The sequence below is a fragment of the Pseudomonas sp. LBUM1670 genome (assembly GCF_059695695.1).
Map to the genome: position 1 here is coordinate 3422268 of NZ_CP166783.1, position 461373 is coordinate 3883640.

A 461373-nucleotide genomic window follows, 5' to 3' on the forward strand; every position below is an offset into this window, starting at 1 on the left:
AACGGCGAGGTGTTGATCGACTCGACGCTGATCATCGATTACCTCGAGGCGCTGGCGGCACCCGGTAAAAGCCTGATGCCCGGCGAACTCGATCACCGCCTGCGTTCGTTACGGTTGATCGGCCTGGCGCTGGCAGCGTGCGAGAAGTCGGTGCAGCTTTATTACGAACGCAACCTGCGGCCGGCCGAGATTCAGTTTGAGCCGTGGGTGGAACGGGTCGAGGGACAACTGGCGGCAGCGTATTCGGCGCTGGAGCGGGAGTTGGAAATGCAACCGCTAAAGACTGACGGCTCGATCGATCAGGATGGCATCACACTGGCAGTGGCTTGGAGCTTCACCAATCTCGTGGTGCCGGATCAGGTGGATAAAAATCAGTTTCCACGGATTAGCGCATTCACAGCGTATGCCGAGGCGCTTGATGATTTTGTGAGTACGCCCATCGAGTAGATGGATTTTGTTGCCCCTGACTTGCCGTCTTCGCGAGCAGTCATCCTCTCTCCAAAGCAAAAATGCCGCTCCTACCCGAGGCAGAAGCGGCAGAGGCACGCGCCTCAGAGAATCACGTGAACAGGGCGATCAGGATGATGATCGGGATAGGTATTCCGAGAAAGAGCAACAGTAATGAGCGCATGATAATTCTCCAGAGTTAGCGAACAGGGGCGGCGGTCACGTAAGCATCGGTTTCCAGATACACCACGGCATCCCGACGACGACCGCCGAATGTAGCGGCGAAGCTGGCGAAAAACGCACCGATCAACAGCGCGATGAACATCCACAGCGACGTCCATGCAGCCACTTTGGCGGCGGTGTCAGCGGCTTGCTGGGCGGCCAGTTTCGCGTCCGCAACGGCTTTTTGGGCGCGGGCATAGACTTCATCGACACGACGTTCTGCGTCCGCTTGAGTGAGGTTGGTCCGTTGAGCCACCAGTTGCGCCAGATACGTGCGGTCTTCGGCAGCCAGTTGACCGTCGTTGCTCAGCGAGCGCACGAAGATGCGGGTCACAGTGCCGCGAGCAGCGTCATCACTGACGGCGGCCGGGTTATCGGTGCGGAACAGACTGTCGACAAAATAGCCGTACTGATCGCTGTTGGTATTACCGGCTGCGGTGCCAGCCGCCTGAGTCGCGGCACTTGCAGCACCACCGACAACATTCGCACCGGCCTGCACACCTCCGCTGACAATGCTGCTGACCGAACCGACGACCAGCGTCGCAGTCACCAGCGTCGCTACGCACCAGGCCAAAAAACCGTGCGCCGTGTCGCGGAAGTAGACTTCATCGCCATGCATGTTCGCCCACTTCACCCGCAGGCGACCGGCGATGTAGCCACCCAGCCCGGAGGCGACGATTTGGGTCACGGCCAGCCAAATGATTGTTGAAATGCCCAGGCCCTTGGCGCTTACGCCTTCATGGGCCCAAGGGGAAACCGCTGAAAAACCGAGACCGACACCGAGCAGCACCAGGATCAACGACAACGCCGCCGCAGCAGCGGCCCCGGCGAAAATCGCACCCCAGGAAACGCCCGACAACGCGCTTGATTCTTCCGCGGCCGGATAGAAACCATCAGAGGATCTATTCATTGTTATGTCGCTCCAGGCAGGAAAGATGTTGTTACAACTCGTCATATGAGTAATTGCAGTCACCGTGCCAGTCGCCGACTTTAAATAAATCCTTATGCTTCAATGCTTTATAAATTTTGAACTTCAAAAATCCATGCAAATTGCAACGAACTGTCAATATCAGCGGGTTTTATGCATTGCCCGTAGAAGATCAAAAGATCGCAGCCTGCGGCAGCTCCTACATTTTTAGAACGCGATCCTTCGTAGGAGCTGCCGCAGGCTGCGATCTTTTCGCTTTGTATGAAGTTTTATTTAAAAAGGCTGCGATCATTTATTGGCAAAATGCCGCACACCGCTGTGAACTTTTAATCAGGCCAACCTATGACCCGCATCTTGACCATCGAAGACGACGCCGTGACCGCCCGGGAAATCGTCGCCGAATTGAGCAGCCATGGCCTCGACGTGGATTGGGTCGACAATGGCCGCGAAGGTCTTGAGCGCGCGGTCAGCGGCAATTACGACCTGATTACGCTCGACCGCATGCTGCCCGGGCTGGATGGCCTGGCGATTGTCACGACGCTGCGGACCATGGGCGTGGCGACGCCGATCCTGATGATCAGCGCCCTCTCCGATGTCGATGAGCGCGTGCGCGGTTTGCGCGCCGGTGGTGACGATTACCTGACCAAACCCTTTGCTACCGATGAAATGGCCGCCCGTGTCGAAGTCCTGCTGCGTCGGCAGAACACCGTGACCGCCCAGGCCACCACGCTGCGGGTCGCGGATCTGGAATTGAATCTGATCAGCCACGAGGCCAGCCGCGACGGACAACTGCTGACGCTGTTGCCCACCGAATACAAGTTGCTGGAATTCCTGATGCGCAACACCGGGCAGATTCTGTCGCGAATGATGATTTTCGAAGAGGTCTGGGGTTATCACTTCGACCCTGGCACCAACCTGATCGACGTGCACATCGGCCGCCTGCGCAAGAAGATCGACCCGCCCGGCAATGCCCCACTGATTCGGACCGTGCGAGGCTCGGGTTATGTCATTGCCGAACCCCTCTAAAGGCTGGCGTTCTTCCAGCAGCCGCTTGCTGGCGCTCTACAGTTCGCTGTTCGTGCTCTGGAGCGGGATTCTCATGGGGGTCATGTATTACGAGGTGTCCGCTTACCTGGACAATTTGGCCAAGCATTCGCTGATGCAACGTCAGCATTTGTTCTCGCGCTTTTCCGGCGAACAATTGGTGGACGCCCTCGCCGTCAGCATGACCTTCGACATTCGCGGCCTCGACGCCTATGGCCTGTTCGATGCCGAACATCGCTACCTCAGCGGTGCCCTGCGCCACATTCCTAAAGGTTTGCCGCTGGACGGCAAGATTCACATGCTCAGCGACTGCGCCGACTCCGACGACCCGACCCTGCCCGTCGACAGCTGCGACGCCGTGGCGACCCAGACACGGGACGGTCTCTGGCTGATTCTGGTGCGCGATAACGGCTCGCTGTTCGCCGTGACCCGGATCATCCTTCACGCGTTGTTCTGGGGCGTGACCCTGACCATTTTGCCGGGCATCGTCGGATGGCACCTGTTGCGCCGTCGGCCGCTGCGGCGCATTCGCGGGATTCAGGCCAGTGCCGAGGCCATTGTCGCCGGTGACCTGACCCGACGTTTGCCGCTGTCCAATCGCCGCGACGAACTGGACATGCTCGCCGCCATCGTCAACGCCATGCTCGAACGCATCGAGCGTTTGATGAATGAGGTCAAGGGTGTGTGCGACAACATTGCCCACGACCTGCGCACGCCGCTGACCCGCTTGCGGGCGCAGTTGTACCGCATGCAGCAACAGGCGGGCGAAGGGTCGACAGAAGCGACACAACTCGATTCAGTGCTCGTCGAAGCGGATACCCTGATGGCGCGCTTTCGCGGTTTGCTGCGAATTTCCGAGTTGGAAGACCGGCAGCGGCGTTCCGGTTTTGTGCAACTCGACCCGGTGCCGTTGTTGCAGGAACTGCACGACTTTTATCTGCCGCTGGCGGAGGAAGACGAACTGGTTTTCAAGCTGCAATTGCCCGAATCGTTGCCTGCGCTGAACGGCGATCGGGCGCTGCTGTTCGAAGCCGTGGCGAACCTGCTGAGCAACTCGATCAAATTCACACCGCCCGGTGGCGAGGTGGTTTTGCGGGGAATCAATGAGGGTGGGCATACACGGATCGAAGTGCTCGACTCCGGCCCCGGCATTGCGCCGACCGAACGGGAAGCGGTGTTCCAGCGCTTCTATCGCGCCGAGGGCGGCAATCAGCAAAGCGGGTTCGGGCTGGGTTTGTCGATTGTGGCGGCGATTGTCAGCCTGCATGGGTTTACGCTTGAGGTGGGTGAAAGCGAATTGGGAGGGGCGCGGTTGGTGCTCGATTGTCGGCAGAGTTTGATTTCCCAGAGCTGACCCGATTTCCATAACACCGAAGAACAATGTGGGAGCGGGCTTGCTCGCGAAAGCGGGGTGTCAGGCGACCCATTATTGACTGACACTCCGCCTTCGCGAGCAAGCCCGCTCCCACATTGGATTTTTGGTGTTTTTCAGGTTGGGTAGTTGGCACGCAGGGCTTCAAGGCCGCCCTGGTAGATCCCGGCAAACAACGCCACCACTTCCTCCTCACTCACACCAACCGGTTCAAACCGACCCGACCAGGTCACCCGCGCGCCCTCCTCCTGCGCTTCAACGCGAATAGTCGCCAGATAATCAGTCGCCGGAAACGGCGCCTGCAAAATCGAATAGCTATACGTCTTCCCGGCATTATCAAACGCCTCCAGCCGTTCAACCACCACTGCCCCATCCGCCGTTTGCAGACTGCGCACACGCCCGCCTTCGCTCAGTTCGCTTTTGGGAATGAACGGAAGCCAGTCCGGCAGCGAATTGAAGCCGCCGATCAATTGCCAAACCTTGTCGGCCGAAGCCGGGATATCGATAAACGCTGATGCCGTTGCCATGTAAGTTCTCTCAATCAAAAAAAATCAGATCGCCATGCTGTCGACGACACCGCCGTCGACTCGAAGGGCTGCGCCGGTTGTAGCTGACGACAGCGGCGAAGCAATGTAGGCCACCAGATTGGCAACTTCCTCGACATCCGCGACGCGCTGGATGATCGACGTCGGCCGGGCCTTGCGCACGAACGCATCGGCCTCTTCCCGCACGCTGCGCCCCGATTCGGCCGTGGCGTCCTGGAGCATCTGCTCCAGACCATCGGTCAACGTCGGGCCGGGCAGGATCGCATTGACCGTCACGCCAGTGCCCGCCAACCGCTTGGCCAAGCCATGGGACACCGCGAGGTTGGCGCTTTTGGTCACGCCGTAGTTGAGCATGTCGGCCGGAATCGCTATCCCGGATTCCGAGGAGAGGAAGATCACCCGACCCCAGCCCTGCTTGACCATCTCCGGCACGTAATGCCGCGACAGGCGCACACCGGAAATCACGTTGACCTCGTAGAAACGCGTCCACTCGCTGTCCGGCGTATCGAAAAAATCCACGGCGTTGAAGATGCCAAGATTGTTGACCAGGATGTCGGCGCGCGGCTCGGCGGCGAACAATTGCTCGGCGCCTTCAGCGGTGCCAAGGTCTGCGGTCAAACCACGCAACTGTGCACCCGGCACGCTCTGGCGAATGCTCGCCAGCGCTTGCTCGACCTTGGCCGTCTCGCGCCCGATCACCACCACCGTGGCGCCGGACTCGGCCAGTGCCTTGCTGATGCCAAGACCAATGCCGGCGGTGCTGCCGCTGACAATGGCGAGTTTTCCGCTCAAATCAATTTTCATATTGCACCGCCTTTGTAGGAGCTGCCGAAGGCAGCGATCTTTTGACCTGGCAACGGCGCTCGCTCAGAAACCAGATTAGCCTCGCGCATGGCCTGCCAGAACGCAGCGGGAATCACCGCCGACAACGCCGCGACATCTTCAGCAATCCGGTCCGGACGGCTGGACCCCGGAATCACCGCCGCGACGGCAGGATTAGCCAGAGAGAACTGCAACGCAGCGGCCTTGATGTCGACGCCATGGGCCGCCGCGATGCGTTTGATCTGCTCGACTTTATTGATGATCGCGGGGCTCGCCTTCTGGTATTCGAAGTGCGCGCCGCCGGCCAGAATGCCCGAGCTGTAAGGACCGCCGACCACGATCTCGACGTTCTGCGCCAACGCCGCGTCCATCAAACGTTGCAGGGCACGGTCGTGATCCAGCAGCGTGTAGCGGCCCGCCAGCAGAAAACCGTCCGGTTGGGCTTCGGTCAGATCAAGGGTCAATTCGCACGGCTCGACCTTGTTCACACCCAGGCCCCAGCCTTTGATGACGCCTTCTTCACGCAAGCGGGTCAGCACCTTGAAGGCACCGGTGCGGGCCTGGTTGAAGTACTCCAGCCATTGATCGCCGTAGAAATCCTGCGCGATGTCGTGCACCCAAACGATGTCCAGCCGATCGGTTTGCAGACGCTTGAGGCTGTCTTCGATGGAACGCAGCGTCGCGTCAGCGCTGTAGTCGTTGACGATCTTGTTCGGGCGACCGTGCTCGAACACCCCGCTCTTCTCACCCAGATCACGGGCAGCGGCGTCTTCGACTTCATCGAGAATCACCCGACCGACCTTGCTGCTCAGGACGTAGTCGTCGCGGTTGTATCGGGCCAGTGCGGCACCGAGGCGAATTTCCGACAGGCCCGAACCGTAAAACGGCGCCGTATCGAAATAACGCACGCCGGCATCCCAGGCAGCGTGCACGGTGGCCATCGCCTGTTCTTCCGGAATGGCGCGGAACATGTTGCCCAACGGGGCGGTGCCGAAACCCAGCGCGCCGGGCAGTTTGTCTTTCAAGCTCATGGGTGATGCCTCTTCGTGTCAGTGGTCAGTTCAAATGACCGATGAGCAAATCCTAGATTGCCGAGGTCGGACCGTCCAAGACATAATATGCAGTACTTGAGTCCTTATAGGTCTGACATGATCGACATCCGCCAATTGCGCTACTTCGTTGCCGTTGCTGAAGAAGAACACGTCGGTCGCGCCGCCGAACGCCTGCACATTTCCCAATCGCCCCTGAGCCGGCAGATCGCCCAGCTAGAGGAACGGCTGGGCCTGACCCTGTTTGAACGCAGCCAGCAGCGCATTCGCCTGACCCGCGACGGCCAGACCTTTCTCGCCGAAACCCGCGCCCTGCTGACCCACGCCAATCGCCTGGAATCCCTCGGCAAGCGCCTGGGTCGCGGCGAAGAAGGCGGCTTGTGCATCGGCTACATCGAAAACGCCATGCATGCCGGTGTGTTGCCGAATGCCCTGCGAGTACTTCGCGTTGACCGGCCGAACGTGCATGTCGCGCTATACAACCTCAGCTCCGCCGAACAACTCGAAGGCCTGCGTCAGCGTAGCCTTGATATCGCGCTGGTCAGCGAACCGCCCGTCGCCGACGATCCGGACCTGCTGGGTTTTCAGGTGCTCGACGACCCGATGCTGCTGGCCCTGCCCGAGCACCATCCCCTCGCCCGCCAAACGACATTGACCCCGGCAGACCTGGCCGATCAGGAATGGATTGGCGTGCAACATCGACAGAACTGTGCGAGCCGCGAAGACTTCGTCAGCGCCTGCATCCGCGCCGGTTTCACCCCGGACATCCGCATGGAAGCGACCGAACCCTTCACCGCGCTGTGGCTGGTGGCGTCGGGGCTGGGGATCGCAATGATTCAGAAAGGCCTGAGCCGAAATGCGCCACCGGGCGTGGTGCTGCGGGAAGTGCCGTGGATCGCCTTTACCACACCGCTGTGGGCGGCGTGGCACCGGATCAATTTGCGGCCGTTGGTGGAGACGTTCAGGAAGGTGCTGACCGAGCCGGGTTCGGCCACCTAAGACAGGGCGGATGATCCCGATGCCCGTCAGTTAATGCAGTCCCTGTGGGAGCGGGCTTGCTCGCGAAAAAGCGGTGTGTCAGGCACCATCAATGTCGACTGACCCACCGCCTTCGCGAGCAAGCCCGCTCCCACAATTGGATCGTGTTTAAACGCTGCTTGAAGTGTCGTGTTTAAAAGCGCTGTAGGTAACTTGATGAAAGCTACAGCGCCTTGCGTCATTGCCTACGGTTACGCCAGAAACCGCCGGCTTGTGCGCCTTGGGCCCGGGTTCTATCGTTTGCCGGTCGCTGAAAAACAGCGATCGGGTTTGGTAGCCCGGGTGATAGTAAGGTGCAAAGCATCATGATTCGCAGCGTTTATTCGAACTGCATTATGGTGGTCATGCACAGGGCGTCTTCGGGCGCGCCGGTTTCCTTACGTCCCGGTCTACCAACCTGCGCATGGCCGCCACCCTTCGTTTGGTAGCGAAAGTGATGGTCTCCCCCTGTTAATGACGTAAGGAGTTCCATCGATGCCCAAAGTAACGCCCAACCCGCCAGACACCGATCCGACATCCTTCTCCGCAAACTTCGACCCGGAAAAACCCGAAGAAACCTCGGACCGCATCCCGTCCTACGCCGACATCCGGGCCACCCCGCGCAGACCGTGCACGATGTACGTCATCGACCCGCAAATCGATGTCGAAACCCTGTTGGGCAATGCGTGCTAATCGCTGGCCTCCGCCCATGTCATGACCATGGACCTGGCGGATCGCACGCACGGCACCAGTCGCAACACCCTGCTGGGCATCGCGCAAGTGATCATGCTGGGGGAACTGTCGGTGAACCGGGCGCTGGACCAACTCGATCCAATCGAGTAGCCACTGCCGTTGTGGTGAGGGGATTTATCCCCGTTGGGGCGCGCAGCGGCCCTAAAACCTGCAACCGCGGTCATTCAGGAAAACCGCGTGCACAGGATTTACGACTGCTGCGCAGCCGAACGGGGATAAATCCCCTCACCACAGTAAATCCTCCCACTACAAGGGGTGAACTGGTCAAGTCATCCCGGACACCTACGAGTAGCCCCGCCATGAACCGCAACGACCTGCGCCGCGTGGAACGAACCTGTTGGTGGTTTTCGAAACCCTGATGTTCGAAAAGAACCTGACCCGGGCCGGGGAAAAGCTGTTCCTCGGCCAGCCTGCCGTCAGTGCCTCACTGGCCAAGTTGCGCGATCTGTTCGACGACCCGCTGCTGGTGCGCAACGGTCGAGTGCTGGAGCCAACCCAGCGCGCGCTACAGATTCTTAAAGAGTTGCAGCCGGCGATGGATACCATTTCCGGCGCGGTCAGCCGGGCCAAGGATTTCGACCCGTCCACCAGCCGCGACGTGTTTCGCATCGGTCTGTCAGACGACGCTGAATTCGGCCTGTTTCCGCCGCTGCTCAAGCAAATCCGCGAAGAGGCACAGAACGTCGTAGTGGTGGTCCGGCGGGTGAATTTCCTGCTGATGTCCTCCATGCTCGCGTCCGGGGAGATTTCCGTCGGGATCAGCTACACCACGGAACTGCCCGCCAACGCCAAGCGCAAGAAACTGCGGGACCTGAGCGTGAAGATCCTGCGCGGCGACAATCGTCCCGGTGCCCTGACGCTGGATGATTATTGCGAACGGCCGCACGCGCTGGTGTCGTTTTCCGGGGACCTGACCGGCGCCATCGACAACGATCTGGCGCGCATTGGTCGCTCACGCCGCGTGGTGCTGGCGGTGCCGCAGTTCGCCGGGCTACGCGCCCTGCTGGCCGGCACCGACATGCTCGCCACGGTGCCGGATTACGCCGCGAGTGCGCTGATCGAAGGCAGCAGCCAGTTGCGAGCCGACGACCCGCCGTTTGACATCGTGCTGTCCGAGCTGTCGATGGTGTGGAACGGGGTCAACGATAACGATCCGGCAGAACGTTGGTTGCGCTCGCGAATAGCCCGACACATGTCGGCGCCGTTGCCGGGGCATTGACCGAGTTGAAGCCCGGATCGGTCTCGCGCAGGAAAATCGGCAGGTCCGTCATCGGCGGCATGGCCGGAATGTCGAAGTACATCTGGATCACCCAGCCACGGTGATAACTGGCGTGATTGACCACGTGCAGCAGCATCGCGCCGGCGCTCATGGTGCCGCTTTCGCCCGAGACAAACGTGAACTCGACGGGTTTTTCCAGCGATGCCTCGGTCTGCCATTCGCTCCAGTCGCAGTACCAGTGATCGATGTCCTTTTGCGCCAGGCGCAGATCGGCGAGGTCGGGATGCAGCAGATCGTGTGAGGTCTTGAAGCCGTGTCCCCGGCCTTCGAGGTGAGCCTTCCAGATGCAGTCCACCACGTAAATGTGGTTCAAGGTGCCGATCATGTTCTTGAACACCGAGACCCGCGTTTTGTTGACCTCGCCCGGCGGCAAATCAGCCAGACTGTCGAAGAGCTGCTGATCGGCCCAGCGTTTGTACTCGGCCAGCATGCGGGCTGTGCGTACGTTGATCATCAGAGGTCTCCCATTGCAATGGGCACTCTGCAAAGCATAGCCCTCATGGCGTGGGGACGCGCGGACACTGATCGTCGGTCGGTCAAAACGTGCCGGGGTAACTGCCTTGCTCAGGGTTTTGTGCAGGCGCTCGATCTCGAACGGAACGGGCAGTGAATTGATATGAAGATCAACAGATCGCAGCCTGCGGCAGCTCCTACAGGGGGCGCGAGCACCCGATGAATTCCGGCTGCATGCAGTCGGTGTAGGAGCTGGCGCAGCCTGCGATCTTTTAAAGGCGACGAGGCCTGCCTGGCAGATCCGCGGCGGCTGGTTGAAGTGATAGTTCGTACCGCAAGGAACTCCTGACAGTCGCCGCGTATCCTAAATTATGTGGTACTTCCTTTACGCTTCACGCTTTCGGAGGAAACCGTCATGCGCCGCCTGATCATCATCTCTTCCCTTGTGTTGTGCTTACCCTTCGGTTCGGCTCTCGCGAAAGTGGATGCGGGCGATGTGGCCACCTCGGCCGGGGTTTCTGCTTCGCTGTACTCGACCTTCAAGGACGACAAACTCATGATCCCCGCCCGGGATGACGCCTCCAGCTTCGTGGCCAGTGGCGGTGCGATTCGTGGCGTGTATCTGGAATCGGTCATGCAGCAGATCCGCCAGGACAATCCCGGACTGAACGCCAGCGACGAAGACCTGGCCAGAGCCATTCTGATCCAGGACGGCACCGCTGCCGGGCAATGAAGGCTGAAACCCTCGCGGCGGGGCTTGTGACACCTGGCCAGGCGTTTACGGTCCTGCTTCGCTTTCCGGCTACTTTGCGCCTTCAGCGGATGAACGCGCCCATCCGGCAACGAGTTGTGCGTTGATGCTGACGCCACCGCAGACCACGATCACCACGTCATGGGCATCGGCAATTGCCGGGTGGTCCAGATAGCCGATGGCCAACGAAACACCGCACGCCGGTTCAACCAACTGACGTAAATCGTTGGCGTAACGCACCACGCCCATGATCGCTTCGTCATCACCGAGCACCACGCACTGGTGAGGAAAATCGAGGATGTGTTGCACTGGCCAGGCAGCCACTTGAGCCGCGCCGAGCGAGGTGGCAACGGTGTCGATGCGCGAAAGCCTGACGGGATGCCCGACCTTGATCGCAGCCGAAAAAGACGCCGCACCCTCGGTTTCGCAAGCGACGATCCGGCAATCCATACGGCCATGCCGAATCAATCCCGTGAGAAGGCCTGCCAGCAAACCACCGCCCCCCACCGACGTCACCAGCGTATCGACTTGAGGACAGTCCTCGAGAATCTCATCGATCATCGTACTGTGACCTTCCCACAACACCGGATGATCGAAGGCAGGCACGTATTCTGTGCCTGCCCCTTGTGAAAGCTCCTTCGCCCGCTGATTGGCGTCGTCCCAGACCTTGCCGTGAACGATCACTTCGGCACCGGTTTTGCGAATCCTCGCGCGAGTGCTTTCCGGGGTGGTGTGCGGCACCACGATGCAGGCTTGCAACCCCAGGCTGGCCGCCGCGACAGCGGTGGCGAAACCGGCGTTGCCACCCGAAGGACAGACCACCTTGCGCTTGCCCGCGGCCTTTGCCTGGCTGCACAACAGCCCCATGCCACGCAGTTTGAACGAGCCGCTGGGTTGCAGGTTTTCCAGCTTGAGCCAGATCCGCCGGGTGGGGGTCGACAAGCCCGGGTGCAGGATCAGGGGGGTTCTGATGTGAAGCATGTCGGGTTCCTCGGGCGCGCACCGACTTGTCGAGGTTTTCAACAAGCCGGTGTTGAACGGTCCTTATCCAAGCTTAGATCACCCTGGCCCGAGCCTGCCGTTTCAGCGATAACGGGGTGCCGCCGCGGCGTTGCCGAACAAGCCCGACAGGGTTTTGCGCTGGGCTTCGTAACGATCCCACTGCGCGCCGTCGTGCAGTCCCGGAATGGTCACCACTTCGCCATTCGCAAGCCCTGCCAGCGCGGCATCGACCATGTCCTCGGCAGTCATGACGATTTCCTGCGGCAGGTTTTCCACCGGGTTGCCAGCCTCGCTCCAGAAATCGGTGGCGGTGGCGCCAGGCAGTACGGCCTGAATGCGAAGGCCTTTGTCGGCCAGTTCATGGTGCATGGATTGGCTCAACCCCAGAACGAACGCCTTGGTCCCGCCGTACACGCCGTTGAGAATTTCCGGCGCGATCGCCACGATCGAGGAGATGTTGATCACCGTGCCGTTGCCACGGGCGACAAACCCGGGCGCCACGGCGTAGGCCAGACGCATCAGTGCGGTGACGTTAAGGGTGATCATGTCTTCCATGTCATCCACCGGGCTGCCCAGCAAAGGCATGACTGCGCCGACCCCGGCGTTGTTGACCAGCAAGGTAATGCTGGCGTCCGTGCGCAAAATCCCTTCGACTCGGCGCAGATCGGCCGTGTCTTTCAGATCGGCAGCGACGACTTCCACGGCGCGCCCGGTTTCGTTGCTCAGGTGATTGGCCAGGGCATTGAGTTTGGCCTGGTTGCGAGCGACCAGAATCAGGTCGTAACCCTGACGCGCAAGACGGTCGGCGTAGACCGCGCCGATGCCGGAAGAAGCGCCCGTGATCAGCGCGGTACCTTTGGATGAGAGAGCCATGTTCAGTGTCCTTTACAGTGAGGCGAGGTATTCGCCGGGTGTGAACAGTTATAAATGCACTCACGCTCGTCTCAAATGACGTTTAAAGTACGTTTTAAGGACATGTCCTTTGAGGGCCAAGCAATGACTTCCGTGGCGTTTGTGGTGTTTGAGGGTTTCCAGTCCATGGCGCTGGCGGCCATGCCGGTGTTCGAGTACGCCAACTTCAGCGCTGGCGAAGCGCTTTACGAAGTCAGCGTACTGTCCGAGGACGGCCGTACCTTGCGTGCGTCCGGTGGTTTGAGTGTCGGCACCCAGGCGTTCGATGAGCGGGTGTTCGATACGGTGATCGTGGTCGGCGGCGATGCCATCCTCAAGCAGGCGCCCGAGGGTGTATTGGATTACCTGCGCGCCAGCGTTAAAACCGCGCGACGTACGGCGTCAATTTGCTCCGGGGCATTCGTCCTGGCCCAGGCCGGTTTGCTCGAGGGACGGCGGGCGACCACGCACTGGGCTTATGCGCGGGAACTGCAAGCGCGGTTTCCGTCGATCAAGGTGGAAGAGGACCGCATCTACGTGGTTGACGGTTCGATCTGGACTTCAGCCGGGATGACGGCCGGTATCGACCTGGCACTGGCGATGGTCGAAAAGGATCACGGCGCCGAACTCGCCCGTTCCGTGGCGCAGAAACTGGTGATGTACCACCGGCGGGCGGGCGGTCAGTCCCAGCATTCGGCGCTGCTGGATCTGGAGCCGAAATCCGACCGCATTCAGACCGTACTCGGCTACGCCCGGGAACACCTCGCCGACGCGTTGTCGGTGGAACAACTGGCGAACGTGGCGAGGCTCAGCCCGCGCCAGTTCAGCCGGACGTTTCGCGCCGAAACCGGCCAGTCGCCGGCCAAGGCCATCGAGAACCTGCGCCTGGAAGTCGCCCGGCAAATGCTGGAACGCGGGCGACTGAACCTCGATCAGATCGCCACCGAAACCGGCTTCAGTGATCGCCGGCGTATGCGTGAAGCCTTCCTTCGGGCGTTCGGGCAGCCGCCTCAGGTGATTAGGCGCAACGCCCGTTCCGAAGCCACTTCGTAGGAGCTGCCGCAGGCTGCGATCTTTTGATCCTCGGTATTAAAAACCAGATCAAAAGATCGCAGCCTGCGGCAGCTCCTACAATGATGGGTGTCAGATTCACGTGTGGAGGTGCGGATGAAAATCTCGGCCAGGCTGGCATTTTTCGCCATCGTGAGCACCCTCGCCTACCTCGGGCTCGCGGTGTGGGGGTTGGGCGGATTTGCCGCGTTTTTCTCGCATGCGGCGTTGGTGGTCGTTGCCTTGGCGACCCTGGCGATGGTGATCGCGTCGCTGTTCACCGAGGTCAATCTCAGCTCGGGCGAACGGGAAGACCGGGCCAATCGCTGGGTGCTGCCGGCCTTCGGGGTGATCGGGATATTGAGCGGTTTTTTACCGGCCTACACCGACCGAATCGATTTTTGGACCTTTGGCGGGGAAGGCGTGCGCTGGCTCGGGGCGTTGCTGTTCATCGTCGGCGGCGTATTGCGAATGTGGCCGGTGTTTGTGCTGGGCAAGCGTTTCAGCGGGCTGGTGGCGATTCAACCGGGGCACCGACTGGTCACTGATGGAATTTATCGAACGTTGCGCAACCCCAGTTATTTGGGGATGTTGGTCATTGCCCTGGGTTGGGCGCTGGCGTTTCGTTCCGGCGTTGGCCTGGTGTTGGCAGCGCTGACGGTGATCCCGCTGATCGCCCGCATTCACTCCGAAGAAGCGCTGCTGCGTGCGCAGTTCGGCAGTGAATATGAGGTGTATTGCAGCCATAGCTGGCGGTTGATTCCCGGGGTGTATTAGTCAAACACATACCCATGTGGGAGCGGGCTTGCTCGCGAATGCTATGTATCAGTCGACATTATTGTTGACTGACACTCCGCCTTCGCGAGCAAGCCCGCTCCCACATTTTAGATTGTGCGTAGGCGGATCAGGCCGGTGGGGTCGAGTTGGGCGTTGACTGAGTCATAACTGACCATCGTCGCATGCGACGTTTCGATCGGATGTTCGTGGGTCGAGGTGATGATCAACAAGTCTGCCCCTGCCGCCTCCGCCGCGAGAATACCCACCGTGGCATCTTCGAAGATCAGGCAATCGGTCACTTCGACACCCAACCGTCGCGCCGCCAATCGATAACCCGCAGGATCGGGTTTGCCGGCGCTGACATCTTCCGCCGTCACCATCACCACAGGTTCGGGAATCCCCGCCGCCGCCATCCGTCGCAGCGCCAGTGCCCTGGGCGCAGACGTCACGATGGCCCACTGACTGGCCGGCAATGACGTCAGGAAATTCGCCGCACTGGCCACTTCGACAATCCCTTCGACGTCATCGATTTCCGCTTGGGTAATCCACGCCGCTTCAGCCTCGGCATCGACACCCGGCAAGGCCTGGCGGTTGACGGTGTCGATGGCCCGAGCGCCATGAATGGTCGGCAGGAAAGACTCGACATCCACCCCGTGGCGCAAGGCCCAGGTGGTCCAGATGCGCTCGGCGGCGGCGATGGAATTGAGGACGGTGCCGTCCATATCAAACAGAAAGGCGCGATAAGGCTTGTTGAAAACCGAATGTTGAGCTGACAAGGATGAGCGTCCTTTTGCAAGAGCCGGGCGGGTTTGTCAGCAATGTACACGACCCGTGTAGGAGCTGCCGCAGGCTGCGATCTTTTGACCTTAAAAGCGAAGATCAAAAGATCGCAGCCTGCGGCAGCTCCTACAGGGTGCGGTGCGATCTCAATGCACCTTCCACGCAATCCAGCAATTGCCCAAGCGCCCAGGGTTTCTTGATGAAGGAAACCTCATGCCTCACACCGGAAGTTTGCGGCGTTTCGAAGCCGGACATGATCATGATCGGCTTGTCCGGCCAGCGGTCGCCGAACAGATTGGCCAGGTCCGCGCCATTGAGTTTGCCGGGCATGGTGATGTCTGTGAGCAACAACACCACATTACCTGCGTGCTGTTCGAGGTAAACCGCCGCCGCATCCGCGCTGGTCTGCGGTTCAACTACAAAACCCTCCTCCTGAAGAATTTCGCAGAGAAACTCCAGGATCAGCGGGTCATCTTCAACCACAAGAATCAACCCGCCTGGAAGGTGCTCGCCCGCCATCGATACTGGACACATGACTTTGCCACTCCCTGATCGCCTAATGATTTCGCGGGTTCAAATCCGCTGCTTACAGGTATGAGCAGCGGGCTCGGCGGAAATTCATTTTTGATAAAGGGTGTCGATGAAATTAGGCGTCCTGCAATATCAGATCGGCGCCTTTCTCGGGCACCATCGGCGCCGCCACATGCGTATTGCCGGTCACTGCATGACTTTGCGCATCAGGTTTGCGGGGCTGTAACCATTAAAAGTCATGGGGCATGATCTAAGGTCACACCACTGTAAAACCTGTGGGAGCGGGCTTGCTCGCGAAGGCGGTGTATCAGGCAACCATGATGTCGGCTGACACTCCGCCTTCGCGAGCAAGCCCGCTCCCACAGGGTTTTCAGGACGTTCGGAATTACTGCGACATGTTGTCCTTCTTCATGGCGTCTTTGGACATGGCGTCCTTCTTCATCGAGTCCTTGGACATGGCATCTTTCTTCATCGAATCCTTGGACATCGCATCCTTTTTCATCGTGTCTTTTTTCGTGGCGTCTTTGGACATCGAATCTTTGCTCATGCTGTCATTGCTCATGCCGTTGGTAGCTTCGGCGGCAAACACGCTGGCAGCGCCCATGGCGAGGCACATGGACAGAACGACGGTGGTTAACTTTTTCATGATGAAACTCCTTGAAGCACAGGTTGCGGACGAGTGAACTTGTCGGACGCCGTCAGCTGCCACCGAACCAGCTGTAGCCCTGGTCTTCCCAGTAGCCGCCGCTGTAGGTGTTGCTGACGAAAATCGCCTGGATGTGTTTGGGATTTTTGTAGCCGAGCTTGGTGGGCATGCGCAGCTTCATCGGGAAGCCGTATTCACGCGGCAATACCGCGCCGTCATAGGTCAGCGCCAGCAAGGTCTGCGAGTGCAGCGCGGTGGCCATGTCGATACTGGTGTAGTAATCGTCGGCGCATTTGAAACCGACATATTTGGCATCGGTGTCGGCACCGACCCGTTTCAGAAAGTCACTGAACCGCACCCCACCCCAGCGCCCGATCGCGCTCCAGCCTTCGACGCAAATATGCCGGGTGATCTGCTCGTTCTGCTCCATGGTACGCAGCTCTTCGAGGCGCCAAGTGCGCTTGTCGGCGACCAGGCCGGTGACTTCCAGTCGATAGCTTTCTTCCTCGACGGTGGGCGCCTCGTCGATGCCGTAGAAGGCGTTGAAGGGAAACGGCCGGGTGATCATCGATGCCGGATAAGTCGGTGCCAGCGCGTTGGGATTGAACAGCCAACCCTGTACACGATCGTTGAACCGCGACATGGACGACAACGCCGTCTCGACGCTTTCGTTGTCGGTGATGTTGCAGCCGGACAACATGGCCACGCCACCGAGGGTCAGGCTGCGCATCAGGAACGAGCGGCGCGAGCGGTCCTCGATCTGCGGGGCAATGATCTTACGGGCGTCTTTGAGGATGGAGGGCTCGTCCAGACCTTCGATGCGCTTTTTCATACGGACTCCTTGCGACCGACAATCATGGCCAACAGTGTTTTGGGCACGAGTGCGACCATCACCAGATGCACCGCAACAAAGGCCATCAACAGCGCCATCGCGATGAAATGCACATGCCGTGCGGTTTCGTAGCCGCCGAGTAATTCACGCAACAGCGGAAACTGGACGGACTTCCACAACACCAGCCCGGAGATCACCAGCAGCGTGATGTCGACCATCACAAACAGGTACGCGACCCGTTGCACCTGGTTGTAGTGACTCAAATCGGCATGCCCCAGCCGCCCGCGCAATGCGGCCCACAGGTCATGCAAAACACCTTTCGGCGACACCGGGAAAAAGCGTCGTGAGAGACGGCCACTGACGAGGTTGATGATCAGGTAGATGAGGCCGTTGATGGCGAGGAACCACATCGCCGCGAAATGCCATTGCAATGCACCGCCGAGCCAGCCGCCCAGCGTGATGCCTTTGGGAAAACTGAAGTCGTACAGCGGGGACGCGTTGTAGATCCGCCAGCCGCTGGTGACCATGACCAGCACCGCGAGGGCGTTCAGCCAATGAGTCAGGCGCAGCCAGCGCGGATGGGATGATGCAGGTGATAGCGACATGATCGGCTCCCGGCGGTTGATCGTTGGAGCCGATTATGTGGGCCGACAGATCGCCAAATCCTCACGTAAAGTTAAATTAATCGTGATAACTCTGCGGGCAAGAGTTGCTTGTTTTTCTCTTGCAAAGAGCCGTCACGCTACGACATGAGTAGGGAAATAGGCCAGGCGTTAAAGCGGCTTCAATTTATCTTCAAACCATTTTTTTTAAGCTTGGCAATGTAAGCAGCATTTTCATCGTCTTCGCTCAGACTGGAATCGCTATCACTCGAAGTACCTTCCGACTCTTTCGGCAATTTTACATGCCTCTCCAAATCCGTTATTTCCCTTTCAGTCAGCTCATCGTAATCCCGAAAGCCAGCCTCAGGAAGCAAGCGCCGAACCGGATCAGTTAGATTGGTAAAGCGATGCTTGGCGTCCGGTTGATAATGACCGCTGCCATTGTTCCAAAACTTGACTTCCCCCTCTTCAAACAAAATCTCACCCGCAAAAAGCACAGGCTTACCGCCAGTTAGCGCGCTATGCCCATCTATATAGAGCGGCTGCTGATATCGATACCTGTTGAGCTTTCCATGCGAATCCCTTTCCCCGTTTCTCAAGCCGCAATAGACATGGTCAGGTTTATTTTCATGTATCACAAACGCGAGCACGCCTTCCAGGTCGTACTTCTCCCCTGTGCTTGATTGAATAAACTCGTATTGGTTTTGTTCATTTTTTGCAAATTCGAAAATTTGGTCAGGGTCAGCTATTTTTTGCATATGAGACTGATGCAACTCTTCTATTAACACCCTGGCCTTTTCAGGTGTACTCGACATTTGAGGTGGGGATAGTGTTTGGGCATACAATTGTGAATTGGACGAGGTGTCTACCTTATCAGGTGAAGCGACGTAGCGACCCCACAATTCTGGATCCTCCTCCCACGGCGAAGATACCGCCATGTTATCTCTATAGAACTTGACAGCATCGCCTAACACCTCACGACACAGATACAAATGGCGCAGTTCCTCCGCCAATATCCCATGTGCACCCGAACCGGTATTACTAACCACGTCTTCCATCTGGATGCCCTCCAGAAAATAATGGATGCGGGCCATCTCATTGCGCTGCGCTTGAATTGGCTGGGCCTTGCTGCCTTGCTGAATAAACCCATCAATCACGCCCTTACTTATACGAGAAAATAGACCAATGGCACATTCGTGAATACGTTGCCGCGCATTATCGTCGGCAAATTCTTTAAGAGCACCTGCAGAGTAAAGAGGGTTACTCATGCCTGCGAACAACTCATCGAGTTTATGCTGCGAAACAACTTTCGGAATGTCGGTAAAAATCTGGTTAACGCTTCCACTACCACTCTTTATCTTCCCCTCAACTTCTTCCATACAATTAAGAAACCCCTCGAAGTAATTTATGACGCCATCTACACCAGCATTTGTCGCCTCACCAGGCAACGTATTATTTACATCTGATTTCTTACGTTGCTTTTCTTCCCTCAGAACAATAAACATCAAGTCCGCCAGGTCATTCATTGTCTCCGGACTGTTGTTCATCTCTGTGAGATCCGAGTCAAAATCATACATTTCAGCCTGGCAAGCCATCATGTCAAAAATTACGAATAAACTATCCATCAAACGGGCCGGAGTCCATGCGCAAGCTCCCTCGGCCATACTGGAAGAGCGGCCTAACACTAAATCCCCCCTTGCTGGATTAAAGGAAGAACAAAAGTAATCCTTGGACGGTTGTTCTGCGGATATTGGCAAACCATTCTGAGTTGAAACAATTTTTACGTTCGATGCCATTGAAGAAATTTTAGATGGAAACATATTATTTATTTCATGCCGTAAATTGAGTGCAGTGTTTCTTGGGTGCAGGATGGCTTGTCGCGCAGCTTTGAATATCGATGCAATTTATGGCAATGCTGGCACTCGTAACCAATTGTTCAACGGGTGCGACGGCGTCCTGCCCTATGCCTGGGTACGTCGACCAGTGGTCACCTGATTGCTGGATCGACTCCCCCCGTTGCAGGTTCACGGAGCGCAATTGTGGTTAAAATGCCGCCCCCCTCAAATCGCCGACCCGACCCGATGAATTCAGAAGCGCTCACCACCCTCCACGACCATCTGCTGACCGCCCTGGCAGCAGCCCCCGCAGAAACCCGCCGACTGTTCCACGGTCGCGGTCGATGCTGGCCGGGTCTGGAGCAATTGACCGTCGACTGGTTGCAGGGCGTGGTGCTGGTGTCGCTGTTCAAGGAACCTGAAGCGGCGCAACTCGATGAGCTGAAACAGCGGCTGATGGAAATCACCCGGTCACCCGAGTGGACGCAATCCGGTGCGCATACCCTGGCGCTGCAGCATCGCTACCTCCTGCAAAGCACCACCGAATGGCTGGTCGGGGAAGTGATCGAGGACATGACCATCACCGAGGGCGGCTTGCGCTATCGCGTGGATCTGGGGCGCAAACAGAACACCGGGCTGTTCCTCGACATGCGCTATGGCCGCGATTGGGTGCGCGCCAATGCCGAGGGCAAACGCGTATTGAACCTGTTCGCCTACACCTGCGGTTTTTCGGTGGCGGCCATCGAGGGGGGCGCGGTAGACGTGGTCAACCTCGACATGTCCAGCCCGGCCCTGAACCGTGGCCGCGACAATCACCGGCTCAACGGGCATGACATGAGCAAGGTGAGTTTTCTCGGCCACGACCTGTTCAAGTCCTGGGGCAAGGTGATCGGTAAAGGCCCGTATGACCTGGTAATCATTGACCCGCCGTCCTTTCAGAAAGGCAGCTTTTTGCTGACCAAGGATTACCAGCGCGTGCTGCGGCGGTTGCCGGAGTTGCTCAGCCCGCAGGGCACGGTTCTGGCCTGCATGAACGACCCGGCGTTCGGTGCGGATTTCCTCATCGAGGGCGTGATGCGTGAAGCCCCAAGCCTGCGGTTTGAGCAACGGCTGGAGAATCCGCCGGAGTTTCCGGATGCGGATGTCGAATGCGGGTTGAAGGCGTTGGTGTTTCGGCAGTCCCTGTAGGAGCGAGCTTGAACTGGTCAAGTAATTTTGGACACCAGTTAAGGTTTTCACGCCGCCAGTTTCTCCATAGCTACCGGCGACCGGTAGTCGTTGTAGCTATGGAGTCTGACGTTGTTGTAACGCATCACATAACGCTGCACATCCACGCGGGCTTCATGCTCTGAGCGGTAGCCGTCTTCTGGCACCCACTCTGATTTCAGGCTCCCAAAGAAACGCTCCATCGGGGCGTTGTCCCAGCACTCACCTTTGCGACTCATGCTTTGCAGGAGTCCATGCTTGCGCATCTCATTCCTGAATTTATGGCTGGTGTATTGGCAGCCTTGATCAGAGTGAAACAGCACTTCTTTGGGACGGCCTCGCAACTCGACTGCCATTCGCAATGCTTCGCAGGTCAGCGTGGCATCGGAAATCATTGAAAACGACCAACCCACGATCCGGCGAGCGAACAGATCCAGCACCGCCGCAAAATACATCCAGCGCTTGCCGACCTTGATGTACGTCACATCGCCACACCACACCTGGTTGATCGCCGTGACATCAAACTTGCGCTTAAGCACATGTGGCGCCACCAGCGCTTCCACGCCGGAAGACTTGTACTTATGCCGCCTGCGCTGATGACTGGCGACACCGGCTTCGCGCATCAAACTGCGAGCCATATGTCGCCCGACACGATGCCCCTTGGCTTGCAGCTCCCTGGAAAGGGTGCGAGACCCTGCGGACGCTCTGGATTCCTTGTGATGCTCGACCAGCACGGCTTTAAGTTTCTCCCGCTCAGGCTTCACCTTGCCTTGGCGCTGACGCCAGGCGTAAAAGCTGCTGCGGTTGACTCCAAACGCCCGACAGCAATTGTTAACGCCGTACTGCTCGTCCAGCTCATTGATCAACGAGAATGATCTTTGGAGTCCAAAAGCAGGAGAGCACTGGCCTTTTTTAGGATTTCAATGTCCAGGTCTTTTTGCCTGAGCAACGCTTTGAGCTGCTGAATCTCTCGCTGATCGGCGGTAATCGCCTTGGCCCCCTCAGGGGGAGAACCCAAGCGCTCCTTGCGAACCTGATCGACCCAACGGCGCAAGGCGGTAGGGCCAATATCCAGACTGGTACAGACTTCTGGAACTGACCGGCCCTCGTCCAGCACCATGCTGGCAGCCTTGAGCTTGAACTCACTGGAATAAGATTTACGCATATCCAAACACCTCAGATTTGGGCGCCATCATAGCGCCCGATTGAAGTGTCCAAAATCATTAGGCCAGTTCAGCTTGCTTGCGATGGTCGTCAACGATAACGCTGGGAGCCTGATACCCCGCGGCGTCCTCAGGTCCATCGCGAGCAAGCTCGCTCCTACAGGGAGTCGGCGGTGACTCAACGCGGCTGCAACACCAACGCAAACAACTCCCCATGCCCGTTCACATTGAGCTTGTGATAGACATTGCGCCGATGCACCTTCACCGTTTCCGGCGAGATTCCCAGTTGCTGGGCAATCGCCTTGCTTGAGAAGCCCTGAAGAATCAACCGCGCCGTTTCGATTTCCCGCATCGTCAGGCGTGCGTCGAAGCGATCCAGCAGGGTCGCCAGGTCCCCGGCCACGGCCTCGACAGCCGAGCCTTCCGGCGGCATCAATTGCACATGTCGGCGCATCGCAGCCAACACCCAGTCACGCACGCACAGCAGTCGGCCCTGCTCTGCCAGGGTAAAGCGCGTCGAGCGACCCAGGGATAATCCCAGCACGGCACCGTCGGCGTTGATCATGAACTGCAACTCATCACCGCCCACCACCGAGCGGAAGTAGCTCAGGTAATACTCGCTCTGCTGAAACTGGTCGGGGGCCACCGATTCGAGGCTGTGCAAACCGTCGGCAATGCCGGCGCAGGCCGCCTGGTAAAACGGATCGAGCAGGTACATGCCGGCGCTGTAGTCGGCCAGCTCTTCAGTCTCTTCACCAACGCCCTTGGTGTCGAAATCAATCAGCAGGCGGGGCACTCGCCCGGGCGTCATCACCGCGACCAACGCGTTGTCCAGCGGCACCAGCAGCCGCAGCGTGTCGACCAGCGCGCGCCAGAAACCGTCCTGACCCAACGCGCCAAATACTCGCGCCAGCCCTTGATGCACCGGTAATTCCTTCAGCAACGCGTCCACGCCCTACCCCTTTCGAGTAACCCATGATGGGAATGGGTGAGTTCCCGGCCTGCCGATACGCTGCAAGCACCTGTTCATCACCGGCCTGCAGCAGGCCAGGAGTGCCGCATCATGAGTCGTCCCCGTCAACAGATCAATCTTGGACTGAGCGCCTGTTTGTGCGTTTCGCTGTCGGCGGTTGCTGCCGGGGGCCCGACGGTTCACGTTTACAACTGGTATGACTACATCGGCCCCAACACCCTGCACGACTTCAAGCGCGACACCGGGATCGAGCCGGTTTACGACACCTTCGACAGCGCCGAAGTGCTGGAAGGAAAACTGCTGACCAGCCGCAGCGGCTATGACGTGGTGGTGGCCAGTAACTTCAGCCTGCCGACCCTGATCAAGGCTGGTGCCCTCGCGCCCCTGCCCCATGCGCGGATGCCTGACTTCAAAAACATGGACACCGACCTGATGGCGAAACTGGCCAACAACGATCCAGGCAACCAGTACGCCGTGCCGTATCTGTGGGGCACCAACGGCATCGGTTACAACATCGACAAGGTTCGCGCCGCGCTGGGCGACAAGGCGCCGGTGGATTCCTGGGAGCTGGTGTTCAACGAAGCCAACCTGGCCAAACTCGGGCAGTGCGGCGTGGCCATGCTCGACTCGCCAGCCGAGATGCTGCCGGTCGCCCTGCACTATCTCGGTTTGCCGCCCAACAGCACCAACCCCGAGGACTACAAGAAGGCCGAAGCGCTGCTGCTGAAACTGCGTCCGCACATCGCCTACTTCAACTCGTCGAAGTTCATCAGCGACCTGGCCAACGGCAACATTTGCGTCGCGGTGGGTTGGTCCGGCGCGATGCTCGAAGCCAAGACCAACGCCGAGCAAGCCAACAACGGCGTGAAGATCGCCTACAGCCTGCCGAAGGAAGGCGCGCCGGTGTGGTTCGACACCCTCGTGTTACTCAAGGACGCGCCGCACCCGGAGCAAGGGCTGGCCTTCATCGACTACCTGATGCGCCCTGAAGTGATTGCCCCGGTCAGCGATCACCTGTCCTACCCGAACGGCAACCGCAGTGCGACGGCGCTGGTGGCGGATACGACCCGCAACAACCCGGCGGTGTACCCGTCCGCGGAGGCCTTGGCCACGTTGTTCACCCTTCAGCCCCTGCCGCCCGCTACCGAGCGGGTGCGCACGCGGATCTGGAGCAAAGTCAAAAACGGTCAATGAAACCTCCGCAATACCTGTGGGAGCGGGCTTGCTCGCGAAGGCGGCGTGTCAGTCGACATCATCTTTGCCTGATAAACCGTCTTCGCGAGCAAGCCCGCTCCCACAGGGTCCGTGTCCAAACTGTCCCCACTTTTTTCTGCCACGAATTGAAGATGAGAGAACCAATGAAACCACGTGCCCGCGACCTGAACCTCCAGTTCGGCCAACTGCAACCTGGCCCGCTCAATGCAATCACCGATGTACCCGGCGTCCGGGTCGGCCACAGCAATGTGCGAGGCCGCACCGCGAATGGCCGCGACATTCTGACCGGCGTCACCGTGATCGAGCCGCGTGCCGGTTCCACCAGTCAGCAGCCGTGCTTCGCCGGTGTCCATGTGCTCAACGGCAACGGTGATGCGACCGGTCTTGAGTGGATTCGCGAAGCCGGTCTGTTGACCAGTCCGGTCGCTTTCACCAACACCCACAGCCTGGGCGTGGTCCGTGATGCGCTGATCGTGCTGGACCGTGAACAGCAACCCGACGACGGCCGACTTTACTGGAACATGCCGGTTGTGTTGGAAACCTTCGACGGCTTGCTCAACGACATCAATGGCTTCCACGTGAAAGTCGAACATGTGGCCGAAGCCCTGCGCACGGCAACAGGCGGGCCGGTGACCGAGGGTGCGGTCGGTGGTGGCAGCGGCATGATTTGTCACGAATTCAAGGGAGGCATCGGCACCGCGTCGCGACGTCTGAGCAGCGCTCAGGGCGGCTGGACCGTTGGCGCCATCGTTCAGGCCAACCACGGCATCCGCAACGAATTGCGCGTCGACGGGTATCCGGTCGGACGCTACATGGAAAAGGCTGACTCGCCGTTTCTCAAGGCCTCGCTGCCGCATCCGGGGATGGGTTCGATCGTCGTTTGCCTGGCCACCGATGCGCCGCTGCTGCCCCATCAATGCACCCGCCTCGCCCAGCGCGCCAGCCTCGGCCTCGCGCGCACCGGCGGCGGCAACGAAGACCACAGCGGCGACATTTTTATCGCGTTCGCCACCGGCAACGATGTCCCACCCGCAGCTTATGAAAGCAAGAAGGCGCCGACAACCGACAACCTGAGCATGGTCAACAACGACCACATCAGCGAGTTGTTCCTGGCCGCCACCGAAGCCGTTGAAGAAGCGATCATCAACGCCTTGCTGGCCTCCGACACCGCCGAGGGCAATGGCCATGCGGTGCCGGGGCTGGACGCCGAAACGCTGCTCAAAGCCTTGCGTCGGGCCGGCTGGCCGGGCGAACAGGCATAACGGGATCGGGATGTCTGGACGCCGTCGGGAGATGGCGACCCAGACGGCACCGCCAGGGTGATCGCCTCGTCGTACGTCGACTGTGTGCTGCTGAGGGATGGTTGAAGAAGCGTGCGTGGCAAGGCTGGCAGGGATGCGACTAGCGGTACTTGAGTGCCAAACCGCATGTTCCTACGATGATTCTACGCAGCCGTTTGTTTGCTCAACTCAAGCGGTTGCGTAGCTGGTGAGTGATCTGAACCCCTACCAAGCTCACCGCTTGTTTCACGTGCATCTTGAGCCTCAAGGGCTCCAATACCTCCCCATCAAAGAGCCTTGAGGCTCTTTTTTAAGTGCACGAATGACAGACAAGAAAAAGCCGCTCACTGAAGCACGGGTGCCCACATTTGTGGCGAGAGGATTTATCCCCGTTCGGCTGCGAAGCAGTCGTAAATCCAAACAACTCCATTTGTCTGAACGGACGCTGGGGCCGCTTCGCGGCCCAACGGGGATAAATCCCCTCGCCACAAAGGTATGCACGACCCAATAGCGCGCTTAAGTGAACAGCGTTAGGCATCTGACCCGGCTTGGTGCTGGTCAGTCGGCGGAAATCGATCGCCACGCCGCTTGCGCAAGATTGTCCCTGTACGCCTTCGGACTGCCCTTCACCCGGCCCGATAACCATGTCCTGCAATAGTTGTCTGCCTGGCCAATGATCAGCGACAGCAGCAATTCGGCCGGAGAACCTTTCAACTCATCGCCTCTGGCCGAAGCCGACAGCCATTCCAGCAGTTGCTTGTTGCGCGCCTTGTTGCGGGTAGCCAGTTCGTCCTTGAAAGGCCCTTTGGTGACGGCAAATCGCGCGTGGTACTGGAAGCGTGCCCATTCGGGTTGGCTGTCGACCCAATCCACATAACTGTGCACCAGTGCATGCACGCCTTCTTGCGTTGTTTTCGCGTCGCTCAAGTAACTGTCGCGCAACCTGGCCTGATCGTCCAAAGCGGTGAAAAACAACGCGGCCACCAAACCTTCCTTGTTGCCGAAGTGGTGGTAAATCGCGCCCACGCTGGTGTCGCATTCAGCGCGGATCATTTCGATGGTCGTGGCCTCGATCCCCTGCTCGTTGAACAGTGTGAGGGCCTTTCGAAAAATGTCGCGCTTGAGTTCAGCGCGTCTTCCGGGGTAGCAGCGCTCGAGTAAATCTGACGTTTCCATGCTTGACACAGTCCCAAAAAACGAGGGTGAAGGCAGCTGACTGCCATCGGACACGTGGCGCTAGGTTGACAGATTTCCCATCGACAGAATACTGTTCCGTTACAGAACATTATTCTGTAACGGAACATCATTCTGTTTATTCACTCGTCAGTGAGGTTTCAAAATGAGTCAGTTTCTCAGCATGTTCAACAGCGCGGGCCCGCAAGCATTCAGCAAAATGGCCTGTCAGGTTGCGCCCTACTTCAGCACCATCAACCCGCTGGTCACGGAATTGCGCAAAGGCTTCGCGACGGTACAGGTGCCTTTCGCCAGGGAAATCACCAACCACCTGGGCACCGTACACGCGATTGCGATGTGCAACGCGGCTGAACTGGCGGCGGGGATGATGACCGACGTGTCGATTCCCGAAGGCGCACGCTGGATTCCAAAAGGCATGACGGTCGAGTACCTGGCGAAGGCAAAAACCGACGTGACAGCCGTGGCCGATGGGGGCAGCGTCGACTGGACCACGGAAGGCGACAAGATCGTGCCGGTGGACATTCACGACGTCGAAGGCAAGAAGGTGTTCACGGCGCGGATCACCATGAACGTGAAGCTTTCCTGAACGCTGCACAATTCGCCTGAGTGGACGCAGAACAACTGTGGGAGCGGGCTTGCTCGCGAAAGCGGTGTTTCAGCCAACATCAATGTTGAATGTAACGCCGCCTTCGCAAGCAAGCCCGCTCCCACAGTTGATTGAGTTGTCTGGGTGGGCGCGGTTAGCGTGGCCCCTCGCCCAACCGCTCGCGGACAAATTCATTGGCCTTGTACGTCAGCTGATCCAGATGCCGGTCACGCTGTTTCTCCGCATCGACCATCGCGCGCTTGCCGTGCTTTTGCAGCAGATAGGTATGAATCTGCCGCACCTCCAGCGAGCTGTAGATTGACGCCACATCCAGCAGCCCCATCAAACCGTCGGAGCGATGATCGCGGGTGTTCATCAGCACCTGAGTACCGCGCACGCCCATCACCTGGAACCCCATGGATTCAAACCATGGCACCTTGGCAACTGCGCAGGTCAGCTCGGCATGCGGGTAGCGACCGACCATTTCCCGCAGCATCTTGCGCGCCACGCCTTGACGCCGATGACCGGCCCGCACCGCCATGTACGCCACGCCGCACGCGTCGGGATCGTCCTTGACTGGCAGGTACAGCAAGAAGCCGATAACCGTTTCCGGATCATCCACGTCCGTCGCGACGATCAATTCCACCGCAATCCCTTTCGCCCCGCTCAGCGCCTCCAGATAGAGGTGAACTTCATAGCCGATCGCGTACTGGTACACGTTGTACAACAGGTTGCTCGGCGGGATGGCGACCATGCTGATGTCGGTCAGGTTGTCGACGACCATCTGCAGGATCTGGCTGGAGAGGTGCTCGGGGCACGGGGTTTTGAAATGGGTGATCTGGGGCATTGAGGCTCTGACTCTGGGGGCGGACGTGAAGAATGTGTTCGCGGGGGTGCCTATCATAACGTGCTGGCGTGACCGAGGGGGTGTGTCAGTTGGCAGCTGTGCTGGATGTTCCGGCCCCTTCGCGAGCAAGCCCGCTCCCACATTGGATCTGCGGTGAACACATTATTTGTGTCCGCCAGCAATCCAGTGTGGGAGCGGGCTTGCTCGCGAAGGGGCCAGAAGCAACACCTCTAAACGGTGGCCTTGAAACCATGACAGGGCAAGCGGCGTAAAGCCACGACGTCTATTGCTGCGGCGCAACCATGCGAAAGCGGATGTTGATATCGTCCGAAACCACCGTGTCCGCCCACTCGCCCTCGCCTATTTTGAAATCGCTGCGTTTGAGCGTCAGCTGGCCGTCGAAGATGCCGATGGCGTTCTCGGCCTTCAGCAGCACGGGCACTTCCACCACCCGCGTGATGCCCCTGAGCGTGAGTTTGCCGGTGATCGAGTAGCGGTTGTTGCCCAGTGATTTCACACCAGTCGACTCAAACGTCGCCACCGGCGAATTCGCGGTGTCGAACCAGGCTGGCTTTTTCAGTTCTTCGTTGGCGTCACTGCTGCCGGCATCGATGCTGTCGAGCTGGATCGTGAGCGCGGCGTGGGCCGCCGAAGGGTTCTTGGTGTCGAAATCCAGCGTGCCTTCGAATTGGCTGAACGTGCCGTAGACCCGCGAACTGAACTGGTTGTACGTGAAGGAAAGCGTGCTGGCGGTCGCATTGACCTGGGTGTATTCGATGGCATCGGCACACGACAAGGCGCCGAAGGTGAGCGCGAGGCCCCATGCGATGGAACGCGAAAATCGAGGATTCATGGGACTCTCCGGGCGGGATTCCCGTTTGCCTCAAAGGCTGCGTGTGCCGGCCCGCCACAGGGGGACTAAAGCAAAAAACCGCCGTTTATGCCACTGGCCGCGCAGCCCACTTGATTCAGTCCGCAGATCTCACCGATTTGATGAGGTTGTTGCGCAGTTTCACCACTGACTTTTGCAGTTGCGTGAACTCGTCCGGCGTCAGCCCCGTGGCGCCGGCGAGTCCCGATTCAGGATGGTTTTCGCGCAGCTCACGACCTTGCTTCGTCAGCTTGATCCGCACCTGCCGCTCGTCCTCGGGGTCGCGCTGGCGTTGCAGATAACCCATCGCCTCGAGTTTCTTCAGGATCGGCGTGAGCGTGTTGGATTCGAGAAACAGCTTTTCGCCCAGGCTGCCGACGGTTTGATCGTCTGCTTCCCAGAGCACCACAAGGGTGATGTATTGCGTGTAAGTCAGGCCGAGTTGTTCGAGTAGCGGTTTGTAGGCCTTGCCGAAGGCCAGGTTGGTGGAATAGACCGCGAAACACAGGAAGTCGGCGAGCTTCAGGTCGGCGGGGTCTACCTCGTCGATGGTTTTCATGGGCATCCTCATTTGGCCAGAAACTGATGGTTCGCAAGCGCCAGACTATACGTCGTACGCGACAGTGTCGGAAGTGACATGGTTGCGGATCATGAAGGCCGGCGGCCGGTTCAACGTGCGAGGCAAGTCGAACCGGCCGTGCGGTGCATCATTCGGTGATGGCGTTCAGTACCACGTCGATGTTGCCGCGGGTGGCTTTCGAGTACGGGCAGATCTGGTCGGCGTCGTGCGCCAGCTTGGTTGCGACCTCTTGCGGCAGACCCGGCACGCGCAGGGTCAATCGAGCCTGGATGAAGTACTCCGAACCGGTCTGACCCAGATCGACTTCAATATCCACAGCCGTTTCGGCCGGCAGTGTCACTTTCAGGTTGCTGGCCACCAACCCGACGGCAGCGGAGTAGCAGGCCGACCAGGCGCCGGCGAACAATTGCTCGGCGGTCGGGTGCGGCACGGTGTTCTGGAACTCATGCACCGGTTTTGGATTGCCGGGCGAGGACAACACGATGTCGAGGTTGCCGTTATGGCCGCGCGATGTGGTGCCGGCTGCGCTGAGGGTGGTGTGGGTTTTGCCGGTGGCCAGTACTTTTTCGATCTTGCTCATGATGGTTCTCTTTATAGTTTAGATGGTGTGCGCATACGCTTTTATCGCATGCGATACGCTTGATAAAAATTAAGCAGTGAGGACGTTCAGTGCCACATCAATATTGCCGCGTGTTGCTTTCGAGTACGGGCAGATCTGATCGGCGGTGTGCGCCAGTGTGGTCGCGATGTCATGCGCCAGGCCTGGCACGCGCAGGGTGAGTCGAGCCTGAAGGAAGTATGCCTCGCCGGTCTGGCCCAGATCGACTTCGATGTCGACGGAAAAGTCTGCAGGCAGCACCACGTTCAAGTCATTGGCCACCAAACCAACCGCTGCGGTGTAGCAAGCCGACCATGCACCGGCGAACAGTTGCTCGGCAGCCGGATGCGGCTGGGTCGCGGCAAACACGTGGGCAGGTTTGGCGTTGCCCGGCGTCGACAGGGTGATGTCGAGGCTGCCGTTGTGGCCGCGGGACGTGGTGCCGGAGGCGCTGGCGGTGGTGTGGGTTTTGCCGGTGGCCAGGACTTTTTCGATCTTGCTCATGGGGGTGAATCCTCTACGGTGCGATAGGTTTGATTTCGTGTCGCGTTCGATTGTGTCGTATGCGATGGATTAATATTCGCGCAGAGATGGATGGGTGTCAATAGGTCGTAGGGCGCCTCTTCGACGAACGGTAGTTACCTCGTCTACTGCCCACCGCCGACATCCGCGGAGAGAATTTGTAGGAGCGAGCTTGCTCGCGATGGACGTCAACGATAACGCGTAGTCTCTGAATACACGCGTCGTCCTGAAGTCCATCGCGAGCAAGCTCGCTCCTACAAGAGTTCAGCATTAGTCTGCCTTGCTGCGTTTCGTCTAACCTCAAACGACTTGCCGTCATCCTCGGCGCCTCGATAGTGTTCCGTTAATGCACCGGAGAATGTCCATGCTCAACCGTACCCTGGCACTGACTGCCGGCTTGGCCCTGTGTTTTTGCACCCTGCTGGCGCAGGCCGCCGACACCCTGAAAGTCAGCGCGATTCCCGATGAAGCGCCCACCGAACTGCTGCGTAAATTCAAACCGCTGGGCGCCTATCTGGAACAGCAATTGGGCATGAAGGTCGAGTTCGTTCCCGTCAGCGATTACCCGGCCGTGGTCGAGGCGCTGGCTACTGACCGGATCGACCTGGCCTGGCTGGGTGGCTTCACATTTGTGCAGGCACGCCTGAAAACCGGCAATGCCATTCCGTTGGTACAACGTGAACAGGATGCCCGGTTCACCAGCAAATTCATCACCGCCGACCCGGCCGTCAAATCCCTCGCCGACCTCAAGGGCAAGACCTTTGCCTTCGGTTCGGTGTCCTCGACATCGGGCAGTCTCATGCCGCGTTATTTCATGCTGAAGGACGGCATCAAGCCGGAAACCTACTTCAGCCGCGTCGGCTACTCCGGCGCCCATGACGCCACGGTTGCCTGGGTCCAGGCCGGCAAAGTGGACGCCGGGGTGCTGAACGCCAGCGTGTGGGAAAAACTGGTCGCGGCCGGCAAGGTCGACACCAATAAGGTCAAAGTGTTTGCGACCACCCCCGCCTACTTCGACTACAACTGGACGGTGCGCGGGACCCTCGACCCGGCGCTGGCGGCCAAGATAAAAGCCGCGTTCCTGGCGCTTGATCCGGCGAATCCGAAGGACAAGGAGATTCTGGATTTGCAGGCCGCCAGCCGATTCATCGAAACCAGTCCTGAAAACTACAAGGGCATCGAGGAAGCCGCGCGCGCCGCCGAACTGCTCAAATGACGTTGCATCTGACCCAGGTCAGCTTTACCCACGCCAACGGCGTTCAGGCGCTGCGTGGCGTGGATCTGCACATCGAGGCCCGCGAACAGGTCGCCATTATCGGCCCGTCCGGCGCGGGCAAGTCGAGCCTGCTCAACCTGCTCGCCACCGCACTGCGACCGAACGACGGCGAGCTGCAAGTGCTCGGCGAACGCGCCTGGCAACTGTCGGCCAGTCAGCGTCAGCGCCTTCGCGCACGTATCGGTTTGATCCATCAAGCGCCGCCCTTGCCACCGCGTCAGCGTGTGGTCACGGCGGTTCTGGCCGGCAAGCTGGGTCAGTGGGGGTTGGGCAAAAGCCTGCTGAATTTGCTGTATCCGCTGGATATTCCGGGGGCGCGCGCAGCCTTGGCCAGGCTGGACCTGAGCGACAAACTGTTCGCGCAATGCCAGCAGTTGTCCGGGGGACAGTTGCAGCGCGTGGGCATTGCCCGGGTGTTGTATCAAGCGCCCGAAGTGTTGCTGGCCGATGAGCCTGTCTCGGCCATGGACCCGGTGCTGGCCGAGCATACGCTGTCGGTGCTGTGCCGCCATGCCCGGGAGCACAACGTCACGCTGGTCGCCAGCCTGCACGCGGTGGAGCTGGCCCTGGCGCACTTTTCGCGGATCATCGGTCTGCGTGACGGGCAGATTCTGTTCGACCTGCCGGCCAGCGCTGTCGACCGCGAGCGGCTCGACACGCTCTACGCCAACGAACAGTTAGAACGTTCGCCGCTGCCTCCCGCCCACTTGAGTGTGCAGATTCCCCGATGCTGACGTCCGGCACCCGCGATCCCGCCGCCCTGCCGCGCCTGCTGCTCAGCCTGCTGGCCATCGCCCTGCTGTGGCCGGGCATCCGCTACAGCGAGCTGGACCTCAGTGTGCTGATCGCGAGTGACAGCCAGAGCGAAATGGGTCGGTTCGTGTCCGCCTTCTGGCCACCGGCCCATGACGAGGCGTTCATTGAGCTGTTGCTGCAAGCCACCCTGCAAACCCTGGCCATCGCCACGGCGGGCATGGCCCTGGCGTTGCTGTTGGCGATTCCTGCCAGCCTGTTGGCCAGTCGAGCACTGTCGTTATCTGCGGCGTCTCGTGCGGGTCGCCCGAACTATGGGGGCCAACTACTACGCTGGCCGGTGCGCGGTCTGTTGATTTTTCTGCGCAGCGTGCCGGAAATCGTCTGGGCCCTGCTGTTCGTGCGTGCCGTCGGCCTTGGTCCGACCGCCGGCGTGCTGGCGATTGCCATTACCTACAGCGGCATGCTGGGCAAGGTCTATGCGGAAATTTTCGAATCGGTTGATCAACGCCCTGCCCACGCGCTGCTGCAATCCGGCAGTGGTCGGCTCGCGGCCTTTTGCTACGGGATCCTGCCCAATGTCGCCGCGGAACTGCTGTCGTACACGGTGTACCGCTGGGAATGCGCGATCCGCGCCTCGGTGGTGATGGGCTTCGTCGGCGCTGGTGGGCTAGGTCAGCAAATGGATCTGTCGTTGCGCATGTTCGCCGGCGGTGAAGTGGCCAGTCTGTTACTGACGTTCCTCGTCCTGGTGTTGCTCGCCGATCAACTCAGCCGTTTGCTGCGCTGGAGGCTGGCATGAATCGCCTGTTCAACCTGGCACTGCTGCTCGGCATCGGCGCCGCCGTCATCGCCTCGTTCATCTACCTCGGCATCGACCTCGGCGAACTCGGCAGCACCGGCAACCTGAACCAGATGGGCGCTTATGCGCAGCGTTTTTTCAGCCCGGACCTGAGCCCGAATCATCTGCAAGCCATCGCCCATGGCGCCCTGGAAACCATCGCCATGTCCGCCCTCGGCACCTTGCTCGCAGCGGTATTTGGTTTGCTGTTGGCATTGCCCGCAGCCGGACGTTTCGGCTGGCCGTTGCAGAGCGCGTCGCAGCTGGTGCTCAACGCTTTGCGCGCGGTGCCGGAACTGGTGTGGGCCGCGCTGATGGTGCTCGCCGCCGGTCTCGGCCCCAACGCCGGCACGCTTGCGCTGGCGCTGCACACCACTGGGGTGCTCGGCCGGCTGTTCGCCGAAGCGCTGGAAAACACCCCGCCCGAACCGGCCGACGCCATCCGTTTGCAGGGCGCCAACGCGGTGTGGGCGTTCTGTTATGGCACCCTGCCCAACCTGTTGCCGCAGCTGCTGGCCTACATCCTGTACCGCTGGGAAAACAACATTCGCATGGCCAGTGTGCTCGGCTTCGTCGGCGCCGGTGGCCTGGGGCAAATGCTCTATGTCAGCCTCAGCCTGTTTCAGGAAGCGCAGGCCAGCACGGTGATTCTGGCGATGCTGATATTGGTCTTCGCCGTCGATACCTTGAGCAGCTGGAGTCGGCAACGTTGGGTCAAGGCCTGAGGTCAATCCCGCACCGCACGCACCTTGCCGCTGAAGACGCTGAAGCCGTAGGTGTTGTAGATCAGCGTCACCGGTATCAGCACAGCGAAACCGATCAGCATGAACACCTGACTGGTCGGGCTGGACGCGGCAGCTTGCAAAGTCAGGTGCGGCGGAACGATTAGTGGATAGAGCGCCACGATCATCAAGGCAAACGCCAAAACGAAGACGCCCAATGCAGCGAACAGAGGCAGCGCATGACGGCGACTTCGAAACCCCAGCACAAAGCCGATCAGCAGCGCGATGAGCAACGTCACGGCCGGCATCCACACCCGCCAATCGGACAGCCGTTGCGCATAGCGAGTGTCCAGTGTCGCGGTCCAGGCAACCAACACGATCAACAACAGCACGGTCACCGAGGCCAGCGCCTTCGCCTGAAGCGCCGATCGCCGCTGGAGTTCGTCTTCAGTGCGCCAATAAAGCCAACAGGCGCCCAACCACGTGTAGCCCACCACAAGCACGGCGCCACAAAACAGTGGAAACGTACCCCGCCACTCCGAACCGTCACCGCTGTATTGCCCCGCCTGTTCCGGTAGGCCTTGAACCAGCGTGCCCAAGACCAACCCCTGCGTTCCGCCGGCCAGCACTGAACCGCACATCAGCAAGCCATCGACTACGCGTTTGATTGCGGCACTGGGCGCATAGTCCCGAAACTCCAACGCAACCACTCGAAGAATCAACGCTAAAAACATCAGGATAAAAGGTAAATAAAGCGCCGGCAGCAGGATGGCGTAAGCCAGCGGAAATAACGCCAGCAGCCCGCCGCCCCCCAACACCAGCCACGTTTCGTTGGCGTCCCAGATCGGCAGGATCGTCACCGCCATCGTGCGGCGATGCCGGCTGCATCGCGTAACGCCCATCAGCACTCCGACGCCAAGATCCGTGCCATCGAGCAGCACATAGTTCATGACCGAGAACGCCAGGGCCGCCGCAGACAGCAATGTTATCCAGTCATTGTCCATCATGATTCACCTGTCTCGTCCGCAAGAGTCGGCTGCGGCCCGGGCTCGTCCTCGTGCGGTGGCTCTCGCAGTATTCGAAGCAGCACCCACAGCCCGATGCCGAATATCAGCAGGTAAAACATCAGAATCAACCAGGTCGAGCCGACCACCTGCTGTCGAGACACCGACGACACACTGTCCGCCGTGCGCAGCAAACCATAGACGGTGAAGGGTTGCCGGCCCACCTCGGTCACGACCCAGCCACTGAGCATCGCGAGAAAACCCGCCGGGGCCAACAGCACACACACCCGCAGCATCCAGCGCGCGGCGTATAACCGTCCTCGCCAGCGCAACACCAGACTGGTCAGCCCCTGCCACACCATCAACAGGCCCAGGCCGACCATGAAGCGAAAAGCAAAAAACACCACCGGCACCGGCGGGATGTCCTCAGGCGGGAACTCATCCAGCGCCGCGATGGTGCCACTCAGGTCATGCGTCAGGTACAGCGAACCCATGCGCGGAATCGCCACTTCCCAATGATTGCGTCGCTCAGCCATGTCCGGAATGGCAAACAAGCGCAGCGGTTCGCCCGCGCCCTCCTCCGGACGCGTCCATGAACCTTCGATGGCCGCGACCTTCTGTGGCTGAACCTTGAGACTGTGCTGACCATGAAGGTCACCCACCACGATTTGTAGCGGTGTCAGCACGACAATCGTCCACAGCGCCATGGAGAATTGAAGCCGCGCTCGCGGGTTGTGCGGCGCCTTCAACAGTTGCCAGGCGCTGGCACCGGCCACCAGCGTCGCCGTGCCGAGCAACGCGGCCAAGGTCATGTGCGCCAGCCGATAAGGAAACGACGGATTGAAAATGATCGCCCACCAATTCTCGGCCATGAAGCGGCCATCGGCGCCAATGGCGTAACCGGCGGGTGTCTGCATCCAGGAATTGGCCGACAGGATCCAGAACGCGCTGATCAACGAGCCGAGGGCCACTGCGCAAGTGGCGAAAAAATGCAGACGAGGGCCGACCTTTTTCAGGCCGAACAGCATGATGCCCAGGAAGCCCGCCTCCAGAAAAAACGCCGCCAGTACTTCGTAGAACATCAACGGGCCGAGGATATCGCCTGCTTTAGTCGACAGCCGCGACCAATTGAGCCCGAACTGATACTCCAGAATCAGCCCCGACGCCGTACCCACCGCCACGTTGAGCGCGAACACTTTCAGCCAGTAAAGGTAAACATCCAGATAGATTTGCCGGCCACGCCACAACCAAAGTGCTTCAAGCACCATCAGAAAGTTGGCCAGACCGATCGTGAGCGCGGCCAGCACAATATGAAAACTGATGGTGATCGCAAACTGCGCGCGTGCGGCCATCAGCGCCGACTCAACCGCGTCCATGCGGCTCCTGAATCCCGCGCGCCTTGATGGAAATGCGGCAGCTGCTAGACATGGCAATTGTCCGAGGGGAGTCTTACTGGTTGACCCTATCGATACGGGTTCATTCCGTGAGCCCTGAACGGCTGTTTGCAGTGAGCGTGTTGAACGTTGTCATTCTTGACCGGAGCTCTGCCCCGCGCGGCTGGCCTCTTTCTGCCAGGCCCGCTGCAACAACGTGATGACCTCGGCATCCGAAGTCTGGGAAAAATCCATGTACCAATGCCCGATCGACATGAACCATTCGGCGGTGAGTGGGCACACCAACTCATCCACCTCACTGCGCAATGCCTCCGCCGTCTCAACCGGCGCCACCGGTACCGCGACAACAATGCGCGCCGGCGTATGCACCCGCACCGCATGGATCGCGGCCATCATCGAAGCGCCTGTCGCCAGGCCGTCGTCGATCAGGATCACCACCTGATCCTTGAGCTGCACCGGCGCGCGCGTTCCGCGGTATGCCTGCTCACGCCGCAACAACTCCCGGGTTTCCCGCTCGACCACCGCATCGAACGTCGCCTTGTCAATCGGGTGCGCCCGCAGCGCATGCTCATTGAGAATCTGAATACCGCCGCTGGCAATCGCGCCCATCGCCAACTCTTGATGGGTCGGAACGCCCAGTTTGCGCACCAGCATCAGGTCGAGGCGAACGTCCAGCGCCGACGCCACTTCATAAGCCACCGGCACACCGCCCCGGGGCAAGGCAAGAACAATGACATCAGGGCGATGCGCGTACTTGAGCAACGGCGCCACCAGCCGCCGACCGGCAGCGGCGCGGTCTTGCAGGATGGTTGGCGATGAAGGATTCATGCTGAAAACCTCCCCAGGCGATCACGCCTGACTGCTTCAGTCCTGCCTACCTCTTGTGGCAAGCAAGTTTATTGTGGCGAGCGAGCTTGCTCCGGGCGGCGTTCCGACGCTGGGCTGCGCAGCAGCCCCAAAAATACGCCACAGACGCAGATTCTCATGAGTGCTACGTAAGCGCTCCATAAACCCCACCTGCACATGAAGCGCCGATTCAAGGATGCTGAGCTCCCATTTCTCGCTCGGATCGACTGAACCGCCGGACGGTCTGTTAGTCGTTACGTGTCTGTTCAAGCCGCTTATCAAGCTCGCTTGGCGGCAAGTTCGGCGTCGAGTGAAGCGTCAGCCAGACAGCCCGCAGAATGTTGATCACGGCCATGTTCAGGTGTTGTTCGGCGGCGTGCAGGGCCAGCTCGGCTGCCAGGCGCCTGTCGGCAGCACTGAGGTGCGCCGTTTTGTGGGTCATGTCCGCATCGACGTTGGCCAACAGCCCCTGGAGTTCCTGCACCGCCTGATCCGATGCCTGACGCATGTCCGCCAGCAGGCGGCTGGCTTCGGCAGGCGTCATGGCCAAGGCGCGGACGCTGCGAAAAGTCAGGCGGGCGGGCAAGGTGGCCAAACTGAAACCCGTCGAAATTAACTTGCCAATCATGCGAAAAACTCCTGTAAACGAGGGTTTCAGCAGCGTATCAGAGTAAATCGCAAAAAAATGTCTGCTCATCGCTTGCCAGAATCAACTCTCCGCCTCTTTTTGGCATCAAGCGTCTGATCGTCGTCAGAACCCTCGAACGATGCGCCCATAGACGCTCGATCTGCTCATCCTTGGCAGACATTTCCTTGTCCTTCGAAAACATCTGCTTATGCAGCAACAGCAAAAGCTGTTTCAGCAAAATAGGGTCGTCAGGAAGGGTTTCGGGCACCGGCTTGGTCTTGAAGCGTCAGCCTCCAGGCGCTTGAACCACAAACAGAAGCCGTTGCGGTGCTACGCCCCCAAGCGGGAGCAAGCTCCCTCGCCACAGACATCCCTTAAGTTAAGCATCACCCCACCCGCCTGTTTGGACCAGTAACACCTATGTTCACGCCGCCCTCGGACCATCCCGATCTCTGTAGGAGCCGGCTTGCTGGCGAAAGCAACCTGAGCACTGCCGCAACTTTTGACGCACATAAAAAAAGAGCCACCCTGTTACGGATGGCCCTCTTTTTAAAACCGGCGACTTCCGGGAAGTTCAGCCAATGCTAAAGCCTAACAAGCACTCGCAACGGTCCGCTGAGACACCACAACGTTGTGCTGTTGTCTCCCTCGCTGAGTCAATGCCAGCATCGTCAGGAAACCCAGTGCAATCAACAGCGGATACGCCATCAACAATTCGGAAAGTGAATACTTCCAGGCCAACGGGCGTCCGACGCCCAGCAGAGCGGCATACATCCAGGACACGGCCGACAGCGAACCGCAAAACAGCGCCAGCATCCGGGCGCTAAACCCGAGCTTGAGCAGCGAGCCGGCCTTTTGCATGGCCGGCAACACCAAGCGATGCAACAAGATGCCGTTGTAAGTCAGCAACATGACAATGATCACTTTGGCTTGAAGCTTTGGATTCTTGAAGTATTCGATTCCTTTTTCCAGGTAATCAATACCCACAATGGCAATACCAGTGACCCACAAAGCAACCAACGCAACGACTACAGACGTCTGAAGACTTTCCAGATGAGCATTATCGTGCTCCGACAATACTTTACCCTTCAACAAATTCTTAACCATGGCAATATCACTGGTCAACACCAAACCAATGGCAACACAACAAGCGACCAAGTGCGCATAAACAACACCCAACCGCACAAACTCCATACATTCTTTGTTTTCAACCAAACTCATAATTGTATTTATTGTCACGGGTAATATCTCCACCTGTTTCTACAGTCCAGACCATTAGTTTGACGGGGCATTAATCAAGTTAAAAACCCTGTGCGGTCCGACTGATGCAAGACAAGCCAAATCAGAGACCTGGCACGGCTGAACCGATTGATTTGCGTGGCAAAGAACAACCGGCTATGTGTTGGCTCCTGAATTTCAGGTAAAAAAATCCTCATTTGCAGTCAATGCATATGAGGTTCATTTTCCACTTCTTTTTCTGCGCTTGCAGGAGCAGGTCATGGTGACGTGCTGAAGTATCAGAGGGCATCAAAGCTCAAATGTTCATTTTTTGAGCAGACTACCGACAAACGGTTACTTGGGTAGGTGCAACTTTTGTTGATGGGAAACCTCTAACTTCTCCGAAAGCCGCGCAACAACTGGCCTGCTTGATTACATGGCGCTTGAGATTCTTTTATTGGATCCACTAGTTGTTATGTCACTAACGAAAACAGCGATAGAGACCGGATCGCATTCAGAACTAATAAGTCATACTTATAATGTTTCATGATTGAAACACAATGATCCAATTTACACCAACCGCTCAATCTTCTGATGCTGCCAAACCATCTTGTAATACGCCGTCTGCAACAGCAGCATCCCCAGGTACGCCACCGGAAACGCCATCCACACACCCTGCAACCCGAACTGCCCGTCCAGCACATACGCCATCGGCAACTGCACCCCAAGCACGCACACAATCGAAACCGCCATCGGCACCAACACCGTCCCGCTAGCGCGCATGATCCCACCGATGATCGCCTGAAAGCCAAATACCAACAGGCTCCACAGCATGATGTGCAACAAGTGCTCGGCCTTCGCCCGAGTCGAATCGTCCGTAAGAAACAACCCCAGCAACCAGTGCGACAACAGGTAACCCAACACCACCAACCCACCGGTCAGGCAAACATTGATCAACAACCCCGTGCGCAGAATCGGCCCAATGCGCTCGATGCGCCCTGCCCCAATCGCCTGCGCCCCAAGAATCGACGCCGTGATCGCAATCGACAACGCCGGAAACTGCACATAATTGACGATCTGCGTCACCGCCCCATACGCCGCCGTCGCCTGCGAACCGTGCTGATTCACCAGCGCCAGAATCACCAACTCCGACACCGACAACACCACCATCTGCAACCCGGTCGGTAACCCGATGCGCAACACCTTGCCGAGAATCACCCGATCCAGCCGCATCGCCGCAAACATCTCCCGATCCGGCGCCAACGGATGCCCCTTGCTGATCAGCCGCCACGCCAGCCACCCCATCGCTGACAGGTTACCCACCAGCCCCGCATACGCCGCACTCTGAATCCCCAACATCGGCAACCCGAACGATCCCCGAATCAACGCCGGCGTTAGTGCTAACCCGATGCAGGTCGACACCACCAACGCTATCAGCGGCGACATCGTATCGCTTACCCCGCGCAGTAGCTGGGTGAAGAGCACGTAGACCAGCAGCGACGGCATGATCCACATCATTACGTGGGCGTAAGACACGGCGTCGTCCAGTACGTCGGCCGGAGTGCCCAAGCCCTGCAAGGCTGGGCGTGCGAACACGCTGCCCAATACCGCCGCTGTCAGGCCGATGATTGCGCCCAGCAGCAAGGTGGTGGCGGCGATGGTTTTGACCAGATGAGGTTCACGCGCGCCCCAGGCTTGGCCGATGAGCACGCTGGCGCCTGCGCCGAGGCCGATGACCAGGGCGATGAAGAAGAAGACGATGGGGAACATGCCGGAGACGGCCGCCAGGGCTTGGGTGCCGAGCATTTGGCCGATGTAGATGCTGTTGACGGTGCCGGACATGGATTGGAGGAAATTGGAGAGGACCATGGGGGCTAGGAAAAGGAGGTACGTTTTCCAGAGTGGGTGTTGGGTGGATGGGGTTTGCATTGGGTGGGCGTCCAGCTCGAATGCGGGGTTGGATTCTAGAGGATAGCGTTAGCGGCGATGAACAAAGTTGGATGAATGTTTCGGCGCTGTTTTGATCAATTCAGCAACGTTGATTATTGGTCCTAGGACGGCATAAAAATTCCTACACAAACCTCGGAATGCGTCACCTTCCCTACCGTTTTGATGAAGCTTATAGTCCGACCCGTCGCCCAAATGGCGATTCGGGTTTGGCGACCTGATCGGTCGGATGCAAAAGCGCTGTGCTTTAATGCAGTCGCTTTTGCATGCCCGCAAAGTTGTCTTTATGGCAGCTGTGCGCGGGAGACCTTCGGGTCTGCCGGTATCCCGATCCCGGTTCGCCAACCTGCGTACAGCTGTCACCCATTCGTTTGGCGACGATTGAGGAGCAGTCAACCTTTGTCCTGATCGGAGTTTCATCTATGGAAAGATACATGCCCCTCACCGGAATCGACCTGATCCCGGCCTCCCTGCTCATTGATACCCAAGCCCCACTCGACGTTCTGCAAGCTGCGGCTGATTACCGAATTCGGACGGTCACACAGGTGCTGGAAAACATCGCCTTTCGCGCCGAGCTTGGTTGCGACACGGTTGTGCTGAAGGACTTTTCTCAGCTGCTGGCTATTCCGTTGCGGGATGGTTGTGACTTGATGGATGTAATCGGTCGGCGATTGCGGGCGCAGACGAAGGAGTGAATGAAAACGGGCGCTGAAGGCGCCCGTTTTTTGTTCGACTATAAAAATATCTGACATCTTTATTCTGCGGCATAACTCTTGTCCGCTTTCGGCTGTGGATTCAACCGGTCGACGCAACACAACTAAATTCTGTGTAAGCAGAAGGAGTGTTGCAGATGAAGCAGAGACCTTACTGCCACAAGCTTCGTCTTCAGCTAGGGTTGCATCGCACGAGATCAAGCACGAAAACGGCGACTCTTCCTTCTCGTGCAGACCTGCTCTTCGCGACAAGCATTCTCTTCAGTTCATCGGCGGTTGTGGGAAGGGAAACGCGGCGTTCTTTAGTCCATCGCGAGCAAGCTCGCTCCTACAGTTTGTTCACTTGCCTGACATCACCACCAATGCGGCCCCGATTTTCTGAAGTTATCTCTGCGCGTAAACGCGGCTGACGGGACCATTCGCGACCTCATTGACCGAAGTCATTTCATAAAAATATGTGAAATAAAATGTGAATATAATTTTGTTTTCAGAGCCTACAAAACCTCTGGAGGCCAGTAAATTAGCGCTTCTTCATCAAGTCAGTATGTGAAATAAAATGTGAAGCCTTTCATACGGTAAAAACCGCTATCTGCGGTCGGCCATGGTTAGGGCGATGGATTAAATGGAAATGGGCGCCATCCAGGCGCCCGTTTTTTATGTCCATGATCAAAGTGGGTCACCAACATCAAACGCACGGCCGCCCCTCGCTTCAGGAAGGCAAATACCGCGTAACCCTCGCATCCAATACCTTGATCAGCTCCGGATCCATGTACTGATAAACATCAGGTATGTCCAAACAAACAACACGCTTCTCCACCAGCTCCGAACCAAATCGAGCCACCAGTTTGTTGCGATGAATCGGCTCCATGACAAATACCAGATCAGCCCACCGCAGCAGTTCCAGGCTGACTGGAACATACGCATCGTTGCTGATACCCGCCGACGCAGTTTCCACGCCCGGCCAGTCAGCAAAATGGTGTTCGGCCGTGGGGCTTCTCAGTCGGTTTTGGCTGCAGATGAAAAGCAAATTCAACATCGGGTTAACTCCAAACAGTCAACGTGACTCGGGCTCAGGCGAGATCACCGAGTCACTGCCGCACTCCGCGTCCCCGCAAACGCACTCGTACCAAGCCAACGCCACAAACTTTCCGCATCCTTCACCGCGCCATCCACCCGCAGCTCTCGCGACTGAAGTACCTCCCGCGGCGTGCGGTCGCCCGCCCACACTTCGGTCAACGCGCGCACGCTGGAGTCCACGACGAGGGTCAGTTCGCGTCCGGGGTCGTCGCGACACAGGTCGGCCACGCCCTGCTCAACCACGAGCCACCACGCTTGCTCGCCGGGCCGGGCGTCGTGGAATTTGAAGTGGATGACCACCGGTCGGGACGGGAACGTTTCGATGCGCACGAACCGGCGTACGTCCCACATCAGCAGGCCCGCGTCGAGTTGGTCATCGCGCAGGCGACTGCCGATCCAGCGCGCGCCCCAATGACCCAGCGCCATGATGATGGGGCGCAATTCCTCGCCCGCCTCCGTCAGGCTGTACTCCCAGACTTTGCCTGTGGCCGTCCGGTGCACGACGCCGATTTCTTCCAGATGGCGCAGCCGCTGTGCCAGCAAACCGGTGGACATCCGGGGAACACCACGGTGCAGTTCGTTGAAACGCTTACTGCCGCACAGCAGTTCGCGCACGACCAAAGGTGTCCAGCGCTCGCACAGTGCTTCAGCACCGCGTGCGACCGTGCAGAACTGACCGTAGCTTTCTTCCATTGCCTTGGCTCCGCAATTGAAACACTTCAGATTTTGAACTAGCCCCGCCACTTGGCCACGCGCACGCTGAAACCTCGAAAGCCATCCACCTAAGGTAATGCTGTTCACTTAAGTGCGGGTGCCCACATTTGTGGCGAGGGGATTTATCCCCGTTGGGTCGCGAAGCGGCCCCAGCGTCCGGCCAGACAGGCTGAATTGTCCGGATTAGCGACTGCTTCGCAGCCGAACGGGGCGGTGCGACGTTTCGCTAAATCCCCTCGCCACAGACTTCTAGCCCGCCGGAAGATTTTCTTAAGTGAACAGCATTATCCGTCAAAGGAGAACGCCATGACCAAGGTAGCCATCATTCAGCGCCCGCCCGTGCTGCTCGATCGCAGCGCGACGATCGCCCGGGCCGTGCAATCGGTCGCCGAGGCTGCGGCGGCAGGAGCGTCGCTGATCGTTTTGCCCGAACAGTTCATTCCAGGTTACCCGTCATGGATCTGGCGGCTGGCGGCGGGAAAAGACGGGGCTGTAATGGGCCAGTTACACACTCGGCTGCTGGCCAACGCCGTTGATATTACGAACGGTGACCTGAGCCCATTGTGCGAGGCCGCCAGGGTTCACGCCGTGACGATCGTGTGCGGCATGAATGAATGCGACCGGTGCAATGGTGGCGGCACGCTCTATAACAGCGTAGTCGTTATCGGCGCGAACGGCGCAGTGCTCAACCGACACCGCAAGCTGATGCCCACGAATCCAGAGCGCATGGTGCATGGCTTCGGTGATGCGTCCGGGTTGCGTACGGTCGATACACCGGTCGGCCGCGTTGGTGCGCTCATCTGCTGGGAAAACTACATGCCGCTGGCACGCTATTCACTGTATGCCCAAGGGGTGGAGATCTACGTCGCACCAACGTACGACAGTGGCGAGGGCTGGATCAGCACGATGCGTCACATTGCACTCGAAGGCCGCTGTTGGGTGCTCGGCAGCGGCACCTCGCTGCGCGGCAGTGACATCCCCGACGACTTCCCGGCGCGTACGCAACTGTTTCCCGATCCTGACGAATGGATCAACGACGGCGATTCGGTGGTGGTCAATCCGCAAGGCCGGATCGTGGCCGGTCCATTACACCGAGAGGTCGGCATTCTGTATGCGGACATCGACGTCACACTCGTGGCGCCAGCGCGTCGGACGTTCGACGTCACCGGGCACTACGCGCGCCCTGACATTTTCGAATTGCAGGTGCGGCGCACACCGGCGACAACGGTGCGTTACATCGACAGGTGAAGGCAGACAACGTTCAGGCGATCCATGCCATGTCCGGCGGTATCGCCTGACAATTGATCAGGAGTCACGCCATGAACATTGAACGGTCTTATAAAGGCAGTTGTTTTTGCGGCGCAGTCGAGTTCACCGTCAGCGGCGAGCCGGCCGCGATGGGCTATTGCCATTGCGAGTCGTGTCGGCATTGGTCAGCAGGGCCGGTGAATGCCTTCACGCTGTGGAAACCCGAGGCGGTGCAAGTGACGCGGGGTGCTGACAACATCGGCACCTACAACAAGACACCGCACAGTTACCGCAAGTGGTGCAAGACATGCGGCGGGCACCTCTTCACTGAACACCCGGGGATGGGGCTCATCGACGTGTATGCCGCGGTCATCCCGGATCTCGAGTACTCGCCAGGCGTTCACGTCCACTATCAGGAGTCCGTGCTGCGCATCAAGGATGGATTGCCCAAACTGAAGGATGTCCCCAAGGAGTCAGGAGGTTCGGGTATCAGCGTGGACGAGTAGCGCTGGCAAGGTAAGTGTCCGGCATGGGTTCGAAGGCAAGCCAGATCTGGCTTCACTGTGTTGACCAGATGTAGGCGTAAATGAAAACGGGCGCCTTAATAGGCGCCCGTTTAGTCCAGGGTTGCGTACTGCGAATAAAGCTGATCAGTGCGATTTCTTTGATACCGACGTCCCGGTTTTACTCAACCCTTTCGCGTTGTGATCCCCTGGTTTCGAGGCCGAGATTGCACTGGCTTTGGCCACGCCGCGAGTGTCTTTGGAATGGGCGATGCCAGACGTCGTTGCGCCATGACCGCGTTCACCATTGCGATCATTGCCGTAGTGGTTTCCGCTTTCGCCACGGTCGCGAACAGCCTTCCCGGCATGATCGCTGCTCAGTCCATTACCGCGGCCATTACTGTTTGCGCTGCCGTGATCTGAACCGCTATGGCCACCACCTGTACCGCCGCCGTGACCACCGCCATTACCGCCACCGTTGCCACCGCCGTTGCCGCCTCCGTTACCACCACCACCGTCCTTCGCATAGGCGGCGTTCATGATGGAGAGGCCAGCAGGGAGTAATGGGGCGGCTGCAAGCATCATGGCGCATGACATGACAGCAACGAAACTCTTGTTTTTTAAAAGCATGATTGCTTCCGTAGGGTTGATATCGCATGCGCTAAGACGCAATTGCCCCCCGACAGTTCAAGTCCTGCGACAGACGGAATGCGGTGCGCACTGACCCCATCAGCACCCGCCAGAAAAGCGCCACACTCGCCATTCAGGTATTAATCAAAAGCCCCGTTGAGGACTTCGTAGATGAGCCCGGTTGCCAGCGCGACCAGTATCAGGTCGGTGCCCGCTTGCTGCCATTCGTATCCATCATAATGCGGAAGCCTGCCGATCAAGCGACCATCCAGCTTTTTCGCAATGCCGGGTGGAAGAGGCTTTCCTCGAGCGAGGTTTTTTTGAATACCGGGAGGCAACGCAGGGCCGGGACTCCAGTAGTCCCTGTATCCGCCAACGATCCCAAGAATGCTGCCTCGATTGATGCTTGGGCCATGATCCCAATCGCCACCGCCGGAGTTTTTGCCTTTGTTTCCCTGACCGCCCTGATTGCCATGGGCTTGGCTGTTCTGCGGGTTTCCCTTGCCGTTTCCCTGGCTCTTTCCATTACCAGGATCGGCCGCTGCTGTCGCTGAGCCGCAGACCAGCGCAAGACATGTAATCGCGGCAACCAATGAGCGTGATCTGTGCATGAGTCGTTCCTTCAGAGTGGCGGGATATCTCTCTGAAATTTAGACGCTATTGACGATGTTGGTTCCCGCCCTTTTTGTCTACGCTTGCATGCTGCGGATTTTGCTAGCTCGTAGCACACTAGCCAAGTGGCCAAGTGGCCAGCTTTATCAGGAGGCGAAAAATGAGCAAGCAACCTCAACCCCGCAGCCGCTCCAACCCTCAACCCAGATCCCGCCCGGTGGTGCCGAATCTGCCCAGCAAAACCGGCAACAAATCCGGGGGCTTGCGCGGCAACTACCCGTCGAAGAAGTCGTAATGAAATGCGATCATCAGCGAACTTCGGAATATCGCCCGAGGGCTGGATTGTCTGAATGGACGCGTGGTGAGCCAAACCAATGAACGCCCAGAAGTTCTACTCTTCGTCCGCCGCCTCAACACGATTTCTGCCAGAGCGCTTCGCGTGGTAAAGCGCTTCATCCGCCAGGCCATAGGCGGTATCGAAACTGGTTCCCACTGGACTGGCGCTAACGCCGAAACTCGCGGTGATGCGTCGGTTCACTGGACTGCCAAACACATGAGATGCAATCGCCTCCCGCATGGAGTCCGCAAGCCTCAAACCTTCCGCGATTTCTCCGGCGGGGATCAGTACGGTAAATTCTTCACCGCCAACTCGCCCGATTATTCCGCTATCCCCCACGATCCGACGCAGGCAGCCGACGATTCCCTGAATGACTGCATCCCCCGCAGGATGACCGAACTCGTCGTTCACTTGCTTGAAGTGGTCAATGTCCAGGACGACCATGACGGCACCGGATTTTTCCAGGGCCTGTACGGTTAGATCAATCACTGCGCCACGATTCAACACACCCGTCAGGGCATCGTGGGTCGCGCGATACTCCAGTTGGCGAGCCAACGTTTGCAGTTGCGCGTTAAGGGTGTTCATTTCGCGCTCGGCCCGGTCGCTACGGCCGATCAGGCGGCGCGTCTCCCGCATCAGACGCTCGAAATGTGTAGTCATTTCAGCAAGCGAACACCGATACACTTCGGCGTCAGCCCCGCTCAACGCCAAAATGGAGCGAGCGTGTTCAAGCGCATCATTCTCGCTTTTAAACAGGTCGTAAGCAGAATCACCCGAAGTGTTGACGGAAGCGACTGGAGCGGACATTTTTTATTATCCCCTCAGGTGGTAATCGGATGATCTTTGAAATTAATCGAGGTGAAGTCGGCCTTCAGTTCTTCGCCAAATTCAAAAATCGTTTCGTCTTCCTCATCGTGGTACCAGTTAACTTCAATCTGGTTGCCGGACTGAGCCGCCCGATCAAGTGCATCGAAAATGCTGAACAGCATTTTTGTGCTGGAGCTATTGAAATAGGCCAGCGCGATATTCGTTGTAATCGTCGACCCCTCACGCCCCTGCAAAAAACTGCGCAGGTGGTGGATGATGGGGGCATAAAAAGCAGCAGCGTTTTCGGGATAGGACTCGCCTTTTATCGACAGAAGGTTCTGATCGAAACGGAAGTCTACTTCCGGCGAAGTGGCGGTGGCGTCAATGTAGAAATTATCCATAGCGAATGTGTCACTCGACTCAAATGATGGCTTTAAGACAAAACAAGGTAGTTTCGGGATCATCCGCTCTTGGGTGGAAATCGAACTCCAGTGGCGCGCAAGCGTCGCGCGCCATGGTCAGAAACCCCAAGCCGGCGCCCTTACTGTCTTCTGGAGTCTCCGCCCGCAATGTCACTTTGTAAGCCTGCTTGATCTCTTCAAGCGACATGTTGCGCAAGGGCTCAAGCTTCTCACGCAAGCGATCGACGTCTGTTGTTGCGATGGGATTGGCGCAGAGCATCAGATGGTGTTCGCCTTCCTTGCTTATGCACACCGCGCCCTGGCGCAGCACTGACTCATCGGAAACCGCAGCCTGCAACGAATCCGATGAGTAGTGGATGATGTTCTGGGAAAGCTCGATAAAGGATGAGAACAACTTGCGCCGCGTCGGCCCACTGACTCCGGAAATTTCAAGTTGCAGCTTCACGACTTCAGCCATCGCCGCAATGATATGGTGCGAGAAATAGCCCATATGATAAAAAATGACGTTCCGCTGTTGAGCCAAATCGAAGAAAGTGCAGTCGTGATGCGCGGAGGGGGTATTAAGCATTATTAGTTCCTGATGCGGGCACAAAAAAGGGTCAAGTCGTCACGACGGGCTTGTTCTCCCTGCCAACCTGCAAGCGTACGTTGTACCTCCTCGCAAATGACCGTTGACGATTTATCGCGATGCTCCAGTATCGTTTCGAACGCCTTGCGCTTACCGAATGCGATCTTTTTGGGTCCGCCAATCTGGTCCGTCAGGCCATCAGTGACGATGAAGACAAGGCTTCCTGGCGGCATGTGAACGGTACTCACCCTCCATGCATAGTCGAAGTCGCTGTCAACATAACCGACCCCCATACGTTGACCGGCAATGGTTTCAAGCTCGTCGGCGTCGGGCTTCAACACATTCAACGACATTCTGGCTCCCGCAAAACTCAGTAGTTGAGTGGCCGTATCGAACCAAAAGAACGCAGCATCGAGGCCGTCATCGGACTCCGGGGTGCCATCCAGTCCGTTGACTTGCCCCAGCAGCCCTTTCACGCCTCGATTGACTGCCGAAAGGAGATTCGCAGGGTCACGTGGTCCTATCTGGGCAAGCGCCTGGGTTAAAGAAGATGAGGCGATCAGGGTCATGAAAGCCCCAGGAACGCCATGACCGGTGCAGTCTGCAATAGCACCGAACCATCCATCCGGGTAGGCGCAAAAATGGTAAAAGTCGCCGCCGACTACGTCCCGTGGCTCCCACAGCAATGCCGCGTCATCCAGAGTGGACGCCAAGGCGTCACGAGAAGCCCGAAGCATGGCGCGCTGAATGACACTCGCATACTCAATGCTTTGCATCATCTGGCGGTTTTTTTCGGCTTGCATTGCAGCTACCACAGCCATCAGCTGCAAGCCATTTCCCAACCCCATGAAGTGGCCGTCTTTCGTCACGATGAAGCCGTCTGCGAGGGCCTTTTCACCATATTCCACAGTCTTGAACGTCAACTCTTCGATGCTCATCCCGGCATCTACGATTAACGGCTCCTTGTCCATGAAGGCGATACAGCTCTTTTTGTCGTAAAGCTCACGGTGAAACGGTTTGCTCATTTGCGACAGAAAAATGTTTCGGTTGATTAAACCTACCGGGCGCGCGTCTTCAACCACAGCTAGACACACCATTTCCCGCTGCGCAGTGAAAATTTCCATCACGAGGGTGTTGGTGCTCTCCAGGCCGATCGCAGGCGCCTCATTGCACAAATCACCTGCGCATTTATGATCTCTTGGTAGCTTGGGACGCATGAAGGTGAAGTGTTCTGCGTTCATTCTGAAATCATCGCGCCGAGTAAATGAAGAACCATAGCTGATTGATATTAAAGTGATATTACAGCGCAGAATTTTATCTTGGTCAGGCGCGGGCCGCGTAATCGACACGACTAAATGATTGATTACAAAGGAATGTTTTTATTCACTGGCCAGCGAATTTTATGCTTGGCAGGGTTGGTGGGCAGGTTGGCTACTCATTGTGTCGGGGTGGGCACAGATCTTTTCCGCGTCATTTCAGTATTAGTTACCTCTATATCTGCCATTTTTTTGCACGTGCGCCGTCGGACACAGCAAAGAATGATGGCAAACAGCTACTCTCCCCACGATCTCTCAATTCCCCCATAACTGACAACCTATTGGAATCCCCGACTCTGCAGGTCGGTCTGGAGTTAGTGGCTCCAAATGATCTGTGGCGGGGGGATTTAGCGAAACGTCGCACCGCCCCGTTCGGCTGCGAAGCAGTCGCCAATCCGGACAATTCAGTTTGTTTGGGCGGTCGCTGGGGCCGCTGCGCGACCCAACGGGGATAAATCCCCTCGCCACAGGGTTGGTGTCAGGTTTCCTGATCGGCATTTGCCTATATCTTCTTCACCCCGGCTCAATTACATGGAGTAGACGTGCATGCCCTTCCCCCCTCGCTTCCTTGAGCACTACCGCAAAGCCGACCGGATCATGCTGGGCCTGATATGGCTGATGTTCTTCTTCGCGTTGGGCCTGGCGTTCTGGAACGACACGTTTACCCAGGCGTTTGTGGTGGGCGGTGGTACGAGCCTTTTGCTGACGGTGTTGTATCGCGCCATCGGCGGAACGCGGTTGATGCGGTGTTTTCTGGCCTTCGGTTTGATGGTCATGGCCGCGCTGCACATCAATCAGGCTGAGGGTGCCATTGAGTCCCACTTCGGGATTTTCGCGTTGCTGGCGGTGTTGACGTTTTATCGTGACTGGCTGCCGATTGGGCCACGAGTTGGCCAAGGCGAGCACTACGCTGGAGAAAGGCGCCAGGCATCAGTTGACGGAAATTGCTCAGATGACGCGGCCGGTGCAGCGCATGGGCGACGCGATGGAACACATCGCCGTGCACGTCGAGCATGCCGCTGAACATGCCGGCCAGGCCAGCGTGCAGCTCACTCGCGGGCAGGAAAGTGTCAATCGCGCCCAGCATGAAATCACCCAGTTGGCGTCGCGCCTGGAAGGCACTCACTCAACCGTGCAGGTGCTGGCAGGCCAAGCGGAGAAAATCGGTACGGTGCTGGAAGTCATCAGCAACATTGCCGAACAAACCAACCTGCTGGCCCTCAACGCCGCCATCGAAGCCGCTCGCGCCGGCAAGCAAGGCCGGGGCTTTGCGGTGGTGGCCGATGAAGTGCGCAGCCTGGCGCAGCGCACGGCCATTTCTACCAAGGAGATCAGGACGATCATCGAGGCTTTGCAGCATGGCAGCCGCAAAGTGGTCGAGGCCATGCATGCCAGCCACGAAGGCGTAGAGCGTTGTGTCGAAGACAGTCAACTCGCGGCAACGATGTTGCAGGCGATTGGCAGCGACATCTCGCACATCGATGAACTCAATGGGCGAATCGTAGCACCACTCGCGAACAGTCCACGGCGAGCTTCGAGATTGTCGGGCGGTTGCAGTCGGTGCAGACCGTTGCGCAGAACACGGCAGATGATGTGGCAACGCTGGCGCTGAGCAGTCAGCGGTTGCCGCCGATTGCTGTTCGGCTGGATGCGTTGGGGCGAACGTTTCATCAGTGATTGAATTCGTAACTGATTTGGGTCGTTTGCCTCTCATTGTGAAAGGCTGCTTTCGGCCGATTCTGTTGAAAAAGTCGGCCATGGTTTGCACGTCAGAAAAGTACGCGTCCAAGATTGAAATCTTTAATTTTGGCAGAGGCTTCCGGACTCGGATTTCACGTAGCAGCGTGCAAAAAAGGCGTTTTCACCACTCAATGATCAGGCAGTTTGGGCAGACCGAACTTTTCAACAGAATTGGCCAAATGCGAATGTTGGGACAGCCAAAGAAGTCATTAAAACAGCTAAAGACCCAATAATAAATCAGCTTGAGACTTTGGGGGCGCTCACAATGTTTCTAGTTGGATCCGCGCGCTTGGGGACCGAGGATGATCTCGGTTTAAAATCTTGTAATGGACAGAAGTATTAAGTCACTGCAAATATCGATCATATTAAACTTATTGCATTCCAACACGCCACAGTCCCCACAGCTGTGGCTTCGATGGCAGATCGGTTCAACTTGGTCCAAGGTGTTATGCACACCTCATAATGGTGGGCTGATTGTGACAACATGCTGAAATCCATTTTCGAGATATTCGCCCAGCAAAACCGGGAGTTCTCCCCCAACACCCACCGTCACCGCCTTCTGTATCGCTGTGCGAACCCACTGCATTTATTTGCAAAACCTTGCACAAAATGAAATGACAAACCCCCGTATTGCCACAGGGCCAGCCTAGGCTGCAGATTCTTTTGCTTGATCACCAGTAGCTACGCCTTAGGTCCAATAGAATTCATGGCATAAATATGAGATGGCGTGGAGATTGAGTAATTAATTTAAATATAAATAATTCAAATTTCTGAGCATTATCAGTTAGTTCTTATTAGGTGTAATGAATGCCGTACAAAAATTATCGAGCATTTCAACGTTAATTTAATTTTTCATCTAAGCTTAAACTTTGGTGGATAATTGCCAATAAGAATGGAAGCAGCCGCGTCTACATGAGGTAGCGTATGAGCAATTTACCGCCAGCACGTCCGCAGGATCCTGAAGCCCTTGGGCAAGTGAGAGCCACGCTTAATTTCCTGCGTTGGAGCAAATCAATTCCCAGCAGGTGGGCGCGCCTTGGTCTGGTCATCGTATTGCTGGCGATCAGCGGCTTTGCGGTATGGTCGGCCATAACCACTGGACGCCTGGGGCAGGAGGCGATCGCCTCAAGCATTCTGTCTGACCACTATTCAGCAGCGGCGACTGCCGTGTTAGCCGCCGAGTCTTTGGAGCATAAGTATCGGCTGGACCCCAGCCCTAAAATACTTCTTAATTTCAAAAGCGTCGCGGCGCAACTGAGCACGGCGCTGGCGCGTATTCACCACTCCGGATCGCCTGCCGATCATTTGCTTGTCGAGGATGTTCGTACCTCACTGGTTCCTTATCTGGAAAGCATCTACAAGATGTTCGACGCTGTGGAGCGTGGAGATTCCATGCTGGCGCGCTGGATCGATAATGAGGAGGCTGACCCGCTATTCGAAAAGATTGAAAATGTCGTCCTGCAAGCAGCGGCCGCTCACCACCAGGAGTCGATCGTGGCGCTGGAGCACCTGCGTAAACGGCAGTCCTTCAACGCCAATACCACTCCCATCGTTTTTATCGCTGGGCTGCTTCTCGCCGGCTTGTTCGCCCAGGTGCTGCGGGGCACTCGTAACGAGCTCGACAGTCAGCGCAAGGATGCCCTGCACGCGTCGCTGCATGACAAACTCACCGGGCTGGCCAATCGAACGCTGCTGGCCGACCGTTTCGAGCAGGCACTGCGCCTGGGCCGTCGCCTGGGAACCACCACAGGCCTGTTGCTGATTGACCTTGATCGGTTCAAGGAAGTCAACGATTCACTGGGGCATCACTACGGGGACCGCCTGCTTGACCAGATGGGCAAGCGCTTGCTCAGTGAAGCACGGGAAATCGACACAGTCGCCCGCTTGGGAGGTGATGAGTTTGCGATTCTGCTCCCCTCCGTCGAAGGCCTGGATGGGGCCTTGAAAGCGGCGCGGCGGCTGCATGCGGCGATTACCGCATCATTCGAAATCGATGGGGTCGAACTGGATGTCGAGGCCAGTTTTGGGGTAGTGGTTTCGGGCCTGCACGGTGACGATCCTTCGACGCTCATGCAGCGCGCCGACATCGCCATGTATGCAGCCAAGAAGCAGAGCAAGGGCATCCTCGCCTACGATCCGGGAGCGGATCGGCGCACTCCGGAACGCCTGGCCATGCTCGGCGAACTGCGGCGAGGTCTGGATCGCGGCGAATTATTCCTGGAGTATCAACCCAAGGTCAGTCTGAGCACAGGAGAAGTAACCGGAGTCGAGGCGTTGGTGCGCTGGCAGCATCCGGTGCGCGGCCTCGTGAACCCGGATGAGTTCATTCCGTTTGCCGAACTGACCGGAGTCATCGGCTCCTTGACACGATACGTGCTGAACCTTGCGCTGTCTCAGGTGCGCGCCTGGGCTGACATCGGGATATCCATACCGGTTGCCGTGAACATTTCTGCACGCAACCTGCTGGACGACAAGTTGGTGTTGCAGATCGTCGATCTACTTGAACACTATAATTTGACCCCAAACATGCTCGTGCTCGAAGTGACCGAGTCCGCGATCATGCTCGATTCCTATGCTGCTCGAACCATCTTGAGGCAATTACATTCCATGGGTATCCATATCGCCATCGATGATTTCGGTGTCGGCTATACGAGTCTGGCTCAATTGAAGGATTTGCCCATCAGCGAGCTCAAGATCGACAAATCCTTTGTACTGGCCATGCAAAGCGATCAAGCCAACGAGCTCATAGTGCGAAGCGTTGTCGATCTGGGTCATAACCTTGGCATGGCGGTCATCGCCGAAGGCGTAGAAACAGACGACGTGCTCAATGCGCTGAGTGACTACCACTGCGATATGGCTCAGGGTTTTCACGTCTGCCGACCGGTAAGTGCCGAAGCGTTCATACAATGGTATGAACAGCGAGCGTGCAAATAGTTGAGCAACTTTTACCGAATGGGTACGTTGGAAGAAAGCCAATCCTATCGCCTGTGGAATGCTGTTAGCTGATTTATGCATCCGCATGATCGTTTGCTAGCTCTTACATTCGGCCACTGTCTGCTATTGGCGCAGTCAGTCTGCCTGGATCGGAAGATGATGGTGTTGGCTTTGGTGACGTGCGAACGATCATTCTTGAAGGCTCGCCATTCGCTGCGCAATGCATTGCCGGCCGGGCAGCGGTATTCCTCGGTCTCCTCATTCCAGTGGAAGTCGTTGCTCGAGAAACTGTCGTTCTTGCGCTCGGTTTTGTCCCACACCGGCACATGCGGCTCGATGTCTTTTTCCTCCACCATCCCAGGCCAGCATCGGCGCTGTACCGTAAGCGGTGTCGCCGATGAGGCGCTCCGGCTTGATGTCGAACTGCGCTTCGACACGCTCGATCATGGTCTTGGTGCTCTCGACCTAGGCCGTTCGATGAGCCGGTGTGGGTTCCACATCCACGATGACGCCGTGCTCGGTATCGATCAGATAGTTTGTGGAATAGGCGAAGAACGCTGGGCCTCCCGGAGCAGCGGTCCAGCGGGCTTGAGGATCAGTCAGCAATAGGCGCTGCGGCAGGGTTTCAGCCAGGGCCTCCTCATCGAGCGCCTCAAGGTACTTACGCACGGCGCGGGTGCTCAGGGCCGGATCGCTCCAGTTGACCGGTTCATCGCCCGGTACACCGCGCTGCCGGCTGGCATCCGCTTTGATGATGCTGGCGTCCACGGCAAAGCCTTCACCTTTGACCAACCCTGCGTCCATGCAGCGACGCAGCACTTCATTGAACAGCCAGCGAAACAGATCGCTGTCCCGAAAACGGCCGTGTCGATTTTTGGAAAAGGTCGTGTGATTGGGGACTTCATCTTCAAGGCTTAACCGGCAGAACCAGCGATACGCCAGGTTCAAATGGGCCTCCTCGCACAACCGCCGCTCGGAGCGAATGCCGTAGCAATAGCCCACGACCAGCATGCGAATCATCAGCAGAATCGGCCGGTTTCTGCCCCTCACCGAGGGCCACTATGGATGGACTGCTGCCCTTCGTAACTGGTCGTTATCGACCGAACGTAAGGAGGTAGGAATCTTTAAGGCCCACCCTCCCACAACTCAGCAGCCACCCACGAGCATTGCTACGTCCAGTAATCGACCTGATGATGCCAGCCGCTCGACACAAGTCGCAATTCAATCCCGAGCAATCTTGTCATTTGCCAAGGCTTAGGGCAGGGTCGATACCACTGAGTTCTCAGCCAAAGGAGTCACCCCATGTCAAAGCTATATCCCAGTATCGATCCCGAGGGGCTGGTCGAGTACTCAGTGGTCTACACCGACCGCTCGCTCAACCACATGTCACAGTCATTTCAAGGCGTGATGAAGAACATTTCCAGGACCCTGAAACAGGTCTACAACGCCCAGGCTGTTGCGGTGGTCCCGGGCAGCGGCACATTCGGCATGGAAGCCGTGGCGCGACAGTTTGCCACCGACCAGCACTGCCTGGTGATACGCAACGGCTGGTTCAGTTATCGCTGGAGCCAGATCCTTGAGATGGGCAACATCCCGGCGGCCACCACGGTGCTGAAAGCCCGACCGGTCGACACTGGTCGCCAGGCTGCCTACGCCCCACCCCCTCTGGACGAAGTGCTGGCAGCCATTCAGGCGCAGAAGCCGCAGATTGTCTTCGCCCCCCACGTTGAAACCTCATCAGGAATTATCCTGCCCGACGAGTACCTGCGGGCCGTCGGCGACGCCGTGCATGCGGTGGGTGGCCTGTTCGTGCTGGACTGCATCGCCTCAGGCACGCTTTGGGTTGATATGCAGAAATGCGCAGTCGACCTGCTGATCAGCGCACCGCAGAAAGGCTGGAGCGCCTCCCCTTGCTGCGCCCTGGTGATGCTCAGTTCTTTGGCCCTCGAGCGCATCGAACAGACGCATAGCAGCAGCTTCGCCTGCGACCTGAAAAAGTGGCTTCAGATCATGCAGGCCTACGAACAGGGCGGACATGCCTACCATGCGACCATGCCCAGTGATTCCCTCGCGCGGTTTAACGAAGTGATGAAAGAGACGCAAGCCTACGGTTTCGACAAGGTCCGCGGCGAACAACAGGCTCTGGGCGATCGGGTGCGCGCAATGTTGACCGGCAAAGGCATCAAAAGCGTAGCCGCAGCCGGCTTTCAGGCCCCTGGCGTAGTGGTGAGCTACACCGATGATGCCGACATCAAGAGCGGCAGGAAATTTGCCGACCACGGCCTACAGATCGCCGCCGGAGTGCCGTTGCAATGCGACGAGCCGGCCGACTTCCAGACCTTCCGCATCGGTCTGTTCGGACTCGAAAAGCTGCACAATATCGAGCGCACGGTCAGCACCCTCGAGCAGGCACTGGACGAGGTGATGGTTAACTAAGCCCTCATCGTGCCCGCAGCACATACCGAACTTTTGAATTCCAGGAAGGCATCCTGCCCTGGGCATTGCCGGCCCATGGTGGTCGCCCGGGCGTCATGTTAGAACCATAAGGGAAAGCCCGTGCACGCGTCTTACTGACACGTGCGCCCTTCAGCCCTATCAGAAAAGGTTTCCAACGAAGCCTTTCACGGGGGCGGATGATTGGCGGCTGTATGACTTGGATCGACCCAAAGCTGACGATGGCAACAGGCAGAAATCGGCCCACAGCACACGGTCACGGCCGACCCCTTATGGCCCAGAGTGTGTAAAAACGCTAGATCCCGTTTCGATCTTCAAGGCTGAGCGGCTGTCCGGCTTCGTAGCCTGATCAAGGCACGATGTCCCTTCCTGATGAGCTAAACCGCCCCAGCAACGCGCCAGATCATCGGGAGACGTAAAAACAGGCCGGTTTTTAGGCCGTTAGCGCCTTCATCAAGTGATGGGTACCGATGATTTTCATGACCCGTTTCAAGTTGTAGGCGAGCACGTTCAGACTCATCTCCGCACTAACCCCGGCCAGCTTTCGCGTCAGGAAGTGCGTTGCACCCATCCATTGTTTGAGCGTCCCGAAGGGATGCTCAACAGTCCGTTTTCGGATCCGCATCATTTCCGGCGCGTTGCTCAGCCTGTTCTGCATTTCCTCCAGGACGGCTTCATGCTCCCAGCGTCGAACCCGCCGTTCCGTGCTCGGTGTGCACTGCGGTTTCATTGCGCAGCCCCGGCATTTCGAACTCCAGTAACGGTGCAACGCCAGGCCTTTTTCAACGTTGGTATAGCGCCAGATCAGCGCCTCTCCAGCCGGGCAAATGTATTCGTTTTTTGCCGCGTCATAGATGAAGGCATCGTTATTGAAACGCCCGTCTGCTTTGGCTCCAGAGGTTAACGGCTTGGGCACATAGGCGGTGATGCCTGCATCGTGACAAGCCAGGATTTGTTCGCTTTTGAAGTAACCTCGGTCAGCCACTACCGACAACGTATCTGACGCCATCGCTTCGCGGGCCTGCTTGGCCATCGAGCTGAGTTGATCGCGGTCGGAACCGACGTTGGTCACCTCATGGGCAACGATCAAATGGTGCTGAGTATCGACCGCTGTCTGCACGTTGTAGCCGACGATTCCCGTGCCGCGCGTCATCATGGAGCGGCTGTCTGGATCGGTCAGTGAGACCTGTTTATCCGGCGATTCATTGAGCTGGATTTCGATCGCCTGAAGCTCTTTCATTTGAGTCTTGAGCTTGGCTATTTTCTGTTCCAGCCTCACGGCACTGGGCTCGGAAGCTGTTGGTTCTTGCCGATCGGCAGCATCGAGTGCCGTCAGGTAATGGTTGATGCTCGATTCAATTTCTTCCATTCGCCGCTTCAGTTTGGCGCTGGTGAAATTGCGGTCGCGGTTGTTGACTGCTTTGAATTTGCTGCCATCGATGGCGACCAGATGTTCTCCGAACAGTCCCAATTGCTGACACAGCACAACGAACTGGCGACAGACGCCTCGGATGGCCTTGCTATTGTCTTTTCGGAAGTTGGCGATGGTCTTGAAGTCCGGCATCAAACGCCCGGTCAACCACATCAGTTCGACATTGCGTTGGGCTTCTCGCTCCAAACGTCGGCTCGACTGGATGCGGTTGAGATAGCCGTAGATGTAGATCTTAAGCATGATCGCGGGGTGGTAAGCAGGCCGGCCAGTATCGGCTGGAATGGCACCTTCAAAACCCAGACTGACCAGGTTGAGTTCGTCGACAAAAACGTCGACTACGCGCACCGGATTGGTATTGCTGACGTAGTCGTCGAGGCTTTCGGGAAGTAAGGTGCCTTGGCCTCGATGTTCACCTTGGATGAAGCGCTTCATGGGCGATCCTTGCGATGAAATCCTCAGAAATCATAGCAAGTGTTCGCGAAGGCGTTTTTACACACTCTGGGCCGATTCCTGCCTGTCGCGACCGGCAGAAAACGACCAAAAGCTGACGCTCTCAAGGGCTGGATTCGGCCAAAAGTAGCCAGTCGAATCAGATGATCGCTCCCATTCCAAGCGTGGGAGCGACCTGCTTCGTCAAACCTTGAAATGGCTGACCATCACTTGCAACTGGTTGCCCAGCCGTGCCAGCGCGATGCTGGAGGCGGCGGTTTCGTCGCTGGCGGCGGCGGTCTGTTCGGAGACATCGCGCACATTGATGATGCTGCGACTGATCTCTTCGGCCACGGTGCTTTGTTGCCCGGCGGCGGCCGCGATCTGCTGGTTCATCGACTGGATGTTCGATACGGTATGGGTGATGTTTTCCAGTGAGAGACCGGCCTTGCGAGTCAGCGCCACGCTGCTGTCGGTCAGGCTGCGGCTGTTGCTCATGATGCTGGCCACCTGTTCGGTGCCACTCTGCAAACCGGCGACCAGCCCTTCGATTTCCTCGGTGGACTTCTGGGTCCGCTGGGCCAGGCCACGAACTTCGTCGGCGACCACGGCAAAACCGCGACCGGCCTCACCGGCACGGGCGGCTTCGATGGCGGCGTTGAGGGCCAACAGGTTGGTCTGCTCGGCCACGGTCTTGATCACGTCCATGACACTGCCGATTTTGTTGCTTTCCTGCTGCAAGAGGCTCATCGCCTCGGTAGAGCGCACCACTTCCTCAGCCAGGCGTTCGATCTGCACAATCGCTTCCCCAACGACTTTGTTGCCTTCGCGAGCCTCGCCATCGGCCGTTGTGGCGGCTTGCGCGGCCTGTTCGGCGTTACGCGTGACGTCCTGCACGGTGGCGGTCATTTCGTGCATGGCAGTCGCGACCTGATCGGTCTCGATTTTCTGGTTATGGACCCCGACGCTGGTTTGTTCGGTGACGGCCGACAGTTCTTCCGCAGCGCTGGCGATCTGTGTCACGCCGTCGCGAACGCCGCTGATGAGGTTGCGCAGGGTCTCGCTCATGTGCTGGATACCTTGTTGCAGCACGCCCAGTTCATCGCGGCGGGTGACCACCAGGTTCCGGGTGAGATCGCCAGCAGCAATGCGTTCGACGACACCGAGGGTTTCGCGGATCGGACGGGTGATCTGGCGTGTGATGATGACGGCGGCCAGGATGCCAACCAGCAAGGCCAACAAAGTGCTGCCCACCAGCAGCGTGCGAGTCTGGGCGATGTCGCTGTCGCGGCTGTCCAGTTGTATCTGGTAAAGGGCGTCACTGCGGGCATATAAATCGAGCCCCAGGTCGACCATTTCTTTGCCCGCCAGGGTAACGGCGTTGTTCGCCGTTTTATAGGCCTGCAAGGAAGTGCGGTAGTTGCCCAAGGCACTTTCCAACTGGCGCACTGCATCCTGGTGGGTAGCGCTGAAGTGATCACTAAGCTGTTTCAGGCCGTCAATCGCTTCATTCAGTTGCTTGGAAGCCTTCTGCTCAGTATCCGGGGTGCTGTTCGCGGTGTAAGCGCTGACTTCGTAACGGGTCAGAAGAAACTGTTCCTTGGCGCGACTAATGGTCTGAAAACGTTCGAAACGGTCCGCGTCGTCCGGAGGTAATTGCTCCACGCTGCTGTAGATCGTCGTGATCTGCTTACCGACTGCTTCGGCGTTATCACTCATGGCCTGCCGTGCGTTGTTTGCGGCGCGATACCCGTCGCGCATCTTATTCAGCGATTGCTGGAAGTTGCTGATAATGGCCGCTTGTTCTTTGAGCAGTTTGAGATTGTCCGGGCGTGTGAACAGGTTGATCAGTATTTGCTGCTGGGCGATGAACGCATCCAGGTTGGTCTGCACGTTCTGGGCAGCGCCTTCGTCGCCGTTGGACAGCAGGTATTGCAGACGGGCCACGCGTGTTTTACCCAGCAACGTATTCAACTCAGTGATTTTGCCCATTCGGTCAATGCGGTACACCAGGCTGTCCACGCTGGTCCAGCCCGTTAGGGCAAGAACGGTGGTTAAGGCCAACACCAGACCGAAGCCCAGAGTCAGCTTGAGGTTGACGCTAAGATTACCGAAAAATTTATTCACTCTATTCCTCGCAGGGCACGCTGCTCTTTGTGTTCGGGTAGCTGGAAAGCTGCCCTAGGGTCAGGCGATGATGTGACCAGCCTTTATCGACAGAATGTTTATTTGCTGAAACGCTTTTTTATGTTTTTTCCTGACCTTTTTGCATCATTTCGGTGCAAAGTTATCGATTAACTACTCCACTTGGCAGAGAAGTACCTCGATTGCCGCACTGAGTTATTGGATGATCGAGTCTTCTCGCCTGAATACGGGTAGCCTTCGCCGCCAAAAATCATTGCAGACCAACGCGCACTTCAGCAGTGCTGGAGTTTCTTGCGTGCTCGCCAAAAAGGTTTGGGTAAAGCCGTAAACCTGCACTGAGAGGGTGAACGACTGCATCGGATTGACCAGCGCACTGCGTGACCATGACTCTGGCAAAGCACTTCCGATTGCTGCCGATGGCGACAGGCAACAATCAGCCAGTAGCAGTCACTCCAGACGTTGCTACGAACATCCGAAGAACGCGGACTATGTTCGCCAGCGAACAGACGAACAGCCCTCCTGGACACCACACTCAAGTTGAAAAGCTACGTCCACCAAGCGCTGCTCGGTGCTGGCGCAATGCGTTGGCGCACCTAATAAAAATGTACGCAATCGTATGATGCGTTTCAGGCTCAGGACCTTATGAACAGCACATGGACACGCCTACAAAAGGTATTTTCCCGCTCGCCCGGTTTTTGGCGAACCCGCCTGTTTTCCCCACCCCGATTCAAATACGAGCCCATTTTGCGCTCGGAGCTTTTCAGCGCCGATCAGATGGCCAGTCACGGTATCGCCCTGGCCGGGCAGCATCGCCTGACAACGCTGTCCGCACGGGACTCGATGCTGCACAGGCTCGATGATAACGAGGAGCTGCTCAAACGCAGCTGCGCGGCGCTGGCCAACGCGCAATTGTCCAGCCGACGAGTGACTCCGGCAGCGGAATGGCTGCTGGACAATTACTATCTGGTCGAGGAAAACATTCGCACCGCCAGAACGCACCTGCCCAAAGGCTATAGCCGTGAGTTGCCACGCCTGATCAACGGCCCGTCCGCGGGGCTGCCGCGAGTCTATGACATCGCTCTGGAGACCATCTCCCATGGCGACGGTCGAGTCGATGAGGAGAGTCTGAGCCGCTTCATTTTTTCCTATCAGACCGTGATGCCACTGGCGCTGGGCGAACTGTGGGCGATACCGATCATGCTGCGTCTGGCGTTGATCGAAAACCTGCGGCGAGTGGCCTCAAGGGTCATGACCAACGCCAACGAGCGCAACCTGGCCGATGACTGGGCCGAACGCCTGATCGAAACCTCGGAACGAGACATCAAAAGCGTGGTGCTGACCGTTGCCGACATGGCCCGCTCCGCACCGCCGATGAGCGCCGCCTTTGTCGCCGAATTCACCCGCCGCCTGCAGGGCCAAAGCGCGGCACTGGCCCTGGCGCTGAACTGGATCGAGCAGATGCTGAGTGAGACAGGCTCCAGCATCGAACGCCAGGTGCAGCTCGATGCGCAACAACAGGCAGCGGATCAGGTGTCCATTGGCAACAGCATCGGCAGCTTGCGCCTCCTGTCCGCCACGGACTGGCGCGAGTTCGTCGAGTCGATGAGTCATGTCGAGCAGACTCTCAATGAAGACCCGGCAGCGATTTACCGGGCGATGGATTTCAGTACCCGTGACAGCTATCGGCATGTCATTGAACGCCTTGCCCGCAGAAGTCCTCAGCACTCGGAAATCCAGGTCGCCCGCGCCGCGATCAATCTCGCCGCAGCCGGAACCGCCTCAGTCCCCTGCCCACTGCTGGCCCGCCATGTCGGGTATTACCTGGTCAGCGCAGGGCTGCCGACGCTGGAGCGACGACTCAATGCCCGGGTGCCGCTTCATGAGCGCTGGAAACGGTTGTTGCAGCAGTCGCCGCTGATGTTTTATCTGGCGCCGGTGGCTTTTCTGACGCTCATCTTCGCCTGGCCTTTACTGGCCTCGGCGCAGCGCGACGGGATGCCCGATGCGGCGCTTCTGATGATGGCGATTCCCTGCCTGATCATGACCAGCCGACTGGCGATCAGTCTGATCAACTGGTTGGTGACGTTCAGCATGTTGCCGACGACGCTGCCAAAAATGGATTTCGCCAACGGTATTCCCGATGACGCGCGAAGCCTGGTGGTGATCCCGACGCTGATCGCCAGCCCGGCAGATGTGGACGAACTGGTGGAAGGTCTCGAAGTGCGTTTTCTCGCCAACCGCGACAGCAACCTGTATTTCGCGTTGCTCAGCGATTTTCTGGATGCGCCTGAAGAGTCTCAACCGCAAGACGCCGAGCTGATCACACAGGCTTCCCGTGCAATCACGCTACTCAACCAAAAATACGCGGACGGACTCAGTGACCGATTCTTTCTGCTGCACCGGCCACGTCACTGGAACGCGAGCGAACGCGTGTGGATGGGGCACGAGCGCAAACGCGGCAAGCTGATTGAACTCAACGCCCTGTTGCGTGGCAATGGAGAGGAACGCTTCAACGCCATCGTCGGCGACATCACGCCATTGCGCGGGGTGCGTTACGTGATCACGCTGGACACCGACACCCTGCTGCCGCGCGATGTCGCTCGCCAATGCGTGGCAGCCATGATGCACCCGTTGAATCGTCCGTTGTTCGACAGTGGCGGCGAGCAGATCATTTCCGGCTACGCGGTGTTGCAACCGCGGGTGGGCATCAGCCTGACCAGCGCCACGCGCTCGATCTACGCCCGGTTGTTCGGCAGTGATGCCGGCGTCGATCCCTACACCCGGACGGTATCGGACGTTTACCAGGACCTGTTCCAGCAAGGTTCCTTCATCGGCAAGGGCATCTACGACGTGGACGCGTTCACCTGCGCCCTTGAAGGTTGCTTGCCGGATAACCAGATTCTCAGCCACGACCTGATCGAAGGGTGTTATGCACGATCCGGCCTGCTCAGCGACGTGCAAGTCTACGAGCAATACCCCTCGCGCTATGGTGCCGATGTCAATCGACGGCATCGCTGGGTTCGCGGCGACTGGCAACTGCTGCCGTGGACATTGCCCTGGGCGCGCAACGCCGACGGCAAGTGGGTGCGCAACAGACTGAGCGTCATGGCACGCTGGAAGATTCTGGACAATCTGCGACGCAGCCTGGAACCGCTGGCGCTGTTGCTGATGTTTGCATGGGGTTGGTTTGCCAGCAGTCAGCCCTTGAACTGGACCCTGACAGTCATCGGGTTGATGGTGATTCAACCGTTGCTGCGAGCGGTGACCGATCTGATGCAGCCACCCGCTGATGTGCCCTATGGACAATACCTCAGGGCGCTGCTGGGTGATCTGGCACAAGACCTGGCCCGGGCTGGTCTGACGCTCGCCTGGCTACCCTTCGAGATGTTCTACAGCGCCGACGCAATCCTGCGCTCGCTCTGGCGAATCGGCTTCAGCCGACGCCTGCTTTTGCAATGGCAGCCCTCGCGCGAGGTGGAGCGCACCACCGATAACCGGCTGTCCGGCCTCTATCGCCAGATGTGGATCGAGCCCGTGTCGGCCCTGATTGCACTGGCCCTGCTGGTGAAGGATCCGCACACGCTGGCCATCGCTAGCCCGCTGTTGTTGTCGTGGTTAGTGGGCCCCTGGATCGCTTGGTGGCTCAGTTCGGCACCCACGCCGTCGGTGTTCGCACCGTCGACGGATGATTTGCGCTTCCTGCGGTTGCTGGCGCGCAAGACCTGGGGGTTCTTCGATCAATTCGTCGGGCCTCAGGATCACTGGCTGCCACCGGACAACGTGCAGGAAGAACCCGGGCCTGTCATTGCCCATCGCACCTCGCCGACCAATATGGGCATGTCGCTGCTCGCCCACTTGGCCGCTCACGATTTCGGTTACTTGAGCACCGAACGGCTGCTGTCCCGGCTTGCGGCGTCGCTGGACAGCATGGACGGTCTGGAGCGTCATCGGCAGCACTTCTATAACTGGTACGACACACAGACTCTCGAGCCGCTGCGTCCGCATTACGTTTCCACCGTCGACAGCGGTAACCTGGCGGGCCTGCTGCTGACCTTGAGCACCGGCATTGTGCAGCTTGCAGATGCCCCGATGTTCGGCCCTGCCGTGATCAAGGGCCTGCGCGATACCCTGGATATCCTTGCAGATTCCCAACGCGCCTCGGGGGCGGATGAATACGCTCTGCAACTGAGAAAAGGCTTTGAACAAGTCTCGCTGGCTGCGACCACTGAGGCGCTGGCAGACCTGCTGCACACGGCTCGCATCATGGTCACCAGCCAGCCAGCGGACATCGACGAAGAAAGCCTCTACTGGCGAGAAGCGTTTACCCGTCAATGCATCGACTGGACAGAAGAGCTGCAGCGTTATCGCCTCCCTGCCCCCTCGGTTCCGATTGATTTGCCTCGTACCTTGCGTCAACTGGCCGACTTGAACACCGCCGACTGGGCCGCCGAGCATCACCCTGAAGTCGAGCGGGTCCGCAATGACGCCGGGCAGCGTCTGGAAACCCTGAAGCGTCTGGCGGTATTGGCGACGTCGCTGGCGCAGATGGATTTCTCGTTGCTTTACGACCACCAGCGTGACCTGTTTGTCATCGGTTACAACGCCGAGGAGCGCAGGCTCGACACCGGTTACTACGACCTGCTGGCGTCCGAAGTGCGGCTGACCAATTACGTGGTCATCGCTCAAGGACAAATCCCCCAACGCGCCTGGTTCACTCTGGGAAGGCTGCTGAGTGAAAACGCTGGCGTACCGACGTTGCTGTCCTGGTCCGGCTCGATGTTCGAATACCTGATGCCAATGCTGGTGATGCCCAACTTTGAGGGCAGCCTGTTGGACCAGACTTGCCGCGCCGCCGTGTCGGTACAGATCGAACATGGCAACAGGCTGGGCATTCCCTGGGGCGTTTCGGAATCGGGTTACGCCACCGTCGACGCACACTTCAATTATCAATACCGCGCCTTCGGCGTTCAGGCCCTGGGGCTCCAGCGCGGACTGAGCAACGACGTCGTGATTGCGCCCTACGCCAGCGCCCTGGCGTTGATGGTCGATGCCGATGCGGCCTGCAAAAACCTGCAACGCCTCGCCCGCCAAGGCTCCTCTGGACGTTTCGGTCTGTATGAAGCAGTGGATTACACCGAGGCCCGCTTACCGCGCGGCCAACACTTCATCGTGGTCCGGTCGTTCATGGCCCACCACCAGGGCATGAGCTTGCTGGCCTTGACCAGCCGACTGCTCGATCAACCCATGCAACGGCGATTCGAGGCCGACCCGGCGCTGCGATCGGCCCTGCTGCTGCTACAGGAGCGCGTGCCGAAAGCCGCCGCGCCGTACCTGCAAACCACCCAGTCGCCCGTACTCGGCGATGTTGGCCAAAGCCAGGGCACCGGGCTTCGGGTGTTCACTGATCCAGGACGCAAACGTCCGGCCGTGCAATTACTCTCCAACGGTCGCTACCACGTCATGCTGACCAGCGGCGGCGGCGGTTACAGCCGCCGCAATGAAATGGCGATCACCCGTTGGCAGGAGGACACCTCACAGGACAATTGGGGGATGTTCTGCTACCTGCGTGATGTCCAGACCAACACGGTCTGGTCGGCTGCGCATCAACCGACGTTGCATCAACCCGAGAGCCACGAGGCGATCTTCTGCGATTCCCGTGCAGAGTTCCGTGTGCGCAACCTGGATTTCGACACGCACCTGGAGATTGTTGTCTCCCCTGAAGACGACATCGAACTGCGCCGCCTGCATGTCACCAACCGAGCGACATCGGCCAAAACACTGGAGATCACCACCTACGCCGAAGTCGTGCTGACCACCCCGGTCAGCGACGCGATGCACCCGGCGTTCAGCAAGCTGTTTGTGCAGACTGAATTACTGCCTGCGCTTCAGGCCATTGTCTGCAGCCGCCGCCCCCGGGCCAGCGATGAACCGACGCCGTGGATGTGCCATTTGCTGGCGGCACACGGGGTGGACATCGATGCGATCTCGTACGAAACCGATCGCGCCCGGTTCATCGGCCGAGGACGCAGCCTGGTGTCACCTGCCGCCCTTGATGCCAATTGCCAGCGCTTGTCAGGCAGTGCAGGCCCGGTGCTCGATCCGGTGATCGCGATTCGCTGCAGGATTACCCTGCAACCCGGCCAACAGGCCACCATCGACTTGGTTACGGGTGTCGCCAACAGCCGTGATGACTGCCTTTATCTCATCAACAAATACCGCGACCGCCACCTCGCCGACCGGGTGTTCGACCTGTCCTGGACCCATAGCCAGGTGCTTCTGCGTCAGCTCAACGCCTCGTTGTCCGACGCCCGTCTGTTCGAGCAGATGGCCTCGTCGCTGCTTTATGCGAATGCCTCGATGCGCGCCGACAATGCGGTGCTGATTGCCAATCGCCGCAATCAGCCGGGACTCTGGGGTCAGGCCATCTCCGGCGACCTGCCCATCGTTTTGCTGCAAATCCAAAGCCTGGACAACATCGCCCTGGTGCAGCAATTGATTCAGGCCCACGCCTACTGGCGGCAAAAAGGCTTGGTGGTCGATTTGTTGATCTGGAACGAAGATCAGGCGGGTTATCGCCAGCAACTGCAGGACGCGATCCTGGGCCTTATCACCTCCGGCAGTGAAGCCACTCTGCTGGATCGTCCGGGCGGGATTTTTGTGCGCCCCGCACAGCAGATGTCGAATGAAGATCGCGTGCTGTTCCTCTCGGTTGCCAGGCTGGTGCTGAGCGAAGATTTGGGCAGCCTGGCCGAACAGATTCATCGCCGCAAAGTATCACCGGTGCACGCGCCGTTTGTGGCGACCCGGTATTTTCAGCCTCGGCCGGCATCGGTACGACCGAACCGTCCCTTCCTGTTGTTGAGCAACGAATATGGCGGCTTCAGCGCCGATGGCGGTGAGTACATCGTCACCGGGCTCGCGCCCGATCCGACACCCGCGCCCTGGGTTAACGTGATCGCCAATGCCCATCTCGGTACGGTGGTCTCGGAAGCCGGCAGTGCCTATACCTGGGCCGAAAACGCCCATGAATTTCGCCTGACGCCCTGGCATAACGACCCGGTGACCGATCGCAGCGGCGAAGCCATTTACCTGCGTGATGAAGAGACCGGGCACTTTTGGTCTGCAATGCCTCAACCCTGCCCCGGACAAGGCCCGTACCAGACCCGTCACGGTTTCGGTTACAGCGTGTTCGAACATGAAGAAGACGGCATTTACAGCGAGCTGTGGATCTATGTGGCGCTGGATGCGCCGATCAAATTTTCGCGGCTATTGTTGAGCAACCGCTCGGGACGCCGCCGATCATTGTCGGTCACAGGGTATGTGGAATGGGTGCTGGGCGATCTGCGCAGTAAATCGGCGATGCATGTGGTCACCCAATCGGATCCCGCCAGCGGGGCCTTCTTCGCCCGCAACGCCTACTCGGTGGAGTTTTCCGAGCAGGTGGCGTTCTTTGACACCGACACGCTCGATCACGGTGTCAGCGGTGACCGTACTGAATTCGTTGGCCGCAGTGGCACCCTGGCCTCACCGGCAGCGATGCAGCACGCTGGTCTGTCCGGGCGCATGGGCGGCGGTCTGGACCCTTGTGCCGCTCTGCAAGTGTCGATCGAACTCGGCGATGGCGATACCCGGGAAGTCATTCTGCGCTTGGGGGCGGCCTCCTCCAGTAATGCCGCCACCCAGCTGGTGCAACGTTATCGGGGCAGCCTGGCGGCCGCCGAGGAATTGCACAAAGTACGGGAACACTGGCGCTCATTGCTCGGGGCCATTCGTATCGAAACGAGCGCGCCTGCGGTCGACGTCATGGTCAACGGCTGGTTGATGTACCAGGTCATCGCGTGCCGTTTCCAGGCCCGAAGCGGCTACTACCAGTCAGGTGGTGCCATCGGCTTTCGCGATCAGTTGCAGGACAGCATGGCGATGATTCATGCCGATCCTGCAGCCGTGCGAGCGCATCTGCTGCTGTGCGCCGGCCATCAGTATGTGGAAGGCGACGTGCAACACTGGTGGCACCCGCCGATGAATCGGGGCGTTCGCACCGCCTGCTCCGATGACTTTTTGTGGCTGGTGGCCGCCACCAACCGCTATGTCGAAATGACCGCAGACGTGGGTGTACTGGAAGAGGCCGCCGGGTACCTGGAAGGACGCCAACTGGCGGCCGGCGAAGAGTCCTACTATGACCTCCCCGGGGTATCGCCCGTGCGAGAGTCCCTGTATCAACACTGCGTGCGTGCCATCGAACACAGCCTGCGTCGCGGTCATCACGGGTTGCCGCTGATGGGCTCCGGTGACTGGAACGACGGCATGAATCGCGTCGGCCATCTGGGTGCAGGTGAAAGTGTCTGGCTGGGCTTCTTCAGCTATCAGGTGCTGGAGCAATTTGCGGTGACCGCTCACCTGCACGGTGATCACGAATTTGCCAAACGCTGCAGCGACAGCGCGGTGACACTGCAACGCAACCTCGATCAAAGTGCCTGGGACGGCGCCTGGTATCGCCGTGCCTGGTTCGATGACGGACAAATGCTCGGTTCGGCGAGCAATGAAGAATGTCGTATCGATTCCATTGCTCAAAGCTGGTCAGTGCTGTCAGGGGCCGGCCCTGCCGTCCGCCAGATCAAGGCCATGCAGTCATTGGATGAGCATCTGATCAAACGTGACATCCGCGCCGTGTTGCTGCTTGATCCACCATTTGACAAGGGCGCCCTGGACCCCGGCTACATCAAGGGCTACGTGCCTGGCGTGCGCGAGAACGGAGGTCAGTACACGCATGCTGCCGTTTGGGCGGGCATGGCGTTTGCGCAGTTGGGTGAAGCCGGCAAAGCCTGGGAACTGTTGAATCTAATCAACCCCGCCGCCCCTGCCAACAGCGCTCAAATCGACACCTATAAGGTCGAGCCCTATGTCATGGCCGCGGATGTCTACGGCGCCGCTCCCCATGCCGGGCGTGGAGGCTGGACCTGGTACACCGGTTCTGCCGGCTGGATGTATCGACTGATTGTCGAGTCATTGCTGGGCGTACAACGCAGCGGCCGCACGCTCAGAATCGAACCGCTGATACCCGTCGACTGGCCGGGCTTCATCTTGCACTACCGCTTCGGCAGAACCCTCTACCACTTTGATGTGCGTCAGGGCAGTTCGACCTTCACCTCCATGACCCTCGACGGTCAGCCATTGAGTGATTCGGCGCTGACACTGGATGACGGCGGCCTGGAGCATTGGGTTCGGGTAGAGTGTCGCGTCCGGTCACCCAGGCCTCAGGCGCTGGAATACGTGCATGCCGCCGATGAATAGACATTGAACACCAGCCATGGCGTGCATGGGAGTACCCTGAGCGGGCACACCCCTGTTCCGCCACGGATGCTCTGCCATGCTCGCTTCCCCCACTCCCGGCCACAATCATCTACTGGCGGCGCTACCGGCCGTCGACCTCCAGCGCCTTGTTCCGCATCTGGAGCAAGTCAATCTGGCGCTGGGCGATGTGCTGTATGAACCGGGGGACACTTTGCGGCACGTTTACTTTCCGACCGACGCCATCGTCTCCCTGCTTCATGTCACGGAAAACGGCTCGTCAGCAGAAATCGCCGTGGTCGGAAACGAGGGTTTGATCGGCATTGCGCTGTTCATGGGCGGCGAAAGCACATCCAGTCGGGCGGTGGTGCAAAGTGCCGGCGGTGCGTTTCGCCTGCCTGGGCAAAAACTCAAGAAAGAGTTCAACCGTCATGGTGATCTGCTCCTGCTGATGCTGCGATACACCCAGGCCCTGATCACGCAGATGTCACAGACCGCCCTGTGCAATCGCCATCACTCGATCGATCAGCAATTGTGTCGATGGCTGCTGTTGTCGCTGGATCGCCTGCACGGCAATCGCCTGAACATGACCCAGGAGCTGATCGCCAACATGCTGGGCGTGCGCCGCGAAGGCGTCACGGAAGCGGCCGGCAAACTGCAGCGTCAAGGCGTCATCGAGTACAGCCGGGGCCAGATCACGGTACTGGACAGAGCGCGCCTTGAACGGCTCAGCTGCGAGTGTTACCTGGTGGTCAAGACCGAAACCGATCGGCTGTTGCATTACACCCGTCGTCAGGACGAGTGAGGCGTTCGAATTGATTGCCGGCGGCAATACCGGCTGTCCCTTAACCCTGTCAGCGAGCAGATATCGCTCCAGCTAACCGAGCTAAAGCCTAGGATGGATGAGCAAACCTATAAATGAGACGGAGTTCATTGTATGCCTTATGACGCAAGTATCATCAAACGCTTCAAGGATGAAACCGATGGACTGACGGGGGATTACTGGGTGGAATCCTTGCGGGATGGTACCCCCATTCTGATTCGTGAGTTGGCAGAGTCTGATCGGGATCGGGATCTAGCCTTTTTTAACCAGCTAGGCAAAGGCAAACCGCATTTTCATTTCTTAGCCTCGTTCAGCAATCTAGTAGAACCCCACGACAAGCTCATGGACATCAACCTGCAAAATCGCATGGCCTACATTGCGTTGGGATACGAAGGCAATCAGCTCGTTGAGATTGGCACTGCGCGTTACGGGGCGTACGAAGGTGATGCTCACTGCGAGTTCGCCGTTGCTGTTCGTGATAGCTGGCAACGACGAGGTATCGCCACTGCACTGTTACAACATTTGATGGATACCGCCACACGCCAAGGCTTCAGCAAAATTTCGTCAATGGATTCGTCAAATAACGAGGCCATGCACGGATTGGCAGTTAGTATGGGATTTACCAGCAGAGTTGATGAACAGCATGGGCCGCAGATTTTTCATGAATATACTTTAGCGCCCTAGTTTAAAAAGGGCAGCTGGGTTACCTGTTCGTGTTGATGCTTGAGCAGCAGTTGCTGCGCGCAGATAAATGTTCAGCGTCAACGGCAGGCGCTGTTCTGGATCGGTTGCGGCCCCTCATGAACGGCCGCAAGCGGCCGATTCTGTTGAAAAAGTCCATCCGGCCATGCCGCTCGTGCATTGCTCGGTGAAAACGCCTTTTTTACACGCTGCTACTTGAAATCTGAGCCCGGAAGCCTCTGCCAAAAGTAAAGATTTCAATCTCGGACGCGTACTTTTCTGCTGCGTAAACCATGGCCGACTTTTTCAACAGAATCGGCCATATACGGACGTTGGGTGTGAGTCGTGGCTCTCTGGGAGCTGCTATTGGCAAGTTTGCCCAGGCGAGCGTAAATCCCCCCGGATTGCAGGGCCTCCTGGACGAGTTGCTCCCATTGGCGACGCCACCTTTCTACGAAATCGCACCATCCTGAATGAGGCTCCGAAGCAGCCCTTGAGCGATGCGGCCTGACTTGCCATCGTATTTTTCGCGCTCCAACAAGTTGACCAGATCAACCATGGAGTAGAAACGCACTCGTTTGTTGCGGATACGGCCAAGTCGGTAGCAGGGTGTGTCTTACCAGTTCCCGGCCCGCCGATGAGCACGACAGTCTGCGCGGTATCCATAAACTCCAGGTTGGCCAGTTCTCTGACCAGGCGGGCATTTGCGCTGGAAGCGCTGTAATCGAAACCTGCGAAGGCACGATGCATGGGGCCGATTTAGAAATCTGCGTCAAGCAACAAACTGACTTGGTGAACGCCGGCAGTAAGAGATGCTCGAGCAACACAAACCCTGTCCGAACCGTTTGATGGGTCTGGCCTGGGGTCTCATTCAGGTAGCGAAAATTTTGCCTTTAATGCCCCCGCTGAATTGGCGCCGTTCGATCAATCTCGGCGTCCCGTCATTTAAAGTGCGCCGAGAATAACGCGCTGCCTGCCCGGGAAGCGAGCCGTTCAGTACCCGGTGGCTTGCCAGCCGCCCCCCAGGCTCTGGATCAGCGCGACACTGCCCTGACTGAGCTGGCCCTGGGTGTCCCGCAGATTCTGCTCGGCTTGCAGCAACACCAGTTGCTGGGTCAGCACCGCCTCTTGGCTGACGGTGCCAGCGCGCAACTGCGCCTCCTGACTACCGAACAGTTGCTGGTTGCGCTGATAAACCTGCTGGAAGGCGTCGGCCTGGGTTTGCAGGTGGTTGATGGCCGAGAGGTTGTCTTCAACGTTCTGCAAGGCGCTGAGCACAGTGCCGCGGTAATTGGCGGCGATTTGGTCGTAGCTGGCCTCGGCCTGTTTGACCGCTGCCTCGCGGGCGCCGCCGTCGAACAGGGTTTCGGCCAATGCAGGGCCCAGGGTCCAGATGCGATTGGGCAAGGAGAACAAGCCGCCCAGGGCGCTACCGCGAAAGCCGAGCTGGGCGGTGAGGTCCATAGTGGGAAAGAATGCGGCTTCGGCGACGCCGATTTTCGCGTTGGCCGCCGCCGCCGAGCGTTCGGCAGCCACCACATCGGGGCGGCGCTGGAGCAGGGTCGAAGGCAAGGTCAGCGGTGGCCGAGGCAGGACGAAGGTGAAGTCATTGCGCGATGCTACAGCAAACTCGCTCGGTGCCACGCCCACTAACACCGCCAAGGCATGTTCATATTGCTCGCGATCGCGCAGCGAGGTCTGCAGATCGGCAATCGAGGTAGTCAGTTGATCCTGGGCTACCAGGAGTTGGTCGTTGGTGGCGACACCCTGGGTGTACTGGGACTGGATCATGTCCAGCAACTGCTGATTGATCTTCTGTTGCTGTTGCAGCAGCCGCACGTCGATATCCATCTGCCGCAGCGCGAGGTAGTTACTGGCCACGCTGGAGCTGATGGACAGCCGCACCCCAGCCAGCAAGGCATCGGATTGCTGGGCCGTCGCCTGGCTCGACTCGATGCCACGGCGTACCTCGCCCCACAGGTCCGGCTCCCAACTGGCGGTCAAGGTGGCGCTGAAGCTGGTCTTGACCCCGCTTGAGGTGGTGCTGGTGGTGCTGGTGGTGCTATCGCCGCCCTCCCCCCGCGAACCCGACAAGCCCACGCCAACCGTCGGCCACAGCCCGGCCCGACTCGACGCCACCTGCGCCTTGGCCAACCGATAAGCCGCTTCAGCAGCAATGATCGACTGGTTGGCCTTGGCCGAACGCGCCACAAGGTCGTTCAACACCGGGTCCTGATAAGCCAGCCACCACTGGCTGTCCAACGCGCCTTGGGGATTGGCCGCCGCCCGCTGCCACTGCGCGCCTTCCTTGAACGACTGCGGCAACTCCATTGCAGGCTTCTGGTAGTCAGGCCCGACCATGCAGCCACCGAGTACCAGGCTGATGAACAGCACGCTGTATTTAAGTTTCATAACCTTGCTTCCTTACGCCGCCCCAGGCGCCGGGACGCCCGGTCGAGCCACAGGTAGATCACTGGAGTGGTGTACAGCGTCAGCACCTGGCTGAGCAGCAAACCACCAATAATCGAAATACCCAAAGGCCGGCGCAACTCCGAGCCGTAGCCGGTGCCCAGCACCAGCGGCAATGCGCCGAGAATGGCCGCCAGGGTGGTCATCATGATTGGCCTGAAACGAATCAGGCAGGCGCGCCGAATCGCTTCCCTGGCCGTCAGTCGGAACTCCCGGCGCTCGGTGATGGCGAAGTCGATCATCATGATTGCGTTCTTCTTCACGATACCGATCAGCAGAATCACCCCCACCAGCGCAATGATCGACAACTCGGTGCCCGTCAGCAGCAAGGCGATCAACGCGCCCACACCGGCCGAGGGCAAGGTCGAGAGGATGGTCAGTGGGTGCATCAGGTTTTCGTAGAGGATGCCCAGCACGATATACACCGACAGCAGTGCAGCGACGATCAGCAACGGCTCGCTGGCCACCGACGACTGGAACACCTGGGCTGTTCCGGCAAACTGGCCGACCACACTGGCAGGCATGCGCAACTGCTTCACGGCGTCGTCCACCAGCGCGGTAGCCTGGCCGATGGAGGTGCCAGGGGCCAGGTTGAACGATACGGTCACCGCTGGAAAGGTGCCTTGGTGGCTGATGGAGATCGCCGTGCGTGCCAACGAGTTATCGGCAATCGCCGACAACGGCACCAGGGTTTTCTGGATGGCCAGGTTGGGGGCCGGCGTATTGCCTTTGGTGGTCGCCACGGTGCCCGTCGGCACGTAAGTACCCTTGAGCGCCGAGGGATCGGTCCAGTACTGCGGGGCGATTTCCATCACCACGTGATACTGGTTGGCGGCGCGGTAAAGGGTCGCGACCTGCCGCTGGCCAAATGCGTCGTACAGCGTCTGGTCCGCCGCCGAGATACTGACCCCGAGTCGCGCCGCCGTATCCCGATTGATCGTCACATTGGCCAGCAGGCTGTTGTCCTGCTGGTCGGTATTGAGGTCTGTGATTTGCGGCAACTTGCGCAACACCTCCACTACTTTGGGCACCCACTCGTCCAGGGATTCCTGGTCATCGGCGGTCAGGGTGTATTGGTACAGCGCGCCACTTTGCCGGCCGCCAACCGTGATGTCCTGTGACGATTGCAGGTAAAGTTTGGTCCCCGGCAGGTCGCCGAGGGTGTGGCGGATTTGCCCGATCACGTCGGTGGCGCTGTTCTTGCGATCGGCCAGTGGCTTGAGCAACACAAACAGCCGCGCACTGTTGACCGCCCCGCCACCCCCCCCCCCGCCACCGACAAAGCCGGCCGTGTTTTCAATATTGGGGTTTTGCATCACCTTGCGGTTAATCTCAGTGAAGTCCTTCTGCATCGCCCCATAGGAAATGCTCTGGTTCGCGAGGATGCTGCCCTGCAGGCGGCCGGTGTCTTCCTGTGGAAAGAAGCCCTTGGGCACCAGCACGTACAGCACCCCGGCGAGGACGATCACCAGCACTGTCACCAGGCCCATCAGCAGCGTGTGGTCGATGACCCAGCCTAGGGTGCAGTCATAGAAGCGGTGAAAGCGTGAGTCCGGGTGTTCGTTGCCCTCGCGGATTTCCTTCGGTGCCCGCAGCAGCACGCTGGCCAGCATCGGTGTCACCGTCAGGGAAATCAGCATCGAAATCACTATGGCGGTCGACAGCGTCACCGAAAACTCACGGAACAACCGCCCGACAATCCCGCCCATCAAGAGCAGCGGAATAAATACCGCCACCAGGGACACACTGATGGTCAACACCGTGAAACCCACTTCCTGCACCCCGGCCATTGCGGCTTCCACCCGGGTCTTGCCGCGCTCCAGGTGGCGCATGATGTTTTCCACCACCACGATGGCATCGTCCACCACAAAACCGGTGGAAATAGTCAGCGCCATAAGCGACAGGTTGTTCAGGCTATAGCCAAGGAAATACATGGCGCCGAAGGTCCCCAGCAACGACAGCGGCACCACGATCGCCGGCACCAGGGTGCTGCGCCAGTCACGGAAGAAGCCGAACGTCACCAGGGTCACCAATAGGATCGACACCAACAACGTCACCTCGACGTCGTGCAGAGACGCGCGAATGGTGGTGGTGCGATCCATCAGCAGGTTGAGCTTGATGGACGCCGGGATCGAGCTCTGCAGCAAAGGCATCGAGGCCTTCACCGCGTCCACCGTCTCGATCACGTTGGCCCCCGGCTGCTTGAACACCACCAACAGCACCGCGGGTTTGCCGTTGGACAGGCCGAAGTTGCGCAGGTCCTGGACGTCCTCGCGCACGTAGCCAAGGTCAGCTATGCGGATCAGGTCACCGTTGTGCTCCTTGACCACCAGCGGCCCGTAGTCCTCAGTGTTGAGCAGTTGATCATTTGCGCCGATGCCATAGGACTGGTCACCGATGACCACCGAGCCCTTGGGCAGGTTGACGTTGGAGGCGCTGACCACCTGGCGCACCTGTTCCAGGCTGACACCGTACTGGTTGAGCCGGTCCGGGTTCAGTTCCACCCGCACCGCCGGCAATGCGCCGCCGCCCACGGTGACGTCGCCTACCCCGGTGGTTTGCAACAGCCGTTGCTCCAGCAAGGTCGAGGCCACGTCATACATCTGCCCCGGCGTGGCGCTGTCGGAGGTCAGGCTGATAATCAGGATCGGCGAATCGGCCGGGTTGACCTTGCGGTAAGTCGGGTTGCCGGACAGGTCGCTGGGCAGATTACTGCGGGCGGCGTTGATTGCCGCCTGCACATCCCGGGCGGCGCCGTCGATATCGCGGTTCAAGTCGAACTGCAAGATGATGTTGGCCGAGCCCAGGCTGCTGGATGAGGTCATTTGCGTGACCCCGGCGATCTGCCCGAACTCTCGCTCCAGAGGCGTGGCCACGGAACTGGCGACAGTGGTTGGATCGGCACCGGGCAGCGAGGCACTGACGCTGATGGTCGGGAAGTCCACCTCCGGCAGCGGCGCCACCGGCAACAGCATGAACGCCAGCGCCCCAAACAGCGCCAGCCCTGCCGCCAGTAACGTGGTGGCGATGGGACGCTTGATAAACGGCGCGCCGAGGTTCATCGCCATCAGTCCGTTTCAACCGGGCGACGGCTGAAACGCTGCCCCAGGCCGTGCATGGCGAGAAAGATCACCGGGGTGGAAAACAGCGTCAACAACTGGCTGAGCAACAGGCCGCCGATGATCGCGATCCCCAGTGGATGCCGCAGCTCCGAACCGATACCAGTACCCAGCGCCAGTGGCACCGCGCCAAACAGCGAGGCCATGCTGGTCATCAGGATCGGTCGGAAGCGCAATTCCGCCGCCTGGCGAATCGCCGCCGTCGGGTTCAGGCCGCCCTTGCGCAACAGCTCCAGGGCGAAGTCCACCATCATGATGCCGTTTTTCATCACAATGCCAATCAACAGGACAATCCCGATCAGGCCAATGATGTCGAACTGCGTACCGGTTACCAGCAGCGCCAGCAACGCCCCGAGGGCCGCCGACAGCAGCGTCGACAGGATCGTCACAGGGTGCACGAAGCTCTCATAGAGAATCCCCAGCATCAGGTACACCACCACAATCGCCGCCACCACCAGGAACACCTGATTGGACAACGACGACTCGAACGTCGCCGCCGCGCCTTCCAGGTTGGCCTGCACCGACAGCGGCAAACCGACCTTGGCCTCGATGTCCTGCAGCAGCGTAAGCGCCGCGCCCAAGGTCTGGCCGGGAGCGAGGTTGAAGGACACATCGGCATAGGGAAATTGTCCCAGGCGGTTGATGGTGAGCGGCGTGCGCACCACCTTCAGGGTCGCCATACTTGACAGCGGCGCCACACCGCCGGCGGGAATGTCGACGTACAAACCGGTGAGCAGATCCGGCAGGTTGCGCGGCAGATGATCGGTGGCGATCACCACGTGGTACTGGTTGAGCTGGGTGTAGATGGTCGACACCTGGCGCTGGCCAAAAGCGTCGTACAGCACGTCATCGATGGCTTGCGGGGTGATGCCGAGGCGCGAGGCAGTGGCGCGGTCGAACGTCAGCTGGATCTGGTTGCCGAACTGCATCGCTTGGCTTTGCACATCGATAAACATTGGGTCTTGCTTAACCGCCGCCAGCAGCTTGTTGCTCCACTGTTCCAGTTCATCCAGGTCGTTGGCTTGCAGGCCAAGGCGATAGCTGGTGGTGGACACCGTGGCGTCGAGGGTCAGGTCCTGCACCGAGTGCAGGTACAGCCGGATGCCGGCGTCGTCGGCGTTGACATCGGCCAGTCGGCGGATCACCTCGGTGGCGCTGTCGCGCTCGCCACGGGGCTTGAGGTTGATCAGCAGGTTGCCCTGGTTGATGGTGGGGTTGGTCTGGTCGATGCCGACGAAGGACGACAGGCTCTGCACCGCCGGGTCCTTGAGGATTCGTGCCGCCAAGCGCTGCTGCTCGATCTGCATCTGCTGGAAGGAAATGGTCGGCGACGCCTGGGAAATACCCTGGATCAGGCCGGTGTCCTGGTCGGGGAAAAAGCCCTTGGGCATGATCACCAGCGTCATCAGGGTCAGCGCGGCGGTGAACACCACCGAGATCAGCGTCAGGGTGCGGTGGGCCAGGACCCAGTCCAGGCCTCGGACGTACTGGGTGTTGATGCGGTCGAAGAAATCTGCGCGACGCTCCTCGTGCTTATTCCTCAGCATTCGCGCGCACATCATCGGCGTCAGGGTCAGGGAAATCAGCGCCGAGATAACGATGGTCACGGCCACGGTCATGGCAAATTCGCGGAACAGTCTGCCGACTACATCGCCCATGAACAGCAGCGGGATCATCACCGCAATCAAGGCGATGGACAGTGAAATGATGGTGAAGCCAATCTGCTCCGAGCCCTTGAGCGCCGCCTCCAGCGGAGAGTCGCCGGCCTCAATGTAGCGGGTGATGTTTTCGATCATGACGATGGCGTCATCCACCACAAACCCGATGGCGATGGTCAACGCCATCAGCGTCAGGTTATTCAGGGAAAAGCCTAGGGCGTAGGCCACCGCCAGTGTGCCCACCAGAGTCAGCGGCACGGTGACCGCCGGAATGATCGTGGCCGCGATATTGCGCAGAAAGATGAAAATCACGATCACTACCAGCAGCACCGCCACTGCCAGTTCGTACTGCACGTCGGTGACCGAGGCGCGGATGGTTTGCGTACGGTCCGTCAGCACCTCGACCTTCAAGGTCCCCGGCAGACTGGCCCGCAACTTGGGGAGCAATTGCTGCACGCGGTCCACCACCTCAATGACGTTAGCGCCGGGCTGGCGCTGGATATTCAGCACAATCGACGGCGTGCTGTTGGTCCATGCGGCCTGTCGCGGGTTCTCCGGACCCTGGGTGGAACTGGCGATCTGCGACAGGCGAATCGGTGCGCCGTTTTTATAAGCGATTACCAGGTCGCGGTATTCGTCGGCGGATTGCAGCTGGTCGTTGGCGCCAATGGAATAAGCCTGGAACTTGCCGTCGATATTGCCCTTGGCCTGGTTGACGTTGGCCGTGCCCAGGGAGGTGCGCAGGTCATCGAGGGAAAGCCCGAGGTTGTTCAGCGTCGACGTATTGGCTTCGACCCGCACAGCCGGTCGCTGGCCGCCGCTGATGGTCACCAGGCCGACGCCGGTGATCTGCGAAATATTCTGCGCCAGGCGGGTGTCGGCCAGGTCTTCGACCTTGGTCAACGGCAGTACGTCCGAGGTCAGGGACAAGGTCAGCACCGGTGCATCTGCCGGGTTGACCTTGCTGTACACCGGCGGATACGGCAGGTTGGCTGGCAGGAAAGTACCGGCCGCGTTGATGGCCGCCTGCACTTCCTGTTCGGCAACGTCCAGGGAAAGCGACAGGTCGAATTGCAAGGTCACCACCGAGGCACCGTCGGAACTGGTGGAGTTCATCGACTTCAGGCCGGGCATTTCGCCGAGCTGACGTTCCAGGGGGGCGGTGATCGACGAGCTGACCACGTCCGGGCTGGCGCCGGGGTATTGGGTGAAGACCTGGATGGTCGGGTAGTCCACCTCCGGCAACGCCGATACCGACAACAGGTGATAACCCAGCATCCCCAGCAACAGCACCGCGACCATCATCAAGGTGGTGGCTACAGGACGTTCGATAAAGGGCCGCGAAATATTCATGATCGGCAGGGCCTCACTGTACGACGACCTTCACCAGCGAGCCGTCATCCAGTTTGTCGGCGCCTTCGGTAACCACCTGTTCGCCCGGCTTCACAGCGTTGTCGAGCACCGCCGAGACATCGCCCATGGCCGGGCCGGTCTTGATATTGCGCAGGCTGGCCATGGTGCCGTTGACCACGAACACGAAGTCCCCCTTGCTGCCGTGCTGGATCGCCCGGGTCGGTACCACGGCGAATTGAGTCAAGGTGTCGGCCTTGAGGAGCGCGTTGACGAACTGGTTGGGAAACAATGCATTGCCCGAATCATCGAACTGCGCCTTGACCTTGATGGTGCCGGTGGTGGTGTCCACCTGGTTATCCAAGGCCAACAGACTGCCGGTGGCCAGCAAGTTCTTTTTATCGCGGTCGTAGGCCAGCACGGTCACCGCGCCACGGCCCATGGCCTGGTTGATCGCGCCCAGGTCATCCTCGGGCACGGCGAACACCACGGTGGCCGGGTTCATCTGGGTAATGACCACAATGCCTGTATTGCTGGTGGTGGTGACGTAGTTGCCGGGGTCCACCAGGCGCAGGCCGACTCTGCCGTCGACAGGGGAAGTGATGGTGCAATAACTCAGTTGCACCTCAAGGTTCTGCACATTGCCCTGGTCGGCGGCCACGGTGCCCTGTTGTTGCTGGACCAGGGAGGCTTGCGTATCAAGGGTTTGCTGGCTGGTAGAGCCGGCCTTGACCAGTTCGCGGTAGCGCGCCAGGTCGCGCTGGGCGTTACTCAATACCGCCTGGTCGTGGGCCAGGTTGCCCTTGGCCATCGCCAGCTGGGCTTTCAAGGCACGGTCGTCGATTCGGGCGATGATCTGGCCCTTGCTCACGCGCTGGCCTTCCTTGAATTCCACACTGCTGAGAATGCCGTCGACCTGGGTGACCACGGTCACACTGCGGGTCGGCGTGACGGTACCGAGGGCGTCGATATAGACCGGCACATCATGCAAGGCGGCCGGTACCACCGCGACCGGTTCACCAGGGGCCAGCGGCTTGCCTTTGTGCTGGCCGCCAAAGAAGTGCACACACAGGGCAATCAACAACGCGACCAACAACGTGCCGACTGCCCAGGCGAACGTACGTCGTCTGCTTTTCTCCACGGGTTTCTCACTCGAACGCCGAAATCAGGAGGCCGCGCCAAGGCCAAGTGGCACTCCGCTGATTGAAATCTAACAGCGCGTTCGGTCTATGTTTGTACAACCGTGTATGCGTTCAGCATCAAGACAGGAAAAGGCAGCTGCAGCCCCCCGTAACGCTAGGGCGCGCACAGACAATCAACGAAACCTGTAGGGTGTCAGCGCCGTGCGGCCTGTGGTGATCCGGGCGTTTGAACGCCACTTCCACCGGCACAACAAGCCGGCTTGCGTGCTGACACAGCCATCGCCGCTGACCAGATGGGCGCGCAACGGTGGCTGCGTCGGGGTCAACGCTGCCGATGGGGCAGCCGAGTGACGGAGTGATTACGGCTGATAAAGCTACGCGCCCCCCCAGTTGGCCACGCCGCCCATTGGCGTCGCGGCGAGTGGAAAGACGAATTCTGGGAGCGTGGCTGCAAGGTCAAGATCGAAGCCAAGCGAGATGTGTACAAGTAAGAGGTCAAGTGTGAGCACGATGACTGAGTGCAGTGGTTGGGTTGGTGTAGCGACTAAGCGCATCAACTGTGCATCAACTGTGCATCAACTGTGCATCAACTGTGCATCAACTGTGCATCAGCAATGTCCGCCACAGCCAACGGATTGGCAACAGGCAGCAATCGGCCAAAAGTGGTCGAATCCGAGCGTCATAAATAGGCGATCGAATAACGCCCGATGCTGTGCGAAAAGCTGATTATCGGTGCCGACGCTTTTAGCGACTTCAAGATGATGGTCAGGGCAGAGGTTGGAGGCTGGTTTTGATGGTAGTGACTACACGGTTACGGCCTGCGTGTTTAGCGTGATACAGGCGTTGATCCGCTGTACGCAGAATGGCCTCGATCGTGTCGCCGTCGCGGCCAGATTGCGATACGCCGATGCTCACTGTGACCACGGTTGACCGCTGCAGACCCTGAAAAGAATTATTGGCAACGGTGCTTCGCAGACGCTCGGCGATTACGTGCGCGCCTTCAAGCGAAGTCTGAGGTAGCAGTATCATGAATTCTTCCCCGCCGACTCGGGCTACGCCGTCATACGGCCGGATCGAATCGAGGCATTTCTCCACGAAACTCTTCAGGATGTCATCGCCCACCTGATGCCCGAAGCGATCGTTGATGGACTTGAAATTATCCAGATCGAGTGCCAACACGGAGAACGGCGCACCGCCGCGCGCGGTCCGGCCAAATTCGACTTCGACCCGTTCCATGAACCGACGCCGATTATCGGCACCCGTCAGCGGATCGGTCGCCGCAAGGTGCCCGAGTTCCTGATTGGTGCGCTGGAGTTCCTGCAGAGCGCTCTCGGTGTACGCCATCGCTTCGGCAAGACGCACCATCAACTCCTCTTGGCTGTAAATCTTCGAGAACGACCGCGTGGTAAGAAACGCTTGCACCACCCCATAGCTCAACATGAAGAATCCACCGGCGAAGACCGCATGAGCGAGCCACCACATATGGTTCCACGGACGTGCAAGGATGAAGGCGAAAGAGGAGAGCGCAAACGCGGTGACCGAGATGACAAAAATCATCATCAGAGGCGAACGGATACGGCGCAGCAGGAGCATTGTCACGGTCAATAGGGAAAGAACGAGGGCACCACCTTCCATCGAGAGGCGTACAGCGGGATTGCCGGCGATCGGCGAATACGCAACGTACGCCACTGCCACGTCAATCAGCAGGAACAGTCCTATCCAGGTCAACCACGGGCGGGCCTTCATTCGTTGGTCCGCGGCATCGGGTGGGCGGTGGTACGACAGCATTCCGACTAACAGCAGAATCGACATGACCAGTCGAGAGGCCGGCCCATAGAGCAGGAAGAGCCAGATATTGTGGTGTGCTTGCCCAGTGAACGCACCATGCAACGCGTAGATTAATACGAAACCGAGAAAACCAAGCGTCATCCATCGCAGCAGCGGATCTCCCGATGACTGATAGCAGCGCCACGTTACGTAAGTAACAAACAAGCCTGCCAAGGTGGCTGTCGTGATCGCCAATATATGGAACAGGTGATTTTCAAATATAAGGGTGGGGTCTTGAAAGAAGTATAAGTAGCCAATCAGATAAGCCGGAACAAGCGCAAATCCTGCCAGCAGCAAGTAGGCGTAAATCTTGACCACGAGACGAACGGCTTCAGGTGGCTCGCCGGTGGCGATGAGATTGCTCATGGTTCCCTCCAGTTTTCTATCCATTTAGCCAGCACTGGTTTGGTGTTGGAGCCGCCTACGTGCCAACGGTCCCTCGCTGTGACAGGCAAGGGGAACAATTCAACACTAGCTCAATTTGCAGACCAGGGCCCGTTGGTGAGGACATTCATCAGGCCACCCCCTTATTTTTAAGACGTCTGGTTTATGGGTCTGATCAAGCCATCGCCCCACGTTGATCCCCCATAAACGGGCAGTATTACCCGCATTCTGTGTCAACTTTTGTGCTGGAAAACTGGCCAAGGATTCAAGTTGCGCCGCCGACGGGGAATTATGGGCTGTTTCATTTTTTGGCATAGAGAATGCTGTGCGTTCACTGACGCATTCATTGAAAATTTGAAGTTGTTACCACTAGACAAACAGCGTTCCCGGGGCACTCCCCATGAATAACCGTTGCCCTGCTAAAACACCTGCGCCGCAGATCAGCCGCGCATTGTCAGCCCTGCTGAGGAGTTACCTTCATGCGAAGTGAGCCGCTCATCCTCTCGTTGGTACTCATGTTTTTCATCTTTTCGATAGGCGCAGCCTGGGGTCTTATCAGCTTGTTCAGCTGTTAAGAGTCAGTGGCAAGCAGTCATCACGTTAGGCTTACAAGCGGCGGGCGTGTCGAAAACCGATCAACAGAAGCAGGGCGAGCAGACCGAGGACAACTCCACAACCAGTAGCCGGTTCTATCACTGGCGCAAGGTGATCTTCTTCGCAGGCAGCGCTATTGAGTTGCTCGACGGTAATTCGCTGAGATTGCGTAGAAAAAAGCGTTTGGCCAATCAAGATCTCCGCCTCTTTCTCCAGATCCAACACCTGATACTTCCAGAGCGTTGTCGATCCTTCTCGGCAGTAGGTAAACGCGGTGGGATTGGGGGCGGCGATTATACAAGCGTCGTTGATGCCCAGTTTTTGCAGTGTTTCTGTTGCGGATCGGGTGAAGCCCAGGTCGAAGACCGGAATAACCCCGGTAGCAGAAGCGGCGAGCGAAACCAACAGGCTGCTCATGGCGCAAGTAGCTGAAATGTTCAAGGCTGGATTCCCCTTTTCCATTCCCTGGTCAAATGTTGATCAAGCGTTTCCCACGGCCCGACATACAGATTTGCGAGTGTGGTTCACCCATTTTCAAGCTGACAAATGGCCACTCTTTTTTATAAAAAGGAGGGCATCCATGCCCTCCCCTCCGCTTTCCACGCGTCTGCAACAGTACTGATCAGGACCTCAAGTGGCGAGAATGAAGTCTGTGGCAGTGACGGTTGTCGCATCGGCCACACCGACCAGGCGGATGGAGTCAGCACCTGCGAAGCTGACGAGGGTATCCGCACCGACATCGGCGACGGTGACGCTGCCGGCAAAGGTCGCAGCAGTGATGTTGAACGCGGAGATATCGAGGCGGTCCTGCCCTCCTCCCGCGATGGCATCGAAGCCGAGGATCTGATCGGTCCCGAAGCCCGCTGCGAACATGAAGATATCGTTGCCACTGCTGGCAACCATCATGTCGTTGCCGGCACCGCCCGTGACCGTATCGTTGCCATTACCGCCATCGATAAAGTCATTGCCGATACCACCCAACAAGGTGTCGCTAGCGTCACCACCCAGCAGCGTGTCGTTGCCGTCGCCGCCCTGCAGCAGATCGCTGCCGGTACCGCCATCCAGGCTGTCATTACCCAGCCCGCCGAGCAGCGTGTCGTTGCCTGCTCCACCATTCAATACATCCGCCCCGTCACCGCCGTCGAGGCTGTCATCGCCATTGCCGCCGTTCAGGGTATCTATGCCAATGCCACCGAACAGTTGGTCGTTACCGCCGTCGCCATTCAGTGTGTCGTTGCCGCCGTTGCCGGTGAGGATGTCGTTGCCGCCGCCACCATTGAGGGTGTCGTTCCCCGCCCCGGCGGTGATGACGTTGTTCAACCCGTTGCCGTTGCCGGCGAAATTGCCGTCTCCGGTATAGGTCAGATTCTCGACATTACCGCCCAGCGTGTAGCTGGCCAACGACGTCTGCACGGTGTCCGTACCGCCACCCGCCACCTCGACCACCACATCCGCGGCTGCATCGACGATGTAGGTATCGTTGCCGGCGCCCCCCACCATCCGGTCAGCACCCGCACCGCCGTCGAGGAGGTCGTTACCCACCCCGCCGGTGATGGTGTTGGCCTGCGCGTTACCGGTACCGGTGAAGTCACCGGCGCCGGTATAGGTCAGGTTCTCGACGTTGGCACCGAGCTGGTAGCTCGTCAGGCTGGTTTGCACCAGATCGGTACCACCACCCAGCGCCTCGGTGACAAGGTCACCGACGTTGTCGACCACAAAGGTGTCGTTGCCGGCACCGCCGTTCATGGCATCCGCGCCGAGCCCGCCGTTGAGGGTGTCGGTGCCGTCCTCGCCATTGAGGATGTCGTTGTCGTTACCGCCGTTGAGGATGTCGTTGCCAGTGCCGCCAAACAACTGGTCGATACCGGCCAGGCCATTCAGCGTATCGTTCCCGCCCAGGCCAAGCAGCACATCGTTACCTGCTGTGCCGGTGAGGGTGTTCGCCTGTGCGTTACCCTGCAGCACTACGCCACTCAGTACCGCAACCGCCGCCGTTGCCGCAGAGGTCAGCGACTCCAGCGTGCCGAAGCCGTCGTTGTAGCGCACGATCACCCGCAGTTGCAGGTTGCCCTGCGCCACCCCCGGGGTGAAGGTCGCAGCGGTCGCGCCGCTGATGTTGGTGAAGGATGTGCCGACACCTTGCTGCCATTGGTAGCTGAAGGTGCCCAGCCCGTCCACATCGGCAATCCCGCCGGTCAGCGCGGTCAGTTCCTGCCCTTGATCCGGTGTCGTGTCGCTGATCAGCAACGCGCCTGTCGGTGCATCGTTGACGTTTTCCACCGGCCCCAGGATGTTGGACGAAACGCTTTCGGCCACACCGAAGTTATCCACATAACCGATCACCACGCGCACTTCCTTGTCGACCTGAGCCTGGCCAAGCGCGAACGTGCTACCGGTAGCGCCGGCGATGTTGACGAAACCAAGCCCGTCGTTCGCCTGCCACTGGTAGGTGAACTGCGGATTGCTGCTCAGGCCATCGGCGTCGATGATGCTCGACGGGTCAGCGGTCAACACCTGGTTCTGCACGGCAAGCCCGGTAACGGTCGCCCCTTCGGTCGGTGCACTGTTCCCGGACGAATCGACGATCTCCAGCGTGCCCTTGGCATCCTGGTACACCGCCCGGACGCGGATGTTCAGACCCGCCTCATCGGCCCCCACCCGGAAGGTGGTGCCAGTCGCCCGCGACGCCTCGCCAGCGGCGAGGAAGGTGATGTCTTCATAGACACCCGTGCCGGGAATGTTTTCGATCTGCCAGTAGTAAGCCACCCCACCGGTTACCGCGCCGGTCGGATTGGTCGCGCTTTGGTTGTCCGCGTCGTGTACCGCCGAACCGCTGACGCGCAGCAACTGGCCAGCGACAGGCGTATCTTCACGCGCACCGGTAGCCGCATCGAGGATGGCCAGATGACCCGATGGGTCATTGTTTTGCGCGGTGCCGACTCCGGACGATAGCGCCACGTCAGCGAACTGCAGACGCTCGATGCCCGTCAGGCGATCGACGCCATCACGCCCTGCCACCGAGTCGGTCACAATGACCGTGTCGCCATCGATCTCGACGCCGTATTCCGCAAAACTACCGGAGAACAACGCCGTGTCGAAGCTGTCATTGCCGGTCAGAATCTCCCGCACGATGACCAACTGGCCCGGGTTGTAAGTACCGTTCAGCATAAACGGCACCAGTGGCTCCATGCTGTCGAACGTGGCGATTTCCGCGCCAGTGCCATCAGCGTTCGCCCGCACGCTGATGCGTACGTTCAGCCACTTGTCACCATCGATGATGTCGTCACCACCGCGACCTTCGATCAGGTCGCTGCCGCTACCGCCGAGGATGATGTTGCCGCCATCGAAGAACGTCGCTCCGTCGGGCAGCAGATCAGCCAGGCCGTCGATCAGGTCGATGTTGGTCAACACACTGCCGGTTGCACCCGCAGTGGGCAGCGACGTGGCATCTTCGTTGTCACCGCGCAGGAAGTCGCCGTGGGACGAACCCGACAGACCTTCCATGATGTCGAAGCGCACCAGCGCCGAAGCACCCGAACCCGGCACCGGCGGAACATCGAAAAAGCGGTCGGTGAAATCGATGGACACGCCTTGGGCAAGCCCCTTGAAGGTTGCCCAGTCATAGCCGGAGCCGCCGATATAGCGGTCACCCAGGCCGAGACTGCCGACCATGATATCGTCGCCGCCCTCGCCGTTGAACTTGTCGTTCTCGTTACCGCCGATGTACACATCGTGGCCGATGATAGGGTCGTTGCCGAGCGGGTCGAAGTTGTCGCCAGGTGCACCGTCCGAGGTGCCCTTCTCGATCCAGTCGTCGCCTTCGTTACCCATGTCCTGTTCGTTGGCTTTGCTGCCCAGGATGAAGTCGTTGCCGTGGCCACCAATGGCCTCGGAGGCGTCCTCGCCGGTCACGATGAAGTCATTGCCGAACCCGCCAATGATCAGGTTGACGCCGTTGCCACCGTGCAGCACGTCGTTGCCGTCGCCACCCTGAATGTTATCGTCACCGCCCTTGTCGGTGATGATGTCGTCGCCGGCGCCACCGCGCAGTTGGTCGTTACCGTCACCGCCTTCGATGCGATCGTTGCCACCGTCGCCCCAGACCGTGTCATCACCTTCACTCGCGATGAGGATGTCGGCGCTGTTGGTGCCGCCCAGCACGATGTGCTCTTCACCGGTGTATTTGATGTAGTTGGTGTCCGACCCTACGGTCAGCGGGTTGTCGCGGAACACTACCTGCTCGCCGTTCTCGCCAAGCGGATCGGCGTTACCCAGGCCATCGTTGTATTGCTTGCTCTGGTCCCTTTCCAGATAGAACCCAGGGTCCGAGAACACCAGCCCCGGCAAGTGCGTGGCCGAGGTGTTGGCCATGATCAGCTTGGCGAACGAGTTGCTTTCCAGTTCGGCATTCATCGACAGGCCAGCGGTACGCTCCAGATAGTAGAAGCGGTCGCCGTCCTGCAGTTTTTCCAGCTGGTTCTCGAACACGAAGTTGAAGGTGGAGCCTAGCATGCCGCCGAACGGAGTTTTCTCTTCGGCCAGGCCGCCGATCCAGAGGTCGATGGCATCGACCCCCGTGACAGTCACACCCTTGAGATCGTCGGCAGTACCCATCAGCCCATCCTTGCCGGCCCGCGTCACGTTGGCCCAAGTGCCAGTGCCGTTGAGGAAGTCCATGCGGTCAGACGGCGCACCTGTACCACCGAATACCAGCGCCATGGCTGCAGCGCGTTTGCCTTCCAGCGTGGTCGCCGCCGTGATCGTGTCATGCGTGCCATAAGCCGCGATGAAGTTGATCAACGACTCCGGATGCTTGAGGTGCTGCACCAGGTCGACCCAACTGGTGTACGGCTTGAGTTGGGTATCACCGGTCTGGCTGTAGATGTCGCGGCGTATCGCGTTGAGTGAGGGAATCCCCACGTCGCGGCCACGGGCGATGTTGATCGCCGGCAGGTCAAGCGGCAGGCCGAGCAGGTTGTTGCGCAGCGCCTCGGTGACGAATTCGTCGATTTCGTTACCGGCTTGCCGAGTCACCCCACGTATGATCGCACTGGTCGCATCCTCTGGCGTCACGCCACTGGCGGCGTACGCCAACGGGTTGAGGAACGCCGCGATCAAGCCAAGTTGCTGATCGGGATCAGCGCTGTTCGGATCGCCAACTACGTTGAAATTGACGTCATAGCGATCGACGGTCTCGGTCAGCATCGAGTGTCCAAAACGGTACACGGTGTGAGCGAACTCGGCGACGATCGAGGCATCGAGGTCGACGTCATAGACTTGGGTCGGTGCAAAGAACAGGTCGACGTTGGGCTGGATGGTTCGCGCGAATTCCTCGAACACCAGGTGCTGATACTGCATCTCGGTGCCGAACTTGGCAGCCTGGAACAAGCGCTCGCCATTCCACACCAGCGCATCGATCTCGGCCTGGTTTGCGGGCAACCCGTTCACCGGAGTTAACAGCCACTCGTTGAGGAAGGCCAGGTCAGCCGAGTCGAGCACGGTGTCCATGGTCTGCGCGACCAGCCGATTGTGCTCGGCGTGGAAGATCGCATGCACCGCTGTCAGGCCGATGTTCTCGTTGACCCGACCGTCGCCAGCGATGTAGTGCGCATCCAGCAACTCGTTGTCGTAGGCCTGGTTGGCCCCGGTCTGCGGATTGACCGGCACTGCGTTGCCAATTTCGGTACCCGCGTCAGGCACGAGCACACCACCGCTGAACACCGGCGCCGCGTTGTGGGCAATGTCGGCGAGGAACTGGTGACCGGTGCGCACCGCATTGGTCAGGTCAACGGGGGCAAGCGGATTGCCCTCGACAAGAACGTCATCAGCCGTGCCGCCCAGACCGTCAACACCCTTCATCACGACCATCGGGAAGCCGTTCGGCCCCTTGATGAAATTGCCGTAGGCGTCGGTCGCCAACAGCGGGCCGCTATTGACGTCGGCATCGGTAAGACGAATACCCAGGATGTCGTTGGCTTGCGCCTTGACCACCTTCCAGGTCGCCATACCGCCGATTTCGGTGTCGTCTGCGCCTCCAAACTTGCCGTCCGCCCCCAGGTCACGGTTAGTGATCAGCCTGCCGGTCGCGATGGGGCCGTTGTCGGTCAGCTCATAACCGCGCAGGAATACCTGGTGCGACGGGTGCGAGCTGTAGGTCTGGTTTTGGTCCACGAACGGCGACGTGGTGTTGGTGTGTTCACGGATGTCGTCGGCCGTGCCGAGAACGCCGTCCGCCCCTGGCTGATTGGTCGCGCGGGACAGCACCATGAAGTTGGTGTTGCCCCCTGGCACATACAGCGGATCATCCGGTTGTAGCGGGATGAAGATGGTGCCCGAACCGCCTTTGGTCAGCAGGTCCAGCCCATGATCGAAGAACTGCCCGAAGAAGGTCATCCAGGCGTTGAACGGCGCGGACAACCCTGCATCCGGCGCGGTGTTCTCGAACAGGTACACATCATGGTCGTCGGCAGTACCGAACTGACCATCCATGCCGGGGCTGGCGACTATCCGTGTGCCCTCCTTGAGTACGTCGTCGTTACCCGGCGTGCCGAAGTTGAGCACACCGTCCGCACCCACGTCGTAAGCCGTGGCGTAAGCCGCCGGGTTGTTCGACGTCTGGTCGACGATCAGATTACTGATGGTGCGCGGCTGCGAATCAAACACGGAGCCGCTGGTCTGCTGATACGACGACCCCGGAATGGCCGGCGAACCGGGGCCGAAGAAGCCGGCAGGCGCACCTTCCGCCGGATTGAAGACCGGATCGCTCACGCGCGGGAAGACGTTGTCGGCGGCACCGAACTCGGTGTTGTCGATGCCGTTGAGGTTCATCAGGTTGTTGTTCGAGCCATCGACCGTACGCAGACCCAACGGCGCGCGGATATTCGGGATCAGCGAAAGGATGTCCTGACCCGCCGCGTCCGCCTCGGCAATCTTGATCTGATCAAGAATGAAGTTGAGGTCGGAGCGGACCATGTGCAGGCCCTCGCCGCCCTCGGTGGCATTGACTACCGGTGTCTGCGCCGTCGGCACAACCGGCGCGCCGGGTTCCACCACGGCAGTCGGCTGCGAGAACAGCACTTCAGTCGTGCCATGACCATCCTGATAGATCGCCTTGACCCGCAGTGACAGCCCGGCAAGATCCGGGGAGACCTTGAAGGTGGTGCCGTCGGCGCTCTGGAATGCCAGGTCACCGGCAGGCAGCAGGATGATGTCTTCGAACACGCCGGTGCCAGGGTCGGCTTCGAACTGCCAATAGTAGGACACCGAGGCGTTATTGATAAAACCCTGCAGATTACCCACCGCGATGTTGTTCCCGTCGCGCACCCCGGCCACGCTCACCGTCAGTGTGTCGCCCACTGTGATTGCGCCGCCGTTTCCATCCGTGACGGTCGGCCTGCCCGTCGGTTGTGCATTCCCCGCCACCAGCACTCGCTGTGTATCGGCGAACTGCAAGCGTTCGATATGCAGCAAGGTATCGGTGCCGTCGCGACCCACTTCGGTATCGGTCACCGTCCAGACATCGTCCGCCACACTGGCCGTGCCGCGGTTGTCGAGCGTCACCACATACTCGGATTGAAGCCCGGTGAAAATGGCAGTGTCAAAGGCCGCCCCGCCCGTCGAGGTGCCGGGCAGGATTTCCCGCACGGCCTTGAGCTGACCCGGGTTATAGGTGCCGTCGAGCATGAACGGGATCATATCGACCATGCTGTCGAAGGTGGCGATCTCGGGGCCGGTATGATTGACGTCACCGGCGTCATACACCGCAATTCTGACGTTGAGCCATTTGTCGCCGTCGATCAGATCATCACCACCGCGGCCCTCGATCAGATCGCTGCCATTGCCACCCAGGATGATGTTGCCCGTGGCAAAGCCGGTGGTGGGCAGACCGGCATCGGCCAGAAACTGCTCCAGTCCGCGGATCAACGACACATTGGTCAGCGCACTGCCCGTGGTGCCACCGTGGTTGATGATGGTGTCCGCATCAACATTGTCGCCTTTGAGCACATCGCCGAATTGCGAACCGGACAAGCCTTCGACCTCGGCAAAACGGTCGAGGATCGAGGCCGGCGACGCGCCGACCGGATTGAACGGCCCGTTGTTCTGGTTTGGCGCGTTGCCGTGTGGCTGCGCCAGCGCGGCCATGGTCAGGTCAACGGTCACGCCGACCCTGTCATTTTTGTGGGTCACCCAGTCGAAACCGGACATGCCGTCCATATTGTCCTGGGCATCGCTGCCGACAAAGATGTCATCGCCACCCTCGCCGATCATTTCGTCAAAGCCACCACCACCGATAAAGATGTCGTTGCCGATCACATCGTCATTGAGCAACGGCGAGGCGTTATCGCCAGGCGCGCCGTCCTGAGTGCCTTTCTCGATCCAGTCATCACCTTCGTTGCCGGTTGCTGGCAGGTTGGTCTTGGCACCGAGGATGAAATCGTCACCCTGGCCGCCGAAGGTGGTGCTGACGTCTTCAGTCGTGATGATGAAGTCCTGGCCATCGCCCCCCAGGATCAGGTTGCCTCCAACCAGCATGCTACCGGCGACGATCACATCGTTACCGGCATTGCCTTCCAGACGGTTGTCACCGAACGAGTCGGTGATGATGTCATCGCCCGCGCCGCCAAGGACCGCATCGTTCCCCGCGCCGCCTTCGAGGCGATCGTTGCCGCCGTCGCCATAAACGGTGTCATCGCCCTCACCGGAGATGATGATGTCATTGTCGGCGGTGCCGCCGAGGACGACATGATCTTCACCGGTGTAATGCAGAAAATTACTGTCCGTACCCACGGTGTCGGGGTTGTCGCGGATCACCAGCGACACGATTTCCACGCCGTTGATCATGAGGCCGCCCGTTGGATCGTCGCGACCGCCGACGCCCAGGCCAGTGTACTGATTGGCCTGATTCACCTCGAGGGTGAACGTCGGCGTCAGGAACACGGTGTTCGACAGGTGGGTGACATCGGTGTTGAGCATGATCAGCTTGGCGAAGGAGTTGTTCTCCAGCTCAGTGCCGAAGTTCAGTCCCGCGACGCGCGACAGATAGTAGAAGCGGTCGCCGTTCTGCAACGCTTCCATCTGGGTTTCAAACACGAAATTGAATGACGAACCGAGCATACCGCCGAACGGCATCTTCTCTTCGGCGAGGCCACCGACCCAGAAGTCGATGTCGTCAACGCCGGTAATCGTTACACCCGTCAGGTCGTCTGCGGTACCCAGCACTCCATCCCTGCCGGCCGTCGTGACGTTAGCCCAGGCGCCGCTGCTATTGAGGAAATCCAGGCGATCAGCCGGCGCACCGGTGCCACCGAATACCAGCGCAAGGGCAGCATCGCGTTTGCCTGCGAGCGTAGTCGCGGAAGTAATGGTGTCATGCGTGCCATAAGCCGCGATGAAGTTGACCAACGACTCGGGGTGTTTGAGGCTGTCCGCCCAGTCAGCCCAACTGATGTACGGCTTGAGTTGGCTGTCACCGGTTGATTGGTAAAACTCACGCCGCGCCTCATTCAACGTGGGGATGCCAGTGTCGCGACCACGCGCCAGGTTCAGGGCCGGCAAATCGAGGGGCAGACCGAGCAGATTGTTGCGCAACGCTTCAGTGACGAACTCGTCGATCTCGTTGCCGAGCTGGCGGGTCACACCGCGAATGATCGCCCCTGCCGCTTCGTCCGCGGTAGCCCCGCTGCCGGCGAACGCCAGCGGGTTAAGGAAGGCCGCGATCAGCCCCATTTGCGAGTCCGGGTTGTTCGGGTCAGTGAGCAGCGGATTGAACTCGGGGTCGAAGCGATCGACCGTCTCGGTCAACATCGAGTGACCGAAGCGGTACACCACGTGAGCAAACTCGGCGAGGATGGCCGGGTTGATCGAGGTGTCATAGCCGTTGGGGGCCAGGAATTCGTCGACCTGCGGCTGAACGGTCCGTGCGAACTCCTCGAACACCAGATGCTGGTACTGCATCTCGGTGCCGAACTTGGCGGCCTGGAACAGGCGTTCGCCATCCCATACCAATGCTGCGATTTCGGCGGGTGTAGTCGGTATCGCCGCAACGTCGTCGGCCAGCCACTCATTGAGGAACGCCAGATCGCCGGAGGCCAGAATGGTTTCCTTGGATTGCTGGACCAGGCGGTTGTGCTCGGAGTGGAACACATGGTGCACGGCGGTCAGGCCGATGTTTTCGTTCGCCCGGCCATCGCCGGCAATGTAGTGAGCGTCGAGCAGCTCGTTGTCGTAGGTCAGGTTGTTGCCGCCCGTGCCCGGTGGCTGCGCATTGCCAATATCGGCGTCAGTATCCGCCTGCAGAACCCCGCCGACGACGACCGGCGCGGCATTGTGGGCGATGTCGTCGAGGAAGCCATGCCCAGTGCTCACGGCGCTGGCCAGACTGATCGGTGCATCCCGGTTGCCTTCGACCAGTTGCGTGACGTCATCAGCCGTACCGGCAATACCGTCATCGCCGTTACTGATGCGCATCACCACCTGCGGCATACCGTTCGGGCCCCGGATGAAGCTGCCATACGCATCGGTCGCCAGCAGCGGCACGTTGTGCACATCGGCGTCAGTCAGGTTGATGCCGAGAATGTCACGAGCCTGGGCCTTGACCACTGCCCAGGTCGCCATGCCGCCATTTTCGGCGCCACCATCATCGTTAGTGCCGAACTTGCCATCGTCGCCCAGATCGCGGTTGGTAATCAGGCGACCTGTTGCAATAGGGTCACCTGCCGCGTTGAGAACGTACTCGCGCAGGAACACCTGATGCGACGGGTGTGAACTGTAAGTCTGGCTCTGGTCTACGAACGGCGAGGTGGTGTTGGGCTGGCCATCATCGGCAGTGCCGACAATTCCGTCCGCGCCGGCTGTACGCACTGCCCGTGGCAGCACCATGAAATTGGTCGGGCTGCCCGGTACGAACAACGGATCGTCCGGCTGCAACGGAATAAACACGACGTCGGTACTGCTCTTGCTGAGCAGGTCGAGACCGTGGTCGAAGAACTGGCCAAAGAAGGTCATCCACGAGTTGAAGCCGGCGGTCAGACCGGCGTCCGGCGACTGGTTGGGGATGAAGAACACTTGCTTGTCGTCATCCGTACCGAAGACACCGTCGGGACCCGGGCTGATCACCGGGTCGGCACCGCCGTTCGCCGCAACCGCGGCCGGGTTGTTGGCGGTCTGATCATTGATCAGGTTACTGATAATCCGTGGCTGCGGGTCGATCACCGACCCTGTCCCGGCGTAGGCCGCCTGATACGAGGGATCAAGCAGACGCACGAACGAATTGTCCGCGGCGCCAAACCCACTTTGCCCGGCGACCAGGTTGTTGTAGCTGCCATCGACGGTACGCAGGCCGAATGGCACCTGAGTGTTGGGTAGCAAATCACTGAGGCTGGCGCCGTCGGCGTGCGCTTCTGCGATGAAAATTTGCTTGAGGATGAACTCCAGATCGGACTTGTTGAAATTGGCCATTTGCTTGCCCTCGATCTCTTTGGGGAAGGACACGGGACGATAAGAATCCGCCCACGCCCAGTCAGGTGCTGACTTGCGCAGTGTGTTGGTTCATTTTTTTTGGCGAGAGCAGTCGCGGGAAGGCAAAGCCATTAAAAGGCCCCCCCGGGATGCACGCCTGGAATTCGCGAAAGAATGGCTCGCTGTGCGATCAGGCAGAGCGAACCCCAGCCCTGGGCGGGCCATGGAAACTTGAAGTCAGGGCGAACTTCCTGAACAACCCCTTCCCTCTGCAGCAGAACGAAATGATCGACATGGAGTGCTCCCCCTCGGGAAAATCTCAGCGCCTTGCGTTGCCAAAGAGTTGACAGGCTTCAGACGGACAGTGACGTCAATGAATAAGACTAAAGGTGCATAGCAAAAAATTGTCAATTTTACGACGCACAAACCAGACGATCGGCGCCTGACCTTTCAACTAGCTGTTTTTAATAGACTTATAGAAAGTTCGACGCACCATTAGAGCGAAATGTTATTTCGGGTTGTTTCGCAGCAACCTACGCTGCTGGCATGGGAGCAACGCAGAAATTGGCAGGAGATTCGCCTTAGAGCGAACAGCCTGCGTCGACGGCTGCCTGCGGAATTACACCTATTTAGCTATTGCGCCGCGAGGGCAATCGGCTTTTTAAAGAGGGGCCAGCCATGCACAAACAGTCGAGCACCCGATCCGAACTGGCCGACGCGCTCTTTCGACTCCGCCGCAGTTTTTATTCGTTGGCAGGATTCAGCGGCGTAATAAACGTCATGATGTTGACGCCAGCCATTTACATGCTTCAGGTCTATGATCGAGCCTTGGTCAGTCGAAACGTCACAACGTTGACGATGTTGACCTTTCTGGTGATAGGCCTGTTCTTGCTGATGGCCACGCTGGAAATGTTCCGCACCCGCGTGATGATCCGGGTCGGCAACTGCCTCGACATGGACCTCAATCGGCGCATTTTCACCGCAGCATTCGAGCGCAACCTGAGCCGCGCCGGAGGTAATCCGGCCCAGGCCCTGCAGGATCTTGCGCAGGTGCGTCAATTTCTTACCGGCAATGGCCTGTTCGCTTTCTTTGATGCGCCATGGACGCCGATTTACCTGCTGGTCGCCTATCTGATCCACCCGCTGCTCGGACTGGTCACGCTAATCGGCTCGTTGATTCTGGTGGGCCTGGCTTATCTCACCGAGAAGGCGACGCAAAAGCCGCTGGCCGAAGCCAATCAGGCCGCCCTCTCCTCCGCCAACTACGCCAACAACAACCTGCGCAACGCCGAGGTCATCGAAGCCATGGGCATGCTGCCGTCGATTGGCAAGCGCTGGTACCAAAGCCATTTGCGCATTCTGGAAATGCAGACCCTGGCCTCCGACCGTGCCGCCATGATCAGCAGCACCGGACGCTTCGTGCGGATCACTTTGCAGTCGCTGATCCTCGGCGCCGGCGCGCTGCTGGCGATCGAAGGCAAGATCACCCCCGGGATGATGATTGCTTGCTCGATCCTCACCGGCCGCGCGCTAGCCCCGGTGGAACAAGTCATCGCGTCGTGGAAGCAACTGCTCGGTTGCCGTTCGGCTTGGGGCCGTTTGAACGAAATGCTGAACGACTATCCGCGCCGGCCACCGAGCATGTCGCTGCAGCGGCCGTTGGGCATGCTGGCGGTGGAAAATGTGTATGCCGGTGCCCCCGGCACCAGCAACACGATTCTGCGCGGCGTGAGCTTCAACCTTTCCCCCGGCGAAAGCATTGGCATTATCGGTCCATCCGCCTCGGGCAAATCCACCCTCGCCCGCCTGTTGGTCGGCGTCTGGCCGGCACAGGCCGGCAAGGTGCGCCTGGACGGCGCGGACATATTCACCTGGAACAAGGGCGAACTTGGCCCTTGGCTCGGTTATCTGCCACAGGACGTGGAGCTGTTCGAGGGCACCATCGCCGACAACATTGCGCGCTTTGGCGAAGTGGACAGCGACGCAGTCATCCGCGCCGCCAGAACGACTGGAGTGCACGAGATGATCCTGCGTTTCCCGCAGGGTTATGAGACTCGTCTGGGTACCGATGGCAGCCCGCTTTCCGGTGGCCAGAAGCAGCGCATCGCCTTGGCCCGCGCGCTGTATGGAGACCCCAATCTGATTGTGCTGGATGAACCGAACGCCAACCTCGACGACGTCGGTGAAAAGGCCTTGGTCGATGCACTGGCTCAATTAAAAACCCGCGGCGCCACCGTCATTCTGATTTCCCACCGTCCCAATGTGCTCTGCGCCGTCGATAAGGTGCTGATGCTGCGCGACGGCGGTGTGCAGATGCTCGGCACTCGCGATGAAGTATTCGCAGAGCTGCGCAAGGCCAGGGTGATGCCGACAGGCCCATCGACTCCGCTGGCCTCCGTCAAAGCACGGGAGTAACCGATCATGCAAATGAGCCAACACACCGACATGATTCTCTCCGACCCCAGGCACCTGGTTGATCTGGACGTCGGCAAACCCATGCGCTGGGGCATGTGGCTGGTGCTCGCCGGCTTCGGCGGCTTCCTTCTGTGGTCCTGGCTGGCACCGCTGGATGCCGGCGTGGTCGCGACAGGCACGGTCAAAGTCACCAGCAATCGCAAAGCCGTACAGCATCTGAGCGGCGGCACCGTGGAGGCCATTCTTGTTCGCGAAGGCGATGCAGTGAAAAAAGGCCAGGAGGTCGTCCGCCTCGACTCGCTGCGTGCCGTTGCCGAACAGGGTGCGGTCAGCGCTCAGTACATCGTCAGCAAGACGGTGGAAAACCGCCTGGAAGCGGAACGTGACGGCCACGATGTGGTGATCTACGATCCCGAATTGCTCAAGCGCTTCGGGAATGACCACCGCCTGGTGGCCGCCATGAATCTGCAACAACGCCTGCTGGACACCCGACGTGCCGGCCTCGCTGGCGAAATCAGCATCCTGCAGGAAAACCTCGCGGCGTCGGCGGTGCAGCTCAAGGGTCTGCAGCAGGTCTATGGCGCCCGCGCTTCGCAGATCAACTTCCTCAATCAGGAACTGAAAGGCACCCGCGTGCTGGCGGCCGAAGGCTATGTGCCGCGCAACCGCCTGCTTGAGCTGGAACGCAGCAATGCCGACCTCTCCGCCGGCCAGGCCGAGAACCTCAATAACATCGCTCGCGTGCGTAGCCAGACCACCGAAATCAAGCTGCGCATCCTGCAGCGCCAACACGATTACCAGAAGGAAGTCGAATCGCAGCTCACCGACACCGCCAAGGAAAACACCACCCTGGCCGACCGCTTGCGTGCGCTGGACTATGAAGTGACTCACACGGTGATTCGATCGCCCATCGATGGCATGGTCCAGTCCCTGGCCATTGCTACCGTTGGCGGGATCATTCAGCCCGGCTTCAAGATCATGGAAATCGTGCCGGACAACGAACCGCTGCAGGTCGACGCGATGATTCCCGTGCAGGCCATCGACAAGATGGTCCCCGGCCTGGCCGTGGACATTGCCTTCCCGGCGTTCAACCATGCCCAGACGCCCAATATCCCCGGCCGTGTGAAGACCGTCTCCGCCGACCGCCTGCTCGACGAGGAAAGCAAGCAACCGTTCTATCTGGCTCAGGTAGAAGTCACGCCCGATGGCATGAGCCTGCTTGGCAGCAATCACATTCGTCCCGGCATGCCCGCCAGCGTCACCATCAAGACTGGCGAGCGCAACATGATGAGCTATCTTCTCAAACCAATGCTCGAACGTGTCGACAGCTCCTTCAAGGAACAATGAAATGGATCGTCATTGCCTGTGCTTCTGCCTATTAGCGTTGTCCCTCCCGGCCAGCGCCATGGACCTCAAACAAGCCTGGGATCTGTTGCAGTACCAGGGCCCCGTCTACCGCGCCGCCGTGCATGAAAAGGAGGCTGGCCTGGAGAACCGCGCCATTGGCCAGGCCGGTCTGCTACCGCAGATCAGTGCCTCGGCCTACGACAACAAGGTCAATGGCACCCAGCGCCAGAGCGGCATCGAAAGGGATCTCGACTACGACTCCAAGGGCGCTAACGTGCGCTTGCGCCAGCCGCTGTTCAACAAACAGAAAATGGCCGAGTACCGCCAGGGCAAACAGCGCGCGGACTACAGCGTCGCGGTGTTCGATGCCAAGAGTCAGGACGCCGCGGTGCGCCTCGCCGAAAGCTATTTCGACGTGCTGTTGGCCAGCGAAACCATCCTCCTCGCCAAGTCCAAGCTGAGCGCCTTCGATGAGCAACTCGCCTCGGCGAACCGGCGCATGGAGCTGGGGGCTGGCACCGTCACCGACATCGACGAGTCGGTCGCTCGCCGCGACCTCGCCGATGCCGAGCTGATCGAAGCGCAGGACAACCTGATCAATGCGCGCCGCAAGCTTGAGGAATACATCGGAGAAACCCCCGAATCGCTGACCACCTTGCGTCCGAGCTTCGATACGCCACCGCTGTTACCGAGCAACCTGCAAGACTGGTTGGTCAAAGCCCAGACCGACAGCCCGCTGATCCATGCGCGCCGTCATAGCAGCGACCTCGCCGAAGAAGAAGTGAAGCGCGCCAGGGCTGGCCACTGGCCGACACTGGATTTCGTCGCCGGCTACACCGCGGGCGATAGCCAATCAATCTCCGAGCTGAATCAACGCAACCGCTACGCCTCAATCGGGCTGGAAGTCAATTTCCCGTTGTACAACGGTGGCGGCACCAGCGCGTTGACACGCCAGGCCAGTGCCAATAGCTACAAGGCCCTGGACGAACTCGACGCCACGCGCCAGGAAGTCATCTCCGGCACCACCCGCGAGTATGCCGGCGTACAGAGCGGCGCCAAGCGTATTCACGCACTGGAGCGGGCCGTGGAGTCCAACGAACGCTCACTGACGTCGACACGCAAGGGCTTCAAGGAAGGAGGCACCAGCACCAACTCGGACGTGCTCAATGCCGAAGAGCTGCTCTTCGTTGCTCGCCACGATCTGTTCGAGGCCAAGCTGCGTTACCTGATGTCGCGCCTGCGCCTGGCTTCTTCGGTGGGCAGTCTGGGCGACGACGATATCGACCACATCAATGACTACCTCGGGCCGGAACTGTTGGTCACCAACTGACTGTCACCGGCCGGTCGGCGCTCATCTGAACCGCGTAATGGCGCCTGTCAGCAGTGATTCTGGATGATGACATCGCCCACCCTGTGGGAGCCGGCTTGCTGGCGATGGCGCCCTGACGCCCGACCTTTATTTTCCAGTTGGAGTACATATCCATTTTTTCGGTAACGGCTGCTATTGGTTCCGCTCTTACAGCGGGTTACTTGGAAAAGCGCCAAGTAACCAAGCGCTTTTGCCCCTTTCGTTCGGTGCCTCGCTAGTGCTCGGCCTCTCGAGGGGGCGTGCACTGCAAAGCAAAAGCAAAAGCGAGGCGGCCTGCCAGCCGACCTGATTTCAAATGAACGCACCCCCCTGTAGGAGCTGGCTTGCCTGCGATGGACGTCAACGATAACGCGTGCTGCCTGAATGAATGCGGTGTCCAGGCGCTTTTCGCGAGCAAGCTCGCTCCTACAGTGGATCGGCGTACGCTTTTGCTTTTTCACCACTCATCAGGTCGAGCGTTAGCTCGCCTTCAGCTTTTGATCTGGCTTTTGATCTTCTTGCCCCCTCGAGGGCATGCCGAGCATTAGCGAGGCACCGAACGAAAGGGGCAAGAGCCGAATGGCACTTACTTAGCTGCCGGCAACGTCATTTACGCTGTGAAATTGGAGAAGGCTGGCCTTGGTCTACGGTGATAGTTGCGAACACACGCCGAAAACCAAGGACACAGCCCAGATGAATCGTAGACGCCAAATTGTTCAGCATCAACAACATCGCCTGCGTCAGCACGCCTCCAACGCCGACGCCTACGCATTCTTCGATTTGCTCACGGCCCCGCAGCTATTGCCCGTTGTAGAGTCCTCACTGCCCGAGCATCGGGAGCGGTTGTTTCCGCCGACCGAAACGCTTTCCATGTTTCTCGCCCAGGCGATGGGGGCTGACCGCTCCTGTCAGAATGTCGTCAATGATTTTTCAATAAAACGCGTCTGTGGAGGCTTGAGCCCTAGCAGTACCAGGACCGGGGCCTATTGCAAAGCCAGAAAACGACTGCCTGTCGAAATGGTCTCTACATTGCTCCATCACACGGGCGCGTTGATCAGCGATCATGCCCCGACATCCTGGCGCTGGCTGGACAGGCCGGTACGACTGGTGGATGGCACTACGATCAGCATGCCCGACACGGCGGCAAACCAGGCCGCCTACCCTCAATCTCGTGGTCAGAAAGTCGGTCTTGGTTTTCCACTGTCTCGAATGGTCGGTATCGTTTGTTTGTCCAGTGGCGCTGTCTTAAATGCTGCCGTGGGCCGTTTCCAAGGCAAGGGCGGGGATGAGCAGACGCTCCTCAGGTCGATGCTGGATACGCTGAAAACAGGCGATATCCTTTTGGGCGATGCCTATTACGCCACTTATTTTCTGCTTTGCGAATTACAGCGCAGAGGCGTGGACGGTGTGTTTGAACAATACGGTATACGTCGGCGCAGTACTGACTTTCGACTGGGCCAAAGTTTGGGCACAGAAGATCACCTGATCGAATATCAAAAACCTGCGCGACGACCTGTGTGGATGAGCCAGCGGTATTTTGAACAGGCCCCGGAGCGATTGCAGGTTCGGGAACTTAGAGTGGATGGCAAAACCTTGGTTACCACCCTGAGGTGCCCCAGGCAGGTACCGAAGACGGCGCTCAAGTCGCTGTACAAGAACCGCTGGCATGTGGAGCTGGACTTACGCAATCTCAAAGCGACGCTGGGCTTGGGGAAGCTGAGCTGCAAGACGCCGGATATGGCTATCAAGGAGCTGTGGGTTTATTTACTGGCGCACAACCTGATTCGAATGATCATGGCGCAGTCGGCCGCACTGGCAGACTGTTTGCCACGAGAGCTGAGCTTCAAGCACAGCCTCCAGCTTTGGCTGGCACTGAGGCAATACGGCGATCCCGGAAGAGACAATTTTTTAACATTGCTGGAATTGATCGCCCAACGACGCGTTGGAAATCGCCCGGGCCGCATCGAGCCGCGTGCTGTTAAACGACGACCCCAAGCCTACCCTTTGCTGACCAAGCCACGTTCGCTGGCAAGGGCAGAGGTTCGGGCGAATGGTCATCCGAAACACGTTAAGTAAGTGCCATTCGGGCAAGAGCCCTTGGTTACTTGGGGCTCTTCCAAGTGACTTGCCGTAAGGGCGAAACCAATAGTGGCCGTTCCGAAGGAATGGATATACACGCAGTCAACAATATCCAGGTTGGAAGTCAGGCCGCCTTCGCGAGCACGCTTTGCTCCTACAGACGTGCAACCCCATTTCACTCACAAGACGCGCCTCTGCCTTACCTGACCGACCCCTAATCGTAGAACGGCTCAACCAACGCCCGACTGCCGACAAAAAAACTATCGGCCACCCATCGCAACGGCTGGAGATCCAGGTCACTGGCCTTGTCGCCAATCAGCCGCTGAAAATGTCGATACACCGCCGCGTACTCGCCCTCCTCCGATACGGCTTGTTGCACGCCATCAATACTCAGCATTGCGCCGCCGTTGTCCAATCGCAGGATGCCTTCGGTGCAGCGAATCTCGATGCTCCAGAGTTCGTCATGACCGTGGTCGAAATCGAACTCCGCGCGGACATCGAGGTGGCGCGCGTCAGACATTTTGATGGAAGCGGCAATAGGCGACTGGCAGTTGCCGGGGACTCGCAGTTCGGCGGACTCGACAAACAGCGGCAGCGCCAGCAGATGGGTAGCAATCGACAAGGCATTGATGCCGGGATCGAAGACGCCAAGGCCGCCGGGTTGCCAGATCCATGCCTGGCCGGGGTGCCACTTGCGCACGTCTTCCTTCCAGTCGATCTGCACGCTTTGCAGGGTGCGGGTGGCCAGCCAGTCACGGGCGGCTTCGATGCCGGGCGCGTAGCGTGAATGCCAGGCGAACAGACCGCTGACGCCTTGCTCACCGACCTGATCCACCAACGCCATCGCTTCGCCCAACGTGGCGCACGGCGGCTTTTCGACCAGCACGTGTTTGCCTGCGGCCAGCGCTTGTTGCACCAGAGCGAATCGTCCTTGCGGCGGTGTGCAAAACGCAATCGCATCCACAGGCGGGCCGTTTTCGAGCAGCTCGCTCAGGGACTGAAAGTTCTCGACTCCGGCGCAGGGCTGCCCTTGCGTTGCGACAGCGACCAACTGGAATGCGGGGTTGGCGTTGATAGCGGGGACGTGTTGATCCTGGGCAATCTTGCCGTAGCCCACCAGACCGAGACGGATCGGTTGCATCAATGACTCCTGGTTTTTTTCTTGTCTTGGGAAGCGAATCAACAAGACTACGTTTGTATGCCGGGTAAGTCATTGATGACACGCTGACGTTTCGTGGGTTCTACCCTTCAGTCAGTCCCTTCCCGCACCCACCGTCTGACCTCAGCCTGTATGGCATAAGCCGGTGCCTCCACAGTATTGAAATCTTGTGTATACCGCTGGGCAAATCCTTCTACCCCCCATTCCTGAAACTGCTGCACATGCTTTAGTTCGTGAGCCCAGAGCGCGACGTTCTGTTCTGCAGTTTGAGCGTCCCGGAAGAGGATGATGTCGATCAGCGTCACGGCCCCGACATCGGGGTTTTGCAGCATGGCAGTGGCGGCGCTGAATTGGCCGTTGTCGCTGATTTTGTAGTGCGCGGCATCGAGGACACTGGGGTCATACCAGCGCAGCAGTTGCTCCCGGATGTGCGGTGGAATGGGTTGGATGCCGGCGCTGGCTGCTTCAGCGCGGGCTTGGGTCAGCCACAGCGCCAAGGCAGGTGCCGCGATCTGGTAGATACCATCAGGCACGGGGCCGAGCACCTGTCCCAGGTCTGGCAGGCAGATACAGCCGTCCAGGCACACTTGTTTCTCGCCAGCCGGACAGGCGTTGGTCTGGGCTGGCACTTCAAGCGTCAGGCAAAGAACCAACAGCGCCACCAGGCGCGTGGTGAAGGACGGCATTCGGACCTCCAGGGACGGAAGCAGCGCGAACAGTGGGTTACAATATCGACGACCCGCAAAGCTTCAGCGTATCCCTATCGGTAGCATTCAAGAATTGACAAGCTGAGTAGAAAAACATGAATCGTCAAAAAAAAATAAAGCAGCTATTAAAAGCTCACGCCAAAAAGGCGAGTGCCAAATTGGCACCGCAAAACAAGTCTAAATACATTAGTAAAGCTGACCGATTGAAACTGGCTGCGGAATCCAGTCAAGACTCAATCGTTTCCTCTGAGAGCTGATCCATGTGTTTTGAGCACCCTGCCCAAGTGGTGCTCCCGTTACTGGAGGTCAGTTTCGGGTTGCGACCCTTCGCGACAGGCAGAAATCGGCCAAAAGGAGACTGTCGCGATCGCGCTGATCGGTCAGTGAGCTTTAGTTCCTGTTCACGGTTTTTCTGTCGATCTTCCGCCGTCGTTGAAAAAATCATCCGTCGCGCGAAAGGACGCCGAGTGCTTCCAGGCTGAATAGGCCCGCTATGGCAATTCGGACAACGGTGGCCGCTCACCTCAACTGGAGAGATCGATCTGAATGATCCGCTCAACTTCATTATGAGGAACGCCGAGGCCGCGAAGGATGTACTGCACCATGCCCTCCACCGCACTCACCGGGCGCTCCCCCTCGAGGATCTTGCGCAGCAGGTAAAGCATGCCGCCAATGATGCAGTCGACGGTTGAGGTGATATCGACGACGTCGAAAGCCTTGGAGTTGTTGCCTGTGAGAATATCCCGGGCCAAGGGGTTCCCCATGGTCGATATCATGTCGTTGATGCTGTACACCGAGTGCACCAGAAACCAGCCCCAGACCGGATCGGTAAGACCGCGGTGGATAGTTGTACGGATGTTGACCCCGACTCTTTCGGCGATGCCGGCCTCTGGCGAGGTTGCCGCATCCAGCGCCTCGATCATCAGCATGGCGTCTTCAATAAAGACCGCGCGGGCGACTTCTTCTTTGCTTGAGAAGTAATTGTAGAAAGTGCCAAAGGACATTTCGGCTTCTTCGGTGATGTCGTTGATCGCGGTGGCTTCGATGCCCTTGCGGCCCATTACCGAGCGGGCTGCCCGCAGCAATTTGTTGCGGGTACGCAAGCGGGCCTTTTCATGGATACGGGGTTGGCGCGGCGGGGTTGCTTCAACAGCGGCGGGAGACGCAGTGGGTAAGGCCTCGCCCTTTTTAGCAGAGGGTTCTGCTGCTTTCCGGCGTTTAGGCGGCTGGGCCTCGTGCGTTACCTTGTCTTTCATGTCACTTACCATCATCGGCGCTAAAGCAGTCGGCGCAAGGATACCCGACTCAGACGGGGCATGACAGCGGCCCGCCCGGAGCCCGAATAACGATGCTTCGTTATCCCAGGTTGGCCCTGCAATAACGAAGCATCCACGCAATGACGTCACTGAAGTTTCCTGTCCAGCCCAGCAAAAACCGCCGGGTAGTCAACGCCGGAGCGGTGGTTTCAGCTAGCCAAGATCAAACCAACAGGTGACCGGGTCGAGGGCATGCAACTGTTTGTAAGCACCCGAGAAGAACAACAGCGGACGGCCGTCCGACTCCTCCAGTGCCTCGACATCGGCGGTGTAGATCAAATGATCGCCGCCGACATGCACGGCATTGGCGCGCACCGCTAACTGCACCAATGCACCGTCCAATACCGGCGCCTGGTCCAACTGGCGAAATACGGGCTGCTGATCAGGGATGGGGCGACCGCCGAAATGGCTGCTGACCGCCTCATGCTCCTCCCGCAGAAAGCTGATGCCAAAGGCATCGCCCGCCTGAATGCTGCTGGCAAATCGCGCCTGGGTACGCACCGCGATCAGCACCATGGGCGGATCCACCGACAACGACATGAAGGCATTGGCCGTCATACCGGTGGGCTGGCCTTCATGGATGAAGCTGACCACGGTAACCCCCGTGGCAAACTTGCCCATCACGCGGCGAAACGACCGCGCATCTACGTCACAAACTTGCATAACCCGCACTCCTCATCGATATGCACGATCACGCCGCTTAGATAAAAGGCGTACCCGGGTTCACGCCACAGAGGATCCGGCCGTAGGTTTCAAAATTGAGGTTGGGGCTGACGATGCCATGCAGCGACGCGATGCGGGCGTCCTGCCAAATCTTGGCCATGGGGTTATTGACCGCCGCCAGCGAGCCGCCTGAGGCTGAGGCCAACAAATCGACAGCTTCCCAGATCAGCTTTTCGGCGTATCCGACATCGCGGCGTACCTTGGCGCGTTCGAGAAAATCCATGTAGATGCCGGAGGCGGCGCTGATGTCCATGGCGTCTGCCTGGCGTTCGAGGATGGTGCGCGCCGCGTCGATTTTGGCAGAGGCTTCACCGACTTGCAGGTGAGTGATCGGCGCCTCGGACTGCTTGGCGTACCAGGAGTATTGAATGCCCCGACGTGGCAGGGTTTCCAGAAAGGTTTCCAGCGCTGCTATGCCCACACCTAGCGCCGGGAAGGTCAGGATAATGGCAAGCATGGGCATGCACGCGGTGCGGAACAGCGGTTCATCCGCCAAGTGGGTGGACAGGTATTTCCCCTCGATGGCCTGGGTGACTGACGCGATGCGCGCCTGCGGCACGAACACGTTTTTCACCGCAACGCTGGAACTGCCGCTGCCGGAGATACCGATTACATCCCAGTCGTGAAGAATTTCGATCTGTTCGATGGGAATCAGCGCAGCGCCCTGGTCGATCACATTGCCGCTGTCGTCCACCAGGGGAATTCCCAGCATGTCCCAGTTAGCGTGATAAATCCCGGAGTTGAAGCCCCACAGGCCCTCTTCAATCAGGTAACCGCCTTCCACTTTCTTGACCACCGCCTTGCGCGGCGACAGCACGCCCGCTACGCGCGCCGGCTTGCTGCCGCGAAATACCTCTTGCGCCGCAGCTTCGCCAAAGAACGTGGCGGCGCACCAGGTGGTGACGTTGGTCAGCGCCGTTACCCAGGCTACTGAGGCGTCGGCGCGACCCAGTTCGGTCACCACATTGAGGAAAGTTCGCATGGAGACAGCCTCACCACCAAACTGGCGCGGCGTGGTCATGCTTAACAGGCCACCGGCTTCGAGGTCCGCGATGGTCTCGGCGGGGAGTTTACCGAGGGCTGCGGTTTCCTGGGTGCGAGCCTTGAGCGCAGGGATCAGCGAGCGAGCGTAGTCCTGCAAAGCAAGGCCGCGATCGCTTGGGCTATCGACGGTTTGCACTGGGTTTGCTGGGTTAATCGCGTTCATGACTTCATCCTTTTTTGGTGTTGTTTTGTGATGCTCATGTCCAGTAGCGAAGGCCGGGCAGGAGTTATTGATATAGTCATCAAATTTGATGATGTCATCAATAGTTTTTTTAGAGTGTTTGATTCTTACGATCACAACGTCGGTGCGCAATACGTTCTAAACGCACCTCATGCCTGTAACGCGGGGCTTGGGTCAGTCCACAGCGCCCGGGCAGGTGCCGCGATTTGGTAGATGCCATCAGGGAGGGGGCCGAGCATCTGTCCCAGGTCTGGCAGGTAGATGCAGCCCCGCTACGTGATGTTGGTGAAGGTGGTCGGTAAAGATACCGAGTCGGTTATCAGCGCCCTGCTCGAAAACGCCCGGGAGTTACCCCAGGAACTCTACAAATCGCTGACGTGGGATCGCGGCAAAGAGATGGCTGCCCATAAGCGCTTTACGGTGGCTACCTACATAAAGGTCTACTTCTGCGATCCTCATCGTCCTTGGCAATGGGAAAGAATGAGAACACCCACGGGTTGTTAAGGCAGTGCTTCCCGAAAGGAACCGACCTTGTGGATCACTCGCAAGCCATGCTCAATGAAGTGACAAGGCAGCTAAATAGCCGCCCTCGAAAACACTAAACTACGAAACGCCCGCTGCGGCATATTCTCGAATGGTTATTGCCGACAACCCACCCACTACCGCGAACATATTCTCGGTAGTGGGTGCACAGGAAAGCTTGCGAACATGGACTCCTTTATGGTCGGTCCCCCACCAATGGACACGTAATCATTGATCCGATAGGCAATGGTGGGCTGAAGGGTTATTTCCTTGGAGCGCTACAGAGCTCAATCCAGACAGCACACTTACGCTGAGTAAAGACACATGGGATCACACGGCTATTCAGTTCCATTTTTCACCTATTGTTTATGTTGATTGCACGCAGGCAAGGCTCCGCCTTCCTGTGCACTTGTCAGTGCCGGTTGGTGTTGATCGAAGTTGTGTAAAAAGCCCTGGCTGAATAGCCCCAGGGCATCATTGCTGTACTACAGATGCGAATCAGGAACTCAACTAAGCCACTCGATTTGGCACTTCTGAATCGGAACTCAAGTCGGGATGAACCTGCCGGTTTGTAAATCCATGAATGCCTGGATGATTTCCTCCTCGGTGTTCATCACAAATGGCCCGCCCACCGCGATGGGCTCATCGAAAACGGGACTTGCGTAGACGAGTAACCGCAAAGAAGTTTGCGAGGTTATTTTCAGTGTGGACGTTTGATCCGCTGGCGGAATCTCCGGCCAGGCCAAGTCACCCGTTGTCACGGATCGATCGCCGATGCCAAGCAAGGCATCGCCACCCAGCATATATACAAATGCACGCTGTCCCGCCGGAATTGGGAGCTCGAAGCTCGTTCCTGTATCCAGTTTCAACTCTATCAATGTGAGCGGCCAGGTCGATCCGTGCGGCACGCAGACCTGACCCAACTGGCCTGCGTAGATACGTGCCTCAACACCTGACTCGCGATGAACTTGTACGTCTTGCATCTGGAGGTCGGAATAGCGAGCGGGTGTTGATTTGAGCCGTGCAGGGAGGTTGAGCCACAATTGCAAGAGGTGCACTCCCTGCGGTCCTGGCATCTCGCTATGCATTACCCCACCGCCAGCAGTCATAAACTGCACGGCACCGGGACCGAGCACTCCCCTGGTGCCGGTATGGTCCTCATGCAGCAACTGCCCATCAATAACGAAAGTCACCGTCTCCATGCCGCGGTGCGGGTGGGTCGGGAATCCGGCGGGCGGCGCGAACCAGTCCTCGACCAGCAAAAGGAATGGGCTGTTTTCGGCCGCGTCGTCCGGCGAGATCACCAGGCGAGCCCGGTGGTTGGTGGCTCGAACCTGAGGCCCACCCGCGCGCTGTACTTTCTGGATTGAGAGGGTCACTGCATCATTCTCCAATGACTGACTTACGCTTCGATCGCGGCGATGTGCTGCTCTGCCTGGGCGATTGCTACCTGGCGTTGCTCCGGTCCAGCGTTGACACCTTCTGCGACTACTACTTCGAGATCTTTGATGCCCAAGAAGGCGAAGGCACCCCGCAAGTAGGTTTCAGCATGCTCCATCACCTGCACGGGCGAACCTGCGCCGTAGAAACCGCCTCGCGAGATGGTCAGGATCACCCGCTTTTTACCTGCCAAGCCTACTGGCCTGCCTTCGACGTATTGGAATGTCTTGCCGGCAACGGCAATACGGTCAATCCACGTTTTGAGCTGGCTGGGAATGGTGAAGTTGTAGAAACCGACGCCAATGACCACGATGTCAGCGGCAAGGAATTCCTGCATGACTTGCTCTCCCAGTGCCAAGTCCGCAACCAGCTCCGGATTTTGTGGTGCCTCCAGTCCATTGCGTGAGACCGCTACGTAGGCGCCCGAGAGGTGGGGTATGGGATTCGCAACCAAGTCCCGATAAGTTACCTGTAGCCGCGGGTCAGCCTGCACCAGGCGGGCTGCAACTTTTGCAGACAGGGAGCGGCTTACAGAGTGGGAGCCCAGAATGCTGGAGTCGAGATGGAGCAGGTTTTTGGACATGGAACCCTCACGCGGTATAAATTTGATACTTAGAAACTAAATTAAACCTTTGGGCTCATGCAAGAAGGCACATGAATGATACCTGGGCACATTTTGGAAACTATTGGTGGTGAAGTGGCTCTGCTCTCGGACAGCTGCCAGCGGGTGAGCGAGGTGCTGTCGCGTGTCGGTGACAAGTGGAGCGTGCTGGTGGTGATCCTGTTACAGGACGGCCCGCGCCGGTTCAACGAACTCAAGCGCATGATCAATGGGGTTTCCCAGCGCATGCTGACAATGACGCTGCGTGGATTGGAGCGAGACGGCCTGGTCAAGCGAACCGTGTACCCAACGACGCCACCTCGCGTTGAGTACGAACTGACGCCTTTAGGGCATTCGCTCAGCAAACCGGTAGAGGCGCTAGGGCGCTGGGCCTTCGCCCATCTCGACGAGATCCAGGCGGCGCGAGTAGCGTTCGATGAGCGCGCGCTGATGGCGTCTTCTGAAACTTCTGCTTCTGCGGACATCTAGCTCCTCCAGGGGCCTCGTTCGGCTGTATCCAGGTCCGGTACCAGCCAGTACCGGATCTCAGACAACGGGTCTCATCAGTCTTGACATTTTTGGAGCGCGACACCTAATCGAGCAATCATCGCATCGAGATCCTCCGGTCCTTTTGCTCCACCGTATATATGGAAGTCAGGTCGAACCAGCACGGCGCGTACGGCATTATTCTGGAAGTAATCGCGATAGGTTCCGTCAAGGTCAACAACCTTGCCGGCTCCGACATTTGGTCCACCCAAAGCGATCGGGAGCGGTTGGAGTCTCTGAACTGACAAGTGTGCAAGCAGGTCTCGCGATTCCCCTGGCATCACCATATATTCGAAGCGGCGATGTGTTTTACCCAGCTGGAACAGGCACATAGGACGCTTGGGATCACAGATCTGCCCGTTGTCGAATTCGAAGTGAAGCGGTCGCTTCTGCTTGAAGTCGAGTACCACCCAACGTTCATTGAATCCGAGATCCTCCCAAGGCATTTGGAGGTGTTTACGTACGAAGCTATTGGCGCCATCTGCCCCAACGAGGTAACGCCCTTTGACGGTCTTTCGTTCGCCAGTTGGAGTAGAACGCCCTGCGAGTCGAGGGAGAGGTTGATTCAAGACCTCATTCCATCTCCAATCAGTTCCACAAGATAAGTCGCTGTTCGACGAGGGTTACTCTCCCTGGTCCCTGCGCCCTGCATAAAAGAGATGCGCAAAACCCTGCAGCGCCGTGTCCACGAAACGCTCATCGCTAGTGCCAGCGGGGAACTGCATAACGCCATGTATTACCAACGACACCAGTCCGTGCATGTGTGACCAGCCAGCAAGGGCAGCTCCCCGTACCTCACGGCTTTCAACGTCAAGCCCGAGATGTAGAAGACGAGACGCATAAAGAGCCAAAAATGCAATCAGAAAGGGGGCTCTTACCCAGACGACATTGCAGATGAACATACTCGGGCCCTGCCTGCTGTCTTCGCTGTATAAAGTTGCTTGTCAGCAGCTTCTATTAAAGCCTGGAACTCAAAATCACCAGTGGGCGTCATTGTTGCGACGCCTAGAGAAACAGTCACTACACGATCTACATCAGAAGCAGAGTGCTCGATACCCAGTGCTCGAATACGCTCTTGCATTTTTTCTGCAATTTCGACCGCCCCAGAAAGACCTGTATTGGGCAGGATGCAGGCAAACTCTTCGCCACCATACCGAGCGACCAGGTCAAAAGGGCGTCTAACCGTTTCAAATAACGCTTGTGCAACGGATTTCAGACAGCCATCTCCGGCCTGGTGTCCGTATCGGTCGTTGTAGCGTTTGAAAAAGTCCACATCCACCAAGATGAGCGACAGCGGCTTTTGCTCTCGAAAGCACTGACGCCAATTCGCCAATATGTCCTCATCGAATTTGCGTCGATTGGCCACTCCAGTAAGGCCATCCATCAATGCCATGGAACGTAGCAGATCATTCTGTAGCTTCAAGGTTAGATGTGTTCGCACACGTGCTCTAACAATGGTGGGATTGATGGGCTTGCTGATGAAATCCACCGCGCCCAGCTCCAGACCTGTCACCTCATCTGACTCCTGCCGCTGTGCGGTGATGAAGATGATGGGAATGCCCTGGGTCGCAGGGTCAGCCTTGAGTCGACGGCATACTTCATGCCCATCCATGTCCTCCATGACGACGTCCAGCAGAATCAGATCGGGCAGTTGGCTCCGGCATACCGTGATCGCCTGCTCACCGCTGATGGCCATGAACACATCGCAATCCCCGCGGAACAGCTCATGCAACACCCGGATATTAGTCGGTTGGTCGTCGACAATGAGGAGTTTGGGACGGTTATAGGGATGCGGCATCCAGGTTTCCATCGACTGTTCCATCAGGCAGATCTCAGAAGTTCACGACCAATTGGCATCGCAGCGGAAAAGTCCAGCGACTGCACGATGACCACAAATTCGTCGAACCGTGGGCGTAGGGATGGCTGTGTTTTCGGTGCCAACGCGTCTGCCAGCTCTATGGCTTGAAGGTTGCCCGCTTCTAGCAATATCAAAAGCTCCTCTAGTGACTTTTTCCATTGCATCGACGCCATCAAGTCCTCGCCAGCCCCGATCTTTACACGCGGGCTCTGACTAAACTCAACATTCAATTGCTCAAGGCTTTGTTGCAATAACTTGCTCAATTCGTCAAACCATGTCGCGTCAGTAAAGAATTTCGCGACAGACTCTGCATCTGCGTGTTTTAGTGACTGCTCCAAGTTGCCTGCCAGCAGCGACAGCGTCTTGGCCCCCATTGTTCCACTGCTACCTTTAAGGGTATGGAGCACGAAAGCTGCCCCCGAGGCATCTTGCCGCCGGATCTGATCGTGCAACCGGGCAAGCTGCTTTTCCGAATCCGGACCAAAGTTACGCAGCACATTGCGGATCAACTCAAGGTCATCGCCAAAGCGCTCAATGATTGACGCACGCGGTTCAATGACACTTTCTCGTGTATCGGCTTGTTCCAAGGCTAGAGATCTACGGCTATCCTCACGGCCCGCCTGGTTGAGCAGCGTTATGACGAGTTGCTCAAGATCTATGGGTTTGCCGACATGATCATTCATCCCCGCAGCAAGACAGGCCTCACGGTCGGTATTGGAGGCGTTCGCGGTCATCGCCACAATCGGCAGTGCTGCAAAGAGTGGATTTGATCGAATACGACGAGTTGCTTCCAAGCCATCAATATCCGGCATCTGAATATCCATCAACACAACGTCGAAGGGCACATCCTCAGCCATCACTCTTCTCACCCCTTCCAGACCACCTTCAGCCAGTGTCACCTGAGCGCCTTCCCCCGTCAGTAATTCATCGGCAACCTGCCGATTGAGCATGTTGTCTTCCACGACCAATAGCCGCAGTCCAGCCAGACGTCGCGGCCTGCCAGCCCTTGACCGGGACGGGGGGGGCTGCTCGAGGCCTATGCCGATAACCGCGCGCTGAACAGCGTCGGCCAACTGCCTGGGGGTGACAGGCTTGGTGAGAAACCCCACGAAGGGAGCGTTTCCCATCTCGTTTGCGTCGGCCAGCACTTCACGGCCGTAAGCGGTAATCATAATGATCATTGGAGGAGGTACGCCGTTGCCCTGCTGATGGATCAATTGCGCAGCGCTCAGCCCATCCATATCGGACATCCGCCAGTCCATCAGTACCACGTCGTAGGCTTCGCCTCTCGCCTGGGCGCGCTTCACCCATTCCACCGCTTGCGTGCCACCACTCACGCGCTCGGCCTTCCACCCCAATGCATGAACCGTTCGCAACAGCAATTCACCCGCCACGGCGTTGTCGTCGACGACCAGTATCCGTATGGACAGATCGACTCCGGGGCTGTCAGATCTGCGCAGCGAATTCGGCGCTACATCCAGGGTGATATCGAACCAGAAGCGACTTCCCCTACCCTGCTGGCTCTCCACCAGAAGTTCACCGCCCATCAAGCTGACCAACCGCTTACAGATCACCAAGCCCAGACCGGTGCCACCAAAGCGGCGGGTGGTTGAAGCCTCGGCCTGAGTGAATCCTTCAAAAATGTGCTGAAGTTGCTCCGGGTTGATACCGATACCTGTATCAGACACTGCGATGCGCAATCTCACAGAGTTTTCCGTGCGCATCAGTTGCTCGACGCTGACCACGATCTGGCCTTCCATGGTGAACTTGAGGGCGTTACCCGCCAGGTTGATCAGCACCTGTTGCAGCCGCAGGCTATCGCCTATCAGGTCGTTGGGTAGATTGGAGTCCAGATCGAACATGACCTCGACTTCTTTCTGACCCTGGTTGCCGGCCAGCACAAAGGAGAGGTCACGCATGAGCGATTCGAGTTGGAATGGATGCACATCGAGTTGCAGCTTGCCGGCCTCAATCTTGGAGTAATCAAGGATCTCATTGAGCAAGCCCAGCAGTGATTTCGCAGCGGTCTGCGCCTTGATTACATAATCAAGCTGGCGACCATTCAGGTCGGTGTTCTGCACCAACTGCAACATACCCAACACGGCGTTCATCGGCGTCCGTATTTCATGACTCATGTTGGCCAGAAAGGCAGACTTGGCCGCACTCGCGGTATCTGCCTGTTCCTTGGCGTAAAGCAGGTGTGACTCCAACTCGCGCTGGGAGGTAATGTCCCGATTGATGCCCGTCACTCGCAAAGCCGCACCGCTTGGATCGCGCTCGATCTGCGCACCGGCCTGTATGAAGCGGAGCTGACCGTCCGGGCGAACGACGCGGAAAATTGTGTCGTACACCCCCGTCCCCTCGACTGCGGCACTCAGCTTTTCAGCCGTTTCCACAACATCGTCAGGGTGAACACGCGAGTACCAATGCTCATAGCTCAGACCATTATTGCGCAACGTTAGTGGCTGCCCGTAGAACTCGAACATGCGATCATTCCACTGCAAGGCATTGTCCGCCAATGTCCAGGACCAGATACCCAGTTCGGCGACTTCCGCGGCCATCAGCAACTGCTCATGCACCGCCATCAATTCGCTACGTTGTTTCTGTGTCGTCTCCAGGCTCGCAGCCAGCTCCATTTCTGCCGCTTTACGTTCGGTGATGTCTACCGCGATGCCCAGGTAACCGTTCAATTTCCCTTCGTCATCGCGCATGGAGGTGACCACCAGCGTGACAGGAAACCGCGAGCCATTCTTACGTATGTAAGTCCACTCCCGTGTTTCTGCGCCTTCAAGCTCGGGTTTATGGGTCAAAACACGGAAACCGTCGATTGCATGAGCGTACTCCTCGCTAAGTTCAACACCACGAGCAGCGATTTCTTCTGGTTCATGTATCAATGAAGGTGTGTGTTTACCCAATAACTCATCGGCGTCATAACCCAATAACTGCTCGGCGCCCTTGTTGAACACCCGGATAACACCATCGAGATCCGTCGCAATGATCGAAAACTCGGTGGCCGAGCGCAGCACCGTGCCTAACAATAGATTGAGATGCCGTAACTCGGAAGTTCGTTGCGCAACCTGTTCCTCCAGGCTGGAATTGAGTTCAAGAATTCGGGCCTCCGCTGCTTTTTTCGCCGAGATATCCCTCAACGTCTTGGAGGCTCCTATGACGCGACCACCCTCGCCAAAAATGGGTGAGATGCTTACGGAGACATCAATCAGCCGGTTATCTTTGCATCGACGTTGGGTATCAAAGCTCCTTATCCGTTCCCCCGCGCTGATACGCGCAAGGATATGGGCTTCCTCAGCTACAAACTCCTCAGGAATAACCAGACTGGCCAGCGTCTGGCCCACCGCCTCCTCGGCGGTATAGCCAAAAAGATGCTCGGCTCCCTTGTTCCAGTTGGTGACGAAGCCATCGAGAGTCTTACCAATGATGCCATCGGCCGAGCTTTCAACGATGGCGGCCAGTCTTGCTTGCTCGGCGAGTATCTGCCGCCTTCGTTGATGACTGACGCTCACGACTCCAACCAGAGTAGCTAAAAGAAATGTAAGCAAACCACCAATCAAAAGGACGACCTTCGGCGAAACCTGATGCAGACGCTGGAGGAACAACAGGTGCGCGCCGAGTTCGATTTGCCATCGCCTCCCGAACACCTCGCGCTCCACCTGATGGGTCATCAATGTTTGACGGCTCGTCGAGTCGTCGGTGCTTTGATAAAACACCTCCTCTCGTCCGGGGACGGTGATATCCCTCAATCGCAGATGGATCGATTCATTTTCCACGCGTAGGCCGTTGAGCACCTCCTCGGTCAGCAACCCGGTGAAGCTCCAGCCAAATGCCGCTGCCTCTCGCTCTGCAACGGTTGATGGAGTCACCCCTTCACGATAAATGGGTAACAGCACCAAGAAAGACTGCAGCGGCTTTCCTAGGCCGATTACCAGTGTGATGGGGGCGGTAATCCGTGCCTGACCGCTTTGCATTGCAGCCTGGGCGGCCTCACGCCGAACTGCTTCCGAAGCAATGTCCAAGCCAATTGCTGCCTGGTTACGCTCAACCGGGTGGACATACTGGATAACGTAACGTTCGCCTGAATGGGGTGAAAACTGGCGAATGGTAAAATCGGCTTTGCCATCAGCTCTAACACGCTTAAGAAACTGACCTTCGTCTTGCTCTTGTACACGTCTTATAAAACCAAACCCGAGTGAACCAGGAAACTCAGTAGCAAGATCGCGAGTTTGGTGGTATCGAAGGAAAAATTCGCGACTGAGACCCTGTTCTCCCGCAGTCAGCACGGCCCCACGAGCGCCTTGCAATCCGTATTGATAAAGCCGGAGTCGAGTCAAAACCGCGTCTGCTGCATCCTCGGTAGCCGCAATGACCGCTTTTTGGGCCTGCTGTTCGTTGAAACGTTCAAGGGCCCAGCTCCCGAGAATGCTTGCCCCTACCCCCACCACCAGAGTAATCGCTGCTCCCCAGCTCAATGCAAAAAACTTATGTTTTCTCACCGGCGGTGCCCCCATTACAGAAAGCCCTTGCGAAAGTTGGCAATGGTTTTGAAGTCTGGAGCCCAACGGCCCGCCAGCCACATCAATTCAACGTTACGCTGGGCTTCACGTTCAAGCCGGTGGCTGGACTGAATCCGATTGAGGTAACCATAGATGTAGATCTTGAGCAGGACCGCTGGATGATAGGCCGTACGACCCGTTGCAGCAGGATCGACACCCTCAAACCCAAGGTTCTCAGGTCGAGTCATCGACGAAAACGTCGACCACCCGGACCGGATTTCTTCGGCTACGTAATCGTCCAAGCACTCCGGCAGCAGCGTCACCTGCGTCCGAGTCTCGCCCTCAATGAATCGTTCATGATCGCCCCCGATACGATCTAGACGATCAGAAGCTTAGATCATCCTGGGCGTATTCCAGTTTTTGCCTTAAAGCAAAGCTCGCTTTTCATCTGGTTTGAGGACATTACCGGACAATGGCAAGGATCTGCCCCCTTTTCCCTTTGGGATTGTCCTTACGCTGGGGACGCGAAGCTAGCAGGCATCAGCGATCAATTCCGCTCGGATTGCAGCAGGCGTGGCTTGAACATGCCGTTGGCGATCATCGGCGCGGGCTCTTCATCGCCGTGCTGCCGGCAGAGGAATTCGCGTATCGCTTCGGCGGTTCGCCTGGCGCTGGTCACCACGAAAAAATGCCCCTCGCCCTGCAGGACATGCAGTTCGGCACGGCGAATGGTGCGGCGCAGGATGTGCGCGTTGTACAGCCGCACCAGAGGGTCGCGTTCGCCAGTGAGGATCAGCGTGCGCTGGCGCAGACGGAACAGCCGCAGCAGGCTGGTCCAGCCGACCAAGGCGGTGAGCTGGTGGTAATAGGTTCGCGGGTTGACCGTGAGCATGCCGTTCACCACACCGAAGCGCAGCAGCGTCTGTATCGAATTGCGCGAGCCTTCTTGCTTGCGCAGTTTGGCGCTTTTGCTCCTGCCAAAAAAATCCAGGATGTCGGCGGGCTTCACCAGCATCGCCGGGCCGGCCGAGGTCGCCGCGAGGATCAGCCGGCGCACCATGCTCGGGTGACGCAGGGCGAATTCTTGCGCCAACGCACCGCCCCAACTCACGCCGAACACATCGACCTGGTCGATTCCCAATTGCTTGAGCATCTCGGCGATCAGGTCGGCATGGCCCGGCAGACGCATCGGCCAGCGGGGCATTTGCGATTTGCCGACCCCGGGCACGTCCAACGTAATGGTCCTGTAGTCCACCAGTTCATCGCGCAGGGGATCGAAGCTACGGATCAACCCACCCAGGCCGTTGAGCAGGAGCAGCGGTGAGCCTTGGCCGCGGATTGAAACGTTCAACTGCAAGTCTTTAATGGTTAATTTGCGCGTTGTCATGGTTTCCCCCTTGGCCTACCCGCTGTTAAGACAGCGTCTGGCGTTTGCGGTGCAAAAAAGGGTGACATTTGTTGGCATGGCTCTGCGAATCATCGAGATATCGTCGATTGGCTCCGCGCGGTTTAAAAGTACCGTTGGGCACTGCAAACCGTGCCGAGTAGCCGGCCAGACGAATCGGCCTTGGTGCAGGCGACGTGCCGCCAGCCAAATGCCCAGGCCGTCATGAACCAGCACTTCCAATGTTGGTGGCTACTCAACGTCACAGACAGATAGCGGCCGAAAGCAGCCTCTGACGACGAACCCGGCCACTACATTGTGGTCAAAACAAGTGATGGCAGGGCGACATCAACTGCCTTGGCCCTGTTTCATTCAAGAGCGAAGCTTGCCATTCACATACTTTAGGATGCGCCGGATAACTTTCAGCAGGTTCGGATCCTGTCTTGCGCAGGCGCTGACTGCTGCTCCCATCCAATGCTTCCTTATTGGAGTACTAAAATGACTCAGTCAATGCGGTTCTTCCTATCGATCTTCCTAGCGACAGCATCATTGGCATCAGCGAGCCTGCTGAACAATGCAGGTGCGGCAACCGCCGAGGATCTGAATGCCGACTCCCGGCAAGCGTTGCAAACTCTTTACAAGGCCACTCCATTTGCCGAAACCATTTCGCACAACGCCAAAGCGGTGCTTGTCTTCCCGAAAATCATCAAGGCCGGCCTTGTGTTTGGTGGCAGCTATGGCGAAGGTGTGTTGATGAAGGGCTCGAAAGTGGAGGGCTACTACAACTCCGTAACCGGGTCATGGGGGCTGCAGGCAGGCGCCCAATCGTACGGTTATGCGGTGTTCCTGATGACTGACAAGGCCGTGAATTATGTACGTGAGACCAAGGGCTGGGAAGTTGGTGTGGGGCCAACCGTCGTCGTGGTTGACGAAGGGGTCGCGAAGAATCTGTCGAGCTCAACACTAAAGGACGATGCCTACGCGTTCATATTCGACCAGCAAGGGTTAATGGCTGGAGTCAGCATTGAGGGAACGAAGATTTCCCTGATCAAGCGCTGAAACCGTCCTCGCCAGAGGGGCCTAATGAATATTCTAACCACATGTAAGGGTGTTTATATTCCTCTGGTGCTGTGCGTGGCTGTGCTCCTGGCATTTGTGATTTCCTGCAGTACATTGCCGAAGATAGTGCCCGATATGGCTCGCGCTCCCTCTGCGCCCGTGCAACTCGACGGGATACACGGACCTCTGTCAGCCGAGCGCAGCAAAGCCATTCTCGACCGACTTAAGTCCACCGGCGCAGAAACCAACATCTTCGATGTGCACCTCGCGATCGAAGAATCCATCACCGGTAGCCCGCTAACGGAAGGAAACAAAGTCGACTTGCTGCAGGACGGCCCCACCACCTACCAGTCGATGATCAAAGCCGTGGAAGCTGCGCGCGACCACATTAATATGGAGACCTACATCCTCGACGATGATGAAGTCGGCCAGCGCTTCGCCGCCGCACTGATCGCTCAGCAACAAAAAGGCGTACAGGTCAATCTGATCCGTGACAGCGTCGGAACCCTTGGAACACCCTCAGCGTTTTTCTCTCGATTGACCGACACGGGCATCAAGGTGCTGGAGTACAACCCAGTCAATCCGGTGACGGCCAAAGCGGGCTGGGACGTGAACCAGCGCGACCACCGAAAGCTGCTGATAGTGGACGGTCGAATTGCCTTTCTCGGCGGGATCAACATCAGCAGCGTCTATTCGGGGGGCTCGTTCAGCTCTCAATCGAAGACTCGCCCAAATGGTGATTTGCCTTGGCGCGATACCGACTTGCGCGTCGAGGGGCCTGTGGTTGCGGAACTGCAAAAGCTGTTCATCGCAACCTGGACTACCCAGAAAGGTGAACCCCTCGCGGCTCGCCACTACTTTCCGTCACCTGAGCGCAAAGGCAGCGAGGTGGTACGCGCCATCGGCAGCTCACCAGATGAGCCGTTTAGCCTGATCTATGCCACGCTGATTTCGGCGTTGCATAGCGCGCAAACGGAGATATGGCTGACTATCGCCTACTTTGTGCCCGATCCTCAGTTGCTGGCGGCACTCAAGGAGGCGGCAGCACGTGGAGTCGACGTCAAGCTGGTGCTGCCTAGCAGCACCGATTCGTGGCTGGTGCTCCATGCCGGACGCGCCTACTACAGCGAGTTGCTGAAGGCCAACGTCAAGCTTTACGAACGCCGTGACGCACTTCTCCACGTCAAGACTGCAGTCATCGATGGCGTGTGGTCGAGTGTCGGCTCCACCAACTTCGATTGGCGCAGCTTCCTGCACAACGATGAAGTTAACGTCGTTGTGCTGGGCACCGGGTTTGGAAAAAAAATGCAAGCGGCGTTCATGGCTGATCTGGCCAAGTCGAACGAAATCAAGCTAGAAAGCTGGGAGCGTCGCTCGCTCGCTGTGAGAGCCAAAGAGCAGATGGCGCGACTCTGGGAATACTGGCTTTAAGTCAGGTGGTGCGTCGCCTTGAGGTTATCTGTCTGGCCTGAAGGCCCCACCGACGCAGCCGGTCTCTGGCCGAAATCATGGATACGAGAAGGACAAAAAGCACACGGAAGGGATGGTCTTCCACAGGACGTTCTGTTCATAGTGACCCCTCCCTGATTGCAATACGTGTGACCGATGCAAGCTGATCTACAGGCCGCGATGACGTCGAGGTGCGTGGCTAATTCAGGATGAACAGGTCCCCTTCCACATCCGTATCGCCGTGTTTTCGACTCTCCGCCGCGGAGTCGTAGAGTATCAGCAGAACCTCCCCAGGCTGCTCGCCCGATTGGAACAGACACATGCCCTCAGCGTGATCGTTGCCTTGCCCGAAGGGCACCTCCAGCACCTTCTCCAATTGGTCCGTAAAGACCACGCTTTCCTCGTCGGACGCGAAACCGCCGCGCCAGCGGAAGACCGCTTCCGGACCATCCTGTTCCATGGTGGGACCCGCCAGGATCAGCAGATCGTCACCGCTAGTGCACAGGTCACGCAAGCCCAGGCCATTTAGCGCGAAGAAGTGCTTGCGGTAGCGACGCCCACCCGGGCCGATCTTCTTGAGCACCAGCGTGTCAGTCGAGGCGTCGTTCAGCTCAGGTTCGATCTCCAGCAACACAGCCCAGCCACGTAGGACGGGTCCACGCAGCCCCAGCAGAAGGCGCGAGCCGATCACCGCCAACCCTTCGATATCGAAGCCGTTATCCTTACCCGGAATACGCAGGAAGTCGCGTAGCTGAGGATCTTCAGCAATGGCCTCGGTCAGGTCGTTACCGACTTCGTTGCCATGTAGCTGCGCCGCCGTACGTCCATCAGCGTCCACCTTCCTGGCGAGTGCATAGCCGTCGGCCTGCTGTACCACAGGGATGCGGGCCAGCAGAAAGCGATTGCCGTCCGCCTCAACCGTTGATAGGCGCTTGATATTCTTCTGTGCAGGAGTGCCGGCCTCGGCCTTCTTTCGCTTCAGGCTATGGGAGCCCACCACCCAGAGGTAACCACTGTCGTGGACATAGGCCAACCCCTCGATATCGATCTCGGCGTCTTGCTGCGGCAGGGGCAGATCCAGATAATCCTGGAGCTGAAACGATTGGTGCTCATCGCACCTAACGACATCGCCGGGCGCGGCATCCTGGATTTTCAGGCGTTCCAGGCTCGTGGTTTCGTCGTTGGCCACCCAGAGTGTGTCGTCAATCTGCTGAGCGACCGAAAGGCCATCGCGCAACGACGCAAACGCCGGATCAAATCTCAACATCGCAAAATTGTTTCGGTCGCTCATGAGCGGTCTCCCTTTATGGCGTGGCGCGCCGGTCATTCAAAAACAGATTTTTCGCGTCTTCTATGTCCAGGCCGACCATTCACAGCATGCAATCGTTCAGTCAATTCCCAAAATAGCCGACTAACGGTTAACCCCCTAGGCACAAAGCCTGCAGTAGCCCCCCAGACGAACATTTGACGTCAATCAACCGCCATACGGATTTCACAATCAGCACGCACAATTGACGCAGTTCAATAGCGCGGGTCCGAGCGCAACTGTGGCCACGACATTCCCCGCATACAGGATCCTTGACATGATCGACCTCGCCACCTGGAATTTAAGCATCCCTGAAGGCAGCCCACCTGCCACCATAGAAACGCCTCGACTGGCCCAAGGGTTCAACGACCAATATTTCAGTTCTGAAGCCGATAGCCTTTCCTTCTGGGCACCTGTGACCGGTTCCAGGACGGCCAACGCTATTTACCCGCGTAGCGAGTTGCGGGAAACCTATAGCGATGGAACGCTGCGCAACTGGCAGTATTCAGCGGCGGATAACACCCTGCGGGCAAGTCTGGCCGTCAATCAGGTACCCAGCACCGGCAAGATCGTGATTGGCCAGATCCACAACAAGGACAGCAGCAGCCCCATGGTGAAGCTGGAATACCAGTACAAAACGTCGGGTTCGACTGGAAACATTGTCGCCAAGGTGCGCATGCGTCCCGACGATGAAGAGGGCCAGGTCATAACCATTGCGACGGGTGTGCCGCTCAACCGCAACTTTTCCTACCTGATCCACCTCAGCCCGAAGGGCGCGCTGGGCATCAGCGCAGCAGGATACAACTGGAGAACCACCATTGATCCGAGTTGGAAGACCCAACCACTGTATTTCAAAGCGGGTGCGTATGTGCAGGACAACACCGGCTATCCCACCGAGGGCGGAAAAGTGACGTTCAGGGTGCTGGAGATCCACCACGAAATTTAGTCTGTCTGGCCGTTCAATGCACGTGCTGCTCGCATGTACACAGAGTTCGGGTTTGAGACTCGTGCATTCGAGATGGGAATGCGTCTGTAAAGCCGATCGAGGGACTTCTGCGGGATCATTCGTGACAGACAGCAATCGGCCCAGAGTGTGTAAAAAAGCTTTCTCGAACCCTTGCTATGATTTCTGAGGATTTCATCGCAAGGATCGCTTATAAAGCGCTTTATCCAAGGTGAACATCGAGCAACATGGCCATTGCTCCACACGTTGTTTTCATCAGACTTGTTCAGCATTTCCATCCCTGAGTTTTGCCATGCCGGGATGGCCAAGACCCTGCATCCAGAAGCATAGAGAAAAGTTTAGTTCCGACCTGACCTGTCCCACCGAAACGCATCGACAGCGACTAAGCTTTTGCAATTGATCCTGATTCTCCCAAGGAGAATTCCGTGAGCTCCGCGCCCCTGTCCGAACTCGATGCCGCCCTGCCCGGTCTGGCCCGCAAGATCCGCGTGTTAGATGCCCTGGCCTGGCCAGACGGGGTCGAGGAACTATTCCTGGAGCGTTGGCGCGCCGGGCGTGCAGAACTGCCCAAGGTCGAACTGCTCCCGCGCGATCACAGCGCCGACATTGCTGCTTTGGAAGCCTTTATTGGCCGTTGCGATGAGGGGCATCCGGCCGGGAACTACCTCGCCATGACAGCACGTAGCTATGCCACGGCTGGACGTATGCTCGGTGCCATTGGTACCCCCGCCTTTACTCAGTATTCGTCCGCGCTGTACCGGCGCCCGGACTTCTACTATCCGAGCCAAAAGCTGAGCATGCTGGACGCCGCTCAATTCTTCCTCAAGACCACCGACGCCCTTCTGGGCGGTGCCCGGATTCCACCGAGCCCGGCAGAGATCCCGGCCGAGGCTTTCGCCGCCTGGATGCAGCCGGAACTGGACCGCTTCTTCGGACCGGGCCGGATCACGGTCGTGCTCGATCCGACCCTGGCCTCCAAGGCCATTGCCGGGGCGAGCCGCATCCGCCTGCGTGCCAGCGCCTTGTTCTCGGAACTGGACAAGAATCAGCTATTGCAGCATGAGGCCTTCGTGCATGTCGCCACCGCACAAAACGGCGCGCTCCAACCCAATCTGAAAAGCCTGGGACTCGGGGCGCCACGCACGACCCAGACTCAGGAAGGCATCGCCACCCTGGCCGAACTCTTCACCGGCAGCATGGACATCAACCGTCTGCGCCGCCTTGCCCTGCGCGTGCTCGCGGTCCAGCAGGCGCTGGATGGCGCCGATTTTATCCAGGTGTTCGAAGGTTTTCTCGCCGCCGGTCAGTCGCAAGAGGAGTCATTCCGCTCGACCCAGCGGGTTTTCCGCGGCGCCGACCTGCGCGGTGGTTCGGCGTTCACCAAGGATGCCGCCTACCTGACCGGCTTGCTCGGCGTTCATACCCTGCTGCGCATCGCGATCCGCGACAACCGACCAGAACTGGTGGGCCATCTGTTCGCCGGGCGCCTCAGCCTGGGTGATACCGTACGCCTGGCCCCGCTCTTTGAGTCCGGCTGGCTACAAGGGCCGGTCCACCTCCCGGCCTGGGCCGCCGATCTGCGTCTGCTCGCCGCCAACCTGGCCTTCTCCGCTTTTATCGCCCGGATCAAGCTGGATGTACTCGATCTGGAGGTGCTCATGGCCTTCGCCGACGAGCATGAAACCGATGCCAGCGCCTAGCGTGAATCGAAAGCGGCGTACCGGCTCAAGGTTGTGCTTGAATGAAATGTTCTGGTTCATGAGCGGGCAGACACCTCGAGTGCAGACCTATACTGCCAAAGCATGTCTGGTCAGTGACAGCTTTGATCTCGAGGATAGGCGACATGGACCTTGATCAATTTGAAATGCTCCTCGGGGACATCTATGAATCAGCCTGGTCAATGGCGCAATGGAGCACTGTCCTGAACCGTCTGGCGGAAATGACAAACTGCACAATTGCTCACCTTTATATTTCCGACCATCGTACCCGCAAGGTCATCGAGTCTTACTGTGGAGGGGATGAGCGTCGGATTTGCGCTGCTCACCAAGCCTACATAGATCACTACGGCGCCATCGATCCGCGCGGCGCCAAGAGCTCAAGCCTTTCTCCGGGCAACTGGATACTTTGCCAGGAACACTTTGACGAGCGCTATGTTTCCAGAAGTGAGTTCTATCAGGACTATCTGATTCCGAATGGCTTCAGGTATGGAACAGGTACAAGCCTTCTGACTTCGAGCAACGTGGATATTTCATTCGGGCTACTCGACGAGGCCCAGGCATTCAGCCGGGAAAAACACCTTCCACTGTTGAATAGAATCACACCTCATTTGCAACGCAGCTTGAAGCTTGGCCAGCGCCTGCAGCAGCAAGCCGGTCAAATTGAACTCGGCTCGAATTTTATCGACAAACTGCCTCAGCCCGTGATTGTTTGCAGCAGTTCCGGAAAAGTGATTTATGCCAACAGTGCAGCCAATGCACTCCTCGTCGTTGAGCACTGCATCCGCATCGAGAAACAACACCTGGTGTGTGCCAACACCAACCATCAACAAAAATTGTCAGCACTCATTCGTGGCGCCAGCAGCGTAAATTTCAGTGCGGCCAGGCAGTGTTCAAGGGCGTCAAGAGCAGAGCCGGGGATCATGACCACGCGCTCACTGAGAAATGGCCGCAATCTCCACCTTTCGGTTATTCCTGTGCCGCAGTTTCATGGCGTGCAAGCAGACTTCGCGATCGATCAAGGGGTACTTGTTCTCTTTGATTCCCATCAAGGAGATTTCACCGATATAGAGTATTGGCTCACTTCACTCTACAGGTGTTCGCCAGCAGAAGTTCGGATCGCAAGGCTTCTACTGGACGGGCAGTCACCGGAAGAAATCGGCTACTCGTTGGACCTGAAGCTTCCCACCGTTCGTACCCATCTTCGCAACCTCTTCGAGAAAACGGGCACCTCGCGCCAGACCGCTCTAGTGAGGCTGATGACGTCCCTGCCAGCGGTTTCTCGTCGCTGCTGACCAATGAGCCACACGCCGAGCCCCCCTCTCCCGTTTACAGGAGAGGGTCGACCACTTGCACCCCACTCCCCGTATACCTAGGCGAAAAGCTGCACATCGCTCGCCGCCAGGTTCGTCACCCCGGCCAGGGTCACCACCGCTACTGCATTGCCATTGGCCGTGCCGTCGGCGTCGTAGTAGAGCGTCTGGTTGCTCTGGTTGAACACCAGGTATTTGCCGGCTTGCTCGGTCAGCGCGTTGCTGACGTTGGTCAGCACCGCGTCTATGGGTTGGCCGTTGAGGTGAAACGCTGAGCTGTCCAGAGCCAGGATGTCAGAGCCCTTGGAGAAACCGCTGACGGTGTTGCTGGTACTGGAGTCGGGAGCTACGGAGAATCGGAAGATGTCGTTGCCGTTACCGCCGAACAGCTGATTGAAGCCGCTGCCACCATCCAGCGTGTCGTTACCATCCTCGCCAAAGAGGGTGTCGTTACCGTCACCGCCCTCCAACAGATCATTACCCAGCCCGCCATACAACTGGTCAACCCCACCCCCGGCCACCAGGCTGTCATTGCCGCCATGCCCATAGAGAACCTGAGTGCCGGCGCCGGTGGTGATACTGTCGTCGACCGCATCGCTGCCGATAAAGTAGCCGCCCAGTTCGCGCAGTTGTTGCCGATTCCACACCGTGCCGTCGCTGAAAAGCACCTCCTGCACGCCATACTGGTTGGGGTTGTCGCTGGCCTGGCCGGCCAGTAGCTGGTTCGACAGGTGCAGGGTCTTGCCCGTGGCGAAGCCCAGGGTGACGCTGTTGCCGTCGCCGCTGACCGTGACGCTGGCCGGGGTGATGCCGGCCGCCAGTTCGAGCCGGTTGAAGTCGCCGGCCGTCGTGGTGTTCACGTAGTCGGACAGCGAGACATTGCCGCTGCCATCGAAGCGGTAGGTATCGCTGCCACTGTCGCCGGCAAGCGTGACCGCGGAAGTGTTGGCCAGCCCGTTGGCAATCAGCAGGTCATTGCCCGTGCCACCAAAGGCATAGCTGCCGTCGCCGGCACCCGTGCCGAGGCGCAGGGTGTCGTTGCCATTGCCGCCGAACAGCTGGTTAAAGCCGCTGCCGCCGTCGAGGCTGTCGTTGCCGTCCTCGCCAAAGAGGGTGTCGTTACCGTCACCGCCCTCCAACAGATCATTACCCAGCCCGCCATACAACTGGTCAACCCCACCCCCGGCCACCAGGCTGTCATTGCCGCCATGCCCATAGAGAACCTGAGTGCCGGCGCCGGTGGTGATACTGTCGTCGACCGCATCGCTGCCGATAAAGTAGCCGCCCAGTTCGCGCAGTTGTTGCCGATTCCACACCGTGCCGTCACTGAAGCGCACCTCCTGCACGCCGTATTGGTTGGGGTTGTCACTGGACTGGTTGGCCAGCAACTGGTTCGACAGGTGCAGGGTCTTGCCCGTGGCGAAGCCCAGGGTGACGCTGTTGCCGTCGCCGCTGACCGTGACGCTGGCCGGGGTGATGCCGGCCGCCAGTTCGAGCCGGTTGAAGTCGCCGGCCGTCGTGGTGTTCACGTAGTCGGACAGCGAGACATTGCCGCTGCCATCGAAGCGGTAGGTATCGCTGCCACTGTCGCCGGCAAGCGTGACCGCGGAAGTGTTGGCCAGCCCGTTGGCAATCAGCAGGTCATTGCCCGTGCCACCAAAGGCATAGCTGCCGTCGCCGGCACCCGTGCCGAGGCGCAGGGTGTCGTTGCCATTGCCGCCGAACAGCTGGTTGAAGCCGCTGCCGCCGTCGAGGCTGTCGTTGCCGTCCTCGCCGAAGAGGGTGTCGTTACCGTCACCGCCCTCCAGCAGATCATTACCCAGCCCGCCATACAATTGGTCAACCCCGCCCCCGGCCACCAGGCTGTCATTGCCGCCATGCCCATAGAGAACCTGAGTGCCGGCGCCGGTGGTGATACTGTCGTCGACCGCATCGCTGCCGATAAAGTAGCCGCCCAGTTCGCGCAGTTGTTGCCGATTCCACACCGTGCCGTCACTGAAGCGCACCTCCTGCACGCCGTATTGGTTGGGGTTGTCACTGGACTGGTTGGCCAGCAACTGGTTCGACAGGTGCAGGGTCTTGCCCGTGGCGAAGCCCAGGGTGACGCTGTTGCCGTCGCCGCTGACCGTGACGCTGGCCGGGGTGATGCCGGCCGCCAGTTCGAGCCGGTTGAAGTCGCCGGCCGTCGTGGTGTTCACGTAGTCGGACAGCGAGACATTGCCGCTGCCATCGAAGCGGTAGGTATCGCTGCCACTGTCGCCGGCAAGCGTGACCGCGGAAGTGTTGGCCAGCCCGTTGGCAATCAGCAGGTCATTGCCCGTGCCACCAAAGGCATAGCTGCCGTCGCCGGCACCCGTGCCGAGGCGCAGGGTGTCGTTGCCATTGCCGCCGAACAGCTGGTTAAAGCCGCTGCCGCCGTCGAGGCTGTCGTTGCCGTCCTCGCCGAAGAGGGTGTCGTTACCGTCACCGCCCTCCAGCAGATCATTACCCAGCCCGCCATACAATTGGTCAACCCCGCCCCCGGCCACCAGGCTGTCATTGCCGCCATGCCCATAGAGAACCTGAGTGCCGGCGCCGGTGGTGATACTGTCGTCGACCGCATCGCTGCCGATAAAGTAGCCGCCCAGTTCGCGCAGTTGTTGCCGATTCCACACCGTGCCGTCACTGAAGCGCACCTCCTGCACGCCGTATTGGTTGGGGTTGTCACTGGACTGGTTGGCCAGCAACTGGTTCGACAGGTGCAGGGTCTTGCCCGTGGCGAAGCCCAGGGTGACGCTGTTGCCGTCGCCGCTGACCGTGACGCTGGCCGGGGTGATGCCGGCCGCCAGTTCGAGCCGGTTGAAGTCGCCGGCCGTCGTGGTGTTCACGTAGTCGGACAGCGAGACATTGCCGCTGCCATCGAAGCGGTAGGTATCGCTGCCACTGTCGCCGGCAAGCGTGACCGCGGAAGTGTTGGCCAGCCCGTTGGCAATCAGCAGGTCATTGCCCGTGCCACCAAAGGCATAGCTGCCGTCGCCGGCACCCGTGCCGAGGCGCAGGGTGTCGTTGCCATTGCCGCCGAACAGCTGGTTAAAGCCGCTGCCGCCGTCGAGGCTGTCGTTGCCGTCCTCGCCGAAGAGGGTGTCGTTACCGTCCTCGCCGAACACCGTGTCGTCCCCTGAACGCGCCTGGACGACATCGTTGCCCGCTCTGGCGCGAATAAGATCGGCGCCCTCCGTACCAAGCAGCGGGTTGTCACTGCCTTCCGTACCGTTGATGGGGTTGAGCAATTGTGCAATCCCGGCGGTCGGACTGCTGGCGACGGACTCCCGGGTACCGCCACCATCGGTGTAACTGGCCAGCACGCGAACCTGCAGGCCGATCAACGTCGACCCGAGAGCCAGGCTGGCCGCAGTGGCGCCGGCAAGGTCGCTCCAGTTGGCGCCATCGGTGGAGGTCTGCCACTGGTAACCAACCACGCCCAGGCCATCGGCGTCGGCCAGCGAGTGGCTGGCGGTCAGCGTCTGTCCTTCCAGGGCCGTGCCGGACAGGGTGACGTTGCCGGTGGGGGCATCATTGACCGGCGCCAGGTTCAGGCTTGCGGCGGTCGAGACCGTGGCGATGCCATCGGTGATCACCACTGCGAAGTTGACCGCACCGTTGCGATTAGTCGCAGGGCTGAAGGTCCAGCTGCCATCGCCATTGTCGGTAAGACTGCCATCGGCCGGGGCGACGGCAACGCTCTGCACGCTGAGCGTATCGCCATCGATATCACTGGCATGGGCCAGCAGATGTGCGGCGGTCAGGGTGTAGCTCTGATCCTCCACGCCGTCCGCCAGGCTTACCGGGCCGCTAATGTTAGGGGCGTCATTGGTGTTGCCGATGTTCAGAATGAAGACATCGCTGGCGCTGAGGTTGCCACTGTCGGTGGCGGTCACCCGGATGTTCAGGCTGCCTACCTCTGCATTGCCCGGCGTGCCGCTGAAGGTGTGGCTGGCGGCATTGAAGCTCAGCCAGCTCGGCAGCGGGTTGCCGTCAGCCAGGCTGGCGCTGTAACTCAGGTTATCGCCCACATTTGGGTCGCTGAACGCACCGGCCGGTACGGTGAAACTGAATGCGGCATCCTCGCTGGCCGTCTGATCACTCAGTGGAATGCTGACGACCGGCGGGGCGTTCAGGTTTACCACCTCAATAACTGTAATGCTGGTGGCCGGTGCGAAGTTGTCGAGGGTCAGGCTGTTGGCCGGGGTGTTCTGCAGGGTAATGATGGTCCGCCAACCGTCGCCACCCGCCGCCGTGCCGTTCTGGTCCCACTGCAGCTGGGTATCCGCGCCCTGCTGCACCAGGCGCAGGTAACCGAGCGCCGGGTCGAAGGGGTTGCCTCCGCTGTAGCCGCTGCTGCTGGTAAGCAGCTCATTGATGCTGAGGATGTCGCCAGCGCTACCGGAGGTGAAGTCGCTGGCAACCAGTTGTCCCTGACTACCGGCTCGCAAGAAATAGGTGTCACGCCCGGCTCCACCGCTGACAGTGGTAACGGAGCCGCTGTTGTAGTGAAAAACTTCAATCGTGTCATTGCCTGCGCCCGCGTCCAGGCTGTTGTTGACGACCAAGCCGGAGAAGTCAGCGTCATACAAGGTGTCATTGCCGTCTCCTCCCCTTAACACGTCACTACCGGCCCCACCATACAGAATGTCATTACCACTGCCGCCAACCAACGTGTCGTTGCCATCCTCGCCATTGAGGTAGTTGCCGATAGCGTCATTACCCGCCAACAAGGTGTCATTACCTTGGCCACCGTAGAGAGTGTCAGAGTTTTCCCCACCATCGAGCAGGTCATCACCGCCAAAACCAAACAGCTGGTCACTCCCCGCCAGCCCATAGATCGCATCCGCCACCACGCTGCCATTCAGCACGTCGGCATTCGGCGTGCCGATCAGGGTCAGCCCCACCGCACTGCCATCCGGCGGCGCCGCTGGCGCGAAGTTCTCGAGGGTCAGGGTGCTGGCCGGGGTGTTCTGCAGGGTAATGATGGTCCGCCAGCCGTCGCCACCCGCCGCCGTGCCGTTCTGGTCCCACTGCAGCTGGGTATCCGCGCCCTGCTGCACCAGGCGCAGGTAACCGAGCGCCGGGTCGAAGGGGTTGCCTCCGCTGTAGCCGCTGCTGCTGGTCAGCAGCTCATTGATGCTGAGGATGTCACCAGCGCTACCGGAGGTGAAGTCGCTGGCAACCAGTTGTCCCTGACTACCGGCTCGCAAGAAATAGGTGTCACGCCCGGCTCCACCGCTGACAGTGGTAACGGAGCCGCTGTTGTAGTGAAAAACTTCAATCGTGTCATTGCCTGCGCCCGCGTCCAGGCTGTTGTTGACGACCAAGCCGGAGAAGTCAGCGTCATACAAGGTGTCATTGCCGTCTCCTCCCCGTAACACGTCACTACCGGCCCCACCATACAGAATGTCATTACCACTGCCGCCAACCAACGTGTCGTTGCCATCCTCGCCATTGAGGTAGTTGCCGATAGCGTCATTACCCGCCAACAAGGTGTCATTACCTTGGCCACCGTAGAGAGTGTCAGAGTTTTCCCCACCATCGAGCAGGTCATCACCGCCAAAACCAAACAGCTGGTCACTCCCCGCCAGCCCATAGATCGCATCCGCCACCACGCTGCCATTCAGCACGTCGGCATTCGGCGTGCCGATCAGGGTCAGCCCCACCGCACTGCCATCCGGCGGCGCCGCTGGCGCGAAGTTCTCGAGGGTCAGGGTGCTGGCCGGGGTGTTCTGCAGGGTAATGATGGTCCGCCAACCGTCGCCACCCGCCGCCGTGCCGTTCTGGTCCCACTGCAGCTGGGTATCCGCGCCCTGCTGCACCAGGCGCAGGTAACCGAGCGCCGGGTCGAAGGGGTTGCCTCCGCTGTAGCCGCTGCTGCTGGTCAGCAGCTCATTGATGCTGAGGATGTCGCCAGCGCTACCGGAGGTGAAGTCGCTGGCAACCAGTTGTCCCTGACTACCGGCTCGCAAGAAATAGGTGTCACGCCCGGCTCCACCGCTGACAGTGGTAACGGAGCCGCTGTTGTAGTGAAAAACTTCAATCGTGTCATTGCCTGCGCCCGCGTCCAGGCTGTTGTTGACGACCAAGCCGGAGAAGTCAGCGTCATACAAGGTGTCATTGCCGTCTCCTCCCCGTAACACGTCACTACCGGCCCCACCATACAGAATGTCATTACCACTGCCGCCAACCAACGTGTCGTTGCCATCCTCGCCATTGAGGTAGTTGCCGCTAGCGTCATTACCCGCCAACAAGGTGTCATTACCTTGGCCACCGTAGAGAGTGTCAGAGTTTTCCCCACCATCGAGCAGGTCATCACCGCCAAAACCAAACAGCTGGTCACTCCCCGCCAGCCCATAGATCGCATCCGCCACCACGCTGCCATTCAACACGTCGGCATTCGGCGTGCCGATAATCGCGCCGAGCAGATTCAGGCTGAATCCCGCACTGATCGAAAGCCCGCCCGAATCCGTGGCGGTCACGACGATACCGATACCCCCCACCACCGTCCCCGCCGGCGGTGTGCCACTGAAAGTGTGGCTCACCGCATCGAAACTCAGCCAGGCTGGCAAGGGGTCACCACCGGCCAATGTGGCGCTGAGCATCAGGCTGTCGCCGACATCCACATCGGCAAAGGTGTTGGCCGCCAGGGTATAGCTGAAGGCGCGCCCCAACCCGTTGAGTTGGTTGGCAAGAGGAACCTGTAGGGTCGGCGCATCGTTCACCGCCGCCAGGTTAAAACCCAGCGACGCGGCGATGGAACCACCATTCCCGTCCACCACGGAATACCCGAGGCTGACCGGTCCGTTGTAGTTGACATCCGGTGTGAAGGTCCAGCCGCCGTTGCCGTTATCCATCAGGCTGCCGTGGCTGCTACTGAGGTTGGCGATGGACAGGCTGTCGCCATCTACATCGCTGAAGCCCGCCAACAACTGGGCAGCGGTGAAGACGTAAGACGTGTCCTCGGTGCCGGCAGACAGGACCGTGGTCGGGCTGCCGCTGGGAGGATCGTTGACATTGCTCACCGTCAGCGTGAACAGGTCGTTGGCCGACAGGCCCGCGGCGTCGGTGGCGGTGACGCGCAAGTCGATAACCCCCACATCGACCTGGGCTGGAGTGCCATTGAAAGTGCGGGTATTGGCATCGAAGCTCAGCCAGGCAGGCAGCGGCGAACCGTTGGCCAAGGTGGCGCTGTAGCTGAGGGTGTCGCCGGCGTCGGGGTCGGCGAAAGTGGCGGCCGGCACCGTGAAGTTGAACCCGGCGTCCTCGGACGCCGACTGGTCGGCCAGCGGGGAGATCAGCACTGGGGCTGCGTTGAGCACCACCACCTCGATGGTGGTGATGCTTGTCGAGGGAGTAAAGTTCTCGGTCGTCAGCGCCGTGGCGTTGGTGTTCTGTAGGGTGATGACGGTATTCCAGCCGGCTCCCCCGGAGGCGGTGCCATTCTGGTCCCATTGCAGCAAGGTGTCGGCGCCTTGCTGCACCAGGCGCAGATAACCCTGCGCCGGATCGAACGGATTGCCACCGCTGTAGCCGCTGCTGCTGAGCAGCAGGTTGTTGATGTTGAGGATGTCGCCACTCGTGCCGGGAGCGAAGTCGCTGGCGCGCAACTGGCCGATGGAGCCAGGCTGCAGCATGTAAGTGTCGCGTCCGCTGCCGCCGCTGACCGTGGTGATGGAGCCGGCGTTGCTTTGGTAGATATTGATCGTGTCGTCACTGGCGCCCGCATCGATGGTATTGGTAGTGAGCAGACCCCCGTCGTTTTTAACCAGGAAGTCATTGCCGTCACCGCCATGCAGCACATCGCTACCGTACCCACCATCCAGATAGTCGTTGCCGCTGCCAGCGTCGAGCGTGTCGTTGCCATTGCCACCAAACAGTTGGTCGTTGCCGCCGCTGCCGGTCAGCGTATCGTCGCCGTCCTCGCCATAGAGCTGGCTGCCGTCGGCGTCACTACCCGCCAGCAGCGTGTCGTTGCCCTGGCCACCGAAGAGGTAGTCGTAGCCGCTGCCTCCGTCGAGCAGGTCGTTGCCGCCAAAGCCGTACAGCGTGTCATTGTTCGCCAGCCCGAAGATCGCATCGTCGACCACGCTGCCATTGAGCACGTCGGCGTTCGGCGTGCCGTTCAGCGTCAGGCCTACCGAACTGCCGTCCGGCGGCGCTGCCGGCGTGAAGTTCTCGGTCGTCAGCGCCGTGGCGTTGGTGTTCTGTAGGGTGATGACGGTATTCCAGCCGGCTCCCCCGGAGGCGGTGCCATTCTGGTCCCATTGCAGCAAGGTGTCGGCGCCTTGCTGCACCAGGCGCAGATAACCCTGCGCCGGATCGAACGGATTGCCACCGCTGTAGCCGCTGCTGCTGAGCAGCAGGTTGTTGATGTTGAGGATGTCGCCACTCGCGCCGGGAGCGAAGTCGCTGGCGCGCAACTGGCCGATGGAGCCAGGCTGCAGCATGTAAGTGTCGCGTCCGCTGCCGCCGCTGACCGTGGTGATGGAGCCGGCGTTGCTTTGGTAGATATTGATCGTGTCGTCACTGGCGCCCGCATCGATGGTATTGGTAGTGAGCAGACCCCCGTCGTTTTTAACCAGGAAGTCATTGCCGTCACCACCATGCAGCACATCGCTACCGTACCCACCATCCAGATAGTCGTTGCCGCTGCCAGCGTCGAGCGTGTCGTTGCCATTGCCACCAAACAGTTGGTCGTTGCCGCCGCTGCCGCTCAGCGTATCGTCGCCGTCCTCGCCATAGAGCTGGCTGCCGTCGGCGTCACTACCCGCCAGCAGCGTGTCGTTGCCCTGGCCACCGAAGAGGTAGTCGTAGCCGCTGCCTCCGTCGAGCAGGTCGTTGCCGCCAAAGCCGTACAGCGTGTCATTGTTCGCCAGCCCGAAGATCGCATCGTCGACCACGCTGCCATTGAGCACGTCGGCGTTCGGCGTGCCGTTCAGCGTCAGGCCTACCGAACTGCCGTCCGGCGGCGCTGCCGGCGTGAAGTTCTCGGTCGTCAGCGCCGTGGCGTTGGTGTTCTGTAGGGTGATGACGGTATTCCAGCCGGCTCCCCCGGAGGCGGTGCCATTCTGGTCCCATTGCAGCAAGGTGTCGGCGCCTTGCTGCACCAGGCGCAGGTAACCCAGCACCGGGTCGAACGGGTTGCCACCGCTGTAGCCGCTGCTGCTGAGCAGCAGGTTGTTGATGTTGAGGAGGTCGCCACTGGCGCCGGGAGCGAAGTCGCTGGCGCGCAGCTGGCCGGTGGAGCCAGGCTGCAGCATGTAAGTGTCACGTCCGCTGCCGCCGCTGACCGTGGTGATGGAGCCGGCGTTGCTTTGGTAGATATTGATCGTGTCGTCACTGGCGCCCGCATCGATGGTATTGGTAGTGAGCAGACCCCCGTCGTTTTTAACCAGGAAGTCATTGCCGTCACCGCCATGCAGCACATCGCTACCGTACCCACCATCCAGATAGTCGTTGCCGCTGCCAGCGTCGAGCGTGTCGTTGCCATTGCCACCAAACAGTTGGTCGTTGCCGCCGCTGCCGCTCAGCGTGTCGTCGCCGTCCTCGCCATAGAGCTGGCTGCCGTCGGCGTCATTACCCGCCAGCAGCGAGTCGTTGCCCTGGCCACCGAAGAGGTAGTCGTAGCCGCTGCCGCCATCGAGCAGGTCGTTGCCGCCAAAGCCGTACAGCGTGTCATTGTTCGCCAGCCCGAAGATCGCATCGTCGACCACGCTGCCGTTGAGCACGTCGGCGTTGGGCGTACCGATGATGGTGTTGAGCAGATTCAGCCTGAAAACGTCACTGACCGAGAGCGCACCGGCATCGGTGGCGGTGACGCTGATGTCGATGGCGCCGAGCAGCGTCCCCGCCGGCGGTGTGCCGCTGAAGGTGCGACTCGCCACATCGAAGCTGAGCCAGGATGGCAAGGGGTCCCCACCGGCCAGCGAGGCACTTAGTGTCAGGCTGTCGCCCACATCCACATCGGTAAACGTATTGGCCGGCAAGGTATAGGTGAAGGACTGCCCCAGCCCACTGAGCTGGTTTGCAATAGGAGTCTGCAGGGTTGGTGCATCGTTCACCTCCGCCAGATTGAAGCCCAGGGAAGCCGCGACCGAGCTGCCATTGCCATCGACCACCCGATAATCGAGGTTGACTGGCCCGTAGTAGTTGGCAGCTGGCATGAAGGTCCAACTCCCGTCGCCGTTGTCGACCAGGCTACCGTTGTCGGCGCTCAGGTTGGCGACGGACAGGACGTCGCCATCCACATCGGTGAAACCGGCCAGCAGTTCGGCGTTGGTGAATACGTAAGGCGTGTCCTCGGTGCCATCTGCCAAGAGCGTGGTCGGACTGCCAAGCGGCGCATCGTTGACTGCGGTGACGTTGACCGTCAGCGTGTTGCCTGCGAGCGCGAAAGTTTCGCCATCGCCCACGGTGAAGCCGATGCTTGCGTAACCCGAGCCATTGGCATCCTGCGCCGGCACGAACTGAAGCTTGCCGGCGTCGAGGTCGGCCCGGCTGATTTCCTGGCCCAGGGCGACTGCCACCCACGCGCTGCCGTTGTGATACTGCAGGCTGCCGGCCTGCGGCAATGCGGTGATCTTCACGACGGCCAGCGGGTCGCTGTCGGTGTCGCTGTAGTTGCCGAAGTCGCTCGCCTGCAACAGCAGCGGCGTATCTTCGTCGGTGGTCACACTGTCGTCGGTCGAGCCAGGTGGCGAGTTGAACATGGCGAGGACGGTCGCGGGGGACCAGACCGTGCCATTGCCAAAGCGTATCTCGTCGACCTGAGCCACCCCACCGAGGAAGTAGTCAAGGATGGTGATGCTGTCGCTGGCATTCAGGGTCAGCACCAGGTCATCGTCGACCCGGCTGACGGTCACTTGGGCGGGCAGTATGGGGCTGTCGAACAGGATGGTGTCGAGATCCCCCAAGGCGGCGCTGCGGTTGTCCACGGTGTCCGCGCCATGCCCGAGGAAATAGCGGTACACATCATTGCCGCTGTCGCCGGAGAGAATATCGTTGCCGTCGCCGCCGAGCAGTTGGTCATCGCCGGCACCGCCGCTGACGGTATCGTCCCCGAAACTGCCACTCACCAAATCATTGCCGTCGTCACCGAACAGCGCGTCGTTACCATCCCAGCCGTTCAGGAAGTCATTGCCTGCGAGACCATTTAGCTGGTCAGCGCCTACCGAACCATGCATGTAGTCGTGACCATCGCTACCCGTGATGATGTCGTTCTGGCTGGTACCGAAATACCAGCCTGCACGTTGCTGGATTTCGGTGCGATTCCACACTGTGCCATCGGCGAAGCGGAACTCCTGCACGCCGAAGCCTTCCCCGGTGTCCTGTGGATAGGGAAATCCCATGATGCCAATGAACAGGCGATGACCATTAGGGAACTCGATCACCAGGTTGCCAGCTTCATTGATGCTGTCCACCGGTCTTACGAAGTGCAGATCGTTTGGATTGATGCCAGCTGCGAACTGCACGATGTTGAGCTGGCCCAGTGCGTTGTCATCACTGATGGAGACGTCACCGCTGCCGTCAACCAGGTAGGTGTCGCTCCCGGCTCCACCGATCAAATTTACATAGCCACCGCTGTTGCTCAGGTTGCGTGCATCGAGCGTATCGTGGCCCGCCTCGCCCAGAAGAAAACTGCCGGTCTGGCTGTTTCCGGCGACCAGAATATCGTCGCCAGCACCGCCCCAGAGGAAGTCCACGCCGCCACCGCCCTGTATCAAGTCGTCGCCATCCTCGCCACGCAAGGTGTCGTCGCCCGCCCCTCCATCAAGGCTGTCATCGTCGGCACCGCCGTTGAGCTGGTTGTTGCCGCCGTTGCCCAGGAGCTGGTTGGCACCAGCGTTTCCCGTGCCGTCGAGGTTCGCCGAGCCCGTCAATGTCAGGTTCTCGACATGGCTGCCCAGCGTGTAGCTGATCGAGGACTGGACCGTGTCGTTGCCCTCGTCCAACAGTTCGTTGACCTGGTCGCCCGAGCTGTCGACCACATAGAGATCGTCCCCCGTGCCGCCGAACAGGGCGTCGTCACCGGTACCACCATCCAGTGTGTCGTTGCCGCCGAGTGCACGGATCTGGTCGTTGCCGGCCAGCGCCTGGATAACGTCATCGCCATTACTGCCAAAGAGCACATCCGCCCCGTTGGTGGCACCCGCCTGCACATTGGCGAGCAGGGTCGTCCTGTTCCACAGCGTGCCATTGGCAAATTGGACGCGGTCGATCTCGAAGTCCGCCCCCAGATAGAAGCCCTTGACCGTGAGCGTCTCGAGCGTGCCGGTCACCAGCATCACCAGGTCATTACCGCTACGCAGGAAACGCACGTCGGTAGGGTTGAGGCCGGACAGCTGCAACGTATCGACGTCGGCAGCCAGCCCGCCGCTGTTGTCGATCACGTCGTGGCCGAAGTTCAGGCCATAGACATAGGTATCGTTACCCTGGCGCCCCGCCAGCAAGTCATTGCCGACACCCCCGCTGAGGGTGTTGCGACCACTGTTGCCGGTCAGGCGGTTGTCGAGTTCGTTGCCGGTGCCCGCCAGGTTGCCAGTGCCGGTCAGTTCGAGGTTTTCCAGGTTCGCACCGAGGCTGTAGGCGATGGACGCACGGACCGTGTCGGTCCCCTCACCCGACGCCTCGCTGACGCTATCCCCAGTCTGGGCGATCAGATAGAGATCATCGCCGGCACCACCGGCCATGCTGTCATTGCCTGCACCGCCATCGAGCACATCGTTGCCGTCGCCGCCGGACAGGCTGTCGTTACCTGCGCCGCCCAACAGAGTGTCGTTACCGGCACCACCTTGCAGGTTGTCAATGCCATCACCGCCGTCCAGCAGGTTGTTTCCGCTATTGCCAATCAAGGTGTTGGCCAGGGTATTGCCGGTGCCATTGAGATGGTCGCCGCCCAGCAGGGTCAGGCGTTCGACATTACCGCCCAGGGTGTAGTCGATGCTCGCTTGTACCGTGTCCTCCCCACTGTTGGCAGCCTCCACGACGACATCGCCGAGGTCGTCGACCAGGTAGGTGTCATTGCCGAGACCACCTTCCAGGCGGTCCGCACCGCTACCGCCATCGAGCAGGTCGTTGCCGCCATTGCCGAACAACGTGTCATTGCCGCGCAGGCCTTGCAGCACATCGTCGTCAGGGTTGCCGTTGATGACGTCGGCTCCTGCGGTCGGGGTGGCTGGCGAGTAATAGAGGTTGCTGAGGATGGCGCTGCTGTTCCAGTTCGCACCGTCGGCGAACTGAATACGGTCAACGGCATGGTCGGCGTCGAGGAAATGCTGGCTGACGGTGAGGGTCTCGCCGCTGGCGAGGACGGTCAGCACCAGATCGTTGCCCACACGGGTCAAGCGGATCTGGCTGGCGTTGAGATTTCCGAGTCGGATGCTGTCGAGGTCAGCGGCCAGGCCACCGCTGTTGTCGATGACGTCGTTGCCCTGCCCCTGGCCATAGAAATAAGTGTCACTGCCCTGCCGCCCCGCTAGCCAGTCGTTGCCGGCTCCACCGTTGAGGGTGTTGCCGCCACTGTTGCCGGTCAGGCGGTTGTCGAGATCGTTGCCGGTGCCGGCCAGACTGGCGGTACCCGTCAATTCGAGGTTTTCCAGGTTGGCGCCGAGGGTGTAGGCGATGGATGCGCGGACCGTGTCAACGCCGGCGCCAGCGGATTCGCTCACGGTATCGGCCGCTTGAGCAACAATGTAGATGTCATCACCGCTTTCACCGGCCATGATGTCAGTGCCGGCGCCGCCATCGAGCATATCGTTGCCGTCGCCGCCGGACAGGCTGTCGTTATCAGCGCCACCCAGCAGCGTGTCATTACCGGCACCGCCTTGTAGGCTGTCAATACCAGCACCGCCATCCAGCTGGTCGTCGTCCTCGTCCCCGGAGAGGGTGTCGTTTCCCAAGCCACCGATCAGGCTGTCGTTACCAGCACCGCCCTGGATCGTGTCATTGCCGCTACCACCATCGAGCAGGTTGTTTCCGCTATTGCCAATCAGGGTGTTGCCCAAGGTGTTTCCGGTGCCATTGAGATGGCTGTCGCCCAGCAAGGTCAAGCGTTCGACATTGCCGCCCAGGGTGTAGTTGATGCTCGCTCGTACCGTGTCCTCCCCGCTGTTGGCAGCCTCCACGACGACATCGCCGAGGTCGTCGACCAGGTAGGTGTCATTGCCGAGGCCACCTTCCAGGCGGTCCGCACCGCTACCGCCATCGAGCAGGTCGTTGCCGCCATTGCCGAACAACGTGTCATTGCCGCCCAGACCTTGCAGCACGTCGTCGTCGGGGTTGCCGTTGATGAGGTCGGCACCTGCGGTCGGGGTGACTGGCGGGTAATAGAGGTTGCTGAGGATGGCGCTGCTGTTCCAGCTCGCACCGTCGGCGAACTGAATACGGTCAATAGTATGGTCGGCATCGAGGAAATGCTGGCTGACGGTGAGGGTCTCGCCACTGGCGAGGACGGTCAACACCAGGTCGTTACCCACACGGCTCAAGCGGATCTGACTGGCGTTGAGATTACCGAGTCGGATGCTGTCGAGATCAGCCGCCAGGCCACCGCTGTTATCGATCACATCGTTGCCGTAGCCGCTGCCATAACGGTAGCTATCGTCGCCGCGCCCACCGATCAGCAAGTCGTTACCGGATCCGCCGTCCAGGATGTCGTTCCCGTTGTTACCGTTCAGCGTATCGTTGCCGCCCAAGCCGTTGAGGCTGTCGCTGAGCGAGGTTCCGGTCAAAACATTGGCGCCGTCATCACCATTTATAGTAGCCATGTCCGATACCTTATATTTTCGGTGGGAGTTTGACGGTTAAGAATAGTGAGCCGCGTATTCTTGGCCTCATCCATTCGAATGAGCGGGTGGCCCTTTGATCGGAAATTGCCACTACGACTTTGGATCCATACGAATTCTCTGGTGCGCGACCGCTACCGGGCTCACGCCGGTATGCCACCGAAGGTGCCCCGCCACCCGGGATGACGTGCCTGATCAGAAACCGCGATGTTCCGGGAGATAGATTGGCGGCCTGATGCCCGCAGGGTGAGTTTCGGATGAGAATCGAACTTTTACCTTGCCCATGGGCGAATCCTGAGGCATTGCGGCTGGAGCCACCTATGCTCAAAAAGGTCACCGACATCAATGTCAGCCGGGCCAGGGTCTGGCTCGGCAACATGCCGGTGGACGAAACCAGATCCACGTCAGGCAAGCGAACTTCCGGTCAGTTCGACGATGCCGGGATTCAAGCCGTGACCGGAAACATGGCCTGGCGCTTTTTGATGCCATGCTACCCAAATCCATGGAGCACACCCCCCTATGAACCTGTCCCGAAAACTGTTTATTGGCGCTGCGCTGGCCAGCCTGCTGCTCGGCGGTTGCACCTCGAAAGTCACCGAGCGTGAGCAGTATTCCGGCTTCCTGTCCAACTACAACAACTTGCAGCAAGTCACCACCACCAGTGGCGAGACCGCCATGCGTTGGGTGAGCCCGTCGTGGAACCCCGACGCCTACGACACCGTGGTATTCAACCGGTTGGAACTCTACCCGGCGCCACAGCCCAACGAGCGGGTCAACCGGCAAACCCTGGACGAGTTGCAGAGCTACATGACCAGCAAAGTCAAAGGCGTGCTGGGACAGAAGTACCGGGTTGTGACCAACGCAAAATCAGCGCCCGCCGGTTCGAAAACCTTGATCATGCGCGCAGCGATTACCGGGGTGAATGCTGAAAACGAAGGCATGAAGTGGTACGAAGTGGTGCCGGTTGCCGCCGTCGTGGGGAGTGTTTCCGCTGTCAGTGGCCATCGCGATCAGGACACCACACTGTTCATCGAGGCCGAGTTCATCGACGCCAGCAACAATCAGACCGTGGCCAAAGTCGTGCGCAAAGTCTTTGGCAGCACCCTGGAGAATGCCAGCCAGAAGATCACCACCAAGGATTTCAAACAGGCGATCGACAAGTTGACCAGTGATCTGCAAGCTTTCATCAGATAACTGAAAACAACATCACACTGAGACTCGTTGTCGTACCCCCCTCGTGCAGAAGAATCGCTTCTGCACGAGGGGTACAACTTCTGACGCAGGTTTTGCAGCCAGATCTTCGCCCCCGTCGGCGCAAGATCCTCCCACCGCGAAGTGTGCGTGCTGCGCGACAATCAAGGACCGCAAGGCGCCATCGTCTGCGCTGTCACTTCCCATCCCGCGTCGATGCCGCCGGGGAGCATCTGTCCACGGTCCTCGCCGACATCGAGCGCAGCGCCCGCTCACTATTTTTCCGTTGCTGGTGCACCTGGAGGAGCGAACCCGGGCGGCACTTTGAGCCACGGGAAGCCCTGCAACGCCATGTCATAACCGGTGTCGTAGAGCTTGCGCATGTACTCGTTGTCGAACTCCTCCTTGTGGGGGAAGTTGAAGCTCGACGGTATGAACCCGAGGTTGAAGTCCACCCCGTCGCGCTGGGTGGTCGCATAGATCCGGTACAGGTCGCCGATGCCCTGACTGTGGATCAACGAGGCGACTGCGCGCCCAGCGATGCTCATGGTGCTGCGCTCGACCTGCGCCCAGTCCGGATCGAGTCGCGAGTTGCGTATCACGTAGAGTCTGCGCTCGCGGGTGAATCCTGCTTTTGCCGCGTCCTCATTGATACGCATCCCGGCCGGGTATGCGAAAACCTGCGCCATGATGCCACCGTCCACGTGCATTTCCTGATAGGTTTTACCGTCGACTTCCACATCGATCATCATTGGCGGAAATCCACCCGGAATCGAGGCGGATGCGATCATGATTTTCACGAAAAGGTCCAATGCCTCAGGACCACCATAGGTCGCGATTTTCCCCATGTCCCAGATAATGGGGCGTCGCGCATCGAGGTCGGCGGTGGCGATCAACAGAAAGCGGCCCTTTGCGTACTCGGCGGCGATCTCCTTGAGCATGACATCAGTCACCGATTTGCGCGTCAGCTCCAACAGCGGTGCGTTGTCCGACATCGCATCGCCCAAAACGCCTGCGAAAAAGTTGCGATGCAAAATGACGTCTTTGGGCGACAAGGTGGTATAGACCCTCTTCAGCTCCGCGTCGTACTTCGGCCCAAGAAAGGCGAACGGCGCAATCAGTGCGCCCGTGCTGATGCCGGTAACGAGTTTGAATTCAGGGCGCGTTCCTTTAGCGGTCCAGCCATTCATCAATCCAGCGGTGAACGCACCATTGTCACCACCGCCCGAAATGGCCAGAAATACCGCTGGCGGTAGAGCCCCCTTGTGCCCCTGCTTCACGAGGTAAGCCTGTTCCCGCCGTAGCGCGTCAACCGCGACCCGGGTCAGCTCTGTCATGTCTCCGCCGGCGACATAACGCACCCCGGGCATGCCTGGGATCTCCGCTCTCGACGTCAACTCGGACGGCACCGCGGATAGGCGCGGCGGCGCCCATGTGCAGCCTTGTATCAGCACAAGCAGGGCCACAATCAGGCTGGTGATTTTCATAGTCATCTATCGCTCGAAAAATTTCGATCCGCTTGCCCGCGGCGCCATTCCATCATCCGCAATATCCAATGGCGTCTGTTGGGTTGATCAACGATCGTTTAGAGGTCTCAACTGCTTCGAAGCGACTGGTGTCCTGACGTCGAATAGTCATTCCATATGCGAACTAATCGCTTGCAACAGTTGAAACGATAGCACTGCTGCACCGCTCCGTTATTGCGCACCCCCTAGATCGAGCACATGCAGTTTGATCCGGGCGATAAAGGTGGAGAAAAACGGGTTGGCGGCGAGCAGACGCGGCTCCGCGGCCAGACCGGAAGATGGAGAGCCGAACAGCCATCCATGTAGTCACGCAAGGAGTGACTGAGGGGCGCTTACGCAAGGCGCACGCCCGGCACCGGGCATTGAATGGCAATTAAGGCGCAACAAGAGCAGATTGCCTGTGATTTCTCGGGCGGAATCGACAGGCAGCTTTGGGTCCAGGCTGTGTGAAAACGTTTTGGAGCAGGTTTTACAGTCAGGACTGGAACGAAAATCGCGCTCCTACGCAAATTTCCGGTCTGCTGATTAACCAAACGCTGGCAGATTTTACGTAGCAACGCAGACTTCAAAACCGCGCATGCGTTTTCACACAGCCTGGGTCGTTTTCTGCCCCTCGTGACAGGCAGAAATCGACCCAGTGCAGCCATTGGCGACCGGCAGCAATCGGCCCAGAGTTTGTAAAAACGCTGGATGAAGTTTTCAACTTCAAATCCATAGGCCTTTCTCACGCTCCGGCGCCCACGCACGGCCAAGATCCCCTTGACCAACTCGTTGTCCGAACTTTATCTCTCGTCGATTCTAATCCTGAATTTTGTTTCACGATCCTGACTATCAAGTCCTGGTCGAATATGCCGATAGTGCTCTGGATCAGATTGTCAATCCGCGGTTGTTTATTTTCAACAAATGCTTAGAAGGAACTCAACATGGGCGTTGCGCTTGCAGGAATCGCGTTTCGTAGGAACAAGGAAGGCTTCAGCCCGGAAGACGCTGTTTCCCGTCTATTCGACAAGCGTGTAGAGGTGTTACAGGAACCTGTGGATCGTACTTTTGACTGCCGTCATGATCATGATGTGCTCGTCCAGCAATATGGCGATATTTGGGTAATCAGCAACGACTCGCTGGCCATGCCTCTGCTCGAAGATCCTCAACACAATGTTCACCGGCTGCATGAGACGCTTGATTCGCCTGAGTTGATGATCGGTTTTTGTCAGTATGATTCTGGCGATTGTTACGGTTATGCGTTCATCGAAGACGGTGTACTCACTCGATCGCGACTGCAAGACAGCGCCTCGCCGTTGCAACAGTTCGGCCCGCTAAAGGCATTCGAACGCAAGTGGGAGGCTGCTGAATTCTATCTTGATGAAGACGACTGCCCGCAGGAGGAATGGCAAAAAATCTATTACCTCGGTGATCGTGAAGTGACGGTGATGGAGCACTTCCTCACCAGCCGAATGACTTACGAAGCGTTGAATGAATATATCGGCGTGTGCCCGTGGGAAGCATCCATCAGGCCCCAAAATCTGTATTTCCGGCTCCATGACATGCCAGTTCAGCCTGCGCAGGAAACCGTTGAGATATCAGACAAGAACAAGCCATGGTGGAAATTTTGGTAGCGTGAAGGGGCTTGAGCACATTCGCAACGCGTTCCGTCTGAACCCGTTGATCAGATGTTTTTACACACTCTGGGCCAAAAGCTGCCGGTCAGCCCAGCAGAAATCTACAAGTGGCTCTAAATTAGCGGGACTTAATAAGCCTGCCCCCGCTTTCTGAAGGAATAGAAATTGTCAAGATTAAAATACAAAACCAAATATTCTACAAATTACATTTTAATTATCGACGCGTTGCCCGTTGGCGAGCTCTTGAGCTAGCAACTTCAATATTTAAAAAATTTTGCAGCTTCAGTTGTATCGATGACCCTAATATCGTCGCCATTAGCAAGCATACCGCTGATAACTGAGCTTGAGGAAATATTACCCCCGACATCCCCACCATAGAGCAGAGTAACTTTTCCAGCCGCACTGACGTCTAAGCTTGAAATAAGACTACGAAGCTCGGCCTCTGTAGTGATTTTCGACAATTCAATATTCGCTTCCTGCGCCAAGATAGACATCTAATAAATCCTTTATCAGAAATGAAAATTAACAATGAATTTAGTTGAAAACTTATTATCCAACCATCATCACCTACAACAGATAAAGCCTCTTTAAGGATGGCTAGCAGTGCGGCATGTTCCATGCCGTGCAAGTCGGCAGGACAGATATCAACAACTTTGTCCCAAACAATTAGATAAGGCGACTCTGAGTATTTTTTTGACCCAACCCCTCGCTCCAACTTGACAAGAAATTCTTTTCCATTGAAATTTAACAAAAAGGCGATCCAGCATTCTTTTTCTTGAGCTTGATTGGCCATACCTGCACCCATCAGGTAAATATTTCGACCTCTATCTATCGTCCAGAAGGGTTTGAAGTTTTCAGGCAAAGACTTATACGCTAGATTTTTGCGAATAAACTGCTCGGCGAGTTCATATTTTTTAACGTTTTCTTGTGATACGTATTCGTTTACAAACCCCATACATCCTCCAAATTAATTAATGTTATTTAAAATCATAATATCTACCGCTCACCCAAGCTCTCATTGGTGTACTGCTGCAACGGACTCAAGAAGTAACACTAGAGACCTGTTCAATATAGCTAACAAGGACATTAGTCATATTGAACCACTCGCCATGGATGCGCGCATCTGAAAACTTAGCCTGGATCTCTACTTCTTTTCGTTTCGCCAAAGTTGAAAACTCAACTCTACCGAGCGTATTAAGTCCGGTCGACTTCCTTAAGTCTATGGCACCAATCAGCTTCAGTTTTCGGTGATTTGCAGTTTGCAATTGAAGAATACGCATCGCTAGGGGTTCTATAGTCGTACCTATTTTTATAGCCAAATCATCTCCAGCTTGAACGAAATAGACGTACCCCGTAACGTAATACTCTTCCATAAATTCACCTAGCTATAAGTGATACCTAACTAAAGTGAAGAACTATAGCTACCACCTGCTCTTGGCAGCTTTCTGTCTGTCACAACCACTGGGGCGAGGTCAGTTTCAGTCAGTCGTCACAGGTAAAAACCGGCCAAGAGCGGACGGCCGAAAACGGCCGGTCCACCGTGCCTTATGCTAAGAGGCAAATGATGGACTACGCTTTGACTTCAGCGGGACGTTGATGGGATATAGCGCTCCGGAGGGCCGATGCCTTCCAATCTGTCCACATGTGTCGGTTCGGTCATCCCGGTGCCGTCGCTGATACACTGTTTCTACAGCAGTCCTTTGGGCGGCAATGAGCTGGGTCGAGAGATGGATATCAAAGAGTTTTGCCTTGCTCATGGATTCGATATGAGCAAATACGCAGTAGCGTCAGGGGGTGGCAGCTTCGAAATGACGGAGCTGAAAACTTCACCTGTCGAATTCTTGAGCTTGGCGGAAGACGATTTTGAACGGGGCGGTTTGTCGGCCCTTGTCAATGCAACGACTAATGTGAAACGTGCGATTGTCTGTCAGCTTGATCAGCTGCTGATCTCGTTTGGTTATCAGTCACTCAGATGGAATGTGCCGAAAAAAATAGAGAGATTGAGAGCGCTCGGCTTATTGGCGCCGAGCCTTTTGCGTAAAGTAGTTAACATGCGGAATATTCTTGAGCACGAATACGAAACCCCTGAGCTTAAAATAGTTGAGGAGGCGCTGGATATCGCGAGTCTGTTTGTAATGTCCGCTTCTGCTATGTTCATTCCTTTTGATGATGTGTTGGAGTTTTCGCTGCCTGAACGTGCTGCCGGGGGGAGCCCTGTAACGCATATTACGGCCGGGTTAAACCGAGAGTCTCGTGGCGTTTTCTATACTGTCTATGCTTATAAGCCCGGCAAATATGGCGGGCTATGCGTTGGTGAATGTGAGATTCAATCAGGGCACGTGCTTTTCGAGGCAATGGTCAAGCTTTCCGCATCGCTGATGCTTCGATACAAGGTCAACCAGGCTTTTAGGGATTTCGACACCGCCTACTCCCAGCTATGAGCATTCGTTAACTTTCATTAGCTAAGGGTTAAATCATTCGCCGTAAAACTAACGGCTGTGAGGGGCCGCAATCGACCCAAAGAAGTCATTCGCATAGCGGCCTGATGGTGGCTCCCTGATGTTTAGGTGCTAAACGCCTCATGACGGTTCTTTCTTGTCGCTTTCAGCTTTATTGGTTATTGATAGGCTGCCGAGAGGGTAACGATTTTTTCTAAGTTTCATACGGAATCTAGAGACTAAAGGATTGATCTCTGCCCTGCTCTTTAGCTTTATATAGAGCTTTGTCGGCCTGTGCCAGCAGCATGCTAAATGATGGGTGCAGGGCAGCAAATGTATGAACTGAAAAACCAATGCTTATGGTTAGATGTCCTGTACTGGAAGCGGAGTGAGGTATTCGCAAACTGCGTACTCGCTGGCATAGGGTCTTGGTGTACAGTGCTGCTTGGTCTTTCGTCATGCCGTTGGATAGAATTACGAATTCTTCGCCGCCATACCTGGCTGCAAAGTCAGAGCCTCGCTGGAATGATCTGTTCAAACTGTCAGCAACACGTATTAATGCTTCATCGCCCGCTTGGTGTCCATAAATGTCATTAAATGCCTTGAAGTGATCAATGTCGATCATGGCAAGAGTTAAAGATTCCCCGTTGCGGCATGCAATTTTCCATTGGATTTCTAATTGCGCATCAAAAAAACGACGGTTGTAAATGCCTGTGAGCCCATCTTTGATTGATAGTTGCTCGAAGTGTATTTTCATTTCCTCAAGAGACTGATTCTGATCACGCAACTGCTGCTGTATTATCACTCTAGGTGTTACGTCTTTTTGGATGCCAATAAAGTTAGTGACGGCCCCGTTCTCATCATGAATTGGCGAAAGGCTTAATTCGTTCCAAAACATCGTTCCATCCTTGCGATAGTTCCGCAAGGTTACAAGGCAGTACTCACCTTTTTTAATTGCTCGATGAACAATATCCAGCTCGGGTTGCTCTCGGTCGTTATTCTGTAGGTATCGACAGTTGATATTAGTGATTTCTTCGGATGAGTAGCCGGTCATGCGTTCAAAAGCAGGATTTACGAATATTAATGGGTTATCGTCAATACAATTATCGGAGATGGTAATGCCGTCTCGTGAATCCATGACCGCCTGTTTAAGTATTTCAAGTCTCATATAAAACTCACTTATTAGGGGCGGAGGAAAAGTGTTATTTTCAGAGGTGTAATGCCGAGATATCACCATCCGCACATTATTTATTCTAAAGTGTAGTACCTTGAAAAATAAAAGTGTTTTTTTTCTATGCTTTCGATAGCAGGGCGATTGATTGCGGTCGAAGGTGCTTCGTTGAAAGATGATAGCTGCGCCGCATCAAAAACTCTGAAATTACGCAACATTGGGGAGTGATGACGCGCCCGAGGATGCGTAAATGGTCACTTATTTTTTCGCGCGACCGCTTGGTGACCGGCAGTTTTTGGCAGATTTCTGTCTGTCGCCACCGGCAGCTATGGGTCCAGGCTGTGTGAAAACGTTTTGGAGCAGGTTTTACAGTCAGGACTGGAACGAAAATCGCGCTCCTACGCAAATTTCCGGTCTGCTGATTAACCAAACGCTGGCAGATTTTACGTAGCAACGCAGACTTCAAAACCGCGCATGCGTTTTCACACAGCCTGGGTCGTTTGCAGCCCCTTCGTGATAATCGTCCAAGAGTATCCAAAAGCAGTCATGGGTTCCGTCAACACCCTAACGCCCCATCAGCGAACTCGCCAACAACGCCTCCAACCCCATCGGCTTGGCAAAGTAATAACCCTGGGCCTGTCCTGCGCCCATTTCGCGCAGCAAGTCCAGCGTCGCTTGATCCTCGACGCCTTCGGCCACCACACTCAGGCCCAGCGATTCGGCCATCCGCACAATCGCCCGGACGATTGCGCGACTGCGAGGACTGGTGGTCAGTTCGAGGATGAACGACTTGTCGATCTTCAAGCCGCTGAAACGGTATTGATGCACATAGCTCAGGGATGAAAACCCTGCACCGAAGTCATCGAGCACTACCGACATACCGTTGTCAGCCAATTGCTGCATGGTCAGTCGGGCAATCGCCGGCTCAGCCACCAGCGCACCTTCGGTCAACTCCAGGCAGATCCGCGACGGCTCGACCCGGTGCCGCGCCAACAGTGCAAGCACATCACTGGCGAAGTCCGGACGCGTCATGCTGTAGCTGGAACAATTGACGTGCACCGGAGGCCAATTGGCGTGCTCGGGCTGTGCGAGGATCACGGCGATGCTGGTGAGCATGTACAGGTCCAGGCGACCGATCAGGCGCAAACCCTCGACATCCGGCAAAAACTCGCCCGGTGCGATCACCCGGCCGCCCGGCGGATGCCAGCGAATCAGCGCTTCAAGGGCCAACAGTTCGCCGCTTTCGACGCTGACAATCGGCTGGAAATACGGCAGCAATTCGTCGGTACGTTTGAGCGCGTTGCGCAAGGCCCCTTCACGCTCAACCTGGTCCGAGACTTCACGACGCACTTCCTGATTGAACACCGCGTAGCTGTCGCGCCCGGCACTCTTGACCCGGTACATCGCCGCATCGGCATCGCGCAGCAGGTCGGCTGGCTCGTGATGGAACTGACTGTCGGCGCTGACAATTCCGATACTGCAGGACGAAAAAACTTCATAGCCATTGATCAAAAACGGCAGGTCAAACGCCACCAGAATCCGTTCGGCGATGTCGATCACCACGTCCAGCGGCGCCTCGGGAGCCAGCACGGAAAACTCATCGCCCCCCAGACGCGCCAGCATGTCGGTGTCGCGCAAACAACCGCGCAAACGGTGGGCGGCCTGCATCAACAGCAGGTCACCAAAATGGTGGCCGAGGCTGTCGTTGACCAGTTTGAAACGGTCGAGGTCGATGAACATCACCGCCAGGTGCCCGCCTTCGCTGCCGAACTGCGACCAGGCCAGATTGAGGCGCTGTTGCAGGTAGGTGCGATTGGGTAGCCCGGTCAGCGCATCGTGGGAGTTCTCGTGTTGCAACTTGGCATTGGCGTGATCGAGCTCGCGGGTTCGGTCGTGCACCCGGGCTTCCAGCTTGAGGTTGGCGGCATGGATCGCTTCGGCGGCCGTGCGTCGCGACAACGCTGTGTCGATGTGCCGTGACACGAACGTCAACAGTTCCTGGTCACGCAGGGTATACCGTACCTGCGGGGTATAGGTTTGCACCGCGAGCACGCCACGCACCACATCGCCATCGAACAATGGAATGCCCAGCCAGGAGTAGGATCGGACATACTCCTCGTCCAGTTCGATTTCGCCGTGCACAGACAATCGCTCAGCCTCGCCGGCGTCAATCAGGCAAGGTCGACGCTGACGGATAACGTACTCGGTCAAGCCCCGGCGTCCTCGCCGTGCCACCGGGCAGGTCGTCTGCCGCTCATCGACGAAATACGGAAAGGTCACTTCACTGGTCGCGTCGTCGAACAGCGCAATGTAGAAGTTCCGCGCGAACAGCAGATCGCCGACGATGCCATGCAAGGTTTCAAACAACTCAGCCATTTCGCCAGGCTGGCTGGATAGCTCGGCGATCTGGAACAGCGCGCTCTGCAGGTGTTCGGCGCGCTCTCGTTCTGCCACTTCCTGCCTCAAGGCGTCGTTGAGTGCCGAAAGCTCCAGGGTGCGACGCATCACCGTCGCTTCCAGATCCTCTCGGTGGAGAATCCGGTCCAGCGCCATGGCCACGTGGCGGGCCACCACCAGAAACAGCGCGCGATCCTCAGCGCTGTAGGTACGAGAAACGTCGTAGACCTGCATCGCAAGCATGCCAAACACCTCGTCCGAGGCGTTTTTCAACGGTGCGCCCATCCAGAACTCGGGACGATCACCCACGCAGTAAAAACGCTCCTCGGTCTGAGCTGCGAGAATGCCGGCGGCGTCGATCAGCAACGGCTGGCCAGTGGTCAATACCTGGCCGGTCAACGACAGGTGCGAAAGGTCAAGGTATTCGTAATGCGAGGACTCCACGGCATCAACGTCGATGATGTCGACGTAATACGGGTAATCAATCTTGCCACTGTGCGGGTCATACAACGCGAGATAGAAGTTCTCTGCGTCGATCAGGCTCGCCAGCAACTGGTGAACCCCCACCAGGAACACTGACCGGTCGCTGGTCGAACTGGCCAGGTAGGTAATTTCATACAGCACACGCTGAGTAATCTGCGCACGTGCAAGGGTATTGGTCTGTACCTGAATGCCCAGGCGCCGGGCAAACTCGGCGAGCGCCGGTTCTGCGGCATCGTCCACTGGCGCGAGTAGCCAACCCAGCTCGCTTTCGCCCCTGCCGGTCGGCCAGCGGTGCAAGCGCCAGGTCAGGCAAAAGGCTTCGAACTCTTCATTCGCAACACTTGACGGCCACTGCGCCCGTGGATCGCCCTGCCCGACCAAGTGCATTTGTTCACCGGCGCGGTAAACCACCCACGCGGTGGTGTGCGCCCAGTTGCGTGCCGAGTCCAGCAATTGTTCGATTGTGTCTTGGTTGCCAGGGTAGATCATGCCGACGGCGTCCGAATTCCCTTGAAGCCGGGATGCGACAACGTCGCAATCGTTCGATTGCCGCGGGAAGTCGGTCAATGGACGAAAACTCATCAGCGCTCCCTGAGCCAGAAACTGGCGATACTAACCTATTGGTTGCTAGCAATGTGCCAGCAAGCTTCCCGTTTATAGAGTTTTTATTCAATAGGTTTTTTTGCTTTGGTACAAACTCTGGACCGCGAGCTCGCCAACAGTCCATGTCTAGCGGCTGCTTTCGGAAACAGCATTCATTCAAATCTGCCGAGACGCGCGTTGCGGGTCGCGGCCCCCACATCAAACGCGTCAATCGACGACCTGTATCTGCGTCAGCCCTACCCGCTCAGCCTGCTCTAAAATCTCCGCTGGAGTGGCATCCGCATTGGGCATGATCAGGCTGTTCTCTCCGTCCCCAAAATGCAGTTGTAGCAGGTGCATCGCCGCCTCATGGACGGGCAGCCGAGGCTGCTTGAACTCGAATAGGTGAGTGCGGGGCTCGCCGTTGAACAGGTATTCCACAGTGTAGTTGCGCATGGTGGAACCTCATGATGGGAGAAGTGCACGCGGCTGAACTGCTAACCTTCAATTTGCCATGATGCCCGGCATACCCTCATCCGAGGAAGTGAAAATGAAACTCGCATTCGTCGCCGCCGCAGTCGTCGCCATGCTCACCTCATCGCTGCCCGCCAATGCAGTTTCCACCGACGATACAGGCGCCATCCGGCCCTTCGAAATCCACGTGCCTGACCGCGACCTTGCCGATCTGCGCGACCGAATTGCAGCGACCCGTTGGCCGGAAAAAGAGACTGTTTCCGATCGGTCCCAGGGCGTTCAACTGGAACAATTGAAGGCGCTGGTCCACTACTGGGGCACGCGTTACGACTGGCGCAAAGTGGAGGCCCGGCTCAACGCCTTGCCGCAGTACGTAACGACTATCGATGGCGTCGACATCCATTTCATCTGGGTGCGCTCTCCCCGTCCCAACGCTTTGCCGTTGATCATGACCCACGGCTGGCCAGGCTCCGTACTCGAGTTTATTAATGTCATCGGCCCGCTCTCCGACCCCTCCGCTCACGGTGGCAACGCGGCGGATGCATTTGATGTGGTGATTCCGTCCATCCCCGGCTACGGCTTCTCCGGTAAACCGACGGGTATTGGTTGGGATCCGGATCATATTGCACGGGCCTGGGCGCAGTTGATGAAACGCCTTGAGTACACGCGCTACGTCGCCCAGGGTGGCGACTGGGGAGCCCCGATCACCAGCGCGATGGCGCGCCAGGCACCGGCCGGATTGCTCGGCATTCACCTCAACCTGCCGGCCACGATACCGCCGGAAGCGACTGCGGCCCTCGCTGCCGGTGGGCCGGCACCGGTGAACTTCACCGGGCAGGAACGCGCAACCTTCGACGCCGTTGCCACACTGATCAAGCAGGGCAACCTGGCGTACAGCGCAATGATGGCCGCAAGACCGCAGATGATGGGCTACGGCGTGGCGGATTCACCGACCTTTCTCGCTGCGCTCATGCTCGTGCACCCGGGATTTGCAAAATGGATGTACGGCGCCGACGCTCAACAGCTGCCGACAAAGGATCAAGTGCTGGATAACTTCACGTTGTACTGGCTAACGAACAGCGCCGCTTCGGCAGGACGGCTGTATTGGGAAAACATGGGACGCAGCCCTCTTTCCTCCGCCGCACAGAAGACGACCGAAATTTCCCTGCCGGTGGCGATCACGGTGTTTCCAGATGACGTTTATTGCCCTCCGGAAACCTGGGCCCGACGCGCCTACAGCAATCTGATTTACTTTCATCAAGTCGACAAAGGCGGTCACTTTGCGGCCTGGGAACAGCCGCAACTCTTTACTGAAGAACTTCGCACGGCGTTCAAGTCTTTGCGTTAGCAGTGTCTGTCATTCGTGAGAGGATGCTTGCGGCCAGGAACGACAGGTGTTCCTAGGCACAATTATCCAAGTAGTTGTACCAGGGAGGGGAACGTAGTTATGAAGCCCGTCAGAATTCGAACTCTCGAAAGCACTGATGCTGAGGCATTGCTGACATTTGAATTGGACAATCGCGAGTGGTTCGAGCGCCACATTGACCCGCGCGGTGCTGCTTTTTACTCGGTGCAGGGTGTTACCGAGCACATTACGGCTTATTTATCTGATCATGCCGCCGGCATCTGGCACCCATTTGTCATCGAAGACTCTGGCGGAAAAATAGTGGGTCGAGCGAACCTGAAAGACATTGACACGTCCGAGCGGTCGGCAGAAGTCGGCTATCGGATTGCTGAAAGCGTTTGCGGACAAGGACTGGCAACGCTGGCGGTGAAGCATCTGATTCAGGAGGCGCAGTTGCATTGGAACCTTAAACAACTGGTTGCCAACGTTTACGCCGAAAATATCGGCTCGGCAAAAGTACTCAAACGCTGTGGCTTCTTGATCGAACATGTATCTCGACAAGAAGGGACAGACCAGGAGTATCGCTTTAGCCTTTCGATTTAGGCGGCTGAATATGGGCCGATACGAGTGCCAGAAACGGCTCAGGATTCAGGGTATGGATCAAACCATTACACCCTCTTCCATTTGAATCAAAGGCAAGCTGTTGTTCATTCGTTTGTAGGAGCGAGCTTGCTCGCGAAAAACCCAAGGTCGCCACGGGGCATCTGGTTTTACGCATTATCGTTCACGACCATCGCGAGCAATCGAGCGTCGACCGGCTGCTCCTAAAGGAGCTCTGTGAAAAGCGTTTACGGGCCGCGGTCAGATGCAATCCTGTGCGGCGCGTTCAAAACTCGACGGCAGTAAGTTCGAGGCCAGCAAATGCCGCTCGTAGATAAACACCTTGCCGCCGTTCCCGACTTTGTAGGCTTCCAGCACGTTGTCCGCCGAGACTTTGCTCGGCACCACGATCCGATAGCTGCGCTGGGTCTGCGAGACGGTCGGGTTCAACGCACTGCCCTGCAATTTCGGTACGACGCAGTCGGCGTATTGGGCAGGGGTCTTGCTGGTCTGCAAGGTCAAGGTCGGGTCGTTCGGCGCGGAGGCACAACCGGCGAGCAACAAAGAGCCAAACGCCATGGCTGGCACAAATAAAGAGCGCATCGGTCTTTTCCTGAAAATAAAAGGCTGTGTTCGATGCAGGTGATTTTCCGACTATTGCCGACAAAGAAGAACTTGCGTTTCGTAATGGTCACTATTGCTTCTAGCGATAGTTGCGCGCCGTGCAGACGGATACACACTGAATCACAACTGGAAAAGATGCTTGCGCGGGCCACCGCCAATCAGTTGCGCAGTTACTTGCGCGGGTGAACACCACGCGAGTGTTGGGCATGGCGGATTGGGAGGCGCTGGAGGCATTTGTCGAGGCTGCGTTTGCCTGAGAGATGCGGTGGTGAGCTCAAGCCAGAAGTTCGGTGATCCACCGGGCCTGTCGAGCGACCTCTTGCACCTTTTCCTCGGGCACGACCTGCCGCGCCTGGGCGAAGTCGGCCAGGGTCTTTTGCTTCTGGCGCAGCCTGCGCTGCCACTTGACCAGGAACGCCGGGCTGCGTGCCTGCATCTGCAGCGGGCCGAAGTACAGTTCCTCGGCGGTGTAGATCACCGGACCGGCGCGCTCGGCGACGATGATTTCGTAGTCGAAGCGGTTTTCCCGCAGCACTTCCTCGCACAGGATGCGGTAACCATTTTCCATCAGCCATTGGCGCAGTGGCTGCTCGCCGCCGTTGGGCTGCAGGATCAGGCGCTCCTGACCGCTCAGACGCGCCTTGCCGCTGTCGAGGATGTCGCGGATCGTCTCGCCGCCCATGCCGCAGATGCTGATTGCCGTGATCCCGTCTCCCGACTCGATCGCCGCCAGGCCATTGCCCAGGCGCACGGTGATCCGTTGGTCCTGGCCGTTCTCGCGCACGGTGCGTTCGGCCGAGCGAAACGGCGTCAAGGCCACCTCGCCGGCCACCGCCGCCGCGATGGCACCCCGGCGCATCAACGCCACCGGCAGGTAGCCGTGATCCGAGCCGATATCGGCCAGGCGCGCACCTGCTGGCACATGCGCCGCCACGCGCTCCAGGCGCATGGACAATGTATGTTCGTTCAACTGCAGCCCCTTTTTCACCACGAACGTCCGGCACCTTTGGCCGGATCGGGACGCGACTCTGTCGATCAACGCTGTGCATGTCAAATTCCTGCGACCAGGGCCATGTCTCGCCCCGTACCTGCCACTCGCACAGTGTTGACGGTTTCGAGATATCCCCGCGACGTCGCTGGTTGCCATGCTTGGCGCACTGAGTGGATGGTTTAGATAGCATTGCACTGGGCCGATGGGCAGCAATCGGCCAGAAACGCACGTTCACGACCTCTCGCTCTCATCTTCAGGAAGCGCAGTAGCAACACAATGTTTGTTCAGTCCCGTGGCGCGGTCTACCCATCCATCAGCCTTTCACTGGCCATCCAGAACCTGCACAATCGTCGGCTTTTTTTGCGACAGGAAGTCCCCATGCAACGGATTGTCATTCTGGGCAATGCCGGTAGCGGCAAATCTACCCTCGCCCGCACCCTCGCCCAGCGCCTGGGCCTGCCCGTGGTTCATCTGGACACACTGTTCTGGGAGCCCGGCTGGGTCGAACCCGACGCTGAGCAGTTTCGCGCACGGGTTCGCGAAGCGATCACACCGGATGCCTGGGTTTGTGAAGGCAACTATGCGCGGCGAACCTTCGACCTTCGCCTGCCTCGTACCGACCTGATCATCTGGCTCGACACGTCGCGGCTCACCTGTTTCACCCGGGTGATCATGCGCAGCGTGATGAACCGCCCTCGCCCTGACCTTGCAGCAGGCTGTACAGAAAAGCTCGACCGGGCGTTCCTGACCTTTCTTAACTTCGTGTGGAATTTCGATCGTGGCTACCGCCCGGGAATCGAGGCGGTGCGCCAGGCCATCGGCCCGCAAATTCCTGTGGTGCACTTGCGCGGTGCCCGGCAGATTGCCGCATTTCTCGATAGTTTGGCCGCAAAGAGTGTTTGTAATAATGGCAATCGCTCTGCGCGAATGACCCATCAATGACTCCAGTAGCGGCACCTTTGTCCTATCCTTTATCCAACCCACAACGCCGGTCACCGCTATGCCCGCCCCCGAATCCACCCTCCTCCAAAGTTGGCACTACAACGCCCGGTCCTGGATTGAAGCCATACGCGCCGGCACCATAGAAAGCCGCCACACGGTCACTGACCAGGCAATCCTGCTGGCGGTGCTGGGCCGTCAGCCCGAGCGCGTGCTCGACCTGGGTTGCGGTGAGGGCTGGCTGTTGCGTGCGCTGACTGAACGGTCCATCGAGGCGGTCGGCGTGGATGGCGATGCGACGCTGGTCGAAGCGGCCCGGGCGGCGGGAACTTCTGTGGTGCATTTGGCGAGTTATGAAGCGTTGGTGGAGGCGAAGGTAGCTATCGGTCGTGACTACCACCTGATCTGCGCCAACTTCGCCTTGCTGCACCAGGACATCATCCCTCTGCTCGCCGCCATGAACACCCTGCTCGTCCCGGACGGCGCGCTGGTCATCCAGACACTGCATCCGTGGACCGTAGCGGCGGGTGATTATCAGGATGGTTGGCGCACAGAAACCTTTGCCGGGTTCAAGGGACAGTGGCAACCCATGCCGTGGTATTTCCGCACCTTGTCCTGCTGGCTCAATGCCCTGGACATGGCGGGTTTTCGGCTGGCCGGCCTGCAAGAGCCACAGCACCCACAAAGTCCTGTACCGCAGTCGTTGCTATTGATAGCCGAGCCTATACACCAAGGGTAAGCGATGGCGCCGGGCATCACCTCCGCTTTCGTCGCGCCTCTTCATCCTCCGCCAATGCCTGACGAACCAGCGCCCTCGCCGCCCAGGCCGCGGTGTCGAGTGATTCGTCGATGCTCGCGCGACTGATATCGCGCACGGCGATCAACGCTTCGGTGCCGATGACGATCGACAGCGCCTGCTTCAGGCGTTTGCGCGCCCGGGGTGTGAGCACGTCCTTCAGCGAGTCGATGATCGGCTCGATGTAGCTCATGCGCCGGCCCGGTCGCAGGGGCGACTCGTGGGACTCGTTTTCGAGCCACACCGTCATGAACGAACGCTCCATCACATGCAGGCCGATTTCGTCGTCGATCAAGAGTTTGTTCAAGGCGTTCGCCGCCAGACCTATGCCCTTTACCGGATCGTCTCCCGGCCGCCAGAAGCTCTCCAGCGGCTTCATTTCGCGATCGGCCGCCGTCTCGCTGATCAACGCCTCAAGCGAGGGAAAGTAGCGATACGCCGTGGCGCGCGACACCATCGCGCGCTCGGCCACTTGCGCGACGGTCGGGTGATGGCCTTCGTCGCGCAAGGCGACGGCGGCGTCGATAAGCGCCTGGCGTGTTCGCAGTTTCTGGTTGGCGCGGCCTTGGGGATCGCCGTCTGGACTCGACGGGCTTGACTTCGGAATCGGCATGGAGTAAATGAGACCCTGTCTTGTCGTGAGACTTGAGTCTCATAATAGACGCGCAACCACCCACCTACAAGTCTGTTTCAGCAACTGAACGCGCCTCAGGGCGCATGAGGTGAATGCCATGAATCACAACCCCCGTTCGCGGACCTGGTTTCGGCTCGCTGCGCTCTACTTTGCCATTGGCGTGATGCTGGGCGTGGCAATGGGCGCTTCCGGCGACCACTCGCTGTTCGCAGTACATGCCCATATCAATCTGTTGGGATGGGTGTCGATGGCACTGTTCGGAATCATCGGCACCGTGCACCCGTCCATCACCGAAGGACGCGTTGCGGCAGCACAGTTCTGGACGTACAACGTTGGCGTCCCGGTGATGCTCGGCGCGCTGACGCTGCGCCTCAGGGGCTTCCCGTCCGTCGAGCCGTTGATTGCCGTGGCCTCCATTCTCATTGGTTTAAGTGTGCTGCTGTTTGCGTGGCTGGTGTTCTCGCGCATCGGTGTCACGGCCGGGGGTTTGAGCAGCGCGACACGGGAATCGCCCCTGTCATAACGCGCAAAACCCGTCGCTGATTTTGGGCAGCGTATTGGTGCGGGGGAAGTTCTGCCCCGGATCAATTGCTGCCCTTTGTAACTGGCAGGATGCAGATGTGCAGGAATGGGCAGAAAGAGCGGCCCCCACACCCCCGCTTTCGGAGTGAACTCCCCCACTACGGGTGCCGTTCCCCAGCAATATTCGCGTCTCGATTAGCACAAAATTTCAGCCTTTGACCAATGTTTGCTGGACCTTCAGGCCATTAGACACATTCTGTCACAATCCTTGCAAAGCAATTACCGAGTGAGCTTCTCCCTTTCATGAAAGGTGGAGAGTGGAGGAGTTGCACATATAAACCATTGGCTTGCAGCATGAAGTCCCCCTGTCAACTTAATGGAAGTGCCGCAGTCATCCTCTGCAACTGTCTTGGGGGAAACTTTTATGAACCACCCTGAATATACGTGTGCGCAGGTAGCTCGCCGTTTTTTATGCTTTCTAGCCTGCCTGCTTACGGTAACGCTGGTGGCGGCCGACGAACCTCAGGGCAATGACAATCAGGGAAATGAGAAGTGGCTGGAGCCGGCACGCTCCAGGCTCATGCATGTGAATGGCGGGATGCCGTTCTTTCCGCATCGGGCCAATACCCCCGGCAACCTGGTTTTGAATGTAAAAGACTTCGACAATGCCCAGGTATGTGGCGCTTGCCATACGGAGATCTACAAGCAGTGGCGCTCGTCGATGATGTCCCAGGCCTGGGATGAACCCATCTATCGGGCCTTGCTCAAGCGTGCGAGTTCGGCCACCGAGGGGAAGGTCGATAACTTCTGCACCGGGTGCCATACCCCGATCGGTCTCACGACCGGGCAGATCAATTCGGATGTCAACCGCTCCTCGATCGAAGACAGCGCGAAAAATCATCCGATGCCTGGGGTCGATTGCGAGACCTGCCACAACATTAGTGCCCGCACGGGCCTCGATAACGGCGCCTATGTCCTGAGCCCTCGAGCACACGGTAAACCGACTAAGTTCGGCCCGCGTGAAGATGCCGTTTCGCCCTATCACGACACGGTATATTCCGCTCTGCACACGCGCTCGGACTTTTGCGGCACCTGCCACAACGTCACGCACCCGTTCAGCAGCGTAGCGGTCGAGCGAACCTATGACGAATGGCAGGAGAGTTCCTACAGCCTTAATGACATAACCTGCCAGAGCTGCCATATGCCGGGTTTTGCGGGTAAGGCCGCGATCATGGGACCAGACCGCGAGCAGGTCGCCTCGCATTGGTTCAGCGGAGCCAACGCTATGATGCTCAAGCATCTCGGTCAGGAAGCGGGCGCGCAACGCGCACGCGACATGCTCGCGCGCGCGGGGGAAATAAAGTTCCAGCAACTGCCGGCAGCCCTCATTCCCGGGCAGTACACCTCGGTAGCAGTGAAAGTTGCCAATGTCGGCGCCGGGCACAAGCTGCCGACCGGTTTTCCGGAGGGACGGGAGATGTGGATCGATTTCCGGGTGCTGGATGCCAGTGGTCGCGAGCTCTATCGGCTGGGCTCGATCAAGGACGGCAAGACCGAGGACAACACGCGAAACTTCAAAGTGCACATAGGTGACAAGGACGGCAATCCGTTGGACGTTGAGGTCTGGAATGCCACGCAAATTCTCTCGGACAACCGCATTCTGCCCAAGGGCTACGATATTGGGGAGTTCTCCTTCCTGGTGCCGGCCGACGCCGTCGGGCCGCTCACCCTGACTGCCGAACTGAACTACTGGCCGTTTTCGCAGAAGCTGGCCGACTACCTGCTTGGCAAGGATAAGTTGCAGGTGGAAATCACCCAGATGGCCAAAGTCACACAGAGCGTACCCCTGTCGACAAGCCTGCCCGTCGTCGGGTCAGACACTGCGCATTTTTAGCTGCGCAGTGTCGAGGTCCCAGGCCGGCCCGGCCACCACTCGGCCCCTAACACGGCGTTGGCGCAGTAAGCTACATAGGTCCGCTCTCAGAGGAAATGACCTTACTTCCCGAGAGCCTCGACGACTACGTCAGTGATACCCATCCGGTGCGTGTAGTCAGCGAGAGACTGGCGCAACCCGATCAGCCCGCTACCTTGGCGCCCTCACGGCACAGAAATGACGGCCACCGCCGGCCCTGATACCATCAACCTAATGTTAGGCACTTGGGTGAAAGATAGCGTGAACGAGCGCAACAGTGATGCAGACATTCGGACCGAGCGACCGATGCTGGGGGCCGAACGCGGCGTTACCCAATATCAGCGGTTAGCTTCCCTGCTGAGGCACCAGATCGCAAAGGGCGAATACCCGCTCGGCGCACAGCTGCCGACGATCACAAAACTGGCGGAAGACTTGGGCGTCGCGGTCGTGACTGTCCGGCAAGCGTATGAGCTGCTTTCCAAGGAAGGGCTGATCCGCAGCCAACGGGGGGTCGGCACCCACGTGGCTGCGCTGCCCGCCGCCACCGGCGACCTCGAACTGACGATCAACGATCCGTTCGCCGCGCCGCAGGCCCTTTCCTACGAGATACTCGAAGTCCGGCACCACACTCAATTGCCCCAAGAACTGCTGGGTGCGGACGATCGGTCGACGGGTGACCACGTGTGTGTCCGCAAGCTGCATACCTATTCCGGCGAGGCGTTCTGCTATGCCGAGATTTATGTGTCCACGGCGGTCTTCGAGTCGCTGCCCAAGGACATCGCCAGGAAAAGGAAGCTGCTCGCCGCGGTGCTCGATAAACTGGGCACCCGCGGCAAACGCGTGAGGCAACGCGTTTCTGTGATGCCTGCGGATTTTCCTCTGTGCGACCTGCTGAAGATCCCGTTTGCCTCTCCCGTGGCGAAAATGTCACGGTGCCTGGTCGACGGCAAAGGCAACGTGCTGTACGCCGGTGTCACCTGGTATCGAGGCGACCGCTACGTCGCCGAGATCGACTTCCCTGCGTCCACATTGAAGACCATGCCTGGCATGACCGAACCCCAACCGGGCCTGGTGAGTGAGCGCAAGCGGGACTAGAAGCGCTCGTGCGGACCTCTGCCCCCCGAGGTGCTTGACGAGGGTCTTTTTTCATGGCAAAACTCCTAACATTAGACCTTTAGGTTGATATCTCGTCGGAGGTTCGATGCTTACGAAAAACGTTCAGGATCCAGCCGCAATGAAAACCATCCCCACTGTGATCAGGGCGGCGGACCTTGTCGCCTACTCGCCGGCGAACCACACCGGCACCTCCAATGTGCGCGTGATCGGCCCCGAGACCGTGGGCGCGACGGCGCTCGAAGTGCTGATCGGCACGATCGTGAAATCCCATGGCGCGAAGCCGCATGCGCATCCGTACCTGGAGCAGTGCGCCTACATGATTGAAGGCACCGGCGAGTCGCAAGCCCAGGGTCGCGTCGACGTGATGCACCCCGGAACCTGGGTCTACGGGCCGGCGGGCGTGTTCCATTCGTTTCGCGTGACCAGCGACCAGCCCGGACGGGTGCTGGTCGTCTATACGCCGCCTTATGGCGAGAACCCGGCACAGACGATCACGGAACCCGACCCCGCGGTTGCTGAGAGCGGCGACGTCCGCGTGCTGACCGTCGACGCCGCCGCTACCGGCAGGCTTCCACTGATCGACCGCGACACTGTCGGCGCGCAGTGGGTCGACATCTCGGCGCTGCGGATGCTTGCCGGCAGCGCATTGGCCTGCCCGACCGAGCCCGACGCGGAGCAGGTTCTCTACGTCGAAGACGGACGGATCGAGGCGCACGTCGACGGGCAGGACTTCCTGCTCGCGGCGGGCGACTTCCTGTTTCTTCCATGCGGGTTCGCCACAGCCCTGCGCTGCCCACAGGAGCAGCCCGCATCCGGCTTTCTCATCAAAGGACGGCTTCCCTCCTCTACTTCAAACCAGTGAACCCTGGCTCCCGGTAGCGAGCTGCCAATCCACTAGCAAAATCAAATGAAAGGAAAGGGCATGGGTAACTTCACCGTAACATCGCCTGAATTTAAAGATCAGGAACCCCTGCAACGGGTGCATGAGTTCGATGGTTTCTACGGCACCGGTGAGAACCGTTCGCCCGCGCTGCAATGGCAAGGCGCGCCGGAAGGCACCAAGAGCTTCGCGCTGACGGTGTACGACCCGGACGCGCCCACCGGCAGCGGCTTCTGGCACTGGATCCTGTTCGACATCGATTCGTCCGTCACCCGGCTCGCCGCGGGCCTGGGCTCCACCGACGCCACTGACCTGGGCGCCAGCGGCACTCAGGTCCCCAACGACTATGGCACCGCCGGTTACGGCGGTCCCTGCCCGCCCGCGGGTTTGCCCGCGCACCGCTACATCTTCACTGTGCACGCGCTGAGCGTGCCCAAGCTGGAGCTGCCGGCCAACCCGACCAACGCGGTGGTGCGTTTCCTGATCCACCAGAACACACTCGCCACAACAACCCTGACCGGCCTATACAAACGCTGAATGTACGCGCCGGTGGTCACCCCTGCGCGCGTCCATTCCCGCGCGCAGGGGCTGCGGTTCAGCCGGTTTATCGTATCCATTATCAAGACCATGCAGGAGCGAGCTTGCTCGCGATGGACGCCAACGATAACGCGTATTTTCTGGATACACGCGTCGTCCTGAAGTCCATCGTCGGAACGCCGCCCGGAGCAAGCTCGCTCCTACAAATTCCAGGCATTAGCCCAAAGGCCGGCTTCCAGGCATTAGCCCGAAGGCCGGCTTCCTTGACAAGGTATTACAACGTTAGCGAACACCTTCCTGACGCAGCGCAGCCGGCGTGTAGTCGCTTTCACTGGCGACGTAGCTGAAGTCGTAGGACTGTTTCTCCTCGTTCTTCATGCCCAGCGCCACATAACGGCCGGACACCAGATCGTACAGGCTCTCCAGCGTGTACCACGGCACTTGCTTGTCGTAGTAGTACTGGGCGTGTCCCTCGGCCACGCGCCACAGGGTGCCACGCCCGTCGTAATGGTCGATGGCAGCGGCTTGCCAGGTGTCTTCGTCGATGTAGAAGTCACGCTTCTCATAGATGTGGCGTTGGCCGGGCTTCAGGGTGGCCACCACGTGCCACACGCGGTGCAACTCGTAACGGGTCAGGTCCTGGTTGATATGGCCGGCCTTGATGATGTCGCTGTACTTGAGCTTCGGCGAGTCCAGTTTGTAGGCGTTGTAGGGAATGTAGATCTCCTTCTTGCCTTCCAGCTTCCAGTCGTAACGATCGGGAGCGCCGTTGTACATGTCAAAGTTGTCGGAGGTACGCAGGCCGTCGGTAGCAGTACCCGGGCCGTCGTAGGACACTTGCGGGGCACGACGCACACGACGCTGGCCAGCGTTGTAAAGCCAGGCCAGGCGCGGTTCCTTCACCTGGTTCAGGGTCTCGTGCACCAGCAAGACGTTACCCGCCAGGCGCGACGGTGCAGTCACGCGCTGCTTGAAGTAGAACAGCACGTTGCTCGGTTTGTTCGGGTCGTAGTCCTTCAACTGGTCGCTGAAGGTGAACTCGTCCTGGAAGTACACCAGGTTGTAGGAGCCGTTTGCCTGCGGGGTCGCCTGGGTCACCAAGCGGCGCACGCTGCCACCGCGATAACGGGTGATGTGGTTCCAGATGACCTCGAGACCGCTCTTCGGAATCGGGAAGGGGTTGGCGGTACGGAAGTTCTCCAGGCCATTGCCGCCCTCCACCAGTTTGGTATTGGTGGCGTTGTACTTGGTGGCTTCGATCACTTTGGCCGGAAGCGTGGCCGTGCGCTGGGTCTTGTACACCGGTATTTTGTAGGTGTCGGGGTAGCGTTTGAACATTGCCAGCTGGCCAGGGGTCAGCTTGTCCTTGTACTGGTCGACGTTCTTCGCGGTGATGGTGAACAGCGGCTGGTCACTGGCCAAAGGATCGGACAGGAAGCCCGCGGCGTCGACGTTACCGGCATTCTGCTTCAGGCCGCCGGTCCATTCAGGAATGGAACCATTGGCGTTGCCGGCTTTTTCGGCACCTACCGGGGTCAGGCTGGACCCCAGTTTCGCCGCCTCATCGGCAGAGACGGCGGCCATGACACTGGTAGCCATCAGGGTCAGCGCCAGAACGCCGGTTTGCAGAAGACTCTTTGTTGTTTTCATTGTTGTTTCCTCAAGGTTCCAGTCCACTTAGAAGTTCATGCCGAAGCTAAGCGCGAGAAAATCGCGGTCGATCGAGGTGTTGTACCTGCCGCCGAAGAAGTCGGTGTAAGAGAGGCTCGCCGTGTAGGCATTGTTGTACTCGGCATCCAGGCCCAGGCTGGCTGCCTTGGCGCCTTCGGTGAACAGACCATTGGGACCGTAACCATCGACGTCATGGGACCAGGCGATGCTGGGTTTGAGGTTCACACCGGCGAATACGTCGTTGTAGTCCCACACAGCGCGCATGCGGTAACCCCAGGCAGTGCTGGTGACGAACCCATCGTCTTCGCAGTACTTGCTGACGTTCTGCGCAGTGGCGCTGCCCAGGTTGCCGGTGTTCAGAGCCACGCACGTATTGATTGACCCAGTGGCCGGCAGCGGGCCAGGACCGAAGACCGAGTCACGGCCATAACGGACATCGGAAGTGCTTTCCAGGCCGCCGACATGAACGACGCCGATCTCACCCACCAGGGTCAGACGGCTAGCCCCCATGATTTGGTCGAAAAAGTGCGTGAAGGTGGTCTGGAACTGGGTCACTTCCTTGCGGCGATAGCCGTGCAGGTCCTCTCCCGCAGGGCCTGGCAACAGAGAAGCGTTGCTGAACAGCCCGCCAAGGGAATCGACGCCCGCGAAGAGGATGTCCGTGGTGTTCAACTGAACCGGCGCGTTCGGACGGTAGCTGATCTCGCCGCTCCACGCAGTACCGGTGGGCAGCGTGGTGGAGAAGCTCAGGCCGTAGAGGCGAATGTCCTCTGGGTACTCGACGAAGTAGCTCGAGGAACCGGCGACGGCCAAGGAGCGAAGGTTGGCCGGGTTGCTGGCGCCAAGGGCTGGAACGTTCGGCAAACCGGCGTTGATGGCATTCAACTGCGCCTGGGTAGCGCTCGTGCTGCTGAAAACCGGTGCCCGGCTGTGGTAGTTCATCAAATAGGCGCCGAATTCGGTATTCAACGGCTCGGCAAGGTAGCGCAGAGCCAGGCCGTATTGGCCATCGTCATCCGCATCGCGATCCGCACCGCGGCGAACCAGCACGCCTTCCTCGTTCGCATTGACCCCAAACTGGCTCAGGGCTCCCAAGGCAGCAGGACTCAGGCTCGATGCCTTTCTCAGGACGCGCAGGTTATCGTCGCAGCCGTCGGCAATCCCGTCAGGCTGGGCGAAAAAGGTGCCGCAGTTGTCCACCACCGTCTGGTCCCATTCCAGCTGGTAGAAGGCCTCGGCCGACAGGTTTTCAGTCAGGCTCTGGGACACATAGAACATGTTGACCGGAATCAGGCCTTCCTTGATCTCGGCGCCCGGACGGCGGAATGCCGACACGTCAATCGGGTTGATTGAGTTGATGCTGTTGCCGATGAAGGTGCTCTCACCCCAGCTGACGACTTGTTTGCCCAGGCGGACCGAGCCTGGCAGGTCGGCGATGTTGTAGTTGTGATAGACAAAGGCGTCGAGCAGTTCGGCCCCGGAAGACTGCGCGCCTGCCTTGCGGTTGTGATCGTCGATGTCCTTGAACAGACGGTGCTCGTCCTTCAGCTCGAAGTCGTACCAATACTTGCCACGGACGAAGACGCCGGTGTCGCCGTACTTGAGTTCGAGGTCATGGATGCCCTTGAAGATCTTCGAAAAGGTCTCGCCTTTCTTGAAGTTCAGGTGGGAATCGTCGGTAGTCTGGGACAGGCCATCGCCACCGTTGTTGACCCCGATGAGGTCCGGATCGGCCCCACGCATAGACCAACTGGCGCCCACGGAAAGCGCGGAGTCGAACTGGCCCTCGATCTCACCGATGTTGAAGGTAACTCCGAATGCCGGAGCGGCGAGTGTGGAAGCGAGGCTGACGGCCAAGGGCAATCTTGCCGGGCGCCAGAACCAGGTTTTTGTTTTCATTGACGCTACTCCATCTATGTTTTTTGTTATGGATTGGTACGCGCAATACTTTTGCCGGCAGCGCCGACCACGCTCACGACCTGGCCCTCAAATACTTGTTATGAAACGGTCCTCCTGGCGTTGCTCCTACTCACGTCGCTCGCAACGCAGTGCGGCACAAGGGTTGTCATTCTGTTTTCCCGGCGACGTCCATTCCTGCCGGTATCCGCTTCTTGATTTTCGAGATCGTGTGAACCTTCACCTGGCGAGCCCACGGCCCATCAATGGTCCGCAGAGTCTTGGGTACGAGATGCGTCAAGCCGAGCTCATCGCTAAGCTGCGATAGAACCGTCTCGATATCGAACGACAGGTTGGTGACAAGCACGTCGTCACCGTGAAATACGAGGCTGTTCGACCAAAGAAAGCCGATGGGCGCCCCGTCTGGACTGATTCCGCCGAAATCACCGAGCTTGGCAATCACACGACCCTGGGTCGGCTCCAGCACGAGAATCTCGTTGGACTGGTTGCACGCGACCCAAAGGTTGTCGTGCTCGTCGATGATCAGACCGTCGGGACCGCCACCGACACGGTTGACGAAGACTTCAGGCGTGCCGGGCTCGAGCGTCGGGCCTGTCACCGGTATCTTCAAAAGAGTGTCGTTCGCCGTATTGGCGATGAACAACGCCGTCTTCCGGTTATTGAACTTCAGGCCATTGGCGCCGATGGTTGGCGGTATCCGCGTCGGTTTGAGCAGTGGGCTGGTGACCCATGCCGACGCTTCGCCGCCCTCGGGTCCGACTTTCCAGATGATGCCCTGGTGCGCGTCGGTCACGTAGACGTTGCCGGCGGGGTCGAACGTTATCCCGTCGAGGCCGGGGTGCTTGCCCGTTACCGTCATGAACACGGACGAGGCACCGGACTTGGGATCGACACTCAGGACCTTCCCGGTTTTGTAGTCGACCACGAGCAACTGGCCCGTCCGGGGATGAAAGCCGAGGTCAAGCAACAATCTGCTCGATCCCTTGATGCTGACAGTGCGCAAATGCTTGCCCTGCGGGTCGAATACGATAAGCACTCCCTCACTGGAAATGGGTTTGTCCGCCGCCACCGTGACGACGTAGACATTGCCCTCGCCATCCACCGTGATCCCCTCGGGATGTGCCTCACCGGCGGGCAACGTGGCGAATGTTTCGACCTTGCCCCGCTCCCAGGCCATTGTGGCGAGCGGCGTCGCCAGGAACGCCAGCGCCAGCAATATCGGCATCGTTTTCGCTTTGTTCATTCTCATGTCGACGTTCTCATTGTTATAAGTGTTTCTGGATGCGCACAGGTGCGCCATAACCCGGGCGACAGCAGCGCCCGTGCACTCAAACTCTGGAAGCGGTTTATCTCGTGTTGCGCAAATCAATACGACTTCGGCAGGCCAAGCGCCTGCTCGGCGACGTAGCACAGTGCGAGCTCCTGCGTCACCGGCGCGAGCAGTGACAGCACGCTTTCGCGCAAGCCGCGCTCGACGTGGTACTCCGTGGCATAGCCGAATCCGCCGTGGGTGCGCACCGCACGCAATGACGTCTCGAAGCTGGCCTCGGCCGCCAGGTACTTCGCCGCCGTGGCCTCGACGCCGCAGGGCTTGCCGGTGTCGTAGAGCGCAGCCGCCTTCCACATCAGCAGCTCGGCCGCTTGCAGGCGCATCCAGCATTCGGCCAGCGGATGCTGGATCGCCTGGTTCATGCCGATCGGCCGCCCGAACACGACGCGTTCCCTGGCATAGTCCGTCGCCCTCGTCAGCGCCGTCTGCGCGGCACCGAGCGCAGCGGCCGCGACGAGGATGCGCTCCGGGTTCAGGCCGTGCAGCAGGTACCTGAACCCCTGGCCTTCCTCGCCGATGCGATCCTCGACCGGAATCTCCAGCCCGTCGATGAACAGTTCGTTCGAGTCCACGGCCTTGCGCGCCATCTTCTCGATCTCGCAGATGTGCACATGCGCGCGGTCGAGGTCCGTATAAAACAGCGTGACGCCGTCCATCGGCCTCGCGCATTCCTCGATCGGCGTCGTCCGGGCCACCAGCAGGATCTTGTTGGCCTGCTGCGCGGTCGAGGTCCAGACCTTCTGGCCGTTGACGATGTAGCGGTCGCCCACGCGGCGCGCAAAGGTTCTGATGCGGGTGGTATCAGAGCCGATGTTCGGCTCGGTCACGCCGAAGCAGGCGCGATCCGTGCCTTTGATCAATGGCGGCAGAAAACGCCGCTTCTGCGCCTCGCTGCCGAATACGACCACGGGCTGCGGGCCGAACAGGTTCAGGTGCACCGACGACACCGCCGCCGAGCCGAGCGTGCCGATGGTGCGCATCACCATTGCGGCTTCCGAGATGCCCAGGCCGGCGCCGCCATGCTCTTTGGGCATGGTCACGCCGAACCAGCCGCCGCTGGCGATGGTGTCGCAGAACTCACTCGGCCAGCGCCCGTCGCGCTCGCGCTCAAGCCAGTAATCGGCACCGAAGTCGGCGCAGATCGCCTCAATGGCGTCGCGGATCGCGAGCTGGTTGTCCGATAAATCGAAATTCATGCGGGCAGTTCCTGCAGCAGGCTTTCGGGCACCTCGACCGGCAGATCGAGCAGCAACTGCCCCATACCTTTGCCGAGTGGGTCATTGCGCAGCGACGCCATGCCGCCGCCGCCCAGTGCTTGCTCGCACAGGAGGTTGATGGCGTGAATGCCGGGCAGTTCGTAGCGATGCACCGGCCCCTGCACCAGGTGGCCGAGGTAATCCTTCACGCGTTCGGGTGTCACCTGCTCGAGCAGCACCGGCAACAGCGCGGGATGGCGGGCAATCAGGCCGATATTGGACGTGTCGCCCTTGTCGCCGCTGCGCCCGAGCGCGATTCTCACCAGCGGCACGGTCTGGCGTGGACCGGCGGGCAGCGAACTCTCGATGGGCGCCAGCCGTTCCGGCGACACCTCCGGTGTTGATGGCGGCAGTGTCACAGCGAACGTCGTCTCGCCGAGCGTGACCGTCGGCGTCACCTGCTCTTTCGCAATGAGCCAGGCGAACTGCCGCAAAACCGGCGACACGGAGGGACGGCCACCTGAACCGGTTGTGCCCGGCGACCATGATGTGCCGGGGGCGGCGAACTCGCGGCTGTACATCTCCAGCGCGCGTCGGTCGGCATGCGTCGCGGTCAGGCGCAGCACGACTTCGCGCGTCGGCAACGGCCGGGCGTGCGGGCCGTAGGCCGACTCGGTGCCGAGCAGCTCGATGCGCGTCGCCAGGAAGTCCGCGAACCCGTTCTCGCGCAGCAACCGACGGCCACGCTCGAGCAGCGCTTCGCCCGTGCGTTTGGCTTTTGCGGCGGCATCGATCCCGACAATGGTGAGCTGCCCGGACACCTTGAAGCCCGCCGGCGCAGTGGCGCTGACCTTGTAGGTAGGGGTCGGCGGCAGGCCGCGCGCACCGGTCACTAGCACGCGATGCGACCCGACTTGCTCCAGGCGCACCTGGCGGAAGTCGCAGACCACATCCGGCAGCAAATAGCAGGCTGGATCGCCGATTTCGTACAGGAGTTGCTCGCCGACCGTCCCGGGCGAGACAAGCCCGCCGGTGTCCGCGGGCTTGGTGACGACGAAGCTGCCGTCGTCGCGGCACTCCACGATTGGATAACCGATGTTGGCCCAGTCGGGCACGGCAGCCCAGTCGGTGTGCAAGCCGCCGGTGGCCTGGCAGCCGCATTCGATGATGTGGCCGGCGAGGCTGCCCGCGGCAAGCCGGTCGAAGTCGTCAGGCGCCCAGCCGAATTCGTGCATCAGCACGCCGAGGGTGACCGCGCTGTCGACGCAGCGGCCGGTGATGACGATGTCGGCGCCCGCGTCCAGCGCCTGTGCGACCGGCAGCGCGCCAAGGTAAGCATTGGCCGTCACCAACCGTTCCGGCATCGGTTCGCCGTTGGATATTCCGACCGTGCCGGCCGCCCGCATGGCGGCCGCGAGTGGCAGCACGTCGTCGCCTTCGACGATCGCGATGCGCACCACCACGCCCAGTTCGTCGGCCAGAGCCTGCACCGCCGCGGCGCAGCCCTTCGGGTTCACGCCGCCGGCGTTGCTGACAATGCGAATGCCCTTCTCGACGGCCTGCTTCAGTACCGAGCGCAGTGCCACCGTGACGAAGTCGATGGCGTAGCCTTCCTCGGGACGCTTCATGCGTGCGCCGGCAAGGATCGACATCGTCAGCTCGGCGAGATAGTCGAACACCAGGTAGTCGATCTCGCCCTGGCGCACCAGTTGCATCGGTCCGAGGCAGCTGTCGCCCCAGAAGCCCGAGGCGCCGCCGATGCGCACGAGCTTGTTCGTGGCTTGCGAATTCATTTGTTGGTCCATTGCGGTTTCCTTTTTTCCTTGAATGCGGCGATGCCCTCGCGCGCATCCTGCGTCATGGCCAGCAGGCCAATCTGGCCTTCGCCGAACGCGATCGCCTCTTCGAACGACATCGAGCGCATCGCCTTCATCGCATACAGCCCGCGGCGTAGCGCGGTGGGCGAGTTGCCCAGCAGGCGCGACAGCAGGCGCTCGAGCGCTCCGTCGAGGTCGTCCGCCACGTCATTGATCAGGCCGATCTCGCGCGCTCTCGCGGCATCGATCGGGTCACCCGTCAGGCAAAGTTGCACCAGGCAGCGCTGCGGCACCTGGGCCTGCAGCACGGCGAGCACCTGCATCGGGAACACGCCGACTTTCGCTTCTGGCAGGCCGAAGATCGCGTGCGGGGCAGCGATGGCGAGGTCACACATCGCGAGCAGGCCCATGCCGCCGGCCATGCAGGCACCGTTGACCCGCGCGATGAGCGGCACGGCAAGCGTGCGGGCGGTGCGCAGCAGGTCGGCATAGGCGATGGTCGGTATGGAGTAGTCGAGCGCGAAGGCGTCCGCGCCCAGGTCGGCACCGGCGCAGAACGCCTCGTCGCCCGTGCCGGTGAGCACGACAGCGCGGATCGAGTCGTCCGCCCGGGCGCGCTGCAGGGCTTGCTGCAGCGCCGCGATGACATCCGCGTTGAGCGCATTGCGGCGCTCCGGGCGGTCGATGGTGAGAATCAGCCGGCCGTCCTGCCGGCTTTCTTGAAGGACCGTCGTCATGTCTTGGTCTCCGTTTCCTTGGTTGCCGTCGTCACCTGGGTCACGCTGGTCAGCACCATCTCGCGGATCTGCTCGGGCGAGTAGCCAGCCTCCGCGAGCACTTCCTCGCTGTGCTCACCCAACAGCGGCGGCGGGCGCAACGGCGGCAGCGGTGACTGCGGCCATTCGCTCGGCACCGCCATGGTCCGCAACACGCCCTCGGTGGGGTGGTCGAATTGTTGGAAGAAGCCGATGTCCTTCAAGTGCGGATCCTCCAGCAGAGTCTCGAAGGTATGCGCCGGGAGCACCGGGATGCCGAGCGGCACCAGCAGCTCTTCCCATTCTTTCGTGGTCTTGGTTTTCAGCTTGTCGGAGAGAATTTCGTACAGCACTTCGACATGCTGCGTGCGTGATTCACCGTCGGCAAACCGCGGGTCGCTCTCGAACCGCTCGGCCTCGCCGACCACGCGCATGAAAGCCTTCCACTGGTCGTCGGTGTAGACGACCAGGCAGACAAGACCGTCCTGCGTGGCGTATGGCCGCCGATGAGGGTTGAGCAGCCGCGGATAGCCGAAGCCACCGCGCGGCGGGATGAACGTGTGGCCGTAGAGGTGATCGCCCAGCATCATCTGCGCGGTCGTCTCGAACATCGGCACATCGACCGACTGGCCGCGTCCCGTGCGTTCGCGCGACAACAACGCCGCGCAGATCACACCGAACGCGTACAGGCCCGTCGCCCGGTCCGAGAGGTTGAGCGGCGCATAGCGCGGTACTTCGGCCCCCGCCCGCACGCTGGCCTCGGGGATCGCGACGGCGGCCTGGATCAGATCGTCGAAGGCGCGCGAGGCCGCATAGCGGCCACGCTGGCTGAAACCGAAGGTGCCGACATAGATAATGCGCGGGTTCACCTGCCGTACCGCTTCGTAATCCAGCCCGAGCCGCTGCATGGCCTGCGGCCGCACGTTGTAGATCAGCGCGTCGGCCGTCTGCGCCAGTTTCAACAGCGCCTCCTTGCCGACAGGATTCTTGAGGTCCAGCACGATACTGCGCTTGTTGCGGTTGAGGTTGAGGAACAGCGGACCGGCGCCAGCGCGGCCACCGGGTCCGGTGGCGCGCAGCATGTCGCCACCGGGCGGCTCCACCTTGATCACGTCGGCGCCTAGGTCAGCCAGCATCTGCGTGGCCGAAGGTCCCATGACGACTTCGGTGATGTCGATAATGCGCAGGCCGGCGAGCGGCCCACCCTGGCTTGAGTTGTTATTCATTCGGTCCGTGCTCCTCTTTTCGGTCAGGAACCGGCTATGTCGGCGCTGTTGCCGCGGACGTAGGGCAACGCGAGACCGCGCTCCTTTGCGAGGGTCTCGAGCACGTACTGGATCGAAAGCGCGTCATTCATTGAGTGGAAGGTGCCGTCCTCGTTAAAGCTGACCTGCGCGCCTTCGATCCAGGCGATGGTGATGGTGTCTTCGGTGTTCTCCTTGGGGGTGTAGAAGGTGTGCACCGAGCCGCCCGGCTCGAACAGGTAGGAGCCCGCCGTCTGTGGCTGGTCTGGGTACTCGAGATACTTCCAGCAGCCCTGGATCGTCCACACCTGCGCCGTACCGGTGTGGTAGTGAATCGGCAGGGAGGCACCGGGTTCCACGATGGCCTTGATGACCCACTCGCCGCGCTCCGGGTCAATGCGTAGCGGCTGAATGTGGATGCCCGGGAAGACATTCTTGATCAGTGGGACCTGCTCGATGTTGACAGTCAGCAGAGTGTCCTGCGGGAGGCCGACCAATGGCAGCAACGCGCCGGTGGAAGTTTTTTGCTGGGTGGGAAATTTAGCGTTCATGCGTTGTTTCCTTTTGTTGTTGGGAGTGAAGCGGTGTTGGGAAGCCGTCCTTGAATGAGAAAGCCGGATGCGGACTGCTCCGGCGGGCAGCGCAGGGCTGTGGAAACCCCGCAAGGTAGAAACAGAAAGTCGCCCGCCGCGAGCAGGAAGTCCTGCCCGTCGACGTGCGCCTCGATCTGTCCGTCTTCGACGTAGAGAACCTGCTCCGCGTTGGGCTCGATCGGGCAGGCCAATGCGCTGCCGGCAAGCATCCGCAGCGCCGAGATGTCGACCCACTGCGCGCCGACGGTGTCGCGGTCGATAAGTGGAACTCTGCCGGTAGCGGCGGCGTCGACGGTCAGCACGCGGACGTCGCCGCTTTCAGCAACCGCAGGGTCGGGCTCCGTGATCGTCTGCGCCGGGTTCTCGCCATAAGGCGGCGTATAGACGACCAGCACCCGTCCGGGCTGGTCGCTGGTCACGCGAAACGAATGGAACACGCCCGCCGGCCCATAGACCCAGGTTCCTGGGTGCATCACGTCGACGCGACCCTGGGCTTGCGACTCGCCAGTGCCTTCAATCATGTAGGCGCACTGCTCCAGGTATGGATGCGCGTGCGGCTTCGCGCCATGGGATTTCACGATCGTGCCAATCAGCACTTCAAGCGCCGTCGCACCCACGGTCTCGGGGCCGATCACGCGCACATTGGAGGTGCCGGTGTGGTTCGCCGGCGAGTAGGCGACAACGTCCGCCGCCCTGATCACAGTGGGGATGGCTTTCATTGCAGCTGGATCCTGAACGTTTTGCGTAAGCATCGAACCTCCGAAGAGACATCAACCTAAAGTCCTAATGTTAGGAGTTTTGCCATGAAAGAAGACCATCGTCAAGTACCTCGATGGGGTGACCGAAAAAAATTTGCGCCGGACGTTATGAGATCTCGCGGGGCTGGCAGGATGATGCTCCATTCACACTACTTATAGGGGCACTCGGCAAGACTCACGAGGCATCCAAGCCCCCAACCCAGAGTGCCGCAGGCTAACGCCCAAGCGCCGCTTCAATCGCCGCAATATCGATCTTCCCCATCTCCATCATCGCGTCGAATGCGCGCTTGGCCGCCGCTCGATCGGGATTGTTGATCGCTGCCGTCAGGACACGTGGAGTGATCTGCCACGACAGTCCCCACTTGTCCTGACACCAGCCGCAGACGTTTTCCTGGCCGCCGTTTCCGACAATCGCGCTCCACAAGCGGTCCGTTTCGGCCTGGTCGTCGGTCGCCACCTGGAACGAGAAGGCCTCGTTGTGCTTGACCCCTGACCCGCCGTTCAGCCCGAGACACGGGATGCCCATCACCGTGAATTCGACTGTCAAAACATCGCCCTGCTTGCCCGCCGGATAGTCGCCGGGCGCGTGAAGGACAGCGCCCACCACGCTGTCGGGGAACGTCTTGGCGTAGAACGATGCGGCGTCCAGTGCGTCGCCGTCGTACCAGAGACAAATGGTGTTTTTGCTGGTCATTTTGGTTCTCCAAGAGTGGGCTGACACTTCATTCTGGCCAAGCAGTCAGCCAGACGAATTGGCGCGAAAGCGGCCAATCCTGACGTTGGCTATTCAACGTCTTCGAACGTTCCAGTGCGCACGTCGCCGCTGCGCACATAGCGGGTGATCAACACACCGCCCGGCGTGGTGATCGAGCTTTCCAACGTGAAGGCCGACGCGAGTGCGTTGTCGTCGAACAGGCGCTTGCCGCGTCCCAGCACGACGGGAAAAATCATCAGCCGAAGCTCATCCACCAACCCGGCTGCCAGCAGTTGGCGCACCAGGTCGCCGCTGCCCTGCGTCAACAACCGGGCTCCATCCTGTTGCTTGAGCGCGCGAATCGCGTCGGCAAGGTTTCCCTTTAATGTATGACTGTTTTGCCAAGCAAGCGTATCGGGCCGATGCGTGGCCACGTGCTTGGGCACGCTGTTGAACAGATCGCCGATGGCGTGGTTTTTTGAATCCGGCCAATACGCCGCGAAGATGTCGTAGGTGCGACGGCCCAGTAGCAACTCGAACGGCTGCGAGAACAGATCCGTTATGGCACGGCCGGAAGTTTCGTCGGCGTAGGGCACGATCCAGCCACCGAAGCGGAATTCGCCGCTGCGATCTTCTTCGGGCCCGCCGGGCGCTTGAATGACGCCATCCAGACTGATGAAAGCGGCAACGGTGAGCTTGCGCATGGTCTTCTCCCGGTTCGTCTTCATGAAAGTTTTCGTACAGAGAATGCCGACAATCATGGCGACCTGTCGGCGTCATTCCCTACCGAATAGTCGAACGACTCGCTGAGAAATCGACAGTGCGATGTCCGGACGACGAGCCCTGCGAAAAAGAGTCTCGAATGCCTGCGCCCTACTCCTCAAAACGCCCCGTACCGTCTCGGTCGCGCTCGTGCCGTCTCGTCAGCGGAAACGGCGGCAACCAGGACTCGCGACGGGTGATCCAGCTTTCGTAGGTGGGCGTCAGTTGGTCAGGAGCATCCAGGGATCCCAGGTTCACCTCTATTTCATCCTCGGTGCGGGCGAAAACCGAAGAGCCGCAGCGCGGACAGAAAAACCGTCCAGCGTAGTCGCGCGTTTCGCCAGTGATCGTCACCGCGTCCTCGGGGAATATCGCGGAAGCGTGAAACAGCGCGCCATGATGCTTGCGGCAGTCGAGACAGTGGCACAGGCCAACCCGGTAGGGGCGTCCCGACGCTTCAATTCGAACGTTGCCGCACAGGCAACCGCCGGTAAATCGGTCCATGCTGCGCCCCCTCTCATTCGTGCGGTGGGAAGATTTATAACGATAGCAGCCCCCACTGGTCGCCATGAACTTGCTCTATAGACTCTTTTTGCCTAGCTTTGAATCTATAGATTCAAAAAGAGGTATTGAACATGGCCGTTGCCCTCCTGCAACAAGCCTTTAGCAAGAGCCAGTGTGTAACGGGCCTGCGCGCCGCTGTCGGCATCCTCGAAAAGTGGGCCGCGTCCAGCGATCAGGCCTGCCGTATCCTGCGCATTTCCCGCAGCACCTACACCCGCGCCCGCCAACGCGATCCCGACTGGGCCGTGGCGCTGGACGCGGACCAGATGCAGCGCATCAGCTTTGTCCTCAACATCCACGCCGCCTTGCGCCTGGTGTTCGATAACCCGGAAAACGTCTACGGCTTCCCGTCGATGGCCAACGGCAACGAATTCTTCAACGGCCGCTCCCCGCTCGAGATCATGGCTCAGGGCGATATGATCTCGTTGTATGAAACCTTTCGGCGCATCGACGTGCTGCGTGGTGCGCAATGGTGAAGCTGAGCGAACTGGCAGAACTTGCCGGTGAGCCATTGCAGGCCTATCGACTGGTCAATTCCAAGTTTCCCCCGGTGGCCTTGTTTGATGACGTCGCCGACGCGGACGAGTTCGAGGTGCTGTATCAGATACAGGAACTCACCAACCCCAGGTTGAAAAACGAAGTGGGTCGCCTTGAGCTGATTCGCCGCAGTGAAATCCCGTTCGGTATTCCGGGTTGCTCTTACGCGACAGCGCCGTTCACCCACGTCAACCCGGCGGGATCGCGGTTCAGCGATGGCCGTTTTGGCGTGCTGTATCTGGCGGACACCCTGGAAACGGCATTGGCCGAAGTGAAGCATCACCAGAGTCTGTACTGGTCAAACGTGCCGAGCCTCAACTATGAGCGGTTTGTTTTCCGGGGGTTGTCCTGCTCTTTTGTGGAGGTCGGGATGAAAGATGCGACGTCCATTGCGATGACCGATCCTGTTTACGATCCGGACGATTACACGGACTCCCGGCGTTTGGGGAAGTTGGTCAAAGAGGCGGGTTGTCCTGGGATTCGTTACCGCTCGGTGCGAATGCACGGCAGTCATTGCTGGGCGTTGATGACGCCGAGACCGGTTTTATCGGTGATTCAGGCGGCGCATTATGAAATGGTCTGGAATGGGCAGGTGACGAGTGTCAGTCAGATTAGTGAGGCTTGATAGCGTTATGCCGGAATGAAAACGGGCGCCTTGATAGGTGCCCGTTTTTTGTGCGGTGATGTTTTTGATCAATGCTTTCATGGCGACAAACGCTTTTTGTACCTTCCCAGCTACGCCTGCGTCTCCTCGCCCGGTCGCCGCGGCCCCCAAGCTGTCTTCAGCGCCGGAATCGGTGCCGATCCCATCAACGTAGAGACTGCGCTGTACGAGTTTGGATGACGCATCGTTTCCTGCTACTTCTGATGTCGGATAGAGCTCATACAGCTTGAAAACATTACTCACATCATTCCCATAACTCCCCTCCGGATCCGCCATATACGGCTTGCAGCTCGCATCGACGTCTTCCGGGCGAATCGGATGATGGGCGCCACACAACAATCCTGACGCAGCGTTGCTCGCATTGTTCAGCGTCCCATCGAAGAACACACCAATGCGCAACGCGACCCTGACTTTCTCGTTCTCAGCCGCCGGTGCCTTGCCGTATTTCTCATACTCGGCCCAGCGTTTGGCGTGGATGTCGACGGGTTTGGCTTCGTCGTAGCGGAAGTTTTTCGGGGGGTTGGGTACGTATCCACTCATTCCTTGATCACCTGGCTCCTTGGTGCAACGGGCGCTGAGGGTGCCACTGTGGATCCAATCAAGCAACGCGTAGCCAGATTCCATCACTCGGACGACATGGGCCTTCATCCATCCATTGCTAACGTCGATAGTTACCATTAATTCAATGAAGTTCTCTTAAAAATTCTGCGGCGTAACATCGCCTCCATACCCAACAACGACACCCCGGAGCACACCCTCATGAAACGCCAACTCTTCCTCAGCATCGCTTTCTCGGTTTTCGCAGTTAACGCTTTTGCCGCTTCCTCTGCTCACCCGGTTGTCGCTGAAGGCGGCTCGGATCGTCTGATTGAAAGTCGTGTGGCTGAAGGCGGTTCGGATCGTCTGATCGAAAACCGCGTTGCCGAAGGTGGCTCCGACCGCCTGATCGAAAACCGCGTCGCCGAAGGTGGCTCCGACCGCCTGATCGAAAACCGCGTCGCCGAAGGCGGTTCTGATCGTCTGATCGAAAATCGCGTTGCCGAAGGTGGTTCTGATCGCCTGATCGAAAGCCGCGTCGCCGAAGGTGGCTCCGACCGCCTGATCGAAAACCGCGTCGCCGAAGGCGGTTCCGACCGTCTGATTGAAAGCCGCGCTGTATGAATGAATGTCTCTACCGCAGTCTTCAACAAAAAGCCCGGCCTCATTAGCCTAATGCTGTTCACTTAAGCGCAGGTGCCCACATTTGTGGCGAGGGGATTTATCCCCGTTCGGCTGCGAAGCAGTCGCCAATCCAGACAATTCAGTCTGTTTGGCCAGACGCTGGGGCCGCTTCGCGACCCAACGGGGATAAATCCCCTCGCCACAGATTTTTTGTCCGCCGGAAGAATTTCTTAAGTGAACAGCATTAGGCTAATGAGGCCGGGCTTTTTCGTGCCGCGTTTAGTGCTTGTTTAGCCAAGGCACCGCATTTTCGGATGACTCTTACAAACCTTGTAGGCAAACTCTGAATCTCGCGTTTGGGCACTTTGATGCCTTGTTGCGCTTTTCTTTGACGGGATACTCTCCGGATGTCGCTGACCATTCAGCGATCGGGTGTGGTAACCCGTTTAGGCAAAGTGCACCACCGCTCCCATCAAGATTTCGTGCGTTTTTTAGTATGTAATCCCGTGTTATGGCGGCTGTGCGTGGGAGACCTTCGGGTCTGCCGGTTCCTTTGCTCCTCCGGTTTACCACCCTGCGTACAGCTGCCACCCATTCGTGTGGTAACGATTGCGGCAGCTCCTCGTTTAAGGAGCAAAACAATGAGCAAAACAAATCCGTCCACCCTTCCGAACTGAAAACAATCGGCCTCACCCCCTTCATCTACTGCTCAAACCAGGCGCTGTTCCGTGTCAGCCGAGACGTTCCCCTCGGTGACGCGCTCGCCATGGCCTCTGATTTTCTGTTCCTGGCCAAAGAGCTGACCAGAGAGGCGGCCTTTAACCGTGATACTGACCGCCACATCTGGGCCGCGCATTATCTGACGGCGATGAGCAAGGCAGTGGTTGATGACGCAGCGAAGGTTCTACAGCGACCTGCTCCGACAAAGACCGAATCTAAAGAATAATTGCCAGTAAAGGCGCAGGCACAACGCTCATGGAAAAGCCCTCGTTACCTCGCCGTGGCGGGGGTGTTTCATTCGTACCCAATCCTCCATTCGCCGCCGATCCCTGTGGGAGCGGGCTTGCTCGCGAAGGCGGCGGCAAATTTAACAGAGATGTTGCCTGACACACCGCCTTCGCGAGCAAGCCCGCTCCCACAGGGATCAGCGTCGTTCAGAAAAATTGTGCCCCGCCACAGACGGGATGGAAGCAAGCAGTTCGTCAGCCCACTCGAATTCCTCACCCGGGCTTCGGTCGAACCGGAATCAGCGTTCACTCACTCCGGAAATCGACCCATGGCCAATTTGCAAACCGTCACCGCTCCAGCAAAGCCACTGCTGCTCGAACCCAACGCCTGGGTCCCAAACAACTCGCGCCTGCCAGTGCTCATTTACGCCAAGGCGATTGCCGTTGATGGCAACGATCCGGCGGCGCTGTTCGAAAAAACGTTCAAGGCCAATGGCTGGCCACCGCAATGGCGTTACGGGGTCTACGACTTTCACCACTATCACACCGAAGGCCATGAAGTGCTTGGCATAGCCAGCGGTCATGCGCGTTTGATGCTGGGAGGTCCGGACGGTCATGTGCTGGAAGTCAGTGCGGGTGATGTGGTGTTGCTGCCAGCGGGCATCGGCCATTGCAACCTGGGCTCCAGCAACGATTTTCTGGTAGTCGGCGCCTACCCGCCGGGGCAGCACGCCGATATTTGTCGCGAGACGCCGAGTGCCGAGCAACAGGCAAGCATCGACACGCTGCCCTTTCCCGAGCGCGATCCGGTGCAGGGTGAGGATGGTGCGGTAGGTCAATACTGGGTCAGCCAGCGTCAGCCATGACAACCTTGCCCTCTCCCCGCGAGAGAGGGCGAACGCCATCCCTAGGTGTGATGAATTTCCCGATCCTTGGTTTCCGGCAGGAAGAACGTGCCGAGTATGGCCGTCATCACCGCGATAACGATCGGATACCACAGCCCGTAGTAGATATCCCCCGTGGCCGCGACCATGGCAAATGCCACCGTCGGCAGGAAGCCGCCAAACCAGCCATTACCAATGTGGTACGGCAGCGACATCGAGGTGTAGCGGATACGCGCCGGAAACAGCTCCACCAACCAGGCCGCAATCGGGCCGTAAACCATGGTTACGTAGATCACCAGTATGGTCAGCAGTAACAACACCATCGGGTAATTGGTCTTGGCCGGGTCAGCCTTCTCGGGGTAGCCAGCGTCCTTGAGGGCCTTGCCGAGAGTGGCGGCGAAGGCATCGTTGCGGGTCTTGAAGTCGGCGGCCGGCATGGCGGTGCCCTCGAAGCTCGGGATCACCTTGTCGCCGATGCGCACTTGCGCGACGGCACCCGGCTCGGCTTTCTCGTTCTTGTAGGGAATCGCCCGCTTCGCCAACACAGTCTTGGCGAGGTCGCAGGAACTGGTGAATTTGGCCTTGCCCACCGGGTCGAACTGGAACGAGCACTGGCCGGGATCGGCGATCACCGTCACCGGGTTCTTCTCCTGCGCGATGAATACGTCGGGGTTACCGTACTGGGTCAACGCGTGGAAGATCGGGAAGTAGGTCGCCGCCGCCAGGATGCAGCCGGCCATGATGATGCCCTTGCGGCCGATGCGGTCTGACAGGCTGCCGAATATGACGAAGAACGGCGTGCCGATCAGCAGGGAGCCAGCGATCAGCAAGTTGGCGGTTTGCGGGTCGATCTTCAGCGTCTGCAGCAGGAAGAACAGCGCATAGAACTGCCCGGTGTACCAGACAACAGCCTGGCCAGCGGTGCCGCCGAGCAGCGCCATGATGACGATTTTCAGGTTGTCCCAGCGGGCGAAGGATTCGGTCAGCGGCGCCTTGGAAGACTTGCCCTCAGCCTTCATTTTCAGGAACACCGGCGACTCGCTGAGTTGCAGGCGGATGTACACCGAGACGATCAGCAACAGGATCGACAGCAGGAAAGGAATCCGCCAGCCCCAGGCCTCGAAGGCTTCAGTGCCGAGGATGGTGCGGCAGGCGAGGATCACCAGCAGCGACAGGAACAGGCCGAGGGTCGCGGTGGTTTGAATCCACGAGGTGAAATAACCGCGTTTGCCCTTCGGCGCATGCTCCGCCACGTAGGTCGCCGCCCCGCCGTACTCACCGCCCAGGGCCAGGCCTTGCAGCAGGCGCAGGGTAATCAGGATGACCGGCGCCGCGACGCCGATGGTCGCGTAGCCGGGTAGAAAACCGACGATGGCGGTGGAGATACCCATAATGACAATGGTGATAAGGAAGGTGTGCTTGCGTCCGATCATGTCACCCAGTCGGCCGAACACAATCGCGCCGAACGGCCGTACGGCAAACCCCGCCGCGAACGCGAGCAGCGCGAAGATGAAGGATGTGGTCTCGTTGACGCCAGCGAAAAAGTGCTTGGCGATGATCGCGGCGAGGGAGCCGTAAAGGTAGAAGTCGTACCATTCGAACACGGTGCCCAGGGACGAGGCGAAGATGACCTTGCGCTCCTCCCTGGTGATCCCGTGGTGGGGCGTGTTGCCCGTGGTGGTGGTGTCGATTGCGGCCATGAGTCTTCTCCGTCTTGCTCTTGTTGTAGGCCGGAGCACCTCACTACACTGCCGCACCCAGGCCCTGGGCTGAAGTCATCGGACTACGGAATGCACAAAGCCTGGCAACAGGCTGACCGCCTCACATCGCTGCAAGGTTTCCTGAAGCATAATCACCTTCGCGCAGATATCCACTCGCCATCATGCGCAAACCCGAACATACGCGGAGAACCCGCCATGAATCAGCGTAAAACCGGCTACGCCGCCGTCAACGGCCTGCGAATCTATTTCGAGATTCACGGCGCGGCGAACCCCACGCAACCGCCCCTCGTCCTGCTGCATGGCGGCGGCGATACCGTCGAGACATCGTTCGGCCAGATCCTGCCGGTGCTGGCGGCCGAGCGTCAGGTCATTGCCGTTGAACAACAGGGTTACGGGCACACGGCGGACATCGTCGATCGTCCGTTCAGCTTCGAGCAATCCGCGGACGACACGGCGGCATTGCTTGCGTATCTGCACATCGAGCAAGCGGACCTGTTCGGTTTCAGCAATGGCGGCACCATCGCCTTGCAGGTGGCGATCAGGCACCCGAACGTCGTGCGCAAGATCGTGGCGGCGTCAGCGTTGGTCAATCGCGACGGCGCCTTTCCGTGGCTCTGGGAAGCGATGGCCAACGCCACGCTGGAGAACATGCCGCAGCATTTACAGGAGGCGTATCTCAAGGTCGCGCCACAGCCCGGGAACCTGCGGCTGATGCACGACAAGGCAGCCCGGCGCATGCGCGATTTCAAGGACATCCCCGACGACGATATCCGCCGCATCACCGCGCCGACGTTGGTGGTGGTCGGCGACGCGGACGTCATCCGCCCCGAACATGCCGTGGAGATGTTCCGGCTCCTGGCGCACGCGCAGCTTGTTGTGCTCCCCGGCACCGATCACCTGCAGGTGACCGCGCGCACCGAATGGCTGGTGCCGATGATCGACGCGTTTCTCGATGCCTGAAAACGGACGTGGTGGCGCCCGTTTTCGCAGGGTTTACCCCTGACAGCACCGTGCCCCGACACGGCAAAAACAGGAGGCAGTGATTTCCACATCGGCCCGGGCCATGGCCAGGTCCAGGCGGATCCGGGCAGCCGCGGCTTCGGCGTCCCGGCCCAGTCGATTCAGGCACTCCACATAACCGTGGAGGCTCCAGACATTGTCCAGATGCCAGGACGCACGGCTCAGCGTGTCGTCCAGCCCCAGATCAGCCCGATAGGCCTGCAAGGCTTCTTCTACCCTGCCCTGTTCCAGCAGCAGCGCCCCCAGTGCATGCCGCACCGGTTGCATCCAGCCCCAAGGCTCGTCGTACGGCAAGTTGTCGTCCAGTGACAGCGCCTCGCGCAGGTGAGTGAACGCGCTGTCGTAGTTGCCTTTGCGGTACTCGATTTCCCCGTGCAGCATGGCGCCGGCCACCGCCAGGATGTCGGTGCATTTATTGTTGAAGAGGTAACGCGTTTGCGGCACGTGCGTCAGTGCATTGATGAACAGTCGTTGTTCGGCTTCCGCACCGGCGATATGCCCGCTGGCCGCGTGCGCCACGCCTCTGGCGTAATGCAGCATCGCCGTGGTCACGCAGTACAGCGCCTGGTCATTGGGCAATGGAGTGGCGAGGATGTCCTGCCATTTGCCGAAGCGGATCTGCACATGGACCTTCATTGACACGAAGCTTTCCAGCCAGTCGGCCATGGGTGGTTGCTCGACGCGCAGCAGTTCTTCCTTGATGGTCGACATCAGTTCGGCGGCGGCGTCCAGCGCCGGTTGGTATTGCCCGAGGAACATCGCCGAGTAGAGTTTGAAGTGGTAGTTGTGGCATCGATACAGGGTGTAGAAGTTGAGCGGCCCTTCCCGCTCCAGGAATTTGCTGTCGGCCAGGATCGCCCGGCTATTGGTGATCATGGCCCCACGGTAATCGCCGCAGAGCACGTCGATGTGCGACGACATATGGCGCAGGTGCCCGGCGTCCGGCACCAGCTCACGCAGGACATCACTGGCGCGCAACGCTCGCTCGGGATGGGGCGACATTTCCAGGGTGTGGACGTACATGTGCAGCACGCCGGGGTGCGGCGCATCACCGTATAGCTCCACCCGCCGCAGCGCCTGCTCCAGCACCGCCAGCGCTTCCAGGGTGTCGGCACCCGGCGCGGGTTCGCCGGTTTTCAGATCCCACAGCATCCAGGGTGTGCGGTCAATCAAGGCTTCGGCAAACAGCGCCGCAACATCCGGATCGTCGGGAAAGGTTTTATAGACATCGCGCATCGACGCCGCGTAGGCATCGTTCCAGTCGAAAAGTTGTTCAACGCTGGCGGCCTCGTCGGCCTGATAGCGTTGCTCAAGCGCCCGGATCAGCGCCTGCTCCACCGGTTTTGCACCGTCGCTATGCGCCAGCGCGGTACGCGTCGCCAGTCGGGCCTGGGCGATGGCGTCTTTCAACTCCTGTTCGATAAACGCGTCCCAGCGCTTGTTGTAGTTGGGGCCCGAGGCATAGGCGATCCCCCAGTAAGCCATCGCGCAATCGTGGTCGTGTTCGATCGCCTTGCGAAAACAGCGGATGGATTCATCGTGGTTGTAGCCGTAGCACCATAACAATCCACGATCGAACCAACGCTGGGCCTGTGGCGAATGGGTCGTTACGGGGCGGCTGTAGGTGCCCAAATCGTAATAGTCGTGCATCGGTTTACCCTCTCGATCAGAGCCTGGAACCTCGCAGGAAACACCTTGCCACGGTCTGATTTCCTGGAGACCGTCGATCGTTCAAGAGGTCCAGCATACCCCGGCGGTTGTAGCTGAGCGGTGCAGCCGACGACAGGCTAGCGCTGTTGGAATCCGAGGACCATTGCCAGCGTCGATAGTCACCATCAATTCAATGAAGTTCTCTTAAAAATTCCACGGCGTAACATCGCCTCCATACCCGACAACTACACCCCGGAGCACACCCTCATGAAACGCCAAATCTTCCTCAGCATCGCTTTCTCGGTTTTCGCAGTTAACGCTTTTGCCGCTTCCTCTGCTCACCCGGTTGTCGCTGAAGGCGGCTCGGATCGTCTGATTGAAAGTCGTGTGGCTGAGGGTGGTTCGGATCGTTTGATCGAGAATCGTGTGGCTGAAGGTGGCTCCGATCGTCTGATCGAAAACCGCGTTGCCGAAGGTGGCTCCGATCGTCTGATCGAAAACCGCGTTGCCGAAGGTGGCTCCGACCGCCTGATCGAAAACCGCGCCGTATGAATGAATAGCTTTACCGCAAAACTCAACAAAAAGCCCGGCCTGATCCGCCTACTGCTGGTTACTTAAGAAAATCTTCAGGCGGGCAAAAATTTGTGGCGAGGGGATTTATCCCCGTTGGGCCGCGAAGCGGCCCCAGCGTCCGGCCAAACAGTCTTAATTGTCCGGATTAGCGACTGCTTCGCAGCCGAACGGGGATAAATCCCCTCACCACAAATGTGGGTGCCCGCGCTTAAGTAACCAGCATTAGGCGGCTCAGGCCGGGGCTTTTTCGTGGAAAAAATAATCAGCGTGACGGACTGATGGCTACTGCGGCTGAAACGTCTGCAAGTACGCCAGCACATCCTCGATCTTCTCCGGATCGCTGAGCCCCCAGAAAATCATCCGGGTGCCCGGCACCACTTTCTTCGGCGCTTCGAGGTAAGCCGTCAATGTCTCGCGCGTCCAGATAATGCCGGCGGATTTCATCGCGTCGGAGTACTGGTAGTCCGCCGAGCTTCCCGAAGGACGGCCGAAAATGCCGTTGAGTTGCGGGCCAAAGGCGCTCCGTGCCGACTCGCCGACTTGATGGCAGCCGCCGCATATCCGCTTGAACAGTGCCGCCCCGGCTTCAGCATCGCCGGCCGCTGACGCCGGCGCGCACAATGCCCCTGCGCTCAGTGCCAGGACGAAGGTGTGGACTGCGGTTTTCATCATGTTTCGGTTCCAGTGAAGTCAATCGGCGCACTCGGTGCAGCAAGCGATTCCGGCTGCGCTTTCGCCTGTGAAAGGTCATTTTCGCGCCTACCTTACCCGATTGCAGCCGCCCGACGTGCACTGGTCACTCAAGCTTCGGCGTGCGTGTGAATCTCCTAAAATGAGTCGTGAGACTTGAACGGTTGCCAGACCCTGGCAGCACCATCGTGAAAGGAGGTGTTCGAGATGCAACTCATCACGCAGAAAATCGATAAGCCGCAAGACACGAATTTCATTCTGGGCCAGACCCACTTCATCAAATCCGTCGAGGACATTCACGAAGCGTTGATCAACACGGTGCCGGGCATCCGCTTCGGCGTGGCCTTTTGCGAAGCCTCGGGCAAATGCCTGGTGCGGTGGTCCGGCACCGATCCCGCCATGATCGAACTGGCCCAGAAGAATGCAAAAGCCATCGCCGCCGGGCACAGCTTCATCATTTTCCTGGGCGACGGCTTCTACCCGCTGAACATACTGAACACGATCAAGACGGTTCCAGAGGTGTGCCGGATCTTTTGCGCAACCGCCAACCCCACTGAAGTGGTGTTCGCCGAGACAGCACAGGGACGAGCGATTCTGGGTGTGGTGGATGGCTTCTGTGCCACGGATATTGAAGGCGACGAAGACATCCTGTGGCGCAAGAATCTGTTGCGGCAGATTGGCTACAAGCTGTGAATTTAGCGGCTCATAAGGACTTGCAGTTTTCAACAGTAGGCTAAGCTTGGATCAGCTCATTGCTCACGATGCTCGGTTCTGCAGGGTTTTGGTTGTTCTGGAGAGCGTCTGCAACAGCTATCTCAGACAGGCCCAACCCTTTCACGCAGGAATGACGTGATGACCGAGCCCCTCCTCAGTTTTGACGCGCTCAAGCGCGCTGCTGCCGCTGGTGAAATCGATACCGTATTGGTCTGCATGGTCGACATGCAGGGACGCCTGGTCGGCAAGCGATTCCAGGTCGAATTTTTCATCGACAGTGGCCACGAAGAAACCCACTGCTGCAATTACCTGCTGGCCGACGATATCGACATGGAGCCAGTGCCGGGTTACGCCGCCGCCAGTTGGAGCAAGGGCTATGGCGACTTCGTCCTCAAGCCTGACATGTCCACGCTGCGGCGCGTGCCCTGGCTGGAATGCACGGCGCTGGTGCTGTGCGACGTGCTCGATCATCACCATCGAAAGGACTTGCCGCACAGCCCGCGGGCGATTCTGAAAAGGCAGGTCGAGCGCCTGCGTGAACGCGGCTACACCGGCATGTTCGCCTCGGAACTCGAGTTCTATCTGTTCGATGAAAGTTACGAGGCGATTCACCAGCGCAACTATCACCAACCAAAAACCGCCGGCCATTACATCGAGGATTACAACATCCTGCAGACCACCCGCGAGGAGCCGGTGCTGCGGGCGATTCGCAAGCATCTGCAGGCGTCGGGCATTCCCGTGGAGAACTCCAAGGGTGAATGGGGACCCGGCCAGGAAGAAATCAACATTCGTTATGCCGATGCCATGACCATGGCCGACCACCACGTCATCATCAAACACGCCTGCAAAGAGATCGCGCAGTTGCAAGGCAAGTCGATCACGTTCATGGCCAAGTGGCGCTATGACGCCGCCGGGTCCAGCAGCCATATCCATAATTCGCTGTGGGACAAGAACGCGAAAAAGCCGCTGTTCTTCGACGCGAAGGCCGAATTCGGCATGTCGAAACTGATGCGCGCCTGGGTCGCCGGGCAGCTCAAGTACGCCAACGACATCACCTGTTTTCTCGCGCCGTACATCAATTCATACAAGCGCTTCCAGGCCGGCACCTTCGCGCCGACGCGGGCGGTGTGGAGCCGGGACAATCGTACCGCCGGCTTTCGTTTATGCGCCGAAGGCAGCAAAGCCATCCGCATCGAATGCCGCATCGGCGGCGCCGACCTCAACCCTTATCTGGCCTTCGCGGCGCTGATCGCGGCGGGTCTGGCCGGTGTCGACGAGAAGCTGGAACTCGCGCCGCCGTTCGAGGGCGATGCCTACCTTGATGAACATCTGCCGGAAGTCTCGAAGACCCTGCGCGATGCCTGTTCCGCACTCAAAGGGTCGAGCATGTTGCGCGAGGCGTTCGGCGATGAAGTGGTCGATCACTACGTGCACACCGCCGAGTGGGAGCAGAAAGAGTACGACCGGCGAATCACCGACTGGGAACTGCAGCGCGGCTTCGAGCGCTATTGAGAACATCATGACGGCCAAGGTTCAGCTCATCTCACCGGTCGATGGCCGGGTCTATGTCGAACGCCAGTGTGCCGATCAAGCTCAGGTCGAACAGGCACTGACGGCGGCGGCCACCGCCCAGCTTTTATGGCAGCGCCGGCCGCTGAGCGAGCGTGCTGCTTTGTGCTCCACCGCCGTTGACGCGATGCTGTCGATGCAGGCGGAGATCGTGCCGGAACTGGCCTGGCAGATGGGTCGCCCGGTGCGTTTTGGCGCCGGTGAACTGCGTGGTTTCGCCGAACGCTCTCGACACATGATCGCGATAGCGCCTGACGCGTTGGCAGCTGTGGAACCCGATCCTGTTGCCGGTTTTCGACGCTTTATCAAACGCGAACCGCTGGGCACGGTGCTGGTGGTCGCGCCGTGGAATTACCCGTATCTGACGGCGGTGAATACGATCATTCCAGCGCTGATGGCCGGCAACAGCGTGATCCTCAAACACGCCACGCAAACGCTGCTGGTCGGCGAACGTTTCGCCGAAGCCATGCGTCGCGCCAAGCTGCCCGAGGGGCTGTTTCACAACCTACTGCTCGACCATCAGCAGACGGGAGCGATCATTGCTTCGGGCCGCGTGCAGCAGGTGAATTTCACCGGTTCGGTCGAGGCCGGCAAAGCGATGGAAGCTGCCGCCACGGGGCGGTTTGTCGGCATGGGCCTGGAGCTTGGCGGCAAAGACCCGGCTTACGTTCGCGCAGACGCCAACCTTGAGCATGCGGTGGAAAATCTGGTGGATGGCAGCTTTTTCAATTCCGGGCAAAGTTGCTGCGCGATCGAGCGTATTTATGTCGATCAAAAAATCTATCCGGCGTTTGTCGAGCGCTTCGTCGCCCTGACCCGCCAATACGTATTGGGCAATCCGCTGGATGAAGCCACCACGCTCGGTCCGCTGGTGACACCGGGCGCCGCCGATTTTGTTCGCGGACAAATTGCCGACGCGCAGGGCCAAGGCGCCAAGGCGTTGATCGATCCAAAGGCTTTCCCCGCCGACGCGCCGGGCAGCGCCTACCTCGCGCCGCAGGTGTTGGTCGATGTCACTCATCAAATGTCAGTCATGCGCGACGAAAGCTTTGGCCCGGTAGTCGGCATCATGCCCGTGACCGGCGACGACGAAGCCATCACCCTGATCAACGACAGCGCATTCGGTCTCAGCGCATCCCTGTGGACCCAGGATCTCGCCGCCGCCGAACGCCTCGGCAACGAGATCGCCACCGGCACCGTGTTCATGAACCGCTGCGATTACCTCGACCCGGCGCTGGCCTGGACCGGGGTCAAGAACAGCGGACGCGGCGTCACCCTGTCGCGCCTGGGCTACGAGCACCTGACCCGGGCCAAATCCTTTCATCTGCGCCACGAGGTGTAGGCCATGAACCTGACTGGAAACTGGAACTACCCCACCAGCATTCGCTTTGGTGTCGGCCGCATCGCCGAGCTGGCCGAGGTCTGTCGCAGCCAGGGTATTGAGCGACCGCTGCTGGTCACCGACAGTGGCCTGGCGCGTGCGCCGATCACAACGGCGGCGTTGGAAGCCATGCGCGCTGCCGGCCTGGGCGTCGCGCTGTTTTGTGACCTCAAGCCCAATCCGGTCGAAGCCAACCTGGCCGGTGGGCTCGAAGCATGGCGCGCCGGCCAGCACGATGGCGTGGTCGCGTTCGGCGGTGGCAGCGGTCTGGACATGGGCAAACTCATTGCCTTCATGAGCGGCCAGACCCGACCGGTGTGGGATTTCGAAGACATCGGCGACTACTGGACCCGCGCCGACGACAGCCACATCGCCCCGGTCATTGCGGTGCCGACCACGGCAGGAACCGGTTCCGAAGTCGGCCGCGCAGCGGTGATCATCGACGAACGCACGCACACCAAACGCATCATCTTCCACCCGAAAATGATGCCGCGGGTGGTCATCAGCGACCCGGCGCTCACCGTCGGCATGCCGGCAAAAGTCACCGCCGGCACCGGCATGGATGCGTTCGCCCATTGCCTGGAGTCGTACTGCGCCCCCGGTTTTCATCCGATGGCCGACGGCATTGCGGTGGAAGGCATGCGCCTGGTGGCCAGTGCCCTGGTGCGCGCCGTGCACACCCCTTCAGACCTTGAGGCGCGGGCGCAAATGCTCGCGGCGGCGGCGATGGGTGCCACTGCATTTCAGAAAGGCCTGGGCGGCATGCACGCGCTGTCGCATCCGGTGGGCGCGCTGTACGACACCCATCACGGCATGACCAATGCCACGTTCATGCCTTATGTCCTGCAGTTCAATCGCAAGGCCATCGAGGAACGCATCACCCGTCTGGCGGCGTACCTGCGTCTGCCCTCCCCGGGCTTCGACAGCTTTCTGGCCTTCGTTCTCAAGCTGCGCAAAGACATCGGCGTACCGCATACGCTGGTGGAACTGGGCGTGGATGACCGGCAGGCCGATCTGATCGCCGACATGGCGATTGTCGACCCCTCGGCCGGCGGCAACCCGCTGCCGTTGACAAAGGACGGCGTGGCCCACATTTTCGATGCGGCTTATCACGGCCGTCTCTAGATCCGAGCAGTCAGTTGTATCGGTTGGAACAAGGAGCAGTACGACAAGGTGTTGAAGGCCAGCCCATTGCGCAGACGCCAATGGATTGAATCAAAACCTGTAGGGGTACACAGCATGAACCCAGCAAGCCAGCCTGGCACCGACGTGCACGACGATGACGTCAAGGTGCTGCACAGCATGGGCTATGCCCAGCAACTCTCGCGACGAATGGGGGTTTTCTCCAACTTCGCGATTTCCTTTTCGATCATCTGCATACTCTCCGGCGGCATCAACTCACTGGCCCAGGGCACTTCGGGCGCAGGGGGTGCGTCGATTGGCATCGGCTGGCCCATCGGGTGCCTGATATCCGGGGTGTTTGCCATGGCCATGGCGCAGATTTCCTCGGCCTACCCCACCGCTGGCGGTCTTTATCACTGGGGCTCGATTCTTGGTAACCGCTTCACCGGCTGGCTGACGGCCTGGTTCAATCTGTTGGGATTGGTCACGGTGCTGGGCGCGATCAACGTCGGCACTTACTACTTCTTTTTCGGTGCCTTCGGACCGGCCCTGGGCATGGAAGACACCACCACGGTCAGGGTGATATTTCTGGCGATCCTGACCGGCATCCAGGCCTTGTGTAACCATTTCGGGATCGGTCTGACCGCGAAGCTCACCGACTTCTCGGGCTACCTGATTTTCGCCACGGCGCTTGCCTTGACCATCGTCTGCCTGATCTCGGCACCGAGTTATGAGTTCGCCCGTTTGTGGACCTTCGGCAACTATTCCGGCGAGGCCGGCGGCAGCGTCTGGCCACAGGTTTCGAACAGTTGGGTGTTCATGCTCGGCCTGCTGCTGCCCATCTACACCATCACTGGTTATGACGCTTCGGCGCACACCTCCGAAGAGACCCGCAATGCGGCCATGTCGGTGCCGCGCGGCATGGTCATGTCCGTGGTCTGGTCGTTGCTGTTCGGCTGGGTGATGCTGAGCGCGTTCGTCCTGATGCTGCCGAGCATGGACGAAGCGGCGAAACAGGGCTGGAGCGTGTTCTTCTGGGCCATGAACACCCAGGTGAACCCGAACATCAAACTTGCGCTTTACGTGGCGATTTTCGCCTCGCAATTTCTCTGCGGGCTGGCGACCGTGACCTCGGTGTCACGCATGATCTTCGCGTTCTCCCGGGACGGCGGCCTGCCCTGCTCGAAAGCACTGGCCTCGGTGTCTCCGAAATATCGGAGCCCGGTGGCAGCCATCTGGACCGGCGCCACCCTGGCGGTGTTGTTCGTCTGGGGATCGTCGGTGATCTCGATCGGGGCAACGCCGGTCTACACCATCGTGGTCTCCTGCACGGTGATCTTCCTGTTCTTCTCTTTCATCATCCCCATCGTGCTGGGCCTGTTCACCTACGGGACCGCGAAGTGGCCGACCATGGGACCGTGGAACATGGGGCGCGGGTTGTATTCGCTGTTTGCCATTCTCTCAGTGCTCTCGATGGTGGTGATCTTCGTCATCGGCATCCAGCCACCGAACGACTGGGCGCTGTACATCACCATCGGTTTTCTGGTGCTGACGGCCATCGTCTGGTTTGGTTTTGAAGCGCGGCGGTTTCAGGGTCCGCCGATGGGCGATCTGATCGTCAAGCGTCAGGCGGAAATTGCGGCGGCTGAAGCGGCGTTGAACAAGCAGGCGTGAAGGTTTTACCTGTAGGAGCGAGTTCGCTCGCGATGGACTCAAGAACGGCGCGTTTATTCAGAACACACGCGTTATCGTTAACGTCCATCGCGAGCGAGCTCGCTCCTACAGGTATTACGCTCGGTGCTCGATTTGTATCAGTGTGTATTTACTCTGACGATCTTACACAGCGTTACACAAGCGCCGGATCAGGACACATCCGCACTACATGAAGCTGAAAAAGTGGGCCACATCGCACATTCAGACGTTTTCCGATGAACAGCGATATAGAAGAGCCCAAAAACCTCAGCAGGAACCCGCCATGATCAATGCAATCGAAACCGTGCTTTACACCGGCAAGACCCACACGACCGGAGGCCGCAACGGCGAGTCGCGAAGTGACGATGGACGTCTGGACATCAAGCTTTCCGCCCCTGGTTCTTCAGGCAGCGGCACCAACCCTGAACAACTGTTGGCTGCAGGTTGGTCGGCCTGCTTCATCGGCGCTATGGGGAAGGCAGCCGTTGCGTTGAAGGTGACTTTGCCGACTGACGTATTTGTCGATACCGAAGTGGACCTGGGAAAAACCGAGAACGCGTTCTTCCTTCAGGCGCGTCTGAACGTGAGTCTTCCGGGCCTCGATCATGCTGTTGCGAGAGCCGTGGTGGATGCCGCGCACCAGACCTGCCCGTATTCGAAGGCGACCCGTGGCAACATCGACGTCGTGATTAACCTGGTTTAACCGGGGCGCCAAGCGCGGCCTGCCATTGCGGCAGGCTCTGCTGGTTACCGTTTACTGAACGTTTTTCAGCTTGACCACATCACCGGACACCTTGGTGGTGTAACCGGTCAGGACCCAGGCCCAGAACCAGTTTTCCTGCACTTGGGTGTTAATCAGTGCGTCGCCGCCCTTGGCCTTGATCGCCGCGTCTTGCGCGCGAACGAAACGGTTGTTCTGGCGGATCGGGATGACGCCGAACAGCAGCAGGCCGGTGGCGCTCGCTTCACTGTGGCCAACGACGGTGTATTGGCTGGCGTCGTATTGCTGGGTCTTCATCGGCGCGCCGGTGCAACCTGCCAGAACTAAACCAAACAGGGAAACGGCAACCATTTTGCTGAGGTAATTCACTGAGTCACTCCATGGGAAAACGCCCGGGATCCATCTCTCGAGCGGCGCACACTTTACCGGAGATAGTGGCCAATTGATATCGAGCCGGACAAGTCAAGACATCAAGCCTTCGCTGAGCAGTGACGCAACGAAACTGTAGTGGGACTGCCCTGGCCCGCGCCGATCATACCCAAGCCGAGCACGGCTACTTCACACCGATGTTCCCTATCATCACCGTCCGCAGAATGACCATTTTGAGTCTGAAAACCATGAAAACTAAAGGGCCGAAAAAACCTTCAGCGGCAGGTGGGATCGCGCGGCCATAAAACGTCTTTGCACTGGCAACGACCCCTTGATTGGACATACCATGCCGCGCATTCACTCCATCCCCATCAGCAAACGGCGGTAACAGCATGATCGAGGTCACCGAGGTTTCCATTGCCGAACTGCGCGCGGCGCTCGAATCCGGCCAGACCACAGCGGTTGAACTGGTCCAGGCCTATCTCGCCAGAATTGACGCCTACGACGGCGCCGACACGCCCACCGCCCTCAACGCGGTGGTGGTGCGCAACCCTGATGCGCTCAAGGAAGCGCAAGCGTCCGATGCCCGACGAGCGAAGGGCGAAACGTTTGGACCACTCGATGGCATTCCCTATACGGCCAAGGACAGTTACCTGGTCAAGGGGCTGACCGCCGCCTCGGGCAGTCCCGCCTTCGCCCACCTGATTGCCTGTCGCGATGCGTTCACCATCGAACGGCTTCGCGCCGCCGGGGCGATCTGCCTGGGCAAGACCAACATGCCGCCCATGGCGAACGGCGGCATGCAGCGTGGCGTTTATGGCCGTGCGGAGAGCCCCTACAACGCCGGCTATCTCACCGCGCCTTTCGCCTCGGGTTCGTCCAACGGTGCCGGCACCGCAACCGCCGCCAGTTTCGCGGCTTTCGGTCTCGCTGAAGAAACCTGGTCGAGCGGCCGCGGCCCTGCCTCGAACAATGGACTGTGTGCCTATACGCCTTCGCGCGGGGTGATTTCGGTGCGCGGCAATTGGCCGTTGACGCCGACGATGGACGTGGTTGTGCCGTTCGCCAGAACCATGGCTGACCTGCTCGAAGTGCTTGACGTGGTGGTGGCGGAAGACCCCGACACCCGCGGCGATCTGTGGCGGCTGCAACCCTGGGTGCCGATTCCGAGTGTCACCTCGGTGCGCCCCGCTTCCTATGCCGAACTGGCCGCGAAGCCCGATGCCCTCGCCGGCAAGCGCCTGGGTGTTCCGCGCATGTTCATCAATGCCGATCCCGAAGCCGGCACCAGCGAGGCACCGGGGATTGGTGGGCCAACGGGACAGCGCATCAACACCCGGCCTTCGGTGATTGATCTCTGGGAAGCGGCACGCAAGGCCCTTGAAGCGGCGGGTGCCGAAGTGGTCGAAGTCGATTTCCCGCTGGTCTCCAATTGCGAGGGTGATCGCCCGGGCGCGCCGACGGTATTCACCCGGGGTCTGGTGTCCAAGGAGTTCCTGCATCATGAGTTGTGGGACCTGACGGCCTGGGCGTTCGATGATTTCCTGCAGGCCAACGGCGATCCGAAACTGAACCGCCTGGTCGACGTCGACGGGCCGCTGATTTTCCCCCACGACCCGGGCACCCTGCCCAACCGCGAAGGCGACCTCGTCGCGGGCATGGACGAGTATGTGCGGATGGCCGAGCGCGGCATCACACCGTGGGACCAGATCACCACCGTTCCCGACGGCCTGCGCGGACTTGAACAGACCCGTCGCATTGACCTTGAAGACTGGATGGATCGGCTGGGCATCGATGCGGTGTTGTTCCCGACGGTGGCCGACGTTGCGCCGGCGAATGCCGATGTCGATCCGGCCTCCGCGGATATCGCGTGGAGCAACGGTGTCTGGGTCGCCAACGGCAACCTCGCCATCCGTCACCTCGGTGTTCCGACGGTCACTGTGCCGATGGGCATCATGCCGGACATCGGCATGCCGGTCGGGCTGACCTTTGCCGGTCGTGCCTATGACGATTCGGCGCTGCTGCGCTTTGCTTCGGCGTTTGAATCGACTGGATCGAAGCGCGAAATACCGCCTCGAACCCCGCCGTTGTCGACCGGTAAATGATCGAAAGAACGGGATTGGGGCACACGCTCCAATCCCGTTTTGTCATCAGATCCATGTGTCACTGTCCGTGGTAATCCTCACCCGCGACCGCACGTAAATACGCCTCGTCCCCCTTCGTTCGCAAGTCTCGCCACTCCTCCCAATCGATGATGCCCTGGCGATCCATTTCATCCGCCTGGCGAAGCAGTTCCTCATGATAGGCATCCGGGCAGTCCATGCGCAGCGAGCAGTTTTCCAGCGCACGGTGCCAGGCATCCAGGGCATGAAGTTTTTGTTCCTGGGCCCTCGTCAGCAGGTTTCTGAATGAATTCATGGCGGCGGCTTCCACAGTCGTTTTTGAATGGAGCAGTCGGGAATGACGCAGGTTCATCACGGCCGACCAGAGGTGAAAATCCGAGATGAGCTGATTGTCATCGCCCATCGTGGGCAAAAAATCTCGAACTCGCCGGTGACCGTCGTATCCAATGTGTAGGCCAACGGAGGTATGCGACATGAACAATGATGACCGTGACAACACGCTTGAATCGCCAGCGACATCCAACGCTCCACCCACCGATACGTCGGGCAAACCGGTGAATGTGGTCGAGCGGGATTTACAGGACAGAGACGGTGAAGCCGAAGGTGTCGATCAAACCATCACACCCTCTTCCCCCCCAACCAAGGAGCAGGACGCCGAGGAGCTCCAGCGGAAAATCGACGAGATAGAACGCAAGGTCGCCGACGGTAATTAGCCACCGGTGTGCAATGCTGTTCTTCAGGCGGACAAGAAATCTGTGGCGAGGGGATTTAGCGAAACGTCGCACCGCCCCGTTCGGCTGCGAACAAGTCGCAAATCCGGACAACTCAATTTGTCTGAACAGACGCTGGGGGCCGCTTCGCGGCCCAACGGGGATAAATCCCCTCGCCACAGATTTCTTTTCTACCTGAAGATTTTCTTAAGTGAACAGCATTACACCGGCGTGTGGTGTTTTTCACCGGATGAAAAGCGGGAAGTCAGAGTCAGACCTCCCGCTTTTTCATGCCCCTTTACGAAGTACCCAGGCCTTGTGACAGATCGGCTGACGTCGCCGATCCGGTACGCTGCTCCCCACCCGGCGTGGCGGGCACATCCGAATGATCCGTGGTTTTCGTCACGGTATCGCGCACCGCCTCAAAGCCCTCCCGAGCCTGTTGCTTGACCTTGTCGGTGAGGTCCGCACTGGTTTTTCCCAGGTAGCGTTGCTCGGTTGCCGTCGAAGGAAACGCAGCGCCGATCATGGCGCCTAAAGCGATCCCGGCAGCGGCTACCATCAGCGGTTGCTCCTTGAGCAAATGATTGAACTGGGTACTCATCACTTGCGTGCTGCGCAGCAAACGGTCGCCGGCGTCATGCACCGCATGGCTGATGTTTTCAGTGGCAGCCCCGAGGTTATCGCCCAGGTGCGCAGCCTTGCCCTTGACGCTCTGATAGCCGTCCTTGAGGGTGTCAGCCGTCTGGTGCAAATGCTCACGCGCACCGTCGATGCTATCGGCCAGTCCGTCGACCCATTCCCCGACCCTGTCCTGATCCGGACCGGTCCGATAGCCTGGACGGGGTGATGGCGGACGATTCTGACTCATCATCAACCACAGCAATCCGACGGATGTCAGCACGGCCGGAACCGGATTATTGCGCACGCTGGTGCCCAGGTTGGTCAGGAAGGTCGTGCCGTTGCTTTGCATCAACCCCAACGCCTGATCGAACATCTGACCGGGGGTGAACTTGCTTTCCAGGGCATCGACAATGTTGCCGATACTCGCCCGCTGCGCATCGATTTCACGCTCTATGATTTCGGGGCTTTTTACGGTCTCGGTGATGTAGTCATTGTTCATGAGACTTTCCTCCGCAGCGCTTCCTGGTCTTTGTTCAAGGCGTCCAGCGTGCGTTCAGGCTTGAAATGGGACGGCTCGAACTGTTTTTTTCCGGACTGCAGCATGGCGAACCCGACGATCATCACGAGCACGCCGACAATCAGCGCGGCCAGCCACGGCGCCATCACCATGCTCAAACCGTAGACCGCGGACATCAACAGGATGATGAACCCCGCGAGCAGCACAATCGCACCGCCCGCCACCCCAGCGATGCCGGCCTTGAGTGTCGTGAGGCTGGCCTGCAACTCGGCTTTGGCCAGCGCCAGCTCCTTGCTGAACAGCTCGGGCACTTCGCGGGACAGCTGACGTAACAGGCCGACGACCGAAGCATCATGTTCAGGTGCGGGTATCGGTCTTGCGCCCGGTAAATCTCGATCTTCTCTGTTCATCACACAGCTCCTTTGAAGGTGCTCGAACCCGGTGTCGAGGTCGTTGCGAAGTCTGATGGGTGCTCCTGTTCACCTGGCGCGGCCGGCGTACTGCCCGTGGCCAGACCGGGGCCTTGATCGGCGCGTGGCGGCACTGAAGTTTCGTAAGGTTGGTGGGCTCCGAAGCCGCCGGACGGTGGCATTGAGTGGCCTTCGGCCGGATCACGGGATCCGGTGCCTGTCGATGCCGGAGCGCTACCGGCTTTCAGAAACCGCGACAGGCCAAAGCCCAGCGCAATGCTGCCGGCAATGAACAGTGCCGGATTGTTCCGCGCCAGTTCCGCGCCATCGTGCAGCAGCTGTTCGGCACTTTTTCCGCGCAGATTGCCGGCCAGGCCGCTCATGGAATCCGCCATGTCGGCGAGGTAGTCGGACATGCCAAGGGTGTCCTTGCTTTCCAGCTCGGAAACAACGGATTTCGCACCCTTGGCCAAAGCTTCGATCTGATCGGCTGCGGTGTCCCGGTACTGCCCGAACTGCGCATCCGCCTGTTGTCGAGCGCCACCGAGCGCTTCTGTCACGTCCTCCTTCAAGTGTTGAAAATCATGCTCCGGTCTTGCGGAATTCGGCTGATTCCCGGTCGTGTTGTCTGAAGTATTCATGTCGCCCCTCGCCTTCTGGATGAAAAAGCGTTCTCGGGTTCGCCACGAATTACCCGTAGCATCCCCTCAGTTCAGATGACGAAGGGATGTGATGGGGAGTTCCAATGGAATGATGAGTGATGCGCTCGGGCCGACGTTTGAACGGTGGGCAGCTTGTTTGAGCGGGGGTACATACCCGTTTCTGCGGTAGCGGCGGCCTGTCAGCCGACCTGTCTCTTTGATCGTACGCATTCCCATGTGGGAGCTGGCTTGCCTGCGATGGACGCCAACGATAACGCGTGCTGCCTGAATGAACGCGGTGTCCAGACGTTTTTCGCGAGCAAGCCCGCTCCCACAAGGGATCGGCGTACGGCTTTCGATTTTCACCACTCATCAGGTCAAGCGTTAGCTCGCCTGCAGCATTTGATCTTGATGCACCGCCCCCTCACGCCCTGAGCCTGTCCGTCAACCTGTAACCACCTCCATCGGCACCTGTAGCTCCGCGCCTCGTGAAACGAGGCGCACGCAGATGGCGTTCGGTTTAGGCGCCCTGAAGAAACTCAAGGGTCTGTGCCGTGCTCCACAGCGCATTGGCGATATAGCGATAGTTGATCAACGCCGCCAGATAACCATCGCCCTCGGGGGTTGTCGGGCCGGCCGTCGCGTCCCGAATCACGGCCACTTCAAAACCGAGTTCCAACAGTTCTCGAAGGTGCGACTCGACGCAGAGGTTCGCCGCCATGCCGGCCAGAATGATCTGCGAAACACCATGCTTGCGCAATTGCAGCGCCAGGTCGTTGGTTTCCGGACCGTACACCTTGTGCGGTGAAGCGATGATGGTTTTGCCATCAAGAATGTAGGGTTTGTACTCGGGCATGAAGTCGGCGCCGGAATTTTCGAAACCGTCGAGGCTCAGCGGCCCCTTGCGATCAAACATGCAGATGCTATGCATTACCTTCTCGAGTGGCCCACCGAAATGCCATTCGTGGTCACACGGATAGTAGTAGTGCGGAGAAACCGCGACCGTGATCCCGGCGCTCTTTGCTGCGGCAAACAGCTGACCAATATGTTTGACCGTGTCGTGCTCGACAATGCTTTTGCCAAACACGGACCAGCTGACTCCCTCCGGGCTGAGAAAGTCGATTTGCGGATCGATGACCACCAGCGCGGCGCGGCCGAGGTCCAGTTTCATACCGGGGTCCGGCAAGGCCGGCTCTGTAGGGTCGGCATACGGGGAAATGATGTGAGGTAAAGGGTTGCTCATGGTGGTGGACTCCGGTCGACTATAGGAATTAACGCGTTCCGCCATGGCGCCCGGGAGGGCCGTTGTCTACCATCGGCGAGAACGTCATCCTATTGCCGCGCACAGCTTCGCTTTTGCCAGGACGTGCAGAGTCTTTACCCGGTCGTCCCTATCATGGATATCCTCTCCGAATTCTTCGAGCGCACCCATCTCCAGGGCCGGCTGTTCTTCTCCGGCCGGGTCGACGGCACGCTCATGCTCGACAAACCACCGGGCATGGCGTTCATCCACGTCATCAGTCAGGGCGATATCGACATGATTCAGCCCGGGTTGCCGAAGATATCGATTGCCGAACCCAGCGTACTGTTTTGTCCGAGCAGTTGCCGTTACCAGTTGCGCTCCAGTTCAGCGCAAGGTGCCGAACTGGTCTGCGCCTCGTTCCAGTTCGGGCGCAACTCGCTACAACCCTTCCCTCTCGGCCTCAAGGAAACGTTGGTTTTTCCCGTCAGCAGTCTGGAAAACATCGCCCCGGTAATCGGCTCGCTGATCGGTGAATTTCAGGATCAGGCACCCGGCAGAACCAAGGCGCTCAACCTGCTGCTCGAATACATCTTCGTGCTGCTGGTGCGGCGCTCCGTCGTGGAGCAAAAGATTTCCAGCGGCCTGCTCTATGCCTTGCAGGACGGGCGCCTTGGTGCAGTGTTCAACCGCATACACCAAGAACCCGAAGCCGCCTGGACCGTCGAAAAGCTGGCAGCGCTGGCACACATGTCCCGCTCGAAATTTTCGGCGTATTTCACCCGGATCATGGAGGTCTCACCGATGGGCTACGTCACCGCGTGGCGAATGAAAGTCGCCCAGGACTTGCTTCGCGACGGCGTTCAAATCAAAGTCATCGCTGCGTCGGTCGGGTACAGCTCTCAGGCATCTTTTTCCAGAACCTTTCTGAACGTGGTGGGCTCGCCCCCCGCCGAATGGCTCAAGCTTGAAGCCAGTGAGGAGGTGCCTCTGGTGACGGCGCGCGTGCAGCAAAGCGAGTCGGACGACGTACTTTAAAATGACCTGAATCTCCAACCCAAGAGAGCAAAAACGTGATCACTTGTTATCTGAAATACGTACTTGACCCCTATCAGATCGAAGCATTCGAACACTATGGAAAGTTGTGGATTCCACTCGTTGAAAAGTTCGGCGGCCAGCATCACGGCTACTTCCTGCCGTCCGAAGGCGCGAACAATATCGCCATGGCGATGTTCAGCTTTCCAAGCCTTGCTGCGTACGAGAGCTATCGACAGGACTCCATGAAAGATCCTGATTGCATCGCGGCGTTCAAGTACGCTGAAGAGACAAAATGTATCCTCAGTTATGAGCGATCATTTTTCCGGCCGGTGTTTGGCGATGAGGTGCGTCAACCGGCCTGATAGCTTGTCGGCAGTGTGTAGCCCTCACCCCGGAGAGATCGCATGTGTTCTTCTGACAAAACCGCACGATCCTGGCTGCAATCACTGCTGTTCCTGACCATCGTCATCCCCGCCATGACCAGCGCCGAGCCACGGCCCGAGCACATGGTCTATCTGCGTACGATTGATCCGACCATCGAGCAGGACATTCGCTACGCCGGCGCCCACAACTTTACCGGCCACCCACTCGACGGTTACGTGGCGGCCGAGTGCCTGTTGACGCTCGACGCCGCCAAGGCGCTCGCTCGGGTGCAAGCGTCGTTGCGTGCGCAGGGTTACGGTTTGAAGGTCTTCGACTGTTATCGACCGAATCGCGCTGTCGCCGATATGGGGAGTTTCGCAAAGGTCCCCGGCGACCCACACAAAGCCGAGTTCTACCCGCGCGTGGACAAGCAGGATTTCTGGCGCCTGGGGTATGTGGCGCGGGTGTCGAATCACTCCCGCGGCTCGACCGTCGACCTGACACTCACCGGCCCGAAGGCACTGCCCGCCGCAGCCTGGACACCTTCGGCCGCGCAAGTCGATTGCACGGCGCCCTACGCTCAGCGCTGGCATGACGGTGCACTCGACATGGGCACCGGCTTCGATTGCTTCGATGAGCGCGCGCATACCGCCAACCCGACGATCAATGCGACCGCGAAAGACAACCGTCAGCGGCTAAGCAGTGCTATGGAAAAAGAAGGATTCTCCGGGTACTCGAAAGAATGGTGGCACTTCACTTACGCAGGCGCCGGGGCGCCGAACGAAGTCATGGATTTCCCGATCACGCCGCTCAGCGCCAGCGAAGCACTCGACACCAGCCATCAGCTGATTGTGGTCACCAGCAAAAACTGGGATGACATCCAGGGCACCGCCCAACGCTATGAGCGGGATGGCAAAACCTTTCGAAAACTGGGTGATGCGTTTGCGGTGGTGGTCGGCAAAAACGGGATGGCCTGGGGCAAGGGTTTGAGCAACGTTGAACCAGGCGACGGTCCGGTGAAACGTGAAGGTGACGGAAGAGCGCCGGCCGGGGTATTCAAGCTCGGAACGGCATTTGGCTACGACAACACGACGGAAACGAAACTGCCTTACCTCGCCCTGACACCGGCCATCGAGTGCGTCGACGACAGCCACTCCGCACACTACAACGAACTGGTCGACGGCTCGAAGATCTCAAAGGACTGGAACAGCGCCGAACGCATGCGCAGCGAGGAAGGCTATCGCAAAGGGATTTTTATCGAGCACAACACACCGGCGTCCCCCGCCTCGGGCTCGTGCATCTTTTTCCACATCTGGCGCAGCCCGACCTCGCCGACGGCGGGTTGTACAGCCATGGATCAGGCGGACATTTCCCGTTTGTTCGACTGGCTCGATCCTCGCCAGACGCCCCTGCTGGTGCAAATGCCCGAGGCGCAATACGAGCAATTCCGTGAACGCTGGAATCTCCCGAAACGGTGATGCATCAGCCCTGCTTCAAATCGAGGCAATAGGTGTAGTAACCCGTTTCGCGCACGTAGCCCAGGGATTCATACAACCGTTGTGCGCCGTGATTGTCCGTGGCCGTTTCCAGCACCATGCCTTTGGCGCCGGTCAACACCGCGAAGGACCGAGCGGTGTTCATCAGCAACGTGCCGACCCCGCGCCCTCGGGCGGCGGGGGCGGTGAACAGGTCGCCAAGCAGCCAGGTGCGATGCGCATCAATGGAGGAAAAAGTCGGGAACAACTGGACGAAACCCAGCGCTTCGCTGGTCGCGTCCCGGGCGAAGAAGATCACGGATTCATCCCGGGCAATGCGCTCGGCGATAAAGTGACGGGACTGATTCAGGTTCGAGGGCTGACCGTAGAAACCCCGATAGGCGTCGAAGAGGCTGGCGACTTGATCGATGTGCGTGGCGTCGGCGCGCTGTACCTGAATATCCATCTCAATGGTCTCCGTTTGGTTCACGACTCATGGTAGTAGTACAGCTTGTTGATGATGACCCAGCGATCATCGATTTTCAGTAGCGACAGGTAATCGGTAAACCTCATCCCCGCATAATCATCGATTATTTTTACGGCGGCGGCGTCACCCGTTACATCGAGGTCAATCACCTCCCAAAAAGGCTTCACCTCTTTTGCCGCCGGACCTTCGGTTTTGATCGCGTCGATAAACTCATCAAGGGACAGCCATTCAAGCGCTTTGTGGTAGTGACCGATGATGCGACAAGACGGATGAAAAGCCTGCCGTAACAAAGGTTCGTCAGCGAAGACCATGCCCTCGACATAGTGTTTGACGGCTTCTTTGACAGACTCTTTTTCTGCGGTATCAGTGGTCATGATTCACCTCCACTTCTGCTAACACAGGTTGAATTGTTCGCACGGGTGTCCGGGAACGTTCAGGAAGTTTCGTCAAACGGGCTTTGCGGGCAATGTCCACAAATGGAGTCACGATCAGGCTGTAGATCGTCAGGTATCTGTCGTGATCGTGTTCAGCAATGCCGAACCGGAGGACTTCGGGCTTCGACGTGGTGACGTAAAGCGTACCGAACATCCAGTCCCACAGTGACAGGTTGATACTGAAGTTCTTGTTGAAGTGTTTCTGTGCGTCGCTGTGGTGGATCTGGTGCTGGGCCGGACTGTTGAATACGTGCTCGATCACTGGGCCGAACGACAGCCAGACATGGCTGTGACGCAGGTTTCCCGCCAGCGCATTGAGAATGAACACCAGCCAGGTCACACCAAACAGGGAATAGCGGCTGATCTCGCCGCCACAGGCGTACCAGAAGACGCCGGCATAGGCGCCGATGCCGATGATCGTCGACAGCTTTTCGACAACTTTCTCGACGAAATGAACCCGGCTGGCCGTCGCCGGCACCAGCACGGGTGCCGAATGATGGACTTTGTGAAATGCCCAGAGCCATCGGGAATGGAAGGCGCGGTGCGCCCAATAGGCCATGAAGTCTTTCACCAGGAAAACGCCGAGGCCGTAGAGCAAGGACAGTGACAGGTTCTGCTCCACTTGCAGCCGCGCGCCCCACAGGTTGGTGAAAAAGGCGATGTAGTCGCCGGAGCGCAGGACGAGCGGGTCCACCAGTCCGACAATCGGCACCACCAGCGCGACTTTGAGGATCGCCCGCACGAAGTAGTAGCGGTAATCGAGCAACGCCGAACGGTGGAAATACACCCGACGCCCGCCGATGAACTGCCCGAACGACCGTGCGTTGGTGAGACCTCGATGCTTTCTGAACCGGAACAGGCCGTAGGCGATGCTGTAGGAGGTGAACAAAAACAGTAAACCCATGCGCCCATTCAGATCGAACAAACCCAGGAACTGGCGGGTGACAGGCTCGATCACCCAATCGGTCAGGCCGTTATAGAGCAGCGCAAGGGCATCCACTAGGGGCTCGCCTCCATCAAAGCAAGGGAATTGAAATTAAACCGCAACCGAGAACGGTTCTTAAGTGTAGTTCGAGTTCAGGCCTCTGCACATCCCTCCCTTTTGGAGCTGAGGGCAAGTCCCCTCGCCACATAACGCTGCTCACTTAAGAAATTCTTCCGGGGGAAAAGAAATCTGTGGCGAGGGGATTTATCCTCGCTGGGTCGCGAAGCGGCCCCCCTGCGTCCATTCAAACAAACTGAGTTATCCGGACTCACGACTGCTTCGCAGCCGAACGGGGATAAATCCCCTCACCACAAATGTGGGCACCCTGCGCCTGAGTGAACAGCATTACCCTCGCCACATGGTTTGTGGCTGACTTAAAGTCACGGGACTTTCCGGAGACCAACATGACCGAACGCTCACCAACGATCTACCTGTCCGATACATCCGACCGGGCGCTGTTCGACCGGATCGCCGATGAATTGAGGCAAGCACTCGACGGAACGTGGGTCGTACAGGCCAGCGGGCTGGATCAGCGTTATTGGGATCTGGAGGCCGAGGGACAGGTCATCACGCTGCACTTGGAACATTACCTGGGGATCATGCTGCTGGTGGACGACGCCGATCCCGACTGGGTGGCCTCGGAACGCTTTCAGGCATTGGTGCAGCGGTTGCAGATGGTTGAGTTGCCGGCGATGGCGCCCTTGAATGCGCCATCGCCGGCAAGCCAGGCTCCTGTGAAAAAGCGGTTCTGGCACTGGCGCTAGAAGGTGATGTCCGCCGCGTGCGTCACGTCGATCCGCGCCACCGAACCGGTCAAATGCGCCAGGTCCTTGTTGTGCTCGGCGATGATGTCTTCGGCGGCGAGGGTTCCGTTGTCGACGGTGGAGTGAGCGTCAGCCGCCAGCACCACGTCGTACCCCAGTTGCAGCGCCTGACGCACCGTGGCGTTGACGCAATAGTCGGTTTGCAGGCCGCAGATGACCAGGCGATCGAAATCCTGCACCGGCAACAGCTTTTGCAGGTTGGTCTGGTAGAACGAATCCGGTGTGGTCTTGCGTACGCGCCAATCCTTGGGCGAGACGTCCAGCCCTTCAGCCAGTTGCCAGCCGTCGGCGTCATGCGCCAGCGGACTGCCCTCTTCCTCATGCTGGATCAGCACCACCTGAATCCCGGCCGTTCGGGCGCGGGTGCTGAGGCCGTTAATAGTGTCGATGACGCGCGAGATTTCGAAGCACTCGTACTCGCCCGTGCAAAGTGTTTGCTGGACATCGATGATCAACAGTGCGGTGGTCATGGTGCCTTCCTTGATCTGTCGGTGAGTCAGGGGACAGAAGGTAAATCCGTCCCCCTCCAGAAACAACCCTCAATAACCAAGCGACAACCCGGTGTTGCGACGCGGATCGTTCGCGCCGTAGAAGCGGTTCTTGCCCACCGGCTTGCCTTCCAGCGACGGCGCCCCGACCAGAATCGCGGCGATATGGTTGGCATCCTGCGGCCCGGCGAACTTATGCCCCCAGCTTTCGAGCAGCTTCACCGTGTCCGGGCTGGTGGTGAAGGTTTCCAGGTTGGTCTCTTCCGGTAACCACTGCTGGTGGAAACGCGGCGCATCCACCGCTTCCTGGATGTTCATGCCGTAGTCGATCACGTTGAGGATGGTCAGCAAGGTCGCGGTGATGATGCGACTGCCACCCGGCGTGCCGACAACCATCACCACTTTGCCGTCCTTGGTGACGATGGTCGGGCTCATGGACGACAGCGGTGCCTTGCCGGGCGCGATGGCGTTGGCCTCCCCTTGCACCAGGCCGTACATGTTCGGTACGCCGATTTTCGAGGTGAAGTCGTCCATTTCGTCGTTGAGAATGACCCCGGTTTTGCTGGCCATGACGCCGGCGCCGAACCAGTCGTTCAAGGTGTAGGTCACCGAGACCGCGTTGCCCCATTTGTCGACGATCGAGTAATGGGTGGTGTTACTGCCTTCGTGAGGTGCTACACCGGGTTTGAGCTCGCTCGACACCGCGGCCTTTTGCGGGTTGATGGCTTCGCGGATTTTCGTCGCGTAGTTTTTATCCAGCAAATGGGCGATCGGGTTTTTCACGAAGTCCGGGTCGCCGAGGTAGCTGTTGCGGTCCACATAGGCGTGACGCATGGCCTCGATCTGGTAGTGCATGCCCTGCGCCGAGTGGTAGCCCAGGTCCTTCATCGGGTAGCCGTCGAGGATGTTCATGATCTCGCAAATCACCACACCGCCGGAACTTGGCGGCGGTGCCGAGACCACGTGGTAGCCGCGATAGTCACACTCGATCGGCTCCAGTTCGCGGGTCTTGTATTTGTCGAGGTCGGCTTGGGTGATGATGCCCTTGTTGGCCAGGCTGGAAGTGACGATGGCGTCGGCCACCCAGCCTTTATAGAAACCGTCTGCACCTTTTTCGGAAATTTCCCGCAGGGTCTTGCCCAGGTCTTTTTGCACCAGTTTCTGCCCGACCTGCATCGGCTCGCCATTGCTCAGGAAGATCGCGCCGGAATCCTTGATGTCCTTCTTGAACACGTCGGTGGCGTAATCCAGCAAATCGACATCGCCCTGCTCCAGCGTGAAGCCGTCTTCAGCAAGCTTGATGGCCGGGGCGATCACTTCCTTGCGCGGTTTGGTGCCGTACTTGCTCAGCGCCAGTTCCATGCCGGACACGGTGCCCGGCACTCCGACCGCGAGGTGACCACGGGTGCTGAGGTCCGGGACGACATTGCCCTCCTTGTCGAGGTACATGTCGGCAGTCGCGGCCAGGGGGGCTTTTTCGCGGAAGTCGAGGAAGGTCTTGCGCCCGTCCGCCAGTTGTATGGTCATGAAACCGCCGCCACCCAGGTTACCCGCCGCGGGATACACCACCGCCAGCGCATACCCGACCGCGACAGCGGCATCGACGGCGTTGCCACCGTTCTTGAGCACATCCACGCCCACATGGCTGGCCAGATGCTGGGCGGTGACCACCATGCCGTTTTCGGCTGCGACGGGCGCGACGGAGGCCGCGTGGGCCATCAGGCAGCTGAGCGCCAAGGAGGTCGCGATGAGCGATTTGGCAAAAGGTTCGAACTTCATGAGTCGGTCTCTTTTTGTTTTTAGGGTCGGTAAAAAAACAGAGAAAACGTTTCAAGAGCAGTACGCAGTATGGCTGGGATTACGTATTGCGCCTCCCAGATGAGGCAGTATGCTTGCCCCCTGCTCACCTGTTTTCGGAGTTCGCCGGCATGACGTTTACCTACACCACCATGGCCTCCCCGGTCGGCGAATTGAAGCTGGTCGCAAACGGCTCCAGACTGGCGGCCATCCTCTGGGAAAACGACAAACCGAACCGGGTGCGGCTTGGCCCGATGAGCGAAGCCCCGGACAACCCGGTCCTTGTTCGCGCCCGACAGCAGCTGACGGAATACTTTGCCGGCACACGAAATCGCTTCGACCTGGAACTGGATTTCGTCGGGACGGACTTTCAGAAACAGGTGTGGCAGGCGCTGTTGACCATTCCGTTCGGCGAGACGCGCAGCTACAGCCAGATTGCCGAGCAGATCGGCAACCCGAGCGCGGTGCGAGCGGTGGGCGCGGCGAATGGCAAGAACCCGATCTCGATCGTTGCGCCGTGTCATCGGGTGATAGGCGCGTCGGGAAAGCTCACCGGATTTGCCGGCGGGCTTGAGGCGAAAGAATTGTTGTTGACGCTGGAAGGCGGCCAATGGGGCGGAACGGGAAGACTGGAAGGCTTTTGATTTTTGCTTTTTGCTTTATGTAGGAGCGAGCTTGCTCGCGATGGTCGTCAACGAAAACGTGGGGTACCTGACTAAACGCGGCGTGCTCGGATTTCTCGCGAGCAAGCTCGCTCCTACAGGGAATTGCGTTCAGCGTTCAGCGTTCAGCGTTCAGCGTTCAGCGTTCAGCGTTCAGCGAAGATATTTTTCATCGCCGCGTACTGCAACAGCATGATGGTCTTCGCATCGCAGATTTCGCCGCGATAAAACGCCTCGAGCGCCTGATCGAACGACCACTCCAGCACTTCCAGTTCTTCGGTCTCCTCCTCCAGCCCGCCACCCTCGCCCACTTTCAAGGCAGCGTCGTATTCGGCGATGAAGAAGTGCAGTTTTTCAGTCACCGAACCGGGGCTCATGTAGGCCTCGAAGACCTTCTGCACATGGTGCACGCGATAACCGGTTTCCTCTTCTGCTTCATCGCGTATGCGCTCTTCCGGCGCGGCACCTTCAAGCAACCCCGCCGCCACTTCGATCAGCAAACCGTCGTGGTCGTTGACGAACACCGGCAACCGGAACTGACGCGTCAGCACGACGGTTTTCTTTTCCCGGTTGAACAGCAGAATCGCCGCGCCATTGCCACGGTCATAGACCTCGCGAGTCTGGCGCTGCCATTCGCCATTGTTGCGCTGGTAATCAAAGGTGATTTTCTTCAGCAAGTACCAGTCGTGGGACAACACCTTGGACTCGATGATGTTGACCCGCTCGGCTGTGTTCGGCATGACAAAACGTCCTTATATCGTCAGAAGACGCCCATCTTAGACGAAAACGATCTCATGAAAGTTGAGCCTTGTATTCCTTCTCATATTGCCCGGCGAGTGTTTCTTTCTGCTTGTCATCGAGCAACTTCCCGGCCATCTGGAAGAATTTCTGCTCTTCCTCTTCCAGGTGGTGATGGACCTTCTCGGAAAGTTTCTTCGCGGTTGCCAGCCAGGCCGGACTGGACATCTCGGTCTCGTCGAGTTCTTCCATCATTTCATCCATCTCGTGGTGTTCGGAAATCGCATGACGACTGAGGTCGACGCCGTTGTCGAATTCCATCAACGGGATATAGAAATGCCGCTCTTCAGCGGTTTCGTGTGCCTGGAGTTCGGACTTGAGCTGTTTGTACGCCTCGACGCGTTCCGGGGTGTCGCCGCTGGTCTTGATCAATGCTTTCGCGTAGGTGCGTTGGCGTTCATGGCTTTCGCGCAAGGCTTCAAAAATGTTCAAGGCATCTGGCCCTCATCGGCTGCGTTCTGGAATGACGCTGTAAAGGCTAGACACCTGCGCGCTGGCGACGGTTCCTCTGTTCATCGGGAATAGAACAATCGTCGCGAACCGGATACGCTCGTGCCCCACCGCCATAAGGATGTAGCCGATGACACTAAGCATCGAACTGTCGCAAAACCCGACACCGGAAGATCGCGAGGCGATCCTTGCGCCGTTGCGGGCCTACAACGTCGCGCAAGCGGGTGACGGGAAAGCGCAACCGCTGGCCTTGCTGGTGCGCGATGACCAGGGTGAAATCCTTGGCGGACTGTATGGCCGGTTTTTCTATCAGTGGTTGTTCATCGAATTGCTGTCGGTGCCGGAACAGGGCCGAGGACAAGGCATCGGCTCCAGACTGATGCAGATGGCCGAAGACCTGGCGCGGGAAAAGGAATGTATAGGGATCTGGCTGGACACCTTCGATTTTCAGGCGCCGGAGTTTTACAAGAAGCTGGGTTATAGCGAATTGGGCCAGATCGTTGACTACCCGCCGGGGCACAAGCGCTTCTTCTTCCAGAAGCGCCTCTGATTGACTACACGCAACCCTGTGGGAGCGGGCTTGCTCGCGAAAGCGTTGGGTCATTCAACATTGATATTGACTGACCCACCGCTTTCGCGAGCCCGCTCCCACAGGGGTACTGCGTCAGTTCAGAAGATCAGAGGCAAGTCGCCAGCGCCGCCAACCGGCGTTTGGCGACAAAGTCGTCATGCTGCGCGTAGTAACTCAACGCCGTACCTGACGCATCCGCGGTCACGTCCACAAAGGACTCCGCCGAACGCGTGTAAACAGTCGACCCACCCTTCTTGCCCGGTTGCAGATACGCGCCCGCATCAACGCCAAACACCGCCTCGTCCTGCCAGGCAAACTGCACGCATTGGGCGACGACCTTTTCCGGCTTGTCCGAGGTCAGGGTTTTGTACGGGGTTCCGGTACGGGCATCGTTCATTACAGAACCGGCACATCCCGCCAGCAACGTTGCGGCCAGCGCCACCATCAGAATTCGCATTGCATGTGCTCATCAAGAAAAAGCGGACTGTATCACCGTGGGCTGGCGTATCGTTCTGCTTTACTGCATTTATACCGCGACACCGCGCAACGATTCGCGCACCCTGTCGCGCCAAATGTCGCATCGCCCCTATTTCCGGGCCCATTTTTTTCTGGAACGTTCATGACACCCAACGCCGAGTTTTACAAACCGACTGCTGAATATGCCGACAAGTTGATCAGCCAGATCGGTCAGACACCTTCGTGGATCGCCAAACGAATCGGCGTCACCGACAAGCGGATTCGTTACATCCTCGACGGCGAACGCACCGTCAAGGGCGAAACCACGCCGATCCAGATGACCTATTGCGAGCAGTTTGCCCTCGAATGCCTCGCCGCAGCGGCCAAGGCCAAGAAACAATCTTCGTAACCCATTCTCAAGGAGCGACCATGGCGGCAACCGAACAGCAACACGAGCAGGCGCTGCAGAAGTTTCTCGATGAGCGCCCCGAGCTGCGCCACGAACTCGACAACCTCAACCCGCTGCTGGCCCAGGCCAAGGGTGAAACCGCGGCGCAATATCGCGACGAACGCTTGCATGAAGCGTTCGAAGCCGAGGCTGAACGCCTGGAGTTGTTCGCCTGGGAACTGACCCTGCAACTGACCGCCGCAACGCCTGAAGAGTATGAAACCCGGCGCCTGGAAGTGCACAGGGAAGTGGCCGAGATGGCCGGGATGGACTGGCTGGAATATTGCGAGTTATATGGATTGAATCCGTAACCGTCGCCGCTCAAGGACCCCGCCACCGATGCTGCCTTCGTCCTCCACAACCCGCGCCAGTCCGGGGCATCTGCATGTCCAGAAGTGGCGTGGACGCATCGGCATGGCGTGGGTGGCCGCACTCTCGGTGCTCGCCGGCATGACCGACGCTATCGGCTTCATGGCCAGCGGCGACTTCGTCTCCTTCATGAGCGGCAACACCACTCGCCTCGCCGTGGCGATCAGCGACGGTGACATGGGCCTCACTTTGCGCCTGCTGCTGCTCGTGGCGACGTTCATCATCGGTAACGCCTTGGGCATTGTTGTCAGTCGTTTTGGCGGGCGTCGGGCGCTGCCGTTATTGCTGTGCATCGCCATGCTGTTGTGTGTGGCCGCGGCCTGGCCCTATGACGAACAACTGCCGGCGCTGCTGGCAGCGATCATCGCCATGGGCATGCTCAATGCCGCCGTCGAAGAAGTGAATGGCCTGCCGGTGGGCCTGACCTACGTCACGGGCGCCTTGTCGCGCTTCGGCCGCGGATTGGGACGCTGGATGCTTGGCGAACGGCGCAACGGTTGGCGGGTTCAATTGATTCCCTGGACCGGGATGTTTGCCGGCGCAGTGCTGGGGGCTGTGCTGGAGCAGCATCTGGGGCTCAAGGCGCTGTTTGCCAGTGGGTTGCTTGCGGGTGTGCTGGGGGTGCTGTCGCTGAAGATTCCGCGGCGTTGGCAGTTGGGGTATATGCCGCGTTAGATCCAGCATTTCCGGCGCTCGGTAGTCCGCTTTCGCGAGCAAGCCCGCTCCCACATTGAATCTGCGGCGGATCGCGGTTTTTTGATCGACACAAATCGAGTGTGGGAGCGGGCTTGCTCGCGAAGGAGTCGACTCGGTCTCGAGGAAAACCCTCTTCGCCGCACCACCGATAAAGCTTTATCATGGCCGCAGTTTCGCTGATCGAGTCCGTCATGAAGTTTGCCATCGCGCTGTTTTCCGCCGCCCATGCGCCCTCCTCGCGCCGCGCCTTGCTGTTCGCCCAGGCCGCGCTGGCCGGCGGGCATGAGATTGTCCGGCTGTTTTTCTATCAGGATGGCGTGTATAACGCCTCCGCCAGCGTGGTCACGCCGCAGGATGAACAGGACTTGCCCAAGCAATGGCGCGCGTTTGTCACCGAGCACCAGCTGGACGGCGTGGTCTGCATCGCCGCCGCCCTGCGCCGTGGCGTGTTGAACGAAGAAGAAGCCCAGCGATATCAGCGTGAAGCCATTGCGGTCGGCGCGCCGTGGGAATTGTCCGGTCTCGGCCAGTTGCATGACGCGGTGCAGGATGCCGACCGCCTGATCTGCTTCGGAGGTGCGTGACATGCCGAAATCCCTGCTGATTATCAGCCGTCAGGCACCGTGGTCCGGGCCGAATGCCCGGGAAGCGCTGGACATCGTGCTGGCCGGCGGCGCGTTCGACCTGCCGATCGGCCTGCTGTTTCTCAATGACGGGGTGTTCCAGCTCGCCGCGAAACAGGACGCCAGGGCCCTGCAACAAAAAGACCTGAGCGCCAACCTGCAAGCGTTACCGATGTTCGGCGTCGAAGACCTGTTTGTCTGTGGCGACAGCGCCGCTGAACGCGGTCTGGACCCGACCGGTCTGGCGCTCGAAGAAGCGCAGGTGCTGGCCGCCCACGAAATCACCGCCCTCATTGACCGCTACGACCAGGTGATCACCCTCTGATGTCGACTTTGCATGTGTTGTCCCATTCCCCGTTCGGCGACGATCGCCTGACCAGTTGCCTGCGCGTGATCGGCGCGAACGATGCGCTGCTGCTGACCGGCGACGCGGTGTATGCATTGCGCCCCGGCACCGCGCCTTTCAGTGCGCTGAATGCTCGCACCCCGACGCTGTTCGTGTTGGCCGAAGACGCCCAGGCACGTGCGCTGGAGATTCCTGACACCGCCAAGGCCATCGACTATCCCGCCTTCGTCGAGCTGTCGATTCACTACGACAAGGTCAACAGTTGGCTATGAATTCCCTGACGGTCGGCGCTCGCGCCATCGAGCTGGACAAAGACGGTTTTCTGGTCGAACTGAGCGACTGGTCCAGCGACGTGGCCACCGCCCTCGCCGCTGCCGAAGACATCGAGTTGAGCCCTGAACACTGGGAAATCCTCGAACTGCTGCGCAGCTTCTACGCCGAATTCCAGTTGTCCCCGGCCACTCGCCCGCTGATCAAGTACACCGCTTTGAGGCTCGGTCCGGAAAAAGGCAACAGCCTGCACCTGAACCGACTGTTCAAAGGCACCCCTGCCAAACTCGCCGCGAAACTGGCGGGCCTGCCCAAACCGACGAACTGCTTATGACCGACTACCCAGCGCTGCCCCTCGAAACCCCCGCCGAACACCCGTTCGCCCAATTTGTACGGATCCTCGGCAAAGGCAAACGCGGCGCCCGGGATCTAACCCGGGAAGAAGCTCGCGAAGCCATGGGCATGGTGCTTGACGACAAGGTCGAGGACACCCAGCTCGGCGCCTTTCTGATGCTGTTGCGGCACAAGGAAGAAAGCGCCGAAGAGATGGCCGGGTTCACCGAAGCCTTGCGTGAACGTTTGCAGGCACCGGCGATGAATGTCGATCTGGACTGGCCGACCTATGCCGGCAAGAAACGTCATCTGCCGTGGTATCTGCTGGCAGCCAAGTGCCTGGCACAAAATGGCGTGCGGATATTCATGCACGGCGGCGGCGCGCACACCGCCGGGCGGCTGTACAGCGAGCAACTGCTGGATGAATTGAAAATCCCCTTGTGCCGCAATTGGCAACAGGTCGGATCGGCCCTCGATAACGGCGGCCTGGCGTTCATGCCGCTGGTGGATTGGGCACCGCAACTTCAACGCATGATCGATCTGCGCAACACCCTCGGCCTGCGTTCGCCGATCCATTCCCTGGCGCGAATTCTCAATCCGTTAAATGCTCGCTGTGGCCTGCAAAGCATTTTCCACCCCGGCTATCAGGCGGTGCACCGTGATGCCAGCGGCTTGCTCGGCGACACCGCAATTGTGGTCAAGGGCGATGGCGGCGAGATCGAGATCAACCCCGACGCCGACAGCCACTTGTACGGCACCACCGGCGGCGAGAGCTGGGATGAGGAATGGCCGCAGCTTTCAAGCCAGCGCCACGTCAAACCCGCCTCGCTCGACCCCGAGCATTTGAAAGCCGTGTGGCGTGGCGACGTGGTCGACAGCTACCCGCAAATGGCGCTGATTTCGACCATGGCCCTCGCCCTGCGCGGCCTCGACAAAACCCGCGAGCAAGCCTTTGAAACCGCCAGGCAGTATTGGGACGCTCGGAACAGATCGATTTAAGCGATCATAAACGCCCAACCTTTGCGCTTTTTTATCGAACCTATCCGAATAGACTCCTCTCCAACGCTTATCGGTTGAGGAGTCTTGAACATGGGTTTGTTGGTTGAAGGTCGCTGGCATGACCAGTGGTACGAAAGCAGCAAGGACGGCGCATTCCAGCGTGAGCAGGCGCAACGTCGCAACTGGCTGACCGCCGACGGCAAACCCGGCCCGACCGGTGTCGGGGGCTTTGCGGCCGAAGCGGGTCGCTATCATTTGTACGTGTCCCTCGCCTGTCCGTGGGCCCATCGCACGTTGATCCTGCGCAAACTCAAAGGCCTCGAGAGTCTGATCGACGTGTCGGTGGTCAGTTGGCTGATGCTGGAAAACGGCTGGACCTTCGACAAGCACTTTGGCTCGACCGGCGACAAGCTCGATCACTTCGACTTCATGCACCAGCGCTATTCTGCCGATACCGCCGACTACACCGGACGCGTCACCGTGCCAGTACTCTGGGACAAGCAGCAGAATCGCATCGTCAACAATGAGTCGGCGGAAATCATCCGCATGTTCAATGGCGCGTTCGATGAGTTGACCGGCAATGACCTGGACTTTTATCCGGCGCCACTGCGGAGCGAGATTGATGCGCTGAACGAACGGATCTATCCGGCGGTGAACAACGGTGTGTACCGTGCCGGGTTTGCCACGTCGCAAAAGGCTTATGAAGAGGCGTTCGATGATGTGTTTGCCGAGCTGGATCGGCTGGAGTTGTTACTCGGCGCCAATCGCTACCTGACCGGCGAATACCTGACCGAAGCGGACATTCGGCTGTTTACCACGCTGATTCGCTTTGATGCGGTGTATCACGGCCACTTCAAGTGCAACCTGCGGCGGATCGCCGATTATCCGAACCTGTCGAACTGGCTGCGAGAGATTTATCAGTGGTCGGGGATTGCCGAGACGGTGAATTTCGAGCACATCAAGCATCACTACTATGGCAGCCACAAGACCATTAACCCGACCGGGGTCGTGCCGAAAGGGCCGACGCAGGATTTCACGGCAACCCATGATCGGGCGCGGTTGAGCGGGAAAGGGGTTTGGCGCAAGAACAGCGCCTGATTCTGAATGTGTGTAGATTTTGAGGGCCCCTTCGCGAGCAAGCCCGCTCCCACATTTGATTTGTGTCGTTCACAAATCAAATGTGGGAGCGGGCTTGCTCGCGAAGGGGGCTACTCGGTGTTCAGAGCTGCCCCTGAGCCCCCTCAAACCAAGCCAGTTTCTCGCGCAATTGCACCACTTCCCCAACAATCACCAGCGTCGGCGCATGCACTTCATGCTCCGCCACCAGCCGTGGAAGATCAGCCAACGTGCCGGTAAACACCCGCTGATTGACCGTGGTGCCCTGCTGGATCAACGCCGCCGGGGTATCCGCCCCGCGACCGTGCTTGATCAACTGCTCGCAAATGATCGGCAAGCCCACCAGCCCCATGTAAAACACCAGGGTTTGCGCGGGTGCGACCAGATCGGCCCAAGGCAAATCGGTGGAGCCGTCCTTCAAGTGGCCCGTGACAAATCGCACCGACTGCGCGTAATCGCGGTGGGTCAGCGGAATGCCGGCATACGCCGCGCAACCGCTGGCCGCCGTGATCCCCGGCACGACCTGGAACGGGATGCCCTGGGCCGCCAGTTCTTCGATCTCTTCACCGCCACGCCCGAAGATGAACGGATCACCGCCCTTCAGCCGCACGACGCGCTTGCCCTGCTTGGCCAGATCCACCAATTGCTGGTTGATCTGATCCTGCGGCACCGCGTGATCGGCGCGACGCTTGCCGACGTAAATCCGCTCGGCATCGCGACGGCATAACTCGAGAATCGCCGGCGCCACCAGACGGTCATACAGCACCACATCGGCTTGCTGCATCAGGCGCAAGGCACGGAAGGTCAGCAGATCCGGATCACCCGGACCGGCACCGACCAAATAGACTTCGCCAGTGGCGACAGGCGCTTCGCCATCGATTTTTGCCTGCAGCAGACGCTCGGCTTCGGCGCCCTGCCCGGCCAGTTGCCGGTCGGCAATCGGGCCCTGGAAGACATCTTCCCAGAACGCCCGGCGCTGCTGCACATCCGGGAACAGACCTTTGACCTGGTTGCGAAAACGCGCCGCCAGGCCGGCCAGTTGACCATATGTTGAAGGAATCCAGGTTTCGATTTTCGCGCGGATCAGACGCGCCAGCACCGGCGCATCGCCGCCGCTGGACACGGCGATGATCAGCGGCGAACGGTCGACGATGGCCGGGAAGATCACGCTGCACAGCGCCGGCGCATCCACCACATTGACCGGCATGCAACGACGATGAGCGTCCGCGGACACCTGCGCGTTCAGCGGTTCGTCATCGGTGGCGGCAATGATCAGCCCGCAACCGTCCAGATCCGCTTCGACGTAACCACGCAACAGACACTCGCCACCGCTGCCGGAAACCAGCTCGCGCAGTTGCGGTTCGATGTCAGGCGCGACCACCCGCAGCAGCGCACCGGCTTCGGCCAGCAGGCGGGATTTGCGCAAGGCAATCTCCCCCCCACCGACGACCAACACACGACTGCCGCGAAGGTTGTGAAACAGCGGCAGATAATCCATTTAGCCGATGACCTCAAGGCCACCCATGTACGGTTTCAGCACGTCAGGCACACGGATCGAACCGTCGGCCTGCTGGTAGTTTTCCAGCACGGCCACCAGGGTACGACCGACCGCCAGCCCCGAACCGTTCAGGGTGTGAACCAGCTCAGGCTTGCCGGTTTCCGGGTTACGGAAACGCGCCTGCATGCGACGGGCCTGGAAGTCGCCGCAGTTGGAGCACGACGAAATCTCGCGGTACTTGTCCTGGCTCGGAATCCACACTTCCAGGTCGTAGGTCTTGACCGCGCTGAAGCCCATGTCGCCGGTGCACAGCGCCAGGGTGCGGTAAGGCAGTTCCAGCAGTTGCAGAACTTTCTCGGCGTTGGCGGTCAGGCCTTCCAGCGCTTCCATCGAGGTCGACGGCTCAACGATCTGGACCATCTCGACTTTGTCGAACTGGTGCTGACGGATCATGCCGCGGGTGTCGCGACCCGACGCGCCGGCTTCACTGCGGAAGCATGGGGTATGGGCGACGAACTTGATCGGCAGCAGTTTCGAATCGACGATTTCGCCGGCGACGATGTTGGTCAGCGACACTTCTGCGGTCGGGATCAGGTACAGATCGGCTTCGCCTTCGCGAGCAATCTTGAACAGGTCCTCTTCGAACTTCGGCAGCTGACCGGTGCCTTGCAGCGCCGGTGCCTGGACCAGATAAGGCGTGTAAGCCTCTTCGTAACCGTGTTCGCTGGTGTGCAGGTTGATCATGAACTGCGCCAGCGCACGGTGCAGACGCGCAATCGGGCCACGCAGCAGGGCGAAACGCGCGCCGGACAACTTGGCGGCGGTTTCGAAATCCAGCCAGCCGAACTTCTCGCCCAGGGCGACGTGGTCCTGAACCGGGAAATCGAAGGCTGTCGGGGTGCCCCAGCGGCGCACTTCGACGTTGCCGTCTTCGTCATCGCCGATTGGCACGGATTCGTGCGGCAGGTTCGGGATGCCGAGCAGAATCGAATCCAGATCGGTCTGGATCCCGTCCAGCTCGACTTTACCCTCGCTCAATTCGTTGGCCATGCGCTCGACGTCGGCCATCAACGGCGCGATGTCTTCGCCGCGCTGCTTGGCCTGACCGATGGATTTGGAGCGCGCATTACGTTCAGCCTGCAGTGCTTCGGTGCGGGTCTGGACGGTCTTGCGCTGTTCTTCCAGCGCTTCGATGCGCGCGACATCCAGCGTGTAGCCACGGGATGCCAGGCGGTCCGCTACGTCCTGAAGGTTGCTACGTAACAGTTTGGAATCGAGCATGTCGGTCTCTCGTTATCAAAGTTTGGTCAAGGACAGGCCAGCCCAGGTGGCGAGCAGCCCGCCGAATACGCTGATGGCAGCATAGCCCAGGGCCAGCGGCACTTGCCCGCTTTCCAGCAGGCGCACCGTATCCAGTGAAAAGGATGAAAAAGTCGTCAGCCCCCCGAGGAAGCCGACAATCAGCCCGGCGCGCACTTCGAAAGGCACTTCCGGACGAATCAAAAACAGACCGTATAAAACGCCGATCAGCAAACAGCCGACGATATTAACGGCCAGCGTCGCGGTATAGAAGTGCCGCGGCCAATTAGCGTTGACCCAATTACCGGTGGCGAAGCGCAACAGGGTGCCAGCGATCCCGCCGATGGAAACCGCAACGATCAATGGAAGCACTATTTTCTCCGCTGCCGGGGGCTGAGACGGTCCAGTTGCGCGAGGTGATTGAGTTTCTCGCCGATCTTCAATTCCAGGCCACGCGGCACCGGCTGATAGAACGGTTGTGGCTCAAGTTCTTCAGGGAAGTAATCTTCGCCAGCGGCGTAAGCGTCCGGCTCATCGTGGGCATAACGGTATTCGTCGCCATAACCGAGTTGCTTCATCAGCTTGGTCGGCGCGTTGCGCAGGTGCAACGGCACTTCGAGCGAACCGTGTTCGGTGGCGCTGCGCATGGCAGCCTTGAAACCCATGTACACCGCGTTGCTTTTCGGCGCGCAAGCCAGATACGTGATGGCCTGAGCCACCGCCAACTCGCCTTCCGGGCTGCCGAGGCGCTCCTGCACTTCCCACGCCGCCAGGCACAGGCTCAGGGCGCGGGGATCGGCGTTGCCGATGTCTTCGCTGGCCATGCGCACCACGCGCCGCGCCAGGTACAGCGGATCGCAACCGCCGTCGATCATCCGCGCGAACCAGTACAACGCGCCATCGGGATTGGAGCCGCGTACTGATTTATGCAGCGCGGAAATCTGGTCGTAGAACGCTTCGCCACCCTTGTCGAAACGCCGACGAGTGTCGCCGAGCAAGCTTTGCAGCAGATCGACGCCGATTTCGCTGTTGTCTTCGGCGAGGTCCGAGGCGTTTTCCAGCAGGTTGAGCAGGCGCCGGCCATCGCCGTCAGCGGCGGACAACAGCATCTGGAAGCCTTCATCGCTGAGGGTCAGTTGCCGTTTGCCCAGGCCGCGCGCTTCGGTCAGCGCGCGATGCACCAGTTTGCGCAGCGCCGCTTCGTCGAGGCTTTTGAGCACGTAGACGCGTGCCCGGGAGAGCAAGGCGTTGTTGAGTTCGAACGAGGGGTTTTCCGTGGTCGCGCCGATGAAAATCAGCGTGCCGTCTTCAACGTACGGCAGAAACGCATCCTGCTGCGACTTGTTGAAACGATGCACTTCATCGACGAACAGGATGGTGCGTTTGCCGTACTGACCGGCCTGCTGCTTGGCGATTTCCACCGCCTGGCGGATTTCCTTCACGCCGGCCAGGACTGCCGAGACCGTTTCGAAGTGCGCATCCGAGACTTCCGCCAGCAATCGCGCCAGCGTGGTTTTACCCACACCCGGCGGGCCCCAGAAAATCATCGAGTGCAGGGCACCCTGCTCCAGCGCTTCGCGCAATGGCTTGCCGCGAGCGAGCAGGTGTTCCTGACCGACGTACTCGTCCAGATTGGCCGCACGCAAACGGGCGGCCAAGGGCTGAGCAATCGGGGCACTGCGAAACAGGTCCATCACTGCCTATCAAACCTCACTGTGAACACCATTCCCCTGTGGGAGCGGGCTTGCTCGCGAAAGCGGTGTTTCAGTCAACATATGCGGCGACTGACACACCGCTTTCGCGAGCAAGCCCGCTCCCACAGGGTTCTGCGTTTTATTCCTGGATTACGTCCGCGCCTTTAGGGATGTCGAACTTGAACTTGGACGCCGGGATCGGCTCGTTGGCCTTCACGCCGGTAAACAGGATGTTGGTGCGCTGACCAACGCTGTCGATCAGTTGCATGTCATTGACCAGGCCATTGCGGAACGACAGGCGCAGGCTGTCGAACAGGGTGTCCTTGGTTTTCGGCTTCAAGGTGAAGTCGATCACGCCGCCGGCTTCCTTGGCGCTGATGGCGAAGCTCTGGCTGATTTTGGACACGTCACCGGACAGTAACAACGCCGGGGTCTGGCTCAGACGCAGATCGAGCGTCTTGATGGTGGCCTGTTCCAGGTCCGGGTCCCACAGCGTGACCTTCTTGCCGTCGGAAACCACGACTTGCTCGGCCGGCGCATCGGTGTGCCAGTAAAACAGGCCCGGCCGCTGCAGCGACATTTCACCGGCCGTTTCCTGCAGCTGGGTGCCGCTGCCATCAAGGGTCAGCTGCGAGAAACGTGCAGTCAGGGTCTGGGATTTTTCCAGCAATTGGGTCAGACGCGCCACGTCCTTGTCATCGGCGTGGGCCGAGAGCGTGGTCAAAGCCAGTACCGGCAGCAACAGCATGCGGATAAGACGCATGGGAGTCCTCATAACATTCGTGGGAGTTCGGACGGCGCGTCACTGCGCCATCCTTTCAAATCAAATCAGTCGCGTACCGGGCCAGGGGCCAGGACTTCACGCGAACCGTTGGTATTCATGGACGTCACGACCCCGGCCATTTCCATGGCTTCGATCATGCGTGCGGCGCGGTTGTAGCCGATTTTCAGCTTGCGCTGAACCGCGGAGATGGATGCACGACGGCTTTCCAGTACGAACTGCACCGCTTCGTCGTACAACGCGTCGGTTTCGGCATCGTCATCACCGCCACCGCCGCCATTCTCAAAGCCGCTGCCAGCCTCTTCGACACCGGCCAGGATGTCGTCGTTGTATTCCGGCGCACCGCGCAGCTTCCAGGCTTCAACCACCCGGTGAACCTCGTCATCGGACACGAACGCACCGTGAACCCGAATCGGCAGACTGGTGCCCGGCGGCATGTAGAGCATGTCACCGTGGCCCAACAGTTGCTCGGCGCCGCCCTGGTCGATGATGGTCCGCGAATCGATCTTGCTCGACACCTGGAACGCCATGCGCGTCGGGATGTTCGCCTTGATCAAACCGGTGATCACGTCAACCGACGGACGCTGGGTCGCGAGGATCAAGTGAATACCGGCGGCACGGGCCTTCTGGGCGATACGGGCGATCAGTTCTTCAACCTTCTTGCCGACGATCATCATCATGTCGGCGAATTCGTCGACCACCACGACGATGGTCGGCAGCTTGGTGAGCAGCGGTGCTTCGTCGTGAATGCTTTCGCGCTTGTACAGAGGATCGGTCAGCGGCTCGCCGGCGTCCTGGGCTTCCTTGACCTTGGCGTTGAAGCCGGACAGGTTACGTACGCCCATCTTCGCCATCAGCTTGTAGCGCCGCTCCATCTCCGCCACGCTCCAGCGCAGGGCGTTGGCCGCGTCCTTCATGTCGGTCACGACCGGGCACAGCAGGTGCGGAATGCCTTCGTAGATCGACAGTTCAAGCATTTTCGGGTCGATCATGATCAGCTTGGCGTCTTCCGGGCCGGACTTGAACAGGATCGACAGGATCATCGCGTTCACACCCACCGACTTACCGGAACCGGTCGTACCGGCCACCAGCAAGTGCGGCATTTTGGCGAGGTCGGTGATGACCGGCTTGCCGCCGATGTCGTGGCCCAGGGCCAGGGTCACCGGGGATTTGAAGTTGTCGTACTCAGGGGTCGACAGCACTTCGGAGAAGCGCACGATCTGACGATCTTCGTTCGGAATCTCGATACCGACGGTGGTCTTGCCCGGAATCACTTCCACCACCCGCACGCTGGTCACGGCCAGGGAGCGCGCCAGGTCTTTCGCCAGGTTGGAGATGCGGCTGACCTTGACCCCGGCGGCGGGCTGGATTTCGTAACGGGTAATCACCGGCCCCGGATGAATCGAATCCACCGAGACTTCGACGCCGAATTCCTTGAGCTTGATTTCCAGCAAGTGGCCGACGGCTGCCAGGGACTCAGGCGAGTAATTGAGTTGTTTCTTCTCCGCGGGATCGAGAATCGAGATCGGCGGCAAGGTGCCTTCGACGGCGCTGTCGACGAACAGCGGCGCCTGTTTTTCTTTTTCCACGCGTTTGCTTGGCGCGGCAGGTTTCGGTGGCGCGGGGGCAATCAGCGGCGGCACCTGCTTCTCGCGGTCCGACATGTGCTTGCTCAGGGCCTGCTCGCGTTCGATCAGGCGTTCCTTGACCTTGGCCTGCTCGCGTTTGTCGGTGACGGTTGGCGCGACCACGTCATGCACGCGATCGTCGACTTCACGCAACTGCGCAACCAGTTGCTTGCGCTCGACTCGGGCGGCCCACCAGCGATTGGCGGCGCCCTGGAACAGTTCAAGCAGGTCGAGAGTGATCTTGCCGGTGACGTCCATCACCTTGAACCATGACAGGTCGGTGAACACCGTCAGGCCGAACAGGAACAGTGCGATGAACAGCAAGGTGCTGCCCTGAATGTTCAGCGCGTTCCTCGCCAGGTCGCCCAGGCTTTCGCCCAACGCACCGCCCGCACCGGCCGGCAGACCGGTCGCCGCGTGGAAATGGATATGCGCGAGCGCCGCGCCCGACAACACCAGGAACACCAGACCGATCAGGCGCCAGGAGAACAGCCAGCCGCTCCACTGCCACGGCTCGTGGCGTTGGCGGAAGATCTGCCAGGCCTTGATCGCCAGCAACAGCGGGAAGATGTAGGCGAAGTAACCCAGCACCATGAACAGGATGTCGGCGCTGTACGAGCCGACCGGTCCGCCGAAGTTCTGGACATCGTCGATCTTGCTGTTATGGCTCCAGCCCGGATCGTCCTTGCCGTAAGTCAGCAAGGCCATCATCAGGAACAGGCACAGGCCGCCGATGGCGATCAATGCACCTTCCTTGAGTCGGTAGTGCAAGTGCTGGCGCCAAAGCGGAACGACGGCTGGTTTAGGTGCTGCGGTGGATTTCTTCAAAACGCTTCTTTTCCTGCGCCCATGGCGCGTCCATCTGTTGAATGACTATAAAAAACTGCCCAATCCAGGCAGGTAAAAAAGTTAACAGGCGTAACTGGGACTACTTTTAACACTGCACTCCGGTTTTTATAAACCCGGCGTGCACTGAATATTCAAGTGACCGGCGCGCATTGTACGGGTTTGTTCGTACGATGCCATGCTGGCAGGCCATGGAACAGCATAGCTAACGGCGCACAACATGCGATTCAATTTGAGCACGCATTCTCTTTTGTGACAAAGGCTTATGAGGTGTTTTTATGAGCGAATCCAAGCATTGCCGCCTGATCATTCTGGGTTCCGGCCCTGCCGGTTACAGCGCGGCCGTTTATGCCGCCCGCGCCAACCTCAAACCGGTGGTCATTACCGGGATACAGGCAGGTGGCCAGCTCACCACCACTGTCGAAGTCGACAACTGGCCCGGTGACGTCGAAGGCCTGACCGGACCGGTGTTGATGGAACGCATGCAAAAACACGCCGAGCGCTTTGACACAGAGATCGTTTACGACCACATCCACACTGCCAAGTTGCAACAACGCCCGTTCGAACTTACCGGCGACAGCGGTACTTACACCTGCGATGCATTGATTATCGCCACCGGTGCTTCGGCGCAATACCTGGGCTTGCCCTCGGAAGAGACATTTGCCGGCAGAGGGGTTTCGGCCTGCGCGACGTGTGACGGGTTCTTCTACCGCAATCAGGTGGTCGCCGTCGTCGGTGGCGGCAATACCGCCGTTGAAGAAGCGCTGTACTTGTCCAACATCGCCAAGGAAGTTCACCTGATTCACCGACGCGACAAGTTGCGCTCGGAGAAAATCCTTCAGGACAAACTCTTCGAAAAAGCCGCCAACGGTAATATTCGCCTGCACTGGAATCAAAATCTCGATGAAGTCCTGGGCGATGCCAGCGGCGTGACCGGCGCCCGCCTGCGGGACAGCCATACCGGCCAAACCAGCGAGCTGCCACTGGCCGGCGTGTTCATCGCCATCGGCCACAAGCCCAACACTGACCTGTTCATTGGTCAACTGGACATGCACGACGGCTATCTGCGGGTCAGAGGCGGCAGCGAAGGCGATGCCACGGCCACCGAGATCCCCGGCGTGTTTGCCGCCGGTGATGTGGCGGATCACGTTTATCGCCAGGCCGTCACCTCTGCCGGGGCCGGTTGCATGGCCGCGCTGGACGCCGAAAAATACCTCGACGACATTCCGACCATTTGACGGCAAACTTCACGGTGGGCTTAGCGCCCACCCCTGCCCTCCCCTTCTGTAAGCCCGGATGCCATGCTGACTTGGTTACAACGCAACACCCTGATGTTTCCGCCGCTGGAAAAAGCCATGCGCGATCCCAACGGATTGCTGGCGGCGGGCGGCGATCTGTCCGCCGATCGTCTGATTCAGGCCTATCGCCATGGCTGCTTTCCGTGGTTCTCGGAAGGCCAGCCGATTCTCTGGTGGTCGCCGGATCCGCGCACCGTGCTGTTTCCCGACGAACTGCATGTCTCGCGCAGCCTGAACAAATTGCTGCGCCAGCAGCGCTATCAAGTGACCTTCGATCAGGATTTTCCCGCGGTCATTCGCGCGTGCGCCGCGCCGCGGGATTACGCCGACGGGACCTGGATCACCGAAGCGATGCAGAATGCCTACCTCGCTCTGCACCAGCGTGGTTACGCACATTCGGTTGAGGTCTGGGATCAGGGTGAACTGGTCGGCGGGCTCTATGGATTAGCGATGGGTCAGCTGTTTTTCGGCGAATCCATGTTCAGCCGCGCCGACAATGCCTCCAAATTTGGCTTTGCCACCCTGGTCAAACATCTGAAAGACTCGGGTTTCGTGCTGATCGATTGCCAGATGCCCACCGACCATTTGCACAGTCTTGGGGCGCGGGCCATTCCCCGTCGCGAGTTTGCCCGCTACCTTGCGCAGCATCTCGATCAACCCAGCCGTGCCACCTGGGTTTGCTGAGCGACTTTTCCACGCGTGGCTTACACTTAATCAAAAGCTTATCCCGAGGGTTGATCATGACCGAGTTGGCGCGTTTGAAGTTTTATGCCACTCAGCCCCACTCTTGCAGTTATCTGCCCGAGGAGCAGGCCACGACCTTGTTCCTCGACCCTAGTCAGCCCATGGATGTGCATGTCTATGCAGACCTGTCTGAAATGGGTTTTCGTCGCAGCGGCGATCATCTTTACCGGCCCCATTGTCAGAATTGCAATGCGTGTGTGCCGGCGCGCATTCCTGTGGCGCAATTTACGCCCAACCGGCAGCAGAAACGCATTTTCAAGCGCAACGCCGACTTGCAGATACGCCCCGCCAAACCCAAGTTCAGCGAAGAATACTTCGACCTGTATCAGCGCTACATCGAACAGCGGCATGCCGATGGCGACATGTACCCGCCGAGTCGAGACCAGTTCTCGACCTTTCTGGTGCGTGACTTGCCGTTTTCGCGGTTTTACGAATTTCGCCTGGACGGACAGTTGCTGGCCGTGGCGGTGACCGACTTACTGCCGAACGGTCTGTCGGCGGTCTACACCTTTTACGAACCCTCTGAAGAGCGACGCAGCCTGGGGCGCTACGCGATCCTCTGGCAGATCGCCGAGGCCCAACGGCTGCGGCTGGAGGCGGTCTATCTGGGCTACTGGATCAAAAACTGCAAAAAGATGAGCTACAAGACCCAATATCGCCCCATCGAACTGCTGATTAATCAACGCTGGGTCATCCTGAACTAGAACCCCTTGGCTTAAACCCCATTTTTCGGGCACAATGCACGCCGCTTTTGCCTGGCGCAGTTGCACCGGGCCATTCATTGGACACCGAGGGCTTTACTGCATGTCGAAAGAAGACAGCTTCGAAATGGAAGGCACTGTCGTCGACACCCTGCCCAACACCATGTTTCGCGTGGAGTTGGAAAATGGGCACGTCGTAACCGCGCATATCTCCGGCAAGATGCGCAAGAACTACATTCGTATTCTTACCGGTGACAAAGTGCGCGTCGAGCTGACGCCCTATGACTTGAGCAAAGGGCGCATCACTTACCGCGCTCGCTAATCAAGTCAATACAAGACGCCCGGTTTATGCCGGGCGTTTTTGTTTGTCTGCGATTTGCCCCGATGTACTCGGTCAATGTGGGAGCGGGCTTGCTCGCGAATGCGGTGGGTCAGCCGACACTTGTATTGGCTGATACACCGCATTCGCGAGCAAGCCCGCTCCCACAAGGGGATTGTGTATTTATTTGAGCCAGCAAAAAGGCGCCTTTCGGCGCCTTTTGCTTTGTTGCGGTTAACCTCAGGCCATTTCAGCCGTAGTTTCGAACTCGAAGGTCAGCTCGCCGTCCTTCAGATCGATATGCACCACGCCGCCATGGTCGGCCAGTTCGCCAAAAAGAATCTCTTCCGCCAGCGGACGCTTGATCTTGTCCTGGATCAAACGCGCCATCGGCCGAGCGCCCATTGCCGAGTCGTAGCCACCTTCTGCCAGCCAGTTGCGCGCCGCGTCGGTCACTTCCAGCTGCACACGCTTGTCTTCCAGCTGCGCCTGAAGCTCGGTAAGGAACTTGTCCACCACGCTTTTGATGACCTCATGGCTGAGGCGACCAAACTGGATAATGGTGTCCAGACGGTTGCGGAACTCCGGTGTGAAGCTCTTCTTGATCACTTCCATCGCATCGGACGAGTGGTCCTGATGGGTGAAACCGATCGAAGCACGCGCTGCAGTTTCGGCACCGGCGTTGGTCGTCATGATGACGATCACGTTACGGAAGTCCGCCTTGCGCCCGTTGTTATCGGTCAGCGTACCGTGGTCCATGACCTGCAGAAGCAGGTTGAAGACTTCCGGATGCGCCTTCTCGATTTCATCGAGCAACAGCACGCAGTGAGGCTGTTTGGTGATGGCTTCGGTCAGCAGACCGCCCTGATCGAACCCGACATAGCCCGGAGGCGCACCGATCAGACGCGATACGGTGTGGCGCTCCATGTACTCGGACATGTCGAAACGAACCAGCTCGATACCCAACGCCTTGGCCAACTGACGCGCCGCTTCGGTTTTACCGACACCGGTCGGGCCTGCGAACAGGAACGAACCGACAGGCTTGTCAGGCGACTTGAGGCCGGCACGGGACAGTTTGATCGCCGTCGACAGCGAGTCGATTGCGGCATCCTGGCCAAACACCGTCAGCTTCAGGTCACGCTCAAGGTTACGCAGCAGTTCTTTATCGGAACTGGTGACGTGCTTGGGCGGAATCCGCGCGATTTTCGCAACGATGTCCTCGACCTGAGGCACTTCGATGCGTTTCACGCGTTTCTCGATTGGCTGCAGACGCTGGTAGGCGCCCGCCTCGTCGATCACGTCGATGGCCTTGTCCGGCATGTGCCGGTCATTGATGTAACGCGACGCCAGTTCGGCGGCGGCGCGCAGGGCTTCATCACTGTATTCGATGTTGTGATGGAGCTCGAAACGCCCTTTCAGGCCGCGCAGGATGCCGATGGTGTCTTCCACCGAAGGCTCCGACACATCGACCTTCTGGAAGCGTCGTGCCAGGGCACGGTCCTTCTCGAAGATCCCGCGGAATTCCTGGAAGGTGGTCGACCCGATGCAACGGATATCACCGGACGACAGCAGCGGCTTGAGCAGGTTCGAGGCATCCATGACGCCACCGGACGCAGCACCCGCACCGATAATGGTGTGGATTTCGTCGATGAACAGGATCGCCTGCGGACGTTTTTTCAGCTCGTTGAGCAACGCCTTGAAGCGCTTCTCGAAATCGCCGCGGTATTTGGTCCCGGCCAGCAAGGCGCCCAGATCGAGGGAATACACCACGCTGTTGGCCAGCAGGTCCGGCACCTGGTTGTCGACGATGCGTTTGGCCAGGCCTTCGGCAATCGCGGTTTTACCCACGCCCGCCTCGCCCACCAGCAGCGGATTGTTTTTGCGCCGACGCGCGAGAATCTGCGCGACACGCTCGACTTCGAGCTCACGACCGACCAGCGGATCGATACGACCCTGGCGCGCGAGTTCGTTGAGGTTGCTGGCATAAGCATCCAGAGGATTGCCTGAAGAAGAAGACTCACCGCCCTCGTCGTCCTGCATATCTTGCTCACCTTCAGAGTGATCGCCATGCCCCGGCACTTTGGAAATGCCGTGTGCGATGTAGTTGACGACATCGATGCGCGCAACGCTCTGCTGTTTCAGCAGGAACACTGCCTGACTTTCTTGCTCACTGAAGATCGCAACCAGCACGTTGGCGCCAGTCACTTCGCGTTTGCCCGAGCTCTGTACGTGGAAAACAGCACGCTGCAGGACACGCTGGAAGCCCAGGGTAGGTTGGGTCTCGCGATCCTCGTCATGAACGGGAATCAACGGCGTGGTGGAGTCGATGAACTCCTGCAGATCATGCTTGAGTTTGTCGAGGTTTGCGCCGCAGGCACGCAAAACGGTGGCGGCAGCCTCATTATCCAATAGGGCCAGCAGGAGATGCTCGACGGTCATGAACTCATGACGCTTCGAACGGGCCTCCTTGAAGGCTAGATTGAGGGTGACTTCGAGCTCGCGGTTTAACATAGCTTCACCTCATACCCAAGTGGTCGGCGATTAACCGTCCTTCTCGATTTCACAGAGTAGCGGATGCTGGCTTTCCCTGGCGTACTGGTTGACCTGCATGGCCTTGGTCTCGGCAATGTCGCGGGTAAACACTCCACATACTGCCCGTCCTTCTGTGTGGACGGCCAGCATGACCTTGGTCGCCAGCTCACGATTCAGGTTAAAAAACACCTCGAGCACTTCGACGACGAAATCCATCGGTGTGTAGTCATCATTGAACAAAACCACCTTGTACATCGGCGGCGCCTGTAAAGCAGGCTTGGCCTCCTGAACAGCAATGCCTGCGGAATCGTCGTCGTGTGAATCAGGGCGATCCTGATTGAATGTTAGTCGAATCTGGCTGATTGCATGCATGGAAAGAAAGGTTCGTCAGTTGTGCGAATACAGTAGTGGGGACGGTCATGAACGATTTCAACACCGACTGCCTGGTCACCTTGACTATCGGCAAAACGGTGTTACAACCAATAGAGCCCACAGTGGGTAAAAAAGGTCCGCGGAGTCAATCTTATTTACAGGATCTGACTGCGGATGTACTGGATGATACTCCAGTGATGGAGTCTGTTGCAGAGGGATATGAGCATGGCTGTTGGTAAGGTGAAATGGTTCAACAATGCCAAAGGGTTCGGTTTTATTAACACCGATGCCAGAGAAGGTCGCCACGAGGATGGCTGTCTTATTGATTTCTTTGCCCACTTTTCGGCCATACAAATGGACGGATACAAGACCCTCAAGGCCGGGCAAATCGTAAGCTTCGATATCATTCAGGGACCCAAAGGTTTGCATGCAGTGAAGATTACATCTGCGCCTGCCGAGAATGAACAGACCTCACCTGCCACACAGCAGCAAACAGTGTCGAGCTAAGGCAACCCACCATCCAGTCATAAAAAAACCGCCCGAAGGCGGTTTTTTTGTGCCGATCCGTTTACATGTGCGAAATCAACGCATCACCAAACGCAGAAGAAGACAGCAGTTTCGCGCCCTCCATCAGACGTTCGAAGTCATAGGTCACGGTCTTCGCGGAGATCGCGCCGTTGGTGCCCTTGATGATCAGGTCGGCGGCTTCGGTCCAGCCCATGTGACGCAGCATCATCTCGGCGGACAGGATCAGCGAGCCCGGGTTGACCTGGTCCTTGCCGGCGTACTTCGGCGCAGTACCGTGAGTCGCTTCGAACATGGCCACGGTGTCGGACAGGTTGGCACCCGGTGCAATACCGATACCGCCGACTTCCGCCGCCAGGGCGTCGGAGAGGTAGTCGCCGTTCAGGTTCAAGGTTGCGATGACATCGTATTCGGCCGGGCGCAGCAGGATCTGCTGGAGCATGGCGTCGGCGATGGCGTCCTTGACGATGACGTTCTTGCCGGTTTTCGGGTTTTTGAATTGCATCCACGGACCGCCGTCGAGCAGGGTCGCGCCGAATTCTTCAGCCGCCACTTCGTAGGCCCATTCCTTGAAGGCACCTTCGGTGAACTTCATGATGTTGCCTTTGTGCACGATGGTCAGCGAGTCGCGGTCGTTGTCGACCACATACTGCAGGGCCTTGCGCGCCAGACGCTTGGTGCCTTCCAGCGAAACCGGCTTGACGCCGATACCGCAGTTTTCGTCGAAACGGATCTTGGTGACGCCCATTTCTTCTTTGAGGAACTTGATGACCTTGGTCGCTTCCGGCGAACCGGCCTTCCATTCGATACCGGCGTAAATGTCTTCCGAGTTTTCGCGGAAGATCGTCATGTCGACGTCGCCTGGTTTCTTGACCGGGCTCGGCACACCTTCGAACCAGCGCACCGGGCGCAGGCAGACGTACAGGTCGAGCTGCTGACGCAGGGCCACGTTCAGGGAACGGATACCGCCGCCGACCGGGGTGGTCAGAGGACCCTTGATGGAAACCACGTAATCCTTGACCGCGTCCAGGGTTTCCTGAGGCAGCCAGGTGTCCTGATCGTAAACCTGAGTCGCTTTCTCCCCGGCGTAGACTTCCATCCAGGAAATTTTGCGCTCGCCGCCGTAAGCCTTCTTAACAGCAGCATCGACAACCTTGATCATGACCGGGCTGATATCAACACCAATACCATCGCCTTCGATGAAGGGGATGATCGGGTTGTTAGGAACATTGAGAGAATGGTCCGCATTGACGGTGATTTTGTCGCCGACCGCTGGAACCTGAATCTTCTTGTATCCCATGCTGAACTCCATTGTTTGGATTGAACATCTGGCTTCGTCCGAGCGTACCCCAGTTGAATCAGCACGCAAACCCTATGTTCCATCCAACTGCCGCAAAGCCGCGCAGTTCGCGACATACAAGCCTGAATACAAAGGGAAAAGCGCCAAACTCAAGCACGACGCAAGACTCTACGCCCCCCACGCCCCTGCGACCTTTAGACCAATGGACGAGAAAGGTTGCATATGAACCATCGGCAGATTGCCAGCTACCTATGTATAATGCCGCCCGCTGACCCAAGAGTCACCACGGCCGACCTCTCTACTACGAGACTTCGGGCCTGAAAAAGCAGGTCTGTTACCGCAGCCCATACGCTTGACGCTCGACTGCCCCAACATCTACCGCGCACAACCTCGACATTCGGCTCATGGATGACTTTGAACGAACGCGCTTACCGGCGCCCCTCGAGTTTCTGCGCACGCTTTAGCAAAGAAGAGAGAGTTAATCCGAATATGCCCACCCGCTCGAAGATCATCTATACCTTCACCGACGAAGCCCCAGCCCTCGCCACCTATTCCCTGTTGCCTATCGTAGAAGCGTTCACCGCTTCGGCTGATATCGCCGTTGAAACCCGCGATATCTCTCTTGCAGGGCGCATCCTGGCCAGCTTCCCCGAGCAATTGGGTGACAAAGCCGTAGCCGACCACCTCGCCGAACTGGGCGACCTGGCCGTTACGCCTGAAGCCAACATCATCAAGTTGCCGAACATCAGTGCTTCGGTTCCGCAACTGCAGGCCGCGATCAAAGAGCTGCAAGCCCAGGGCTTCGCGCTGCCGGACTATCCGGAAACCGTGACCAGCGACGCCGACAAAGAAGCCAAGTCGCGCTACGACAAAATCAAGGGCAGCGCCGTGAACCCGGTTCTGCGCGAAGGCAACTCCGATCGTCGCGCACCGCTGTCGGTCAAGAACTACGCACGCAAGCACCCGCACAAAATGGGCGCCTGGGCTGCGGACTCCAAGTCCCACGTCGCGCACATGAGCACCGGTGATTTCTACGGCAGCGAAAAAGCTGCCCTGATCGACGCCGCTGACGCTGTCAAAATCGAACTGATCGCTCAAGACGGCACCACCACCGTCCTGAAAGAAAAGACCACCGTGCAAGCCGGTGAGATCCTCGATTGCGCGGTCATGAGCAAAAACGCTCTGCGCAGCTTCATCGCTGCCGAGATCGAAGACGCCAAGGCCAAGGGCGTGCTGCTGTCGGTTCACCTGAAAGCCACCATGATGAAGGTCTCCGACCCGATCATGTTCGGCCAGATCGTTGCCGAGTTCTATAAAGACGCACTGGCCAAGCACGCTGACGTGCTGGCCCAGATCGGCTTCAACCTGAACAACGGCATCGGCGACCTGTACGCTCGCATCAAGGCTTTGCCTGCCGAGCAACAAGCGCAGATCGAAGCGGACATCCAGGCGGTCTACGCCGTTCGTCCTTCGCTGGCGATGGTCAACTCCGACAAAGGCATTACCAACCTGCACGTGCCGAGCGACGTAATCGTCGACGCCTCGATGCCAGCGATGATCCGTGACTCCGGCAAGATGTGGGGCACCGACGGTCAGCTGCACGACACCAAGGCTGTGATCCCGGATCGCTGCTACGCCACCATCTACCAGGCGGTGATCGAAGACTGCAAGAAGCACGGCGCTTTCGATCCAACCACCATGGGCAGCGTGCCAAACGTTGGCCTGATGGCGAAAAAAGCCGAAGAGTACGGTTCGCACGACAAGACTTTCCAGATCAAGACCAACGGTGTTGTCCGCGTTACTGACAGCAAAGGCGCCTTGTTGCTGGAACAGTCGGTTGAAGCCGGCGACATCTTCCGCATGTGCCAGACCAAAGACGCGCCGATCCAGGACTGGGTCAAACTGGCCGTCAACCGCGCTCGCGCGAGCAGCACCCCAGCGATTTTCTGGCTGGACCCAATGCGCGCTCACGACGGCGTAGTGATCGAGAAAGTTCAGGCTTACCTGAAGGATCACGACACGTCGGGCCTGGACATCCGCATCATGTCGCCGGTTGACGCCATGGCGTTCACCCTGGGCCGCACTCGCGAAGGCAAGGACACCATCTCGGTGACCGGCAACGTACTGCGCGACTACCTGACTGACCTGTTCCCGATCATGGAACTGGGCACCAGCGCCAAGATGCTGTCGATCGTTCCGCTGATGAATGGCGGCGGTCTGTTCGAAACCGGCGCTGGCGGTTCGGCACCGAAGCACGTTCAGCAACTGCTGGAAGAAAACTTCCTGCGCTGGGATTCCCTGGGCGAGTTCCTGGCTCTGGCCGCTTCCCTTGAGCACCTGGGTGTGACGTACAACAACCCTAAAGCTCTGGTGTTGGCCAAGACCCTGGATCAGGCCACCGGCCAGTTCCTGGACAACAACAAGTCGCCATCGCGCAAAGTCGGCAACATCGACAACCGCGGCAGCCACTTCTACCTGGCGCTGTACTGGGCTCAGGCCCTGGCCGCCCAGACCGAAGACACTGCACTGCAAGCGCAGTTCGGCGAGCTGGCAAAAACCCTGACCGAGAACGAAGCAACCATCGTTGCCGAGCTCAACGCCGTTCAGGGCAAGCCAGTGGACATCGGCGGTTACTACCACGCCAATGCCGAGCTGATCAGCAAGGCCATGCGCCCGAGCAACACGTTCAACGCCGCGATCGCTGCGCTGGTTTAAGGTTGTAAGGATGCAAAGAAGCCCCGGCCTTGTGCCGGGGTTTTTGTTTCTGACAACAATTCCAATGTGAACTCGAAACAAATGTGGGAGCGGGCTTGCTCGCGAATGCGGTTTATCATTCAACATCTCTATTGACTGACCTACCGCTTTCGCGAGCAAGCCCGCTCCCACATTTGACCGTGTTTCAACATTCAAAATCGAGGAAGCTTTATGGATTGGCTACCCCACATCACCGTCGCCACCATCGTCGAAGACAACGGTCGCTTTCTGATGGTCGAAGAAACCAAGCACGGACGAACGGTGCTCAATCAGCCCGCCGGCCACCTCGACCCGGACGAATCCCTGATCGAAGCCGCCGTACGCGAAACCCTCGAAGAAACCGGCTGGGATGTCGAGCCGACCGGCGTGGTGGGCATCTACCTTTACACCGCACCGAGCAATGGCGTGACTTATCAGCGAGTCTGCTTCACTGCAAAACCTCTCAAGCATCACGCCAATTACCCACTGGACGACGGGATCGTCGGCGCAAAGTGGCTGACACGTGACGAACTGCTGGAACAGCGCGCAAACTGGCGCAGCGAGCTGATCATCCGCTGCATCGATGATTATCTGGACGGCAAACACTTCGGTCTCGAACTGATCCGCCCTTCTCTTTAGCCTTGCGGGCTTCGGCCTGCTAGAATCGCGTCCTTTTTCAAGACACTCATTGAATCCCTATGCGTGATCCAGCCCCTTCTGACACACAAAAGAAGCGCGTCATTGTCGGCATGTCCGGCGGCGTGGACTCTTCCGTTTCCGCCCTCCTGCTGATCGAGCAGGGTTATGAGGTGGAAGGCCTGTTCATGAAGAACTGGGAAGAAGACGATGGAACGGAATACTGCACCGCCATGGATGACCTGGCGGACGCCCAGGCCGTGTGCGACAAGATTGGCATCAAGCTGCACACCGCCAACTTCGCCGCCGAGTACTGGGACAACGTGTTCGAGCATTTCCTGGCCGAATACAAGGCCGGTCGCACGCCGAACCCGGACATCCTGTGCAACCGCGAGATCAAGTTCAAGGCGTTCCTCGACTACGCCATGGTGCTTGGCGCCGACCTGATCGCCACCGGTCACTACGTGCGCCGCCGCGACATTGATGGCCGTACCGAACTGCTCAAGGGCCTGGACCCGAACAAGGACCAGAGCTACTTCCTGCACGCGGTTGGCGGCGAACAGATCGCCAAGACGCTGTTCCCGGTCGGCGAGCTGGAAAAACCGCAAGTACGCGCGATTGCCGAAAAGTACGAACTGGCGACCGCGAAGAAAAAGGATTCCACCGGGATCTGCTTTATCGGCGAGCGCCGCTTCAGCGATTTCCTCAAGCAATACCTGCCGGCCCAACCCGGCGAAATCAAGACCACCGAAGGTGAAGTCATCGGCCGCCACCACGGCTTGATGTACCACACCATCGGCCAGCGCCAGGGCCTGGGCATCGGCGGTTTGAAAGACGCCAGCGACGAGCCGTGGTATGTGCTGATCAAGGACCTGGAACACAACGAACTGATCGTTGGCCAGGGCAACGACCATCCATACCTGTTCTCCCGCGCCCTGCTCGCCTCGGACATCTATTGGGTCAACCCGATCGACCTGAGCGAGCCGCGCAAGCTGACCGCCAAAGTCCGTTATCGCCAGAGCGACCAGCCGTGCACGCTGGAAAAGACCGCTACCGGCTACCGCGCGACCTTCGATGACCCGCAACGCGCGGTCACCCCGGGTCAGTCCGTGGTGTTCTACGACGGTGAAATCTGCCTCGGCGGCGGCGTGATCGAAGTGGCGGAACCGTGGACCAGCAAAGGCACCCTTCAAGGCGAGCAGCAATGAGCCCCACCCAGGAGCAACTGACGGCCCTCGGCGGCGTGTTTCTCGCTGCCGTGCTGGTCGACAAGATCGCCAAGACCGGCCAGACCACCGAAGCCGGCTTGACCTGCATGCTCGGCAGCCTGCTGATTCGCGACCCCAAGGACACGCTGGAAGTCTACGGCGGCGATGACATCAACTTGCGCGAAGGCTATCGCGCCTTGATTGGCGCCCTTGAACGCGACCCCAGCACCCTTCAGCGCGAACCGCTGCGTTACGCCCTGGCGATGCTGGGGCTGGAGCGCCAACTGGCCAAACGCGGCGACATGCTGGACGTGATCGGCAAGCGCCTGCCGCAGATCCAGTCTCAGGTCGAGCACTTCGGCCCGGCCCACGAAAACGTGATCGCGGCGTGCGGTGCGCTGTATCAGGACACCCTGAGCACCTTGCGCCAACGGATTCAGGTTCACGGCGACATGCGCAATCTGCAGCAACCGAGCAACGCGTCGAAGATCCGCGCACTGTTGCTGGCGGGGATTCGTTCGGCGCGCCTGTGGCGGCAGTTGGGCGGTCATCGCTGGCAGTTGGTGGTCAGCCGCCGCAAGTTGCTCAAAGAGCTTTACCCACTGATGCGCAGCAGCTGAACCGCGCCCGCAACACCGTTTTGTAGTCAGTAACGCGTAATACGCTGGTCAGTTGGCAACGGACCGGCGGATTTTTTCATGTATGATACGCGCCCCATTTCGTTGCCCGACTGTCCGAGAACACCCCATGCAGCTTTCTTCGCTCACTGCGGTTTCCCCTGTTGACGGCCGCTACGCCGGCAAAACCCAGGCCCTGCGCCCAATTTTCAGCGAATACGGTCTGATCCGTGCTCGCGTTCTGGTTGAAGTGCGCTGGCTCCAGCGCCTGGCCGCTCACCCTGCCATCAGCGAAGTGCCGGCGTTCTCCGCCGAAGCCAACGCTGTGCTGAACACCCTGGCGGAAAACTTCTCTCTGGAGCACGCCGAGCGTGTCAAAGAGATCGAGCGCACCACCAACCACGACGTCAAAGCCATCGAATACCTGCTCAAAGAGCAAGCGGCGAAGCTGCCGGAACTGGCCGCCGTCAGCGAATTCATCCACTTTGCCTGCACCAGCGAGGACATCAACAACCTGTCCCACGCCCTGATGCTGCGCGAAGGCCGTGATGACGTGATGCTGCCGCTGATGCGCCAGACTGCCGAAGCCATCCGCGAACTGGCGATCCGTTTCGCTGACGTGCCGATGCTGTCGCGCACCCACGGTCAACCGGCCTCGCCGACCACCCTGGGCAAAGAGCTGGCGAACGTGGTTTACCGTCTGGAGCGTCAAATCGCTCAGGTCGCTGCCGTTCCGCTGCTGGGCAAGATCAACGGCGCTGTCGGCAACTACAACGCCCACCTGTCGGCCTACCCTGAGATCGACTGGGAAGAAAACGCCCGCGCCTTCATCGAAGACGAGCTGGGCCTGGGTTTCAACCCGTACACCACGCAGATCGAACCGCACGACTACATTGCCGAGCTGTTCGACGCGATCGCCCGCTTCAACACCATCCTGATCGACTTCGACCGCGACATCTGGGGCTACATTTCCCTGGGTTATTTCAAACAGCGCACCATCGCTGGCGAAATCGGTTCGTCGACCATGCCGCACAAGGTCAACCCGATCGACTTCGAAAACTCCGAAGGCAACCTGGGTATCGCCAACGCACTGTTCCAGCACCTGGCGAGCAAGCTGCCGATCTCCCGCTGGCAGCGCGACCTGACCGACTCCACCGTTCTGCGCAACCTCGGTGTCGGCTTCGCCCACAGCGTGATCGCATACGAAGCCAGCCTCAAAGGCATCAGCAAACTGGAGCTCAACGCTCAGAAGATCGCTGCTGACCTCGACGCTTGCTGGGAAGTATTGGCCGAGCCGATCCAGACCGTGATGCGTCGCTACAACATCGAAAACCCGTACGAGAAACTGAAAGAGCTGACCCGCGGCAAGGGCATCAGCCCTGAAGCGCTGCAAACTTTCATCGACGGCCTGGACATGCCTGCCGCCGCCAAGGCCGAGCTGAAATTGCTCACCCCGGCGAACTACATCGGCAACGCTGTAGAGCAAGCCAAGCGCATCTGATCGACCGTTTTACCCGTTTGAGACGCCCGGCAGCGCCGGGCGTTTTTATTCCCGTCTGAAAAGTACTTTTTTTCAATAGGTTACACATGAATCCTGACATTCCTCTTCAACTTCTGGGCGGCATCACGGCGCGCGAATTCCTGCGTGACTACTGGCAGAAAAAACCGCTGCTGATCCGCCAGGCAATTCCCGATTTCGAAAGCCCGATCGACGCCGACGAACTGGCCGGCCTGGCGCTGGAAGAAGAAGTCGAATCGCGCCTGATCATCGAGAATGGCGAGCGCCCGTGGGAATTGCGTCGTGGCCCGTTTGCCGAAGACGAATTCAGCAAGCTGCCGGAAACCGACTGGACGTTGCTGGTGCAAGCGGTTGACCAGTTCGTGCCGGAAGTCAGCGAGTTGCTGGAACACTTCCGCTTCCTGCCGAGCTGGCGCATCGACGACGTGATGATCAGCTTCGCCGCCCCCGGTGGCAGCGTCGGTCCGCACTTCGATAACTACGACGTGTTCCTGCTGCAGGGTCACGGCAAGCGCAACTGGAAAATCGGCCAGATGTGCAACTCCGAAAGCCCGCTGCTGCAACACGCGGACCTGCGCATCCTCGCTGACTTCGAAGCCACGGATGAATGGGTGCTGGAACCGGGCGACATGCTCTACCTGCCGCCACGCCTGGCTCACTGCGGCGTGGCCGTCGATGACTGCCTGACCTATTCGGTAGGTTTCCGCGCGCCGAGCGCCGCTGAAGTGCTGACTCACTTCACCGACTTCCTCAGCCAGTTCCTGCCGGACGAAGAGCGTTACACCGACGCCGACGCCCTGCCTGCGGTCGATCCGCATCAGATCCAGCACGACGCCCTTGATCGCTTGAAAGGCCTGCTGGCCGAGCACATGAGCGACGAGCGCCTGCTGCTGACCTGGTTCGGCCAGTTCATGACCGAGCCGCGCTACCCGGAACTGGTGGTCGGCCCGGAAGAAATCGAAGAAGAGGACCTGCTCGCCAGCCTTGAGCAAGGCGCTGTGCTGATCCGCAATCCGAGCGCGCGCATGGCGTGGTCCGAAGTGGATGACGACCTGCTGCTGTTCGCCAGCGGCCAGAGCCGTTACCTGCCGGGCAAACTGCGCGACCTGCTGAAAATGATCTGCGCCGCCGACGCGTTGCACATCGACAACCTCGGCGAGTGGCTGAACGACGAAGACGGTCGCGGCCTGCTGTGCGAACTGGTCAAGCAAGGAAGCCTGGGGTTTGCCGATGAATAAAATTCACGTACGTGTCGCAGACTGGCAAACGGATAACGCCGAGATCCGGCGCATTCGTGAGACGGTGTTCATCGCCGAGCAATCCGTTCCACCTGAACTGGAATGGGATGCAGATGACGCAACAGCACTGCATTTCCTGGCATTCGAAGGCGACTTTCCGGTTGGCACCGCCCGCCTGCTGCCCGACGGGCATATCGGCCGGGTTTCGGTGTTGAAGGACTGGCGCGGCCTGAAGGTGGGCGATGCGCTGATGCAAGCGGCGATCGGCGAAGCCGAGAAGCGCGGACTGCAGCAGCAGATGCTGAGCGCGCAGGTGCAGGCCACGGCGTTCTATGAGCGCCTGGGCTTCAGCCTGATCAGTGAGGAGTTCCTGGAAGCCGGGATTCCGCATGTGGACATGGTGCGTCACTCGGCTTAATACCGAGTCGCGGCCTTCGCGAGCAAGCCCGCTCCCACAGGGAAACGCATTCCTAATGTGGGAGCGGGCTTGCTCGCGAAGAGGCCCGAAAGAACACCACAAAACGCCCCGCCATCGACCGATGCCGGGGCGTTTTGCTGTCTACGATTCAACTTGCCCCACGCCGGGCCGACAAACTGGCAATATCAGATCACCTGTAGGAGCGAGCTTGCTCGCGATGGTCGTCAACGATAACGCTGGAAGCCTGACACCCCTCTGCGCTCTCACGTCCATCGCGAGCAAGCTCGCTCCTACATATCAAGACATCAAGAAGTCGGAGATAACGGAAATGTCCCTACGCACCCTGCTCACCACGCTGCTGTTGACCTGCAGTTTTTCGGTCATGGCCGCCACCGAGATCGTGCCGCTGAACTACCACACCAGTGCAGACATGTTGCCGATGGCCCAGGATTTCATCGGCAAGGATGGCCGGGTCAGCGCTTACGGCAACCAACTGATCGTCAATGCCGATCAGCGCAAGATCGACGAACTTAAAGCCCTTATCGCCCATCTCGACACCCAGCCAAAGCGCCTGCTGATTACCGTCGACACCAACGAAAACAACTTCCAGGGCGACCAGGGTTATTCGGTCAATGGCGCCAAACCGAGCCAGACCCGAATCATCAATCGCAGCACCGAAAGCCGTGACGGCGGCATTCAGCAAGTCCAGGCCAGCGAAGGTGCACCGGCGCTGATCCAGGTCGGCCAGAGCGTGCCGCTGACCACCACGCAGACCGATCCCTATGGCGATCCGCGCAGCCAGACCGAGTACCGCAACGTCACCCAGGGTTTCTATGTCACCGCGAGCATCACCGGCGACATCGTTCACCTGTCGATCAGCACCAACCGTGACCGGATGAGCCAGGAACGTTCCGATGTAGTGAACGTGCAAAGTACCGACACAACCGTCACCGGACGCCTTGGCGAATGGATCACCCTGGCCGGCGTGAATCGCCAGACTCAGGCCGACAAACAGGCCCTGACCCGCAGCTACTCGACTCAGGGCCGGGATGACATGACCCTGCGGGTGAAAGTCGACACTTTGGACTAAAGCATCGAAAACTGACTGACTAGTCGTATAAGACCAAAGATGTAGTGCTTGAAAAAAAGCACTACAAAACGTTTGACGAGCCAAAAAAGCAAAGGCATGATGGCCTCGCTCCCGCTAATCAGGGGCCCTGGCAAGGGCCTTCGAGGCGACGTTCGCACCCACCCTGCGAGCCGCTTCGTGTCTGTACCGCCCACAAGGTGTGTTTGACGAGATTGCCGACTGGAACGAAGTTGTCCCGAGGGACGGAAGCGTATTTAGGTAAACCGGCATCACACTGAAGTTCGTACAAAGGCCCACGACGCCCGAATTCGCTCGCCAGTTCGCCCTTACCTGCTCACTTCCCCTCGAGCCCATCGTTCATCCCGTCGCCAATCCCGCCGAATCCGACTTGACCGCCTAAGCTTCTGGTCAGCGAGCGCACGAATTTTTCCACCGCAGAACAACTTTCCGTAAAGACGCGACGAGGTTTATCTCCATGGCACTGACACGCGAACAGCAAATTGCAGCCCTCGAAAAAGACTGGGCTGAAAACCCACGCTGGAAAGGCGTGACACGCGCTTACTCCGCTGCTGACGTCGTCCGCCTGCGTGGCTCGGTTCAACCTGAGCACACCTTTGCAAAAATGGGCGCCGAGAAGCTCTGGAACCTGGTGACCCAGGGCGCCAAGCCGTCCTTCCGTCCTGAGAAAGATTTCGTCAACTGCATGGGCGCCCTGACCGGCGGCCAGGCTGTACAACAAGTCAAAGCCGGTATCCAGGCGATCTACCTGTCGGGCTGGCAAGTGGCTGCGGACAACAACTCCGCCGAATCGATGTACCCGGACCAGTCGCTGTACCCGGTGGACTCGGTTCCAACCGTGGTCAAGCGCATCAACAACTCGTTCCGTCGTGCTGACCAGATCCAGTGGAAAGCCGGCAAGAACCCGGGCGACGAAGGCTACATCGACTACTTCGCACCGATCGTGGCTGACGCCGAAGCCGGTTTCGGTGGCGTACTGAACGCTTACGAGCTGATGAAGAGCATGATCGAAGCAGGCGCCGCCGGCGTTCACTTCGAAGACCAACTGGCTTCCGTGAAAAAATGCGGCCACATGGGCGGCAAGGTACTGGTTCCTACCCAGGAAGCTGTGCAGAAGCTGACCGCTGCTCGTCTGGCAGCTGACGTTGCTGGCACGCCGACCATCATCCTGGCGCGTACCGATGCTAACGCGGCCGACCTGCTGACTTCCGACTGCGACCCGTACGACCAGCCATTCGTGACTGGCGAACGTACTCAGGAAGGCTTCTACAAAGTGCGCGCTGGCCTGGACCAGGCGATCGCTCGCGGCCTGGCTTACGCGCCGTACGCCGACCTGATCTGGTGCGAAACCGCCAAGCCGGATCTGGACGAGGCTCGTCGCTTCGCTGAAGCGATCAAAAAGGAATACCCGGACCAACTGCTGTCGTACAACTGCTCGCCTTCCTTCAACTGGAAGAAAAACCTGGACGACGCGACCATCGCCAAGTTCCAGCGCGAATTGTCCGCCATGGGTTACAAGCACCAGTTCATCACCCTGGCCGGCATTCACAACATGTGGCACAGCATGTTCAACCTGGCGCACGACTACGCCCGCAACGACATGACTGCCTACGTGAAGCTGCAAGAGCAGGAATTCGCTGACGCCTCCAAGGGTTACACCTTCGTGGCTCACCAGCAGGAAGTGGGCACCGGCTACTTCGACGACATGACCACCGTGATTCAAGGTGGCTCGTCTTCGGTTACCGCACTGACCGGTTCGACTGAAGAAGAACAGTTCCACTGATCTGATTCACCAGAACAAACGGTCGCTGCGGACCGGATAAAAAGCTAACCGCAACGCCGTACATCTGACGCCCCGACTGGTTCGGGGCGTTTTTTTTGCGCACGATTAAAAACCACCACAAAAACCCTGTGGGAGCGGGCTTGCTCGCGAAAGTGGTGGATCAGTCGACATCAGTGTTGAATGTTGAACCGCATTCGCGAGCAAGCCCGCTCCCACACTGACCGTGGTCACCCCAAGCAAAAACGCTGATCCAGAGCAGTTTCACGAACAGGAAAACCGGGCAGAACGACCCCGCCCGCTACTTGCAGTAACCGCTATATAAGACAACTTCCCACTCCCCCACCCGTTAAACAGTTTAAAAACCAAGCCAAACAATAGTGATTATCATTTAGCGCCAACTATGTTCGTTACATTCCCCACAAAACATATTTGATGAAATGCCGGCTAATGCCCGCAACGCATGGGCTGCGTGGCTGTGGAGGTTCGCTATGTCCTTATTCCGCTAAATAATTTCGCTATCTGAATTTTACTTGCACGGTGTTTAGCCATAAAATCAGCGGGATTGATTGCTGCGACATATCGTCACTGCGTTGTTTCTTTTTCAAGCTCAGAGACCTTTTGCTCTCTGTTAAGGATTACCAGCATGCCCGAAGCGACAGGACTCATGGCCCACAACTGGGGCTTTGCCATTTTCCTTCTGGGCGTTGTCGGCCTTTGCGCCTTCATGCTCGGTGTTTCCAGCCTCCTCGGGTCAAAAGCCTGGGGCCGCAGCAAAAACGAACCGTTCGAGTCCGGCATGCTACCTACAGGTGGCGCCCGCTTGCGGCTCTCAGCCAAATTCTATCTGGTCGCGATGCTCTTCGTGATCTTCGATATCGAAGCCCTTTTTCTCTTTGCCTGGTCTGTGTCCGTCCGCGAAAGCGGCTGGACCGGATTCGTCGAAGCTCTCGTTTTCATAGCAATTCTGTTGGCAGGCCTTGTCTACCTATTCCGAGTGGGCGCCCTTGACTGGGCTCCGGAAGCTCGTCGTAAGCGGCAAGCGAAGCTGAAACAATGAGGCTTTGGCAATGCAATACAATCTCACCAGGATCGACCCCGATGCTCCTAACGAGCAGTATCCGATTGGCAAACGGGAAACCGTTTCCGATCCGTTAGAAGATCAAGTCCACAAAAACATCTTCATGGGCAAGCTCGAAGACGTGCTTAACGGCACGATCAACTGGGGGCGCAAGAACTCCCTGTGGCCGTATAACTTCGGTCTTTCGTGCTGCTACGTGGAAATGACCACCGCCTTCACGGCGCCCCACGACATCGCGCGCTTTGGCGCCGAGGTTATCCGGGCATCGCCGCGTCAGGCGGATTTCATGGTTATCGCCGGTACCTGCTTCATCAAGATGGCGCCGATCATTCAGCGTCTCTACGAGCAAATGCTTGAGCCTAAATGGGTTATTTCCATGGGTTCGTGCGCCAACTCCGGTGGCATGTACGACATCTACTCTGTCGTTCAAGGGGTGGACAAGTTCCTGCCCGTGGACGTCTACGTGCCTGGCTGCCCGCCCCGCCCTGAAGCTTTTCTGCAAGGCTTGATGCTTTTGCAGGAGTCGATTGGCCAGGAGCGTCGTCCACTTTCCTGGGTCGTTGGTGATCAAGGCGTTTATCGCGCCGAGATGCCTTCCGAAAAGGAAAAGCGCCGCGAACAGCGTATCGCAGTCACCAACCTGCGCAGCCCCGACGAAGTCTGATCCAGTTCTGCTGTTTCACTGAAACGAAAAACTGGCTTCATTCTTTACGTTGACCGAAAGCGATAAAATAACCATGACTACAGGCAGTGCTCTGTACATCCCGCCTTATAAGGCAGACGACCAGGATGTGGTCGTCGAACTGAATAACCGTTTTGGCCCCGAGGCGTTCACCGCCCAGCCTACCCGCACCGGCATGCCGGTGCTTTGGGTTGCCCGTGCCAAACTCGTCGAAGTAATGACCTTCCTGCGTAACCTGCCCAAGCCGTACGTCATGCTTTATGACCTGCACGGCGTGGACGAGCGTCTGCGCACCAAGCGTCAAGGGCTGCCGAGCGGCGCCGACTTCACCGTGTTCTATCACCTGATGTCGATCGAACGTAACAGTGACGTGATGATCAAGGTCGCCTTGTCCGAGAGCGACCTCAGCGTGCCGACCGTCACCGGTATCTGGCCGAACGCCAACTGGTACGAGCGTGAAGTGTGGGACATGTACGGCATCGACTTTGCCGGTCACCCGCACCTGACCCGCATCATGATGCCGCCGACCTGGGAAGGTCACCCGTTGCGCAAGGACTTCCCGGCCCGGGCCACCGAGTTCGACCCGTTCACCCTGAACCTGGCCAAGCAACAGCTTGAGGAAGAAGCCGCGCGCTTCAAGCCTGAAGACTGGGGCATGAAGCGTTCCGGGGCGAACGAGGACTACATGTTCCTCAACCTCGGTCCCAACCACCCTTCCGCGCACGGTGCGTTCCGCATCATCCTGCAGCTGGACGGTGAAGAGATCGTCGATTGCGTACCGGACGTCGGTTACCACCACCGTGGTGCCGAGAAGATGGCCGAGCGTCAATCCTGGCACAGCTTCATCCCGTACACCGACCGTATCGACTACCTCGGCGGCGTGATGAACAACCTGCCGTACGTGCTCTCGGTCGAGAAGCTGGCCGGCATCAAGGTGCCCGAGAAGGTCGACGTCATCCGCATCATGATGGCCGAGTTCTTCCGGATCACCAGCCACCTGCTGTTCCTGGGGACGTACATCCAGGACGTCGGCGCCATGACCCCGGTGTTCTTCACGTTCACCGACCGTCAGAAGGCGTACACGGTGATCGAAGCCATCACCGGTTTCCGTCTGCACCCGGCCTGGTATCGCATCGGTGGTGTCGCACACGACCTGCCGCGCGGCTGGGAAAAACTGGTGAAAGACTTCGTCGAGTGGATGCCAAAGCGTCTGGACGAATACCAGAAAGCCGCACTGGACAACAGCATCCTCAAAGGCCGGACCATCGGCGTCGCCGCGTACAATACCAAGGAAGCCCTGGAATGGGGCGTCACTGGTGCGGGCCTGCGTTCGACCGGTTGCGACTTCGACCTGCGTAAAGCGCGTCCGTACTCCGGCTACGAGAACTTCGAATTCGAAGTGCCGCTGGCCGCCAATGGCGATGCCTACGATCGTTGCATCGTGCGCGTCGAAGAAATGCGCCAGAGCATCAAGATCATCGACCAGTGCATGCGCAACATGCCGGAAGGCCCGTACAAGGCGGATCACCCGCTGACCACGCCGCCGCCGAAAGAGCGCACGCTGCAACACATCGAGACCCTGATCACGCACTTCCTGCAAGTTTCGTGGGGCCCGGTCATGCCGGCCAACGAATCCTTCCAGATGATTGAAGCGACCAAGGGCATCAACAGTTATTACCTGACGAGCGATGGCGGCACCATGAGCTACCGCACCCGGATTCGCACCCCAAGCTTCCCGCACCTGCAGCAGATCCCTTCGGTGATCAAAGGCAGCATGGTCGCGGACTTGATTGCGTACCTGGGTAGTATCGATTTCGTTATGGCCGACGTGGACCGCTAAGCATGAACAGCACGCTTATCCAGACAGACCGTTTCACCTTGAGTGAAACCGAGCGCTCGGCCATCGAGCACGAGCTGCATCACTACGAAGACCCGCGCGCGGCGTCGATCGAAGCCCTGAAGATCGTCCAGAAGGAACGTGGCTGGGTGCCTGACGGCGCGCTCTACGCCATCGGCGAGATCCTCGGCATTCCGGCCAGCGACGTTGAAGGCGTGGCGACTTTCTATAGCCAGATCTTCCGTCAGCCGGTCGGCCGTCACATCATTCGCGTCTGCGACAGCATGGTCTGCTACATCGGCGGCCACGAGTCCGTGGTCAGCGAAATCCAGAGCAAACTGGGCATCGGCCTGGGTCAGACCACCACCGACGGTCGTTTCACCCTGCTGCCGGTCTGCTGCCTCGGCAACTGCGACAAAGCGCCGGCGTTGATGATCGACGACGACACCTTCGGTGATGTGCAGCCTGCCGGCGTTGCCAAATTGCTCGAGGGCTACGTATGACCCTGACTTCCTTCGGTCCTGCCAACCGCATCAAGCGTTCGGCCGAGACTCATCCGTTGACCTGGCGTCTGCGTGACGACGGCGAAGCTGTCTGGCTCGACGAGTACCAGGCCAAGAACGGTTACGCCGCTGCGCGCAAGGCCTTCGCCGACATGGCTCAGGACGACATCGTCCAGACCGTGAAAGACGCCGGCCTCAAAGGTCGCGGCGGTGCAGGCTTCCCCACGGGTGTGAAGTGGGGCCTGATGCCGAAAGACGAATCCATCAACATCCGTTACTTGCTGTGCAACGCGGATGAAATGGAGCCGAACACCTGGAAAGACCGCATGCTGATGGAGCAACTGCCCCATCTGCTGATCGAAGGCATGCTGATCAGTGCTCGCGCGCTGAAAACCTACCGTGGCTACATCTTCCTGCGTGGCGAGTACACCACCGCCGCCAAGCACCTCAACCGTGCCGTGGAAGAAGCCAAGGCAGCCGGCCTGCTGGGCAAGAACATCCTGGGCAGCGGCTTCGATTTCGAGCTGTTCGTCCACACCGGCGCCGGGCGTTACATCTGCGGTGAAGAAACCGCACTGATCAACTCCCTCGAAGGCCGCCGCGCCAACCCGCGCTCCAAGCCGCCCTTCCCTGCCGCCGTTGGCGTGTGGGGCAAGCCGACTTGCGTGAACAACGTTGAAACCCTGTGCAACGTCCCGGCGATCATCGCTGACGGCGTGGACTGGTACAAATCGTTGGCGCGCGAAGGCAGCGAAGACATGGGCACCAAGCTCATGGGCTTCTCCGGCAAGGTCAAGAACCCGGGCCTGTGGGAACTGCCGTTCGGCGTCACCGGTCGCGAGCTGTTCGAAGACTACGCCGGCGGCATGCGCGACGGTTATACGCTCAAATGCTGGCAGCCAGGCGGCGCCGGTACCGGTTTCCTGTTGCCGGAACACCTCGACGCACAAATGTACGCCGGCGGCATTGCCAAAGTGGGCACCCGTATGGGTACCGGCCTGGCCATGGCGGTAGACGACAGCGTCAACATGGTGTCCCTGCTGCGCAACATGGAAGAGTTCTTCGCCCGTGAGTCGTGCGGTTTCTGCACCCCGTGCCGTGACGGTTTGCCGTGGAGCGTCAAGCTGCTGCGCGCAATCGAGAACGGTGAAGGGCAAGCCGGCGACATCGAGACCCTGCTGGGTCTGGTCGGCTTCCTCGGCCCTGGCAAGACCTTCTGTGCTCACGCACCGGGCGCCGTGGAACCGTTGGGCAGCGCAATCAAATACTTCCGTCCAGAGTTCGAAGCCGGCATCGCGCCTGTCAGCGCCGTCGTCCCGCCTCTGGCAAGGCCGATCGTAGTCGGCGCGTAAACGCTTAAAAAGGCGAAGGGTCCGTGCCCTTCGCCTTTCGTTCGATGACGCCTTTTATGGGCTGTTTGGATTCGGACGAATAACAAGATTCCATTAGCCACGCCCGCTGACACCGGGCCAACGAAGAACTTTGAACCATGGCCACTATCCACGTAGACGGCAAAGCGCTCGAAGTCGACGGGGCAGACAACCTGTTACAGGCATGTCTGTCGCTAGGCCTCGATATTCCTTACTTCTGCTGGCACCCCGCCCTTGGCAGCGTTGGCGCTTGCCGCCAGTGCGCGGTCAAGCAGTACACCGACGAAAACGACACCCGCGGTCGCATCGTCATGTCCTGCATGACCCCTGCCACCGATGGCACCTGGATCTCCATCGACGATGAAGAATCCAAGGCCTTTCGCGCCAGCGTTGTTGAATGGCTGATGACCAACCACCCTCACGACTGCCCGGTCTGTGAGGAAGGCGGTCACTGCCACCTGCAAGACATGACCGTGATGACCGGTCACAACGAGCGCCGTTATCGCTTCACCAAGCGTACTCACCAGAACCAGCAACTGGGCCCGTTCATTTCCCACGAAATGAACCGCTGCATCGCTTGCTATCGCTGCGTGCGCTTCTATAAGGACTACGCCGGCGGCACCGACCTCGGCGTGTTCGGCGCCCACGACAACGTGTACTTCGGTCGCGTTGAAGACGGCACCCTGGAAAGCGAGTTCTCCGGCAACCTCACCGAGGTCTGCCCGACCGGTGTGTTCACCGACAAGACTCACTCCGAGCGTTACAACCGCAAGTGGGACATGCAGTTCTCGCCGAGCATCTGCCACGGCTGCTCCAGCGGTTGCAACATTTCCCCGGGCGAGCGCTACGGTGAACTGCGTCGGATCGAAAACCGCTTCAACGGTTCGGTCAACCAGTACTTCCTGTGCGACCGTGGCCGTTTCGGCTACGGCTACGTCAACCGCGAAGACCGCCCGCGTCAGCCACTGCTGGCCAACGGCACCAAGCTGAGCCTCGACGAAGCGCTGGATAAAGCCGCTGACCTGCTGCGCGGTCGCAACATCGTCGGTATCGGTTCGCCCCGCGCCAGCCTCGAAAGCAACTACGCGTTGCGCGAACTGGTCGGCGCCGAGCACTTCTACTCCGGCATCGAAGCCGCCGAGCTGGAGCGCATCCGTCTGGTCATGCAGGTGCTGAAAGACAGCCCGCTGCCGATCCCGAACATGCGCGACATCGAAGATCACGATGCGATCTTCGTCCTCGGCGAAGACCTGACCCAGACTGCCGCCCGTATGGCGTTGTCCCTGCGTCAATCGGTCAAAGGCAAGGCCGAAGACATGGCCGACGCCATGCGTGTTCAACCTTGGCTCGATGCTGCGGTGAAGAACATCGGTCAGAACGCGCTGAACCCGCTGTTCATCGCCAGCCTGGCTGAAACCAAGCTCGACGACATCGCCGAAGAATGCGTTCACGCCGCTACGGACGATCTGGCGCGCATCGGTTTCGCCGTGGCTCACGCCCTCGACGCCAGCGCTCCAGCGGTTGAAGGCCTCGATGCTGAAGCTCTCGAGCTGGCCAAGCGCATTGCCGACGCCCTGCTCGCAGCCAAGCGTCCACTGATCATTGCCGGCACCTCATTGGGTTCCAAGGCGCTGATCGAAGCCGCCGCGAACATCGCCAAAGCCCTGAAGCTGCGCGAGAAGAACGGTTCCATCAGCCTGATCGTGCCTGAGGCCAACAGCCTTGGCCTGGCCATGCTCGGTGGCGAATCGGTCGACGCCGCGCTGCAAGCGGTCATCGACGGCAAGGCTGACGCCATCGTCGTGCTGGAAAACGATCTGTACACCCGCACCGACAAAGCCAAGGTCGATGCTGCCCTGAACGCCGCGAAAGTGGTGATCGTGGCGGACCATCAGAAAACCGCCACCAGCGATCGCGCGCACCTGGTTCTGCCAGCCGCCAGCTTTGCTGAAGGCGACGGTACGCTGGTCAGCCAGGAAGGTCGCGCCCAGCGCTTCTTCCAGGTTTTCGATCCGAAATACATGGACGCGAGCATCCTGGTTCACGAAGGCTGGCGCTGGCTGCATGCCCTGCGCGCCACCCTGCTGAACCAGCCGATCGACTGGACCCAACTGGACCACGTCACTGCTGCCGTGGCTTCGAGCACACCGCAACTGGCGCGCATCGTCGATGCCGCACCGTCCGCCGCGTTCCGCATCAAAGGCATGAAACTGGCCCGCGAACCGCTGCGTTACTCCGGTCGTACCGCCATGCGCGCCGACATCAGCGTGCACGAACCGCGTACTCCGCAAGACAACGACACCGCGTTCAACTTCTCGATGGAAGGTTATTCGGGCTCGGTCGAACCGCGTCAGCAAGTGCCATTCGCCTGGTCTCCGGGCTGGAACTCGCCGCAAGCCTGGAACAAGTTCCAGGACGAAGTCGGTGGTCACATCCGCGCTGGCGACCCGGGCACCCGCCTGATCGAAAGCAGCGGTGACTCGCTGAACTGGTTCGCTGCTGTTCCGCGTGCGTTCAACCCGGCGCCGGGCACCTGGCAGGTCGTGCCGTTCTTCCACCTGCTCGGCAGCGAAGAGAACTCTTCGAAAGCCGCACCGGTTCAGGAACGCATTCCGGCCGCCTACGTCGCTTTGGCCAAGTCCGAAGCGGATCGTCTGGGTGTCAATGACGGTGCTCTGCTGAGCTTGAACGTTGCCGGTCAGACCCTGCGTCTGCCGCTGCGCATCAACGAAGAGCTGGGTGCCGGTCTGGTTGCATTGCCGGCCGGTATCGCCGGCATTCCGCCAGCGATCTTTGGCAAATCCGTTGACGGTCTGCAGGAGGCAGCGCTATGACTTGGTTCACTCCTGAAGTGATCGACGTGATCATCTCGGTCATCCAGGCCATCGTGATTCTGCTCGCCGTTGTGGTCTGCGGCGCGTTGCTGAGCTGGGTCGAGCGTCGTTTGCTCGCCCTCTGGCAGGACCGTTACGGTCCGAACCGCGTCGGTCCGTTCGGCGCGTTCCAGATCGCGGCCGACATGATCAAGATGTTCTTCAAGGAAGACTGGACGCCACCGTTCGCCGACAAGATGATCTTCACCCTGGCACCGGTCGTGGCCATGAGCGCCCTGCTGATTGCCTTCGCGATCATCCCGATCACCCCGACCTGGGGCGTTGCGGACCTGAACATCGGCATTCTGTTCTTCTTCGCCATGGCCGGTCTGTCGGTCTACGCGGTGCTGTTCGCAGGCTGGTCGAGCAACAACAAGTTCGCCCTGTTGGGCAGCTTGCGGGCTTCGGCGCAAACCGTGTCGTACGAAGTGTTCATGGGCCTGTCGCTGATGGGCATCGTGATCCAGGTCGGCTCGTTCAACATGCGCGACATCGTTGATTATCAAGCGCAGAACCTGTGGTTCATCATTCCGCAGATCTTCGGTTTCCTGACCTTCTTCATCGCCGGCGTCGCCGTGACTCACCGTCACCCGTTCGACCAGCCGGAAGCGGAGCAGGAACTGGCCGACGGTTACCACATTGAATACGCCGGCATGAAATGGGGCATGTTCTTCGTCGGTGAGTACATCGGCATCGTGCTGATTTCGGCGCTGCTGGTAACCTTGTTCTTCGGTGGCTGGCACGGTCCGTTCGGCATTCTGCCGCAGATCCCGTTCATCTGGTTCGCGCTGAAAACCGCGTTCTTCATCATGATCTTCATCCTGCTGCGCGCCTCGATTCCGCGCCCACGGTATGACCAAGTGATGGACTTCAGCTGGAAGTTCTGCCTGCCGCTGACCCTCGTCAACATGCTGGTGACCGCTGCGATCGTGTTGCTCAACACGCCCGCCGTCGCGGCTCAGTGAGGATAGAGAATCATGAAGTACATTTTTGACATCGTGCATGGCTTCTTCACCCAGCTTCGCAGCCTGGTGATGATCTTCGGCCATGCCTTCCGCAAGCGCGACACGCTGCAGTACCCGGAAGAAGCCGTGTACCTGCCGCCGCGCTACCGTGGCCGTATCGTCCTGACCCGCGACCCTGATGGTGAAGAGCGTTGTGTAGCCTGCAACCTGTGCGCCGTGGCCTGCCCGGTCGGCTGCATCTCGCTGCAGAAAGCTGAAACCGAAGACGGTCGCTGGTATCCGGACTTCTTCCGCATCAACTTCTCGCGCTGCATTTTCTGCGGCCTCTGCGAGGAAGCCTGCCCGACCACCGCGATCCAGCTGACACCGGATTTCGAGATGGCCGAGTTCAAACGTCAGGACCTGGTTTACGAGAAAGAAGATCTGCTGATCTCCGGCCCCGGCAAAAACCCTGATTACAACTTCTATCGTGTTGCAGGTATGGCGATTGCCGGGAAGCCGAAAGGCTCCGCGCAGAATGAAGCCGAACCGATCAACGTGAAGAGCTTGCTGCCTTAAGGAAGAAAGATGGAATTCGCTTTCTATTTCGCATCGGGTATCGCTGTGGTGTCCACGCTTCGCGTGATCACCCACACCAACCCTGTGCACGCCCTGCTCTACCTGATCATTTCGCTGATCGCCGTGGCGATGACGTTCTTCGCCCTCGGCGCACCGTTTGCCGGTGTTCTGGAAGTGATCGCCTACGCTGGCGCCATCATGGTGCTGTTTGTGTTCGTGGTGATGATGCTGAACCTGGGCCCGGCCTCGGTTCAGCAGGAGCGCGTCTGGCTCAAGCCCGGCATCTGGCTCGGCCCGGTCATTCTCGGTGCCCTGCTGCTGGTTGAACTGCTGTACGTGCTGTTCGCCCATCAGAGCGGTCAGGCCGTCGGCCACACCACCGTAGACGCCAAGGCCGTGGGCATCAGCCTGTTCGGTCCTTATCTGCTGGTGGTCGAACTCGCCTCGATGTTGCTGCTCGCCGCAGCCGTGACGGCGTTCCACTTGGGCCGCAACGAAGCCAAGGAGCAATGACGATGCCTGCTATCCCTATGGAGCATGGTCTGGCGGTCGCCGGCATCCTGTTCTGCCTCGGTCTGGTCGGCCTGATGGTCCGCCGCAACATACTCTTCGTGCTGATGAGCCTGGAGGTCATGATGAATGCCTCCGCTTTGGCGTTCATCGTTGCCGGTAGCCGCTGGGCGCAGCCGGATGGACAAATCATGTTCATCCTGGTGATCAGCCTGGCAGCCGCCGAGGCCAGTATCGGCCTGGCGATTCTGTTGCAGCTGTATCGCCGCTTCCACACTCTCGATATCGACGCTGCCAGCGAGATGCGCGGATGAATCTTCTCTATCTGACTTTCGTATTCCCTCTCATAGGTTTCCTGCTGCTGTCGTTCTCCCGTGGACGCCTCTCGGAAAACCTGTCGGCGCTGATCGGCGTCGGTTCCATCGGCTTGTCTGCCATCGTCACGGCCTACGTGATCTGGCAATTCAACGTCGCGCCACCTGAAGGCGGTCACTACACCCAGGTGTTGTGGCAGTGGATGGCGGTGGAAGGCTTCACGCCGAACTTCGCGCTGTACCTGGATGGTCTGTCCCTGACCATGCTCGGTGTGGTCGTCGGCGTCGGCTTCCTGATCCACCTGTTCGCGTCCTGGTACATGCGCGGTGAAGCCGGCTACTCGCGCTTCTTCGCCTACACCAACCTGTTTATCGCCAGCATGCTGTTCCTGGTCCTGGGCGATAACCTGTTGTTCCTGTACTTCGGCTGGGAAGGCGTGGGCCTGTGCTCGTACCTGTTGATCGGTTTCTACTACAGCAATCGCAACAACGGTAACGCCGCACTCAAAGCCTTCATCGTGACCCGCATCGGCGACGTGTTCATGGCCATCGGCCTGTTCATCCTGTTCGCCCAACTGGGCACGCTGAACGTTCAGGAACTGCTGGTGCTGGCACCGCAGAAATTCCAGGCCGGCGACTTCTGGATGGTCATGGCCACCCTGATGCTGCTGGGCGGCGCTGTCGGTAAATCGGCGCAACTGCCGCTGCAAACCTGGCTGGCGGATGCGATGGCCGGTCCTACCCCGGTTTCGGCACTGATCCACGCCGCGACCATGGTGACCGCCGGTGTCTACCTGATCGCCCGTACTCACGGCCTGTTCACCCTGGCGCCGGAGATCCTGCACCTGGTTGGCATCGTCGGCGGCGTGACCCTGGTTCTGGCCGGTTTTGCCGCGCTGGTCCAGACTGACATCAAACGTATCCTCGCCTACTCGACCATGAGCCAGATCGGCTACATGTTCCTGGCGCTGGGCGTGGGCGCCTGGGATGGCGCGATCTTCCACCTGATGACCCACGCCTTCTTCAAGGCGCTGCTGTTCCTTGCCTCTGGTGCGGTGATCGTTGCCTGCCACCACGAGCAGAACATCTTCAAGATGGGCGGCCTGTGGAAGAAACTGCCACTGGCCTACGCCAGCTTCATCGTCGGCGGCGCGGCCCTGGCGGCCCTGCCACTGGTGACCGCAGGCTTCTACTCCAAGGACGAAATCCTTTGGGAAGCGTTCGCCAGCGGCAACAACGGTCTGCTGTACGCCGGTCTGGTCGGTGCGTTCATGACGTCGCTGTACACCTTCCGCCTGATCTTCATCGCGTTCCACGGTGAAGCGAAGACCGAAGCGCACGCCGGTCACGGCATTGCTCACTGGCTGCCACTGTCGGTGCTGATCGTATTGTCCACCGCCATTGGCGCGATGATCGTTCCGCCGCTGCACGGCGTACTGCCGCAAAGCGTCGGCCATGCCGGCGGCGAAGCCAAGCACAGTCTGGAAATCGCTTCGGGCGCCATCGCCCTGGCCGGTATCCTGCTGGCCGCGCTGCTGTTCCTCGGCAAGCGTCGTTTCGTCACTGCAATCGCCAACAGCGGCATCGGCCGCTTCCTTTCGGCCTGGTGGTTCGCTGCCTGGGGCTTCGACTGGATCTACGACAAACTGTTCGTCAAGCCATACCTGGCGATCAGCCACGTACTGCGCAAAGACCCGCTCGACCAGACCATCGGTCTGATCCCGCGTATGGCCAAAGGCGGTCACTCCGCCCTGAGCCGTACCGAAACCGGTCAACTGCGTTGGTACGCGGCCTCGATGGCAGCCGGCTCCGTGCTGGTCATCGGCGCCATCGTGCTGGTAGCGGTCTGAATATGAACCTTGCGAACTTGCGAAAGGAATTGAGCCCGTCATGATTCTGCCTTGGCTAATCCTGATCCCCTTCATCGGCGGCCTGCTGTGCTGGATGGGTGAGCGCTTCGGCGCCACCCTCCCCCGCTGGATTGCGCTGATCACCATGTCCCTGTTGCTCTCCCTCGGCCTCTGGCTGTGGGCTAACGGTGACTATTCATTTGCCCCGGCGCCTGGCGCCGACCCGACCTGGGCGCTTGAGTTCAAGCACATCTGGATCGAGCGCTTCGGCATCAGCGTGCACCTGGCCCTCGACGGCCTGTCGCTGCTGATGATCATGCTGACCGGTCTGCTGGGTGTCCTCTCGGTACTCTGCTCGTGGAAAGAAATCCAGCGTCACGTTGGCTTCTTCCACCTGAACCTGATGTGGATCCTGGGCGGTGTCGTCGGCGTGTTCCTCGCCCTCGACCTGTTCATGTTCTTCTTCTTCTGGGAAATGATGCTGGTGCCGATGTACTTCCTCATCGCGCTCTGGGGTCACAGTTCTTCGGACGGCAAGAAAACCCGGATCTACGCGGCGACCAAGTTCTTCATCTTCACTCAGGCGTCCGGCCTGATCATGTTGGTGGCGATCCTGGGCCTGGTATTGGTCAACTTCAACGACACCGGCGTGATTACCTTCAACTACGCCGACCTGTTGAAAACCAAGATGTCGCTGACCACCGAGTACATCCTGATGCTCGGCTTCTTCATCGCCTTCGCGGTGAAGCTGCCTGTGGTGCCGTTCCACTCCTGGTTGCCTGACGCTCACGCCCAGGCGCCAACAGCGGGTTCGGTCGACCTGGCCGGTATCTTGTTGAAAACCGCTGCGTACGGTCTGCTGCGTTTCGCCCTGCCACTGTTCCCGAATGCGTCGGCCGAGTTTGCGCCGATCGCCATGACCCTCGGTCTGATCGGGATCTTCTACGGCGCGTTCCTGGCTTTCGCACAAACCGACATCAAGCGTCTGATCGCCTTCTCGTCCGTTTCCCACATGGGCTTCGTATTGATCGGCATCTACTCCGGCAGCCAACTGGCGCTGCAGGGCGCGGTGATGCAAATGCTGGCGCACGGTCTGTCGGCCGCGGCACTCTTTATCCTCAGCGGTCAGTTGTACGAGCGCACCCACACCCGCGACATGCGTGAAATGGGTGGCCTGTGGTCGAAGATTGCTTACCTGCCGGCCCTCAGCCTGTTCTTTGCAGCGGCGTCCCTGGGCTTGCCGGGCACCGGTAACTTCGTGGGTGAGTTCCTGATCCTGATCGGTACCTTCCCGTTCGCTCCGTGGGTCACCATCATCGCGACGTCCGGTCTGGTGTTCGGTTCGGTCTACTCGCTGATCATGATCCACCGTGCGTACTTCGGTCCGGCCAAATCGGACGCGGTACTGCATGGCATGGACGGTCGCGAACTGATCATGGTGGTCGGGCTTGCGGCGCTGCTGATCTACATCGGCGTGTACCCGCAACCGTTCCTCGATACCTCTGCTGCGACGATGCATGGCGTGCAGCAATGGCTCGGCACCGCCTTCACTCAACTCGCTTCGGCCCGGTAAGAGCGCTATGGAATTCACGACTCAACACTTTATCGCGCTAGCGCCGTTGTTGATCACCAGCGCCACGATCATCGTGGTGATGCTGGCGATCGCCTGGCGCCGCAACCACTCGCAGACCTTCCTGATTTCCGTGGCGGGTCTGAACCTGGCGCTGCTGTCGATCCTGCCAGCCCTGAAAGTCGCACCACTGGCTGTGACTCCACTGCTGCAGATCGATAGCTTCGCTTGCTTGTACATGGCGCTGATCCTGGTCGCCACCCTCGCCTGTGTGACCCTCGCCCACGCCTACCTCGGCGATGGCGGTTCGGGCTACCCGGGCAACCGCGAAGAACTGTACCTGCTGATCCTGATGTCCGCCGCCGGTGGCCTGGTTCTGGTCAGCGCGCAGCACCTGGCCGGGTTGTTCGTCGGTATGGAACTGCTCTCGGTGCCGGTCTACGGTCTGGTGGCTTACGCCTTCTTCAACAAGCGTTCGCTGGAAGCCGGTATCAAGTACATGGTGCTGTCGGCCGCCGGTTCCGCGTTCCTGTTGTTCGGTATGGCCCTGCTCTACGCCGATTCCGGCAGCCTGAGCTTCGTCGGTATTGGCCAAGCGCTCGCGGCTACGGGTCTGCCGAGCTCGCTGGCGCAACTGGGCCTGGGCATGATGCTGATCGGTCTGGCGTTCAAGCTGTCGCTGGTGCCGTTCCACCTCTGGACCCCGGACGTTTACGAAGGTGCTCCGGCACCGGTGGCCGCGTTCCTGGCGACTGCTTCGAAAGTCGCTGTGTTCGCGGTGATGGTGCGTCTGTTCCAGATCTCGCCAGCGGCGAGCAGCGGTGTACTCAGCGACGTGCTGACCATCATCGCCATCGCGTCGATCCTGTTCGGTAACCTGCTGGCCCTGACCCAGAGCAACCTCAAGCGTCTGCTGGGTTACTCGTCCATCGCGCACTTCGGTTACCTGCTGATCGCCCTGGTGGCGAGCAAGGGTCTGGCCGTGGAAGCCATTGGCGTGTACCTGGTCACCTACGTGATCACCAGCCTCGGCGCCTTCGGCGTGATCACCCTGATGTCCTCGCCGTACAACGGCCGTGACGCCGATGCGCTGTACGAATACCGCGGCCTGTTCTGGCGCCGTCCGTACCTGACCGCCGTCCTGACCGTGATGATGCTGTCCCTGGCCGGTATCCCGCTGACCGCGGGCTTCATCGGCAAGTTCTACATCATCGCCACCGGTGTCGAGTCGCACCAATGGTGGCTGGTCGGTTCCCTGGTACTGGGCAGCGCCATCGGCGTGTTCTACTACCTGCGCGTCATGGTCACCCTGTACCTGATGGAACCAAACCTGCGTCGCCACGATGCGCAACTGCACTGGGAACAACGTGCAGGCGGCGTGATGCTGCTGGCCATCGCCGTACTGGCGTTCTTCCTCGGGCTGTATCCGCAGCCGCTGCTGGCACTGGTTCAGCAGTCGGGGTTGGCGGGTTGATCGCTTAGCGACACTCGGTAGAAAACAGAAACGGCACCTTCGGGTGCCGTTTTTGCGTTTGATCTTGATACTTGTGAGTGGCCATTAGTAATCGGTTGTCAGGGATGGCCTCTTCGCGAGCAAGCCCGCTCCCACATTGGATCTCCTGTGACCACAAAATATGTGAACACTCGGGATTAACTGTGGGAGCGGGCTTGCTCGCGAAGGCGGTGGCACAGGCAAAATTGAAAACGGCACCTTCCGGTGCCGTTCGCCTTTCACAGTCCAGCCATTACTTACGCGCGTCTGCCCATGATTTCAGCAGTTCGTTGTAGTTCACGGTTTCACCCTTCGGCTTCTCGTTCGCCAATTTCGGTTTCGGTGCGCCCGGCTGATCGAACCAGTATTGCGCATCTCGTTCGGGGTTCATTTTCGGTGCGCAGGTGGCTTGCGCCTTCGAGCGTTCCAGACGGGTCATGATCGCATCCTGATCCTTGGCCAGACCGTCGAGTGCCTGTTGCGGGGTTTTCTCGCCGCTCGCGGCTTCGGCAATGTGGCTCCACCACAGTTGCGCCAGACGCGGATAGTCCGGCACGTTGGTTCCGGTCGGTGTCCATTGCACACGGGCCGGGCTGCGGTAGAACTCCACCAGGCCACCGAGTTTCGGTGCCAGGTCGGTCATGGCCTGCGAGTTGATGTCCGACTCGCGGATCGGGGTCAGGCCGACGATGGTTTTTTTCAGCGAAACGGTTTTCGACGTTACAAACTGCGCATAGAGCCAGGCGGCGAGTTTCTGTTTCTCAGGCGTGGACTTCATGAAAGTCCAGGAACCCACGTCCTGATACCCCAGCTTCATGCCCTCCTCCCAGTACGGTCCGCGTGGTGACGGCGCCATGCGCCATTTCGGCGTGCCGTCTGCGTTCATCACCGGCAGACCCGGCTTGGTCATGTCGGCGGTGAATGCGGTGTACCAGAAGATCTGCTGGGCGATGTTGCCCTGGGACGGCACCGGACCGGATTCGGAGAAGGTCATGCCCGCCGCTTCCGGTGGCGCGTACTTCTTCAGCCAGTCCACATATTTGGTGGTGGCAAATACCGCCGCCGGGCCGTTGGTGTCGCCGCCACGGGTTACGCTGGAGCCGACCGGATGGCAGTCCTCGACGCGGATGCCCCACTCGTCCACCGGCAAACCGTTGGGGATGCCTTTGTCGCCGGCGCCGGCCATGGAGAACCAGGCGTCGGTGAAGCGCCAGCCCAGCGACGGGTCTTTTTTGCCGTAGTCCATGTGCCCGTATACGCGCTTGCCGTCGATTTCCTTGACGTCTTCGCTGAAGAACCTGGCGATGTCTTCATAGGCTGACCAGTTCACCGGTACGCCCAACTCGTAACCGTACTTTTCCTTGAACTTGGCTTTCAGGTCCGCACGCTCGAACCAGTCGGCGCGGAACCAGTACAGGTTGGCGAACTGCTGGTCGGGCAACTGATAGATCTTGCCGTCCGGCGCGGTGGTGAAGGAGATGCCGATGAAGTCCTTGATGTCCAGGGTCGGCGAGGTGAAGTTCTTGCCCTCGTTGGCCATCAGGTCAGTGATCGATTCGGTCTTGCCGTAGCGAAAGTGCGTACCGATCAGGTCCGAGTCGTTGACCCAGCCGTCATAGATGTTTTTGTCCGATTGCATCTGGGTCTGCAGCTTTTCCACCACGTCGCCTTCCTGCAGCAGGTCGTGGGTCAGCTTGATCCCGGTGATTTCGGTGAAGGCCTTGGCCAGCGTTTTCGACTCATACTCGTGGGTGGCGATGGTTTCCGACACCACCTTGATGCTCATCCCGCGAAACGGCTCGGCCGCCTTGATGAACCACTTCAGCTCTTCGAGCTGTTGTTCGGGCGTCAGCGTGGATGGCTTGAACTCACTGCCGATCCATTTCTTCGCGGCGTCTTCATAGGCATCGGCCCAGGCCGAAGCGCTCAGACCGCTGAGTGCCAGCATGGCTGCCAATGAAATGCTATGTCGCAGCTTATTGTTTTTGTCGAACATAGAGACCTCCTTATTGGGTTTCGGAGCAACTTTGCCGAGCGATTCGACTAGCCCCAACGCATCACAGCCAACAGCCACACCAGGGACAACGCGGACGCTACCCAGATGCTCCAGTCGGTGACGCCGATTACCAGCAAATGCAGGTAGGCGCTGCCGAGAAGACCGATAAACAGCCGATCGCCACGGGTGGTGGCAATCGGCAAAAAACCACGCCGAAGAATGCTCGGCGAACGCAGTTCCCAAGTCGTCATGCCGACCAGGACCACGCCAATGACGCAGAAAAACGTTGCCGTCGGGACGGTCCAGCTCATCCATTCCATCATCAGTTCCTCATACCCGGCCCAGGGCAAAGCCCTTCGCCACATGGTTACGGACAAACCAGATCACCAGCATGCCCGGCAGGATAGTCAACACCCCCGCCGCCGCCAGCACGCCCCAGTCGATCCCGGACGCCGAGACCGTGCGGGTCATCACCGCCGCAATAGGCTTGGCGTTTACCGACGTCAGCGTCCGCGCCAGCAGCAGCTCGACCCAGGAAAACATGAAGCAGAAAAACGCTGTCACACCGATGCCGGAGCCAATCAGCGGAACAAAGATCTTCACGAAGAACTTGGGAAAACTGTAGCCATCAATGTAGGCGGTTTCGTCGATTTCTTTCGGAACGCCGGACATGAAGCCCTCAAGAATCCACACCGCCAACGGCACGTTAAACAGACAATGCGCCAGTGCCACCGCGATGTGCGTGTCGAACAGACCGATCGAGGAATACAACTGGAAGAACGGCAACAGAAACACCGCCGGCGGCGCCATGCGGTTGGTCAACAACCAGAAGAACAGGTGCTTGTCGCCCAGGAAGCGATAGCGCGAAAACGCATACGCTGCCGGCAACGCCACGCTCAGGGAAATCACCGTGTTCAGGCTCACGTAGTACAGCGAGTTGAGGTAACCGGTGTACCAGGCCGGGTCGGTGAAAATCACCTTGTAGTTGGCGAATGTGAAATCCTGCGGAAACAGGGTCAGGCCGCTGAGGATTTCGGTGTTGCTCTTGAAGGACATGTTCAGCAGCCAGTAGATCGGCACCAGCAGGAACAGGATGTAGATCAGCAATGGAATCAGCTTTCTCTTGCTCATGATGGGCCTCAGCGGTTGGCGTCAGAGTGAGTCATGGCGGTGTAGAACAGCCAGGACACCAACAGGATGATCAGGAAGTACACCAGCGAGAAAGCCGCCGCCGGGCCGAGGTCGAACTGCCCGATGGCCATCTGCGTCAGGGTCTGACTGAGGAAGGTCGTGGCATTCCCCGGTCCGCCGCCCGTGAGCACGAACGGTTCGGTGTAGATCATGAAACTGTCCATGAACCGCAGCATCACCGCGATCAACAGCACGCTCTTGAGCTTGGGCAACTGGATGTGTCGGAAAACCGCCCAGGCCGATGCGCGATCAATCCGCGCGGCTTGGTAATACACGTCCGGAATCGCCCGCAACCCGGAGAAACACAACAACGCCACCAACGACGTCCAGTGCCAGACGTCCATCACCAGCACCGTGACCCAGGCGTCCATGGTGTTCGCCGCATAGTTGTAGCTGATGCCCATGGCATTGAGGCTCGACCCTAGCAAACCAATGTCGGCCCGGCCGAAGATCTGCCAGATCGTCCCGACCACGTTCCAGGGAATCAGCAGCGGAATGGCTAGAATGATCAGCACCAACGACGACCAGCGGCCCTTGGTCGGCATGGTCAGGGCGATGGCGATGCCCAGCGGGATTTCGATCAGCAACACGCAGCCGGAGTAGATGAACTGACGGAGTAGCGAGTCATGCAAGCGGGGATCGAGCAGCACCTGCTTGTACCAGTCAGCGCCGACGAAGTAGCGGCTGGACTGGTCGAAGATGTCCTGCACCGAATAGTTGACCACGGTCATCATCGGGATCACCGCACTGAACGCCACCAGTAAAAACACCGGCAGGACCAGCCACCAGGCCTTGTTGTTCTGCACCTTATTCATGGCTGCACCTCCAAGAGGTAATCGTCGGCATAGACCATCAACCACTGCGCCGGGAAACTGATATACGCCGTGCCTTCCGGCACCGGTTTGTCTTCCGCCAACCTCACTTTCAACGGCGCGCCATCGAGGTTCAGGGTCATGATCTTGTAGGTGCCGAGGTCTTCGACGTGTACGACCTGTGCCTTCATTGCGTCGTCAAACGGCTCGTCCCACACATGCACGAATTCCGGACGGATGCCGACCTTCAGGGTTTTCCACTCGGACTCAGCGATGCGTTGCTGCTGCGCCTCGGACAAAGGCAAGTGCGTCGAGGCGAATCCGACGCCACCCGGTTGCGGCTGCACCTCGATCAGGTTCATGCCCGGACTGCCGATGAAGTAGCCGACAAACGTGTGGCTCGGCCGTTCGAACAATTCCCGTGGCGTACCGAATTGCACGATCTGCCCGCCGTACATCACCGCAATCTTGTCGGCAAAGGTCGAGGCCTCCAGTTGATCGTGGGTGACGTAGACCATGGTGATGTTGAACTGCTCGTGGATCTGCTTGAGCTTGCGCCGCAGTTTCCACTTCAGGTGCGGGTCGATCACGGTCAGCGGCTCATCGAAGAGGATCGCCGACACGTCATCGCGCACCAGTCCGCGGCCCATGGAGACTTTCTGTTTTTCGTCGGCGGTGAGGTTGCGCGCCTTCTTGCTCAGCAGCGCCTGAAGGTCGAGGACTTCAGCGATTTCCTGGACCTTGGTATGAATTTTCGCCTCGGCCATGCCCTGATTGCGCAGCGGAAACGCCAGGTTGTCGAACACCGTCATGGTGTCGTAGACCACCGGAAACTGGAAAACCTGAGCGATGTTGCGCTTCTCCGGGGTCAGGTCGTTGACCGCCTTGCCATCGAACAGCACATGCCCCTGGGACGGACTGAGCAACCCGGAAATGATGTTGAGCAAGGTCGACTTGCCGCAACCCGAAGGCCCGAGCAACGCATACGCACCGCCCTGCTCCCAGACGTGGTCCATCTCGCGGATCGCGTAATCCTCGGGGCCGGTTGGCGTGCGGGTGTAACTGTGGGCGAGGTTCTGCAAACGGATTTCGGCCATCAGGCAACCCTCGCGATACGGCGACCGGGCGCCTGGACCAGACGTCCCTGCGCATCGAACACAAACAGTTTATGGGTCGGTATGTAGATGCGAATCGGCGCATCGACGTCGTATTCGTGCACGCCGGGCAAATGCAGCACCAACAGGAAATGCTCGTTGCGCACGTGCAGGAAGGTTTCCGAACCGCTGATCTCGGCGACCTCGACGGTCACCGCCAGTTCGAGATCATCGTCGTTGCTCGGCACCAGCGAGATATGGCTCGGACGCACGCCGAAGCGGAACTCGCCCTCGCCTACCGGGCGCAAATCCACGTTCAACGGGAAGTGCACGAAATTGGCGAAGCTGACTTCGTTGCCGGCGATGCGCCCCGGCATCAGGTTGATCGGCGGCTCGGAGAACAGCTCCGCCGCCAGCACCGATTGCGGCTGGTGATAGACCTCGGCGGACTTGCCGCTCTGGATCACCCGCCCTTCATGAAGAATGGTGGTGGTGCCGCCCAGCGCCAGCGCTTCGTTGGGCTCGGTGGTGGCGTAGATGGCGATGGTGTGCCGCGCCATGAACAGCTCGCGCATTTCCTGGCGCAGTTCCTCGCGCAGTTTGTAGTCGAGGTTGACCAGCGGTTCGTCGAACAGGATCAGCTCGGCGTCCTTGACCAATGCGCGGGCCATGGCCGTACGCTGTTGCTGGCCGCCGGAGAGTTCCAGCGGGTAGCGCTGGAGAAACTTCTCGATGCGCAGCATCTTCGCGGTTTCCAGCACTTTGCTCTGAATCAGCTCGTTGGAAACACCGCCCTGGCGCAACGGCGAGGCGATGTTCTCGAACACCGTCATGGTCGGGTAATTGATGAACTGCTGATAGACCATCGACACGTTGCGCAAACGCACCGGGCGTTGGGTGACGTCGACGCCGTTCATCAGGATGCGGCCGCTGTCGGGCTTGTCCAGACCGGCCATCAGGCGCATGAGACTGGTTTTGCCGGACAGCGTGCGGCCGAGTAAAACGTTGAAGGAACCGGGTTCAAAACTAAGGCACGCATCGTCGATCCAGGTCTGGCCCTCGACGGTGCGGCTGACGTGCTCCAGAGTGAGTGACATGGCTCGGCCTTTTTATTATTGGAGTCAAGCGACTGGAGCAGTAGAGCGAGTTTCATGCCAGGAATTGCAAGTTATTGATCTGGTTTGAAAAACCCTTATCAAGAGGAAAAGCCGAGTTCGTTGCTGAACAGAAATGAACAACCGTGACTGAACAATTGAACAGTTCAAAGATTGACAATGAACAATAGTGAACAACACTCTACGGACTGTTCGCGCTACCTGTAGGAGCCAGGCAAGCCGGCTCCTACAGAACGCTTCGGGCGCAAGGACAGAATTGCAAAACCTGTGGGAGCGGGCTTGCTCGCGAAAGCGGTGTGTCGGTCGACATCGATGCTGACTGACACACCGCTTTCGCGAGCAAGCCCGCTTCCACAGGGGGAATACCTATAACAACAATAAAAGCGTTACTCAGAGGCTGACTGTCATGGCCGCACCTGCCCCCGCGTTATCCCACGACGCCATCATCCAGGACTCCTGGTCCCGATGCCGCGCGTTTGGTCTCGATCACCAAAGCGCCCCCGCATTCGATCAACTGCCCGCCGAAGGCATCGCGCAGTTGCTGGAAAGCCAGCACTCACTGGTGCAGACCACCCATCAGGAAGTCCTGCCGTATTACGAGAACATTCTGAGCAATTCCAATTGCCTGATCATGCTCGCCGACAATCAGGGCCAAGTCCTGACTTCCTGGGGCACCCAGCGCTTTATCGAGCCGAGCCTGACCCGCGGTTTCAGCGCGGGCGCGAGCTGGATGGAGCGCTGCAGCGGCACCAATGCGATCGGCACCGCGCTGGCCTGCGAGCAGGCGGTGCACATCGAGCACGATGAACACTTCCTCAAGGCCAACCGCTTCATGACCGGTTCCGCCGCGCCGATTTTCGATGCCGAACGCAAAGTCATCGCGGTGCTGGACGTGTCCAGCGACAGTTACTTGCCGCCGTCCCACACCCTCGGCATGGTCAAGATGATGAGCCAGACCGTGGAAAACCGGCTGATCCTCAACTTGTTCCATGGCCAGCACTTTCAACTGACGTTCAACACCGGGTTGAACAACCTCGACAGCCAATGGGCCGGGTTGCTGATTTTCGATGAGAGCGGCCAAGTGCTCTCAGCCAATCGCCGGGCCGACAATCTATTGGGTATCAGCCTGTCGCGGGTCAGTGTCGAGAGTCTGTTCAAGGTGTCGCTGCTGGAACTGCTGAATCAGCCGGATGGCTTGCCCTTCTCCCTCCAGGCCTCCGGGCGCAACCGCTTCCAGTGTCTGTTGAAGCGTCCGAAACAGGCACCGATTCAGGCGCGGCTATTCTCTGAAACAAAGAGTGCTGAACCCGCTACGACCGCGCCCGCCGCGATCAGCCTCAATACGCTGCACTTTGGCGACAGTCGCGTTGAAAAAGCCGTGCGCCAGGCTGAGCGCTTGCTGGAAAAAGACATTCCGCTGTTGATTCACGGCGAAACCGGGGTCGGCAAGGAAGTGTTCGTCAAAGCCCTGCATCAGGCCAGCTCTCGCAGCAAACAACCGTTCATTGCCGTCAACTGTGCAGCGATCCCCGCCGAACTGGTGGAGTCCGAGCTGTTTGGCTACGAGAAAGGTGCGTTCACCGGCGCGAATCAGAAAGGCAGCATCGGGCTGATCCGCAAGGCTGACAGAGGCACGCTGTTCCTCGATGAGATTGGCGACATGCCATTGCCGACTCAAGCGCGGCTGTTAAGGGTGTTGCAGGAACGATGCGTTCAACCGGTGGGCAGCAGCGAGTTGTACCCGGTGGACATTCGCATCATCTCGGCGACAAACCGCTCGTTGCGCGAGCAGGTTCAGTTGGGCCGGTTTCGCGAAGATCTTTATTACCGGATCGGCGGTTTGACCCTGGAATTGCCACCACTACGGGAACGCAGCGACAAGCAGGCATTGTTCAAACGGTTGTGGGAGCAGCATCGCGATCCGTCGCAGTGGGCCGGGTTGAGCCGTGAAGTGATGGAGTTGTTCAGCCGTCATCCGTGGCCGGGGAATTTAAGGCAGGTCAGCAGCGTGATGCAGGTGGCGTTGGCGATGGCCGAGGAACAACCGGTACGGCCGGAGCATTTGCCGGATGATTTTTTTGTCGATCTGGAGATGGAGCCGGTGGATTCGCCGGAAAGCCTGGCGGTGGACTTGAATGATGCCGAGGATTTGAATCGGCAGTTGCAGGCGGCTGGGGGGAATATTTCGCACTTGGCGCGGCGGTTGGGCGTGAGTCGGAACACCCTTTACAAGCGATTGCGCCAGGCTGAGTGACAAGCTAGCCGCACCTGCTGTGTTCGGCTTGAGACCTTCGCGAGCAAGCCCGCTCCCACAGTAGTCCGAGGTGCATTCCGATTTCGCGAACGACGCATCCCCCCTGTGGGAGCGGGCTTGCTCGCGAAGGCGTCATTCGAGACACCACAGCACTTGCGCCCAACCCAAAAACAAAAACCCGCACAAGGCGGGTTTTGTTTTTTAGCAATCACAGCAATCAGTCAGCCAGACGCCAGGTCGTGCCGCCCTTGCCGTCTTCCAGCACCACGCCCATCGCGGTGAGCTGGTCGCGGATACGGTCGGATTCCGCCCAGTCTTTACCCGCACGAGCCGCCAGGCGCGCAGCAATCAGCGCATCAACCTCAGCCGCATCAACCCGCCCTTCAGCACCGGCCTGCAGGAAGTCATCAGCCTCAAGCTGCAACACCCCCAACACACTGGCCAGTTCCTTCAAACGCGCCGCCAGACCCGCCGCCGCATCAAGATCGCTCTCGCGCAGACGGTTGATCTCGCGAACCATCTCGAACAGCACCGCGCAGGCTTCCGGCGTGCCGAAGTCGTCGTTCATCACCTGAGTGAAACGCTCGACAAAGGCTTCGCCGCCAGCAGGCGCCACGCTCGGCAGGCCTTTCAACGCATGGTAGAAACGCTCGAGTGCGCCTTTGGCGTCCTTGAGGTTGTCTTCCGAATAGTTGATCGCGCTGCGGTAATGGCTCGACACCAGCAGGTAACGCACGACTTCCGGGTGATACTTTTCCAGCACGTCGCGAATGGTGAAGAAGTTGTTCAAGGACTTGGACATCTTCTCGCCATTGATGCGAATCATGCCGCAATGCATCCACGCGTTGGCGTAGGTCTTGCCGGTGGCCGCTTCGCTCTGGGCGATTTCGTTTTCGTGGTGCGGGAACTCGAGATCGCTGCCGCCGCCATGAATGTCGAAGGTCTCGCCCAGGCAGCAGGTCGACATCACCGAGCACTCGATGTGCCAGCCCGGACGACCGTCGCCCCACGGCGATGGCCAGCTCGGCTCACCCGGCTTGGCGCCTTTCCACAGCACGAAGTCCAGCGGGTCCTGTTTCGACTCGTCGACTTCGATCCGCGCGCCGATGCGCAGGTCTTCAATCTTCTTGCGCGACAGTTTGCCGTAACCCATGAACTTGGCGACGCGGTAGTACACGTCGCCATTGCCCGGTGCGTAGGCGTAACCCTTGTCGATCAGGGTCTGGATCATCGCGTGCATGCCGGGAATATGCCCGGTGGCGCGCGGTTCCATGTCCGGCTTCTGGATGTTCAGGCGCGCTTCGTCTTCGTGCATCGCCGCGATCATGCGCTCGGTCAAGGCTTCGAACGACTCGCCGTTCTCGTTGGCCCGATTGATGATCTTGTCGTCAATGTCGGTGATGTTGCGCACGTAAGTCAGGTCGTAGCCGCTGAACCGCAACCAGCGGGTCACCAGGTCGAACGCGACCATGCTGCGGCCATGGCCCAGGTGGCAGTAGTCGTACACGGTCATCCCGCAGACGTACATGCGCACCTTGTTGCCATCCAGCGGCTTGAAGACTTCTTTGCTCTTGGTGAGCGTGTTGTAGATCGAAAGCACGTTAGAGGTTCCTTGAATCACTGGCCCCACGAATCACGCAAGGTCACGGTACGGTTGAACACCGGACGACCTGGTTTCGAGTCCTTGATATCCGCGCAGAAGTATCCTTCGCGCTCGAACTGGAAACGGTCCTCCGGCTGTGCGTTGCCCAGCGAAGGCTCGGCACGACAACCAGTGAGTACTTGCAGCGAATCAGGGTTGATGTTGTCCAGGAAACTGGCGCTGTCTTCGGCCTTTTCAGGGTTCGGCGAGCGGAACAGGCGATCGTACAGACGCACTTCGCACTCGACGCTGGCCGCGGCCGGCACCCAGTGAATCACGCCTTTGACCTTGCGGCCTTCAGGGTTCTTGCCCAGGGTTTCCGGGTCGTAGGAGCAACGCAGTTCGACGATGTTGCCATCGGCGTCCTTGATCGCTTCGTCGGCACGGATCACGTAGCTGCCGCGCAGACGCACTTCGCCAGCCGGTTCCAGACGCTTGTAGCCTTTTGGCGGCTCTTCCATGAAGTCTTCACGGTCGATGTAGAGCTCACGGGCGAACGGCAGAACGCGCACGCCCATGTCTTCTTTCGGGTGGCACGCCAGTTCGAGGTTCTCGACCTGCCCTTCCGGGTAGTTGGTGATCACGACTTTCAGCGGACGCAGCACGCACATGGCGCGCGGGGCGCTGTGGTCGAGGTCGTCACGGATGCTGAATTCAAGCATGCCGAAGTCGACCACGCCGTCGGAACGGTTGGTGCCGATCATTTCGCAGAAGTTGCGGATCGATTTTGGCGTGTAGCCACGGCGGCGGAAGCCGGACAGCGTGGACATGCGCGGATCGTCCCAACCGTGAACGTGCTTTTCATCGACCAGCTGCTTGAGCTTGCGCTTGCTGGTGATGGTGTAGTTCAGGTTCAGACGGCTGAATTCGTATTGGCGCGGGTTTGCCGGGACAGGCAGGTGCTCGAGGAACCACTCGTACAGCGGACGATGGCTTTCGAACTCCAGGGTGCAGATCGAGTGGGTGATGCCTTCGATGGCGTCCGACTGACCGTGGGTGAAGTCGTAGTTCGGGTAGATGCACCACTTGTCGCCGGTCTGGTGGTGATGCGCGTGACGGATGCGGTACATGATCGGGTCGCGCAGGTTCATGTTCGGCGAGGCCATGTCGATCTTGGCCCGCAGCACGCGTGCGCCGTCCGGGAATTCACCGGCGCGCATGCGGGCGAACCAGTCGAGGTTTTCTTCCACGGAGCGATCACGGAACGGGCTGTTCTTGCCCGGCTCGGTCAGGCTGCCACGGTATTCCTTGGCCTGTTCCGGGCTCAGGTCATCGACGTAGGCCTTGCCGGCCTTGATCAGCTCGACGGCCCAGTCGTGCAACTGGTCGAAATACTGCGAGGCGTAGCGCACTTCGCCGGACCATTCGAAGCCCAGCCATTTGACGTCGCTTTCGATCGCGTCGATGTATTCCTGGTCTTCCTTGGCCGGGTTGGTGTCGTCGAAACGCAGGTGGGTGACGCCGCCAAACTCCTGGGCCAGACCGAAGTTCACACAGATCGACTTGGCGTGACCGATGTGCAGGTAACCGTTGGGTTCAGGCGGGAAACGGGTGACGATCTGCGTGTGCTTACCCGAGTCCAGGTCCGCCTGGATGATCGGGCGCAGGAAATTGACCGGCACGGCAGGGCCGGTCTTGGAATTCGAGGTAGGGTCGACAGTGGGCTTGCTCATAGGATCCTTGAACGTACAAGTGCGCGGCCAGTTGGCCAAATCAAAGCGGCGGTTAAAACAAAGGGGCTTATCATAGCCGATGCCGTCAAGCCGCTGACAGTACAGGCCGGAAAACGGCTGCATTTAATCGGATGCAAATGAAAAACAGCCTCGAAATTCGCGCCCGGCACGCTAAACTGCGCACCTCGGCCGACATCGGCCGGACCGGTTGAGGGCTCAACAGCCTCGAAACCCACGAATTTCTAAAAGAGTACCGATCATGACCCAAGTCAAACTGACCACCAACCATGGCGACATCGTCCTGGAACTGAACGCTGAAAAGGCACCGCTGACGGTTGCCAACTTCATCGAATACGTCAAAGCCGGTCACTACGAAAACACCGTTTTCCACCGCGTCATCGGTAACTTCATGATCCAGGGCGGCGGTTTCGAGCCAGGCATGAAAGAAAAGAAAGACAAGCGCCCAAGCATCCAGAACGAAGCCGACAACGGCCTGCCGAACGAGAAGTACACCGTGGCCATGGCCCGCACCATGGAGCCGCATTCGGCTTCCGCCCAGTTCTTCATCAACGTCGCTGACAACAGCTTCCTGAACCACAGCGCCAAGACCACTCAGGGCTGGGGCTACGCGGTATTCGCCAAAGTCGTTGAAGGCACCGACGTTGTCGACAAGATCAAAGGTGTTTCCACCACCATGAAATCCGGCCACCAGGATGTGCCAGCAGAAGACGTGATCATCGAGAAAGCCGAGATCATTGAGTGATACTGCTGATTTCAGATTTGCATCTGGAAGAGGAGCGCCCGGACATTACCCGGGCGTTTCTGGATTTGCTCGCCGGGCGCGCCCGCTCGGCGAGTGCGTTGTACATCCTGGGCGACTTTTTCGAGGCGTGGATTGGCGACGATGCCATGACGCCCTTTCAGCGCTCCATCTGCCAGGCCCTGCGCGAACTCAGCGACAGCGGCACGGCCATTTTTCTGATGCACGGCAATCGCGACTTCATGCTTGGCCAGGCCTTTTGCAAACAGGCCGGCTGTACGTTGCTGAAAGACCCGAGTGTCGTGCAGCTCTACGGCGAGCCGGTGCTGTTGATGCACGGCGACAGCCTCTGCACCCGCGACGAGGCTTATATGAAGCTGCGTCGTTACCTGCGTAACCCGATCACCCTGTTCATCCTGCGCCACCTGCCCCTGCGCACTCGCCATAAACTGGCGCGCAAACTACGCAGCGAAAGCCGTGCGCAAACGCGGATGAAGGCCAATGACATCGTGGATGTCACGCCGGAAGAAGTGCCGCAGGTGATGCAGGTCTATGGCGTGAAAACGTTGATTCATGGCCATACCCATCGCCCCGCTATCCACAAGTTGCAGATTGGCGAGCAAGCGGCCAAACGGATCGTGCTGGGGGATTGGGATCGTCAGGGCTGGGCGTTGCAGGTGGATGAGCAAGGGTTTGCGTTGGCGCCGTTCGACTTCATCCCGCCGCCACAACTCGCGCCCCCCGCAAACTAACTGCCCAACACAAAACCCAGTGTGGGAGCGGGCTTGCTCGCGAAGGCGGTGTGTCAGTTGGCATTGATACTGGATGACACACCGCTTTCGCGAGCAAGCCCGCTCCCACATTGGTTCTTTACCTGACTCTAGTGACCGGAAGCAGCCGGCCCCGCCTTCGCCGCAAACGGCGGCTTCGCCAGCCACACAATCACGATCAACCCCATGAACGCCCACCCCAGCAGCGTGAAGTAATCCACGGTGGAGAGCATGTACGCCTGACTGGTCAGCACATGATCCAGCTGCGCATACGCCGGGTTGCTCGCACCGCCCAGACTGTTCAACGCCTCGCGGGTCGCGGGCTCATAAGTGCTGATGCTTTCGCTCATATAGGCATGATGCTGATCCGCTCGGCGAATCCAGATCCAGGTGGTCAACGACGCCGCAAAACTACCGCCCAGCGTCCGCAGGAAGGTCGCGAGACCCGCGCCATCGGCGATCTGGCTCGGTGGCAGGTCCGACATCAAAATGCTCAAGGTCGGCATGAAGAACAGCGCCACACCAATCCCCATGAACAGTTGCACCAGGGCGATGTGCTGGAAGTCCACTTCGTTGGTAAACCCGGCGCGCATGAAGCAGCTCAGGCCAATCGCCAGGAACGCCAGACCGGCCAGTAACCGCAGGTCGAATTTGTGCGCGTACTTGCCGACAAATGGCGAGAGGATCACCGGCAGAATCCCGATCGGCGCCACCGCCAGACCGGCCCAGGTCGCGGTGTAACCCATCTGGGTTTGCAGCCATTGCGGCAGGATCAGGTTGATCCCGAAGAACCCGGCGTAACCCAACACCAGCACAATCGTGCCGATACGGAAGTTGCGATACGCGAACAGCCGCAGGTTGACCACCGGGTGCTGATCGGTCATTTCCCAGATCACGAACACCGCCAGCGCAATCACGGAAATCGCCGCACCGATGAGGATGAAGTTCGATTCGAACCAGTCGAGGTCGTTGCCCTTGTCGAGGATCACCTGCAACGCGCCGACGCCGATGATCAGGGTGATCAGCCCCACGTAATCCATAGGCTGATAGCTGGTCACCACCGGACGCGCCTTGAGCTGCGAACGGACCACCATCACCGCAAAAATCCCGATCGGCACATTGATGAAGAAAATCCACGGCCAGCTATAGCTGTCGGTGATCCAGCCACCCAGAATCGGCCCGGCAATCGGCGCCACCACCGTGACCATCGCCAGCAACGCCAGGGCCATGCCGCGCCTGGCGGGCGGATAGACCGCGATCAGCAGCGTCTGGGTCATCGGGTACAACGGCCCGGCCACCAGACCTTGCAGCACCCGAAAGCCGATCAGCTCCGGCATCGAAGTGGAAATCCCGCAGAGAAACGAAGCCAGCACGAACAGAATGGTCGCCCAGAGAAACAGCTTCACCTCACCAAACCGCCGGCTGAGCCAACCGGTCAGCGGCAGCGCGATGGCGTTGCTCACCGCAAACGAAGTAATCACCCAGGTGCCCTGCTCCGAACTCACGCCGAGGTTGCCGGAAATCGTCGGCAACGCCACGTTGGCGATGGTGGTGTCGAGCACTTGCATGAAGGTCGCCAGCGACAGGCCGATGGTGCTGAGCAGCAGGCTGGGCGGCGTGAAAGACGCGTTATTGCTCATCGCGAGTCCTTTGAAACCTGATTGGCGCTGCGCCTGTTACAGACGCACCTGACTTGTGGGAGCCTTTGTGGCGAGGGGATTTATCCCCGTTCGGCTGCGAAGCAGTCGTAAACGCGGTTTGACTTTAAAATGCTGGGGCCGCTTCGCAGCCCAACGGGGATAAATCCCCTCACCACACAAATCCACTTAGCCACAAAGGCTCGCTCCCACAGGGTCGGTGTCAGCGTTGAACGGTTTTGCTGACCGCTGCGCTGTTGTCGTGGATCAACTGCGTGATCATTGCGTCGGCCTCGGCCAACTGACGGTCGTAGACGTTGGTGCTGAAAGAGGCCTTTTGTGGCGGCTGTTGCGCCAGCACTGGGCCGCTCTGGTCGCGCAGGTTCACATCGACCTGAGTCGACAGGCCAACGCGCAGCGGGTGATCGGCCAGTTCTTCGGCGTTGATGTGGATCCGCACCGGCACACGCTGCACGATCTTGATCCAGTTACCGGTGGCGTTCTGCGCCGGCAGCAGGGCAAACGCGCTGCCGGTGCCGGCGCCGAGGCTGTCGATGGTGCCGCTGAACTTCACGTCGCTGCCGTAGAGGTCGGCCTGGATATCGACCGGCTGACCAATGCGCATGTCGCGCAGTTGGGTTTCCTTGAAGTTGGCGTCGATCCACAGCTGATCCAGCGGAATCACCGCCATCAGCGGGGTGCCCGGTTGCACCCGTTGACCGAGTTGCACAGAGCGCTTGGCGACGTAACCGGTCACCGGTGCAATCAAGGTGCTGCGGGAATTGTTCAGGTACGCCTGACGCAATTGCGCGGCGGCCGACATCACGTCCGGGTGCGACGACACCACCGTGTCATCGACCAGGGCGCTGGTGGTTTTCAGTTGCTGCTTGGCGTTGGCCAAGGCGTTTTGCGCCGAGGTCAGGTCGTCGCGAGCATGGGACAGTTCTTCCTGGGAAATCGCCCCGCCCGCCGCCAGATTTTTCCGGCGGTTGAAGTTGTCCTGGGCCTTTTGCACTTCCGCCTGCTGGGCGTTGACCTGGGCTTTCATGCCGTCGACGTTGCTGTACAAGCCGCGCACCTGGCGCACGGTGCGGGCCAGATTGGCCTGGGCACTTTGCAGACCGACTTCGGCGTCGTTCGGGTCGAAGTTGACCAGCACCTGGCCTTCATGGACCAGGTCGCCATCGTCGGCGCCAATGCTGACCACGGTGCCGGTGACCAGCGGCGTGATTTCCACCACGTTGCCGTTCACATAGGCATCGTCTGTGCTTTCGAACCAGCGCCCGTAGAATTCGTGATAACCCCAGACGCCGACACCGGCGAGGATCACCACGATCGCGAGCACCACCAGCATGACCTTGCGTTTACGCGGGTTGCTGGTATCTGGACTGTTGTCAGCGGTTTGAGTGTTCTCGGCAGTGGCCATGACAATCACCTTGAATTAGTTGTGCTGCGTGGCTGGGGTTGCGTTGGCCGCGGTCAGGGTTTCGCCCTGAAAACCGCCGCCCAGCGCTTGCATCAGTTGGATCGACAGGTCGATCTGCTCGGCATTCAGGTTGGCCAGCTGACGCTGGGCCTGGAGCAATTGCTGCTCGATGCTGAGCACGTCCAGGTAGTTTCCGATGCCGGAACCGTACCGCTGGACCACGGTGTTGTAAGAATCCTGGGCAATGTCGGTCGCGTGCTGCTGCGCGCCGATCTGCCGGCCGATATCGCGCAACTGGTTGATGGTGTCGCTGACATCACCCAGCGCTCTCACCAGATTTTTGTTGTACTGCGCCACCGCAAGGTCGTAATCGGCGTCGCGGGCATCAAGGTCGGCGCGCAGGCGGCCGCCGTCGAAAATCGGCACCGAGATCGTCGGCGCGATATTGAAGAATCGACTGGCCGAACCGAACATCGCGTCGCCCAACAATGATTCCGCACCGGCTGCGGCGCTAAGGTTCAGGTTGGGATAGAACCGCGTTTTACCGGCGTCGATGTTCTTGCTCGCCGCCTCGACGCGCCAGCGCGCAGCGACCAGATCCGGGCGACGACCGAGCAACTCGGCGGGCAGGACCGACGGCAACGCGACGGCGCTGGCCTGAAGAATCTTCGGCCGGGCGATTTCGTTGCCGCGATCCGGGCCTTTGCCGAGCAATACCGCCAAGGCGATTTTCGCGCTTTGCAGGCGTTTCTCGGCGTCGATCAGGCTGGCTTCGGAAGTGGCTTCGAGGCTTTCGGTTTGCTGGAACTGGTACTGACTGTCGATCCCGGAACTCAGGCGACGCTGGCTCAGGTCGAGCATTTGCCTGGTGCGTTTGAGGTCTTCCTGCGCCAAGTCATGAACAATGTGCGCCTGACCCAGATCGCTGTAGGCGCGAGCGACGTCGGCAGCCAACGTCAGTTGCGCGGCCTGCTGATCGACTTCGGCAGCGCGGGCCTGGCCCAACGCAGCTTCCCAGGCGTCACGCTGACCGCCCCACAGGTCGAAGTTGTAATTGAAACTGGCGCCGATGTTACGCACGGTGGAGTACGCATCACCCTCGCCCCTCGGGTCTTGATCGCGGGCCAGACGCGAACGGCTGACGCCGGCGCTGGCATCGAGGGTCGGCATCCGCGCAGCGTCGGCGGCATACGCAGCGGCGCTGGCCTGATGGGCGCGGGCGTCGGCGATTTGCATGTCGGGGCTGTCGTGAAGGGCTTCGCGAATCAGACCGTCGAGTTGTGGGTCGCCGAGGCTTTTCCACCAATCGCTTTTCGGCCAGGCCGCGGGCAACAGGGTCACGCCGCTGAGGGATTGCCCGGCCTTGAGGGTTTTCGCATCGAGGCTTTTGCCTTCGGTGGTCAGGCCGCTGTAGCTGGCGCAACCGGCGAGAGTCATGGCCGCCAGCACCAGGCTCAGGCCGGCACGCAAGGTTTTGTTGCTCATTGGTCACCTACCCGCAGCAACGTGATCGAGTCACCGGCTGCCACCAGGATTTTCTTCAGGATCTGTTCCAGGGTTTTCAGCTCGTCCGGGGTGAGCGCGCCGGCCAGTTCGTTCATGGCGTCGGCGCCGACTTCCGGCAGGCGGTCGGCCAACTGTTGGCCTTGCTCAGTTAACACAAGCTGCACCTGACGGCGGTCCGCTTCGGAACGTTGGCGGGCGAGGAAACCTTTCTGCTCCAGACGATCGAGCATGCGGGTCATCGAACCACTGTCGAGCGACAGATGGCGGCACAGCTCGGCCGGGGAATCGACGCCGTACTGGGCCATGATGATCAGCACTTTGAACTGCGCGGCGGTGATGCCGTGGGGTTCCATGTGCGTGTCGATGAGCCGGTCCTTGAGCAGCGCGGCGCGCCCGAGCAAGAGGCCGAGATGGCACGTGTGGAATTCGTCCGGGGTGAAATGTTTCATCTGATCACCAATTAGCTGCCTAGGCAGAGAATGTATGACGAGATGTTACTGCCTAGGCAGAGAATGTCAACGTAATAGTTAGGTTGCTTTGTATTTGGCTGATAAGTGGTGCGGAATTTGGGGTGACCGGGCAGCCGCCTTCGCGAGCAAGCCCGCTCCCACATTGGTTCTGCGGCGTGCACAAATCCAATGTGGGAGCGGGCTTGCTCGCGAAGGGCGCGACTCGGTTTCGGAGAGGAACGGGGTCTAAAAATCCCGCTTGTAGAAGATATCCAGCGAACTGGCGACGCCGCCCGCCGCTTCGAGGTAAACCTTCTTGCTCAGCTTGTAGCGCAAGGCAATGGTGTTGGCCGGCTCAAAAACCCCAACCCCGTAACGCAAACTGAGCTTCTCGGAAAGGTTACCGCTGGCGACCACGCTCGTTGTATTGCCGCTGCCTTCGGTATCGAGCTGGAAATCCTGAATCCCCAGATCGCTGGCCAGTTTGCCGGTCATCCCGGAACTGCCCATCAAACCCAGACCGAGCGCGGCCTGCGCCAGCATGTTGTTGTCTTCACCGGTGGTGCTCAGCGGACGCCCCAGTACCAGATAGGACAAGGCCTGTTCCTGACTCATCGCCGGTTCGGAGAATATCTGCGTGGTCGGCTGCTCGGCGCTGCCGCTCAGGCGAATACCGGCGATGACGTCGTCGGTCTGGCGAATCGCCTCGATGTCCAGATACGGCTGATCGATCGGCCCGGCAAACAGCAGACGCGCCCGGCGCACCGTCAACCGCTGGCCGTAAGCGCGATAACGCCCGTCGTTGAGCCACAGCTCGCCGCGCGTGTCCATGTTGTCGCCGATGTGCACATGCCCTTGCAGGTTGGCGGTCAGGCCAAATCCGGCGAAACTCAGTTTGTCCTCGCCGACCGCCACATCAATGTCCATTTTCATCGCCAGCGGCGGTTTGCCCTCTTCGGTCTGCTGCCCGATGATCACCGTGTCACCGGACACTTTGACCGTCGATGGCGGCAACTCGCGCACGGTGATTTCACCTCTGGGCACCCGCACTTTGCCGGCGATGGACAACTCGTCGCCCTTCATCGAGATCTTCAGGTCGGGCGCCACTTCAAGCTTGGCGTACGGCTCGACCGTGACCGGCAATTGCGTACCCTTGAGCGCCAGATCCACCACCAGCGCCTGACCCCAGCCGATAGTGCCGTTCAGGCTGCCCTGCCCGCTCTTGCCGCTTTTCCAGCCGCCGTTCAATTGCACGGTTTCGCCGGCGATCACCGCTTGAAGTTGCAAGGCTTCAAGGTCCATCGGCAACTCAGGCCCGGAGACTTCACCGTCGCTGAGCAGCAGATTGCCGTTGACTAAAGGCGCCATCAGCGTGCCCGCGATCGTGCCGTTGCCATTCAGGCGTCCAGTCAGTTTCTCGACCATCGGCACAAACGGCCGCGCCACGGACACGTCGAGGCCATTGAGACGGAACGCGCCGGTCAGCGGTTTGTTCTTCGGCAGCGGATTGATCTGCGCTTGCACACTCAACTCGCCGAGCTTGCCGCCGACGAAGTTGAGGTCAGTGTCGATGCGCTTGGGCGTCAGTTTGCTGGTGAGTGTCAGGGTTTGGTACGGGAAGTCCAGCCACTGATCCTTGTCCTTGATGCGCAAGGTGCCGCCGCTGGCATCGAGGCTGATCTGGCCGTTCGGGCCACTGGCCGGCAGGTCCAGTTGCACGTCGGCGTTGAGCCGGCCCTTCCAGGCGAAATCCTTCGGCAGCCACTGAGCCAGGCTGTCGATCGGGAATTGCTTGAGGTGGTAACGCAGCTTCGGCTCCGGCATCAGGCGCTGGTCTTCACCGCACAGACTGGCCGGCCCGGACATCCAGCAATGGGCGCCGAAGTTGATTTTGCCGTCCGCCAGCCGTTCGAGTTTCGCCGGACCTTGCAGCTTCCAGTCCTGACCGCCGGCCTGGATATCGCCACTGGCCAGACGCCCGCGCCAGTTGCCCTTGTCCAGATTACCGTCGAAGCCGAGGGCCAACTTCAGCTGCGGGCCTTGCAGATCGAGCGCCAGTCTCTGGTTTTTGATATCGCCCTGACCGCTGGCGGTCAGCGTCCCCAGTGAGGTGTCGCCGGTCTGAATGCCGCTGCCCTTGAGGTCGATTTTCGCCCGCTGCGCGCTGTCGAGGGTGGCGTCGAGATTCAGGCTTTTCAGGCGATTGTCTTCGAACGCCAATTGCGTGCCCTGCAACCCGAGCTTGCCTTGCGGCGCCTTGAGCGTGCCGGCGACATCGACGCGGCCGTTGAGCTGACCGCGCAATTGCGGCCAGAGCTGGGCCAGGCGCGGCAGCTTGATGTCGATCTGGCCGGCGAGCTTCTGTTGCAGGCTGCCCTTGCCGGTGATGCTGTTATCACCCAGACGGATTTGCAGCGCGCTGAGGTTCCATAGCTCACCGGCGCCGTCGGCTTTCGCTTGCAAAACGGCCGGTTGGCCACGCAGCTTGCCCTTCAGATCGAGGTCCGCGTTCAGGCTGAGCGTTTCATTCTTCATCTCGCCTTTGCTGCGCAACGGCCCGGCCAATGTGCCCGGCAACTCTGCTACCCAATACGCCGGATTGATCGCCGACAGGTCCAGCGCCGTATCCCACGCGATGCCATCGGCAAATTGCAGGTTCAGGTGCCCTTCGGCCTTGCCCTGCCCGGCTTCAAGCTGGATTTGTTGCAGGTAGATTTTCGTCAGGTCACCAGCGAACGGGCTGCTCAGGCTGAACGCCCCGGCCGGGCCATCCAGTGCAGCCTTGAAATTTCCAAGGTATTTGCCGTCGGTGTAAGAGACTTCACCGTTGAAACTGCGCAGCGCCACTTCCGGCTCGTCGATCAGCGGATAGAGCCGGTGCCAGGGGAAATCCAGCCAGTCGATTTTCGCCGTGGCGTTCAGGCCTTTGCTCCAGTCCAGAGCGCCGGTGAGCTTGAGGCTTTGCTTGCCGTTGGCGGTCAGGTCCAGCGCGGCGATCTGCGCGCCGTTGGCGTCGACCTTGCCTTGCAGCAACAACGCGACCGGGCCTTGCTCGGCGGGCAGCGTGGCGTTGCCGCGCAACTGGTAACCGTTTTTCAGGTCGCCGTCGCCGGTGAGCTCCACTTGATTGAGTTGCAGCGTATCCGGCAGATCGGCACTGGGCTTGAAGCCGTCAGCGGTGATCCGCACCTTGGCCGGCAGGTTGTCCACCAGCGGCTGCAACTCGCCGGTCAGTTGGCCGTTCAGGTAACCGCGGCTGTCGGCTTTCAGGTTCAGGGTTTTCAGCAGGTCGCCGTCAATCTTCAGCGCCAGCGCCCAAGGCTCAGGGGCTGGCAGGGTCAGTTTGCCCTCGGCCTTGAGCGGCCAGTTGCCGGTGGGCTGCAACAGGCCGGACAGGTTCAGGCTCAGATCGTCGCGCTGCAGTTGCACGGAATCGATCTGCAAACCCTGTTCGGTCCAGTGCGCCGCCAGTTGCAGGCCTTTGAGTTCTTCGCTGCCGTTGAACAGCAGACTGCCCACCTGCACGTCGCCCAGCTCGATCGCCAGTGGCAACTTCAAGTCCGGGAGACTGATCGGGCCGCTGCTTTCTTCTTCGCTGCCCGGCGGGAATTGCAGGCTGACCTGGTCGGCCTTCAACTGCTCGATACACAGGGTCATGCGCGTCAGGCACAACGGCGACCAGGCAAAAATCACCTTGCTCAGTTCAACTCGGCTGGTGTCCTGCTGCCAGACCAGATAGTCGGCACTCCACTGTCCGCCCAAACGGCCCTGGAAATTCTCGACGGTCAAACCCGGCACAAACCCGAGCGCCCAACGGCTACCGCTCGCCGTGCCCAGCACTGCGGTTACGGTCAGCAGCACCAGCATCAGCAGCGCCAGAATCGCCAGCAGCGTTACTTTCAAACCACGCTTCACAGCTCAGGCCCCATGGAAAAGTGCAGTCGAATGCCGCCGTCGTCGTCCATCGCGTGGGCCAGGTCGAGGCGAATCGGCCCCACCGGCGACACCCAGCGCACGCCGATACCGACGCCGGTCTTGAGGTCAGGCAGTTCGAGTGTGTTGAAGGAGTTGCCCTGGTCGATAAACGTCGCGACCCGCCATTTTTCGGCGATGGAATATTGATACTCGACGCTGCCGGCAATCATGTAGCGGCCACCGATGCGGTCGCCGTCGGAGTTTTCCGGAGACAGGCTCTGATAGTCATACCCGCGCACGCTCTGATCGCCACCAGCGAAGAAGCGCAGCGACGGCGGCACCGATGTGTAGCCGTTGGTGGCGCTGCCGCCCACCTGCACCCGACCGAGAAAACGGTGTTTATCGAACACCGTGGTCAAGCCTTTGACCAGCGCCGTGCCGTAAAGCAGGTTGGTGTCGGAACCCAGCCCTTCCTTGGCGACTTTGGTTTCGAATTGCAGGCGATAGCCATTGTGCGGGTCGATGCGGTTGTCGCTTTTCAGGTAGGAATAGCTGACGCCGGGCATCAGCAAGGTGCTCAGCCCCGAGTCGTCGCCGAGTCGATACTCTTCGCGCTGCCATTTCAGCGACACCACCCGCTGCCAACCGCTGGGCAACTTGCTGTGCCACTCGGGACCGAGGGTCAGCAGCTTGCTCAGACTGTCCTTGTCGGCAATTTCTTCATTTTGATAGCCACCGGCGAAACGCAACTTGTCGGTCAGCGGCGGGTCCAGCGGAATGTCGTAGAACAGCCCGACGTTCTGCCGTGGCGCCGAGACTTCGGTTTCCCAGCCATAGCTGTGGCCTTGGGGGTTGACCCAGTGCCGGGTCCAGTTGGCCTTGACCCGTGGGCCAACGTCGGTGGAATAGCCCAGACCGAGGCCCATGGTCCGTGGCTTGCGGGTGTCGAGTTTGACGTCCACCGGGATCACGTCGTTTTTGGACGCGGACGGCGCGGCGTCGACGCGCACGCCTTCGAAGTAGCCGCTTGCCTGCAGATTCTGATTCAGCTCAGCGATCAGTTCGGAGTCATAAGGCGCACCCGCCTTGAACGGCACCATGCGTTGCAGGAGTTCTTCGTCGAACGGCGTATCGCCTTCGAAACTGACCTTGCCAAGGGTATAACGCGGACCGCTTTCGTAGATCAGTTCGATGTCGGCGACGCCCGCTCGCGGGTCGACCGACAGCTTCTGCCGAGTGAAGTGGCCACTGAAAAAACCGAAACGTGAAGCCTGGTTCTGGATCAGGCGTTTGGCGTCTTCGTAGCGGCCGTGATTGAGCACCGCGCCGGTTTTCAGCGCGTCGCTTTTCGGTACGCGAAAGGATTTGAGGGCAGCGGCAGGACCGTCGATGCGAATAGTGACAGTGCGCAAATGCACCGGCTCGCCCGGATCGATGTTGAGCACCAGGCGCGGCGTCTTGCCGCCCTTCACGTCGCTGTCGATTTGCGGCTGGTAATAACCCAGCGCCTGGGCGGCCTTGCGCGCCTGTTCTTCGGCGCCACGACTGAAGCGCAACAAGGCTTCTTCGTCACGATCACCGAGGCTGCCGATATAGCCTTCTATATTGGCCTTCAGTTCGTCGTTGGACGGTTTGATCCGCACATCCAATTCACTTTGCGCCAGCGCCGCGCAACTGGTGATCAGCATCAGCACGCCGCTGGTTATTCTTCCTGGAAACTTCATAGGCGCGGATGCTATCACGAGCTTGGGAGCGTGATAGAGCCTCACATGCCGCGAAAGTTCTACCGTTTATGCCGAGGCGGTTTGCAGCACCTGCGGATTGGCATGAAAAAACACGTGTTCGCGGATCGGCCCGATGGCCACCTCGCCGATTTCCTCATAACCCTGACGCTTGTAGAACTCCAGATAACGTGGATTCCCGGTATCGAGCACCACACCTTCAGAGTGCTCATCGACCGCGCACCAGTTGTGCACCGCTTGCAATAGCTGCTCGCCGAAGTGCTTGCCCTGGAATTGCGGATGAATCCCCAGCAACGGCAACAGGTGCACCGAGTCGGACGGCACGCAGGCCATCACCGCATCGTGGTACTCGAGGTAACGGCGGGTGCAGCGAAACCCGGTGCTGAGCACCATCCGCAGGCGCCAGGCCCAGCTTTCGGTAATGCCGAGGCGACGTTGCGGCGGCGCGATCAGCGCGATGCCGATCAAGCGGTCGTTGACCAGCAGGCCGATAGCCGGCAAATCCTGAAGAAAGTGTTGTTTGACCAGTTCACGCACGGTGGCGCGGACCCGCTGTTCATAACCGGGGCGCTCGGCTTCGAAGAGATAACCGAAGGTCGGCTCGTGGCGGTAGGCCTGGTACAACAGGGAACGGGCTTCACGGGAATAGCCGCTGTCGAGCATGTGGATATCGGCGATGGCGGTCGAGGTTTCGGGCATAGCGGTAGATCTCCCCGGGGCGGTACTCAAAATGGCGACGCTCTTATTGGTACGAGCCTGTGGGCGCCGACACAGTTCCTTGCTGATCCGGAATCAGTGCGGGTGCATAAGCCGTCTTCGCGAGCAAGCCCGCTCCCACAAGGTATAGACCAGTCACAAAAACTGCGGTGTAACATCAATCAATGTGGGAGCGGGCTTGCTCGCGAAGAGGCCGGTACTGCCACTACAAATCGGGCATAACACATCGAATCGTCTCACCTCACGCTGGCCCGATTCCCACAGGTCAGCTAGCATCGCCCTTTTGCCAGGACTGCCGACCATGAAGATCGTCTCCTTCAACATCAACGGGCTGCGTGCTCGCCCCCATCAGCTGGCGGCGCTGATCGAAAAGCATCAACCCGACGTGATCGGCCTGCAGGAAACCAAGGTCCACGACGACCAGTTCCCGCTGGCCGAGGTACAGGCGCTGGGCTATCACGTGTATTTCCACGGGCAAAAGGGTCATTACGGTGTCGCCCTGCTCTCGCGCCAAGAACCGCTGGCGCTGCACAAAGGTTTCGTCACCGATGAAGAAGACGCGCAGCGCCGCTTCATCTGGGGCACCTTCGCCGACGCCAATGGCGTGCCGGTGACCATCATGAACGGCTATTTCCCACAGGGCGAAAGCCGCGACCATCCGACCAAATTCCCGGCCAAGGAACGCTTCTACAACGATCTGCAGCACTTGCTGGAAAGCCAGTTCAACAACGAACAGCCAGTGGTGGTGATGGGCGACGTGAACATTTCCCCGGAAGATTGCGACATCGGCATCGGCCCGGACAACATGAAACGCTGGCTGAAAACCGGCAAATGCAGCTTCCTGCCGGAAGAACGCGAGTGGATGGCGCGTCTGAAGAACTGGGGTCTGGTGGACAGCTTCCGCCACCTGAACCCGGACGTGGCCGACCGTTTCAGCTGGTTCGACTACCGCAGCCGTGGCTTTGAAGATGAACCCAAGCGCGGTCTGCGGATTGACGTGATCATGGCGTCCCACGGCTTGTTGCCGCGGGTGAAGGATGCCGGCGTGGATTACGAACTGCGCGGAATGGAAAAGCCTTCGGACCATGCGCCGATCTGGCTTGAGTTGAGCTGATCTCTACCTGGCAACATAGATCAACTGTGGGAGCGGGCTTGCTCGCCAAGGCGGTGTGTCATTCAACATTTTTGTCGACTGATACACCGCCTTGGCGAGCAAGCCCGCTCCCACAATGTCACTACCTGTCATCTTTCGGACATCTAGCTGACTTATTCTCCCCGCACTTTCTTTCGCTTTATAAGGTGCCGGCATGACGCTGCGCGTTTTATTCCTGTTAATGCTGTGCGCCGGATTGCCAGTCACCGCATCGGCCGGTGACTTGCCGACGCCCAAACAGGGTCCGGTGTTGCGCATCCAGGGTTCCAACACCATTGGCGCGGCATTGGGTCCGGCGCTGGTCGAGGGGTTGATGCGCGAGCAAGGCTTGCTTAAGGTCCACAGCGAAGCTCCGGACACCGCCAACGAACTGCGGGTGGTTGGCGAAACCGCACAGGGTCGGCGGGTCGAAGTGGAAGTCGCGGCACACGGCTCCAGCACCGGCTTCACCACCCTGAAAAATGCCACCGCGGACCTTGCCGCCTCTTCGCGCCCGATCAAGGACAGCGAACTGTTAGCCCTGCAATCCCTCGGCGATCTGAAGAGCCCCGGCGCCGAGCAAGTCATCGCCATTGATGGCCTGGCAATCATCCTTCATCCGCAAAACCCGCTGAATCAACTCGACACCGAGCAACTGGCGCGCATCTTCAGCGGCGAAGTCCACACCTGGGAAGAACTCGGCGGCAGCGGCGGGCCGATTCATCTGTACGCACGGGATGACCACTCGGGCACTTACGACACCTTTAAGGAAGTGGTCCTCAGCCGTCGTGGGAAAACGCTGAACAGCGCGGCGAAACGCTTCGAATCCAGCGAGCAATTGTCCGACGCGGTCAGCCTCGATCCGCAAGGCATCGGCTTCATCGGCCTGCCCTACGTGCGTCAGGCCAAAGCCGTGGCGATCGTCGACGGCCAGTCCCAGGCCATGTTGCCGTTCAGCAGTCTGATTGCCACCGAAGACTATCCGCTGTCGCGCCGGCTGTTCTTTTACCTGCCGCCCAACGGCAAAAATCCATGGGCCGAAGCCTTGGTGGCGTTCGCCCAAAGCAGCAAAGGCCAGGCCATCGTCGCGGCCAACGGGTTTATTGCCCAGACCGTCCAGGCCATGGCCGTCACACCGAATGCGCTGATGCCCGAGGGTTATCAGGCACTCAGCCGTCACGCCCAGCGCTTGACCGTGAATTTCCGTTTCGAAGAAGGCAGCGCAACGCTGGATAACAAGGCCCGGCAGGACCTGACGCGGGTGCTCGATTACATTCAGCAGAACGAGAAGACCCACCAGCAGGTGACGCTGGTGGGGTTTGGCGATGCCAAGAGCGATCCGGCGCGGGCCGACCTGCTGTCGAAACTGCGGGCCATGGCGGTGCGACGGGAGCTGGTGAAAAGCGGCGTGGTGTTTCGCGAGATCCGCGGCTTTGGCGCCGAGATGCCGGTGGCGGCCAACAGTGCGGATGAAGGGCGGATCAAGAATCGGCGGGTTGAGGTTTGGGTGTATTGAATGGCGAAAGGCGAAAGCGTACGCCGATCCCCTGTAGGAGCGAGCTTGCTCGCGATGGACGTCCAGGCAACGCGTTCATTCAGACAGCACGCGTTATCGTTAACGTCCATCGCGAGCAAGCTCGCTCCTACAGGAGCCGAATCAGCCGAGCAATTTCTCCAACTGCGCCGTGGTATCCACCGCCCCCATCGTCTTGGCGGCATCCAGCGCCGAGACGCCATTGGCATCCTTGGCTTTCGGATCGGCACCTTTGCTGATCAGGTAATCGACGATTTCAACGCGATTGAACATCGCCGCCATCATCAGCGCCGTGCGACCGTCGAACGACGAGCCTTCCACTTGCGCGCCAGCTTCGACCAGCGCCTTGACCACCGCCAGGTCACCCTTGAACGCCGCGCCGGCAATCGGGCTCTGGCCGTTGTCGTTGCGGATCTCCGGGTCGGCCTTGTGTTCCAGCAGGACTTTCACGGTTTCCACATGACCGTGGTAAGCGGCCAGCATCAGCAAGGTGTCGCCCTTGTGATTGCGCAGGTTCGGCGGCAGGCCTTTGGTCAGTAACGCAGCCATCATGGCCGCATCGCCCTCGCGCGCCTTGTTGAAGACCTGTTCGGCAAACTCGGCGGCTTCTTCGGGGGTCATCTGGCGGCTTTGATCGGACATTGGAGACTCCACTTACAGTTATTCGCAAAGCCGACAGTTTCCCGAGCGCCCCCGCCACTGTCACTTGTTTTTTCTCAAGGCACGCCATAGCCACAATCAATAGCGGTATTTGCCACCGTGGATGTCCGTCAGCAATTGTTCAGTGACCTGCACGTAAGTCTCGGTCCCCGGTAGCCAGGCGTAAATCGGGTCATCACCGGTTTTTCCTGGGTCGAAGGCTTCGTCCTTGAGCCGGGTCTTCTGGTATTTGAAGGTGCCGGTGGTCTCCATTTTCACTTTCACCCGCAGGAACAACGGCACCGCATACGCCGGCATGTGCTCGCGGGCGAAGGCCAGCAGTTCGCTGAAATCCAGGGTCGCCAGGGATTCGGCTGGCGTGATCGCCGCCATCCCCGCGCGGCCGTTGGTGTTGCGCACTTCCACGCCATAGGCCACGGCTTCGGAAATATTTGGGTGCAGCAGCAGGATGTTCTCGACCTCGGTGGTCGAGACGTTTTCGCCCTTCCAGCGGTAGGTGTCGCCCAGGCGATCGACGAACTGCGCATGGCCAAAACCGATGTTGCGCAGCAGGTCGCCGGTGTTGAAGTAACGGTCGCCCTTTTCGAACACGTCGTGCAGCACGACTTTTTCGGTCTTCTGTGGATCGGTGTAGCCGTCCAGGGGCGCCTTGTCGTCGATCTTCGCCAGTAAAAGCCCCTGCTCGCCCTTGGCCACTTTGCGCATGAAGCCCGTGGCGTCCCGGGTCGGCGCGCCGCTGTCGTGGTCGTAGGCCGCCAGTTCCCAGGACATCAGGGAAAAACCGACGGTGTTGTCGAAGTTGAGAATGTTGGTGAAGCCGATGTTGCCGTCGCTGGCGGCGTACAACTCGCAGATGTGATTCACGCCAAAGCGCGTCTTGAATTCGCGCCATGCGCCGGGGCGCAGGCCGTTGCCGATCATTTTTGTCACGCCGTGCTGGTTGTCGTCAGCACTCGGCGGTTGATCGACGAGGTAGCGGCACAGTTCACCGACATAACCGAGGGTGGTCGCACGGTAGTTGCGCACATCGCTCCAGAACTGGCTGGCGCTGAACTTGCGTCGAATGGCAAACCCCGACGCGCCGCTGATGGCCGAACCCCAGCACACGCACAGCCCGGTAGCGTGATAGAGCGGCAAGGTGCAATAGACGATGTCCGCGGGGCGCATGTCCAGCGCGATCAAGCCGAAGCTCGCGGCGCTGCGCATCCAGCGGCCGTGCTTGAACACGCCGGCCTTGGGCAATCCGGTGGTGCCCGAGGTGTAGATATAGAAACAAGGATCGTCGAAAAAAACCTGCTGGCTGCTGGCAGGGTTGTCGCTGTGGCTGTCGGCCGTCACCGACATCAGGTTAATGAAGCCGTCGGGCGCAATGCCCGGTTGGGTGTAAGTGTCTTGATCGGCGACAAACCAGATGCGCGCCGCGTCGATCGAGACCCGCTCGCGCACCGCCGAAAACGCTGGCACCAACTCTTCACCCACGATAATCGCTGCGGGTGCCACCAGGTTCAGGCTATGAGCCAGGGTATCGCGAGTCTGCGAGGTGTTGAGCAAGGCGCTGATCGCGCCGACCTTGGCCACCGCCAGGATCATCACCAGCAGCTCTGGACGGTTCTCGATGAAGACCGCCACCACGTCGCCCTTGCGGATGCCTTGGGCAATCAGGTGATGGGCGATGCGATTGGCCCACTGATTGACTTGTGAATAGCTGAGCACCGTGGCGCCCTGCAGCAATGCCGGGCCATCGGGATTGCGCAACGTTGCCTGCTCGAAGCTCCAGCCCAGGCCACACGGTTGGGTCGGATCCTTGACGTTGGCAGCTTTCATGCCCTTCACCACCCGCGGGATGGCTTTGGCAATCGAAGGCAGTTTGCGGAGCATCATGCCCCAGGTAATCGTGTCGTTCGTCGTGTAGCTCATGGATGCTCCCGTGCGATTTTTTTATTGTCGGGCGACGGTGATTGAGCCCGAAAATACGTCAACGGTTCTTGAGCTGTACACGCGGTTTTTGAAATGTTTTGTATCCGCGGACGAGGCCTGAGAAATCGAGATCCCCGACGCATCGATTGGTTCCGTGGAATCGTCGTAACCTCGCAAAATGCAGGATGCACGATGGCCATTCATGCAGATTGCACGAATACGAAAAACAGGCTGAGTTTTAACTTATTGATTTATAACGGCTTTTAAAAATAAAGGTGCTGGCACAATCACTGCAACTACCTCTGCATGCTTGCCATTCAAGCGCTTACGGAGCTGATAGACATGAACCTGATCCAAGAAAAATTTTCGTCCCTGTTCTCCAACTTCGAAGTCACCACCCAGCCTCGTCCGGACGGTGGCATTCTGCTGACCTTGCGCAGCACCGAAGGCAAAGTATTCAGACGCTCGATTTCCTACCAGCAATTGCATGCCGGTGATCAGCTGTCATGGGTAATCAGCGCCATCCGCCGCGACCTGGCTGAACAGGCCAGTGAACTGCCACAGATCTCCATGCTGCAGAGCCAGCAGCGGTTTGCGTTGCCGACTTATCATTCGGCGTAAACCGTTTTAACGCTGCAAACAAACAGGCCGTGAAAGCTCTCGCTTCACGGCCTGAGTTGTTTCTGAAATCGCACAAATCCCATGTGGGAGCGGGCTTGCTCGCGAAAGCGGTGTGTCATTCAGCAAAATGTTGTCTGACACACCGCTTTCGCGAGCAAGCCCGCTCCCACAGGTTATGTGTGACGGCGTTAAATTGTGGAAGGATCGATCCGCGCAAAGCTGTCGACGGTCACATGCCCTGCCAGTTCCCCGCCTTCACGGGCCAGTCCACACGTCGCCATTCCCGCCGTACGCGCCGCATCCAGTTCCTCGACAATGTCCGACAGAAACAGAATCTGCGCCGCTTCAAGGCCGATAGCCTGGGTTATGCGCTGGTAAGACTGCGCTTCACGCTTGGGCCCCGACGTGGTGTCGAAATAGCCGCTGAACAACGGCGACAAATCCCCCGCTTCCGAGCAGCTGAAAATCAGTTTTTGCGCCTGAATCGAACCCGAAGAGTAAACAAACAGTTTGAAACCCTCCTGATGCCAGCGCTTCAGCGCTTCGACGGCGTCCGGGTACACGTGGCCTTTCAACTGCCCGGCCTGATAGCCCTGCGCCCAGACCATGCCTTGCAAAGCCTTGAGCGGCGTAGCTTTGCGGTCTTCGGCGATCCAGCCCAGAAGGATCTCGATAACGCGCTCGACGTCCGCGTCCGGCTCATCGCTGTCCCGGCGCACGGCGGCCAGTTGCTCGGCCACATCGGCGCGCGTGGCGTGCTGGCGAACGAAGTCCGGCAGGTGTTTGGCGGCGTAGGGAAACAGCACGTCGAACACAAAACTCACCGCGCTGGTGGTGCCTTCGATGTCGGTGAGAATCGCTTTGATCGGCATCGGCTCAGTCCTCAAGACGCGGGAAGCGGCTGGCGATGTCTTCGCCGGTGAAATTGGCCACCCAGCCTTCGGGATTGTTGAACAAACGGATCGCGACGAAATGCGGATGCTCGCCCATGTCGAACCAGTGCGGCGTGCCGGCCGGCACCGAGATCAGGTCGTTCTTTTCGCACAGCACGGCGTACACGTAATCGTCGATGTGCAGGGTGAACAAGCCACGGCCGGCGACGAAGAATCGTACTTCGTCTTCGCCATGGCGGTGTTCGTCGAGGAACTTGGCGCGCAGCTCGGCTTTTTGCGGGTGGTCGCTGTTCAGGCTGATCACATCGACGGTGATGTAGCCGCGCTCGGTCATGAGTTTGTCGATCTGCTCCTGATACGCGGCGATCACCTCTTCCTGGCTGGCGCCCGGCTGAATTTTCGCCGCCGCTTGCCAGCGGTCGAAGCGCACGCCCTGCTCGGCCAGGGTCGAAGCGATGTCTTCGAAATGGGTCAGCACCTTGTTCGGAATGTCAGGGCTTGAGACGTGGTAAACGGACAGGCTGCTCATCAGGGCAACTCCTTAATGGTTCAAGAGCGAGCGCGTCTTCAACTCGCACTCGAACAAAAATTCAAAGGCCTCGATCTGCCGCAGCGCATCGCTCATGCGCGCGCCCCAAGTGTAGAGGCCATGACCGCGGATCAGATAGCCGACGCAATCGGGATGGGCTTCCAGCCAAGGCTGCACCTCGGCGGCGAGCCGCGCAATGTCCTGATCGTTGTCGAAAATCGGCACGCGCACCCGGGATTCGTGGGTCGAGATGCCGCTGAAGGCTTTTTGCAGTTCATAGTCTTCGAACTCGATGAAATCTTCCGGCGTCAGGCGCGACAGCACCGTGGCGTTCACCGAATGGGTGTGCAGCACTGCGCCGATTTCCGGGCGCCAGCTATAGAGCTGGGTGTGCAACAGGGTTTCGGCGGACGGCTTCTTGCCCGGTTCCAGGCTGTTGCCCGACAGATCCGTGGCCAGCACATCATCAAGGCCCAACTGGCCTTTGTGCTTGCCGGACACCGTCAGCAAGGCTTCGGTCGGCGACAGCCGGGTCGAATAATTGCTGCTGGTGGCCGGCGACCATCCGCGGCCATAGAGAAAACGCCCGGCGTCGATGATTTCCTGGGCGAGGTGTTCACGGGTAAGGCTCATGGCCTGTCCTCTTGCATACGTGTGGCAATGATAACGGCAGCGGCGAAGGCTGCCAGACTGGCAATACTAAAGGTGAACGTGGCCCCGAGGGCATTCCAGCTGTAGCCGGAGTACAACGCGCCCAGTGCGCCACCGGTGCCGGCCAGCGCGGCATACAACGCCTGGCCCTGCCCTTGCTGGCGCGCACCGAAGCTACGTTGCACGAAATGGATGGCAGCCGCGTGAAAGCTGCCGAACGTCGCCGCGTGCAGCACCTGGGCAAACAGCAGCACCCAGACAAATTCGGCGAACGAACCCAGCAGCAACCAGCGCAGCGCCGCCAGCAGAAAACTCGCCAGCAGCACACGGCGCACGGAGAAGCGCGCAAGAATCTTGCTCATGACCAGAAACATCAAGACTTCAGCGACCACGCCGAGCGCCCAGAGCATGCCGATCAAGCCACGGCTGTAACCCAATCGCTCAAGGTGCAAGGTCAGAAAGGTGTAATACGGACCGTGGCTCATCTGCATCAGCGCCACGCAGCCGTAAAACGCCAACACACCAGGATTGCGCATCTGCTTGAGAAATCCGTCTCCCGTGATTCGCTCACCCTGAATCGGTTGAGCATTAGGCACCCACAGGCTGCTGACCACGATGCCGGCCAGGATCAGCACCAGCGCCACCGGGTAAATGTCGAGGCTTAGCCATTCGAACAACCGCCCCAGCGCAACCACGGTGATGATGAAACCGATGGAGCCCCACAAACGAATCTGGCTGTAGCGCTGCGTCTGGCCCTTCAAATGCGCCAGGGTGATGACTTCAAACTGCGGCAACACCGCGTGCCAGAAAAACGCATGCAAGGCCATGACCATCGCCAGCCAGGCGTAGGTCTTGCTGACGAAAATCAGCGAAAACGTCAGCAACGTGCAGACCGCGCCAAAGCGCACGATGGCCAGGCGCCGGCCGGTATGGTCACCGAGCCAGCCCCAGATGTTCGGCGCGACACAACGCATCAGCATCGGGATCGCCACCAGTTCGCCGATGCGCGCGCTGGAAAAACCCAAGTGATCGAAGTACAGCGCCAGAAACGGCGCTGTCGAACCGAGCAAGGCGAAATAAAACAGATAGAAACTGGAGAGCCGCCAGTACGGAAGCGCCGCCACGGTCATCAGACCGCAGCGACTGAGAGGTCAGCCATTAAAGCTGACCCAGCACCGGCGTGCTCACGCGCACATCGGCGTTCTGCCCGCGGTGACGCAGCAGGTGATCCATCAGCACGATGGCCATCATCGCTTCGGCAATCGGCGTGGCGCGGATGCCGACGCACGGGTCGTGACGGCCCTTGGTGACAACCTCCACCGGGTTGCCATGAATGTCGATGGAACGGCCCGGCGTGGTGATGCTCGAGGTCGGCTTCAATGCCAGATGCGCAACAATTGGCTGACCGGACGAGATCCCGCCCAAAATGCCGCCCGCGTTGTTGCTGAGGAAACCTTCCGGCGTCATTTCATCGCGGTGCTCGGTGCCTCGCTGAGAAACACTGGCGAAACCGGCGCCGATTTCCACGCCTTTGACCGCGTTGATGCTCATCAGCGCATGAGCCAGCTCGGCGTCGAGACGGTCGAAGATCGGCTCGCCGAGGCCCGGCATCACGCCTTCGGCGACCACGGTGATCTTCGCGCCGACCGAATCCTGGTCGCGGCGCAGCTGGTCCATATAGGCTTCCAGCTCTGGCACTTTGTCCGGATCAGGGCTGAAAAACGCGTTCTCTTCCACCGAATCCCAGGTCTTGAACGGGATCTCGATCGGGCCGAGCTGGCTCATGTAGCCACGAATGACGATGCCTTGAGTGGCCAGATACTTCTTGGCAATCGCGCCGGCCGCCACGCGCATGGCGGTTTCCCGCGCCGAGCTGCGACCGCCGCCGCGGTAATCGCGTTCGCCGTATTTATGGTGGTAGGTGTAGTCGGCGTGGGCCGGGCGGAACAGGTCCTTGATCGCCGAGTAGTCCTTGGACTTCTGGTCAGTGTTGCGGATCAACAGGCCGATAGAGCAACCGGTGGTGCGTCCTTCGAATATGCCGGAGAGGATTTCGACTTCGTCGGCTTCCTGACGCTGCGTGGTGTGGCGGCTGGTGCCGGGCTTGCGGCGGTCTAGGTCGCGCTGCAAATCCTCCAGGGAAATCTCCAGACCCGGCGGGCAGCCGTCGACAATGGCGACCAACGCCGGACCATGGCTTTCGCCTGCGGTGGTGACAGTGAACAGCTTGCCGTAGGTATTGCCGGACATGCAGGACGCTCCGTGAAATGAACCTGAATACGTAATGCGCGCCAGTATACGCAGGCTACCCAAGTAGTTCATCCTCGAACCTTATGGGTGCCCGCGAGTCCAACCGGCACCTTTGTGAATGATGGCGTGATGATGCTGCGAGTTTTAGCCTTGAGCCTTACTTTGTTTACCGGCTTCGTACAGGCCACAGTCCTGCAACGGCCGATCACGCTGGATACCGGCACCGGTGAGCTTTTCGGCTCGTTGTTGCTGCCAAAATCCGACAAACCCGTGCCGGTTGTCCTGATCATTTCCGGCTCCGGTCCTACGGATCGTGACGGCAACAACCCCGACGGCGGGCGCAACGACAGCCTCAAGCGCCTGGCCTGGGTGCTGGCCAAACACAACATCGCCAGCGTGCGTTACGACAAGCGCGGCGTGGCGGCGAGCCTCGCAGCGACCCCGGACGAACGCAATCTGTCGGTTGAGGCCTATGTGGCCGACGCCGAAGCCTGGGGCCAGAAGCTCAAAGCCGATCCGCGATTCGGCCCACTGATTCTGCTGGGCCACAGCGAAGGCGCACTGATCGCCAGCCTCGCGGCACCGAGCGTCGATGCCGCGGCGGTGATTTCCATGTCTGGCAGCGCCCGGCCGATCGATCAGGTGTTGCGCCAGCAACTGGGCAATCGCCTGCCGCCGCCGCTGATGCTGCGCAGTAACGAATTGCTGGACAGCCTCAAGGCCGGCCGCACCGACCACAATGTGCCGCCGCAGTTGCAGGTGATTTTCCGCCCGAGTGTGCAGCCGTACCTGATTTCGCTGTTCCGCCAGGACCCGGCGGCGGCGTTCGCCAAACTGAAAATGCCGGCGTTGATCATTCAGGGCAGCAACGACATTCAGGTCGGTGTCGATGACGCCAGAATGCTCAAGGCCGCCAAACCCGACGCCGAACTGGCGCTGATCGACGGCATGAACCACGTCATGCGCATCGTGCCCAACGACGTCAAACGGCAATTGGCCTCTTATAAAGATCCGCAATTGCCACTCGCAGCCGAGCTCGGCACGCGAATCCTTGGGTTTATTGACGGACTTCGCTCCAGTTAAGCGCTGTTTGCCCTCCAGTCTTGCAAAAAACGGCCGATAAACCTTTGTCGCCAGCGCCAAGACTGGCGACAAGCTGAGCTTGGACAGGATCTCGCCGTTATGACTGATACCCCGACTTCACCCGACGCCACCGCTGAAAAAGACGCACCGCCAGTGGTCGAGCTGCCGTGGGCGGACGTCCACGTCGAGCACCACAAGATGCTCCGTCTGGCGCCGTTGCAGACCGATCGCAACACTGGCGGGCGGCCCTTGCGCTTTGTCGAATTCGGCTACGCCGAACGCAACGACAAGCAACACAGCCTGTTGCGCATGACCATCTCGCTGCCCGGCCAGCGGGTGCGCAAGGAACAGAATCACCTTGATGTGTGGGTCGATCACGCCAGCAAACGTGTGCATTTCGGGCCGGACAGCGGTTTGCAGATCGAACCGATGAACCGCGGCATCGGGCGCTACATGGCGGCCCAGGGCATTACCTGGGCGAAAAAGCGCTGGCCCGGCTACACCGTCGACGGCACCGATCTGAACAACAAGGACGCGCTGAACGAAGACACGCGCCTGCGCCGCGATCATTTTCTGCGGGTGCACGGTTTCGACGTGGCCTATGCCGACGCCCAGCATTTGAAGGGCAGCGTCAAAGAGGTGCAGGTCGGCGACCTGTTGGCCGACTGGAACACCGAAAAGCTGCAGCAGGTGGAAATTCTCGAGGCTGCGCAGATGCTCCAACAGGCTGAGCAGAACCTGGCCGAGCAGGAAGTGAAGCTGAAGAAGCACGAGGAAAAGGTCAGCAAGTACAAGCGTGAAGACGCGGGGCTGCGTTTCACCATTACGTGCCTGGTGGCGTTTGCGGTGTTTCAGGCGGGGTTGTTGATCTGGATTGCTACACATCGGTAAAGGTTTGAATCTGCGGCGCGGCCATTCGCGAGCAAGCCCGCTCCCACAGGTGCTATGTCGTGCCCAAATGATGCGGCACACACATAACCTGTGGGAGCGGGCTTGCTCGCGAAGGTGTCCTTAAGTCAGACGCGGGAAGCGAACAGCGCCTGATGCTCGCGGCACTGCTCGGCGCTCAACATGAACACACCATGCCCGCCGCGCTCGAAATCGAGCCAGGCGAAGTCGACTTCCGGGTACAACGCTTCAACGTGAACCTGGCTGTTGCCCACTTCGACAATCAGCAAACCCTTCTCGGTCAGATGATCCGCCGCTTCGGCGAGCATGCGGCGCACCAGGTTCAACCCATCGTCTCCACACGCCAGGCCCAGCTCGGGCTCGTGCTGGTATTCCTCTGGCATGTCAGCAAAATCTTCCGCATCGACATAAGGCGGATTCGACACGATCAGGTCGAAACGCTGCCCTGGCAAACCGTCGAAGCCATCGCCCTGCACCGTGTACACACGTTCATCGACGCCATGACGCTCGATGTTCTTGTTGGCCACTTCCAGCGCTTCGAACGACAGGTCGGCCAGCACCACTTCGGCGTTCTGGAACTCATAGGCACACGCAATACCGATGCAGCCGGAGCCGGTGCACAGGTCGAGAATCCGCGCAGGCTCGACGCCGAGCCATGGTTCGAAACGCTTTTCGATCAGCTCGCCAATCGGTGAACGCGGGATCAACACGCGCTCATCGACAATGAACGACATGCCGCAGAACCAGGCTTCACCCAGCAGGTAAGCGGTCGGGATGCGTTCTTCGATACGGCGCTTGAGCATGCGTTGCAGTCTGACCACCTCGTCCTCTTCGAGGTTGCAGTCGAGGTAACTGTCAGCAATTTCCCACGGCAGGTGCAACGCGCCCAACACCAGCTGACGGGCTTCGTCCCAGGCGTTGTCGGTCCCATGGCCGAAAAACAGATCCTCCCCATGGAAGTGGCTGACGGCCCAACGGATATGGTCACGCAGGGTACGAAGTCGGGAAGTGATCACGGGGGCAAACTCCAAAAAAAACGACTGGCGATTCTAACAGCCAAAACGCGCCACGACGACGCAGGAAAAACATTGGCCCCAATGTAGGACGCATCCATTTTTCGCGATGGCTATTGAACAAAACGAGTATCTTGACAACGCTGTGGGCCAGCAACGACGGCCCCTGCGATGGTAGCGATTCACAGAAGCGCTCAGCCAGAGGACAATGTCGCAAAAGCCCCACTCCAAGGAGCCCCAGAATGCCTGTTCCAAAAACGATGTTTCAACTCAGCGGCCGCGGTTATGCAGCAGCCAATCTGGGCCATGCGACCCTGGTTATCATCGACGCCCAGAAAGAATACCTCAGCGGCCCCCTGGCCCTGGTCGGCATGGATGCCGCCGTCGGAAACATCAAGCAACTGGTGAGCGCCGCCCGCGCCGCCGGCCGGCCGATCGTGCACGTGCGTCACCTTGGCACCGTCGGCGGGCTGTTCGACCCGCAAGGCGAGCGCGGTGAGTTCATCCCGGGCCTGGAACCACAGGCCGACGAAACCGTCATCGGCAAACTGCTGCCGAGTGCGTTTCACGGCACCGAATTGCTGGAGCGCCTGCAGAATCTCGGTTCGCTGGACCTGATCGTGTGCGGGTTCATGAGCCATTCCAGCGTCAGCACCACCGTTCGCGCCGCGAAAAACCTGGGCTTTCGTTGCACCCTGGTTGAAGACGCTTGCGCAACGCGCGATTTGCCCTACAAGGGCGGTGTGTTGAGCGCAGACCACGTTCAACAGACCGAAATGGCGATCATGGCGGACAACTTCGCCACCCTCGCCCTGACCCACGATCTGATCTGATCTACGCTTGATGAGCGGTTCATGCCGCCGCTCATCCGCAAAAGCCTCTCATTAGCTGTAAATGTCTTAGCCTCAGGAACATCCCGGTCAACTCCCGGTCGAAGGGCCGATACCCATTGAGGAAGGTCGGAATGAAGTTATCCGATGGTTTTGACGCACGCCGCTTGCGGCCCAAAGGCCAAAGCAACTGGCGTTTTCGCTTCGGCGCAGCGTTCGCGGCCTTGCTGGCAACGTGCGGTGTGTTGCTGGCGATGGCCGGTGCCGCCAGCCTGCTGGGACGCCCGCCGGCTCTCGGCGAGCTGAACGCCAGCCCGCTGGGCTCGGCCATCATTCTGGCGGTCGGCCTGTTCCTGCTCTACCTGGGCGTGTGGCTGTGGCGGCGTTGCCGTCGCCGCGCGCGCCAGTCGCAAGCGTTGAACATGTCCCCGCATTTGATGAAAAAACACGACTGAAATGAAGGCTCGGCAGGTTGGCGGGCCCCAATTGTTATCGGTCGTGTCTCGACTTGGGTAAACTGGCCGCCCTTCGCGGAGGCTGATATGCAAGACGACGATTTTTCCCTGTTCAAAAGCGCGATCCAAGGCGTCAAGCCGATCAAGCACGACCGCGCCGAAACCGGCAAACCCAAGGCTGACCGCGCGCAGATCGCCAAGCTGCGCCAAGCCGCCACCGTGCGCACCGATGCCACTACCGTTGACGGTCTGTCCGATCAGTTCGTGATCGACGTCGGCCCGGAAGACGAGCTGATGTGGGCGCGCGACGGCGTGCAGGAAAGCCAGATGCGCAAGCTCAAGATCGGCCAGATCCCGTTCGAAGGCAGCCTCGACCTGCACGGCATGAACGTGGAAAAGGCCCGGGAAACCCTCTGGGCTTTTCTGGCCGAAGCGACCAAATTCGAAATCCGCTGCGTGCGCGTCACCCACGGCAAAGCCGTGCGTCTGGACGGCAAGCGGCCGATGATCAAAAGCCACGTCAACACCTGGCTGCGCCAGCATTCACAAGTGCTCGGCTTCACCTCGTGCCAGGCGAAACACGGCGGCGCCGGAGCGGTGTATGTGATGCTAAAACGCACCATGATGGAAGGTCGCGACGAGTAAAGCTGTCGCGTCACGCTTGCAGCGCCGTGTTTGCCACCGTACCCTTGCCCTTTGCGTAAAATCCCACAGGTAGTTTCATGTCCCTGGAACAGAATTACACCGCGATTCTCGGCCAACTGGGCGAGGACGTCTCCCGCGAGGGCCTGCTCGACACGCCCAAGCGTGCCGCCAAAGCCATGCAGTACCTCTGCCGCGGTTATGAACAGACACTCGAAGAAGTCACCAACGGTGCCTTGTTCAGCTCCGACAACAGCGAAATGGTGCTGGTGAAAGACATCGAGCTGTACTCGTTGTGCGAACACCACCTGCTGCCGTTCATCGGCAAGGCCCACGTCGCTTACATCCCGAGCGGCAAAGTGCTGGGCCTGTCGAAAGTCGCGCGGATCGTCGATATGTACGCCCGCCGCCTGCAGATCCAGGAAAACCTCAGCCGCCAGATCGCCGATGCGGTCCAGCAGGTTACTGGAGCCCTAGGCGTTGCTGTGGTGATCGAGGCCAAGCACATGTGCATGATGATGCGCGGTGTGGAGAAGCAGAATTCGTCGATGATCACCTCGGTGATGCTCGGTGAGTTCCGCGATAACGCGGCCACTCGCAGCGAATTCCTCAGCCTGATCAAGTAATTCGCACCACGAAGAAAACCGGCATTCATCGCCGGTTTTTTTTCGCCTGTGAAAAATCAGGTAAGCTGCGCGCCTTCTTTCGCCCCTTGAGGCTTGTACCGTGTTCGTTAAAGCGCTTCGTGTCGGCCTTGGCCAACTGATCATCTTCATCGACTTCATCACCCGCCCCGGCAAGAAGCAGCGCCCCGCCGCTGCTCAGGCTCAGGTCGAAACGGCCGCCAAAGGCCTGACCCTGTATCAGTTCCACGCCTGCCCGTTCTGCGTGAAAACCCGCCGCACCTTGCGCCGCTTGAATGTGCCGGTGGCATTGCGTGACGCGAAGAACAACGAGCAGGATCGTCAGGCGTTGCTGGAACAGGGTGGCAAGATCAAGGTGCCGTGCCTGCGTATTGAAGAGAATGGCCAGACCACCTGGATGTATGAATCCAAGGTGATTATTGATTATCTGGATAAGCGATTTGCTGCGGCCTGATGGTTTTGTGGTGATTTGACTGGCCTCTTCGCGAGCAAGCCCGCTCCCACAGGGGAATACGGTCAAATGTGGGAGCGGGCTTGCTCGCGAAGAGGCCGGCACAAACACCACAAAATCCAGACAAAAATAAACCGGCCCTTGAGCCGGTTTATTTGTTTCTACCCTCCCCTCAAGCCGCTTTCGCCGCCTGCGCCTGACGCACCACCGCCGCCAATCGCTTGAGCCCTTCATCCAGCCGCGCCGGGTCGATATGGCTGAAGTTCAGCCGCAGATGCCCCGGGTGATTATCCGGCTCCGGAAAAAACGGCTCCCCCGGCATGAACGCCACATCCGCCGCCAGCGCCGCCTTGAGCAACGTTCGCGTATCCAGCGGTTGCTTCAATGTCAGCCAGAAAAACAGCCCGCCTTGCGGCACGTTCCAATCGGCCAGATCAGAGAAATGGGTTTCCAGCGCCGACTGAAACGCGTCCCGCCGCCCACGGTAAAAGCCCCGCAATTCCCTCAGGTGATGCTGAAATTTCTCCGTGCCGATCCATTGCAGCGCTTGCCACTGGCCGACGCGATTGGTGTGCAGGTCAGCCGATTGCTTGAGCTTCAGCAAATGCGGAAACAGGTCCGGACTGGCAATCAGGTAACCCACCCGCAGCCCTGGCAGCAAGGTTTTCGACACGGTGCCGGTGTAGATCCAGCTGGTTTTTTTCAAGCGGCTGACAATTGGTGTGGCACTGCCGCCATCAAACGTCAGTTCTCGGTAGGGCTCGTCTTCGATCAGGGTGACGCCGAACTCATCCAGCAACGCGGCGACCGCGTCACGCTTGGCCTCGCTGTAGCGCACCGCCGAGGGGTTCTGGAAGGTCGGGATCAGGTAGATGAACGCTGGGTTGTGCTTTTCCAGACGCGCGCGCAACTCAAGCAGATTCGGACCCTCGGCCTCCAGCGGCACGGTGATGCAGTCGGCACCGAACAGTTGAAAGATCTGCAACGCCGCCAGGTAAGTCGGCGCTTCGAGCAGGATCTCGGTGCCTTTGTCGATGTAGAGCTTGGCCGCCAGATCGAGGGTTTGCTGGGAACCGCTGACCACCAACACCTGGCTCGCCTCGCACCGCACGCCCAATGCTCGCGCCTCGGCCGCCAACGCTTCACGCAACGCCGGCTCGCCTTCGCTCATGCCGTATTGGCCGATGGACAGCGGCATGTCGTCCCATTCGACAGTCGGCAGCATGGCTTCGGCCGGCAAGCCACCGGCGAACGACATCACTTCCGGCCGTTGGGCAGCGGCAAGGATTTCACGGATCAGAGAACTTTTAAGGCGCGAGACACGTTCGGAAAAAGCCATGGAGGGTCACCGGTAGCGAGGCCTGGGGAAAATGAGTCAAACTGGTTGACCGAAATTACGACAACCCGAACGGATACGTCAACATGCTTGACCTTAAAAATCCCGCCTCCCAACAGCAGGCCATGGAGGCGTTTTTCTTCGGCTACCAGGCGTTCACCGCCAAGGCCGACGAAATGCTCGAGCGTCGCGGCTTGAGCCGGGTGCATCAACGCATCGTGTTTTTCATTGCCCGTTACCCGAACCTGAGCGTCAAGGAATTGCTGGCGTTGCTGGGGGTAAGCAAGCAAGCGCTGAATATTCCGCTGCGCCAGTTGGTGGAAATGCATCTGGTGAACAGCGTTGCGTCGCAGACGGACAAGCGCAAGCGGCTGCTGGAACTGACCGATGAGGGTGCGCGGTTTGAACAATCGTTGCGGCGTGAGCAGGTGAAATTGCTCGAGCGGGTGTTTGCCGAGGCTGGGGAGACGGCGGTGAATGGGTGGTTGGCGGTGAATCTGGCATTGGGGAAAAGCCAGGTATCTGCGGACTGAGTGCCTTGCCTGTTAGATATGTATTGGCCGACATGGCCCCTTCGCGAGCAAGCCCGCTCCCACAGGTAACCGAGCCCTATCAGGGAATGCAGTCACTTGTGGGAGCGGGCTTGCTCGCGAAGGCGTCCTCCCTGGCGATATATCCCTATTGCCAAACTTTTCGTCTACAAAATCAAAAACATTATTTGCATTTTTTGTATACAAAAGCATAATCCACTGCGTGCGAGTTCCTGACCAAGCGGTCAACAAATTCGCGATAGCCTCAAAGGGCCGCTGCCACCCTCATGGGTCCGGCCCTGGAAATAACAATAAAACTCTTGAGGAGTACTCGCTGTGGAAAGCCGCAAATCCGAAGCCCCGACGCTGGATCTCTCGCCGCCGTTACGCACTGGCTGGCTGGAGCGCATCTTCAAACTCAGCTTGCATGGCACCACGGTGAAGACCGAGCTGATTGCCGGTCTGACAACCTTCATCACTATGGCTTACATCATCTTCGTCAACCCCAACATCATGGCTGACGCCGGGATCGATCACGGCGCCGCGTTCGTCGCCACTTGCATCGCCGCCGCACTGGGCTGCCTGTTGATGGGTCTCTACGCCAACTGGCCGGTCGGCCTGGCGCCGGGCATGGGCTTGAACGCTTTCTTTACCTACACCGTGGTCGGCACCATGGGCTACAACTGGGAAACCGCCCTCGGTGCGGTGTTTGTGTCTGGCGTGTTGTTCATGATCCTGACCTTTTCCCGGATCCGCGAATGGCTGCTCAACAGCATTCCGGTGAGCCTGCGCTTTGCGATGGGCGCCGGCGTAGGTTTGTTTCTCGGGCTGATCGGCTTGAAAACCGCCGGTATCGTCGTCGATAGTCCGGCCACCCTGATCAAGCTTGGCTCGTTGCGCGAACCTGGCCCGCTGCTGGCCGCCATCTGCTTCCTGATGATCGCCGTGCTCAGCTACCACAAGGTTTTCGGCGCGATCCTCATCAGCATCATCACCGTGACGCTGGCCGGTTGGGGCCTGGGCCTGGTGCATTACGAGGGCATCATGTCGGCACCGCCGAGCCTGGCACCGACCTGGATGGCCATGAACGTTGCCGGCGTGTTCAACGTCAGCATGATCAGCGTGGTGCTGGCCTTCCTCTTCGTGCACATGTTCGACACCGCCGGCACCCTGATGGGCGTGGCCCAGCGGGCCAACCTGGTGGGCGCTGACGGCCGGATCGAAAACCTTTCCCGCGCCATGAAAGCCGATAGCGCCTCCAGCGTATTCGGGGCGGTGGTCGGTGTACCGCCAGTAACCAGCTACGTTGAAAGTGCCGCGGGTGTCGCCGCTGGAGGTCGGACTGGTCTTACTGCCGTGACCGTCGGTGTGCTATTTATTGCAGCCATGTTTTTCGCACCGCTCGCTGGCATGATCCCCGCGTATGCCACCGCCGGCGCGCTGATTTATGTAGCGATGCTGATGATGGGCGGCATGGCGCACATCGAATGGGACGAAGCGACCGACAGCATTCCGGCGATCGTCACCGCGATCATGATGCCGCTGACTTTCTCGGTCGCCGACGGTATTGCGCTGGGCTTTATCACCTACGTGGTGCTGAAAGCCTTCACCGGCAAGCACAAGGAAATTTCCGTCAGTTTGTGGGTGCTCTGCGCGATCTTCATCGCCAAGTTCATTTTCTTGTAAGCGGAACTGCTGATTGTAGGAGCGAGCTTGCTCGCGATGGGCTCAAGAACGCCGCATTGCCCCAGAAGCCGCGCGTAATCGTTAACGACCATCGCGAGCAAGCTCGCTCCTACAAAAAGCCACATTCACATCAGTGAACAGCCTCACCCCGTCGGGTGAGGCTTTTGTGCAAATGGAGGAAAGTGATGAGTCTGGAAACCTGGCTGCTGTTCAGCGGCGCTGCGCTGGTGGTGATCCTGATCCCGGGGCCACTGTCTTTGCTGATGATCAGCAACAGTCTGAATTACGGTTTGCGCCGTTCTTACCCGGCGTTTCTGGGTGGCGTATTTGCTTCGATCTGCTTGCTCAGCGCGTCGGCCTTGGGCTTGGGCGCGTTGTTGCTGGCGTCGGAACAGCTGTTCAGCGTGCTGAAAATCGTCGGTGCGCTGTACCTGTTCTATCTCGCCTGGCAGAGCTGGCAACAATCGCGTCAGCCATCGGTCGGCGCCGAGGTGCCTCAGGCTGCGCCAGTGCCGCGCTTTCGTGCGCTGTTCGGCCGTGCGTTTGTGCTGGGCGCGAGCAATCCGAAAGACATTCTGTTTTTCGCCGCTTTCCTGCCGCAGTTCTTGAGCGCGGATCGACCGTTCCTGCCGCAGTTGCTGGTGATGATTGCCACGTGGTGCGTGCTGGATCTGCTGTGCAAATTGGCTTATGGGCTGGGTGCGCATGGCGCGGCGCGGTATCTGCGCAGTGGCAAGGGGCAGAGTTGGTTTAACCTGGTGAGTGCGGGCTTGTTCAGTGGCGCGGGGGCGGCTTCGTTGTTGAGCCGCTGAAGTCAAAAGCTTCGCGAGCAAGCCCGCTCCCACATTAGATCTCAGCGCGGCGAAGATCTAATGTGGGAGCGGGCTTGCTCGCGAAGGGGCCATCCCAGATACCACATTTCACCAGGCAAAAAAAAGCCCGCAGTGTGAGCGGGCGAAAGACCAAAGAAGCTATATGCGCAGTCGCTTCTCGGAGGAGGCAGCTGCTTGGGGGTCAGCTGCCCCGGTACGTGGAATAGCTGTACGGCGAAATCAGCAAGGGCACGTGATAGTGATCCTGTTCCGCAGAAATGCCGAAACGCAGCACCACCACATCCAGGAACGCAGGCGTAGGCAGCTGAACGCCACGGGCGCGGTAGTAATCGCCCGCATGAAACTGAACCTGATAGACCCCGGAACGGTAGTCATCACCTTGCAGCAGCGGTGCATCGACACGGCCGTCGCTGTTGGTTATCGCGCTGGCGACCCATTCCAGTTGCGAGCCTTCAACGCGGTACAGCTCGACCTTGATCGAGCTGCCCGGGCAACCGTGTGCAGCGTCCAAAACGTGTGTAGTCAAACGTCCCATTGATTCTGCGCGCCTGCCTGCGTGGAGCAGTCAGACCTCGCGCCTCCCGAAGTCAGTTGAAAAGGAGACCGCACCGATTCGGAGCACGAAACGCTGCGGCGAGCGACTGATTAAGACATTTTTCAAAAAAATTGTACACAATAAAAACGACATTTTTAGTGCTATCCCCGCCAGCCGGGGATTTGCAGTGAATCTGCCGTTGAACCATATGATTAATGGACCTTCCGTCTATTAGCTGACCAATCAGGCAGGTTTCTTGCACTATCACCTGAAGATGACAACAGATGAAAAATGCGAAAATTCAGGCTTACAAATTGGATATAAAGTTGTATACAATCAGTCCATCGCTGTGACGCCAGCCTGTCTTCCCACTTCCAGGCACGCCACACAATCTGTCAACGAATAAGAAGGAAGACTGCAGTGAGCGCTGACTACCCACGCGACCTGATCGGTTACGGCAGTAACCCTCCTCACCCACACTGGCCGGGCAACGCCCGCATCGCCCTGTCCTTCGTGCTCAATTACGAAGAAGGCGGCGAGCGCAATATCCTGCACGGCGATAAAGAATCCGAAGCCTTCCTCTCGGAAATGGTCTCGGCGCAGCCGCTGCAAGGCGCGCGCAACATGAGCATGGAATCCCTTTACGAGTATGGCAGCCGCGTCGGCATCTGGCGGGTTCTGAAACTGTTCAAGGAATTCGATATTCCGCTGACCATCTTCGCCGTGGCCATGGCCGCCCAGCGTCACCCGGACGTGATCCGCGCGATGGTCGAGGCCGGCCACGAGATCTGCAGCCACGGCTACCGCTGGATTGACTACCAGTACATGGATGAAGCGCAGGAACGCGAGCACATGCTCGAAGCGATCCGCGTCCTCACCGAAATCACCGGCGAACGCCCACTGGGCTGGTACACCGGCCGCACCGGTCCAAACACCCGTCGCCTGGTGATGGAAGAAGGCGGTTTCCTCTACGACAGCGACACCTACGACGACGACCTGCCCTACTGGGAACCGAACAACCCGACCGGCAAGCCGCATTTGGTGATTCCGTACACCCTTGACACCAACGACATGCGCTTCACCCAGGTTCAGGGGTTCAACAAGGGCGACGACTTCTTCGAATACCTGAAAGACGCGTTCGACGTACTGTACGCCGAAGGCGCCGAATCACCGAAGATGCTCTCGATCGGCTTGCACTGCCGACTGATCGGCCGTCCAGCGCGTCTGGCCTCGCTCAAACGCTTTATCGAATACGCTAAAAGTCATGAACAGGTGTGGTTCAGCCGCCGCGTCGACATCGCTCGCCACTGGCACGCAACCCACCCGTACCAAGGGGCTGCCCAATGAGCACCTTTCAAACCCTGAAAACCTCGAGCTTGAGCCGCGACGCGTTCGTCGCCGCTTTCGCCGACATCTACGAACATTCGCCATGGGTGGCCGAGAAGGCCTACGACCTGGGCCAGGACACGTCGATCGACGAGATCGAAACCCTGCACCAGCGCATGAGCGACATCCTGTTGAGCGCTGATCACGCAAGCCAACTGGCCCTGATCAACGCTCACCCGGACCTGGCCGGCAAAGCCGCCGTCCAGGGCCAGCTGACCGAAGCCAGCACTAATGAACAGGCTGGCGCCGGTATTCACCAATGCACGGCCGAAGAGTTCCAGCGCTTCACCGAGCTGAACGACGCCTACAAGGCCAAGTTCAAGTTTCCCTTCATCATGGCGGTAAAAGGCAGCAACCGGCATCAGATCCTCGCGGCGTTCGAAACGCGCATTCACAACTCGGCGGATACCGAATTCAAATGCGCGTTGGCGGAGATCAACAAGATCGCCCTGTTCCGATTACTGACCCTATAGCGAGCCTGGCCCGAGTGTTCTCAAACGCAAATAACACCCAGGGCCTCGCAAGCATCCCAAGCCAACTTATTAAAGGCAGACAAGAAGAATGAAAGCTTACGCCGTACCTTTCGAGAAGTTCGTCAACCTGGCCGACGCCCGCCTGGGCACCAAAATCATCTCGGTCACCGATGACTGGTTCGCAGACGCCAACCGTCTGTTCCAACCGACCCCGGCCGTGTGGAAGGAGGGCGTGTTCGATGACAACGGCAAGTGGATGGACGGCTGGGAGTCGCGCCGCAAGCGCTTCGAAGGCTACGACAGCGCGGTGATCCGTCTGGGCGTGCCGGGCTCGATCAAAGGCGTGGACATCGACACTTCATTCTTCACCGGCAACTTCCCGCCGTCGGCTTCGCTGGAAGCCTGCTTCCTGGCCTCGGGCGAACCGGACGACAACACCCAGTGGACTGAAGTGCTGTCGGCCGTCGAGCTGCAAGGCAACAGCCACCACTACCACGAAATCAATAACGATCAGGCCTTCAGCCACCTGCGCTTCAACATCTATCCGGATGGTGGCGTGGCCCGTCTGCGTGTCTACGGTATTCCGTTCCGCGACTGGTCCGCTGTCGGCGACAACGAGCAGGTTGACCTGGCCGCCGCCCTGAACGGTGGCCGCGCCCTCGCCTGCTCCGACGAACACTTCGGCCGCATGAGCAACATCCTCAACCCGGGCCGTGGCATCAACATGGGCGACGGCTGGGAAACCGCGCGTCGTCGTACACCGGGCAATGATTGGGTCATCGTCGCGCTGGGTCATGCCGGCGAGATCGAGAAAGTCATCGTCGACACCCTGCACTTCAAGGGTAACTACCCGGACACTTGCTCGATCCAGGGCGCGTTCGTCAAGGGCGGCACCGACAGCCAGATCGAAACCCAATCGCTGTTCTGGCGCGAATTGCTGCCGGCGCAGAAACTGGAAATGCACGCCGAACACACCTTCGCCGAGCAGATCAAGGCGCTGGGGCCGATCACCCACATCCGCCTGAACGTGTTCCCGGACGGCGGTGTGAGCCGCCTGCGCGTTCTCGGCAAGGTCGCTAAATAAGCGGTGAGGCCATTCGCGAGCAAGCCCGCTCCCACATTTGAAATGCATTCCCCTGTGGGAGCGGGCTTGCTCGCGAAGACGTCAGATCAAACAACACAGAATTTGGATAAGAAGACCAGCATGCGCACACTGACGATTGAACCGCTGACCAAAGAAGCCTTCGCCCCTTTCGGTGACGTGATCGAAACCGATGGCAGCGATCACTTCATGATCAACAACGGTTCGACCATGCGCTTTCACAAACTGGCGACGGTGGAAACCGCCACGCCAGAGGACAATGCGATCATCAGCATCTTCCGCGCCGACGCGCAGGACATGCCGCTGACCGTCTGCATGCTGGAGCGTCACCCGCTGGGCAGCCAGGCTTTCATTCCGCTGCTCGGCAACCCCTTTCTGATCGTGGTCGCGCCACTTGGCGATGAACCGGTATCAGGCTTGGTCCGCGCCTTCGTCACCAACGGCAGGCAGGGCATCAATTACCATCGCGGCGTTTGGCACCATCCGGTGCTGACGATCGAAAAGCGGGATGACTTCCTGGTGGTTGATCGCAGTGGCACAGGCAATAACTGCGATGAGCATTTTTTCAAAGAGGATGAGCGTTTGATCCTTGCCCCCCACCAATAAGAGAAGGTCCGATCACTCGACAACAGAGTGACGGGCGAGAGGTAAAGACTGTGGAAGCACATCTGTTGGAATGGCTGAACCTGAGCGTGCGCTGGGTTCACATGATTACTGGCGTGGCCTGGATCGGTGCGTCGTTCTATTTCGTCTGGCTGGAAAACAACCTCAATCGGGTCAACCCGAAAAGCGGTCTTGCCGGCGATCTATGGGCGATCCACGGCGGCGGCATCTACCACCTGGAAAAATACAAACTGGCCCCACCGACCATGCCGGACAACCTGCACTGGTTCAAATGGGAAGCCTATTTCACCTGGCTGTCGGGGATCGCGCTGCTGTGCGTGGTGTTCTACTCCAATCCGACGTTGTACCTGCTGGCACCGGGCAGCAGCCTGACCGGCCCTGAAGGTGTTGCCCTGGGCATCGCCTCGTTGTTCGTCGGCTGGTTCGTCTACTCCTTCCTCTGCGACTCGGCCCTGGGCAAACGCCCTGCCCTGCTCGGTTTCATCCTCTTCGTGCTGATCATCGGCGCCGCTTACGGCTTCAGCAAAGTGTTCAGCGGCCGTGGCGCGTACCTGCACGTCGGCGCGATCATCGGCACCATCATGGTCGGCAACGTGTTCCGCATCATCATGCCGGCGCAGCGCGCACTGGTGGCGGCGATTGCCGAGAAACGCACGCCGGACCCGGCGTTGCCGGCCAAAGGCTTGCTGCGTTCGCGGCACAACAACTACTTCACCTTGCCAGTGCTGTTCATCATGATCAGCAACCACTTCCCGAGCACCTACGGCAGCCAGTACAACTGGCTGATCCTGGCCGGGATCGCGGTGCTGGCGGTGTTGGTGCGTCACTACTTCAACACCCGTCACGACAGCCACAAGTTTGCCTGGACCCTGCCCGTCGCAGCTGTGGGCATGATCTGCCTGGCTTACGTGACTGGCCCGGCGCAAATGCCGAGCGCACCTGAAGTGGCCAAGGCGCCAGGCACCATCGAGTACCAGCCGTTGCCGGAAACCGCCCTCGGCGGGGATGCCAAACCTGCCGCGGCGAAACCTGCTGAAGCACCGGTCCAGGCTGCAAACGCCGGCCCAAGTTTCGACAAGGTGCACAGCGTGATCCAGGAACGTTGCTCGGTTTGCCACTCGGCCAAACCGACCAGCCCGCTGTTCAGCGCGGCACCGGCCGGCGTGATGTTCGACACTCCCGAGCAGATCCGCCAGAACGCGGCGCGGATTCAGGCTCAAGCGGTCACCAGCCAGATCATGCCACTGGGCAACATCACCCAGATGACCCAGCAGGAACGTGACCTGATCGGCGCGTGGATTGTTCAGGGAGCTCCGACCCATTAAGTAGTTAAAAGCATCGCCAGCAAGCTAGCTCCCACATTGGAATGCATATCCCTGTGGGAGCGGGCTTGCTCGCGAAAGCGTTGGGTCAATCAACGTTGATGTTGAACGTAATGGCCTCTTCGCGAGCAAGCCCGCTCCACAGGTTTGCCTGATGCACAAAATCACAAGAATAAAAAAGATCCGAGGTGTTGCATGTCCGAGCTATCCGAAGCGCGCATCCCCGACGCACCCGCCATTCAGCGTTTGCCCCTTTTGCAACTGATCCTGGTCGGTCTGCAACATGTTTTGCTGATGTACGGCGGAGCCATCGCGGTGCCGCTGATCATCGGACAGGCCGCTGGCCTGAGTCGTGAAGAAATCGCCTTCCTGATCAACGCCGACCTGCTGGTCGCCGGCATCGCCACCCTCGTCCAGTCGCTGGGCATCGGCCCGATGGGCATCCGCATGCCGGTCATGATGGGCGCCAGTTTCGCTGCCGTCGGCAGCATGGTCGCCATGGCCGGCATGCCGGGCATCGGTCTGCAGGGCATCTTCGGCGCGACCATCGCCGCCGGGTTCTTCGGCATGCTCATTGCGCCGTTCATGTCCAAAGTCGTGCGCTTCTTCCCGCCTCTGGTGACCGGCACGGTCATCACCTCGATCGGTTTGTCGCTGTTCCCCGTGGCCGTGAACTGGGCGGGCGGCGGTGCTGGCGCCGCTCAATTCGGTTCACCGATTTACCTGGCGATCGCCGCGCTGGTGCTGGCCACCATCCTGCTGGTCCATCGCTTCATGCGCGGTTTCTGGGTCAACATTTCCGTGCTGATCGGCATGTGCCTGGGCTACGTGGTCTGCGGGCTGATCGGCATGGTCGACCTCAGCGGCATGGCTCAGGCGCCCTGGCTGCAGATCGTCACCCCGCTGCACTTCGGCATGCCGAAGTTTGAACTCGCGCCGATACTTTCGATGTGCCTGGTGGTGGTGATCATCTTCGTCGAGTCCACCGGGATGTTCCTCGCACTGGGCAAGATCACCGGTCAGGAAGTCTGCCCACGGATGCTGCGTCGCGGCTTGTTGTGTGATGCCGGTGCGTCGTTCTTCGCCGGGTTCTTCAATACCTTCACTCACTCTTCTTTCGCGCAGAACATCGGTCTGGTGCAAATGACCGGCGTGCGCTGCCGTTCGGTGACCATCGTCGCCGGCGGGTTGCTGATCGTATTGAGCCTGCTGCCAAAAGCCGCATTCCTGGTGGCTTCGATTCCCCCCGCCGTGCTCGGCGGCGCCGCGATTGCGATGTTCGGCATGGTCGCTGCCACCGGGATCAAGATTCTTCAGGAGGCCGACATCGGTGACCGTCGCAACCAGCTGCTGGTGGCGGTGAGCATCGGCATGGGCTTGATTCCGGTGGTGCGTCCAGAGTTTTTTGCGCACCTGCCACTGTGGATGAGTCCGATCACCCACAGTGGAATTGCCATGGCGACGTTGAGCGCCTTGGCGCTGAACCTGCTGTTCAACATCCTCGGCGGCCGCGAACGCGCCGCGATCAACGACTGCCCCGCGCGCGCCCACTAACCAACCTGTGTTGAACCGCCTTCCTGTGGCGAGGGGGCTTGCCCCCGTTCGGCTGCGAAGCAGTCGTAAAACCTGTGAGCAGGGTACGACTGGAGAAATGCCGGGGCCGCTTCGCGCCCCAACGGGGATAAATCCTCTCGCCACGAACAATAAAAACAAGAGGGAGCAACAGATGATTCGGACACAGACAAACATGCTGTTGGGCGGTGGTCTCCTGGCCGCCAGCCAAGCCATGGCCGGCGATTTATTGCTGTGGCAGACCAACAGCCTGAGCTATTTGTACGGCAAGAATTTCGCGATCAACCCGTCGATCCAGCAGACCGTGACGTTCGAGCACGCCGATAAATGGAAGTACGGCGACAACTTCCTGTTCGTCGACAAGATTTTCTATAACGGCGAAGACGACCGTAACAAAGGCCCCCACGCCTTTTACGGCGAGTTCAGCCCCCGCCTCTCCTTCGGCAAGATCCTCGACCGCCGCTTCGAATACGGCCCGATCAAGGACGTGCTGCTGGCCATGACTTATGAGTATGGCGAAGGCGACAGCGAAGCCTATCTGATCGGCCCCGGTTTCGACCTCGCAGTGCCGGGCTTCAACTATTTCACGTTGAACTTCTATCGCCGCCAGACCGAAGGCCCGCGCCCCGGCGATGGTGTCTGGCAGATCACGCCCGCCTGGTCCTACAGCATTCCCTTGGGCAACTCGGACCTGTTGATCGACGGTTATCTGGACTGGGTGGTGGACAACGATCAGAACTCGCGCGGCACTTACCACGCCAACCTGCACTTCAATCCGCAGATCAAATATGACCTCGGAAAAGCCCTGGGCTGGAGTCAGAAACAGTTCTACATCGGCACCGAATACAGCTACTGGAAGAACAAGTACGGGGTCGAAAACAACTCGAATCTGGACACGAATCAAAACACCGCGAGCCTGCTGGTGAAGGTGCACTTCTAACATGCCCCGCAACCGTGCCCCAAACCTATCGTCGGTGCGCTGTTGCGGGGCACTTGAGACCTGGCCAAGGAGTCAGTATTCTCCGCGGCCGCCTGAATCCGCTTTAAAAAAAAGCCCGGATTTAATTCCTGACCAGAAAGCCAACTTATCCCGGCCCTGGACGGTATCAAGGCATTCCAAAACCCCTTTCATTCGACGGTTCTTGAGCCGCCGAACGGGAGTTTTTTGGTTTTTCGAAAGCCTTGGCGCAGCTCTTGCTAACAGCAATGAAGCTGACCGATTGGATGATTTTTTACCGCTACAGAAAAAGGCGCCAGACCAGAGCGCCGACCTTAAAAAAACAACGTGGAACACCTACTTTTGGGAGCAACCGAATGAAACGTACGTGCACTAGCCTGATGCTGGCGGGATCTTTGCTGGCCGGGGGCCAGGCCATGGCCGGCGACTTGCTGCAATGGCAGAACAACAGTCTGTCCTACTTGTATGGCAAGGACTTCCAGGTCAACCCGCGCATTCAGCAGACCGTGACGTTCGAACACGTCGATGGCTGGAAATACGGGGACAACTTCTTCTTCGTCGACAAGATCTTCTACAACGGCGAAAAGGACTTCAACGCTGGCCCGAACACCTATTACGGTGAGTTCAGCCCACGTATTTCCTTGGGCAAAGTCCTCGACCAGAAGATCGGGTTCGGTCCGGTCAAAGACGTCCTGCTGGCGATGACCTACGAGTTCGGTGAAGGCGATACCGAGTCCTACCTGATCGGTCCGGGTTTCGACCTGGACATCCCTGGCTTCGACTACTTCCAGTTGAACTTCTACCAGCGTCACACCGAAGGCAGCCGTGCGGGCGACAACGTCTGGCAAATCACCCCGGCCTGGGCCTACACCATCCCGGTCGGCGATTCGAGCATCCTGATCGATGGTTTCATTGACTGGGTGGTCGACAACGACTCCAACTCCAAAGGCGACTACCACGCCAACCTGCACTTCAATCCGCAGGTTAAATATGACTTGGGTAAAGCGCTGAATTTTGGCGAGAAGCAGTTGTATGTGGGTGTGGAGTACGACTATTGGTCGGACAAGTACGGGATTCAAGACAGCCAGTACTTCAAGACTGATCAGAGCACTACGAGCTTCCTGGTGAAGTTCCACTTCTGATCCAGCGGCGTCTGTGAGGACGCCTTCGCGGGCAAGCCACGCTCCCACAGGCTCTGTATCGTTCACTTACTTGGCGGACGACACAAAACCTGTGGGAGCGGGCTTGCTCGCGAAGGCCACACCGCCGATTTCAAGCCGCAACCACAGGCTCCGCCAACCCGAGAAAACGACACAACTCCCCGCGCTTGGCCAACGCATCCCGCCGCCCCAGATCAATCAACTCGCTGCAATACCCCGCCTCGAACAGCAGATAACTCAACACCCCCGCCCCGCTGGTCTTGGTCGCCCCCGGCCCGCGCAGAAACAGACGCAACGCCGCCGGTAATTCCTGACGGTGACGCGCAGCTATTTCATCGATCGGCTGGCTCGGCGAAATCACCAGCACCTCCACCGGCGCGACACCGAGCGCACGGGTCGGTGTGCCATCGGGCATCAGATGACTGAATTGATTGAGCCGTTGCAGCAACTCGATGTCGCTTTCCAGACTGTCAATGAACGTACTGTTGAGCATGTGCCCGCCGATCTGTGCGAGCGTCGGTTGCTGGCCGGTGTAGGCGCGCTGCAGCGGTTGCTCCGGGTCGACTCCGCGCGGGTTGCCGCTGACGCCCACCACCAGCACGCGGCTGGCGCCCAGGTGCAGGGCCGGGCTGATCGGTGCCGATTGGCGTACCGCGCCATCGCCGAAATACTCTTCGCCGATTTTGACCGGCGCAAACAGCAGTGGAATGGCGGAGCTGGCGAGCAAGTGCTCGACGGTCAACTGTGTGGGAACGCCGATGCGCCGATGACGCAACCACGCGTCGATGGTTTTACCGCCCTGGTAGAACGTCACGGCCTGACCGGATTCATAGCCGAACGCGGTGACCGCGACGGCCTGCAATTGCTTCTGCGCGATGGCTTCGGCGATGCCGGTCATGTGCAGTTTGTCGTTGAGCAACCCGCGCAGCGGCGAGCTGTTGAGCAAGGCCACCGGCACCTGAGCGCCGATGCCGAGCAAACTGTGGCTGACAAACCGGCTGGCCTGACGGATCACGCCCGGCCAGTCGCTGCGTAACACCAGATGACTACGGAACCCCTGCCAAAAGGTGGTCAGACGTTCGATGGCGCCACGGAAATCCATCGCCCCGCTGGCTAGACTGACCGCGTTGATCGCCCCGGCCGAGGTGCCGACGATCACCGGGAACGGATTGCTGGCGCCCTCCGGCAACAGTTCGGCAATCGCCGCCAGCACGCCAACCTGATAGGCCGCCCGAGCCCCGCCGCCGGAAAGAATCAACCCTGTTACCGGTTCGCCTGGACTCATGCACAACGCTCCATGGTGCTTGATGGGATGTCGCTCCAACCCTGTCTATAACAACCTGTAGGAGCGAGCTCGCTCGCGAAGGTCGTCAACGATGACGTTTGCAGCCTGACACCCCGCAGTGGTCTCAAGTTTTTCGCGAGCGAGCTCGCTCCTACAGGGGATCGTGGTTCAACCGCGTTTTGCGTACAGCTTGGGTTCGCCCGGCGGACGGCTCTTGAAGCGGCGATGGGCCCAGAGGTATTGCTCCGGGCAGTCGCGCAGCACGCCTTCGATCCATTGATTGATCCGCAGGCAATCGGCCTCTTCGGTCTCCCCGGGGAAACCCTCGAGCGGCGCATGGATCACCAGTCGATAACCACTGCCGTCCGCCAGACGCTCCTGGGTGAACGGCACCACCAGCGCCTTGCCCAGCCGCGCAAACTTGCTGGTCGCGGTCACCGTCGCAGCCTGAATCCCGAACAGCGGCACGAAGATGCTTTGCTTGGCGCCGTAGTCCTGATCCGGTGCATACCAGATCGCCCGGCCGGCGCGCAGCAACTTGAGCATGCCGCGCACGTCTTCGCGCTCCACGGCCAGCGAGTCGAGGTTGTGACGCTCGCGGCCATTGCGCTGGATGTAATCGAACAGCGGGTTCTTATGCTCGCGGTACATGCCATCGATGGTGTGCTGCTGACCGAGCAACGCCGCGCCGATTTCCAGCGTGGTGAAATGCACGGCCATCAGAATCACGCCCTTGCCATCGCGCTGGGCTTTCTTCAGATGCTCCAGCCCTTCGACGTGGGCCAGTTTCGCCAGACGCTCCCGGGACCACCACCAGCTCATGGCCATTTCAAAGAAAGCGATGCCGGTGGAGGCAAAGTTTTCCTTGAGCAGGCGTTTGCGCTCGGCGGAGGATTTTTCCGGGAAGCACAGCTCCAGGTTGCGCTTGGCAATGCGCCGTCGGTCGCCCGCCGCGCGATACATCAAGGCACCGAGGCCGCGCCCGATAAACAGCAACGCCGGGTATGGCAATTGAACAATCAGCCACAACAGCCCCAAGCCACACCACAGCGGCCAGAAACGCGGCATCAGAAATGCTTTTTGAAAACGCGGGCGATCCATTAAATGTTCCGGAAAGACAATGGCCGCGCATTCTACATCGTTCGACCCGGCTTGCGGCTGGCGAGCGTTCTCGTTATAAGTCTCGACACTTTTAGTGACAAGCCGTTGTATGCCGACCATGAGCCAAACCGACCCGCTAGACCAAGATCCCGTGTTCCAGTTGAAGGGCAGCATGCTCGCCATTACGGTGCTGGAGCTGGCCCGCAACGACCTGGAGAGCCTCGATCGGCAACTGGCCGCCAAAGTCGCCCAGGCGCCTGGCTTCTTCAGTAACGCGCCGCTGGTACTGGCGCTGGACAAGCTTCCGGCCAGCGAAGGCGCGGTCGACCTGCCAGGCTTGATGCGCGTCTGTCGCCAGCACGGCCTGCGCACCCTGGCGATCCGCGCCAGCCGTATCGAAGACATCGCCGCCGCCATCGCGGTCGACCTGCCGGTGCTGCCGCCGTCCGGTGCCCGTGAGCGGCCGCTGGACCCGCTTGAGGGCGTCGTGGCGAAGAAACCGGAAAAACCGCCGGCACCGACGATCAAACCGACGAAAATCATCACTTCGCCCGTTCGCGGCGGCCAGCAGATTTATGCGCAGGGTTGCGACCTCGTCGTGATCTCGTCGGTCAGCCCGGGGGCGGAACTTCTCGCCGACGGTAACATCCATGTATACGGCCCGATGCGCGGCCGCATATTGGCCGGGGTCAAAGGCGACACGAAAGCCAGAATTTTCTGTCAGCAAATGAGCGCTGAGCTAGTCTCCATCGCAGGTCACTATAAGGTTTCGGAAGATCTGCGGCGTGACCCTTTATGGGGCGCAGGCGTACAGGTCAGCCTGTCGGGCGATGTGTTGAACATCATTCGGCTTTAACGGATACTGCCGCATTTTCCAAGCATCTCTAAAACGTAGCGAAAACGGCTCAAACGAAGTAGGAAAAAGGCCAAAAGCAGTGTTTACCGGGGGTAAGCGCGGTTCAGGGCCGGATTCCAGCCAAGGCTGTCCGACTGCAGTCGTTTTTTCCAGAGATGTTTTTCGGGGCTAAATGTCCTTTTTCCTTAGGGGTGAAACACCTTGGCCAAGATTCTAGTGGTTACATCCGGCAAGGGTGGTGTGGGTAAGACCACCACCAGTGCTGCTATCGGTACCGGCCTCGCACTGCGCGGTCACAAAACAGTTATCGTCGACTTCGACGTCGGTTTGCGTAACCTCGACCTGATCATGGGTTGCGAGCGTCGCGTCGTGTATGACTTCGTCAACGTGGTCAACGGCGAAGCCAACCTGCAACAGGCCCTGATCAAAGACAAACGCCTGGAAAACCTCTACGTACTGGCCGCCAGTCAGACCCGCGACAAAGACGCGCTGACCGTCGAAGGCGTGGAAAAAGTCCTGATGGCGTTGAAGGAAGACTTCGAGTTCGTGGTCTGCGACTCCCCGGCCGGCATCGAGAAAGGTGCACACCTGGCCATGTACTTCGCCGATGAAGCGATCGTCGTGACCAACCCGGAAGTGTCCTCGGTTCGTGACTCGGACCGCATGCTGGGCCTGCTGGCCAGCAAGTCGCGTCGCGCTGAAAACGGCGAAGAACCGATCAAGGAACACTTGCTGCTGACCCGCTACAACCCGCAACGCGTCAGTGACGGCGAAATGCTCGGCGTCGAAGACGTCAAGGAAATTCTCGCCGTGACCCTGCTGGGTGTGATCCCTGAGTCCCAAGCGGTACTCAAGGCGTCCAACTCCGGCGTGCCGGTGATTCTCGACGACCAGAGCGACGCCGGTCAGGCGTACAGCGATGCCGTCGACCGCCTGCTGGGCAAAACCGTGGAACATCGGTTTCTCGATGTGACGAAGAAAGGATTCTTTGAGCGTCTGTTTGGAGGCCGGTAATGAATATTTTTGACTTCTTTCGTGCTAACAAGAAGCCAAGTACCGCCTCGGTAGCGAAAGAGCGTCTACAGATCATCGTGGCGCATGAACGTGGCCAACGCAGTACGCCGGACTACCTGCCCGCCTTGCAGAAGGAATTGGTCGAGGTGATCCGCAAGTACGTCAATATCGGGTCCGATGACGTGCACGTCGCCCTGGAAAACCAGGGTAGCTGCTCGATTCTGGAACTCAATATCACCCTGCCAGATCGCTGAGTCGATCTGGCTGGAGCCACGGCGGCTCAGGCTTTTGCATTTCCTGTAGGAGCGAGCTTGCTCGCGATGGTTTATCAGACGGCTTGATGTCGACTGACACACCATCGCGAGCGAGCTCGCTCCTACAGGGACTTGCAACGCCTGAGTCGCCGTTGGCGTTTGTTACGAGGCTGTTTTAATGCCGCTGTCCAACGTCCACATCATCCATCAGGACGCCGCCGTACTGGTGGTGAATAAACCGACCCTGTTGCTTTCCGTCCCTGGCCGGGCCGATGACAACAAGGATTGCCTGATCACCCGCCTGCAAGAAAACGGCTACCCGGAAGCACGCATCGTCCATCGTCTGGACTGGGAAACGTCCGGCATCATTCTGCTGGCCCGCGACCCCGACACCCATCGCGAATTGTCTCGGCAATTTCACGACCGCGAAACCGAAAAGGCCTACACCGCACTCTGCTGGGGTCAACCGGAGCTGGACAGCGGCAGCATCGATCTGCCCTTGCGCTACGATCCGCCGACCAAGCCGCGCCATGTGGTGGACCACGAGTTCGGCAAAAACGCCCTGACGTTCTGGCGCATACTCGAACGTTGCGGCGACTGGTGTCGGGTTGAACTGACGCCGATCACCGGCCGCTCCCATCAGTTGCGCGTGCACATGCTCTCGATCGGCCATCCGCTGCTGGGTGACGGGCTCTACGCCCATGAGCAGGCGCTGGCCGCCTGGCCACGACTGTGCCTGCACGCAAGCATGCTCAGCTTCACTCATCCGCAGACCGGCGAACGCCTGCGTTTCGAGTGCCCTGCACCGTTCTAGGCGGAACACCTACCAAACTGTGGGAGCGGGTTTGCTCGCGAAAGCGGTGTGTCAGTCGACACAATCGTCACTGACCCACCGCTTTCGCGAGCAAGCCCGCTCCCACATGGGATCTCCTCCAGATTCCATCACGGGGGTCCCCCCACCATCAGCACGCCGCCAATTCTGTGACCAATACGTTAAACTGGCGCCATTGCTGTCTGGAGCTACTTATGCGCGAAGAGTTGAACCAAGGCCTGATCGATTTCCTCAAGGCCTCCCCTACCCCGTTCCATGCCACCGCCAGCCTTGTCCAGCGCCTGGAAGCGGCGGGTTATCAGCGTCTCGATGAACGCGAGCCCTGGACCACCGAAGCCAACGGCCGTTACTACGTCACCCGCAACGACTCTTCGATCGTCGCGGTCAAGATGGGCCGCCATTCACCGCTGCACGGCGGCATTCGCCTGGTCGGCGCCCACACCGACAGCCCGTGCCTGCGGGTCAAGCCCCAGCCGGAACTGCAACGCCAGGGTTTCTGGCAACTGGGTGTCGAAGTCTACGGCGGCGCGCTGCTGGCGCCCTGGTTCGACCGCGACCTGTCCCTGGCCGGCCGCGTAACCTTCCGCCGCGACGGCAAGGTCGAGAGCCAGCTGATCGACTTCAAGGCACCGATTGCGATCATTCCGAACCTGGCCATTCACCTCAATCGTGAAGCCAACATGGGCTGGGCCATCAACGCCCAGACCGAACTGCCGCCGATCCTTGCGCAGTTTGCCGGTGACGAGCGTGTGGACTTCCGTGCCGTGCTCACCAACCAGCTGGCGCTGGAACATGGCCTGAACGCTGATGTGGTGCTCGATTACGAGCTGAGCTTCTACGACACCCAAAGCGCGGCCATCATCGGCCTGCATGGCGACTTCATCGCCGGCGCGCGCCTGGACAATCTGCTGTCGTGCTACGCCGGACTGCAGGCTTTGCTGACCGCTGAAACCGACGAAACCTGTGTGCTGGTCTGCAATGACCACGAAGAAGTCGGCTCCTGCTCCGCGTGCGGCGCCGACGGCCCGATGCTTGAGCAGACCCTGCGTCGTCTGCTGCCTGAAGGTGATGAATTCGTACGCACCATTCAGAAATCCCTGCTGGTCTCGGCCGACAACGCCCATGGCGTGCACCCGAACTACGCCGACAAGCACGACGCCAACCACGGCCCGAAACTCAACGCCGGCCCGGTGATCAAGGTCAACAGCAACCAGCGTTACGCCACCAACAGCGAAACCGCCGGGTTCTTCCGCCATCTGTGCATGGCCGAAGAAGTGCCGGTGCAAAGCTTCGTGGTGCGCAGCGACATGGGCTGCGGTTCGACCATCGGCCCAATCACTGCCAGCCACCTGGGCGTGCGCACCGTGGACATCGGCTTGCCGACATTCGCCATGCACTCGATCCGCGAGCTGTGCGGCAGCCATGATCTGGCGCACCTGGTGAAAGTGCTGAGCGCGTTTTACGCCTGCCAGGAATTGCCGTAACCCCTGAAAAGCTTCGCGAGCAAGCCCGCTCCCACCTTGGAATACATTTCAAATGTGGGAGCGGGCTTGCTCGCGAAGACGTCAGTTCAACCGACGCAAATTTCATGATTGCACCGGTTCAATTCTGATACACATCACCACCGGCCACCCAAAAGCCACCTAGACTTTAAATACCCCTTTCGACAAGGCAGTCGCTCATGATCTCGATGTCTTCATTCCACGCCATGCTGATCCCGATTCTGGGCGGGATGATCCTGCTGGCCGTCGGCTTCAATTTCCGTGACAAGAATGCCGGCGTGTTCGCGATGTGGATCGGCATGCTGACCATCCTCGCCACCGTGGTTTTCAAGATCCTCGCCAAACTCAACGAATAAATCCCTCCCCAGCGGCTCGCATTGATTTTGGCGGGCTCGTACACTCGGCCGATCTGCTCTTTTCAAGGTTGACCGCCTAGTGTTCGCTCGTCTTTTTGCCCTGCCGTGCTTTTTCCTCGTTTGCCTGATGGCGCTGCTGCCAATCACGCCTGCCCAGGCCGCCGGTTTGCCGAGCCTGCTCAACGGCTCCGCGAAAACCCAGCCAGAGGCGCAAGAACCGCTGGGGCAATCCCTTGACGAAGTCATCAAGTCGCTGGAGAACGATCAGCAACGAAGCAAATTACTGGCCGACCTGAAGAAGCTGCGCGACGCCACCAAAAAAGCCCAGCCGGCCACTGAAGAAGGCGTGCTGGGTCTGATTGGCGGGACGCTGGCCAATTTCGAAAAGCAGTTTTCCGGCGCCGACAGCCCGCTCACGCGCTGGTCCGAAGAATTCAATCTGGCCAAAGACGAACTGACAGCGCTGGCACTGCCGGCCAATGAATGGCTGCCGATCATCTTTGCCTTCGCCATGATCCTGATGGTCTGGAGCCTGTTGGCTGCCGCGCTGATCTGGCTCGGGCACCGGGTGCGGATGCGCTTCGGCCTGACCGAGGAATTGCCGCAACACCCCAAGGCCCTCGACATGCTGCGTTTTGCCCTGCGCAAACTCGGCCCCTGGCTGATCGCTCTGGTCATCACGGTGTACATGAGTTACGCCCTGCCCTCATCGCTGGGCAAAAGCCTGGCGATGGTCCTGGCCTATGCGCTAGTGGTCGGCACCTGTTTTTCGGCGATCTGCGTGATCGCCTTTTCCCTGCTCGATGGCCCGCACCGCCACCGCGCCTTGTACATCCTGCGACATCAGGCCTTTCGGCCGCTGTGGCTGATCGGCAGTTTCGCCGCCTTCGGTGAAGCCTTGAGCGATCCGCGACTGGTGACCAGCCTCGGCAGCCACCTGGCCCACACCGCCGCCACCATCGCCAACGTGCTGGCAGCGCTGTCCACCGGGTTGTTCATCCTGCGCTTCCGTCGCCCCATCGCCCACCTGATCCGCAACCAGCCGCTGTCCCGACGCCTGACCCGCCGCGCCCTCAGCGACACCCTCTCAATTCTCGGCACCTTCTGGTATGTGCCGGCGCTGGTGCTGGTGGCCATCTCGCTGTTCGCCACGTTCGTCTCGGCCGGCGACACCAGCACCGCCTTGCGCCAGTCGCTGATCTGCACCGTGCTGTTGGTGTTGTGCATGGTCATCAACGGACTGGTGCGCCGTCATGCGTTGAAACCGCAACGCGGGGCGAAGCGTCATGCGCTGTATTCCGAACGCCTGAAAAGCTTCTTCTATACCCTCGCCCATTTGCTGGTGTGGCTGGCGTTCATCGAACTTGGCCTGCGGGTCTGGGGCATGTCGTTGATTGCGTTCACCGAAGGCGAAGGTCATGAAGTCAGCGTCAAACTGTTCAGCCTCGGCGGCACGCTGATCTTTGCCTGGCTGATCTGGATTCTCAGCGACACGGCGGTGCACCACGCGCTGACCCGCTCGCGCAAAGGTCTGGCCAACGCCCGCGCGCAGACGATGATGCCGCTGATCCGCAACGTGCTGTTCGTGGCGATTTTCATCGTCGCACTGATCGTCGCCCTGGCGAACATGGGCATGAACGTCACGCCGCTGCTGGCCGGTGCCGGTGTGATCGGTCTGGCCATCGGTTTCGGTGCACAGTCGCTGGTGGCGGACCTGATCACCGGACTGTTCATCATCATCGAAGACTCCTTGGCCATCGACGACTACGTGGATGTCGGCGGCCATCTCGGCACCGTCGAAGGCCTGACCATTCGCACTGTGCGCCTGCGGGACATCGACGGCATCGTCCACACGATTCCGTTCAGCGAGATCAAAAGCATCAAGAACTACTCAAGGGAATTCGGCTACGCAATCTTCCGCGTGGCGATCCCCTCGAGCATGGACATTGATAACGCGATCAAACTGATGCGCGACGTCGGCCAGAAGATGCGCACCGATCCGCTGCAACGACGCAACATCTGGTCGCCACTGGAGATTCAAGGGGTCGAGAGTTTCGAGTCAGGCAACGCGATACTTCGGGCCCGATTCAAGACCGCGCCGATCAAGCAATGGGAAGTTTCCCGGGCGTTCAACCTGTCCCTGAAACGGCACCTGGACGAAGCGGGGCTTGATCTGGCGACGCCACGCATGAGCGTGCAGGTGGTGACGGCCGGCGGCGGCCAAGTGACGGATTAACACCGCACCCTGTAGGAGCGAGCTTGCTCGCGATGGACGCAAGGACACCGCATTCCTTCAGGCTGAAAACGTAATCGTTAACGTCCATCGCGAGCAAGCTCGCTCCTACAGGGTTCGCAGCCAATCGCGGAATCGGCAGCGTTTAACAAAACGCAGGCATAAAAAAATCCCCGAACCAGTCGGGGATTTTTTATGTTCGATCAATCAGCCCGAGAGCGGATCAATCTTCGCGATAGCGACGCAGCTTCAACTGCTTACCGGCAACGCGAGTGTCCTTCAGCTTGGTCAGCAGACGCTCCAGACCATCTTCCGGCAGCTCGACGAGGCTGAAGCTGTCACGCACCTGGATGCGACCGATCGCTTCACGCGCCAGACCACCTTCGTTGAGGATGGCGCCCAGCAGGTTTTTCGCAGCGATACCATCACGCGCGCCGAGCGCGGTACGGCAACGGGCACGACCTTCGGCCAATGGAACCGGAGCGCGACGCTCACGATCACCACGGTCCGGACGATCACCGGAACGCTCTGGACGATCGCCACGCGGTGCATTGTTCGGCACCAGTGGACGTTCTTTCTCGATTGCAGCGAGGGTCAACGCCTGAGCATTGGTGGCCTTGCGCAGCAGAGCAGCAGCCAGTGCACGCGGGGTGCAACCGATGTCGGCGGTCAGGCGATCCAGCAGATCACCGTGAGTCGATTCGGCATCGCCAACCAGCGGCGACAGGCTGTTGGTCAGTTTCTTGATGCGGGCATCGAGAACAGCCTGAGCGTCCGGCAGGCGAACTTCGGCAACTTTCTGACCGGTTACACGCTCGATCACTTGCAGCATGCGGCGCTCACGAGGAGTTACCAGCAGCAGTGCACGACCTTCGCGACCGGCACGGCCGGTACGGCCGATACGGTGAACGTAGGACTCAGGATCGTACGGCATGTCAACGTTGAATACGTGAGTGATGCGCGGAACGTCCAGGCCACGAGCAGCAACGTCGGTCGCCACAACGATGTCCAGGCGGCCATCCTTGAGGGAGTCGATCACGCGCTCACGCTGGTTCTGGGCAATGTCACCGTTCAGCGCAGCGGCTTTGTAGCCTTTGGCTTCCAGGGCGCTGGCCAGGTCCAGGGTCGCTTGCTTGGTGCGCACGAACATGATCAGGGCGTCGAAGTCTTCGACTTCCAGCAGGCTCAATACAGCCGAGGTCTTCTGGTCAGCGTGAACCAACAGGTGAGCCTGTTCGATCGCGGTAACGGTCTGAGTCTTGGTCTGGATCTTCACGTGTTGCGGATCGCGCAGGTGGCGTTCGGCAATGGCACGGATCGACTGTGGCAGGGTGGCCGAGAACAGTACGGTCTGACGGGTCGCTGGCAGAGCCTTGAAGATGACTTCCAGGTCGTCCATGAAGCCCAGCTTGAGCATTTCGTCAGCTTCGTCGAGAACCAGGTGGTTCACGGTCGACAGGACTTTTTCGTCGCGACGCAGGTGGTCACACAGACGGCCCGGGGTGGCGACAACGATCTGTGCGCCGTTACGGATTGCTTTCAGTTGTGGGCCCATAGGCGCGCCGCCGTAAACGGCCACAACGGTAACGCCCGGCATTTGCTTGGCGTAGGTTTCGAAAGCGGTTGCTACTTGCAGCGCCAACTCACGGGTTGGCGCCAGGATCAGGGCTTGCGGCTCGCGCTTGGCAGGATCGATGCAATGCAGAATAGGCAGGGCGAACGCAGCGGTTTTACCCGTACCGGTTTGCGCCTGGCCAATCATGTCCTGGCCGGCCATGATGATCGGGATCGATTGCTGCTGAATAGCCGAAGGCTCTTCGTAGCCAGTCGCAATGACGGCTGCAAGAATATTCGGATTAAGATTAAAAGCGGCGAAGCCGCCGGTTTCCTGGGTCATGGGTCTGCCTCTAAGTGCATCCGCAAAGACCCATGCTCCAAAGCTGCGCATGCCGTGTAAGACTCAAGAGTCGCCCTGGCTGCTTTGTCGGCGGGGATTTGCGAAAACGAATGAATGAAAAAGATTCGTCAAGGGAGAGTCCGCTGTGCGGACGTGCAGCCGAAGCTGACTTCGGGGAATTGCGCTACCTAAACGCGGCCCGGTTAAAGGCCGGCGCGCACTATACCGGAATTAGCCTGAAAAGGGAGCATTATTTGTCGGAAATCTGACGCATACACCGTTGTGTCACAGGCTTTGCGGAGAATCGTACAGCCGTCTATTTTTCAAAGGCCCGGCCCTGCTGACGATGACGCTAAAACGGTTCACTCTGGTGACGCAGACCCACGGCCTCAAACACCCTTCCCGCCCGAGGAATTGCTCGATGAATCAACCCGTTAGCAGCCGTGTAACCCGAGAACGGCACGGCCATGTCCTGTTGATCGGCCTGGATCGGGTGGCCAAGCGCAACGCCTTCGATCTCGACCTGATCAATGCCCTCAGCCTGGCCTACGGCGAATTCGAGGCCGACAGCGAGGCGCGGGTGGCGGTGGTGTTCGGCCATGGCGAGCATTTCACCGCCGGACTCGACCTCGTCAGCGCCAGCGCAGCGCTGGCCGAAGGCTGGAAAGCGCCACCCGGGGGGTGCGATCCGTGGGGCGTGTTTGCAGGTCCCAGAGTCAGTAAACCGGTGATCGTCGCCGCGCAAGGCTACTGCCTGACCATTGGCATCGAGCTGATGCTGGCCGCCGATATTAACCTTTGTGCCAGCAACACCCGATTCGCCCAGAAAGAAGTACAGCGCGGAATCTTCCCGTTTGGCGGCGCGACGTTGCGCCTGCATCAGGTGGCAGGCTGGGGCAATGCCATGCGCTGGCTGCTGACCGGCGATGAATTCGACGCCCATGATGCGCTGCACCTGGGCCTGGTGCAGGAAGTCATGGCCAGCGAGGATTTGCTGCCGCGGGCGATTGAACTGGCGGAACGGATTGCCCGGCAGGCACCGCTGGGGGTTCAGGCGACGTTGATGTCGGCGCGGCAGGCGCGTTATGAAGGGGAAACCGCGGCGGCGCAGGGATTGCCGGCGCTGGTGAAGAAGTTGTTGGCGAGTGAGGATGCGAAGGAAGGTGTGCTGTCGATGATCGAAAAACGGCCGGGGGTCTTCAAAGGGATTTGAGATTTGTATCGATCGCGCGGGCCTTTTCGCGAGCAAGCCCGCTCCCACATTTGATCGCGGTCTAATGTGGGAGCGGGCTTGCTCGCGAAGGGGCCCTTACAGACAACAATCAAGTCGCCGGGCGAATCGCCTTGATCAGCGACTGCAACGAATACCCCAACTGCGGCGCCAAACCTTCAGCCCGAGCAACCAACCCATCCATGTCCAGGTCCTGATCCAGGTCCGAAGGCACGATCAGAATCACATTGCCCTCCTTCACCGGCAGCTCCCAGTAATGCCGATGATAAAGCCCACGCAACAACGCCGCGCCCAGCGGCTTGCCATCGTCGGTGGCCCACTGGTTGATGACCAGCCAGCCACCGGGATTCAGGCGTTTCTGACAGTTTTCCAGAAAATTCCAGGCCAGATGCCCGACACCCGGCCCGACATCGGTATAGAGGTCGACGAAAATCAGGTCCGCCGGCTCGGCGGTCTCCAGCAGCTCCAGCGCATCGCCCACCCGGATGTACAGCCGCGGATCGTCATCCAGCCCAAGGTATTCGATCGCCAGGCGCGGCACGTCGGGGCGCAGTTCGATGGCCTCGACATCTTCCAGCGGCAGGAACTTCAGGCAGGCCTGGGTCAACGTGCCGGCACCGAGGCCGAGGAACAGCGCGCTTTCCGGTTGCTCGTGGCACAACGCACCGATCAGCATCGCCCGGGTGTAATCGTATTCGAGCCAGCTCGGATCCGCGGTGAACACGCAGCTCTGTTCGATGGCATCACCGAACTCGAGAAAACGGTAATCGGCCACTTCCAGTACACGAATCACGCCGAACTCGTCCTGTACCTCGGCGAGCAGATGCTCGACGCGCTCCTCAGTCATTTCGTCTCCTGATCGTTACCGGGCCGGCAACGTAGTACACCGCAACATGAAGCGGCAAAGGCGCGATTGTCCGCGAAGCGACGGGAACAGGTCACGCACTAATTTGCTGATAACATGAACGTCCGAGCGTAAAACAACCGAGACCGTGATGAGCCAACCCTGGAGCCCTGACAGCTGGCGCGCCCTGCCGATCCAGCAACAACCCCACTATCCCGACGCGGCGCATTTGCTGCACGTCGAGCAAACCCTGGCCAGCTATCCGCCGCTGGTGTTTGCCGGTGAAGCCCGGGAGTTGCGACGTCAGTTTGCCGAAGTCACCCAGGGTCGCGCGTTTCTGTTGCAGGGCGGCGATTGCGCCGAAAGCTTCGCCGAATTCTCCGCCGCGAAAATCCGCGACACCTTCAAGGTGCTGCTGCAAATGGCGATCGTCATGACTTTCGCTGCCGGTTGCCCGGTGGTCAAGGTCGGGCGCATGGCCGGTCAGTTCGCCAAACCGCGCTCGGCCAACGACGAAACCATCGACGGCGTGACCCTGCCGGCCTACCGGGGCGATATCGTCAACGGCATCGGTTTCGACGAAAAAAGCCGCGTGCCGGACCCGGAGCGTCTGCTCCAGTCCTACCACCAGTCCACCGCCACCCTGAACCTTTTGCGCGCCTTCGCCCAGGGCGGTTTTGCCGACCTGCATCAGGTACACAAGTGGAACCTGGACTTCATCGCCAACTCGGCGCTGGCCGAGAAGTACAGTCACTTGGCTGACCGCATCGATGAAACCCTGGCGTTCATGCGCGCCTGCGGCATGGACAGTTCGCCGCAACTGCGCGAAACCAGTTTCTTTACCGCCCACGAAGCGCTGCTGCTGAACTACGAAGAAGCCTTCGTGCGTCGCGACAGCCTGACCAATGATTACTACGACTGCTCGGCGCACATGCTGTGGATCGGCGACCGCACCCGTCAGCTGGACGGTGCTCACGTCGAGTTCCTGCGCGGGGTGAACAACCCGATCGGGGTCAAGGTCGGCCCGAGCATGAACCCGGAAGACCTGATCCGCCTGATCGACGTGCTCAACCCGGACAACGATCCAGGTCGCTTGAACCTGATCGCCCGGATGGGCGCGAACAAGGTTGGCGATCACTTGCCGGCGCTGATCCGCGCAGTGCAGCGTGAAGGCAAGCAAGTGCTGTGGAGTTCCGACCCGATGCACGGCAACACCATCAAGGCCAGCAGCGGCTACAAGACTCGCGACTTTGCGCAGATCCTCGGCGAAGTGAAGCAGTTCTTCCAGGTTCATCAAGCGGAAGGCAGTTATGCCGGTGGTATCCATATCGAGATGACCGGGCAGAATGTCACCGAGTGCATTGGTGGTGCGCGACCGATTACCGAGGATGGGTTGTCGGACCGGTATCACACCCATTGTGATCCGCGGATGAATGCGGATCAGTCGCTGGAATTGGCGTTTCTTATTGCTGAAACCCTGAAGCAAGTTCGGCGTTAAATCGCGCCGCTCCCTTCGCGAGCAAGCCCGCTCCCACATTTGACCGCGTCCGCCTGGCGAGCTCGGTCAAATGTGGGAGCGGGCTTGCTCGCGAAGGGGCCCGTTCAAACACCATCGAATTGTGCCAATGCCACCCTCAACCGCGCCGCACTCGCCCGTGGACAATTCAACTGCACCCGTTCCAACCCCAACCAATCCGCCATCCGCCGCAGATTCACCGCCAACGCCAGCATCCCCGCCTCGTCCAGCCCCGCCTCTTCCTCATGCACGGCATGCACCGCCAGCCGCCCCAACGCCCGTTCCGCCCGCAAATCCACCCGCGCGGCAATCCGTTCGTTGTGCAAAAACGGCAACACGTAATAGCCATAGACCCGCTTGTCCGGCGGCGTGTAAATCTCCAGCCGATAGCGAAAATCGAACAACCGCTCGGTACGGCTGCGCTCCCAGATCAGCGAATCGAAGGGTGACAGCAACGCGCTCGCTTCCACTTTGCGCGGCACCTTCGGCTCCGGCAGACAAAACGCCGGTTGCCGCCAACCCTGCACGTCACAGGTGAGCAACTCACCCGCCTCCACCAGTTCCGCCAGACGCGGACGCGCATCAGTGGGGCTCAAGCGAAAGTAGTCACGCAGGTCCTTTTCAGTCGCCACACCCAAGGCATTCGCAGCATGCAGCAACAAGCCGCGCTGGGCCTCGTCCTCCGAGAGCAATGGCTGCTGCAGAATCGCTGAAGGAATAACCCGCTCCGGCAAATCATAAAGCCGCTCGAATCCACGCCGTCCGGCCACAGTCACCTCACCGGCGGCGAACAACCATTCCAGCGCATGCTTTTCCGCACTCCAGTCCCACCAGGGCCCTGCCCGCTCCTGGCGGGTCGACAGACTCCCGGCACCCAGCGCGCCGAGCTCCTGAACCGAGCCCAGCACCCGGCGAATGGTGTCCTGTTGTTCACGCCCGAAACGGGCCAGCTGCTGATAGATATCTTCGCCACGGCTCGCCCGCAGCATGCGCCAGCGCATCAACGGGTACATCGACAGGGGCAGCAACGAGGCTTCATGGCCCCAGTATTCAAACAACGTACGTCGACGGCCGGAACTCCAGGCAGCCTGGTCGAGCAAGTCGGATGAGTAGTTGCCGAGGCGGGAAAACAAGGGAAGGTAGTGCGAACGCACCAACGCATTGACTGAATCGATCTGCAGAATGCCCAGCCGCTCGATCAGGCGATTGAGCTGAACCGCTTTGATCGCCGCCGGCGGCTGGCGCCCGTTGAACCCTTGGGCGGCCAGCGCCAGGCGTCGAGCCTGTTTGATGGAAAAGGACAGCGTTGCGGGCATGAGCATCTCCTTGTCTGCTCGCAACCTACCTCACCGGGAGACGGTTTGTGTAGTTGTGGGTTACTCATTTGTGCATCGGGTCATCCCAGAATGGGCGGACGGTTTCGTGCTCGACATCCGCACGACTGAGCCCGATGTCCTTCAACGCTTCATCGCTCATGCCCGCCAACAACTCGCGTTCACGGTGCAGTTCGTACCAGCGACTGATCTTGTGCAGCAGATCCGAGACGACGTGGATGGAATGTTTCTCTACCTCGACATAACCTTTTTGACCTTTCATCTTGTTGCCCTCCGTTTGGGATGGCTGAAGTGTCGCGCCGGGGCTAAGATCAATCCAACGAATGTTTCTGATGCAACACATCTCGGAGATTGATGAATGTCTGCCTACCCGAGTATCGATACTGACGTGCTGCGCACCTTTGTCGCCATCGCCGATCAGGGCGGTTTCACCCGCGCCGGAGAATTGGTCAACCGCACGCAATCCGCCGTGAGCATGCAAATGAAGCGGCTGGAAGAGGATGTGTTACAGCGCCAGTTATTCCAGCGCGACGGCCGCCAGGTGCGGTTGACGGCTGAAGGCCAGGTGCTGCTGGGTTACGCCCGGCGTATCCTCAAGCTACACAGCGAGGTGTTCAACACGTTGCGCGAGCCGCACATGGTCGGCACGGTGCGCATCGGCACGCCGGACGATTACGTGATGCGCTTTCTGCCGGGGATTCTGCGGCGCTTTGCCCAGTCGTATCCGCTGATCCAGATCGAAGTACACTGCGAATCATCAAAACAATTGCTGTTGCGTCAGGATCTGGATCTGACGATCGTCACCCGCGAACCGGGCAACGAGATCGGCCAGTTGCTGCTCAAGGAGCGGTTTGTCTGGGCCGAGGCGCAATGTTTCAGCGCCCACGAGCAGACGCCATTGCCGCTGGCCATGTTCAACAGCGATTGTTTCTGCCGGTTGTGGGCCTGCAATGCGCTGGACGCCATGGGCCGCGACTACCGCGTTGCCTATAACAGCTCAAGCCTGTCGGCGATCATGGCGGTGGTCAGCGCCGGCCTGGCCGTGACCGCGCAACTGGAAAGCCTGATCACCCCGGACTTGCGCATCCTCGGTGAAGCCGAGGACCTGCCGGTATTGCCGGAGGCCAGCATCATGCTGCTGCGCAACTTGCACAATCCGTCGCCGATCACCGAATGCCTGGCCGAACACATCGTCGAAGGGTTCAAACTTTAAAGGCGAGCGTCACCGCGCACAGCACCAAGAAGCCACAGAACAGCCCGCGCAGCAGCCGCTCCGGCATGGCGTGGGCGATTTTCACGCCCCAACTGATGCTCATTAGACCGCCGACGGCCAACGGCACACCGATCATCCAGTCCACTTGATGATGCACGGCGTAAGTCACCAGCGTGACGCCCGTGCTGGGCAACGCCAGCGCCAGCGACAAGCCTTGGGCCACCACTTGGCTGGTGCCGAACAGGCTTGTCAGCACTGGCGTAGCCACCACCGCCCCGCCCACGCCAAACAATCCGCCCATAGTCCCGGAAGCCGCGCCGAGTACGCCCAGCCATGGCCATGAGTAATTCATCTGCGAACTGGCCAACGCATTGGCGTGGAACATTCGCATCAGGTTGTAGGCCGACAAAGCGATGAGGAACGCGACAAATCCTGCGCGCATGGTTTGCGCATCAATGCCCACCGCCCAGATCGAACCGATCCACGCAAAGCAAAAACCCATCGACGCCAGCGGCAGCGCATGCCGCCATTCGATTTTATTGCGCTGGTGATAGCGCCACAGCGCCAGCATCACGTTCGGCACCACCATTACCAACGCAGTGCCTTGGGCAATCTGCTGATCAAGACCGAACAACACCCCCAGCAACGGAATGGCGATCAGCCCGCCGCCAATGCCAAACAAACCGCCCAGGGTTCCCAGGGCGGCGCCGAATACCAGATACATCAAAAACTCGATCACGGCGGATTTCCCTCCTTCTCAGGCGATTCATCCTACGCAGTCGGCGCTGGCGGGGAAACGCACAGCAACGCACAATGGCTGTGCCAACTTCGCACAAGCACTGACGACACCATGAACCCCAATCAATTGACCGAGCAACTGGGTCTGTTCCTCGATGTACTGGAAACCGGCAGTTTCTCCGCCGCGTCCCGCCGTCATCCGCTGACACCGTCGGCAGTGGCGCGACGGATCGACAGCCTGGAAAGCGCGGTCGGCAGCCAGTTGTTTATCCGCAGTACCCACGCGGTGCGCGCGACGCCGGCCGGGTTGGCGTTCGCCGAGCGCGCGCGGCGTATCGTGGCGGAGTTGCAACTGGCCCGGGCCGAAGCGGTGTCCCTGAGCAGCGCGCCGGAAGGCCTGATCCGGATCGACGCGCCCGCTGCGTTCGGCCGGCGGCATCTGGCACCGGTGATCGCTGATTTTCTGATGCTCTACCCCGGCCTCGACGTGCAACTGCACCTGATCGACAGTTTTGTCGACATGCAGGGGTTGAACCTGGGCAAGGTTGACCTGGTGCTGCGCGCCGGGCAAATGGCCGATACCCGACTGGTGGCCACACCGCTGGCGAGCATGGTGCGCATCGCCTGCGCCAGCCCCGACTATCTGAAGCGTCGTGGCGTACCGACCGACCCAGCGCAATTGATTGAACACGACGGCCTCGACTGGGATGGCCTCGCCCCGCCCTTCGCCTGGCGTTTCGAGCGGGATGGGCAAATGCACCTGCACCGCCCGGCGCGCATCCGCATGAGCGCCAACAACGCCGAGGCGCTGGTCTGCGGCGCGTTGGCCGGGCTGGGCATCGCGCACTTGCCGACGTGGTTGGCCAGCGAGTACCTGTTGCGCGGCGAACTGCTGCCGCTGTTCTGCGAGAACGGCCTGCCAGCACCGGAAACCACCGGTATCTATGCCTTGCGCCTAGAGCAACAACCCAATTCCCGCAGTCGTTTGTTGCTGGAATACCTGAAAACCCGTTTCAGCCCGATTCCGCCGTGGGATCTGGCGCTGCAAAACACCCTCGACCGGCACTAGGTCAGAATTATCTGGCGCATTAAACATTCGCCCGCTAGATTCATGACGATCACAGATCAAGGTTTCAAAATGAACACCGAACGCAACACACGGGACACCTGCGACGACCTGCTGCTGGACAATCAGGCCTGTTTCGCCCTGCATTCCACCTCGCTGCTGATGACCAAGGTCTACAAGCCTCTGCTGCAAGCGCTGGGCCTGACCTATCCGCAATACCTGGCAATGATGGTGTTGTGGGAACAGGACGGTTTGACCGTAGGCGAAATCAGCACGCGCCTGCTGACCGATCCTGGCTCACTGACGCCACTGCTCAAACGCCTGGAAGTCGAGGGCTTGCTCAGCCGCACCCGCAGCCGCGAGGATGAGCGAGTGGTGATTGTCGAACTCACCGAACAGGGTCGTGCCCTGCGGGACAAGGCTCGCGATATTCCCCAGTGCATCCTCGGCGCCAGCGGGATGACGCTGGAGAGACTGCAGAAACTGCAAGCGGAACTGCAAGCGCTCCGCAGCAATCTTCAAGACAGCCTCTGATCTCCAAATCACCACAAATCCCTTGTGGGAGCGGGCTTGCTCGCGAATGCGGTTCATCATTCAACATTTTTGTCGACTGACACACCGCTTTCGCGAGCAAGCCCAGTCCCACATTTCGTTATGCAGTGCTCTCACGAATAAGGTTCGCCCTTCCCCCCTCCTCGAAAAAAATCACCGTCAAAAAAACCTGCCTGAATCGCTCTGCTTCAACAGTCTTGCCAGTAATCGCTCCTGCACTTTTCGACCCTTGCCAAACTTTTTTCAAAATTTAACTTGCGCGCTAATTATTAGCGCTATACATTCATCTCGCACTTACTTAGCGCGCAAATATTTAGCGCAAAACACCCAAACCCGAACGAGGCCTACATCATGCAAACTCTCTACACCGCAATCGCAACCTCCACTGGCGGCCGTGACGGTCGTGCGGTTTCCAGCGACAACATCCTCGACGTCAAACTCGCCACGCCAAAAGAACTCGGTGGTGCTGGCGGCGCTGCAACCAACCCTGAACAACTGTTCGCCGCCGGTTACTCCGCCTGCTTCATCGGTGCCCTGAAATTCGTCGCCAGCCAGACCAAACGCAGCATTCCGAACGACGCGTCGATCACCGCCCATGTCGGCATCGGCCAGATTCCTGGCGGTTTCGGTCTGGACATCGACTTGCACGTCAGCCTGCCAGGTCTTGAGCAAGCCGATGCGCAATCCCTGGTCGACGCTGCCCACCAGGTCTGCCCGTACTCCAACGCCACCCGTGGCAACGTCGATGTGCGCCTGCACGTTACCGTCTAACCGCTGATTCCAAGACCGAACAGGAAACCAACATGAACACTTTCAGCAAAGTCTTGACCGGTACTCTTCTGGCCCTGTCCATCCACAGCGCATTCGCGGGCGAAGGGGTTGAACACAACACCCAGGCGTTCCTCGATGTACTGAATGCCGGCACCGGCAAACCGATGGAACAGCTTTCACCGAAAGATGCCCGGGCCATTTTGGTCGGCGCGCAAGCCGGGGTGAAACTGACGCTGCCAAAAGCGGACGTCAGCCAGAAGACCATTCAAGTCGACGGCCAACCGATCAGCCTGACCATCGTCCGGCCAGCCGGGGTCAAAGGCGAGCTGCCGGTGTTCATGTTCTTCCACGGTGGCGGCTGGGTGCTGGGGGATTTCCCGACCCACGAACGACTTGTTCGGGATCTGGTCACGGGTTCGGGTGCGGCGGCGGTATTCGTCAATTACACCCCGTCGCCGGAAGCGCATTACCCGGTGGCGATCAACCAGGCTTATGCCGCGACCCAATGGGTGGCTGAGCACGGCAAGGAAATCAACGTCGACGGCAAGCGTCTTGCCGTGGCCGGCAACAGCGTCGGCGGCAACATGGCGGCGGTTGTTGCGCTGATGGCCAAAGACAAAGGCACCCCGGCGATCAAGTTCCAGGTGCTGCTGTGGCCGGTGACCGATGCGAACTTTGAAACGGCGTCTTACAACCAGTTTGCCGAGGGGCACTTCCTCACCAGGAACATGATGAAGTGGTTCTGGGATAACTACACCACCGATCCCAAGCAACGTAACGAGATCTATGCTTCGCCACTGCGGGCGACCACTGCCCAACTCAAAGGCCTGCCACCTGCGCTGGTGCAGACGGCCGGCGCCGATGTGCTGCGCGATGAAGGTGAAGCCTACGCCCGCAAACTCGACGAGGCTGGCGTGCCGGTGACGGCAGTTCGCTACAACGGCCTGATTCACGATTATGGTTTGCTGAATGTGGTGAGCCAGGTGCCGGCGGTGCGTTCGGCGATGTTGCAAGCGTCTGAAGAACTCAAGCAACACCTGAAGTAAGCGCAGTCTAAATGTGGGAGCGGGCTTGCTCGCGAAGGCGGAGTGTCAGTCGACATCAATGTTGAATGATAGGCCGCCTTCGCGAGCAAGCCCGCTCCCACAAGGGGTCTAGCGTATTTCTGGCAGACGAAAAAAAGCCCGACTCAATGGTCGGGCTTTTTCATTCCTGAAGCGGTGCTTATTTAGCACGGCCTTTGTAGGAACCGCCTTCGCGGGTATCGATCTCGATCATGTCGCCGATTTCGATGAAGTCAGCAACCGACAGTTCGGTACCGTTCTTCAGTTTGGCAGGCTTCATCACCTTGCCGGAAGTGTCGCCGCGAGCGGAACCTTCGGTGTAGTCAACCTGACGCACGATAGTGGTCGGCAGCTCTACGGAAACCAGACGCTCTTCGAAGAAGATCGCTTCGCAAACATCGGTCATGCCTTCTTCAACGAAAGGCAGAACGGCTTCGATGTCTTCAGCGTTCAGCTCGTACATGGTGTAGTCGGTGGTGTCCATGAACGTGTAGGTGTCGCCGCTGATGAAGGACAGGGTCGCTTCTTTGCGGTCGAGGATTACGTCGTCCAGTTTGTCGTCGGCGCTGTAAACGATCTCGGTCTTGTAGCCGGTCAGCAGGTTTTTCAGCTTGGTCTTCATGATCGCGCTGTTACGACCAGATTTGGTGAATTCAGCTTTCTGAACCAGCCAAGGATCGTTTTCGAGACGGATCACGGTACCGGGTTTCAGTTCTTTACCAGTTTTCATTGCGAATATCCGAATTTGGATGGGATTTACAAAAATCTAGGCCGCGTATCATATCCAATTTAGGTAAAACTGTACCAGCGCTGCGGCAAGATCTGCCTGCAAGGCTTGTTCCAGACACCACGCTTCGGCATGTATTTGCAGTTCCGGCCAGTGTTTACGGGTCGTCAGCCAGTGACCGGACATATCATGCCCGGCATTCCACGCACGCCAAAGCCCGCTGATCGCCTCGCGGGCAGGCTCAGACAGACCTTTTGTGTACAGCGTCAGGAAGGCTTCGAGCTTGTCCAGGTGAATGTCTTCGTCCTGCCGATAGATGTGCCAGAGCAGTGGCCGGCCCGCCCACTGGGCACGGACAAACGAATCTTCGCCGCGCACGGCGTTGAAATCGCAGCACCAGAGCAGGTGATCGTATTGGTCCTGTCGGACGAACGGCAGCACCTGCACGGTCAAGGACTCGCGTACATGCACCGCGCCCGCCGCCAATCCGTCGACACCGAGCCAACGCTCGACATCACCCAGAATCCGCCCTTCGGGCACCAATAGATGGGTAGGTGCCGAATCGGCGGCCATCACCTCCAGCCAACTCGCCAGACCGGTATTCTCATAGGCAAACAGCGAGATCAGCTGCGCGCCTGGCGCGCGATCAATCCCTAACCCTTGCAGGAATTTTCGCTGAGCCTCGGGGCTTTGCTGAAATTGCCGGCGTCGCTCAAGCAATCCCCTTTCACGCAGCAAGCCACCGGTGGCCTTCTGGAACCCCGGAAAGAAAAAGTACTTCTGCACGCTTTTGTACTTCACCGACGGCAAACCGTGGCAGCCGATGACCCAGTCTTCGGCACTCAGATAATCGAGGTTCATCCACAGTGGCGGCTTTTCCCGCGCGGCCATGGCGTCCATGTAGGCGCTCGGCAATTGGCAGGCGAATGCGGCGATGACCACATCGGCGGCGTCGGTGGGCAACCAGTCGGTTGGCCATTGCCGGACTTCGACACCTTCCTGCGATTGCTGAGCCACATGGATGTCGATCTCCGGACAGAGTCGCTCGAAGGCCCGCAAGTCATCGACCCACAAACGCACCTCCAGCGAATGCTCGGCAACCAGTTGTCGGGCCAGGCGCCAGGTCACGCCGATGTCGCCAAAGTTATCGACCACGGCGCAAAAAATGTCCCAGCTGCTTTTCATTTGAGGCATTTCAGGCATTCCAGGCTCCCGTTGGCAAAGGCGCCGATTGTCCGCATAAATTACTCCGCGCAGAAGAGCCGACGGCGATTAATCTTCATGCGACAATCGCCACTCGCCCGCGATCACCCGCCAGGAGGCAGTCATGCCCTACCGTTCCAATCCGCGCCGCTCCTTGCCGATTCAGCTCAATGCCCTGCAACTGACCGGTAGCATTGCCCTCGGATTGTGGCTGGGATTCCTCGCCATCGCGCTGACCTGCTGGCTCGCTTCCCGACTGTTGTTCAGCGAGCAATTGGCGCCGGTCGCGCTAGCGATAGAGCAACTGGCGAAACCACCCGTGGTCGCGCAACCGGTACCGGACATGCCACCGCAAAGCCCGCTGTTCGACCAATACGAAGAGAACCTGCGCAAGAACGAGCAGCAGCAACGACTGGATCAGGCCCGCAGCACCAGCCGCAATCGGGCCAATCCGAAATGCCAGTTCTGGCTGCAACAGGACCAGACCGCGCCAAGCGAAAAAAGCCGCGCCAACGTCCTGCAATTCTGCGATTGATCATGAACAAACATACCGTCCACCAACTGATCCTCGACAAGCTGCGGGTCGATCTCGACATCGCCGAGCGTGCGGCGCAAACCGCTTACGAAACCGCAACCCACGAAGAAAACATCGCCGAGAACAAGTACGACACGCTGGGGCTGGAGGCGTCTTATCTGGCGGCCGGGCAAGCCAGACGCGTGGAAGAAATCAGGCAATCGCTGGCGCTGTGCCAGAACCTGACGCTGCGGCCTTACGACGAACAGCGCGGCATCGAAGTCGGCGCCCTGCTCGGTCTGGAAGACGAAAAGGGTCGTGAGCAATGGCTGTTTCTGGCCCCCGACGCGGCGGGCTTGAAGGTCGATCTGGTGGGGCAATGGATTACCGTCATCACCCCTCGCTCACCGCTGGGCAAAAACCTGCTGGGCAAGTTCGAAGGGGACGAGGTGGAGATTCTGGTGGCGGGCGCTCGGCAACAGTTTTCTGTTACCGAGGTTGTTTAGCCAAGGTGTCCTGCCTCGCGAATACGTTCCTCTTTTGACGAGTGGCTGTTGTCGTCAGGCAAGGCGCCACGACGAGTCATAGCCCGCTATGGCGAGGAGCGGCAACGCAGCATGACGGCAACAGACGCCGTCAAAAAGGAACAGTATTTGCGAGGCAGGACACCCCATTAATGGACCGGCAGTTCGACGCCGTCGAACAGCTCTTCCAGTTCCTGCTTGTTGTGGCACTGAATGGCTTTGGCCATGACTTCGCGGGTCAGGTGCGGGGCGAACTTCTCGATGAAGTCGCACATGAAGCCACGCAGGAAGGTGCCGCGACGGAAACCGATTTTGGTGATGCTGGATTCGAACAACTCGCTGGCGTCGAGCACCACCAGATCACTATCGAGTTTGGTATCGACCGCCATTTTCGCGACGATGCCCACACCCAGACCCAGGCGAACGTAAGTCTTGATCACGTCGGCGTCGGCCGCGGTGAACACCACTTTCGGCGTCAGACCGCGATGGCTGAACGCTTCGTCGAGTTTCGAACGACCGGTGAAACCAAACACGTACGTCACGATCGGGTATTCGGCCAGCGCTTCCAGGGTCAGCTTCGACAGCTTGGTCAGCGGATGGCCCTGAGGCACCACCACGCAGCGGTTCCAGCGGTAGCACGGCATCATCACCAGATCACCGAACAGCTCCAGGGCTTCGGTGGCGATGGCGAAATCGACGGTGCCGTCAGCGGCCATTTCGGCGATCTGCATCGGCGAACCCTGATGCATGTGCAGCGCAACGTCCGGGTATTGCTTGATGAAATTGCTGATCACCGGCGGCAACGCGTAACGCGCCTGGGTGTGCGTGGTGGCGATCGACAGGGTGCCTTTCTTCTCGTTGGAGAATTCCTGGGCGATCTGCTTGATGCTTTCAACCTTGCGCAGAATCTCGCCGGCGGTGGTGATGATGCGCTCGCCGGCCGGGGTGACGCGGGTCAGGTGCTTGCCGCTGCGAGCAAAAACCTCGACGCCCAATTCGTCTTCCAGCAGACGGATCTGCTTGCTGATGCCCGGTTGCGAGGTGTAAAGGCTTTGGGCTGTAGCGGAAACGTTGAGGTCGTGGTGCGCCACTTCCCAGATGTAGCGCAATTGTTGGAGCTTCATATGAATCCCTCAAAGCAGGTAGACGCCACGGGCATCAGCGACGGTATATAACTATATTAATGGTTTGAAGAATAAATCTAGAACTTTTTATCAAATTGCCACTATTCGTGGTCTAGCGATCGCCTTGACGGCGGCGCTCCACCAGCGGCACCAGATAGACCGGGACCCGAGCCAACTGCAACACCCGCGCTGCAGTCCTGCCCAAAGGCGTTTCCGCGCCAGCACCATGGCTATGACTACCTACGATCAACAAATCCACGGAGAGTTTCTGCGCCTGGTCGAGAATCACCTGCGACGGATCGCCCTGAAGCACCCGCACCGCTTTTATCCGTTCCAGGTCCTGCTCCCCTTCATCTCCCAGCTCTTCGCGAAAGCTGTCGAGCACGCGCTGCTCGATACTGGCGATCACCGTGTTCAAACCCTGACTGTGAAATTCGTTAAGCGCCTGCTCGTCGAGATAGCTCTGCAGCACCGATTCGGCGAACAGACCCATGGGTTCGACGGCGTGCACCACATACAAATCGGCATTGAATGTTCGAGCCAGCGCCAACGCATGCTGCATCACCAAAGGGGCGTACAGGCCGAGGTCAGTGGCATAGAGCATCGAACGAATCATATGACCTCCTCGAGTGCCAACATGGCGGAGATTGATTCAGCTTAGCAGTGCCTTGGCGAGTACGACGTCCCGCGTAACGCGTTGAACGGCGGGCTTAAACCTTTTGCTCGTTGCTTATGCCATGAGGCACATGGCCGGTAGCGACCACCTCGCGGGCCAACTCGCAATGGCCTGCCTGATCGTCGAAAAACACGTCGGCGGCAAAGGCTTCGAGGAAAGCGGATTTGGTCAGTCCGCCGAGGAACAACGATTCATCCAGGCGGATGTCCCACTCGCGCAACGTGCGGATCACCCGCTCATGGGCCGGCGCCGAACGGGCGGTGACCAGCGCGGTGCGGATCGGACAGGCGTCCTCCGGAAACTCGCGCTGCAACAGATTGAGCGCCGCGAGAAAGCCTTTGAACGGCCCACCGCGCAGTGGCTCGCGGGCGCTTTCACGTTCGCTGGCCTGAAACGCTTCCAGGCCGCCCGCCTGATAAACACGCTCCGACTCGTCGGAAAACAGCACCGCGTCACCGTCGAAGGCAATCCGTAATTCATCGCTCGCGGCACGGCTGGCGCCGCCCGACAGAATGGTCGCCGCGGCGAAACCGGCATCCAGCGCACTGCGCACGTCTTCGGCGTGGGTCGACAGAAACAGGTCGCAACCAAAGGCCTTGAGATACGGGTACGGACTGCGCCCACCGACAAACGCCGCCCGGGAAATCGCCAGTCCGTAATGATGAATCGAGTTGAACACCCGCAACCCGGTGTCGGCGCTGTTGCGCGACACCAGGATCACCTCGACCCTGGCGCGCCCGAGGCTGGTATTGAGGTTGAGGAGTTTTTCAACGAGCGGGAATGCATCGCCGGGCTCGAGGATTTCGTCTTCGTGTTCGATCTGATATTGCCGGTAAGCCTCGACGCCGTTCGCCAGGTAAACCTTGTGGCTTTCACTCAGGTCGAACAGCGCGCGCGAAGAAATCGCCAGCACCAGTTTGTCGTCAATCGTCTTTGGCATGCCCTTCCCCCTCGGGTTGATCGACTCAGGTGTTACGTCGATCGATAAAACTCAAACTGCGATACAACGCTTCGATCCGCGGCAATTCGCAGCCGGCGGCCTTGGCTGCCGCCAGTGGCCGGGCGTAAATCGCCGCCAGTTCCAGCGGTCGCTTGTGCAGAAAATCGTGGTACATGCTCGGCCAGTAGTCCGGCATTTTTTCGGTCATCACGAACAGAAAGTCCGCGTAACCGGCCGGTATGTCGTGACCGCAGGCCTTGGCGCCCAGCACCACTTCGGCCATCAAGGCCTTGATCAGTTCCCGGCTGTCGGCATCGGCCATCAATGGCGTGGTGCCTGCACCGAGCAGAACCGAGAGGCCGTTGTAAGGGATATTCCAGATCAGTTTCTGCCAGCGCGCCTGATGCAGGTTCGGCATGGACTGGGAGTCAATGCCGGCGCTGCGGAACAACCCGGCGCCCTCCTCGACAATCGCCATGCGCACCTGTTCATCGGTGGCGGGGCCACTGTGGTAGCCGACATTGACCGCGCCGAGAGCCTGATGGGTGATCGCGCCGGGGCCGGTGCGATGGACGCAGATCAGGCAGAGCCCGCCGAGCAGGTGCAGGGAATCCGGGAGCAAGGCTCGCAGACTGTCTTCGACGTCCAGGCCGTTTTGCAGCAACAACACCTTGGCGTTCGGTGCCGCCGCTTGAATGATCGCTGGCGCCAGATCGGCATTGTTGGTGGTCTTCGCGCCCACCAGCAACCAGTCGCAGGGCGGCATGTCTTCGGCCGACGAATAGGCCTGAACCGGATTCAACGTCAGCGCGCCATGCACCGCGCTGTCGAGTTGCAACCCGCGTTCGGCCACCGCTGAAAATTCGCTGCGCAACAGAAAATGCACGTCGAAACCGGCACGCGCCAGCATCAACCCGTAAAAACCACCGATCGCACCGGTTCCGATAATACCGATGGTCGGCCTGGCAACTGCACCCGTCATGGCAACTCCTCTGCTGTTCTGGTCAGCGCCTGACCCACGGCCACATTGAGCTCGGTGCTGGTCAAGCGCGATTTCAGTGCTCCGAAAAACTCACCGTCGCGCACCACAAACAGCGCCGGCAAATGAAAGACCTGATAACGCTCGACCACCCCGCCATTGTCCCCGGCATCGATCCAGCACAAGCGATCGACTTCCAGAGCGAGTCTTGGCAATTGCTCACGGGCAAAACGGCAGCTGGCGCAGCCGACGCTGGTGAAGATAACCAGCGACACGCCGCTCATCGCCAGCAACCGTTGGTCGGCGTCGAAATCGGTCAGTTCCGATTCGACCACTATACTGGGGGAAACAATGTCAGATGGCCGACACATGGAGTCCGTGCTCATGGGACGTTTTATTCCTCATCCTGACGATGTGCCCGTTGAATTAACGTTGCTGAAACCTGAGTGTATTTCACGACAACAGCTGCACACTATCAGCCTCGGGGGCATGGCTTGCAATTACCACCGCGCCTGGCGCCACGGTACGGCGCTGGAAGTACGCATACCGACCTTGAACCCCGATTTGCGTTTTCTGGGCTATGTAGCCTGGTGTCTGCGACGCAAACACGGTTATCTGGTGGGCATTGCCTTTGTTGACGAGCAGATGATGTTCAGTGCCCGGATGGGCGAACAGGTGTGCCAGATCGAACGTTACTGTCGCCTGCATGACGCCCACGACGATCTGCAGGAAACCCAGGCGCTGGCCCTCGAATGGGTCCAGCGGCATGCCGACGAGTTCTCTCATGACACGGTCCGCAGGGCATTTGCGCAGGCTGTGCTGGACTGAAGGGCGCTCTCGATTATCGAGAATGCCCCTCAAACCGGCGTCTGCCCATTGTCGAGCCACGGTGTAACGCGCTAAGGTTCCGCTCCCCGACGCGCTTAATTTGCTGTGCTCCGCCGCGCGGGTTCGCTGGCGGCCGGCACCCGTGACCTGACGAGTAAACGATGGCTGATTTACCGATCAACGACCTAAACGTCGCCTCCAACGAGACGCTGATCACTCCTGACCAGCTCAAGCGCGATATTCCTCTGAGCGACGCTGCCCTGCGCACCGTCACCAAGGGCCGCGAAGTCATTCGCAACATTCTGGATGGCACCGACCACCGTCTGTTTGTGGTTATCGGGCCGTGCTCGATCCACGACATCAAGGCTGCCCACGAATACGCCGAGCGTCTGAAAGTGCTCGCTGCGGAAGTGTCCGACACCCTGTATCTGGTCATGCGCGTGTATTTCGAGAAGCCACGCACCACCGTCGGCTGGAAAGGCTTGATCAACGACCCGTATCTGGACGACTCGTTCAAGATTCAGGACGGTCTGCACATCGGTCGTCAGTTGCTGCTGGACCTGGCCGAAATGGGCCTGCCAACCGCCACCGAGGCCCTCGACCCGATCTCCCCGCAGTACCTGCAGGACCTGATCAGCTGGTCGGCTATCGGCGCGCGCACCACCGAATCCCAGACTCACCGTGAAATGGCGTCCGGCCTGTCCTCGGCCGTCGGCTTCAAGAACGGCACCGACGGCGGCCTGACTGTAGCGATCAACGCCCTGCAATCGGTTTCCAGCCCGCATCGTTTCCTGGGGATCAACCAGGAAGGCGGCGTGTCGATCGTCACCACCAAGGGCAATGCCTATGGCCACGTGGTCCTGCGCGGCGGCAACGGCAAACCGAACTACGATTCGGTCAGCGTCGCACTGTGCGAGCAGGCGCTGAACAAGGCGAAGATCAAACCGAACATCATGGTCGACTGCAGCCACGCCAACTCCAACAAGGACCCGGCACTGCAACCGCTGGTGATGGAGAACGTCGCCAACCAGATCCTCGAAGGCAACCAGTCGATCATCGGCCTGATGGTCGAAAGTCACCTGAACTGGGGTTGCCAGGCCATCCCGAAAGACCTCGCCGACCTGCAATACGGCGTGTCGATCACCGATGCCTGCATCGATTGGTCCGCTACCGAAAACACCTTGCGCAGCATGCATGCCAAGCTCAAGGATGTGCTGCCGAAACGCGATCGCACCTGATCACTTTTCAGCGCACAAAAAAAACGCCGGGCTAAACCCGGCGTTTTTTTATGCGTTCGTTTTACTGACTCAGCTTGGCCGCATGCCGCTGGTGGCGTTCCATGTAGCGCTCCACGTAGGAACACGAAGGAATGACGGTGTAGCCCATTTCCTCGGCGTACTCCAGGGCCTTCTCGGTCAAGGCTGCCGCAATGCCGCGACCACGCAATGCATTGGGCACAAAGGTGCGATAGATATCCAGGGTCTGTTTCCCCAGATCCATATAGGTCAGGTAGGCACGATGACCGTCCACATTGGTCTCGAACTGATGACCAGCCTGGTCATGGTGGATGGACAACGCCTCACTCATCACTACTCCTCGCGGGTCTTTTTTTCTGACCCCTACCTTACCGATGTTTTTCCGGCGAAGGAACATCTACGCCACCCCGTGCCTGAATGGACACCGAGAAGAGCTGCACCGATCTCGCGCAACCGAGCACGTATCAAATAGTAGGCGCCATTGGCAGAAATGCTCAAGGTACGCTCGTCATCACGCAAGGGTTGGGCAGGTGCCGCTCCGGGGGTTACGCAGGGACGCCTCGACCGAAGATCTTGGGTGGTCGATCGTCTGAACATTGCCGGATGTTGAGACTTAAGACGAGCGCCCTTCTTTTAAGTCACCTCAACTAGGAGAAAGATATGAGAGGTACCGCTCAAATCCCGAACAAAAGTGTAGACGAATCCATGTAGACAGACTTAAGCCAAGACCGCGAAAACAGTCGCGGCAGCCGGGAACTTTTCCGTGCCAACTCGCTCTGCGCGGGCTTTGCAGCTGAATATTTTTTAATCAAATGCAAGTAAAAGTTGCTCGAAAAAGAATCAACGCCTACAATTTTTTTTGCTTCTTGCTTTACGTCAGTTTACTTACGACAAGTAATGGGTAGTATGTACGCCGGCTATTTCCTCACTCTGAGGAGACAGCTACTTAATTGAAAGTCCTTGAAGGGGAACACGATGAACAACGTTCTGAAATTCTCTGCTCTGGCTCTGGCCGCAGTTCTGGCTACCGGTTGCAGCAGCGTATCGAAAGAAACCGAAGCACGTCTGACCGCTACTGAAGACGCAGCTGCTCGCTCCCAGGCTCGTGCAGACGAAGCTTACCGTAAAGCTGATGAAGCTCTGGCTGCTGCTCAAAAAGCACAACAGACTGCTGACGAAGCTAACGAGCGTGCTCTGCGCATGCTGGACAAAGCTAGCCGCAAGTAATAATCCTTCGGGATTGTTATCAAGCCGACCCATTTATGGGTCGGCTTTTTTATGGCCGGTCGTTTTGTACCGGCCATAAAAAACCCGCCGACGCAGCCTGCATCGGCGGGTTCTGTTCAAGCCTTACTGCAGCGGGTCGAGCGGTGCACTCGTCACCATCGGTGCGGAAGCGTTCGGCACGGCGATTTCCACCGGCAGGCCATCTTCAGCGGCCACCACATCACGCACCACTTCCCAGTCCATGCGCAGGTTGTTGGTGATGTCCTCACGCTTGAGCATCGCATTGATCACGGCGGTGTGCTTGTCGACCACCGACGGGTTGCCTTTGTCGTCCAGCGGCGTGTGCGCTTCCAGGTAGACCTTGCCGCCACTGATGCCGAATTTGTACGGGTCGTTGATGATCCGTACCGACGTACCGACCGGCACCATGCCCGCCATTTCCAGCACATTGTTGTTGAACATGCGGAAGCAACCGTGGCTGGTGCGCATGCCGATACCGAACTTCTTGTTCGAACCGTGGATCAGGTAACCCGGCGTGCCCAGGCTGAATTTGAACGGCCCCAGCGGGTTGTCCGGGCCGGCCGGCACGACGTTTGGCAACGGGTCACCGTCTGCAAGGTGCTCGGCCTTGATCGAGGCTGGAGGCGTCCAGGTCGGGTTCGGTGTCTTGCCCGTGATGGTGGTGTGAGCGATCGGTGAACCCCAACCCTCACGACCGATGCCCAGCGGGAAGGTGTAAACCACATTCCGGCCTTTCGGGTAGTAGTAGAGGCGGTATTCAGCCAGGTTGATGACGATACCTTCACGCGGGCCTGGCGGCAGGATGAAGCGCGTCGGCAGCACGATTTCAGTACCGGCGCCCGGCAACCAGGCATCGACGCCAGGGTTGGCCGCGAGCATTTCCGAGTAACCCAGATCGTAAGTGGTGCCAAGGTCGGCGAAGGTGTCTTCGTACTTGGCCTTGATGACCTGAACCTGGCCGATGATGTCTTCACCAGGCGGTGGCAGGGGCAACTCCAATGCGGCTACGGGGCCTGCCACACAAAGGGCGGCAAGAGACAGGCAGCGGGTGACGGCAGGAAAACGCGGCAACATCCGGAAAATCCTTCGCATATTCGACTAGGGTTTAAGAACGCGATTGTACACTGGCGCTTCGGTATTCGGGGAGACGCACCGATAGAGCGCGCATTGGCCGGGGAAACGGAATGCGGGCTTGTTGATCGGGGCTTGTCGTTGTATGGCAGGTGCTGGGGTTGGTCGCGATGGAGGTCTGAGGGTCGACCGTTTTTTTGTCCGTGTACATATCCATTTCTGCGGTAACGGCGGCTATTGGTTTCGCCCTTACGGCGAGTCACTTGGAAGAGCCCCAAGTAACCAAGGGCTATTGCCTGAATGGCACTTACTTAACGTGTTTCGGATGACCATTCGCCCGAACCTCTGCCCTTGCCAGCGAACGTGGCTTGGTCAGCAAAGGGTAGGCTTGGGGTCGTCGTTTAACAGCACGCGGCTCGATGCGGCCCGGGCGATTTCCAACGCGTCGTTGGGCGATCAATTCCAGCAATGTTAAAAAATTGTCTCTTCCGGGATCGCCGTATTGCCTCAGTGCCAGCCAAAGCTGGAGGCTGTGCTTGAAGCTCAGCTCTCGTGGCAAACAGTCTGCCAGTGCGGCCGACTGCGCCATGATCATTCGAATCAGGTTGTGCGCCAGTAAATAAACCCACAGCTCCTTGATAGCCATATCCGGCGTCTTGCAGCTCAGCTTCCCCAAGCCCAGCGTCGCTTTGAGATTGCGTAAGTCCAGCTCCACATGCCAGCGGTTCTTGTACAGCGACTTGAGCGCCGTCTTCGGTACCTGCCTGGGGCACCTCAGGGTGGTAACCAAGGTTTTGCCATCCACTCTAAGTTCCCGAACCTGCAATCGCTCCGGGGCCTGTTCAAAATACCGCTGGCTCATCCACACAGGTCGTCGCGCAGGTTTTTGATATTCGATCAGGTGATCTTCTGTGCCCAAACTTTGGCCCAGTCGAAAGTCAGTACTGCGCCGACGTATACCGTATTGTTCAAACACACCGTCCACGCCTCTGCGCTGTAATTCGCAAAGCAGAAAATAAGTGGCGTAATAGGCATCGCCCAAAAGGATATCGCCTGTTTTCAGCGTATCCAGCATCGACCTGAGGAGCGTCTGCTCATCCCCGCCCTTGCCTTGGAAACGGCCCACGGCAGCATTTAAGACAGCGCCACTGGACAAACAAACGATACCGACCATTCGAGACAGTGGAAAACCAAGACCGACTTTCTGACCACGAGATTGAGGGTAGGCGGCCTGGTTTGCCGCCGTGTCGGGCATGCTGATCGTAGTGCCATCCACCAGTCGTACCGGCCTGTCCAGCCAGCGCCAGGATGTCGGGGCATGATCGCTGATCAACGCGCCCGTGTGATGGAGCAATGTAGAGACCATTTCGACAGGCAGTCGTTTTCTGGCTTTGCAATAGGCCCCGGTCCTGGTACTGCTAGGGCTCAAGCCTCCACAGACGCGTTTTATTGAAAAATCATTGACGACATTCTGACAGGAGCGGTCAGCCCCCATCGCCTGGGCGAGAAACATGGAAAGCGTTTCGGTCGGCGGAAACAACCGCTCCCGATGCTCGGGCAGTGAGGACTCTACAACGGGCAATAGCTGCGGGGCCGTGAGCAAATCGAAGAATGCGTAGGCGTCGGCGTTGGAGGCGTGCTGACGCAGGCGATGTTGTTGATGCTGAACAATTTGGCGTCTACGATTCATCTGGGCTGTGTCCTTGGTTTTCGGCGTGTGTTCGCAACTATCACCGTAGACCAAGGCCAGCCTTCTCCAATTTCACAGCGTAAATGACGTTGCCGGCAGCTAAGTAAGTGCCATTCGGCTATTGCCCCTTTCGTTCGGTGCCTCGCTAAGGCTCGGCATGCCCTCGCTCCGGTCCTGCTCCGTGGGCCCGCCGCGATCGGCCATCCATGGCCGGGGCGGCTACCGCGGCATCCTTGCCGCGGTGCCCACTACGCAGAACCTGCGCTCGGCCTCTCGAGGGGGCGTATACCTCAAAAGCCAAATCAAAAGCCAAAGCGAGGCGGCCTGATAGCCGACCTGACAGTTAGTCCGCTCATCGGCGTATTTCCCCGATGCCATGCCGGACATCAATCCACTGTGGGAGCGGGCTTGCTCGCGAAGGCGGACAGGCAGTCAGCATTGATGTTGACTGACACGGCCTCTTCGCGAGCAAGCCCGCTCCCACAGGTACTCATTGCACATTCAGATTATGTGAACGATCAAGTCAGCGAAGCGCGCCCGCTTGATGCCCCGGTCGGCCCAGAGGCCGCCTCGCTTTGGCTGTTGCGGTGCACGCCCCCTCGAGAGTCCATACATAAGGGCGAAACCAATAGCAGCCGTTACCGCAGCAACGGATATGTACACGTCACAAAAAACGCTCGGCCATCAAAGCTCAAAGCGCAGCTCTGGCCAAATCGGCGAAGTCCCGCGTTTCTGCGATTCCAGGATCGCCCGGCACAGCGAGCACAGGCGCTGATCCTGGAAAACGCGACGATCGACGCTCGACCAGCGCGGCTGCGCCGGTAGCAGGCTGCCGCACAAGGTTCGATCGGCCGAGCCGGCCAGCTCCAACTGACGGGTCACCAGATGTACCCGCACTTCCTGGCAGGCGAACAGATCCAGCTGTTCGTCAGGCTCGATCAGTTGGTAGGCAAAAAGTGACCAGGCGGGACGCGGCATCGGGGGCTCCAAATCGGGGGCGCCACCTTAGCCCAAACGCCGCCGCTAGAAAAGCGTCAAAGCAGCGGTTTCAGTGTAGGCCAGACATTTTCCAGCAACTTGTCCTGAGCCCTCGCAGTGGGGTGCAAGCCGTCGGCCTGCATCAGGTCCGGATGACCGCCCACGCCGTCGAGAAAAAACGGCACCAGCGGGATTTTTTTCTCGGTGGCGACGTTGCTGTACACCTCGGCGAAAGCCTTGGTGTAGCGCGCGCCATAGTTGGGTGGCAGTTGCATGCCGAGCAGCAGCACCTTGGCTCCACTGGCGCGGGAGCTGTCGATCATCGCTGCAAGGTTTTGTTGCAATTGCGTTGGGAGCAATCCGCGCAGGCCGTCGTTACCGCCCAACTCGAGGATCACCAGCTCCGGCTTATGCTCCGCAAGCAGCGCAGGCAGGCGCGCCTGGCCTCCGGCACTGGTGTCGCCGCTGATGGACGCATTGACCACCTTATCGTCGAAACCTTCGCGCTTGAGCCGTTGCTCAAGCAACGAGACCCACCCAACGCGGGTATCCAGTCCGAAACCGGCGCTGATACTATCGCCAACGATCAGGACTGTACCCGCCGCTGCGTTCTGGGCCATGCACATCAAGGCCAGGCCAGCACTCAAAAACCACACACGCATCGGATTCTCCATGGGCGCAAGCATTCTCACCGCGAAGAACCTCAGCAAAGTGGTTCCCAGCGCGGAAGGTGAACTGACTATCCTGCACGAACTCAGCCTGGAACTGAACAAGGGCGACAGCCTGGCCATCGTTGGCGCGTCCGGTTCCGGCAAATCCACCCTCCTCGGTCTGCTCGCCGGCCTCGACCTGCCGAGCAGCGGCGAAGTCACCCTCGCCGGCCAGGGCCTGAGCACTCTCGATGAAGATCAACGCGCGCGTATTCGCGCCGAACACGTCGGTTTTGTGTTCCAGTCCTTTCAGCTGCTCGACAGTCTCAACGCTCTGGAAAACGTGATGCTGCCGCTGGAACTCGATGGCCGCAAAGATGCCCGCCAGCGCGCCACCGAACTGCTGCAGCGTGTTGGCCTCGGCCAGCGCCTGACCCACTCGCCACGTCAACTCTCCGGTGGCGAACAGCAGCGCGTGGCGATTGCCCGTGCGTTTGCCGCCGAGCCCGATGTGCTGTTCGCCGACGAACCCACCGGCAACCTCGACAGCCACACCGGCGAGCGCATCAGCGACTTGCTGTTCGAATTGAACAAGGAGCGCGGCACGACCCTGGTGCTGGTGACCCACGATGAACGCCTGGCACATCGCTGCCGGCGCCTGATCCGACTTGAAGCCGGCCTGCTGGTCGCCCCTCTGGAGCCTTGATGGCACGCTTGCCGCTGTTGCGCCTGTTCAGTCTCGCCATCCGCCAATTGCTGCGCGACGCCCGTGCTGGCGAGTTGCGGGTGTTGTTCTTCGCCTTGCTGGTGGCGGTAGCCGCGAGCACCGCCATCGGCTACTTCGGTGCCCGCCTGAATGGCGCCATGATGCTGCGCGCCACCGAATTTCTTGGCGCCGATCTGCTGCTTGAGGGCAGTTCACCGGCGCGACCCGAACAGATCAAAAGCGGGACGGAGCTGGGTCTTGAACATGCGCAGGTGGTGGAGTTCTCCAGCGTCATCGCCACCGACAACGGCATTCAGCTGTCCAGCATCAAAGCCGCCGACGATGTCTATCCCCTGCGCGGCGAACTGAAAAGCGCCCCCGCGCCCTTTGCTCCGGAAGAGCCCGGGGGAGGACCGAAATCCGGCGAGGCCTGGGTCGAGGCACGATTGCTGACCGCACTGGATTTGAAGATCGGCGACAGCATCGACGTCGGCATGCGCACTCTGAAACTGGCGCGCGTGCTGACCTACGAACCGGATCGCGCCGGCAATTTCTACAGCCTGACGCCGCGCGTGCTGATCAACCTCAGCGACCTCGCCGCCACCGGTGTGGTGCAACCCGGCAGCCGCGTCAGTTACCGCGAACTCTGGCGCGGCAACGCCGAAGCGCTGGAAACCTACCGTCAACTGATTAAACCCGGCCTCGCCGCCAACCAGCGCATTCAGGATGCCCGTGACGGCAACCGACAGATCGGCGGCGCTTTGGGCAAGGCCGAACGTTACTTGAACATGGCCAGTCTGGTGGCGGTTCTGCTGTCCGGTGTCGCGGTGGCATTGTCGGCGACGCGCTTCGCCACCCGCCGCTTCGATGCCAGCGCGTTGTTGCGCTGCCTGGGTCTGTCCCGTCGGGAAACCATGGTCCTGTTCAGTTTGCAGCTGACGGTGCTCGGACTGTTGGCCAGCATCAGCGGCGCGTTGATTGGCTGGCTGGCGCAGCTTGGCCTGTTCGCGCTGCTGCATGATTTGTTGCCAACCGACGTTCCGCCGGGCGGCCTGTTTCCGGCCATCGCCGGGATCGGCACCGGCCTGGTGGCGCTGGCCGGTTTTGCCTTGCCGCCCCTCGCGGCGCTAGGACGGGTTCCGCCATTGCGGGTTTTGCGCCGCGACATGCTGCCGATTCCTTCCAGCACCTGGATGGTCTACGGCGCGGCATTGGGTGCACTTGGTTTGATCATGTGGCGCCTGAGTCTGGATCTGCTGCTGACCTTCGCCCTGCTCGGCGGTGGCGTGATTGCGGCGCTGATGCTGGGGGGCTTGTTGTTACTGCTTCTGAAAAGCCTGCGCCGGATGCTCGCGCGCGCTTCGTTGCCGTGGCGTCTCGGATTGGGTCAATTGCTGCGCCATCCACTGGCTGCCGCCGGACAATCCCTGGCCTTCGGTTTGATCCTGCTGTCCATGGCGTTGATCGCCCTGTTGCGCGGTGAACTGCTGGACACCTGGCAGAACCAGTTGCCGAAAAACGCGCCGAACTATTTCGCGCTGAACATTCTGCCGGCGGATAAACAGGCCTTTACCGATCGCCTGATCGAACTGTCAGCGAAATCGGCGCCGCTGTACCCGGTGGTGCCCGGACGCTTGATCAGCATCAACGGCGAGCCGGTGCAGGAGATCGTCAGCAAGGACTCGGCCGGAGATCGGGCGATCCAGCGCGACCTGAGCCTGACCTGGGCGGCGGACCTGCCGGCGGGCAACAAACTCACTTCAGGCAACTGGTGGAGCGAACAGCCAGCGGACGATATTCCCGGCGTGTCGGTGGAAGGCAAAGTCGCCGAAAGCCTGAAGCTCAAGCTGGGCGATCACATGGTGTTTACCGTCGGCGGGGTCAATCGCGAAGCAAAAGTCACCAGCCTGCGGGACATCAACTGGGACAACTTCCAGCCGAACTTCTTCATGATCTTCCAGCCGGGAACCTTGAAGGATCTGCCGGCGACTTACCTGACCAGCTTCTATCTGGCGGCGGGTCATGATCAGCAGATTGTCGACTTGTCCCGGTCCTTCCCGGCGGTGACCATCCTCCAAGTTGAAGCTTTGCTGGAGCAACTGCGCAGCATCCTCGCCCAAGTCACCCTGGCAGTGGAATACGTGCTGTTGTTCGTGTTGGCGGCAGGTATGGCGGTGCTGTTCTCGGGCCTGCAAGCGACGCTGGATGAACGCATCCGCCAGGGGGCATTGTTGCGAGCGCTGGGAGCCGAGCGACAATTGCTGGTCAAGGCCCGGCGGATTGAGTTCGGTCTGCTCGGCGCGGTCAGCGGATTGCTGGCGGCACTGGGTTCGGAACTGGTGAGTCTGGTGCTGTACCGTTACGCGTTCGATCTGCCATGGCACCCGCATCCATGGCTGTTGGTACTGCCATTGATCGGCGCTGCGCTGATCGGCGGTGCCGGTGTGTTCGGCACCCGTCGGGCCTTGAACGCCAGCCCCCTGACAGTGTTGCGCGAGGGTTGATAGACTCAAGCCTTATCAACCACAAGAAGTTGCCATGAGCCGTTATCGCCCTCCCCGCACCGCTGGCACCGCGCTGATCACCCCCGAAGGTGAAGCGCGGATGCGGGCCGAGTTTCATGAGCTCTGGCATGTGCGCCGACCGCAGGTCACGCAATCGGTCAGCGAGGCCGCGGCGCAAGGTGATCGCTCCGAGAACGCCGAATACACCTACGGCAAAAAGATGTTGCGCGAGATCGACAGCCGCGTGCGTTTTCTTACCAAACGCCTGGAAGCGCTCAAGGTCGTCAGCGAAAAGCCGAGCGATCCGAACAAGGTCTATTTCGGCGCGTGGGTCACGATAGAGGACGAGGACGGCAAGGAGTCGCGTTACCGCATCGTCGGCCCGGATGAACTGGACTTGAAACTGGGCCTGATCAGTATCGACTCACCGCTGGCACGAGCCCTCATCGGTAAGGCGCTGGACGCCGAAGTTCGAGTCCAGACACCGACGGGTGAGCAATGCGTGTATATCGTGGCGATCGACTACCCATAACCTCAACGGCGGGTGATCAATCCTTGTCGGGCAACGCGGGTCAGTTGCCTGATTACTTCCGGCGCCTCTTCGACGCTGGGCGATTGAATCACCGCCAGGTCGAAACTGTCGCTGGCGAATCGAGCCAGCGACTCACCGTCTTCGACAAACTGGATCAGAAACGCTGCCGGCCCGCCGGTGCGACGTGGCCAGCCATCCAGATAACGCAGGAGCGTCGGTTGATGTTTGCCGCCAAGCAGGATTTTTGGATTGCGCTGGGTGAGGTGTGCCGTGATCGGCGCGGGGCGTACAACGGGGTTTAGTGCATTCATCGTGTCGTGTCTCTGCCTCAAAGTCTGCATGGCAGGTGAGAGGCAACACCGAACCAGCGCTTTAGCGGTATTTCGAAGCCTGTTTCAAGCTTCTGTCGGCAACTGAATGAGTCACCTGGCGCCCCGCAAGTAGCTGTTTAAATCGGCGCATGAGCAGCATCCTAGAGAAGCTGACTGGACAGTGTCAAGAATGACGCACAACAAAAAAGGCCCGCGCAATGCGCAATGCTGTTCACTTAAGAAAATCTTCAGGCGGGCAAGAAATCTGTGGCGAGGGGATTTATCCCCGCTGGGTCGAGAAGCGGCCCCCAGCGTCCGTTCAGACAAATTGAGTTGTCCGGATTTACGACTGCTTCACAGCCGAACGGGGCGGTGCGACGTTTCGCTAAATCCCCTCGCCACAAATGTGGGCACCCGCGCTTAAGTGAGCTGCATTACGCGCAATGCGGGCCTTTTCGTTGAGCCAGAGCGGTCAGCCAGCGATGGCGCGGTCGGCCGACAGTTTGCCGGCGCCTTCGATCAGCACGGCGATGCTGCCACCCAGCAGGGCCAGGGCGAATTCATAACCGTTGTTGGCCATGAACAAACCGTGAGGGAGGTGCACCGAGAAGATCGCCACCACCGTGAGGATGGTCAGGCCGAGGGCTGCCGGACGGACCAACAAGCCGATGATCAAGGCAAGACCGCCGAAGAACTCAGTACCGCCCGCCAGCGTCGCCATCAGGTAGCCCGGTGCCAGACCGATGCTCTCCATGTACTGCGCGGTGCCCGCCAGACCGTAACCACCGAACGCCCCGAAAAGTTTCTGCGCGCCGTGGGCAGCGAAGATGATGCCGACGAAGATCCGCAGAATAGTCAGGCCGTAGCCGGCGCGGGTAAACAGTACCTTGTTGATCAGTGTGCTCATGCTGTGTCATCCATTCTGGAGTTATGTATGTTGGTTGGCCGCTATATTAATCAGTAAATCGAATGTTAAAAGCGCAATTATTCCGCCATAACAATCAGTTTATCCGATCATTTGCGTGAGGCCACTTTCTGCCCCTGGGGCTCCAACGACTCCCGCTCCCGATCGAACGCCAAGTAATACTTGTTCACGCTATTAACATAGCTGACGGGGCCCATTCCCACCTGTTCCATGGCGATGCGTTCAACCTGGAAGAACCACTGATTGGGATTCAAACCCCGCCGACGAGCTTCGGCACGCATGCCCTGCACCCGCTCCGGCCCGATGTTGTAAGCCGCCAGCACGAACGCCATGCGCTCACGCTCATTGAGTTTGGGGCTGGCAAAAAACTTGCGGCGGATCATCGCCAGGTACTTGGCCCCGGCCTGCACGTTGCCGTCGAGGTCCTGAATATTATTGACCCCCACGCGCTGGGCTGCGGACGGGGTGATCTGCATCAAGCCAGTGGGGCCGCTACCGTTGCGGGCGTTGGGCTGCAGGGCAGATTCCTTGAACGCCAGTGCCGCCAGGTTCAGCCAGTCCATGTCTTGGGCAGCAGCGTGCTTTTGCAGCACCGGTCGAAGTTTTTCCAGGCGCTGGCGATCAGCCTTGGCCAGCGGGTAGTGCACTTGATACAGGCGCCGATAGATCCGCAGGAACGCCGCGTCCTGATCCGAGGGCTTTTTGTACCCGGTCAGGAAACGATCGATGCTCGCCCGCAGCATTGAGGCATCACGACGCACAAACCAGAACTCTTCTCCCGGCTCGCTGATCAGCACCTGCCGATCGAAGCGCAGCTTGGGCAGGATCTTGCCCCAGCGCTCGGCAATCGGTAGCTCGACGATCGTCAGGTGAAAGATGCCGCCCTGAACCATCTCCAGCACGTCTTCGACCGCCAGGCTCGGGTCGACCCACTCGATCTTCACCGGCGCCAGTTTGTGCAGGGCAAGTTTTTGATTGATTTGACTGATCGCTTCCCCGGCGGCACTGCCGGTGGGCAATGCCAGGGTTTTACCGGAGAGTTGTTCAACGTGGGTGTAGCGTTTCTCGCCTTTGATCCCGACCAGCACCAGCGGGATGTTGCTGGCAATAGACTCACTGGTGCTGACGGCGTAACCCGGTTGCAGATCGAGCAATTCCCCCGGCGCAACCAGATCGCCCTCCCCGCGCTGTAAGGCGCCGAGCAGTTGATCCTTGGCTTTGGGGATGATCTTTAGGGTGACTTCCTGACCGTCGCGGGCGTAACCATTGAGATATTGCTCGAAAGCGCGCAATCGATGGTATTCGACGCCAATGGCCTGGCCCTGGACTTCGCCGGAGCTGTTGCGGCTCTGGTTGACCAGCACCTTCAGCACACGGCTGCTGCGGATTTCCTGCAGATCGCGCACCTTGGCCGCCGGCACGGCTTGCAGCGGGCCGGCCAGACGCGCAACCGCCGGCATCGGCAGCAGCAACGAACCAAACAGCAGTAACAAAATCGAGGGACGTATCATCCACTCTCCGGAAAGAATACTGGGCCGATTTCAACAATTTTCATGAAACCGAACGACAGAAACAGAGCGCCTTGAGCGCTGGCAAAGTGCGAAAGACTGGCACAGTGATGGCACGCTGACCACCCCGGCTTGTCTCGTGGCATCAAAAGACAGCGTTAACTCGTTGTAGTTCTTGGCTTTTCTTATAAATCTTCAGCTCTGATATGCTTTCCGGCCTTTGGTCCGAGGTAGCACCATGCAACTCATCGATATCGGCGTCAACCTGACCAACCCCAGTTTCGCCGACAAGCACCAGGCTGTACTCGACCGCGCGTATGCCGCCGGGGTCTGCCAATTGGTGCTCACCGGCACCAGTGTCGAGGGCAGTGAACAGGCGCTGGAACTGTGCCAGCAACTGGATGACACGGCTCAACGGCTGTTCGCCACCGCCGGCATTCACCCGCATGCGGCCAGCGACTGGAACGCCGACAGCGCCCAGCGTCTGCGCAGTTTGCTCAAAGAGCCGAACGTGGTGGCCGTGGGTGAATGCGGCCTGGATTTCAATCGCGATTTCTCTCCGCGTCCGCAACAGGAAAAAGTCCTCGAGGAGCACCTGGCGATGGCGGTCGAACTGCAACTGCCGGTGTTTCTCCATGAGCGAGACGCCAGTCAGCGCTTGCTGGAAATCCTCCGCGATTACCGCGACCAATTGCCGGCCGCCGTGGTGCATTGCTTCACCGGGGAGAAGAAAGCGCTGTTCAGCTACCTCGACCTGGACTTGCACATCGGCATCACCGGCTGGATCTGCGACGAGCGTCGCGGCACGCATTTGCACCCTTTGGTGAAAGAGATCAAGCGCGGGCGGTTGATGCTGGAGAGTGATGCGCCGTATCTGCTGCCGCGCAGCTTGCGGCCCAAGCCGAAGAATGGTCGCAACGAACCCGCGTATCTGACCGAAGTGTTGCGGGAAGTGGCGTTGCATCGCGGGGAAAGCGAGGAAGAACTGGCGGCTCACAGCACCGCATGTGCTCGAACCTTTTTCGGGCTACCAGTGGTGTCGCTATTGTAGGAGCGAGCTTGCTCGCGATGATCTCCAAAACACCGCGTTTATCCAGCATAAACGCGTTATCGCTGGCGTCCATCGCGAGCAATCGAGCGTCGACCGGCTGCTCCTACAATTAATGGCTGCGCATCATTTCTTTTGGCACGTACTTGCCGATTTCGAACTTGCCGATCGCCGCGCGGTGCACTTCGTCCGGGCCGTCGGCCAGGCGCAGGGTGCGCTGCATCGCATACATGTAGGCCAGCGGGAAATCGTTGGAAACCCCTGCCCCGCCATGGATCTGGATCGCCCGGTCGATGACCCGTAGCGCCACGTTCGGTGCGACCACCTTGATCTGCGCGATTTCGCTCTTCGCCACTTTGTTGCCGACGGTGTCCATCATGTACGCCGCTTTCAAGGTCAGCAGGCGTGCCATGTCGATTTCCATCCGCGAGTCGGCGATTTTGTCGATGTTGCCGCCCAGACGCGCCAACGGTTTGCCGAACGCCGTGCGGTTCACCGAGCGTTTACACATCAGTTCCAGCGCACGCTCGGCCATGCCGATCGAACGCATGCAGTGGTGAATCCGGCCCGGGCCAAGGCGACCCTGAGCGATTTCGAAGCCGCGTCCTTCGCCCAACAGGACGTTTTCGTACGGCACCCGGACGTTTTCGAACAGCACTTCGGCGTGGCCGTGTGGCGCGTCGTCGTAACCGAACACCGGCAGCGGGCGGACGATCTTCAAGCCAGGGGCATCTACCGGCACCAGAATCATCGAATGCTGGGCGTGGCGCGGCGCATCGGGATTGCTCAGTCCCATGAAGATCATAATCTTGCAGCGTGGATCGCAGGCACCCGAAGTCCACCATTTCCTGCCGTTGATCACCCACTCGTCACCGTCACGCACGGCGCGGGCGGCCATGTTGGTGGCGTCGGAGGAAGCCACGTCCGGCTCGGTCATGGCGAACGCCGAGCGGATCTCGCCGCGCAGCAGCGGTTCGAGCCAGCGTTGTTTCTGTTCTTCGTTGGCGTAACGCACCAGCACTTCCATGTTGCCCGTGTCGGGTGCCGAGCAGTTGAACGGCTCGGGGCCCAGCAGCGAGCGGCCCATGATTTCTGCCAATGGCGCGTATTCGAGGTTGCTCAGGCCGGCGCCAAGTTCGGACTCAGGCAGAAACAAATTCCACAGGCCTTCAGCCTTGGCCTTCAGCTTGAGTTCTTCCATGATCGCGGTCGGCTGCCAACGGTCGCCCTCGGCAACCTGCCGTTCGAACACGGCTTCGGCGGGATAAACGTAGGTGTCCATGAACGCGGTCACGCGCTCACGCAGTTCTTGCACCTTGGGCGAATAAGCGAAATCCATGAGCAGCTACCTTCTGGGGGGAGGTTGTTTAGGTCATGCAAACGATGCTAGAACAGCTACGAAAATTTACCTAGCCTATTCTCGGCGTGTATTAACATTCATCACCGATATATGATCGGGTGATTGCCGAGGCCCCCGGCCTCATCAAAACGCCACAACAATAAGAGTGAAGCGCAATGAATCTGAGCAAGGTCGACCTCAACCTTTTCATCGTCTTCGACGCGATCTACACCGAAGCCAACCTGACCCGCGCCGGGCAGATTGTCGGCATTACTCAGCCTGCGGTCTCAAACGCTCTGGCACGCTTGCGCGAGACCTTCAACGACCCGTTGTTCGTGCGTACCGCCCAGGGCATGGTGCCAACGCCGATGGCCCAGAACATCATCGGCCCGGTGCGCAACGCCCTCTCCCTGCTGCGGGTGTCGGTGCAGGAAAGCCGCATCTTCAACCCGCTGCAGGCGGTCAAGACGTACCGTATCAGCATGACCGACCTCACCGAAGCGGTGATTCTGCCGCCGCTGTTCCAGCGCCTGCGACGCCTGGCGCCGACGGTGATCATCGAAAGCTTTTTGTCCAAGCGCCGCGAGACCACCAAGGAACTGGCAGCCGGTCGGCTCGATTTTGCGGTGGATGCGCCGCTCAACACCGACCCGCAAGTGCGTCACGTCAAGTTGATGGAAGACCGTTACGTGTGTGCCATGCGCAAGGGCCATCCGCTGGCGGGCAAAGAGAAATTCACCCTCGATGATTACATGTCGCTCACTCACATCCACATTTCCAGCCGCCGCAGCGGTCTCGGTCATGTTGACCTCGCGCTCGGTAAAATGGGCATCCAGCGCAAGATCGCCCTGCGTTCCCAGCATTACCTGATGGCGTCACAGGTGTTGCAGCAGACCGACATGGTCATGACCGTGCCGGAACGCTTCGCCCGCCGCCATGATTTGTACGCGGTGTACCTGCCGGTCAACGATGTACCGCCGGTGGAAACCCACCTCTACTGGCACGAAAGCACTGATCAGGACCCGGCCAACCGCTGGATGCGTGAGCAGATGATCGAGTTGTGCCAGCAGGTGACGGCGCAAGAAAAGAAGCTCGATAAGGTGTAGACGTTGCACCGCGTTATCGTTCTTCGCGGGCAAGCCTCGCTCCTACAGGATTTACGCGAACCGGTAGGAGCGAGGCTTGCCCGCGAAGAGGCCCGCAAGAACACTGAAATCTCACACCACTTGACGTAAACGTCAACCTGACATTAGCTTAGCGCCATGACCTTTTTCGAGCGCGCCCATGAGCAGCCAGACCTATAGCATTTCCGACCTCGCCCGCGAACTCGACATCACCACGCGAGCCATTCGTTTCTATGAAGAGCAAGGCCTGCTCAGCCCCGAGCGCCGTGGCCAGGAACGCATCTATTCGCCCCGGGACAAGGTCAGCCTGAAGCTGATCCTGCGGGGCAAACGCATTGGTTTCTCCCTGGCCGAGTGCCGCGAGCTGATCGAGCTTTACGACCCCACCGGCGGCAACCAGAAACAGCTGCAAACCATGCTCAACAAAATCGCCGAGCGCCGCGAACAACTGGAGCAGCAGATGCTCGACATCGAGCAGATGAAGCTGGAACTGGACACGGCGCAGGAGCGCTGCACCCAGGCGCTGGAACAGACGATGAAAAGCCAGCCGGTGATTCAGTAGGTTCACGAATTTCCCTGTGGGAGCGGGCTTGCTCCCACAGGGTTAATGCCAACATTCAGAAAATCCGCACAGGTCGATCCCCATGTCCCTTCCCTCCTACGTACGCCTGGTCGAAGTCGGTCCCCGCGACGGCCTGCAAAACGAAGCTCAACCGATCAGTGTTGCCGACAAGGTGCAACTGGTCGACGCGCTGACCGCTGCCGGCCTCAGCTATATAGAAGTCGGCAGTTTTGTCTCGCCCAAATGGGTGCCGCAGATGGCCGGGTCCGCTGACGTCTTCGCGCAGATCCAGCGCAAACCGGGCGTGACCTACGGCGCCCTCGCCCCCAACCTGCGCGGGTTCGAAGATGCGCTCGCCGCCGGGGTCAAGGAAGTCGCGGTGTTCGCTGCGGCGTCCGAAGCGTTCTCCCAGCGCAACATCAACTGCTCGATCAGCGAAAGCCTGGAGCGTTTCGCGCCGATCATGGAAGCCGCCAAACAGCATGGCGTCAGCGTGCGCGGGTATGTGTCGTGTGTGCTGGGTTGCCCCTACGAAGGTAACATCGCACCGGAACAGGTGGCCCGGGTCGCCCGCGAGCTCTACGCGATGGGCTGCTACGAAATCTCGCTGGGCGACACCATCGGCACCGGCACGGCAGGCGCGACGCGCAAGATGTTCGACGTGGTGTCCGCCGACGTACCGCGGGAGAAACTTGCCGGGCACTTCCACGACACCTACGGCCAGGCCATGGCCAATATTTACGCCAGCCTGCTGGAAGGCATCGCGGTGTTCGACAGCTCCATCGCCGGCCTCGGCGGCTGCCCTTACGCCAAGGGCGCCAGCGGTAACGTCGCCACTGAAGACGTGGTTTATCTGTTGAACGGCCTTGGTATCGACACGGGTATAGACCTGGACGCCTTGATTCTGGCCGGCCAGCAGATTTGTACCGTGTTGGGCCGTCCGACCGGTTCGCGCGTGGCGAAGGCGCGCAGCGCACAGTGAGTGTGTCCGGGTGTTACCGCCTCTCTGAAATGTGGGGCTGAACCGAGTAACACGGAAACAAATTGTCGGGTTTAGGCTGAGCGAAAAATCCAACAAAAACTCAACGTGTTGATTTTAAAGGGTTTTTAAAAGTTGGCACGGCTTCTGCTATCTCTATGGCATAATAAAAAGCAGCAAACCAATAAAAATAAGACGAAACGACTCTGACATAACAAGAACAACACGGCAGAGACGCAGCTAACAGATTTTTTTGGAGAAGGTGTGCTTTTCAGGGTGCTTTTCGGAGTCACCCGCAACCGGGCAGAGAACAATAAAACTACCTTCAGGTAGCTCCCGAACTGGTTGGATCGCTTAGCGAAAAAGTAGATCAGCGCTCAAAAAAATACGTTTGCTCTTGATCCCGGATGGGGATCGACAAAAACAGCGGTAAAGGGTCACGGTTGCCAAAAACAAAAACAGACCGCCCCTCAATAATAAAAAAAGAGCACGCGCAACGAAAATTAAAGGGGAGCTTCGGCTCCCCTTTGTGCTTTCTGCGATTTGTAATTCCCCCCAATTCAAATGTGGGAGCGGGCTTGCTCGCGAATGCGGTGGATCAGTCAATGAATGTACGGACTGATCCACCGCATTCGCGAGCAAGCCCGCTCCCACAGGGGATTGTGGTCAACCGTTGTTTCTGCGCAGCTCCTCGATACTGATCTCGCGCATCCGGAATTTCTGGATCTTGCCGGTGACGGTCATCGGAAACTCTTCGACGAACTTGAAGTAACGCGGTGTCTTGAAGTGCGCGACGCGCTCCTTGCACCAGGTTTGCAGCTCTTGCTCGGTGGCGCTGTGGCCCGGGTGGAACTTGATCCAGGCGACGATCTCTTCGCCATAGCGCGAACACGGAATGCCGATCACTTGCACGTCCGCCACCGCCGGGTGGGTAAAGAAGAACTCTTCCAGCTCCCGCGGGTAAATATTCTCACCGCCGCGGATGATCATGTCCTTGTTGCGCCCGGCAATGCACACGTAGCCTTCATCGTTCATGCTCGCCAGATCACCGGTGTGCATCCAGCCGGCCTGGTCGATCGCTTCCGCAGTGCCTTCGGGGTTGTTCCAGTAACCGAGCATTACGCTGTAACCGCGGGTGCAGAGTTCGCCAATGGTGCCGCGAGGCACCAGGTTGCCCGCCTCGTCGATGATTTTGCTCTCCAGTTGCGGCTGGGTGCGGCCGACGGTGGTGACGCGCAATTCCAGATCGTCTGACGGACCCGTCTGCAAAGACACCGGGCTTGTTTCCGTCATGCCGTAGGCAATCTGCACTTCGCTCATGTGCATTTCGCTGATGACCCGACGCATCACTTCGATCGGACAGGTCGCGCCCGCCATGATCCCGGTGCGCAGCGTCGACAGGTTGAACTCGGCGCGCTGCGGCTGATCGAGCATCGCGATAAACATCGTGGGGACGCCGTAAAGCGCGGTCGCTTTTTCTTCGGCGACAGTGGTCAGGGTGAGCAACGGATCAAAGGCGTCGTTGGGGTAAATCATGGTGCTGCCGTGAGTGATGCAGCCCAGATTGCCCATCACCATACCGAAGCAGTGATACAGCGGCACCGGGATCACCAGTCGATCATTGGTAGTCAGCCCGAGGCTTTCGCCGACCATGTAACCGTTGTTCAGGATGTTGTAGTGACTGAGGGTCGCACCCTTCGGGAAACCGGTGGTGCCGGAGGTGTACTGGATATTCACCGGCTGGTCGAAATGCAGGCTGCCCTGACGTTCGCGCAACTGTTCGGCGGACACGCTGGCCGCGAGATCGGCCAATTGTGACCATGGCAGGAAACCCGATAGCGGTTGCGCATCCAGACTGATGACCCCGCGTAGTTCAGGCAGGCGTTCACTCTTTAACTGTCCGATGGATTGCTCCGCCAACTCAGGCGCCAGCCCTTGCAACATGCCGTGATAGTTGGAGGTCTTGAAAGAGCCGGCGCAGACTAGCCATTGGCAACCCGATTGCTTCAAAACGTATTCGAGTTCAGAGCTGCGATACGCCGGATTGATGTTGACCAGAATCACGCCGATTTTCGCGCTGGCAAACTGGCTGATGCACCACTGCGCGCAATTCGGTGCCCAGATGCCGAGGCGATCTCCGGCCTGCAAGCCCAGCGCCAGCAATGCTCTGGCATGCAGGTCCACCGCGTCGGACAGTTGTTGCCAGGTGTAACGCAGCTGTTGATGGCGTACGACCAATGCCTCTCCAGTCGAGTACTTCGCGACGGTGTTATCGAACGCCTGACCGATGGTCATCGCCAGCAGGGCTTTGTCCTGGGAACCACGGGTATAGCTGCGCTGCGGGCTTGCACTGGGTTGATCCATGACGACCCCTATTGTCTTTATTAGTGGGTGTTACGGCGGCCTCTTGTGGGAGCGGGCTTGCTCGCGAAGGCGGACTAACATTCAACATTGATGTTGGCTGATAAACCGTTTTCGCGAGCAAGCCCGCTCCCACAAGGGTGGCTCGCCTTGCTATGAACTGGCCCTACTCTCGCTCAAGTTGACGTTAACGTAAAGGGTGATTGACAGCCATTCGCCACAGGCTTACGTTAACGTAAAGGTGAGAGCCCAATCACAGCCCTCCCCACCCTACAAAAAAGCCAAAAGGTGACCCATGAGCTACCCATCCCTGAACTTTGCCCTCGGTGAAACCATCGACATGCTGCGCGATCAGGTTCAGTCCTTCGTCGCCAAAGAGATCGCCCCGCGCGCCGCTCAGATCGACATCGACAACCTGTTCCCCGCTGACCTGTGGCGCAAATTCGGCGACATGGGTCTGCTCGGCGTTACCGTGCCGGAAGAGTACGGTGGCGCTGGCCTGGGTTATCTGGCCCACGTGGTCATCATGGAAGAAATCAGCCGTGGCTCGGCGTCGGTCGCGTTGTCCTACGGCGCGCACTCCAACCTCTGCGTCAATCAGATCAACCGCAACGGCAATCACGAACAGAAAAGCAAATACCTGCCCAAGCTGATCAGCGGCGAGCACATCGGCGCCCTGGCCATGAGCGAGCCGAACGCCGGTTCCGACGTGGTCTCGATGAAATTGCGCGCGGACAAACGCGGCGATCACTACGTTCTCAACGGCAGCAAAACCTGGATCACCAACGGCCCCGACGCCAACACCTACGTGATCTACGCCAAGACCGACCTGGAAAAAGGCCCCCACGGCATCACCGCGTTCATCGTCGAACGTGACTGGAAAGGCTTCAGCCGCAGCAACAAGTTCGACAAGCTCGGCATGCGCGGTTCCAACACCTGCGAACTGTTCTTCGATGACGTCGAAGTGCCGGAAGAGAACATCCTCGGCGTGCTTAACGGCGGCGTAAAAGTGCTGATGAGCGGCCTCGATTACGAACGCGTTGTGCTGTCCGGTGGCCCGACCGGAATCATGCAGGCGTGTATGGACCTGATCGTGCCGTACATCCACGACCGCAAGCAGTTCGGCCAGAGCATCGGCGAATTCCAGCTGATCCAGGGCAAGGTCGCCGACATGTACACCCAACTCAACGCCAGCCGCGCCTACCTGTATGCCGTCGCTCAAGCCTGCGAACGCGGCGAAACCACGCGCAAGGACGCCGCCGGCGTGATCCTCTACAGCGCCGAACGCGCCACGCAAATGGCCCTCGACGCGATCCAGATTCTCGGCGGCAACGGCTACATCAACGAATTCCCGGCCGGTCGTCTGTTGCGTGACGCCAAGCTGTACGAAATCGGCGCTGGCACCAGTGAGATCCGTCGCATGCTGATCGGTCGCGAACTGTTCAACGAAACCCGCTAAGACGGAGCTGTCCATGGCTATCCTGCATACCCAGCTCAACCTCCGTTCGGCGGAGTTCGCGACCAACAGCGCGGCGATGCTCAAACAGGTCGACGCCTTGCATACCCTGCTCGCACAAGTGCAGCAGGGTGGCGGCCCGAAGGCGCAAGAACGCCACACTTCGCGGGGCAAATTGCTGCCCCGTGAGCGCATCAATCGCCTGCTCGATCCGGGTTCGCCGTTTCTTGAGATCAGCCAATTGGCGGCTTACGAGGTGTATGGCGAAGACGTTCCGGCTGCTGGCGTGATTGCCGGGATCGGCCGCGTGGAAGGCGTCGAGTGCATGATCGTGGCCAACGATGCCACCGTGAAGGGTGGCTCGTATTACCCGCTGACCGTGAAAAAGCACCTGCGCGCCCAGACCATCGCCCAGCAGAACCGTTTGCCATGCATCTACCTGGTGGATTCGGGCGGCGCCAACCTGCCGCGTCAGGATGAAGTGTTTCCGGACCGCGAGCACTTCGGGCGGATCTTCTTCAACCAGGCCAACATGAGCGCCATGGGCATTCCGCAGATTGCCGTGGTCATGGGCTCGTGCACCGCCGGTGGCGCTTACGTGCCAGCGATGGCCGACGAAGCGATCATGGTTCGCGAGCAAGCGACGATCTTCCTCGCCGGTCCGCCGTTGGTAAAAGCGGCGACGGGTGAAGTGGTCAGCGCTGAAGATCTGGGCGGCGCCGATGTGCACTGCAAGATCTCCGGCGTCGCCGACCACTACGCCGAGAGCGATGAACATGCCTTGGCCATTGCCCGACGCAGCATCGCCAACCTCAACTGGCGCAAACTCGGTGAAGTCCAGCAACGCACGCCCATCGCCCCGCTCTACAACAGCGACGAGTTGTATGGCGTCGTGTCGGCGGACGCCAAGCAACCGTTCGACGTGCGCGAAGTGATTGCGCGACTGGTAGACGGTTCAGTGTTCGACGAATTCAAGGCGCTGTTCGGGACCACGCTGGTGTGCGGTTTTGCTTACCTGCACGGTTACCCGATCGCCATTCTCGCCAACAACGGCATCCTGTTCGCCGAGGCCGCACAGAAAGGCGCGCACTTTATCGAACTGGCTTGCCAGCGCGGCATCCCTTTGCTGTTCCTGCAAAACATCACCGGGTTCATGGTCGGCCAGAAATACGAGGCCGGCGGCATCGCCAAGCACGGCGCGAAACTGGTGACCGCCGTGGCGTGCGCCAAGGTGCCGAAGTTCACCGTGATCATCGGCGGCAGTTTCGGCGCCGGTAACTACGGCATGTGCGGGCGGGCCTACGATCCGCGCTTCCTGTGGATGTGGCCTAACGCACGCATTGGCGTGATGGGCGCCGAGCAAGCGGCGGGCGTTTTGGTACAGGTCAAACGCGAGCAGGCCGAGCGCAGTGGCCAGGGTTTCAGCGCCGAGCAGGAAGCCGAGATCAAGCAACCGATCCTCGATCAATACGAAGAACAGGGCCACCCTTACTACTCCAGTGCACGGCTGTGGGATGACGGTGTCATTGACCCGGCGCAGACCCGCGATGTGTTGGCCCTGGCCTTGTCCGCGTCGCTGAACGCGCCAATCGAACCGAGCCGCTTCGGCGTGTTCCGGATGTGATTTTCTGTGGGAGCGGGCTTGCTCGCGAAGGCGGACTAACATTCAACATTGGTGTTGGCTGATAAACCGCTTTCGCGAGCAAGCCCGCTCCCACAAAGACCGTGGAGACGGACGAATATGAGCGACTTCAACACCCTCGAACTGCAGACCGACCCGCGTGGTTTCGCCACCCTGTGGCTCAGCCGGGAAGAAAAGAACAACGCCTTCAACGCCGAGATGATCCGTGAACTGATCCTCGCGCTGGACAAGGTCTCGAGCGATGCCAGCCTGCGGTTTTTGCTGGTGCGTGGGCGCGGCAAACATTTCAGCGCCGGCGCCGACCTGGCCTGGATGCAGCAATCGGCCGAGCTCGATTACCACACCAATCTCGACGACGCACGGGAACTGGCAGAGTTGATGTACAACCTTGCCAAGCTGAAAGTCCCGACCCTGGCCGTGGTGCAAGGCGCGGCTTACGGCGGCGCGTTGGGCCTGATCAGTTGCTGCGACATGGCCATCGGTGCCGATGACGCACAATTTTGCCTGTCGGAAGTGCGCATCGGCCTGGCACCGGCGGTGATCAGCCCGTTCGTGGTGCAAGCCATCGGTGAGCGCGCGGCGCGTCGTTATGCCCTGACCGCCGAGCGTTTCGGCGGGCAGCGGGCGCGGGAAATCGGCCTGTTGTCGGAGAGCTACCCGATCAATGAGCTGGAGCAGAAAGTCGAGCAATGGATCGACAACCTGCTGCTCAACAGCCCCGCCGCCATGCGCGCCAGCAAGGACTTGCTGCGTGAAGTCGGTAACGGTGCGCTGACGCCGGCGCTGCGCCGCTACACCGAAAATGCCATCGCGCGAATCCGCGTCAGCCCCGAAGGCCAGGAAGGCCTGCGTGCCTTTCTGCAAAAACGTCCGCCGAGCTGGCAGGCCGAAACCACCCCCAAGGAGCCGCGTTGATGAGCGCACCTGTCATTACCTCTCTGCTGGTGGCCAACCGTGGCGAAATCGCTTGCCGGGTGATGCGCACCGCCAAGGCGTTGGGCCTGACCACCGTCGCCGTGCACAGCGCCACCGACCGTGAAGCCCGACACAGCCGCGAAGCGGATATCCGCGTCGACCTCGGTGGCAGCAAGGCCGCCGACAGCTACTTGCAAATTGACAAGCTGATCGCTGCCGCCAAGGCCAGCGGCGCTCAGGCCATTCATCCGGGCTATGGTTTTCTGTCCGAGAACGCCGGGTTCGCCCGCGCGATCGAAGCGGCGGGCCTGATCTTCCTCGGCCCGCCCGCCTCGGCCATTGATGCGATGGGCAGCAAGTCCGCCGCCAAAGCCTTGATGGAAACCGCTGGCGTGCCACTGGTGCCGGGTTATCACGGCGAAGCTCAAGACGTCGACACCTTCCGCGACGCCTGCGAACGCATCGGCTATCCGGTGCTGCTCAAGGCGACAGCGGGCGGCGGCGGCAAAGGCATGAAAGTGGTTGAGGACGTCAGCCAACTGGCCGAAGCCCTGGCCTCGGCCCAGCGAGAGGCGCAATCGTCATTTGGCGATTCGCGGATGCTGGTCGAGAAATACCTGCTGAAACCGCGTCACGTGGAGATTCAGATCTTCGCCGACCAGCATGGCAACTGCCTGTACCTCAACGAGCGGGATTGCTCGATTCAGCGTCGGCACCAGAAAGTCGTCGAGGAAGCACCGGCGCCAGGCCTGAGCCCGGAACTGCGTCGTGCCATGGGCGAAGCCGCCGTGCGTTCGGCGCAGGCCATCGGCTATGTCGGCGCCGGCACCGTGGAATTCTTGCTGGATGCGCGCGGTGAGTTCTTCTTCATGGAGATGAACACGCGCCTGCAAGTTGAACACCCGGTGACCGAAGCCATTACCGGTCTCGATCTGGTGGCCTGGCAGATTCGCGTGGCGCGCGGTGAGGCGCTGCCGATGACCCAGGATCAGGTGCCGTTGATCGGGCATGCGATTGAAGTGCGGCTGTATGCCGAAGACCCGGGCAATGATTTCCTGCCGGCCACCGGGCGCCTGGAGTTGTATCGCGAATCCGCCGAAGGTCCGGGACGTCGGGTCGACAGCGGCGTTGAAGAAGGTGACGAGATTTCGCCGTTCTACGACCCGATGCTCGGCAAGCTGATTGCCTGGGGTGAGGATCGTGAGCAGGCGCGTCTGCGGTTGTTGAGCATGCTCGATGAGTTCGCGATGGGTGGGCTCAAGACCAATATCAACTTCCTGCGTCGAATCGTTGGTCATCCGGCATTCGCGGCGGCTGAACTGGATACCGGGTTTATTCCGCGTTATCAGGAACAACTGCTGCCGGAGCCCTCGCAGCTCAGCGATGAATTCTGGCAAGCCGCAGCGCAGGCGTTTGCCCAGAGTCAGCCTCGTTCATCGCGCGTGGATGATCTGAGTTCGCCCTGGGGTATCGGCAATGGGTTCCGTGCCGGATTGCCAAAAGAAATCACCCTTCACTTAAGCTGCGAAGGCCAGGACCGCGCGCTGACGTTGGGCGATACGTGTTCGGCGCACCTCAAGGGCGAGCAACTGCTGACCGAACACAATGGCGTGCGTCGCCAGCATCGGGCAATCCGTCGCGACGGCGTTGTGTATCTGCAATGGGAAGGTGAATTGCGCCGTATCGAGTCCTACGACCCGATCAGCGCCGTCGAAGCCAGTCACAGCCATCACGGCGGGCTGACCGCCCCCATGAACGGCAGCATTGTTCGGGTGCTGGTGGAGGCCGGGCAAGCGGTCGAAGCCGGGGCGCAACTGGTGGTGCTGGAAGCGATGAAGATGGAGCACAGCATTCGTGCGCCACACGCCGGGGTGATCAAGGCGCTGTATTGCCAGGAAGGCGAAATGGTCAGCGAAGGCAGTGCGTTGGTCGAGTTGGACGAAGCCTGAAATGGAGATCGGTCCTACGCCTTGCGAGGACCGATCTGATCAGAACCTGGCCGTTGCCTGAACCACCACGCCGATGATTCGGCAGGCGTCGGTGTAAAGGGCTTTCGGATACGTCGGATTGAGCGGGACCAGGTAACGCTGCCCGCCCTCTTCGATCAGCTTGCGAAACGTCGCCTCGGCGCTGTCCGGCCATTGCGCGATCACCAGTTTTCCGGGCTCCGGCACAATGGCCGGGTCCACCAGGATCATCATGCCCTCGGCGATACTGACGCCACTCGGTGCGGTCATCGCATCGCCCACCACCCTCAACCAGAACGCCGCGCCCTGAGCGTGGTAATCGGTCAGTTCGAATCGCGCCTTGTCATACACCGTCGGCTCGCCGTCGCGCACCTCGCAGGATTCTCGCCAGTCGCTGACCGGGTAACGGAAGTACGGGTTGTACTTTTTCACCAGATCCTGGCTTTCGTCCTTCGAAGCGTCGGGCTCCCGGATGACCAGTGCCACTTCGAGAAATTCCATGCCCAGTGCGTGCAACACCCGGTTCATGTCATCGATGCCCGGCTGCCGACGTTTGTTCAGCCAATGGCCGATGCCGCCCTGGGACATCCCGAGGCGCTCGGCGAGTATCTCTTGAGTGACGTTGAGTTCACTCATCTTGGCCTTGACCAATTCAATCCATTTATCCATGTGCGGCACGATACGTGGGCGCCTCCGGCCGTCAAAACACAAATTGTAGTATTTAAATCCTCGTCACAAATACAGTTCGTATTAGGATCGGATCACGGATCTGAATCTATCACGGAGCTCGCCATCGCCATGACCATCCCCAGCAACGATCTGCCCGACCTGCAAATCGACACTTCCCTCACCTCGCCAAAAGGCTCGGCCGCCGCGCAGCGGGCACTCGATTATTACTTGAAACCAGCTGTGTCCGAAGAGGAGGAAGAAGAGCGTTTTTTTGAGGTGAACCGCAATGTCAGCAGCGAGGAAGCACTGGTGCGTGCATCAGACCTGCTGCGCTGCGCTGCCGCCACGGCGTCCGAATCGGCGAACAATCTGCAGGGTGTCCACCGGGATCTGGCGTTTTCGACGGTGGACATGATCGATATGGCCAAGGCATTGCTGGACCGATCCCTGGACGGGATTCATCACGGATAAGACAGGGAGGAGTATTTCTGAGGGCGCCGGAAAGGATTTTCCAATTGCGCAGATAAAATCATTTGACTTGCAAACGAGAATGATTACTATTGAAATCAGCTGATCGCGAGATCAGTCGATTGCCCAAGTGACCTTAGGTCGGTCTCCTGGACTATCTCCTCATCAGGCTAATCACGGTTTTTGACCCGGCTTTTTGCCGGGTTTTTTTTTGCCAGTTATTCTGGCTTGACCTTCAGGCTAATGAAGTCTTTACGTGCTGCAAATTCGATGGCGCGGATAATATCAAAAGAATATTTGTTGGCAAGAGAAAGCCCGGCAACATTGGCTCAAACTAATGAAAAATAGCACTTGAGAATCAATCGTACAGTCTCTAAGCTGCGTCGGCGTCAAGGAGGACGCCCCCCGCTACACCCCGCAATTTCCCCCGGTTTTTCCCTTCCCAGCGTGTAAAGTAGCAGCCATAAAAATCATATTCAGGAATCGACTATGAGCGAGGCCAAATCCTCTTTCAGCATCAGTGCCGACTTCGACAGCGGCAATATTGAAACGCTGGATATCAGCAATCCGCTGCAAGCGCTGTTGGCCATCAAGCCAGACACCCGCAGCCAGCATTTCCAGTGGTTTCACTTCAAGGCCAGCGGCTTGCACGTCGGTCAGGAGCACTGGTTTCGTCTGAGCAATGCCAGCAAATCCTCGTACAACAAGGCCTGGGACGGTTATCAGGCGGTGGCGTCCTACGATCACGTCAACTGGTTCCGTGTGCCGACCATCTTCGAAGGCGACTGCCTGCGTTTCAGCCTTGAAACCACCGCCACCCACGCCTGGTTTGCCTACTTTGAACCCTACAGCCGTGGCCGCCATGACTGGTTGATCGAGCATGCGCAGACCAAGGCCGGCACCGAACTGCTGGCTACGGGCAAGAGTGTTGAAGGCCGTGACATTCAGCTGCTGCGCAAAGGCACGGGCGCCGAAGGTCAGCGCAAGGTCTGGATGATTGCCCAGCAACACCCCGGCGAACACATGGCTGAATGGTTCATGGAGGGCGTGATCGAACGCCTGGAAAGACATGACGATCCGGTCCTGAACAAACTGCTGGCCAGCGCCGATTTGTACCTGGTGCCGAACGTGAACCCGGATGGCGCCTTCCACGGTCACCTGCGCACCAACGCCATGGGCCAGGACCTCAACCGCGCCTGGCAGAACGCCAGCCAGGAAGTCAGTCCGGAAGTCCTGTTCGTTCAGCAGCAGATGGAAAAATATGGCGTCGACCTGTTCCTCGACATCCATGGCGATGAAGAAATCCCTTACGTGTTCACCGCCGGTTGCGAAGGCAACCCTGGCTACACGCTGCGGATCGAAAAACTCGAAGAGCACTTCCGCAGCCATCTGAAGCACCTGACCAAGGATTTCCAGACCAAACACGGCTACACCCGCGACGAGCCGGGCAAAGCCAACATGACTCTGGCGTGCAACAGCGTTGGCGAGAAATTCGACTGTCTGTCGCTGACGCTGGAGATGCCGTTCAAGGACAACAATGACGCGCCGAACCCGCTGACGGGCTGGTCGGGCAAGCGGTCGAAGCAGTTGGGCATGGATGTGTTGACGACCGTCGCGGACATGGTCGATTCCTTGCGCTAATCGCAATCAGGATCAAAAGATCGCAGGCTTCGCCAGCGCCTACAGAATCGCATTCCCACTGTAGGAGCTGGCGTAGCCTGCGATCTTTTGACGTTTATTTGGCCAAACGCCCGTCCTCGGCGCGCAACTCCAATGCCCGCACCGGCCGACCGTCATCTCGGTCAACCACCCGCGAGTGCGCCTCCCCGTCCTCATAACAGAACGCCCGTTTGCCTGCTGGGCGCAGGCATCAACGCCGTGACATTAGTCTATTGGTGGCGAACGCTGGCTACGAAAGCACACAAAACCTGTGGCGAGGGGATTCATCCCCGTCCGGCTGCGAAGCAGTCGTAATTCCACTCACTACGGTTCATCTGACAAACCGCATTTTGGGGCCGCTTCGCAGCCCAACGGGGATGAATCCCCTCACCACAATAGATTTCGGTGGATCACATCAACCGCGATCCTTACCCCGCAACATGCTATCCAGCACGTCATCGCGGCGCACCCAGCCGTGAAACAACGCCGCCGCCAGATGCAGCAACACAGTCAGAAACAGCAGATACGCCAGATACCCGTGCGCCTTGCGCAGGAACGCAAACACCTGCGCATTCGCCGGCAGGATCGACGGCAACTGCAACGAACTGCTGAGCATCACCGGGTCGCCCGCCGCCGAAATCATCGCCCACCCGAGCAGCGGCAGGATAAACATCAAGGCGTACAGCAAAACATGCGAAGCCTTGGCCGCCAGCGCCTGCCAACCGGGCAAGTCCGCCGGGAGCGGTGGTTGTCGGGTTGAGAAGCGAACGCCGAGGCGCACAATTACCAGCAGCAGAATCGCAACGCCCAGCGGTTTGTGCAGATGGATCAGCCACTCATGACGCTCCGAGACGGAAGCGACCATCCCCGCGCCGATAAACAGCATGGCAATGATCATCAACGCCATCAGCCAGTGCAGCAGTCGCGCCAGCGGGGCGAAGTGGTTCGGTTGGGCGCTCATTGTTGAGCCTCCTGTTTAGCGGCAGGCAATTGGCTGACTTCACTGGTGCGGCGCAAGTAGGAACTGGCGTAACCGGCTGAACGAGCAGCCAGCAACGGATCGTCGGACCCTTCGATACCGGCGGGCAGCACCAGCGGGTCGTAGTTGATGTCCCGGCATTCGCCATTGAGTTGCGGCTGGGTGCTTTCGAGCACCAGCGTGCCGGCGTTCACCACCTTGCGGCCGTCGGGCCAGGCCTTGCTGGCGTCGTTCACCGGATCACCGGGGTTGGCCAGCGTGATGTTCAACTGCCAGCGCAAAGGACCTGCGGAAATACGCTGAACAAGATCTTTCTCAAGGAAATCGCCACCCTCCGGCGCGGTGGCGCCTGCCGCATCCTGCGCCACCGGCACCATGCTCCAGCGCACCGCTTGCTTTTGCCCAGCAGCGTTGACCAGATAAAACGCATTGACGCTGTTGTAGGTTTCCGTCACGTAACTGGCGGACGGCTTGGCGGTTTTGATCCAGGCGAGGAACGGCGCGGCTTCCGGGTGCGAGCCGAAGAACGCCGGCACCGCTGCCGGGTTCGGTTTGCCGGTGGCCGGGTCTGGCGACTGGGCCTGCTGCAATTGGTAGAACGCTTCGGGCGTGCCCACCGGGAACACCGGCATGCTGTTCATCCCGGTGCGCCACTGTTGGCCGTTGGCCTGGGTAAAGCGCAGCGCCAGGCTGCGGATCGGCACGGCGCTGTCCGGCGCGTAAGGATTGCCGGCCGGCAACGCGAAACGCCCGACCACCGGGGTCCGCGCCTGATTGAACACCTGAGCGCTGGAATAGCTGCGTGCTTCGCCACTGCTTTCGAAGTGCCCGATCACGCACACGCCTTTGGAGTGATTGCGCCGGAAGCCAGGGTGCACGCCGTTGTTGGTTTCCAACACATTGATCAGTTTTTTCGGGGTCAGACGCTGTGGGTCAAAGGTGCCATTGACGTAGGCAAATGCCCCGGCCACGACAGCGACTACCACGGCAATGCCCGCCAGGCGCAATGTCAGGCTCGCAGCACTCAAGGGTGGCCGGGTGGGCGGTGATGAGCGATCTACCATGAAAGACTCCAGGGCCATCGGCCACAAGTGAGAAGGATCAAGCAGACGAACCCCATGAGGGTTTATTCCATCGCGCGGTATTTATTTTTTCGGGCGTGGAATAAGTTCGAATGGCGAGCGTCTTCCTGAACACTCACACAGCGTAGTGACTACTCAGAACTTCATGAACGATATCGACGAAAAACTGAGAGAAATCATTCCCGGATTGCGCCGGTTTGCCGTTTCGTTGACGCGCAACCCCAGCAGCGCCGACGATCTGGTGCAGTCGTGTCTTGAGCGGGCGCTGTCGAGTTGGAGCGACAAACGTCCCGAGGGTGACTTGCGTGCCTGGCTGTTTTCGATTCTCTATCGGCAATTTCTCGACGCTCACCGGCGCTCCCGGCGTTATGCGCGGATGCTTGAATTCTTTACCGGACGTGACGACACCCAGCCGTCGGTAGAACGCACCGTGATCGCCCAATCGACCCTGCAGGCCTTCGATCAGCTCAGCACCGAACAGCGCGCCCTGCTGCTTTGGGTGTCGGTCGAAGGCCTGAGTTACAAGGAGGTGGCCGAAATCCTCGACGTCCCCACTGGCACCGTGATGTCGCGCCTGTCCCGCGCCCGCCAGGCCTTGCGCCAACTCAGCGACGGCGAAATCACCCGTCCTTCTCTGCGGAGACTCAAATGATCAGCATGCCTCCGAGCGAGCGTGACCTGCACGCTTATGTGGACCATCAACTCAACGAAGACGACCGCCATCTGGTAGAGACTTTTCTGGCGAGCAACGCGGAAATGTCTGCACAGGTTCGCGCCTGGCAGCAGGACGCCCAGCAACTGCGCGCGGCCCTCAGCGGCGCGTTGCAGCAACCGGCCAACCCGGACCTCGATCCGGCGCTGATTCGCCAGCGCCTCAAGCGACAATCGCGCCGCCGTCTGACCAGCGCTGCCGTGTTGCTGATCGCCGTGAGTATCGGCGGAATCAGCGGCTGGCAGGCGCGGGAGATGACACTCGTCAGCGCCCAGCTTCCGATGACGGATGCCATGCAGGCGTATCGACTGTTTGCCCAGCAAGGCATGCTGCCGGCCGATTACAAAGTCAGCGCCGATGGCGATATGCAGGGTTGGCTTGATCAATACTTCACCCAGGCTCATCGTCTGCCGGACCTTACTCAAGCTGGGTTCAAACCGGTCAGCGGGCGCTTGCTCAGCACCGAGCAAGGGCCGGCGGCGATGGTGGTTTATGAGGACCGGAGCGGGCATAAAGTCAGCTTCTACGTGCGCCCGCCGGGTCCGAAAAACTTCCTGCTGCCCAGGGGCAGTCGCAGTGACGGTGAATTGCAGGCCGAGTATTGGTCGGGGGGTGGTTACAACTACGCGATGGTCAGCCCGAGCGATACCCCGGCGGCACAGATGCTCAAGCAAACCGCACAATTCTGACCACACCAATAATCCCCCTGTGGGAGCGGAGTGTCAGTCGACATCGATGTAGCTGGAACACCGCTTTCGCGAGCAAGCCCGCTCCCACTCAGACCGCGTTCGGCTAGGCGACTCGGTCAAATGTGGGAACGGGCTTGCTCGCGAAGAGGCCCTGACAGTCACCCCATCTTTGCCGCTATCATGTCGCCCTTTTTCAGGCCCCCGCGCCCTACCCCTAGATCAACAGCGAATCTGATCATCGATACCCTTGCCCAACTGCGCGCCGGCCTGCTGGCTGGCACCACTCGTCTTGACCTGACCGCCGACCTGACGGAGTTCCCCCGGGAAATCCTCGACCTCGCGGACTCGCTCGAGGTGCTCAACCTCAGTGGCAACGCCTTGAGCAGCCTGCCGGACGACTTTCACCGCCTGACCCGTTTGCGCGTGTTGTTCTGCGACCGCAACCACTTCAGCGAACTGCCCGCCTGCCTTGGCCAGTGCGCCGCGCTGACCATGGTCGGGTTCAAGTCCAACCGCATCGAAACAGTATCGGGTGCCGCGCTGCCACCACTGTTGCGCTGGCTGATCCTGACCGACAACCGCATCAGGGAGCTGCCGACCGAGCTGGGTGAACGCCCGCACCTGCAAAAACTGATGCTGGCCGGTAACCGGCTGCAGTGCTTGCCGGAAAGCCTGAGCAATTGCCATCGCCTCGAGCTGACCCGCATCGCCGCCAACCAGTTGACCGAGTTGCCATCGTGGCTGCTGACTCTGCCGAGCCTGACCTGGCTGGCCTACGCCGGAAATCCGCTGGAAACAGAGGCGGATGCGGCCGCGCTCGATGCCACGCCGACGATTCCCTGGTCGCAGCTCAGTCTGGAAGAACAATTGGGCGAAGGCGCTTCCGGCGTCATTCATCGGGCGTTGTGGAAGCAGACAACGCCGGTCGCGGTCAAGCTCTACAAGGGTGAAATGACCAGCGATGGCTCGCCGCTGCACGAAATGAACGCCTGCATCACCGCCGGCCTGCACCCTAACCTGATCCGGGTCGAAGGGCGGATCATCGAGCACCCGCAGGCGCAGGCCGGGCTGGTCATGGAGCTGGTCGAACCGAGTTATCGCAACCTCGCCGGGTTACCGAGCCTGGCGTCCTGCAGCCGCGATGTCTACGCCAGCGACACACGGTTCAGCGCCGACGTGGCCTTGCGGATCGCCCGCGGCATCGCGTCGGTGGCCGAACATTTGCACCGTCAGGGCATCACCCACGGCGACCTCTATGGCCACAATATTCTGTGGAACGAGCATGGTGATTGCCTGTTGGGGGACTTTGGCGCAGCGTCTTTCCACGCGACCGAGGACAGCCTTGAAAGCCGTGCATTACAACGGATCGAGGTACGCGCGTTTGGCGTTTTATTGGGGGAATTGCTGGAGCGGATCGACTCGGGGTTGAGCGATGAAGTTCGTGTGCAACTGGAGGATTTGCAGCAGCGCTGCTGTCAGCCGCAGGTGCTGGCGCGGCCGGGGTTCAGCGAGATTGTGCGGGAATTGAATAAACGGTGACCGCTTCGCGGTCATCCGCGATGTAAGCCCGCTCCCACAGGGGTTCTATGTCGTACACAAATCATTTGTACAACACACAACCTATGTGGGAGCGGGCTTGCTCGCGAAAGCGGTATCACTGAAGAAGCAATTTATCCAGCCAACCCGACAAACATATCCTGCACGTCATCGTGGTTATCGAGGCCTTCCAGGAACGCTTCGACTTCAGCCATCTGCTCGTCGCTCAGGCCGCTGACCGGGTTCTTCGGCTTATAACCCAGCTTCGCCGACAACACGGTGAAGCCCTGCTCAGGCAAAGCTTTCTGAACCGAATCCAGGTCGGCCGCTTCGGTGATGAACAAGGTTGCGCCTTCATCGGCAGGCTCGAAATCCTGCGCACCGGCTTCGATGGCGGCCATTTCCGGATCGGCATCCGGGCTGTCCGGGGACGCCTCGATCATGCCCACATGGTCAAAGTCCCAAGCCACGGAACCGGAAGCACCCAACTGCCCCTTACGGAACGCGACGCGGATTTCCGCGACGGTGCGGTTGATGTTGTCAGTCACGCATTCAACGATCAGCGGCACCTGGTGCGGCGCGAACCCTTCATAAGTCACGCGATGGTATTGCACCGTTTCGCCGAGCTGGCCGGAGCCTTTCTTGATCGCACGTTCCAGGGTTTCGCGGGGCATCGAAGCCTTTTTCGCCTGTTCGACCACCAGACGCAGATGTGCGTTGGTGGCGGTATCGGCACCGTTGCGCGCAGCGATGGTGATTTCCTTCACCAGTTTGCCGAAGATCTTGCCCTTGGCATTGGCTGCCGCTTCTTTGTGTTTAACCTTCCACTGTGCGCCCATTACTCACTCTCTTATCTGTGGCGCCGAGACATCTATTGGCCGACGCTTTGCGCAAGTTTATACGGCCTAAAGTTGGCAATCGACCAAAAAATCCATCCAGTCGAATCGACATATTCACCGCGAGTTGTAGGGCGATTCTGAAACATTGTTTTGCGGTGTCCATAGTGAGTCACCTTTCGTACCCTCTGCGCCCGTACTCCCTGGCAGAAGCGTGTCCGATGCATAACGACAAGGAAAGTCCCTTCACCCTGACACTGCTGAACGGCAATTTGAGTTTGCAGGTGGTGCAGTTCAAGGGCCTTGAGGCCCTCAACCAGCCTTACCGATTCGACATCGAAGTGATCGGCCTGGCGCCCGCCATGAGCCTGGATCGCCTGCTGCAACAACCGGTGTTCTTCAACCTGACGGAGGGCCGGGGCATTCACGGCATCGTTCACTGCGCCACCCGCGAACATCTCGACCTGCACCGGGTCGGCTACAGGCTGGCGCTGGTGCCCTGGCTGCAAAACCTCGACCGACAGTGTTCCCGCCGGGTGTTTCATCAACTCGATGTGCCCGCCATCCTGCGCCAGTTGCTCGAAGAAAACGGGCTGCCTGAAGACAGCTACCGCTTTGAACTGCCAAACGGGCGCTATCCCGTCAAGCCGTTCTGCATCCAGTTTGATGAGACGGACCTGGCATTTCTGCAACGGCTCTGCGGAGAAGAAGGCATTCACTATCACTTCGAACATCAGCGCGACGGCCATGTGCTGGTCCTCGCGGACGACAGCCTGAGTTTCCCTCAAGAACCGCTGCTCATGCCTTTTCACGGCGATGCGTCTCCAACCCTGCACGTGCCGGTGATCAGTGAATTGTTCCAGCGCCACACCTCGCCCCCACTCACCGTGCTCCCTGCCCCGCAGCCGATCGAGCGCGACCAGCTCAGCCGTCGAACACTGGAACGCCTGCGCTGCCGACATGGGCAGATGCAGGGTCAAAGCAACCAGAGCGCATTGCGCAGCGGACGAATCGTACAAGTGTCGAAACATCCGCTCCCGAACTTCAACGATCAATGGCTGCTGACCGAGATCCGGCATCAGGGTCGGCAGCCGTCGATTCTTGAGCGGAACGCGACCGACAGGGTCCGGCGTTACAGCAATCAGTTCACCGCCATTCCATGGTCAACGGTGTTCAGACCCGCGCTCACACAAGCCAGACTCAACATTCCGGGTTTTCAGACGGCCCGGGTGCTGGGCCCTGTCGGCCAGTCTGCGGAGCTGGATGATCAAGGCCGGATAAAAGTCAGGTTATGGCCATCCCCGGCGACCGAAGACGATGAATCCACCGGTTTCTGGCTGCCCGTGGTCCTCGCCACGCCGGATGGCCGGATCGATCCGTCCAGGCTGCCTGTCGCCGGAACCGACGTGCTCATCAGTTTTCTCGACAGCGATCCGGACCGCCCCGTGTTGTACGCCATCGCGAATAACCCGCCAGCGCCTCGACCGCCCCTGCAACCTCAGGGCGATGACCGTCTGCTGTTTGACTGGCTGGTGAACCGCAAGGTCTGATCAGCCCTTGTCAGCCTTGCCGGCCGCCGCCGCGAATTTCGCCAGGCGCTAGCAGAGTTCGCGGCGGGTGGTGGCGACGTTTCTGGAGAGGGTTCGCGAGAGTCTGGTATAGGCAGGTCTGGCCCCTTCGCGAGCAAGCCCGCTCCCACAGGGGATCTGTGTCGAGCAAAAAAATTGTGCCCCCCCAATCCAATGTGGGAGCGGGCTTGCTCGCGAAGGCCGCGCCTCGGTCTATCTGACCGGCGCCAGTTCGAAAAAAGCCTGAATCAACCTCAAATCCCGCCGCCGCTCCACGCACCCGATCATGTGCCGATTCACCAACCCTTCACCAATAATCGGCACCGCCGCCACCCGCGGGTCATGACTGACTTCCACTGAAGAAACCACGCCAACCCCCAACTCCGCTGCAACGGCCTCGGTCACAGCCTCGCGACTGTCCAGCTCCAGCAACACCCGCGGATTGACCTTCGCCTGCACACAAGCCTCATCAAACGTACGCCGGGTAATCGAGCTGGGTTCGCGCAACACCATGATCACCTGATCCAGTTCCTTGAGCTGCACGCCTTTCGATTTCTGCGCCCACGGATGACCCTCGGGCACCAGCGCGCAAATCCGTGATTCGCTCAACGCCTGCAAATGCAAACCCTTGCGCGGCTCGACCTCGGTCAGCACCGCCACGTCGGCATGTTCCGACAACAGCGCCGCGAGGGTTTCCTGGGCATTGCCCAGGCGCAGGTTCACGGTAATCCCCGGATATCGCGCCCGCAGGCTTGCCAGCATCGGCATGACCATGTGCGGTCCGTCCGCCGCCACTTCCAGACGGCCGGTGAGCAACTGCCGATTGGCTTCGAGCATCACCTGCGCTTCTTCCGCCAGACCAAACATCGCCCGGGTGATCGCCGCGAGTTTGGTGCCCTCCTCCGTCAGCTCGACCCGACGGGCGGAGCGTCGCAACAGGGTGATCTGGTAGTGCTCTTCCAACGCCTTGATGTGCCCGGTGACCGCCGGCTGGCTGATAAACAGTCGCGCGGCGGCGCGAGTGAAGCTGCCCTCGCGGGCCACCGCATCGAACGCGCGGAGCTGGAACAGGTTCATGAATAACTCTCACTGATGGCTGGCATAACAACAAACAATTTGATTGATAGCACGGCAAATTGCAATTTATGCCCCGTAGCTTCATCCCATCGATTGCGAGGACACGAGAATGAGTATTGCCGAACCCATCCTGCTCACCCCCGGCCCGTTGACCACTTCGGCCCGCACCCGTCAGGCGATGATGGTCGATTGGGGTTCATGGGATGATCGCTTCAATCAACTGACCGCCAGCCTCTGCGAGCAATTGCTGGCGATCGTCAATGGCGGCGACAGCCACCACTGCGTGCCTCTGCAAGGCAGCGGCACCTTCGCGGTCGAAGCGGCCATTGGCACCCTGGTGCCGCGTGACGGCAAAGTCCTGGTGCTGATCAACGGTGCCTACGGCAAACGCCTGGCGAAAATCTGCGAAGTGCTGGGCCGTTCCTTCAGCACGTTTGAAACGGCGGAAGACGAACCGACCACCGCTGCCGACGTCGACCGTCTGCTGCGGGCCGATGCCAGCATCACCCACGTTGCACTGATTCACTGCGAAACCAGCACTGGCATCCTCAACCCGCTGCCAGAAATCGCCCAGGTCATTGCACAGCACGGCAAGCGCCTGATCATCGACGCCATGAGTTCTTTCGGCGCGCTGCCGGTGGATGCGCAACAGGTGCCGTTCGACGCGCTGATCGCCGCCTCGGGCAAATGCCTGGAAGGCGTACCGGGAATGGGTTTCGTCTTCGCTCGCAAAGAATCGCTGGCGAATGCCGCGGGTAACTCGCACTCGCTGGCGATGGACCTTTTCGACCAGCACACCTACATGGCCAAGACCGGCCAGTGGCGCTTCACCCCGCCGACCCACGTGGTCGCGGCACTCCACGAAGCCCTGCTGCAATACAACGAAGAAGGTGGCTTGCCGGCCCGGCATCAGCGTTACGCCGACAACTGCAAAGTGTTGCTCGATGAAATGGCCAAACTCGGCTTGCGCAGCTTCCTGCCCACCGCGATTCAGGCGCCGATCATCGTGACCTTCCACGCGCCGAAAGACCCGCGCTACCAGTTCAAGGAATTCTACGAACGCGTCAAGGCCAAGGGTTTCATCCTCTACCCCGGCAAATTGACCCAGGTCGAAACCTTCCGCGTCGGCTGCATCGGCCACGTCAACCAGGCCGAGATGCACGCGGCCGTGGCGGCGGTGGCTGAAGTGCTGCGCGAGATGGAAGTACTCGAAATCTGACCACACCGCACTCCCCCTGTGGGAGCGGGCTTGCTCGCGAAAGCGGTGTGTCAGATGACATCAATGTTGAATGTCAATCCGCCTTCGCGAGCAAGCCCGCTCCCACCAAAAGCAGCGCTCCTATTAGCCAGTTGCCACAGGATTTGATCACCATGAACTACGCAAACCCAACCAAACTCCAAGCCGCCATCCTCGACTGGGCCGGCACCGTGGTCGACTTCGGTTCGTTCGCCCCAACGCAGATTTTTGTCGAGGCCTTCGCCGAATTCGACGTCCAGGTGTCCATCGAAGAAGCCCGTGGCCCGATGGGCATGGGCAAGTGGGATCACATCCGCACCCTGTGCGATCAGCCGGCAGTCGCCGAACGTTATCGCAAGGCGTTCGGCCGCACGCCGACCGACGCTGACGTGACCGCCATCTACAAACGCTTCATGCCGCTGCAGATCGAGAAAATCGCCGAACACTCGGCACTGATTCCGGGGGCGCTGGACACCATTGCCAACTTGCGTGCCCAAGGCATCAAGATCGGCTCGTGCTCCGGCTACCCGAAACAGGTCATGGACAAAGTCGTCGAACTGGCCGCCACCAACGGTTACATCGCTGATCACGTGGTCGCCACCGACGAAGTGCCCAACGGCCGTCCATGGCCAGCCCAGGCGTTGGCCAACGTCATCGCCCTGGGCATCGACGATGTCGCTGCTTGCGTGAAGATCGACGACACCGTGCCGGGCATTCTCGAAGGCCGTCGCGCCGGCATGTGGACCGTTGCGCTGATCTGCTCGGGCAATGCGCTGGGCCTGGACTACGAAGGTTATCGCGCCCTCGGCAGCGATCAACTGGCCAGCGAGCGCAAGCGTATCCACGCAATGTTCGAGGGTTCGCGCCCGCACTACATGATCGACACCATTACCGATTTGCCGGAAGTGATCGCCGACATCAACAAGCGTCTGGCCAAGGGTGAAATGCCGCAAACCAATTGATTCACCCCGAAGCGCCGCGTCCCCCTGTAGGAGCGAGGCTTGCCCGCGAAGGCGTCCTACCAGCCGCCATCCATGTTGAATGTTCAGACGCCTTCGCGGGCAAGCCTCGCTCCTACAAGGGAAAGCGGTGCTTTTTTTCTGTCTATTGCCTGAATCAGCGCATTGAACCTTTACCAGGATCAGGCAAACCCGTCGAATCGGGCTTACAGTTAAAGCACCGTCGACCAAGAACGGTGGCCTGACCCGTGAGGAACGCCGTATGCCCTGGAAGAATTCCGATTCACGCTACAGCACTGTGTCGATCACGCTGCACTGGTTGATGCTGGTCCTGCTGGCGCTGGTTTACGCCTGCATCGAATTTCGCGGGATCTTTCCAAAAGGCAGTGGCGGCCGGACGCTGATTACCGAGTCGCACTTCATGCTGGGGCTGACGGTATTCGTGCTGGTCTGGCTCAGATTATTCGCCCGCAGCCTCGGCCCGGCACCGCAGATCTTCCCCGCCTCCCCACACTGGCAAACCACGCTCGCCAGGTTGATGCACTGGGCGTTGTACATTTTCATGATCGCGATGCCGATCCTGGGTTGGCTGGTCACCAGCGCCAAGGGTCATCAGGTGATGTTCTATGGCTTTGATTTGCCGCTGCTGGTGTCGGAGGACAAGGCGCTGGCCAGGCAAATCGAAAGCTGGCATGTGCTCGGCGGTACCATCGGTTACTGGCTGATCGGGCTGCACGCCGTGGCGGGGATCTATCATCACTATGTGGTGGGCGATAACACCTTGCTGCGGATGATGCCGAAGCAGGTTAGCCGTAATACCTGAAGTCAACAAAACCAAATGTGGGAGCGGGCTTGCTCGCGAAGGCGTTGTGTCAGTCAATATAGATGTCGACCTATACACCGTCTTCGCGAGCAAGCCCGCTCCCACATTTGGTTCACCGTACACTTCAATTTTGTGAATAGAATCCGCGGCGGCCCTGCAAGCCGCCGGTGTGGATGAAGATCAGGCGCGAGCCCTTCTCGAATCTGCCGGCTTCAATGTGCTGCTTGAGCGCCAGCAGTGCTTTACCGGTGTACAACGGCTCCAGGGGAATGCCGCTGGCCTGTTCGGTTTGCGCGATGAAGTCCAGTAACAGCGGATCGACTTTGGCGAAGCCGCCGCGACTGGCGTCGAACAGTTCATAGACCGGATCGTGCAAGCCTGCCGCGCGCACAATCGATTCGACCTGCTGCGCCACACCATGGTCGTCGGGCACCGCCAACGCGCCGTAAACCGGGTGATCCCCCGCTTCGGCCAGCACCAGGCCGGCCAGGGTCGTGCCGGTTCCGCAGGCCAGCCACCAACCGTCGTAGTCGCTCCAGGACAGATCGTTCAGTTGCTCGCTGACCATTGTTTTCAACGGCATGCAGCCCTTTGCGCCCGATAATCCGCCGCCACCTTCAGGCACCGGAAGCAGATCGGGATACTGCGCCTGCCAGGGCTCCCAAAAATCCGCTTCGTGCCGCGCGCGATAGCCGCCATAACCCAGCCAGTGCAACTGCATGCCGAAGGCCTGCAAGTCGTTCACTGTCGGCGTGTCTTGCGGATGACCGCGCAGCAAACCCACCGTTTTGAACCTGAAGCGTTTGCCAGCAGCCGCCAGTGCGTGGAGATGATTGGAGTGAGCACCGCCCAGGCTGATGATGCCTTCGGCACCGGCGAGGTCGGCGGTTTTGAGGTGCTCGATGAGCTTGAACCACTTGTTGCCGCTGATCAGTGGGTCGATCTGGTCGAGGCGCAGGATGGCGACTTCTATGCTTGATCGGGTTAGCCAATCAAGATGAAGGGGATCGAGGGGGGCTTGAGGGAGCCAGTCGTTGAGAGGAGAAAGCATCAATGCCAGCTCTGGGTAAAGAGCTGGCATTCTAGTCGCTCATAGGCAGCCTTCGCGAGCAAGCCCGCTCCCACATTTGATCTGCATTGCGACACAGATCGAGTGTGGGAGCGGGCTTGCTCGCGAAGGCCATTGGCACGTTAAGCCTGTAGATTACAGCTCAGCAGCCAACCGCGATCCCTGATTGATCGCCCGCTTCGCATCCAGCTCCGCCGCCACGTCCGCACCGCCAATCAGATGCACGTTCTGCCCGGCCGCGACCAACCCGTCCTGCAATTCACGCAGCGGATCCTGCCCGGCGCAAATCACGATGTTGTCCACCGCCAACACTTGCGGCTCGCCGGTTTCGCCGATGCGGATGTGCAGGCCTTCGTCATCGATCTTCAGGTATTCAACGCTGTTGAGCATCTGCACCTGCTTGTTCTTCAAACCGGTGCGGTGAATCCAGCCGGTGGTCTTGCCCAGGCCGTCGCCGACCTTGGATGTCTTGCGTTGCAGCAGGAACACTTCACGGGCCGGTGCATGCAGTTCGGCCTTAATGCCCGCCACGCCGCCGCGCGCCTCCAGATGCGTGTCGATGCCCCATTCTTTCCAGAAGGCTTCGCGGTCGAGGCTGGTGGCCACGCCCTGGTGCACCAGAAATTCCGACACGTCAAAACCGATACCGCCCGCGCCGATGACCGCGACACGTTTGCCCACCGGTTTGCGTTGCAGAATCACGTCGAGGTAACTCAGCACCTTGGCGTTCTCGACGCCCGGAATCGCCGGCGTGCGAGGCGCAATGCCCGTCGCGAGGATGATTTCGTCGAAACCGCCCTCCACCAGTTTCGCCACGTCGACGCGGGTGTTCAGGCACAGCTCGACGTTGGTGGTTTGCAGTTTGCGGTTGAAGTAACGCAGGGTTTCAAAGAACTCTTCCTTGCCCGGCACGCGCTTGGCGATGTTGAACTGACCGCCGATTTCGCTGGCCGAATCGAACAGCGTCACCTGATGGCCACGTTCGGCGGCCACGGTGGCGGCCGACAGACCCGCAGGGCCGGCACCGACCACGGCGACTTTCTTGATCTGCCGCACCGGAAGGTAGTTGAGTTCGGTCTCATGACAGGCCCGCGGGTTGACCAGGCAACTGGTCAACTTGCCACCAAACGTGTGATCGAGGCACGCCTGGTTGCAACCGATGCAGGTGTTGATTTCATCGGCACGGCCAGCAGCGGCCTTGTTGACGAAGTCCGGGTCGGCGAGGAATGGCCGCGCCATCGACACCATGTCGGCATCGCCTTCGGCCAGAATCTGCTCGGCGACTTCCGGGGTATTGATGCGGTTGGTGGTGATCAGCGGAATGCTCACCGAACCGCGCAGCTTGGCGGTAACTTTGCTGAACGCACCACGCGGCACTTTGGTGGCGATGGTCGGAATCCGCGCTTCGTGCCAGCCGATACCGGTGTTGATGATCGTCGCACCGGCCTGCTCGATGGCCTTGGCCAGCGTCACGATTTCTTCCCAGGTGCTGCCGCCTTCCACCAGGTCGAGCATCGACAGACGGAAGATAATGATGAAGTTCGGGCCTACGGCTTCGCGCACGCGACGGACGATTTCCACCGGCAGGCGCATGCGGTTTTCGTAACTGCCGCCCCAGCGGTCGGTGCGATGGTTGGTGTGGGCCGCGAGGAACTGGTTAATGAAATAACCTTCGGAGCCCATGATCTCGACGCCGTCGTACTCGGCTTTTTGCGCCAGAGCCGAGCAGGTGACGAAGTCGCTGATCTGCTTCTCGATGCCTTCCTCGTCCAGCTCCTTGGGCTTGAACGGGTTGATCGGCGCCTGAATGGCGCTCGGTGCAACCTGTTTCGGGCTGTAGGCATAACGACCGGCATGAAGAATCTGCATGCAGATCTTGCCGCCCGCCTCGTGCACCGCGCGGGTCACGATCTGGTGCTTGAGCGCTTCTTCCTCGGTGGTGAGCTTGGCCGCGCCGGAATACACGCCGCCTTCGTCGTTCGGACCGATACCGCCAGTGACCATCAGGCCAACGCCGCCACGGGCGCGCTCGGCGAAGTAGGCAGCCATGCGCTCGAAACCGCCGGGTTTCTCCTCGAGACCGGTGTGCATCGACCCCATCAGGGTGCGGTTGCGCAGCGTGGTAAAACCCAGGTCCAGCGGGGCCAACAGGTGAGGGTAATGAGCGGCGGTCATCGGTAACTCCACAACGAGCGATCACGAAAAAGTGTGGGCGCTCTTTGGCGCCCCTCTGTCTTGTGTAACAGACTATGACCAGTCATTCCCTCGCTCAATGACCGTAACTGACAACTTATTGATCCAAATGCGCAGCAGCCCTTGGCAAGCGCCGGCATGGGCCCTACCCTAGTCTGTGAACCCCGCACACGGCCGTTGACTGTTTTCCCATGCGCAAACTTCTGTACCTGACCTTCTCCATGGCATTAGTTGCCGCCCTGACGACCTACGCCATGTGGGCCGCGGACCGTCCGGTGGGCCATTACCTGTCGGACCTGCGTATCGATCTCGTCATCGATCAGGGCACGCCAGCCGATCGCGGCAACCTGCTGGGCATCCAGCCGGAACTGTTTCCCACCGACTACCAAAGCGCCGAACGCCTGCACCGCAAACTCGCGGCCTATCTGCAGAAAGCCCAGGAACAGGGCCTGTTGAATGAAAAAACCATCGTCGTGCTGCCCGAACACGTCGGCACCTGGTTGATGGTCAGCGGCGAAAAAGACGAGCTGTACCAGGCCAACACCATCAAGGAAGCCATGAACTGGCTGGCGGTAAGCAATCCCTTGCAGTTCGTCCGCGCCCTGATCAGCGCCAAGGGCGACAACCGCCTGGATGATGCGCACCTGCGCATGAAAGCCAAAGGCATGGCCAAGGATTACCAGGCGTTGTTCGGTGGCCTGGCGAAAGAGTTTCACGTGACGCTGGTGGCGGGCTCCATCGTGCTGCCCGAACCGAGCATCATCGACGGCACCCTGAAAATAGGTCGTGGGGCGCTGTACAACAGCAGCGTGGTGTTCGGTCGCGATGGTCTGCCGATTGGCCAGCCACAGCGTCAGATGCATCCGATCTTCGCCGAGCATGATGTGATCAACGCCAATGGCGAACATACGCTCAACGTCGTCGACACCCCGGCCGGTCGTCTCGGCGTGTTGATCGGCAGCGACAGCTGGTACCCGGACAACTACCGCAAACTCGACAATCAGGGTGCACAGTTGGTCGCGGTCCCGGCGTTCGTCAGCGGTCGCGGTACGTGGGACAAGCCATGGCGCGGTTACAAAGGTTTGTCGACGCCCGGCTCCGTCAGCCTCAAGGCCGGCGAACTCAGCGAAGGCCAGGCCTGGCATCGCCTGACACTGACCGCTCAACCGCCCAGCAGCCGGGCCATCGCCGGCATGAGTGTGTTTCTGCGCGGGCAGTTCTGGGACCAGGGCAGCGCCGGGCAAAGTTTTCTCAGCAGCAACGGGCAGCATTTCGCCGGCGTCGATGTCCACGGCGCTCGCTTGCTGAACCTGTGGTTGTAAGCCATGAAACCATTGCCGGTGCGGCTGGGTGATCTGTCGGTGGGCTTTGTTCACAGCCTGGCCGATGCGGTGCGCAGCCACGGCCTGGACCCTCAGCCCCTGCTCGATCAATATGGCCTCGACCCTGCTCGCCTGAACGAAGCCTGCGCCCGGCTCTCGATCCCGCGCTACATGCGCCTGGGCCACGGCGCGATTCAACTGACCGACAACCCGGCACTGGGTTTGCGCATGGGTCAGCTCAGCCGTCTGAGCCAGGCGGGTCTGGCCGGGGTCACCGCCGCGCAGGCGCCAACGGTTCGGGAAGCGGCGCGCTGCCTGATTCGCTTCGAAGCCTTGTACGGTTCCAACTATCGCGGTCAATCGAGCTTTCACGAAGACGCGCAAGGCGCCTGGCTGCGGTTCTATTCCATCAGCCCTTACAACGCCTATAACCGCTTTGTGGTGGATTCGATCATTGCCGGATGGTTGCAGCAATTATCCAGCGTCAGCCCTGCTCCCTTGAGCGCCGAACGCATCGAAATCGAATTCGACGAACCGGCTTACCGTGACGCTTATGCGGTACTGGGCGACTGCCCGATCCAGTTCGGCGCCGAACAGAACCAGCTGCGCCTGAGCCTGGCCAGCCTCGCTCAGCGCAACCCGGTGCACTGCCCCAGTACCTGGCGACACTTGCAGCAACTGTGTGAACGGGAACTGGAACAACTGACACGCACCCGCAGCCTGCGTGAACGCATCACTCAGTTGCTGGGGCCGTTGCTCAATGGTGGCCGGGAGCCCGACCTGGAAGAAGTGGCGGCACGCCTGAAGCTGCCAACCTGGACCTTGCGCCGCAAACTCGCCGAGGAAGGCACGCAATTTCGCGCAATTCTCAACGACACCCGTCGCGACCTGGCCATGACCTACATTCGCGATACCGAACTCGCGTTCGGCGAAATCGCCTACCTGCTGGGTTTTGCCTCAGCCGAAGCGTTTCAACGCGCCTTCAAACGCTGGAGCGGTCAGACACCCGGCGAATTTCGCCGCAGTCATCGCCAATCAGCCTGACGCTTACAGCTCGGTAGCGTCTTCGGCGGGTTCCAGCGGGTCCAGTTCAAACGCCTGAAACTCGAGCAGTTCTTCTTGATAATCATCCATTTTTAATCCCCCACAGCTCATTGAAAAAACGCTTGAATAAATGACCAGCGCCTTGAGCATAAAGTGCCCGCGTGAAAGAAAAATGACGCAGGCACGACGCTTCGCCGCTACTCAATAAAACGTAGCAGGCAGTCAGGCATTTATCACGGAATTTTTTCGATACAAGCTGTAGGAATACGGTCTGGGTTGACGCGGATCAATTTGAACGCTGCTCCGGGATCGATGGGCCGTCAACCGATCCCGGAACGCACTGACCGATTAGTGGCTGGTGACTGGCATGGCGGAAATCGGTTCGCTCGGTGGCGGCAAATCCGACTGCGGCGGTGGCGTGACGTTTTCCGTCGACGGCGCCGATTCGGTGTTTTCAGCCGGGGCAACCGGTGCTGGTTCCGGTGGCGGTGCAACCGGTTCCGAGGCAGGTGCCGGTGCCGGCTCCGCTGCCGGGGCTGGCACAGGTTCGGCGGCGGGTGCAGGCTCCGGCGCCAATGCAGCCGGTGCGGTCGGTGCGGCCTTGGTTTCAGGCACGCCGAGGTCGGGTTTCGGCTTCTCGACGATGTGCGCGGCTTTTTTCGCTTCCGGCGGCAGGAACAATTCCACCAGGGTGAAGAAGCGCTCGTAGAACTTCGCCGACGAGACAGTCTCGCTGGCCACCTTGACCATCGAGTCATCGGACGAGCCGATCGGCATCGATACCGAACCCAGCACGCCCACACCAAGGCTGGCGGAATTGTTGGTCTTCTTCAGCGCATAGCGATCCTGCAGTGCGTTGGCAAACATGGTGGCGTGGTGCCCTTCGCTGCCATCATCGGCACAGACCACACTGAAACTGATCTCCATGTGGGTGTCGCCCGTCTGCTGGAAACTCTTGTGACCACTGATCAGTTTCGGATCGCTGCTGGTAATGATGTAGCCCTGACTGAGCAGCGCCCGACGGGCGGCTTCGCAGGTTTGCGCATCGGTCACCGGATAGTTGCGCGAAAACGTTCCAGAATCGTCAAAGTTCTCATGCTCATAGATAGGGGCTTTCTTCGACGAGCAACCGGCCGCGGCGGCCAGCGCCAACGCCAGCCCGACAACCCGCACGGGAAATGATTTAAACATTGAGCATCCTGAGGAAAAACGGTCCGGGGCGTATTGTGCAACAGATCGATGCTTAGCGTCGCACCGATTAGTGTCTTGAAACAGTTACAAGTGTAATGACTGCGATTTACACGGAAAAGTCCCGTTCGGGTGAAGATCAACAGATCGCAGCCTGCGGCAGCTCCCACAGGGATTGAGCAGGAGCTGCCGCAGGCTGCGATCTGTTGATTCTGTCCACAAAAAACCCCGGCTGTTCGGCCGGGGTTTTTATGTCGCGGGAAACTCAGTCAGGCATCAGAAACGCTTGATGTCCGCTTCGGCTTCCAGCTGCTTGCGGTACGCCGCAAAGTCTTGCTGGCCAATGCGCGAGGCGAGGAAGCGACGGTATTGAGCCTTCTCTTCCTCGGTCGGTGCAGCGGCTTCGTTGACGCCGTTCAGACGCACGATCACCAGGCTACCATCGGCCAGGGTCACGCTGCTGAAGGTCGGCTTGTCTTTCGCAGCCGGTTTCGGCATGCGGAACAGCGCTTGCAGCACGGTAGGATCAATCCCTTCCTGAGCGCGAGTCGCTGCTGCGGTGACTTTCCAGTTCTGACCGTCAATCGCCTTGTCCAGTGGCGTCTTGCCTTCGCGCAGGCTGGCGATCAATTCGTCAGCCTTGGTCTTGGCCGCAGCACTGGCGTGCTCCTTGGCCAACTGACCACGAATGGCGGCAGACACGCTTTCCAGCGGCAATTGCGCAGGCTTCAAGTGTTCCTTGGCGCGAAGCACGATCACGGTTTCCGGATCGAGCTCGATGGCGGTACTGTTGGCACCCTCATCCAGCACTTCAGGACTGAACGCGGCAGTCAGCACGGCACGGTTGGCTGTCACACCCTCGCCACCTTCGCGGCCGAACGGCTTGGAGGTGTGAACGGTCAGCTTCAGATCCTGCGCCGGTTGAGCCAGATCGGAAGCTTCGAACGACGAGTCTTCCAGTTGCTTGGTCGCCTCGACGAAACGCTGCTCGACCTGCTGGGCTTTCAGCTCTTTGGTCAGCTTGTCTTTCAGGCTGGCCAGGGTTGGGACTTCCGGCGCTTCAACACCCAACAGCTTGATCAAGTGGAAGCCGAAGTCAGTGCGAACCGGTGCCGAAACCTGATCCTTGGTCAACGCATACAACGCCGTTTCGAACGCTGGATCGTAGACACCAGGACCTGCGTAGCCGAGGTCACCGCCGTTGTTCGCCGAACCCGGGTCCTGAGAGAATTCCTTGGCCAGGGCCTCGAACTTCTCGCCTTTGGCCAGACGGGCCTGGACTTCTTCGATTTTGGCCTTGGCTTGCGCCTCGGTCACTTTGTCATTCACTTCGATCAGAATGTGCGCCGCCCGACGTTGCTCGGACAGGTTCGCGATTTCTTTCTGATACGCCGCTTGCAGGTCTTCGTCCTTGACGGCGACCTGGTCAAAGAAGGAAGACTTCTTCAACTCGAGGTAATCAATGATCACCTGATCCGGTGTCATGAATTCCTTGGCGTGCTCGTCGTAGTAGGCCTTGACCTCATCGTCGGTCAGTTTCACAGCCGCCGGGTCAGCCTTGACGTTCAGGGTAGCGAGATCGCGGGTCTGCTTTTCCAGACGGGCGAAGGCCAGAACCTGTGCGTCAGTGACGAAACCACTGCCTGCCAGGCCAGCGCGCAACTGACCGATCAGCATTTCCTGAGCCAGCATCTGGCGGAATTGCATGCGGCTGTAGCCGAGTTGACGAATGACCTGATCGAAACGCTCGGAGCTGAACTTGCCGTCCACCTGAAATTCAGGGGTTTGCAGGATCACCTGATCCAAAGCCGCTTCGGAAAAAGCGAATTTCGAGTTTTCTGCGCCTTGCAGCAGCAGCTTGCGATCGATCAGGCCTTTGAGGGCCGATTCGCGCAGCATTTTTTCGTCGAGCAAGGAAGTATCGAAATCCTTGCCCAGCTGTTGCATGAGCTGACGGCGTTGCATATCAACCGCCTGGCTCAGCTCGTTCTGGCTGATTTCTTCGCCGTTGACCTTGGCCGCATCATTACGATGGGTAGTGGCCTGAAAAATGGCGTCGAAACCGGTCAAAGCCATCAGTGCAACGATGACCCCGATAATGGTCTTGGCAATCCAGCCTTGTGAATTGTCCCTGATATTCTGCAGCATGCGTCCCCCAGAAACGGTTGAACTTCAAAATTAGGCAACCGTGGAGCGTGGGTAGAATCCGGATAGAAGAAAGGCGCATCCGAGGATGCGCCTTCTCGTAACTGGCGGAGCGGACCAAGGGTTCGAACTTGCGACCCTCGGCGTCTCGGACCGGCGTTTTGCCGACTGGACTACCGCTCCGCTGCCAGGTCAGGCATGACCCCGACCCGGATAGGTAAAAACCTGAGTCGAACTTAGTTGACAGCTTCTTTCAGTGCTTTACCGGCTTTGAAACCTGGTTTTTTGGCAGCCGCGATTTCCAGCGTCTTACCGGTCTGTGGGTTACGACCAATGCGAGCCGGACGATCGGTCACGGAGAAAGTACCGAAACCAACCAGAACAACAGAGTCGCCAGCCTTGAGAGCGCCAGTGACGGATTCGATTACAGCGTCCAGCGCACGGCCAGCAGCAGCTTTCGGGATATCAGCGGATGCAGCGATAGCATCAATCAGTTCCGACTTGTTCACTCTAAGTCCCCTTATATCTATTTGAGTATGATTCTAAGTTTTTTGGTGAAAGCAAAAACGAGTGCTGAATGGCCTACAGACACTTAAGAGCCGCTTTATAACAAGGGCTCTAAAAAGCTGTCAACAAGCCACCCAGGCAAATGCGTACTAATGCGTGCTAATTCTTTCCTTAGAGTCAGACTCGCGTTTTTCATCCTTTGCAACTATCTCGGGAGCTACATCGGGCAAGGGCTCCGGCGCGTATTGCAGCGCAATTTGCAGGACCTCGTCAATCCATTTAACTGGTTTAATCTGCAGATCCTGCTTGATATTGTCCGGAATTTCCTTCAGATCGCGTACGTTCTCTTCAGGAATGATCACAGTCTTTATTCCGCCGCGGTGAGCCGCGAGCAGCTTTTCTTTCAGACCACCAATCGCCAGTACCTGACCACGCAGGGTAATTTCGCCGGTCATGGCGACATCCGCGCGCACCGGGATCCCGGTCAATGCCGACACCAGGGCCGTGCACATGCCTACACCCGCACTTGGGCCATCCTTCGGAGTCGCCCCTTCCGGCATATGGATGTGCGTGTCGCGCTTCTCGTGGAAGTCCAGGGGAATCCCCAGGCTCTTCGCACGGCTGCGGACAACGGTCAATGCGGCGGTAATGGATTCGACCATCACGTCACCCAGAGAACCGGTCTTGATCAGTTGGCCTTTACCGGGCACGACAGCAGCCTCGATAGTCAGCAGTTCGCCGCCGACCTGAGTCCAGGCCAAACCAGTCACCTGGCCAATCTGATCCTGCGATTCAGCCAGGCCGTAGCGGAATTTGCGCACGCCCAGGAAGTGCTCAAGCGTGTCGGCAGTGACCTTCACGGAGAAGCGTTTTTCCATTGCGTGCTCTTTGACCGCCTTGCGGCAAACCTTGGCAATCTGGCGCTCCAGCCCACGTACACCGGCTTCGCGGGTGTAGTAGCGGATGATGTCGCGGATCGCTTCAGCGTCGAATTCCAGCTCGCCTTTCTTCAAGCCGTTGGCCGTAATCTGCTTCGGCGAAAGGTATTTGACGGCGATGTTGATCTTCTCGTCTTCGGTGTAGCCCGGCAGACGAATCACTTCCATCCGGTCTAGCAGCGCCGGCGGAATATTCATGGAGTTCGAGGTGCAAAGGAACATCACATCGGACAGGTCGTAGTCGACTTCCAGATAGTGATCGTTGAAGTTGTGGTTCTGCTCCGGATCGAGCACTTCCAGCAACGCCGACGCCGGATCGCCACGCATGTCGCTGCCCATTTTGTCGATTTCATCGAGCAGGAACAGCGGGTTGCGGACACCCACTTTCGTCATCTTTTGAATCAATCTTCCTGGCATCGAACCGATATAAGTCCGGCGATGACCACGAATTTCCGCTTCATCACGCACACCGCCGAGGGCCATGCGTACGAATTTTCGGTTGGTGGCGTGAGCAATCGACTCCGCCAGCGAGGTTTTACCCACACCAGGAGGACCGACCAGGCACAACACCGGACCACGAATCTTCTTCACGCGCTTTTGCACGGCGAGGTATTCGAGGATCCGCTCTTTGACTTCTTCCAGACCGTAGTGGTCCGCGTCGAGGATGTCTTCTGCACGGGCGAGGTCCAGACGCACTTTGCTCTGAGCCTTCCACGGCACCTGAACCAGCCAGTCGATGTACGAACGCACCACGGTCGCTTCCGCGGACATTGGCGACATTTGTTTCAGCTTGTTCAGTTCGCCCTGGGCCTTGGCCAAGGCATCTTTCGGCAGGCCGGCGGCATCGATGCGCTTTTTCAGCTCTTCGATTTCGTTGTGGCCTTCGTCGCTGTCGCCGAGCTCTTTCTGAATGGCCTTCATCTGCTCATTCAGGTAGTACTCGCGCTGGCTGCGCTCCATTTGTTTTTTGACGCGACCGCGAATGCGTTTTTCGACTTGCAGCAGATCGATCTCGGCATCCAGCAACGCCAGGACGTGTTCGACCCGGGCCGACAAATCGATGATTTCGAGGATTTCCTGCTTCTGCTCGATCTTCAGCGCCATGTGCGCAGCCATGGTATCGACCAGGCGGCCTGGCTCGTCGATGCTGTTGAGCGACGACAGGACTTCAGCAGGGACTTTCTTGCCCAACTGCACATATTGTTCGAACTGAGCCAGCAGACTACGGACAAACACTTCCGACTCGCGCTCGGGCGCGTCGACTTCGTCAATCAACGAGACTTCGGCACGGCAGTGGCCGTCCACTTCGCTGAAGCGCTCCACGGCGCCCCGCTGCTCACCTTCGACCAGAACCTTGACCGTGCCATCCGGCAGTTTGAGCAGTTGAAGAACGGTAGCGATCGTACCTACGCGATAGAGTGCATCTTCACCGGGATCGTCGTCAGCAGGGTTTCTCTGAGCCAGCAGAAGGATCTGCTTGTCGCCCGTCATCGCGGCCTCGAGGGCTTCGATGGATTTCTCGCGCCCCACGAACAGCGGGATAACCATGTGCGGATAAACCACAACATCACGCAATGGCAGGAGAGGCAATTCGATGGTTGTCTTCATGATTTCGCCTCTACGGCGGCCATAAGGCCGTAAACAGATGGAAGTAAGCTTGAAACCAAGATGGGGGCTAGTTTCGAAAAAAACAAGCGGATAAAAAGAACCTCTTGGAAGATCGCAGGCTTGGACGGCTTAAGAAGAGGGTCGACTGTCAGGCCGCTATCGCAGGCAAGCCAGCTCCCACAAAAGAAAAGGGGCCCGAAGGCCCCTTCTTTATTCCAGCTGCATGACGCTTAAGCGTCTGGCGCGGCCTTGGCAGCCGGCTCACTGTTTTCGTAGATATACAGTGGCTTGGACTTGCCTTCTATAACACTTTCATCGATCACTACTTTACTCACCTCGGACTGCGAGGGGATTTCATACATAGTGTCGAGCAATACACCTTCGAGAATCGAACGCAGTCCACGGGCACCGGTCTTGCGTTCCAAGGCACGTTTTGCGACCGATTTCAGCGCGTCGGCCCGGAATTCCAGGTCCACGCCTTCCATCTCGAACAGCTTGGCATACTGCTTGGTCAGAGCATTTTTCGGCTCGGTGAGGATCTGCATCAATGCAGCTTCATCAAGCTCGTCCAGCGTGGCAAGGACCGGCAGACGACCGACGAATTCCGGGATCAGACCGAATTTGACCAGATCGTCAGGTTCGACTTCACGCAGGGATTCACCGACTTTCTTGCCTTCTTCCTTGCTGCGCACTTCTGCGTTGAAACCGATGCCGCCCTTGGTGGAACGGTTTTGAATAACCTTTTCCAGACCGGAGAACGCACCACCGCAGATGAACAGGATGTTACGGGTGTCGACCTGAAGGAATTCCTGCTGTGGATGCTTGCGACCACCTTGAGGCGGAACGGAAGCGACCGTGCCTTCGATCAACTTGAGCAGGGCCTGCTGCACGCCCTCACCGGAAACGTCCCGGGTAATAGACGGGTTGTCAGACTTGCGCGAGATCTTGTCGATCTCATCGATATAGACAATGCCCATCTGGGCTTTCTCTACGTCGTAATCGCACTTCTGCAGCAGCTTCTGAATGATGTTCTCGACATCTTCACCCACGTAACCCGCCTCGGTGAGGGTGGTTGCGTCGGCGATGGTGAACGGAACGTTCAGCAAGCGGGCCAGTGTTTCGGCAAGCAGGGTTTTACCCGAGCCTGTCGGGCCGATCAGCAAGATGTTGCTCTTGCCGAGTTCGACGTCGTCATTCTTTTTGTCACGCTGGTTCAGACGCTTGTAGTGGTTGTATACCGCTACGGCCAGAACCTTTTTCGCACGTTCCTGACCAATCACGTACTGATCAAGGATGCCGCTGATTTCTTTAGGCGAAGGCAATTTATGCGCGCTGCTTTCGGCCTGGGCTTCCTGCACCTCCTCGCGGATGATGTCATTGCACAGGTCGACGCACTCGTCGCAGATAAAGACCGAGGGGCCGGCAATCAATTTGCGCACTTCATGCTGGCTTTTGCCACAGAAGGAGCAATAGAGCAGCTTGCCGTTGTCCTCGCCGTTGCGGGTGTCAGTCATTCGTTCGATCCAAATCCGATAGGCTTGCAACACAAGATGAAGGCTATTGCGGGCTTTTTCAAGCCCGCAGGTGATCAGACCAGCCGACCAACCTTATTTTGAGCTGCTTATTTTAAGCGGGGCGCTGGGTGATCACTTCATCAATCAACCCGTATTCACGCGCGGCTTCTGCACTCATGAAGTTGTCGCGGTTGGTATCACGCTCGATGTCTTCAAGCGTGTGCCCGCTATGCTTGGCCATCAGTGTGTTGAGACGATCACGAATGAAGAGAATTTCCTTGGCATGGATTTCGATATCCGACGCCTGGCCCTGGAAGCCGCCCAGTGGCTGGTGAATCATCACGCGTGAGTTCGGCAGGCAGTAACGCTTGCCAGGGGCACCGGCTGTCAGCAGGAATGCGCCCATGCTGCACGCCTGACCGATACAGGTGGTCGACACGTTTGGCTTGATGAACTGCATGGTGTCGTAGATCGACATGCCCGCCGTCACCGAACCGCCTGGGGAGTTGATATAGAGATGGATGTCCTTGTCCGGGTTTTCCGCTTCAAGGAACAGCAATTGCGCACAAATCAGGTTGGCCATGTAGTCCTCTACCGGACCAACCAGAAAGATCACTCGCTCCTTGAGAAGACGCGAGTAGATGTCGTAGGCGCGCTCGCCACGAGCGGACTGCTCGACAACCATCGGGACCAGGCCGCCTGCGGCCTGGATATCAGAGTTCTGCTGAATATACGAATTTCGGAACATGCTCTGCAGTCACTCCCAAATAGTTATGTCTTGAATACGCATAAGCCAGCACGAAGGCTGGCTTATGGTGTGTACTTCTTACCGCAGAAACGATCAGTCGGCTTGTGGAGCTTCTACCGGCTTGACTGCTTCTTCGTAAGAGACCGATTTGTCGGTCACGCTAGCTTTCTGCAGAACAGTATCCACAACTTGTTCTTCCAGCACAACCGAACGGACTTCGTTCAGTTGCTGGTCGTTCTTGTAGTACCAGGACACAACCTGCTCAGGCTCTTGGTAAGCCGAAGCCATTTCCTGAATCATCTCGCGAACGCGGGCTTCGTCAGGCTTGAGGTCGAACTGCTTGACCACTTCAGCCACGATCAGACCCAGAACAACACGACGCTTGGCTTGTTCTTCGAACAGCTCGGCCGGCAGTTGGTCAGGCTTGATGTTGCCGCCGAACTGCTGAACAGCCTGCACGCGCAGACGGTCAACTTCGTTGGACAGCAGGGCCTTTGGCACTTCGATCGGGTTGGTGGCCAGCAGACCGTCCATTACCTGATTCTTGACCTTGGATTTGATCGCCTGACGCAGTTCACGCTCCATGTTCTTGCGAACTTCGGCGCGGAAGCCTTCCAGACCGGTTTCCTTGATGCCGAATTGAGCGAAGAACTCTTCGTTCAGCTCTGGCAGTTTTGGCTCGGAAACAGTGTTCACGGTCACGGTGAACTCAGCGGTTTTGCCCGCCAGGTCGAGGTTCTGATAGTCCTCTGGGAACGTCAGGTTCAGAACGCGTTCTTCGCCGGCTTTAGCGCCAACCAGACCGTCTTCGAAACCAGGGATCATGCGACCGGAACCCAGAACCAGCTGAGTACCCTTGGCGGAACCGCCAGCGAACACTTCACCGTCGACCTTGCCGACGAAATCGATGTTCAGTTGGTCGTCGTTCTGGGCAGCGCGATCGGCCACTTCGAAACGGGTGTTCTGCTTGCGCAGTACGTCCAGCATTTTGTCCAGGTCAGCGTCAGCCACGTCAGCGCTCAGGCGCTCTACGGCGATGCCTTCGAAACCGGCAACGGTGAACTCAGGGAACACTTCGAAAATCGCGACGTATTCCAGGTCTTTGCCAGCTTCCAGGGATTTCGGCTCGATCGAAGGAGCGCCAGCCGGGTTCAGCTTCTGCTCAACTACTGCTTCGTAGAAAGAGGACTGGATGACGTCGCCGACAGCTTCCTGACGTGCATCAGCACCAAAACGGCGCTTGATTTCGCTCATCGGCACTTTGCCTGGACGGAAACCAGCGATCTTGGCCTTTTGGGCGGTCTGCTGCAGACGCTTGTTGACCTGAGTCTCGATGCGCTCAGCCGGCACGGTGATGCTCATGCGGCGCTCAAGAGCAGAAGTATTTTCAACAGAAACTTGCATGGATATTCCTCGTTGCACAGACGTTGGCCGGCCGTTTCCGACCCCAGAATCAAGGGCATGCATTCTAGTAGGTCAAACTCAAGAAGTCACCCTACTGAAAACGGGTAAAAACGCAGCAGGCAATTTATAGGGGTGAATGCACGAATGCGTCTCGCCCCGGTGGCAAATACAACCAATCACGCCAAGGCTCTGCGCCAACCCTTCTTATATAGAAGAGGTTGCCAATCATCTCCCTGACAGCCGATCTTGCAAGCAAGGCCGGCGGGCAGCGCGGCATCATCGAGAAACATAAATTCGACGAAACGCCCTGCCCCTGCGACCCAGAACCTGCAGCCGCTGAACCTCAAAACACTGAAACAAAAAAGGCGCCAGACTGTTAAATCTGGCGCCTTTCGAAATATGGGGTGGACGATGGGGATCGAACCCACGACAACGGGAGTCACAATCCCGTGCTCTACCAACTGAGCTACGCCCACCATATTGCGTTACAAAGAAGCCATACAACTTCTTTGTTGAACCCCAACCAGGCCAACCGGCATGAGTGAAGCTTTATTTGGTGCGGATGAAGAGACTCGAACTCTTACGCCTCGCGGCGCTGGAACCTAAATCCAGTGTGTCTACCAATTCCACCACATCCGCGTGAAGCCGTTAAAGCAAAGGCGCCAGACTGTTAATCTGGCGCCTTTCGAAATATGGGGTGGACGATGGGGATCGAACCCACGACAACGGGAGTCACAATCCCGTGCTCTACCAACTGAGCTACGCCCACCATATCGCGCTACTTGTGCCTAAGCTGCCTAATGGCGCACCCGGCAGGACTCGAACCTGCGACCATCCGCTTAGAAGGCGGATGCTCTATCCAGCTGAGCTACGGGCGCCTTATTAATCTGTACTCTTGGAGGACTACAAACTAAGTGCTTTCCAGCGTTGCAGAATCGTAATTCCGCGCAACCTTCTTAACCAGTGCTAGGCTGTGCCCGACAAGTGCGACGAATAGTATAGAGCCCCCCGGGGGTCGTCAAATCCTTTTTATAAAAAATTCATTTAATTAAAGGAGTTAGGGGAATTTGCAGACCAAGCGCCTTTGCCCTCACCTCATGACATGCGAGAATGCGTTCTCTTTTTTTCCCCTCTCGATGGTTAATCACGCGCAATGACTGCACAACTAATCGACGGCAAATCGATCGCCGCCAGCCTGCGCCAGCAGATCGCCAAACGAGTGACCGAGCGTCGCGAGCAAGGTCTGCGCACGCCGGGCCTCGCGGTGATTCTGGTCGGCAGCGATCCTGCCTCTCAGGTTTATGTCTCGCACAAGCGTAAAGACTGTGAAGAGGTCGGCTTCATTTCCCAAGCCTACGACCTGCCTTCCGAAACCACTCAGGAAGCGCTGACCGATCTGATCGATCGCCTGAACGACGATCCGGCAATCGACGGCGTTCTGCTTCAGCTGCCTTTGCCTGAACACCTGGATGCTTCCAACTTGCTGGAGCGCATCCGTCCGGACAAAGACGTCGACGGCTTCCATCCTTATAACGTCGGCCGCCTGGCCCAGCGTATTCCGCTGCTGCGCCCTTGCACGCCCAAAGGGATCATGACGCTGCTGGAAAGCACCGGAGCCGATCTTTACGGGATGGACGCAGTGGTCATCGGCGCCTCCAACATTGTTGGCCGTCCGATGGCGATGGAATTGCTGCTGGCCGGCTGCACCGTGACCGTCACCCACCGCTTTACCAAGGATCTGGCAGGCCACGTCGGTCGCGCCGACTTGGTGGTGGTCGCCGCCGGCAAGCCGGGTCTGGTCAAGGGTGAGTGGATCAAGGAAGGCGCGATCGTGATCGACGTCGGCATCAACCGTCAGGAAGACGGCAAACTGGTCGGTGACGTGATCTACGAAACCGCCCTGCCCCGCGCTGGCTGGATCACGCCGGTGCCGGGTGGCGTTGGCCCGATGACCCGCGCCTGCCTGCTGGAAAACACGCTGTACGCGGCGGAAACGCTGCACAGCTGAGTTCACGCTTGAACATAAGCGACGAACAAAAGAACCCCGCCACTGGCGGGGTTCTTTTTGCCCGGAGAACCAACACGACCACTCGCCGGAAACCTGCTGTTTTGTAGGGGTTTTCAAGGACTTTCACTTGTTGATTGAACAACTATCGACAGTTCTTCAGCCATACTCCTAGAATGCGTCGGTTTTCAAGAAACAACCCGTTACAGAACGGCTAATCCACACCTCATGAGTCTGCCAGCGTGAAAATCCGTCTTTCCATCCTGAGCCTGTTTTTTGCATTTACAGGGACGTTCGTCACGCCAACGGTCAATGCCGCTGAAACCACCGCGGCACCTCGAGATACGAAACAACTCAAGCTAGCTTCCGGCAGCTCTTTGCTGCTGGATATGCAGACCAACAAAGTCATCTATGCCAGCAACCCCGATGTGGTTGTCCCTATCGCCTCCGTCAGCAAATTGATGACCGGTCTTGTCGTGGTTGAAGCCAGGCAGAACATGGACGAGTACATCAATATCAACATAAGCGATACGCCAGAAATGAAAGGCGTGTTTTCCCGGGTGAAACTCAAAAGCGAATTGCCGCGCAGGGAAATGCTGCTGATCGCCCTGATGTCCTCGGAAAACCGCGCAGCCGCGAGCCTGGCCCACCACTATCCGGGCGGCTATGTCGCGTTCATTGCCGCGATGAACGCCAAGGCCAAGGCGCTGGGCATGACCAGCACCCACTTCGTCGAACCGACCGGCCTCTCCCCTCGTAACGTCTCTACCGCCCGCGACCTGAGCAAATTGCTGATCGCCGCGCACAAGTACCCGATTTTGACCGAGCTGAGCACCACCAAGGAAAAAACCGTCTCGTTCCGCAAACCCAATTACAGCTTGGGTTTCCGCAACACCGACCATTTGGTCGGCAAGCCGAACTGGGACATCAAGTTGACGAAAACCGGTTTCACCAATGAGGCCGGCCATTGCCTCGTGCTGGTGACCAGCATGGGCAATCGCCCGGTGGCGCTGGTGATTCTCGACGCCTTCGGCAAGTACACGCACTTCGCCGATGCCAGCCGTATTCGCAACTGGGTCGAAAACGGCAAGGGCACCAACGTTCCGTCCGAAGCCTTGCAATACAAATCGGAAAAGAACCTCAAGCACCGTCAAAGCGGTGTGGTTGAAGCCTCGAAGTAACGACGCAGAAAGCCAAAGCCCCGAATGAGTCGGGGCTTTTTTTCGCCTCGATAACACTGTAGGAGCGAGCTTGCTCGCGATGGTCGTGAACGATAATGCGTAAAACCAGATGCCCCGTGGGGGCTTTGGGTTTTTCGCGAGCAAGCTCGCTCCTACAAAATGAAATGCGGTGTAAGCCTGTTTCAGGACTAGACACAGCATTAATCATTCGGCAGCGGCATCTGGTCGTCATCCGGAATGCCATCGCCGGCACTCGGATCTTTCCTGCCTTGCGGATGTTCGGTCGGCACCACCACAGGCCTGGCCAAAGGGTCGCGCATCGGGCTGTCCGGATCCATCACCGGATCAATGTCGTCTTCGGGGGTGGTTGGAACACTGTCCGGACGTTTGTCGTCGAAACTCGAATCGGTAGACATACACACCTCACACTGAACGTCAGGGTTTCAGATTTGCCAGCGGGTCGTAAGGCTTCGCGGGGGTCTTTTTATCCTCACCAGGCTTTACGTCTTTGGGCGCCTTGGCAGGTCCGACTGGATCGACCTGAGGATCGGCGAGGTCCGGCGAATCGGGGTCAAAACCCAACTCGTCGCCAGATGAATGTTCAGACGAGTGCGGGCCGGAAGGGGTGGTGGAATGTGCCATGGGCGCCTCCTTGGTCAGGCCCGGAGAAATCCGGGCGCTTATTCCTGAGAGGCCAATCGCGCGTGACCGTGCGATGCAGATGACGAACGGAAAGCTACTGAGCGCCCAGTGCCTTCTTCGCACGGGCCGCCGCTTGTTCCTGGCCGGCCTGAGCCAGATCGCTGGCCGCTTTCAACCAGCGTTGCTGATCGACATTGGCCGGAATCTGGTTCGGCTTCTGGATCAACACCGCCCAACCGCCGGCGTCCTTGAATGCCGACTCAAACGAGCCGAAGCTCATCAATTCCCGACGATTCATCCCGGCACGCAACAACACGGTCTGCTTCTGACGGTTGTACCCGGCGAGAATCGCGTAACGCGGTTCCGCCCAGAATGCCGAGCCTTCGGTGAAGCGCACCATCACCGGATAACCGGCCGCGACCTGGGTCAGCAGCGCAGGCAGATTGCTGTCCAGGGGATAAACCACCATGCCGTACTCGCGGGCGAGGTTCTGCATGTTCTGCTGCAACTGCGCTTCGGCGCCCGGTACGTGCAGGGGTTTTTCGAGCAAACCCGGGGTAATCACGATGCCCTGTTGCGACAGCATGCTCGCCAGGACCTGCGGCCCGCTTTGATAGTCCTGCCCTCGGTAGAACGTACCGCTGAGTTCCACCCGCTCCGGCAGACGCTTGACCTCCGGCGCAACGCTTCCCGCGCAGCCGGCCAGACCCGCAACGCAACCGGCAATCAGTGCTGCCATTCGAATTCGCGACATTACCCGCACCCTCATCACTCTTTTGTTCAGACGCCGTCATCGTGCTCCCGGCTTGGCCGTCGATCATAGGACGCCACACGCCAGCGGTATAGCCTTAACCGGCAGTTGATTGCGTTCGATAGAGCGAACTGGTTGGTGACAGACGACCTTTGGTCAATAGCCTGAAACACGGCAGCGACTAGACTGTCACTTGCAGAGTGTGTGTGCCCGCAGCAGGGCGAAGAGGAGGCACTGATGAGCCTGACAATGACCATAGTGATGTTGATTTCCGGCTGGCTGGCCGTGGCCGCCTCCATGTTGTGGGGCGTCCTGCGGATTGCGCGCCGGCACCATCACCCTACCCGGCCCGTTCGGGTAGCGAATACCGATAAACCGGCAACACGCCACGCTTCGGCACATTGACGGGCGCATTCAACTATCCCGAAAAAAAGCCCGAACAAAAAAGGCCGCCTGGGCTCTTTCGAGCGCAGGCGGCCTTTTGTTTAACGCGGGTTAAGCTTCAGCGGCCATGCGCTTCTGCTTCGCCCTGCGGGACATCATGTTCAAGCCCTCGATCGTGGCCGAGAATGCCATCGCCGCGTAGACGTAGCCTTTCGGTACGTGGGCGCCAAAGCCTTCCGCGATCAGCGTCATGCCGATCATGATCAGGAAGCCAAGCGCCAGCATCACCACCGTCGGGTTGTCGTTGATGAACTTGGCCAACGGGTCAGCCGCCAGCAACATCACCAGCACCGACACCACCACCGCGATGATCATGATCGGCAAATGCTCGGTCATGCCGACAGCGGTAATGATGCTGTCGATGGAGAACACCATGTCCAGCATCAGGATCTGCCCGATCGCAGCGGCAAAGCCCAGGGTCACGGTCGAGGTCGCCGACTTCGGATCATCCGGCGCCGGGTCCATGCTGTGATGGATCTCGGTGGTTGCCTTCCACAACAGGAACAGACCGCCGGCGATCAGGATCATGTCTTTCCAGGAGAACGCGTGGCCGAGGATCTCGATCACTGGTTCAGTCAGCTGGACGATGAACGCGATGGTGCTCAACAGTGCCAGTCGCAGGATCAGCGCCATGCCGATACCGATTCGCCGCGCTTTCTGCCGATGTTGCTCGGGCAGTTTGTTGGTCAGGATCGAGATGAAGATCAGGTTGTCGATGCCCAGCACGATTTCCATCACCACCAGCGTGGCCAGGGCGACCCAGGCGGTGGGGCTTGCAGCAAGTTCTAAAAGGTATTCCATGGGTCAGTCCTGACTCGTTTAAGACGGTTTAGATTTCCTGGGACGAAGATTCGGATTTCTCTTTTTCTTCACCCGATGGTTCTTTCTTGCTGGTCAGCCCGCCGGTGGCCTCGCTGATCGCTTGCTCGGCAGCTTTGTGAGTATCGTCGATCGCTTGTTTGGCGGATTCGGCAGCCTTGCCCATCAGTTGCTGAGCGCTTTTTTCGGCCTGGTCGCAACCGGCCAATACCAGTAAAGACGCGATCAGCAGTGCCGTGGTTTTAAGCTTCATGATGCTTTCCTCGATAGAACAGAACGGGTCGAAACGATGGCCCGTTGATAGCGTAATGCTGTTCACTTAAGCGCGGCCCCGACATTTGTGGCGAGGGGATTTATCCCCGTTGGGCTGCGAAGCGGCCCCAGCGTCCGGCCAAACAGACTGAATTGTCCGGATTAGCGACTGCTTCGCAGCCGAACGGGGATAAATCCCCTCACCACAGGTTTCCTGCTTGCCTGAAGATTGTCTTATGTGAACCGCATTACGTTGATAGCGAGGCATTCTAGGGAGGCTAACACTTCAGGAAAATTCGTATTTTCAGCTGTTATACTTCGGTTTTAACGAACTGTAGGTTGCCATGCTCAACTATCGACAACTGCATTACTTCTGGGTGGTGGCCAAGACCGGCAGCATTGTGCGCGCCTGCGAGCAACTGAACCTGACGCCGCAGACCATCAGCGGGCAGATTTCCCTGCTCGAACACACCTACGGTATCGAGTTGTTTCGCCGGGTCGGCCGACAGTTGGAACTCACCGAAGCCGGGCGTCAGGCACTGCCCTATGCCGAGCAGATGTTTCAGCTCGGCGGTGAACTGGAGTTGATGTTGCGGGCGCAACCCAATGAGCAGCAGATTCTGTTTCGGGTCGGCGTGGCCGACGTGGTGCCCAAATCCATCGTCTATCGTCTGATTGCGCCGACCATGGAGTTGAACGAGCCGCTGCGCATCACCTGTCGCGAGGACAAACTCGAACGTTTGCTCGCCGACCTGGCGATCCAGCGCCTCGACCTGGTGATCTCCGACAGCCCGATGCCGTCGCACCTGGACATCAAGGGCTACAGCCAGAAACTCGGGGAATGCGGGATCAGCTTCTTCGCCACCGCTGAACTGGCGGCGCAGTACGGCCAGGATTTCCCGCGCAGCCTGCACGGTGCACCGTTGCTGATTCCGGGGCCGGAAACCGTGGTGCGCAGCCGCTTGCAACGCTGGTTCGCCGAACAGCAGATCCAGCCGCGCATCGTCGGCGAGTTCGACGACAGCGCCCTGATGCAAGCGTTTGGCCAATCCGGCAGCGGGATTTTCATCGGCCCGAGCGTGATTGCCGATGAAGTGAAACGCCAGTACGGCGTGGAGTTGATCGGCCAGACCGACGCGGTGACCGAGTCGTTCTACGCCATTTCGGTGGAACGCAAGGTCAAGCACCCCGGCATCGTTGCGATTACCGAAGGTGCCCGACGCGAGCTGTTCACCGCGATGTAAGGCGTCAGGCGCAGATTTCGCGGGGCTTGAAGGTCATCAGTGCGATCGCCAACAGGATCGAGGCCAGGATAAACGCGGCCGCTGCGAAACCAAGACCTTGCAGACCGACACCGTCGATGACCCGACCGCCGATCATGGCGCCCAGGCCGATCCCGAGGTTGGCCCCGGCAATGTTCAGCGATGCCGCGAACGCCGGCGCTTCGGGCGCAGCCTTCATCAAACGCACATGACTGACCAGAAACAGCGCGGCCTGCGTCACGCCCCAGATGCCCATCGCTGCCGCAAGGCCGAAAGGCGAATGAATGTTCGGCACCAACGCCACCAGGCCAGCAATCATGAACGCGCAGAACATCATAGAGGCGATCAGCGGATGACGATCCACCGCGCGACCGCCCAACGAGTTGCCGATCAAGCCCACCGCGCCAAAGCCCATCAGGCACCAGCCGACCACCGTGCCGTTGAAACCGGCCAGCCGCTCAAGAATGTCGGCCAGGTAGGTGTAAGCGGTAAACATGCCGCTGAACACCAGGATCGACAGCAGCACATGCCCAATCATCAGCGGGCTACGCAGGATCTTGAACTGCGAACGGAAACTCACCTGATGCTCGTGCAGGTTGGTTTTCGGCAGGTAGATAAACAGCAGCAACGCCTTGGCAAACGCAATCGCCGCCAGAATGCCGAAGGCACTGCGCCAACCGAATGCATCGGAAATCAGCGTGCCGACCGGAATGCCGAATACCGTCGCGCAGACGATGCCGAAACCGATCTTGGCGATGGCGCGTCCGGCGTAATCCGGTCCGACGATGTCCACCGCCGTCTCACTCGCCAAGGCCCAAAACACTGGCAGTCCGAGCGCGGGGATCAACCGCGCAACGGCCATCACCCAGATGTTCGGCGCAAACGCCGCGAGGGTGTTGGCCAGACCAAACATGATCAACACCGAGATGAACAGCTTGCGTCGTTCGAACCTGGCGAAATACGCAGTCAGAAACGGCCCGAACGCGGCGACGGTGAAGGCAAACAAGGTCACCAGCAAACCGGCTTGCGGGATGCTGACTTCGAGGTCTCGGGCAATCGCCGGCAACAGGCCGACGATGACGAATTCCGTGGTCAGCACCGTGAATCCGGCGGCGGACAACAGAAGGATGGGCAACAGCATGCAGAACTCCAGAAAACGACGACACCAGCGATAGCCCGAAGGCCCACTGGCAGAGATGAAAATGAGGATGCGCAATCTTAACAGAGTGTTTCCAAACGCGGTTGCACGAACCTGCCAATCGCGTTCAACAGGCGGGTGGCAGATCGTCACAGGTCTGAAGGATAAAGACGACGCTGTGATAAAGTCCGCGCCCTGCGATTCGTACACCCTGTTCATCCGCCATTTAAAATGGCCGCGATGTCGCGACACCCCCGCACCTAATAAAATCAGAGATGCCGTTATGACCGCTTCATCCCCTTCGCTATTGCAACGCTTGAAACGTTTGAGCCTGGTTACGCAAATCATCATCGGCCTGCTCGCCGGGATCGCCCTGGCGCTGTTGGCGCCTGAGGTGGCGAAGTCCACCGCGTTCATCGGCAAAGTATTCGTCTCGGCGCTGAAAGCCGTCGCGCCCATTCTGGTGTTCGTGCTGGTCATGGCGTCGATCGCCAACCACAAGCACGGCCAGGAAACCCACATCCGGCCGATTCTGTTTCTGTACCTGCTCGGCACGTTTGCCGCCGCAGTGGTCGCGGTCGTGGCCAGCATGATGTTCCCGTCGAGCCTGGTGCTGTCCACCCACGACGTCGCGGTGACGGCGCCGGGCGGTATCAGTGAAGTGCTGCAAAGTCTGCTGCTGAGTGTGGTGGATAACCCGGTCAGCGCGCTGATGAATGCCAATTTCATTGGCATTCTGGCGTGGGCCATCGGCATGGGCGTCGCTATTCGCCATGCCGGTGACACCACGCGTGAAGTACTCGGCGATTTGTCCAACGGCGTGACGCTGATCGTGCGCCTGGTGATTCGTTTTGCGCCGCTGGGGATTTTCGGTCTCGTGGCCTCGACCCTCGCCACCTCCGGTTTCGGTGCCTTGATCGGCTACGCGCATCTGCTGGTGGTGTTGCTGGGCTGCATGCTGTTTGTGGCGCTGGTGATGAACCCGGTGATCGTGTTCTGGAAGCTGCGTCGCAACCCGTATCCACTGGTGATCATGTGCTTGCGTGAAAGCGGCATCACGGCGTTCTTTACCCGCAGCTCGGCGGCGAACATTCCGGTCAATCTGGAATTGAGCAAGCGTCTTGGGCTGCATGAGGATACTTATTCGGTTTCGATCCCGCTGGGCGCCACCATCAACATGGCGGGTGCGGCGATCACCATTACCGTGCTGACTCTGGCGGCCGTGCATACGCTGGGGATTGCGGTGGACATTCCGACCGCCATCCTGTTGAGCGTCGTTGCGGCGATCTGTGCTTGTGGCGCTTCGGGTGTGGCGGGCGGGTCGTTGTTGCTGATTCCGCTGGCGTGCAGTCTGTTCGGGATTCCGAGCGAAATCGCGATGCAGGTGGTGGCGGTTGGTTTCATTATTGGTGTGTTGCAGGATTCGGCGGAGACGGCGTTGAATTCTTCTACTGATGTGCTGTTTACCGCTGCGGCTTGCCTGGGTGAAGACGAGAAGGCTCAGCGTTTGGCCTGATACCTCGCTCTCCTGTAGGAGCCAGGCTTGCCGGCGAAGGCGATCTCGCTTACGCATCGCGGACAAAGGTTGGGCGTCCGCTCTAGGGGTTTGGGTTTGGGTTTGGGTGCATTTCCGTTTCTGCGGTAACGGCGGCTATTGGTTCCGCCCTGACGGCGGGTCACTTGGAAAAGCGCCAAGTAACCAAGCGCTTTTGCCCCTTTCGTTCGGTGGCTCGCTTAAGCTCGCCATGCCCTCGCTCCGGTCCTGCTCCGTGGGCCCGCCGCGATCGGCCATCCTTGGCCGTGCGCGGATAACCCGGCATCCATGCCGGGTTACCCACTGCGCAGAACCTCCACTTGGCCTCTCGAGGGGGCGACTACCGCAACAGCACCGCGAGGCGGCCTGATAGCCGACCTGATTTCAGGTGTACGCGTTCCCCTGTGGGAGCTGGCTTGCCTGCGATGGACGTGAACGATAACGCGTGCTGTCTGAATGCACGCGTTGTCCAGGTGCTTTTCGCGAGCAAGCTCGCTCCTACAGTTTCCAGTAGCTCTGGCCGGTTGATCCTGCTTTTGCTTTGCTTTGCTTTGGCTTTTGATTTTGATCTGCCCCGTCGGGAGGCCGAGTGCAGGTTCTGCGTAGTGGGCACCGCGGCAAGGATGCCGCGGTAGCAGCACCCGGTCCGTACAGGCGTTTGGAAAAGGGACTCGCTGTAAGAGCGAAACCGCCAGCAGCCGTTACCGCAGCAACGAATATGTACACCATCAAAAAAATCGTCGCCTGACAACCAGCCTTCGCGAGCAAGCCCGCTCCCACAAGGACAAAAAAAGCCCGCCAAGGCGCAAACCTTGGCGGGCTTTTTTGTACCCGGGCGGTTTAGAACGCGCCCATGTAATCGCGCTTGCCCACTTCCACACCGTTGTGACGCAGCAGTGCGTAAGCGGTGGTGACGTGGAAGAAGAACTGCGGCAGGCCGTAGCTCAGCAAGTAAGCCTGGCCGCTGAAGCGCTTCTCTTTCGGCGTGCCCTGACGGGTGATGATTTCGATGCCTTCCTTGCCATTGATCTGCTCAGGCTTGATCTCGCCGATGTAAGCCAGAACCTTGGTCAGCAGCGCTTGCAACTCGGCGAAGGTGGTTTCGGTATCGTCGTACTTCGGCAGTTCAACCTCGGCCAGACGCGAAGAAACACCCTTGGCGAAATCCACGGCGATCTGCACCTGACGCACCAGCGGGAACATGTCCGGGTACAGGCGGGCTTGCAGGAAAGCATTCGGATCGATGTTCTTGGCGGTGGCGTGGGCTTCGGCCTTGTTCAGAACGTCGCTCAGGGCGGTGAGCATTTGTTTGAAAACCGGAACGGAAGCGTCATACAGGGAAATGGTCATGGCAGTCTCGTGTGGTGACAGGAGTGAAACGTGGGGTCGATTATAGCGATGCACGGTCCCAGGTGAAGCGATAGATATGGGCCGGCGGTCCGGGGTGACATTGGCCGTTATCGGCATCGGCACCGACGATCGACCACTGCGCCCGCGAGGTTTCACCCAGCTCCCGGGCGGCCTGAGGATTGAAACACTGGCCGAGCTGTTCATCCGGCACCAACGCGTACGCCTGCGGATGTTCGCGCAACCACTGTGCCGCCTGCTCGACCGTTGAACCGGTCATTCCGAAATGCACGATCGGTTGCCTTGCGAACAACCAATGGCCCTCGCGCCAATTGACCAACACCAGATCCGCGCCCTGAGTCATCGCCGCCGCCTGCGCCATCAGCGCCTCGTGGGGATTGGCACCGTCCTTGACCGGCTCGATGAAACCGCGGGCGAACCACAGCGCAAACCAGGCCACGGCCACCCCCTGAAAGATCCGCCAGCCGAGCAGACGCCGACGGAACCAGCGCTTGAACAGCCAAGGCATCAGCGGCGCGGCGACCAACACCAGCCCCGGCAACGCCGGATAGATGTACAACTTGCGCTTGCCGCTGCTCAGGCAGAAGAAAAGCACGACCAGCACCACCCAACCCAGCAGCACCAGCACTCGACCGTCGCGCTTGCGCAGTTGCCGGCGCCAGGCGGGAATCAGCCACGGCAAGGCGAGCACCAATGGCAGCCAATACTGCGGAATGACGCTGACGAAGAAATACCAGAACGGCTCGCGGTGGTCCCAGGCTGCGGCATAGCGCCCCGCCGTCTGGCGCAGCAGGATTTCCCGCGCATAGGCGATTTCGTCAGCACCGCCATTGAGCGCGATGGACAGCGCCAATGGCAGCAGCCAGATGGCCACGGCGCCCAGCACTACCACAAAACCCATCAACCATTTGCGCGCCTCGCCCGGCATCGCCACCACACCGGGCCAGCCTTTGCGCACCGCGTAGGCATACGGAATCAGCATCAACGCCGGCACGAAGCCGACCCCTTTGGTGATCACGCCGATCCCCATGGCGGCGCATCCGGCGTAAAACCAACGCCAGGCAGGTCCGAGCAGCAGGTGTCGGGCCAGGCCATACAGGCCCAGCGAGGTGAACAGAATCAGAAAACTGTCGATCTGACCGGTCCGCAGAATGCTGTAGGTCTGATAGGTCGCCAGGTACAACAGCGCCGCCGTCCGACCGGCCCGCCGGTTCCAGAGTCTGCGGCCCAGGTCGTAGAGCATGGCCGTGACCGAAGTGGCAGACAGCAGCCCCGGAATATAAAGGGCAATGGCGGGCATCCCGGTGATCCAGGTGAAAAACGCCACGGTCCACATGAAAATCGGTGGTTTATCGCCGTAAATTTCTGCGGCGCGATGGGGAATCAGCCACGAACCGTTGTGCAACATTTCCAGTGCCACGCCGAGGAAACGCTCCTCGTCGACATTCTGCGGCTGGCGTAGACCGAGCCCCGCACCGACCAGCAACAAAGCAAGCAACATCAGCCCCAGGCATTCGACACCGGGTGACAAGGTTCGGCGCATGGGTCAGTCCTTCAAGGTTTTGCTGCGGGCAATCAATTGCAGGTTGCGCAAATAAACGATGGAGCCGAACGCCTGACCGGCGATGAACACCGGGTCCTCTCGGTAAATCGCGTAGGCGAGCAACAGCGCGCTGCCGACGATGCTCAGGTACCAGAAGCTCACCGGAATCACACTGCGTTTTTTGTATTCGCTGTACAGCCACTGCAGGACAAAGCGGCCGGTGAAGGCGATCTGGCCACTGAAACCGACCACCAGCCACAAAGTTTCGCGGGACAGGTTCATCCTTCGATCTCCTGCGCATGGGTGTTCAGACGCGTGCGCCTGATCAGCCACCAGACGCCGATCAGGTCGAGAACGCCGACCAGTGCACGGTCGATGTTGCCGTACTTGGAGACCCCGGCCGTGCGCGATCGATGGTTGACCGGGTGAGTGATCATGCGGCCGTTGTGACGCTGGATCAGCGCAGGAATGAAGCGGTGCATGTGGTCGAAGTACGGCAAACGCAGAAACGCCGCGCGCTGGATCAGTTTCAGCCCACAACCGGTGTCCGGCGTCTGATCCTTGAGCATGCGGCTGCGCAGTCCGTTGGCAAACCGCGAGGCCCAGCGCTTGCTCGCAGTATCGCGGCGGTTCACCCGATGCCCGGCCACCAATTGCAGGTCGGCGGCGGCGAACTCACTGCGCACCAGCGCCAGCATGCCGGGAATGTCCGCGGGGTCGTTTTGACCGTCGCCATCGAGGGTGGCCAGCCATTGGCCCCGGGCGGCAAGCGCGGCATGGTAGAGCGACGTGCTCTGCCCCAGCGAGCGGTCATGCCGCAGGATGCGCAAGGTGTTCAGGCCGCTGTGTCGGGTCTGTCGCAATGCCTGCAAGGTGGCGTCAGTGCTGCCGTCATCCACGACGATGACTTCATACGCTTCATCCGCCAGTGCGATACGGATTTCTTCCAGCAGCGAAGTGAGATTGCTCGCTTCGTTCTTTGCCGGAATCAGCACGGATACAAATAGGTCTTGGCTCATAGAGGCCCCTGTTTCCCTGGATTTTTTATGATCGAGGGCCAATGTTTCAAATCTGATAAAAGTGGCGATACCACTTCACGAATTGCGCAACGCCGGTCTCGAGTGTCACTTGCGGACGAAAATCGACCCACTGCGCCAATGCCGACACGTCCGCCCAGGTCTTGAGCACATCGCCCGCCTGCATCGGCATCAAATTGCGCCGGGCTCGCCGGTCCAGGACCGACTCCAGGCAATCGACGAAATCCAGCAACGCCACCGGCGTGCCGCGCCCGATATTGAAAATCCGGTTGACGCCCTCGCCTGCGCCCTCCGGCAACGGCGGACGTGGACGCAAGCGCGCGATGCTTTCGACGATGTCGTCGATGTAGGTGAAATCCCGCGACATCAGGCCCTGGTTGTAGAGGTCGATCGGTTTGTCGTTGAGGATCGCTTCGGTGAACTTGAACAGCGCCATGTCAGGGCGTCCCCAAGGTCCGTACACGGTAAAGAACCGCAGGCCGCTGGCCTTGATCCCATACAGATGGCAGTAGCTGTGGGCCATCAACTCGTTGGCACGCTTGCTCGCGGCGTACAGCGAAACCGGATGATCCACGGCGTCTTCGACGCTGAACGGCATTTTGCTGTTGGTGCCGTACACCGAACTGCTCGATGCATAGATCAGATGCTCGGGGCGATGGTGTCGGCAGGCTTCCAGCACATTCAGAAACCCCGTCAGGTTCGATTGCGCGTACACGTCCGGGTTGTCCAGCGAGTAGCGAACGCCGGCCTGGGCGGCCAGGTGGATAACCTCGGTAAAGCGGTGTTCCTTGAACAACGCGATCAGAGCAGGCTTGTCGACGATATCCAGCGTCTGGAAATGAAAGCCCGCCAAGGCTCGCAGCTCCTTGAGCCGGGCGTGTTTGAGTTCCACGCTGTAGTAGTCGTTGAGATTGTCGATACCGACCACTTCAAGACCTTGCTCACACAGGCGCTTGACCGTGTGAAAACCAATAAAACCGGCGGCGCCGGTGACAAGCACGGTCATGGCAGGTGCGCGCCGATCAGCGCATTATTGTGAGTCGTTCCCAACGTCAGCGTCATGCCTTGCTCCAGGTTGCAGTCAATAAGGCCAGCGACGTCGTCGATACGCTTTGACGCCGCGCCCGTCAGGTGCGGCCGTCATCCCGCGGCCCTGCATACGGTGCCCGGCGGAATGTAAAAATAACGTTATGGATTGATGTAGCTTTTATGACCATTGCCGGGTCGGTGCGACGAATTCAGTTGCCATTGGCGCACGCCAATCTAAAGTGCATGCCAGCAGGAGAAGAATATGAACCGGGGTAAGGACGCAGCATCATGAGCACTGAGCAAGAAACGACCTTCGACGAGCCGCGCCTGAACAGCACGGAAACCCGCATTCTCGGTTCGTTGATCGAGAAACAGGCCACCAGCCCGGAAACCTATCCGCTGACCCTCAACGCCCTGGTGATTGCCTGCAACCAGAAAACCAGCCGCGAACCGGTGATGAATCTCACTCAGGGCCAGGTCGGCCAAAGCCTGCGCGCCCTCGAAGGGCGCGGGTTTGCCAAACTGGTGATGGGCAGCCGCGCCGACCGCTGGGAGCACAAGGTCGACAAGGCCCTGGAACTGGTGCCAGCGCAGGTGATTCTGACGGGACTGCTGTTTCTGCGAGGTCCGCAGACCATCAACGAGCTGCTGACCCGCAGCGGCCGCATGCATGAGTTCGAAGATGCCGAGCAGGTCGTGCATCAACTGGAGCGCTTGATTGCTCGCGGTCTGGCGTTGCTGATTCCGCGTCAGGCCGGGCAGCGGGAAGACCGCTATATGCATGCGCTGGGTGATCCGGCGGATATCGAAGCGATTCTCGCGGCACGGCAGAATCCGGTGGAACGAGGCTCGGTTAGCGGCGTTGCCGTGGAGCGGATTGAAGAGCTGGAGGCACGGATTGCAGCGCTGGAAGAGCGACTGGCACGCCTCGAATAACCAGCAGCACAGATCGAAATGTGGGAGCGGGCTTGCTCGCGAAAGCGGTCCGTCAGTCACATTGATGCCGGATGTGCCGCCGTCTTCGCGAGCAAGCCCGCTCCCACATTAAAAACTTGTGATGTGCCTACTCACCATCCCAGTAATCCACACCGTCAGCCTGTCTGGCGACAGCGACGAAGCCCGAGGCATTGCCCTCGGCGTCGACCTTGAAATCATCCATCACCGCGTATTTGCCGGAATCCGGGTACTCGCAAATCTCCGGCGATTGCTGGGTGCTGACCGCCAGGTAGCGCAGTTCACCGCTGCTGGTGTTGATGATCTGGTGCGCCGCTTCCGGACCGCCCGGCGGACAGGCGATCACGTCACCCGACCGAATGGGAAAACGCTCGGCCCCGAGACGGATCTCCCCCTCCCCCGCGACCACGTAAAACATTTCCTCGTTGACCCGATGGCTGTGAAACGGACTGCCACGCATGCCCGGCTCCAGCACGTACAAGCGATAACCGAGCTTTTGCGCACCCAGTTGCTGGCCGACGCGGGCCATCCTTTGTTGATAACGGCCGGCCGTTTCACCGCTCGGCGCCAGGGCTTCGGGCAGTGGTTCGAGTTCGACCTGATTCAGGTTGAGGATGGCGGGATGCATGGGAAACCTCGGGCACGGTGTTTTTTGGGGGGGCAAGTCTTTGCTTGCTGGCGGGGAGTATAGGCCCGGGTGGTCATTCATCTGGGAGACCGAGTCGCGCCCTTCGCGAGCAAGCCCGCTCCCACATTGAAATGCATTCCCCTGTGGGAGCGGGCTTGCCCGCGAAGGGGCAGGCACAGCCCACCAATAACTTGAGGAAAGTCAGCTCCGCGCAAACGCCACTGCTTTCTGAAACTGCTCCTCCGTCGGACGCACCCCGGTGTACAACACAAACTGCTCCAACGCCTGGATCGCAATCACTTCCAGCCCGGTGATCACTCGCTTGCCTTCGACGCGACCGCGCACGATCAGCGGCGTTTCCGAGGGGATCGCCACCACATCGAAGACCGTCTCCGCAGCAGCAATGACCTCGGCGTCAAAGGCCAGTTGATCGGCCTCAGGCCCGCCGGTCATGCCGATCGGTGTGACGTTGATCAGCATTTGCGAGCGCCGGGTGCCCAGCTCGGCTTGCCACTCATAACCCAGGGATTCCGCCAGGGCACGCCCGGCGCGCTCGTTACGGGCGACGATCAAGCCGTTTTTGTAACCGCCATCGCGCAAGGCACTGGCCACCGCCTTGGCCATGCCGCCGCTGCCACGCAGGGCAAAGGTCGAATCCTTTGGCACCTGGTGGGTTTCCAGCAATTGAGCGATGGCGATGTAGTCGGTGTTGTAGGCCTTGAGGTGGCCATCGGTATTGACGATGGTGTTGATCGATTGAATGGCGGCGGCGGATGCGTCCAGCTCATCGACCAGCGCAATGCAGGCTTCCTTGAACGGCATCGACACGCCACAACCGCGAATACCCAAGGCGCGAATACCGGCGACGGCGCCGGTCAGGTCCTGGCTACGGAAGGCCTTGTAGTAGAAATTCAGGCCCAGTTGTTCGTACAGGTGATTGTGAAATCGCAGGCCAAAGTTCCCCGGCCGCCCCGACAGGGACATGCACAGCTGGGTGTCTTTGTTGGGGTTCATCTGCATGAAAAATCTCCTTCGACAGCACTTTCAGATGGACGGGATTAGCCATTCCACCGCGTTGTGATCGATCATATTGAGTGCCCGCCCGCGGCAGCGCACGAGGGTAAAGAAACCGGTACAGACCTTACACAAAATTTACCCAACGGCTGTGCTGATTTTCAGAAAAACGCTGTCTTAGCTGTATCCCCGCGACAATCCTTGAGTCTATTGCAGACGCAAGCGCCGGGTTGAAGAACCGAGGAATGATCATGATCCGTAAAATCCCCACAGTTGCCTTGCTGATCGGTGCTCTTGCTATCGCAGGGCAGGCAGAAGCTGGCGGCGGTCACGGTTGGCAAGGTCCAGCGGTATTTGGCGCGATCGTTGGCTCGGCCATCGTCGGTTCGGCCATCATCAACAGCAACCGGCCCGTCTATGTCCAGCAACCGGTTTACTACCAGCCGCAACCGGTGTACGTGCAGCAACCGCCACCGGTTTACTACCAGCCGGCCCCGGTCTACGTGCAACAACCGGTCTATTACGCCCCGCCGCCGGTTTACTACGGTCCACCCCGCGGCTATTACGGCCCGCCACGCGGTTATTACTATGGCCATCCCCACGGTTATGGCCGCTGGTAACAGGCTCACAGGCCAAATGCTTGTAGGAGCGAGCTTGCTCGCGATGGACGCCAACGATAACGCGTATTCTCTGGATACACGCGTCGTCCTGAAGTCCATCGCGAGCAAGCTCGCTCCTACACTGACAGGCATTACTCACAAGGCCCCGCATTTATAGCGGGCTTTTTTATGTCCGTTCGTCGGTGAAGGTCTGAATAAATCTCGCCAAGGTCGCTATCGGGACAGTCCCGCCGACTCAAGCGGGCAAGATTGACTCAAGCGCCCTTCCCCCGCGCCGGGGGAACCGGTCATGTTTATGTCATGAGAGGTCCGCAAGCGTGGATCTGTCCGTCAACAACAGGTTGATAACAACAAGGACGACCTGATGCCCACGCAAAACCCGCATCGCGATATCAGCTTGTGCACCTCCGGCAAGGTGTACAACGCCCTGACTGAACTCAAACACCTGGAAGGCCATCGCAGCGCCAAGTTTCTTTCGCTGCTGGCCGAAAACCTGGTGCGCAAAGGCCTGCTCAACGAGCACGAAGTGGTCCACATGCTGGACCTGGTGGTCGACTGACAGACAAGCGGTCGTTTGGGCCCGCTGGCGTCAATGACGACTATCGAAAGCGTTGATTTCTCGTTCAAGCACCGGATCCGTAAGGTAGCTCCATCGATTGATGGAGGTACTTATGTCCCAGGTTCAGATCATGTCCGTTATCGGCAGCGCCGTTCCCGCACCGCTTAGAGAGCTGGGATTGCTCGCCTGTTGGTATCTGGTGCAGGACGGCGAACCGATCAGCGGTCCGCTCACATCGCTTAACGCCGCCAAGGCACTGTCGCAACGCCTCGGCACCGGTCGACTCAGCGCTTAAGGCAACTGCACCCGCGGTTGGGTTTCGATGAAAATGTCCCAGCTCGACATGAACAGCGCCGCGATCAAGGGCCCGATGACAAAACCGTTGAGCCCGAAAATCGCCAGGCCGCCGAGGGTCGAGATGAGGATCAGATAGTCCGGCATCTTGGTGTCCTTGCCCACGAGGATCGGTCGCAGCACGTTATCCACCAGGCCGATCACGAACACGCCGAACAGCCCCAGCACCACGCCCTGCCAAAGGGCCCCGCTAAACAGGAAAAACGCCGCCACCGGCGCCCAGACAATCCCCGCGCCCACCGCTGGCAACAGCGACAGAAACGCCATCAGCACCGCCCAGAGCAACGCGCTCGGGATGTCGAGAAACCAGAAAATCAAACCGCCCAACGCACCTTGCGTGAGGGCTACCAGCAGGTTGCCCTTCACCGTGGCGCGCACCACGCGGTTGAACTTGAGCTGCAAACGGCGTTTCTGGTGTTCCTCCAGCGGCACGGCGGCGCGAACTTTGCGCGCCAGTTCTGCACCGTCGCGCAAAAAGAAGAACAGCAGGTAAAGCATGATGAAAAATCCAATCAGAAAATCAAAGGTGCCCTGCCCGAAACTGAACGCCTTCGTGGCAATGAACTCATTGCCCGACACCGCACTCTTGATGATTTTCTCCCGCAGCCCGTCCAGCTCGCCAACCCCGGCCCGATCGAGGATGAGCTGAAAGGACTTCGGCAGGCTGTGCTTGAAATGCGTCACATACCCCGCGATGTCCAGTTCGCCGCTTTCGATGCTCTTGTACAGCGCAGCGCCCTCTTGAACCAGCAGGATACTGAGGATGATCACCGGGAGAATGGCGATCATCAGGCAGATACCCAGGGTAAGCAGCGACGTCAAGTTACGCGGCCAGCCAAACTTCAGTTGCAGACGACGCTGCAGCGGCGCGAAGAGAATGCCGAGGATCACTGCCCAGAACACTGCGCCGTAGAACGGCAGCAAAATCCAGATAAACGCAACGGTCACCAGCCCAAGCAGAGCCACCAGCGATTTGTTTTTTACCGTCTCTTCGTTCATGTCCGATCCATGTCAGTCCGCAGGGACGCAATGTCGCGTCCTGATGCTTAGTCCGCCACGGTTCGCGCGAGTGCCATCCGTTGTTCATCAAGCATAGATCCAGATCAATGAAACCTGCGACCAAGCCGATTACCCTCGCGGTTTTTTGCGATCGACCCGCCCATGACCCTCGCCACGCCTGAACTGCTCGCCCCCGCCGGCACCCTGAAAAACATGCGTTATGCCTTCGCCTACGGCGCCGATGCGGTGTATGCCGGCCAACCGCGCTACAGCCTGCGGGTGCGCAACAACGAATTCGACCACGCCAACCTCGCGCTCGGTATTAGCGAGGCGCAATCCCTGGGCAAGCGTTTTTACGTGGTGGTGAACATCGCCCCGCACAACGCCAAGCTCAAAACCTTTCTCAAGGATCTGGAGCCGGTAATCGCCATGGCGCCGGACGCGCTGATCATGTCCGACCCCGGCCTGATCATGCTGGTGCGTCGGCACTTCCCGCAGATGCCGATTCACCTGTCGGTGCAGGCCAACACAGTCAACTGGGCGAGCGTCGAGTTTTGGCAGCAACAAGGCTTGAGCCGGATCATCCTTTCACGTGAACTGTCCCTGGAAGAAATCGCCGAAATCCGTCAGCAAGTGCCCGCCATGGAACTGGAAGTGTTCGTCCACGGCGCGCTGTGCATGGCCTATTCCGGCCGCTGCCTGTTGTCGGGTTACATGAACAGGCGCGATGCCAATCAGGGCAGTTGCACCAACGCCTGTCGCTGGAAGTACTCCGCGCAAGAAGCCACGGAAAACCAGCTCGGCGAGATTGTGCAGACCTTCCAGCCCGAACCGACCCTTGGCATTGGCGCACCGACCGATCAGGTGTTCCTGTTGCAGGAAGCCAATCGACCGGATGAACTGATGCCGGCGTTCGAGGACGAACACGGCACTTACATCATGAACGCCAAGGACCTGCGCGCCGTGCAGCATGTCGAGCGTCTGACGCAGATGGGCGTGCACTCCCTGAAAATCGAAGGCCGGACCAAATCCCATTTCTATTGCGCGCGGACCACTCAGGTGTATCGCCGGGCGATCGACGATGCAGTGGCCGGTCGCGCGTTTGATCGCAGCCTGATGACGGATCTGGAATCACTCGCTCAGCGCGGTTATACCGAAGGTTTTCTGCGTCGGCATGTGCATGACGAATACCAGAACTATCAGAGCGGCAGTTCGGTATCGGAGCGGCAGCAGTTTGTCGGTGAGCTGACCGGCGAGCGGCGTGACCGGTTGGCGGAGGTCAAGGTGAAGAACCGCTTTGGCCTGGGCGATCACATGGAACTGATGACGCCCACGGGCAACTTCCACTTCGATCTGCATCAGTTGCAAAACATTAAAGGCCAGTCGATTGAAGTGGCGCCGGGGGACGGGCACACGGTGTACCTGCCGATTCCGGATGCGGTGGATTTGCGGTTCGGGTTGTTGATGCGAGATATCTGCGCGACGTGATTTTCAATGTGGGAGCGGGCTTGCTCGCGAAGAACGATGACGTGGTCAACCTGCCCGACACAAAAAACCCGGCACACTGGCCGGGTTCTGTTTAGCGCCTGTCATCGGACAGCGGTGTCGGCTCATCCGGCGGAGGCACCTCCTCTTGCGCGGCCGGATCCATCCAGTCCTCAGGCCGATCAGGCTCTGTGCCAGCCGGGTCCCGGATCGGGTCCGTACCAGGTGGAGCATCGTGATCCATTGAGTTAGCCATGACGCACCTCATTGATGAGGTCCAGCAAATCTGGGCCGTATTCGTTGGAAACAGGTGCAGGAATCGCGTGCTAACGAGTAGACAGACGGCTAATCGCGATCCGCGAGAAACCGGTCCCGGCTGTTGGTCAGGTGCAGCCACATGGCCGCCCGCGCCGCATCCGCATCCTGACGTTTGATGGCGTTGAGAATCGCCTCATGCTCAAGGTTGGCAAGCTGCCCGAGCTTGCTCAAATCCGCCGCGCCGCGTTCGGCAGCATTGACCCTCGTCCGTGGAATCATGGCGCTGCCCAGGTGCTGCATGATTTCGGTAAAGCAGACATTGCCGGTGGCTTCAGCGATCAGCAGATGAAAACGCTTGTCGGCTTCGACGCAGCTGTCGTTGTTGGCGAGCAGGCTTTGATAGTCGTCCAGCGCTTCGCGCATTTGCGCCAGGTGCTGATCCGTGCGCCGCATGGCCGCCAACGCGGCGGCCTGGGTTTCGAGGCCCATGCGCAATTCCAGAATGCTGCGCACCCCTAGCGCGGTATCGACATTCAGTCGCAGCCCCTGCTCCGGCGCGCGCTCGATAACGAACGTGCCGATGCCGTGCCGGGTTTCCACCAATCCGGACGCCTGCAACTTCGAGATCGCCTCGCGTACCACGGTGCGACTGACGCCGTGCTCCTGAACAATGGCGTTCTCCGAGGGAAGCTTGTCCCCCGGCAGCATCTGGCCGAGCAGAATGCTCTGGGTCAGTTTGGCGACCAGGTCGTGGGCCAGGTTGTGAGTGCGCTTGCGGGCAGGCGCGTCGAGGTCTTCTTGCATGGCGGTCATCCGAAAGCAGAGCTGCGGGAATCGTAGCACCGCAATCAAGTGGAATCCTCAATAAACGCTCACCAACTTGTATGACAACATTCAAGAATCGTTAAAAATAAGCCTTGGAAAGACTCACCTACAGCCAGTCAAAGAATGAAAAACCGCAAACAAATAGCCATTTCTCTGGACATTTCCACTTGCAGAATAAAAAAATGTAGTTGTATGATGTCTAGCAACATCGCAGCACCCAGCAACACCCCGCATAAAAATAATCAGTGGGAGAAAACCAAGTGAAGACATCCATCTCCGGGATACACGACGGCGCCGATTCGGTCCTGAAGTCCGCCATCTCGAAAGTGAAACGCCACGTTCTGCCGCTGTTCGTCATCATGTTCATCGTCAACTACATCGACCGCGTGAACATCGGCTTCGTCCGCGCCCACATGGAACATGACCTGGGCATTGGCGCTGCCGCCTACGGCCTCGGCGCCGGTCTGTTCTTCATCGGTTACGCGCTGTTCGAAGTTCCTTCCAACATCCTCCTGCAAAAAGTCGGCGCGCGAATCTGGCTGACCCGCATCATGCTGACCTGGGGCCTGGTAGCCGCGGGCATGGCCTTCATCCAGAACGAAACCCACTTCTACATCCTGCGATTCCTGCTGGGCGTGGCTGAAGCCGGGTTCTTCCCGGGGGTGATTTATTACTTCACTCGCTGGTTGCCGGGGGTGGAACGCGGCAAGGCCATTGCGATTTTCCTCAGCGGTTCGGCCATTGCCTCACTGATCTCCGGCCCGTTGTCCGGGTTGCTCCTGCAAATCAGCGGGTTCGGAATGCACGGCTGGCAATGGATGTACTTCATCGAAGGCATGTTCTCCGTCGGGCTGTGCGTATTTGTCTGGTTCTGGCTGGACTCCAAACCCCACGACGCCAAATGGCTCAGCCGCGAAGAGCAAGACGCGCTGGTCAACGCCATCGAGGACGAACAACTGGCCCGCGAAGCCGCGACGCCGATCAAACCGTCTTTGGGCAAGCTGCTCAAGGATCGCCAGATCATCCTGTTCTGCCTGATCTATTTCTTCATTCAGCTGACCATCTACGCTGCGACCTTCTGGTTGCCGAGCATCATCAAGAAGATGGGAGACCTCAGCGATATTCAGGTCGGGCTGTTCAACTCGATCCCTTGGTTGCTGTCGATTGTCGGCATGTATGCCTTCGCCTCGCTGTCGGCGAAATGGAAACACCAGCAAGCCTGGGTGGCCGCAGCGCTGCTGATCGCGGCAGCCGGGATGTTCATGTCCACCACGGGCGGGCCGGTCTTTGCCTTTGTTGCGATCTGCTTCGCGGCGCTGGGTTTCAAATCTGCTTCGTCATTGTTCTGGCCGATTCCCCAGGCGTATCTGGATGCACGGATCGCCGCTGGCGTCATCGCACTGATCAACTCGGTGGGCAACCTCGGCGGCTTCGTCGCACCGACCACGTTTGGTCTGCTCGAAGAGCACACCGGTTCGATTCAGGGCGGGCTGTACGGGTTGGCCGCAACCTCGATCATTGCCGCGATCATCGTCTTTGCCGCCCGTAACACACCGAAAACTGCACCGACCGTTGCGCTGGGCAAACCAACGCCTGAGCACGCCTGAGCACCGGTCTACAAGGACAAGAAAATGAATACACAAGACACTGCAAAAGCCCCGATCATCACCAGCATGCAAGTGGTTCCAGTAGCCGGTCACGATGGCATGCTGCTGAATCTGAGCGGCGCACACGGCCCGTTTTTCACCCGCAACATCGTGATCCTCAAGGACAACGCCGGCCACACCGGCGTCGGCGAAGTGCCTGGTGGCGAGCGTATTCGGCAGACGCTGGAAGATGCTCGCAGCCTGGTGGTCGGCAGTCCGATCGGCACGTACCAGAAGATCCTCAATCAGGTGCGCCAGACCTTCGCCGACCGCGATGCGGGCGGACGTGGTTTGCAGACGTTCGACCTGCGCATCACCATCCATGCCGTCACCGGCCTGGAAGCGGCGTTGCTCGACTTGCTCGGTCAGCATCTGGACGTGCCGGTGGCCGCCCTGCTCGGCGAAGGCCAGCAGCGCGATGAAGTGAAGATGCTCGGTTATCTGTTTTATGTCGGCGATCGCAACGCAACCGACCTGGCGTACCGCAGCGAACCGGACGCCGACAACGACTGGTTCCGCGTACGCCACGAGAAAGCCATGACTGCCGACGCCGTGGTGCGCCTCGCTGAAGCTGCCCACGCTCGTTATGGTTTCAAGGATTTCAAACTCAAGGGTGGCGTGCTCAGTGGTGATGAGGAAATCGAAGCGGTCACCGCGTTGGCCGAATGCTTTCCCGATGCGCGTATTACCCTCGATCCGAACGGCGCCTGGTCGCTGCAAGAAGCGATTCGTTTGTGCCGGGATCAGCATCATGTTTTAGCTTACGCCGAAGACCCGTGCGGCGCGGAAAACGGTTACTCGGGTCGCGAAGTCATGGCTGAATTCCGTCGCGCGACGGGCCTGAAAACCGCGACCAACATGATCGCCACCGACTGGCGGGAAATGGGTCATGCGATCCAGTTGCAATCGGTGGACATTCCGCTGGCCGACCCGCATTTCTGGACTATGCAGGGTTCGGTTCGCGTGGCGCAGATGTGCCACGAATGGGGCCTGACCTGGGGCTCGCATTCCAACAACCACTTCGATATCTCCCTGGCGATGTTCACCCACGTCGCGGCCGCCGCACCGGGTGACATCACCGCCATCGACACCCACTGGATCTGGCAGGACGGCCAGCGCCTGACCAAGGCGCCGCTGCAAATCGTCGACGGTTGTGTTCAGGTGCCGAAGAAACCGGGACTGGGCGTCGAGCTGGACATGGATCAGTTGGCCAGGGCCCATGAGCTGTACAAAGGCATGGGACTGGGTGCGCGGGACGACAGTGTGGCGATGCAGTTTCTGATTCCCGGTTGGAAGTTCGATAACAAGCGGCCGTGTCTGGTGCGCTAGCCGTCGGTACGCCGCAATCCCCCCTGTGGGAGCGGGCTTGCTCGCGAAGGCGGCGTGTCAGTCGACATCAATGTTGAATGTGATGCCGCCTTCGCGAGCAAGCCCGCTCCCACAGGGGGGATTGCGGTGTTCAGTCGTTCAGTTGTGCCGTTTGCAGCAGCCAACACTTGAACGCCGCCATCGCCGATGTCTCGGATCGTGACTGCAAGCGGGTCAGCCAGTAACTGCCGGTGGTGATGCCGATGGCGAACGGTTGCTCGATGGCACCCGCCGCCAGTTGTCGGGCGAACATCAGCGGTGGCGCCAATGCCACGCCCATTCCTTGCAGCGCCGCCTCCATCATCGCCAGCGACGAATCGAAGACGATGCTCCGGGGCGGGGCGGCATGGGCAGGCAGGCCGGTGGCTTGAAACCATTCGGGCCACTCATCCGTGCGATAGGAACGCAGCAGCGTTTGCTGCAACAGATCGTCGGGCGTGTGCAGTTGCCGGGCAATCTCGGGAACGCACAGCACCGACAAAGGCGCCTCGATCAAACGCACCGCTTCAATTCCGTGCCACGCCCCCGCACCAAACCGAATCGCGTAATCCAGCCCTTCCGCCGCCACGTCCACCCGATTGTTGTTGGTCGACAGGCGCAAATCTATGAACGGATGTTTCGCCTGGAAGTCGGCCAATCGCGGCAACAACCAGCCCACCGCAAACGTTCCCACTGCGCCCACCGTCAGCACTTCGCGAAAATGCCCGCCCTCGAAACGCTCGAGGGTTTCGGCGATGCGGTCAAAGGACTCTCGCAGCACCGGCAGCAAGGTCTCCCCTTCACTGGTCAGCATCAAGCCGCGGGGCAAGCGTTTGAACAGCGTGACGTTGAGTTGGACTTCGAGGCTTTTGACCTGATGACTCACCGCAGCCTGTGTGACGCACAATTCCACCGCCGCCCGTGTGAAACTCAGGTGGCGCGCGGAGGCCTCGAAAGCGCGCAGTGCATTGAGCGGTAATTGCGGCCGGATCATGCCAACTCCCCAATTTTTCTAATGGCTCATCCGAAATAACGTCGTTTGTCGATGGCCGGCAAAGTGACTAGATTTGGCACGCTCATCGGCAGACCGATGCGTAAACCGCTCGGAGTGTAGCGGGTTTAATCATCAAACCTTATGGACAGCGGCTCAATCATGCACAACTTCAAACTCAGCAAGGTCTTATCCTACAGCGCTTTCGGACTGTTCCTTGGTGCGGGTTACTGCGTTGCCGGAAATCAGACTGACGCACGGATCGAAGCGGCGGTGAAAGCCGCTGTCGTACCGGTCATGCAGCAACAGAACATTCCAGGTATGACCATCGCGATCACGGTTGATGGCAAAAAGCATTACTTTAACTACGGCGTGGCCTCGAAGGAAACCGGCACGCCGGTCACCGAAAGCACCTTGTTCGAGATCGGCTCGGTGAGCAAAACCTTCACCGCCACCCTCGCCGCCTACGCCCAGGCCAGCGGCAAACTGTCTCTGTCCGACACGGCCAGACACCTCCTGCCGGCGTTGCGCGGCAGCGCGCTCGATCACGTCAGCGTGCTGCAACTGGGCACCTACACCGCCGGTGGCCTGCCGCTGCAATTCCCGAGCGATGCCGATGCAGCGGACAAGATGCTCGGCTATTTCAAACAGTGGAAACCGGTGTACGCCGCTGGCAGCCATCGACAGTATTCGAACCCGAGCCTGGGTCTGTTCGGTTATCTCGCGGCCCACAGCATGGGCCAGACGTTTGACGCGCTGATGGAAAAGACCTTGCTGCCTAAACTCGGGTTGCAGCACACCTTTCTCAAGGTGCCGCAGGATCAGATGGCGCTTTACGCTCAGGGTTACAACAAGGAAGACAAACCGGTGCGGGTCGGGCCGGGGGCACTGGATTCGGAGGCGTATGGCGTGAAAACCAGCGCTTCGGATCTGCTTCGCTACGTTGAAGCGAACATGAAGTCGTCAGGCCTTGAAGTGACGATGCAGCAGGCCATCGCCACGACGCATACCGGCTATTACAAGGTTGGCGACATGACCCAGGGCCTGGGTTGGGAGTTCTACAACTATCCGGTCAGCCTCGATACGTTGCTTGCCGGCAATTCGTCGCAGATGGCCTATGAACCCCATGAAGTTAAGTGGGTGAACCCGCCGCAAGTTCAACCGGACAATGTGCTCCTCAACAAGACCGGTTCAACGAGCGGCTTCGGTGCTTATGTGGCGTATGTGCCGTCGAAGGATATTGGCATCGTGATCCTGGCCAACAAAAACTATCCGAATCCGGAGCGGATAAAAATCGCTCATGCGGTGTTGAGCACATTGACCGAGTAACTCTGGAATCAATCATTTGTGGCGAGCGACTTTCCTGTGGGAGCGGGCTTGCTCGCGAAGAGGGCGTATCAGTCGACATCATTGTTGCCTGACACGCCCTCTTCGCGAGCAAGCCCGCTCCCACAGAGGTAAGCGGCGTAAACAAAAATGGGCGACCTGTCGAGGTCGCCCATTTTCGTTAGCGCATGGCTATTCACGTATTCAATCGTCAGGCATTTCTGCTGGCTTGGCGGGCTTCGCCGGTTTGCCCGGTTTTGTCCCTTTGGCACCCTTCTCCGGCGCGGCTTCAGTAACCGGCGGCGGTGTGGGCACCGTGGCTTCTTTCTCGGTCGGCGGCAATTCGTCGACGGTTTTGAAAATCGTCTTCAGCTCAACCGCATCTGATTGCTCAAGTTTCTTTTCGCCGTCCTTGCCGACCAGAATCACCTTGGTCTTTGCCCCGGCCCCCAACTTGAGCGAACGGATCAATGCCGCCGTGTCTTGCGGCCCCAGGTCCTTGCCTTCGCGCTGGCCCATCAAGTTGAGCACGGTGTACAGGACCATATTGCGGTCGGTGAATTCTTTGCGATTGGCCGGCTCATCCAGCGACTTTTTCAGGCTGACCCATGCAGGATCGACCGTGCTCGGTGCGATGACAATCAACGGCCGGGACCTGCCCTTGTCCATGTCCAACGGTGAGTCGCCATCGGCGGCGAGCAAGGGGCCGGCGATCGCCAGCAGGGTTGCCAGGGTCAATGACCTGATGAGCATGCGCATCTCCTTTTGATATCCACGCTCTAATGATTGCGCATCGCGGCGATCGTTCCGGGTGACGTACCGCAATTGTGCCTCGCCTTGACCCAAGCTTAGGTCAGGGCGGTCATTGCGCAACAGGCTGGACTAATCTCATAGCTCATGCAGAAACCGACTGATCCGCCGTGAGGACTCTCGATGAGCGCTCAGCTGAATCACACCATCGTCTGGTGTCGCGACAAGCAGACATCGGCCAACTATCTGGCGGACCTCCTCGGCCTGCCCGCCCCTGAACCCTTTGGCCCGATGCTGATCGTCAGGTTCGACAACGGCGTGTCGCTGGACTACTACGACAATGACCCGCCGATAGCCTCCCAACACTATGCGTTCCTGATCGGTGACGACGATTTCGATGCGGCCTTCGCGCGCCTGCAAGCCGCAAAGCAACCCTGGTGGGCTGATCCGGGCAAGCAGCGACCCAAAGAGATCAATGACTATGCGGGAGGACGGCGCGTTTATTTCGATGACCCGGACGGGCATCTGCTGGAGATTTTCACCCGTGAATGACTGACACCTGAGGCAAAAATCAGAACGCCAGTTTGTAGCCGATCAGCACCAGCATCGTGGCCAGGCACGGACGCAACACTTCATCGGAGATACGGCCCGTCAGGTGGCTGCCCAGGTAAATCCCCGGCAGCGAACCGACCAACAAGTAACCCAGCACATGCCAGTCCATGTTGCCCATGCTGGCATGGCCAAGACCGGCGACCAGGGTCAGCGGCACGGCGTGGGCGATTTCCGTGCCGACCAGACGGCGAGTCGGCAGCAGCGGATAGAGGATGAACAACGCCACGGTGCCCAGGGCGCCTGCGCCGATGGAGGTCAGGGCCACCATGGTGCCGAGGATCAGACCGGTGATCACGGTCAGCACATTCAAGCGCTGGCCGCTCGGGTTGTATTGGCCGCCAGCGCGTTTGTGGGCGAAATCGAGCAAGCGTTTCTTGAAGAAAATCGCCAGCGCCGTGGCAAACAGCACGAAGCCCAGCGCCTGTTTGATGATGGCGTTCATCGCGTCCGGAGAGGTTTGCAAACTGCTGAGGAACCACAGCGTCAACGCCACCGCCGGCACACTGCCGAGGGTCAGCCAACCGGTAATCGCCCAGTCGATGTTCTTGTTCTTGCGATGAACCAGCACGCCGCTGGATTTGGTAATCGCCGCGTACAGCAGGTCCGTACCCACCGCCGTCGCCGGATTGATGCCGAACCACAGCAGGATCGGCGTCATCAGCGAGCCACCGCCAACGCCGGTCATGCCGACAATGAAACCCACCACTAAACCCGCAACAACCAAACCAAAGTTAACGAAATCCATTAACACGCCCACTGAAAACGCATAAAAAATCTGGCCCGCAGCATAGCGATTTTTCTTATAACCACTTATATCGTTGCGGTCTATCGTTATGCCCGGAGTTCACGCAATGCTTCCTGTGGATGCACGAACCCTGTGGGAGCGGGCTTGCTCGCGAAGGCGGTCTTACAGTCAACATAATTGCCGAATGTTAAACCGCGTTCGCGAGCAAGCCCGCTCCCACAGGAGGTCACTGCACGGGCAGGAAATTGAGGAACAGCAGGCTCTGCGCGTAATTCAGGCCGATCCGCCGGTAGCGCTCGTCCAGCATCTGGGTCAGCAGGTCCAGGCGCGCGACGATCTTGCCGAACTCCACGGCGAAACTCAGGTTGCTGCCCTCCTCCGAGATTTCGTTGGAGAACAGCAAGGGTTCGCCGTTTGTGTTCTGCCGCTGACTGAGGATCCAGGTGGCTTTCTCGATGTTGCGCGCGGCGTTGTTGACGAAGGTGGGGTTGATCGCATCGGTCATGTAGAACTCCAGCCGGTTGCCGTGCGCGGTGACCAGCATGCTGCCGATGGCATAGATAAAGGCTCCGACCCGGTCGCCGAGAAACTCCGGACTCATGGCGTAACTCAGCGCCGCCAGATCTTTCTTGCCCCCCAGCGTCGGCAGCGGCTGCTGCTGTTCAATGGCCATGCGCACCTGATTGCCTGCGGTGCGGGCGTCGAGGAAACCGGACTTTTTCAGCTCCTGCGGGTTGCGCAGGTAGAGCTTGCTCATGAGCAGGTAGAGGCTGTCGAGGTTGTCGCGCATCGCCAGGGTGGCCATACGGTCGACGCTGGTCTGGAGGAATTCCTGGGGCCGGCCTTCACGAAACTGGCTGACGATGTCCCGGCCTTGCTGCTGGCTGCACCCGGTCGTGAACAGCATCGACAGGACGGCGAGCAGCAGGCAATGGCGGCCGATGTGCACAGCGGTGAGGGGTAAAACTCGGGCCATGGGGGCTTGGACTTGGCATGGGCCGGCGGTGGGGATCGCCGCAGGCTGGCCAAGGATAGAGCCGTGGATTAGGAAAAAGTGCAGTGCCGGCAGTCCGTAAGTGCTGGCAGCGTGGTGTTCAGGTGAACCGTGTTCGCAGGATTTGCGAGGACTTTCTCCGAACGCGGCCGGCCTCGCGGGCTCGGCAGCGGCCACAGATGGACGGAACCCATGGGCAATTCTGCTGCCAACCGAAGTATCGACTGAATGACATAAAGGAGCTTTTCATGCGGACCCTCGAACTGGCCGGCGTCAACGTACCCGTCATTGGCCAGGGCACCTGGCGCATGGGTGAAGATCACGCTCGACACGCTGAAGAAGTCGCCGCGCTGCGCCTTGGCATCGAGTTGGGCATGACCCTGATCGACACCGCTGAAATGTATGCCGAAGGTGGCGCCGAGGACGTGGTGGGCGAAGCGATCGCCGGCCTGCGCGACAAGGTGTTTCTCGTCAGCAAGGTCTATCCGCACAACGCCGGCCGCAAAGGCATTCCCCTGGCCTGCGAGCGCAGCCTGCGCCGTTTGAACACCGACTACATCGACGTGTACCTGTTGCACTGGCGCGGCCAGTATCCGCTTGAAGAAACCGTCGAAGCCTTCGAACGCCTGCGCGAAGACGGCAAGATCGGCCGTTGGGGTGTGTCCAATTTCGATGTCGATGACCTGCAGGAACTGGCCTCCCCGGCCTGCGCCACCAATCAAGTGCTCTACAACCTGGAAGAACGCGGCATAGAATTCGACTTACTGCCGTGGTGCCAACAGCATCGGCAGCCATTGATGGCGTACTGTCCCATCGGCCAGGGCGGGAGTTTGCTGGCCCACCCGACGCTCACTCAGGTGGCCGCCCGTCACGGCGTGACACCGGCGCAGATAGCGCTGGCATGGATTCTGCGACAGGATGACGTGATCGCCATCCCCAAAGCGGTCCGGCCTGAACACGTGCATCTGAATGCGCAAGCCGCACAATTGCGGCTTGAGGTCGGAGATCTGGAGGCGCTAGACCACGCATTTCGCGCGCCAAAACGCAAACAGCGACTGGCCATGGTCTGAGCCATCGCGGTTCTGTCAGAGGGCTTCTCATGAGAAGCACCGATCAGCTCGACACGTTCAACCTGCAGCGCTTTATCCAGGCGCAGGACCCGGTGTTTGAGCGAGTGAAAAACGAACTCGGCGCAGGACGAAAGCGCAGTCACTGGATGTGGTTTATCTTTCCGCAATTCATCGGCCTGGGCGGCAGCGAAATGTCGCAACGATATGCCATTCACTCGAGCGAAGAGGCTTCAGCCTATCTGGAACATGCATTGCTGGGGTCCCGACTGCGAACTTGCTCACAATTGGTGCTGAACATCCCGCAGCGCTCCATCGCGGAGATTTTTGGCCATCCGGACGACCTTAAATTCCATTCGTCGATGACCCTGTTCGCCCAGATCGCCCCGAAAGACAGCACGTTTCAACAAGCGCTGGACCAGTACTTCCACGGAATCCCGGACGCGTGGACATTAACGCTGCTGGACTCAAAACAGGCCCAACTGCCCCCCAATCAGGGTTGAGAAATCGTCATCCACGAACGGCAGAATCGCATCGGCCACCGGTTGCAGCTGCCGGGTGACGTAATGGTCGTAATCGATGGGCGCACTGCGGATCTCCAGCGGCTCGGGCCCGGCGACGGTGATCACGTAGCTGATCCAGCCGCCGTTCTGGTATTGCCGTGGGCGACCCTGCTGATCGTTGTAGTCGTCGGCGATCCGCGCCGCGCGAACATGCGGCGGTACGTTGCGTTCATAGTCGTCCAGGGTGCGGCGCAGGCGCTTGCGGTAAATCAGGCGATCATCAAACTCGCCGGCCAGGGTTTTGCGCACGTACTCGCGCACATAATCCTGATACGGCTGGCGATGGAAGATCCGCGTGTACAGCTCTTGCTGAAACTGTCGGGCCAGCAGCGACCAGTCAGTGCGCACGGTTTCCAGCCCCTTGTAGACCATCTCGTCCGTGCCGTCGTCACGTGCGACCAGCCCGGCATAACGCTTCTTGCTGCCCTCCTCGGCGCCACGAATGGTCGGCATCAGAAAGCGCTTGTAGTGGGTTTCGAACTGCAACTCGAGTGCGCTTTCCAGCCCGTACTCGCGCACCACATGCTCGCGCCACCACTGGTTAACGTGGTCCACCAGCGCACGGCCGATCTGCGCCGCTTCCTGCTGACCGTGGGCTCGGCGCAGCCAGACAAACGTCGAGTCAGTGTCGCCGTAGATCACCGTGTGCCCCTGGGCTTCGATCAGTTGCCGGGTGCGCAGCATGATTTCGTGGCCGCGCAACGTGATCGACGAAGCCAGACGCGTATCGAAGAAGCGGCAGCCGCTGGAACCGAGCACACCGTAGAAGGCGTTCATGATGATCTTCAGCGCCTGGGACAGCGGCGCGTTGTGTTCGCGCTTGGCGGTTTCACGGCCCTCGGCGACCCGGGCGACAATCGCCGGCAGACAATGCCGGGTTCTGGAAAAACGCGCACCGCGAAAACCCGGCACGGACTCGTTGTCGTCGGGATGCCGCATGCCTTCGATCAACCCGACCGGGTCGATGAGGAAGGTGCGGATGATCGACGGATAGAGGCTTTTGTAGTCGAGCACCAGCACCGATTCGTACAGACCCGGCTGCGAGTCCATGACAAATCCGCCTGGGCTGGCCTGCGCCGGTTTGGTCCCGAGGTTGGGCGCGACAAAGCCCTGACGATGCATCAACGGCATGTACAGGTGCGTGAACGCTGCTACCGAACCACCGCTGCGATCCGCCGGCAAACCGGTGACGCTGGCCCGTTCGAGCAGGAAAGTGAGCAATTGGGTTTTGGCGAAAATCCGCGTGACCAGTTCGCAATCCTTGAGGTTGTATTTGGCGAGGGCCGGTTTGTCCTCGGCGAACATGCGGTTGATTTCGTCCATGCGTTGGTACGGCGTACTGATCGCCTTGCCTTCGCCGAGCAGGGTTTGCGCGACGTTTTCCAGGCTGAACGAGGGGAAACTCCAGGTTGCCGAACGCAGGGATTCGATGCCGTCGATGATCAATCGCCCGGCGGCCGAAGCGAAGTAATGGTTGCGACTGCCGTGTTCGCGCCACTGCATTTCTTCGCCGCCACGCCCCAGTTTCAGCGGCACCGCCAGCCGTCGGGCGTGTTCGTGCAGTACGCGCAAATCGAACTGCACGACGTTCCAGCCGATGATCGCGTCAGGGTCATGTCGGGCAAACCATTCGTTGAGTTTCTTCAGCAGCAGGGTTCGGGAGTCGCAGTATTCGAACTGAAAATCCACCTCGCTGTCGTCGCCATTCGGTGGGCCGAGCATATAGACCTGGCGCTCGCCGCAGCCTTCCAGGGCAATGGAATACAGATCGCCTTGAGCGGTGGTTTCGATGTCCAGGGACACCAGTCTGAGCGTTGGCCGATAGTCGGGATCGGGCTTCATCTGCGCGTCGAGCAGCAGGCCTTCGGCATTCGGTGTGCCACCGAAGATGACCGGTGCAGTGATGAAGCGCTCCATCATGTAGCGTTCCGGCGGACGCACATCGGCCTCGAACATTTCGACGCCGGCCTTGCGCAGCGCGGTTTCCAGACGCATCAATTGACCGTGCTGCCGGCAATACAGACCGAGCACCGGGCGATGTTCGAAATCCTGCAGAGCCAAGGGTTTCAGCTCGACGTTTTTTTCGCCGTGCAACACCTCTTCGGCCTGCCCGCGCTGCTCGGCCGGGATGAACGCCACCGACGGTTGATGCGGCAGGCGGATACGCCGGGGACCGGTGTCGGTCGCCAGCCAGAACTCGACTTCCGTACCGGCCGGGGTATCGCGCCAATGCCGGGTCAGGACGAAGCCCCGCTGTAAATCCACCACTGCAACCTCAAATCTGATTCAGGCGGTGATTCTACGCGTCATCGCCGGCGATAGCGCTCTCTGTGATATGGCTGCGATCCCTGTGGGAGCGGGCTTGCTCGCGAAGGCGGCGGCATATCCAACATTGATTTGACTGACCCACCGCTTTCGCGAGCAAGCCCGCTCCCACAGGTTTTGAGTCAGGCCACAGATTAGCGGCTGCCTGTGGAAAACTTGCCACGCATCATCGCCATGTACTCGACTTCCGAGGTCTCCCGGCGCGCTTTCACCAGTGGTTCGATGTCTTGGGTTGCGACGTAGCGCAACTGGTCCGTGCCATCGCTGGCCGCCCCGAAGATGACTTGCGCCACATCCTCCGACGTGGCCAGGCGCTCCCCGCGCAATCCTTCGAACACCTTCAAAGCCGCGCCGACAAATTTGTCGTAATCCGCCGGAGTCGCCAGCTCTGCCGCCTCCGCCGCGGACCGTGCGCCAAACCCGGTGCTGATCACCCCGCCCGGCTCGACGATTTTCACCACGATGCCCAGCGCCGCCAGCTCGTAGGACAGCGACTCCGAAAACCCTTCCAGAGCGAATTTGCTGGCGCTGTACGCCGAAATCATCGGCAGACCAAAGACACCGGCGCCGGAGCTGACATTGATGATCACCCCGGCCTGGCGCTGACGGAAGTGCGGCAGGATCGCTCGGGTCACGTCCATCACGCCGAAAACGTTGACGTCGAACTGCTCACGGATTTTCTCGCGGGACGTGCCTTCGAAGACGCCGGACAAGCCAAAACCGGCGTTGTTGACCAGTACGTCGATCTGGCCGAAACGCTCAATGCCCGCTGCGATAGCGGCATCGATGCTGGTCGGGTCCTGGACGTCGAGGCGCGTGACCAGCACCCGCTCAAGCGCTGCGAGGTCTGCGCCGACAGCGGGGTTACGCATGGTCGCGACGACGTTCCAGCCTTGTGCGGCAAACAGGTGTGCGGCGGATTGGCCGAAGCCAGTGGAGGCGCCGGTGATGAGGACGGTCTGGGTCATTGGAGTGCTCTCTATCAGCGAAAGGAGTTCATCTGTGGGAGCGGCTTGCTCGCGAAGGCGGTGTGTCAGATGGCATTTGTATTGACTGACCCACCGCCTTCGCGAGCAAGCCCGCTCCCACAGGGGAAATGTGATGTGGCAGCAACCACGTTAGGCCCCAGCCATCCTTCAAACAATCGGGCTAATATGGGATGAACTGATGCAGGAATCAGCACAATGCAAAAAATGGGATTGGTCGAACTCAACGCCGTGGTCGCTGTATCGACCCACCGCAGTTTCCGCCGCGCTGCCGATGAGCTGGGCATGTCGCCCTCGGCCATGAGCCACGCCATCGCGGCGCTGGAGCAGAGAATGGGCGTTCGTTTGTTCAATCGCACCACGCGCAGCGTGTCGCTGTCCGAGGCCGGCGAACAGTTTCTGGCGCGGGTGCGGCCGGCGCTGCACGAGATCTCGGCGGCGATGGAAGCGGTCAATCAGTTTCGCGATACACCGAGCGGCACCCTGCGTATCAACGCCACCGAAGGCGCCGTGCAGACGATCATGACCCCGGTGGTGGTGGAATTCCTCAAACGCTACCCGGACATGCGCCTGGACATCATCACCGATACAGCCCTGGTGGACATCGTCGCCGACGGTTTTGACGCGGGCATTCGCCTGGCCGACAGCGTGCCGCTGGACATGATTGCCGTGCCGTGCAGCCCGCCGCTGCAATTTGCGGTGGTCGGCTCGCCGGCTTACTTCGCCAGCCACCCGAAGCCCAAATCGCCGGCGGACCTCGCCAGACACAACTGCATCCGCACCCGGTTTGCCAGTGGCACGATTTATCGCTGGGAATTCGAGAAGCGCGGTCAGCAGCAGATCATCGACGTCAACGGGCCGCTGACCCTCGACAGCCATCAACTGATTGTCGAAGCCGCACTGCAAGGCGTCGGGCTGGCCTGCACCAGCGAATTCACCGTTGCCGGGGAGATCGCCAGTGGCCAGCTAATCCGGGTGCTGCAAGACTGGACGCCGCCCTACTCCGGCCTCTGCCTGTACTACCCGGCCAATCGTCATGTTCCCGCCGGCTTGCGTGCGTTTATCGACCTGATACGTGAGGTTTACCAAAGAAAAACCAACGAATGACGTTTTTTGCGCGGTATCTGCCGCTTTATCCCTTGCCCTCAGCGCTTGCGTCTACGATTCTTCAAGAACAACGACAACACCCGAGATGCCATCATGAAAACCGTCGCCCAACTGCTCAAGTTGAAAGATCAGAAAAACCAGGAAGTGCACCAGATCAAGCCCGATCACATGGTGCTGGAAGCACTGATGAAGATGGCCGAGAAGAACGTTGGCGCCTTGCTGGTGGTAGAGGATGACCAAGTGCTGGGCATCATCAGTGAACGTGATTACGCGCGCAAACTGGTGCTGCATGGCCGTTCTTCGGTGGGCACGCCGGTGCGCGACATCATGGTGTCCCCGGTGATCACCGTGGACACCCATCAAACCGTCGATACTTGCCTGGGCATCATGTCCGACAGACGCCTGCGCCATCTGCCGGTGGTGGAGAACGGCAAGCTGATCGGTTTGCTGTCGATCGGCGACCTGGTCAAGGAAGCCATCGCTGAACAGGCTGAACTGATTCAACAGTTGGAGCAGTACATCCGCGGGGAATAACTCCAAAACGCCGCAAAATTACTGTGGGAGCGGGCTTGCTCGCGAAAGCGGTGGGTCAGATGGGATGTGTATTGACTGACACACCGCTTTCGCGAGCAAGCCCGCTCCCACATTTGATTAGCGGTGCTCAGGATGGCCAATGCCGCGCAAAGACCGGTGCCAGTGTCGGGTGCCGGTCGATTCGCTCCAGCCAGGCGAAAAACCCGGGCCGGGCGCTGCGCAAATGCTCCCGGCTGCCCGCCCATCGCGTAATCACCGCCGCCAGCACATCCAGCGCACCCGGCGGCTCATCGCCCAGATACAACTCGCCTGAGAACTGATCGGCAAACACCTCCCAACTCCAGTGCAATCGTTCACGAGCGCCGGCCTTGAGGTTGTCTCTGGAGTGCTTGTCCGCCACGACTAACCAACGTTCGGGGTAATCGATGATGCCGATCGCCGCGTAACAATTGCTGACAATGTACACCAGACCACGGATAGCCTGATCGCGCTCGGCGGCGTTATCCGGCAGCAGGTTCGACTTGGGAAACGTGAGCCCGAGATGAATCAGGATCGCCGCACTTTCGGTGAGAATGCTGCCGTCAGGCAGTTGCAAGGTCGGAATCTGCTTGAGCGGGTTGAGTTTCTCCAGGGCGTGGGCCGCCTCCGGGGATAGCTCGACGTCGATGAAGCGGTAAGGAATCTCACAGAGCTCCAGCGCGGCTTCAACGGCGGCGGCGCCGGAGTTCTGGTGTCCGTATAGCTGATACATATCGCGCTCCTGGCGAGACGAACAGATAGTCAGTAGACGAGTGGGTAAAGGTCACGTTCCCTGCCATTTGGCAGATCGCTGCAGCTTAGATGCGCGAGAATTTGTAGGAGCGAGCTTGCTCGCGATGGATTTCAGGACGACGCGTACATCCAGAAAATTCGCGTTACCGTTGGCGTCCATCGCGAGCAAGCTCGCTCCTACAGGAGTCCGTTTTCGCCTTCGGGTACATTCTGGCCTGCCTGGCGATAAGTGCCTGCTTGCCGAGCGACCACTCGTCATCAGCCAGTCTAGCTGGTGAACAAGGGCCTGGCGGGGCCATGCTCGCCTATGAACACGAACTGCAACTGTTGCTGCCCCAGGCACAAGGAGCAGGCCGGAATCGAGAACGATCTGCAAGCGCTGGCGCAGATTGCCGCCGGGCACCAGCGGCGTCTGGAGACCAATCGGGTCACGCTGTCGTTCCTGCCGACCGGCGCCAGCAGTCGCTCGTCGCACCTGAGTCAGGCGTTCAGCAATTTGCTCGACAACCTGGCCGACGGCGCCGCCGATGCGCTGGAAAAAATCAGCTACGCGCTACCGTTCCTGATCCTGGCGTTCCCGCTGTTCATGTTGTGGGTCTGGTTGTGGCGCAAGTTAGTTCGGCGTCGAAGTTGAGTCGGGAGAACGCCACCGCCATTCATTATTTTTTTGGCCACTGCATCCAAACCGCTTTCCGACGGGTAGTACCTGTAGCAGCCCTGTTGCTGCGCAGCGAATTACTCATTTACGGAGAGATAGTCATGAACGCCAGACAGCTGATTTGCCTTGCCGGTTTGCTCGCCGCCGTTCCTGCGGCCTTTGCCCAGACCGGTCTGCCCGACAACATCAAGGTTCCGGACGGACACAAGGTCGCCATGGAAACCACCGGGGTCGGCGAGATCACCTACGAGTGCCGTGACAAGGCCAACGCGGCCGGCCAGACCGAATGGTTCTTTGTCGGGCCCAAAGCAGTGCTCAATGATCGCAGCGGCAAACAGGTCGGCACTTACTTCGGCCCGCCGGCTACCTGGCAAGCAAAGGATGGCTCCAAGGTGACCGGCACCCAGCTGGCCGTCGCACCGTCGAGCCCGGGCAATCTTCCTTATCAACTGGTCAAGGCCAACCCGGCCGAGGGCAAAGGCGCGATGAGCGGCGTCAGTTACATTCAGCGCGTGGCCCTCAAGGGTGGCGTTGCCCCAAGCGTGGAATGCACGGCGGCCAACAAGGGCAAGCAGGAAGTGGTGAAGTATCAGGCGGACTACATTTTCTGGGCGGCCAACTGAAGGGGTGCTGCAGAAACTGGTCTACGCTGCTCTGCACATGCCCCGGCCCTCTGGCCCGGGGCTATCGCCCATTATTAACGCTGAGATCAGTGTCCTTGCCCGAACCCTTTTTCGACTATGAAGGTCGCATGGCCGCCTGTGGCCGAGGCGAGCGTCAGGCCCTGCGGGATTTGTATGTACAGGAAAGTCCGCGGCTGCTCGGCGTTGCCAAGCGTTTGGTGCGCGACACCGCGCTGGCCGAAGACATCGTCCACGATGCGTTCCTCAAGATCTGGGCCGGTGCCGCAGGTTTCGACCCGGCGCGAGGAACGGCACGCGGCTGGATGTTCAGCGTGACCCGGCACCTGGCGCTTAACTTCATCCGTGACAACAGCCGCGAAATTCAGGGCGATATCGACGTGCAGAATGACGCTGAAACCTTCGATGCCCAGGCTCACTCGTCACGCATTCATCTGTGCCTGGAGCAATTGGAACCTGTGCGACGCAGCTGCATCCTGCACGCCTACGTCGACGGTTATTCCCATGCTGAAATTTCACACAAACTCGGCACCCCGCTGGGCACCGTCAAAGCCTGGATCAAGCGGAGCCTGACGGCATTGCGGGAGTGCATGGGATGACCACCCGACCTGCGGATGAAACCCCGGACGAACTCGACGAACTGGCCAGCGAATATGTGCTGGGCACACTGTCGGCCGAACGGCGCACCGAGGTTCAGCAACGCCTGCACGAAGATGCCGGACTGCGTACGGCAGTGGACAACTGGGAGCGTCGCTTGCTGGGCCTGACTGACCTCGCCGAGCCCGAGACCCCATCGCCCCATTTGTGGCAGCGCATCGAGCGCAGCGTCAACGCCTTGAGCCGACAACCGGCAGCGCCAGTGGTTGAGTCGTCATCCTGGTGGAATCTGCTGCCCCTGTGGCGCGGGCTCGCCGGCGCGGGGCTGGCGACCACGTTATTGCTCGGCGCGTTGATGCTGACGCAAACCACGGTAAAACCGACTTATCTGGTGGTGCTGGTCGCGCCTCAGGACAAAGCGCCGGGCTGGGTGATACAGGCCAGCAACCCCAGGGAAATCCAGTTGATTCCGTTGGGGGTTGCGCAGGTTCCGCAGGACAAGGCGCTGGAGTTCTGGACCAAGGCCGAAGGCTGGCAAGGACCGGTGTCGCTGGGGTTGGTCAAACCGGGACAAACGCTGTCGGTGCCTCTGGATAAACTGCCGCCGCTGGAACCCGACCAACTGTTCGAGATGACCCTGGAAAACCCCAACGGCTCGCCAATCGGCAAGCCTACCGGGCCGATTCAGTTTATCGGGCGGGCGGTGAAAGTGATCTGAAAGGCACACGCCAGCCGACCCGTACAGAAGCGCCGATCAACCGCTTTGTCGCTGAAGGCGGCTCGGATCGTCTGATTGAAAGCCGTGCAGTATGAATGAATGGCTTTACCGCAGGACTCGACAAAAAACCCGGCCTCATCAGCCTAATGCTGTTCACTTAAGCGCGGGCACCCATATTTGTGGCGAGGGGATTTATCCCCGTTCGGCTGCGAAGCAGTCGCAAATCCGGACAATTCAGTCTGTTTGGCCGGACGCTTGGGCCGCTTCGCGACCAACGGGGATAAATCCCCTCGCCACAAATATGGGTGCCCGCGCTTAAGTGAACAGCATCAGATTCGTCAGCCGGGTTTTTTACGCCTTTTTGAAAGCGGTCACTTCCCCGCCCGCGCCATGCAGCGCTGATAGCGTTCATCAACCCGTTTGGCAAACCACGCCGTCGTGAGTTTCCGGGTGATTTTCGGGCTCTGCAGTACGATCCCCGGCAATACCGCACGCGGCAATGAACGGCCTTCGGCCTGTTCGGCCAGCTCGAAGACCCGCTGATACAACCGGGTGTCCTCGAACTCGAGGCTTTTGCCCTTCTCCAACTGATCCCTGATGGTCGGATTGCGCATGTCCAGGCGCTTGCCGAGGGTACGCACGGCCAGCTCCGTGGTGCCGGGCATGATCGAGTCGTAGCGCACCAGATCGCCGTCCAGCGCCAGCGGAATACCTGAAGCACGGCTCACAGCGTTCTGAAACGCGGCATTGCGGCTCGCATACCAACCGGCGTTGAAATCGGCGAAGCGGTACAGCGGCTGTTTGTAACTCACGGGATAGCCCAGCAAATGGGCGATGCCGAAATACATGCCGCCGCGACGGCTGAACACTTCATGCCGAATCGTGCCGTCCAGCGGGTAGGGATAACTCCGTGCCTGCTGCTCGGCGAAGTCGATGCTGACCTGCATCGGGCCCCCGGTGTGCACCGGGTTGAAACCGCCAAACAGCGTCCGCCCCATGGGCACCATGCCGATGAAGTCATCGAAGATCGCGCTGAGTTCTTTTTCACTGCGCGCGGCATTCAGCCGGTCGCTGTAGCTCTTGCCGTTGCCCGAGCTCACTTGCAACGCCCCGCTCACCAGCAGGCCGGGGATGTGGGCCTTCGCGGCACGCCGGTCGATTTCATCCCGGGCGATCTTGCCCAGGCCCGGCACCGACGGATCAACCTGAAAGGTCGACTCCTGCTCGGTGACCGCCAGCACGGAACACAGGTTTTGCGTGGAGGGATAAATGTCCTGCGCGGCAAAGGCGGCGTAAATGTCCGTGGCCCAGCCTTGGCGGTCCACGGTTTTGGCCGGCAGCAGGCGCACGATCTCTGCCTTGACCTCGGCGGGGGGTCGGGCCGGGGCTTCCTGGCTGCGCTGTGTCCCGCACCCGGCCAGCACCAACAGCGCCGCGACGCTCGTGATCAATCGATTGGCTTGCATGCTGCTCCATCAAATCCATTGGGCCGGGGTAACCATACGATCAATCGCATGACGCAGGCTATGACTGTGCCGACCACCCACTGTTCCCTCCACAGAAGCATAGAACTGTGGGAGCCGGCTTGCTGGCGATGGGAGCACCGAGGTGCATCAAGATGACCGCGTTATCGTTCATCGCCAGCAAGCCGGCTACTACAGGGCCTTTTTCCGTTGGGCAGGCCGTCTGACGGCCCTCTTCGCCTGAACCATACTTGAGCCAAACGCCGGGGAGGACAGGCGCATGAACCGTAGCGACGTACTGATCATCGGCGCTGGCCCCACCGGGTTGGTGCTCGCGCTGTGGCTAAGCAAACTGGGGATCCGCGTGCGAATTCTCGACAAGACCTCGGCACCCGGCAGCACCTCACGGGCGTTGGCCGTGCAGGCACGAACGCTGGAACTGTATCGTCAGCTCGACCTCAACGAGGCCGTGATACAGAAGGGACATCGCGTGGCGGCGGCCAACTTCTGGGTCAAGGGCGAACCGGTGGCGCGCTTGCCGTTGAGCCGGGTTGGCGAGGGTCTGACGCCCTACGCTTTCCTCGAAATATTCCCTCAGGACCAGCACGAACGGTTGCTGATCGAGCGCCTGGAAGCCTTTGGCATCCGGGTTGAGCGCAACACCGAGCTGGAGAGCTTCGAGGAAACCGGCGACGGCATCACCGCACGGCTGCGCTTGCCGGGTGGTCAACCGGAAACCTGTCAGGCCTGTTACCTCGCCGGATGCGACGGCGCCCGCTCGAGGGTGCGCAAAACCCTCGACACCGGATTTCCCGGTGGCACCTACCAGCAGGTTTTCTACGTGGCTGACGTGCAGGCCCGCGGGCCGACGTTCAATGGTGAACTGCACGTGGATCTCGATGAAGCGGACTTTCTCGCGGTGTTTCCATTGGCCGGCGAAGGTCGCGCGCGGCTGATCGGAACGGTGCGCGACGAACGCGCCGAGCACGCGGAAACCCTGCGGTTTGAAGACGTCAGCAGCCGGGCGATCGAAAATCTGAAGGTGCAGATCGAACAGGTGAACTGGTTCTCGACCTACCGCGTGCATCATCGGGTGGCCGATCACTTTCGCCGCGGCCGCGCGTTTCTATTGGGCGACGCGGCCCACGTCCACAGCCCCGCGGGCGGCCAGGGCATGAACACCGGGATTGGCGATGCCATCAACCTCGCGTGGAAACTCGAGGCGGTGTTGAGCGGCGGTGCCGCGGCGCATCTGCTCGACACCTATGAAACCGAGCGCATCGCGTTTGCCCGCAAACTGGTCGCCACCACCGACCGGGTGTTCAGTTTCGTCACCGCCGAAGGACGCCTGGCGGATTTGCTGCGCACTCGTCTGGCGCCGTTCCTCTTGCCGAAAATGGCTTCGTTCGAAACCTCCCGCGAGTTCCTGTTCCGCACGGTGTCGCAGATCACCCTCAACTATCGCGGGATGCCGTTGAGCACGGGCGTCGCCGGTCACGTGCATGGCGGCGACCGGCTGCCCTGGGCGCACGACGGTGAAGGGGATAATTTCGGGCCGCTGAAGTGCCCGAACTGGCAGGTGCATGTGTACGGCGACACCAGCGACGAAATGATCGCCTGGTGCAACGAACATCACTTGCCGCTGCATGTGTTTGACTGGCGGCCGGCGTTTGAATCGGCAGGCCTGGGCCGTAACGGGTTTTACCTGTTGCGGCCGGATACCTATGTGGCAATTGCCGAGACGTGCTCGGACCCGAAAGTGATCGAGCGGTATTTCCGGGATCACGGGATACGGCCGTTTTTTGGTGCTCACTGATTCAACACAGTTCAAAATGTGGGAGCGGGCTTGCTCGCGAAGAGGCCGTGTCAGTCGACATAGATGCTGAATGTCAGGACGCCTTCGCGAGCAAGCCCGCTCCCACAGGTTTACAGCGTCAACGCGCCGTTGATGCAGGTCACTACAGAACCGCCGATCCAGATCTCATCGCCCACCTGATCGACCCGAATCCGCCCGGCGCGCCCCATGGTCAGGCCCTGACTGACCAGGTAGGACGCCGGCGCCAGCCCTTCGCTGAGCAACCATTGGGCAATCCCGGCATTCAGGCTGCCGGTGGCGGGGTCTTCCGGCATGCCGTCGCCGGAGATGAACGCGCGCACTTCGAACTGTGCGTCTTCGCCGTCGCGCTCCGGATGCCACGGCGCGATCACGCCGACCGCGAGGCCAAGCATCTGCGCGTGATCCGGTTGCAGGTCCAGCACCTGCTGGCGATCCTCGACCATCACCGCCAGCCAGCCCGCGCCGTTATCAACCCACTGCGCCCGCACAATGGCGCCCGGTTCCAGCCTGAGCCCGCGCCGTACGCGCTCCATGACATCGGCTTCTACCGGCCCGGTCTTGAGCAGTGGCGGTGCGAGAAAAGCCAGCTCCGCGCCTTGTCGACGAACCCGCACCAGGCCGACGCCGCATTGCTGAATGATCTCCTCGCCCTTGGGCACGCCACCGGCTTCGAGCCAGGCATGACACGCGCCCAGCGTCGGGTGACCGGCAAACGGCAACTCCTTCAGGGTGGTGAAAATCCTGACCCGGTAATCGGCCCTTGGATCCTGCGGTTCAAGGATGAACGTGGTTTCACTGAGGTTGGTCCACGTGGCGAACGCCGCCATGCGCTCATCGCTGAGCTCGTCCGCGCCGAACACCACGGCCAGCGGATTGCCCTTGAGCGCGACGCGGCTGAAGACGTCTACTTGCTTGAAATCGAATGAATGCATGGCCTGCGCTGGTCCTGATGAAATCGAAACGTCCTACTTGGGAATTTCCAGCCCGCGCATCACCGCCGGCCGTGCGAGGAAGCGTTCCAGCACCCGCGTCACGTTCTTGAAGTTGCTGATGCCCACCAGATCGCCCGCCTCATAGAAGCCGATCAGGTTGCGCACCCACGGGAAGGTCGCGATGTCGGCGATGGTGTAGCGCTCGCCCATGATCCAGTCGCGCCCTTCGAGGCGTCCATCGAGCACTTTCAACAACCGTCTGCTTTCCTCGACGTAGCGCTCCCGAGGCCGTTTGTCTTCGTAATCCTTGCCACCGAATTTGTTGAAAAAACCGACCTGGCCGAACATGGGCCCGATACCCCCCATCTGGAACATCAGCCACTGGATCGTCTCGTAACGTGCCGCCGATTCCTGGGCCAGCAATTGCCCGCTCTTGTCCGCGAGGTAGATCAGAATCGCCCCGGATTCGAACAACGGCAGCGGCTTGTCGTCCGGACCGTGGGGGTCGAGGATCGCCGGGATCTTGTTGTTGGGGTTCAGCGAAAGAAACTCGGGAGACAGCTGGTCGTGGGTGTCGAAGCCCACACGATGCGGTTCGTAGGGCAGCCCGATCTCTTCGAGCATGATCGACACCTTGACGCCGTTGGGGGTCGGCAAGGAGTAGAGCTGAATCCACTCCGGGTATCGGGCCGGCCATTTGCGGGTGATGGGGAACGCAGACAGATCAGTCATCGCAAGGATCCAACAAGAGATTGAGGGAGACGATCATAGTGTGAGCAGCCGAAGGGTGCGATGTCCGGCGTATCGATATTGATGATTAGCAAGATCGATGCATTGCAGCCTTCTCCGTGCCCGCCCCGTGTACCGTGTCCATAAATCCGCAACATCCTGTCGATAACCTCTGTTCCAACCCGTTCAAGGTTGTCGGTATATGGCTGCGTACTTCGCCGGAATCGAACCAAACGGGCTTCAGTGGACTCTGAGTGTTGCCCTTTCGGAAACGGACCGGCTCAACGACATGGAAAACACCCGACGCTGGGAGCGCGGGGTGTAAAGGTTTGTCAGCCTTAACCGAATGCGCTGAAGACTCCCTAATGCCATGATGAACTTTCTGAAATTCGTCCAACGTTTCAAGCATCGCGCGTATGTCGTGCTGCCTTCCCTGTTGGCGGCCAGCGCGCTCTTGCTGTCGCTGGAATCCAGCGAAAGCCGCGCCCAACCGGTTGACGGCACCCAGACCCTGGTTTTCCTGCGCCACGCCGAGAAACCTGCCGGCGGTCTGGGCCAGCTCAATTGCCAGGGCCTGAACCGCGCCATCGATCTGGCGACCTTGCTCCCGGAAAAATTCGGCAAGGCCAATTACGTGTTTGCGGCCAACCCGACGCGCAATGTCGAGGAAGGCGAACTGGACAATTCCTACAGCTACATTCGCCCCCTGATGACCATCAGCCCCAGCGCGATCAAGCTCGGTTTGCCGGTCAACATCAACTTCTCGGCCAACGACACCAGCGACCTGGCCGATGAGCTGCTCCACGACAAGTACCACAACTCGGTGATCTACACCGCCTGGTCCCACGGCTACCTGCCCGAGTTGATCAACAAGGTCGCCGGTGAAGCCGTCGGCAAGAAACAGAAGATCACTGGAGACTGGGAGTCCAGCGACTACGACTCGCTGTTCGTGCTGACCCTGACGTGGCACAACGGTAAGGCCAGTTTGCAAAGCCACAGTTACAAGCAAGGGCTGGATAACGGTCGGGTGACCTGTCCGACTTGAGGGGGGATGGTTTAAGTTTTGTAGCGTCTGTCAGGGCCTCTTCGCGAGCAAGCCCGCTCCCACATTGGATCTTCAGTGGACATAAATTTTGTGTCAGACAGAGATCCAATGTGGGAGCGGGCTTGCTCGCGAAGAGGCCGGCAGATACACCATCACCCTCGCAGACTGCCCCGCTCCCGCAGGTACTCGATAACCGCCCCCCGCTCCCCGGCAAACTCGATCCGCGAACCCTTCTTCTCCCGCTGAAACGCATACATCGGGTCGTAATACTCACGCAGCAACCCTTCAATCCAGCCCCGGTGCAAATCCACCGCCCCGCTGCGCGCCTGCTCCGCCAGCGCATCCTCCATCAGGATCAACATACGCCGATGACGCTCGCCGCCCAGGCGCTTCTGAACGTTGTTCAGGCTCGCCAGCAAGCGCTCGGAAAACAGTCCGAAACCTTCATCGCCATGCACGCCGATGAACTCGGCACACAAGTCCACGATGTAATCACGCAGGATGCGTTCGACCCGTCCTTCAAGGCTGTCTTCCAGCCAGACCATCGGAAATTGCTGCATGCCCTGGTACAGCGGCAACGGCAGCGCGCAACTGCCGATCGCGCGACTTTCGTCTTCCAGCACAAACTGCTCGATACCGCGGCTGCGCTTCTTCAGCACGTCCACGGCCAGGCGGTTTTCGAAATCGATGTTGGACGGCTGGCCCGTGGCGTGCTTGCCGAAACTGGAGCCGCGATGGTTGGCGTGGCCTTCAAGGTCCAGGCCGTTGCGCAGTTGCGTGAGCACTTCGGTCTTGCCGGTGCCGGTCATGCCGCCCAGCAGGACAAAATCACATTGAGCCACTGCCTGATCGATCGTCCCCAACAGGAAGCTACGCATGGCCTTGTAGCCGCCGCCGACTCGCGGATAGTCGATACCCGCCTCACTCTTGAGCCATTGCTGAACGATCTGCGAACGTAAGCCACCGCGAAAACAATACAAAAGACCTTCGGGATGAGCCCGGGCAAAATCGGCCCAGGCCTGAATACGCCCGGCCTTGATCTCGCCAGACACCAACTGATGCCCCAACGCAATGGCCGCCTGCTGGCCATGTTGCTTGTAGCAGGTGCCGACCCGTTGCCGCTCGTTGTCGTTCATCAGCGGCAGATTGGTCACACCGGGGAAGGAACCCTTGATGAATTCGACCGGCGCGCGGGCATCCATCATCGGCCGGTCATTGAGGAAAATGTCGCGGTAATCGGTGAAGGCGATGGCCATCAAAACACCTCGACCGCATTCGTCTGTCGCTCGAACAGTTCACCGATCGGCGCAAGGGTCAGGCCCAGTTCGGCGGCGACGCCGAGGAATTGTTCGTTGCCCTCGGGAGTGACCGCCACCAGCAGACCACCACTGGTTTGCGGATCGCAGAGCACGCGTTTGTGCATTTCCTGTAGCCGCCCGAGCTTGCTGGCGTAGCTGTCAAAATTGCGCAGCGTTCCGCCCGGCACGCAACCCTGGTCAAGGTAATACTCGACGCCCGGCAGGCGCGGCACACGGTTGTATTCGATGCGCGCCGTCACATTGCTGCCGTCGGCCATTTCCACCAGGTGCCCGAGCAGACCAAAACCGGTGACATCGGTCATCGCGGTCACGCCGTCGAGCTTGCCGAAGCGGCTGCCGGGTTTGTTCAGGGTGCACATCCAGTCGCGGGCCAGGCCGATGTCGGCATGGCGCAACTTGCCCTTTTTCTCGGCGGTGGTGAGGATGCCGATGCCCAACGGTTTGGTGAGATAGAGCAGGCAACCGGCGGTGGCCGTGTCGTTGCGCTTCATGTGGCGCTTTTCCACCAGCCCGGTGACGGCGAGGCCGAAGATCGGCTCCGGCGCGTCGATGGAGTGCCCACCCGCCAACGGAATTCCGGCTTCATCGCACACCGACCGCCCGCCGCGAATCACTTCCCGGGCAATCTCCGGCGCCAGCACATTCACCGGCCAGCCGAGGATCGCGATGGCCATCAACGGATCGCCGCCCATGGCGTAGATGTCGCTGATGGCATTGGTGGCGGCGATGCGGCCGAAATCGAACGGGTCGTCGACGATCGGCATAAAGAAATCGGTGGTCGAGACCACGCCACGCTCTTTGTCGATCGAGTACACCGCCGCGTCATCGCGCGAGGCATTGCCGACCCAGAGTCTGGGGTCAAGGTTCTGCGCCCCGCTGCCGGCCAGAATCACTTCCAGCACCTGAGGGGAAATCTTGCAGCCACAACCTGCACCGTGGCTGTACTGGGTCAGACGGATCGGCTCGCTCATGGGGTGCACCTTGTGAAGTCGGTGCAGATGAGTCTACAGCGACTGCAGAGAATGCGGTGAATCGGGCATGACACCGAGCCAATGTGGGAGCGGGCTTGCTCGCGAAGGCGGAGTGTCAGGCAACAGAGATGTCGACTGATACGCCGCCTTCGCGAGCAAGCCCGCTCCCACATTGATTGGGTTACGGCAGTAAAATCACCTTGTCGCCACTGCCCTGATTCACCTCGGCATAGCGCTCCAGCCCTTCGGCCAATGGCGATTCAAACAATCCTTCGGGCAACGGCAACAGGTCCTGATCGAAGAACCGGCCGAACTGGTCGAGCATCGCCGCGCACGCCTGCACGCCGTACAGCAACGAGTTGATCCCCACCACCGAACCGCCCTTGCGATACAACGCCAAGGCCGGCAATTGCACCAGGCCATCCACCGGCGCGGCGATGATCGCGATGCGGCCGAACGCAGCCAACGCGGCGACCGAGGCCGGCAGCCAGAACCCGGTGGTGTCGAAAATCACGTCGGCACCGCCGGCATAAACCGCGTTCACCTGTGCGCCCAGATCCTCGGGTTTATCCAGTTGCAGCGTCTGATAGCCCTGAGCCTGCAGATCCTTCACCTGCTCCGGCCGCCGCGCCGCCGCCAGCACCTGAGCGCCACGCACCTTGGCCAGTGCCAGCGCCGCACTGCCGACCGCTCCGCCGCCGATCACCAGCAACCGCGTCTGCGCCGTCACCAGGCTGCGTTCCAGTGCATCCCACGCCGTGGTGTAAGGCACGCCGAGGCTGGCGGCCTGGGAAAAACTCAGGTGAGTCGGCTTGAGCGCCACGCCGTTGGCCGGCAATTTGACGAATTGTGCATGGGAGCCGTCGGCGAAAAAGCCCAGCTCGCGACCGGTGCCCCAGACGTCCTGACCGATCAATGCCTGCGGGCCTTCAACCACGACGCCGGCGAAATCACGACCGGGAATTCGCGGCAACGTGGTGTAGGGAAAACGCCCCAGCACGTTCTTCACATCGCTGGGATTGAGGCCGGCGGCCTTGATCTGCACCAGCACTTCATTGGCGCCGGGAACGGGGGTCGGCACCTCGACATAGCGCAGGGCCGAGAGGTCGCCGGTTTTATCGAACTGCAATGCTTTCATGGGAGTGTCCATCGAACAGAGGGGAGAGTATTCAGGAGATCCAGCCAGTCACCAGTTGTCGGCCCATCGGCCACAATTTTTCACCGGCGAGCATGCCCAGCAGGCCCACCAGCGCGATGGCCGGGGGTGCGGGGGAACGAAAATCCAATGCGCCGTAGAGCAAACCGACGCCCAGACCGATGACCAGCGAGATGAGGTAGCTCATGGCGGACTCCGTGGGCAATTGAGGGATGCCTGAAGTCTAGAGTCCGGTAGCCGAGAGCATCGGCCAAGTGCTTCTGAATTTCGGCCAAAGCACCTGAATATCCTGAATCCCTGTAGGAGCGAGCTTGCTCGCGATGGACGTTAACGATAACGCATGCTTCCTGGGTAAACGCAGCGCTCCATAAGCCATCGCGAGCAAGCTCGCTCCTACAGGGTCGTGCAGAACTTCGAAGGCGCGACACCCAGTTCCCGACGGAACATGTCGCTGAAGCTGCTCGGCGAATAGCCCAGTTCCCGGGCAATCGTGCTGACGGCCACGCCCTGAATCAACCCGGCCGCCGCCGTCGCCAGTTGCACCTGGCGTCGCCACTCGGCGAAGCCCATGCCCAGACCGTCCTTGAACAGTCGCGCCAGGGTGCGCACGCTGGCTCCGGCGTTTTCGGCGTGTTGTTCGAAGGGAATGTCCAGCGACGGCGCGGCCATGACCGCCTGACACAGGTTCATCAGGCGCCGGTCGGAATCGTCCGGCAAGGGGATTTTCAGCAGCGAGCGCCGGGCACGTTTGAGTTCAAGCAGCGCCAGTCCCACCAGCGCCTCGTAATACTCCGGTGCGCCATCGTCGTCACCCTGCTCCACCAGCCCGACGATCAGCTCACGCAGCAACCCGCCCACTTCGATCACCTGGACCGTGGCGTCCAGCGTCGCTGCCAACGAGGGCCGCAGGTAAATGTTGCGCATTTGCAGGTCCGAGACCACGCGAATGCCGTGAGGCACGCCCGGCGGCAGCCACACCGCCCGTTGCGGCGGCACCACCAACGCCTCATGGGGCGTTTCGACCCACATCACCCCGCTCATTGCATACAGCAACTGGCCCCAGACATGCTCGTGAGGCTCGATATACAACCCGCGCGGGTAGGTGCGCGCCAGCGGTTGCACGGGCACATCGGTGTCACTCAGGTCGGGGGGGGCGGCTAGGGCCATGGGCAGCAATCATTGGGGATCTTCAGAAAATGCATGGTAACCAGCCGCCAGCCTTGCCGCCACTGGCGGCGGCCGTCTGGCAATCCGAATGAATTTTCCGCAGCCCCAACGATCCTTCTATTACCACAAGGAGGAATACGGGTTTTATGAACAACGCAAAACTTTTCGTCATTGAGTACACCCTTCATGGCGCCCCCAAGTCTTTCATTATCCGTCTGGACAAGATGGATAATGCGGAGGCCTGGCATTGGGCAAGCTGTGACGCCGGCGTGGGTCGGATCCCGCGCTTTGGCCGGGAAAAGGTGCAGAAAACGAGTAAACCGATGGCGGAGAAATTCGGTGTGGAAAACGTCACGTGGCGGCCAGCGAGTTAACGACGATTTCTGTAGGAGCGAGCTTGCTCGCGATGAACTCATGAGCGGCGCGTTTAATCAGAAAACACGCGTTATCGTTAACGTCCATCGCGAGCAAGCTCGCTCCTACAGTCAGCGTTGGGCGCACTTGCAGCCTTTGCCTGCGCATTCTTCACCATGTTCGTGGTGCTTGGCGCAAGCTTCGCAGCAGTAGTGCTTGCCGTGGCGTGCAATCGGATGCTCGCCCAGTTTGCATGAGCATTTCGGGCAATCGCATTTACTTTCACTGTCGATCATGAGTCTGACTCCATTGTTGTGGTCGTCAGGCGCGACGGATGCGCACCGTATCACCAGTGTAGGAGCTGCCGCAGGCTGCGATCTTTTGATTTTTCAAAAGCAAGATCAAAAGATCGCAGCCTGCGGCAGCTCCTACAGGGGATCGCGTCAGGCCTGCCACGTAGCTCCCGCTTGAGTGCGCAGCGCTCACAGATTTTTAGGGCCGCTGCGCAGCCCAGCGTCGGATCGCCGCCCGGAGCCAAGCTCGCTCGCCACAATGGCATCATCAATCAGATACGGAACTGTCCGACCAGATTGCCCAAACGCTGACCGAGATCGGCCAGGCTGCGGGACGTCTGGGCGCCGAGTTGGGTTTCGTCGGCCACGTTGTCCACCGCCACCGCAATCTGATGCACGCTGCGGTTGATCTCTTCGGCCACGGCGGTCTGCTCCTCGGCGGCGCTGGCGATCTGCGCGTTCATCGAGTTGATGGTGCCGATCAGTTGGGCCATGGTGTCGAGTGATGCGCCCGCCTCGTTGGCCTGCGCGGACGTGCCGTCGCCAGCGTCGCTGGAACGGCGCATCGCTTCCACCGCCGATTGCGTACCGGCCTGCAGGCGATCGATCATGCCCTGGATTTCCTGGGTGCTGATTTGCGTGCGACTGGCCAGCGCCCGTACTTCGTCGGCCACCACCGCAAAACCACGACCGGCCTCACCGGCACGGGCCGCTTCGATCGCGGCGTTGAGCGCCAATAGGTTGGTCTGTTCGGCAATCGAACGGATCACCCCGAGCACGCTGACAATCGACGACACGTCTTTTTGCAGGCTGTCGAGGGACACGCCGCTGCTACGAATATCGTCCACCAATGCATGAATCTTCACGATGCTGCCGGCCACTACACGCTTGGCGGTCTGGCCTTCTTCGTCAGTCTGCTGGGCGGCGACGGCGGCGTTTTGCGCACTTTTGGCCACTTCTTGAGCGGCTGCCGACATCTGGTTGATCGCCGTGGCGACCTGGTCGGTCTCGTGACGCTGACGCTCCATCGCCTTATCAGAGCGCTGGGCATGATCGGACACCTGATTCACCAGCCCGGTCAGCTGTGAGGTCATTTCAGTGATCTGGCGCACCAAACCGTGGATCTTGTCGACAAAACGGTTGAACGAACCGGCGAGCTGGCCGAGCTCGTCCTGGCTGGTGATGCTCAGGCGCCGGGTCAGGTCGCCCTCGCCCGCCGCGATGTCATCGAGGTTGGCTTTCATCAGGTTCAGCGGACGCAGGATGGTGTTGGCCAGCAACATGCCGGCTGCAGCGATCACCAGCAGCACAACGGCGGCGATGCCGATGATGCTCAGCAACACGCCTTCCATGCGCTCCTGAACCTTGGCCTCGACCACCGCCACCTGCGCTTCGATACCGTCGAGGTTGACCGAGGTGCCGACGGCCATGTCCCACTTCGGCAGGTATTCGGTGTAGCCGAGTTTCGGCACCAGCACCTTGGTATTGCCGGGCAATGGCGAGCTGTATTGCAGGTAATGCGTGCCGTCCTTGGCGACTTTCACCAGGTCGCGATTGACGTAGACGCCGTTCGGATCACGGTTGTCCTTGAAGCTCTGGCCCACGCCTTCGGGGCTGTTGGCCTTGAACAGGCGCACGGTGTTGGAGTCGTAGCCGAAGAAGTAGCCGTCCTTGCCGTAGCTGATGCTCGACAGCAATTTGATCACCTGCGCTCGCGCGGCGTCCTCACCCGGGGTAGCGGCATCGTAGAGCGGTTTGATCGCGGTCATGGCCACGGCCACATAACTTTGCAGGGTGGCCTTGGCATCGCTGAGCAGACGCTGACGCGTCTCCTCGACTTCCTTGCGGGCCTGCTCCTGCAGAACGAACAACGTGGTCAGGCTGATGACCAGCGCAAAGAGCAGCACCGGGAGAACGGCAAGGGACAGGACTTTAGCCTTCAGGCTCATGCGCATGACGGTTCACTCTTTTTGATTTTATTGTTGTGGTTAAAGACTCTAACGGCACGCAAAACCAAAAGTTGAGCCAGCGTCACACCGATCCCCTGTGGGAGCGGGCTTTTGTGGCGAGGGGATTTATCCCCGTTCGGCTGCGAAGCAGTCGTAAAGCTTTTGGGGCCGCTTCGCAGCCCAGCGGGGATAAATCCCCTCGCCACACAAGCTCGTTCCCACAGGGGAAAGTGCTTACAACACCATCGCTGCCACCCAGCCGAACGCCAGCAGCGGCAGGTTGTAGTGCAGGAAGGTCGGGACCACGGTGTCCCAGATGTGGTGATGCTGGCCGTCGATGTTCAGGCCGGAAGTCGGGCCGAGGGTCGAGTCCGAAGCCGGCGAACCCGCATCGCCCAGCGCACCGGCGGTGCCGACGATGCACACGATGGCAATCGGGCTGAAACCCAGCTGCACGCACAACGGCACAAAAATCGCCGCCAGAATCGGCACGGTGGAAAACGACGAGCCGATGCCCATGGTCACCAGCAGGCCGACCAGCAGCATCAACAGTGCTCCGATGCCTTTGCTATGACCGATCCACGACGCCGACGCTTCAACCAGCGTCTGCACCTGGCCGGTGGCTTTCATCACTTCGGCAAACCCCGAGGCGGCGATCATGATGAAGCCGATCATTGCCATCATCTTCATGCCTTCGGTGAACAGGTCGTCGGTGTCGCGCCACTTCACGATGCCCGATACCGAGAAGATCAAAAAGCCTGCCAGCGCACCCATAATCATCGAGTCCAGCAGCAGCTGAATGATGAACGCCGCCGCAATGGCCGCACCCGCGACCATCAGGCTCAGCGGGTTGTACTGCACCGCGACCTGCTCGACCTGCTCGATCTTTTCCAGGTCGTAGACGCGTTTCTTGCGGTAACTGATAAACGCTGCCGCCAGACCCACTACCATGCCCAGCGCCGGAATGCCCATGGCATGGGTGACGTTGATGCCGCTGATATCAACGCCGCTGCGGGCCACGTTGGCCAGCAGGATTTCATTCAGGAAGATGTTGCCGAAACCCACCGGCAGGAACATGTACGGCGTGATCAGGCCGAAGGTCATGACGCAGGCGATCAACCGTCTATCCAGTTGCAGCTTGGTCAGCACATACAACAGCGGCGGCACCAGCAACGGAATAAACGCGATATGGATCGGCAGAATATTCTGTGAAGCGATGGCCACCACCCACAGCAAACCGATCAACAGCCACTTGACCGAACCGCCACCGTTGGCGTGCTGGCGATCGACCATGGCCAGGGCCTTGTCAGCCAGCGCATGGGCCAGGCCGGACTTGGCAATCGCCACCGCGAACGCGCCGAGCAAGGCATAAGACAACGCCACCGTCGCCCCGCCGCCGAGACCGCTATTGAACGCTTTCAGGGTGGCGTCGATGCCCAGGCCGCCGGTGAGGCCACCCACCAGCGCGCCGATAATCAGCGCGATCACAACGTGCACGCGGGACAGGCTGAGCACCAGCATGACGCCGACCGCGGCAATTACAGCATTAATCATCGTTACCTCAAGGCAAGCGAAATGAGTCCGGCCGGCAGTCTGCGAAGAGCCGCCAGCGGATCAGGGAATGGGTTTTATTAGAGGGCGCGCACTGTGCCGCAGAGTGGGGCCGGTGTCAAAGCGACTGGGGCTTATGGATGTGTAACGACATGTGATGTGGCGAGGGGGCAGGCGAACGAGTCGGCGCGGGTGAGCCAGTCGGTGAATAGCCTGGCGAATCAGCAGCAGAGTTTGATGGATCAGTTTCGCGTTTAACCCGATTGAACATCCACTGAAGATCCAATGTGGGAGCGGGCTTGCTCGCGAAAGCGGTGTATCAGTCGACATCTCTGCTGCCTGACACACCGTTTTCGCGAGCAAGCCCGCTCCCACAGGTTACTCGGTTGGCTGCAGAACGGTGTCAGTGTTTGGGGAGTTCGATGACAACGCTCAACCCGCCCCACTGGCTCTCCTCCAGCCGCAACACCCCGCCCCAGGTGTCGACGATGTCGCGCACAATCCCCAGTCCCAACCCATGCCCATCCGTCTGTTCATCCAGCCGCGTACCCCGGCTGAACACCTGAACACGCTGGTCCTCGGGAATCCCCGGCCCATCATCTTCCACACTCAACTGAAATCCTTCAGCCGTCTCGACCACGCTCAACCGCACCTCGGCATCCGCCCACTTACAGGCGTTGTCCAGCAGGTTGCCCAGCAGTTCCAGCAAATCTTCACGATCCCACGGCAACTGCAAACCGGCCGGTGCGCGATAGCTCAGTTCAAGGTGTTCGCCGTGGATCATGTTCAACGTGGCGAGCAATCCCGGCAGTTCCGCATCGCAATCAAACAGCGCCCCCGGCAGCGCATCGCCGGACAGCCGGGCGCGGTTGAGCTCACGGTTGAGTCGCTGCTGAACCTGCTCCAGTTGCGCCTTGAGAATCTTGCGCAGCTCGGGATGGGCATCGAGTTTTTCGCTGGAGGCCAGGCTCAATAACACGGCCAGCGGGGTTTTCAAGGCATGCCCGAGGTTGCCCAAGGCATTGCGCGAACGCTTGAGGCTGTCTTCAGTGTGCGCCAGCAAATGGTTGATCTGCGCCACCAGCGGTTCAAGTTCCACCGGCACCCGGTCATCCAGTTGCGAACGCTGCCCCTGCTGCAACTGGGCGATCTGCTCGCGGGCCCTTTCCAATGGGCGCAAGGCGCGGCGCACGGTGATCCGCTGCAACAGCAGAATCAGCAATAACCCCGCCAGCCCCAGGCCCAGACCGACTTGCTGCATGCGCTTGAAACTGTCGCGCACCGGGGTGTAGTCCTGGGCGACGCTGATGGAAATCGACTGGCCCAAACGGCGATAGTCCGAACGCAAGATCAGCAATTGCTGGCCTTCCGGCCCCAGTTGCAGGTTGCTGTGCAGGCCGGGATGGTCGAGGCGTGGCAGCTCTTGATCCCACAGAGAACGCGAGCGCCAATGGCTGTCGGCAAAATCGATGCGGAAGTAATGGCCGGAAAACGGTCGTTGATAGGCCGGCGACAGGTGCCGCTCATCCAGCTGCAAGCCCTGCGGCCCACGCACCAACGCCACCAACAAGCTTTCGCTGTCGTTGCGCAGCCCCGCCTCGAGGTAGCGCTGCAAACCCACTTCGAACAGCCACAGGCTGGTTTGCGCCAGCACCAGGCCGACGATCACCATCACGCTGATCAGCCCCAGGCTCAAGCGGCGCTGGATCGACCTCACTGCGCTTGACCGCCAAACAGATAACCCTGGCCGCGACGGGTTTCGATCACGCTGCGCCCGAGTTTGCGCCGCAGGTGATTGACGTGGACTTCCAGCACGTTGGAGTCACGCTCGGTTTCACCGTCATAGAGGTGTTCGGCGAGGTGGCTTTTGGAGAGGATCTGCTCGGGGTGCAACATGAAATAACGCAGCAGGCGGAATTCTGCGGCGGTGAGTTGGATGTCCGCGCCGTCGCGAGTCACGCATTGGCGGCCCTCGTCCAGGTGCAATCCCGCCGACTGAAGTGTCGGTTGATTGACCTGGCCATGGGAGCGGCGCAACAGCGCCTGGATGCGCAAGTGCAGTTCTTCAGGATGGAAGGGTTTGGTCAGGTAATCGTCGGCGCCCGCCTTGAGGCCTTCGATCCGTTCGGCCCAGGAACCGCGTGCGGTCAGGATCAGCACCGGCGTGGCCAGCCCGCCCGCGCGCCATTGCGCCAACACGTCGAGCCCCGGCAAACCCGGCAAACCCAGGTCGAGGATGATCAGGTCATAGGGTTCGCTGCTGCCCTGATACACCGCGTCACGGCCGTCGGCCAGCCAGTCCACGGCGTAACCCTGGCGGGTGAGGCCGGCCAGCAGTTCGTCGGCCAGGGGCACGTGGTCTTCCACCAGGAGCAAACGCATCGGTCAATCTTCCTTGTCTTTCAGTAACTGGCCAGTGGTGGCGTCGACGTCCAGCTCACGGACCACGCCTTCGGTGGTCAGCAACTCGACTTCATACATGTAGATGCCGCGTTTCTCTTCGAGCTCGGCTTCCAGCAGCTTCGACCCGGGATAGCGGTTCATTGCCTGCTTCAACAGTTGCTCAAGCGGCAGGATCACGCCTTGCTGACGCAGGCGCAGGGCTTCGTCCTGATCGAGGTCGCGGGCCAGTGTGACCGAGCAGAACGCAACAAGGGCCAGGGCCAGGTGGCTCACGGCGCGCGCGGATGAATGTGGCAAAAACGATTTCATTAAGTGTCCTGATGATCCTTGCGCAACAGTCCGTCAGTTGCGTCCAGTTCCAGCTCCCACTCCACGCCTTGCGGGTCGTTCAGCTCAATCCGGTAGAGGTAAATGCCGTACTTTTTTTTCAATTCGACGTCGATGATTTTCGAACCCGGATGCCTGGCCATGGCGACGGCCTCGACCTGCTCGATCGGCACAATGGTACCAGCGTCGATCAGGTTTCGGGCTTCGTCGGAGCGCAAGTCCCGAGTGTGGCCGAGATTGGCGGTCAGGCCGAACACGAGGAGTGAGATGAACAGGGCAGCGAGGATTTTCATGGGTGTCTCCGAAACTCTTATATTTTTCCGTTGGGCAGCACCTTAGCGACTCGAACTTAATTGAAACTGAATGGCCATCATTGGGTGTGACAACCCATAACCCTGTGGGAGCGGGCTTGCTCGCGAAGGCGGTGTGTCAGCGAATATATCTGGTGACTGACACACCGCTTTCGCGAGCAAGCCCGCTCCCACAGTAGATTTGTGGCGTTTCATGATCTGTTTATAATCCGTCCGCTTGCCAGACATCGAGACCGGTATGACCGCCATCCACATCAAATTCCCCTCCCTGACCCTCAAGGCCGGCCCCCGTGCCTTCGCGCGCATCCGTGAAAACGGTTTGAACGCCGCCGATGTCGGCACGCTGCCCGGCGCCGCCGGTGGGCCCAAGGCGTTGGGGATTCAAGGTCTGGACCTGGCGCTGTTCGGTGAATGGCTGCCCGCGGCGCCTCGGGAGCGATCGCTGATTGGCGCGTCGGTGGGTTCCTGGCGCTTCGCCAGTGCGTGCCTGCCGGACGCCGCCGAAGGCATCCGCCGCCTCGGTCACCTGTACACCGAGCAGAATTTTGCCAAGGGCGTGACCATGGCGCAGATCAGCCAAAGCTCCCAGCGCATGCTCAATGACCTGCTCGACGGCCGCGATGCCTCGATTCTGGACAACGCCCATTACCGACTGAACATCATGGTGGTCAAAAGCCATGGCCTGCTCGCAGACGATCATCGCGGTCGCCTCGGGTTGGGCCTGTCGTCGGTGATCGCCGACAACCTTCGTGGTCGCGCGCGGCTGTCGCGGCATTTCGAGCGGCTGATCATTCACGACCCGCGCCTGGCACCGCCGGTCAATGCGCTAAATGATTTCCCGTCGCGTTTCGTCGAGCTGAATGCCGGCAATCTGCGCCAGGCCTTACTCGCCTCGGGTTCCATTCCAATGGTGATGGAAGGCGTGCGCGACCTGCCGGGCGCTGGCGCCGGAACGTTCCGCGACGGTGGTCTGCTGGACTATCACCTCGACCTGCCTTACAGCGGCAACGACATCGTGCTGTATCCGCACTTCACCGACCGGGTCATTCCCGGCTGGTTCGACAAGACCCTGCCGTGGCGCCGCGCCTGCTCGACACGCTTGCAGGACGTTCTGTTACTGGCGCCGTCGAAGGAATACCTGGCGCGCCTGCCCTACGGCAAACTGCCGGACCGGAATGATTTCAAGCGTTTCATGGGCGATGTGCCGAGCCGGCAGAAATACTGGCGTGCGACCATGGATGAAAGTCGCAGGCTGGGCGATGAGTTTCTCGAACTGGCCGCCAACGGTCGTCTTGGCGAACGCTTGCTGACCCTTTAGTCAAGACAAACTGTTAAACTCGCCGCCTGCCCTCATCGCTGCGGCGATCGCCACCTGACAGAGCTGAAAAAACTGTGGAAATCTTCAAAGAATTTACCTTCGAATCCGCCCACCGCCTGCCCCACGTCCCGGACGGCCACAAGTGCGGCCGCCTGCACGGCCACTCGTTCAAAGTGGCGATTCATCTGAGTGGCGATATTGATCCGCATACCGGCTGGATTCGTGACTTCTCGGAGATCAAGGCGATCTTCAAGCCGCTGTATGAGCGGTTGGATCACAACTATTTGAATGACATTCCGGGGTTGGAGAATCCGACCAGTGAAGTGTTGGCCAAATTCATCTGGGCCGAACTCAAGCCATTGCTGCCGGAACTCAGCGCGATCCGCATCCACGAGACGTGCACCAGCGGTTGCATCTACCGCGGCGAATAAACCAGTCAAACTCATTCCCTGTGGGAGCGGGCTTGCTCGCGAAGGCGGTGTATCAGTCGTCATCTCTGTTGACTGACACACCGCCTTCGCGAGCAAGCCCGCTCCCACAAGGGTGTGCGTTTCGTCAGTGATCTAAAAAACAGCCTTCTTCGGCTGTTTTTTTATGCCTATGCTTTTTGGCTTGCACCGCCAAGAGGACGCACCCATGACTGACTGGCCGCTGGCTCAGACCTATCGCTTCAACGGGCAC

At 59.5% G+C, this 461373-nt stretch carries 408 protein-coding genes, 4 tRNA genes and 12 pseudogenes (2 of these 424 running past the window's edge); 204 read left to right on the forward strand and 220 right to left on the reverse strand.

Annotated features, from left to right (window positions below):
- Window positions 1-447, forward strand: the 3' portion of a protein-coding gene (locus ACA073_RS15570; protein WP_497397491.1) for a glutathione S-transferase. It extends 165 nt beyond the left edge of the window; only the last 447 of its 612 coding nucleotides appear in the window; its start codon lies beyond the left edge, outside the window; the stop codon is at window positions 445-447.
- Window positions 448-646: 199 nt separating this feature from the next.
- Here ACA073_RS15570 and ACA073_RS15575 read toward each other — a convergent pair whose 3' ends face one another.
- Complete coding sequence (locus tag ACA073_RS15575; protein ID WP_497397493.1) at window positions 647-1579, reverse strand: hypothetical protein; 933 nt, start codon at window positions 1577-1579, stop codon at window positions 647-649.
- A 360-nt stretch (window positions 1580-1939) separates the two neighbouring features.
- Between ACA073_RS15575 and ACA073_RS15580 the strand changes: the two genes are divergently transcribed.
- Both ACA073_RS15580 and ACA073_RS15585 read left to right on the forward strand, forming a co-directional pair.
- A complete protein-coding gene (locus tag ACA073_RS15580) occupies window positions 1940-2623 on the forward strand; it encodes a response regulator transcription factor (protein WP_497397495.1) in 684 nt (227 codons plus the stop codon).
- Entirely contained in the window at window positions 2601-3995 is a 1395-nt protein-coding gene (locus ACA073_RS15585; protein WP_497397497.1) for a sensor histidine kinase, read from the forward strand. The genes ACA073_RS15580 and ACA073_RS15585 overlap by 23 nt, the downstream gene beginning before the upstream one ends.
- A gap of 134 nt (window positions 3996-4129) precedes the next feature.
- Here ACA073_RS15585 and ACA073_RS15590 read toward each other — a convergent pair whose 3' ends face one another.
- From ACA073_RS15590 to ACA073_RS15600, 3 genes are read right to left on the reverse strand one after another with little or no spacing between them, the layout of a single operon-like run.
- Window positions 4130-4540 (reverse strand): SRPBCC family protein, encoded by a 411-nt coding sequence (locus tag ACA073_RS15590; protein ID WP_497397499.1) that lies wholly within the window; start codon window positions 4538-4540, stop codon window positions 4130-4132.
- A gap of 24 nt (window positions 4541-4564) precedes the next feature.
- Window positions 4565-5362, reverse strand: coding sequence for an SDR family NAD(P)-dependent oxidoreductase (locus ACA073_RS15595; RefSeq protein WP_497397501.1), 798 nt, complete (start codon window positions 5360-5362; stop codon window positions 4565-4567).
- Entirely contained in the window at window positions 5359-6411 is a 1053-nt protein-coding gene (locus ACA073_RS15600; protein WP_497397503.1) for an aldo/keto reductase, read from the reverse strand. Before ACA073_RS15600 ends, ACA073_RS15595 begins: the two co-directional genes overlap by 4 nt.
- A 117-nt stretch (window positions 6412-6528) precedes the next feature.
- On the opposite strand from ACA073_RS15600, the gene ACA073_RS15605 reads away from it, so the two are divergent.
- The 3 genes and pseudogenes from ACA073_RS15605 (at window position 6529) to ACA073_RS15615 (ending at window position 9418) form a co-directional block, all read left to right on the forward strand.
- Complete coding sequence (locus ACA073_RS15605; protein ID WP_497397505.1) at window positions 6529-7428, forward strand: LysR substrate-binding domain-containing protein; 900 nt, start codon at window positions 6529-6531, stop codon at window positions 7426-7428.
- A gap of 513 nt (window positions 7429-7941) precedes the next feature.
- Window positions 7942-8289 (forward strand): annotated as a pseudogene (locus ACA073_RS15610) (DUF6124 family protein).
- Between the two features lie 209 nt (window positions 8290-8498).
- Window positions 8499-9418 (forward strand): annotated as a pseudogene (locus ACA073_RS15615) (LysR substrate-binding domain-containing protein).
- Here the strand turns inward: ACA073_RS15615 and ACA073_RS15620 are convergent.
- A complete protein-coding gene (locus ACA073_RS15620; RefSeq protein WP_497397507.1) occupies window positions 9339-9932 on the reverse strand; it encodes a DinB family protein in 594 nt (197 codons plus the stop codon). The pseudogene ACA073_RS15615 and the gene ACA073_RS15620 overlap by 80 nt on opposite strands.
- Window positions 9933-10346: 414 nt before the next feature.
- Between ACA073_RS15620 and ACA073_RS15625 the strand changes: the two genes are divergently transcribed.
- Window positions 10347-10664, forward strand: a complete 318-nt coding sequence (locus ACA073_RS15625) for a DUF2388 domain-containing protein (RefSeq protein WP_497397509.1) — start codon at window positions 10347-10349, stop codon at window positions 10662-10664.
- A gap of 69 nt (window positions 10665-10733) precedes the next feature.
- Here ACA073_RS15625 and ACA073_RS15630 read toward each other — a convergent pair whose 3' ends face one another.
- Complete coding sequence (locus ACA073_RS15630) at window positions 10734-11663, reverse strand: pyridoxal-phosphate dependent enzyme (protein ID WP_497397511.1); 930 nt, start codon at window positions 11661-11663, stop codon at window positions 10734-10736.
- A 102-nt stretch (window positions 11664-11765) separates the two neighbouring features.
- Complete coding sequence (locus tag ACA073_RS15635; protein WP_497397513.1) at window positions 11766-12557, reverse strand: SDR family NAD(P)-dependent oxidoreductase; 792 nt, start codon at window positions 12555-12557, stop codon at window positions 11766-11768.
- Window positions 12558-12680: 123 nt separating this feature from the next.
- On the opposite strand from ACA073_RS15635, the gene ACA073_RS15640 reads away from it, so the two are divergent.
- Entirely contained in the window at window positions 12681-13628 is a 948-nt protein-coding gene (locus ACA073_RS15640; protein WP_497397515.1) for a GlxA family transcriptional regulator, read from the forward strand.
- A gap of 114 nt (window positions 13629-13742) precedes the next feature.
- Entirely contained in the window at window positions 13743-14402 is a 660-nt protein-coding gene (locus tag ACA073_RS15645; RefSeq protein WP_497397517.1) for a methyltransferase family protein, read from the forward strand.
- A 107-nt stretch (window positions 14403-14509) separates the two neighbouring features.
- On the opposite strand, the gene ACA073_RS15650 is transcribed toward ACA073_RS15645, so the two are convergent.
- From ACA073_RS15650 to ACA073_RS15675, 6 genes are all read right to left on the reverse strand, one after another.
- Window positions 14510-15178: an HAD-IA family hydrolase gene (locus tag ACA073_RS15650; protein WP_497397519.1), complete on the reverse strand. Its 669-nt coding sequence runs from the start codon at window positions 15176-15178 to the stop codon at window positions 14510-14512.
- A gap of 130 nt (window positions 15179-15308) precedes the next feature.
- Entirely contained in the window at window positions 15309-15716 is a 408-nt protein-coding gene (locus ACA073_RS15655; RefSeq protein WP_497397521.1) for a response regulator, read from the reverse strand.
- Between the two features lie 382 nt (window positions 15717-16098).
- Entirely contained in the window at window positions 16099-16359 is a 261-nt protein-coding gene (locus ACA073_RS15660) for a pentapeptide MXKDX repeat protein (RefSeq protein WP_497397523.1), read from the reverse strand.
- A 52-nt stretch (window positions 16360-16411) separates the two neighbouring features.
- The gene (locus ACA073_RS15665; RefSeq protein WP_497397525.1) at window positions 16412-17191 is read right to left on the reverse strand and encodes a molybdopterin-dependent oxidoreductase; all 780 of its coding nucleotides are present in this window, start codon (window positions 17189-17191) and stop codon (window positions 16412-16414) included.
- Window positions 17188-17796, reverse strand: a complete 609-nt coding sequence (locus ACA073_RS15670) for a cytochrome b/b6 domain-containing protein (RefSeq protein ID WP_497397527.1) — start codon at window positions 17794-17796, stop codon at window positions 17188-17190. The genes ACA073_RS15665 and ACA073_RS15670 overlap by 4 nt, the downstream gene beginning before the upstream one ends.
- A 179-nt stretch (window positions 17797-17975) precedes the next feature.
- Complete coding sequence (locus ACA073_RS15675; RefSeq protein ID WP_497397529.1) at window positions 17976-19613, reverse strand: hypothetical protein; 1638 nt, start codon at window positions 19611-19613, stop codon at window positions 17976-17978.
- Between the two features lie 261 nt (window positions 19614-19874).
- Between ACA073_RS15675 and ACA073_RS15680 the strand changes: the two genes are divergently transcribed.
- Complete coding sequence (locus tag ACA073_RS15680; RefSeq protein WP_497397531.1) at window positions 19875-20816, forward strand: class I SAM-dependent methyltransferase; 942 nt, start codon at window positions 19875-19877, stop codon at window positions 20814-20816.
- A gap of 47 nt (window positions 20817-20863) precedes the next feature.
- Here the strand turns inward: ACA073_RS15680 and ACA073_RS15685 are convergent, their stop codons facing one another.
- From ACA073_RS15685 to ACA073_RS15695, 3 genes are all read right to left on the reverse strand, one after another.
- The gene (locus tag ACA073_RS15685) at window positions 20864-21700 is read right to left on the reverse strand and encodes an IS3 family transposase (protein ID WP_497397024.1); all 837 of its coding nucleotides are present in this window, start codon (window positions 21698-21700) and stop codon (window positions 20864-20866) included.
- The gene (locus tag ACA073_RS15690) at window positions 21697-21999 is read right to left on the reverse strand and encodes a transposase (protein WP_497397533.1); all 303 of its coding nucleotides are present in this window, start codon (window positions 21997-21999) and stop codon (window positions 21697-21699) included. Before ACA073_RS15690 ends, ACA073_RS15685 begins: the two co-directional genes overlap by 4 nt.
- Before the next feature lie 176 nt (window positions 22000-22175).
- On the reverse strand, window positions 22176-22949 hold the full coding sequence (locus ACA073_RS15695; protein ID WP_497397535.1) for a helix-turn-helix transcriptional regulator: 774 nt from the start codon (window positions 22947-22949) through the stop codon (window positions 22176-22178).
- Between the two features lie 111 nt (window positions 22950-23060).
- On the opposite strand from ACA073_RS15695, the gene ACA073_RS15700 reads away from it, so the two are divergent.
- The gene (locus tag ACA073_RS15700; protein WP_497397537.1) at window positions 23061-24164 is read left to right on the forward strand and encodes a polyamine ABC transporter substrate-binding protein; all 1104 of its coding nucleotides are present in this window, start codon (window positions 23061-23063) and stop codon (window positions 24162-24164) included.
- A 164-nt stretch (window positions 24165-24328) separates the two neighbouring features.
- Window positions 24329-25447, forward strand: coding sequence for a DmpA family aminopeptidase (locus tag ACA073_RS15705; RefSeq protein ID WP_497397539.1), 1119 nt, complete (start codon window positions 24329-24331; stop codon window positions 25445-25447).
- A 576-nt stretch (window positions 25448-26023) separates the two neighbouring features.
- Here ACA073_RS15705 and ACA073_RS15710 read toward each other — a convergent pair.
- Entirely contained in the window at window positions 26024-26641 is a 618-nt protein-coding gene (locus ACA073_RS15710; RefSeq protein WP_497397541.1) for a TetR/AcrR family transcriptional regulator, read from the reverse strand.
- Between the two features lie 163 nt (window positions 26642-26804).
- Here ACA073_RS15710 and ACA073_RS15715 point away from each other — a divergent pair, with 163 nt between their 5' ends.
- Window positions 26805-27245, forward strand: coding sequence for a hotdog fold domain-containing protein (locus ACA073_RS15715; RefSeq protein WP_461950031.1), 441 nt, complete (start codon window positions 26805-26807; stop codon window positions 27243-27245).
- Between the two features lie 154 nt (window positions 27246-27399).
- Here the strand turns inward: ACA073_RS15715 and ACA073_RS15720 are convergent, their stop codons facing one another.
- From ACA073_RS15720 to ACA073_RS15740, 5 genes are all read right to left on the reverse strand, one after another.
- Window positions 27400-28092, reverse strand: coding sequence for a GNAT family N-acetyltransferase (locus ACA073_RS15720; protein ID WP_497397543.1), 693 nt, complete (start codon window positions 28090-28092; stop codon window positions 27400-27402).
- A gap of 283 nt (window positions 28093-28375) precedes the next feature.
- On the reverse strand, window positions 28376-28945 hold the full coding sequence (locus ACA073_RS15725) for a YceI family protein (protein WP_497397545.1): 570 nt from the start codon (window positions 28943-28945) through the stop codon (window positions 28376-28378).
- A 115-nt stretch (window positions 28946-29060) separates the two neighbouring features.
- Window positions 29061-29522 (reverse strand): MarR family winged helix-turn-helix transcriptional regulator, encoded by a 462-nt coding sequence (locus ACA073_RS15730; protein ID WP_497397547.1) that lies wholly within the window; start codon window positions 29520-29522, stop codon window positions 29061-29063.
- Between the two features lie 148 nt (window positions 29523-29670).
- A complete protein-coding gene (locus tag ACA073_RS15735; RefSeq protein WP_497397549.1) occupies window positions 29671-30123 on the reverse strand; it encodes an Ohr family peroxiredoxin in 453 nt (150 codons plus the stop codon).
- A gap of 69 nt (window positions 30124-30192) precedes the next feature.
- Window positions 30193-30645, reverse strand: a complete 453-nt coding sequence (locus ACA073_RS15740; protein ID WP_497397551.1) for an Ohr family peroxiredoxin — start codon at window positions 30643-30645, stop codon at window positions 30193-30195.
- Between the two features lie 382 nt (window positions 30646-31027).
- Between ACA073_RS15740 and ACA073_RS15745 the strand changes: the two genes are divergently transcribed.
- Genes ACA073_RS15745 through phnE form a run of 4 tightly spaced genes read left to right on the forward strand, consistent with a single transcriptional unit; the run spans window position 31028 to window position 34258 of the window.
- The gene (locus tag ACA073_RS15745; RefSeq protein ID WP_497397553.1) at window positions 31028-31879 is read left to right on the forward strand and encodes a putative selenate ABC transporter substrate-binding protein; all 852 of its coding nucleotides are present in this window, start codon (window positions 31028-31030) and stop codon (window positions 31877-31879) included.
- Window positions 31876-32673: a phosphonate ABC transporter ATP-binding protein gene (locus tag ACA073_RS15750; protein ID WP_497397555.1), complete on the forward strand. Its 798-nt coding sequence runs from the start codon at window positions 31876-31878 to the stop codon at window positions 32671-32673. Before ACA073_RS15745 ends, ACA073_RS15750 begins: the two co-directional genes overlap by 4 nt.
- The gene (locus ACA073_RS15755) at window positions 32667-33494 is read left to right on the forward strand and encodes a PhnE/PtxC family ABC transporter permease (protein ID WP_497397557.1); all 828 of its coding nucleotides are present in this window, start codon (window positions 32667-32669) and stop codon (window positions 33492-33494) included. Before ACA073_RS15750 ends, ACA073_RS15755 begins: the two co-directional genes overlap by 7 nt.
- Complete coding sequence (phnE, locus tag ACA073_RS15760; RefSeq protein WP_497397559.1) at window positions 33491-34258, forward strand: phosphonate ABC transporter, permease protein PhnE; 768 nt, start codon at window positions 33491-33493, stop codon at window positions 34256-34258. The genes ACA073_RS15755 and phnE overlap by 4 nt, the downstream gene beginning before the upstream one ends.
- Before the next feature lie 2 nt (window positions 34259-34260).
- On the opposite strand, the gene ACA073_RS15765 is transcribed toward phnE, so the two are convergent.
- The 7 genes from ACA073_RS15765 to ACA073_RS15795 form a co-directional block, all read right to left on the reverse strand.
- Window positions 34261-35262: a cytochrome d ubiquinol oxidase subunit II gene (locus ACA073_RS15765; protein ID WP_497397561.1), complete on the reverse strand. Its 1002-nt coding sequence runs from the start codon at window positions 35260-35262 to the stop codon at window positions 34261-34263.
- Entirely contained in the window at window positions 35259-36635 is a 1377-nt protein-coding gene (locus tag ACA073_RS15770) for a cytochrome ubiquinol oxidase subunit I (RefSeq protein ID WP_497397563.1), read from the reverse strand. Before ACA073_RS15770 ends, ACA073_RS15765 begins: the two co-directional genes overlap by 4 nt.
- A gap of 150 nt (window positions 36636-36785) precedes the next feature.
- Window positions 36786-37481 (reverse strand): phosphoribosyltransferase, encoded by a 696-nt coding sequence (locus ACA073_RS15775; RefSeq protein ID WP_497397565.1) that lies wholly within the window; start codon window positions 37479-37481, stop codon window positions 36786-36788.
- Between the two features lie 265 nt (window positions 37482-37746).
- Entirely contained in the window at window positions 37747-38127 is a 381-nt protein-coding gene (locus tag ACA073_RS15780; protein WP_497397567.1) for a hypothetical protein, read from the reverse strand.
- A gap of 37 nt (window positions 38128-38164) precedes the next feature.
- Window positions 38165-38395 (reverse strand): hypothetical protein, encoded by a 231-nt coding sequence (locus ACA073_RS15785; protein ID WP_497397569.1) that lies wholly within the window; start codon window positions 38393-38395, stop codon window positions 38165-38167.
- Between the two features lie 323 nt (window positions 38396-38718).
- Window positions 38719-39366: a hypothetical protein gene (locus tag ACA073_RS15790; RefSeq protein ID WP_497397571.1), complete on the reverse strand. Its 648-nt coding sequence runs from the start codon at window positions 39364-39366 to the stop codon at window positions 38719-38721.
- A gap of 549 nt (window positions 39367-39915) precedes the next feature.
- Window positions 39916-41274 (reverse strand): MATE family efflux transporter, encoded by a 1359-nt coding sequence (locus ACA073_RS15795; protein WP_497397573.1) that lies wholly within the window; start codon window positions 41272-41274, stop codon window positions 39916-39918.
- 440 nt (window positions 41275-41714) lie between these two features.
- Here ACA073_RS15795 and ACA073_RS15800 point away from each other — a divergent pair, with 440 nt between their 5' ends.
- On the forward strand, window positions 41715-41987 hold the full coding sequence (locus ACA073_RS15800) for a hypothetical protein (RefSeq protein WP_223450319.1): 273 nt from the start codon (window positions 41715-41717) through the stop codon (window positions 41985-41987).
- A 727-nt stretch (window positions 41988-42714) separates the two neighbouring features.
- On the opposite strand, the gene ACA073_RS15805 is transcribed toward ACA073_RS15800, so the two are convergent.
- Together ACA073_RS15805 and ACA073_RS15810 are read right to left on the reverse strand one after the other, a co-directional pair.
- Window positions 42715-43041: a low molecular weight protein tyrosine phosphatase family protein gene (locus ACA073_RS15805; RefSeq protein WP_497397575.1), complete on the reverse strand. Its 327-nt coding sequence runs from the start codon at window positions 43039-43041 to the stop codon at window positions 42715-42717.
- 44 nt (window positions 43042-43085) lie between these two features.
- Complete coding sequence (locus tag ACA073_RS15810; protein ID WP_497397577.1) at window positions 43086-43775, reverse strand: winged helix-turn-helix transcriptional regulator; 690 nt, start codon at window positions 43773-43775, stop codon at window positions 43086-43088.
- 327 nt (window positions 43776-44102) lie between these two features.
- Here ACA073_RS15810 and ACA073_RS15815 point away from each other — a divergent pair, with 327 nt between their 5' ends.
- Window positions 44103-45044, forward strand: a complete 942-nt coding sequence (locus ACA073_RS15815) for a carbon-nitrogen hydrolase family protein (RefSeq protein ID WP_497397579.1) — start codon at window positions 44103-44105, stop codon at window positions 45042-45044.
- A 71-nt stretch (window positions 45045-45115) separates the two neighbouring features.
- Window positions 45116-45550 (forward strand): GFA family protein, encoded by a 435-nt coding sequence (locus tag ACA073_RS15820; RefSeq protein WP_497397581.1) that lies wholly within the window; start codon window positions 45116-45118, stop codon window positions 45548-45550.
- A gap of 144 nt (window positions 45551-45694) precedes the next feature.
- Here the strand turns inward: ACA073_RS15820 and ACA073_RS15825 are convergent, their stop codons facing one another.
- A complete protein-coding gene (locus ACA073_RS15825; RefSeq protein WP_497397583.1) occupies window positions 45695-46177 on the reverse strand; it encodes a hypothetical protein in 483 nt (160 codons plus the stop codon).
- A 140-nt stretch (window positions 46178-46317) separates the two neighbouring features.
- Window positions 46318-46788 carry an anti-virulence regulator CigR family protein gene (locus tag ACA073_RS15830; protein ID WP_497397585.1) on the reverse strand — a complete coding sequence of 157 codons (471 nt, stop codon included), beginning with the start codon at window positions 46786-46788 and terminating at the stop codon, window positions 46318-46320.
- Window positions 46789-46949: 161 nt separating this feature from the next.
- On the opposite strand from ACA073_RS15830, the gene ACA073_RS15835 reads away from it, so the two are divergent.
- Window positions 46950-47084, forward strand: coding sequence for a hypothetical protein (locus ACA073_RS15835; RefSeq protein WP_008039554.1), 135 nt, complete (start codon window positions 46950-46952; stop codon window positions 47082-47084).
- Window positions 47085-47180: 96 nt separating this feature from the next.
- Here ACA073_RS15835 and ACA073_RS15840 read toward each other — a convergent pair whose 3' ends face one another.
- The 4 genes from ACA073_RS15840 to ACA073_RS15855 are packed head-to-tail and all read right to left on the reverse strand — an operon-like array spanning window position 47181 to window position 50140.
- Window positions 47181-47933, reverse strand: a complete 753-nt coding sequence (locus ACA073_RS15840; protein ID WP_497397588.1) for a GGDEF domain-containing protein — start codon at window positions 47931-47933, stop codon at window positions 47181-47183.
- A gap of 14 nt (window positions 47934-47947) precedes the next feature.
- Window positions 47948-48334, reverse strand: a complete 387-nt coding sequence (locus ACA073_RS15845) for a DUF1987 domain-containing protein (RefSeq protein WP_497397590.1) — start codon at window positions 48332-48334, stop codon at window positions 47948-47950.
- A gap of 19 nt (window positions 48335-48353) precedes the next feature.
- Window positions 48354-48923 (reverse strand): SiaB family protein kinase, encoded by a 570-nt coding sequence (locus ACA073_RS15850; RefSeq protein ID WP_497397592.1) that lies wholly within the window; start codon window positions 48921-48923, stop codon window positions 48354-48356.
- Window positions 48924-48925: 2 nt separating this feature from the next.
- Window positions 48926-50140, reverse strand: a complete 1215-nt coding sequence (locus tag ACA073_RS15855; RefSeq protein WP_497404112.1) for a SpoIIE family protein phosphatase — start codon at window positions 50138-50140, stop codon at window positions 48926-48928.
- A 645-nt stretch (window positions 50141-50785) separates the two neighbouring features.
- Here ACA073_RS15855 and ACA073_RS15860 point away from each other — a divergent pair.
- The 3 genes from ACA073_RS15860 (at window position 50786) to ACA073_RS15870 (ending at window position 54913) form a co-directional block, all read left to right on the forward strand.
- Window positions 50786-51262, forward strand: a complete 477-nt coding sequence (locus ACA073_RS15860) for a hypothetical protein (RefSeq protein WP_497397594.1) — start codon at window positions 50786-50788, stop codon at window positions 51260-51262.
- Window positions 51225-51851: a methyl-accepting chemotaxis protein gene (locus ACA073_RS15865; protein WP_497404114.1), complete on the forward strand. Its 627-nt coding sequence runs from the start codon at window positions 51225-51227 to the stop codon at window positions 51849-51851. Before ACA073_RS15860 ends, ACA073_RS15865 begins: the two co-directional genes overlap by 38 nt.
- A gap of 1052 nt (window positions 51852-52903) precedes the next feature.
- Window positions 52904-54913, forward strand: a complete 2010-nt coding sequence (locus ACA073_RS15870) for a putative bifunctional diguanylate cyclase/phosphodiesterase (RefSeq protein WP_497397596.1) — start codon at window positions 52904-52906, stop codon at window positions 54911-54913.
- 128 nt (window positions 54914-55041) lie between these two features.
- On the opposite strand, the pseudogene ACA073_RS15875 reads toward ACA073_RS15870, so the two are convergent.
- Window positions 55042-55936: pseudogene (locus ACA073_RS15875) on the reverse strand (transposase); the annotation flags it as partial.
- A 279-nt stretch (window positions 55937-56215) separates the two neighbouring features.
- Here ACA073_RS15875 and ACA073_RS15880 point away from each other — a divergent pair.
- Window positions 56216-57349: an aminotransferase class V-fold PLP-dependent enzyme gene (locus tag ACA073_RS15880; RefSeq protein WP_497397598.1), complete on the forward strand. Its 1134-nt coding sequence runs from the start codon at window positions 56216-56218 to the stop codon at window positions 57347-57349.
- A 451-nt stretch (window positions 57350-57800) separates the two neighbouring features.
- Here the strand turns inward: ACA073_RS15880 and ACA073_RS15885 are convergent, their stop codons facing one another.
- The 3 genes and pseudogenes from ACA073_RS15885 to ACA073_RS15895 all read right to left on the reverse strand — a co-directional run.
- The gene (locus ACA073_RS15885; protein WP_497397600.1) at window positions 57801-59231 is read right to left on the reverse strand and encodes an IS1182 family transposase; all 1431 of its coding nucleotides are present in this window, start codon (window positions 59229-59231) and stop codon (window positions 57801-57803) included.
- Between the two features lie 201 nt (window positions 59232-59432).
- Window positions 59433-60296, reverse strand: a complete 864-nt coding sequence (locus ACA073_RS15890; protein ID WP_497404116.1) for a methyl-accepting chemotaxis protein — start codon at window positions 60294-60296, stop codon at window positions 59433-59435.
- Between the two features lie 42 nt (window positions 60297-60338).
- Window positions 60339-61220, reverse strand: a pseudogene (locus tag ACA073_RS15895) (methyl-accepting chemotaxis protein); the annotation flags it as partial.
- A gap of 795 nt (window positions 61221-62015) precedes the next feature.
- Between ACA073_RS15895 and ACA073_RS15900 the strand changes: the two are divergent.
- The 3 genes from ACA073_RS15900 (at window position 62016) to ACA073_RS15910 (ending at window position 72168) form a co-directional block, all read left to right on the forward strand.
- Entirely contained in the window at window positions 62016-70664 is an 8649-nt protein-coding gene (locus ACA073_RS15900) for a GH36-type glycosyl hydrolase domain-containing protein (RefSeq protein ID WP_497397602.1), read from the forward strand.
- A gap of 76 nt (window positions 70665-70740) precedes the next feature.
- Entirely contained in the window at window positions 70741-71466 is a 726-nt protein-coding gene (locus ACA073_RS15905; protein WP_497397604.1) for a Crp/Fnr family transcriptional regulator, read from the forward strand.
- A 132-nt stretch (window positions 71467-71598) separates the two neighbouring features.
- Window positions 71599-72168, forward strand: a complete 570-nt coding sequence (locus ACA073_RS15910) for a GNAT family N-acetyltransferase (protein WP_497397606.1) — start codon at window positions 71599-71601, stop codon at window positions 72166-72168.
- Between the two features lie 475 nt (window positions 72169-72643).
- On the opposite strand, the pseudogene ACA073_RS15915 reads toward ACA073_RS15910, so the two are convergent.
- The 8 genes and pseudogenes from ACA073_RS15915 to ACA073_RS15950 form a co-directional block, all read right to left on the reverse strand.
- Window positions 72644-72918 (reverse strand): annotated as a pseudogene (locus ACA073_RS15915) (ATP-binding protein); the annotation flags it as partial.
- 240 nt (window positions 72919-73158) lie between these two features.
- Window positions 73159-74577: an efflux transporter outer membrane subunit gene (locus tag ACA073_RS15920; RefSeq protein WP_497397608.1), complete on the reverse strand. Its 1419-nt coding sequence runs from the start codon at window positions 74575-74577 to the stop codon at window positions 73159-73161.
- Complete coding sequence (locus ACA073_RS15925; protein WP_497404118.1) at window positions 74574-77696, reverse strand: efflux RND transporter permease subunit; 3123 nt, start codon at window positions 77694-77696, stop codon at window positions 74574-74576. Before ACA073_RS15925 ends, ACA073_RS15920 begins: the two co-directional genes overlap by 4 nt.
- A 5-nt stretch (window positions 77697-77701) precedes the next feature.
- Window positions 77702-80764 (reverse strand): efflux RND transporter permease subunit, encoded by a 3063-nt coding sequence (locus ACA073_RS15930; protein WP_497397610.1) that lies wholly within the window; start codon window positions 80762-80764, stop codon window positions 77702-77704.
- 13 nt (window positions 80765-80777) lie between these two features.
- On the reverse strand, window positions 80778-81902 hold the full coding sequence (locus ACA073_RS15935; RefSeq protein ID WP_497397612.1) for an efflux RND transporter periplasmic adaptor subunit: 1125 nt from the start codon (window positions 81900-81902) through the stop codon (window positions 80778-80780).
- Window positions 81903-82668: 766 nt separating this feature from the next.
- Complete coding sequence (locus ACA073_RS15940) at window positions 82669-84096, reverse strand: sensor domain-containing diguanylate cyclase (RefSeq protein WP_497397614.1); 1428 nt, start codon at window positions 84094-84096, stop codon at window positions 82669-82671.
- A 624-nt stretch (window positions 84097-84720) separates the two neighbouring features.
- Window positions 84721-85149 carry a hypothetical protein gene (locus ACA073_RS15945; RefSeq protein ID WP_497397616.1) on the reverse strand — a complete coding sequence of 143 codons (429 nt, stop codon included), beginning with the start codon at window positions 85147-85149 and terminating at the stop codon, window positions 84721-84723.
- 189 nt (window positions 85150-85338) lie between these two features.
- Window positions 85339-96165 (reverse strand): peroxidase family protein, encoded by a 10827-nt coding sequence (locus tag ACA073_RS15950; protein WP_497404120.1) that lies wholly within the window; start codon window positions 96163-96165, stop codon window positions 85339-85341.
- Between the two features lie 678 nt (window positions 96166-96843).
- Here ACA073_RS15950 and ACA073_RS15955 point away from each other — a divergent pair.
- The 4 genes from ACA073_RS15955 (at window position 96844) to ACA073_RS15970 (ending at window position 103351) form a co-directional block, all read left to right on the forward strand.
- On the forward strand, window positions 96844-98580 hold the full coding sequence (locus ACA073_RS15955) for a type I secretion system permease/ATPase (protein WP_497397618.1): 1737 nt from the start codon (window positions 96844-96846) through the stop codon (window positions 98578-98580).
- 6 nt (window positions 98581-98586) lie between these two features.
- On the forward strand, window positions 98587-99927 hold the full coding sequence (locus tag ACA073_RS15960; protein WP_497397620.1) for an HlyD family type I secretion periplasmic adaptor subunit: 1341 nt from the start codon (window positions 98587-98589) through the stop codon (window positions 99925-99927).
- A 1-nt stretch (window position 99928) separates the two neighbouring features.
- Window positions 99929-101257, forward strand: a complete 1329-nt coding sequence (locus tag ACA073_RS15965) for a TolC family outer membrane protein (RefSeq protein WP_497397622.1) — start codon at window positions 99929-99931, stop codon at window positions 101255-101257.
- Window positions 101258-101968: 711 nt separating this feature from the next.
- Window positions 101969-103351: an IS4 family transposase gene (locus ACA073_RS15970; RefSeq protein ID WP_497404122.1), complete on the forward strand. Its 1383-nt coding sequence runs from the start codon at window positions 101969-101971 to the stop codon at window positions 103349-103351.
- Window positions 103352-103568: 217 nt separating this feature from the next.
- Here ACA073_RS15970 and ACA073_RS15975 read toward each other — a convergent pair whose 3' ends face one another.
- Both ACA073_RS15975 and ACA073_RS15980 read right to left on the reverse strand, forming a co-directional pair.
- On the reverse strand, window positions 103569-104495 hold the full coding sequence (locus ACA073_RS15975; RefSeq protein WP_497397624.1) for a Gfo/Idh/MocA family protein: 927 nt from the start codon (window positions 104493-104495) through the stop codon (window positions 103569-103571).
- Between the two features lie 107 nt (window positions 104496-104602).
- On the reverse strand, window positions 104603-105199 hold the full coding sequence (locus ACA073_RS15980; RefSeq protein WP_497397626.1) for an eCIS core domain-containing protein: 597 nt from the start codon (window positions 105197-105199) through the stop codon (window positions 104603-104605).
- Window positions 105200-105315: 116 nt separating this feature from the next.
- Here ACA073_RS15980 and ACA073_RS15985 point away from each other — a divergent pair, with 116 nt between their 5' ends.
- Entirely contained in the window at window positions 105316-105477 is a 162-nt protein-coding gene (locus tag ACA073_RS15985) for a DUF2986 domain-containing protein (RefSeq protein ID WP_497397628.1), read from the forward strand.
- A gap of 267 nt (window positions 105478-105744) precedes the next feature.
- Here ACA073_RS15985 and ACA073_RS15990 read toward each other — a convergent pair whose 3' ends face one another.
- The 4 genes and pseudogenes from ACA073_RS15990 to ACA073_RS16005 all read right to left on the reverse strand — a co-directional run.
- Window positions 105745-106476: a TetR/AcrR family transcriptional regulator gene (locus ACA073_RS15990; RefSeq protein ID WP_497397630.1), complete on the reverse strand. Its 732-nt coding sequence runs from the start codon at window positions 106474-106476 to the stop codon at window positions 105745-105747.
- A gap of 213 nt (window positions 106477-106689) precedes the next feature.
- Window positions 106690-107199 carry a flavin reductase family protein gene (locus ACA073_RS15995; RefSeq protein WP_497397632.1) on the reverse strand — a complete coding sequence of 170 codons (510 nt, stop codon included), beginning with the start codon at window positions 107197-107199 and terminating at the stop codon, window positions 106690-106692.
- A 37-nt stretch (window positions 107200-107236) separates the two neighbouring features.
- The gene (locus ACA073_RS16000; RefSeq protein ID WP_497397634.1) at window positions 107237-108616 is read right to left on the reverse strand and encodes an acyl-CoA dehydrogenase family protein; all 1380 of its coding nucleotides are present in this window, start codon (window positions 108614-108616) and stop codon (window positions 107237-107239) included.
- Between the two features lie 47 nt (window positions 108617-108663).
- Window positions 108664-108753: pseudogene (locus ACA073_RS16005) on the reverse strand (eCIS core domain-containing protein); the annotation flags it as partial.
- 1 nt (window position 108754) lies between these two features.
- On the opposite strand from ACA073_RS16005, the pseudogene ACA073_RS16010 reads away from it, so the two are divergent.
- A pseudogene (locus ACA073_RS16010) lies at window positions 108755-109124 on the forward strand (IS30 family transposase); the annotation flags it as partial.
- A 427-nt stretch (window positions 109125-109551) separates the two neighbouring features.
- Here ACA073_RS16010 and ACA073_RS16015 read toward each other — a convergent pair.
- On the reverse strand, window positions 109552-110385 hold the full coding sequence (locus ACA073_RS16015) for a pirin family protein (protein ID WP_497397636.1): 834 nt from the start codon (window positions 110383-110385) through the stop codon (window positions 109552-109554).
- Window positions 110386-110408: 23 nt separating this feature from the next.
- On the reverse strand, window positions 110409-111029 hold the full coding sequence (locus ACA073_RS16020; protein ID WP_497397638.1) for an FMN-dependent NADH-azoreductase: 621 nt from the start codon (window positions 111027-111029) through the stop codon (window positions 110409-110411).
- Between the two features lie 114 nt (window positions 111030-111143).
- On the opposite strand from ACA073_RS16020, the gene ACA073_RS16025 reads away from it, so the two are divergent.
- Window positions 111144-111536, forward strand: coding sequence for a winged helix-turn-helix transcriptional regulator (locus ACA073_RS16025; RefSeq protein WP_497397640.1), 393 nt, complete (start codon window positions 111144-111146; stop codon window positions 111534-111536).
- Window positions 111537-111610: 74 nt separating this feature from the next.
- Here the strand turns inward: ACA073_RS16025 and ACA073_RS16030 are convergent, their stop codons facing one another.
- The 6 genes and pseudogenes from ACA073_RS16030 to tnpB all read right to left on the reverse strand — a co-directional run bounded on the left by ACA073_RS16030 (window position 111611) and on the right by tnpB (window position 119580).
- Window positions 111611-112162 (reverse strand): FAD-dependent monooxygenase, encoded by a 552-nt coding sequence (locus tag ACA073_RS16030; protein WP_497397642.1) that lies wholly within the window; start codon window positions 112160-112162, stop codon window positions 111611-111613.
- Window positions 112163-112467: 305 nt separating this feature from the next.
- Window positions 112468-113415, reverse strand: coding sequence for a diguanylate cyclase (locus ACA073_RS16035; RefSeq protein WP_497397644.1), 948 nt, complete (start codon window positions 113413-113415; stop codon window positions 112468-112470).
- Window positions 113415-117974, reverse strand: coding sequence for a PAS domain-containing hybrid sensor histidine kinase/response regulator (locus ACA073_RS16040; RefSeq protein ID WP_497397646.1), 4560 nt, complete (start codon window positions 117972-117974; stop codon window positions 113415-113417). The genes ACA073_RS16035 and ACA073_RS16040 overlap by 1 nt, the downstream gene beginning before the upstream one ends.
- An 11-nt stretch (window positions 117975-117985) precedes the next feature.
- Window positions 117986-118330 (reverse strand): annotated as a pseudogene (locus tag ACA073_RS16045) (transposase); the annotation flags it as partial.
- 176 nt (window positions 118331-118506) lie between these two features.
- A complete protein-coding gene (locus ACA073_RS16050; protein ID WP_497397648.1) occupies window positions 118507-119346 on the reverse strand; it encodes an alpha/beta fold hydrolase in 840 nt (279 codons plus the stop codon).
- A gap of 15 nt (window positions 119347-119361) precedes the next feature.
- The gene (gene tnpB, locus ACA073_RS16055; protein ID WP_497404124.1) at window positions 119362-119580 is read right to left on the reverse strand and encodes an IS66 family insertion sequence element accessory protein TnpB; all 219 of its coding nucleotides are present in this window, start codon (window positions 119578-119580) and stop codon (window positions 119362-119364) included.
- Between the two features lie 261 nt (window positions 119581-119841).
- On the opposite strand from tnpB, the gene ACA073_RS16060 reads away from it, so the two are divergent.
- Both ACA073_RS16060 and cls read left to right on the forward strand, forming a co-directional pair.
- Window positions 119842-120402: a lipid-binding SYLF domain-containing protein gene (locus ACA073_RS16060; RefSeq protein WP_497397650.1), complete on the forward strand. Its 561-nt coding sequence runs from the start codon at window positions 119842-119844 to the stop codon at window positions 120400-120402.
- Between the two features lie 24 nt (window positions 120403-120426).
- On the forward strand, window positions 120427-121833 hold the full coding sequence (gene cls, locus ACA073_RS16065; RefSeq protein ID WP_497397652.1) for a cardiolipin synthase: 1407 nt from the start codon (window positions 120427-120429) through the stop codon (window positions 121831-121833).
- A 217-nt stretch (window positions 121834-122050) separates the two neighbouring features.
- Here cls and ACA073_RS16070 read toward each other — a convergent pair whose 3' ends face one another.
- Window positions 122051-123142 carry a DUF3616 domain-containing protein gene (locus ACA073_RS16070; protein ID WP_497397654.1) on the reverse strand — a complete coding sequence of 364 codons (1092 nt, stop codon included), beginning with the start codon at window positions 123140-123142 and terminating at the stop codon, window positions 122051-122053.
- A 292-nt stretch (window positions 123143-123434) separates the two neighbouring features.
- On the opposite strand from ACA073_RS16070, the gene ACA073_RS16075 reads away from it, so the two are divergent.
- The 3 genes from ACA073_RS16075 to ACA073_RS16085 all read left to right on the forward strand — a co-directional run bounded on the left by ACA073_RS16075 (window position 123435) and on the right by ACA073_RS16085 (window position 127131).
- Entirely contained in the window at window positions 123435-124103 is a 669-nt protein-coding gene (locus ACA073_RS16075) for a polysaccharide lyase family 7 protein (protein ID WP_497397656.1), read from the forward strand.
- Between the two features lie 443 nt (window positions 124104-124546).
- Window positions 124547-125821 (forward strand): peptidase MATCAP family protein, encoded by a 1275-nt coding sequence (locus ACA073_RS16080; RefSeq protein WP_497397658.1) that lies wholly within the window; start codon window positions 124547-124549, stop codon window positions 125819-125821.
- 143 nt (window positions 125822-125964) lie between these two features.
- Window positions 125965-127131 (forward strand): helix-turn-helix transcriptional regulator, encoded by a 1167-nt coding sequence (locus tag ACA073_RS16085; protein ID WP_497397660.1) that lies wholly within the window; start codon window positions 125965-125967, stop codon window positions 127129-127131.
- Between the two features lie 77 nt (window positions 127132-127208).
- On the opposite strand, the gene ACA073_RS16090 is transcribed toward ACA073_RS16085, so the two are convergent.
- Complete coding sequence (locus ACA073_RS16090; protein WP_497397662.1) at window positions 127209-141938, reverse strand: cadherin-like domain-containing protein; 14730 nt, start codon at window positions 141936-141938, stop codon at window positions 127209-127211.
- A 268-nt stretch (window positions 141939-142206) separates the two neighbouring features.
- Here ACA073_RS16090 and ACA073_RS16095 point away from each other — a divergent pair.
- Together ACA073_RS16095 and ACA073_RS16100 are read left to right on the forward strand one after the other, a co-directional pair.
- Window positions 142207-142435 (forward strand): annotated as a pseudogene (locus tag ACA073_RS16095) (transporter); the annotation flags it as partial.
- Between the two features lie 40 nt (window positions 142436-142475).
- A complete protein-coding gene (locus ACA073_RS16100) occupies window positions 142476-143150 on the forward strand; it encodes a DUF3313 domain-containing protein (protein ID WP_497397664.1) in 675 nt (224 codons plus the stop codon).
- A gap of 272 nt (window positions 143151-143422) precedes the next feature.
- Here ACA073_RS16100 and ACA073_RS16105 read toward each other — a convergent pair whose 3' ends face one another.
- Complete coding sequence (locus tag ACA073_RS16105; protein WP_497397666.1) at window positions 143423-144634, reverse strand: patatin-like phospholipase family protein; 1212 nt, start codon at window positions 144632-144634, stop codon at window positions 143423-143425.
- 962 nt (window positions 144635-145596) lie between these two features.
- Here ACA073_RS16105 and ACA073_RS16110 point away from each other — a divergent pair.
- On the forward strand, window positions 145597-146286 hold the full coding sequence (locus ACA073_RS16110; protein ID WP_497397668.1) for a hypothetical protein: 690 nt from the start codon (window positions 145597-145599) through the stop codon (window positions 146284-146286).
- Between the two features lie 412 nt (window positions 146287-146698).
- On the opposite strand, the gene ACA073_RS16115 is transcribed toward ACA073_RS16110, so the two are convergent.
- Together ACA073_RS16115 and ACA073_RS16120 are read right to left on the reverse strand one after the other, a co-directional pair.
- On the reverse strand, window positions 146699-147244 hold the full coding sequence (locus tag ACA073_RS16115; RefSeq protein WP_497397670.1) for a hypothetical protein: 546 nt from the start codon (window positions 147242-147244) through the stop codon (window positions 146699-146701).
- 85 nt (window positions 147245-147329) lie between these two features.
- Window positions 147330-147662 carry a GIY-YIG nuclease family protein gene (locus ACA073_RS16120; protein WP_497397672.1) on the reverse strand — a complete coding sequence of 111 codons (333 nt, stop codon included), beginning with the start codon at window positions 147660-147662 and terminating at the stop codon, window positions 147330-147332.
- Between the two features lie 249 nt (window positions 147663-147911).
- On the opposite strand from ACA073_RS16120, the gene ACA073_RS16125 reads away from it, so the two are divergent.
- Window positions 147912-148730 carry a hypothetical protein gene (locus tag ACA073_RS16125; RefSeq protein WP_497397674.1) on the forward strand — a complete coding sequence of 273 codons (819 nt, stop codon included), beginning with the start codon at window positions 147912-147914 and terminating at the stop codon, window positions 148728-148730.
- A 229-nt stretch (window positions 148731-148959) separates the two neighbouring features.
- On the opposite strand, the gene ACA073_RS16130 is transcribed toward ACA073_RS16125, so the two are convergent.
- The 3 genes from ACA073_RS16130 to ACA073_RS16140 form a co-directional block, all read right to left on the reverse strand.
- Complete coding sequence (locus ACA073_RS16130) at window positions 148960-149895, reverse strand: GGDEF domain-containing protein (RefSeq protein WP_497397676.1); 936 nt, start codon at window positions 149893-149895, stop codon at window positions 148960-148962.
- A gap of 567 nt (window positions 149896-150462) precedes the next feature.
- Window positions 150463-153360 carry a sensor domain-containing phosphodiesterase gene (locus tag ACA073_RS16135; protein ID WP_497397678.1) on the reverse strand — a complete coding sequence of 966 codons (2898 nt, stop codon included), beginning with the start codon at window positions 153358-153360 and terminating at the stop codon, window positions 150463-150465.
- Window positions 153361-153588: 228 nt separating this feature from the next.
- The gene (locus ACA073_RS16140; protein WP_497397680.1) at window positions 153589-153816 is read right to left on the reverse strand and encodes a hypothetical protein; all 228 of its coding nucleotides are present in this window, start codon (window positions 153814-153816) and stop codon (window positions 153589-153591) included.
- A gap of 94 nt (window positions 153817-153910) precedes the next feature.
- Here ACA073_RS16140 and ACA073_RS16145 point away from each other — a divergent pair, with 94 nt between their 5' ends.
- Complete coding sequence (locus ACA073_RS16145; RefSeq protein WP_497397682.1) at window positions 153911-155182, forward strand: epoxide hydrolase family protein; 1272 nt, start codon at window positions 153911-153913, stop codon at window positions 155180-155182.
- Window positions 155183-155281: 99 nt separating this feature from the next.
- Complete coding sequence (locus tag ACA073_RS16150) at window positions 155282-155782, forward strand: GNAT family N-acetyltransferase (RefSeq protein WP_497397684.1); 501 nt, start codon at window positions 155282-155284, stop codon at window positions 155780-155782.
- A gap of 258 nt (window positions 155783-156040) precedes the next feature.
- On the opposite strand, the gene ACA073_RS16155 is transcribed toward ACA073_RS16150, so the two are convergent.
- A complete protein-coding gene (locus ACA073_RS16155; protein WP_497397686.1) occupies window positions 156041-156382 on the reverse strand; it encodes a hypothetical protein in 342 nt (113 codons plus the stop codon).
- A 295-nt stretch (window positions 156383-156677) separates the two neighbouring features.
- Entirely contained in the window at window positions 156678-157373 is a 696-nt protein-coding gene (locus ACA073_RS16160; RefSeq protein ID WP_497397688.1) for a tRNA (adenine(22)-N(1))-methyltransferase, read from the reverse strand.
- Between the two features lie 399 nt (window positions 157374-157772).
- Here ACA073_RS16160 and ACA073_RS16165 point away from each other — a divergent pair, with 399 nt between their 5' ends.
- Window positions 157773-158336, forward strand: a complete 564-nt coding sequence (locus ACA073_RS16165) for a P-loop NTPase family protein (protein ID WP_497397690.1) — start codon at window positions 157773-157775, stop codon at window positions 158334-158336.
- Between the two features lie 58 nt (window positions 158337-158394).
- The gene (locus ACA073_RS16170) at window positions 158395-159072 is read left to right on the forward strand and encodes a class I SAM-dependent methyltransferase (protein ID WP_497397692.1); all 678 of its coding nucleotides are present in this window, start codon (window positions 158395-158397) and stop codon (window positions 159070-159072) included.
- A gap of 16 nt (window positions 159073-159088) precedes the next feature.
- Here the strand turns inward: ACA073_RS16170 and ACA073_RS16175 are convergent, their stop codons facing one another.
- The gene (locus tag ACA073_RS16175) at window positions 159089-159742 is read right to left on the reverse strand and encodes a TetR/AcrR family transcriptional regulator (RefSeq protein WP_497397694.1); all 654 of its coding nucleotides are present in this window, start codon (window positions 159740-159742) and stop codon (window positions 159089-159091) included.
- 118 nt (window positions 159743-159860) lie between these two features.
- Between ACA073_RS16175 and ACA073_RS16180 the strand changes: the two genes are divergently transcribed.
- From ACA073_RS16180 to ACA073_RS16200, 5 genes are all read left to right on the forward strand, one after another.
- The gene (locus ACA073_RS16180; protein WP_497397696.1) at window positions 159861-160286 is read left to right on the forward strand and encodes a hypothetical protein; all 426 of its coding nucleotides are present in this window, start codon (window positions 159861-159863) and stop codon (window positions 160284-160286) included.
- Between the two features lie 423 nt (window positions 160287-160709).
- Window positions 160710-162179, forward strand: a complete 1470-nt coding sequence (locus ACA073_RS16185; protein ID WP_497397698.1) for a multiheme c-type cytochrome — start codon at window positions 160710-160712, stop codon at window positions 162177-162179.
- A 216-nt stretch (window positions 162180-162395) separates the two neighbouring features.
- Entirely contained in the window at window positions 162396-163292 is an 897-nt protein-coding gene (locus ACA073_RS16190) for a GntR family transcriptional regulator (RefSeq protein WP_497397700.1), read from the forward strand.
- 139 nt (window positions 163293-163431) lie between these two features.
- A complete protein-coding gene (locus ACA073_RS16195) occupies window positions 163432-164175 on the forward strand; it encodes a cupin domain-containing protein (RefSeq protein WP_497397702.1) in 744 nt (247 codons plus the stop codon).
- 60 nt (window positions 164176-164235) lie between these two features.
- A complete protein-coding gene (locus tag ACA073_RS16200) occupies window positions 164236-164730 on the forward strand; it encodes a YbhB/YbcL family Raf kinase inhibitor-like protein (protein ID WP_497397704.1) in 495 nt (164 codons plus the stop codon).
- A gap of 282 nt (window positions 164731-165012) precedes the next feature.
- On the opposite strand, the gene ACA073_RS16205 is transcribed toward ACA073_RS16200, so the two are convergent.
- The 12 genes from ACA073_RS16205 to ACA073_RS16260 form a co-directional block, all read right to left on the reverse strand.
- A complete protein-coding gene (locus ACA073_RS16205; protein WP_497397706.1) occupies window positions 165013-166380 on the reverse strand; it encodes a DUF1329 domain-containing protein in 1368 nt (455 codons plus the stop codon).
- A 27-nt stretch (window positions 166381-166407) separates the two neighbouring features.
- Complete coding sequence (locus ACA073_RS16210) at window positions 166408-168300, reverse strand: DUF1302 domain-containing protein (protein WP_497397708.1); 1893 nt, start codon at window positions 168298-168300, stop codon at window positions 166408-166410.
- A 166-nt stretch (window positions 168301-168466) separates the two neighbouring features.
- Window positions 168467-169567, reverse strand: coding sequence for an SMP-30/gluconolactonase/LRE family protein (locus tag ACA073_RS16215; protein ID WP_497397710.1), 1101 nt, complete (start codon window positions 169565-169567; stop codon window positions 168467-168469).
- A 116-nt stretch (window positions 169568-169683) separates the two neighbouring features.
- Window positions 169684-170844, reverse strand: coding sequence for an acyl-CoA dehydrogenase family protein (locus tag ACA073_RS16220; protein WP_497397712.1), 1161 nt, complete (start codon window positions 170842-170844; stop codon window positions 169684-169686).
- A complete protein-coding gene (locus ACA073_RS16225) occupies window positions 170841-172649 on the reverse strand; it encodes an acyclic terpene utilization AtuA family protein (protein WP_497397714.1) in 1809 nt (602 codons plus the stop codon). Before ACA073_RS16225 ends, ACA073_RS16220 begins: the two co-directional genes overlap by 4 nt.
- Window positions 172634-173398 (reverse strand): enoyl-CoA hydratase-related protein, encoded by a 765-nt coding sequence (locus tag ACA073_RS16230; protein ID WP_497397716.1) that lies wholly within the window; start codon window positions 173396-173398, stop codon window positions 172634-172636. The genes ACA073_RS16225 and ACA073_RS16230 overlap by 16 nt, the downstream gene beginning before the upstream one ends.
- Entirely contained in the window at window positions 173395-174642 is a 1248-nt protein-coding gene (locus ACA073_RS16235; protein WP_497397718.1) for a CaiB/BaiF CoA transferase family protein, read from the reverse strand. The genes ACA073_RS16230 and ACA073_RS16235 overlap by 4 nt, the downstream gene beginning before the upstream one ends.
- Before the next feature lie 23 nt (window positions 174643-174665).
- On the reverse strand, window positions 174666-175211 hold the full coding sequence (locus tag ACA073_RS16240; protein ID WP_497397720.1) for a 2,4'-dihydroxyacetophenone dioxygenase family protein: 546 nt from the start codon (window positions 175209-175211) through the stop codon (window positions 174666-174668).
- A complete protein-coding gene (locus ACA073_RS16245) occupies window positions 175208-175972 on the reverse strand; it encodes a cupin domain-containing protein (RefSeq protein ID WP_497397722.1) in 765 nt (254 codons plus the stop codon). The genes ACA073_RS16240 and ACA073_RS16245 overlap by 4 nt, the downstream gene beginning before the upstream one ends.
- Window positions 175973-176225: 253 nt before the next feature.
- Window positions 176226-176705, reverse strand: a complete 480-nt coding sequence (locus ACA073_RS16250; protein ID WP_497397724.1) for a VOC family protein — start codon at window positions 176703-176705, stop codon at window positions 176226-176228.
- Window positions 176706-176794: 89 nt separating this feature from the next.
- Window positions 176795-177409, reverse strand: a complete 615-nt coding sequence (locus ACA073_RS16255; protein WP_497397726.1) for a dihydrofolate reductase family protein — start codon at window positions 177407-177409, stop codon at window positions 176795-176797.
- Between the two features lie 169 nt (window positions 177410-177578).
- A complete protein-coding gene (locus ACA073_RS16260; protein ID WP_497397728.1) occupies window positions 177579-177971 on the reverse strand; it encodes a GFA family protein in 393 nt (130 codons plus the stop codon).
- A gap of 131 nt (window positions 177972-178102) precedes the next feature.
- Between ACA073_RS16260 and ACA073_RS16265 the strand changes: the two genes are divergently transcribed.
- The gene (locus ACA073_RS16265) at window positions 178103-178507 is read left to right on the forward strand and encodes a hypothetical protein (RefSeq protein ID WP_497397730.1); all 405 of its coding nucleotides are present in this window, start codon (window positions 178103-178105) and stop codon (window positions 178505-178507) included.
- A complete protein-coding gene (locus ACA073_RS16270) occupies window positions 178501-179193 on the forward strand; it encodes an RES family NAD+ phosphorylase (protein ID WP_497397732.1) in 693 nt (230 codons plus the stop codon). The genes ACA073_RS16265 and ACA073_RS16270 overlap by 7 nt, the downstream gene beginning before the upstream one ends.
- Window positions 179194-179250: 57 nt before the next feature.
- Here the strand turns inward: ACA073_RS16270 and ACA073_RS16275 are convergent.
- Window positions 179251-179772: pseudogene (locus ACA073_RS16275) on the reverse strand (DUF2235 domain-containing protein); the annotation flags it as partial.
- A 219-nt stretch (window positions 179773-179991) separates the two neighbouring features.
- Here ACA073_RS16275 and ACA073_RS16280 point away from each other — a divergent pair.
- The 3 genes from ACA073_RS16280 (at window position 179992) to ACA073_RS16290 (ending at window position 182206) form a co-directional block, all read left to right on the forward strand.
- On the forward strand, window positions 179992-180393 hold the full coding sequence (locus tag ACA073_RS16280; RefSeq protein ID WP_497397734.1) for a hypothetical protein: 402 nt from the start codon (window positions 179992-179994) through the stop codon (window positions 180391-180393).
- Between the two features lie 511 nt (window positions 180394-180904).
- Entirely contained in the window at window positions 180905-181339 is a 435-nt protein-coding gene (locus tag ACA073_RS16285; protein ID WP_497397736.1) for a DUF3077 domain-containing protein, read from the forward strand.
- 330 nt (window positions 181340-181669) lie between these two features.
- Window positions 181670-182206, forward strand: coding sequence for a cupin (locus tag ACA073_RS16290; protein WP_497397738.1), 537 nt, complete (start codon window positions 181670-181672; stop codon window positions 182204-182206).
- A gap of 41 nt (window positions 182207-182247) precedes the next feature.
- Here the strand turns inward: ACA073_RS16290 and ACA073_RS16295 are convergent, their stop codons facing one another.
- Window positions 182248-183924 (reverse strand): MFS transporter, encoded by a 1677-nt coding sequence (locus tag ACA073_RS16295; protein ID WP_497397740.1) that lies wholly within the window; start codon window positions 183922-183924, stop codon window positions 182248-182250.
- 216 nt (window positions 183925-184140) lie between these two features.
- On the opposite strand from ACA073_RS16295, the gene ACA073_RS16300 reads away from it, so the two are divergent.
- On the forward strand, window positions 184141-184905 hold the full coding sequence (locus ACA073_RS16300; protein ID WP_497397742.1) for an alpha/beta fold hydrolase: 765 nt from the start codon (window positions 184141-184143) through the stop codon (window positions 184903-184905).
- Between the two features lie 33 nt (window positions 184906-184938).
- On the opposite strand, the gene ACA073_RS16305 is transcribed toward ACA073_RS16300, so the two are convergent.
- Window positions 184939-186615 carry a tetratricopeptide repeat protein gene (locus ACA073_RS16305; RefSeq protein WP_497397744.1) on the reverse strand — a complete coding sequence of 559 codons (1677 nt, stop codon included), beginning with the start codon at window positions 186613-186615 and terminating at the stop codon, window positions 184939-184941.
- A gap of 267 nt (window positions 186616-186882) precedes the next feature.
- On the opposite strand from ACA073_RS16305, the gene ACA073_RS16310 reads away from it, so the two are divergent.
- Window positions 186883-187167, forward strand: coding sequence for a hypothetical protein (locus ACA073_RS16310; protein ID WP_497397746.1), 285 nt, complete (start codon window positions 186883-186885; stop codon window positions 187165-187167).
- Between the two features lie 303 nt (window positions 187168-187470).
- Here the strand turns inward: ACA073_RS16310 and ACA073_RS16315 are convergent, their stop codons facing one another.
- Window positions 187471-187860, reverse strand: coding sequence for a c-type cytochrome (locus tag ACA073_RS16315; RefSeq protein WP_497397748.1), 390 nt, complete (start codon window positions 187858-187860; stop codon window positions 187471-187473).
- 225 nt (window positions 187861-188085) lie between these two features.
- Here ACA073_RS16315 and ACA073_RS16320 point away from each other — a divergent pair, with 225 nt between their 5' ends.
- The 6 genes from ACA073_RS16320 to ACA073_RS16345 all read left to right on the forward strand — a co-directional run bounded on the left by ACA073_RS16320 (window position 188086) and on the right by ACA073_RS16345 (window position 195059).
- Window positions 188086-188571 carry an adenosine-specific kinase gene (locus tag ACA073_RS16320; protein ID WP_497397750.1) on the forward strand — a complete coding sequence of 162 codons (486 nt, stop codon included), beginning with the start codon at window positions 188086-188088 and terminating at the stop codon, window positions 188569-188571.
- Window positions 188572-188730: 159 nt separating this feature from the next.
- Complete coding sequence (locus tag ACA073_RS16325; RefSeq protein WP_497397752.1) at window positions 188731-190104, forward strand: glutamine synthetase family protein; 1374 nt, start codon at window positions 188731-188733, stop codon at window positions 190102-190104.
- Window positions 190105-190111: 7 nt separating this feature from the next.
- Window positions 190112-191503 (forward strand): aldehyde dehydrogenase family protein, encoded by a 1392-nt coding sequence (locus ACA073_RS16330; protein ID WP_497397754.1) that lies wholly within the window; start codon window positions 190112-190114, stop codon window positions 191501-191503.
- 3 nt (window positions 191504-191506) lie between these two features.
- The gene (locus ACA073_RS16335; protein ID WP_497397756.1) at window positions 191507-192667 is read left to right on the forward strand and encodes an iron-containing alcohol dehydrogenase; all 1161 of its coding nucleotides are present in this window, start codon (window positions 191507-191509) and stop codon (window positions 192665-192667) included.
- 114 nt (window positions 192668-192781) lie between these two features.
- Window positions 192782-194338, forward strand: a complete 1557-nt coding sequence (locus ACA073_RS16340; RefSeq protein ID WP_497397758.1) for an amino acid permease — start codon at window positions 192782-192784, stop codon at window positions 194336-194338.
- A 301-nt stretch (window positions 194339-194639) separates the two neighbouring features.
- Window positions 194640-195059 (forward strand): organic hydroperoxide resistance protein, encoded by a 420-nt coding sequence (locus tag ACA073_RS16345; RefSeq protein WP_497397760.1) that lies wholly within the window; start codon window positions 194640-194642, stop codon window positions 195057-195059.
- A gap of 51 nt (window positions 195060-195110) precedes the next feature.
- Here the strand turns inward: ACA073_RS16345 and ACA073_RS16350 are convergent, their stop codons facing one another.
- Complete coding sequence (locus tag ACA073_RS16350) at window positions 195111-195446, reverse strand: hypothetical protein (protein WP_497397762.1); 336 nt, start codon at window positions 195444-195446, stop codon at window positions 195111-195113.
- 184 nt (window positions 195447-195630) lie between these two features.
- Window positions 195631-195852, reverse strand: a complete 222-nt coding sequence (locus ACA073_RS16355) for a hypothetical protein (RefSeq protein WP_497397764.1) — start codon at window positions 195850-195852, stop codon at window positions 195631-195633.
- Here ACA073_RS16355 and ACA073_RS16360 point away from each other — a divergent pair.
- Complete coding sequence (locus ACA073_RS16360) at window positions 195839-197551, forward strand: amidase (protein ID WP_497397766.1); 1713 nt, start codon at window positions 195839-195841, stop codon at window positions 197549-197551. The two genes, ACA073_RS16355 and ACA073_RS16360, sit on opposite strands and share 14 nt — an antisense overlap.
- A gap of 58 nt (window positions 197552-197609) precedes the next feature.
- Here ACA073_RS16360 and ACA073_RS16365 read toward each other — a convergent pair whose 3' ends face one another.
- The gene (locus tag ACA073_RS16365) at window positions 197610-197864 is read right to left on the reverse strand and encodes a hypothetical protein (RefSeq protein WP_497404126.1); all 255 of its coding nucleotides are present in this window, start codon (window positions 197862-197864) and stop codon (window positions 197610-197612) included.
- Between the two features lie 178 nt (window positions 197865-198042).
- On the opposite strand from ACA073_RS16365, the gene ACA073_RS16370 reads away from it, so the two are divergent.
- The gene (locus ACA073_RS16370) at window positions 198043-198282 is read left to right on the forward strand and encodes a hypothetical protein (RefSeq protein WP_497397768.1); all 240 of its coding nucleotides are present in this window, start codon (window positions 198043-198045) and stop codon (window positions 198280-198282) included.
- A gap of 295 nt (window positions 198283-198577) precedes the next feature.
- On the opposite strand, the gene ACA073_RS16375 is transcribed toward ACA073_RS16370, so the two are convergent.
- From ACA073_RS16375 to ACA073_RS16390, 4 genes are all read right to left on the reverse strand, one after another.
- Window positions 198578-199402 (reverse strand): DUF3618 domain-containing protein, encoded by an 825-nt coding sequence (locus ACA073_RS16375; RefSeq protein ID WP_497397770.1) that lies wholly within the window; start codon window positions 199400-199402, stop codon window positions 198578-198580.
- Window positions 199399-199830, reverse strand: coding sequence for a phage holin family protein (locus ACA073_RS16380; RefSeq protein ID WP_497397772.1), 432 nt, complete (start codon window positions 199828-199830; stop codon window positions 199399-199401). The genes ACA073_RS16375 and ACA073_RS16380 overlap by 4 nt, the downstream gene beginning before the upstream one ends.
- Window positions 199830-200471: a hypothetical protein gene (locus tag ACA073_RS16385; RefSeq protein ID WP_497397774.1), complete on the reverse strand. Its 642-nt coding sequence runs from the start codon at window positions 200469-200471 to the stop codon at window positions 199830-199832. The genes ACA073_RS16380 and ACA073_RS16385 overlap by 1 nt, the downstream gene beginning before the upstream one ends.
- A gap of 520 nt (window positions 200472-200991) precedes the next feature.
- Window positions 200992-201714: a cysteine hydrolase family protein gene (locus tag ACA073_RS16390; protein ID WP_497397776.1), complete on the reverse strand. Its 723-nt coding sequence runs from the start codon at window positions 201712-201714 to the stop codon at window positions 200992-200994.
- Window positions 201715-201867: 153 nt separating this feature from the next.
- Between ACA073_RS16390 and ACA073_RS16395 the strand changes: the two genes are divergently transcribed.
- The 3 genes from ACA073_RS16395 to ACA073_RS16405 are packed head-to-tail and all read left to right on the forward strand — an operon-like array spanning window position 201868 to window position 204590.
- Window positions 201868-202749, forward strand: a complete 882-nt coding sequence (locus ACA073_RS16395) for a helix-turn-helix domain-containing protein (protein WP_497397778.1) — start codon at window positions 201868-201870, stop codon at window positions 202747-202749.
- 35 nt (window positions 202750-202784) lie between these two features.
- On the forward strand, window positions 202785-203111 hold the full coding sequence (locus ACA073_RS16400; protein ID WP_497397780.1) for an NIPSNAP family protein: 327 nt from the start codon (window positions 202785-202787) through the stop codon (window positions 203109-203111).
- A gap of 42 nt (window positions 203112-203153) precedes the next feature.
- Window positions 203154-204590 (forward strand): M15 family metallopeptidase, encoded by a 1437-nt coding sequence (locus tag ACA073_RS16405; RefSeq protein ID WP_497397782.1) that lies wholly within the window; start codon window positions 203154-203156, stop codon window positions 204588-204590.
- Window positions 204591-204594: 4 nt separating this feature from the next.
- Here ACA073_RS16405 and ACA073_RS16410 read toward each other — a convergent pair whose 3' ends face one another.
- Genes ACA073_RS16410 through ACA073_RS16420 form a run of 3 tightly spaced genes read right to left on the reverse strand, consistent with a single transcriptional unit; the run spans window position 204595 to window position 206508 of the window.
- Window positions 204595-205053, reverse strand: coding sequence for a GNAT family N-acetyltransferase (locus ACA073_RS16410; protein WP_497397784.1), 459 nt, complete (start codon window positions 205051-205053; stop codon window positions 204595-204597).
- 20 nt (window positions 205054-205073) lie between these two features.
- Window positions 205074-205448: a nuclear transport factor 2 family protein gene (locus ACA073_RS16415; RefSeq protein WP_497397786.1), complete on the reverse strand. Its 375-nt coding sequence runs from the start codon at window positions 205446-205448 to the stop codon at window positions 205074-205076.
- Entirely contained in the window at window positions 205438-206508 is a 1071-nt protein-coding gene (locus ACA073_RS16420) for a sterol desaturase family protein (protein WP_497397788.1), read from the reverse strand. The genes ACA073_RS16415 and ACA073_RS16420 overlap by 11 nt, the downstream gene beginning before the upstream one ends.
- 389 nt (window positions 206509-206897) lie before the next feature.
- On the opposite strand from ACA073_RS16420, the gene ACA073_RS16425 reads away from it, so the two are divergent.
- Window positions 206898-207257 (forward strand): DUF3630 family protein, encoded by a 360-nt coding sequence (locus ACA073_RS16425; protein WP_497397790.1) that lies wholly within the window; start codon window positions 206898-206900, stop codon window positions 207255-207257.
- On the opposite strand, the gene ACA073_RS16430 is transcribed toward ACA073_RS16425, so the two are convergent.
- Window positions 207254-207787 (reverse strand): cysteine hydrolase family protein, encoded by a 534-nt coding sequence (locus ACA073_RS16430; protein WP_497397792.1) that lies wholly within the window; start codon window positions 207785-207787, stop codon window positions 207254-207256. The genes ACA073_RS16425 and ACA073_RS16430 overlap by 4 nt on opposite strands.
- Window positions 207788-207856: 69 nt before the next feature.
- The gene (gene ggt, locus ACA073_RS16435; RefSeq protein WP_497397794.1) at window positions 207857-209584 is read right to left on the reverse strand and encodes a gamma-glutamyltransferase; all 1728 of its coding nucleotides are present in this window, start codon (window positions 209582-209584) and stop codon (window positions 207857-207859) included.
- Window positions 209585-209733: 149 nt separating this feature from the next.
- On the opposite strand from ggt, the gene ACA073_RS16440 reads away from it, so the two are divergent.
- Entirely contained in the window at window positions 209734-210246 is a 513-nt protein-coding gene (locus ACA073_RS16440; protein ID WP_497397796.1) for a methylated-DNA--[protein]-cysteine S-methyltransferase, read from the forward strand.
- A 164-nt stretch (window positions 210247-210410) separates the two neighbouring features.
- Here ACA073_RS16440 and ACA073_RS16445 read toward each other — a convergent pair whose 3' ends face one another.
- Window positions 210411-211004: an NUDIX domain-containing protein gene (locus ACA073_RS16445; RefSeq protein WP_497397798.1), complete on the reverse strand. Its 594-nt coding sequence runs from the start codon at window positions 211002-211004 to the stop codon at window positions 210411-210413.
- Window positions 211005-211056: 52 nt separating this feature from the next.
- Window positions 211057-211494, reverse strand: a complete 438-nt coding sequence (locus ACA073_RS16450) for a hemerythrin domain-containing protein (RefSeq protein WP_497397800.1) — start codon at window positions 211492-211494, stop codon at window positions 211057-211059.
- Window positions 211495-211642: 148 nt separating this feature from the next.
- Between ACA073_RS16450 and ACA073_RS16455 the strand changes: the two genes are divergently transcribed.
- The gene (locus ACA073_RS16455) at window positions 211643-212062 is read left to right on the forward strand and encodes a GNAT family N-acetyltransferase (protein WP_497397802.1); all 420 of its coding nucleotides are present in this window, start codon (window positions 211643-211645) and stop codon (window positions 212060-212062) included.
- Window positions 212063-212189: 127 nt separating this feature from the next.
- Here the strand turns inward: ACA073_RS16455 and ACA073_RS16460 are convergent, their stop codons facing one another.
- On the reverse strand, window positions 212190-212540 hold the full coding sequence (locus ACA073_RS16460) for a hypothetical protein (protein ID WP_497397804.1): 351 nt from the start codon (window positions 212538-212540) through the stop codon (window positions 212190-212192).
- A 162-nt stretch (window positions 212541-212702) separates the two neighbouring features.
- On the opposite strand from ACA073_RS16460, the gene ACA073_RS16465 reads away from it, so the two are divergent.
- The 9 genes from ACA073_RS16465 to ACA073_RS16505 all read left to right on the forward strand — a co-directional run bounded on the left by ACA073_RS16465 (window position 212703) and on the right by ACA073_RS16505 (window position 217721).
- Window positions 212703-212948, forward strand: coding sequence for a hypothetical protein (locus ACA073_RS16465; protein WP_084321269.1), 246 nt, complete (start codon window positions 212703-212705; stop codon window positions 212946-212948).
- Between the two features lie 20 nt (window positions 212949-212968).
- Window positions 212969-213298 (forward strand): DUF6388 family protein, encoded by a 330-nt coding sequence (locus ACA073_RS16470; protein ID WP_497397806.1) that lies wholly within the window; start codon window positions 212969-212971, stop codon window positions 213296-213298.
- Window positions 213299-213326: 28 nt separating this feature from the next.
- Window positions 213327-214031: a YoaK family protein gene (locus ACA073_RS16475; RefSeq protein WP_497397808.1), complete on the forward strand. Its 705-nt coding sequence runs from the start codon at window positions 213327-213329 to the stop codon at window positions 214029-214031.
- A gap of 212 nt (window positions 214032-214243) precedes the next feature.
- Complete coding sequence (gene tusD / locus ACA073_RS16480; RefSeq protein WP_497397810.1) at window positions 214244-214636, forward strand: sulfurtransferase complex subunit TusD; 393 nt, start codon at window positions 214244-214246, stop codon at window positions 214634-214636.
- Window position 214637: 1 nt separating this feature from the next.
- Window positions 214638-215000, forward strand: coding sequence for a sulfurtransferase complex subunit TusC (tusC, locus tag ACA073_RS16485; protein WP_497397812.1), 363 nt, complete (start codon window positions 214638-214640; stop codon window positions 214998-215000).
- Complete coding sequence (tusB, locus tag ACA073_RS16490; RefSeq protein ID WP_497397814.1) at window positions 215000-215293, forward strand: sulfurtransferase complex subunit TusB; 294 nt, start codon at window positions 215000-215002, stop codon at window positions 215291-215293. Before tusC ends, tusB begins: the two co-directional genes overlap by 1 nt.
- A complete protein-coding gene (locus ACA073_RS16495) occupies window positions 215290-215625 on the forward strand; it encodes a TusE/DsrC/DsvC family sulfur relay protein (RefSeq protein ID WP_497397816.1) in 336 nt (111 codons plus the stop codon). Before tusB ends, ACA073_RS16495 begins: the two co-directional genes overlap by 4 nt.
- Window positions 215622-216623: a glycosyl transferase family protein gene (locus ACA073_RS16500; protein WP_497397819.1), complete on the forward strand. Its 1002-nt coding sequence runs from the start codon at window positions 215622-215624 to the stop codon at window positions 216621-216623. Before ACA073_RS16495 ends, ACA073_RS16500 begins: the two co-directional genes overlap by 4 nt.
- A gap of 90 nt (window positions 216624-216713) precedes the next feature.
- Window positions 216714-217721: a glutathione S-transferase family protein gene (locus ACA073_RS16505; protein ID WP_497397821.1), complete on the forward strand. Its 1008-nt coding sequence runs from the start codon at window positions 216714-216716 to the stop codon at window positions 217719-217721.
- A 121-nt stretch (window positions 217722-217842) separates the two neighbouring features.
- Here the strand turns inward: ACA073_RS16505 and cysG are convergent, their stop codons facing one another.
- The 6 genes from cysG to ACA073_RS16535 all read right to left on the reverse strand — a co-directional run bounded on the left by cysG (window position 217843) and on the right by ACA073_RS16535 (window position 225467).
- A complete protein-coding gene (gene cysG, locus ACA073_RS16510) occupies window positions 217843-219237 on the reverse strand; it encodes a siroheme synthase CysG (RefSeq protein WP_497397823.1) in 1395 nt (464 codons plus the stop codon).
- Complete coding sequence (gene serS, locus ACA073_RS16515) at window positions 219238-220518, reverse strand: serine--tRNA ligase (RefSeq protein ID WP_497397825.1); 1281 nt, start codon at window positions 220516-220518, stop codon at window positions 219238-219240.
- A gap of 15 nt (window positions 220519-220533) precedes the next feature.
- Window positions 220534-220908 (reverse strand): fluoride efflux transporter CrcB, encoded by a 375-nt coding sequence (gene crcB / locus ACA073_RS16520; protein WP_497397827.1) that lies wholly within the window; start codon window positions 220906-220908, stop codon window positions 220534-220536.
- Window positions 220908-222230: a replication-associated recombination protein A gene (locus tag ACA073_RS16525; RefSeq protein WP_497397829.1), complete on the reverse strand. Its 1323-nt coding sequence runs from the start codon at window positions 222228-222230 to the stop codon at window positions 220908-220910. Before ACA073_RS16525 ends, crcB begins: the two co-directional genes overlap by 1 nt.
- 139 nt (window positions 222231-222369) lie before the next feature.
- Window positions 222370-222993: an outer membrane lipoprotein periplasmic chaperone LolA gene (gene lolA, locus ACA073_RS16530; RefSeq protein ID WP_214377203.1), complete on the reverse strand. Its 624-nt coding sequence runs from the start codon at window positions 222991-222993 to the stop codon at window positions 222370-222372.
- Between the two features lie 65 nt (window positions 222994-223058).
- Complete coding sequence (locus tag ACA073_RS16535; RefSeq protein ID WP_497397832.1) at window positions 223059-225467, reverse strand: DNA translocase FtsK; 2409 nt, start codon at window positions 225465-225467, stop codon at window positions 223059-223061.
- Window positions 225468-225763: 296 nt separating this feature from the next.
- On the opposite strand from ACA073_RS16535, the gene trxB reads away from it, so the two are divergent.
- From trxB to infA, 4 genes are all read left to right on the forward strand, one after another.
- Entirely contained in the window at window positions 225764-226723 is a 960-nt protein-coding gene (gene trxB, locus ACA073_RS16540) for a thioredoxin-disulfide reductase (protein ID WP_497397834.1), read from the forward strand.
- 63 nt (window positions 226724-226786) lie between these two features.
- Window positions 226787-227467: a leucyl/phenylalanyl-tRNA--protein transferase gene (gene aat / locus ACA073_RS16545; protein ID WP_497397836.1), complete on the forward strand. Its 681-nt coding sequence runs from the start codon at window positions 226787-226789 to the stop codon at window positions 227465-227467.
- A gap of 56 nt (window positions 227468-227523) precedes the next feature.
- Entirely contained in the window at window positions 227524-228231 is a 708-nt protein-coding gene (locus ACA073_RS16550) for an arginyltransferase (RefSeq protein ID WP_497397838.1), read from the forward strand.
- A gap of 100 nt (window positions 228232-228331) precedes the next feature.
- Window positions 228332-228550 (forward strand): translation initiation factor IF-1, encoded by a 219-nt coding sequence (gene infA / locus ACA073_RS16555; protein ID WP_002553999.1) that lies wholly within the window; start codon window positions 228332-228334, stop codon window positions 228548-228550.
- A gap of 237 nt (window positions 228551-228787) precedes the next feature.
- Here infA and clpA read toward each other — a convergent pair whose 3' ends face one another.
- Both clpA and clpS read right to left on the reverse strand, forming a co-directional pair.
- Window positions 228788-231058, reverse strand: coding sequence for an ATP-dependent Clp protease ATP-binding subunit ClpA (clpA, locus tag ACA073_RS16560; protein ID WP_461954127.1), 2271 nt, complete (start codon window positions 231056-231058; stop codon window positions 228788-228790).
- A 30-nt stretch (window positions 231059-231088) separates the two neighbouring features.
- Entirely contained in the window at window positions 231089-231451 is a 363-nt protein-coding gene (clpS, locus tag ACA073_RS16565) for an ATP-dependent Clp protease adapter ClpS (protein WP_046032480.1), read from the reverse strand.
- Between the two features lie 47 nt (window positions 231452-231498).
- Here clpS and ACA073_RS16570 point away from each other — a divergent pair, with 47 nt between their 5' ends.
- Together ACA073_RS16570 and ACA073_RS16575 are read left to right on the forward strand one after the other, a co-directional pair.
- On the forward strand, window positions 231499-231690 hold the full coding sequence (locus tag ACA073_RS16570) for a hypothetical protein (protein ID WP_497397841.1): 192 nt from the start codon (window positions 231499-231501) through the stop codon (window positions 231688-231690).
- A complete protein-coding gene (locus tag ACA073_RS16575) occupies window positions 231677-231958 on the forward strand; it encodes a cold shock domain-containing protein (protein WP_497397843.1) in 282 nt (93 codons plus the stop codon). The genes ACA073_RS16570 and ACA073_RS16575 overlap by 14 nt, the downstream gene beginning before the upstream one ends.
- A 61-nt stretch (window positions 231959-232019) precedes the next feature.
- On the opposite strand, the gene icd is transcribed toward ACA073_RS16575, so the two are convergent.
- Entirely contained in the window at window positions 232020-233276 is a 1257-nt protein-coding gene (gene icd / locus ACA073_RS16580) for an NADP-dependent isocitrate dehydrogenase (protein WP_007905029.1), read from the reverse strand.
- A 489-nt stretch (window positions 233277-233765) separates the two neighbouring features.
- Between icd and ACA073_RS16585 the strand changes: the two genes are divergently transcribed.
- The 22 genes from ACA073_RS16585 to nuoN all read left to right on the forward strand — a co-directional run bounded on the left by ACA073_RS16585 (window position 233766) and on the right by nuoN (window position 260120).
- Window positions 233766-235991, forward strand: a complete 2226-nt coding sequence (locus ACA073_RS16585; RefSeq protein WP_497397845.1) for an NADP-dependent isocitrate dehydrogenase — start codon at window positions 233766-233768, stop codon at window positions 235989-235991.
- A gap of 210 nt (window positions 235992-236201) precedes the next feature.
- A complete protein-coding gene (locus ACA073_RS16590) occupies window positions 236202-236648 on the forward strand; it encodes an NUDIX hydrolase (protein ID WP_497397847.1) in 447 nt (148 codons plus the stop codon).
- A 59-nt stretch (window positions 236649-236707) separates the two neighbouring features.
- On the forward strand, window positions 236708-237853 hold the full coding sequence (gene mnmA / locus ACA073_RS16595; RefSeq protein WP_497397849.1) for a tRNA 2-thiouridine(34) synthase MnmA: 1146 nt from the start codon (window positions 236708-236710) through the stop codon (window positions 237851-237853).
- Window positions 237850-238473 (forward strand): high frequency lysogenization protein HflD, encoded by a 624-nt coding sequence (gene hflD, locus ACA073_RS16600; RefSeq protein WP_017339598.1) that lies wholly within the window; start codon window positions 237850-237852, stop codon window positions 238471-238473. The genes mnmA and hflD overlap by 4 nt, the downstream gene beginning before the upstream one ends.
- A 127-nt stretch (window positions 238474-238600) precedes the next feature.
- Complete coding sequence (gene purB, locus ACA073_RS16605) at window positions 238601-239971, forward strand: adenylosuccinate lyase (RefSeq protein ID WP_017339599.1); 1371 nt, start codon at window positions 238601-238603, stop codon at window positions 239969-239971.
- Between the two features lie 86 nt (window positions 239972-240057).
- Window positions 240058-241227, forward strand: coding sequence for a ribosomal protein uL16 3-hydroxylase (locus ACA073_RS16610; protein WP_497397852.1), 1170 nt, complete (start codon window positions 240058-240060; stop codon window positions 241225-241227).
- On the forward strand, window positions 241220-241645 hold the full coding sequence (locus ACA073_RS16615; RefSeq protein ID WP_497397854.1) for a GNAT family N-acetyltransferase: 426 nt from the start codon (window positions 241220-241222) through the stop codon (window positions 241643-241645). The genes ACA073_RS16610 and ACA073_RS16615 overlap by 8 nt, the downstream gene beginning before the upstream one ends.
- A gap of 328 nt (window positions 241646-241973) precedes the next feature.
- Window positions 241974-242735 (forward strand): secretin N-terminal domain-containing protein, encoded by a 762-nt coding sequence (locus ACA073_RS16620; RefSeq protein ID WP_497397856.1) that lies wholly within the window; start codon window positions 241974-241976, stop codon window positions 242733-242735.
- A gap of 475 nt (window positions 242736-243210) precedes the next feature.
- Entirely contained in the window at window positions 243211-244536 is a 1326-nt protein-coding gene (gene aceA / locus ACA073_RS16625; RefSeq protein WP_462009783.1) for an isocitrate lyase, read from the forward strand.
- A gap of 643 nt (window positions 244537-245179) precedes the next feature.
- Window positions 245180-245593 carry an NADH-quinone oxidoreductase subunit A gene (locus ACA073_RS16630; RefSeq protein WP_003223812.1) on the forward strand — a complete coding sequence of 138 codons (414 nt, stop codon included), beginning with the start codon at window positions 245180-245182 and terminating at the stop codon, window positions 245591-245593.
- 10 nt (window positions 245594-245603) lie between these two features.
- Window positions 245604-246278 (forward strand): NuoB/complex I 20 kDa subunit family protein, encoded by a 675-nt coding sequence (locus ACA073_RS16635; RefSeq protein WP_123722023.1) that lies wholly within the window; start codon window positions 245604-245606, stop codon window positions 246276-246278.
- A 73-nt stretch (window positions 246279-246351) separates the two neighbouring features.
- Complete coding sequence (gene nuoC, locus ACA073_RS16640; RefSeq protein WP_497397859.1) at window positions 246352-248136, forward strand: NADH-quinone oxidoreductase subunit C/D; 1785 nt, start codon at window positions 246352-246354, stop codon at window positions 248134-248136.
- 2 nt (window positions 248137-248138) lie between these two features.
- Window positions 248139-248636 carry an NADH-quinone oxidoreductase subunit NuoE gene (gene nuoE, locus ACA073_RS16645; protein ID WP_008053447.1) on the forward strand — a complete coding sequence of 166 codons (498 nt, stop codon included), beginning with the start codon at window positions 248139-248141 and terminating at the stop codon, window positions 248634-248636.
- Window positions 248633-249988, forward strand: a complete 1356-nt coding sequence (nuoF, locus tag ACA073_RS16650) for an NADH-quinone oxidoreductase subunit NuoF (protein WP_497397861.1) — start codon at window positions 248633-248635, stop codon at window positions 249986-249988. The genes nuoE and nuoF overlap by 4 nt, the downstream gene beginning before the upstream one ends.
- Window positions 249989-250125: 137 nt before the next feature.
- The gene (gene nuoG, locus ACA073_RS16655; RefSeq protein ID WP_497397863.1) at window positions 250126-252840 is read left to right on the forward strand and encodes an NADH-quinone oxidoreductase subunit NuoG; all 2715 of its coding nucleotides are present in this window, start codon (window positions 250126-250128) and stop codon (window positions 252838-252840) included.
- Complete coding sequence (nuoH, locus tag ACA073_RS16660) at window positions 252837-253844, forward strand: NADH-quinone oxidoreductase subunit NuoH (protein WP_214377217.1); 1008 nt, start codon at window positions 252837-252839, stop codon at window positions 253842-253844. The genes nuoG and nuoH overlap by 4 nt, the downstream gene beginning before the upstream one ends.
- A 12-nt stretch (window positions 253845-253856) precedes the next feature.
- Window positions 253857-254402, forward strand: a complete 546-nt coding sequence (nuoI, locus tag ACA073_RS16665) for an NADH-quinone oxidoreductase subunit NuoI (RefSeq protein WP_157712570.1) — start codon at window positions 253857-253859, stop codon at window positions 254400-254402.
- A gap of 9 nt (window positions 254403-254411) precedes the next feature.
- Window positions 254412-254915 (forward strand): NADH-quinone oxidoreductase subunit J, encoded by a 504-nt coding sequence (gene nuoJ / locus ACA073_RS16670; protein ID WP_497397866.1) that lies wholly within the window; start codon window positions 254412-254414, stop codon window positions 254913-254915.
- A 2-nt stretch (window positions 254916-254917) separates the two neighbouring features.
- Window positions 254918-255226, forward strand: coding sequence for an NADH-quinone oxidoreductase subunit NuoK (nuoK, locus tag ACA073_RS16675; protein ID WP_007946416.1), 309 nt, complete (start codon window positions 254918-254920; stop codon window positions 255224-255226).
- Window positions 255223-257076, forward strand: coding sequence for an NADH-quinone oxidoreductase subunit L (nuoL, locus tag ACA073_RS16680; protein ID WP_497397868.1), 1854 nt, complete (start codon window positions 255223-255225; stop codon window positions 257074-257076). The genes nuoK and nuoL overlap by 4 nt, the downstream gene beginning before the upstream one ends.
- A 40-nt stretch (window positions 257077-257116) precedes the next feature.
- On the forward strand, window positions 257117-258649 hold the full coding sequence (nuoM, locus tag ACA073_RS16685) for an NADH-quinone oxidoreductase subunit M (RefSeq protein WP_497397870.1): 1533 nt from the start codon (window positions 257117-257119) through the stop codon (window positions 258647-258649).
- A gap of 7 nt (window positions 258650-258656) precedes the next feature.
- Window positions 258657-260120 (forward strand): NADH-quinone oxidoreductase subunit NuoN, encoded by a 1464-nt coding sequence (gene nuoN, locus ACA073_RS16690; RefSeq protein WP_497397872.1) that lies wholly within the window; start codon window positions 258657-258659, stop codon window positions 260118-260120.
- A gap of 271 nt (window positions 260121-260391) precedes the next feature.
- Here nuoN and ACA073_RS16695 read toward each other — a convergent pair whose 3' ends face one another.
- The 6 genes from ACA073_RS16695 to ACA073_RS16720 are packed head-to-tail and all read right to left on the reverse strand — an operon-like array spanning window position 260392 to window position 266328.
- Window positions 260392-262134: an ABC transporter substrate-binding protein gene (locus tag ACA073_RS16695; RefSeq protein WP_497397874.1), complete on the reverse strand. Its 1743-nt coding sequence runs from the start codon at window positions 262132-262134 to the stop codon at window positions 260392-260394.
- A gap of 47 nt (window positions 262135-262181) precedes the next feature.
- Window positions 262182-262454 carry a DUF2160 domain-containing protein gene (locus tag ACA073_RS16700; RefSeq protein ID WP_497404128.1) on the reverse strand — a complete coding sequence of 91 codons (273 nt, stop codon included), beginning with the start codon at window positions 262452-262454 and terminating at the stop codon, window positions 262182-262184.
- A 10-nt stretch (window positions 262455-262464) separates the two neighbouring features.
- On the reverse strand, window positions 262465-263265 hold the full coding sequence (locus tag ACA073_RS16705; RefSeq protein WP_017339615.1) for a carbohydrate ABC transporter permease: 801 nt from the start codon (window positions 263263-263265) through the stop codon (window positions 262465-262467).
- Between the two features lie 8 nt (window positions 263266-263273).
- Window positions 263274-264140, reverse strand: coding sequence for a carbohydrate ABC transporter permease (locus ACA073_RS16710; RefSeq protein ID WP_033057091.1), 867 nt, complete (start codon window positions 264138-264140; stop codon window positions 263274-263276).
- A complete protein-coding gene (locus tag ACA073_RS16715; RefSeq protein WP_497397876.1) occupies window positions 264137-265234 on the reverse strand; it encodes an ABC transporter ATP-binding protein in 1098 nt (365 codons plus the stop codon). The genes ACA073_RS16710 and ACA073_RS16715 overlap by 4 nt, the downstream gene beginning before the upstream one ends.
- Window positions 265234-266328 carry an ABC transporter ATP-binding protein gene (locus ACA073_RS16720; RefSeq protein ID WP_497397878.1) on the reverse strand — a complete coding sequence of 365 codons (1095 nt, stop codon included), beginning with the start codon at window positions 266326-266328 and terminating at the stop codon, window positions 265234-265236. Before ACA073_RS16720 ends, ACA073_RS16715 begins: the two co-directional genes overlap by 1 nt.
- Window positions 266329-266752: 424 nt before the next feature.
- Between ACA073_RS16720 and ACA073_RS16725 the strand changes: the two genes are divergently transcribed.
- On the forward strand, window positions 266753-268600 hold the full coding sequence (locus tag ACA073_RS16725) for a sigma-54-dependent Fis family transcriptional regulator (RefSeq protein WP_497397880.1): 1848 nt from the start codon (window positions 266753-266755) through the stop codon (window positions 268598-268600).
- 217 nt (window positions 268601-268817) lie between these two features.
- On the opposite strand, the gene cysS is transcribed toward ACA073_RS16725, so the two are convergent.
- Window positions 268818-270200 (reverse strand): cysteine--tRNA ligase, encoded by a 1383-nt coding sequence (gene cysS / locus ACA073_RS16730; RefSeq protein ID WP_497397882.1) that lies wholly within the window; start codon window positions 270198-270200, stop codon window positions 268818-268820.
- Between the two features lie 17 nt (window positions 270201-270217).
- Window positions 270218-271915, reverse strand: coding sequence for a glutamine--tRNA ligase/YqeY domain fusion protein (locus ACA073_RS16735; protein WP_497397884.1), 1698 nt, complete (start codon window positions 271913-271915; stop codon window positions 270218-270220).
- Window positions 271916-272174: 259 nt separating this feature from the next.
- On the opposite strand from ACA073_RS16735, the gene ACA073_RS16740 reads away from it, so the two are divergent.
- Together ACA073_RS16740 and lpxH are read left to right on the forward strand one after the other, a co-directional pair.
- The gene (locus ACA073_RS16740) at window positions 272175-272678 is read left to right on the forward strand and encodes a peptidylprolyl isomerase (RefSeq protein ID WP_309674259.1); all 504 of its coding nucleotides are present in this window, start codon (window positions 272175-272177) and stop codon (window positions 272676-272678) included.
- Window positions 272675-273427 (forward strand): UDP-2,3-diacylglucosamine diphosphatase, encoded by a 753-nt coding sequence (gene lpxH, locus ACA073_RS16745; protein WP_497397886.1) that lies wholly within the window; start codon window positions 272675-272677, stop codon window positions 273425-273427. The genes ACA073_RS16740 and lpxH overlap by 4 nt, the downstream gene beginning before the upstream one ends.
- A 128-nt stretch (window positions 273428-273555) precedes the next feature.
- Here the strand turns inward: lpxH and ACA073_RS16750 are convergent, their stop codons facing one another.
- From ACA073_RS16750 to ACA073_RS16780, 7 genes are all read right to left on the reverse strand, one after another.
- Window positions 273556-275085, reverse strand: coding sequence for a DHA2 family efflux MFS transporter permease subunit (locus ACA073_RS16750; protein ID WP_497397888.1), 1530 nt, complete (start codon window positions 275083-275085; stop codon window positions 273556-273558).
- A 220-nt stretch (window positions 275086-275305) separates the two neighbouring features.
- Entirely contained in the window at window positions 275306-276508 is a 1203-nt protein-coding gene (locus ACA073_RS16755) for an HlyD family secretion protein (RefSeq protein ID WP_497397890.1), read from the reverse strand.
- 15 nt (window positions 276509-276523) lie between these two features.
- Entirely contained in the window at window positions 276524-277993 is a 1470-nt protein-coding gene (locus ACA073_RS16760) for an efflux transporter outer membrane subunit (RefSeq protein WP_497397892.1), read from the reverse strand.
- Window positions 277990-278463, reverse strand: a complete 474-nt coding sequence (locus ACA073_RS16765) for a MarR family winged helix-turn-helix transcriptional regulator (RefSeq protein ID WP_497397894.1) — start codon at window positions 278461-278463, stop codon at window positions 277990-277992. The genes ACA073_RS16760 and ACA073_RS16765 overlap by 4 nt, the downstream gene beginning before the upstream one ends.
- A 246-nt stretch (window positions 278464-278709) precedes the next feature.
- A complete protein-coding gene (locus ACA073_RS16770; protein WP_497397896.1) occupies window positions 278710-282378 on the reverse strand; it encodes a translocation/assembly module TamB domain-containing protein in 3669 nt (1222 codons plus the stop codon).
- A complete protein-coding gene (locus ACA073_RS16775; RefSeq protein WP_497397898.1) occupies window positions 282375-284102 on the reverse strand; it encodes an autotransporter assembly complex protein TamA in 1728 nt (575 codons plus the stop codon). Before ACA073_RS16775 ends, ACA073_RS16770 begins: the two co-directional genes overlap by 4 nt.
- Window positions 284103-284168: 66 nt before the next feature.
- Window positions 284169-284819: a GNAT family N-acetyltransferase gene (locus ACA073_RS16780; RefSeq protein WP_461954091.1), complete on the reverse strand. Its 651-nt coding sequence runs from the start codon at window positions 284817-284819 to the stop codon at window positions 284169-284171.
- Between the two features lie 319 nt (window positions 284820-285138).
- Between ACA073_RS16780 and xthA the strand changes: the two genes are divergently transcribed.
- Complete coding sequence (gene xthA / locus ACA073_RS16785; RefSeq protein WP_214377236.1) at window positions 285139-285951, forward strand: exodeoxyribonuclease III; 813 nt, start codon at window positions 285139-285141, stop codon at window positions 285949-285951.
- Window positions 285952-286144: 193 nt separating this feature from the next.
- Window positions 286145-287485: a substrate-binding domain-containing protein gene (locus tag ACA073_RS16790; protein WP_497397901.1), complete on the forward strand. Its 1341-nt coding sequence runs from the start codon at window positions 286145-286147 to the stop codon at window positions 287483-287485.
- Window positions 287486-287626: 141 nt separating this feature from the next.
- On the opposite strand, the gene ACA073_RS16795 is transcribed toward ACA073_RS16790, so the two are convergent.
- Complete coding sequence (locus ACA073_RS16795) at window positions 287627-288145, reverse strand: ankyrin repeat domain-containing protein (RefSeq protein WP_497397903.1); 519 nt, start codon at window positions 288143-288145, stop codon at window positions 287627-287629.
- Between the two features lie 96 nt (window positions 288146-288241).
- A complete protein-coding gene (locus ACA073_RS16800) occupies window positions 288242-290080 on the reverse strand; it encodes a long-chain-acyl-CoA synthetase (protein WP_497397905.1) in 1839 nt (612 codons plus the stop codon).
- Window positions 290081-290422: 342 nt separating this feature from the next.
- Here ACA073_RS16800 and ACA073_RS16805 point away from each other — a divergent pair, with 342 nt between their 5' ends.
- The gene (locus ACA073_RS16805; RefSeq protein WP_497397907.1) at window positions 290423-290701 is read left to right on the forward strand and encodes a DUF3509 domain-containing protein; all 279 of its coding nucleotides are present in this window, start codon (window positions 290423-290425) and stop codon (window positions 290699-290701) included.
- Between the two features lie 188 nt (window positions 290702-290889).
- Here the strand turns inward: ACA073_RS16805 and mtnC are convergent, their stop codons facing one another.
- The 5 genes from mtnC to aroC are packed head-to-tail and all read right to left on the reverse strand — an operon-like array spanning window position 290890 to window position 295024.
- Window positions 290890-291573, reverse strand: coding sequence for an acireductone synthase (mtnC, locus tag ACA073_RS16810; protein ID WP_497397909.1), 684 nt, complete (start codon window positions 291571-291573; stop codon window positions 290890-290892).
- A 4-nt stretch (window positions 291574-291577) separates the two neighbouring features.
- Window positions 291578-292123 carry a 1,2-dihydroxy-3-keto-5-methylthiopentene dioxygenase gene (locus tag ACA073_RS16815; RefSeq protein WP_034151296.1) on the reverse strand — a complete coding sequence of 182 codons (546 nt, stop codon included), beginning with the start codon at window positions 292121-292123 and terminating at the stop codon, window positions 291578-291580.
- A 12-nt stretch (window positions 292124-292135) separates the two neighbouring features.
- Complete coding sequence (locus ACA073_RS16820; RefSeq protein WP_497397911.1) at window positions 292136-292756, reverse strand: methylthioribulose 1-phosphate dehydratase; 621 nt, start codon at window positions 292754-292756, stop codon at window positions 292136-292138.
- Window positions 292753-293904, reverse strand: coding sequence for an MFS transporter (locus ACA073_RS16825; protein ID WP_497397913.1), 1152 nt, complete (start codon window positions 293902-293904; stop codon window positions 292753-292755). Before ACA073_RS16825 ends, ACA073_RS16820 begins: the two co-directional genes overlap by 4 nt.
- A 28-nt stretch (window positions 293905-293932) precedes the next feature.
- Window positions 293933-295024 carry a chorismate synthase gene (gene aroC / locus ACA073_RS16830; protein ID WP_214377243.1) on the reverse strand — a complete coding sequence of 364 codons (1092 nt, stop codon included), beginning with the start codon at window positions 295022-295024 and terminating at the stop codon, window positions 293933-293935.
- A gap of 129 nt (window positions 295025-295153) precedes the next feature.
- Between aroC and ACA073_RS16835 the strand changes: the two genes are divergently transcribed.
- Both ACA073_RS16835 and ACA073_RS16840 read left to right on the forward strand, forming a co-directional pair.
- Entirely contained in the window at window positions 295154-296107 is a 954-nt protein-coding gene (locus ACA073_RS16835; RefSeq protein WP_497397915.1) for an alpha/beta hydrolase, read from the forward strand.
- 99 nt (window positions 296108-296206) lie between these two features.
- On the forward strand, window positions 296207-296998 hold the full coding sequence (locus tag ACA073_RS16840; protein WP_497397917.1) for a hypothetical protein: 792 nt from the start codon (window positions 296207-296209) through the stop codon (window positions 296996-296998).
- A 125-nt stretch (window positions 296999-297123) separates the two neighbouring features.
- Here the strand turns inward: ACA073_RS16840 and prmB are convergent, their stop codons facing one another.
- Window positions 297124-298032 (reverse strand): 50S ribosomal protein L3 N(5)-glutamine methyltransferase, encoded by a 909-nt coding sequence (prmB, locus tag ACA073_RS16845; RefSeq protein WP_497397919.1) that lies wholly within the window; start codon window positions 298030-298032, stop codon window positions 297124-297126.
- A 239-nt stretch (window positions 298033-298271) separates the two neighbouring features.
- Between prmB and ACA073_RS16850 the strand changes: the two genes are divergently transcribed.
- The 5 genes from ACA073_RS16850 (at window position 298272) to ACA073_RS16870 (ending at window position 301054) form a co-directional block, all read left to right on the forward strand.
- Window positions 298272-298862 (forward strand): cysteine hydrolase family protein, encoded by a 591-nt coding sequence (locus ACA073_RS16850; protein ID WP_497397921.1) that lies wholly within the window; start codon window positions 298272-298274, stop codon window positions 298860-298862.
- A gap of 131 nt (window positions 298863-298993) precedes the next feature.
- A complete protein-coding gene (locus tag ACA073_RS16855; protein ID WP_497397923.1) occupies window positions 298994-299314 on the forward strand; it encodes a hypothetical protein in 321 nt (106 codons plus the stop codon).
- A gap of 87 nt (window positions 299315-299401) precedes the next feature.
- The gene (locus tag ACA073_RS16860) at window positions 299402-299959 is read left to right on the forward strand and encodes a Smr/MutS family protein (protein WP_056740389.1); all 558 of its coding nucleotides are present in this window, start codon (window positions 299402-299404) and stop codon (window positions 299957-299959) included.
- Window positions 299960-300036: 77 nt separating this feature from the next.
- Window positions 300037-300582 carry a GTP cyclohydrolase I FolE gene (gene folE, locus ACA073_RS16865; RefSeq protein ID WP_497397925.1) on the forward strand — a complete coding sequence of 182 codons (546 nt, stop codon included), beginning with the start codon at window positions 300037-300039 and terminating at the stop codon, window positions 300580-300582.
- Between the two features lie 100 nt (window positions 300583-300682).
- Window positions 300683-301054: a glutathione S-transferase N-terminal domain-containing protein gene (locus tag ACA073_RS16870; RefSeq protein ID WP_438660711.1), complete on the forward strand. Its 372-nt coding sequence runs from the start codon at window positions 300683-300685 to the stop codon at window positions 301052-301054.
- 169 nt (window positions 301055-301223) lie between these two features.
- On the opposite strand, the gene ACA073_RS16875 is transcribed toward ACA073_RS16870, so the two are convergent.
- A complete protein-coding gene (locus tag ACA073_RS16875; protein ID WP_497397928.1) occupies window positions 301224-302390 on the reverse strand; it encodes an aminotransferase-like domain-containing protein in 1167 nt (388 codons plus the stop codon).
- Between the two features lie 83 nt (window positions 302391-302473).
- Between ACA073_RS16875 and ACA073_RS16880 the strand changes: the two genes are divergently transcribed.
- The 3 genes from ACA073_RS16880 to ACA073_RS16890 all read left to right on the forward strand — a co-directional run bounded on the left by ACA073_RS16880 (window position 302474) and on the right by ACA073_RS16890 (window position 305415).
- Window positions 302474-302920, forward strand: a complete 447-nt coding sequence (locus ACA073_RS16880; protein ID WP_497397930.1) for a MarR family winged helix-turn-helix transcriptional regulator — start codon at window positions 302474-302476, stop codon at window positions 302918-302920.
- A 333-nt stretch (window positions 302921-303253) separates the two neighbouring features.
- Window positions 303254-304603: an NCS2 family permease gene (locus ACA073_RS16885; protein ID WP_497397932.1), complete on the forward strand. Its 1350-nt coding sequence runs from the start codon at window positions 303254-303256 to the stop codon at window positions 304601-304603.
- A 185-nt stretch (window positions 304604-304788) separates the two neighbouring features.
- A complete protein-coding gene (locus ACA073_RS16890; RefSeq protein ID WP_497397934.1) occupies window positions 304789-305415 on the forward strand; it encodes a LysE family translocator in 627 nt (208 codons plus the stop codon).
- Between the two features lie 202 nt (window positions 305416-305617).
- Here ACA073_RS16890 and uraH read toward each other — a convergent pair whose 3' ends face one another.
- The gene (uraH, locus tag ACA073_RS16895; RefSeq protein WP_461954060.1) at window positions 305618-305971 is read right to left on the reverse strand and encodes a hydroxyisourate hydrolase; all 354 of its coding nucleotides are present in this window, start codon (window positions 305969-305971) and stop codon (window positions 305618-305620) included.
- 420 nt (window positions 305972-306391) lie between these two features.
- Between uraH and puuE the strand changes: the two genes are divergently transcribed.
- The 8 genes from puuE (at window position 306392) to ACA073_RS16935 (ending at window position 314550) form a co-directional block, all read left to right on the forward strand.
- Window positions 306392-307318, forward strand: coding sequence for an allantoinase PuuE (gene puuE / locus ACA073_RS16900; protein WP_497397937.1), 927 nt, complete (start codon window positions 306392-306394; stop codon window positions 307316-307318).
- A complete protein-coding gene (uraD, locus tag ACA073_RS16905; protein ID WP_497397939.1) occupies window positions 307315-307830 on the forward strand; it encodes a 2-oxo-4-hydroxy-4-carboxy-5-ureidoimidazoline decarboxylase in 516 nt (171 codons plus the stop codon). The genes puuE and uraD overlap by 4 nt, the downstream gene beginning before the upstream one ends.
- Window positions 307831-307918: 88 nt before the next feature.
- Window positions 307919-308914 carry an allantoicase gene (gene alc / locus ACA073_RS16910; RefSeq protein ID WP_033057158.1) on the forward strand — a complete coding sequence of 332 codons (996 nt, stop codon included), beginning with the start codon at window positions 307919-307921 and terminating at the stop codon, window positions 308912-308914.
- A 120-nt stretch (window positions 308915-309034) separates the two neighbouring features.
- Window positions 309035-309538, forward strand: a complete 504-nt coding sequence (locus ACA073_RS16915) for an ureidoglycolate lyase (protein WP_008005655.1) — start codon at window positions 309035-309037, stop codon at window positions 309536-309538.
- Window positions 309539-309588: 50 nt separating this feature from the next.
- On the forward strand, window positions 309589-310881 hold the full coding sequence (locus ACA073_RS16920; RefSeq protein WP_497397941.1) for a urate hydroxylase PuuD: 1293 nt from the start codon (window positions 309589-309591) through the stop codon (window positions 310879-310881).
- Window positions 310882-311073: 192 nt separating this feature from the next.
- Entirely contained in the window at window positions 311074-312432 is a 1359-nt protein-coding gene (locus ACA073_RS16925; protein WP_497397943.1) for a nucleobase:cation symporter-2 family protein, read from the forward strand.
- A gap of 172 nt (window positions 312433-312604) precedes the next feature.
- Complete coding sequence (locus tag ACA073_RS16930; protein ID WP_497397945.1) at window positions 312605-313390, forward strand: outer membrane protein OmpK; 786 nt, start codon at window positions 312605-312607, stop codon at window positions 313388-313390.
- Between the two features lie 374 nt (window positions 313391-313764).
- Entirely contained in the window at window positions 313765-314550 is a 786-nt protein-coding gene (locus ACA073_RS16935) for an outer membrane protein OmpK (protein WP_497397947.1), read from the forward strand.
- Window positions 314551-314680: 130 nt separating this feature from the next.
- On the opposite strand, the gene ACA073_RS16940 is transcribed toward ACA073_RS16935, so the two are convergent.
- Window positions 314681-315853: a patatin-like phospholipase family protein gene (locus tag ACA073_RS16940; protein ID WP_497397949.1), complete on the reverse strand. Its 1173-nt coding sequence runs from the start codon at window positions 315851-315853 to the stop codon at window positions 314681-314683.
- Between the two features lie 168 nt (window positions 315854-316021).
- Window positions 316022-316954 carry a lipid A biosynthesis lauroyl acyltransferase gene (locus tag ACA073_RS16945; protein ID WP_497397951.1) on the reverse strand — a complete coding sequence of 311 codons (933 nt, stop codon included), beginning with the start codon at window positions 316952-316954 and terminating at the stop codon, window positions 316022-316024.
- A gap of 118 nt (window positions 316955-317072) precedes the next feature.
- Here ACA073_RS16945 and minC point away from each other — a divergent pair, with 118 nt between their 5' ends.
- The 7 genes from minC (at window position 317073) to ACA073_RS16980 (ending at window position 324004) form a co-directional block, all read left to right on the forward strand.
- Entirely contained in the window at window positions 317073-317810 is a 738-nt protein-coding gene (minC, locus tag ACA073_RS16950) for a septum site-determining protein MinC (protein WP_497397953.1), read from the forward strand.
- Window positions 317811-318011: 201 nt separating this feature from the next.
- On the forward strand, window positions 318012-318824 hold the full coding sequence (gene minD / locus ACA073_RS16955; protein WP_150631077.1) for a septum site-determining protein MinD: 813 nt from the start codon (window positions 318012-318014) through the stop codon (window positions 318822-318824).
- Window positions 318824-319078 (forward strand): cell division topological specificity factor MinE, encoded by a 255-nt coding sequence (minE, locus tag ACA073_RS16960; RefSeq protein WP_007944431.1) that lies wholly within the window; start codon window positions 318824-318826, stop codon window positions 319076-319078. The genes minD and minE overlap by 1 nt, the downstream gene beginning before the upstream one ends.
- Before the next feature lie 178 nt (window positions 319079-319256).
- Window positions 319257-319892: an RluA family pseudouridine synthase gene (locus ACA073_RS16965; RefSeq protein ID WP_497397955.1), complete on the forward strand. Its 636-nt coding sequence runs from the start codon at window positions 319257-319259 to the stop codon at window positions 319890-319892.
- A 212-nt stretch (window positions 319893-320104) separates the two neighbouring features.
- Window positions 320105-321394, forward strand: a complete 1290-nt coding sequence (locus ACA073_RS16970) for a M18 family aminopeptidase (RefSeq protein ID WP_497397957.1) — start codon at window positions 320105-320107, stop codon at window positions 321392-321394.
- A 197-nt stretch (window positions 321395-321591) separates the two neighbouring features.
- A complete protein-coding gene (locus tag ACA073_RS16975; protein WP_497397959.1) occupies window positions 321592-321768 on the forward strand; it encodes a hypothetical protein in 177 nt (58 codons plus the stop codon).
- A gap of 79 nt (window positions 321769-321847) precedes the next feature.
- Window positions 321848-324004: a mechanosensitive ion channel domain-containing protein gene (locus tag ACA073_RS16980; RefSeq protein WP_497397961.1), complete on the forward strand. Its 2157-nt coding sequence runs from the start codon at window positions 321848-321850 to the stop codon at window positions 324002-324004.
- Window positions 324005-324224: 220 nt separating this feature from the next.
- On the opposite strand, the gene ACA073_RS16985 is transcribed toward ACA073_RS16980, so the two are convergent.
- On the reverse strand, window positions 324225-325898 hold the full coding sequence (locus tag ACA073_RS16985) for a DEAD/DEAH box helicase (protein WP_461954045.1): 1674 nt from the start codon (window positions 325896-325898) through the stop codon (window positions 324225-324227).
- A gap of 421 nt (window positions 325899-326319) precedes the next feature.
- On the opposite strand from ACA073_RS16985, the gene ACA073_RS16990 reads away from it, so the two are divergent.
- Window positions 326320-327111 carry a crotonase/enoyl-CoA hydratase family protein gene (locus ACA073_RS16990; RefSeq protein WP_497397963.1) on the forward strand — a complete coding sequence of 264 codons (792 nt, stop codon included), beginning with the start codon at window positions 326320-326322 and terminating at the stop codon, window positions 327109-327111.
- A gap of 109 nt (window positions 327112-327220) precedes the next feature.
- On the opposite strand, the gene ACA073_RS16995 is transcribed toward ACA073_RS16990, so the two are convergent.
- On the reverse strand, window positions 327221-327976 hold the full coding sequence (locus tag ACA073_RS16995; protein ID WP_497397965.1) for a spermidine synthase: 756 nt from the start codon (window positions 327974-327976) through the stop codon (window positions 327221-327223).
- 148 nt (window positions 327977-328124) lie between these two features.
- Here ACA073_RS16995 and ACA073_RS17000 point away from each other — a divergent pair, with 148 nt between their 5' ends.
- Window positions 328125-329471 carry a class II 3-deoxy-7-phosphoheptulonate synthase gene (locus ACA073_RS17000; protein WP_497397967.1) on the forward strand — a complete coding sequence of 449 codons (1347 nt, stop codon included), beginning with the start codon at window positions 328125-328127 and terminating at the stop codon, window positions 329469-329471.
- A gap of 104 nt (window positions 329472-329575) precedes the next feature.
- On the opposite strand, the gene ACA073_RS17005 is transcribed toward ACA073_RS17000, so the two are convergent.
- Together ACA073_RS17005 and ACA073_RS17010 are read right to left on the reverse strand one after the other, a co-directional pair.
- Window positions 329576-330805, reverse strand: coding sequence for a winged helix-turn-helix domain-containing protein (locus ACA073_RS17005; RefSeq protein WP_497397969.1), 1230 nt, complete (start codon window positions 330803-330805; stop codon window positions 329576-329578).
- A 64-nt stretch (window positions 330806-330869) separates the two neighbouring features.
- Window positions 330870-331085, reverse strand: coding sequence for a DUF1127 domain-containing protein (locus tag ACA073_RS17010; protein WP_008031420.1), 216 nt, complete (start codon window positions 331083-331085; stop codon window positions 330870-330872).
- A 96-nt stretch (window positions 331086-331181) separates the two neighbouring features.
- On the opposite strand from ACA073_RS17010, the gene ACA073_RS17015 reads away from it, so the two are divergent.
- Window positions 331182-332036: a LysR substrate-binding domain-containing protein gene (locus ACA073_RS17015; RefSeq protein WP_497397971.1), complete on the forward strand. Its 855-nt coding sequence runs from the start codon at window positions 331182-331184 to the stop codon at window positions 332034-332036.
- Here ACA073_RS17015 and ACA073_RS17020 read toward each other — a convergent pair.
- Window positions 332026-332775 carry a sulfite exporter TauE/SafE family protein gene (locus ACA073_RS17020; RefSeq protein WP_497397973.1) on the reverse strand — a complete coding sequence of 250 codons (750 nt, stop codon included), beginning with the start codon at window positions 332773-332775 and terminating at the stop codon, window positions 332026-332028. The genes ACA073_RS17015 and ACA073_RS17020 overlap by 11 nt on opposite strands.
- Window positions 332776-332886: 111 nt before the next feature.
- Here ACA073_RS17020 and ACA073_RS17025 point away from each other — a divergent pair, with 111 nt between their 5' ends.
- From ACA073_RS17025 to ACA073_RS17040, 4 genes are all read left to right on the forward strand, one after another.
- A complete protein-coding gene (locus ACA073_RS17025) occupies window positions 332887-333843 on the forward strand; it encodes a LysR family transcriptional regulator (RefSeq protein ID WP_497397975.1) in 957 nt (318 codons plus the stop codon).
- 69 nt (window positions 333844-333912) lie between these two features.
- Window positions 333913-334374, forward strand: coding sequence for a MarR family winged helix-turn-helix transcriptional regulator (locus ACA073_RS17030; protein WP_497397977.1), 462 nt, complete (start codon window positions 333913-333915; stop codon window positions 334372-334374).
- A 369-nt stretch (window positions 334375-334743) separates the two neighbouring features.
- On the forward strand, window positions 334744-335163 hold the full coding sequence (locus ACA073_RS17035) for an organic hydroperoxide resistance protein (protein ID WP_214377271.1): 420 nt from the start codon (window positions 334744-334746) through the stop codon (window positions 335161-335163).
- 32 nt (window positions 335164-335195) lie between these two features.
- Window positions 335196-336209: an alpha/beta hydrolase gene (locus ACA073_RS17040; RefSeq protein WP_497397979.1), complete on the forward strand. Its 1014-nt coding sequence runs from the start codon at window positions 335196-335198 to the stop codon at window positions 336207-336209.
- Between the two features lie 178 nt (window positions 336210-336387).
- On the opposite strand, the gene ACA073_RS17045 is transcribed toward ACA073_RS17040, so the two are convergent.
- The gene (locus ACA073_RS17045) at window positions 336388-336957 is read right to left on the reverse strand and encodes an elongation factor P (protein WP_007943632.1); all 570 of its coding nucleotides are present in this window, start codon (window positions 336955-336957) and stop codon (window positions 336388-336390) included.
- 48 nt (window positions 336958-337005) lie between these two features.
- Window positions 337006-338148 (reverse strand): elongation factor P maturation arginine rhamnosyltransferase EarP, encoded by a 1143-nt coding sequence (earP, locus tag ACA073_RS17050; protein WP_497404130.1) that lies wholly within the window; start codon window positions 338146-338148, stop codon window positions 337006-337008.
- 133 nt (window positions 338149-338281) lie between these two features.
- On the opposite strand from earP, the gene ACA073_RS17055 reads away from it, so the two are divergent.
- A complete protein-coding gene (locus tag ACA073_RS17055; protein WP_497397981.1) occupies window positions 338282-338692 on the forward strand; it encodes a hypothetical protein in 411 nt (136 codons plus the stop codon).
- Between the two features lie 2 nt (window positions 338693-338694).
- Window positions 338695-339177 (forward strand): GreA/GreB family elongation factor, encoded by a 483-nt coding sequence (locus ACA073_RS17060; protein WP_497397983.1) that lies wholly within the window; start codon window positions 338695-338697, stop codon window positions 339175-339177.
- A 167-nt stretch (window positions 339178-339344) separates the two neighbouring features.
- Here ACA073_RS17060 and cysB read toward each other — a convergent pair whose 3' ends face one another.
- The 5 genes from cysB to ACA073_RS17085 form a co-directional block, all read right to left on the reverse strand.
- Window positions 339345-340319, reverse strand: coding sequence for an HTH-type transcriptional regulator CysB (gene cysB / locus ACA073_RS17065; RefSeq protein ID WP_007899921.1), 975 nt, complete (start codon window positions 340317-340319; stop codon window positions 339345-339347).
- A gap of 112 nt (window positions 340320-340431) precedes the next feature.
- Entirely contained in the window at window positions 340432-340935 is a 504-nt protein-coding gene (locus tag ACA073_RS17070) for a universal stress protein (RefSeq protein ID WP_497397985.1), read from the reverse strand.
- Between the two features lie 94 nt (window positions 340936-341029).
- Entirely contained in the window at window positions 341030-341935 is a 906-nt protein-coding gene (locus ACA073_RS17075; RefSeq protein ID WP_497397987.1) for a 5'-nucleotidase, read from the reverse strand.
- Between the two features lie 25 nt (window positions 341936-341960).
- A complete protein-coding gene (locus ACA073_RS17080; RefSeq protein WP_497397989.1) occupies window positions 341961-342917 on the reverse strand; it encodes a putative 2-dehydropantoate 2-reductase in 957 nt (318 codons plus the stop codon).
- Window positions 342914-343300, reverse strand: a complete 387-nt coding sequence (locus tag ACA073_RS17085; RefSeq protein ID WP_497397991.1) for a thioredoxin family protein — start codon at window positions 343298-343300, stop codon at window positions 342914-342916. Before ACA073_RS17085 ends, ACA073_RS17080 begins: the two co-directional genes overlap by 4 nt.
- Here ACA073_RS17085 and ACA073_RS17090 point away from each other — a divergent pair.
- Window positions 343299-343742: a PilZ domain-containing protein gene (locus tag ACA073_RS17090; RefSeq protein ID WP_497397993.1), complete on the forward strand. Its 444-nt coding sequence runs from the start codon at window positions 343299-343301 to the stop codon at window positions 343740-343742. The two genes, ACA073_RS17085 and ACA073_RS17090, sit on opposite strands and share 2 nt — an antisense overlap.
- Window positions 343743-343903: 161 nt before the next feature.
- On the forward strand, window positions 343904-344980 hold the full coding sequence (locus ACA073_RS17095) for a 3-deoxy-7-phosphoheptulonate synthase (protein WP_150631053.1): 1077 nt from the start codon (window positions 343904-343906) through the stop codon (window positions 344978-344980).
- A 61-nt stretch (window positions 344981-345041) separates the two neighbouring features.
- Here the strand turns inward: ACA073_RS17095 and ACA073_RS17100 are convergent, their stop codons facing one another.
- Window positions 345042-345329, reverse strand: coding sequence for a GNAT family N-acetyltransferase (locus ACA073_RS17100; RefSeq protein WP_008057026.1), 288 nt, complete (start codon window positions 345327-345329; stop codon window positions 345042-345044).
- Between the two features lie 644 nt (window positions 345330-345973).
- Here ACA073_RS17100 and oprI point away from each other — a divergent pair.
- The gene (oprI, locus tag ACA073_RS17105; RefSeq protein WP_002553018.1) at window positions 345974-346225 is read left to right on the forward strand and encodes an outer membrane lipoprotei OprI; all 252 of its coding nucleotides are present in this window, start codon (window positions 345974-345976) and stop codon (window positions 346223-346225) included.
- A 123-nt stretch (window positions 346226-346348) separates the two neighbouring features.
- Here the strand turns inward: oprI and ACA073_RS17110 are convergent, their stop codons facing one another.
- The 4 genes from ACA073_RS17110 to ACA073_RS17125 form a co-directional block, all read right to left on the reverse strand.
- Window positions 346349-347320 carry a L,D-transpeptidase family protein gene (locus ACA073_RS17110; protein WP_497397996.1) on the reverse strand — a complete coding sequence of 324 codons (972 nt, stop codon included), beginning with the start codon at window positions 347318-347320 and terminating at the stop codon, window positions 346349-346351.
- Window positions 347321-347624: 304 nt separating this feature from the next.
- Window positions 347625-349007: an IS4 family transposase gene (locus ACA073_RS17115; RefSeq protein ID WP_497404122.1), complete on the reverse strand. Its 1383-nt coding sequence runs from the start codon at window positions 349005-349007 to the stop codon at window positions 347625-347627.
- 684 nt (window positions 349008-349691) lie between these two features.
- Window positions 349692-349985 carry a hypothetical protein gene (locus ACA073_RS17120; RefSeq protein ID WP_497397998.1) on the reverse strand — a complete coding sequence of 98 codons (294 nt, stop codon included), beginning with the start codon at window positions 349983-349985 and terminating at the stop codon, window positions 349692-349694.
- Between the two features lie 56 nt (window positions 349986-350041).
- Window positions 350042-350647, reverse strand: coding sequence for an arylesterase (locus ACA073_RS17125; RefSeq protein ID WP_497398000.1), 606 nt, complete (start codon window positions 350645-350647; stop codon window positions 350042-350044).
- A gap of 10 nt (window positions 350648-350657) precedes the next feature.
- Between ACA073_RS17125 and ACA073_RS17130 the strand changes: the two genes are divergently transcribed.
- Genes ACA073_RS17130 through greB form a run of 3 tightly spaced genes read left to right on the forward strand, consistent with a single transcriptional unit; the run spans window position 350658 to window position 354377 of the window.
- Window positions 350658-351341, forward strand: coding sequence for an ABC transporter ATP-binding protein (locus tag ACA073_RS17130; protein ID WP_497398002.1), 684 nt, complete (start codon window positions 350658-350660; stop codon window positions 351339-351341).
- The gene (locus tag ACA073_RS17135) at window positions 351341-353845 is read left to right on the forward strand and encodes an ABC transporter permease (protein ID WP_497398004.1); all 2505 of its coding nucleotides are present in this window, start codon (window positions 351341-351343) and stop codon (window positions 353843-353845) included. The genes ACA073_RS17130 and ACA073_RS17135 overlap by 1 nt, the downstream gene beginning before the upstream one ends.
- 34 nt (window positions 353846-353879) lie before the next feature.
- Window positions 353880-354377 carry a transcription elongation factor GreB gene (gene greB / locus ACA073_RS17140; protein ID WP_008031876.1) on the forward strand — a complete coding sequence of 166 codons (498 nt, stop codon included), beginning with the start codon at window positions 353880-353882 and terminating at the stop codon, window positions 354375-354377.
- A 2-nt stretch (window positions 354378-354379) separates the two neighbouring features.
- Here the strand turns inward: greB and ACA073_RS17145 are convergent, their stop codons facing one another.
- From ACA073_RS17145 to ACA073_RS17155, 3 genes are all read right to left on the reverse strand, one after another.
- The gene (locus ACA073_RS17145; RefSeq protein WP_461954023.1) at window positions 354380-354688 is read right to left on the reverse strand and encodes a class I SAM-dependent methyltransferase; all 309 of its coding nucleotides are present in this window, start codon (window positions 354686-354688) and stop codon (window positions 354380-354382) included.
- A gap of 472 nt (window positions 354689-355160) precedes the next feature.
- Window positions 355161-355595, reverse strand: coding sequence for a DoxX family protein (locus tag ACA073_RS17150; protein ID WP_497398007.1), 435 nt, complete (start codon window positions 355593-355595; stop codon window positions 355161-355163).
- 107 nt (window positions 355596-355702) lie between these two features.
- A complete protein-coding gene (locus ACA073_RS17155; RefSeq protein ID WP_497398009.1) occupies window positions 355703-357124 on the reverse strand; it encodes an MltF family protein in 1422 nt (473 codons plus the stop codon).
- A gap of 235 nt (window positions 357125-357359) precedes the next feature.
- Here ACA073_RS17155 and ACA073_RS17160 point away from each other — a divergent pair, with 235 nt between their 5' ends.
- A complete protein-coding gene (locus tag ACA073_RS17160; protein WP_497398011.1) occupies window positions 357360-358172 on the forward strand; it encodes a TatD family hydrolase in 813 nt (270 codons plus the stop codon).
- Between the two features lie 109 nt (window positions 358173-358281).
- Here ACA073_RS17160 and ACA073_RS17165 read toward each other — a convergent pair whose 3' ends face one another.
- Window positions 358282-359508 carry an acyl-CoA dehydrogenase gene (locus tag ACA073_RS17165; RefSeq protein ID WP_497398013.1) on the reverse strand — a complete coding sequence of 409 codons (1227 nt, stop codon included), beginning with the start codon at window positions 359506-359508 and terminating at the stop codon, window positions 358282-358284.
- Window positions 359509-359684: 176 nt separating this feature from the next.
- On the opposite strand from ACA073_RS17165, the gene ACA073_RS17170 reads away from it, so the two are divergent.
- The 3 genes from ACA073_RS17170 (at window position 359685) to ACA073_RS17180 (ending at window position 362176) form a co-directional block, all read left to right on the forward strand.
- Window positions 359685-360614, forward strand: a complete 930-nt coding sequence (locus tag ACA073_RS17170) for a LysR family transcriptional regulator (RefSeq protein WP_497398015.1) — start codon at window positions 359685-359687, stop codon at window positions 360612-360614.
- Between the two features lie 178 nt (window positions 360615-360792).
- A complete protein-coding gene (locus ACA073_RS17175; protein WP_497398017.1) occupies window positions 360793-361194 on the forward strand; it encodes a MerR family transcriptional regulator in 402 nt (133 codons plus the stop codon).
- 82 nt (window positions 361195-361276) lie between these two features.
- Window positions 361277-362176 carry a hydroxymethylglutaryl-CoA lyase gene (locus ACA073_RS17180; protein WP_497398019.1) on the forward strand — a complete coding sequence of 300 codons (900 nt, stop codon included), beginning with the start codon at window positions 361277-361279 and terminating at the stop codon, window positions 362174-362176.
- Window positions 362177-362839: 663 nt separating this feature from the next.
- Here the strand turns inward: ACA073_RS17180 and ACA073_RS17185 are convergent.
- Window positions 362840-364537 (reverse strand): AMP-binding protein, encoded by a 1698-nt coding sequence (locus ACA073_RS17185; RefSeq protein WP_497398021.1) that lies wholly within the window; start codon window positions 364535-364537, stop codon window positions 362840-362842.
- Window positions 364538-364829: 292 nt separating this feature from the next.
- Between ACA073_RS17185 and ACA073_RS17190 the strand changes: the two genes are divergently transcribed.
- The 4 genes from ACA073_RS17190 (at window position 364830) to ACA073_RS17205 (ending at window position 370496) form a co-directional block, all read left to right on the forward strand.
- On the forward strand, window positions 364830-365993 hold the full coding sequence (locus ACA073_RS17190; RefSeq protein WP_017339825.1) for an isovaleryl-CoA dehydrogenase: 1164 nt from the start codon (window positions 364830-364832) through the stop codon (window positions 365991-365993).
- A 13-nt stretch (window positions 365994-366006) separates the two neighbouring features.
- Window positions 366007-367614 (forward strand): carboxyl transferase domain-containing protein, encoded by a 1608-nt coding sequence (locus ACA073_RS17195; RefSeq protein ID WP_497398023.1) that lies wholly within the window; start codon window positions 366007-366009, stop codon window positions 367612-367614.
- A gap of 117 nt (window positions 367615-367731) precedes the next feature.
- Entirely contained in the window at window positions 367732-368547 is an 816-nt protein-coding gene (locus tag ACA073_RS17200; RefSeq protein ID WP_497398025.1) for a gamma-carboxygeranoyl-CoA hydratase, read from the forward strand.
- Entirely contained in the window at window positions 368547-370496 is a 1950-nt protein-coding gene (locus tag ACA073_RS17205; protein ID WP_497398027.1) for an acetyl/propionyl/methylcrotonyl-CoA carboxylase subunit alpha, read from the forward strand. Before ACA073_RS17200 ends, ACA073_RS17205 begins: the two co-directional genes overlap by 1 nt.
- A gap of 39 nt (window positions 370497-370535) precedes the next feature.
- Here ACA073_RS17205 and ACA073_RS17210 read toward each other — a convergent pair whose 3' ends face one another.
- Complete coding sequence (locus tag ACA073_RS17210) at window positions 370536-371183, reverse strand: LexA family protein (RefSeq protein ID WP_461954010.1); 648 nt, start codon at window positions 371181-371183, stop codon at window positions 370536-370538.
- A 129-nt stretch (window positions 371184-371312) separates the two neighbouring features.
- On the opposite strand from ACA073_RS17210, the gene ACA073_RS17215 reads away from it, so the two are divergent.
- On the forward strand, window positions 371313-371654 hold the full coding sequence (locus ACA073_RS17215; protein ID WP_497398029.1) for a DUF6124 family protein: 342 nt from the start codon (window positions 371313-371315) through the stop codon (window positions 371652-371654).
- A gap of 486 nt (window positions 371655-372140) precedes the next feature.
- The gene (locus ACA073_RS17220; protein ID WP_497398031.1) at window positions 372141-373292 is read left to right on the forward strand and encodes a M14 family metallopeptidase; all 1152 of its coding nucleotides are present in this window, start codon (window positions 372141-372143) and stop codon (window positions 373290-373292) included.
- A gap of 94 nt (window positions 373293-373386) precedes the next feature.
- Here ACA073_RS17220 and ACA073_RS17225 read toward each other — a convergent pair.
- The 3 genes and pseudogenes from ACA073_RS17225 to ACA073_RS17235 all read right to left on the reverse strand — a co-directional run.
- Window positions 373387-373497, reverse strand: a pseudogene (locus ACA073_RS17225) (winged helix-turn-helix transcriptional regulator); the annotation flags it as partial.
- Window positions 373498-373725: 228 nt separating this feature from the next.
- Window positions 373726-374271, reverse strand: coding sequence for a cytochrome b (locus tag ACA073_RS17230; protein WP_497398033.1), 546 nt, complete (start codon window positions 374269-374271; stop codon window positions 373726-373728).
- A complete protein-coding gene (locus ACA073_RS17235; protein WP_461954006.1) occupies window positions 374268-375353 on the reverse strand; it encodes a catalase family peroxidase in 1086 nt (361 codons plus the stop codon). Before ACA073_RS17235 ends, ACA073_RS17230 begins: the two co-directional genes overlap by 4 nt.
- Before the next feature lie 163 nt (window positions 375354-375516).
- Between ACA073_RS17235 and ACA073_RS17240 the strand changes: the two genes are divergently transcribed.
- The 3 genes from ACA073_RS17240 (at window position 375517) to ACA073_RS17250 (ending at window position 378311) form a co-directional block, all read left to right on the forward strand.
- The gene (locus ACA073_RS17240) at window positions 375517-376023 is read left to right on the forward strand and encodes an RNA polymerase sigma factor (RefSeq protein WP_497398035.1); all 507 of its coding nucleotides are present in this window, start codon (window positions 375517-375519) and stop codon (window positions 376021-376023) included.
- A complete protein-coding gene (locus ACA073_RS17245; protein WP_497398037.1) occupies window positions 376020-376772 on the forward strand; it encodes an anti-sigma factor family protein in 753 nt (250 codons plus the stop codon). Before ACA073_RS17240 ends, ACA073_RS17245 begins: the two co-directional genes overlap by 4 nt.
- 237 nt (window positions 376773-377009) lie before the next feature.
- Complete coding sequence (locus ACA073_RS17250) at window positions 377010-378311, forward strand: protein kinase (RefSeq protein ID WP_497404132.1); 1302 nt, start codon at window positions 377010-377012, stop codon at window positions 378309-378311.
- A gap of 131 nt (window positions 378312-378442) precedes the next feature.
- Here the strand turns inward: ACA073_RS17250 and ACA073_RS17255 are convergent, their stop codons facing one another.
- Entirely contained in the window at window positions 378443-379147 is a 705-nt protein-coding gene (locus tag ACA073_RS17255) for a YebC/PmpR family DNA-binding transcriptional regulator (RefSeq protein ID WP_497398039.1), read from the reverse strand.
- Window positions 379148-379365: 218 nt separating this feature from the next.
- Between ACA073_RS17255 and ACA073_RS17260 the strand changes: the two genes are divergently transcribed.
- Window positions 379366-380694 (forward strand): type VI secretion system Vgr family protein, encoded by a 1329-nt coding sequence (locus ACA073_RS17260; RefSeq protein ID WP_497398041.1) that lies wholly within the window; start codon window positions 379366-379368, stop codon window positions 380692-380694.
- A 231-nt stretch (window positions 380695-380925) separates the two neighbouring features.
- On the opposite strand, the gene ACA073_RS17265 is transcribed toward ACA073_RS17260, so the two are convergent.
- Complete coding sequence (locus tag ACA073_RS17265; protein WP_497398043.1) at window positions 380926-381789, reverse strand: LysR substrate-binding domain-containing protein; 864 nt, start codon at window positions 381787-381789, stop codon at window positions 380926-380928.
- A 109-nt stretch (window positions 381790-381898) separates the two neighbouring features.
- On the opposite strand from ACA073_RS17265, the gene ACA073_RS17270 reads away from it, so the two are divergent.
- From ACA073_RS17270 to ACA073_RS17280, 3 genes are all read left to right on the forward strand, one after another.
- Complete coding sequence (locus ACA073_RS17270) at window positions 381899-383008, forward strand: 2-aminoethylphosphonate--pyruvate transaminase (RefSeq protein ID WP_497398045.1); 1110 nt, start codon at window positions 381899-381901, stop codon at window positions 383006-383008.
- A gap of 152 nt (window positions 383009-383160) precedes the next feature.
- The gene (phnX, locus tag ACA073_RS17275; protein WP_497398047.1) at window positions 383161-383988 is read left to right on the forward strand and encodes a phosphonoacetaldehyde hydrolase; all 828 of its coding nucleotides are present in this window, start codon (window positions 383161-383163) and stop codon (window positions 383986-383988) included.
- Window positions 383989-384247: 259 nt separating this feature from the next.
- The gene (locus ACA073_RS17280) at window positions 384248-384808 is read left to right on the forward strand and encodes a cytochrome b (RefSeq protein WP_497398049.1); all 561 of its coding nucleotides are present in this window, start codon (window positions 384248-384250) and stop codon (window positions 384806-384808) included.
- Window positions 384809-384932: 124 nt separating this feature from the next.
- Here the strand turns inward: ACA073_RS17280 and ACA073_RS17285 are convergent, their stop codons facing one another.
- Both ACA073_RS17285 and ACA073_RS17290 read right to left on the reverse strand, forming a co-directional pair.
- Window positions 384933-385859: a 1-aminocyclopropane-1-carboxylate deaminase/D-cysteine desulfhydrase gene (locus ACA073_RS17285; protein WP_497404134.1), complete on the reverse strand. Its 927-nt coding sequence runs from the start codon at window positions 385857-385859 to the stop codon at window positions 384933-384935.
- A gap of 153 nt (window positions 385860-386012) precedes the next feature.
- A complete protein-coding gene (locus tag ACA073_RS17290; RefSeq protein WP_497398051.1) occupies window positions 386013-388052 on the reverse strand; it encodes an oxidoreductase in 2040 nt (679 codons plus the stop codon).
- A gap of 209 nt (window positions 388053-388261) precedes the next feature.
- Here ACA073_RS17290 and ACA073_RS17295 point away from each other — a divergent pair, with 209 nt between their 5' ends.
- Window positions 388262-389392 carry a nitrilase-related carbon-nitrogen hydrolase gene (locus ACA073_RS17295; RefSeq protein WP_497398053.1) on the forward strand — a complete coding sequence of 377 codons (1131 nt, stop codon included), beginning with the start codon at window positions 388262-388264 and terminating at the stop codon, window positions 389390-389392.
- A 3-nt stretch (window positions 389393-389395) separates the two neighbouring features.
- Window positions 389396-390436 carry an AraC family transcriptional regulator gene (locus ACA073_RS17300; protein WP_497398055.1) on the forward strand — a complete coding sequence of 347 codons (1041 nt, stop codon included), beginning with the start codon at window positions 389396-389398 and terminating at the stop codon, window positions 390434-390436.
- A 3-nt stretch (window positions 390437-390439) separates the two neighbouring features.
- On the opposite strand, the gene ACA073_RS17305 is transcribed toward ACA073_RS17300, so the two are convergent.
- From ACA073_RS17305 to ACA073_RS17360, 12 genes are all read right to left on the reverse strand, one after another.
- Window positions 390440-390586 (reverse strand): hypothetical protein, encoded by a 147-nt coding sequence (locus ACA073_RS17305; protein ID WP_497398057.1) that lies wholly within the window; start codon window positions 390584-390586, stop codon window positions 390440-390442.
- Between the two features lie 198 nt (window positions 390587-390784).
- The gene (locus ACA073_RS17310; protein WP_497398059.1) at window positions 390785-391627 is read right to left on the reverse strand and encodes a DUF2242 domain-containing protein; all 843 of its coding nucleotides are present in this window, start codon (window positions 391625-391627) and stop codon (window positions 390785-390787) included.
- 273 nt (window positions 391628-391900) lie between these two features.
- The gene (locus ACA073_RS17315) at window positions 391901-393772 is read right to left on the reverse strand and encodes a SurA N-terminal domain-containing protein (RefSeq protein ID WP_497398061.1); all 1872 of its coding nucleotides are present in this window, start codon (window positions 393770-393772) and stop codon (window positions 391901-391903) included.
- Window positions 393773-394005: 233 nt separating this feature from the next.
- A complete protein-coding gene (locus ACA073_RS17320; protein WP_002552737.1) occupies window positions 394006-394278 on the reverse strand; it encodes an HU family DNA-binding protein in 273 nt (90 codons plus the stop codon).
- Between the two features lie 147 nt (window positions 394279-394425).
- On the reverse strand, window positions 394426-396822 hold the full coding sequence (gene lon / locus ACA073_RS17325; protein ID WP_497398063.1) for an endopeptidase La: 2397 nt from the start codon (window positions 396820-396822) through the stop codon (window positions 394426-394428).
- 230 nt (window positions 396823-397052) lie between these two features.
- A complete protein-coding gene (gene clpX, locus ACA073_RS17330) occupies window positions 397053-398336 on the reverse strand; it encodes an ATP-dependent Clp protease ATP-binding subunit ClpX (RefSeq protein WP_007946893.1) in 1284 nt (427 codons plus the stop codon).
- A 112-nt stretch (window positions 398337-398448) separates the two neighbouring features.
- Window positions 398449-399084 (reverse strand): ATP-dependent Clp endopeptidase proteolytic subunit ClpP, encoded by a 636-nt coding sequence (gene clpP, locus ACA073_RS17335; protein WP_497398065.1) that lies wholly within the window; start codon window positions 399082-399084, stop codon window positions 398449-398451.
- A 93-nt stretch (window positions 399085-399177) separates the two neighbouring features.
- On the reverse strand, window positions 399178-400488 hold the full coding sequence (tig, locus tag ACA073_RS17340) for a trigger factor (RefSeq protein WP_497398067.1): 1311 nt from the start codon (window positions 400486-400488) through the stop codon (window positions 399178-399180).
- Window positions 400489-400888: 400 nt separating this feature from the next.
- A tRNA-His gene (locus ACA073_RS17345) sits at window positions 400889-400964 on the reverse strand.
- A gap of 78 nt (window positions 400965-401042) precedes the next feature.
- Window positions 401043-401127: transfer RNA gene (locus ACA073_RS17350), tRNA-Leu, on the reverse strand.
- A 54-nt stretch (window positions 401128-401181) separates the two neighbouring features.
- Window positions 401182-401257 (reverse strand) — tRNA-His (locus ACA073_RS17355).
- 32 nt (window positions 401258-401289) lie between these two features.
- A tRNA-Arg gene (locus ACA073_RS17360) sits at window positions 401290-401366 on the reverse strand.
- Window positions 401367-401641: 275 nt separating this feature from the next.
- On the opposite strand from ACA073_RS17360, the gene folD reads away from it, so the two are divergent.
- Together folD and pbpG are read left to right on the forward strand one after the other, a co-directional pair.
- The gene (gene folD / locus ACA073_RS17365; RefSeq protein WP_497398069.1) at window positions 401642-402496 is read left to right on the forward strand and encodes a bifunctional methylenetetrahydrofolate dehydrogenase/methenyltetrahydrofolate cyclohydrolase FolD; all 855 of its coding nucleotides are present in this window, start codon (window positions 401642-401644) and stop codon (window positions 402494-402496) included.
- Between the two features lie 239 nt (window positions 402497-402735).
- On the forward strand, window positions 402736-403674 hold the full coding sequence (pbpG, locus tag ACA073_RS17370; RefSeq protein WP_497398071.1) for a D-alanyl-D-alanine endopeptidase: 939 nt from the start codon (window positions 402736-402738) through the stop codon (window positions 403672-403674).
- A 200-nt stretch (window positions 403675-403874) separates the two neighbouring features.
- Here the strand turns inward: pbpG and ACA073_RS17375 are convergent, their stop codons facing one another.
- The 3 genes from ACA073_RS17375 to ACA073_RS17385 all read right to left on the reverse strand — a co-directional run bounded on the left by ACA073_RS17375 (window position 403875) and on the right by ACA073_RS17385 (window position 405070).
- Complete coding sequence (locus ACA073_RS17375) at window positions 403875-404090, reverse strand: hypothetical protein (protein ID WP_497398073.1); 216 nt, start codon at window positions 404088-404090, stop codon at window positions 403875-403877.
- A gap of 19 nt (window positions 404091-404109) precedes the next feature.
- A complete protein-coding gene (locus tag ACA073_RS17380; protein WP_497398075.1) occupies window positions 404110-404316 on the reverse strand; it encodes a DUF6021 family protein in 207 nt (68 codons plus the stop codon).
- Window positions 404317-404410: 94 nt separating this feature from the next.
- A complete protein-coding gene (locus ACA073_RS17385) occupies window positions 404411-405070 on the reverse strand; it encodes a C39 family peptidase (RefSeq protein ID WP_497398077.1) in 660 nt (219 codons plus the stop codon).
- Window positions 405071-405304: 234 nt separating this feature from the next.
- On the opposite strand from ACA073_RS17385, the gene ACA073_RS17390 reads away from it, so the two are divergent.
- Entirely contained in the window at window positions 405305-405472 is a 168-nt protein-coding gene (locus ACA073_RS17390) for a hypothetical protein (RefSeq protein WP_497398079.1), read from the forward strand.
- A gap of 90 nt (window positions 405473-405562) precedes the next feature.
- Here the strand turns inward: ACA073_RS17390 and ACA073_RS17395 are convergent, their stop codons facing one another.
- Entirely contained in the window at window positions 405563-406312 is a 750-nt protein-coding gene (locus tag ACA073_RS17395) for a TerC family protein (RefSeq protein ID WP_497398081.1), read from the reverse strand.
- 28 nt (window positions 406313-406340) lie between these two features.
- Window positions 406341-406583 (reverse strand): hypothetical protein, encoded by a 243-nt coding sequence (locus tag ACA073_RS17400; protein WP_497398083.1) that lies wholly within the window; start codon window positions 406581-406583, stop codon window positions 406341-406343.
- Window positions 406584-406926: 343 nt separating this feature from the next.
- On the opposite strand from ACA073_RS17400, the gene nhaR reads away from it, so the two are divergent.
- Entirely contained in the window at window positions 406927-407826 is a 900-nt protein-coding gene (nhaR, locus tag ACA073_RS17405) for a transcriptional activator NhaR (RefSeq protein WP_497398085.1), read from the forward strand.
- Window positions 407827-407830: 4 nt separating this feature from the next.
- Here the strand turns inward: nhaR and ACA073_RS17410 are convergent, their stop codons facing one another.
- Window positions 407831-408985, reverse strand: a complete 1155-nt coding sequence (locus ACA073_RS17410; RefSeq protein WP_497398087.1) for an MFS transporter — start codon at window positions 408983-408985, stop codon at window positions 407831-407833.
- Window positions 408986-409265: 280 nt separating this feature from the next.
- Here ACA073_RS17410 and sstT point away from each other — a divergent pair, with 280 nt between their 5' ends.
- Window positions 409266-410498 carry a serine/threonine transporter SstT gene (gene sstT, locus ACA073_RS17415; protein WP_497398089.1) on the forward strand — a complete coding sequence of 411 codons (1233 nt, stop codon included), beginning with the start codon at window positions 409266-409268 and terminating at the stop codon, window positions 410496-410498.
- Window positions 410499-411356: 858 nt separating this feature from the next.
- Here sstT and ACA073_RS17420 read toward each other — a convergent pair.
- Genes ACA073_RS17420 through ACA073_RS17440 form a run of 5 tightly spaced genes read right to left on the reverse strand, consistent with a single transcriptional unit; the run spans window position 411357 to window position 415470 of the window.
- On the reverse strand, window positions 411357-411866 hold the full coding sequence (locus ACA073_RS17420) for a DUF1993 domain-containing protein (RefSeq protein WP_461953978.1): 510 nt from the start codon (window positions 411864-411866) through the stop codon (window positions 411357-411359).
- 40 nt (window positions 411867-411906) lie between these two features.
- Window positions 411907-413427, reverse strand: a complete 1521-nt coding sequence (locus ACA073_RS17425) for an ArnT family glycosyltransferase (RefSeq protein WP_497398091.1) — start codon at window positions 413425-413427, stop codon at window positions 411907-411909.
- A 3-nt stretch (window positions 413428-413430) separates the two neighbouring features.
- Entirely contained in the window at window positions 413431-413709 is a 279-nt protein-coding gene (locus ACA073_RS17430) for a lipid-A-disaccharide synthase N-terminal domain-containing protein (protein ID WP_497398093.1), read from the reverse strand.
- Entirely contained in the window at window positions 413706-414446 is a 741-nt protein-coding gene (locus ACA073_RS17435; protein ID WP_497398095.1) for a glycosyltransferase family 2 protein, read from the reverse strand. The genes ACA073_RS17430 and ACA073_RS17435 overlap by 4 nt, the downstream gene beginning before the upstream one ends.
- A 46-nt stretch (window positions 414447-414492) precedes the next feature.
- On the reverse strand, window positions 414493-415470 hold the full coding sequence (locus ACA073_RS17440) for an NAD-dependent epimerase (protein ID WP_497398097.1): 978 nt from the start codon (window positions 415468-415470) through the stop codon (window positions 414493-414495).
- Between the two features lie 311 nt (window positions 415471-415781).
- On the opposite strand from ACA073_RS17440, the gene ACA073_RS17445 reads away from it, so the two are divergent.
- The gene (locus ACA073_RS17445) at window positions 415782-416429 is read left to right on the forward strand and encodes a YceH family protein (protein WP_497398099.1); all 648 of its coding nucleotides are present in this window, start codon (window positions 415782-415784) and stop codon (window positions 416427-416429) included.
- Between the two features lie 127 nt (window positions 416430-416556).
- Here the strand turns inward: ACA073_RS17445 and ACA073_RS17450 are convergent, their stop codons facing one another.
- Both ACA073_RS17450 and ACA073_RS17455 read right to left on the reverse strand, forming a co-directional pair.
- On the reverse strand, window positions 416557-417075 hold the full coding sequence (locus ACA073_RS17450; protein WP_497398101.1) for a cupin domain-containing protein: 519 nt from the start codon (window positions 417073-417075) through the stop codon (window positions 416557-416559).
- Between the two features lie 201 nt (window positions 417076-417276).
- Complete coding sequence (locus ACA073_RS17455; RefSeq protein WP_497398103.1) at window positions 417277-418095, reverse strand: shikimate 5-dehydrogenase; 819 nt, start codon at window positions 418093-418095, stop codon at window positions 417277-417279.
- A gap of 245 nt (window positions 418096-418340) precedes the next feature.
- Here ACA073_RS17455 and ACA073_RS17460 point away from each other — a divergent pair, with 245 nt between their 5' ends.
- The 3 genes from ACA073_RS17460 to ACA073_RS17470 all read left to right on the forward strand — a co-directional run bounded on the left by ACA073_RS17460 (window position 418341) and on the right by ACA073_RS17470 (window position 419563).
- Complete coding sequence (locus ACA073_RS17460; protein WP_461953970.1) at window positions 418341-418709, forward strand: hypothetical protein; 369 nt, start codon at window positions 418341-418343, stop codon at window positions 418707-418709.
- A gap of 364 nt (window positions 418710-419073) precedes the next feature.
- Entirely contained in the window at window positions 419074-419268 is a 195-nt protein-coding gene (locus ACA073_RS17465; protein ID WP_461953969.1) for a hypothetical protein, read from the forward strand.
- 112 nt (window positions 419269-419380) lie between these two features.
- A complete protein-coding gene (locus ACA073_RS17470; protein ID WP_497398106.1) occupies window positions 419381-419563 on the forward strand; it encodes a hypothetical protein in 183 nt (60 codons plus the stop codon).
- Here the strand turns inward: ACA073_RS17470 and ACA073_RS17475 are convergent.
- The gene (locus ACA073_RS17475) at window positions 419560-420621 is read right to left on the reverse strand and encodes an AI-2E family transporter (RefSeq protein WP_497398108.1); all 1062 of its coding nucleotides are present in this window, start codon (window positions 420619-420621) and stop codon (window positions 419560-419562) included. The two genes, ACA073_RS17470 and ACA073_RS17475, sit on opposite strands and share 4 nt — an antisense overlap.
- 162 nt (window positions 420622-420783) lie before the next feature.
- Here ACA073_RS17475 and trhP point away from each other — a divergent pair, with 162 nt between their 5' ends.
- The gene (trhP, locus tag ACA073_RS17480; protein ID WP_497398110.1) at window positions 420784-422109 is read left to right on the forward strand and encodes a prephenate-dependent tRNA uridine(34) hydroxylase TrhP; all 1326 of its coding nucleotides are present in this window, start codon (window positions 420784-420786) and stop codon (window positions 422107-422109) included.
- A 342-nt stretch (window positions 422110-422451) separates the two neighbouring features.
- Here trhP and ACA073_RS17485 read toward each other — a convergent pair whose 3' ends face one another.
- Window positions 422452-423168, reverse strand: a complete 717-nt coding sequence (locus tag ACA073_RS17485) for a FadR/GntR family transcriptional regulator (RefSeq protein ID WP_497398112.1) — start codon at window positions 423166-423168, stop codon at window positions 422452-422454.
- A 281-nt stretch (window positions 423169-423449) separates the two neighbouring features.
- On the opposite strand from ACA073_RS17485, the gene ACA073_RS17490 reads away from it, so the two are divergent.
- On the forward strand, window positions 423450-424796 hold the full coding sequence (locus ACA073_RS17490) for an MFS transporter (protein ID WP_497398114.1): 1347 nt from the start codon (window positions 423450-423452) through the stop codon (window positions 424794-424796).
- 24 nt (window positions 424797-424820) lie between these two features.
- Entirely contained in the window at window positions 424821-426164 is a 1344-nt protein-coding gene (gene gudD / locus ACA073_RS17495; protein WP_497398116.1) for a glucarate dehydratase, read from the forward strand.
- A 130-nt stretch (window positions 426165-426294) separates the two neighbouring features.
- On the opposite strand, the gene ACA073_RS17500 is transcribed toward gudD, so the two are convergent.
- Window positions 426295-427176: a LysR family transcriptional regulator gene (locus ACA073_RS17500; RefSeq protein WP_497398118.1), complete on the reverse strand. Its 882-nt coding sequence runs from the start codon at window positions 427174-427176 to the stop codon at window positions 426295-426297.
- A 159-nt stretch (window positions 427177-427335) separates the two neighbouring features.
- Here ACA073_RS17500 and ampC point away from each other — a divergent pair, with 159 nt between their 5' ends.
- Window positions 427336-428502: a class C beta-lactamase gene (ampC, locus tag ACA073_RS17505; RefSeq protein ID WP_497398120.1), complete on the forward strand. Its 1167-nt coding sequence runs from the start codon at window positions 427336-427338 to the stop codon at window positions 428500-428502.
- Between the two features lie 201 nt (window positions 428503-428703).
- On the opposite strand, the gene ACA073_RS17510 is transcribed toward ampC, so the two are convergent.
- The gene (locus ACA073_RS17510; protein ID WP_497398122.1) at window positions 428704-429252 is read right to left on the reverse strand and encodes a DUF4174 domain-containing protein; all 549 of its coding nucleotides are present in this window, start codon (window positions 429250-429252) and stop codon (window positions 428704-428706) included.
- 180 nt (window positions 429253-429432) lie between these two features.
- Here ACA073_RS17510 and ACA073_RS17515 point away from each other — a divergent pair, with 180 nt between their 5' ends.
- Entirely contained in the window at window positions 429433-429801 is a 369-nt protein-coding gene (locus ACA073_RS17515; protein WP_497398124.1) for a VOC family protein, read from the forward strand.
- 19 nt (window positions 429802-429820) lie between these two features.
- Here the strand turns inward: ACA073_RS17515 and ACA073_RS17520 are convergent, their stop codons facing one another.
- Both ACA073_RS17520 and ACA073_RS17525 read right to left on the reverse strand, forming a co-directional pair.
- Window positions 429821-430606: a sulfite exporter TauE/SafE family protein gene (locus tag ACA073_RS17520; protein WP_497398126.1), complete on the reverse strand. Its 786-nt coding sequence runs from the start codon at window positions 430604-430606 to the stop codon at window positions 429821-429823.
- A 226-nt stretch (window positions 430607-430832) separates the two neighbouring features.
- Window positions 430833-431582: a hypothetical protein gene (locus tag ACA073_RS17525; protein WP_497398128.1), complete on the reverse strand. Its 750-nt coding sequence runs from the start codon at window positions 431580-431582 to the stop codon at window positions 430833-430835.
- A 266-nt stretch (window positions 431583-431848) separates the two neighbouring features.
- Between ACA073_RS17525 and ACA073_RS17530 the strand changes: the two genes are divergently transcribed.
- Both ACA073_RS17530 and ACA073_RS17535 read left to right on the forward strand, forming a co-directional pair.
- Window positions 431849-432670: an aldo/keto reductase gene (locus ACA073_RS17530; protein WP_497398130.1), complete on the forward strand. Its 822-nt coding sequence runs from the start codon at window positions 431849-431851 to the stop codon at window positions 432668-432670.
- Window positions 432671-432699: 29 nt separating this feature from the next.
- Window positions 432700-433170 carry a DUF1810 domain-containing protein gene (locus ACA073_RS17535; protein WP_497398132.1) on the forward strand — a complete coding sequence of 157 codons (471 nt, stop codon included), beginning with the start codon at window positions 432700-432702 and terminating at the stop codon, window positions 433168-433170.
- Here the strand turns inward: ACA073_RS17535 and ACA073_RS17540 are convergent.
- Entirely contained in the window at window positions 433135-435495 is a 2361-nt protein-coding gene (locus ACA073_RS17540; RefSeq protein WP_497398134.1) for a DNA polymerase II, read from the reverse strand. The two genes, ACA073_RS17535 and ACA073_RS17540, sit on opposite strands and share 36 nt — an antisense overlap.
- Before the next feature lie 194 nt (window positions 435496-435689).
- Complete coding sequence (locus ACA073_RS17545; protein ID WP_497398136.1) at window positions 435690-436523, reverse strand: SDR family oxidoreductase; 834 nt, start codon at window positions 436521-436523, stop codon at window positions 435690-435692.
- A 216-nt stretch (window positions 436524-436739) separates the two neighbouring features.
- On the opposite strand from ACA073_RS17545, the gene ACA073_RS17550 reads away from it, so the two are divergent.
- Together ACA073_RS17550 and ACA073_RS17555 are read left to right on the forward strand one after the other, a co-directional pair.
- Window positions 436740-437648, forward strand: a complete 909-nt coding sequence (locus tag ACA073_RS17550) for a LysR family transcriptional regulator (protein ID WP_497398138.1) — start codon at window positions 436740-436742, stop codon at window positions 437646-437648.
- A 93-nt stretch (window positions 437649-437741) separates the two neighbouring features.
- On the forward strand, window positions 437742-438182 hold the full coding sequence (locus tag ACA073_RS17555; protein ID WP_497398140.1) for a CBS domain-containing protein: 441 nt from the start codon (window positions 437742-437744) through the stop codon (window positions 438180-438182).
- A 127-nt stretch (window positions 438183-438309) separates the two neighbouring features.
- On the opposite strand, the gene ACA073_RS17560 is transcribed toward ACA073_RS17555, so the two are convergent.
- Window positions 438310-438933: a glutathione S-transferase gene (locus ACA073_RS17560; protein ID WP_497398142.1), complete on the reverse strand. Its 624-nt coding sequence runs from the start codon at window positions 438931-438933 to the stop codon at window positions 438310-438312.
- Window positions 438934-439296: 363 nt separating this feature from the next.
- On the opposite strand from ACA073_RS17560, the pseudogene ACA073_RS17565 reads away from it, so the two are divergent.
- From ACA073_RS17565 to ACA073_RS17580, 4 genes and pseudogenes are all read left to right on the forward strand, one after another.
- A pseudogene (locus ACA073_RS17565) lies at window positions 439297-439587 on the forward strand (DUF4349 domain-containing protein); the annotation flags it as partial.
- A 125-nt stretch (window positions 439588-439712) separates the two neighbouring features.
- A complete protein-coding gene (locus tag ACA073_RS17570) occupies window positions 439713-440234 on the forward strand; it encodes a DUF3455 domain-containing protein (RefSeq protein WP_497398144.1) in 522 nt (173 codons plus the stop codon).
- A 128-nt stretch (window positions 440235-440362) separates the two neighbouring features.
- Window positions 440363-440851 (forward strand): sigma-70 family RNA polymerase sigma factor, encoded by a 489-nt coding sequence (locus tag ACA073_RS17575; protein ID WP_497404136.1) that lies wholly within the window; start codon window positions 440363-440365, stop codon window positions 440849-440851.
- Window positions 440848-441567 (forward strand): anti-sigma factor, encoded by a 720-nt coding sequence (locus ACA073_RS17580; RefSeq protein WP_497398146.1) that lies wholly within the window; start codon window positions 440848-440850, stop codon window positions 441565-441567. Before ACA073_RS17575 ends, ACA073_RS17580 begins: the two co-directional genes overlap by 4 nt.
- A 371-nt stretch (window positions 441568-441938) precedes the next feature.
- On the opposite strand, the gene ACA073_RS17585 is transcribed toward ACA073_RS17580, so the two are convergent.
- Window positions 441939-443033: a DUF1615 domain-containing protein gene (locus ACA073_RS17585; protein ID WP_497398148.1), complete on the reverse strand. Its 1095-nt coding sequence runs from the start codon at window positions 443031-443033 to the stop codon at window positions 441939-441941.
- A 277-nt stretch (window positions 443034-443310) separates the two neighbouring features.
- On the opposite strand from ACA073_RS17585, the gene ACA073_RS17590 reads away from it, so the two are divergent.
- Window positions 443311-444846 carry an FAD-dependent oxidoreductase gene (locus ACA073_RS17590; protein WP_497398150.1) on the forward strand — a complete coding sequence of 512 codons (1536 nt, stop codon included), beginning with the start codon at window positions 443311-443313 and terminating at the stop codon, window positions 444844-444846.
- 110 nt (window positions 444847-444956) lie between these two features.
- On the opposite strand, the gene ACA073_RS17595 is transcribed toward ACA073_RS17590, so the two are convergent.
- Both ACA073_RS17595 and ACA073_RS17600 read right to left on the reverse strand, forming a co-directional pair.
- Window positions 444957-445799 (reverse strand): PhzF family phenazine biosynthesis protein, encoded by an 843-nt coding sequence (locus ACA073_RS17595; RefSeq protein WP_497398152.1) that lies wholly within the window; start codon window positions 445797-445799, stop codon window positions 444957-444959.
- Window positions 445800-445832: 33 nt separating this feature from the next.
- Entirely contained in the window at window positions 445833-446531 is a 699-nt protein-coding gene (locus ACA073_RS17600) for a glutathione S-transferase family protein (protein ID WP_497398154.1), read from the reverse strand.
- 367 nt (window positions 446532-446898) lie between these two features.
- On the opposite strand from ACA073_RS17600, the gene ACA073_RS17605 reads away from it, so the two are divergent.
- A complete protein-coding gene (locus ACA073_RS17605) occupies window positions 446899-447573 on the forward strand; it encodes a histidine phosphatase family protein (RefSeq protein WP_497398156.1) in 675 nt (224 codons plus the stop codon).
- A 152-nt stretch (window positions 447574-447725) separates the two neighbouring features.
- Here ACA073_RS17605 and mnmH read toward each other — a convergent pair whose 3' ends face one another.
- The 5 genes from mnmH to ACA073_RS17630 all read right to left on the reverse strand — a co-directional run bounded on the left by mnmH (window position 447726) and on the right by ACA073_RS17630 (window position 452186).
- On the reverse strand, window positions 447726-448829 hold the full coding sequence (gene mnmH, locus ACA073_RS17610) for a tRNA 2-selenouridine(34) synthase MnmH (protein WP_497398158.1): 1104 nt from the start codon (window positions 448827-448829) through the stop codon (window positions 447726-447728).
- Window positions 448829-449863, reverse strand: a complete 1035-nt coding sequence (selD, locus tag ACA073_RS17615) for a selenide, water dikinase SelD (RefSeq protein WP_497398160.1) — start codon at window positions 449861-449863, stop codon at window positions 448829-448831. Before selD ends, mnmH begins: the two co-directional genes overlap by 1 nt.
- Before the next feature lie 181 nt (window positions 449864-450044).
- A complete protein-coding gene (locus ACA073_RS17620; protein WP_497398162.1) occupies window positions 450045-451001 on the reverse strand; it encodes a quinone oxidoreductase family protein in 957 nt (318 codons plus the stop codon).
- 31 nt (window positions 451002-451032) lie between these two features.
- Window positions 451033-451206 carry a DUF1427 family protein gene (locus ACA073_RS17625; protein ID WP_008035179.1) on the reverse strand — a complete coding sequence of 58 codons (174 nt, stop codon included), beginning with the start codon at window positions 451204-451206 and terminating at the stop codon, window positions 451033-451035.
- Between the two features lie 206 nt (window positions 451207-451412).
- The gene (locus tag ACA073_RS17630; protein ID WP_497398164.1) at window positions 451413-452186 is read right to left on the reverse strand and encodes an AraC family transcriptional regulator; all 774 of its coding nucleotides are present in this window, start codon (window positions 452184-452186) and stop codon (window positions 451413-451415) included.
- Between the two features lie 146 nt (window positions 452187-452332).
- Between ACA073_RS17630 and ACA073_RS17635 the strand changes: the two genes are divergently transcribed.
- Window positions 452333-452560 carry a DUF6555 family protein gene (locus tag ACA073_RS17635; protein ID WP_046032745.1) on the forward strand — a complete coding sequence of 76 codons (228 nt, stop codon included), beginning with the start codon at window positions 452333-452335 and terminating at the stop codon, window positions 452558-452560.
- Window positions 452561-452671: 111 nt separating this feature from the next.
- Here ACA073_RS17635 and ACA073_RS17640 read toward each other — a convergent pair whose 3' ends face one another.
- The 7 genes from ACA073_RS17640 to ACA073_RS17670 form a co-directional block, all read right to left on the reverse strand.
- A complete protein-coding gene (locus ACA073_RS17640) occupies window positions 452672-452836 on the reverse strand; it encodes a metallothionein (RefSeq protein WP_497398167.1) in 165 nt (54 codons plus the stop codon).
- A gap of 269 nt (window positions 452837-453105) precedes the next feature.
- The gene (gene ctpM, locus ACA073_RS17645; RefSeq protein WP_497398169.1) at window positions 453106-454788 is read right to left on the reverse strand and encodes a methyl-accepting chemotaxis protein CtpM; all 1683 of its coding nucleotides are present in this window, start codon (window positions 454786-454788) and stop codon (window positions 453106-453108) included.
- A gap of 228 nt (window positions 454789-455016) precedes the next feature.
- Entirely contained in the window at window positions 455017-456333 is a 1317-nt protein-coding gene (locus tag ACA073_RS17650) for a Na+/H+ antiporter family protein (RefSeq protein WP_497404138.1), read from the reverse strand.
- 403 nt (window positions 456334-456736) lie between these two features.
- Entirely contained in the window at window positions 456737-458050 is a 1314-nt protein-coding gene (locus ACA073_RS17655) for a sensor histidine kinase (protein WP_497398171.1), read from the reverse strand.
- Window positions 458047-458715 carry a response regulator transcription factor gene (locus ACA073_RS17660; protein ID WP_497398173.1) on the reverse strand — a complete coding sequence of 223 codons (669 nt, stop codon included), beginning with the start codon at window positions 458713-458715 and terminating at the stop codon, window positions 458047-458049. The genes ACA073_RS17655 and ACA073_RS17660 overlap by 4 nt, the downstream gene beginning before the upstream one ends.
- 3 nt (window positions 458716-458718) lie before the next feature.
- The gene (locus tag ACA073_RS17665) at window positions 458719-459045 is read right to left on the reverse strand and encodes a PepSY domain-containing protein (RefSeq protein ID WP_497398175.1); all 327 of its coding nucleotides are present in this window, start codon (window positions 459043-459045) and stop codon (window positions 458719-458721) included.
- The gene (locus ACA073_RS17670) at window positions 459045-459356 is read right to left on the reverse strand and encodes a PepSY domain-containing protein (RefSeq protein ID WP_497398177.1); all 312 of its coding nucleotides are present in this window, start codon (window positions 459354-459356) and stop codon (window positions 459045-459047) included. Before ACA073_RS17670 ends, ACA073_RS17665 begins: the two co-directional genes overlap by 1 nt.
- A gap of 256 nt (window positions 459357-459612) precedes the next feature.
- Between ACA073_RS17670 and ACA073_RS17675 the strand changes: the two genes are divergently transcribed.
- The 3 genes from ACA073_RS17675 to ACA073_RS17685 form a co-directional block, all read left to right on the forward strand.
- Complete coding sequence (locus tag ACA073_RS17675; protein ID WP_497398179.1) at window positions 459613-460692, forward strand: patatin-like phospholipase family protein; 1080 nt, start codon at window positions 459613-459615, stop codon at window positions 460690-460692.
- A gap of 74 nt (window positions 460693-460766) precedes the next feature.
- Window positions 460767-461123 carry a 6-carboxytetrahydropterin synthase QueD gene (gene queD, locus ACA073_RS17680; protein WP_047527439.1) on the forward strand — a complete coding sequence of 119 codons (357 nt, stop codon included), beginning with the start codon at window positions 460767-460769 and terminating at the stop codon, window positions 461121-461123.
- 205 nt (window positions 461124-461328) lie between these two features.
- Window positions 461329-461373: the 5' portion of an alpha/beta fold hydrolase gene (locus ACA073_RS17685; RefSeq protein WP_497398181.1), read on the forward strand. 777 nt of this gene lie beyond the right edge of the window; the window shows 45 of its 822 coding nt (coding positions 1-45); it begins with the start codon at window positions 461329-461331; its stop codon lies off the right edge, out of view.

What these genes read in the sequence shown, in the direction of transcription:
- ACA073_RS15575 (WP_497397493.1), bottom strand. Translation starts at nt 1,579, where the DNA reads ATGAATAGATCCTCTGATGGTTTCTATCCGGCCGCGGAAGAATCAAGC.
- ACA073_RS15580 (WP_497397495.1), top strand. Translation starts at nt 1,940, where the DNA reads ATGACCCGCATCTTGACCATCGAAGACGACGCCGTGACCGCCCGGGAA.
- ACA073_RS15585 (WP_497397497.1), top strand. Translation starts at nt 2,601, where the DNA reads ATGTCATTGCCGAACCCCTCTAAAGGCTGGCGTTCTTCCAGCAGCCGC.
- ACA073_RS15590 (WP_497397499.1), bottom strand. Translation starts at nt 4,540, where the DNA reads ATGGCAACGGCATCAGCGTTTATCGATATCCCGGCTTCGGCCGACAAG.
- ACA073_RS15595 (WP_497397501.1), bottom strand. Translation starts at nt 5,362, where the DNA reads ATGAAAATTGATTTGAGCGGAAAACTCGCCATTGTCAGCGGCAGCACC.
- ACA073_RS15600 (WP_497397503.1), bottom strand. Translation starts at nt 6,411, where the DNA reads ATGAGCTTGAAAGACAAACTGCCCGGCGCGCTGGGTTTCGGCACCGCC.
- ACA073_RS15605 (WP_497397505.1), top strand. Translation starts at nt 6,529, where the DNA reads ATGATCGACATCCGCCAATTGCGCTACTTCGTTGCCGTTGCTGAAGAA.
- ACA073_RS15620 (WP_497397507.1), bottom strand. Translation starts at nt 9,932, where the DNA reads ATGATCAACGTACGCACAGCCCGCATGCTGGCCGAGTACAAACGCTGG.
- ACA073_RS15625 (WP_497397509.1), top strand. Translation starts at nt 10,347, where the DNA reads ATGCGCCGCCTGATCATCATCTCTTCCCTTGTGTTGTGCTTACCCTTC.
- ACA073_RS15630 (WP_497397511.1), bottom strand. Translation starts at nt 11,663, where the DNA reads ATGCTTCACATCAGAACCCCCCTGATCCTGCACCCGGGCTTGTCGACC.
- ACA073_RS15635 (WP_497397513.1), bottom strand. Translation starts at nt 12,557, where the DNA reads ATGGCTCTCTCATCCAAAGGTACCGCGCTGATCACGGGCGCTTCTTCC.
- ACA073_RS15640 (WP_497397515.1), top strand. Translation starts at nt 12,681, where the DNA reads ATGACTTCCGTGGCGTTTGTGGTGTTTGAGGGTTTCCAGTCCATGGCG.
- ACA073_RS15645 (WP_497397517.1), top strand. Translation starts at nt 13,743, where the DNA reads ATGAAAATCTCGGCCAGGCTGGCATTTTTCGCCATCGTGAGCACCCTC.
- ACA073_RS15655 (WP_497397521.1), bottom strand. Translation starts at nt 15,716, where the DNA reads ATGTGTCCAGTATCGATGGCGGGCGAGCACCTTCCAGGCGGGTTGATT.
- ACA073_RS15660 (WP_497397523.1), bottom strand. Translation starts at nt 16,359, where the DNA reads ATGAAAAAGTTAACCACCGTCGTTCTGTCCATGTGCCTCGCCATGGGC.
- ACA073_RS15665 (WP_497397525.1), bottom strand. Translation starts at nt 17,191, where the DNA reads ATGAAAAAGCGCATCGAAGGTCTGGACGAGCCCTCCATCCTCAAAGAC.
- ACA073_RS15670 (WP_497397527.1), bottom strand. Translation starts at nt 17,796, where the DNA reads ATGTCGCTATCACCTGCATCATCCCATCCGCGCTGGCTGCGCCTGACT.
- ACA073_RS15675 (WP_497397529.1), bottom strand. Translation starts at nt 19,613, where the DNA reads ATGTTTCCATCTAAAATTTCTTCAATGGCATCGAACGTAAAAATTGTT.
- ACA073_RS15680 (WP_497397531.1), top strand. Translation starts at nt 19,875, where the DNA reads ATGAATTCAGAAGCGCTCACCACCCTCCACGACCATCTGCTGACCGCC.
- ACA073_RS15690 (WP_497397533.1), bottom strand. Translation starts at nt 21,999, where the DNA reads ATGCGTAAATCTTATTCCAGTGAGTTCAAGCTCAAGGCTGCCAGCATG.
- ACA073_RS15700 (WP_497397537.1), top strand. Translation starts at nt 23,061, where the DNA reads ATGAGTCGTCCCCGTCAACAGATCAATCTTGGACTGAGCGCCTGTTTG.
- ACA073_RS15705 (WP_497397539.1), top strand. Translation starts at nt 24,329, where the DNA reads ATGAAACCACGTGCCCGCGACCTGAACCTCCAGTTCGGCCAACTGCAA.
- ACA073_RS15710 (WP_497397541.1), bottom strand. Translation starts at nt 26,641, where the DNA reads ATGGAAACGTCAGATTTACTCGAGCGCTGCTACCCCGGAAGACGCGCT.
- ACA073_RS15715 (WP_461950031.1), top strand. Translation starts at nt 26,805, where the DNA reads ATGAGTCAGTTTCTCAGCATGTTCAACAGCGCGGGCCCGCAAGCATTC.
- ACA073_RS15720 (WP_497397543.1), bottom strand. Translation starts at nt 28,092, where the DNA reads ATGCCCCAGATCACCCATTTCAAAACCCCGTGCCCCGAGCACCTCTCC.
- ACA073_RS15725 (WP_497397545.1), bottom strand. Translation starts at nt 28,945, where the DNA reads ATGAATCCTCGATTTTCGCGTTCCATCGCATGGGGCCTCGCGCTCACC.
- ACA073_RS15730 (WP_497397547.1), bottom strand. Translation starts at nt 29,522, where the DNA reads ATGAAAACCATCGACGAGGTAGACCCCGCCGACCTGAAGCTCGCCGAC.
- ACA073_RS15735 (WP_497397549.1), bottom strand. Translation starts at nt 30,123, where the DNA reads ATGAGCAAGATCGAAAAAGTACTGGCCACCGGCAAAACCCACACCACC.
- ACA073_RS15740 (WP_497397551.1), bottom strand. Translation starts at nt 30,645, where the DNA reads ATGAGCAAGATCGAAAAAGTCCTGGCCACCGGCAAAACCCACACCACC.
- ACA073_RS15745 (WP_497397553.1), top strand. Translation starts at nt 31,028, where the DNA reads ATGCTCAACCGTACCCTGGCACTGACTGCCGGCTTGGCCCTGTGTTTT.
- ACA073_RS15750 (WP_497397555.1), top strand. Translation starts at nt 31,876, where the DNA reads ATGACGTTGCATCTGACCCAGGTCAGCTTTACCCACGCCAACGGCGTT.
- ACA073_RS15755 (WP_497397557.1), top strand. Translation starts at nt 32,667, where the DNA reads ATGCTGACGTCCGGCACCCGCGATCCCGCCGCCCTGCCGCGCCTGCTG.
- phnE (WP_497397559.1), top strand. Translation starts at nt 33,491, where the DNA reads ATGAATCGCCTGTTCAACCTGGCACTGCTGCTCGGCATCGGCGCCGCC.
- ACA073_RS15765 (WP_497397561.1), bottom strand. Translation starts at nt 35,262, where the DNA reads ATGATGGACAATGACTGGATAACATTGCTGTCTGCGGCGGCCCTGGCG.
- ACA073_RS15770 (WP_497397563.1), bottom strand. Translation starts at nt 36,635, where the DNA reads ATGGACGCGGTTGAGTCGGCGCTGATGGCCGCACGCGCGCAGTTTGCG.
- ACA073_RS15775 (WP_497397565.1), bottom strand. Translation starts at nt 37,481, where the DNA reads ATGAATCCTTCATCGCCAACCATCCTGCAAGACCGCGCCGCTGCCGGT.
- ACA073_RS15780 (WP_497397567.1), bottom strand. Translation starts at nt 38,127, where the DNA reads ATGATTGGCAAGTTAATTTCGACGGGTTTCAGTTTGGCCACCTTGCCC.
- ACA073_RS15795 (WP_497397573.1), bottom strand. Translation starts at nt 41,274, where the DNA reads ATGCAAACCCCATCCACCCAACACCCACTCTGGAAAACGTACCTCCTT.
- ACA073_RS15800 (WP_223450319.1), top strand. Translation starts at nt 41,715, where the DNA reads ATGGAAAGATACATGCCCCTCACCGGAATCGACCTGATCCCGGCCTCC.
- ACA073_RS15805 (WP_497397575.1), bottom strand. Translation starts at nt 43,041, where the DNA reads ATGTTGAATTTGCTTTTCATCTGCAGCCAAAACCGACTGAGAAGCCCC.
- ACA073_RS15810 (WP_497397577.1), bottom strand. Translation starts at nt 43,775, where the DNA reads ATGGAAGAAAGCTACGGTCAGTTCTGCACGGTCGCACGCGGTGCTGAA.
- ACA073_RS15815 (WP_497397579.1), top strand. Translation starts at nt 44,103, where the DNA reads ATGACCAAGGTAGCCATCATTCAGCGCCCGCCCGTGCTGCTCGATCGC.
- ACA073_RS15820 (WP_497397581.1), top strand. Translation starts at nt 45,116, where the DNA reads ATGAACATTGAACGGTCTTATAAAGGCAGTTGTTTTTGCGGCGCAGTC.
- ACA073_RS15825 (WP_497397583.1), bottom strand. Translation starts at nt 46,177, where the DNA reads ATGCTTTTAAAAAACAAGAGTTTCGTTGCTGTCATGTCATGCGCCATG.
- ACA073_RS15830 (WP_497397585.1), bottom strand. Translation starts at nt 46,788, where the DNA reads ATGCACAGATCACGCTCATTGGTTGCCGCGATTACATGTCTTGCGCTG.
- ACA073_RS15835 (WP_008039554.1), top strand. Translation starts at nt 46,950, where the DNA reads ATGAGCAAGCAACCTCAACCCCGCAGCCGCTCCAACCCTCAACCCAGA.
- ACA073_RS15840 (WP_497397588.1), bottom strand. Translation starts at nt 47,933, where the DNA reads ATGTCCGCTCCAGTCGCTTCCGTCAACACTTCGGGTGATTCTGCTTAC.
- ACA073_RS15845 (WP_497397590.1), bottom strand. Translation starts at nt 48,334, where the DNA reads ATGGATAATTTCTACATTGACGCCACCGCCACTTCGCCGGAAGTAGAC.
- ACA073_RS15850 (WP_497397592.1), bottom strand. Translation starts at nt 48,923, where the DNA reads ATGCTTAATACCCCCTCCGCGCATCACGACTGCACTTTCTTCGATTTG.
- ACA073_RS15855 (WP_497404112.1), bottom strand. Translation starts at nt 50,140, where the DNA reads ATGCGTCCCAAGCTACCAAGAGATCATAAATGCGCAGGTGATTTGTGC.
- ACA073_RS15860 (WP_497397594.1), top strand. Translation starts at nt 50,786, where the DNA reads ATGCCCTTCCCCCCTCGCTTCCTTGAGCACTACCGCAAAGCCGACCGG.
- ACA073_RS15865 (WP_497404114.1), top strand. Translation starts at nt 51,225, where the DNA reads ATGGAACACATCGCCGTGCACGTCGAGCATGCCGCTGAACATGCCGGC.
- ACA073_RS15870 (WP_497397596.1), top strand. Translation starts at nt 52,904, where the DNA reads ATGAGCAATTTACCGCCAGCACGTCCGCAGGATCCTGAAGCCCTTGGG.
- ACA073_RS15880 (WP_497397598.1), top strand. Translation starts at nt 56,216, where the DNA reads ATGTCAAAGCTATATCCCAGTATCGATCCCGAGGGGCTGGTCGAGTAC.
- ACA073_RS15885 (WP_497397600.1), bottom strand. Translation starts at nt 59,231, where the DNA reads ATGAAGCGCTTCATCCAAGGTGAACATCGAGGCCAAGGCACCTTACTT.
- ACA073_RS15890 (WP_497404116.1), bottom strand. Translation starts at nt 60,296, where the DNA reads ATGAGCGAGACCCTGCGCAACCTCATCAGCGGCGTTCGCGACGGCGTG.
- ACA073_RS15900 (WP_497397602.1), top strand. Translation starts at nt 62,016, where the DNA reads ATGAACAGCACATGGACACGCCTACAAAAGGTATTTTCCCGCTCGCCC.
- ACA073_RS15905 (WP_497397604.1), top strand. Translation starts at nt 70,741, where the DNA reads ATGCTCGCTTCCCCCACTCCCGGCCACAATCATCTACTGGCGGCGCTA.
- ACA073_RS15910 (WP_497397606.1), top strand. Translation starts at nt 71,599, where the DNA reads ATGCCTTATGACGCAAGTATCATCAAACGCTTCAAGGATGAAACCGAT.
- ACA073_RS15920 (WP_497397608.1), bottom strand. Translation starts at nt 74,577, where the DNA reads ATGAAACTTAAATACAGCGTGCTGTTCATCAGCCTGGTACTCGGTGGC.
- ACA073_RS15925 (WP_497404118.1), bottom strand. Translation starts at nt 77,696, where the DNA reads ATGAACCTCGGCGCGCCGTTTATCAAGCGTCCCATCGCCACCACGTTA.
- ACA073_RS15930 (WP_497397610.1), bottom strand. Translation starts at nt 80,764, where the DNA reads ATGAATATTTCGCGGCCCTTTATCGAACGTCCTGTAGCCACCACCTTG.
- ACA073_RS15940 (WP_497397614.1), bottom strand. Translation starts at nt 84,096, where the DNA reads ATGAGCAATCTCATCGCCACCGGCGAGCCACCTGAAGCCGTTCGTCTC.
- ACA073_RS15950 (WP_497404120.1), bottom strand. Translation starts at nt 96,165, where the DNA reads ATGGCCAATTTCAACAAGTCCGATCTGGAGTTCATCCTCAAGCAAATT.
- ACA073_RS15955 (WP_497397618.1), top strand. Translation starts at nt 96,844, where the DNA reads ATGCACAAACAGTCGAGCACCCGATCCGAACTGGCCGACGCGCTCTTT.
- ACA073_RS15960 (WP_497397620.1), top strand. Translation starts at nt 98,587, where the DNA reads ATGCAAATGAGCCAACACACCGACATGATTCTCTCCGACCCCAGGCAC.
- ACA073_RS15965 (WP_497397622.1), top strand. Translation starts at nt 99,929, where the DNA reads ATGGATCGTCATTGCCTGTGCTTCTGCCTATTAGCGTTGTCCCTCCCG.
- ACA073_RS15970 (WP_497404122.1), top strand. Translation starts at nt 101,969, where the DNA reads ATGAATCGTAGACGCCAAATTGTTCAGCATCAACAACATCGCCTGCGT.
- ACA073_RS15975 (WP_497397624.1), bottom strand. Translation starts at nt 104,495, where the DNA reads ATGCAACCGATCCGTCTCGGTCTGGTGGGCTACGGCAAGATTGCCCAG.
- ACA073_RS15980 (WP_497397626.1), bottom strand. Translation starts at nt 105,199, where the DNA reads ATGCCGTCCTTCACCACGCGCCTGGTGGCGCTGTTGGTTCTTTGCCTG.
- ACA073_RS15985 (WP_497397628.1), top strand. Translation starts at nt 105,316, where the DNA reads ATGAATCGTCAAAAAAAAATAAAGCAGCTATTAAAAGCTCACGCCAAA.
- ACA073_RS15990 (WP_497397630.1), bottom strand. Translation starts at nt 106,476, where the DNA reads ATGAAAGACAAGGTAACGCACGAGGCCCAGCCGCCTAAACGCCGGAAA.
- ACA073_RS15995 (WP_497397632.1), bottom strand. Translation starts at nt 107,199, where the DNA reads ATGCAAGTTTGTGACGTAGATGCGCGGTCGTTTCGCCGCGTGATGGGC.
- ACA073_RS16020 (WP_497397638.1), bottom strand. Translation starts at nt 111,029, where the DNA reads ATGTCCAAAAACCTGCTCCATCTCGACTCCAGCATTCTGGGCTCCCAC.
- ACA073_RS16035 (WP_497397644.1), bottom strand. Translation starts at nt 113,415, where the DNA reads ATGGAACAGTCGATGGAAACCTGGATGCCGCATCCCTATAACCGTCCC.
- ACA073_RS16040 (WP_497397646.1), bottom strand. Translation starts at nt 117,974, where the DNA reads ATGGGGGCACCGCCGGTGAGAAAACATAAGTTTTTTGCATTGAGCTGG.
- ACA073_RS16050 (WP_497397648.1), bottom strand. Translation starts at nt 119,346, where the DNA reads ATGACAACGCGCAAATTAACCATTAAAGACTTGCAGTTGAACGTTTCA.
- ACA073_RS16060 (WP_497397650.1), top strand. Translation starts at nt 119,842, where the DNA reads ATGACTCAGTCAATGCGGTTCTTCCTATCGATCTTCCTAGCGACAGCA.
- cls (WP_497397652.1), top strand. Translation starts at nt 120,427, where the DNA reads ATGAATATTCTAACCACATGTAAGGGTGTTTATATTCCTCTGGTGCTG.
- ACA073_RS16070 (WP_497397654.1), bottom strand. Translation starts at nt 123,142, where the DNA reads ATGAGCGACCGAAACAATTTTGCGATGTTGAGATTTGATCCGGCGTTT.
- ACA073_RS16075 (WP_497397656.1), top strand. Translation starts at nt 123,435, where the DNA reads ATGATCGACCTCGCCACCTGGAATTTAAGCATCCCTGAAGGCAGCCCA.
- ACA073_RS16085 (WP_497397660.1), top strand. Translation starts at nt 125,965, where the DNA reads ATGGACCTTGATCAATTTGAAATGCTCCTCGGGGACATCTATGAATCA.
- ACA073_RS16090 (WP_497397662.1), bottom strand. Translation starts at nt 141,938, where the DNA reads ATGGCTACTATAAATGGTGATGACGGCGCCAATGTTTTGACCGGAACC.
- ACA073_RS16100 (WP_497397664.1), top strand. Translation starts at nt 142,476, where the DNA reads ATGAACCTGTCCCGAAAACTGTTTATTGGCGCTGCGCTGGCCAGCCTG.
- ACA073_RS16105 (WP_497397666.1), bottom strand. Translation starts at nt 144,634, where the DNA reads ATGAAAATCACCAGCCTGATTGTGGCCCTGCTTGTGCTGATACAAGGC.
- ACA073_RS16110 (WP_497397668.1), top strand. Translation starts at nt 145,597, where the DNA reads ATGGGCGTTGCGCTTGCAGGAATCGCGTTTCGTAGGAACAAGGAAGGC.
- ACA073_RS16115 (WP_497397670.1), bottom strand. Translation starts at nt 147,244, where the DNA reads ATGGGGTTTGTAAACGAATACGTATCACAAGAAAACGTTAAAAAATAT.
- ACA073_RS16120 (WP_497397672.1), bottom strand. Translation starts at nt 147,662, where the DNA reads ATGGAAGAGTATTACGTTACGGGGTACGTCTATTTCGTTCAAGCTGGA.
- ACA073_RS16125 (WP_497397674.1), top strand. Translation starts at nt 147,912, where the DNA reads ATGCCTTCCAATCTGTCCACATGTGTCGGTTCGGTCATCCCGGTGCCG.
- ACA073_RS16130 (WP_497397676.1), bottom strand. Translation starts at nt 149,895, where the DNA reads ATGAGACTTGAAATACTTAAACAGGCGGTCATGGATTCACGAGACGGC.
- ACA073_RS16135 (WP_497397678.1), bottom strand. Translation starts at nt 153,360, where the DNA reads ATGAGTTTTCGTCCATTGACCGACTTCCCGCGGCAATCGAACGATTGC.
- ACA073_RS16140 (WP_497397680.1), bottom strand. Translation starts at nt 153,816, where the DNA reads ATGCGCAACTACACTGTGGAATACCTGTTCAACGGCGAGCCCCGCACT.
- ACA073_RS16145 (WP_497397682.1), top strand. Translation starts at nt 153,911, where the DNA reads ATGAAACTCGCATTCGTCGCCGCCGCAGTCGTCGCCATGCTCACCTCA.
- ACA073_RS16150 (WP_497397684.1), top strand. Translation starts at nt 155,282, where the DNA reads ATGAAGCCCGTCAGAATTCGAACTCTCGAAAGCACTGATGCTGAGGCA.
- ACA073_RS16155 (WP_497397686.1), bottom strand. Translation starts at nt 156,382, where the DNA reads ATGCGCTCTTTATTTGTGCCAGCCATGGCGTTTGGCTCTTTGTTGCTC.
- ACA073_RS16165 (WP_497397690.1), top strand. Translation starts at nt 157,773, where the DNA reads ATGCAACGGATTGTCATTCTGGGCAATGCCGGTAGCGGCAAATCTACC.
- ACA073_RS16170 (WP_497397692.1), top strand. Translation starts at nt 158,395, where the DNA reads ATGCCCGCCCCCGAATCCACCCTCCTCCAAAGTTGGCACTACAACGCC.
- ACA073_RS16175 (WP_497397694.1), bottom strand. Translation starts at nt 159,742, where the DNA reads ATGCCGATTCCGAAGTCAAGCCCGTCGAGTCCAGACGGCGATCCCCAA.
- ACA073_RS16180 (WP_497397696.1), top strand. Translation starts at nt 159,861, where the DNA reads ATGAATCACAACCCCCGTTCGCGGACCTGGTTTCGGCTCGCTGCGCTC.
- ACA073_RS16185 (WP_497397698.1), top strand. Translation starts at nt 160,710, where the DNA reads ATGAACCACCCTGAATATACGTGTGCGCAGGTAGCTCGCCGTTTTTTA.
- ACA073_RS16190 (WP_497397700.1), top strand. Translation starts at nt 162,396, where the DNA reads ATGACGGCCACCGCCGGCCCTGATACCATCAACCTAATGTTAGGCACT.
- ACA073_RS16195 (WP_497397702.1), top strand. Translation starts at nt 163,432, where the DNA reads ATGAAAACCATCCCCACTGTGATCAGGGCGGCGGACCTTGTCGCCTAC.
- ACA073_RS16200 (WP_497397704.1), top strand. Translation starts at nt 164,236, where the DNA reads ATGGGTAACTTCACCGTAACATCGCCTGAATTTAAAGATCAGGAACCC.
- ACA073_RS16205 (WP_497397706.1), bottom strand. Translation starts at nt 166,380, where the DNA reads ATGAAAACAACAAAGAGTCTTCTGCAAACCGGCGTTCTGGCGCTGACC.
- ACA073_RS16210 (WP_497397708.1), bottom strand. Translation starts at nt 168,300, where the DNA reads ATGAAAACAAAAACCTGGTTCTGGCGCCCGGCAAGATTGCCCTTGGCC.
- ACA073_RS16215 (WP_497397710.1), bottom strand. Translation starts at nt 169,567, where the DNA reads ATGAGAATGAACAAAGCGAAAACGATGCCGATATTGCTGGCGCTGGCG.
- ACA073_RS16220 (WP_497397712.1), bottom strand. Translation starts at nt 170,844, where the DNA reads ATGAATTTCGATTTATCGGACAACCAGCTCGCGATCCGCGACGCCATT.
- ACA073_RS16225 (WP_497397714.1), bottom strand. Translation starts at nt 172,649, where the DNA reads ATGGACCAACAAATGAATTCGCAAGCCACGAACAAGCTCGTGCGCATC.
- ACA073_RS16230 (WP_497397716.1), bottom strand. Translation starts at nt 173,398, where the DNA reads ATGACGACGGTCCTTCAAGAAAGCCGGCAGGACGGCCGGCTGATTCTC.
- ACA073_RS16235 (WP_497397718.1), bottom strand. Translation starts at nt 174,642, where the DNA reads ATGAATAACAACTCAAGCCAGGGTGGGCCGCTCGCCGGCCTGCGCATT.
- ACA073_RS16240 (WP_497397720.1), bottom strand. Translation starts at nt 175,211, where the DNA reads ATGAACGCTAAATTTCCCACCCAGCAAAAAACTTCCACCGGCGCGTTG.
- ACA073_RS16245 (WP_497397722.1), bottom strand. Translation starts at nt 175,972, where the DNA reads ATGAAAGCCATCCCCACTGTGATCAGGGCGGCGGACGTTGTCGCCTAC.
- ACA073_RS16250 (WP_497397724.1), bottom strand. Translation starts at nt 176,705, where the DNA reads ATGACCAGCAAAAACACCATTTGTCTCTGGTACGACGGCGACGCACTG.
- ACA073_RS16255 (WP_497397726.1), bottom strand. Translation starts at nt 177,409, where the DNA reads ATGCGCAAGCTCACCGTTGCCGCTTTCATCAGTCTGGATGGCGTCATT.
- ACA073_RS16260 (WP_497397728.1), bottom strand. Translation starts at nt 177,971, where the DNA reads ATGGACCGATTTACCGGCGGTTGCCTGTGCGGCAACGTTCGAATTGAA.
- ACA073_RS16265 (WP_497397730.1), top strand. Translation starts at nt 178,103, where the DNA reads ATGGCCGTTGCCCTCCTGCAACAAGCCTTTAGCAAGAGCCAGTGTGTA.
- ACA073_RS16270 (WP_497397732.1), top strand. Translation starts at nt 178,501, where the DNA reads ATGGTGAAGCTGAGCGAACTGGCAGAACTTGCCGGTGAGCCATTGCAG.
- ACA073_RS16280 (WP_497397734.1), top strand. Translation starts at nt 179,992, where the DNA reads ATGAAACGCCAACTCTTCCTCAGCATCGCTTTCTCGGTTTTCGCAGTT.
- ACA073_RS16285 (WP_497397736.1), top strand. Translation starts at nt 180,905, where the DNA reads ATGGCGGCTGTGCGTGGGAGACCTTCGGGTCTGCCGGTTCCTTTGCTC.
- ACA073_RS16290 (WP_497397738.1), top strand. Translation starts at nt 181,670, where the DNA reads ATGGCCAATTTGCAAACCGTCACCGCTCCAGCAAAGCCACTGCTGCTC.
- ACA073_RS16295 (WP_497397740.1), bottom strand. Translation starts at nt 183,924, where the DNA reads ATGGCCGCAATCGACACCACCACCACGGGCAACACGCCCCACCACGGG.
- ACA073_RS16300 (WP_497397742.1), top strand. Translation starts at nt 184,141, where the DNA reads ATGAATCAGCGTAAAACCGGCTACGCCGCCGTCAACGGCCTGCGAATC.
- ACA073_RS16305 (WP_497397744.1), bottom strand. Translation starts at nt 186,615, where the DNA reads ATGCACGACTATTACGATTTGGGCACCTACAGCCGCCCCGTAACGACC.
- ACA073_RS16310 (WP_497397746.1), top strand. Translation starts at nt 186,883, where the DNA reads ATGAAACGCCAAATCTTCCTCAGCATCGCTTTCTCGGTTTTCGCAGTT.
- ACA073_RS16315 (WP_497397748.1), bottom strand. Translation starts at nt 187,860, where the DNA reads ATGATGAAAACCGCAGTCCACACCTTCGTCCTGGCACTGAGCGCAGGG.
- ACA073_RS16320 (WP_497397750.1), top strand. Translation starts at nt 188,086, where the DNA reads ATGCAACTCATCACGCAGAAAATCGATAAGCCGCAAGACACGAATTTC.
- ACA073_RS16325 (WP_497397752.1), top strand. Translation starts at nt 188,731, where the DNA reads ATGACCGAGCCCCTCCTCAGTTTTGACGCGCTCAAGCGCGCTGCTGCC.
- ACA073_RS16330 (WP_497397754.1), top strand. Translation starts at nt 190,112, where the DNA reads ATGACGGCCAAGGTTCAGCTCATCTCACCGGTCGATGGCCGGGTCTAT.
- ACA073_RS16335 (WP_497397756.1), top strand. Translation starts at nt 191,507, where the DNA reads ATGAACCTGACTGGAAACTGGAACTACCCCACCAGCATTCGCTTTGGT.
- ACA073_RS16340 (WP_497397758.1), top strand. Translation starts at nt 192,782, where the DNA reads ATGAACCCAGCAAGCCAGCCTGGCACCGACGTGCACGACGATGACGTC.
- ACA073_RS16345 (WP_497397760.1), top strand. Translation starts at nt 194,640, where the DNA reads ATGATCAATGCAATCGAAACCGTGCTTTACACCGGCAAGACCCACACG.
- ACA073_RS16360 (WP_497397766.1), top strand. Translation starts at nt 195,839, where the DNA reads ATGATCGAGGTCACCGAGGTTTCCATTGCCGAACTGCGCGCGGCGCTC.
- ACA073_RS16365 (WP_497404126.1), bottom strand. Translation starts at nt 197,864, where the DNA reads ATGAATTCATTCAGAAACCTGCTGACGAGGGCCCAGGAACAAAAACTT.
- ACA073_RS16370 (WP_497397768.1), top strand. Translation starts at nt 198,043, where the DNA reads ATGAACAATGATGACCGTGACAACACGCTTGAATCGCCAGCGACATCC.
- ACA073_RS16375 (WP_497397770.1), bottom strand. Translation starts at nt 199,402, where the DNA reads ATGAACAATGACTACATCACCGAGACCGTAAAAAGCCCCGAAATCATA.
- ACA073_RS16380 (WP_497397772.1), bottom strand. Translation starts at nt 199,830, where the DNA reads ATGAACAGAGAAGATCGAGATTTACCGGGCGCAAGACCGATACCCGCA.
- ACA073_RS16385 (WP_497397774.1), bottom strand. Translation starts at nt 200,471, where the DNA reads ATGAATACTTCAGACAACACGACCGGGAATCAGCCGAATTCCGCAAGA.
- ACA073_RS16390 (WP_497397776.1), bottom strand. Translation starts at nt 201,714, where the DNA reads ATGAGCAACCCTTTACCTCACATCATTTCCCCGTATGCCGACCCTACA.
- ACA073_RS16395 (WP_497397778.1), top strand. Translation starts at nt 201,868, where the DNA reads ATGGATATCCTCTCCGAATTCTTCGAGCGCACCCATCTCCAGGGCCGG.
- ACA073_RS16405 (WP_497397782.1), top strand. Translation starts at nt 203,154, where the DNA reads ATGTGTTCTTCTGACAAAACCGCACGATCCTGGCTGCAATCACTGCTG.
- ACA073_RS16410 (WP_497397784.1), bottom strand. Translation starts at nt 205,053, where the DNA reads ATGGATATTCAGGTACAGCGCGCCGACGCCACGCACATCGATCAAGTC.
- ACA073_RS16415 (WP_497397786.1), bottom strand. Translation starts at nt 205,448, where the DNA reads ATGACCACTGATACCGCAGAAAAAGAGTCTGTCAAAGAAGCCGTCAAA.
- ACA073_RS16425 (WP_497397790.1), top strand. Translation starts at nt 206,898, where the DNA reads ATGACCGAACGCTCACCAACGATCTACCTGTCCGATACATCCGACCGG.
- ACA073_RS16430 (WP_497397792.1), bottom strand. Translation starts at nt 207,787, where the DNA reads ATGACCACCGCACTGTTGATCATCGATGTCCAGCAAACACTTTGCACG.
- ggt (WP_497397794.1), bottom strand. Translation starts at nt 209,584, where the DNA reads ATGAAGTTCGAACCTTTTGCCAAATCGCTCATCGCGACCTCCTTGGCG.
- ACA073_RS16440 (WP_497397796.1), top strand. Translation starts at nt 209,734, where the DNA reads ATGACGTTTACCTACACCACCATGGCCTCCCCGGTCGGCGAATTGAAG.
- ACA073_RS16445 (WP_497397798.1), bottom strand. Translation starts at nt 211,004, where the DNA reads ATGCCGAACACAGCCGAGCGGGTCAACATCATCGAGTCCAAGGTGTTG.
- ACA073_RS16455 (WP_497397802.1), top strand. Translation starts at nt 211,643, where the DNA reads ATGACACTAAGCATCGAACTGTCGCAAAACCCGACACCGGAAGATCGC.
- ACA073_RS16460 (WP_497397804.1), bottom strand. Translation starts at nt 212,540, where the DNA reads ATGCGAATTCTGATGGTGGCGCTGGCCGCAACGTTGCTGGCGGGATGT.
- ACA073_RS16465 (WP_084321269.1), top strand. Translation starts at nt 212,703, where the DNA reads ATGACACCCAACGCCGAGTTTTACAAACCGACTGCTGAATATGCCGAC.
- ACA073_RS16470 (WP_497397806.1), top strand. Translation starts at nt 212,969, where the DNA reads ATGGCGGCAACCGAACAGCAACACGAGCAGGCGCTGCAGAAGTTTCTC.
- ACA073_RS16475 (WP_497397808.1), top strand. Translation starts at nt 213,327, where the DNA reads ATGCTGCCTTCGTCCTCCACAACCCGCGCCAGTCCGGGGCATCTGCAT.
- tusD (WP_497397810.1), top strand. Translation starts at nt 214,244, where the DNA reads ATGAAGTTTGCCATCGCGCTGTTTTCCGCCGCCCATGCGCCCTCCTCG.
- tusC (WP_497397812.1), top strand. Translation starts at nt 214,638, where the DNA reads ATGCCGAAATCCCTGCTGATTATCAGCCGTCAGGCACCGTGGTCCGGG.
- tusB (WP_497397814.1), top strand. Translation starts at nt 215,000, where the DNA reads ATGTCGACTTTGCATGTGTTGTCCCATTCCCCGTTCGGCGACGATCGC.
- ACA073_RS16495 (WP_497397816.1), top strand. Translation starts at nt 215,290, where the DNA reads ATGAATTCCCTGACGGTCGGCGCTCGCGCCATCGAGCTGGACAAAGAC.
- ACA073_RS16500 (WP_497397819.1), top strand. Translation starts at nt 215,622, where the DNA reads ATGACCGACTACCCAGCGCTGCCCCTCGAAACCCCCGCCGAACACCCG.
- ACA073_RS16505 (WP_497397821.1), top strand. Translation starts at nt 216,714, where the DNA reads ATGGGTTTGTTGGTTGAAGGTCGCTGGCATGACCAGTGGTACGAAAGC.
- cysG (WP_497397823.1), bottom strand. Translation starts at nt 219,237, where the DNA reads ATGGATTATCTGCCGCTGTTTCACAACCTTCGCGGCAGTCGTGTGTTG.
- serS (WP_497397825.1), bottom strand. Translation starts at nt 220,518, where the DNA reads ATGCTCGATTCCAAACTGTTACGTAGCAACCTTCAGGACGTAGCGGAC.
- ACA073_RS16525 (WP_497397829.1), bottom strand. Translation starts at nt 222,230, where the DNA reads ATGGACCTGTTTCGCAGTGCCCCGATTGCTCAGCCCTTGGCCGCCCGT.
- lolA (WP_214377203.1), bottom strand. Translation starts at nt 222,993, where the DNA reads ATGCGTCTTATCCGCATGCTGTTGCTGCCGGTACTGGCTTTGACCACG.
- trxB (WP_497397834.1), top strand. Translation starts at nt 225,764, where the DNA reads ATGAGCGAATCCAAGCATTGCCGCCTGATCATTCTGGGTTCCGGCCCT.
- aat (WP_497397836.1), top strand. Translation starts at nt 226,787, where the DNA reads ATGCTGACTTGGTTACAACGCAACACCCTGATGTTTCCGCCGCTGGAA.
- ACA073_RS16550 (WP_497397838.1), top strand. Translation starts at nt 227,524, where the DNA reads ATGACCGAGTTGGCGCGTTTGAAGTTTTATGCCACTCAGCCCCACTCT.
- infA (WP_002553999.1), top strand. Translation starts at nt 228,332, where the DNA reads ATGTCGAAAGAAGACAGCTTCGAAATGGAAGGCACTGTCGTCGACACC.
- clpA (WP_461954127.1), bottom strand. Translation starts at nt 231,058, where the DNA reads ATGTTAAACCGCGAGCTCGAAGTCACCCTCAATCTAGCCTTCAAGGAG.
- clpS (WP_046032480.1), bottom strand. Translation starts at nt 231,451, where the DNA reads ATGCATGCAATCAGCCAGATTCGACTAACATTCAATCAGGATCGCCCT.
- ACA073_RS16570 (WP_497397841.1), top strand. Translation starts at nt 231,499, where the DNA reads ATGAACGATTTCAACACCGACTGCCTGGTCACCTTGACTATCGGCAAA.
- ACA073_RS16575 (WP_497397843.1), top strand. Translation starts at nt 231,677, where the DNA reads ATGGCTGTTGGTAAGGTGAAATGGTTCAACAATGCCAAAGGGTTCGGT.
- icd (WP_007905029.1), bottom strand. Translation starts at nt 233,276, where the DNA reads ATGGGATACAAGAAGATTCAGGTTCCAGCGGTCGGCGACAAAATCACC.
- ACA073_RS16585 (WP_497397845.1), top strand. Translation starts at nt 233,766, where the DNA reads ATGCCCACCCGCTCGAAGATCATCTATACCTTCACCGACGAAGCCCCA.
- ACA073_RS16590 (WP_497397847.1), top strand. Translation starts at nt 236,202, where the DNA reads ATGGATTGGCTACCCCACATCACCGTCGCCACCATCGTCGAAGACAAC.
- mnmA (WP_497397849.1), top strand. Translation starts at nt 236,708, where the DNA reads ATGCGTGATCCAGCCCCTTCTGACACACAAAAGAAGCGCGTCATTGTC.
- hflD (WP_017339598.1), top strand. Translation starts at nt 237,850, where the DNA reads ATGAGCCCCACCCAGGAGCAACTGACGGCCCTCGGCGGCGTGTTTCTC.
- purB (WP_017339599.1), top strand. Translation starts at nt 238,601, where the DNA reads ATGCAGCTTTCTTCGCTCACTGCGGTTTCCCCTGTTGACGGCCGCTAC.
- ACA073_RS16610 (WP_497397852.1), top strand. Translation starts at nt 240,058, where the DNA reads ATGAATCCTGACATTCCTCTTCAACTTCTGGGCGGCATCACGGCGCGC.
- ACA073_RS16615 (WP_497397854.1), top strand. Translation starts at nt 241,220, where the DNA reads ATGAATAAAATTCACGTACGTGTCGCAGACTGGCAAACGGATAACGCC.
- ACA073_RS16620 (WP_497397856.1), top strand. Translation starts at nt 241,974, where the DNA reads ATGTCCCTACGCACCCTGCTCACCACGCTGCTGTTGACCTGCAGTTTT.
- aceA (WP_462009783.1), top strand. Translation starts at nt 243,211, where the DNA reads ATGGCACTGACACGCGAACAGCAAATTGCAGCCCTCGAAAAAGACTGG.
- ACA073_RS16630 (WP_003223812.1), top strand. Translation starts at nt 245,180, where the DNA reads ATGCCCGAAGCGACAGGACTCATGGCCCACAACTGGGGCTTTGCCATT.
- ACA073_RS16635 (WP_123722023.1), top strand. Translation starts at nt 245,604, where the DNA reads ATGCAATACAATCTCACCAGGATCGACCCCGATGCTCCTAACGAGCAG.
- nuoC (WP_497397859.1), top strand. Translation starts at nt 246,352, where the DNA reads ATGACTACAGGCAGTGCTCTGTACATCCCGCCTTATAAGGCAGACGAC.
- nuoE (WP_008053447.1), top strand. Translation starts at nt 248,139, where the DNA reads ATGAACAGCACGCTTATCCAGACAGACCGTTTCACCTTGAGTGAAACC.
- nuoF (WP_497397861.1), top strand. Translation starts at nt 248,633, where the DNA reads ATGACCCTGACTTCCTTCGGTCCTGCCAACCGCATCAAGCGTTCGGCC.
- nuoG (WP_497397863.1), top strand. Translation starts at nt 250,126, where the DNA reads ATGGCCACTATCCACGTAGACGGCAAAGCGCTCGAAGTCGACGGGGCA.
- nuoH (WP_214377217.1), top strand. Translation starts at nt 252,837, where the DNA reads ATGACTTGGTTCACTCCTGAAGTGATCGACGTGATCATCTCGGTCATC.
- nuoI (WP_157712570.1), top strand. Translation starts at nt 253,857, where the DNA reads ATGAAGTACATTTTTGACATCGTGCATGGCTTCTTCACCCAGCTTCGC.
- nuoJ (WP_497397866.1), top strand. Translation starts at nt 254,412, where the DNA reads ATGGAATTCGCTTTCTATTTCGCATCGGGTATCGCTGTGGTGTCCACG.
- nuoK (WP_007946416.1), top strand. Translation starts at nt 254,918, where the DNA reads ATGCCTGCTATCCCTATGGAGCATGGTCTGGCGGTCGCCGGCATCCTG.
- nuoL (WP_497397868.1), top strand. Translation starts at nt 255,223, where the DNA reads ATGAATCTTCTCTATCTGACTTTCGTATTCCCTCTCATAGGTTTCCTG.
- nuoM (WP_497397870.1), top strand. Translation starts at nt 257,117, where the DNA reads ATGATTCTGCCTTGGCTAATCCTGATCCCCTTCATCGGCGGCCTGCTG.
- nuoN (WP_497397872.1), top strand. Translation starts at nt 258,657, where the DNA reads ATGGAATTCACGACTCAACACTTTATCGCGCTAGCGCCGTTGTTGATC.
- ACA073_RS16695 (WP_497397874.1), bottom strand. Translation starts at nt 262,134, where the DNA reads ATGTTCGACAAAAACAATAAGCTGCGACATAGCATTTCATTGGCAGCC.
- ACA073_RS16700 (WP_497404128.1), bottom strand. Translation starts at nt 262,454, where the DNA reads ATGGAATGGATGAGCTGGACCGTCCCGACGGCAACGTTTTTCTGCGTC.
- ACA073_RS16705 (WP_017339615.1), bottom strand. Translation starts at nt 263,265, where the DNA reads ATGAGCAAGAGAAAGCTGATTCCATTGCTGATCTACATCCTGTTCCTG.
- ACA073_RS16710 (WP_033057091.1), bottom strand. Translation starts at nt 264,140, where the DNA reads ATGAATAAGGTGCAGAACAACAAGGCCTGGTGGCTGGTCCTGCCGGTG.
- ACA073_RS16715 (WP_497397876.1), bottom strand. Translation starts at nt 265,234, where the DNA reads ATGGCCGAAATCCGTTTGCAGAACCTCGCCCACAGTTACACCCGCACG.
- ACA073_RS16720 (WP_497397878.1), bottom strand. Translation starts at nt 266,328, where the DNA reads ATGTCACTCACTCTGGAGCACGTCAGCCGCACCGTCGAGGGCCAGACC.
- ACA073_RS16725 (WP_497397880.1), top strand. Translation starts at nt 266,753, where the DNA reads ATGGCCGCACCTGCCCCCGCGTTATCCCACGACGCCATCATCCAGGAC.
- ACA073_RS16735 (WP_497397884.1), bottom strand. Translation starts at nt 271,915, where the DNA reads ATGAGCAAGCCCACTGTCGACCCTACCTCGAATTCCAAGACCGGCCCT.
- ACA073_RS16740 (WP_309674259.1), top strand. Translation starts at nt 272,175, where the DNA reads ATGACCCAAGTCAAACTGACCACCAACCATGGCGACATCGTCCTGGAA.
- ACA073_RS16750 (WP_497397888.1), bottom strand. Translation starts at nt 275,085, where the DNA reads ATGAGCAATAACGCGTCTTTCACGCCGCCCAGCCTGCTGCTCAGCACC.
- ACA073_RS16755 (WP_497397890.1), bottom strand. Translation starts at nt 276,508, where the DNA reads ATGGCCACTGCCGAGAACACTCAAACCGCTGACAACAGTCCAGATACC.
- ACA073_RS16760 (WP_497397892.1), bottom strand. Translation starts at nt 277,993, where the DNA reads ATGAGCAACAAAACCTTGCGTGCCGGCCTGAGCCTGGTGCTGGCGGCC.
- ACA073_RS16765 (WP_497397894.1), bottom strand. Translation starts at nt 278,463, where the DNA reads ATGAAACATTTCACCCCGGACGAATTCCACACGTGCCATCTCGGCCTC.
- ACA073_RS16775 (WP_497397898.1), bottom strand. Translation starts at nt 284,102, where the DNA reads ATGAAGTTTCCAGGAAGAATAACCAGCGGCGTGCTGATGCTGATCACC.
- ACA073_RS16780 (WP_461954091.1), bottom strand. Translation starts at nt 284,819, where the DNA reads ATGCCCGAAACCTCGACCGCCATCGCCGATATCCACATGCTCGACAGC.
- xthA (WP_214377236.1), top strand. Translation starts at nt 285,139, where the DNA reads ATGAAGATCGTCTCCTTCAACATCAACGGGCTGCGTGCTCGCCCCCAT.
- ACA073_RS16790 (WP_497397901.1), top strand. Translation starts at nt 286,145, where the DNA reads ATGACGCTGCGCGTTTTATTCCTGTTAATGCTGTGCGCCGGATTGCCA.
- ACA073_RS16795 (WP_497397903.1), bottom strand. Translation starts at nt 288,145, where the DNA reads ATGTCCGATCAAAGCCGCCAGATGACCCCCGAAGAAGCCGCCGAGTTT.
- ACA073_RS16800 (WP_497397905.1), bottom strand. Translation starts at nt 290,080, where the DNA reads ATGAGCTACACGACGAACGACACGATTACCTGGGGCATGATGCTCCGC.
- ACA073_RS16805 (WP_497397907.1), top strand. Translation starts at nt 290,423, where the DNA reads ATGAACCTGATCCAAGAAAAATTTTCGTCCCTGTTCTCCAACTTCGAA.
- mtnC (WP_497397909.1), bottom strand. Translation starts at nt 291,573, where the DNA reads ATGCCGATCAAAGCGATTCTCACCGACATCGAAGGCACCACCAGCGCG.
- ACA073_RS16815 (WP_034151296.1), bottom strand. Translation starts at nt 292,123, where the DNA reads ATGAGCAGCCTGTCCGTTTACCACGTCTCAAGCCCTGACATTCCGAAC.
- ACA073_RS16820 (WP_497397911.1), bottom strand. Translation starts at nt 292,756, where the DNA reads ATGAGCCTTACCCGTGAACACCTCGCCCAGGAAATCATCGACGCCGGG.
- ACA073_RS16825 (WP_497397913.1), bottom strand. Translation starts at nt 293,904, where the DNA reads ATGACCGTGGCGGCGCTTCCGTACTGGCGGCTCTCCAGTTTCTATCTG.
- aroC (WP_214377243.1), bottom strand. Translation starts at nt 295,024, where the DNA reads ATGTCCGGCAATACCTACGGCAAGCTGTTCACTGTCACCACCGCAGGC.
- ACA073_RS16835 (WP_497397915.1), top strand. Translation starts at nt 295,154, where the DNA reads ATGATGCTGCGAGTTTTAGCCTTGAGCCTTACTTTGTTTACCGGCTTC.
- ACA073_RS16840 (WP_497397917.1), top strand. Translation starts at nt 296,207, where the DNA reads ATGACTGATACCCCGACTTCACCCGACGCCACCGCTGAAAAAGACGCA.
- ACA073_RS16850 (WP_497397921.1), top strand. Translation starts at nt 298,272, where the DNA reads ATGCCTGTTCCAAAAACGATGTTTCAACTCAGCGGCCGCGGTTATGCA.
- ACA073_RS16855 (WP_497397923.1), top strand. Translation starts at nt 298,994, where the DNA reads ATGAAGTTATCCGATGGTTTTGACGCACGCCGCTTGCGGCCCAAAGGC.
- ACA073_RS16860 (WP_056740389.1), top strand. Translation starts at nt 299,402, where the DNA reads ATGCAAGACGACGATTTTTCCCTGTTCAAAAGCGCGATCCAAGGCGTC.
- folE (WP_497397925.1), top strand. Translation starts at nt 300,037, where the DNA reads ATGTCCCTGGAACAGAATTACACCGCGATTCTCGGCCAACTGGGCGAG.
- ACA073_RS16875 (WP_497397928.1), bottom strand. Translation starts at nt 302,390, where the DNA reads ATGGCTTTTTCCGAACGTGTCTCGCGCCTTAAAAGTTCTCTGATCCGT.
- ACA073_RS16880 (WP_497397930.1), top strand. Translation starts at nt 302,474, where the DNA reads ATGCTTGACCTTAAAAATCCCGCCTCCCAACAGCAGGCCATGGAGGCG.
- ACA073_RS16890 (WP_497397934.1), top strand. Translation starts at nt 304,789, where the DNA reads ATGAGTCTGGAAACCTGGCTGCTGTTCAGCGGCGCTGCGCTGGTGGTG.
- uraH (WP_461954060.1), bottom strand. Translation starts at nt 305,971, where the DNA reads ATGGGACGTTTGACTACACACGTTTTGGACGCTGCACACGGTTGCCCG.
- uraD (WP_497397939.1), top strand. Translation starts at nt 307,315, where the DNA reads ATGAGCACCTTTCAAACCCTGAAAACCTCGAGCTTGAGCCGCGACGCG.
- alc (WP_033057158.1), top strand. Translation starts at nt 307,919, where the DNA reads ATGAAAGCTTACGCCGTACCTTTCGAGAAGTTCGTCAACCTGGCCGAC.
- ACA073_RS16915 (WP_008005655.1), top strand. Translation starts at nt 309,035, where the DNA reads ATGCGCACACTGACGATTGAACCGCTGACCAAAGAAGCCTTCGCCCCT.
- ACA073_RS16925 (WP_497397943.1), top strand. Translation starts at nt 311,074, where the DNA reads ATGTCCGAGCTATCCGAAGCGCGCATCCCCGACGCACCCGCCATTCAG.
- ACA073_RS16930 (WP_497397945.1), top strand. Translation starts at nt 312,605, where the DNA reads ATGATTCGGACACAGACAAACATGCTGTTGGGCGGTGGTCTCCTGGCC.
- ACA073_RS16935 (WP_497397947.1), top strand. Translation starts at nt 313,765, where the DNA reads ATGAAACGTACGTGCACTAGCCTGATGCTGGCGGGATCTTTGCTGGCC.
- ACA073_RS16940 (WP_497397949.1), bottom strand. Translation starts at nt 315,853, where the DNA reads ATGAGTCCAGGCGAACCGGTAACAGGGTTGATTCTTTCCGGCGGCGGG.
- ACA073_RS16945 (WP_497397951.1), bottom strand. Translation starts at nt 316,954, where the DNA reads ATGGATCGCCCGCGTTTTCAAAAAGCATTTCTGATGCCGCGTTTCTGG.
- minC (WP_497397953.1), top strand. Translation starts at nt 317,073, where the DNA reads ATGAGCCAAACCGACCCGCTAGACCAAGATCCCGTGTTCCAGTTGAAG.
- minE (WP_007944431.1), top strand. Translation starts at nt 318,824, where the DNA reads ATGAATATTTTTGACTTCTTTCGTGCTAACAAGAAGCCAAGTACCGCC.
- ACA073_RS16965 (WP_497397955.1), top strand. Translation starts at nt 319,257, where the DNA reads ATGCCGCTGTCCAACGTCCACATCATCCATCAGGACGCCGCCGTACTG.
- ACA073_RS16970 (WP_497397957.1), top strand. Translation starts at nt 320,105, where the DNA reads ATGCGCGAAGAGTTGAACCAAGGCCTGATCGATTTCCTCAAGGCCTCC.
- ACA073_RS16975 (WP_497397959.1), top strand. Translation starts at nt 321,592, where the DNA reads ATGATCTCGATGTCTTCATTCCACGCCATGCTGATCCCGATTCTGGGC.
- ACA073_RS16985 (WP_461954045.1), bottom strand. Translation starts at nt 325,898, where the DNA reads ATGACCCAGGAAACCGGCGGCTTCGCCGCTTTTAATCTTAATCCGAAT.
- ACA073_RS16990 (WP_497397963.1), top strand. Translation starts at nt 326,320, where the DNA reads ATGAATCAACCCGTTAGCAGCCGTGTAACCCGAGAACGGCACGGCCAT.
- ACA073_RS16995 (WP_497397965.1), bottom strand. Translation starts at nt 327,976, where the DNA reads ATGACTGAGGAGCGCGTCGAGCATCTGCTCGCCGAGGTACAGGACGAG.
- ACA073_RS17000 (WP_497397967.1), top strand. Translation starts at nt 328,125, where the DNA reads ATGAGCCAACCCTGGAGCCCTGACAGCTGGCGCGCCCTGCCGATCCAG.
- ACA073_RS17005 (WP_497397969.1), bottom strand. Translation starts at nt 330,805, where the DNA reads ATGCCCGCAACGCTGTCCTTTTCCATCAAACAGGCTCGACGCCTGGCG.
- ACA073_RS17010 (WP_008031420.1), bottom strand. Translation starts at nt 331,085, where the DNA reads ATGAAAGGTCAAAAAGGTTATGTCGAGGTAGAGAAACATTCCATCCAC.
- ACA073_RS17015 (WP_497397971.1), top strand. Translation starts at nt 331,182, where the DNA reads ATGTCTGCCTACCCGAGTATCGATACTGACGTGCTGCGCACCTTTGTC.
- ACA073_RS17025 (WP_497397975.1), top strand. Translation starts at nt 332,887, where the DNA reads ATGAACCCCAATCAATTGACCGAGCAACTGGGTCTGTTCCTCGATGTA.
- ACA073_RS17030 (WP_497397977.1), top strand. Translation starts at nt 333,913, where the DNA reads ATGAACACCGAACGCAACACACGGGACACCTGCGACGACCTGCTGCTG.
- ACA073_RS17035 (WP_214377271.1), top strand. Translation starts at nt 334,744, where the DNA reads ATGCAAACTCTCTACACCGCAATCGCAACCTCCACTGGCGGCCGTGAC.
- ACA073_RS17040 (WP_497397979.1), top strand. Translation starts at nt 335,196, where the DNA reads ATGAACACTTTCAGCAAAGTCTTGACCGGTACTCTTCTGGCCCTGTCC.
- ACA073_RS17045 (WP_007943632.1), bottom strand. Translation starts at nt 336,957, where the DNA reads ATGAAAACTGGTAAAGAACTGAAACCCGGTACCGTGATCCGTCTCGAA.
- earP (WP_497404130.1), bottom strand. Translation starts at nt 338,148, where the DNA reads ATGCCTCAAATGAAAAGCAGCTGGGACATTTTTTGCGCCGTGGTCGAT.
- ACA073_RS17055 (WP_497397981.1), top strand. Translation starts at nt 338,282, where the DNA reads ATGCCCTACCGTTCCAATCCGCGCCGCTCCTTGCCGATTCAGCTCAAT.
- ACA073_RS17060 (WP_497397983.1), top strand. Translation starts at nt 338,695, where the DNA reads ATGAACAAACATACCGTCCACCAACTGATCCTCGACAAGCTGCGGGTC.
- cysB (WP_007899921.1), bottom strand. Translation starts at nt 340,319, where the DNA reads ATGAAGCTCCAACAATTGCGCTACATCTGGGAAGTGGCGCACCACGAC.
- ACA073_RS17070 (WP_497397985.1), bottom strand. Translation starts at nt 340,935, where the DNA reads ATGATTCGTTCGATGCTCTATGCCACTGACCTCGGCCTGTACGCCCCT.
- ACA073_RS17075 (WP_497397987.1), bottom strand. Translation starts at nt 341,935, where the DNA reads ATGCCAAAGACGATTGACGACAAACTGGTGCTGGCGATTTCTTCGCGC.
- ACA073_RS17080 (WP_497397989.1), bottom strand. Translation starts at nt 342,917, where the DNA reads ATGACGGGTGCAGTTGCCAGGCCGACCATCGGTATTATCGGAACCGGT.
- ACA073_RS17090 (WP_497397993.1), top strand. Translation starts at nt 343,299, where the DNA reads ATGGGACGTTTTATTCCTCATCCTGACGATGTGCCCGTTGAATTAACG.
- ACA073_RS17085 (WP_497397991.1), bottom strand. Translation starts at nt 343,300, where the DNA reads ATGAGCACGGACTCCATGTGTCGGCCATCTGACATTGTTTCCCCCAGT.
- ACA073_RS17095 (WP_150631053.1), top strand. Translation starts at nt 343,904, where the DNA reads ATGGCTGATTTACCGATCAACGACCTAAACGTCGCCTCCAACGAGACG.
- ACA073_RS17100 (WP_008057026.1), bottom strand. Translation starts at nt 345,329, where the DNA reads ATGAGTGAGGCGTTGTCCATCCACCATGACCAGGCTGGTCATCAGTTC.
- oprI (WP_002553018.1), top strand. Translation starts at nt 345,974, where the DNA reads ATGAACAACGTTCTGAAATTCTCTGCTCTGGCTCTGGCCGCAGTTCTG.
- ACA073_RS17110 (WP_497397996.1), bottom strand. Translation starts at nt 347,320, where the DNA reads ATGTTGCCGCGTTTTCCTGCCGTCACCCGCTGCCTGTCTCTTGCCGCC.
- ACA073_RS17115 (WP_497404122.1), bottom strand. Translation starts at nt 349,007, where the DNA reads ATGAATCGTAGACGCCAAATTGTTCAGCATCAACAACATCGCCTGCGT.
- ACA073_RS17120 (WP_497397998.1), bottom strand. Translation starts at nt 349,985, where the DNA reads ATGCCGCGTCCCGCCTGGTCACTTTTTGCCTACCAACTGATCGAGCCT.
- ACA073_RS17125 (WP_497398000.1), bottom strand. Translation starts at nt 350,647, where the DNA reads ATGCGTGTGTGGTTTTTGAGTGCTGGCCTGGCCTTGATGTGCATGGCC.
- ACA073_RS17130 (WP_497398002.1), top strand. Translation starts at nt 350,658, where the DNA reads ATGGGCGCAAGCATTCTCACCGCGAAGAACCTCAGCAAAGTGGTTCCC.
- ACA073_RS17135 (WP_497398004.1), top strand. Translation starts at nt 351,341, where the DNA reads ATGGCACGCTTGCCGCTGTTGCGCCTGTTCAGTCTCGCCATCCGCCAA.
- greB (WP_008031876.1), top strand. Translation starts at nt 353,880, where the DNA reads ATGAGCCGTTATCGCCCTCCCCGCACCGCTGGCACCGCGCTGATCACC.
- ACA073_RS17145 (WP_461954023.1), bottom strand. Translation starts at nt 354,688, where the DNA reads ATGAATGCACTAAACCCCGTTGTACGCCCCGCGCCGATCACGGCACAC.
- ACA073_RS17150 (WP_497398007.1), bottom strand. Translation starts at nt 355,595, where the DNA reads ATGAGCACACTGATCAACAAGGTACTGTTTACCCGCGCCGGCTACGGC.
- ACA073_RS17155 (WP_497398009.1), bottom strand. Translation starts at nt 357,124, where the DNA reads ATGATACGTCCCTCGATTTTGTTACTGCTGTTTGGTTCGTTGCTGCTG.
- ACA073_RS17160 (WP_497398011.1), top strand. Translation starts at nt 357,360, where the DNA reads ATGCAACTCATCGATATCGGCGTCAACCTGACCAACCCCAGTTTCGCC.
- ACA073_RS17165 (WP_497398013.1), bottom strand. Translation starts at nt 359,508, where the DNA reads ATGGATTTCGCTTATTCGCCCAAGGTGCAAGAACTGCGTGAGCGCGTG.
- ACA073_RS17170 (WP_497398015.1), top strand. Translation starts at nt 359,685, where the DNA reads ATGAATCTGAGCAAGGTCGACCTCAACCTTTTCATCGTCTTCGACGCG.
- ACA073_RS17175 (WP_497398017.1), top strand. Translation starts at nt 360,793, where the DNA reads ATGAGCAGCCAGACCTATAGCATTTCCGACCTCGCCCGCGAACTCGAC.
- ACA073_RS17180 (WP_497398019.1), top strand. Translation starts at nt 361,277, where the DNA reads ATGTCCCTTCCCTCCTACGTACGCCTGGTCGAAGTCGGTCCCCGCGAC.
- ACA073_RS17185 (WP_497398021.1), bottom strand. Translation starts at nt 364,537, where the DNA reads ATGGATCAACCCAGTGCAAGCCCGCAGCGCAGCTATACCCGTGGTTCC.
- ACA073_RS17190 (WP_017339825.1), top strand. Translation starts at nt 364,830, where the DNA reads ATGAGCTACCCATCCCTGAACTTTGCCCTCGGTGAAACCATCGACATG.
- ACA073_RS17195 (WP_497398023.1), top strand. Translation starts at nt 366,007, where the DNA reads ATGGCTATCCTGCATACCCAGCTCAACCTCCGTTCGGCGGAGTTCGCG.
- ACA073_RS17200 (WP_497398025.1), top strand. Translation starts at nt 367,732, where the DNA reads ATGAGCGACTTCAACACCCTCGAACTGCAGACCGACCCGCGTGGTTTC.
- ACA073_RS17205 (WP_497398027.1), top strand. Translation starts at nt 368,547, where the DNA reads ATGAGCGCACCTGTCATTACCTCTCTGCTGGTGGCCAACCGTGGCGAA.
- ACA073_RS17210 (WP_461954010.1), bottom strand. Translation starts at nt 371,183, where the DNA reads ATGGATAAATGGATTGAATTGGTCAAGGCCAAGATGAGTGAACTCAAC.
- ACA073_RS17215 (WP_497398029.1), top strand. Translation starts at nt 371,313, where the DNA reads ATGACCATCCCCAGCAACGATCTGCCCGACCTGCAAATCGACACTTCC.
- ACA073_RS17220 (WP_497398031.1), top strand. Translation starts at nt 372,141, where the DNA reads ATGAGCGAGGCCAAATCCTCTTTCAGCATCAGTGCCGACTTCGACAGC.
- ACA073_RS17230 (WP_497398033.1), bottom strand. Translation starts at nt 374,271, where the DNA reads ATGAGCGCCCAACCGAACCACTTCGCCCCGCTGGCGCGACTGCTGCAC.
- ACA073_RS17235 (WP_461954006.1), bottom strand. Translation starts at nt 375,353, where the DNA reads ATGGTAGATCGCTCATCACCGCCCACCCGGCCACCCTTGAGTGCTGCG.
- ACA073_RS17240 (WP_497398035.1), top strand. Translation starts at nt 375,517, where the DNA reads ATGAACGATATCGACGAAAAACTGAGAGAAATCATTCCCGGATTGCGC.
- ACA073_RS17245 (WP_497398037.1), top strand. Translation starts at nt 376,020, where the DNA reads ATGATCAGCATGCCTCCGAGCGAGCGTGACCTGCACGCTTATGTGGAC.
- ACA073_RS17255 (WP_497398039.1), bottom strand. Translation starts at nt 379,147, where the DNA reads ATGGGCGCACAGTGGAAGGTTAAACACAAAGAAGCGGCAGCCAATGCC.
- ACA073_RS17260 (WP_497398041.1), top strand. Translation starts at nt 379,366, where the DNA reads ATGCATAACGACAAGGAAAGTCCCTTCACCCTGACACTGCTGAACGGC.
- ACA073_RS17265 (WP_497398043.1), bottom strand. Translation starts at nt 381,789, where the DNA reads ATGAACCTGTTCCAGCTCCGCGCGTTCGATGCGGTGGCCCGCGAGGGC.
- ACA073_RS17270 (WP_497398045.1), top strand. Translation starts at nt 381,899, where the DNA reads ATGAGTATTGCCGAACCCATCCTGCTCACCCCCGGCCCGTTGACCACT.
- phnX (WP_497398047.1), top strand. Translation starts at nt 383,161, where the DNA reads ATGAACTACGCAAACCCAACCAAACTCCAAGCCGCCATCCTCGACTGG.
- ACA073_RS17280 (WP_497398049.1), top strand. Translation starts at nt 384,248, where the DNA reads ATGCCCTGGAAGAATTCCGATTCACGCTACAGCACTGTGTCGATCACG.
- ACA073_RS17285 (WP_497404134.1), bottom strand. Translation starts at nt 385,859, where the DNA reads ATGCTTTCTCCTCTCAACGACTGGCTCCCTCAAGCCCCCCTCGATCCC.
- ACA073_RS17290 (WP_497398051.1), bottom strand. Translation starts at nt 388,052, where the DNA reads ATGACCGCCGCTCATTACCCTCACCTGTTGGCCCCGCTGGACCTGGGT.
- ACA073_RS17295 (WP_497398053.1), top strand. Translation starts at nt 388,262, where the DNA reads ATGCGCAAACTTCTGTACCTGACCTTCTCCATGGCATTAGTTGCCGCC.
- ACA073_RS17300 (WP_497398055.1), top strand. Translation starts at nt 389,396, where the DNA reads ATGAAACCATTGCCGGTGCGGCTGGGTGATCTGTCGGTGGGCTTTGTT.
- ACA073_RS17305 (WP_497398057.1), bottom strand. Translation starts at nt 390,586, where the DNA reads ATGCTCAAGGCGCTGGTCATTTATTCAAGCGTTTTTTCAATGAGCTGT.
- ACA073_RS17310 (WP_497398059.1), bottom strand. Translation starts at nt 391,627, where the DNA reads ATGTTTAAATCATTTCCCGTGCGGGTTGTCGGGCTGGCGTTGGCGCTG.
- ACA073_RS17315 (WP_497398061.1), bottom strand. Translation starts at nt 393,772, where the DNA reads ATGCTGCAGAATATCAGGGACAATTCACAAGGCTGGATTGCCAAGACC.
- lon (WP_497398063.1), bottom strand. Translation starts at nt 396,822, where the DNA reads ATGAAGACAACCATCGAATTGCCTCTCCTGCCATTGCGTGATGTTGTG.
- clpX (WP_007946893.1), bottom strand. Translation starts at nt 398,336, where the DNA reads ATGACTGACACCCGCAACGGCGAGGACAACGGCAAGCTGCTCTATTGC.
- clpP (WP_497398065.1), bottom strand. Translation starts at nt 399,084, where the DNA reads ATGTTCCGAAATTCGTATATTCAGCAGAACTCTGATATCCAGGCCGCA.
- tig (WP_497398067.1), bottom strand. Translation starts at nt 400,488, where the DNA reads ATGCAAGTTTCTGTTGAAAATACTTCTGCTCTTGAGCGCCGCATGAGC.
- folD (WP_497398069.1), top strand. Translation starts at nt 401,642, where the DNA reads ATGACTGCACAACTAATCGACGGCAAATCGATCGCCGCCAGCCTGCGC.
- ACA073_RS17375 (WP_497398073.1), bottom strand. Translation starts at nt 404,090, where the DNA reads ATGTCTACCGATTCGAGTTTCGACGACAAACGTCCGGACAGTGTTCCA.
- ACA073_RS17380 (WP_497398075.1), bottom strand. Translation starts at nt 404,316, where the DNA reads ATGGCACATTCCACCACCCCTTCCGGCCCGCACTCGTCTGAACATTCA.
- ACA073_RS17385 (WP_497398077.1), bottom strand. Translation starts at nt 405,070, where the DNA reads ATGTCGCGAATTCGAATGGCAGCACTGATTGCCGGTTGCGTTGCGGGT.
- ACA073_RS17390 (WP_497398079.1), top strand. Translation starts at nt 405,305, where the DNA reads ATGAGCCTGACAATGACCATAGTGATGTTGATTTCCGGCTGGCTGGCC.
- ACA073_RS17395 (WP_497398081.1), bottom strand. Translation starts at nt 406,312, where the DNA reads ATGGAATACCTTTTAGAACTTGCTGCAAGCCCCACCGCCTGGGTCGCC.
- ACA073_RS17400 (WP_497398083.1), bottom strand. Translation starts at nt 406,583, where the DNA reads ATGAAGCTTAAAACCACGGCACTGCTGATCGCGTCTTTACTGGTATTG.
- nhaR (WP_497398085.1), top strand. Translation starts at nt 406,927, where the DNA reads ATGCTCAACTATCGACAACTGCATTACTTCTGGGTGGTGGCCAAGACC.
- ACA073_RS17410 (WP_497398087.1), bottom strand. Translation starts at nt 408,985, where the DNA reads ATGCTGTTGCCCATCCTTCTGTTGTCCGCCGCCGGATTCACGGTGCTG.
- sstT (WP_497398089.1), top strand. Translation starts at nt 409,266, where the DNA reads ATGACCGCTTCATCCCCTTCGCTATTGCAACGCTTGAAACGTTTGAGC.
- ACA073_RS17420 (WP_461953978.1), bottom strand. Translation starts at nt 411,866, where the DNA reads ATGACCATTTCCCTGTATGACGCTTCCGTTCCGGTTTTCAAACAAATG.
- ACA073_RS17425 (WP_497398091.1), bottom strand. Translation starts at nt 413,427, where the DNA reads ATGCGCCGAACCTTGTCACCCGGTGTCGAATGCCTGGGGCTGATGTTG.
- ACA073_RS17430 (WP_497398093.1), bottom strand. Translation starts at nt 413,709, where the DNA reads ATGAACCTGTCCCGCGAAACTTTGTGGCTGGTGGTCGGTTTCAGTGGC.
- ACA073_RS17435 (WP_497398095.1), bottom strand. Translation starts at nt 414,446, where the DNA reads ATGAGCCAAGACCTATTTGTATCCGTGCTGATTCCGGCAAAGAACGAA.
- ACA073_RS17440 (WP_497398097.1), bottom strand. Translation starts at nt 415,470, where the DNA reads ATGACCGTGCTTGTCACCGGCGCCGCCGGTTTTATTGGTTTTCACACG.
- ACA073_RS17445 (WP_497398099.1), top strand. Translation starts at nt 415,782, where the DNA reads ATGAGCACTGAGCAAGAAACGACCTTCGACGAGCCGCGCCTGAACAGC.
- ACA073_RS17450 (WP_497398101.1), bottom strand. Translation starts at nt 417,075, where the DNA reads ATGCATCCCGCCATCCTCAACCTGAATCAGGTCGAACTCGAACCACTG.
- ACA073_RS17455 (WP_497398103.1), bottom strand. Translation starts at nt 418,095, where the DNA reads ATGCAGATGAACCCCAACAAAGACACCCAGCTGTGCATGTCCCTGTCG.
- ACA073_RS17460 (WP_461953970.1), top strand. Translation starts at nt 418,341, where the DNA reads ATGATCCGTAAAATCCCCACAGTTGCCTTGCTGATCGGTGCTCTTGCT.
- ACA073_RS17465 (WP_461953969.1), top strand. Translation starts at nt 419,074, where the DNA reads ATGCCCACGCAAAACCCGCATCGCGATATCAGCTTGTGCACCTCCGGC.
- ACA073_RS17470 (WP_497398106.1), top strand. Translation starts at nt 419,381, where the DNA reads ATGTCCCAGGTTCAGATCATGTCCGTTATCGGCAGCGCCGTTCCCGCA.
- ACA073_RS17475 (WP_497398108.1), bottom strand. Translation starts at nt 420,621, where the DNA reads ATGAACGAAGAGACGGTAAAAAACAAATCGCTGGTGGCTCTGCTTGGG.
- trhP (WP_497398110.1), top strand. Translation starts at nt 420,784, where the DNA reads ATGACCCTCGCCACGCCTGAACTGCTCGCCCCCGCCGGCACCCTGAAA.
- ACA073_RS17485 (WP_497398112.1), bottom strand. Translation starts at nt 423,168, where the DNA reads ATGCAAGAAGACCTCGACGCGCCTGCCCGCAAGCGCACTCACAACCTG.
- gudD (WP_497398116.1), top strand. Translation starts at nt 424,821, where the DNA reads ATGAATACACAAGACACTGCAAAAGCCCCGATCATCACCAGCATGCAA.
- ACA073_RS17500 (WP_497398118.1), bottom strand. Translation starts at nt 427,176, where the DNA reads ATGATCCGGCCGCAATTACCGCTCAATGCACTGCGCGCTTTCGAGGCC.
- ampC (WP_497398120.1), top strand. Translation starts at nt 427,336, where the DNA reads ATGCACAACTTCAAACTCAGCAAGGTCTTATCCTACAGCGCTTTCGGA.
- ACA073_RS17510 (WP_497398122.1), bottom strand. Translation starts at nt 429,252, where the DNA reads ATGCTCATCAGGTCATTGACCCTGGCAACCCTGCTGGCGATCGCCGGC.
- ACA073_RS17515 (WP_497398124.1), top strand. Translation starts at nt 429,433, where the DNA reads ATGAGCGCTCAGCTGAATCACACCATCGTCTGGTGTCGCGACAAGCAG.
- ACA073_RS17520 (WP_497398126.1), bottom strand. Translation starts at nt 430,606, where the DNA reads ATGGATTTCGTTAACTTTGGTTTGGTTGTTGCGGGTTTAGTGGTGGGT.
- ACA073_RS17525 (WP_497398128.1), bottom strand. Translation starts at nt 431,582, where the DNA reads ATGGCCCGAGTTTTACCCCTCACCGCTGTGCACATCGGCCGCCATTGC.
- ACA073_RS17530 (WP_497398130.1), top strand. Translation starts at nt 431,849, where the DNA reads ATGCGGACCCTCGAACTGGCCGGCGTCAACGTACCCGTCATTGGCCAG.
- ACA073_RS17535 (WP_497398132.1), top strand. Translation starts at nt 432,700, where the DNA reads ATGAGAAGCACCGATCAGCTCGACACGTTCAACCTGCAGCGCTTTATC.
- ACA073_RS17545 (WP_497398136.1), bottom strand. Translation starts at nt 436,523, where the DNA reads ATGACCCAGACCGTCCTCATCACCGGCGCCTCCACTGGCTTCGGCCAA.
- ACA073_RS17550 (WP_497398138.1), top strand. Translation starts at nt 436,740, where the DNA reads ATGCAAAAAATGGGATTGGTCGAACTCAACGCCGTGGTCGCTGTATCG.
- ACA073_RS17555 (WP_497398140.1), top strand. Translation starts at nt 437,742, where the DNA reads ATGAAAACCGTCGCCCAACTGCTCAAGTTGAAAGATCAGAAAAACCAG.
- ACA073_RS17560 (WP_497398142.1), bottom strand. Translation starts at nt 438,933, where the DNA reads ATGTATCAGCTATACGGACACCAGAACTCCGGCGCCGCCGCCGTTGAA.
- ACA073_RS17570 (WP_497398144.1), top strand. Translation starts at nt 439,713, where the DNA reads ATGAACGCCAGACAGCTGATTTGCCTTGCCGGTTTGCTCGCCGCCGTT.
- ACA073_RS17575 (WP_497404136.1), top strand. Translation starts at nt 440,363, where the DNA reads ATGGCCGCCTGTGGCCGAGGCGAGCGTCAGGCCCTGCGGGATTTGTAT.
- ACA073_RS17580 (WP_497398146.1), top strand. Translation starts at nt 440,848, where the DNA reads ATGACCACCCGACCTGCGGATGAAACCCCGGACGAACTCGACGAACTG.
- ACA073_RS17585 (WP_497398148.1), bottom strand. Translation starts at nt 443,033, where the DNA reads ATGCAAGCCAATCGATTGATCACGAGCGTCGCGGCGCTGTTGGTGCTG.
- ACA073_RS17590 (WP_497398150.1), top strand. Translation starts at nt 443,311, where the DNA reads ATGAACCGTAGCGACGTACTGATCATCGGCGCTGGCCCCACCGGGTTG.
- ACA073_RS17595 (WP_497398152.1), bottom strand. Translation starts at nt 445,799, where the DNA reads ATGCATTCATTCGATTTCAAGCAAGTAGACGTCTTCAGCCGCGTCGCG.
- ACA073_RS17600 (WP_497398154.1), bottom strand. Translation starts at nt 446,531, where the DNA reads ATGACTGATCTGTCTGCGTTCCCCATCACCCGCAAATGGCCGGCCCGA.
- ACA073_RS17605 (WP_497398156.1), top strand. Translation starts at nt 446,899, where the DNA reads ATGATGAACTTTCTGAAATTCGTCCAACGTTTCAAGCATCGCGCGTAT.
- mnmH (WP_497398158.1), bottom strand. Translation starts at nt 448,829, where the DNA reads ATGGCCATCGCCTTCACCGATTACCGCGACATTTTCCTCAATGACCGG.
- selD (WP_497398160.1), bottom strand. Translation starts at nt 449,863, where the DNA reads ATGAGCGAGCCGATCCGTCTGACCCAGTACAGCCACGGTGCAGGTTGT.
- ACA073_RS17620 (WP_497398162.1), bottom strand. Translation starts at nt 451,001, where the DNA reads ATGAAAGCATTGCAGTTCGATAAAACCGGCGACCTCTCGGCCCTGCGC.
- ACA073_RS17625 (WP_008035179.1), bottom strand. Translation starts at nt 451,206, where the DNA reads ATGAGCTACCTCATCTCGCTGGTCATCGGTCTGGGCGTCGGTTTGCTC.
- ACA073_RS17630 (WP_497398164.1), bottom strand. Translation starts at nt 452,186, where the DNA reads ATGGCCCTAGCCGCCCCCCCCGACCTGAGTGACACCGATGTGCCCGTG.
- ACA073_RS17635 (WP_046032745.1), top strand. Translation starts at nt 452,333, where the DNA reads ATGAACAACGCAAAACTTTTCGTCATTGAGTACACCCTTCATGGCGCC.
- ACA073_RS17640 (WP_497398167.1), bottom strand. Translation starts at nt 452,836, where the DNA reads ATGATCGACAGTGAAAGTAAATGCGATTGCCCGAAATGCTCATGCAAA.
- ctpM (WP_497398169.1), bottom strand. Translation starts at nt 454,788, where the DNA reads ATGCGCATGAGCCTGAAGGCTAAAGTCCTGTCCCTTGCCGTTCTCCCG.
- ACA073_RS17660 (WP_497398173.1), bottom strand. Translation starts at nt 458,715, where the DNA reads ATGCGTTTGCTCCTGGTGGAAGACCACGTGCCCCTGGCCGACGAACTG.
- ACA073_RS17665 (WP_497398175.1), bottom strand. Translation starts at nt 459,045, where the DNA reads ATGAAATCGTTTTTGCCACATTCATCCGCGCGCGCCGTGAGCCACCTG.
- ACA073_RS17670 (WP_497398177.1), bottom strand. Translation starts at nt 459,356, where the DNA reads ATGAAAATCCTCGCTGCCCTGTTCATCTCACTCCTCGTGTTCGGCCTG.
- ACA073_RS17675 (WP_497398179.1), top strand. Translation starts at nt 459,613, where the DNA reads ATGACCGCCATCCACATCAAATTCCCCTCCCTGACCCTCAAGGCCGGC.